At 63.8% G+C, this 458,178-nt stretch carries 417 protein-coding genes, 7 tRNA genes and 11 pseudogenes (2 of these 435 running past the window's edge); 209 read left to right on the top strand and 226 right to left on the bottom strand.

All coding sequences use genetic code 11. The annotated features are described in order from the left end of the window. Positions 1-1,071, bottom strand: partial view of a S1C family serine protease gene (locus MUH00_RS11595; RefSeq protein WP_246998686.1) — the 5' portion only. Its footprint begins 45 nt before the window's first position; only the first 1,071 of its 1,116 coding nucleotides appear in the window; its start codon is at positions 1,069-1,071; its stop codon lies beyond the left edge, outside the window. Between the two features lie 337 nt (positions 1,072-1,408). Between MUH00_RS11595 and MUH00_RS11590 the strand changes: the two genes are divergently transcribed. Then, the gene (locus MUH00_RS11590) at positions 1,409-2,761 is read left to right on the top strand and encodes a tRNA pseudouridine(54/55) synthase Pus10 (RefSeq protein ID WP_246998684.1); all 1,353 of its coding nucleotides are present in this window, start codon (positions 1,409-1,411) and stop codon (positions 2,759-2,761) included. 88 nt (positions 2,762-2,849) lie between these two features. On the opposite strand, the gene MUH00_RS11585 is transcribed toward MUH00_RS11590, so the two are convergent. Further along, positions 2,850-4,991, bottom strand: a complete 2,142-nt coding sequence (locus tag MUH00_RS11585; RefSeq protein ID WP_246998682.1) for an alpha/beta hydrolase family protein — start codon at positions 4,989-4,991, stop codon at positions 2,850-2,852. Between the two features lie 159 nt (positions 4,992-5,150). Between MUH00_RS11585 and rnhB the strand changes: the two genes are divergently transcribed. Then, a complete protein-coding gene (gene rnhB / locus MUH00_RS11580) occupies positions 5,151-5,873 on the top strand; it encodes a ribonuclease HII (RefSeq protein WP_246998679.1) in 723 nt (240 codons plus the stop codon). Between the two features lie 121 nt (positions 5,874-5,994). Further along, positions 5,995-6,290 (top strand): annotated as a pseudogene (locus tag MUH00_RS11575) (sodium:calcium antiporter); the annotation flags it as partial. Here MUH00_RS11575 and MUH00_RS11570 read toward each other — a convergent pair. From MUH00_RS11570 to secF, 3 genes are all read right to left on the bottom strand, one after another. Further along, positions 6,261-6,737: a hypothetical protein gene (locus MUH00_RS11570; RefSeq protein WP_246998677.1), complete on the bottom strand. Its 477-nt coding sequence runs from the start codon at positions 6,735-6,737 to the stop codon at positions 6,261-6,263. The pseudogene MUH00_RS11575 and the gene MUH00_RS11570 sit on opposite strands and share 30 nt — an antisense overlap. Before the next feature lie 346 nt (positions 6,738-7,083). Then, positions 7,084-8,703, bottom strand: coding sequence for a preprotein translocase subunit SecD (locus MUH00_RS11565; RefSeq protein WP_247003949.1), 1,620 nt, complete (start codon positions 8,701-8,703; stop codon positions 7,084-7,086). Beyond that, positions 8,697-9,590, bottom strand: coding sequence for a protein translocase subunit SecF (gene secF / locus MUH00_RS11560; RefSeq protein WP_246998674.1), 894 nt, complete (start codon positions 9,588-9,590; stop codon positions 8,697-8,699). The genes MUH00_RS11565 and secF overlap by 7 nt, the downstream gene beginning before the upstream one ends. A gap of 114 nt (positions 9,591-9,704) precedes the next feature. On the opposite strand from secF, the gene MUH00_RS11555 reads away from it, so the two are divergent. Further along, positions 9,705-10,043 (top strand): DUF7968 family protein, encoded by a 339-nt coding sequence (locus MUH00_RS11555; RefSeq protein ID WP_246998672.1) that lies wholly within the window; start codon positions 9,705-9,707, stop codon positions 10,041-10,043. A 50-nt stretch (positions 10,044-10,093) separates the two neighbouring features. Here the strand turns inward: MUH00_RS11555 and MUH00_RS11550 are convergent, their stop codons facing one another. From MUH00_RS11550 to MUH00_RS11540, 3 genes are all read right to left on the bottom strand, one after another. Then, positions 10,094-10,573: a DUF5812 family protein gene (locus MUH00_RS11550; RefSeq protein ID WP_246998670.1), complete on the bottom strand. Its 480-nt coding sequence runs from the start codon at positions 10,571-10,573 to the stop codon at positions 10,094-10,096. Positions 10,574-10,654: 81 nt separating this feature from the next. After that, the gene (locus MUH00_RS11545) at positions 10,655-10,954 is read right to left on the bottom strand and encodes a hypothetical protein (protein ID WP_246998669.1); all 300 of its coding nucleotides are present in this window, start codon (positions 10,952-10,954) and stop codon (positions 10,655-10,657) included. Between the two features lie 69 nt (positions 10,955-11,023). Next, complete coding sequence (locus MUH00_RS11540) at positions 11,024-11,497, bottom strand: MOSC domain-containing protein (protein WP_246998667.1); 474 nt, start codon at positions 11,495-11,497, stop codon at positions 11,024-11,026. 116 nt (positions 11,498-11,613) lie between these two features. Between MUH00_RS11540 and MUH00_RS11535 the strand changes: the two genes are divergently transcribed. From MUH00_RS11535 to MUH00_RS11525, 3 genes are all read left to right on the top strand, one after another. Next, the gene (locus tag MUH00_RS11535; protein ID WP_246998664.1) at positions 11,614-12,909 is read left to right on the top strand and encodes a glucose-6-phosphate isomerase; all 1,296 of its coding nucleotides are present in this window, start codon (positions 11,614-11,616) and stop codon (positions 12,907-12,909) included. Positions 12,910-13,079: 170 nt separating this feature from the next. Continuing rightward, the gene (locus MUH00_RS11530) at positions 13,080-13,307 is read left to right on the top strand and encodes a DUF7860 family protein (protein WP_246998662.1); all 228 of its coding nucleotides are present in this window, start codon (positions 13,080-13,082) and stop codon (positions 13,305-13,307) included. 156 nt (positions 13,308-13,463) lie between these two features. After that, positions 13,464-14,588 (top strand): CPBP family intramembrane glutamic endopeptidase, encoded by a 1,125-nt coding sequence (locus MUH00_RS11525; RefSeq protein ID WP_246998660.1) that lies wholly within the window; start codon positions 13,464-13,466, stop codon positions 14,586-14,588. 60 nt (positions 14,589-14,648) lie between these two features. On the opposite strand, the gene MUH00_RS11520 is transcribed toward MUH00_RS11525, so the two are convergent. Then, positions 14,649-15,107 carry an NOB1 family endonuclease gene (locus tag MUH00_RS11520; RefSeq protein WP_246998658.1) on the bottom strand — a complete coding sequence of 153 codons (459 nt, stop codon included), beginning with the start codon at positions 15,105-15,107 and terminating at the stop codon, positions 14,649-14,651. A 4-nt stretch (positions 15,108-15,111) separates the two neighbouring features. Continuing rightward, complete coding sequence (locus MUH00_RS11515; RefSeq protein WP_246998656.1) at positions 15,112-15,357, bottom strand: PRC-barrel domain-containing protein; 246 nt, start codon at positions 15,355-15,357, stop codon at positions 15,112-15,114. 50 nt (positions 15,358-15,407) lie between these two features. On the opposite strand from MUH00_RS11515, the gene MUH00_RS11510 reads away from it, so the two are divergent. The 4 genes from MUH00_RS11510 to MUH00_RS11495 all read left to right on the top strand — a co-directional run bounded on the left by MUH00_RS11510 (position 15,408) and on the right by MUH00_RS11495 (position 18,737). After that, positions 15,408-15,833: a nitrogen regulation protein NR(II) gene (locus MUH00_RS11510; protein ID WP_246998654.1), complete on the top strand. Its 426-nt coding sequence runs from the start codon at positions 15,408-15,410 to the stop codon at positions 15,831-15,833. A 15-nt stretch (positions 15,834-15,848) separates the two neighbouring features. Beyond that, positions 15,849-16,295, top strand: coding sequence for a sensor histidine kinase (locus tag MUH00_RS11505; protein ID WP_246998652.1), 447 nt, complete (start codon positions 15,849-15,851; stop codon positions 16,293-16,295). Between the two features lie 111 nt (positions 16,296-16,406). Beyond that, on the top strand, positions 16,407-18,206 hold the full coding sequence (gene infB / locus MUH00_RS11500) for a translation initiation factor IF-2 (protein WP_246998650.1): 1,800 nt from the start codon (positions 16,407-16,409) through the stop codon (positions 18,204-18,206). A gap of 330 nt (positions 18,207-18,536) precedes the next feature. Beyond that, on the top strand, positions 18,537-18,737 hold the full coding sequence (locus tag MUH00_RS11495; RefSeq protein WP_246998648.1) for a hypothetical protein: 201 nt from the start codon (positions 18,537-18,539) through the stop codon (positions 18,735-18,737). A gap of 43 nt (positions 18,738-18,780) precedes the next feature. On the opposite strand, the gene MUH00_RS11490 is transcribed toward MUH00_RS11495, so the two are convergent. Continuing rightward, positions 18,781-19,683, bottom strand: a complete 903-nt coding sequence (locus tag MUH00_RS11490; protein WP_246998646.1) for a PH domain-containing protein — start codon at positions 19,681-19,683, stop codon at positions 18,781-18,783. Between the two features lie 136 nt (positions 19,684-19,819). On the opposite strand from MUH00_RS11490, the gene MUH00_RS11485 reads away from it, so the two are divergent. From MUH00_RS11485 to MUH00_RS11450, 8 genes are all read left to right on the top strand, one after another. Continuing rightward, entirely contained in the window at positions 19,820-20,245 is a 426-nt protein-coding gene (locus MUH00_RS11485) for a hypothetical protein (RefSeq protein ID WP_246998644.1), read from the top strand. Positions 20,246-21,006: 761 nt separating this feature from the next. Then, positions 21,007-22,683, top strand: coding sequence for a glutamine hydrolyzing CTP synthase (gene pyrG, locus MUH00_RS11480; protein WP_246998642.1), 1,677 nt, complete (start codon positions 21,007-21,009; stop codon positions 22,681-22,683). Continuing rightward, positions 22,683-23,600, top strand: a complete 918-nt coding sequence (gene guaA / locus MUH00_RS11475) for a glutamine-hydrolyzing GMP synthase (RefSeq protein WP_246998640.1) — start codon at positions 22,683-22,685, stop codon at positions 23,598-23,600. Before pyrG ends, guaA begins: the two co-directional genes overlap by 1 nt. Beyond that, positions 23,597-23,923: a DUF7126 family protein gene (locus MUH00_RS11470; RefSeq protein ID WP_246998638.1), complete on the top strand. Its 327-nt coding sequence runs from the start codon at positions 23,597-23,599 to the stop codon at positions 23,921-23,923. The genes guaA and MUH00_RS11470 overlap by 4 nt, the downstream gene beginning before the upstream one ends. 482 nt (positions 23,924-24,405) lie before the next feature. After that, positions 24,406-25,779, top strand: coding sequence for a 7,8-didemethyl-8-hydroxy-5-deazariboflavin synthase subunit CofH (gene cofH / locus MUH00_RS11465; protein WP_246998636.1), 1,374 nt, complete (start codon positions 24,406-24,408; stop codon positions 25,777-25,779). 225 nt (positions 25,780-26,004) lie between these two features. After that, positions 26,005-26,277: a hypothetical protein gene (locus MUH00_RS11460; protein ID WP_246998634.1), complete on the top strand. Its 273-nt coding sequence runs from the start codon at positions 26,005-26,007 to the stop codon at positions 26,275-26,277. 195 nt (positions 26,278-26,472) lie between these two features. After that, positions 26,473-27,456 carry a S49 family peptidase gene (locus tag MUH00_RS11455; RefSeq protein ID WP_246998632.1) on the top strand — a complete coding sequence of 328 codons (984 nt, stop codon included), beginning with the start codon at positions 26,473-26,475 and terminating at the stop codon, positions 27,454-27,456. Further along, complete coding sequence (locus MUH00_RS11450; protein ID WP_246998630.1) at positions 27,453-28,484, top strand: hypothetical protein; 1,032 nt, start codon at positions 27,453-27,455, stop codon at positions 28,482-28,484. The genes MUH00_RS11455 and MUH00_RS11450 overlap by 4 nt, the downstream gene beginning before the upstream one ends. Before the next feature lie 102 nt (positions 28,485-28,586). Here MUH00_RS11450 and cofG read toward each other — a convergent pair whose 3' ends face one another. From cofG to MUH00_RS11430, 4 genes are all read right to left on the bottom strand, one after another. Beyond that, a complete protein-coding gene (gene cofG / locus MUH00_RS11445; protein ID WP_246998628.1) occupies positions 28,587-29,768 on the bottom strand; it encodes a 7,8-didemethyl-8-hydroxy-5-deazariboflavin synthase subunit CofG in 1,182 nt (393 codons plus the stop codon). 93 nt (positions 29,769-29,861) lie between these two features. Further along, positions 29,862-30,503, bottom strand: a complete 642-nt coding sequence (gene cofC / locus MUH00_RS11440; RefSeq protein WP_246998626.1) for a 2-phospho-L-lactate guanylyltransferase — start codon at positions 30,501-30,503, stop codon at positions 29,862-29,864. A 220-nt stretch (positions 30,504-30,723) separates the two neighbouring features. Next, positions 30,724-31,902, bottom strand: coding sequence for a tubulin/FtsZ family protein (locus MUH00_RS11435; protein WP_246998624.1), 1,179 nt, complete (start codon positions 31,900-31,902; stop codon positions 30,724-30,726). 215 nt (positions 31,903-32,117) lie between these two features. Then, a complete protein-coding gene (locus MUH00_RS11430; protein WP_246998622.1) occupies positions 32,118-33,035 on the bottom strand; it encodes a complex I NDUFA9 subunit family protein in 918 nt (305 codons plus the stop codon). Between the two features lie 195 nt (positions 33,036-33,230). Between MUH00_RS11430 and tmk the strand changes: the two genes are divergently transcribed. Next, on the top strand, positions 33,231-33,842 hold the full coding sequence (tmk, locus tag MUH00_RS11425) for a dTMP kinase (RefSeq protein WP_246998621.1): 612 nt from the start codon (positions 33,231-33,233) through the stop codon (positions 33,840-33,842). Between the two features lie 114 nt (positions 33,843-33,956). Further along, positions 33,957-35,003 (top strand): thiamine pyrophosphate-dependent dehydrogenase E1 component subunit alpha, encoded by a 1,047-nt coding sequence (locus MUH00_RS11420; RefSeq protein WP_246998620.1) that lies wholly within the window; start codon positions 33,957-33,959, stop codon positions 35,001-35,003. Positions 35,004-35,104: 101 nt separating this feature from the next. Here the strand turns inward: MUH00_RS11420 and MUH00_RS11415 are convergent, their stop codons facing one another. Continuing rightward, positions 35,105-35,335, bottom strand: coding sequence for an Lrp/AsnC family transcriptional regulator (locus MUH00_RS11415; RefSeq protein WP_246998618.1), 231 nt, complete (start codon positions 35,333-35,335; stop codon positions 35,105-35,107). 113 nt (positions 35,336-35,448) lie between these two features. Here MUH00_RS11415 and MUH00_RS11410 point away from each other — a divergent pair, with 113 nt between their 5' ends. After that, positions 35,449-36,156 (top strand): potassium channel family protein, encoded by a 708-nt coding sequence (locus MUH00_RS11410; RefSeq protein WP_246998616.1) that lies wholly within the window; start codon positions 35,449-35,451, stop codon positions 36,154-36,156. Then, complete coding sequence (locus tag MUH00_RS11405; RefSeq protein ID WP_246998614.1) at positions 36,156-36,386, top strand: Lrp/AsnC family transcriptional regulator; 231 nt, start codon at positions 36,156-36,158, stop codon at positions 36,384-36,386. Before MUH00_RS11410 ends, MUH00_RS11405 begins: the two co-directional genes overlap by 1 nt. A 240-nt stretch (positions 36,387-36,626) precedes the next feature. Here MUH00_RS11405 and MUH00_RS11400 read toward each other — a convergent pair whose 3' ends face one another. Next, complete coding sequence (locus tag MUH00_RS11400; RefSeq protein WP_246998613.1) at positions 36,627-37,154, bottom strand: DUF5813 family protein; 528 nt, start codon at positions 37,152-37,154, stop codon at positions 36,627-36,629. 173 nt (positions 37,155-37,327) lie between these two features. On the opposite strand from MUH00_RS11400, the gene MUH00_RS11395 reads away from it, so the two are divergent. Further along, entirely contained in the window at positions 37,328-37,492 is a 165-nt protein-coding gene (locus tag MUH00_RS11395) for a hypothetical protein (protein ID WP_246998611.1), read from the top strand. Between the two features lie 19 nt (positions 37,493-37,511). On the opposite strand, the gene MUH00_RS11390 is transcribed toward MUH00_RS11395, so the two are convergent. From MUH00_RS11390 to gpmI, 5 genes are all read right to left on the bottom strand, one after another. After that, entirely contained in the window at positions 37,512-37,901 is a 390-nt protein-coding gene (locus MUH00_RS11390) for a DUF7522 family protein (RefSeq protein ID WP_246998610.1), read from the bottom strand. A gap of 168 nt (positions 37,902-38,069) precedes the next feature. After that, on the bottom strand, positions 38,070-38,783 hold the full coding sequence (locus tag MUH00_RS11385) for a hypothetical protein (protein WP_246998608.1): 714 nt from the start codon (positions 38,781-38,783) through the stop codon (positions 38,070-38,072). Beyond that, entirely contained in the window at positions 38,780-41,410 is a 2,631-nt protein-coding gene (locus MUH00_RS11380) for an alkaline phosphatase PhoX (protein ID WP_246998606.1), read from the bottom strand. The genes MUH00_RS11385 and MUH00_RS11380 overlap by 4 nt, the downstream gene beginning before the upstream one ends. Before the next feature lie 359 nt (positions 41,411-41,769). Further along, the gene (locus MUH00_RS11375; protein WP_246998604.1) at positions 41,770-42,192 is read right to left on the bottom strand and encodes a hypothetical protein; all 423 of its coding nucleotides are present in this window, start codon (positions 42,190-42,192) and stop codon (positions 41,770-41,772) included. A 193-nt stretch (positions 42,193-42,385) separates the two neighbouring features. Continuing rightward, on the bottom strand, positions 42,386-43,909 hold the full coding sequence (gpmI, locus tag MUH00_RS11370) for a 2,3-bisphosphoglycerate-independent phosphoglycerate mutase (protein ID WP_246998597.1): 1,524 nt from the start codon (positions 43,907-43,909) through the stop codon (positions 42,386-42,388). A 380-nt stretch (positions 43,910-44,289) separates the two neighbouring features. On the opposite strand from gpmI, the gene MUH00_RS11365 reads away from it, so the two are divergent. Further along, positions 44,290-45,567, top strand: coding sequence for a DNA double-strand break repair nuclease NurA (locus MUH00_RS11365; RefSeq protein WP_246998595.1), 1,278 nt, complete (start codon positions 44,290-44,292; stop codon positions 45,565-45,567). An 86-nt stretch (positions 45,568-45,653) separates the two neighbouring features. Here the strand turns inward: MUH00_RS11365 and MUH00_RS11360 are convergent, their stop codons facing one another. After that, the gene (locus MUH00_RS11360; RefSeq protein WP_246998592.1) at positions 45,654-45,998 is read right to left on the bottom strand and encodes a DUF7113 family protein; all 345 of its coding nucleotides are present in this window, start codon (positions 45,996-45,998) and stop codon (positions 45,654-45,656) included. Between the two features lie 316 nt (positions 45,999-46,314). Here MUH00_RS11360 and MUH00_RS11355 point away from each other — a divergent pair, with 316 nt between their 5' ends. Together MUH00_RS11355 and MUH00_RS11350 are read left to right on the top strand one after the other, a co-directional pair. Further along, a complete protein-coding gene (locus MUH00_RS11355; protein WP_246998590.1) occupies positions 46,315-46,941 on the top strand; it encodes a DUF7344 domain-containing protein in 627 nt (208 codons plus the stop codon). Between the two features lie 315 nt (positions 46,942-47,256). Next, positions 47,257-49,119, top strand: a complete 1,863-nt coding sequence (locus tag MUH00_RS11350; protein WP_246998588.1) for an ATP-binding protein — start codon at positions 47,257-47,259, stop codon at positions 49,117-49,119. Between the two features lie 85 nt (positions 49,120-49,204). Here the strand turns inward: MUH00_RS11350 and MUH00_RS11345 are convergent, their stop codons facing one another. Both MUH00_RS11345 and MUH00_RS11340 read right to left on the bottom strand, forming a co-directional pair. Beyond that, positions 49,205-50,098: an FRG domain-containing protein gene (locus MUH00_RS11345; protein WP_246998586.1), complete on the bottom strand. Its 894-nt coding sequence runs from the start codon at positions 50,096-50,098 to the stop codon at positions 49,205-49,207. A gap of 159 nt (positions 50,099-50,257) precedes the next feature. Beyond that, complete coding sequence (locus MUH00_RS11340) at positions 50,258-50,872, bottom strand: alpha/beta hydrolase (protein ID WP_246998584.1); 615 nt, start codon at positions 50,870-50,872, stop codon at positions 50,258-50,260. Between the two features lie 207 nt (positions 50,873-51,079). On the opposite strand from MUH00_RS11340, the gene MUH00_RS11335 reads away from it, so the two are divergent. The 3 genes from MUH00_RS11335 (at position 51,080) to MUH00_RS11325 (ending at position 53,234) form a co-directional block, all read left to right on the top strand. Then, entirely contained in the window at positions 51,080-51,922 is an 843-nt protein-coding gene (locus MUH00_RS11335; RefSeq protein ID WP_246998582.1) for a PspA/IM30 family protein, read from the top strand. A 117-nt stretch (positions 51,923-52,039) separates the two neighbouring features. Next, positions 52,040-52,399 carry a hypothetical protein gene (locus tag MUH00_RS11330; protein WP_246998580.1) on the top strand — a complete coding sequence of 120 codons (360 nt, stop codon included), beginning with the start codon at positions 52,040-52,042 and terminating at the stop codon, positions 52,397-52,399. Between the two features lie 52 nt (positions 52,400-52,451). Beyond that, positions 52,452-53,234, top strand: coding sequence for a class I SAM-dependent methyltransferase (locus tag MUH00_RS11325; protein WP_246998578.1), 783 nt, complete (start codon positions 52,452-52,454; stop codon positions 53,232-53,234). 42 nt (positions 53,235-53,276) lie between these two features. Here MUH00_RS11325 and MUH00_RS11320 read toward each other — a convergent pair whose 3' ends face one another. Further along, on the bottom strand, positions 53,277-53,783 hold the full coding sequence (locus tag MUH00_RS11320; protein WP_246998576.1) for an FxLYD domain-containing protein: 507 nt from the start codon (positions 53,781-53,783) through the stop codon (positions 53,277-53,279). A gap of 196 nt (positions 53,784-53,979) precedes the next feature. On the opposite strand from MUH00_RS11320, the gene MUH00_RS11315 reads away from it, so the two are divergent. Continuing rightward, positions 53,980-55,029 (top strand): DUF7972 family membrane protein, encoded by a 1,050-nt coding sequence (locus MUH00_RS11315; RefSeq protein ID WP_246998574.1) that lies wholly within the window; start codon positions 53,980-53,982, stop codon positions 55,027-55,029. A gap of 19 nt (positions 55,030-55,048) precedes the next feature. Here the strand turns inward: MUH00_RS11315 and MUH00_RS11310 are convergent, their stop codons facing one another. Next, on the bottom strand, positions 55,049-56,089 hold the full coding sequence (locus MUH00_RS11310) for a DUF7972 family membrane protein (protein ID WP_246998572.1): 1,041 nt from the start codon (positions 56,087-56,089) through the stop codon (positions 55,049-55,051). Between the two features lie 150 nt (positions 56,090-56,239). Between MUH00_RS11310 and MUH00_RS11305 the strand changes: the two genes are divergently transcribed. Both MUH00_RS11305 and MUH00_RS11300 read left to right on the top strand, forming a co-directional pair. Beyond that, complete coding sequence (locus MUH00_RS11305) at positions 56,240-57,265, top strand: DUF7972 family membrane protein (protein WP_246998570.1); 1,026 nt, start codon at positions 56,240-56,242, stop codon at positions 57,263-57,265. Positions 57,266-57,334: 69 nt separating this feature from the next. Further along, complete coding sequence (locus MUH00_RS11300) at positions 57,335-58,378, top strand: DUF7972 family membrane protein (protein ID WP_246998568.1); 1,044 nt, start codon at positions 57,335-57,337, stop codon at positions 58,376-58,378. Between the two features lie 138 nt (positions 58,379-58,516). Here MUH00_RS11300 and MUH00_RS11295 read toward each other — a convergent pair whose 3' ends face one another. Both MUH00_RS11295 and MUH00_RS11290 read right to left on the bottom strand, forming a co-directional pair. Continuing rightward, complete coding sequence (locus MUH00_RS11295) at positions 58,517-59,698, bottom strand: inorganic phosphate transporter (protein ID WP_246998566.1); 1,182 nt, start codon at positions 59,696-59,698, stop codon at positions 58,517-58,519. A 132-nt stretch (positions 59,699-59,830) separates the two neighbouring features. Continuing rightward, on the bottom strand, positions 59,831-60,058 hold the full coding sequence (locus MUH00_RS11290; RefSeq protein ID WP_246998564.1) for a DUF8015 family protein: 228 nt from the start codon (positions 60,056-60,058) through the stop codon (positions 59,831-59,833). 131 nt (positions 60,059-60,189) lie between these two features. Here MUH00_RS11290 and MUH00_RS11285 point away from each other — a divergent pair, with 131 nt between their 5' ends. The 3 genes from MUH00_RS11285 to MUH00_RS11275 all read left to right on the top strand — a co-directional run bounded on the left by MUH00_RS11285 (position 60,190) and on the right by MUH00_RS11275 (position 63,074). Beyond that, complete coding sequence (locus MUH00_RS11285) at positions 60,190-61,446, top strand: DUF8167 domain-containing protein (protein WP_246998562.1); 1,257 nt, start codon at positions 60,190-60,192, stop codon at positions 61,444-61,446. Positions 61,447-61,504: 58 nt separating this feature from the next. Beyond that, positions 61,505-62,659, top strand: coding sequence for a cation:proton antiporter regulatory subunit (locus MUH00_RS11280; RefSeq protein ID WP_246998559.1), 1,155 nt, complete (start codon positions 61,505-61,507; stop codon positions 62,657-62,659). A gap of 130 nt (positions 62,660-62,789) precedes the next feature. Then, the gene (locus tag MUH00_RS11275; protein ID WP_246998557.1) at positions 62,790-63,074 is read left to right on the top strand and encodes a ubiquitin-like small modifier protein 1; all 285 of its coding nucleotides are present in this window, start codon (positions 62,790-62,792) and stop codon (positions 63,072-63,074) included. 72 nt (positions 63,075-63,146) lie between these two features. Here the strand turns inward: MUH00_RS11275 and MUH00_RS11270 are convergent, their stop codons facing one another. The 3 genes from MUH00_RS11270 to MUH00_RS11260 form a co-directional block, all read right to left on the bottom strand. Then, on the bottom strand, positions 63,147-64,190 hold the full coding sequence (locus MUH00_RS11270; RefSeq protein ID WP_246998555.1) for a GNAT family N-acetyltransferase: 1,044 nt from the start codon (positions 64,188-64,190) through the stop codon (positions 63,147-63,149). Between the two features lie 7 nt (positions 64,191-64,197). Further along, positions 64,198-65,493: a Glu-tRNA(Gln) amidotransferase subunit GatD gene (gene gatD, locus MUH00_RS11265; RefSeq protein WP_246998553.1), complete on the bottom strand. Its 1,296-nt coding sequence runs from the start codon at positions 65,491-65,493 to the stop codon at positions 64,198-64,200. Between the two features lie 62 nt (positions 65,494-65,555). Further along, entirely contained in the window at positions 65,556-65,753 is a 198-nt protein-coding gene (locus MUH00_RS11260; protein WP_246998552.1) for a hypothetical protein, read from the bottom strand. Positions 65,754-65,941: 188 nt separating this feature from the next. On the opposite strand from MUH00_RS11260, the gene MUH00_RS11255 reads away from it, so the two are divergent. Then, a complete protein-coding gene (locus tag MUH00_RS11255) occupies positions 65,942-66,556 on the top strand; it encodes a DUF456 domain-containing protein (RefSeq protein ID WP_246998550.1) in 615 nt (204 codons plus the stop codon). 17 nt (positions 66,557-66,573) lie between these two features. On the opposite strand, the gene MUH00_RS11250 is transcribed toward MUH00_RS11255, so the two are convergent. After that, on the bottom strand, positions 66,574-67,272 hold the full coding sequence (locus MUH00_RS11250; protein WP_246998548.1) for an ArsR family transcriptional regulator: 699 nt from the start codon (positions 67,270-67,272) through the stop codon (positions 66,574-66,576). Positions 67,273-67,356: 84 nt separating this feature from the next. Next, positions 67,357-68,172: a hypothetical protein gene (locus MUH00_RS11245; RefSeq protein WP_246998546.1), complete on the bottom strand. Its 816-nt coding sequence runs from the start codon at positions 68,170-68,172 to the stop codon at positions 67,357-67,359. A 260-nt stretch (positions 68,173-68,432) separates the two neighbouring features. Between MUH00_RS11245 and MUH00_RS11240 the strand changes: the two genes are divergently transcribed. The 4 genes from MUH00_RS11240 (at position 68,433) to MUH00_RS11225 (ending at position 72,016) form a co-directional block, all read left to right on the top strand. After that, positions 68,433-68,819, top strand: coding sequence for a DUF5802 family protein (locus MUH00_RS11240; protein ID WP_246998544.1), 387 nt, complete (start codon positions 68,433-68,435; stop codon positions 68,817-68,819). A 29-nt stretch (positions 68,820-68,848) separates the two neighbouring features. Then, positions 68,849-69,760 (top strand): Vms1/Ankzf1 family peptidyl-tRNA hydrolase, encoded by a 912-nt coding sequence (locus MUH00_RS11235; protein WP_246998542.1) that lies wholly within the window; start codon positions 68,849-68,851, stop codon positions 69,758-69,760. Between the two features lie 196 nt (positions 69,761-69,956). After that, positions 69,957-70,979 carry an N-acetyltransferase DgcN family protein gene (locus MUH00_RS11230; RefSeq protein WP_246998540.1) on the top strand — a complete coding sequence of 341 codons (1,023 nt, stop codon included), beginning with the start codon at positions 69,957-69,959 and terminating at the stop codon, positions 70,977-70,979. Next, a complete protein-coding gene (locus MUH00_RS11225; RefSeq protein ID WP_246998538.1) occupies positions 70,976-72,016 on the top strand; it encodes a dipeptide epimerase in 1,041 nt (346 codons plus the stop codon). Before MUH00_RS11230 ends, MUH00_RS11225 begins: the two co-directional genes overlap by 4 nt. Positions 72,017-72,069: 53 nt before the next feature. Here MUH00_RS11225 and MUH00_RS11220 read toward each other — a convergent pair whose 3' ends face one another. Then, positions 72,070-73,251 carry an MFS transporter gene (locus MUH00_RS11220; protein WP_246998536.1) on the bottom strand — a complete coding sequence of 394 codons (1,182 nt, stop codon included), beginning with the start codon at positions 73,249-73,251 and terminating at the stop codon, positions 72,070-72,072. A gap of 278 nt (positions 73,252-73,529) precedes the next feature. On the opposite strand from MUH00_RS11220, the gene MUH00_RS11215 reads away from it, so the two are divergent. Continuing rightward, positions 73,530-74,540 (top strand): hypothetical protein, encoded by a 1,011-nt coding sequence (locus tag MUH00_RS11215; RefSeq protein WP_246998534.1) that lies wholly within the window; start codon positions 73,530-73,532, stop codon positions 74,538-74,540. 15 nt (positions 74,541-74,555) lie between these two features. Here the strand turns inward: MUH00_RS11215 and MUH00_RS11210 are convergent, their stop codons facing one another. After that, positions 74,556-75,056, bottom strand: coding sequence for an AAA family ATPase (locus MUH00_RS11210; protein WP_246998531.1), 501 nt, complete (start codon positions 75,054-75,056; stop codon positions 74,556-74,558). A 100-nt stretch (positions 75,057-75,156) separates the two neighbouring features. On the opposite strand from MUH00_RS11210, the gene MUH00_RS11205 reads away from it, so the two are divergent. After that, positions 75,157-75,576, top strand: a complete 420-nt coding sequence (locus MUH00_RS11205; RefSeq protein ID WP_246998529.1) for a universal stress protein — start codon at positions 75,157-75,159, stop codon at positions 75,574-75,576. A gap of 86 nt (positions 75,577-75,662) precedes the next feature. Continuing rightward, complete coding sequence (locus MUH00_RS11200) at positions 75,663-76,850, top strand: NAD-binding protein (RefSeq protein ID WP_246998528.1); 1,188 nt, start codon at positions 75,663-75,665, stop codon at positions 76,848-76,850. A 139-nt stretch (positions 76,851-76,989) separates the two neighbouring features. Here MUH00_RS11200 and MUH00_RS11195 read toward each other — a convergent pair whose 3' ends face one another. Together MUH00_RS11195 and deoC are read right to left on the bottom strand one after the other, a co-directional pair. Continuing rightward, a complete protein-coding gene (locus MUH00_RS11195) occupies positions 76,990-78,474 on the bottom strand; it encodes an HPP family protein (RefSeq protein ID WP_246998526.1) in 1,485 nt (494 codons plus the stop codon). A 510-nt stretch (positions 78,475-78,984) separates the two neighbouring features. After that, positions 78,985-79,620: a deoxyribose-phosphate aldolase gene (gene deoC, locus MUH00_RS11190; protein WP_246998524.1), complete on the bottom strand. Its 636-nt coding sequence runs from the start codon at positions 79,618-79,620 to the stop codon at positions 78,985-78,987. A gap of 153 nt (positions 79,621-79,773) precedes the next feature. On the opposite strand from deoC, the gene MUH00_RS11185 reads away from it, so the two are divergent. The 5 genes from MUH00_RS11185 (at position 79,774) to MUH00_RS11165 (ending at position 83,930) form a co-directional block, all read left to right on the top strand. Continuing rightward, entirely contained in the window at positions 79,774-80,748 is a 975-nt protein-coding gene (locus MUH00_RS11185; RefSeq protein ID WP_246998522.1) for a ribose 1,5-bisphosphate isomerase, read from the top strand. Between the two features lie 89 nt (positions 80,749-80,837). Next, a complete protein-coding gene (locus tag MUH00_RS11180) occupies positions 80,838-81,659 on the top strand; it encodes a DUF63 family protein (protein WP_246998520.1) in 822 nt (273 codons plus the stop codon). A gap of 40 nt (positions 81,660-81,699) precedes the next feature. After that, on the top strand, positions 81,700-82,626 hold the full coding sequence (locus MUH00_RS11175) for an ATP-dependent ribose-1-phosphate kinase (protein ID WP_246998519.1): 927 nt from the start codon (positions 81,700-81,702) through the stop codon (positions 82,624-82,626). Positions 82,627-82,791: 165 nt separating this feature from the next. Beyond that, the gene (locus MUH00_RS11170) at positions 82,792-83,094 is read left to right on the top strand and encodes a HalOD1 output domain-containing protein (RefSeq protein ID WP_246998517.1); all 303 of its coding nucleotides are present in this window, start codon (positions 82,792-82,794) and stop codon (positions 83,092-83,094) included. Positions 83,095-83,201: 107 nt separating this feature from the next. Then, positions 83,202-83,930, top strand: coding sequence for a guanosine phosphorylase (locus tag MUH00_RS11165; protein WP_246998515.1), 729 nt, complete (start codon positions 83,202-83,204; stop codon positions 83,928-83,930). Positions 83,931-84,188: 258 nt separating this feature from the next. On the opposite strand, the gene MUH00_RS11160 is transcribed toward MUH00_RS11165, so the two are convergent. From MUH00_RS11160 to MUH00_RS11150, 3 genes are all read right to left on the bottom strand, one after another. Continuing rightward, the gene (locus tag MUH00_RS11160) at positions 84,189-84,398 is read right to left on the bottom strand and encodes a hypothetical protein (protein ID WP_246998513.1); all 210 of its coding nucleotides are present in this window, start codon (positions 84,396-84,398) and stop codon (positions 84,189-84,191) included. Positions 84,399-84,459: 61 nt separating this feature from the next. After that, positions 84,460-85,623, bottom strand: coding sequence for an MFS transporter (locus MUH00_RS11155; RefSeq protein ID WP_246998511.1), 1,164 nt, complete (start codon positions 85,621-85,623; stop codon positions 84,460-84,462). Between the two features lie 135 nt (positions 85,624-85,758). Beyond that, positions 85,759-86,580: an HNH endonuclease gene (locus tag MUH00_RS11150; RefSeq protein ID WP_246998509.1), complete on the bottom strand. Its 822-nt coding sequence runs from the start codon at positions 86,578-86,580 to the stop codon at positions 85,759-85,761. Between the two features lie 152 nt (positions 86,581-86,732). Here MUH00_RS11150 and MUH00_RS11145 point away from each other — a divergent pair, with 152 nt between their 5' ends. Further along, positions 86,733-87,326, top strand: coding sequence for an amphi-Trp domain-containing protein (locus MUH00_RS11145; RefSeq protein ID WP_246998507.1), 594 nt, complete (start codon positions 86,733-86,735; stop codon positions 87,324-87,326). 45 nt (positions 87,327-87,371) lie between these two features. Here MUH00_RS11145 and MUH00_RS11140 read toward each other — a convergent pair whose 3' ends face one another. Beyond that, complete coding sequence (locus tag MUH00_RS11140; protein WP_246998505.1) at positions 87,372-88,103, bottom strand: DUF547 domain-containing protein; 732 nt, start codon at positions 88,101-88,103, stop codon at positions 87,372-87,374. A 115-nt stretch (positions 88,104-88,218) separates the two neighbouring features. Between MUH00_RS11140 and MUH00_RS11135 the strand changes: the two genes are divergently transcribed. Together MUH00_RS11135 and MUH00_RS11130 are read left to right on the top strand one after the other, a co-directional pair. Beyond that, a complete protein-coding gene (locus MUH00_RS11135) occupies positions 88,219-89,238 on the top strand; it encodes an AI-2E family transporter (protein WP_246998504.1) in 1,020 nt (339 codons plus the stop codon). A 386-nt stretch (positions 89,239-89,624) separates the two neighbouring features. Next, positions 89,625-90,593: an AAA family ATPase gene (locus MUH00_RS11130; protein WP_246998502.1), complete on the top strand. Its 969-nt coding sequence runs from the start codon at positions 89,625-89,627 to the stop codon at positions 90,591-90,593. Here the strand turns inward: MUH00_RS11130 and MUH00_RS11125 are convergent. From MUH00_RS11125 to MUH00_RS11105, 5 genes are read right to left on the bottom strand one after another with little or no spacing between them, the layout of a single operon-like run. Then, on the bottom strand, positions 90,579-91,961 hold the full coding sequence (locus MUH00_RS11125; protein ID WP_246998500.1) for a hypothetical protein: 1,383 nt from the start codon (positions 91,959-91,961) through the stop codon (positions 90,579-90,581). The two genes, MUH00_RS11130 and MUH00_RS11125, sit on opposite strands and share 15 nt — an antisense overlap. Further along, the gene (locus tag MUH00_RS11120; protein ID WP_246998498.1) at positions 91,958-93,319 is read right to left on the bottom strand and encodes a DUF58 domain-containing protein; all 1,362 of its coding nucleotides are present in this window, start codon (positions 93,317-93,319) and stop codon (positions 91,958-91,960) included. Before MUH00_RS11120 ends, MUH00_RS11125 begins: the two co-directional genes overlap by 4 nt. Continuing rightward, positions 93,316-94,101, bottom strand: a complete 786-nt coding sequence (locus MUH00_RS11115) for a DUF7269 family protein (RefSeq protein ID WP_246998496.1) — start codon at positions 94,099-94,101, stop codon at positions 93,316-93,318. The genes MUH00_RS11120 and MUH00_RS11115 overlap by 4 nt, the downstream gene beginning before the upstream one ends. After that, on the bottom strand, positions 94,098-95,777 hold the full coding sequence (locus MUH00_RS11110; RefSeq protein ID WP_246998494.1) for a DUF4129 domain-containing protein: 1,680 nt from the start codon (positions 95,775-95,777) through the stop codon (positions 94,098-94,100). Before MUH00_RS11110 ends, MUH00_RS11115 begins: the two co-directional genes overlap by 4 nt. Continuing rightward, a complete protein-coding gene (locus tag MUH00_RS11105; protein ID WP_246998492.1) occupies positions 95,774-96,850 on the bottom strand; it encodes a M48 family metalloprotease in 1,077 nt (358 codons plus the stop codon). Before MUH00_RS11105 ends, MUH00_RS11110 begins: the two co-directional genes overlap by 4 nt. Positions 96,851-97,026: 176 nt before the next feature. On the opposite strand from MUH00_RS11105, the gene MUH00_RS11100 reads away from it, so the two are divergent. Further along, positions 97,027-98,280, top strand: a complete 1,254-nt coding sequence (locus MUH00_RS11100; RefSeq protein ID WP_246998484.1) for a tRNA (N(6)-L-threonylcarbamoyladenosine(37)-C(2))-methylthiotransferase — start codon at positions 97,027-97,029, stop codon at positions 98,278-98,280. Positions 98,281-98,287: 7 nt separating this feature from the next. On the opposite strand, the gene MUH00_RS11095 is transcribed toward MUH00_RS11100, so the two are convergent. After that, entirely contained in the window at positions 98,288-98,518 is a 231-nt protein-coding gene (locus MUH00_RS11095) for a hypothetical protein (RefSeq protein ID WP_246998482.1), read from the bottom strand. Between the two features lie 179 nt (positions 98,519-98,697). Here MUH00_RS11095 and MUH00_RS11090 point away from each other — a divergent pair, with 179 nt between their 5' ends. Next, positions 98,698-98,880: a hypothetical protein gene (locus tag MUH00_RS11090; RefSeq protein WP_246998480.1), complete on the top strand. Its 183-nt coding sequence runs from the start codon at positions 98,698-98,700 to the stop codon at positions 98,878-98,880. A 73-nt stretch (positions 98,881-98,953) separates the two neighbouring features. Here MUH00_RS11090 and MUH00_RS11085 read toward each other — a convergent pair whose 3' ends face one another. Together MUH00_RS11085 and MUH00_RS11080 are read right to left on the bottom strand one after the other, a co-directional pair. Further along, positions 98,954-99,532, bottom strand: a complete 579-nt coding sequence (locus tag MUH00_RS11085) for a hypothetical protein (protein WP_246998478.1) — start codon at positions 99,530-99,532, stop codon at positions 98,954-98,956. Between the two features lie 89 nt (positions 99,533-99,621). Next, complete coding sequence (locus MUH00_RS11080; protein WP_246998476.1) at positions 99,622-100,122, bottom strand: redoxin domain-containing protein; 501 nt, start codon at positions 100,120-100,122, stop codon at positions 99,622-99,624. A 169-nt stretch (positions 100,123-100,291) separates the two neighbouring features. Here MUH00_RS11080 and MUH00_RS11075 point away from each other — a divergent pair, with 169 nt between their 5' ends. Continuing rightward, positions 100,292-100,528: a glutaredoxin family protein gene (locus MUH00_RS11075; RefSeq protein WP_246998474.1), complete on the top strand. Its 237-nt coding sequence runs from the start codon at positions 100,292-100,294 to the stop codon at positions 100,526-100,528. 51 nt (positions 100,529-100,579) lie between these two features. Here MUH00_RS11075 and MUH00_RS11070 read toward each other — a convergent pair whose 3' ends face one another. The 5 genes from MUH00_RS11070 to MUH00_RS11050 form a co-directional block, all read right to left on the bottom strand. Beyond that, a complete protein-coding gene (locus tag MUH00_RS11070) occupies positions 100,580-101,008 on the bottom strand; it encodes a cupin domain-containing protein (RefSeq protein ID WP_246998472.1) in 429 nt (142 codons plus the stop codon). A gap of 135 nt (positions 101,009-101,143) precedes the next feature. Continuing rightward, positions 101,144-101,482 carry a DUF7130 family rubredoxin-like protein gene (locus MUH00_RS11065; protein WP_246998465.1) on the bottom strand — a complete coding sequence of 113 codons (339 nt, stop codon included), beginning with the start codon at positions 101,480-101,482 and terminating at the stop codon, positions 101,144-101,146. 139 nt (positions 101,483-101,621) lie between these two features. After that, the gene (locus MUH00_RS11060; protein ID WP_246998463.1) at positions 101,622-102,383 is read right to left on the bottom strand and encodes an SIR2 family NAD-dependent protein deacylase; all 762 of its coding nucleotides are present in this window, start codon (positions 102,381-102,383) and stop codon (positions 101,622-101,624) included. Positions 102,384-102,462: 79 nt separating this feature from the next. Continuing rightward, entirely contained in the window at positions 102,463-103,002 is a 540-nt protein-coding gene (locus tag MUH00_RS11055; RefSeq protein WP_246998461.1) for an HIT family protein, read from the bottom strand. Between the two features lie 123 nt (positions 103,003-103,125). Next, positions 103,126-103,734 carry an HTH domain-containing protein gene (locus tag MUH00_RS11050; protein ID WP_246998459.1) on the bottom strand — a complete coding sequence of 203 codons (609 nt, stop codon included), beginning with the start codon at positions 103,732-103,734 and terminating at the stop codon, positions 103,126-103,128. 607 nt (positions 103,735-104,341) lie between these two features. Between MUH00_RS11050 and MUH00_RS11045 the strand changes: the two genes are divergently transcribed. Then, on the top strand, positions 104,342-104,542 hold the full coding sequence (locus MUH00_RS11045; RefSeq protein WP_246998457.1) for a DUF7835 family putative zinc beta-ribbon protein: 201 nt from the start codon (positions 104,342-104,344) through the stop codon (positions 104,540-104,542). Between the two features lie 90 nt (positions 104,543-104,632). On the opposite strand, the gene map is transcribed toward MUH00_RS11045, so the two are convergent. The 3 genes from map to MUH00_RS11030 form a co-directional block, all read right to left on the bottom strand. Beyond that, positions 104,633-105,529: a type II methionyl aminopeptidase gene (map, locus tag MUH00_RS11040; RefSeq protein WP_246998455.1), complete on the bottom strand. Its 897-nt coding sequence runs from the start codon at positions 105,527-105,529 to the stop codon at positions 104,633-104,635. A 41-nt stretch (positions 105,530-105,570) separates the two neighbouring features. Then, positions 105,571-105,726, bottom strand: a complete 156-nt coding sequence (locus MUH00_RS11035) for a hypothetical protein (RefSeq protein WP_246998453.1) — start codon at positions 105,724-105,726, stop codon at positions 105,571-105,573. A 310-nt stretch (positions 105,727-106,036) separates the two neighbouring features. After that, complete coding sequence (locus MUH00_RS11030) at positions 106,037-106,993, bottom strand: isoaspartyl peptidase/L-asparaginase (protein WP_246998451.1); 957 nt, start codon at positions 106,991-106,993, stop codon at positions 106,037-106,039. A gap of 102 nt (positions 106,994-107,095) precedes the next feature. Between MUH00_RS11030 and MUH00_RS11025 the strand changes: the two genes are divergently transcribed. Continuing rightward, positions 107,096-107,458, top strand: coding sequence for a hypothetical protein (locus MUH00_RS11025; protein WP_246998450.1), 363 nt, complete (start codon positions 107,096-107,098; stop codon positions 107,456-107,458). Positions 107,459-107,703: 245 nt separating this feature from the next. Beyond that, entirely contained in the window at positions 107,704-108,966 is a 1,263-nt protein-coding gene (icd, locus tag MUH00_RS11020; protein ID WP_246998448.1) for an isocitrate dehydrogenase (NADP(+)), read from the top strand. A gap of 147 nt (positions 108,967-109,113) precedes the next feature. Here the strand turns inward: icd and MUH00_RS11015 are convergent, their stop codons facing one another. Further along, positions 109,114-110,829: a sensor histidine kinase gene (locus MUH00_RS11015; RefSeq protein WP_246998446.1), complete on the bottom strand. Its 1,716-nt coding sequence runs from the start codon at positions 110,827-110,829 to the stop codon at positions 109,114-109,116. Positions 110,830-110,972: 143 nt separating this feature from the next. On the opposite strand from MUH00_RS11015, the gene MUH00_RS11010 reads away from it, so the two are divergent. Beyond that, entirely contained in the window at positions 110,973-111,404 is a 432-nt protein-coding gene (locus tag MUH00_RS11010; protein ID WP_246998444.1) for a GNAT family N-acetyltransferase, read from the top strand. A gap of 25 nt (positions 111,405-111,429) precedes the next feature. On the opposite strand, the gene MUH00_RS11005 is transcribed toward MUH00_RS11010, so the two are convergent. Next, positions 111,430-112,050: a DUF7509 family protein gene (locus MUH00_RS11005; RefSeq protein WP_246998442.1), complete on the bottom strand. Its 621-nt coding sequence runs from the start codon at positions 112,048-112,050 to the stop codon at positions 111,430-111,432. A 96-nt stretch (positions 112,051-112,146) separates the two neighbouring features. On the opposite strand from MUH00_RS11005, the gene MUH00_RS11000 reads away from it, so the two are divergent. Next, the gene (locus tag MUH00_RS11000) at positions 112,147-112,530 is read left to right on the top strand and encodes an ArsR/SmtB family transcription factor (protein WP_246998440.1); all 384 of its coding nucleotides are present in this window, start codon (positions 112,147-112,149) and stop codon (positions 112,528-112,530) included. A 108-nt stretch (positions 112,531-112,638) separates the two neighbouring features. Here MUH00_RS11000 and MUH00_RS10995 read toward each other — a convergent pair whose 3' ends face one another. The 3 genes and pseudogenes from MUH00_RS10995 to MUH00_RS23085 form a co-directional block, all read right to left on the bottom strand. After that, positions 112,639-114,006, bottom strand: a complete 1,368-nt coding sequence (locus MUH00_RS10995) for an NRAMP family divalent metal transporter (RefSeq protein ID WP_246998438.1) — start codon at positions 114,004-114,006, stop codon at positions 112,639-112,641. A gap of 95 nt (positions 114,007-114,101) precedes the next feature. Continuing rightward, positions 114,102-114,440 carry a cupin domain-containing protein gene (locus MUH00_RS10990; protein WP_246998436.1) on the bottom strand — a complete coding sequence of 113 codons (339 nt, stop codon included), beginning with the start codon at positions 114,438-114,440 and terminating at the stop codon, positions 114,102-114,104. Positions 114,441-114,520: 80 nt separating this feature from the next. After that, a pseudogene (locus MUH00_RS23085) lies at positions 114,521-114,676 on the bottom strand (ATP-binding protein); the annotation flags it as partial. A 106-nt stretch (positions 114,677-114,782) separates the two neighbouring features. Between MUH00_RS23085 and MUH00_RS10980 the strand changes: the two are divergent. Both MUH00_RS10980 and MUH00_RS10975 read left to right on the top strand, forming a co-directional pair. Continuing rightward, positions 114,783-115,307 (top strand): DUF5817 domain-containing protein, encoded by a 525-nt coding sequence (locus MUH00_RS10980; protein ID WP_246998434.1) that lies wholly within the window; start codon positions 114,783-114,785, stop codon positions 115,305-115,307. A 76-nt stretch (positions 115,308-115,383) separates the two neighbouring features. After that, on the top strand, positions 115,384-115,755 hold the full coding sequence (locus tag MUH00_RS10975) for a hypothetical protein (protein WP_246998431.1): 372 nt from the start codon (positions 115,384-115,386) through the stop codon (positions 115,753-115,755). 32 nt (positions 115,756-115,787) lie between these two features. Here the strand turns inward: MUH00_RS10975 and hmgA are convergent, their stop codons facing one another. The 3 genes from hmgA to MUH00_RS10960 all read right to left on the bottom strand — a co-directional run bounded on the left by hmgA (position 115,788) and on the right by MUH00_RS10960 (position 117,838). Then, positions 115,788-117,092: a hydroxymethylglutaryl-CoA reductase (NADPH) gene (gene hmgA, locus MUH00_RS10970; protein ID WP_246998429.1), complete on the bottom strand. Its 1,305-nt coding sequence runs from the start codon at positions 117,090-117,092 to the stop codon at positions 115,788-115,790. A gap of 69 nt (positions 117,093-117,161) precedes the next feature. Next, a complete protein-coding gene (locus tag MUH00_RS10965) occupies positions 117,162-117,536 on the bottom strand; it encodes a hypothetical protein (RefSeq protein WP_246998427.1) in 375 nt (124 codons plus the stop codon). Positions 117,537-117,649: 113 nt separating this feature from the next. Further along, positions 117,650-117,838, bottom strand: coding sequence for a hypothetical protein (locus MUH00_RS10960; RefSeq protein WP_246998424.1), 189 nt, complete (start codon positions 117,836-117,838; stop codon positions 117,650-117,652). 144 nt (positions 117,839-117,982) lie between these two features. Here MUH00_RS10960 and MUH00_RS10955 point away from each other — a divergent pair, with 144 nt between their 5' ends. The 3 genes from MUH00_RS10955 (at position 117,983) to MUH00_RS10945 (ending at position 121,080) form a co-directional block, all read left to right on the top strand. Continuing rightward, a complete protein-coding gene (locus tag MUH00_RS10955; RefSeq protein WP_246998422.1) occupies positions 117,983-119,590 on the top strand; it encodes an amidohydrolase in 1,608 nt (535 codons plus the stop codon). A gap of 145 nt (positions 119,591-119,735) precedes the next feature. Then, a complete protein-coding gene (locus MUH00_RS10950) occupies positions 119,736-120,047 on the top strand; it encodes a DUF7091 family protein (protein ID WP_246998420.1) in 312 nt (103 codons plus the stop codon). Between the two features lies 1 nt (position 120,048). Next, positions 120,049-121,080 (top strand): mannose-1-phosphate guanylyltransferase, encoded by a 1,032-nt coding sequence (locus MUH00_RS10945; protein WP_246998418.1) that lies wholly within the window; start codon positions 120,049-120,051, stop codon positions 121,078-121,080. Between the two features lie 43 nt (positions 121,081-121,123). On the opposite strand, the gene MUH00_RS10940 is transcribed toward MUH00_RS10945, so the two are convergent. Further along, positions 121,124-121,351, bottom strand: coding sequence for a CDGSH iron-sulfur domain-containing protein (locus tag MUH00_RS10940; RefSeq protein WP_246998416.1), 228 nt, complete (start codon positions 121,349-121,351; stop codon positions 121,124-121,126). Positions 121,352-121,634: 283 nt separating this feature from the next. Here MUH00_RS10940 and MUH00_RS10935 point away from each other — a divergent pair, with 283 nt between their 5' ends. Together MUH00_RS10935 and MUH00_RS10930 are read left to right on the top strand one after the other, a co-directional pair. Beyond that, positions 121,635-121,925 carry a DUF7521 family protein gene (locus tag MUH00_RS10935; RefSeq protein ID WP_246998414.1) on the top strand — a complete coding sequence of 97 codons (291 nt, stop codon included), beginning with the start codon at positions 121,635-121,637 and terminating at the stop codon, positions 121,923-121,925. A gap of 123 nt (positions 121,926-122,048) precedes the next feature. Next, complete coding sequence (locus MUH00_RS10930; RefSeq protein WP_246998412.1) at positions 122,049-125,831, top strand: Eco57I restriction-modification methylase domain-containing protein; 3,783 nt, start codon at positions 122,049-122,051, stop codon at positions 125,829-125,831. 54 nt (positions 125,832-125,885) lie between these two features. On the opposite strand, the gene MUH00_RS10925 is transcribed toward MUH00_RS10930, so the two are convergent. From MUH00_RS10925 to MUH00_RS10915, 3 genes are all read right to left on the bottom strand, one after another. Next, positions 125,886-126,602 (bottom strand): class I SAM-dependent methyltransferase, encoded by a 717-nt coding sequence (locus MUH00_RS10925; protein WP_246998410.1) that lies wholly within the window; start codon positions 126,600-126,602, stop codon positions 125,886-125,888. 825 nt (positions 126,603-127,427) lie between these two features. After that, positions 127,428-127,586, bottom strand: coding sequence for a hypothetical protein (locus tag MUH00_RS10920; RefSeq protein ID WP_246998408.1), 159 nt, complete (start codon positions 127,584-127,586; stop codon positions 127,428-127,430). Continuing rightward, positions 127,583-128,317, bottom strand: coding sequence for a helix-turn-helix domain-containing protein (locus MUH00_RS10915; protein WP_246998406.1), 735 nt, complete (start codon positions 128,315-128,317; stop codon positions 127,583-127,585). Before MUH00_RS10915 ends, MUH00_RS10920 begins: the two co-directional genes overlap by 4 nt. A 16-nt stretch (positions 128,318-128,333) precedes the next feature. Between MUH00_RS10915 and MUH00_RS10910 the strand changes: the two genes are divergently transcribed. Both MUH00_RS10910 and MUH00_RS10905 read left to right on the top strand, forming a co-directional pair. After that, a complete protein-coding gene (locus tag MUH00_RS10910) occupies positions 128,334-129,353 on the top strand; it encodes an NAD-dependent epimerase/dehydratase family protein (RefSeq protein ID WP_246998404.1) in 1,020 nt (339 codons plus the stop codon). A 552-nt stretch (positions 129,354-129,905) separates the two neighbouring features. After that, complete coding sequence (locus MUH00_RS10905) at positions 129,906-130,550, top strand: class I SAM-dependent methyltransferase (protein ID WP_246998402.1); 645 nt, start codon at positions 129,906-129,908, stop codon at positions 130,548-130,550. Positions 130,551-130,906: 356 nt separating this feature from the next. Here the strand turns inward: MUH00_RS10905 and MUH00_RS10900 are convergent, their stop codons facing one another. Both MUH00_RS10900 and MUH00_RS10895 read right to left on the bottom strand, forming a co-directional pair. Continuing rightward, positions 130,907-131,200, bottom strand: coding sequence for a GYD domain-containing protein (locus MUH00_RS10900; protein WP_246998400.1), 294 nt, complete (start codon positions 131,198-131,200; stop codon positions 130,907-130,909). Positions 131,201-131,663: 463 nt separating this feature from the next. After that, a complete protein-coding gene (locus MUH00_RS10895) occupies positions 131,664-132,110 on the bottom strand; it encodes a DUF5680 domain-containing protein (RefSeq protein WP_246998398.1) in 447 nt (148 codons plus the stop codon). Positions 132,111-132,375: 265 nt separating this feature from the next. Between MUH00_RS10895 and MUH00_RS10890 the strand changes: the two genes are divergently transcribed. Beyond that, positions 132,376-132,894, top strand: coding sequence for a methyltransferase family protein (locus MUH00_RS10890; RefSeq protein WP_246998396.1), 519 nt, complete (start codon positions 132,376-132,378; stop codon positions 132,892-132,894). 63 nt (positions 132,895-132,957) lie between these two features. On the opposite strand, the pseudogene MUH00_RS23080 reads toward MUH00_RS10890, so the two are convergent. The 4 genes and pseudogenes from MUH00_RS23080 to MUH00_RS10870 form a co-directional block, all read right to left on the bottom strand. After that, a pseudogene (locus tag MUH00_RS23080) lies at positions 132,958-133,661 on the bottom strand (SDR family oxidoreductase). Positions 133,662-133,899: 238 nt separating this feature from the next. After that, on the bottom strand, positions 133,900-134,040 hold the full coding sequence (locus MUH00_RS10880; protein WP_246998393.1) for a hypothetical protein: 141 nt from the start codon (positions 134,038-134,040) through the stop codon (positions 133,900-133,902). 25 nt (positions 134,041-134,065) lie between these two features. Further along, positions 134,066-134,554, bottom strand: a complete 489-nt coding sequence (locus MUH00_RS10875; protein ID WP_246998392.1) for a type II toxin-antitoxin system death-on-curing family toxin — start codon at positions 134,552-134,554, stop codon at positions 134,066-134,068. A gap of 83 nt (positions 134,555-134,637) precedes the next feature. Beyond that, positions 134,638-134,958 carry a helix-turn-helix domain-containing protein gene (locus tag MUH00_RS10870; protein WP_246998390.1) on the bottom strand — a complete coding sequence of 107 codons (321 nt, stop codon included), beginning with the start codon at positions 134,956-134,958 and terminating at the stop codon, positions 134,638-134,640. On the opposite strand from MUH00_RS10870, the gene MUH00_RS10865 reads away from it, so the two are divergent. Continuing rightward, complete coding sequence (locus MUH00_RS10865) at positions 134,929-135,399, top strand: cytochrome P450 (protein ID WP_246998388.1); 471 nt, start codon at positions 134,929-134,931, stop codon at positions 135,397-135,399. The two genes, MUH00_RS10870 and MUH00_RS10865, sit on opposite strands and share 30 nt — an antisense overlap. 242 nt (positions 135,400-135,641) lie before the next feature. Here MUH00_RS10865 and MUH00_RS10860 read toward each other — a convergent pair whose 3' ends face one another. Both MUH00_RS10860 and MUH00_RS10855 read right to left on the bottom strand, forming a co-directional pair. After that, complete coding sequence (locus tag MUH00_RS10860) at positions 135,642-136,037, bottom strand: DoxX family protein (protein WP_345780916.1); 396 nt, start codon at positions 136,035-136,037, stop codon at positions 135,642-135,644. Positions 136,038-136,103: 66 nt separating this feature from the next. Further along, the gene (locus MUH00_RS10855; protein WP_246998384.1) at positions 136,104-137,150 is read right to left on the bottom strand and encodes a WD40/YVTN/BNR-like repeat-containing protein; all 1,047 of its coding nucleotides are present in this window, start codon (positions 137,148-137,150) and stop codon (positions 136,104-136,106) included. A gap of 131 nt (positions 137,151-137,281) precedes the next feature. On the opposite strand from MUH00_RS10855, the gene MUH00_RS10850 reads away from it, so the two are divergent. After that, positions 137,282-138,286, top strand: coding sequence for a TatD family hydrolase (locus MUH00_RS10850; protein ID WP_246998382.1), 1,005 nt, complete (start codon positions 137,282-137,284; stop codon positions 138,284-138,286). A 333-nt stretch (positions 138,287-138,619) separates the two neighbouring features. Beyond that, positions 138,620-140,116 (top strand): sodium:solute symporter family protein, encoded by a 1,497-nt coding sequence (locus MUH00_RS10845; RefSeq protein ID WP_246998380.1) that lies wholly within the window; start codon positions 138,620-138,622, stop codon positions 140,114-140,116. A gap of 326 nt (positions 140,117-140,442) precedes the next feature. Here the strand turns inward: MUH00_RS10845 and MUH00_RS10840 are convergent, their stop codons facing one another. Beyond that, positions 140,443-141,330, bottom strand: coding sequence for a fumarylacetoacetate hydrolase family protein (locus MUH00_RS10840; RefSeq protein ID WP_246998379.1), 888 nt, complete (start codon positions 141,328-141,330; stop codon positions 140,443-140,445). 94 nt (positions 141,331-141,424) lie between these two features. Beyond that, the gene (locus tag MUH00_RS10835; RefSeq protein WP_246998377.1) at positions 141,425-142,780 is read right to left on the bottom strand and encodes an amidohydrolase family protein; all 1,356 of its coding nucleotides are present in this window, start codon (positions 142,778-142,780) and stop codon (positions 141,425-141,427) included. 113 nt (positions 142,781-142,893) lie between these two features. Between MUH00_RS10835 and MUH00_RS10830 the strand changes: the two genes are divergently transcribed. Beyond that, positions 142,894-143,514, top strand: a complete 621-nt coding sequence (locus MUH00_RS10830) for a TetR/AcrR family transcriptional regulator (protein WP_246998375.1) — start codon at positions 142,894-142,896, stop codon at positions 143,512-143,514. Positions 143,515-143,589: 75 nt separating this feature from the next. On the opposite strand, the gene MUH00_RS10825 is transcribed toward MUH00_RS10830, so the two are convergent. Together MUH00_RS10825 and MUH00_RS10820 are read right to left on the bottom strand one after the other, a co-directional pair. Beyond that, positions 143,590-144,810, bottom strand: coding sequence for a CaiB/BaiF CoA transferase family protein (locus tag MUH00_RS10825; protein WP_246998373.1), 1,221 nt, complete (start codon positions 144,808-144,810; stop codon positions 143,590-143,592). A gap of 147 nt (positions 144,811-144,957) precedes the next feature. Further along, complete coding sequence (locus MUH00_RS10820; protein ID WP_246998372.1) at positions 144,958-145,710, bottom strand: sensor domain-containing protein; 753 nt, start codon at positions 145,708-145,710, stop codon at positions 144,958-144,960. A 240-nt stretch (positions 145,711-145,950) separates the two neighbouring features. Here MUH00_RS10820 and MUH00_RS10815 point away from each other — a divergent pair, with 240 nt between their 5' ends. The 4 genes from MUH00_RS10815 to MUH00_RS10800 all read left to right on the top strand — a co-directional run bounded on the left by MUH00_RS10815 (position 145,951) and on the right by MUH00_RS10800 (position 148,481). Beyond that, positions 145,951-146,112, top strand: coding sequence for a hypothetical protein (locus MUH00_RS10815; RefSeq protein ID WP_246998370.1), 162 nt, complete (start codon positions 145,951-145,953; stop codon positions 146,110-146,112). Beyond that, on the top strand, positions 146,109-146,525 hold the full coding sequence (locus MUH00_RS10810) for a DUF6220 domain-containing protein (protein WP_246998368.1): 417 nt from the start codon (positions 146,109-146,111) through the stop codon (positions 146,523-146,525). Before MUH00_RS10815 ends, MUH00_RS10810 begins: the two co-directional genes overlap by 4 nt. 214 nt (positions 146,526-146,739) lie before the next feature. Next, complete coding sequence (locus MUH00_RS10805; RefSeq protein ID WP_246998366.1) at positions 146,740-147,555, top strand: ABC transporter permease; 816 nt, start codon at positions 146,740-146,742, stop codon at positions 147,553-147,555. 2 nt (positions 147,556-147,557) lie between these two features. Then, on the top strand, positions 147,558-148,481 hold the full coding sequence (locus tag MUH00_RS10800) for an ABC transporter ATP-binding protein (protein WP_246998364.1): 924 nt from the start codon (positions 147,558-147,560) through the stop codon (positions 148,479-148,481). Between the two features lie 255 nt (positions 148,482-148,736). Here the strand turns inward: MUH00_RS10800 and MUH00_RS10795 are convergent. From MUH00_RS10795 to MUH00_RS10785, 3 genes and pseudogenes are all read right to left on the bottom strand, one after another. Continuing rightward, positions 148,737-148,985 (bottom strand): annotated as a pseudogene (locus MUH00_RS10795) (transcriptional regulator FilR1 domain-containing protein); the annotation flags it as partial. A 516-nt stretch (positions 148,986-149,501) separates the two neighbouring features. After that, a tRNA-Thr gene (locus MUH00_RS10790) sits at positions 149,502-149,573 on the bottom strand. A gap of 121 nt (positions 149,574-149,694) precedes the next feature. Further along, positions 149,695-150,483: a DUF7114 family protein gene (locus tag MUH00_RS10785; protein ID WP_246998362.1), complete on the bottom strand. Its 789-nt coding sequence runs from the start codon at positions 150,481-150,483 to the stop codon at positions 149,695-149,697. Positions 150,484-150,544: 61 nt separating this feature from the next. Here MUH00_RS10785 and MUH00_RS10780 point away from each other — a divergent pair, with 61 nt between their 5' ends. Together MUH00_RS10780 and MUH00_RS10775 are read left to right on the top strand one after the other, a co-directional pair. Then, a complete protein-coding gene (locus MUH00_RS10780; protein WP_246998360.1) occupies positions 150,545-151,255 on the top strand; it encodes an enoyl-CoA hydratase/isomerase family protein in 711 nt (236 codons plus the stop codon). A 179-nt stretch (positions 151,256-151,434) separates the two neighbouring features. Further along, entirely contained in the window at positions 151,435-151,968 is a 534-nt protein-coding gene (locus MUH00_RS10775; protein WP_246998358.1) for a GNAT family N-acetyltransferase, read from the top strand. Positions 151,969-152,115: 147 nt separating this feature from the next. Here MUH00_RS10775 and MUH00_RS10770 read toward each other — a convergent pair whose 3' ends face one another. Then, entirely contained in the window at positions 152,116-152,910 is a 795-nt protein-coding gene (locus MUH00_RS10770; protein WP_246998356.1) for an NAD+ synthase, read from the bottom strand. A gap of 250 nt (positions 152,911-153,160) precedes the next feature. Between MUH00_RS10770 and MUH00_RS10765 the strand changes: the two genes are divergently transcribed. Then, positions 153,161-153,231: transfer RNA gene (locus MUH00_RS10765), tRNA-Gly, on the top strand. Positions 153,232-153,639: 408 nt separating this feature from the next. Here the strand turns inward: MUH00_RS10765 and MUH00_RS23075 are convergent. The 3 genes and pseudogenes from MUH00_RS23075 to MUH00_RS10755 all read right to left on the bottom strand — a co-directional run. Further along, positions 153,640-153,867 (bottom strand): annotated as a pseudogene (locus MUH00_RS23075) (thioredoxin reductase); the annotation flags it as partial. Further along, a complete protein-coding gene (locus MUH00_RS10760) occupies positions 153,845-155,017 on the bottom strand; it encodes an ABC transporter substrate-binding protein (RefSeq protein WP_246998353.1) in 1,173 nt (390 codons plus the stop codon). The pseudogene MUH00_RS23075 and the gene MUH00_RS10760, both read right to left, overlap by 23 nt. Before the next feature lie 935 nt (positions 155,018-155,952). Beyond that, the gene (locus MUH00_RS10755; protein ID WP_246998351.1) at positions 155,953-156,270 is read right to left on the bottom strand and encodes a hypothetical protein; all 318 of its coding nucleotides are present in this window, start codon (positions 156,268-156,270) and stop codon (positions 155,953-155,955) included. Positions 156,271-156,309: 39 nt separating this feature from the next. Between MUH00_RS10755 and MUH00_RS10750 the strand changes: the two genes are divergently transcribed. Both MUH00_RS10750 and MUH00_RS10745 read left to right on the top strand, forming a co-directional pair. Next, on the top strand, positions 156,310-157,083 hold the full coding sequence (locus MUH00_RS10750; RefSeq protein WP_246998350.1) for an LVIVD repeat-containing protein: 774 nt from the start codon (positions 156,310-156,312) through the stop codon (positions 157,081-157,083). Between the two features lie 174 nt (positions 157,084-157,257). After that, complete coding sequence (locus tag MUH00_RS10745) at positions 157,258-158,571, top strand: APC family permease (protein ID WP_345780915.1); 1,314 nt, start codon at positions 157,258-157,260, stop codon at positions 158,569-158,571. Between the two features lie 40 nt (positions 158,572-158,611). Here the strand turns inward: MUH00_RS10745 and MUH00_RS10740 are convergent, their stop codons facing one another. From MUH00_RS10740 to MUH00_RS10725, 4 genes are all read right to left on the bottom strand, one after another. Continuing rightward, the gene (locus MUH00_RS10740; protein WP_246998345.1) at positions 158,612-159,652 is read right to left on the bottom strand and encodes a lysylphosphatidylglycerol synthase transmembrane domain-containing protein; all 1,041 of its coding nucleotides are present in this window, start codon (positions 159,650-159,652) and stop codon (positions 158,612-158,614) included. Positions 159,653-159,931: 279 nt separating this feature from the next. Next, positions 159,932-160,294: a hypothetical protein gene (locus MUH00_RS10735; RefSeq protein ID WP_246998343.1), complete on the bottom strand. Its 363-nt coding sequence runs from the start codon at positions 160,292-160,294 to the stop codon at positions 159,932-159,934. Positions 160,295-160,300: 6 nt separating this feature from the next. Then, positions 160,301-160,540, bottom strand: a complete 240-nt coding sequence (locus MUH00_RS10730) for an amphi-Trp domain-containing protein (RefSeq protein ID WP_246998341.1) — start codon at positions 160,538-160,540, stop codon at positions 160,301-160,303. Between the two features lie 129 nt (positions 160,541-160,669). Next, positions 160,670-161,710, bottom strand: coding sequence for a KaiC domain-containing protein (locus tag MUH00_RS10725; RefSeq protein ID WP_246998339.1), 1,041 nt, complete (start codon positions 161,708-161,710; stop codon positions 160,670-160,672). A gap of 334 nt (positions 161,711-162,044) precedes the next feature. Between MUH00_RS10725 and MUH00_RS10720 the strand changes: the two genes are divergently transcribed. Beyond that, complete coding sequence (locus tag MUH00_RS10720) at positions 162,045-162,905, top strand: NAD(+)/NADH kinase (RefSeq protein WP_246998338.1); 861 nt, start codon at positions 162,045-162,047, stop codon at positions 162,903-162,905. 19 nt (positions 162,906-162,924) lie between these two features. Here MUH00_RS10720 and MUH00_RS10715 read toward each other — a convergent pair whose 3' ends face one another. The 5 genes from MUH00_RS10715 to MUH00_RS10695 all read right to left on the bottom strand — a co-directional run bounded on the left by MUH00_RS10715 (position 162,925) and on the right by MUH00_RS10695 (position 167,285). Then, positions 162,925-163,575, bottom strand: coding sequence for a DsbA family oxidoreductase (locus MUH00_RS10715; protein ID WP_246998336.1), 651 nt, complete (start codon positions 163,573-163,575; stop codon positions 162,925-162,927). Positions 163,576-163,668: 93 nt separating this feature from the next. After that, on the bottom strand, positions 163,669-164,400 hold the full coding sequence (locus MUH00_RS10710) for a DNA-directed RNA polymerase subunit epsilon (RefSeq protein WP_246998334.1): 732 nt from the start codon (positions 164,398-164,400) through the stop codon (positions 163,669-163,671). 94 nt (positions 164,401-164,494) lie between these two features. Beyond that, the gene (locus tag MUH00_RS10705; protein ID WP_246998332.1) at positions 164,495-166,027 is read right to left on the bottom strand and encodes a glycoside hydrolase family 55 protein; all 1,533 of its coding nucleotides are present in this window, start codon (positions 166,025-166,027) and stop codon (positions 164,495-164,497) included. Between the two features lie 2 nt (positions 166,028-166,029). Next, on the bottom strand, positions 166,030-166,170 hold the full coding sequence (locus MUH00_RS10700) for a hypothetical protein (protein ID WP_246998330.1): 141 nt from the start codon (positions 166,168-166,170) through the stop codon (positions 166,030-166,032). 194 nt (positions 166,171-166,364) lie between these two features. Continuing rightward, positions 166,365-167,285 carry a nucleotidyltransferase domain-containing protein gene (locus MUH00_RS10695; RefSeq protein ID WP_246998328.1) on the bottom strand — a complete coding sequence of 307 codons (921 nt, stop codon included), beginning with the start codon at positions 167,283-167,285 and terminating at the stop codon, positions 166,365-166,367. Between the two features lie 314 nt (positions 167,286-167,599). Here MUH00_RS10695 and MUH00_RS10690 point away from each other — a divergent pair, with 314 nt between their 5' ends. From MUH00_RS10690 to mptA, 3 genes are all read left to right on the top strand, one after another. Further along, positions 167,600-169,639 carry an ABC transporter ATP-binding protein gene (locus MUH00_RS10690; RefSeq protein WP_246998326.1) on the top strand — a complete coding sequence of 680 codons (2,040 nt, stop codon included), beginning with the start codon at positions 167,600-167,602 and terminating at the stop codon, positions 169,637-169,639. Continuing rightward, the gene (locus MUH00_RS10685) at positions 169,636-171,549 is read left to right on the top strand and encodes an ABC transporter ATP-binding protein (protein WP_246998324.1); all 1,914 of its coding nucleotides are present in this window, start codon (positions 169,636-169,638) and stop codon (positions 171,547-171,549) included. Before MUH00_RS10690 ends, MUH00_RS10685 begins: the two co-directional genes overlap by 4 nt. A 656-nt stretch (positions 171,550-172,205) precedes the next feature. Further along, positions 172,206-173,138 carry a GTP cyclohydrolase MptA gene (gene mptA / locus MUH00_RS10680; RefSeq protein ID WP_246998322.1) on the top strand — a complete coding sequence of 311 codons (933 nt, stop codon included), beginning with the start codon at positions 172,206-172,208 and terminating at the stop codon, positions 173,136-173,138. A gap of 77 nt (positions 173,139-173,215) precedes the next feature. Here mptA and MUH00_RS10675 read toward each other — a convergent pair whose 3' ends face one another. The 3 genes from MUH00_RS10675 to MUH00_RS10665 form a co-directional block, all read right to left on the bottom strand. Beyond that, entirely contained in the window at positions 173,216-173,641 is a 426-nt protein-coding gene (locus tag MUH00_RS10675; RefSeq protein WP_246998320.1) for a universal stress protein, read from the bottom strand. Between the two features lie 141 nt (positions 173,642-173,782). After that, complete coding sequence (locus MUH00_RS10670) at positions 173,783-174,586, bottom strand: TrmB family transcriptional regulator (RefSeq protein WP_246998318.1); 804 nt, start codon at positions 174,584-174,586, stop codon at positions 173,783-173,785. An 82-nt stretch (positions 174,587-174,668) separates the two neighbouring features. Then, entirely contained in the window at positions 174,669-176,333 is a 1,665-nt protein-coding gene (locus MUH00_RS10665) for a DUF255 domain-containing protein (RefSeq protein WP_246998316.1), read from the bottom strand. 120 nt (positions 176,334-176,453) lie between these two features. On the opposite strand from MUH00_RS10665, the gene MUH00_RS10660 reads away from it, so the two are divergent. From MUH00_RS10660 to MUH00_RS10650, 3 genes are all read left to right on the top strand, one after another. Further along, positions 176,454-177,071 carry an FxsA family protein gene (locus MUH00_RS10660; RefSeq protein WP_246998314.1) on the top strand — a complete coding sequence of 206 codons (618 nt, stop codon included), beginning with the start codon at positions 176,454-176,456 and terminating at the stop codon, positions 177,069-177,071. A 68-nt stretch (positions 177,072-177,139) separates the two neighbouring features. Next, positions 177,140-177,213: transfer RNA gene (locus MUH00_RS10655), tRNA-Ile, on the top strand. Positions 177,214-177,551: 338 nt separating this feature from the next. After that, positions 177,552-179,303 (top strand): alkaline phosphatase D family protein, encoded by a 1,752-nt coding sequence (locus MUH00_RS10650; protein WP_246998312.1) that lies wholly within the window; start codon positions 177,552-177,554, stop codon positions 179,301-179,303. Positions 179,304-179,467: 164 nt separating this feature from the next. On the opposite strand, the gene MUH00_RS10645 is transcribed toward MUH00_RS10650, so the two are convergent. Next, positions 179,468-180,073: a metal-dependent hydrolase gene (locus tag MUH00_RS10645; RefSeq protein WP_246998310.1), complete on the bottom strand. Its 606-nt coding sequence runs from the start codon at positions 180,071-180,073 to the stop codon at positions 179,468-179,470. A gap of 149 nt (positions 180,074-180,222) precedes the next feature. On the opposite strand from MUH00_RS10645, the gene MUH00_RS10640 reads away from it, so the two are divergent. Further along, positions 180,223-180,789: a DUF2238 domain-containing protein gene (locus MUH00_RS10640; RefSeq protein ID WP_246998309.1), complete on the top strand. Its 567-nt coding sequence runs from the start codon at positions 180,223-180,225 to the stop codon at positions 180,787-180,789. A gap of 92 nt (positions 180,790-180,881) precedes the next feature. Here MUH00_RS10640 and MUH00_RS10635 read toward each other — a convergent pair whose 3' ends face one another. Further along, the gene (locus MUH00_RS10635) at positions 180,882-181,424 is read right to left on the bottom strand and encodes a DUF2243 domain-containing protein (protein WP_246998306.1); all 543 of its coding nucleotides are present in this window, start codon (positions 181,422-181,424) and stop codon (positions 180,882-180,884) included. Between the two features lie 162 nt (positions 181,425-181,586). On the opposite strand from MUH00_RS10635, the gene MUH00_RS10630 reads away from it, so the two are divergent. Then, positions 181,587-182,339 (top strand): TraB domain-containing protein, encoded by a 753-nt coding sequence (locus MUH00_RS10630; protein WP_246998304.1) that lies wholly within the window; start codon positions 181,587-181,589, stop codon positions 182,337-182,339. 45 nt (positions 182,340-182,384) lie between these two features. Here the strand turns inward: MUH00_RS10630 and MUH00_RS10625 are convergent, their stop codons facing one another. Beyond that, positions 182,385-182,747 carry a hypothetical protein gene (locus tag MUH00_RS10625; protein ID WP_246998302.1) on the bottom strand — a complete coding sequence of 121 codons (363 nt, stop codon included), beginning with the start codon at positions 182,745-182,747 and terminating at the stop codon, positions 182,385-182,387. A 629-nt stretch (positions 182,748-183,376) separates the two neighbouring features. Between MUH00_RS10625 and rdfA the strand changes: the two genes are divergently transcribed. Together rdfA and MUH00_RS10615 are read left to right on the top strand one after the other, a co-directional pair. Further along, positions 183,377-184,012, top strand: a complete 636-nt coding sequence (rdfA, locus tag MUH00_RS10620; protein ID WP_246998300.1) for a rod-determining factor RdfA — start codon at positions 183,377-183,379, stop codon at positions 184,010-184,012. An 84-nt stretch (positions 184,013-184,096) separates the two neighbouring features. Further along, entirely contained in the window at positions 184,097-186,061 is a 1,965-nt protein-coding gene (locus tag MUH00_RS10615; protein WP_246998298.1) for an archaea-specific SMC-related protein, read from the top strand. A 525-nt stretch (positions 186,062-186,586) separates the two neighbouring features. Here MUH00_RS10615 and MUH00_RS10610 read toward each other — a convergent pair. From MUH00_RS10610 to MUH00_RS10585, 6 genes are all read right to left on the bottom strand, one after another. After that, the gene (locus MUH00_RS10610) at positions 186,587-186,772 is read right to left on the bottom strand and encodes an IclR family transcriptional regulator domain-containing protein (protein WP_247003947.1); all 186 of its coding nucleotides are present in this window, start codon (positions 186,770-186,772) and stop codon (positions 186,587-186,589) included. A gap of 180 nt (positions 186,773-186,952) precedes the next feature. Next, entirely contained in the window at positions 186,953-187,162 is a 210-nt protein-coding gene (locus MUH00_RS10605) for a helix-turn-helix domain-containing protein (protein ID WP_246998296.1), read from the bottom strand. Between the two features lie 164 nt (positions 187,163-187,326). Beyond that, complete coding sequence (locus tag MUH00_RS10600; RefSeq protein ID WP_246998294.1) at positions 187,327-188,175, bottom strand: fumarylacetoacetate hydrolase family protein; 849 nt, start codon at positions 188,173-188,175, stop codon at positions 187,327-187,329. A gap of 51 nt (positions 188,176-188,226) precedes the next feature. Further along, the gene (locus MUH00_RS10595; protein WP_246998292.1) at positions 188,227-188,985 is read right to left on the bottom strand and encodes an IclR family transcriptional regulator; all 759 of its coding nucleotides are present in this window, start codon (positions 188,983-188,985) and stop codon (positions 188,227-188,229) included. 363 nt (positions 188,986-189,348) lie between these two features. Further along, positions 189,349-190,380, bottom strand: coding sequence for a TIGR03560 family F420-dependent LLM class oxidoreductase (locus tag MUH00_RS10590; protein WP_246998290.1), 1,032 nt, complete (start codon positions 190,378-190,380; stop codon positions 189,349-189,351). 2 nt (positions 190,381-190,382) lie between these two features. Continuing rightward, entirely contained in the window at positions 190,383-191,594 is a 1,212-nt protein-coding gene (locus tag MUH00_RS10585) for an enolase C-terminal domain-like protein (RefSeq protein ID WP_246998288.1), read from the bottom strand. A gap of 318 nt (positions 191,595-191,912) precedes the next feature. On the opposite strand from MUH00_RS10585, the gene MUH00_RS10580 reads away from it, so the two are divergent. Together MUH00_RS10580 and MUH00_RS10575 are read left to right on the top strand one after the other, a co-directional pair. Next, positions 191,913-193,775: a BNR repeat-containing protein gene (locus MUH00_RS10580; protein WP_246998286.1), complete on the top strand. Its 1,863-nt coding sequence runs from the start codon at positions 191,913-191,915 to the stop codon at positions 193,773-193,775. Continuing rightward, positions 193,772-194,170, top strand: a complete 399-nt coding sequence (locus MUH00_RS10575) for a hypothetical protein (RefSeq protein ID WP_246998284.1) — start codon at positions 193,772-193,774, stop codon at positions 194,168-194,170. Before MUH00_RS10580 ends, MUH00_RS10575 begins: the two co-directional genes overlap by 4 nt. Positions 194,171-194,372: 202 nt before the next feature. On the opposite strand, the gene MUH00_RS10570 is transcribed toward MUH00_RS10575, so the two are convergent. The 5 genes from MUH00_RS10570 to MUH00_RS10550 form a co-directional block, all read right to left on the bottom strand. Then, positions 194,373-195,404: a zinc-dependent alcohol dehydrogenase gene (locus tag MUH00_RS10570; protein ID WP_246998282.1), complete on the bottom strand. Its 1,032-nt coding sequence runs from the start codon at positions 195,402-195,404 to the stop codon at positions 194,373-194,375. A gap of 186 nt (positions 195,405-195,590) precedes the next feature. Further along, positions 195,591-196,757, bottom strand: a complete 1,167-nt coding sequence (locus MUH00_RS10565; protein WP_246998281.1) for an ABC transporter ATP-binding protein — start codon at positions 196,755-196,757, stop codon at positions 195,591-195,593. Between the two features lie 60 nt (positions 196,758-196,817). After that, on the bottom strand, positions 196,818-197,783 hold the full coding sequence (locus tag MUH00_RS10560; protein WP_246998280.1) for a carbohydrate ABC transporter permease: 966 nt from the start codon (positions 197,781-197,783) through the stop codon (positions 196,818-196,820). Then, the gene (locus MUH00_RS10555; protein WP_246998279.1) at positions 197,783-198,709 is read right to left on the bottom strand and encodes a carbohydrate ABC transporter permease; all 927 of its coding nucleotides are present in this window, start codon (positions 198,707-198,709) and stop codon (positions 197,783-197,785) included. The genes MUH00_RS10560 and MUH00_RS10555 overlap by 1 nt, the downstream gene beginning before the upstream one ends. Positions 198,710-198,771: 62 nt before the next feature. After that, positions 198,772-200,103 (bottom strand): ABC transporter substrate-binding protein, encoded by a 1,332-nt coding sequence (locus tag MUH00_RS10550; protein WP_345780927.1) that lies wholly within the window; start codon positions 200,101-200,103, stop codon positions 198,772-198,774. 271 nt (positions 200,104-200,374) lie between these two features. Between MUH00_RS10550 and MUH00_RS10545 the strand changes: the two genes are divergently transcribed. Both MUH00_RS10545 and MUH00_RS10540 read left to right on the top strand, forming a co-directional pair. Continuing rightward, positions 200,375-200,896: an LUD domain-containing protein gene (locus MUH00_RS10545; protein WP_246998275.1), complete on the top strand. Its 522-nt coding sequence runs from the start codon at positions 200,375-200,377 to the stop codon at positions 200,894-200,896. 2 nt (positions 200,897-200,898) lie between these two features. Further along, the gene (locus MUH00_RS10540; protein WP_246998266.1) at positions 200,899-203,079 is read left to right on the top strand and encodes an LUD domain-containing protein; all 2,181 of its coding nucleotides are present in this window, start codon (positions 200,899-200,901) and stop codon (positions 203,077-203,079) included. Between the two features lie 85 nt (positions 203,080-203,164). Here MUH00_RS10540 and MUH00_RS10535 read toward each other — a convergent pair whose 3' ends face one another. Next, complete coding sequence (locus MUH00_RS10535) at positions 203,165-204,490, bottom strand: GntP family permease (RefSeq protein WP_246998255.1); 1,326 nt, start codon at positions 204,488-204,490, stop codon at positions 203,165-203,167. Positions 204,491-204,632: 142 nt separating this feature from the next. Beyond that, positions 204,633-205,502, bottom strand: coding sequence for an L-rhamnono-1,4-lactonase (gene rhcC, locus MUH00_RS10530; protein ID WP_246998253.1), 870 nt, complete (start codon positions 205,500-205,502; stop codon positions 204,633-204,635). Positions 205,503-205,581: 79 nt separating this feature from the next. On the opposite strand from rhcC, the gene MUH00_RS10525 reads away from it, so the two are divergent. The 3 genes and pseudogenes from MUH00_RS10525 to MUH00_RS10515 all read left to right on the top strand — a co-directional run. After that, positions 205,582-205,722, top strand: coding sequence for a hypothetical protein (locus MUH00_RS10525; protein ID WP_246998251.1), 141 nt, complete (start codon positions 205,582-205,584; stop codon positions 205,720-205,722). Between the two features lie 925 nt (positions 205,723-206,647). Continuing rightward, entirely contained in the window at positions 206,648-207,406 is a 759-nt protein-coding gene (locus MUH00_RS10520) for an MBL fold metallo-hydrolase (RefSeq protein ID WP_246998249.1), read from the top strand. 443 nt (positions 207,407-207,849) lie between these two features. Continuing rightward, a pseudogene (locus MUH00_RS10515) lies at positions 207,850-208,515 on the top strand (IclR family transcriptional regulator); the annotation flags it as partial. A 375-nt stretch (positions 208,516-208,890) separates the two neighbouring features. Here MUH00_RS10515 and MUH00_RS10510 read toward each other — a convergent pair. Together MUH00_RS10510 and MUH00_RS10505 are read right to left on the bottom strand one after the other, a co-directional pair. Further along, on the bottom strand, positions 208,891-210,231 hold the full coding sequence (locus tag MUH00_RS10510; RefSeq protein WP_246998247.1) for a sulfatase family protein: 1,341 nt from the start codon (positions 210,229-210,231) through the stop codon (positions 208,891-208,893). Between the two features lie 140 nt (positions 210,232-210,371). Continuing rightward, on the bottom strand, positions 210,372-211,160 hold the full coding sequence (locus MUH00_RS10505; RefSeq protein WP_246998244.1) for an IclR family transcriptional regulator: 789 nt from the start codon (positions 211,158-211,160) through the stop codon (positions 210,372-210,374). A 336-nt stretch (positions 211,161-211,496) separates the two neighbouring features. Here MUH00_RS10505 and MUH00_RS10500 point away from each other — a divergent pair, with 336 nt between their 5' ends. The 5 genes from MUH00_RS10500 (at position 211,497) to MUH00_RS10480 (ending at position 217,357) form a co-directional block, all read left to right on the top strand. Next, positions 211,497-212,630: an ABC transporter ATP-binding protein gene (locus tag MUH00_RS10500; protein WP_246998242.1), complete on the top strand. Its 1,134-nt coding sequence runs from the start codon at positions 211,497-211,499 to the stop codon at positions 212,628-212,630. 126 nt (positions 212,631-212,756) lie between these two features. Further along, positions 212,757-214,064, top strand: a complete 1,308-nt coding sequence (melA, locus tag MUH00_RS10495) for an alpha-glucosidase/alpha-galactosidase (protein ID WP_246998240.1) — start codon at positions 212,757-212,759, stop codon at positions 214,062-214,064. Positions 214,065-214,202: 138 nt separating this feature from the next. Then, the gene (locus tag MUH00_RS10490; RefSeq protein WP_246998238.1) at positions 214,203-215,507 is read left to right on the top strand and encodes a sugar ABC transporter substrate-binding protein; all 1,305 of its coding nucleotides are present in this window, start codon (positions 214,203-214,205) and stop codon (positions 215,505-215,507) included. Positions 215,508-215,567: 60 nt separating this feature from the next. Next, positions 215,568-216,479, top strand: a complete 912-nt coding sequence (locus tag MUH00_RS10485) for a carbohydrate ABC transporter permease (protein WP_246998236.1) — start codon at positions 215,568-215,570, stop codon at positions 216,477-216,479. Beyond that, positions 216,479-217,357 (top strand): carbohydrate ABC transporter permease, encoded by an 879-nt coding sequence (locus MUH00_RS10480; RefSeq protein WP_246998234.1) that lies wholly within the window; start codon positions 216,479-216,481, stop codon positions 217,355-217,357. The genes MUH00_RS10485 and MUH00_RS10480 overlap by 1 nt, the downstream gene beginning before the upstream one ends. 1,102 nt (positions 217,358-218,459) lie before the next feature. Here the strand turns inward: MUH00_RS10480 and MUH00_RS10475 are convergent. After that, positions 218,460-219,221 carry an IclR family transcriptional regulator gene (locus tag MUH00_RS10475; protein WP_246998232.1) on the bottom strand — a complete coding sequence of 254 codons (762 nt, stop codon included), beginning with the start codon at positions 219,219-219,221 and terminating at the stop codon, positions 218,460-218,462. Between the two features lie 254 nt (positions 219,222-219,475). Then, on the bottom strand, positions 219,476-220,693 hold the full coding sequence (locus MUH00_RS10470) for an acyl-CoA dehydrogenase family protein (protein WP_246998230.1): 1,218 nt from the start codon (positions 220,691-220,693) through the stop codon (positions 219,476-219,478). A gap of 269 nt (positions 220,694-220,962) precedes the next feature. Here MUH00_RS10470 and MUH00_RS10465 point away from each other — a divergent pair, with 269 nt between their 5' ends. From MUH00_RS10465 to MUH00_RS10450, 4 genes are all read left to right on the top strand, one after another. After that, positions 220,963-222,033 carry a TAXI family TRAP transporter solute-binding subunit gene (locus tag MUH00_RS10465; RefSeq protein WP_246998228.1) on the top strand — a complete coding sequence of 357 codons (1,071 nt, stop codon included), beginning with the start codon at positions 220,963-220,965 and terminating at the stop codon, positions 222,031-222,033. Between the two features lie 6 nt (positions 222,034-222,039). Continuing rightward, positions 222,040-224,346: a TRAP transporter permease gene (locus tag MUH00_RS10460; protein ID WP_246998226.1), complete on the top strand. Its 2,307-nt coding sequence runs from the start codon at positions 222,040-222,042 to the stop codon at positions 224,344-224,346. A 118-nt stretch (positions 224,347-224,464) separates the two neighbouring features. Further along, the gene (locus tag MUH00_RS10455; protein ID WP_246998224.1) at positions 224,465-226,171 is read left to right on the top strand and encodes an AMP-binding protein; all 1,707 of its coding nucleotides are present in this window, start codon (positions 224,465-224,467) and stop codon (positions 226,169-226,171) included. Positions 226,172-226,366: 195 nt separating this feature from the next. Further along, on the top strand, positions 226,367-227,506 hold the full coding sequence (locus MUH00_RS10450; protein ID WP_246998217.1) for an acyl-CoA dehydrogenase family protein: 1,140 nt from the start codon (positions 226,367-226,369) through the stop codon (positions 227,504-227,506). A 251-nt stretch (positions 227,507-227,757) separates the two neighbouring features. On the opposite strand, the gene MUH00_RS10445 is transcribed toward MUH00_RS10450, so the two are convergent. Next, complete coding sequence (locus tag MUH00_RS10445; RefSeq protein WP_246998214.1) at positions 227,758-228,894, bottom strand: thiolase family protein; 1,137 nt, start codon at positions 228,892-228,894, stop codon at positions 227,758-227,760. Between the two features lie 149 nt (positions 228,895-229,043). Between MUH00_RS10445 and MUH00_RS10440 the strand changes: the two genes are divergently transcribed. The 4 genes from MUH00_RS10440 (at position 229,044) to MUH00_RS10425 (ending at position 232,361) form a co-directional block, all read left to right on the top strand. After that, the gene (locus MUH00_RS10440) at positions 229,044-229,934 is read left to right on the top strand and encodes a 3-hydroxyacyl-CoA dehydrogenase family protein (RefSeq protein WP_246998212.1); all 891 of its coding nucleotides are present in this window, start codon (positions 229,044-229,046) and stop codon (positions 229,932-229,934) included. Continuing rightward, positions 229,927-230,733: an enoyl-CoA hydratase/isomerase family protein gene (locus tag MUH00_RS10435; protein WP_246998210.1), complete on the top strand. Its 807-nt coding sequence runs from the start codon at positions 229,927-229,929 to the stop codon at positions 230,731-230,733. Before MUH00_RS10440 ends, MUH00_RS10435 begins: the two co-directional genes overlap by 8 nt. Before the next feature lie 471 nt (positions 230,734-231,204). After that, complete coding sequence (locus MUH00_RS10430) at positions 231,205-231,420, top strand: DUF8027 family protein (protein ID WP_246998208.1); 216 nt, start codon at positions 231,205-231,207, stop codon at positions 231,418-231,420. 71 nt (positions 231,421-231,491) lie between these two features. After that, positions 231,492-232,361 carry an amidohydrolase family protein gene (locus tag MUH00_RS10425; protein WP_246998206.1) on the top strand — a complete coding sequence of 290 codons (870 nt, stop codon included), beginning with the start codon at positions 231,492-231,494 and terminating at the stop codon, positions 232,359-232,361. A 324-nt stretch (positions 232,362-232,685) separates the two neighbouring features. Here the strand turns inward: MUH00_RS10425 and MUH00_RS10420 are convergent, their stop codons facing one another. From MUH00_RS10420 to MUH00_RS10410, 3 genes are all read right to left on the bottom strand, one after another. After that, entirely contained in the window at positions 232,686-233,453 is a 768-nt protein-coding gene (locus MUH00_RS10420) for an IclR family transcriptional regulator (protein ID WP_246998203.1), read from the bottom strand. A 214-nt stretch (positions 233,454-233,667) separates the two neighbouring features. After that, positions 233,668-234,261 carry an HD domain-containing protein gene (locus MUH00_RS10415; protein WP_246998201.1) on the bottom strand — a complete coding sequence of 198 codons (594 nt, stop codon included), beginning with the start codon at positions 234,259-234,261 and terminating at the stop codon, positions 233,668-233,670. Positions 234,262-234,266: 5 nt separating this feature from the next. Then, positions 234,267-234,983 (bottom strand): EthD domain-containing protein, encoded by a 717-nt coding sequence (locus tag MUH00_RS10410; RefSeq protein ID WP_246998199.1) that lies wholly within the window; start codon positions 234,981-234,983, stop codon positions 234,267-234,269. A gap of 333 nt (positions 234,984-235,316) precedes the next feature. Here MUH00_RS10410 and MUH00_RS10405 point away from each other — a divergent pair, with 333 nt between their 5' ends. Then, positions 235,317-237,011, top strand: a complete 1,695-nt coding sequence (locus tag MUH00_RS10405; protein WP_246998197.1) for a thiamine pyrophosphate-binding protein — start codon at positions 235,317-235,319, stop codon at positions 237,009-237,011. Between the two features lie 73 nt (positions 237,012-237,084). Continuing rightward, positions 237,085-238,074, top strand: a complete 990-nt coding sequence (locus tag MUH00_RS10400; protein ID WP_246998195.1) for an NAD-dependent epimerase/dehydratase family protein — start codon at positions 237,085-237,087, stop codon at positions 238,072-238,074. 79 nt (positions 238,075-238,153) lie between these two features. Here MUH00_RS10400 and MUH00_RS10395 read toward each other — a convergent pair whose 3' ends face one another. Next, a complete protein-coding gene (locus tag MUH00_RS10395; RefSeq protein WP_246998193.1) occupies positions 238,154-239,254 on the bottom strand; it encodes a twin-arginine translocation signal domain-containing protein in 1,101 nt (366 codons plus the stop codon). A gap of 224 nt (positions 239,255-239,478) precedes the next feature. Between MUH00_RS10395 and MUH00_RS10390 the strand changes: the two genes are divergently transcribed. From MUH00_RS10390 to MUH00_RS10380, 3 genes are all read left to right on the top strand, one after another. Then, entirely contained in the window at positions 239,479-240,312 is an 834-nt protein-coding gene (locus MUH00_RS10390) for a helix-turn-helix transcriptional regulator (RefSeq protein WP_246998191.1), read from the top strand. Between the two features lie 75 nt (positions 240,313-240,387). Beyond that, positions 240,388-241,656 (top strand): M24 family metallopeptidase, encoded by a 1,269-nt coding sequence (locus tag MUH00_RS10385; protein ID WP_425603005.1) that lies wholly within the window; start codon positions 240,388-240,390, stop codon positions 241,654-241,656. A gap of 218 nt (positions 241,657-241,874) precedes the next feature. After that, positions 241,875-242,882, top strand: a complete 1,008-nt coding sequence (locus MUH00_RS10380; protein ID WP_246998188.1) for an LLM class flavin-dependent oxidoreductase — start codon at positions 241,875-241,877, stop codon at positions 242,880-242,882. A 70-nt stretch (positions 242,883-242,952) separates the two neighbouring features. Here the strand turns inward: MUH00_RS10380 and MUH00_RS10375 are convergent, their stop codons facing one another. From MUH00_RS10375 to paaA, 9 genes are all read right to left on the bottom strand, one after another. Beyond that, positions 242,953-243,969 (bottom strand): alpha-ketoacid dehydrogenase subunit beta, encoded by a 1,017-nt coding sequence (locus tag MUH00_RS10375; RefSeq protein ID WP_246998185.1) that lies wholly within the window; start codon positions 243,967-243,969, stop codon positions 242,953-242,955. Beyond that, positions 243,966-245,114 carry a pyruvate dehydrogenase (acetyl-transferring) E1 component subunit alpha gene (gene pdhA / locus MUH00_RS10370; protein WP_246998183.1) on the bottom strand — a complete coding sequence of 383 codons (1,149 nt, stop codon included), beginning with the start codon at positions 245,112-245,114 and terminating at the stop codon, positions 243,966-243,968. Before pdhA ends, MUH00_RS10375 begins: the two co-directional genes overlap by 4 nt. Positions 245,115-246,176: 1,062 nt before the next feature. Continuing rightward, positions 246,177-246,956: an IclR family transcriptional regulator gene (locus MUH00_RS10365; RefSeq protein ID WP_246998181.1), complete on the bottom strand. Its 780-nt coding sequence runs from the start codon at positions 246,954-246,956 to the stop codon at positions 246,177-246,179. Positions 246,957-247,077: 121 nt separating this feature from the next. Further along, positions 247,078-248,361: a phenylacetate--CoA ligase PaaK gene (gene paaK, locus MUH00_RS10360; RefSeq protein WP_246998179.1), complete on the bottom strand. Its 1,284-nt coding sequence runs from the start codon at positions 248,359-248,361 to the stop codon at positions 247,078-247,080. 156 nt (positions 248,362-248,517) lie between these two features. Then, positions 248,518-248,688: a 1,2-phenylacetyl-CoA epoxidase subunit PaaE gene (gene paaE, locus MUH00_RS10355; RefSeq protein WP_246998177.1), complete on the bottom strand. Its 171-nt coding sequence runs from the start codon at positions 248,686-248,688 to the stop codon at positions 248,518-248,520. Then, positions 248,685-249,155 (bottom strand): 1,2-phenylacetyl-CoA epoxidase subunit PaaD, encoded by a 471-nt coding sequence (paaD, locus tag MUH00_RS10350; RefSeq protein ID WP_246998175.1) that lies wholly within the window; start codon positions 249,153-249,155, stop codon positions 248,685-248,687. Before paaD ends, paaE begins: the two co-directional genes overlap by 4 nt. After that, complete coding sequence (paaC, locus tag MUH00_RS10345) at positions 249,152-250,027, bottom strand: 1,2-phenylacetyl-CoA epoxidase subunit PaaC (RefSeq protein WP_246998173.1); 876 nt, start codon at positions 250,025-250,027, stop codon at positions 249,152-249,154. Before paaC ends, paaD begins: the two co-directional genes overlap by 4 nt. Continuing rightward, positions 250,027-250,344, bottom strand: coding sequence for a 1,2-phenylacetyl-CoA epoxidase subunit PaaB (gene paaB, locus MUH00_RS10340; protein ID WP_246998171.1), 318 nt, complete (start codon positions 250,342-250,344; stop codon positions 250,027-250,029). The genes paaC and paaB overlap by 1 nt, the downstream gene beginning before the upstream one ends. A 2-nt stretch (positions 250,345-250,346) precedes the next feature. Then, a complete protein-coding gene (paaA, locus tag MUH00_RS10335) occupies positions 250,347-251,288 on the bottom strand; it encodes a 1,2-phenylacetyl-CoA epoxidase subunit PaaA (RefSeq protein ID WP_246998169.1) in 942 nt (313 codons plus the stop codon). 99 nt (positions 251,289-251,387) lie between these two features. Here paaA and MUH00_RS10330 point away from each other — a divergent pair, with 99 nt between their 5' ends. Continuing rightward, positions 251,388-252,026, top strand: a complete 639-nt coding sequence (locus MUH00_RS10330) for a helix-turn-helix domain-containing protein (protein WP_246998166.1) — start codon at positions 251,388-251,390, stop codon at positions 252,024-252,026. A gap of 109 nt (positions 252,027-252,135) precedes the next feature. Then, entirely contained in the window at positions 252,136-252,528 is a 393-nt protein-coding gene (locus tag MUH00_RS10325; protein ID WP_246998164.1) for a PaaI family thioesterase, read from the top strand. A 48-nt stretch (positions 252,529-252,576) separates the two neighbouring features. Here MUH00_RS10325 and MUH00_RS10320 read toward each other — a convergent pair whose 3' ends face one another. The 4 genes from MUH00_RS10320 to MUH00_RS10305 are packed head-to-tail and all read right to left on the bottom strand — an operon-like array spanning position 252,577 to position 257,377. Further along, entirely contained in the window at positions 252,577-253,299 is a 723-nt protein-coding gene (locus MUH00_RS10320; RefSeq protein WP_246998162.1) for an ABC transporter ATP-binding protein, read from the bottom strand. After that, positions 253,296-254,105, bottom strand: a complete 810-nt coding sequence (locus tag MUH00_RS10315; protein WP_246998160.1) for an ABC transporter ATP-binding protein — start codon at positions 254,103-254,105, stop codon at positions 253,296-253,298. Before MUH00_RS10315 ends, MUH00_RS10320 begins: the two co-directional genes overlap by 4 nt. After that, the gene (locus tag MUH00_RS10310; RefSeq protein ID WP_246998157.1) at positions 254,105-256,093 is read right to left on the bottom strand and encodes an ABC transporter permease; all 1,989 of its coding nucleotides are present in this window, start codon (positions 256,091-256,093) and stop codon (positions 254,105-254,107) included. Before MUH00_RS10310 ends, MUH00_RS10315 begins: the two co-directional genes overlap by 1 nt. A gap of 15 nt (positions 256,094-256,108) precedes the next feature. Further along, entirely contained in the window at positions 256,109-257,377 is a 1,269-nt protein-coding gene (locus MUH00_RS10305; protein WP_246998155.1) for an ABC transporter substrate-binding protein, read from the bottom strand. A 387-nt stretch (positions 257,378-257,764) separates the two neighbouring features. Between MUH00_RS10305 and paaK (MUH00_RS10300) the strand changes: the two genes are divergently transcribed. From paaK (MUH00_RS10300) to MUH00_RS10290, 3 genes are all read left to right on the top strand, one after another. Beyond that, positions 257,765-259,051 (top strand): phenylacetate--CoA ligase PaaK, encoded by a 1,287-nt coding sequence (paaK, locus tag MUH00_RS10300; RefSeq protein WP_246998153.1) that lies wholly within the window; start codon positions 257,765-257,767, stop codon positions 259,049-259,051. Positions 259,052-259,211: 160 nt separating this feature from the next. After that, positions 259,212-259,676: a MaoC family dehydratase gene (locus MUH00_RS10295; RefSeq protein WP_246998151.1), complete on the top strand. Its 465-nt coding sequence runs from the start codon at positions 259,212-259,214 to the stop codon at positions 259,674-259,676. Between the two features lie 173 nt (positions 259,677-259,849). Next, positions 259,850-260,614, top strand: coding sequence for an enoyl-CoA hydratase/isomerase family protein (locus MUH00_RS10290; RefSeq protein WP_246998149.1), 765 nt, complete (start codon positions 259,850-259,852; stop codon positions 260,612-260,614). Between the two features lie 557 nt (positions 260,615-261,171). Here the strand turns inward: MUH00_RS10290 and thrC are convergent. The 4 genes from thrC to MUH00_RS10270 form a co-directional block, all read right to left on the bottom strand. Then, positions 261,172-262,350, bottom strand: coding sequence for a threonine synthase (gene thrC, locus MUH00_RS10285; protein WP_246998147.1), 1,179 nt, complete (start codon positions 262,348-262,350; stop codon positions 261,172-261,174). 124 nt (positions 262,351-262,474) lie between these two features. Further along, positions 262,475-263,296, bottom strand: a complete 822-nt coding sequence (locus tag MUH00_RS10280; RefSeq protein WP_246998146.1) for a fumarylacetoacetate hydrolase family protein — start codon at positions 263,294-263,296, stop codon at positions 262,475-262,477. After that, the gene (locus MUH00_RS10275) at positions 263,293-263,640 is read right to left on the bottom strand and encodes a cupin domain-containing protein (protein ID WP_246998144.1); all 348 of its coding nucleotides are present in this window, start codon (positions 263,638-263,640) and stop codon (positions 263,293-263,295) included. Before MUH00_RS10275 ends, MUH00_RS10280 begins: the two co-directional genes overlap by 4 nt. Beyond that, the gene (locus MUH00_RS10270; protein WP_246998142.1) at positions 263,637-264,422 is read right to left on the bottom strand and encodes an SDR family oxidoreductase; all 786 of its coding nucleotides are present in this window, start codon (positions 264,420-264,422) and stop codon (positions 263,637-263,639) included. Before MUH00_RS10270 ends, MUH00_RS10275 begins: the two co-directional genes overlap by 4 nt. Before the next feature lie 486 nt (positions 264,423-264,908). On the opposite strand from MUH00_RS10270, the gene MUH00_RS10265 reads away from it, so the two are divergent. Then, a complete protein-coding gene (locus MUH00_RS10265; RefSeq protein ID WP_246998140.1) occupies positions 264,909-265,712 on the top strand; it encodes an IclR family transcriptional regulator in 804 nt (267 codons plus the stop codon). 1 nt (position 265,713) lies between these two features. Here MUH00_RS10265 and MUH00_RS10260 read toward each other — a convergent pair whose 3' ends face one another. Next, the gene (locus MUH00_RS10260; RefSeq protein ID WP_246998138.1) at positions 265,714-267,012 is read right to left on the bottom strand and encodes a nickel pincer cofactor-dependent isomerase, group 22; all 1,299 of its coding nucleotides are present in this window, start codon (positions 267,010-267,012) and stop codon (positions 265,714-265,716) included. 136 nt (positions 267,013-267,148) lie between these two features. Here MUH00_RS10260 and MUH00_RS10255 point away from each other — a divergent pair. From MUH00_RS10255 to MUH00_RS10245, 3 genes and pseudogenes are all read left to right on the top strand, one after another. Continuing rightward, a pseudogene (locus MUH00_RS10255) lies at positions 267,149-267,331 on the top strand (mandelate racemase/muconate lactonizing enzyme family protein); the annotation flags it as partial. Between the two features lie 82 nt (positions 267,332-267,413). After that, entirely contained in the window at positions 267,414-268,631 is a 1,218-nt protein-coding gene (locus MUH00_RS10250) for a mandelate racemase/muconate lactonizing enzyme family protein (RefSeq protein ID WP_246998135.1), read from the top strand. Positions 268,632-268,669: 38 nt separating this feature from the next. Continuing rightward, entirely contained in the window at positions 268,670-269,881 is a 1,212-nt protein-coding gene (locus MUH00_RS10245) for an MFS transporter (protein WP_246998133.1), read from the top strand. A gap of 114 nt (positions 269,882-269,995) precedes the next feature. On the opposite strand, the gene MUH00_RS10240 is transcribed toward MUH00_RS10245, so the two are convergent. The 4 genes from MUH00_RS10240 to MUH00_RS10225 form a co-directional block, all read right to left on the bottom strand. After that, on the bottom strand, positions 269,996-272,143 hold the full coding sequence (locus MUH00_RS10240) for a TRAP transporter permease (RefSeq protein ID WP_246998131.1): 2,148 nt from the start codon (positions 272,141-272,143) through the stop codon (positions 269,996-269,998). Positions 272,144-272,194: 51 nt separating this feature from the next. Beyond that, the gene (locus MUH00_RS10235) at positions 272,195-273,253 is read right to left on the bottom strand and encodes a TAXI family TRAP transporter solute-binding subunit (RefSeq protein ID WP_246998129.1); all 1,059 of its coding nucleotides are present in this window, start codon (positions 273,251-273,253) and stop codon (positions 272,195-272,197) included. A gap of 343 nt (positions 273,254-273,596) precedes the next feature. Beyond that, on the bottom strand, positions 273,597-274,778 hold the full coding sequence (locus MUH00_RS10230; RefSeq protein ID WP_246998127.1) for a CaiB/BaiF CoA transferase family protein: 1,182 nt from the start codon (positions 274,776-274,778) through the stop codon (positions 273,597-273,599). Positions 274,779-274,896: 118 nt separating this feature from the next. Further along, positions 274,897-275,100, bottom strand: a complete 204-nt coding sequence (locus MUH00_RS10225) for a hypothetical protein (protein WP_246998125.1) — start codon at positions 275,098-275,100, stop codon at positions 274,897-274,899. 725 nt (positions 275,101-275,825) lie between these two features. Here MUH00_RS10225 and MUH00_RS10220 point away from each other — a divergent pair. Further along, positions 275,826-278,951, top strand: a complete 3,126-nt coding sequence (locus MUH00_RS10220) for an FAD-binding and (Fe-S)-binding domain-containing protein (protein ID WP_246998124.1) — start codon at positions 275,826-275,828, stop codon at positions 278,949-278,951. Between the two features lie 75 nt (positions 278,952-279,026). Here the strand turns inward: MUH00_RS10220 and MUH00_RS10215 are convergent, their stop codons facing one another. Both MUH00_RS10215 and ahbB read right to left on the bottom strand, forming a co-directional pair. Next, positions 279,027-279,242, bottom strand: coding sequence for a DUF6199 family natural product biosynthesis protein (locus MUH00_RS10215; RefSeq protein ID WP_246998122.1), 216 nt, complete (start codon positions 279,240-279,242; stop codon positions 279,027-279,029). A gap of 80 nt (positions 279,243-279,322) precedes the next feature. Further along, positions 279,323-280,363 (bottom strand): siroheme decarboxylase subunit beta, encoded by a 1,041-nt coding sequence (gene ahbB / locus MUH00_RS10210; RefSeq protein WP_246998120.1) that lies wholly within the window; start codon positions 280,361-280,363, stop codon positions 279,323-279,325. Between the two features lie 850 nt (positions 280,364-281,213). On the opposite strand from ahbB, the gene MUH00_RS10205 reads away from it, so the two are divergent. The 6 genes from MUH00_RS10205 (at position 281,214) to MUH00_RS10180 (ending at position 286,642) form a co-directional block, all read left to right on the top strand. Continuing rightward, positions 281,214-281,975 (top strand): GNAT family N-acetyltransferase, encoded by a 762-nt coding sequence (locus MUH00_RS10205; protein ID WP_246998118.1) that lies wholly within the window; start codon positions 281,214-281,216, stop codon positions 281,973-281,975. A gap of 378 nt (positions 281,976-282,353) precedes the next feature. After that, positions 282,354-283,433: an anthranilate phosphoribosyltransferase gene (locus MUH00_RS10200; protein ID WP_246998116.1), complete on the top strand. Its 1,080-nt coding sequence runs from the start codon at positions 282,354-282,356 to the stop codon at positions 283,431-283,433. Positions 283,434-283,634: 201 nt separating this feature from the next. Further along, the gene (locus MUH00_RS10195; protein ID WP_246998114.1) at positions 283,635-284,480 is read left to right on the top strand and encodes a DUF7344 domain-containing protein; all 846 of its coding nucleotides are present in this window, start codon (positions 283,635-283,637) and stop codon (positions 284,478-284,480) included. Then, on the top strand, positions 284,477-284,782 hold the full coding sequence (locus MUH00_RS10190; protein WP_246998112.1) for a HalOD1 output domain-containing protein: 306 nt from the start codon (positions 284,477-284,479) through the stop codon (positions 284,780-284,782). The genes MUH00_RS10195 and MUH00_RS10190 overlap by 4 nt, the downstream gene beginning before the upstream one ends. A 307-nt stretch (positions 284,783-285,089) precedes the next feature. Continuing rightward, positions 285,090-285,851 (top strand): SDR family NAD(P)-dependent oxidoreductase, encoded by a 762-nt coding sequence (locus tag MUH00_RS10185; RefSeq protein ID WP_246998110.1) that lies wholly within the window; start codon positions 285,090-285,092, stop codon positions 285,849-285,851. Positions 285,852-285,979: 128 nt separating this feature from the next. Next, on the top strand, positions 285,980-286,642 hold the full coding sequence (locus MUH00_RS10180; protein ID WP_246998108.1) for an HAD family hydrolase: 663 nt from the start codon (positions 285,980-285,982) through the stop codon (positions 286,640-286,642). A 197-nt stretch (positions 286,643-286,839) separates the two neighbouring features. Here MUH00_RS10180 and MUH00_RS10175 read toward each other — a convergent pair whose 3' ends face one another. Further along, a complete protein-coding gene (locus tag MUH00_RS10175; protein ID WP_246998106.1) occupies positions 286,840-287,811 on the bottom strand; it encodes a succinylglutamate desuccinylase/aspartoacylase family protein in 972 nt (323 codons plus the stop codon). A gap of 204 nt (positions 287,812-288,015) precedes the next feature. Between MUH00_RS10175 and MUH00_RS10170 the strand changes: the two genes are divergently transcribed. Continuing rightward, a complete protein-coding gene (locus MUH00_RS10170; protein ID WP_246998104.1) occupies positions 288,016-288,534 on the top strand; it encodes a peptidylprolyl isomerase in 519 nt (172 codons plus the stop codon). Positions 288,535-288,607: 73 nt separating this feature from the next. Here MUH00_RS10170 and MUH00_RS10165 read toward each other — a convergent pair whose 3' ends face one another. Next, positions 288,608-289,045 (bottom strand): cupin domain-containing protein, encoded by a 438-nt coding sequence (locus MUH00_RS10165; RefSeq protein ID WP_246998102.1) that lies wholly within the window; start codon positions 289,043-289,045, stop codon positions 288,608-288,610. 236 nt (positions 289,046-289,281) lie between these two features. Between MUH00_RS10165 and MUH00_RS10160 the strand changes: the two genes are divergently transcribed. From MUH00_RS10160 to MUH00_RS10140, 5 genes are all read left to right on the top strand, one after another. Next, the gene (locus MUH00_RS10160) at positions 289,282-293,487 is read left to right on the top strand and encodes a PAS domain-containing protein (protein WP_246998100.1); all 4,206 of its coding nucleotides are present in this window, start codon (positions 289,282-289,284) and stop codon (positions 293,485-293,487) included. Between the two features lie 234 nt (positions 293,488-293,721). Further along, the gene (locus MUH00_RS10155; RefSeq protein WP_246998098.1) at positions 293,722-294,714 is read left to right on the top strand and encodes an oxidoreductase; all 993 of its coding nucleotides are present in this window, start codon (positions 293,722-293,724) and stop codon (positions 294,712-294,714) included. A 62-nt stretch (positions 294,715-294,776) separates the two neighbouring features. Next, positions 294,777-295,118 (top strand): ferredoxin, encoded by a 342-nt coding sequence (locus MUH00_RS10150; protein WP_246998096.1) that lies wholly within the window; start codon positions 294,777-294,779, stop codon positions 295,116-295,118. Positions 295,119-295,192: 74 nt separating this feature from the next. Beyond that, positions 295,193-295,276: transfer RNA gene (locus MUH00_RS10145), tRNA-Leu, on the top strand. 343 nt (positions 295,277-295,619) lie between these two features. Then, the gene (locus MUH00_RS10140) at positions 295,620-295,973 is read left to right on the top strand and encodes a DUF7344 domain-containing protein (protein ID WP_246998094.1); all 354 of its coding nucleotides are present in this window, start codon (positions 295,620-295,622) and stop codon (positions 295,971-295,973) included. A 95-nt stretch (positions 295,974-296,068) separates the two neighbouring features. Here MUH00_RS10140 and MUH00_RS10135 read toward each other — a convergent pair whose 3' ends face one another. The 3 genes from MUH00_RS10135 to MUH00_RS10125 are packed head-to-tail and all read right to left on the bottom strand — an operon-like array spanning position 296,069 to position 298,492. Continuing rightward, positions 296,069-297,616: a TrkH family potassium uptake protein gene (locus MUH00_RS10135; RefSeq protein ID WP_246998092.1), complete on the bottom strand. Its 1,548-nt coding sequence runs from the start codon at positions 297,614-297,616 to the stop codon at positions 296,069-296,071. Then, positions 297,616-298,284 (bottom strand): potassium channel family protein, encoded by a 669-nt coding sequence (locus MUH00_RS10130; protein WP_246998090.1) that lies wholly within the window; start codon positions 298,282-298,284, stop codon positions 297,616-297,618. Before MUH00_RS10130 ends, MUH00_RS10135 begins: the two co-directional genes overlap by 1 nt. A gap of 19 nt (positions 298,285-298,303) precedes the next feature. Then, positions 298,304-298,492 (bottom strand): hypothetical protein, encoded by a 189-nt coding sequence (locus tag MUH00_RS10125; protein ID WP_246998088.1) that lies wholly within the window; start codon positions 298,490-298,492, stop codon positions 298,304-298,306. A gap of 241 nt (positions 298,493-298,733) precedes the next feature. Here MUH00_RS10125 and MUH00_RS10120 point away from each other — a divergent pair, with 241 nt between their 5' ends. After that, a complete protein-coding gene (locus tag MUH00_RS10120; RefSeq protein WP_246998086.1) occupies positions 298,734-299,273 on the top strand; it encodes a GNAT family N-acetyltransferase in 540 nt (179 codons plus the stop codon). Positions 299,274-299,336: 63 nt separating this feature from the next. Here the strand turns inward: MUH00_RS10120 and MUH00_RS10115 are convergent, their stop codons facing one another. The 3 genes from MUH00_RS10115 to nadC all read right to left on the bottom strand — a co-directional run bounded on the left by MUH00_RS10115 (position 299,337) and on the right by nadC (position 301,495). Beyond that, positions 299,337-299,774, bottom strand: a complete 438-nt coding sequence (locus tag MUH00_RS10115) for a hypothetical protein (RefSeq protein WP_246998084.1) — start codon at positions 299,772-299,774, stop codon at positions 299,337-299,339. Between the two features lie 77 nt (positions 299,775-299,851). Continuing rightward, positions 299,852-300,571, bottom strand: a complete 720-nt coding sequence (locus tag MUH00_RS10110; RefSeq protein WP_246998082.1) for an RNA 2'-phosphotransferase — start codon at positions 300,569-300,571, stop codon at positions 299,852-299,854. Positions 300,572-300,673: 102 nt separating this feature from the next. Further along, positions 300,674-301,495 carry a carboxylating nicotinate-nucleotide diphosphorylase gene (gene nadC, locus MUH00_RS10105; RefSeq protein WP_246998080.1) on the bottom strand — a complete coding sequence of 274 codons (822 nt, stop codon included), beginning with the start codon at positions 301,493-301,495 and terminating at the stop codon, positions 300,674-300,676. 136 nt (positions 301,496-301,631) lie between these two features. On the opposite strand from nadC, the gene MUH00_RS10100 reads away from it, so the two are divergent. Next, a complete protein-coding gene (locus tag MUH00_RS10100) occupies positions 301,632-302,783 on the top strand; it encodes a mechanosensitive ion channel family protein (protein WP_246998078.1) in 1,152 nt (383 codons plus the stop codon). A gap of 64 nt (positions 302,784-302,847) precedes the next feature. On the opposite strand, the gene MUH00_RS10095 is transcribed toward MUH00_RS10100, so the two are convergent. Next, the gene (locus MUH00_RS10095) at positions 302,848-304,395 is read right to left on the bottom strand and encodes an L-aspartate oxidase (RefSeq protein ID WP_246998076.1); all 1,548 of its coding nucleotides are present in this window, start codon (positions 304,393-304,395) and stop codon (positions 302,848-302,850) included. 5 nt (positions 304,396-304,400) lie between these two features. Continuing rightward, positions 304,401-305,534 carry a quinolinate synthase NadA gene (nadA, locus tag MUH00_RS10090; RefSeq protein WP_246998074.1) on the bottom strand — a complete coding sequence of 378 codons (1,134 nt, stop codon included), beginning with the start codon at positions 305,532-305,534 and terminating at the stop codon, positions 304,401-304,403. 203 nt (positions 305,535-305,737) lie between these two features. Between nadA and gfo6 (MUH00_RS10085) the strand changes: the two genes are divergently transcribed. Further along, entirely contained in the window at positions 305,738-306,808 is a 1,071-nt protein-coding gene (gfo6, locus tag MUH00_RS10085; RefSeq protein WP_246998072.1) for a D-xylose 1-dehydrogenase Gfo6, read from the top strand. A gap of 6 nt (positions 306,809-306,814) precedes the next feature. Here the strand turns inward: gfo6 (MUH00_RS10085) and MUH00_RS10080 are convergent, their stop codons facing one another. After that, the gene (locus tag MUH00_RS10080; RefSeq protein ID WP_246998070.1) at positions 306,815-307,798 is read right to left on the bottom strand and encodes an LLM class flavin-dependent oxidoreductase; all 984 of its coding nucleotides are present in this window, start codon (positions 307,796-307,798) and stop codon (positions 306,815-306,817) included. A gap of 301 nt (positions 307,799-308,099) precedes the next feature. Between MUH00_RS10080 and MUH00_RS10075 the strand changes: the two genes are divergently transcribed. The 3 genes from MUH00_RS10075 (at position 308,100) to MUH00_RS10065 (ending at position 310,237) form a co-directional block, all read left to right on the top strand. Then, positions 308,100-309,029, top strand: a complete 930-nt coding sequence (locus MUH00_RS10075) for a replication factor A (RefSeq protein ID WP_246998069.1) — start codon at positions 308,100-308,102, stop codon at positions 309,027-309,029. A 1-nt stretch (position 309,030) separates the two neighbouring features. Next, the gene (locus MUH00_RS10070) at positions 309,031-309,663 is read left to right on the top strand and encodes an RPA family protein (protein WP_246998067.1); all 633 of its coding nucleotides are present in this window, start codon (positions 309,031-309,033) and stop codon (positions 309,661-309,663) included. Between the two features lie 163 nt (positions 309,664-309,826). After that, complete coding sequence (locus MUH00_RS10065) at positions 309,827-310,237, top strand: DUF8146 domain-containing protein (protein WP_246998065.1); 411 nt, start codon at positions 309,827-309,829, stop codon at positions 310,235-310,237. Positions 310,238-310,287: 50 nt separating this feature from the next. Here the strand turns inward: MUH00_RS10065 and MUH00_RS10060 are convergent, their stop codons facing one another. Further along, positions 310,288-310,743, bottom strand: coding sequence for a DUF5814 domain-containing protein (locus tag MUH00_RS10060; protein WP_246998063.1), 456 nt, complete (start codon positions 310,741-310,743; stop codon positions 310,288-310,290). A gap of 273 nt (positions 310,744-311,016) precedes the next feature. Here MUH00_RS10060 and MUH00_RS10055 point away from each other — a divergent pair. Further along, a tRNA-His gene (locus MUH00_RS10055) sits at positions 311,017-311,088 on the top strand. Between the two features lie 160 nt (positions 311,089-311,248). On the opposite strand, the gene MUH00_RS10050 is transcribed toward MUH00_RS10055, so the two are convergent. From MUH00_RS10050 to MUH00_RS10030, 5 genes are all read right to left on the bottom strand, one after another. Further along, positions 311,249-312,238 (bottom strand): aldo/keto reductase, encoded by a 990-nt coding sequence (locus MUH00_RS10050; RefSeq protein WP_246998061.1) that lies wholly within the window; start codon positions 312,236-312,238, stop codon positions 311,249-311,251. A 95-nt stretch (positions 312,239-312,333) separates the two neighbouring features. Continuing rightward, entirely contained in the window at positions 312,334-313,140 is an 807-nt protein-coding gene (locus MUH00_RS10045; RefSeq protein ID WP_246998059.1) for a phosphatase PAP2 family protein, read from the bottom strand. 101 nt (positions 313,141-313,241) lie between these two features. Beyond that, a complete protein-coding gene (locus MUH00_RS10040; RefSeq protein ID WP_246998057.1) occupies positions 313,242-314,384 on the bottom strand; it encodes a phospholipase D-like domain-containing protein in 1,143 nt (380 codons plus the stop codon). A 552-nt stretch (positions 314,385-314,936) separates the two neighbouring features. Beyond that, positions 314,937-315,281 (bottom strand): cupin domain-containing protein, encoded by a 345-nt coding sequence (locus MUH00_RS10035; RefSeq protein ID WP_246998055.1) that lies wholly within the window; start codon positions 315,279-315,281, stop codon positions 314,937-314,939. 76 nt (positions 315,282-315,357) lie between these two features. Beyond that, positions 315,358-315,531, bottom strand: coding sequence for a hypothetical protein (locus MUH00_RS10030; RefSeq protein WP_246998053.1), 174 nt, complete (start codon positions 315,529-315,531; stop codon positions 315,358-315,360). Positions 315,532-315,578: 47 nt separating this feature from the next. Here MUH00_RS10030 and MUH00_RS10025 point away from each other — a divergent pair, with 47 nt between their 5' ends. Together MUH00_RS10025 and MUH00_RS10020 are read left to right on the top strand one after the other, a co-directional pair. Beyond that, complete coding sequence (locus tag MUH00_RS10025; RefSeq protein ID WP_246998051.1) at positions 315,579-315,716, top strand: hypothetical protein; 138 nt, start codon at positions 315,579-315,581, stop codon at positions 315,714-315,716. A 93-nt stretch (positions 315,717-315,809) separates the two neighbouring features. Beyond that, a complete protein-coding gene (locus tag MUH00_RS10020; RefSeq protein ID WP_246998049.1) occupies positions 315,810-317,114 on the top strand; it encodes a DUF2238 domain-containing protein in 1,305 nt (434 codons plus the stop codon). A 34-nt stretch (positions 317,115-317,148) separates the two neighbouring features. On the opposite strand, the gene MUH00_RS10015 is transcribed toward MUH00_RS10020, so the two are convergent. Continuing rightward, complete coding sequence (locus MUH00_RS10015; protein WP_246998047.1) at positions 317,149-318,009, bottom strand: aldo/keto reductase; 861 nt, start codon at positions 318,007-318,009, stop codon at positions 317,149-317,151. Further along, positions 318,006-319,079 carry an FkbM family methyltransferase gene (locus MUH00_RS10010; RefSeq protein WP_246998045.1) on the bottom strand — a complete coding sequence of 358 codons (1,074 nt, stop codon included), beginning with the start codon at positions 319,077-319,079 and terminating at the stop codon, positions 318,006-318,008. The genes MUH00_RS10015 and MUH00_RS10010 overlap by 4 nt, the downstream gene beginning before the upstream one ends. A 185-nt stretch (positions 319,080-319,264) precedes the next feature. Here MUH00_RS10010 and MUH00_RS10005 point away from each other — a divergent pair, with 185 nt between their 5' ends. From MUH00_RS10005 to MUH00_RS09990, 4 genes are all read left to right on the top strand, one after another. Next, positions 319,265-319,555 (top strand): DUF7577 domain-containing protein, encoded by a 291-nt coding sequence (locus MUH00_RS10005; RefSeq protein ID WP_246998043.1) that lies wholly within the window; start codon positions 319,265-319,267, stop codon positions 319,553-319,555. A gap of 930 nt (positions 319,556-320,485) precedes the next feature. Continuing rightward, positions 320,486-321,229: a peptidoglycan DD-metalloendopeptidase family protein gene (locus tag MUH00_RS10000; RefSeq protein ID WP_246998041.1), complete on the top strand. Its 744-nt coding sequence runs from the start codon at positions 320,486-320,488 to the stop codon at positions 321,227-321,229. A 137-nt stretch (positions 321,230-321,366) separates the two neighbouring features. Then, positions 321,367-321,636 carry a VOC family protein gene (locus MUH00_RS09995; RefSeq protein WP_246998039.1) on the top strand — a complete coding sequence of 90 codons (270 nt, stop codon included), beginning with the start codon at positions 321,367-321,369 and terminating at the stop codon, positions 321,634-321,636. 127 nt (positions 321,637-321,763) lie between these two features. Beyond that, entirely contained in the window at positions 321,764-323,023 is a 1,260-nt protein-coding gene (locus MUH00_RS09990) for a site-specific integrase (protein ID WP_246998037.1), read from the top strand. 407 nt (positions 323,024-323,430) lie between these two features. Here the strand turns inward: MUH00_RS09990 and MUH00_RS09985 are convergent, their stop codons facing one another. Together MUH00_RS09985 and MUH00_RS09980 are read right to left on the bottom strand one after the other, a co-directional pair. Then, entirely contained in the window at positions 323,431-324,789 is a 1,359-nt protein-coding gene (locus MUH00_RS09985) for a hypothetical protein (protein WP_246998035.1), read from the bottom strand. Then, positions 324,786-324,953, bottom strand: a complete 168-nt coding sequence (locus tag MUH00_RS09980) for a hypothetical protein (protein ID WP_246998033.1) — start codon at positions 324,951-324,953, stop codon at positions 324,786-324,788. The genes MUH00_RS09985 and MUH00_RS09980 overlap by 4 nt, the downstream gene beginning before the upstream one ends. Positions 324,954-325,077: 124 nt before the next feature. Between MUH00_RS09980 and MUH00_RS09975 the strand changes: the two genes are divergently transcribed. Next, positions 325,078-325,623 (top strand): hypothetical protein, encoded by a 546-nt coding sequence (locus tag MUH00_RS09975; RefSeq protein ID WP_246998031.1) that lies wholly within the window; start codon positions 325,078-325,080, stop codon positions 325,621-325,623. Positions 325,624-325,668: 45 nt separating this feature from the next. Here the strand turns inward: MUH00_RS09975 and MUH00_RS09970 are convergent, their stop codons facing one another. Then, the gene (locus tag MUH00_RS09970) at positions 325,669-327,060 is read right to left on the bottom strand and encodes an ATP-binding protein (protein ID WP_246998029.1); all 1,392 of its coding nucleotides are present in this window, start codon (positions 327,058-327,060) and stop codon (positions 325,669-325,671) included. A 167-nt stretch (positions 327,061-327,227) separates the two neighbouring features. Between MUH00_RS09970 and MUH00_RS09965 the strand changes: the two genes are divergently transcribed. Continuing rightward, positions 327,228-327,911, top strand: coding sequence for a hypothetical protein (locus tag MUH00_RS09965; protein ID WP_246998027.1), 684 nt, complete (start codon positions 327,228-327,230; stop codon positions 327,909-327,911). Between the two features lie 7 nt (positions 327,912-327,918). Here the strand turns inward: MUH00_RS09965 and MUH00_RS09960 are convergent, their stop codons facing one another. After that, on the bottom strand, positions 327,919-328,281 hold the full coding sequence (locus MUH00_RS09960) for a hypothetical protein (RefSeq protein WP_246998025.1): 363 nt from the start codon (positions 328,279-328,281) through the stop codon (positions 327,919-327,921). 271 nt (positions 328,282-328,552) lie between these two features. Between MUH00_RS09960 and MUH00_RS09955 the strand changes: the two genes are divergently transcribed. The 3 genes from MUH00_RS09955 to MUH00_RS09945 all read left to right on the top strand — a co-directional run bounded on the left by MUH00_RS09955 (position 328,553) and on the right by MUH00_RS09945 (position 331,289). After that, positions 328,553-329,170, top strand: a complete 618-nt coding sequence (locus tag MUH00_RS09955) for a tyrosine-type recombinase/integrase (protein ID WP_246998023.1) — start codon at positions 328,553-328,555, stop codon at positions 329,168-329,170. A 458-nt stretch (positions 329,171-329,628) separates the two neighbouring features. Next, entirely contained in the window at positions 329,629-330,210 is a 582-nt protein-coding gene (locus MUH00_RS09950) for a hypothetical protein (protein WP_246998021.1), read from the top strand. 674 nt (positions 330,211-330,884) lie between these two features. After that, positions 330,885-331,289, top strand: coding sequence for a MarR family transcriptional regulator (locus MUH00_RS09945; protein ID WP_246998019.1), 405 nt, complete (start codon positions 330,885-330,887; stop codon positions 331,287-331,289). Positions 331,290-331,446: 157 nt separating this feature from the next. Here MUH00_RS09945 and MUH00_RS09940 read toward each other — a convergent pair whose 3' ends face one another. From MUH00_RS09940 to MUH00_RS09915, 6 genes are all read right to left on the bottom strand, one after another. Continuing rightward, on the bottom strand, positions 331,447-332,439 hold the full coding sequence (locus MUH00_RS09940) for an HNH endonuclease (protein ID WP_246998017.1): 993 nt from the start codon (positions 332,437-332,439) through the stop codon (positions 331,447-331,449). A gap of 186 nt (positions 332,440-332,625) precedes the next feature. Continuing rightward, complete coding sequence (locus MUH00_RS09935) at positions 332,626-333,306, bottom strand: 3'-5' exonuclease family protein (RefSeq protein WP_246998015.1); 681 nt, start codon at positions 333,304-333,306, stop codon at positions 332,626-332,628. After that, positions 333,306-334,247 carry a hypothetical protein gene (locus MUH00_RS09930; protein WP_246998014.1) on the bottom strand — a complete coding sequence of 314 codons (942 nt, stop codon included), beginning with the start codon at positions 334,245-334,247 and terminating at the stop codon, positions 333,306-333,308. The genes MUH00_RS09935 and MUH00_RS09930 overlap by 1 nt, the downstream gene beginning before the upstream one ends. Positions 334,248-334,290: 43 nt before the next feature. Next, on the bottom strand, positions 334,291-335,169 hold the full coding sequence (locus tag MUH00_RS09925; RefSeq protein ID WP_345780914.1) for a DUF8168 family protein: 879 nt from the start codon (positions 335,167-335,169) through the stop codon (positions 334,291-334,293). A 213-nt stretch (positions 335,170-335,382) separates the two neighbouring features. Next, on the bottom strand, positions 335,383-336,363 hold the full coding sequence (locus MUH00_RS09920; RefSeq protein ID WP_247003945.1) for a hypothetical protein: 981 nt from the start codon (positions 336,361-336,363) through the stop codon (positions 335,383-335,385). A 2-nt stretch (positions 336,364-336,365) separates the two neighbouring features. Then, a complete protein-coding gene (locus MUH00_RS09915) occupies positions 336,366-336,965 on the bottom strand; it encodes a DUF8112 family protein (protein WP_246998012.1) in 600 nt (199 codons plus the stop codon). 195 nt (positions 336,966-337,160) lie between these two features. Between MUH00_RS09915 and MUH00_RS09910 the strand changes: the two genes are divergently transcribed. After that, entirely contained in the window at positions 337,161-337,394 is a 234-nt protein-coding gene (locus MUH00_RS09910; protein ID WP_246998010.1) for a helix-turn-helix domain-containing protein, read from the top strand. A gap of 182 nt (positions 337,395-337,576) precedes the next feature. Here the strand turns inward: MUH00_RS09910 and MUH00_RS09905 are convergent, their stop codons facing one another. The 4 genes from MUH00_RS09905 to MUH00_RS09890 all read right to left on the bottom strand — a co-directional run bounded on the left by MUH00_RS09905 (position 337,577) and on the right by MUH00_RS09890 (position 342,791). After that, positions 337,577-339,106: an ATP-binding protein gene (locus MUH00_RS09905; protein ID WP_246998008.1), complete on the bottom strand. Its 1,530-nt coding sequence runs from the start codon at positions 339,104-339,106 to the stop codon at positions 337,577-337,579. Beyond that, positions 339,099-340,346, bottom strand: coding sequence for a tRNA-guanine transglycosylase (locus MUH00_RS09900; protein WP_246998006.1), 1,248 nt, complete (start codon positions 340,344-340,346; stop codon positions 339,099-339,101). The genes MUH00_RS09905 and MUH00_RS09900 overlap by 8 nt, the downstream gene beginning before the upstream one ends. A 4-nt stretch (positions 340,347-340,350) precedes the next feature. Next, positions 340,351-340,830, bottom strand: coding sequence for a DUF6884 domain-containing protein (locus tag MUH00_RS09895; RefSeq protein WP_246998003.1), 480 nt, complete (start codon positions 340,828-340,830; stop codon positions 340,351-340,353). Positions 340,831-340,895: 65 nt separating this feature from the next. Next, a complete protein-coding gene (locus tag MUH00_RS09890; protein ID WP_246998001.1) occupies positions 340,896-342,791 on the bottom strand; it encodes a tRNA-guanine transglycosylase in 1,896 nt (631 codons plus the stop codon). Positions 342,792-342,934: 143 nt separating this feature from the next. Between MUH00_RS09890 and MUH00_RS09885 the strand changes: the two genes are divergently transcribed. From MUH00_RS09885 to MUH00_RS09870, 4 genes are all read left to right on the top strand, one after another. Continuing rightward, on the top strand, positions 342,935-343,402 hold the full coding sequence (locus tag MUH00_RS09885) for a 6-pyruvoyl trahydropterin synthase family protein (protein WP_246997999.1): 468 nt from the start codon (positions 342,935-342,937) through the stop codon (positions 343,400-343,402). A 4-nt stretch (positions 343,403-343,406) separates the two neighbouring features. After that, positions 343,407-344,189, top strand: coding sequence for a 7-carboxy-7-deazaguanine synthase QueE (locus MUH00_RS09880; protein ID WP_247003944.1), 783 nt, complete (start codon positions 343,407-343,409; stop codon positions 344,187-344,189). A 17-nt stretch (positions 344,190-344,206) separates the two neighbouring features. After that, on the top strand, positions 344,207-344,917 hold the full coding sequence (gene queC, locus MUH00_RS09875) for a 7-cyano-7-deazaguanine synthase QueC (RefSeq protein ID WP_246997979.1): 711 nt from the start codon (positions 344,207-344,209) through the stop codon (positions 344,915-344,917). A gap of 61 nt (positions 344,918-344,978) precedes the next feature. Beyond that, positions 344,979-345,452, top strand: coding sequence for a PDDEXK family nuclease (locus MUH00_RS09870; RefSeq protein ID WP_246997977.1), 474 nt, complete (start codon positions 344,979-344,981; stop codon positions 345,450-345,452). A gap of 455 nt (positions 345,453-345,907) precedes the next feature. On the opposite strand, the gene MUH00_RS09865 is transcribed toward MUH00_RS09870, so the two are convergent. The 8 genes from MUH00_RS09865 to MUH00_RS09830 all read right to left on the bottom strand — a co-directional run bounded on the left by MUH00_RS09865 (position 345,908) and on the right by MUH00_RS09830 (position 364,875). Then, on the bottom strand, positions 345,908-349,984 hold the full coding sequence (locus MUH00_RS09865) for a DEAD/DEAH box helicase (protein ID WP_246997975.1): 4,077 nt from the start codon (positions 349,982-349,984) through the stop codon (positions 345,908-345,910). A 58-nt stretch (positions 349,985-350,042) separates the two neighbouring features. After that, on the bottom strand, positions 350,043-350,717 hold the full coding sequence (locus MUH00_RS09860; protein WP_246997973.1) for a hypothetical protein: 675 nt from the start codon (positions 350,715-350,717) through the stop codon (positions 350,043-350,045). Next, positions 350,707-353,616: an ATP-binding protein gene (locus MUH00_RS09855; RefSeq protein ID WP_246997971.1), complete on the bottom strand. Its 2,910-nt coding sequence runs from the start codon at positions 353,614-353,616 to the stop codon at positions 350,707-350,709. Before MUH00_RS09855 ends, MUH00_RS09860 begins: the two co-directional genes overlap by 11 nt. Continuing rightward, entirely contained in the window at positions 353,613-354,434 is an 822-nt protein-coding gene (locus tag MUH00_RS09850; RefSeq protein ID WP_246997969.1) for a hypothetical protein, read from the bottom strand. The genes MUH00_RS09855 and MUH00_RS09850 overlap by 4 nt, the downstream gene beginning before the upstream one ends. Continuing rightward, a complete protein-coding gene (locus MUH00_RS09845; RefSeq protein WP_246997967.1) occupies positions 354,431-355,345 on the bottom strand; it encodes a hypothetical protein in 915 nt (304 codons plus the stop codon). Before MUH00_RS09845 ends, MUH00_RS09850 begins: the two co-directional genes overlap by 4 nt. Further along, positions 355,342-360,006 carry a DEAD/DEAH box helicase gene (locus MUH00_RS09840; RefSeq protein WP_246997965.1) on the bottom strand — a complete coding sequence of 1,555 codons (4,665 nt, stop codon included), beginning with the start codon at positions 360,004-360,006 and terminating at the stop codon, positions 355,342-355,344. Before MUH00_RS09840 ends, MUH00_RS09845 begins: the two co-directional genes overlap by 4 nt. Before the next feature lie 184 nt (positions 360,007-360,190). After that, positions 360,191-361,897: a DEAD/DEAH box helicase gene (locus MUH00_RS09835; RefSeq protein ID WP_246997963.1), complete on the bottom strand. Its 1,707-nt coding sequence runs from the start codon at positions 361,895-361,897 to the stop codon at positions 360,191-360,193. 2 nt (positions 361,898-361,899) lie between these two features. Further along, positions 361,900-364,875 (bottom strand): hypothetical protein, encoded by a 2,976-nt coding sequence (locus tag MUH00_RS09830; RefSeq protein ID WP_246997961.1) that lies wholly within the window; start codon positions 364,873-364,875, stop codon positions 361,900-361,902. 1,475 nt (positions 364,876-366,350) lie between these two features. Between MUH00_RS09830 and MUH00_RS09825 the strand changes: the two genes are divergently transcribed. Then, positions 366,351-367,523, top strand: a complete 1,173-nt coding sequence (locus tag MUH00_RS09825; protein ID WP_246997960.1) for a hypothetical protein — start codon at positions 366,351-366,353, stop codon at positions 367,521-367,523. Between the two features lie 92 nt (positions 367,524-367,615). Here the strand turns inward: MUH00_RS09825 and MUH00_RS09820 are convergent, their stop codons facing one another. Next, positions 367,616-368,407: a toll/interleukin-1 receptor domain-containing protein gene (locus tag MUH00_RS09820; RefSeq protein ID WP_247003943.1), complete on the bottom strand. Its 792-nt coding sequence runs from the start codon at positions 368,405-368,407 to the stop codon at positions 367,616-367,618. 157 nt (positions 368,408-368,564) lie between these two features. Between MUH00_RS09820 and MUH00_RS09815 the strand changes: the two genes are divergently transcribed. From MUH00_RS09815 to MUH00_RS23200, 3 genes are all read left to right on the top strand, one after another. After that, positions 368,565-369,005 carry a hypothetical protein gene (locus tag MUH00_RS09815; RefSeq protein WP_246997958.1) on the top strand — a complete coding sequence of 147 codons (441 nt, stop codon included), beginning with the start codon at positions 368,565-368,567 and terminating at the stop codon, positions 369,003-369,005. 7 nt (positions 369,006-369,012) lie between these two features. Continuing rightward, positions 369,013-369,579 carry a hypothetical protein gene (locus MUH00_RS09810; protein ID WP_246997956.1) on the top strand — a complete coding sequence of 189 codons (567 nt, stop codon included), beginning with the start codon at positions 369,013-369,015 and terminating at the stop codon, positions 369,577-369,579. A 128-nt stretch (positions 369,580-369,707) separates the two neighbouring features. Then, positions 369,708-370,079, top strand: coding sequence for a DUF429 domain-containing protein (locus tag MUH00_RS23200; RefSeq protein ID WP_425603004.1), 372 nt, complete (start codon positions 369,708-369,710; stop codon positions 370,077-370,079). 47 nt (positions 370,080-370,126) lie between these two features. Here MUH00_RS23200 and MUH00_RS09805 read toward each other — a convergent pair whose 3' ends face one another. Continuing rightward, complete coding sequence (locus MUH00_RS09805) at positions 370,127-371,224, bottom strand: hypothetical protein (RefSeq protein WP_246997954.1); 1,098 nt, start codon at positions 371,222-371,224, stop codon at positions 370,127-370,129. Between the two features lie 121 nt (positions 371,225-371,345). Here MUH00_RS09805 and MUH00_RS09800 point away from each other — a divergent pair, with 121 nt between their 5' ends. The 6 genes from MUH00_RS09800 to MUH00_RS09775 all read left to right on the top strand — a co-directional run bounded on the left by MUH00_RS09800 (position 371,346) and on the right by MUH00_RS09775 (position 378,049). After that, a complete protein-coding gene (locus MUH00_RS09800; protein ID WP_246997952.1) occupies positions 371,346-371,534 on the top strand; it encodes a hypothetical protein in 189 nt (62 codons plus the stop codon). A gap of 15 nt (positions 371,535-371,549) precedes the next feature. After that, entirely contained in the window at positions 371,550-371,789 is a 240-nt protein-coding gene (locus MUH00_RS09795) for a hypothetical protein (protein ID WP_246997950.1), read from the top strand. Positions 371,790-371,874: 85 nt separating this feature from the next. Further along, positions 371,875-372,186, top strand: coding sequence for a hypothetical protein (locus tag MUH00_RS09790; protein ID WP_246997948.1), 312 nt, complete (start codon positions 371,875-371,877; stop codon positions 372,184-372,186). 60 nt (positions 372,187-372,246) lie between these two features. Then, the gene (locus tag MUH00_RS09785; RefSeq protein WP_246997947.1) at positions 372,247-372,459 is read left to right on the top strand and encodes a hypothetical protein; all 213 of its coding nucleotides are present in this window, start codon (positions 372,247-372,249) and stop codon (positions 372,457-372,459) included. A gap of 752 nt (positions 372,460-373,211) precedes the next feature. Next, the gene (locus MUH00_RS09780) at positions 373,212-374,495 is read left to right on the top strand and encodes a metallophosphoesterase family protein (RefSeq protein ID WP_246997945.1); all 1,284 of its coding nucleotides are present in this window, start codon (positions 373,212-373,214) and stop codon (positions 374,493-374,495) included. Beyond that, entirely contained in the window at positions 374,492-378,049 is a 3,558-nt protein-coding gene (locus tag MUH00_RS09775) for an AAA family ATPase (RefSeq protein WP_246997943.1), read from the top strand. Before MUH00_RS09780 ends, MUH00_RS09775 begins: the two co-directional genes overlap by 4 nt. Before the next feature lie 80 nt (positions 378,050-378,129). Here the strand turns inward: MUH00_RS09775 and MUH00_RS09770 are convergent, their stop codons facing one another. Both MUH00_RS09770 and MUH00_RS09765 read right to left on the bottom strand, forming a co-directional pair. Next, positions 378,130-383,145, bottom strand: coding sequence for a sacsin N-terminal ATP-binding-like domain-containing protein (locus MUH00_RS09770; RefSeq protein ID WP_246997941.1), 5,016 nt, complete (start codon positions 383,143-383,145; stop codon positions 378,130-378,132). Between the two features lie 101 nt (positions 383,146-383,246). After that, the gene (locus MUH00_RS09765; RefSeq protein ID WP_246997939.1) at positions 383,247-384,926 is read right to left on the bottom strand and encodes a DUF4143 domain-containing protein; all 1,680 of its coding nucleotides are present in this window, start codon (positions 384,924-384,926) and stop codon (positions 383,247-383,249) included. A 257-nt stretch (positions 384,927-385,183) separates the two neighbouring features. On the opposite strand from MUH00_RS09765, the gene MUH00_RS09760 reads away from it, so the two are divergent. The 5 genes from MUH00_RS09760 to MUH00_RS09740 all read left to right on the top strand — a co-directional run bounded on the left by MUH00_RS09760 (position 385,184) and on the right by MUH00_RS09740 (position 396,632). Next, on the top strand, positions 385,184-387,853 hold the full coding sequence (locus tag MUH00_RS09760) for a Piwi domain-containing protein (RefSeq protein ID WP_246997937.1): 2,670 nt from the start codon (positions 385,184-385,186) through the stop codon (positions 387,851-387,853). Positions 387,854-387,916: 63 nt separating this feature from the next. Further along, on the top strand, positions 387,917-390,034 hold the full coding sequence (locus MUH00_RS09755) for a phospholipase D-like domain-containing protein (protein ID WP_246997935.1): 2,118 nt from the start codon (positions 387,917-387,919) through the stop codon (positions 390,032-390,034). Between the two features lie 198 nt (positions 390,035-390,232). Continuing rightward, positions 390,233-392,281 carry a PD-(D/E)XK nuclease family protein gene (locus MUH00_RS09750; RefSeq protein WP_246997933.1) on the top strand — a complete coding sequence of 683 codons (2,049 nt, stop codon included), beginning with the start codon at positions 390,233-390,235 and terminating at the stop codon, positions 392,279-392,281. Beyond that, on the top strand, positions 392,278-393,180 hold the full coding sequence (locus MUH00_RS09745; RefSeq protein WP_246997931.1) for a RecB family exonuclease: 903 nt from the start codon (positions 392,278-392,280) through the stop codon (positions 393,178-393,180). The genes MUH00_RS09750 and MUH00_RS09745 overlap by 4 nt, the downstream gene beginning before the upstream one ends. Continuing rightward, positions 393,177-396,632 (top strand): ATP-dependent helicase, encoded by a 3,456-nt coding sequence (locus tag MUH00_RS09740; RefSeq protein WP_246997929.1) that lies wholly within the window; start codon positions 393,177-393,179, stop codon positions 396,630-396,632. The genes MUH00_RS09745 and MUH00_RS09740 overlap by 4 nt, the downstream gene beginning before the upstream one ends. 680 nt (positions 396,633-397,312) lie before the next feature. Here MUH00_RS09740 and MUH00_RS09735 read toward each other — a convergent pair. Beyond that, positions 397,313-398,236: an ADP-ribosylglycohydrolase family protein gene (locus MUH00_RS09735; RefSeq protein ID WP_247003942.1), complete on the bottom strand. Its 924-nt coding sequence runs from the start codon at positions 398,234-398,236 to the stop codon at positions 397,313-397,315. Positions 398,237-398,606: 370 nt separating this feature from the next. Here MUH00_RS09735 and MUH00_RS09730 point away from each other — a divergent pair, with 370 nt between their 5' ends. After that, on the top strand, positions 398,607-398,777 hold the full coding sequence (locus tag MUH00_RS09730; protein ID WP_246997928.1) for a hypothetical protein: 171 nt from the start codon (positions 398,607-398,609) through the stop codon (positions 398,775-398,777). Positions 398,778-398,900: 123 nt separating this feature from the next. On the opposite strand, the gene MUH00_RS09725 is transcribed toward MUH00_RS09730, so the two are convergent. After that, positions 398,901-398,974: transfer RNA gene (locus MUH00_RS09725), tRNA-Phe, on the bottom strand. A 222-nt stretch (positions 398,975-399,196) separates the two neighbouring features. Here MUH00_RS09725 and MUH00_RS09720 point away from each other — a divergent pair. Next, on the top strand, positions 399,197-399,643 hold the full coding sequence (locus MUH00_RS09720; RefSeq protein WP_246997926.1) for a DUF7344 domain-containing protein: 447 nt from the start codon (positions 399,197-399,199) through the stop codon (positions 399,641-399,643). Positions 399,644-400,019: 376 nt separating this feature from the next. Continuing rightward, positions 400,020-400,286, top strand: a complete 267-nt coding sequence (locus tag MUH00_RS09715) for a hypothetical protein (protein ID WP_246997924.1) — start codon at positions 400,020-400,022, stop codon at positions 400,284-400,286. A gap of 367 nt (positions 400,287-400,653) precedes the next feature. Here MUH00_RS09715 and MUH00_RS09710 read toward each other — a convergent pair. Next, positions 400,654-400,727 (bottom strand) — tRNA-Val (locus MUH00_RS09710). Between the two features lie 62 nt (positions 400,728-400,789). On the opposite strand from MUH00_RS09710, the gene MUH00_RS09705 reads away from it, so the two are divergent. Together MUH00_RS09705 and MUH00_RS09700 are read left to right on the top strand one after the other, a co-directional pair. Further along, positions 400,790-401,404 carry a DUF192 domain-containing protein gene (locus MUH00_RS09705; RefSeq protein ID WP_246997922.1) on the top strand — a complete coding sequence of 205 codons (615 nt, stop codon included), beginning with the start codon at positions 400,790-400,792 and terminating at the stop codon, positions 401,402-401,404. 37 nt (positions 401,405-401,441) lie between these two features. Beyond that, entirely contained in the window at positions 401,442-403,454 is a 2,013-nt protein-coding gene (locus MUH00_RS09700) for an ABC transporter ATP-binding protein (protein ID WP_247003914.1), read from the top strand. 49 nt (positions 403,455-403,503) lie between these two features. Here the strand turns inward: MUH00_RS09700 and MUH00_RS09695 are convergent, their stop codons facing one another. Next, the gene (locus tag MUH00_RS09695) at positions 403,504-403,848 is read right to left on the bottom strand and encodes a DUF5789 family protein (protein ID WP_247003941.1); all 345 of its coding nucleotides are present in this window, start codon (positions 403,846-403,848) and stop codon (positions 403,504-403,506) included. 477 nt (positions 403,849-404,325) lie between these two features. Beyond that, positions 404,326-404,703 (bottom strand): annotated as a pseudogene (locus MUH00_RS09690) (phosphatase PAP2 family protein); the annotation flags it as partial. A 252-nt stretch (positions 404,704-404,955) separates the two neighbouring features. On the opposite strand from MUH00_RS09690, the gene MUH00_RS09685 reads away from it, so the two are divergent. Further along, the gene (locus MUH00_RS09685) at positions 404,956-405,693 is read left to right on the top strand and encodes a creatininase family protein (RefSeq protein WP_247003912.1); all 738 of its coding nucleotides are present in this window, start codon (positions 404,956-404,958) and stop codon (positions 405,691-405,693) included. Positions 405,694-405,835: 142 nt separating this feature from the next. Here the strand turns inward: MUH00_RS09685 and MUH00_RS09680 are convergent, their stop codons facing one another. Continuing rightward, the gene (locus tag MUH00_RS09680; protein WP_247003910.1) at positions 405,836-406,312 is read right to left on the bottom strand and encodes a DUF5790 family protein; all 477 of its coding nucleotides are present in this window, start codon (positions 406,310-406,312) and stop codon (positions 405,836-405,838) included. Positions 406,313-406,484: 172 nt separating this feature from the next. On the opposite strand from MUH00_RS09680, the gene MUH00_RS09675 reads away from it, so the two are divergent. Next, on the top strand, positions 406,485-406,637 hold the full coding sequence (locus tag MUH00_RS09675; protein WP_247003908.1) for a twin-arginine translocation signal domain-containing protein: 153 nt from the start codon (positions 406,485-406,487) through the stop codon (positions 406,635-406,637). Positions 406,638-406,709: 72 nt separating this feature from the next. Here the strand turns inward: MUH00_RS09675 and MUH00_RS09670 are convergent, their stop codons facing one another. Next, a complete protein-coding gene (locus MUH00_RS09670) occupies positions 406,710-407,087 on the bottom strand; it encodes a dihydroneopterin aldolase family protein (RefSeq protein ID WP_247003906.1) in 378 nt (125 codons plus the stop codon). 166 nt (positions 407,088-407,253) lie between these two features. Between MUH00_RS09670 and azf the strand changes: the two genes are divergently transcribed. Continuing rightward, on the top strand, positions 407,254-407,997 hold the full coding sequence (azf, locus tag MUH00_RS09665) for an NAD-dependent glucose-6-phosphate dehydrogenase Azf (RefSeq protein WP_247003904.1): 744 nt from the start codon (positions 407,254-407,256) through the stop codon (positions 407,995-407,997). Between the two features lie 43 nt (positions 407,998-408,040). Here azf and MUH00_RS09660 read toward each other — a convergent pair whose 3' ends face one another. The 3 genes from MUH00_RS09660 to MUH00_RS09650 form a co-directional block, all read right to left on the bottom strand. Further along, on the bottom strand, positions 408,041-408,655 hold the full coding sequence (locus tag MUH00_RS09660) for a DUF309 domain-containing protein (RefSeq protein ID WP_247003902.1): 615 nt from the start codon (positions 408,653-408,655) through the stop codon (positions 408,041-408,043). Positions 408,656-409,337: 682 nt separating this feature from the next. Beyond that, positions 409,338-410,429 carry an aminopeptidase gene (locus MUH00_RS09655; protein WP_247003900.1) on the bottom strand — a complete coding sequence of 364 codons (1,092 nt, stop codon included), beginning with the start codon at positions 410,427-410,429 and terminating at the stop codon, positions 409,338-409,340. Between the two features lie 343 nt (positions 410,430-410,772). Continuing rightward, on the bottom strand, positions 410,773-411,489 hold the full coding sequence (locus MUH00_RS09650) for a queuosine precursor transporter (RefSeq protein ID WP_247003899.1): 717 nt from the start codon (positions 411,487-411,489) through the stop codon (positions 410,773-410,775). Between the two features lie 536 nt (positions 411,490-412,025). Between MUH00_RS09650 and MUH00_RS09645 the strand changes: the two genes are divergently transcribed. From MUH00_RS09645 to MUH00_RS09615, 7 genes are all read left to right on the top strand, one after another. Next, positions 412,026-412,220 carry a cold-shock protein gene (locus MUH00_RS09645; RefSeq protein WP_247003898.1) on the top strand — a complete coding sequence of 65 codons (195 nt, stop codon included), beginning with the start codon at positions 412,026-412,028 and terminating at the stop codon, positions 412,218-412,220. 356 nt (positions 412,221-412,576) lie between these two features. Next, positions 412,577-412,855, top strand: a complete 279-nt coding sequence (locus MUH00_RS09640; protein ID WP_247003897.1) for a PadR family transcriptional regulator — start codon at positions 412,577-412,579, stop codon at positions 412,853-412,855. Positions 412,856-413,145: 290 nt separating this feature from the next. Next, a complete protein-coding gene (locus MUH00_RS09635; RefSeq protein WP_247003940.1) occupies positions 413,146-413,502 on the top strand; it encodes a hypothetical protein in 357 nt (118 codons plus the stop codon). A 113-nt stretch (positions 413,503-413,615) separates the two neighbouring features. Beyond that, the gene (locus tag MUH00_RS09630; RefSeq protein WP_247003896.1) at positions 413,616-414,857 is read left to right on the top strand and encodes an AGE family epimerase/isomerase; all 1,242 of its coding nucleotides are present in this window, start codon (positions 413,616-413,618) and stop codon (positions 414,855-414,857) included. Positions 414,858-415,190: 333 nt separating this feature from the next. Then, positions 415,191-415,556, top strand: a complete 366-nt coding sequence (locus MUH00_RS09625; RefSeq protein ID WP_247003895.1) for a helix-turn-helix domain-containing protein — start codon at positions 415,191-415,193, stop codon at positions 415,554-415,556. A 1-nt stretch (position 415,557) separates the two neighbouring features. After that, complete coding sequence (locus tag MUH00_RS09620; protein ID WP_247003894.1) at positions 415,558-415,950, top strand: DUF7521 family protein; 393 nt, start codon at positions 415,558-415,560, stop codon at positions 415,948-415,950. Further along, the gene (locus tag MUH00_RS09615) at positions 415,947-416,255 is read left to right on the top strand and encodes a DUF7521 family protein (protein ID WP_247003892.1); all 309 of its coding nucleotides are present in this window, start codon (positions 415,947-415,949) and stop codon (positions 416,253-416,255) included. Before MUH00_RS09620 ends, MUH00_RS09615 begins: the two co-directional genes overlap by 4 nt. A 784-nt stretch (positions 416,256-417,039) precedes the next feature. On the opposite strand, the gene MUH00_RS09610 is transcribed toward MUH00_RS09615, so the two are convergent. From MUH00_RS09610 to MUH00_RS09580, 7 genes are all read right to left on the bottom strand, one after another. Then, a complete protein-coding gene (locus MUH00_RS09610) occupies positions 417,040-417,801 on the bottom strand; it encodes an IclR family transcriptional regulator (protein WP_247003891.1) in 762 nt (253 codons plus the stop codon). 705 nt (positions 417,802-418,506) lie between these two features. Further along, entirely contained in the window at positions 418,507-419,583 is a 1,077-nt protein-coding gene (gene gfo6 / locus MUH00_RS09605; protein WP_247003889.1) for a D-xylose 1-dehydrogenase Gfo6, read from the bottom strand. A 197-nt stretch (positions 419,584-419,780) separates the two neighbouring features. Further along, complete coding sequence (locus MUH00_RS09600) at positions 419,781-420,146, bottom strand: hypothetical protein (protein ID WP_247003888.1); 366 nt, start codon at positions 420,144-420,146, stop codon at positions 419,781-419,783. A gap of 97 nt (positions 420,147-420,243) precedes the next feature. Further along, positions 420,244-422,466 carry an ABC transporter ATP-binding protein gene (locus MUH00_RS09595; RefSeq protein ID WP_247003886.1) on the bottom strand — a complete coding sequence of 741 codons (2,223 nt, stop codon included), beginning with the start codon at positions 422,464-422,466 and terminating at the stop codon, positions 420,244-420,246. Continuing rightward, positions 422,466-423,482 (bottom strand): ABC transporter permease, encoded by a 1,017-nt coding sequence (locus tag MUH00_RS09590; protein ID WP_247003884.1) that lies wholly within the window; start codon positions 423,480-423,482, stop codon positions 422,466-422,468. The genes MUH00_RS09595 and MUH00_RS09590 overlap by 1 nt, the downstream gene beginning before the upstream one ends. Continuing rightward, the gene (locus MUH00_RS09585) at positions 423,472-424,467 is read right to left on the bottom strand and encodes an ABC transporter permease (RefSeq protein WP_247003882.1); all 996 of its coding nucleotides are present in this window, start codon (positions 424,465-424,467) and stop codon (positions 423,472-423,474) included. Before MUH00_RS09585 ends, MUH00_RS09590 begins: the two co-directional genes overlap by 11 nt. 33 nt (positions 424,468-424,500) lie before the next feature. Next, positions 424,501-426,174: an ABC transporter substrate-binding protein gene (locus MUH00_RS09580; RefSeq protein ID WP_345780925.1), complete on the bottom strand. Its 1,674-nt coding sequence runs from the start codon at positions 426,172-426,174 to the stop codon at positions 424,501-424,503. Between the two features lie 257 nt (positions 426,175-426,431). On the opposite strand from MUH00_RS09580, the gene MUH00_RS09575 reads away from it, so the two are divergent. Next, positions 426,432-428,501 carry an alpha-glucuronidase family glycosyl hydrolase gene (locus tag MUH00_RS09575; protein WP_247003878.1) on the top strand — a complete coding sequence of 690 codons (2,070 nt, stop codon included), beginning with the start codon at positions 426,432-426,434 and terminating at the stop codon, positions 428,499-428,501. A 130-nt stretch (positions 428,502-428,631) separates the two neighbouring features. Next, positions 428,632-428,865: a hypothetical protein gene (locus MUH00_RS09570; protein WP_247003876.1), complete on the top strand. Its 234-nt coding sequence runs from the start codon at positions 428,632-428,634 to the stop codon at positions 428,863-428,865. 55 nt (positions 428,866-428,920) lie between these two features. Here MUH00_RS09570 and MUH00_RS09565 read toward each other — a convergent pair whose 3' ends face one another. The 4 genes from MUH00_RS09565 to MUH00_RS09550 all read right to left on the bottom strand — a co-directional run bounded on the left by MUH00_RS09565 (position 428,921) and on the right by MUH00_RS09550 (position 435,075). Further along, positions 428,921-429,829, bottom strand: coding sequence for a HEAT repeat domain-containing protein (locus MUH00_RS09565; RefSeq protein ID WP_247003874.1), 909 nt, complete (start codon positions 429,827-429,829; stop codon positions 428,921-428,923). Further along, positions 429,826-432,159 (bottom strand): glycoside hydrolase family 3 N-terminal domain-containing protein, encoded by a 2,334-nt coding sequence (locus MUH00_RS09560; RefSeq protein ID WP_247003873.1) that lies wholly within the window; start codon positions 432,157-432,159, stop codon positions 429,826-429,828. The genes MUH00_RS09565 and MUH00_RS09560 overlap by 4 nt, the downstream gene beginning before the upstream one ends. Positions 432,160-432,278: 119 nt before the next feature. Then, a complete protein-coding gene (xacF, locus tag MUH00_RS09555; protein ID WP_247003872.1) occupies positions 432,279-433,718 on the bottom strand; it encodes a 2,5-dioxovalerate dehydrogenase in 1,440 nt (479 codons plus the stop codon). A 181-nt stretch (positions 433,719-433,899) separates the two neighbouring features. After that, entirely contained in the window at positions 433,900-435,075 is a 1,176-nt protein-coding gene (locus MUH00_RS09550) for a mandelate racemase family protein (RefSeq protein ID WP_247003871.1), read from the bottom strand. A 177-nt stretch (positions 435,076-435,252) separates the two neighbouring features. On the opposite strand from MUH00_RS09550, the gene MUH00_RS09545 reads away from it, so the two are divergent. Beyond that, entirely contained in the window at positions 435,253-436,116 is an 864-nt protein-coding gene (locus MUH00_RS09545; protein WP_247003870.1) for a fumarylacetoacetate hydrolase family protein, read from the top strand. 228 nt (positions 436,117-436,344) lie between these two features. Then, entirely contained in the window at positions 436,345-437,733 is a 1,389-nt protein-coding gene (locus MUH00_RS09540; protein WP_247003869.1) for a GntP family permease, read from the top strand. 467 nt (positions 437,734-438,200) lie between these two features. On the opposite strand, the gene MUH00_RS09535 is transcribed toward MUH00_RS09540, so the two are convergent. The 4 genes and pseudogenes from MUH00_RS09535 to MUH00_RS09520 all read right to left on the bottom strand — a co-directional run. Beyond that, the gene (locus tag MUH00_RS09535) at positions 438,201-439,436 is read right to left on the bottom strand and encodes a mandelate racemase/muconate lactonizing enzyme family protein (protein ID WP_247003868.1); all 1,236 of its coding nucleotides are present in this window, start codon (positions 439,434-439,436) and stop codon (positions 438,201-438,203) included. A gap of 1,952 nt (positions 439,437-441,388) precedes the next feature. Beyond that, the gene (locus MUH00_RS09530) at positions 441,389-441,685 is read right to left on the bottom strand and encodes a hypothetical protein (RefSeq protein WP_247003867.1); all 297 of its coding nucleotides are present in this window, start codon (positions 441,683-441,685) and stop codon (positions 441,389-441,391) included. A gap of 158 nt (positions 441,686-441,843) precedes the next feature. After that, positions 441,844-442,545, bottom strand: a complete 702-nt coding sequence (locus tag MUH00_RS09525; RefSeq protein ID WP_247003866.1) for an alpha/beta fold hydrolase — start codon at positions 442,543-442,545, stop codon at positions 441,844-441,846. 208 nt (positions 442,546-442,753) lie between these two features. Continuing rightward, a pseudogene (locus tag MUH00_RS09520) lies at positions 442,754-442,919 on the bottom strand (IS5/IS1182 family transposase); the annotation flags it as partial. 509 nt (positions 442,920-443,428) lie between these two features. Here MUH00_RS09520 and MUH00_RS09515 point away from each other — a divergent pair. Continuing rightward, positions 443,429-444,439: a tyrosine-type recombinase/integrase gene (locus MUH00_RS09515; protein WP_247003864.1), complete on the top strand. Its 1,011-nt coding sequence runs from the start codon at positions 443,429-443,431 to the stop codon at positions 444,437-444,439. A 36-nt stretch (positions 444,440-444,475) separates the two neighbouring features. Here MUH00_RS09515 and MUH00_RS09510 read toward each other — a convergent pair whose 3' ends face one another. After that, on the bottom strand, positions 444,476-444,883 hold the full coding sequence (locus MUH00_RS09510) for a hypothetical protein (protein ID WP_247003862.1): 408 nt from the start codon (positions 444,881-444,883) through the stop codon (positions 444,476-444,478). Between MUH00_RS09510 and MUH00_RS09505 the strand changes: the two genes are divergently transcribed. Together MUH00_RS09505 and MUH00_RS09500 are read left to right on the top strand one after the other, a co-directional pair. Further along, complete coding sequence (locus MUH00_RS09505) at positions 444,873-445,691, top strand: hypothetical protein (protein WP_247003860.1); 819 nt, start codon at positions 444,873-444,875, stop codon at positions 445,689-445,691. The two genes, MUH00_RS09510 and MUH00_RS09505, sit on opposite strands and share 11 nt — an antisense overlap. 221 nt (positions 445,692-445,912) lie before the next feature. Further along, the gene (locus MUH00_RS09500) at positions 445,913-446,569 is read left to right on the top strand and encodes an HhH-GPD family protein (RefSeq protein ID WP_247003858.1); all 657 of its coding nucleotides are present in this window, start codon (positions 445,913-445,915) and stop codon (positions 446,567-446,569) included. Between the two features lie 35 nt (positions 446,570-446,604). On the opposite strand, the gene MUH00_RS09495 is transcribed toward MUH00_RS09500, so the two are convergent. Further along, the gene (locus tag MUH00_RS09495; protein WP_247003856.1) at positions 446,605-447,732 is read right to left on the bottom strand and encodes a tyrosine-type recombinase/integrase; all 1,128 of its coding nucleotides are present in this window, start codon (positions 447,730-447,732) and stop codon (positions 446,605-446,607) included. Next, positions 447,729-447,938, bottom strand: a complete 210-nt coding sequence (locus MUH00_RS09490) for a ribbon-helix-helix domain-containing protein (RefSeq protein WP_247003854.1) — start codon at positions 447,936-447,938, stop codon at positions 447,729-447,731. The genes MUH00_RS09495 and MUH00_RS09490 overlap by 4 nt, the downstream gene beginning before the upstream one ends. Before the next feature lie 987 nt (positions 447,939-448,925). On the opposite strand from MUH00_RS09490, the gene MUH00_RS09485 reads away from it, so the two are divergent. Continuing rightward, entirely contained in the window at positions 448,926-449,573 is a 648-nt protein-coding gene (locus MUH00_RS09485; protein WP_247003852.1) for a hypothetical protein, read from the top strand. A gap of 29 nt (positions 449,574-449,602) precedes the next feature. After that, the gene (locus MUH00_RS09480; protein WP_247003850.1) at positions 449,603-450,034 is read left to right on the top strand and encodes a hypothetical protein; all 432 of its coding nucleotides are present in this window, start codon (positions 449,603-449,605) and stop codon (positions 450,032-450,034) included. A gap of 103 nt (positions 450,035-450,137) precedes the next feature. Here the strand turns inward: MUH00_RS09480 and MUH00_RS09475 are convergent. Next, positions 450,138-451,003 (bottom strand): annotated as a pseudogene (locus MUH00_RS09475) (DNA-binding protein). Between the two features lie 768 nt (positions 451,004-451,771). Here MUH00_RS09475 and MUH00_RS09470 point away from each other — a divergent pair. Beyond that, the gene (locus MUH00_RS09470; RefSeq protein WP_247003848.1) at positions 451,772-451,975 is read left to right on the top strand and encodes a hypothetical protein; all 204 of its coding nucleotides are present in this window, start codon (positions 451,772-451,774) and stop codon (positions 451,973-451,975) included. After that, the gene (locus MUH00_RS09465; RefSeq protein WP_247003846.1) at positions 451,972-452,754 is read left to right on the top strand and encodes a winged helix-turn-helix domain-containing protein; all 783 of its coding nucleotides are present in this window, start codon (positions 451,972-451,974) and stop codon (positions 452,752-452,754) included. Before MUH00_RS09470 ends, MUH00_RS09465 begins: the two co-directional genes overlap by 4 nt. 58 nt (positions 452,755-452,812) lie before the next feature. On the opposite strand, the pseudogene MUH00_RS09460 reads toward MUH00_RS09465, so the two are convergent. After that, positions 452,813-453,040 (bottom strand): annotated as a pseudogene (locus MUH00_RS09460) (PIN domain-containing protein); the annotation flags it as partial. Between the two features lie 552 nt (positions 453,041-453,592). Here MUH00_RS09460 and MUH00_RS09455 point away from each other — a divergent pair. The 4 genes from MUH00_RS09455 (at position 453,593) to MUH00_RS09440 (ending at position 457,816) form a co-directional block, all read left to right on the top strand. Beyond that, positions 453,593-454,354 (top strand): ABC transporter ATP-binding protein, encoded by a 762-nt coding sequence (locus tag MUH00_RS09455; protein WP_247003844.1) that lies wholly within the window; start codon positions 453,593-453,595, stop codon positions 454,352-454,354. Further along, the gene (locus MUH00_RS09450; protein WP_247003842.1) at positions 454,354-455,640 is read left to right on the top strand and encodes an ABC transporter permease; all 1,287 of its coding nucleotides are present in this window, start codon (positions 454,354-454,356) and stop codon (positions 455,638-455,640) included. Before MUH00_RS09455 ends, MUH00_RS09450 begins: the two co-directional genes overlap by 1 nt. Before the next feature lie 70 nt (positions 455,641-455,710). Continuing rightward, a complete protein-coding gene (locus MUH00_RS09445; protein WP_247003840.1) occupies positions 455,711-456,706 on the top strand; it encodes a glycosyltransferase family 4 protein in 996 nt (331 codons plus the stop codon). Next, complete coding sequence (locus tag MUH00_RS09440; protein WP_247003838.1) at positions 456,707-457,816, top strand: glycosyltransferase; 1,110 nt, start codon at positions 456,707-456,709, stop codon at positions 457,814-457,816. Positions 457,817-457,850: 34 nt separating this feature from the next. Here the strand turns inward: MUH00_RS09440 and MUH00_RS09435 are convergent, their stop codons facing one another. Next, a protein-coding gene (locus MUH00_RS09435; RefSeq protein WP_247003836.1) for a universal stress protein crosses the window boundary here: on the bottom strand, positions 457,851-458,178 show its final stretch. The gene runs 515 nt beyond the window's last position; the window shows 328 of its 843 coding nt (coding positions 516-843); its start codon lies beyond the right edge, outside the window — the gene reads right to left on this strand; the stop codon is at positions 457,851-457,853.

Below are 458,178 nucleotides of genomic sequence, written 5' to 3'. Positions count from 1 at the left end.
TTCGGTGCCGTCGCGCCAGAAGTCGACGGCGATCGTGTCGCCGGGGCTGGTCTCGAGGGCGAGAAACGTCGACAGCGCGTGGCGGTCCGGGATCGGTTCGCCGTCCAGTGCGGTGATCACGTCCCCGCCGACGGGAACCGGTTCGGTGTGGCGTTCGACGGTCCGGGGACTCCCCTCGAGACCCGCGTCGGCGGCGGCTTCGCCGGGGACAACGTCGGTGACGATGACACCGGCCGCCTCGGGGAGGTCGTTTGCTTCGGCGACGAGTCGATCGACGGTCCGGAGTCCGATCCCCATGTAGGCGTGGCGGTACTCGCCGTCGTCGATGAGCGCCGGGACGACTCGACGGCTCAGCGCGGCCGAGATGGCGAAGCCGATGTTCTCGGCGCTCGCAGCGTTGACGACGCCGATGACCTCACCGCCCAGATCGACCAGCGGCCCGCCGCTGTTGCCGGGGTTGACGGCGGCGTCGGTCTGGATGACGTTCGGAAACGAGAAGTCCCGTTCTGGCGGGTCGAGCGTGCGGTCGACACCGCTGACGATCCCGGTCGACATCGATCCTTCGAGGCCGTACGGGTTGCCGATCGCGGCGACCTGCTGACCGACGACCGGGCGCTTCTCGGCGAACGAGAGCGGCGTCGCGACGTCGGGGACGTGATCGACCTCCAGCACCGCGAGGTCGCTGTAGTAGTCGGTCCCGACGAGCCGCGTGCTCGTCCAGTTGCCGTTGATGTACTGGAGGTCGGCGTCCTCGCCGCCGGCGACGACGTGATCGTTCGTCACCACGTGCCGATCGCCGACGACGAACCCGGACCCCTGGCCGCGTCCCTCCTCGCCGGTTCGCGGATCGTCGACGCCGAACACCCGAACCTGGGTGACGGAGTCGATGATCGCCTCGTAGACGTCGGTGTAGGCCGACCCGTCCGCGAGATTCTCCCGATTGATGTCGCGGATCGAACTCCCCTCGATCGAGCGATCGCTTTTGGGTTCGGCACAGCCCGCGGTGGCACCCGCGAGGCCGGCGCCGATCGCCCCGAGAAACGCCCGACGACTCGATCGCATCTCCTTCATGTCCGTCGGGTGGAACCCCACCTATATGAACTTCCGGGGGACTGTCCGCGCGATCGATGGACTCACTGCGCGTGGTTCGAGAGACCTGCGGTCTCTCGTCACTGAACCGAGCGAAGCTCGGCGAGGTCCAAAAGAGCGCAACTCGCTCTTTTGAAGATCACGAAAGACGCAAAGCGTCTTCCGAACGACTTCGCTCCCGTTGGTCGCTCCAGTGCTTACGTCGTCCGTCTTCCCGTAGACGGCAGGGGCTTTCGTGGTGTTCTCGGTTGCGTTGAGACTACCAACCACTCACGGTCGAAGGGAAAACGTGTTACCCGCGGCCTCCCGAGTCTTGGCCATGAGTACGGACGACGCCCGCAAACTGCTGGCGACGGGGCCGGTCTGTGACTCCTGTCTGGGCCGCCCCTTCGCCGATCGGAGTTTCGGGCTGACCAACGCGGAGCGCGGCCGGGCGCTGCGAACGACGGTCGCGATGGAAGACGACGCGGACTTCGAATCCGTCGATCCCGAGGAGTGCTGGGTCTGCGAGGGGTACTGCGGCACCTTCGACGCGATCGCCGAGACGATCGGCGACGCGCTCGAGGGCGTCGAGTTCGGCACCTACCAGGTCGGCACGCAGGTGCCGCCGCTGGTCGAGGAAAACGAATTGCTCCTCCGGGAGGACGCCGGCCTCGACCCCGAGGCGGGCGAATCCATGAAGCGCGAGACGAACCGCGAGGTGGGCCGTCGCGTGGGCGCGAAAACGGGCGCCGAAGTCGGCTTCGAGCGGCCAGACGTGCTCGCGATCGTCGACCTCGCGGGGTTCGATCCGCTCGACGTCCTGGACGGGGAGTCCGTGACGAGCCACGCGATCGACCTGCAGGTGAATCCGGCGTTCGTCTACGGGCGCTACCGCAAGCTCAAGCGGGACATCCCCCAAACCGAGTGGCCCTGCCGGGAGTGCGGCGGCAGCGGCGTCCAGCTGGGCGAGTCGGGCGAGGAGCCCTGCGACCACTGCGGCGGATCGGGCTATATGTACGACACCAGCGTCGAGCAGGTCGTTCGCCCGCACGTCGTCGAGGCGATGGACGGCGACGAGGGAACCTTCCACGGCGCGGGTCGCGAGGACGTCGACGCCCGAATGCTCGGCGAGGGCCGGCCGTTCGTGCTCGAGGTGAAGCGCCCGCGAACGCGCGATCCCGATCCGGCCGGCCTCGAGCGCGAGATCAACGAGGCGACCGACGGCGTCGAGGTCGAGGGTCTGCGGCTGGCGACCTACGAGATGGTCGAGCGCGTCAAGGAGCACGACGCGAGCAAACGCTACCGCGCGGACGTCGAGTTCGCCGACTCGGTCGACGAGGATTCGTTCGAAACGGCCATCGAAACGCTCGACGGGGCAACGGTCGAGCAGTACACCCCCCAGCGGGTCGATCACCGACGGGCAAACCTGACCCGGACGCGGACCGTTCACGCGATCGAGGGCGAATTACTCGAACCGACTCGGGCCGAGGTCCGGGTTCACGGCGAGGGCGGCCTCTACATCAAGGAACTCGTCAGCGGCGACGGCGATCGGACGGAGCCGAGCCTGGCCGGCCTGCTTGACGCCGACGGGGAAGTGACGGCGCTCGACGTCACCGGCGTCGAGGGCGAGGACGAGCCGTTCGAACTGGAGGCGTACTTCCGGGACGAGCCGCGCGACGACGCCGAGTAACGCCGTCGATCACCGGAGCCGACGTCGATCTCCGGCACCGCTCGCGGACGGACACCGAAGCGACTCCTACCGATCGCGCCCGCCGTGCTCACGCCTCGAACTCGTCCGATCGGCTCTGGTCGTCCCGTGCCGGATCGTGTTTTTCGTACCACTCGAGTAACTGTTCCAGCCGGTGGATCGCCCGATCGGGGTCGCCGACGTTGTGGTGTTCGTCGGGATAGACGACGAGTTTCGCGTCGACGCCCTGCTTTCGCGCTGCCACGTAGAGCTGTTCGGACTGGGAGGGCGGACAGCGCCAATCCTGGCCGCCGGCCATCACCAGCAGCGGCGTGTCGATCGCGTCGGCGTCGAGGAGCGCCGACGCCGCGTCGAACGTCTCGGAATCCTCCCACGGCAGGCCGAACTCGGCTTCCAACCAGACGTGCGAGTCGTCGGTACCGAACAGCGATCGCAGATCGTAGATGCCGTGTTCTGGCGCCGCGGCGGCGAAGAGGTCCGTCCGCGTGACGAGGTAGCCCTGCGCGATCCCGCCGTAGGAGAGACCGTAGCCGAAGACGCGATCGGGATCGGCCCAGCCGCGATCGACGAGACTCTCGACTCCGGCGACGATGTCGTCCACCTCGGCGGTTCCCCACCGCCCCTCGAGAACCTCGGCGAACTCGCGTCCGCGGGAGGTCCCGCCGCGGTAGTTCGGCCGGAGGATTACGTAGCCGCGACTCGTCAGCGCCGCGTGTGCGAAGGTGAACTCCGGTTCGTCGTAGGACATCGGCCCGCCGTGGATCGCGACGACCAGCGAGTGCGGGCCGTCCGCGTCGAAGTCGATCGACGGATCGTGGTAGACGACGCCGTCGATCGTCCAGTCGTCCGACTCCCACTCGACGCGGCGAACCTCGGGCATCGTGAACTCGTCGGTGAGCGACTCGTTCAACCGCGAGAGGCGCCGGAACGAGTCGGGTTCCGTCGAAGCGTCCAGGTCGTCCGCGGCGACGCTGTAGACGTCGATCCCCTCCCGCGGGTGGGAGAGCACCAGCGCGGCGGTCGAGCCGTCGGCCGAGACGTCGAAGCCGGCGATCGCCCGATCGTCACCCTGGGTCTCGAAGAGACGCTCGACGGCCCCCGACTCGTCCGCCCGAACGAGTCGCGTCCGGGCGTCGTCGCCGACGAGCGCGTAGAGGGCGTCGTCGATCCAGGCGATCTCGCCCCGGTAGGCGATCGTCCGGTCGAGCGATTCAGTCAGCGACCGGTACCCCTCGCCGTCGTGGACGTACGCCTCCGACGGGCGATACGCGTTCTCCGGGTCCTGGCCGACGAACCCGATCGCGCCGTCCGCTCGCCACCGGGGCATCGAACAGGTCAGATCGCCGTCGGTGAGTCGCTCCAGGCCGTCGCCGTCCGGATCGATCGCGTAGACGTCTCGAACGGCCGTGTCGTCGGGTCGATCGCCCCGATACGCGGTGAACGCGATCCGATCGGTCGGCCCCCAGCGGGGTTCCAACCCGTACAGATCTTCGAAGGCACCGCCCCCGTAAGCGTCGTCGAGCCGTTCGCTCTCGCCGGTCTCACGATCGGCGACGAAGAGGTAGGTGGTCACGTCGTCCGTCCAGCCGACGCCGTCGATCTTGTGCTGCAGCCGCGTCGTCTCGATCGGCCCGCCGTCCCGTCGCCGTTCGAGGGAGTCGCGCTCCTCGTCCGTCGGGTCGCGGGCGGCGATCACGAACCGATCGCCGTCGGGCGACCAGTCGAAGTCGCGGACGCCCTCGTCGCGATCGGTCACCTGGCGGGCGTCGCCCCCGCGAGCCAGGTCGAACATCCACAGTTGTTGTTTCGGCTCGTCGTCCCCGGCAGACTCGTCGGGACCTTCGTCGCCGTCCTGCTCGTCCGACTCGGCGGCGTCCGTCTCGTCGTCGGTACCGTCATCGGTCGCTTCGTCGTCGCGATCCTGCCACCCGACGCGGCGTTCGACGTCGGTCTCTCGTGCGGCGAGGAACGCCAGTTCGTTCCCCGACGGGCTCCAGGCGGGGTTCGACGCGCCGGCGACGGTCGTCAGCCGGTGCGGGTCCCGGGAACCGTCCGCGGGCGCGACGAACAGCGAGGTGACGGCCTCGTCGGCCGCCTGGTCGTACTCCGTCGCGGCGAACGCGACCCGATCGCCGCCAGGCGACACTGCGACGTCCGTGATCCGCGTCGCGTCGTAGAACGCGTCCAGCGGAATCTCCGTGCGGTCAGTCACGTCCGACTCGTTTCAGCCGACGGTAATATGCGTTGCGCGTCCGTGCCACTGAATGACAATGGTGCATCCGCGACGCGGTCGGGTCCGGCACGCGATCGACCGCCCCGTTCGACCGCGAACCCGCAACCGTTATTCGATCGCCCGCCGAGGGATCGGCATATGCCGTTCGGCGTCGACGAGGCGGGGAAGGGACCGGCGATCGGATCGATGTTCGCCGCGGCGATCTGGCTGGAAGAGCCGTCGGCCTTACCCGAGGGAATCGCCGACTCGAAGCGGCTCGCACCCGACCGGCGCGAGGAACTGGCGGCGGCCCTGTACGCGGACGACCGGATCCGCGTCGGCGTCGCCGAGATCACGACCGATCGGATCGACGATCCCGCGACCGACATGAACTCGCTGGCGGTCGCGGCTCACGCCGACGCGATCGAAGCGGCCGTCGCCGATGCGATTTCGGCTTCCGTTTCGGACGACAGCCGCGGCGGCGAGACCGACGTCCCGATCGGTCTCTGCGACGCCTGCGACACCGACGCCGATCGGTTCGCCCGCCGCGTCACCGACGCCTGCTCGCTGTCGATCGACGTCGACGCGAGACACGGCGCCGACGACGACTCCGCGATCGTCGGCGCGGCCAGCATCGTCGCCAAAGTCGAACGCGACGCACACGTCGCCCGGCTCGCCGAAGCGGTAGCCGACGAGTACGGCCCGATCGGCAGCGGCTATCCGAGCGATCCGACGACGCGCGAGTTCTTGGAAACCTACGTCGGCGACTCCGGCGAGCTACCGCCGTTCGCCCGCGAGTCGTGGTCGACCTGCGAGACGCTGCTCGCCGCGGCCGAACAGACGGGTCTCGGGCAGTTCTCGAACTCGTCGACTAACTCGTAGGGAAGAACGCCCAGTCGGGCGACCGCGGCGTTACGGTGCTCATCCTTCGTCTCGCCCGCGGTGCGGCGGATTTAAGCGGGCGTTGATCAGAGGTGGTGACATGATCGACGTCCTCGCCCTCCTCGGGCTGGCGCTCATCATCGTCGGCGTGGAGGGCCTCGTCCAGGCGGCGATCGGCCTCGGAGAGGCGTTCGACACGCCCGCGTTTCTCTGGGGGATGATCGTCGTCGCCGCCGGTTCGAGCGTCCCGACGCGTTCGTCAGCGTGGCCGCCCGCGGCGGTCGCGCGACCGTCAGCCTCGCGAACGTCCTCGGGAGCAACATCTTCGACCTGCTTGTGGCGGTCCCGGTCGGCGTCCTCGTCGCCGGTTCGCTACCGATCACGTTCTCAGCCGTCCAGTTCGTTCTTGAGTTCCTCGACCGCGACGGCGCCGACGCCGGTCGCGATGGACAGCGCCCGCTTGCGAGCTCTCGTGTCGGCCAGCTCGAGTAGCAACACCGAATCGTCGCCGCGATCGACGTGTGCGCTCCCCAGCGCTTCGCATCGGCGATCGTCGGGCGTCGTCGCGGCCGCTTTCACCTGGCAGTAGGTGAAATCCGTCTCGTGTGGTGAGACCTGGACGTCCGTCTCGACGTCGATGTCGTAAAAGTGCGACAGGACTTCGAACCCTTTCCGGTTGATCGCCTGCGTGCCGTCGATTTCGTCGACGAATTCGCCGGGAACCCACTTGAGCGGGTCGTCGGAGATCGACCGCTCCGGAAGGTCGTACGCCGCGGGGTCGATCGCGTCGGACTCGACGTCGATGACGTCGGGCTCCGCCGACGCCGCGTCGGATGCGTCCGGCGGAACGAGTTCGACGTCCATACCGAGCTCCTCGAGCTCCTCGACTGCGGTCTCCGCTTCTCCTCTCGAGTCGAATTCGCGCTCGTTTCCACTTCCCGTATCTCGTACGATCCACGCGCTGGTACTCACTGTTTCCACCTTATCGTCCCTTCGTGGCGAGCGGCTAACTACCCGTCGGTATCACCGTTCCGAATGCGCGCAATACGGCAGTTTAACGGCTGGAAACCGTATTTTACTGCTCAATCCCACCACATAATTCCAATAGATAACCGTCGTATGAATTGTCGGATTGACGGACGATCGGGATCGGCGATGACGACCGGTGCATTCCGCGGGCTGAAAGGCGTGGAAACCGCGCGGATTCGAGTTAGCGGTCGGTCAGCAGGTGCTCGAGGATGTCGCCGTAGGCGGGCCGGGTGACGAGCACCCCGATCAGGACGCCGAGGATCGTGATGATGGCGAACCCGCGGAGGTCGCCGAGGCTCAAGACGGCCAGCGGCGACATGGCGATGATCGTCGTCGCCGCGGCGGCGCCGATGACCCAGAACGCCTTGCGGAACCGCGATTCGAAGACCCGCCGCGAACTGACGTCGCCCTGGTCCATCACCTCGTCGGCGATGATGATGAGGTCGTCCACCCCCGTCCCGACGACGGCGATGAACCCGGCGACGTGGGAGAGGTCCAGCGGCATGCGTATCAGCGCGGCGAAGCCGAGCAGGATGACCACCTCCGCCAGCGCGGTGACGATCATCGGCAGCGCGACCCGCTGATCCCTGTACCGCAGGTAGACCATCCCGCTGACGCTCAGCACGGACAGGACGCCGATCAGCAGCGAGTACGTCTTGAAGTTCTCCGCCAGCGTGGGGGACACCATGTACGTCTGCTCGCGATCGAAGTCCAGCGGCGCGCGCAGGGCGCCGGCCTGGAGGTTGACCGCGAGCGACTGGGCGTCCTGCTGGGAGGGGACGATCATCCGCACGATCGGATCGTTCTCCCACGTGCCGCTGGCCATGCTCTGGGCGAGGTCCGACCCCATGCTGTGGGCGTCGACCGGTTCGCCGTCGACCTCGGTGACCAGACACCACTGCTGTTGGTCCTGGTTGTAGTTGAACTCGCCGGCGGCCCGATCGTGGAGGTTGCACCGCTCGACCCCTTCGCCGGTGAAGCCGAACTCGTTCATCTGGCGCTGGTAGCGCTCGGCGGGGCTCTCCCCGTTCTGGTCGGCGTCCGACACCGTTACCGAGACGTAGTGTAGGTCGCGCTGGTCGTCGTACGAGGGGGCGCCGATATTGTCGAGGTCGTCCCGTTCGAGGACGGTCGTGTTGACCTGCGTGCCGTTCTCGCCGCCGGGGTGGTAGGCCACGATCTCGACGATGCCGCGCTCCTGGAGCAGCGTTCGGAGTTCGCCGGGGCCCATGTTCGGGACTTCGGTGACGATGTAGTACTCGCCGCCGACCGTCGCCTCCTGGTAGACGTTCCCGCCGGAGAGGCCGGCCTCGTTGATCTTCAACTCGATCGTCTGAATGATCTCGTCGCGGGTCTGTTGGGTGACGCCGCGTCTGATGTCATCCTCCGAGTACTCGACGCCCGCCCCGTTCAAGGCGGCCGCGAACTCGCTCTCGTTGACCTCGTCGGTGAACACCTCGGCGTGGAACGCGTCGTCGCGTTCGCTGTACGTGACGCGCGCGTCGGCCGAGTCGATTCCGAGTTCCTTGACGAGCGTGTTCTCGACGTTCTGTTGCTCGCCCGGTTCGATGTCAATGTCTTCGGCGGTCATCCCAACTGGCGGGGCGCTGATCCGCGTCCCGCCGTCGAGTCCGAGCCCGTACTGGAGGTTCGTCGGGCCGCTCTCGTTGGCCTCGACGAGGCTGTCGTCGGCCATGATGCCGCCGGGGACGAACAGCGCGACGAGCGCCGCGAGGACGAAGAGGACGAGCAGTCCAACCCGCCAGTGGGCCTTGATCGCCGCGATCGGGCCCGTCACGATCGCACCCCCCCGAACTTGTACCAGCGAAGCAGGCTCAGGTTCAGCAGGTACGTGTTCATCAGGTCGGCTGCCAGCCCGACGAAGAGGATGATCCCGATCGAGGCGAGCAGTTCGACGCCGAACAGCCACGCGACGACGCCCATCACGAGCATCGCCGCCATCGACGTCAGCGTCATCGTCACGCCGGTCCGGATCGCGTGGTGCGTGCTCTCGTAGAAGTCACCGGTCCGCCGTAAGATGTGGTTGTTCAACAGGATGTCGGAGTCGACCGAGTAGCCGATCAGCATCAACAGGGCCGCGACCGTCCCGAGCGACAGCGAAATCCCGACGATGGCCATGAACGCAAGCGAGATCACGATGTCCGAGAACGCCGAGGCGATGATCGCGATCGACGGGACGAACGTCCGAAACAGCAGGAACGTGATCGCGCTCATCCCGAGGAACGCGACGCCGATCCCCAGCAGCGCGGTCTGTTGGGTCTGCTGGCCGAAGCTCGCGGACGTGACCGACTCGGACTGGACGATCGCCGCATCGCCGTCCTGTTCGAGTTCGGCTTCGGCCTGGCTCGTCAGGTCCTGCATGGCCGCCTGATCGACGTCCGCAAACCGTACGATGTACTGGTTCTCCGCACCCGGCGCCTGTACCGCCTGAACCGACTCCGGTTCGACGTCGAACGCCGCGGGAATCTCGCTTTCCGGCGTCGTCGTCTGCACGGTTAGCTCCGCGCCGCCGGCGAAGTCCATCCCGAGCGGCACCGGCGTGCCGGTCAGCAGAAAGGTACCGCCGAGGACGAGCAGTGCGACCGCGAGAACCGCGAGCGGAACCGTCGCGAGCTGACGGTCGGTGTACCGGGTGTAATCGATCTCCGGTACGTCGAAATACCCCATATACTCGGATACTGACGGTCGGCCCGTGTAAGCTTTCCCAATTTCGCCAGCATATCCGCGGTTTCGATCGATTCCAGCGACGCCCTGATACCGATCGAACGCGTGCGTGCAGGTATGACACAGGACATCGATCGCGCACGCGCGGTCGCCGATCGGGTCGTGGTCTCGTACCCGGCCGACCTCTCCGACTGGGGTCGGTTCCAGGTCGAGAAACCGTCGTTCCGGGCGTTCCTCCGGAAGACGCGCGAGCGCGCCCGAGAGGGCGACGTCTGGGAGGAGTTCGTCGGCGTCGGCTGCTGCGGCAACACGTTAGACGTCCCACTGCGCGTGGAGCGGGTCGACGGCGGAAACCGTATCGACGAGACTACCGAAATTACCTACGACGTACGGGAGGCGTGCGATATTCAGGGAAGCTGGCGCGTCCAGAGCAAGGGCGGCCCGAACCGGGCCTGACGATCGCAGATCGGTATCCGTGCCCCGATAGAGACGGTCCGATCGGCCGCTCAGTCCGGCAGGTACCGGACGCTCACCACGCCGTCGTCGGCCGAGCGGCGCACTTCAACGCGGACCGCCTGGAGTCGCGCCGCGCGCGCGATCGTCTCGTCGTCGTCGAGGACGTCCCGGGCCGCCGATTCGACCTCGGTCTCGTCCTCGGGGAGGCGAAGGACGTGTATCTCGCCGGTGCCCGCCCGCTCCCGCGTGACGAGGTCGCCGACGTCGGCGTCGGCCGCGAGCTCTTTCTCCCGGGCCGTCGGCTCGAGGTCGCTGTCGACCAGGTCGATCGATCGCCGATCGTCGACGTCGACCACTTGCCACGTCACCTCCAGCGGTGGGTCGGGTGCGACGGTCCCTTCGAGGACGTCGTGGACGTCGAGGCCGGGGTTGGACGCGAGCGTGTGAACCTGTGCGGTGTCGACGTCGCGGACGACGGCCGACTCGCTCTCAGCGTGGGTGACGACGAACGTGCCCGTCTTTTCGGTCATGAACGGCGATAGGAGGCGGCCCGTTTTCCGGGTTTCGAGTTCGCTCCTCGTTCGGCCGGCGGCCCTCGTTCCGTCGACCGCTCACCCGGCCCGTTCCTCGAAGTGGGACTCGCAGAGGACGTCGAAGACGGTACCGTCGGTTTCGACGTCGCCGCGAGGGGTCTTCTTCACGATCGCGACGCCGTAGTCCGCCTCCTCGTCACAGTCGACGCGCCCGCCCCGCGCGTCGGTGAGGCCCTCGGTCTTGTACCCCTCGTCCCGTATCTCGGCGCAGTCGCGACAGAGCCACCGCTTGGTCTCCGGCTCCGAGAGGTCGCAGATCTGGTGTGCCACCTTTTCCTGGTTGAACTGTACCGGCGCGGAACAGAACGCACACTCCATAGTCGAGTCGGCCAGAAGGGGCACAATAGCGGTTGGACGCGGATTATAATGGTGGCCCGGAATCGACGCTCAGTACTCGATCGCATCGCCCGCCGCGATCGTCCCCGTCTCGACGACGTTCGCGTTCAGACCGCCGCGGTGGACCAGCGCGGCGACGGCGCCCTCTGTCTCCGCGAGCGACTGCATGTAGCTGCAGGGTTCGCAGAGCCGCACCCCGACGAGCGTCGCCCCGCCGACCCGGAACTCGCGGTCGACGAGGTGGTTCAGCGGTACGTCCCGCGTCAGGATGTTGCGTCGCGTTTCGCGGGGTCGAAGCTCCGTCCCGTCGTCGCGCTTCGCCGCGTCGAGCGCCTCCCGTTCGATCAGCGTGACGTCGGTTCCATCCTGAAGGTTGTCGCGCCGATCGTACAGCCCCCGCTCGCGGAAGTACCGATCGCCGCGGAGCCCGCGGCCGTCGACCGCCTCGACGGAGTCGACCGTCCGCATCGGTTCGCCGGAATCCGGCGCGACGTAAATCTCTTCGACGGTTCCTCGCGGATCCATGCAAACCCGTGCGTCCGTCGAGACAAAACCCTTTACCTCCGACGCGGCGGCCGATTCCGCCGCCGTCGCCGGCGCGTGACGGAACGCCTTTACACCCGGCTATCGCCTCCACGGATATGGACGTCGACATCGGAAACGCGCTCGCGTCGGTCGCCTCCCCGGGCGTCTCGCGCGAGGCGCTCGATCGGTTGGACGAGCAGGTCGCGGACGCCCACGAACGCATCGAGACCGGCCGGGCGAACGCCGAGCACGGCTACGAGGCGCTCAACCTTCCCGAGCGGACCGACCCAGACGAGATCCGCGCGGCGGTCGATCCCGTCGCCGACGCCGGGGCGCTGCTCACGATCGGCATCGGCGGCAGTTCGCTGGGGGCGGCGACGATCGTCGACGCCCTCGAAAGCGACACCGAGACCGTCTTCCTCGACAACGTCGACCCCGAGTGGGTCGCGGCCCACCTCGATCGGCTCCCCCTCGACGCGACGGCAATCAACGTGGTCTCCCGATCGGGGACGACGGCGGAGACGCTGGCGAACTTCCTCGTCGTCCGCGAGGCGTTCGAGTCGGCCGGCGTCGACTGGACCGAGCGAACGATCGTGACGACCGGCGAGTCGGGACCGCTTCGCGACCTCGCCGATCGGCACGACCTGCCCTCACTGAAGGTCCCGGACGGCGTCCCGGGCCGGTTCTCGGCGCTCTCCGCGGTCGGGATGGTCGCCGCGGCCACGTGCGACCACGATCTCGACGCGCTGCTGGCGGGAGCGGCCGCCGAGGCCGAGACCCTCACCGGCTCCCTGTTCGAGTGCCCGGCCTACGCCTACGGCGCGACGACCTACGCACTGGACGTCCGCGGCGCCGCGATGAACGCGATGGTCCCCTACGCGGAGTCGCTCGAGACCTACTCGGAGTGGTTCGCGCAACTGTGGGCGGAGAGCCTCGGCAAGGACGACCTCGGGCAGACGCCGCTGCGCGCACTCGGCGTGACGGACCAGCACTCCCAGCTGCAACTCTACCGCGCCGGTCCGCGCGACAAGGTCGTCACGTTCGTCAGGCCCCGAGAGACCGCGGATCGATCGATCCCCGAAACCGAGGTCGAGGACCTCGCGTACCTGGGCGACTCGACGCTCGGCGACCTGCTCACCGCGGAGTTCGAGGCAACGGAAGCGAGCCTCGCGGCCGCCGGCCGACCGAACGTCCGCGTCGAGATCGATCGGGTCGACGAGTACGAACTCGGCGGCCTGCTGTACGGGATGGAGGCCGCCTGCGTCCTCGCGGGCGAACTGTACGGCGTAAACACGTTCGAACAGCCGGCGGTCGAGTGGGCGAAGAAGGCGACCCGGGGACTGCTCGGCGGGGGTCGGTTCGAGGAAGCCGAGGCGGTCGCCGACAAGACGGCGCTTCGAATCGAGCGCTGACCGCCCGCCGATCGACCGCACCGCCATGGCCGATCGATCGCACCGCTATGGCCGTTCGCGCCGTCACGGACGGGCGACCGATCGCGCCGCCGTCGTGTGACCGGCCCGCACGAACGGACGCGACGCCGGCGATCAAAAAGTCCATACTGAACCGCGGTGACGATTCGGCTATGGGACACAACATGGGAATCGACTACGGTCGGTGGACGAAACGCGGGCTACTCGCGGGATTCGTGACGTTCGCTCTCGGCGCCGTGGTCGCGGGACTCGGATCGCGCGTGTTTGGCACCCTTCCCGAGTGGGAACTCACGCTCGCCGTCGACATGATGGCGATCGGGATCGCCGTCGCCTTCGTCGCCGTCTTCGGCTTCGGCGTCGTGCTTCCGCTGACCGAGTGACGAGCAGCGTCGGACCTGGACGCCGCGCGGCGTCGATCGGGGCGCCGCCGGTCGACGGTCGGTCGATCGGTTCGATCGCCGGACAGGAGCGACGGAACGACGGAGACACGGGCCGGTTGCGGTGGCCCTATGAGGGTCCGCGAAAAAACAGGCTACATGACCGAGACTGCGCGGGTCGACGATACCGGCCCGTACGCTTCCAGGGCCGCGCCCGCCGTCGGGATCGGCCTCTCCGCCCTCACCGCCGCCGCGATGCTGGTCCCCGTCCGTCGCGGGGTTGACGATCCAGTCGTCTGGAGCGGGGCCGCATTCGCGATCGTCGCCGTCGTCGCCTTTCTCGGCAGTCGCCACGGACGGATCGATCGACGGATCGCCGGCCCGATCGCCACGGGCTCCAGCCTCGCGGTCGTCCTGCTCTCCGGCTACGCCCTGAACCGGGGCGTCTCGGTGCCGGCGGCGCTCCCGGGGGTTGAGTGGTCGATACCGCTGTTGTTCGCGGCGTTCGTCACCGCAGGGATCGCGACCGGAATCGGTGTCGCGGACTTCTTCGGCATCGGCGGTCCGGGACTCAAAGAACGCGGGGTTCACACGACGACGCTGCTGCTCGTCGGTCTCGCCGGCCTGTTCGCCGCGCAGATCGTCACGATTCTGCTCGCGCTCCCGGTGCTGTCGGTCGTGGGGTCGTCCCTGACGCAGGTTCAGTTGATCGCGATCAGCCAGATCGGCATGGCCCTCGGGACGGGCGCCGTCGCGATCGGCTACTTCGCGGCGTACGACTACGGTCGCTCGTACATCGATCTCGAGGTGCCGACGCTCCGGGACCTCCTCTGGACGATCGGCGGGCTGCTCGTCCTGTTCGGCGCGCTCATATCGATCTCGCTCGTCTTCCAGTCGGCCGGCGTCGAGAGCGCCGAACACGGGACCGCCCAGCAGGCCCAGGAAAACCCCACAATCATGCTGGTGTTGATCCCGGCCGCGATCCTAATCATCGGCCCGTTCGAGGAACTACTCTACCGGAACGTCATCCAGAAATCACTGTACGAGACCTTCTCCCGCTACGGCGCCGTCGTGGTCGGGAGCGTGATCTTCGCCGTCGTTCACGTCCTCGCATACGGAACCGCCGGCCCCGGCCAGATCATCGCCAGCTTGACCGTGATCTTCAGCCTCTCGATCGTCCTCGGAACGCTCTACGAACGGACCGAGAACCTGCTGGTTCCGGCGCTCGTCCACGGGCTGTACGACGCGATCCTCTTCGCGAACATGTATGTCACCTACGCCTGAAAGCGGGACCGCCGCTCTTCGTCACCCGACTCTCGAACGGTACCTCGGATCGGTCGTCTCCTACGAGGGGTTCTTGCGAGCCAACGGGGAGCCACAGATCGGACACCGGTCCTTCTGGTCGTCGAACTCGCGGCCGCAGCCCTGACACTGCCAGTGCCAGTGGCGCTGTTCCTCGATGCCGTCGCGCGCGATCACTTCGACGTCGACGTTGAGTTTCTCGGCGACGTTCTGCATCGCGTAGTCGTCCGTGACGAGCGTCCCGTCGAGTTCGAAACTCGCGGCGACGAGTCGAACGTCCGTCTCGGAGAGGACCTCGAGGTCGCCGGACTCCCGCGCCGCGCGCCGCACCTTCTCGGTCGTGTCCTCGTTGGGAATGTGGATGTGCATTCCCGAGCCCTCCATCGCGTCGTAGCGATAGGCGCTCTCGTCCTCGAGTTCGTCGCGAACGAGCGGGATGGTTGCAGTCTGCGCTGTCGTGTGGAAGTCGTGAATAAAAGCCGAGGAATCGAGAACGTACATACCGTTAGCGCTGGACGACGATGTAGTCTTTCACCGCTTGCACGCGGCTGACGGGGACCAGGAAGCGGCCGGTATCGTCGAGTTCGAAGTCGACGTTCCGGGGGGACACTTCTTCGTCCGGGTTGACGACGAGATTTCGGAGCGTCCCCGATTTGAGGTCCATCGTGATGTTGTAGAGCAGTCCCAACTCGGTGCCGTCGGATCCCATGACGGACTTCCCCGAGAGATTTTCAGCGAGTATATCGCTCATGCTATCCCGTACTTACTAGTTGCTATTAAAGACCACGGGGCGTCCGACGTTTGTCAGCCGATCGACCGATCGAACGCGCTCGCATCGATCCCGTGGCGGCCGAACGGGTCGACGCGATCATCACGGGAGAGCGGCGGCCGGAGCTGCGGATCGACGATCGGATCTACCGCGTGTCGACGTCACCGCTCGCCGACGTCCAGGGCGTCGAGTACGGCCGCCACGTGGTCATCCAGGACGTCACCAAGCAGGTGCAGTACGACCGGCTCATGGAACGGCACAACGAGCAACTCGAGACGCTAAACGAGATGCTGCGCCACGACATCCGCAACGACACGATGGTCGCGCTCGGGTGGGCCGAAGTTCTCGACGAGACGCCGTTCGAAACCGAGACGGCTCCATTTCTCGACCGCATCGATCAGTCCGTCAGGCACATCGCCGATCTCACCCAGATCGCGACCGAACTCGGAGCCGCTTGAAACGCCCACCGAGGAGTGGAACCGATCGATCTCCCTCGCGGACACGCTCGGCGACGAGGTCCGAAAGGCGAGAGAGGCGTTCCCGGAAGCAGAGTTCGCGCTCCGAGACGTTCCGGACGTCGATGTCGTCGTGATAGGGCGCTCTCCTCCGCGTTCAGTAACGTCCTTCGAAACCCCGTCCTGCACAACGACAAGGAGACGCCGCAGGTCGACGTCTCCGTCGACGCCGTCGGTGATCGGGTTTGCGTTCACGTCTCCGATAACGGCCCTGGAATCCCCGCGTCGATGCGGGACGAAATCTTCGAGCGCGGGGTCAAAGGCGAGCACAGCGCCGGGTCCGGATTAGGACTCCATCTGGTTCGGACGTTCGTCCGGTGGTACGGCGGCTCGATCGAGGTCGAAGACAACGATCCCGAGGGAACGGTTGTCACGATCGAGTTGCCGGTCGTGGCGGAATCGTAGGAGGCGAACCGCGCGACGGAGCCCCTCCTACGACGGCGATCGACGGCGTGACGATGGGTTTAACTACCGCTCTACCGACGTGTTAGTTAAGACCTTCTCGGGTGGTTCACCATGTCTGATTCGGATACGCACGATCCCACATCTCTTCGAACGCCGATCGTCGCCGTTCTCGGCCACGTCGATCACGGTAAGACCAGTCTCCTCGACAAGATCCGCGGCTCCGCGGTCATCGAGGGCGAAGCGGGCGCGATCACCCAGCACATCGGCGCCACCGCGGTTCCGCTCGACATCGTCTCGACGATCGCGGGCGACCTCGTCGATCCCGACGACTTCGATCTGCCCGGCCTGCTGTTCATCGATACGCCGGGCCACCACTCCTTTACGACGCTGCGATCGCGCGGCGGCGCGCTCGCGGACATCGCGATCCTCGTCGTCGACGTCAACGACGGGTTCCAGCCCCAGACGCTCGAGGCCCTCGACATCCTCAAGCGATCGCAGACGCCGTTTATCGTCGCCGCGAACAAGATCGACACCGTCCCCGGCTGGAATCCGACGGAGGACGCACCGATCACCGCGACCTACGAGTCTCAGTCCGATCGGGTCCGGGGACGACTGGACGAAAGCCTCTACGAGATCATCGGGAACCTCTCGGACGAGGGCTTCTCCGCGGACCTGTACTGGCGGGTCCAGAACTTCCAGCGAAACGTCGGCGTCGTCCCCGTCTCGGCGATGACCGGCGAGGGCGTCCCGGACCTGCTCACCGTGATGATGGGGCTCTCCCAGCGGTACATGAAAGAGGAGATGGAGATCGACGTCGCCGGCCCCGGCGTCGGGACCGTCCTCGAAGTCAAAGAGGAGAAGGGCTTCGGGAAGACGGTCGACATCGTCCTCTACGACGGCACCATCAGAGCCGACGACACGATCGTCGTCGGCGGACAGAACGATCCGATCGTCACCGAAGTTCGCGCGCTGCTCCAGCCGCGACCGCTCGCCGAGATTCGCACCGAGAGCCGCTTCGAGAAAGTCGACGAGGTCGGCGCCGCGGCCGGGATCAAGGTCGCCGCGCCCGACCTCGGGGACGCGATGGCCGGCGCGCCCGTCCGCGTGGTCCGGAACCGCGATCTCGACGAGGTCATCGAGGAAGTCGAGGCCGAACTCGCGGACATCGCCGTCGACACCGAAGAGCAAGGCGTCGTCGTCAAAGCCGACACCCTGGGGAGCCTCGAGGCGATGGCCGACGCTCTGGAGGAGGCGGAGGTGCCGATCGTCCGCGCGGAAGTCGGCGACGTCGCCCCGCGGGACGTCTCCGTCGCGTCGACGGCCGACGATCCGAAACAGCAGGTGATCCTCGGGTTCAACGTCGACGTCCTCTCCGACGCGAATCAGCGCGCCGAGATCGAGGACGTGACGGTCTTTACCGACCAGGTCATCTACCAGTTGATCGAGGAGTACGAGGAGTTCGTCGAGGAGATCGAGCGCGCCCAACAGGACACCATCCTCGAGAACATCGTCCGACCGGCCCGGTTCCGGATCCTGCCGGACCACACCTTCCGCCAGAACGACCCCGCGGTCGTCGGCGTCGAAGTGAACTCCGGGACGTTGCAGAATAACACGAACGTCGTCAAATTCGAAGGCAACGAGCCCGATCGCGTCGGCCGGATCAAGGGGATTCAGGAGCAGGGCGAGGACGTCGACGAGGCCCGTGCCGGCAACCGCGTCTCGGTCGCGATCGACGGTCCCACCGTCGGCCGCCAGATCGAGGAGGACGACGAACTCTGGGCGGAACTCCCCGAGAAGCACGCGAAGATCTTGGAACAGGAACTCGCGAGCGAGATCCCCGGCGACGAACTCGAAGCGCTGAACATGTACCTCGACAAACTCCGGAGTCGCGATCCGTTCTGGGGCAAGTAAGCGGTGAGTCCGTCGTCTCGAATCGAACAAAACCGTTCGAAGAACCACGTAACCGTCCACTGATTCGGCGTTTTCGTCCGAACTGGGACCTCGACTCCTCCTCGACCGTCAGCTACTGCGCGGGATCGGATCCGGTGACGCTGCGGTAATCCGCGTCGATCTCCTGTCGCCCGAGGTGGGGAGCTCGTAGTAGGTCTGCCGGCCGTCTCCATCGTCGGATGCTCCCGTCGGCGCAAACGAAACGGACTGACGGCGCTCGGTAACGGACCGCGCGCGGAAACCGACACCGCCAGCCACTATCCTTATCGTTCCTCCTCGCGTGTTACTCCCATGATCCGGATCGTCTGGCTTCTTGTCGTACTGTACGTGGCCCTCGGTACCGGACTGTTCTACAGTCTGGCGATCGGATCGACGACGAAGTTCCTCGCGCTCGCTGGCGCATTCGCCTTCCTCGCAATCCTCCAGCGGTCGCTGCTCTCCGACAGCGTCCGACGGAGACGGCGGTTCGGAAACGCCCCGCGGAACTCGTGAGTCGGACGATATCGATCCGATTCGAGAGGACCCTCGCGAGTCGCTAGCGAGAGTGAGCAGCGAGCGGCGAGCGCACCGCTTCGATCGCCTCCGCGACGGCCTCGGGATCGTCGATCGCCTCGCGGTCGCAGCGGAGATCGAACCAGCGGGACCGACGGCCGAAGCGTCGGCGCTCGACGACGAGCGCGTCGTCGGTGAGTCGGACGTCCTCGACGTCGTCCCACGGGACGAGCGTCTTCGCGAACGGACGGCCGACGACGAGTCCGGCCTCGTGAGCGCGCAGTTTCGGCGCGGTCCACCGATCGCCGGACCCGAACTCGTCTGCGTACCGATCGGAGTGGTGCAGATAGAGCATGAGGAGACCGTACGCCGACCAGAACAGCCCCTGCGGGTGTCCGGTCAGTGCGGTTCCGGCGCCGAAGAGCGTCGTGATAGCCATAATCACGGTGAAGACCGGCTGAGAGAACCCGGAGGAGGTCCGCCAATAGGTCCAGGTCGCCGCGGGTTCGTCCGCGGTGACCATGTCGACGTACCGGTTGCGCGACATCCGATCGACGCCAAACGCCGCAATGCCGGTCAGCAGGACGGTCAGCGCCGTGACGAGGGCGAACCGGCCGCCGGCTTCGATCAGGCCGGCGTAAGCGGCGTAAAACGTCGCGACGGCCGCAACCGGCGGGAGGTAGCAGGCGAGGCGGAGGCGACGGCTTCGGCCGATCTCCTCGGGGAGGCCGTGGGCGCGCTTTGCGAGCACGTGGCCGACGATCGTCACGGCGGTCACGAAAGTCGGGAGGAGACCCAGCAGCGCCGCCGTCGTCAGGTCGGCGAGTATCCCGGCGATCGCCGCGAATCCGGCGGCGACGAGTCCGAGGTAGAACCCGAATCCGGCCTGGAATCCGATGTCGGGTTCGCCGATCTCGATACGGGCGTAGTCCGTGCGTGATTCCACAACGTTCGCAGTGTTTGATCCCACGGATAAAATAACCTCGGTCTTGTCGATCGGTAAATGCTCGGCCGTTTCGGGGCGGGGGTTGCCAGCAGTTTCCCCGTCAAGGATTAACACGTCACAGGTAATGGGTTCGAGTATGCTCGTCCACCTTCGACAGTACAAACACGAGGAGGTCCAGTTCGACGACAACCGGACGACCGGCGAGTCCCAGACCGAGGATACCGTCAACAAGGAACCGGAGGAATACTTCGGCAAGAACATCGACGAATTCGACATGGAGACGTGGGAGACGGTCGAGTACGAGGACGATCCGATCCAGAAACGCTCCGTCACGATCGAAGGGGTCACCGCCGTCTCGGTACCGCAACAGCCGACCGACGCGGACGATCCGGATCTCCCGGGACGGACGATCCAACTCCGAATGGGCGGCGGCATCGAGTATCTCGACCAGGCGGAAATCGTCGAGGTTCAGGACCTGGAGGTAGAAGAGGGAGCGGCCGAGGGTAAGGTGTCGAAGGAAGACGATCCGCAGGGAAAGGTGGAGATGGACGAGGAACCGTAAGTATACGCGGCGTCGGGAATACCGTGAGGGAGATGGTACCCCCGGAGTCAGTACAGTAGCGAGCGCGACGGAAGACAATAAATACGACAGCAGATCCGCGGGTATCGTACATTCCAGCTGCTGTTGCGGCTGCAGTCGGGTATGCGATCGCACGCTGGGGACCTCGCTACTGACATCCCGTCCCAGCAGTCATACTGGACCGTTAGACGCATCGTCACGTGCACTAGTTGTGATCGGACGCGCCCTCCTGGGAGGGCGACGACTGCCGCTATGAACCGCAGCCGGGGACAACTGGCGTGGAACTCGCTGTGGAAACGCAAACCCAGTCGCGGGTGTACGAACTAGAAGACATTGCAGCGATCGAGTTCGACGGGAGGGATCCGGTCGCCGCCCTCACGTGGTCCATCCGAGACGATTCGGTACCGGCGCGAATACGTCGACAGATCGGAAGTCGGGTTGAACGACGGCCGTCGGAGATTCGGTTCCCCGACGCAGAAACGATGGCAGCATTCAGCGAGGCCGTACATCGGATCTCGACACGATGTGGATATGACCTTCAGCTCCGAGATCGCCGGTAACGGTCATTTGCAACGGTCAAGAGTGCACTTCATCGTGCGTCACCGGACAGGACGCGCTCCGGTTATCGCGGGACTACGAGATTCGCGTTCCGATCGCAAATGCGGAGCAGCCGTCGTATGGTAGCGACTGGCGCTCCCGCCCCTCTCCGAAATCGTTTTCAACTGTTCACTCGGACACTCGGTATGCCGACGGAATCGGACACTCATTATGACCCCTCGCTGGGGAACAAGTTCATCTTCGTCACCGGCGGCGTGATGTCCGGACTCGGGAAGGGGATCACGGCCGCAAGTACCGGCCGACTCCTGAAGAACGCCGGGTTCGACGTCACCGCCGTCAAGATCGATCCGTACCTGAACGTCGACGCGGGGACGATGAACCCCTACCAGCACGGGGAAGTCTACGTCTTAGAGGACGGGGGCGAGGTCGACCTCGACCTGGGGAACTACGAGCGGTTCCTCGACGTCGACATGACCTCGGACCACAACATCACCACCGGGAAGACCTACCAGCACGTCATCGAGCAAGAGCGCGCCGGCGACTACCTGGGGAAGACGGTCCAGATCATCCCGCACATCACCGACGACATCAAGCGCCGCATTCGGGAAGCCGCCGAGGGAACCGACGTCTGCATCGTCGAGGTCGGCGGCACGGTCGGCGACATCGAGGGCATGCCCTACCTCGAAGCCCTGCGACAGTTCGCCCACGAGGAACCCGAGGAGAACGTCCTGTTCGTCCACGTCACCCTGGTTCCGTATTCGAAAAACGGCGAGCAAAAGACCAAGCCCACGCAACACAGCGTCAAGGAGGTCCGATCGATCGGCCTCCAGCCCGACGTGATCGTCGGCCGCTGTGAGGACCGACTCGCCCCCGAGACGAAGGAAAAGATCGCCCTGTTCTGCGACATTCCGACTGAAGCCGTCTTCTCGAACCCGGACGTCGACGACGTCTACCACGTCCCGCTGATGGTCGAGGACGAGGGGCTCGACCAGTACGTGCTCGAACGGTTCGGGCTCGCCGGCGACGCGCTGCCGGAGGGCGAGCGGACCAACGAATGGCGAGAGATCGTCACGACGGAGAAAGACGGCACTGTCGACGTCGCGCTGGTTGGCAAGTACGATCTGGAGGACGCCTACATGTCGATTCACGAATCGCTCAAACACGCGGGCTTCGAACTCGACGTCGACGTGAACGTCCACTGGGTGTCCGCCGGCGAGATCGCCGACGGCCACGACGGCCAACTCGACGACGTGGACGGCGTCATCGTCCCCGGCGGCTTCGGGATGCGCGGCTCCGAAGGCAAGATCGAGGCCGTCCGGTACGCCCGCGAGAACGACGTCCCCTTCCTCGGGCTCTGTCTCGGCTTCCAGATGGCCGTCGTCGAGTACGCCCGGAACGTCCTAGCGCTGGAGGGCGCTCACTCGGCGGAGATGGACGGGGAGACGCCCCACCCGGTCATCGACATCCTGCCCGAACAGTACGAGGTCGAGGACATGGGCGGCACGATGCGACTCGGCGAGCATACGACGGTGATCGAACCCGAGACGCTCGCCTACGAGCTCTACGGCGACACGTCCTGTTCCGAGCGCCACCGCCACCGTTACGAGGTCAACCCCGAGTACTTCGACGCGTTCGAGGACGAACCTCTCGTCTTCTCCGGCACCGCGGGTAACCGGATGGAGATCCTCGAACTCGACGGACACCCCTACTTCCTCGGAACGCAGTTCCACCCCGAGTACACGTCCCGTCCCGGCCAGCCGAGTCCCCCGTTCCTCGGGCTGGTCGAGGCCGTCGTCGATCGAACAGCGTCCGAGTCGGCCGACGGCACCGAAACCGACGCCGAAACGGAGGTTACCCACTGATGGTCGAAACAGAGACGTTCGTTCCGGAAGCAGTCGCAGAGATCAGAGACGAAATCGGCGATTCGAACGCCGTCATCGCCCTCTCGGGCGGCGTCGACTCCTCGGTCGCCGCCGCCCTGGCCTACGAGGCGATCGGCGATCGGCTCACGCCGGTGTACGTCGACACCGGCCTCATGCGCAAGGGCGAGACCGATCAGATTCGCGAGACGTTCGACTACATGGAGTCGCTGCGGATCGTCGTCGCGAAGGATCGATTCCTCGACGCCCTCGAAGGCGTCACCGATCCCGAGGAGAAGCGGGCGGTCATCGGCGAGCAGTTCATCCGCGAGTTCGAGCGCGAGGCGAAAGATGCCGACGCGGACTACCTCGTCCAGGGGACGATCTACCCCGATCGCATCGAGAGCGAGGGCGGGATCAAGTCCCACCACAACGTCGGCGGCCTCCCCGACGTCGTCGACTTCGACGGCATCGTCGAACCCGTCCGCGACCTCTACAAGGACGAGGTGCGCGAGGTGGCACGCCACCTCGGCTTGGACGAGATCGTCGCCGAGCGAATGCCGTTCCCCGGCCCGGGGCTCGCCGTTCGCGTGATCGGCGAAGTCACCGAGGAGAAACTCGAGGTCGCCCGGGACGCCTGTCACGTCGTCGAGGAGGAACTCGAGGCGTACGAGCCGTGGCAAGCGCTTGCAGCCGTCATCGGGAAGGCGACGGGCGTCAAAGGCGACAACCGCGTTCACGGCTGGGTCGTCTCCGTCCGCTCCGTCGAGTCGCGGGACGGTATGACCGCCCGCGCCCAGGAGATCGACTGGGAGACGCTCCAGCGCATCCAATCCCGCATCACTGGCACTAACGAGAACGTCGCTCGCGTCGTCTACGACGTGACGCACAAACCGCCCGCCACGATCGAGTACGAATGAATATGGACGCGATCGTCACCGGCCCGGACGACGACGGAATCGCCGCGGCGCTCGAAGCCGAGGGCGTCGACGTCACCCGGCTCAACGGGGTCGTCTCCCGCCCGGCGCTGGAACGGGCGGGGATCGTCGACGCGGACCTGTACGTGCTGACGGACATCGATCAGGCGACGACGATCCCGATCGCGGTCGATCTCAACGAGGATCTGCGGACGGTCACGTACGCCAGACGGACCATCCCGGAGTTCGTCAAGGGCCAACTCGATCTCGCGATCGATCCGCGACTGATGGACGCGCGAGTCGTCGCCGAGGAACTAGTCGGCTAACCGAATCGGGTTTCTGTCTTCGAATTCACGACGCCGGCGTGCGTGTTCGCTGGCCTAGTTTTCAACATAAAACAATTATATTTAGCTACTTCTGCCGTATGAACGTTCTCGGACGGCTTTTCGAGCGATTGAATTCGGTTTAAATTCGGTGGAATTCGATATAAGACTCGTATACTGTCGCCGCTGTTCAAGTGCATCCCGCCGATAGAGAGGAGTGGAGGTCGACGGGCAGACCCCACCGAAGGCACCCACAGCCTTTCCCCGTGACTTCCAGCAACCCCACCACAGCACCCTTCCCCCCACCATTGCCACACCGTCTATTCGCTCTGTAACGCGGGCCCCTGCACCGGCTCGCGTTACACCCAGCGGTTCTGGCATCCGGGGTGCCAGTTGGCACCCCGGCGTGGACTTTCGAATCCGACACATCCGAGTCCATCGACCATTCATCACCCTTTTCTCGCTGTACGGACATCGTCACCACGATGGACGGACCGGTGACCGAAACCGACCTCACGTTCGACTACGTTCCCGAGACCGATCAATCGTTCGAGAACGCACTCGAGAAAGCCCGTAACGGCGATCGACTCACCGTCGACGACGCGATCGAGTTGCTCACCGCGGGAACGGACGCCGAGGGGATCCGCCGCGACCGCAAAGAGCGGGTGCTCGAGGCGGCCGATCGGCGCCGGGCCGAGGTGGTCGGCGAGGAGGTCACCTTCGTCGCGAACCTGAACAATAACGTCACGACGGCCTGCAACGTCGGCTGTCTGTTCTGTAACTTCAAGGACGCCGCCCACACCTTCGAGCGCGAGAGCGAGGTCGAGACCGCCGGCTTCACGAAGACGTCGGCGGAGTCCCGCGAGATCGTCGCGGACGCGGTCGATCGCGGCATCTACGAGGTCTGTTCGGTCTCCGGGCTCCACCCCGCGTTCGCGCTGGACGAGGAACACCGCGAGATCCTCGAGAGCCACCCCGATCCGAAGGACGTCAACTACAAACCGCCCGAACGGTACGAGACGAGCCCTGGCACCTACGTCGACCAGATCTCGGCGATGAGCGTCGGCGGCGTCCACGTCCACTCGATGACCCCGGAGGAAGGGTACCACGCCCGCCGCGGCACGGACTGGTCCTACGAGGAGGTCTACGGCCGGCTGAAGGAGGCGGGCCTCGATACGGTTCCCGGAACCGCCGCCGAGATCCTCGTCGACGAGGTCCGAGACGTAATCTGTCCCGGCAAGATCGGCACCGACGAGTGGCTCGAAGCCATGGAGGCCGCCGCGAACGTCGGCCTCGGCCTCACGGCGACGATCATGTACGGCCACGTCGAGAACGAGGCCCACCGCGCGCTCCACCTCAAACGCGTCCGCGACCTGCAAGAGCGAGTCGACGGTGCGATCACGGAGTTCGTTCCGCTCTCGTTCGTCCACCAGAACACGCCGCTTTTCGAGCACGACGTCGTTTCCGGTGGCGCCTCGCGGGACGAGGACGAACTGATGATCGCGGTCTCGCGACTGTTCCTCGACAACATCGACCACGTCCAGTCCTCCTGGGTCAAGTACGGCGACGAGGGCGGACTCAAGATGCTCACCTGCGGCGCCGACGACTTCATGGGGACGATCCTCTCCGAGGAGATCACCAAGCGCGCCGGCGGCGGGTACGGCGAGTTCCGATCGTTCGCGGACTACGTCGAGCTGATCACCTCGATCGGGCGCGTGCCGGTCGAGCGCTCGACCGACTACGAGAAACGGCGCGTCATCGATCCCGACGACCCGCCGTTCGGACCGCAGCTAGGACCGAAGGCGGACGGAACGCCGCTGCTGGCGTCCGAGGATCGATCGATCGCAGCGGACGATTGAGCGGTCGATTTCGGCGAATACACGTACGAGGTACGCGTGTATCCGAAGGAAAACGCCGACGAAGAGCTGTCCGAAACGGACGCGATAGCGATCGTGGACTGAGTCGCGCTGCCGGAACCGTCATACGGCGATCGGATCGTCACTTCTTCGGCCGCGTTCTCGTGCCGTTGGTCGATACCCGGCGATCGAACGAGCGTTTTTCCCGTCCCCGGACGGATACTCGGTGTGAACCACCTCGTTCCGACCGCAGACGACGAGTGGCACCTGCCGAACCACGCCCGGATCGTGGTCTACGATCGCGAGGCGGGCGATCGCGGCCTGCTCACGATCTACGACTGCGCCGCCGCACAGAAACCGCCGACGGCGCAGTTGTTGGGAACGCTCGAATCGATCGACGCCAGCGCCGAGGTCGAACCGAACCCGACGGGCCGGGTAGTGAAACTGCGCGAGGAGGCGACGCTCGAGGAGTCCGAATCGGGTCAGTTCCGAATTCGGTAGCCGTCGCGGGTAGTGCGGGAGCGATCGAGCAGCCGTCATCCCGCCAGCGTGACAACTACGGGCCGCGCTTGCACACCGCACCCTCATTCTCGTGCCGTTCGCCGGAGAGAACGTTCGGAACCGAGTGAATCGCGTCGCCGGCGTAGATGAAATGTTTTTTATGCTACTCGTAGAGACTGTATCCTGCACAAACATATGAGCGATACACTTGCCGCCGTGCGGAACCTGCTCAAGACGATCTCACGGTCGTACGTGACGGTCGTCGTCATCGCCCTCCTCGTTGGAGCATCGGTCGCTCCGATCGTCTGGGGGGCGACGAGTAGCCCCGACGGCACCGTTGCAGTGATCGAAATTGATCAGTCGATTACCGAGCCGACGGCCGACGCGGTCGCGGCCGATTTACAGGAGGCGCGAGAGAACGAATCGATCGACGCCGTGGTGTTGAAAGTCGATAGCCCCGGCGGAGGCGTCACCGCGAGCGAGCGACTCTACCTCGCCGTCGAACGGACCGCCCAGGAGATGCCCGTCGTGACGAGCGTTCAGGCGACGGGCGCCTCCGGCGCGTACTACCTGAGCGCGCCCAGCGACCGGATCTACGTCGCACCGAGTTCGATCGTCGGGAGTATCGGCGTCCGTGCGACGTACATCGACGCGCCGATGTCCGAAGGCCAGATCGCCACCGGCCCGGACAAGGCGGTGACGAGCGAAGAACAGCTCAAGCAGCAGACGGAGATGATGAAACAGACCTTCCTCGGAACGGTGATGGACCACCGCGGAGACGAGTTGACACTCACGGAGACGGAACTCGCCTACGCGAAAACCTACACCGGGACGGAAGCCGTCGAAAACGGCCTCGCCGACGAGATCGGCGACACCGAGGTGGCGATCGGCGCGGCCGCGGACCGGGCCGGGCTCGACGATTACGACGTCGTGACGATGGAACGCGAGCAGTCGCTCAGTCTCTCGATTACGCTCGAAGATGGCGGCGAGCAGCCGACCGCCAGCCCGCAACACCGTCCGCAGACGTTCGGCAACTACGGCGGGGTAAACACCCCCGCATTCCTCGCGATGTGGGGTAGCATCTCCAGCGAGACCGTCGTCGACGCGACCGACGGCGACGCGTCCCTGACCGGCGTGACCAACGCAACCGCGGCCGATCGCGGGGGTGAACAGCCGTGAGTGGCGGCCTCCGAACGCGGCTCGCGCTGTTCGTCGTGGTCGTCACGCTCACCGTGTCCGCGGTGGGCGCGGCCGGCGTCGTCACCGACCACGGCCACACCGAGAAGCCGTCGGTCGAACAGCCGCACTTCCAGCCGGACGCGGTCGAGGTCGACGATCTCGAGCGCGACGGCAAGATCGAGTACGAGCACGTCGGCGAGTCGAAAACCGTCCTGATCGACGTCGCCTACGCCAACGACGTGTCGAGGGCCGACCTCCAGCCGTTCGTCTCGGCGCTGACCGCCGGCGGCCACGACGTCGTCTACCACGAACGCCACGATTCCGACAGGACGGTCGAGGATCGGCGCGATCGCCTCCGCGATCGGTTACAGGACGTCGACGCGTACGTCGTCGTCGAACCGGGCGCGCGGTACAGCGCCGAGGAAGCGGACGTCGTCGCCGGGTTCGCCGACGCGGGCGGTCGCGTCATGTTCGCCGCCGGCCCCGAAACGGGCGGGACAGCCGACATTCTGAGCGGGCTGCTCGGCCTCTCGGCGCCGACGGCCGACGGTGAGATCGAATCGGTCTCCTCCTCGGTCGGGATCGCCTACGACACCGGCTACCTCTACGATATGGAGACGTACGAGCACAACTACAGAACGATCGCCGCCACCCCGACCGGAGACGCGGCACTCACCGCGGGCGTCGATCGCGTCGTCTTCGACGGCCCGACGCGGGTCGTCGGCGACGGTCCGACGCTCCTCTCGACGAACCCGACGGCCGAACACTCGGAGACCCGCGAGGCTGGCGAGTACGGCGTCGCGGTTCGAAGCGACAACGCGGTCGGCGTCGGGGACGCCGGGTTCATGACCGGCGAACGGTACAACCGCGCCGACAACGAGGTGTTCATCGGCAACCTCATCGACTTCCTCGTGAGCGGGGACAAAGCGCCCGGCGAACCGAGCGGTCCGAGTGACGGCGGGGCGGCGCACGACGAACTCCCGGAAGGGATCGGCGAAGACGCCGACGGCGGATCCGACGGCTCGTAACGCGATCGACGGGCGTCGACGGATCGAAACGCAACCACCGCCGTTTTTTCGCGCCGCTCGCGCGATCGAGCGATCCGAGTCGAGGCGCCGGCTCGTCCGGCGCTACCGCGTCGTCTCGCCGCGCAGCACCGCCCGGTAGCGCGCTCCGGCCTCGTCGTCGGCCTCGATCGCGTCCCGGATCGTCGGCGAAATCCACTCGCGGTCCGCGTCCGGACGCCGATCGCCCGCCGCACCCGCGGTTCCGTCGGCGGGAATCCCGTCGAACCCGTCGGTTCGCAGATCGGCGGGGAGGAACCGTTCGTAGACGGGAAGGCGCTCGTGGAGGGGAAGTCCGGCCGCGTCGGCGATCGCTTCGAGTTCCCGCAGCGCGGGCCACTCGTACTCGGGGTTGATGTGGTCGTCGGTCACCGGAGAGACGCCGCCTAAGTCGTCGACGCCGCAGTCGATCAGGTCGCGAGCGGGCGCGAGGTTCGGCGGTACCTGCACCGACACCTCCTCGGGTAGAGCGGCGCGGGCCATCGCCGTCGCCCGCCGCATCGTCTCCGGATCGGGCGAGCCGCCGGACCAGCGCTCGTTTTCGACGACCGGCTGGACGATTACTTCCTGGACGTGGTCGTACCGACCGTGCAGTTCGGCGATCGCGAGCAGGCTCTCGGCCCGATCGCGCCACGTCTCGCCGATCCCGACGAGAATGCCGGTGGTGAAGGCGACGTCGAGTTCGCCAGCGTTCTGTATCGTCCGCAGGCGCTGCCCCGGCTCCTTGCGGCGCGGGCCGGCGTGGGCGTCCACGTCCGCGGTCGTCTCGAGCATAACGCCCATGCTGGCGTTGACGTCCGCGACCGCGTGCAGCTGCTCGCGGGTCTGGTCGCCCGGGTTGGCGTGGGGCAGAAGTCCTTCCTCGAGTGCGATCTCGCAGGCGTCCCGGAGGTAGGTGTGAATCGAGTCGTGGCCCCACTCGGCCAGTTGCTCGTGGATCGCCGTGTAGCGATCGTCGGGGTCGTCGCCGAACGTGAACAGCGCCTCCGTACAGCCAGCGTCGGCGCCTCGCCGGCAGATCTCCCGAACCTCGTCGAGCGAAAGCAGCGAGGCCCGACCCGGCGGGTCGAAGTACGTACAGTAGGTGCAGGTGTACCGACAGGCCGTCGTGAGGGGAACGAAGACATTTCGGGAGAAGGTCAGCTCCGACGGCGCCGCGACGTCGGCCGGCTCGACGGAGAGGAGCCGCTCGACGGCCGCGTCGTCGATCGTGAGGGAGACGCCGTACTCGCTCGCGCCGGGGATCATCACCTCGGAGTGTCGTCGCCTCGCACATAAGGACTTCACTCTCCCGCCGCCGCGCTCTCGATCGACGCGGCGCCGCGTTCGTGGGCCGCCCGTTCACTCGGGCGCCGCGGAGGACCGGATGGCGTCGACCCGGCCCTCGTCGATACCGAGTTCGAAGCCGAACTCGCGGAGTCGATCGGGGGCTCGTCCCGTTCCGTGGACGAGCACCTCGACGAGGTCAGCCGGTTCGTCGACGTCGGTCCCGAGCCGGAACGAGTCCACCGTTGCGACCTGCGCACCGACGCCCGCCGCGATCGCGCGGTGGTCGAGGTACGACGCGCCGTGGTAGTCGACCCGAAACTCGGGGTGTCGAACGACGATCGCGTTCGTCCCGCCGCCGCGGCCGGGCGCGATCACCACGTCGCCTTCGCGGGAAAATAGTCGATCGAGCGCGGCGGGTATCGCCAGCGCGAGATCTGCCATGACGATCGCGACCGGGCCGTCCGTCGCCGCGAGTTGCGCGTTGACGGCCGCCGTCAGCGGTCGATCGTCAACCGCGACTGCGACGTCCTCGTGCTCGCTCGCGAGGTCGAGCGGCGAGGTCGATAGCACCGTCGGCTCGCGGCCCGTCGCCGCGATCGCCGTCAGAACGTCCGTGAGCATCGCGCGGGCGAACGACGATCGCTCTGCGGGCGAGAGCAGGGGCGCGAGCCGGGTCTTTGGCTCGTCGGCCGCGAACGGGACGACGACGTGCATCTGACGGCAGTAGCCAGTACGGACTCAAAAGAACGTCGGAGTCGCCGACGCGCGGGCGATGCTGTCGTCCGACCGACGGCGCAACGCAGCGACGCTCGATCGAACGTCGGTGATCCAGGTCGATCGAATCGGCGGTCCGAACCGTCGATCGGTCCCTGGTGTGCCCCCTGATACGACCGCGATCGATTCCGATCTCGGCCGGCGAAATGCGTGAGCGCGATCAGAACAGCGGTTCGAGTTCGTCCTCGTCGTCTTCGACGAGGCTCTCGAGGTTCTCTTCGCTCTCGCGCTGGATGTCGTCGATGTTGTCCTGGGCCTCGATCGCGACCTGCTGGAGCCGCTTGATCCGCGGGACGTTAGTCACGCCCGAAAGCAGGATGGCCGCCGCGACCTCCGGTTCCTCGCGCGGGTAGTCTCCGCCGCGAACTTCCATGCTACCGGTCTCCTCTTCGAGCCACTTGCGGCCGCGTTCGATTCCTTTCCGGTTTAAGTACTCCGAGGGGCCCGCGAGGACGAGCAGCGCGCGCTCGGTGCCTTCGATCTCGCAGGGGAGCGTGAGGCGGCCGAGCGCGGCCTTGCGGACGAGGCTCGTGATGCGGTTGGTCGTGTTCGCGGCGTCCAGGCCGTCGTCGCCGCCATCGCTGCCGGTAAACCGGGAGAGAAGCCCGCCGCCCGTGTTGAGTTCGACGTCCTCGCTTGCGAAGCCGACGGTGGAGACGCCGCCGCCGGAGAGCGTGTTGATGATCTCCGAGGAGTCGACGACGCTCTCGGCGACTTCCTGCCCCTGGCCGACCTCGCCGGCGCCGAAGAGGATGCCGAATCGGCGGACGATCTCCTCGTTGATCTGGTCGTAGCCGCCCTCGACCGACTCGCCGGTCTGTCGCCACGAGTCGTTGTCGAAGACGAGCAGGTTGTCGACCTCGCGAACGAACGTCTGGAACGATCGGGCCGCGTTGAGCGTGTAGATTCCGCCCTCGTCCGTTCCCGGAAGCACGCCGAGGCCGTAGACGGGGATCGTGTAGATCCGCTTCAAGTGTTTCGCGAGGACGGGGGCGCCGCCCGAGCCCGTCCCGCCGCCCATGCCGGAGACGACCAGGAACGCGTCGACCTCGTGGGTCGGGATCGCGTCGATCGCGTTCTGGACCTCGTCGATGTCCTCCTCGGCGATCTCCGCGCCGAGTTCGTTGTCAGCACCCACGCCGTGGCCCTTCACGCGAGCCTGGCCGATGAGTACGCGGTTCTCCTGCGGAATGTAATCGAGACCGATGAGATCGGCCTTCGCGGAGTTGACCGCGAGCGCCGCGCGGACGATCCCGCTGTTGGTTCGATCGTCGTACTCGAGGAATCGATCGACGATTTTGCCACCGGCCTGTCCGAATCCAATCATCGCCAGCTTCATTGTCTATCAGGGGGCTCCGTTGGATTGGTAACAGATGGATAAAGAATATAAGTCTTGTGATTATGTGAATTTCTCGCATATTGTTGTATTACTCAGAACCGCAAGAAAGAGCCGCTGTTACCGGGCGTCATTGAAGCGATAACGCAGATTTACTGTCAAATACTCTGGGAGTTTATATTAAGCTATCGGGCGACGAACGCGCCTCCCGGCGTTCGTCAGACCGACTGTCGCTGTTCTCCGACCGGCCGGGGTTCGATGCCGAGGTACGAGCGGAGGGTCGTCAGTTCCGCCTCCGCGCGGTCGAATGCGGTCACGTCGTTGTCGACGACCGTGTTGTCCACCGTCAGCGATCGCGCCTGATCCGGGCCGAACGGGACGAACGGGAGCGGTTCGGCTGCGGTGAGGCCGAGTTTCGCGAGCGCCATCGGGATCGGGACGATGGTGACCGACTTTCCCTCCGCCTCGTAGGCGAGCTCCGTGACGTCCGCGAGCGTGACGATGTGGGGACCGCCGATCTCGTAGATCCGCCCGACGTGGTCGTCGCCCGCGAGCGCGTCGGCGAGCATGGGGACTACATCCCCGACCCAGATCGGCTGGAACCGCGTCTCGCCGCCGCCCGGCAGCCCGGTCACGTACGGCGTCGTCAACACCTTCGTGAACTCGACGAACTCGCCGCCGTCGCCGAACACGACCGACGGCCGGAAGATCGTCCACGCGAGATCTGACTCCCTGACCACCTCCTCGGCCTTCCCTTTCGCGCGGAGGAACGCGGTCTCACCCTTCGGGTCGGCGCCGAGCCCGCTCATCTGAACGAACCGATCGACGTCGCCCGCCTCGGCCGCGCGGACGAGGTTTTCCGTCCCGCGGAGGTGGACGTCCTCGTGGCTGAGATCGCCGCGCGGTTCGTACAGCGGCGACAGCGAAACCAGGTTGACGACCGCGTCGTGGCTCGCAACCGTATCCGCGATCGAATCGTAGGCGCCGACGTCTCCCATCGCCGTTTCGACGCCCGCCGGGAGGTCGTTGCCCTCCGGGGTGCGGGACAGCGCCGTGACCTCGTGGCCGCGATCGTGCAGTTCCGCACACAAGTTCGTTCCGATGAAACCGGTACCGCCGGCGACGAGGACCTTCATATCGGAAATACGTATCTCAGACGGTAAATAGTGGCGGGCTACGCTGTGAGGGGGTCTCGATTACTCGGTCGAGTGCAGCAGGGGCTTTCGTCGTGATAATCGCAGTACTGCGCCACCCGTGTCGTAGTCTACTGGAAGACCAGATGCGGGAGCGAGACAGACAATTGTAAGAGCCGTCACCCGAGAGATGCGACCATGCTGGTCACGCTCGAGGGGTTGGACGGCAGTGGGAAGACGACGGTCTGGGAGGCTCTGCAGGAGCGCTACCCCGACGCGGTGTTCACCCGTGAACCCACGGACGACTCGTGGTACGGCGAGGCCGTCTACCGATCGATCGCGGACGACGACGCCGACCCGCTCGCGGAGCTCTTTCTGTACACCGCCGACCACGCCGCCCACCTCTCGCGCGTGATCGAACCGGCCCTCGAACGCGGCGACCTCGTCGTCTCCGATCGGTACTCGGACTCCCGGTTCGCCTACCAGGGCGCGACGCTCGCGGCCGACGATCGGCTCGGCGACCGATTCGACGACCCGCTCGAGTACGTCGTCGACGTCCACGCCCCGTTCTCGATCGCGCCCGACCTGACGATCTACCTCGATCTCGACCCCGAGACGGCCGCCGAGCGCGCCGGGACGACGAACAAGTTCGAGCGCGCCGAGTACCTCGCGGCGGTCCGAGAGCGCTACGAGCACCTGATCGATCGCGATCCCGATCGGTTCGTCCGCGTCGACGCGACTCGAGAGCCGGACGCGGTGCTTGATCGGGTCACGGCCGCGCTCGAGTCGGCGATCGAGGGCGACGACTGACCTGCCGTCCGGTATTCGCGAGTCGATCGGACCGGGCCGCGCAGCCGTACCGGGACCGCGCGCCCGCGAGCCTTCTGTCGCAATTTCTTTCACGTCCGGTGGTGACGTACCGCCATGCATCGCGTCATCGGTGAGACGCCGCTCGCAGAGAGTCAGGTGAGTACGGACGAGGCCGTCGCCTGTTATCGGGACATCGTTCGGGCGCGTCGGTTCGACGAACGAGCGCTCGCCCTCCAGCGGCGGGGCTGGATGAGCGGCTACCCGCCGTTCAAGGGGCAGGAAGCCTCGCAGGTAGGCGCCGCCCGCGCGCTCGCCGAGGAGGACTGGCTCGTCCCCACCTACCGATCGAACGCGATGCAGATCGCGTACGGCGTGCCGATGAGCGACGTCCTCCTCTTTCGGCGGGGCTACCCCGAGTACGCCTCCGAGCACGACCTGAACGTGTTTCCGCAGTCGGTGCCGATCGCGACCCAGATCCCCCACGCGGCGGGCCTGGGAATGGCCGCGAACTACGAGGGCGACGACGCCGCCGTCTGCTGTTACTTCGGCGACGGCGCGACCTCCGAGGGGGACTTCCACGAGGGGCTGAACTTCGCCGGCGTCTTCGACGCGCCGGTCGTCTTCTTCTGCGAGAACAACGGCTGGGCGATCTCGCTCCCGCGCGAACGGCAAACCGCGAGCGCGACGATCGCCCAGAAGGCCGACGCCTACGGGTTCGAGGGCGTCCGGGTCGACGGCAACGATCCGCTCGCGGTTCGGGAGGCCGTCGCGGGCGCCCTCGAGTCGGCCCGCGGCGGCGATCCGGTCCTCGTCGAGAGCCTCACCTACCGGCAGGGCGCGCACACGACCAGCGACGATCCCTCGCGCTACCGTGACGACCGGGCGGACCTGCCCGCGTGGCGCACCGCCGATCCGCTCGATCGGTACGAATCCTACCTCCGAGAAGCGGGGGTGCTCGACGACGATCTGGTCGACGAGATCGCGGCCGCAGCCGACGAGGAACTCGACGAGGCGGTCGAAACTGCGGAGTCGACGCCGCTGCCGGAGCAGGGCGACGTGTTCGAACCCGTCTACGAGGAGCTGCCCCCGAGGCTGGCCAATCAGCAGGCCTGGCTCGCGGAGTTCACCGCGAAAGATGACGTTCGGGAACTCGAATACTGAACGGCCGTCGGACCGCCGATCCTCGCCGGCCTCGGCGTGACGATCGCCGCCGATCGATACGTGTGATCAGCGGAGGACCGCAGGAGGGCAATGAACTACCGTCAGTCCATCGCGATGTACGTCTTCGTATCCGTGACGCCGTCGAGACTCTGAATGTTCGAGGAGACGACCTTGAGAACCTCGTAGACTTCCTCGGCTTCGACCTCCGCGATGATGTCGTAGTTCCCCGCGACGATGTGGGCGTCGACGATCGGCGCGAGTTCCCTGATCGACGAGAGGAGGCCTTCGGACTTTCCGGCGGCCGTCTTCACCATAATGAACGCGTGAACCATCTGTCTCGCTGGTGTGGTACACCATCACACGACTAAAGCCTTTGGCCGATCGTCTCGCCGACGTGTGTGACACCGGCGCAAACTTATTCACGTGGGCGGGCGTACCCCAGTCCATGCGGTTCGTGATCATAGGTGCCGGACGAGTCGGCCTGCGCACGGCGCGCGTCCTCCGCGACGAAGGCCACGACGTAACGGTAATCGAACGCGACGAGGCGATGGTCAGGCGCGCCCAGAACCAGGGCTTTACCGTCGTCACCGGCGACGGCTCCAGGGAGGACATCCTGGAGGAGGCCGGCATCGAAGACGCCGACGCGCTCGGCGCCCTCACGGGCAACCTGAACGTCAACTTCACCGCCTGCATGATCGGGGACCACTACGGGTGCCGGACGATCATGCGCATCGACGAAGCCTACCGCGAGGGGATCTACCGCAAGTACGCCACCGAGGTCGACGAGGTGATCTACCCCGAACGCCTCGGCGCGATCGGCGCCAAGAACGCTCTGCTGGGCGGCACGATCCGGGCGATCGCCGACATCGCCCAGAACCTGCAGGTCGTCGAACTCACGATCACGACCGACGCACCCGTCAACGGATACACGATCAGCGAACTGCAACTCCCGGCCGACGCGACCGTCCTCGCGTTCGGCAAGCGCGACCGGCCGCTCGAGATCCCGAACGAGGACCTCTCGCTCGAGGACGGCGATCGGCTGGTCGTGCTGGCCGACTTCGACGTGCTGAGCGACGTCAGACAGCTCCTGGTCGGCGAGACGCCGACCCAGGCCGTCGCGAACGCCGGACAGGGTTCAGGAGGTGTCAACTGATGGTTACAGCGTTCGTCATGATAAAGGCGAACACGGGCGAGGCGGACCGACTCCGAGACAGCATTCAGTCGATCGACGGCGTCACGGCGGCGCACATCGTCGCCGGCGACGTCGACATCATCGCGAAGGCGCAGGTCGACACGCCGGCCGCGGTCAAGGAGATCGCGGCGACGCGGATCCAGGGCATCGAGGGCATCGAGGACACGCAGACGTACATCGCGATGGACTAGAGACGAACTTTTGCTCTGCGGACCGGCGAAGCCGGCCCTCGGCAAAACTTCGATGAAAAGCGCTCCTCCCTCCGTTCCGAACGCTTCGCGTTCTCCACATCGGTCGTCGGCCCGCTCGCTCAGCCTGTGGCTTCGCTCGCGGTGATTGAATTGATCGTAGCCTGCCCTTCCCCGAGTCGCGCGGCTCTCGATGTCTCGAGCCGCGCTCCCGGCCACCGCGATCGACAGGACAGGTGGAAACTACATCGGCATCCCGCCGCGGCTCCCGTCCTCGCTCTCCGACTGGCCGCGGTTCTGGGCGTTCTCGAGGAGCGTGGCCGCCTCGCCGCGGTACTCGTAGCCCGGAACGATCCCCTGGGCGAAGGTTCCCTCGACGAACTCGGCGAGCGCCTTGGCGTCCTCGACGCCCTCCCGAGCGTCCCAGGCGACGTACTCGAGCGTTACGCGGACCTCGTCGTCCTCGCGATCGACGAGCGGATCGTCGTGCGTGCTCGTGTGCGTGACGGTGAAGACGTCTTTGAGTCGGCGTTCGAGCGTCTCGAACCAGCCGTCTTCGACGACGTCGGCGACGGACTCACCGGCCACCGCGGCGTCGAGCGTCGGCAGAACCACGGTGACGACAAAGCGCCCGTCGCGCTCGCCCTCGGCGTCGTCGGCGGCGACGATCGTCTCGAAGACCGTCGTCGTCAGGTCGTACCCCTCGTCGGACGGCCGGAACGCGTCGTGGGCGTCGAGTTCGCGCTCGACGGCGGGTGGAAGATCGGTCATCGGCGGAGTGGACGGGCGTGGCGGAAAAGGATGTTACGCTGTCGTTCGACCCCGTTACGGATCGCTTTCGACGAATCTCGCCGACGGCGTCGGGACCGATTCGCGTACCTAGGGTCCGATTTCCGGTCGACACGCCCCGCATTACTACGACGGATCTGGGCATGTTGGTCAGCATGACTTTGGACAGACTCGCCGCAGAGCGCCAGCGCTTCGCACGACTGCTCGGGATTCACGACGAACTGGGATCGGGGTTGCCGATCGGAACCGAGTCGAAGACCGAACGATCGGTCGCGCGACGCGACCCGGACCGCGAGTCGAGCGCGACCGATCGCCGCTAGACGCGACGGCGTTGCAGTTCTAGTCGAGCGCACGCCGCTCGAGTTCGTCGTGCAGGACGGACGCGAGCGACTCGAACTCCTCCAGCGTGAGATCGTCGGTCGTGACGAACACGCCTTCGCGGTCGGAGGTGACGCGGAGGAGATAACCGTTGTCGAAAACCCGGATCGTGTACTGGTAGGTGCCGAGCTCCGACCCCTCGTAGGCGGCCTGGGTGACCTTGAACCCGCGCCACTCGTTGCCGATGAACGTCTCCAGATCGGCGTTTCGCTCGAGGTCGTCGCGGAGGTAGACCTGCTCGAAGTCGTCGCGGGTGAAGTACGTGACCGATCGCAGTTCCGATCCGACGGAATCCCGACACGTGGTGACGAATCGGTCGACAGCATCGGTCGTGAGGAGCCCCGTTGCCATACGCGACCGGTCGAGCCGAGAGACCTTAACCGGGAGGGCTATCTCACTCGCCGAAGTGTGTTCACCGTTCGCACAGATCTACCATCGGACGGCGAACTCGGGCCCGCTCGATCGCAACGGCGGCCCGGGTGCGACGGCGGGTCCGAACGATCGGGTACGTGCCGTCTCTTAGCGGCGACTCTCGATCCACAGGGCGGCGACGAGGATTACACCGATCGCCACGACCGCGACGTCGGCCGCGAATCCGGGCACCAAATCGGCCGACGAGCCGCCGTCAGCCGAGGCGTCGGTCGACTCGTCGCCGACGGGAGCGACGGCGGCGGTCGACCCGCTCGCGTCGGTTCCGTCCGCCTCGTCGTCGACGACGGTCAGCTTCCCGGCTCGAAGCGTCGGCGCGATCCGATCGCCCCCGTCGGCGTCCGCCTGCACCGCTTCGATCGTCAGGTCGGTCTCGCCGGCGTCGGTTCCCGTAACGTCGATCGCCGCCAGCGTGACGCCGGTCGCGCCGGCCGTGATCTCGTCGTCGAGATCGACGGCCTCGACGGTGACGGACCGTCCGTCGTCGCTCACGGCCGGCTCGGTCGTCATTCCGAACGCGCCGGGATAGCGGGCACCGTCGACGGTCGCGACGTCGGCGGCGAGCGCGATCGTGAGTTCGAATCCGGCGAGCCCGTCGGGCGCGTCGGTCAGCACCACGCGGAGCGTGGCGTCGTCGCCGGCCTCGACCGTCGCGTCGTCGACGACGATCGCGGTGTCGACCGCTTCGCCGGGGACCGCGCTCGCGGTCGCTCCCGCGACGACCGTCCCGCTCGCGATCGCGCCGAGGGCGGCGGCGAGCGCGAGCACGGCGACGAGCGCCGCGGACGTACGATCGGCGCTCACAGCTCGTCGTAGAGGGCGACGACGTCGTCGTAGTCGATCCGGCCGTTCTCGTTGAAGTCGAACGCGTCCTCGTTCAACTCGACGGCGTCGTCCTCGATGGACTCGAACAGCAGGACGATGTCGTCGTAGTCCAGCCGGCCGTTGCCGTTGACGTCCTCGAAGCGCCCGTCGCCGTCGGGATCCGTCGGCGCACCGCCGCCGCCCGGTCCGCCGCCGATCGGCGGCGGACCGGTGACCACGACGCCGGGTCGCGGGTCCGGCTCGATCGCCGCACCGTCGTCGTCGTCGAGCGCGTGCACGTCGATCGTGAGGTCAGTCGTCCCGGTGTCGACCCCCTCGAGTTCGATCGTCGCCAGCGTCACCTGCCTGCCGGTGCCGATCTCGTCCTCGATGTCGGCCAGGCGGAGTTCGACGCTCGATCCGTCGATCACGGGGTCGCTTGTGAGGTCGAGATCGTCGTGGTAGCTGGCGTCGACGATCTCGGCGACGTCGACGTGTTCGACCGAGACCGTGATGCGACCGCCTGCGAGTCCGTCGGGCAGCGACGAAAGCGTGAGGTCGACCTCGCCGGTCGCGCCGTGACCGACCGCCAGCGAGTCGACGTGGATCGTCGTCGGCGGCTCGTAGACCCACATCGCGTCGTTGGGGTACGAGCGGCCGAAGTTCCCCTTGTCCTCACAGAGGATGACGCGACCGTCTTCCATCACCATCACGTTGTCGAGGTTGATGAGCGAGACGTCCTGGAGCGATTCGGAGTCGCTCGGGTTCGGGCCGACGATGACCGGTTCGAGGGTGGAGACGTCGTAGTCGTCTTCGAGTTCGGCCCGGTAGAGGAGACCAGTGTCGACCTCGTCGAACCGGAGTTCGCCCTCGTCGTCGGTCATGGAGCCGCCGAGCGAGGAAATCGCGAAGTAGATGAAGTCGCCGGGTTCGGCCTCGTCGTGTGCGTCGATCCCTTCGGCCTTGTTGAACTCGATCGTCGCGCCGATCTCCCTTGCGGCCGCCCGAGTTTCGAGAAACGGAACCCGTCGGAGGTCCTCGTCGACGCCCTCGGGGCCGTGCGCTTCGTACTGCTCGGCCCACTCGATGATCTCCTCGTCGGTGATGTGGTCCTGGTTGCCGTTGACGGCGACCTCCTCGTCGGCCTCCGCAAGGGCGGCCTCGAGGTCCTCCTGCCAGTCGGTCTCGGCGTGGGTCTCGAGGTAGTCGACCTGGGTCACGTCGTCGTAGTCAGTGATCCAGGACTCGATCTCGGCGTTGCTGGCGGTGCCGAGCGGGAGCCACTCAACGTCGAGGTCGACCTCGTCGACCGGCCCGTCACCGGTCTCGGTCGCCTCGATGGCGTAGAGCGTACCGCGGACGTCCATCCGATCGTCGTAGGACGTGAACGGCTCGTCGGCGACGAACTTGTAGATGCCCTTGGCGCCGCCGTCGGAGGCACCGTAGACGGTCCGTTCGTCGGGCAGGAACTCCGGACACTCCCAGGCGGCACGACCGAAAACGTAGTGTTTGACCGGGTCCATCGCCTCGGGATCGTCCGCAGTCGGGTTCGCGACCTCGACGTTGTACCCGTACCGGTAGCGGTTGGGGAAGACGTCGCCGATCGGCTCGATCGTGTCCTCGCCGTCCTCGACGTCGACCGGTTCGGCACCGAGGTAGTACGCTTGCTTCTCGAGTCCGGTGAGCGACCAGATACCGGCCGGCGACCAGGCGTCGTCTCCGAATATCTCCTCGAGGGAATCGCCCACCTCCGTGGCGTTCGGGCGGTTCCAGAACTCGCTACCCCCGCGGAGGCCGACGCCGCTTCCTTCGTCGACGATATCGCCGGCGGTCGTCGTCCCGTTGAGCCGCGGGTGTCCGTACTCCTCCTCCGAGGAAACCGGCGTCTCCCACGGCGTCAGGTCGCCGTAACAGTTGATCCTGGTCCCGCCGAGTTCGCGAAACGCCTCGGTGTTCTCGACTTCGAGGGCGTTCTCGAGGTCCGCCTGCCAGTAGCCGTCCTCGTCGCGGTACAGCGGCGTCCGGGTGATCGCGCCGGGGCGCGTTTCGTTGTTGGTGAAGAGGTAGCCTTCGGTGCCGTCGTCGTTCGTCGACACGAAGAAGTTCATGTCGGTGACGCCGCCGACGCCGACGTAGCTCTCGTCGACGACGTCCGCGACGTCCTCGCCGTCGGGCGTTTCCGGGTGGCCGAACCGTTCGGTTCCGCCGTTGATCGGATCGCTTTCCTGGACGAGCAGCCGGTACTCGCCCGCGGCCGTCTTGACCGTCCCCTGTTCGCCCTCGGTTCGAGGCGGCTCCATCTCGTCGAACTCGTCGTTCCGACCGTTGAACGTGAACCGGAAGTCGTCGATGACGCCGACGCCACCCTTGTCGAACGGTTCTGGGTTGTCGGAGCTCGGTGCCTGGAGGCTGTAGAGGAGTTCGCCCGTCTCGAAGACGAACGGCCCCGTGACCTCCGCACCGAAGGCGGTCGTCGACAGTCGTTTCATCTCTCCCTCGACGTACGGCGCCTCCGGAGAGTCGTGTTCGTCCGGTCGGTCCAGCGCGCTCGCGGTACCGACCGCACCGGTCCCGATCGCCGCGGCTATCGACGATGCCATCAGTTTTCGCCTGGTAAATTCCGCCATGCGATCGTGATATTCCCTGTTTCATGGATGAGTTTTTATAATAGATCTATCGTCGAATAATATTCCACGAGAACCGAATTGTGATCACCGGACGGCTATCGGGATCGGGGCGGACGAGTCGAGAGCTATTGATCGATATGTAGTCGGTGAACCGGCCGGCGCCCGACGCCGTCTTCGGACCGATCGATCGATCGTCGCCGAAGCGTTCGGGTGACCGGTCGGAGGATCGCCGAAGTCTACTGACGTCGATCGGCGATCGGGGTCGAAAGACCGGCTGTCGGCCCGGATGGATCGGTCCCGATGGTGAACCAGGTACGGTGCCCGAAGAAGGAGCCCCCTCGGTCGCGCCCGCGAGCCGTTCACTCGAGGTCGCGATCGCGGACCGTCTCCCTGATCCCTTCGGCGCGGCGGTGGACCCACGAGACGTACCGCTCGATCTCCTCGGGCGCGGCCCCGTAGAAGGACGCGACCCAGTTGACGTCGGCCCACGGGCGCGTGATGAGGTAGGCGGCGAGGGTGTCCTTGCCGCCTTGGATGATCTCCGGCGGGACGCCGCGATCGCCGGTTCCCTCCTCTACGAAGCCGTTGACATCGAAGTAGACGTCGGCGTATAGCCGCGCATCCGAGAGGTCCTCGAACGCGACTCCCACGTGATCTGGTGCTTCGAACCGGTAGCGTTCGCCAGCGCCGTCGACGTCGACGATGCGAACCCCGAGGACGTACGCTTCGACGATCGGGTCGTCGGTTCCTGGAGTGCCGTCTGCTGTGGACGTTGTGGGCATCCCTTGGAATAACCGCCAGTGTCGCGGTATTGAACGTTGGTATGTGGGCTATAGTGCGCTCCCGAACGCCCGGTAGGGCTCCGAAGACCGATCGGACGAAACGGAGAGTAGGGTCCGGGCTCGATCGGGACGCGAATGAGGGGGTTTCGGGTCGATCGATAGCGCCACCGCACACCAGTCGTAGCGGTGTGGCTTACTCCAGCAGCGACTCGCCGGTCATCTCCGGGGGCTGATCGACGCCGATCAGTTCGAGCAGCGTCGGCGCGATGTCGGCGAGCGTGCCGTCCTTCCGAACGAGACGATCGCCCGCCGTCCCGTCCGCTGAAACGTAGACGAGGGGGACATCGTTGTACGTGTGCGCCGTGTGCGGATTCGCCTCGGTTCCCATGTCGTCGGCGTTGCCGTGATCGGCCGTGACCAGCACGTGGGAACCGGCGTCCTGGAGCGCGTCCGCGAGTCGGCCGAGTTGCGCGTCGACGGCTTCGACCGCCTCGATCGCGGCCTCGTAGTCGCCCGTGTGGCCGACCATGTCGGGGTTGGCGTAGTTGAGCACGAGCACGTCCGGATCGTCGGATTCGATCACGTCGATCGCCGCGTCCGTGACCTCGGCGGCGCTCATCTCGGGCTGGAGGTCGTAGGTCGGCACGTCCGGGCTCTCGACGATCGTCCGGATCTCGCCGTCGAACTTGATCTCGCGGCCGCCGTTTAAGAAGTAGGTGACGTGGGCGTACTTCTCGGATTCGGCGATCCGCAGTTGCGTCCTGCCCGCGTCGGCGAGCACCTCGCCGAGCACCTGTTTCGGCTGGTTCGGCGGGTAGGCGATCGGCAGGTCGAACGTCTTGTCGTACTGGGTCAGCATCACGACCTCGGCGTTCGGCGGGTGCGTCTCGAACTGATCCGACCAGTCCTCGGGCCGGATGTCGGCCAGCATGCGAGTCAGTTGGCGGGCCCGATCGGAGCGGAAGTTGAACCAGACGACCGAGTCGCCGTCCTCCAGCGCGGGGCCGCCCTCGATCAGTGTCGGCTTGACGAACTCGTCGGTTTCGCCCCGATCGTAGGACTCCTCGACGGCTTCGACGGTGGAGGCGGCCTCGTACTCGGCTTCGCGCTCGACGATCGCGTCGTAGGCTCGCTTCGTCCGCTCCCAGTTCTGGTCGCGGTCCATCGCGTAGTACCGGCCCGAGACCGTCGCGACGTGGCCTGTCCCGTGCTCGGCGATCACGTTCTCGAGCGTCGCGAGGTAGTCCCGCCCGCCGGTCGGCGAGGTGTCCCGACCGTCGGTGATCGCGTGCGTGACGGCCTTGACGTCCCGATCACCCGCCAGTTCGATCAGCGCGTGGAGGTGCTCGTGATCGGAGTGCACCCCGCCGTCGCTGACGAGACCGACGAAGTGGATCGTGCCGTCGTTTGCGCGCGCGTTGTCGAACGCCGTGTTGATCGCGTCGTTCTCCCTGAAGGTGCCGTCGGCGACCGAGTCCGAGATCCGCGTGTACTCCTGGTAGACGACCCGACCGGCCCCGATGTTCAGGTGGCCGACCTCGCTGTTGCCCATCTGTCCGTCCGGGAGGCCGACGCGGCGACCCGCCACTTCCAGCGTACCGTACGCGCCGGCGTCGGCGAGCCGATCGAAGTTCGGCGTGTCGGCCGCTTCGATCGCGTCTCGTCCTGCTCCGCTACTGAGGCCCCATCCGTCGAGGATGATCAGCGCAGCGTCCATGTGCGATCCGTAACCTGCCGCGCCTAACTAGCTATCGCTGTCGAGTGCGGTGGAACGCAACGATCGTTTGCGAGTATCCGTCTCTGGTGTCGGTAATGAAATGGATATAGACATCACGAAAGCCCCTGACGCCCTCGGTGTCGTCGGCGCGTAGCGCCGACTGCTCGAGGGATCTTCGATCCCTCGCTGGCTGCGACTTGCTGCGGTCCTCAGCCCTTTGGGCTTGCGGTCCTTACTGCGTCTCGCTTGGCCCGGAGGATCGACCGCTTCAGGGGCTTTCGTGGTGTTCTCAGCTGTTCCGGTATGGTATTCGCATAGTCCAAATACGACGAGACTTCATGACCACTGAATTTTTGCGAGTGGACTGGGAGGCAGTGTGTATGACACTCGATCCGGTCCACTTCGACGGCATCGCCCGCCTCGCGAGGCGGATCGACCACGGGGCCGACGAACGCGATCGGCGCGCCTTCGCCGAGACGGTCTGGGAGGAGTTTCTCGATCCGCTGACCCACGAGGGCCGGACGATCGTCGACCCGATCGGCGAACGGTCCCGGCGGCTCGTCGACTGTGAGGACGTCGCCCTGCAGGATCGGCCGTTTCCGAGCGAGCACGGCCTCGACGCAGGGACGATCAACCCGACGACGTTCAAGAACGGGCTGGTCATCGACATCGCGCAGGCAGCGATGAGCGCGACGCCGAGCGACCTCGATCTGCACCGATCGCGGACGGTCGTCGCCACGGTTCACTCGAACGACGAGACGGCGACGGTCCACGAGGCCTGGGACAAGTTCGACGAGGGTTACAGCCGAAGCCGCGCGGTGAAGATCCCGCCGCTGCCGCGGTTCGCCGAGGGCGTCGTCCACGCGCTGGCCCTCTATCAGGCCGAGAGCGAGCACGCGACCGACCACGCCGAAGAAGTCGACGACCTGCTCGTGCTCGACGGGCCGCTGTACCCGCGCGGGCTCCTGCGGTGGGCCGACCAGCACCCCGACCTCGCGGACTTCCTGCTCGAGAACCCCCGCCCGAAGACGGTCCTGGAGAACTACGTTCGTCTGGTCGAGCGGTTCGTCTCGCGGGACGTTCCGCTCGTCGGATTCGTGAAGAACCCGGCGACGCGCGTGATCACGCGGACGCTGAAGGCGAAGCGAGACGCCGGCATCACCGCGCCGTGGGCCAACGATTCGGCGCTGTTCACCCGACTCCTGGAGCGTGGCGAGTACGTCGACGACGTCGAGGGGCAACGCTGGGAACGGGACACGTCGGCGCTGACCTACACCAACTGGTTCCGTTCGCGGGGCGGCGTCGATCGGCCGCTCTCGATCGACGGGAACGCGCTGGGCGTCGCCCGCGACCTCGACCCGGAGCAGTACGAGGTGACCTTCTTCGTCGTCTACGATCCGCGGGACGATCTCCTGTACCGGATCGAAGCGCCCTTCGCGTTCACCCGCGACCCGGAGACCCGTGAGCGGCTGACGCTGCAGCTCCTTCAGGACGTGGCCATCGCGCACGGCCCGCCGCTGATCGTCGAGAAAGCCGACGAACTGGCCCGCATCAGCAACTCGGAGAAGCGATCGCTCCGGGAGACCCTCGAGACGCAGTTCGACACGAGTCGGGACCGCAGCTACGACGACCACCGCTGGGGCGAGGAGTTCCCGTAGCCGTCGCGACGACCTCGAACCTCATGTCCTTGGGATCGCCACCGTCCGCGCGGGGTGCGACCGGCGCACGATCGCGTCCGATCGCGCTAGCGATTCTCCGTCGGCTCGTCGCGTTCGACCTCGAGTTCGACGACCCCGGGGTCGACCCCGATCCGCGCGAACTGCGTTCGGACGTGTTCCTTGGCGCGTTCGATCGCCTGTTTGCGCGTGTCGAACCCCCGCGGCATGGGAGATTCGAACGCGAGATGAACCTCGCGGCCGTCGACGAGCTGGGTCGTCCCGCCGCTGTCGACCTCGTAGAACTCGTCGCAGACCCACACGTACGCGGCGTCTTCGTCGGGTGCGCCGCGAAAGGACGGCGCCCGTTCGCCGCGCTCGTACAGGGTGCCGGTGAGTTCGGTCCCACCCGCGCAACCGCGTACCATGATCATGCGATTCTCTACGGCTCGAGGACGCAAAAAGGCCGCGGACCCGCTAAATCGGGACGCTGTACGCGGACGACGCGATCGAAACCATCGGCTACTCCAAACGCCGACGCCTGCTGCTCGGAGTAATGATCCATCACGACCGGACGAACGTCGTGAATACGATCGCCAGTGAACGGTCACGAATCCGGATACAAGCGCTCTACGCGGCGCTTTCTCGACCGTGCGATTGTAACGCACACTTTCTTCGAGTAATGTCATATTTCAGACCCAAATCCTTTTGGAAACGGGCTTATCCCCGTTCCGCCGGTTTCTGTGAGTAATGAGTTCGGACGCTCACCCCGGCGATGACGACGCGAGGGAGCCACTGGCAGACGTCCCGACAGCGTGTTATGACGTCCTTCGAAGCCCGCGACGCCTTCGCCTCCTCGAAATTCTCGGCGAGCGCGGCGAGCGCCTCTCGCTCGGCGAACTGACGACGGCGCTACTCGAGCGCGAACGACCGGACGCGCCGCGGAGCCAGGCTCGCCACGAGATCAGAACCGCCCTCGTTCACAACCACCTGCCGCGACTGGCGGACTACGACATCGTCGACTGGGACGTCGACACCGGCGCGGAGTTCGCCGACGGGGCCCCGTTCCAACTGGCGAACGTCTCGGCGTTGCTCGAGTGCTGCGAGACGAGCCACGGCGCTCGCTTCCTCGAGACGGCCGTCCACCCGGTACGGCTCCCGATCTGTTCGATCCTGACTGACAACGATCGACCGCTCTCGGTCGAGCAACTCGCGAGTTTCCTCGTCACCCGCGGCGCCGTCGCCGACACCGACCGGGCGACGATCGAGCTCCACCACTCGCATCTCCCGGCGCTCGAGTCGATCGGCGTCCTTGAGTACGACCCCGATACGCAGCTCGTGTCCCAGGCCGACCGCTCGCTGTCAGCGATCGTCTGAGACGCGTCGTGCCCGATTGACGGGTGCCGCGGAGCGTTCCCGAACTCCCATCCCGTCCGTGTTACCGCTTTTGCGCCGACGAACCCAATCCTCGAGCGTTCGCCCCCCTCCGCGGCCGGTCAGGGCCGCCCGGACGTCGCGAGGTGTGCCCGCGCATCGCGCTGTACGCGCCGCGGCGTTCGCGGCGCGTGTCGCGGATATCGTCGAAACGCGTCGGTTACGCTGTTGTTCTCCCTCGCGTGAGTTCGGTCGACGAGTGACACTCGCTTCGTTCGGAGGGAAACGTGTTTGAGGAATGGGCGGGATGACTGTGATATGACCGATCTGGGCGACTTCGGCGAGTTTTCCGCGGAAACCGAAGGTTCGGCGGATGACGCTGCCGACGACGGCAGTTCCGGGACGTCGTCGGTTCCGGCCTCGACGTCGTCGACGGACGCGACGAGCACCGGCGACGACTTCGAACCGACACCCGTCGAACCCCGCGGAGAGGACGTCGGCATCGGCACCATCTGCGTCTCGCAGGGGCTTCGGGTCGCCGAGGACGGCGAGGACACGACGCTTCGCGCGTACGTCACCCGCGGGAATCGATCGTCGATCCGCATCGGGAGCTACCTGATCGCTCCGTATCCTGACGAAGGACCGGCGTCCCGCGACGAACGACTGTTCTGTCGGATCACGGGGCTGGAGTACGCCCAGCAGTACCACGCCGACGATGCCACCGAGATCCATGCCCGGCGGGCGATGCGAACTGACGGCGTCGACGAGGCCGACTACAAGTTCATCGCTAGCTTAGAACCGAAAGCCGTCCTCTACAATGACGACGGGGAACTCAAGCGGCGGATGACCGATCGGGTCCCCAAGCCACAGACTGTTATCCAGCAGGCGAGCGACACCGAGGAGATCAAAACGGGGCTGAAGATGCCCGACGACGGCGTCTTCGTCGGCCACCTCTCGGTCGGCGGCGAGAAGGTGCGGACGGCGGCCTCGCCGCCGACGATCGACTACCGGCTGAAAGACGACTACGAGTCGGGCGATCCGCTCGCGTTCCGACACACGCTGATCGCCGGCGGCACGGGATCGGGGAAGACCCACGGCGCCAAGAACGTCCTGCGCCAGTACCTCGCGGACGATCGAACCTATCCGATGGCGGACGGCCGATCGGTCAAACCCGCGGTGGTCCAGTTCGACCCCCAGGACGAGTACGCCCAGATGCACGACGACAATCCCGATCTGGACGACGATTTCGCGCGGCGACTCGATCGCGAGGGGATCGCCTACGGCGGTCACGACGACACGATCGCGTTCGTTCCCAAGGTGGGATCGGCCTCGTACGCGGCGGGTCACCACCGCGCGGAGCAGGTCGAGTTCACCATCCCGTTCTCGATGGTCCACGAGAACCCGTGGCTGGTCGCGGGCAGCGGCCTGAACGACAACCAGTACGGCGCGCTCGTCAGCGTGCTCCTGCCGCGGTTCCGCGATCAGTACGGCCCCGAGGGAACCTACGAGGAGTTCACGACGTTCCTCGACGACCCCGCGCTGCGGGAGGAACTCGACGAGTCCGGCCGGGTCCACGAGGCGACGTTCGACGCCGTCCGCCGGCGGGTGCTCGGCTTCGGCCACGTCTTCGACCAGGACGCCCGGCCGATCACCGACCTCGTCCACGAGTTCGTCCGCCCCGGCGGCCTCTCGGTCGTCCCCACCTACCACATCAACGATACCCGGGCGACCGAGGCCGTCGTCCTCGCGCTCTCGTCGCTGCTGATAGATCAGAAACTCTCAAACGATCCGACCTACGATCGGATCAAGGAGACGCCGTTGATCCTGGGGATGGACGAGGCGCACAACTTCCTGACCGACGCGGATTCGGTGCAAGCAGGTAAGGTCATCCGCAAGTTCACCGAGGCGGCGAAGCAGGGTCGGAAGGAGCGACTGGGCCTGTTCCTCATCACGCAGGACCCCCAGGACATCGACGACGCGGTCTTCAAGCAGATCAACACCACGATCGTCCTCAACCTGGGCGACGAGGACGCGATCAAGAGCGTCAACATCCCCTCGAACCTCGAGTCCAAAGTTCCGTACATGGAGAAGGGCCAGATGGTCGTCTACTCGCCCGACAACTCCGAACCGGTGGAGCTGATCGGGCTGTCGAAGTGCTTGACGCGACACGGGCGGGACTGAGATCGTCGACTGGCGATGGAACTGTCGTAACGCTCGTATTCCATCGGCCGTAAATCGGCTGCCGGCACCAGGTCGTTGCTCCGCCTCACTCCCGAGGCTCGTAGTACTGCTTGAGCCAGGTCGTCAGTCCCTCGAGACCGGGGAACAGCGTCCGGTGGTTGACGCCCATCTGGTCGAGTTTGTCGCGAAATTCCAGTTTGCGATCGCCCGGGATGACGATCTTCCGGTAGCAGTCCGGTCGGTCCTCGAGCCACCGATCGAGCGGCACTCGAGGGTCCGACTGGAAGGAGAAGACGGCGGACTGGTTGGCGATGCGGTCGTCGATCGCCGGCGGCCGGAAGAACATCACGAACTGGTCGTCTGGTTCCTCGTCGTCGTCGACGCCCCACCACTCGCGCCAGAACTCGTTCAGTCGGGTGACGTCGTCCGGATTGCCGGCCGGAGCCTCCCTCGTGGCGGTTCGGCGACGGTCCGCTTCCCGGGTCACGGTCGAGAGGAGGTGGACGTCGAGCATGTGCGTTCCCGTCGTCCCGAGCACCCGCTCGTACCGATCGGGAAGCTGATCGTGAAGCTTTCGGTAATCGACCGCCCAGACCGCCCCGTCGTGGTCAGTGTCGCCGCTTCGAACCGCGAAGTACGTCGCGACCAGCGGCGAGAACGACCAGTCGAGCAACCGGGTGGGGAGCCCGTAGTGTTCGGCGATCGAGAGGAGGTGCCAGACGGAGTCGGGTTCCTCGATCTCGTTCAGCGCGTACTGGAGGAAGTTCCGCAGCAGCAGCGACTCGAGTTTCCAGTCCCCCGACTCGCCGACGAACCGGTTGATCGACGTCTCGAGGCTGTGATCGACGTGGGGAACGCCGCGGAAGACGTAGGGCGATCGGTGTCGGGAGAGATCGGGCATCCACATCTCCGCGGTGACCAGCTGCTGGAGATCCGCCCACGTCTCGGCCCTGACGATCGGCGGGTCGTCGGCGGTCATCGGCGGATCAAAGACGATCGAATCGCGGTCGCTCGAAGCGGTCGACGCGTCCCGTGAGCCATCGGCGGACCTACGCCGGGGCGAGGAATAACGATTCGGACGAGTCGCGGTGAATTATCCGCCGTGATGGTTGTCGGACGAAACGGGTGCATCGGATCGCTACGCCGAAGGGGCCAGCGTCCGCCCGAGGAAATCTCCGATCGTCTCCGCGATCCGACCGTGCTGGCCGACGAAGAAGTGATCGCCCGGCAGCGCCACGACGTCGTCGCCGCGCTCCCGCGCGCGCTCGACGATCGGCTCCCAGTCGACCGTCGTGTCCCGCTCACCGTAACACACCTGCACCGGGCACTCGAGGGCGGCGAGGGCCTCGCGGACGTCGAGGTCGTCGTCGTCGCCGAGGCGCGCCGGCGGCGCGAGGACGGACACCGCCGCGATCGCCCCCTCGAGATCGGCCGCCGCGAATAAGGCTTCGCCGGCGCCGAAACTGAAGCCGAAGAGACCGACGCGATCGTACCCCTCGTCCTGGGCCCAGCGAACGGCGTTGCGAGCGTCCGCGCGCTCGCCGTGGCCCTCGTCCCACGGGCCGTAATCGAACCGGAGGCAGGCGAGCCCGCGATCGGCGAGCGCGTCGCTCACTGCGGTCAGTCGTCGGTCGGAGCGCGTGCCGCGTTGTTGGGGGTGGGGCGGGCAGGCGACGACGATCGTCTCGGCGTCGGCCGGGCCGTCGAGGGTCCCGCGAACGTCGCGACCGCCCGGAACGAGGACGTCGGTCATGGTCGACCGTTCGCGAGTATCGGTATAGTAGCCACCGAAACCCGTTCGCTACCGGCGCGGACCGCCGGGGACGATGCGATCGCGGATCCGCGCCGGTTCGACAGTCACGAAAATCGAACTCCGAAAAACCTCGCCGAACAGCGTTCATTCCGGCTATGACTGTCGTTAATGTGATGTTTTTAAGGGTGACGAGCGAGACGTACGAGTATGGGCATCCTCTCTCGGACCTCGTATGTCATCCGGTCGAAGATCAACTCGGTGCTCAATCGGGCGGAAGATCCGACGGAGACGCTCGATTACTCCTACGAGCAGATGCGCGACCAGCTTCAGGACGTCAAACGCGGGATCGCGGATCTCACCACGCAGAAAAAGCGCCTGGAGATGCAGAAAAAGCGCCTCGAGGAGAACGTCGAGAAACACAACCAGCAGGCTCGGACGGCGGTCCAGCAGGACCGAGAGGATCTGGCGCGGCGCGCCTTGGAGAAGAAGAAGACGAAGATGAACCAGATCGAGGATCTCGAGCGCCAGATTTCGGACCTCCAGAGCCAGCAGGATCAACTGATCGAGCAGAAGAACGAACTCCAGTCGCGAATCGAGGAGTTCCGCACCAAGAAGGAAACGATGAAGGCCCGCTACGAGGCGGCCGAAGCGAGTTCCCAGGTCAACGAGGCGATCACGGCCACGGGCGAGGAGTTCGAGGACGTCGGCCGCGCCATCGAGCGCGCCGAGGAGCAGACCGACGACATGGAAGCGCGGGCGGCCGCCATGGACGAACTCCACCAGTCCGGCGCGTTCGACGACGTCCTCTCGGACAAGGACCAGATCGATCGCGAACTCGAGGACCTCTCGACCGACAGCGGCGTCGAGGCCGAACTCGAGACGCTCAAGTCCGAAATGGGCGCCGACGAGACCCAGACCGAACCCGCCGACGCCGAGGACGTCGACGCCGAGGACGTCGACAAATCGGAGATCGAAGACCTCGAAGCCGAGGTCGACGACGAAGAGATCGAAGACGAACTCGCGGAGCTGCAGGAAGAAGAAGGACAGTAGGTCGAATCGAATCCGCTTTTCGTGCGCGACGTCGAGCCGAGAGATCCGTCCATGCACCCGGGCAGCGTTGCCGTTGCAGCAGCAACCAATACGTCCCTCGAAATCGAACATGATAGTATGGGCGCAGACCAGACGGTCGACGAGCGAATTGAGTCGCTCTCGCCGACCGAACAGACTGTCTTGCTCGGGGTCGCCGCGCTCGATCGGGACGACGACACGCCGGCCCAGACGCACGAACTCCGGCGGCTGTGCACGGAGCAACTGACCGACGTCGAGATGATCGTCGGCTCGCTCAGCGAGGCCGACGTCATTCGATCGCTGTACCGGCTCGAGGCCGAGGGGATGATCGACGAGGTCGATCCCGCCGAGAAGTCACCGACGGGGAAAGGACGACCGGCTTACACGCTCCCGCACAGTCCGGACGCGATCCTCGAAGCGATCGACGACGAACTCACGGACGCGATCGACACTCCGTAGCCCGTCCTGGAACGGACTATATTTACAGCGTTCTGGTCGCGACTGATCCCCCATGAAAGAAAGCGAGCCGTCAGTCGAGAACCACTACGACGCGATCGCCGACGCGTGGGAGACGTTCACCCAAGCGCCGTGGAAAGCCGAACTCCTGTGGCCGACGACCCGGTCGCTGCTGCCGGAAGTGGGTGGCAAACGCGTTCTCGACGCGGGGTGTGGTAACGGCACGTACTCGAACTGGCTCGCAGAGCGGGGCGCCGATGTCGTCGGGATCGACGCGAGTCGGGAGATGATCGAGGTGGCTCGACGAGAGCACGGCGACAGCGCCGAGTTTCAACGGGTCGACCTCGATGACATCATTCCGTTCTCCGACGATCGGTTCGACCTCGTCCTCAGCCAGCACGTCTTCTCGCACCTCCCGGATCTCGAGGGGCCGATCACCGAGTTCGCCCGCACTCTCGAATCCGGCGGTTCGCTGGTGGTCTCAACGCACAACCCGGTGCACGATTTCCTCGTCGTATGGGACAGGGACTACCCCGAGACGAGCGCGATCGACGGGATGGAACTGGACCCAGTCGTCGATCCCGATCCGGAACGGCCGACCTACCACGACACAGAGCAGTTCGAAATCTACTGGAACGGGCCGGAAAGTTCGAATCCCGGCGCCTACTACCGCCGTTCTGTGTCCGAGTTACTGCAACCGCTCCTGGACGCGGGATTCGCTCTCGAGGAACTCGTCGAACCGGACCTTCGAGACGTCTGGGAGGAACGCGACCCGGACGTTCCCTCGGAGTTGTTCCGTCGGCCGCCTCGATCGATCTGCTACCGGGCGATGCGCTGAGTCGCCCGGGCGTCGACGCCACGCGGTTCGCGACCCCGTCCGTCACGTCGGCGTTCCGAGTACCGCGATGTCGTAGTCGGCGATGTCCCCCGGCGGTTTGAGAACGACGACCTGAAACGCCCACGACGATCCGCCGTCGAGATCGCCGGTACTGGCGAGGTACCGACCGAGTTGGGAGCCGGTCTCGTCGTAGACGCGGACGCGGACTTCGACGATCTCGATCCGATCGCTCCCCGTGTTCTCGACGGTTCCCTGGACCGTCGAACCGAGATAGCCGTCCTCGACGACGAAGCGGTGGTCGACCAGCGAGAGGGGGTCGAGCGGCGTCACGGACGTGTTCGGCTCCCGCTGGGCGACCGCCTCCGCAGCGGCCATCTCGGTCTCCGATCGGTTGGTGGCGTTGCTGGCGTTTACCTCGCCGACGGAGCCGTCCTCGTAGGTCGGTTCGCCGCCGAACCCGCCGTCGTCGAGACAGCCGGCGACCGCCGCGATGCCCGCTCCGACCGACGCGAGCACCCGCCGGCGGCTCGTCCGCTCCGGTCGAGTCATCGTCGGGTCGGCCGTCGCGAGTGGGTTCCGTCACGCTGCATGTACCGGACCGACACCGCGGACGCATTTCAGTGTAGGCCCTGAAGACGGCGATTGCGCGCGCCGAAACGGTGCTACGTCGCCGGCGTCCGTACCGCCAACGTGAAGCGAGTGTGCAACGCCGGCGCTTATTGGCGGGTCCGTGGAACGTATCGCCATGGGGCCGTCCGAGACCGACGAGACGCTCGAGTCCTTCGGACCCGATATCGGATCGCGATCGGGGGGGCTGGCGGGGGCTCGCGAGTGGTTCGTCGTCGAAGGAAGCCGCACGAGGGTCGCGGCCCTCCTCTCGGTCGCCGTCTTCGTCCTCCTGGTCTTGCTCCACGAGGTCGGGATCATCTCGTTTGCGAATCCGAACTCCGTGACGCGGGTGGCCAGCGGCATGATCGCGGGGACGTTCTCCCTGGTTACGCTGGTCGTCTCGGTCAATCAACTCATCCTCTCCCAGGAGTTCAGCGCGGCCGGGAAAGCCCGCGACCGACTCGACGGCGTCATGGAGTTTCGTCGCGATATAGCGGACAATGCGGCCGTTTCCGCGACCCCGGCCACGCCCACGCGAGCGCTCGAGTTGATCGTCGAATCGATTCGAGACGACGCCGAGAAGCTCGACGCCGCCGTCGCGGATCACGATCGAGACGTTCGCGAAGAGATCACCCGATACACGAACGACGTACGGCGGCGAACCGAGCGCGTCGCCGAAATGCTCGAGCGGGCGGAATACGGGTCGTTCACGGCCGTCTCGGCGGCGATCAACTACGACGAAGCCTGGCACCTGTACGCCGCTACGCACCTCCGCGGCGAGTACGCCGACTCGCTGTCGCCGGTCGCGATCGACCGACTCGACGAGCTGACCGATTCGCTGAAGCTGTTCAACGTGGCCCGCGAGCAGTTCAAAACCACGTACCTGCAGCGGGAGCTCACCCGGTTCTCACAGTTGACGATCTACTTCGGCGTGCCGTCGATCCTGTCCGCGATCGTCATCGGGCTGCTGTACGCCGAGTTCACCGGGCCGAGCGTCAGCGCCACCGTCCTCCCCTACGTCGTCAGCGCGCTCACCGTCGTCGTACTCCTCCCGCTTACGCTCCTCGCGTCCTACATCCTCCGGACCGCGACCGTCACTCGACGAACGGCTTCGATCGGGCCGATGATCCCCCAGAAGGATCCCGACGAAGGGCCGTTCGACGTGACCTACGGCGAGCAGCGCTAGGGGCTCGCCGCCGCTGGCGCTACTCCCACTCGATGTCCGAGCCCCGATCGGTCTCTCGAAGGATGAACGGGCCGATCGCCAGCGTCCACTTCGCGACGGTGACGATCCGAAGGATGTACGAGAGGAAGATCGCGAACGGCGTGATGCCGACGGCGAAGCCGGCGCCGACGGCAAGCAATCCGGTGTCGATACCGGCGATCGACCCGGCGACATCGCCCGTTTCGAAGATGAGGATCATGTACGCGGCGACCGCCAGCGCGGGCAGAGAGATGTAGATGAGCGCTCGCGAGATGTTGATGATCTCCCACCGGAAGTACAGCGTCTTGAAGTGCTCGCGGGCCGGCCCGAAGAACCCAAGGATCTCGATCAGGTCGTCGAGCGTCTCGCGCGTCTCGTCCGACAAGACGTCGGCGTGGCGGGTCCGGACGCGGCGCCCGGTGTAGATCTTCCAGGAGTAGTTGTACTCGAGGGCCGCCTGGACGACGTCGAAGCGGCCGAACTGTTCGCCCTTCAGGTCCTCGGCGACGCGATCGGCGTCGGAGACGACGCTCTCGGCGTAGTCGGCGACGTCGTCGCGAGCGTCTTCGTCGGTCTCCGCCTCGAGACTCGCGAGCAGTTCCCGCCCCTTCTCGCCGGTCGCCTCGACGAGCCCCCGGAGAAAGATCGACGGCTCGGGCGGGCTCATCTCCCGATCGATCGCGTCCTCGACGTCCTCGCGGAACTGCATCGAGTCGGCCATGTTCTCCCGCTGCTCGCCGAGCGGGCCGAGTTCCCGAGAGAGCACGAGTTGGTTGAACGTCAGCACGAGGCTGACGCCCATCACGATCCCGATGATGAGGGGGGTGAAGAGCGCGAAGATCGGATCGGGGCCGAACAGCTTCCCGATCGATCCGGGGCCGAAGCTGCCGAGCAGAACGAGCACGACGTAGGCAACCGCGAGCAGGATCGCCGCGACGACCGCGCGGTTGCCGCCGACCAGAAACCACACGACCGGTTTGCCGCCGCGAACGCGGTCTTGCATCGTGTTCGCCGTCTCGTCGCCCCGACCGGACTCGCTCATACAGACGGAACACACCAGCGCCGATCGTACAAGTGTTGCCGTCGTTTGCACGTTACCAATCCGGATTCACCGGACGAATTCGGGCGTACTGAGCCGTCGACTCCCGGCCGATGTCTTTTACCCGTCGGTATCGTTCGTCTGCCACGCTACATGGGGAGTTCGGATTCCGAGACGAACGGGAGCGGCGAGGACAGGCTGGGCGGACCGCGGTTGTACGTTCTTCTCCAACTGAACCGCTGGGTGCTCACCGGCGCGATCCTGGCGACCGTGTTCGTCGTCCTCGTCGCCCTCAGTCAGGCGGGGCTCGCTCCCCTACGAGCCGTCATCGCGAACCACAACGGCACCTTCTGGATCTTCTCGGCGTTCATCGGCGCGATCATCACCGGGACGTCGATCGTCGTCACGATCAATCAGTTGGTGCTGAGCCAGGAACTCGGCGCGGTCGGCCAGCAACGCGAGCGCATGAGCGAGGCGATGGAGTTCCGCCAGGACGTTGAGGATACGATCGAGGAGGACGCGAGCCCGCCCGAACCCGCGGCGTTCCTGTACGAACTCGTCGACGGCGTCGAGGAACGGGCGAGGGAACTCGAAGACGTCATGAAAGACGAACGCGACGAGGAGTTGCGGACGAAAATCGACGATTACGTCGACGACGCTGTCGGCAACGCCCGGAGCGTCAAGGACGACCTCGAAGACGCTCAGTTCGGCACGTTCGAGGTGATCTGGAACGCGCTCAACTTCAACTACTCGCGGAAGATCTACGACGCCCGCAAGATTCGCGCCGACCACGGCGACGCGCTGTCGGACGAGGCGGACGAGAAAATCGATCACGTTATCACCACGTTACAGCTCTTCGGGCCGGCCCGCGAGCACTTCAAGACGCTGTACTTCCAGTGGGAGCTGATCAACCTCTCGCGGGCGCTGCTGTACATCGCGGTGCCCGCGCTGACGGTGATCGGGATCATGCTCATGTACGTGAACCAGTCGACGCTTCCCGGGACGACGCTGGGGGTAGACAACCTGGTATGGCTCACCAGCGCGGGCTTCGTCGTCGGCATCTCGCCGTTCGTCATCTTCATCGTCTACATCCTCCGGATCGCGACCGTCGCGAAGCGAACGCTGGCGATGGGACCGTTCATTCTCCGGGAGTCCGAGCGTGACGAGGATCTCGGATGAGGCCGTTTTCCGCGGTGCGATCCGACCGTACATATTTCAAACGGACCGTGGTATCCTCGGATCCTATCAATGAGCGCCAACGGCGACGGCTCCCAGCCCGGCGACACGATGGCCGAGCGCAGCACGGACCCGGCCTGGAAGCTGTGGCTCCTGCTCAACGCGAACCGCTGGGTCGTCACCCTCGTCTTCATGCTGTTCGTCTTCGTCGGCCTACTCGTCGTCAGCGCCATCAGTCCGGTCTCGCTGCGGGGGTTGATGGGGCAGACGGACCCCGTCGAAACCCTGTTCCAGGCGCTCGTCACGGCCTTGATCACCGGCGTCACGCTCGTCGTGACGATCAACTCCCTCGTCCTGAGCCAGGAGTTGGGCGCCGTCGAAGACCAGCGCAAGCGCCTCGACGGCGCCCTCGAGTTTCGCGAGGACGTCGAGCGATCGATCGACGCGCCGATTAGCCCGCCCGAACCCGCGTCGTTCGCGCAGGCGATCGTGGCCGCCTCCGCGGAGCGAGCCGCCGACTTTCGCGCGGCCGTCTCGGACAGTCAGGACGCCGAACTCCGGGACCGCGTCGACGACTTCGTCGACAACCTCACGACCCACGCCGACTCGATCCGCGAGGACTTAGACGACGCGCAGTTCGGCACCTACGACGTCGTCAAATCCGCACTGGACTACAACTACTCTTGGAAGATCTTCCGCGCCCATCGGATCGAGAACGCCCACGCCGATGCCTTCACGGACGAGGCCCGCGAAGCCTACGACGACCTCCTCGAATCGCTGAAGCTGTTCGGCCTCGCCCGCGAACACTTCAAGACGCTGTACTTCCAGTGGGAGCTGATCAACCTCTCGCGGGCGATGATGTACGTCGCGGTGCCCGCGCTCGTGGTCACGATGTCGATGCTCCTCTTTTTCGACGCCACCGCCGTCACGGGGACGGTGCTGGGTATCGACGCGATCGTCTGGATCGTCGTCGCGACGTCGACGATCGCCGTCACGCCGTTCCTCCTGCTCGTCGCGTTCATCCTGCGGATCGCGACCATAGCGAAGCGGACGCTGGCGATCGGGCCGTTCATCCTTCGGGAGTCGAGTCGCGGGGAGGAGATCGAGTGGGAGTAACGAAGAGATCGGTGAGAGTAACAGAGATCGATCGAGGGTAGCGACGGGATCGAGCGGGAGGCGTGACGCTCGGTCGATCGCGAGATCGCGTCCGCGGGATCGGTCGTCGCCGGTCGCCACCGCCCCTACGGCGGCGGATCAGACGGGCACGAGGAAGAAAAACGCGAACGAGAGGCCAGCGGAGGCGGATGGACCGATGATCCAGAACGCGACGAACCGGGCGACCGCGTCCGGGCGGACGAGGTCGTTGGCGTCCAGCACGTCTTCCGGCTCCTCCTCGCCGATCTTCGGCACCTCCTCCGACGGCTCTTCGGTGAGGACGTTCATCGACAGTTCGAGTTCCTCCTCGCCGCGGGCCAGCCCGATGATACTCGCGGTTCGGCTCGCACGGCCCCAGCCGAGGCCGACGATCGTCATCACCGTCGCCATCACGAGGCTGATCGGGATGCCGATGGCGGAGAGGAAGGTGGTGATCGACGCCGCGGTGACGGCGACGATCAGCGCAGCGAGCAGCGGCAGTTCGGTGAGGTCGTTCCCGACGGCCTCCATCGTCCGCCGGGCGATCGTGAAGCCGCCGATGCTGATCGCCACCGCGCCGACGACGATACCGACGTCGGCCCCCTCGTAGCCGCCGATCGCCAGCGCCCCGCTGCCGACCAGCGGCGCGACCGCGTTCGCGACGTTGCTCGCGCCGGCGCCGTAGGCCATGTAACACGCGATGACGACGATCAGGATCGTCGTGAGAAACTCCTGACGCGTCGTGCCGGGTCCCCGCGCCGGCCTCGGGATCGCGCCCGAGCGATCGAACACGAGCAGCGGTCCCTCGGACTGCTCGATTCGGAAATAGCGATCGAGGTGGGGGTAGACGTAGCGGCCGACGACGCCACCGATCCAGAACGCGATGATCGGCGTGACGACCCACCAGGAGACGATCCGCCCCATCGTCACCCAGTCTAGCGAGTCGGTCGCGACGCCGAGACCGGCGATCGCGCCGACGGCGGTCATTGAGGTCGGGACGGGGACGCCGAAGACGTTCGCGACGAGCATCCCCAGACCGATGAAAAACAGGACGACGACCGCGACCGGTAGCGTGAAGATCTCGGGCGGGACGATATCCTCTCCCATTGTCGCGATGACGTTACGACCGACCGTCCAGCCGCCGAGAAAGACGAACACCGTCATCAGGACGGCGGCCGCCGTCTTGCCGATCGCGCCCGCGCCGACCGCCGGCCCCCACGCGATTCCCGTCGACGAGCCGCCGATGTTGACGCCGACGAAGATCGCCACGAGAACGCCGAGAACAAGGATCGCAGAGACCATGCTGACACACTAGTAGACAGATCGAGTGATAATTCTTTGTTCAGAGACGGATGGCTGTCTGCGTTTCGTACCTCTCTCCGAGCGGTCTCGTCCGCTCTGGTCGTCCTCGGCGTTCGAATTGTCGGCGTTCCGTCATTCGAGCAGTTCGATCTCCTGAACCTCTTCGGCGAGGTCTTCGGCCGTATTCACCGGGCCGCCACGGAAGATCGCGTGATAGATGAGCGCGATCCCGAGAACGGAGACGACGGGTACGGTGAGCGCCGTCGAGAACGACGTGACGTAGCCGAGGACGGCACCGAGGACCAGACTGAACAGGATGCCGAGCAACACCAGATCGTAGTACTGGATGGAGATCCGCATGCGCGAGACTACGGGCCGAGCGCGCATAGCTTTCGGCGGCGCTACTGCCGGTACTCGGCCGACCGTCGGGGAGGACGATCGGCCGCTGAGGCGGCGGTACTGGTTTAACAATCCCGTTCCACTCTCCGATAATGGAACTTCCGGCGCTTCCCGTCGAGATATTGCTCGGTCTCTATCTCGGACTGCTGACCGGAATCGTGCCGGCGCTGGTCGCCGGCTCGCTCGGCTTTCTCGTCCGCTACTTCACCGGCGTCACGCTGCCCGGGTTCGGCGTGGTCGTTCTCGCGCTATCGATCGCCAGCGTCCAGGGCGGATTGCTCGGCCTCGTCGAACCGAGCATTGCCCAGTCGCCGCGGTTGCTGGTCGCGGTACTAGTCGTCCTGATGCTCGCGCTCTATGCGCACAATCAGGGCGACAAACTCGGCGCCGAACTTCCGCGACGGCTCTCGCTGACCTCCCTTCGCCAGCGGACGCTCTCCGCCGACGTGGTCGAACTCGTCGGCAGCGTCGGGCAGGTGACGGTCCGCCCGACCGGCGAGATCCGCGACATGGAGGGGTATCCGCCGCTCTCTCCGGACCTTCGGACGGCGCTCAGGACCGGCTCGTGGAGGCTTCCGGCCGACCTTCCGCTCTCCGAACTCGAGGTGCGCCTCGAGGAACGACTTCGCACGGACCACGACCTCGCGGACGTCGAGGTCTCGATCGACGAACGGGCGCGGGCGACGATCGCCGCCGCGCCGCCGTCGGGCGGCCTCTCGAGGCGGATCGCCGCCGGCCGACGCGCGGTCTCGATCGCGACGCTGGTGCCGACGGGGCTGGCCCGCGGCGACGAGGTGACCGTCCGGACCGACTCGGGGTCGATCGAGGGAACGGTCGTCAGCGTTCGAACCGAATTGGACGAAGAGCGCGACGACGCCCTCGCCGAAACGATCGACCCGACGGGGACGGCCGCCACCGACGGCGGCGAGGACGATCCGAAGACGAACCCGGTCGCCGGATCGAGCGGCTCAAGCGCCGGCGGGATCGGCCGCGTCACCCTCGCCGTCGCCCGTCGAGAGGTCAAACCGCTGCTGGAAGCGACGACGCCCCACCTCGTGGTGAAATCGAGGGGGACGAATCGCGAGTTCGAAGCGTTTGCCCTGGTCAAACGAACCGGCTGCGTCGTTCGTCGCGTCACCGTGGGATCGGCCGACGGGATCGAGACGACGATCCCATCCGCCGACGTGACCGTGCTCGCGGTTCGACGGCAGGGGAGCGAAACCGGCGGTCGTCGACACGGCTGGGTGTTCGGCCCCGGAATCGAGCGCCCGCTCGCGCCCGACGACGAGGTCTTCGTCGCTGGGCCGGAGCGGACCGCGGACGAGTTCGCGGAGGCGATCGCCGGATGACGCTGATCGCCGGCCGGCCCGGATTCCGCCTCGACCGCCCGGCCGGGGGTGAGCGCGCGTGATCGAGCCGATCGTCGCGCAGACGGTCGGCGGCGAGACACTCCTCGACGCGCTCGTCCGCATTCTCGGGTTCTGCGCGCTATCGGCCGGCACGGCGGCGATCGCGGCGGTCGTTTTCCGCTGGTACAGCGCCGACGAACTGCCGGACGGCGTCGGGATCCTTCTGGGCATCTCGATGGTCGCGATCTGGCTGAACACCAAGAGCGCGCTCCAGGACGCGCTCATCGGAAACTCGGAGTTGACCGATCCCGAAACGGCGGTCTACACGGTCGCCACGTTCGTCGCGAGCGCCGTCGCCGCTGACGCCGGCCGGCGCCTCGGCGATCACCTCGCGACGGACGTGTTCGCGGTCGCCGCCCCGAGGACGATCGACGACGTGACGCAACTCGTCCGATCGGCGGGCCGGGTCGTCACCGTCGATCTCCCCGAGGAGATCGAGGACATCGAGGGGTACGATCCGGTCGATCCGGAGACGAAAGCCGAACTCGCGGGCGAGACGCTCCTCCTCCCGCGACGGCTCGCCGACGAGGCCGTACGCGATCGGCTGGTCGATCGCCTCAAGCGCGACTACGGAATCGGGCACGTCGACGTCGAATTCGGCGAGAACCGCGCGATCGAGTACCTCGCGGTCGGCAGCCGGTTGGCGGGGATCGGTCCCACGCTGGCGCCCGGCACGGTCGCCGTCGCGCTTCGCGGCGATCCGGCGGCCGACGCGAGTCCGGGCGACGCCGTCCGGATCTGGCGCCGTGACGGGGACGAGGACGAAGTCCCCCTCAAACGCGTCGCCAGCGGCGAACTCCGCGGGAACGCCGACGACGTCGTCACCGTCGCCGTCGACGCCGATGACGCGCCGGCGCTCGAATCCGAGTCCGAGCACCGGCTGGTGACGCTGCCCAAGAATCCGGGCGCCGAGCGCGAACTCGTCTCCCTGCTCCGAGCCGCCGACGAAACGGTGACGACGCTCGCGATCGACCCCGACGGCCCGCTCGTCGGCGTTTCCGTCGGTTCGCTGCCCGTTCTGGTGCTCGCGATCGACCGCGACGGGAGTCCGATCGCCCTGCCGCCGTCCGAGGCGGCGCTCGAGGCCGGGGACGTCGCCTACGCGCTCGGCAGGCCGGAGGCGCTCCGGCGCGTGACCGCTCCCGACCGGTGACCCGACGAGAGGGGCGAGACCGAACCGCCGACGATCGACGGTCGGAACGCCGCGGACCCGACCCCCTCGGGACGATCGCCGGCCGGTGGGAGGCGGTAGCTACTTGGCTCCGGCACCGATACCGCCACGTATGCCCACCGAGTGGAAGCTGTTCGCCGATCTGGCCGAGCGCGCGGGGGACAAGCGCGTCACCGTCGACGCCGACGCCGGCGACACCGTCGGGGACGCCCTGAACGCCCTGCTCGCCGACGCGCCCGAGCTTGAGACGCGCGTGCTCGACGGCGAGGGCGAGCTCCGATCGCAGATCAACGTCCTCCGCAACGGGACGAACGTCCTCGTCGAGGAGGAGGGCCTCGAGACGGAACTCGACGAGGGCGACGAACTGGCGCTGTTCCCGCCGGTCAGCGGCGGATAGCGGGATTCGAAACGCCGATCAGGAGCCGACCGTCGTCGAGCGCCGTTACCATCATCGGCCGCCCGGTCGGCGCTACGGGGCGTTCGCGCTCGCCGCGAGATCGATTCCGAGCACGAAATCGGGCTCCTCGGAGACCGCCGCTCCGGCGTAAGAGGCGTCGCTGACGATCCCGACCGTCTCGGGGATCAGCACGCGGGTCCGATCGGCGCCGAGGACCGCCGCGTCTCGGGCGATCGCGGCGAACAGCGCCCGCGCGGCGCCGACGTCTTCCCACGCGCCGACGCCGTACTCAGCCCACGTCTCTGTGGCCGTAGACTCCCCGTCGCTGTGCTCGCGGCCCTCGCTCTCGCCCTCGCCGCCGTCGTCCGCCGATCGCTCGTACGTTCGGGTCCGACACGCTGCACCGACGAGGCCGCTGTCGCCCTCGACGGCGAACACGGCCGTCTCGTCAGCGAAGCGATCGAAGTCGGCCCGCGTCAGTTCCCGGACGGCCCACGTCTCTTCGGGGGCGAGGCCGAGGCCGTCGAGGTGGGCGCGGGCCTCGCTGTGGGTCCAGTACCGCCACGCGGCGGCGGGAGCGTTCGCGACCGCGTACGCGTCGGAGTCGCCGCCGTCGACCACCGATCCCGGACCGGCATCCGCATCGGCGTCCGCGTTCGGCTCCGGGTGCGCCCACCGGAACTCCGTCACCGGTTCGTACCCGCCGCCGCGGGCGGCGCCGAGGCCGGCGGTGTTCCACGAGAACACCATGATCCGGCCGACGGTTGCGCCCCGATCGCGGGCCCACGCGAAGCAGGCCTCGTTCAGTCGCCGGCTGACGCCCAGCCGGCGATGTTGGGGCGCGACGCGCATCCCCTGAAACCAGACCTCGTCGTCCGAGAGGAGGACGCCCTGGACGATTCCGGCGACGGCGCCGTCCACCTCGGCGACGAACGTCTTCTTCGTCTCGTCGCCCTCGTCCTCGAGCCACTCGTGGTAGACCCGGGGGATGTAGTCGCCGCCCCGATCGGCCCAGAGATCGCTCACCATCGCGGCGACGGCGTCGTAATCGTCGTGGGTCGCGCGGCGAACCGCGATCCGCTCGTCGCCACTGCCGCCGCTGTCTCCGCCGCTCATGGCTCGATCACTCCCAGGGGACCGACCGCGCCTGCAGTTCGCCGGCCAGCGAGGTCCCCATCGCTTCCGCGACGTTCTCGGCGTTGGCGAGTGCCCACATCAGCTTCACCTTCGCCGTTCCCGGGAGGGTGTCGCCGGCCTCGATCACGCCCGCGTCGAGGAGGTCGCGGCCCGTGTCGTAGACCCGATCGCAGACCCGGCCCTCGAGACACTGGCTCGTCATGACGACCGTCGTCCCGTCCTCGATCAACTCCTCGACTCGGGGGATGAGGTCGGTGTGGACGTGTCCGAGCCCGGTTCCCTCGAGGACCAGACCCGCGCTCCCCTCCACGACGTCGAGGAAGGCGGGGTCCATCCCGGGCGTGAACTTGAGGAGTTCGACGTCGTCCTCGAGCTCGGGTTCGACCGCCAGTTCGACGGCACCGCGCTCCCGGTACTCCCGGCGGAACTCGATCGCCTCGGTGTCGCGGCTCGTCGCCGCTCGACTATTCGAGGCCCGCGGGGCCTCGCACGCCTCGTAGTCGATCTCGCCCAGCGGCTTCGCGCCGACCGTCTCGAACGCGTCCCGTCGGGAGGTGTGGTTCTTGCGCACCCGGGTGCCGCGGTGGAGCGCGCAGGCGTCGTCGGACTGGGAGGCGTGCATGCAGACCAGCACCTCCGCGCAGTCGCTCTTGGCGGCCTCGACCGCGCAGACGGCGTTCATCACGTTGTCCGAGGAGGGCCGATCGGCCGACCGCTGCGACCCCGTGAAGACGATCGGGACGGGGGTGTCGAGCATGAACGAGAGCGCGGACGCCGAGTACTGCATCGTGTCGGTGCCGTGCATGACGACGACGCCGTCGGCGCCGGCCTCGATCTCCTCGTACACCGCTTGCGCGAGATCCCGCCAGATCGGCGGTTCCATGTTCTCCGACAGGATGTTGGCGACGACCCGCCCGCGGTAGTTCGCGCGACCCGCCAGGTCCGGCACCGCGCGCAGGACGTCCTCGGCGTCGAACTGCGCCGTCACCGCCCCGGTCCGGTAGTCGACCGTCGAGGCGATCGTCCCGCCGGTCGAGATGAGCGAGATCGTCGGCAGGTCGTCGTCGAACTCGACGGTCGAGGCGCTCTCCTCCGCGCCGGCGCCGTCGATCTCGTAGACGTCTTCCTCGAGCACCGCGACGTCGGCCTCGTCCCGATCGACGCCGACGTTGTAGCCGCCCTCCAGTTTCACCACGAGGTGATCGTCCGTGCTGGAGGGGAGCAACACGCCTTCGTACGTGCGATCCGCGCGGTCGACGCGGACGCGATCGCCAGGGTTCATGGGTGGCCGTTGCGCAGCGGTCGACTTGAAGGCACGCTTTCACCGCGATCGAGGGTGACGATCTACCCGAACAACCCAACGAGAACCAGGCCAAGGCCGGTCAACAGGAGGACGGCGGCGATGAGCGCGGTCAGGTAGCGGATCGACTCCAGGGAGTCCTCCGTCACGTCGAGTCGCGGATAGACGCGCCGCCCGGCGGATAACAGCCCAACCCCGAGGAGGATCGCGACCACGCCGAATACGACCAACTGGGTACTCACTGCCTACGAATACCAGCCAGATCGTAAAAAAGGCGGTCCCATCCTTCGCGCAGCGGACTTCGCACTCGGCCGACGCCGACGACGAGGAGAATCACGGCGCCGATCGCGTGCCCGCCGTGCGATCGGGGCATACGGGCCACGGCGATCGGAGGGAAAGGTCCTTGACACTACCCCCCGTTTCGAGAGACATGAGCGATCGTTCGGAGGAGGTGACCGAACCCCGGTCGACCGACGACCTCCTAGAAGAGACGGAGCGGCTCCTCTCCGGATCGAACGCGGACGACGGCTCGTCAGGGGACCCCGATCCCGCGCCGGACCGCTCCGCAAGCGCGGAGCCCGACGCCGCAACCGTCACGCCTGGAACCGGCGCGGACGCGGTCGCTTCCGGCGCCGACGCCGCTCCTGACGCGAGTTCGTCGCGGTTGTCGCGGCTCGCTCCCGGCCTTTCGCCCGGGCGGTACTTCTCACCGAAGGCGTTTCTGGCGCTGGTGCTCGCGCTCGGCGCCGGGCTCGTCGTCGGCGGGATGACCGTGCCGATCGGGGGCGTGGGTCGCATCGTCGGCATGTTCGCCGTCGCCTTCCTCGCCGGTCTCGTCTCGTCGAGGCGGCGCTACCTCGAGGTGACGGTCGCCGGGGGGTCGATCGGCGTGGCGTCGGCGCTGGCCAACTACGCGATGTTCATGCTCGCCGGCTCGGGTCGGACCGTCATCGCCGTCGGCGCGGCGATCGGCCTGCTCTCCTGTGTCGGCGGCTACTACTTCGGTCGCGACCTGCGCAACGGGCTCGCTCGCGACGTCGAGTGACCGTCCGCGAGAAATTGTTACTGCTGTCCGGTTTCCTGCTCGCGTTCCCGATCGCGGGACTGGCTCATGGTCAGTTCCCACCCGCGCTCGGTCCGGCGAACGACGCCATTGTCCGCCATCACCTCGAGCAACTCGGTGACGACCTCGCGGGGCGCTCCGAGATCCTCGCTGAGTTCGCCGACGGATTTGGGCTCCGATCGGACGCTCGCGAGCAGGTCGGCGTAGATCCGACTCTCCGGGCCGGTGCCGACCGTCTCGGAGATCCGATCGAGGACGTTGCAGAGCCGTCCCTGGACCCATCGCTGGGCGAGCGAGAGTTCGTTTTCTAGCTGCTCTAAGTCGTCGAGGACGCCGAGCAACCCGTCGAGTTCGTCCGTTTCGTCGAGCGAGACGTCGAGCGAGATGTGCCGACAGGCGGTGATGTCGAAACCGCTGTTCGACGGATAGGCGCTCTTGCTCGCGTAGCCGTAGGGGGAGACGTTCACTTCGAGTCGAACGTTACGAGCGATGTGAAAGTACTTGCGCCGCTGGTCGTCGACCCGACTTTCGATCAATCCCGCCTCCTCGAGTTTCTGCAGGTGTTCGATGACCGCCTTGGGACTCACGCCGAGGTAGTCGGAGATTTCCGTAACGTAACAGGGTTTCCGGGCGAGTAATCGGAGGATACGCCTCCGATTCTCGTTCCCGAGCAAATCGAGCAACGCAGCGGAGTCCATCAGGCGATCGTAAGTGGTCGGTGCTGAAAAGCGTGTCTGCTTCCGATATCGGTGCGGTGCGTCCGATCCCGGACGCGAGAGCCGCTATACGGTTTCGGTCGTCGAGTCGCCCTCGTCACCGTCGATCCCTGGATCGGTCGCTCCGCCGGGTGAACCGTCGTTCCCGGTCCCGTTTCCGGTCGCGTTTCCGGTTCCGTTTCCGGCCTCGCCGCCGACGGTTCCGGCGTTTCCGGTTCCGTTCCCGGGAACGGCCGGGGGTCCGTTATCCCCCTTCGCGTTCGAGCCGCGTTCCACGTCGATCGACTGGTCCGCGTCCTCATTTGACGGCGGACCGAGGTCGCGATCGGCGGGCGGCCCCCGCCCCGGCGTTCGGTCGAATCCGGGGATACCGTTGGCCACGGCCGCGATATCCGGTCCGGACAGCTCCGAGACGTTCTTCTCGAGCGTAACGAGGCGAGCGCGACCGACGCCGGTCTCTTCGGCGCGCGGCTTCGTCCGATCGATCGATCGTTCGAGGGCGGCGATGCCGACGGTCAGCTTCGTCATCCGCGACCGATACCGACCGTTGGAGAGGTCGTCTTTCTGCCCTCGGAGGTCCTCGCGCTCCGCTTCGAGCGTCGCGAGTTCCGCCTCCAGGTCCTCGGTTCGCTCCTGTACGAGGGCCTGTCGGCTCTCGTTGTCGGCGTTTTCGTACTTTACCGCGAACAGTTCCGATTCGATCGTGTTCTCGGCGTCGGCTGCGCTCACGTACATGAACGTCGCGACAGTCGCGTTCGATTCCGCCTCCCCCGAATCCTCCTCGGTGCCGAATGCACTCACGGCGGCGCCGCTCGCGAGCGGGGCGATCGTGAGGCCGACGACGGCGATCACGAGGAGGACACCCGCACGCATCGTACTCATTACTTGTGTACTGTACTCGTCCATACTAAAAAGACAGACATTCGTTCGAACTGTTCAATCGGCGCAGTTCCGGCCTGTAAACCGTTTGGAGCGTTCACGGGGGCGCAACCGCCGTCGTTTTGAACCGTTCACGATTCTCGGCACCCGCCCGCATCGGATCGAAATTCGATCGATCCGGCGGCCGCGACGACGCTGATTGCGCGCCGATTTAAATGTGTCTGCAAATAATTATATTCTCCCGGCCCCTGCTAGACAGTGGCATGTTCGAGGTCTTCTCACGGAGCTACTATCTCGGACGACTTTACGTGACCCCGGTCGACGCCGATCGGGCGCTCATGCAGCGCGAGCAACACGAACGGCTCAACGAGGAAGTGTACGCTACGGGCGACGGGCTGGAACGGCTCGACAACCCGCTGGTGATGAAGCTCGAATCGCAGCACTTTCCGGTCCACGGCGACGACGCCGTCCCGGCCAACACGCTGGCGCTGCCCGAACCCGTTCTCGACGGCACGGAGATTCGAAATCCGCCGTCGCTTCGAGAGGTGCTGCTCGCTCGCCGAGAACAGGCCGAGCAGCTGCTCGAGTTCGTCGGTTGGCAGGCGTCGAATCCCGACCTCGGCGACGACTTCCCCGGCGCCGGAACCTAGAAGTAGTCTCGCTTCGCGCTTTCGCCCGAATGCTCGACGAGTTGCTCGGCCGCACAACGCTCAAAGAGCGGATCGACGAACTCGAATCGGAGAACGAACGGTTGCAAAGCCGGTACGAGGCCGAGTCCGAGCGCCGGGCCGAGGCCGCCACGGCGAGACAGAAGGCCGAAGAGCGGGTGAATCGACTGGAGGATCGCATCGCCCAGCTCGAGGGCGAACTCGATCGCGTCGACGACGCGGAGTCAGGGCCGACCGTTCGCCGCCGCGAGGCGCTTCGCGGCGACCGACTCGCGGACGTGCTCGATCGGCTGGCGTCCGTCCGAACGGGACCCGAAGGCGCGTTGACGGCCCCGATCGGGGACGAGATTCCGGATGCCGTCCGTGACGACCTCGGCGAGGTGCTCGGCGATCGGATCGCGCTCGTCGAGGACGCCGGCTCCTGCCTCTGTTACGCCGACGACGCCGGGCTCGTGTCGGCGACGCTCGATCCGCCCATCCTCCCCGATCGCGAGCCGGCGTGGGACGATCGCTTCGCCGTTGATCGCGAGTGGTTCCTGCCGACCGGCCGGTACGCGCTCGCGCTCGTCCGAACCGACCTGTTCGCGCTCGGCAGCTACGAGGACGGCGACCGGATCGACTACCGCGGCTTCGAGAGCGACGTCAAGGGGAACCACTCGAAAGGCGGCTTCTCGCAGGCTCGGTTCGAGCGGATCCGCGACGAGCAGATCGACGCCCACCTCGATCGCTGCGCGGAGGCGCTGGCGGACCGCTCCGCCGATCGGCTCTTCCTCGTCGGCCAGCGCGGGGTCGTCGACGCGCTCGTCGCGGAGGCCGACCTCAACCCGGTCGCGATCGACGCGGTCGACGCGACGGGCGATCCCGAGTCGGCGCTCGAGGACGCCCGCCGATCGTTCTGGACGACGGAGTTGCGCGTGATCTGAGGGCGACGCGGTGCGCCGACCGTGGTTCGCGCCCGTCGGTCGCGGAACCGGCGATCGTCGCGACCGCGGGCCTCCTCGCCAGTTGCAACCGATTCCGCCGGCCGATCGCCGTCCGGACGCGTCGCGTCACGCGGTTGCGAGAACCGCGCCGGGCGCGATATCTAGGGTTAAGTTCCCCCTTCTCCAATCCGCCGGTATGCGTGTTGCAATTCTCGCCCACGAGAAGTTCCCGGATCGGGCCAAGACGGCCCTCGGGGTGCTCCGCTACGCCGACTACGAGGCCGTCGCCGTGCTCGATCGCGACAACCCCGGACGCCGCGTCTCGGAGTTCGTCCCCGACGTCCAGGACGCCCCGATCGTCGAGGGGATGGCCGATCTCGAGGGCGACGACGTCGACGCCCTGCTGATCGGCATCTCGCCGATCGGTGGCGAGTTCGACGACAGCTGGCGCGGTGACGTCCGAACGGCGCTGGAGCGCGGCTGCGACGTTATCTCCGGCCTTCACTACTTCCTCTCGGAGGACGAGGAGTTCGCGAGCCTCGCTGACGAGTACGGCTGCGAGCTGTGGGACGTCCGAAAGCCCCGCGACGACCTGACGGTCGGCGAGGGGATTGCCGGGGAAGTCGACGCCGAGGTGATCCTCACGGTGGGCACCGACTGCTCGGCCGGCAAGATGACGACGACGATGCAGCTCGTCCGCGATGCCCGCGAGGCGGGGTACGACGCAGCCGCGATTCCGACGGGCCAGACGGGCATCATGATCGAAGGCTGGGGCAACCCGATCGATCGGGTCGTCTCCGACTTCACGGCCGGCGCGGTCGAGGAGATGATCGTAGCGAAGGGCGACGAGCACGACTTCCTCGTCGTCGAGGGGCAGGGCAGCATCGTCCACCCCGCGTACTCGGCGGTCACCTGCGGCCTCCTCCACGGATCCATGCCGGACAAACTCGTACTGTGTCACCGGGCCGGCCAGGAGGCCATCCACGGCTATGAGTCGTTCCCGCTCCCGCCGATCGAGACCTACGTCGACCTCCACGAGGACCTCTCGGCGCCGGTCAGCGAGGCGGCGGTCGTCGCCGGCGCGCTGAACACCGCCGACCTCGACGGCGACGAGGCGGCCCGTCGGGCGCTCGACGACTACGCAGAGACGCTCGGCACGCCCGCGACTGATGTCGTCCGCTTCGGCACCGACGCGGTGCTCGAGGCGCTGTTCGAATGAGCCTCGACACCGGCTTCGAGCGCCGATCGCTGCCGCTCGAGTACCCGTTCACGATCGCCCGCGGGACGCAGACCGAAGCCGAGGTGGTGACGGTTCGGATCGCGGACGACGACGGGACGGTCGGCGTCGGCGGTGCCGCGCCCTCCGCTCACTACGGCGAGACCGTCGACACCGTAACGGCCGTCCTGCCCGACCTGCTCGCGGTCGTCGAGGAGGTCGGCGACCCACACCAGCTCGAGCGGATCGAACGACGCATGCGCGAGACCGTTCGCCGAAATCCGGCGGCCCGCTGTGCGGTCAGCATCGCGCTCCACGACCTCGTCGCGACGCGCCTCGACCTCCCGCTGTACCGCTACTGGGGGCTCGATCCGGAGGAAACGCTCGAGACGTCGTACACGATCGGCCTCGACGACACGGCGACGATGCGCGAGAAGACCGAGACGGCGGTCGAGCGCGGCTTCGGTACGCTGAAGGTCAAACTCGGCACCGATCGCGATATCGAGATCGTGGAGACGATCCGGTCGGCCGCGCCGGACGCCCGCCTGTTCGTCGACGCCAACGAGGCCTGGAGCCCCAGGGAGGCCGTCGCGCGGATCGAGGCGCTGGCCGAGTACGACCTCGAGTTCGTCGAACAGCCCGTCCCCGCCGAGGATCCGGAGGGGCTACGCTACGTCTACGAGCGATCGGCGCTGCCGATCGCCGCGGACGAGTCCTGCATCGCGCTCCCGGACATTCCGCGGATCGCCGATCGCTGCGACATCGCGAACCTGAAACTCATGAAGTGCGGCGGCCTGCGGGAGGCGGTACGGATGATCCATGCGGCCCGCGCCCACGGACTCGAGGTCATGCTGGGCTGTATGACCGAGTCGAACGCCTCGATCGCGGCGGCCTGTCACCTCGCGCCGCTGCTCGACTACGCCGACCTCGACGGCTCGCTCCTGCTGGCCGACGATCCCTACGACGGCGTTCCGATGCCGGCCGGCGAGATCGATCTGGCGGGGCTCGATCGGCCGGGAACCGACGCGGTGCTCGAATAGCGTTTTTTCGGTTCCGGACCGTTCGATCCGTCCGCTTCGATCGCGCCGGAGGGTCAGTACCGCGATCCGGTCGCCCGGTTCGCCGCGAGGAGCACCCCGACGAAGACGAGCAAGGCGACGAGGAAGCCGAAGGAGACGGGCCAGCCGAAGCGGTCCGCCAGGAGGCCGACGACGACCGACCCCGCCGACGCGACGATCATGTACACCGTTCGGATGAGGCCGAAGCCGACGCTGCGCTCGTCCTCGGAGAGGTGGTCCATGAACCGCGGCACGACGGCGGCAGCCCAGCCCATGCTCAGCGCGAGCAATCCCGTCGCGAGGGCGATCGAGCCGAACCCGGGGCCGACGACGAACAGCGAGATGCCGACGATCCCGGTCACCGTACACAGCCCGATCGCGGCGTCGCGGCCGATCCGATCGGCGATCGAACCGACGCCGACCTGAAGGAACCCCTGCGCGACGAAGTAGGCGGCGAAGATCGCGGCGGCGGTCGACGCGGAGTAGCCCCGGAAGTCGACGAGGAACGTCGGCAGGAACGTCGCCAGCCCCTGCCAGGTGAAGTCGTTCACGATAGCGATCAGGCCGGTGTAGACGATCGCCGGCCGGGTTAGCAACTCCTTCATCGGCCCCGGATCGACGCGATCGCGCATGCGCTCGTCGGGCCGTCGCGGCTCCGTTGAGCGGACCTTCCACGCGAACAGGACGAACGCCGGCACGGCGACGACGGCGATGATCCTGACGGCGCGCCGCCAGCCGTACCTGGCCGCGACCCAGGCGACGACGATCGGCGTCAGGAGCCCCGCGATCGGCGCGCCGGCGTTGTGGACGCCGACCGCGGTGCCGAGGTCGTCGTAGATCCGCGCCAGCAACGACGTCGCGACGCTGTAGTGCAGGCCGGCCGCCGCGCCGACGAGGATCGCGCCGAGGAAGAAGACGGCGAAGTGGGGCGCGAAGACGAGCAGGAGGCTCGTGGCGCCCGTTCCGCCGATCGACGCGAGGATGACGCGGCGCTCGCCGTACCGATCGGCCAACATCCCGCTGGGGTACTGGCTGATCGCGTACGACAGCCACATTCCCGTCATCGCCATCCCGACGAGCGTTTTCGAGACGCCGAACGCGTCGATGATGTTCGGGACGACCGGACTCACCGCCAGCCGACCGACCATCGTCACGAAGAAGGCCAGAGTGCAGAGTGCGAGCACCGTTTCCCGGTACCGCCACGCCGTCCGTTCCATCCGGTTCTGCGAGGGGCTTCCCCCGTCGCCGGAATATACCTGTCGAACAGGGCGACAGTATCCGGTTGCGTGAGGTTCCCGCCGTCCGCGCGAGTCGACGGGTTGCTGGCGGGGATTTCGGTTCTCGATCGCCGCTCGCGTCCGTGGGCGCACGGGAACGGGTCCGCCCGCTCGATCGGCGAATTCTCCGCCCGCGATCCTGTAAAGAGTAGCGACAGAACCTCTAGCGGCGATCCCAACGGTGGTTTACAACCGTGGCGTCCGTGGCGAGACACGAAATGAAAGACGGGGACGAAGGCGGACGCGATTCGCGGCGGTTGTCCCGGCGCGCGGTTCTCCGAGCGACGAGCGGAGCGGTCGCGGCGTCGGCCATCGGCGTCAGGTCCGTCCGGGCCGATCCGGACGCTGACGGGGGCGGCGGTGGCGCCCGACGGGCGCAGTTCGATCGGCGCTGTCCCGACGCGACCCCGGAACCGAGCCACGGCTACTGCGCGGGGGCGAGCCTGAACGGGTGTGCGGACGACCACGAGGTGACGATCGACCTCCGCGAAGCGGTCCGCGAGACGCTCACCGACCGCTATCCGGACGCCGGCGCGCTGCTCGACGCCGGATTCAAGCCGTACTTCGACACGATCGGCGGGGACAGCGGCTACTCCCACTGGCTGAGCACCGAGTACATTGGCGACGACGCGCTCCTCGATCCCGATCGACCCGAGTCAGTCCTCGTCGACGACGAGTCCTGGCGATCGATCGGCGTCATGTTCATCGCAACGCGAGGCGGCGACCCGGTCTCGCCGCCGCCGGTCGTCTACGACGAGGACGCCGGCGTCACCTACGAGGACGAACTGGCGCCGGCGGATCCGGAGCCGGCGACCGAACCCGGCGGACGCGACGGCGAACAGAGTGCGAACGGCGGCAACGGAGATCACGACCACAGCGGCCCCGACGGACCGGAGAACCTGTGTTCGCCGTGGCACTACCACGCCGGCCTCCCGGGCCGGTTCGCCTGGTGGTACTATCGGCAAGTCTACGAACGGCGTTTCGAGGAGGGCGACATCCGGTTTCCCTGCCGGACCCCCTGCATGCTGCACGTCTGGACCGTCGACCACCCGGAGAGCGTCTACGCGCACGGCGCGCCGCCGCCCGAGTACCGCGAGCAAGAGCCCGCGGCCACAGCCGGTTTTGAAACGGACGCGACCCCCGGCGAGGACGTCCTCGGCTGGGACGCGCTGCCGGAGAACCTCACGCCCGATCGGTTACCCGACGACGTCTCGCTACCGGGTGTCTGAGCCGATCGGTGCGGCTCACGCCTCGGGGTCGGCGGCGTCGAGCCACCCCCACGCGGACAGCGCGGCGAGGATGCGATCGACGGCCTCCGGGACGGTGCGGTCGTCGGTGTCGATCTCGAGCGCGGCCTCGGGGTCGGCGAACTCCCGGTAGATCACGTGGACGCCCCGCTCGTCGATCGGGTCCGCCCGCGATCGGTTTCGCTCGAGGCAGGTTTCGAGACTCGCCGCGACGTGAACGAACCGGACATCATCGAGGGTTCGAAACCGGGTCTGCCACTTCTGCCGGTAAAACGTACCGTCGACGAGGTGGATCGCGGGTTCGTCCTCGCGCCCGGACGCGGCCTCGGTCTCGACCGCGCTCGCGATCCGATCGAAGAGTTGCTCGTACGTCCGACTCGAGAAGTCGTCCGAGTGGTAGAGTTGGACGGGGACGTCTCGACGGACGAGTCGCTCCCGAACCCGGGTCGCGATCGTCGTCTTGCCCGCGCCGGGCGGCCCGCAGATGACGAGGATCACGGCCGTCGTCGGGGACGAACGCCTAACAATCGTCGGATCGAGCGGCGGCCCACGGCGGTGCCGGCCCGGGCTTTATCGACGTGCTCGTGGTAGTACGGGTATGCTCTCTCGCGTTCTCGTGCCGATGGACGGCTCCGAGTTGTCCGAGCGCGCGCTCGAGTACGCCCTCGAGAACCACCCGGACGCGTCGATAACCGTCCTCACCGTGGTCGGCGAACCCTCGATCATGATGGGCGAGGCGATGAGCATCGCCTTCGAGGACAACATCGAAGACGCGGCCAAAGACCGCGCCAGGGGAGTCCTCGATCGGGCGCGCGAACTGGCGGACGACCACGACGCGGAAGTCGACACCGCCATCTCGGTCGGCCGGCCGGGCCGGGCGATCGTCGACCGCGCGGCGGACTACGACGCGGTCGTGATCGGAAGCCACGGAAGTGACGTGGTCGGGCGGCTGTTCGTCGGCGACGTCGCGGACGTCGTGTTCCGGCGATCGCCGGTCCCGGTGACGGTCGTCCGGTAGTCGGCCGCCGAAGACGATCGCCGCGGCGATCGAATCGCGGGGCCCAGACGGTGACGTTTAACTAACGCCGTCGCACAGCGGTGTGTATGGTCGACGGGCAGTCGGTCCGGCGCTCGCTCCCCGAGAACTGGCGAGTGGTGCTCTCGATGCGGGCGTCGATCGTCCTCGCGCTGACGGTCGCCCTGCTCTCGGTCGCGACGGCGATCATCAACATCGGGACTAACGCCGTCGACGCGCAGTTCGCGTCGTACGTTCCTGAGGCCATCCAGAGCGCCGCCAGTTTCACCGGCGCGCTCACCGGCTTCCTGATGGTCGGCAGCGCGCTCGCGCTCCGACGCGGCCTTCGCGCGGGCTGGTGGGCGACCCTGCTGTTGCTCCCGCTGACCGCCGCCCAGGGGTTCCTGCAGGGGAGCCGGTACTCGGCGCCGCTGATCGTCGTCTCGCTCGTGACGATCCCGGTGTTGCTGCTCAGCCGGAAGCGCTTCACCAAGTCGCTCTCGCTCACCACCACCCAGATCGCCGCCGGGGCCGCGCTGATCGGCGTCCAGCTCTACGGCACGATCGGCGGCTACGCGCTTCGCGAGGAGTTCGACGGGATCAACACCATCCTCGACGCCTTCTACTTCACGCTGATCACGTCGAGCACGGTCGGCTACGGCGACATCACGCCGAATCAGTCGTCGACGCGCGCGATGCTGTTTACGATGTCCGTGCTCGTCCTCGGCGTGGCCAGCTTCGGTATCGCCATCGGCGCTCTCGTCGGCCCCGCCATCCAGGCCAGAATCTCGAAGACGCTCGGAAAGATGACCGACTCACAGCTCGAACTGCTCGAGGACCACCTCATCGTCCTCGGCTACGGCGAACTGACCGAACCGATCGTCGACGAACTCGCGCGCAGCGACCAGCAGTTCGTCGTCGTAACGCCCGACCGCGAGGTGACGACGCGACTTACCGAAGAAGGAATCCTCGTCATCGCGGCTAACCCCAGCGACGAGGACCCGCTCCGCCGCGCGAAGATCGATCGGGCTACGGCGATCGTCGTCGCCACGAACGAAGACGCCGAGGACGCGCTGGCGATCCTCACCGCCCGACAGCTCGCGCCCGCAGCCCGGATCGTCGCCGCCGCTACCGACCGCGAGAACATCACGAAGCTCGAACGCGCGGGCGCGGACACGGTCATCAGCCCGGCGCTGCTGGGCGGACACCTGCTGGTTCGATCGGCGCTCGGCAGCGACGAGTCGGACGTGGTCGATCGAATCCTGCGCGATCGGTGAGCCCCGCTACTCCGGCGGTGTGGTTTTTCGTCGGCGCGGCAATCCGTACCCGACGGCGATTCCGGCGCGGACCCGGGAAGGCGCGACCGGTCGCGGCGGCGCGCCGATCTCGACGGCCGATGGCCAACGGCCGGGGCGGCTACCGGTGGCGACCCCGGTGGACGATCGCGACGTCGCTCTCGACGTCGCTGCACTTTTCGAACGTCGGCGGCGAGACGAACCGCGAGGCGGCCGATCGATCGGTGCTCGAGCCGAGAAAGAGCACGTCGTACTGGGACGCGACCCGCGAGAGGTACGCGTCGACGGGCGCGGTGACGACGTGGGTCTCGAAGCGGCCGGTGAACGCGTCGACGAGGTCCGCGAGGGCGTTCTCGGCGGTTCGGCGGCGCGACTCGTCGTCGATGCAGGTGCAGACGCTGATCGGCCAGCCGGGGCCGGCGACCCGCAACGCGAAGTCGAGCATCGCGCGGGCGGTGTCGCCGGCGCCGCGGACGGCGACGAGTCCGTAGCGCCACCGATCGCGGTCGCCGGTCGAGCGGAACGCGATGACGTCGATCTCGCTGTCGAACAGCCCCTTGATGAACGGCGAGAGCCCGCCCCGGTCGGCTTCGGCGTACGGGGCGACGATGAGGTCGCAGTTGTTCTCGCGAGCCGTGCGGAGGACGAGGTCGGGCGATCGGCCACCGTCGACCGCGACGACGACCTCGCAGGGGACGTCGTACGTGGCTTCGAGGTCGTCCGCGAGCGATTCGAGGTCGCGAATTACGTCGCCCGCGGAGCCGGCGGCTTCGGCGCCGACGGTGGATTCGGCCCTGGCGGTGATGCGGGCTTCGAGCGCGTCGAGGGAGCGAACTCGGATCGGACCGCGGGACGATCGGTCCGCGGCGTCTTCGGTGGACTCGGCGGATGGTTCGTCGGCGACGTCGAAGAGGATGACCTTCCCGGCCTCGTGCGCCCCGGCGATCTCGGCGGCGAACCGGGCGACCGTCTCGTCGCCGTCGTGCATCGGAACGAGAACGTGATCGTCGCCGTTGGTCGTCTGGTAGAGGTACCGCGCCCGCTGCTCGTAGAAATGGCGGCGCCAGACCGCGAAGACGATCGCGACGAACGCGCTCGAGACGACGATCCCGAGCACGTACGCGATCCGCGCCTCGCCGGTGACGAGCACGAGCAACGCCGTCGAGAAGGCCGTCGGCTCCTCCAGGTCGAGCGCCCAGGTGGCGGCGCCGGTGAAGAAGACCCCCAGCCCGGCGGCGGTCGCGCTGACGCCGCCGCCGGCCAGCCCGATCGCGGCCGCGAGCGCGAGCGCGAGCCAGCCGCACAGCGCCCCCGCGGTCATCCCGCCGACGAACGTGCCCGGCTTGGCGTACCGACCCTCGGGATCGGCGAAGAGCGTGTACGTGCCGGACGCCAGCGGCGGAAACAGGAGGAAGGAGACGATCGCCGTCGCGTTCGACAGCCAGGTCACCGCGGCGATCACCAACGGGACGAAGACGAGCACCGAGAGGTGGAGGAGGTTCCCGGTGTGCTCGATCCACCGCACGAACGCGTCGAGTTCCCGCCGCTCGAGCCGTCGGAGCCGTCTGGCGAGCGCGTAGACGCGCGCTCGGACCGAGTCGCGCATACCGGTAGTGATTCGCGTACCGACGAAAACCGTTCGACTTGGCGCGAGCCGCGAGTCGGGTCTCCATCTATCCGCGGCCACCGCCGTAGGCTCGATCGCGGGGGTTTCTGCCGACGACGCAGGGCCGGAGGCGGTGTACGACCGCTACCGGGATCCACGAGTAGCGTTGGAACCGTTTGTTCGATAGTATTAGGGCCATACGGGCGTGAATGATCCGGAAAGAGATGGGCGAGCAAACCAACACGAGTTCGCTATCGGATCACCGCTTGTTCGCGATGTGTGTACTGTCAGCGGCGATCGGATTCGCCGTCTGGCAGTTTTTCTTGAGACATTTGGGTGGCGGAGTGATTTTGCCGGCGGCTATCGCTACATTTACCGTCCTGATGTTCGCCGACGGATACCGCTCGCGGTGAGTTCTGCGTGTGGTCCGGGTAACCGCGTCGGAGAGTCGCTCGAGCGAGACGGCTGCGTCCTTCGAGTTCGCGCCGCGTGAGCAGCCCGTTATCGTCGTCACTCGGGGGCGCCGTCGAGGATCTCCACGCCGCTTGAGGCGCCGATCCGCTCGGCGCCGGCGTCGAGCATGGCGATCGCCTCGTCGTAGCTTCCGACGCCGCCGCTGGCCTTGACGGGGAGGTACTCGCTCATGAGGGAAACGTCCTCGATCGTCGCACCACCATCGGCAAAGCCGGTGGAGGTCTTGACCATCGCGGCGTCGGCCGCGACGGCGGCCTCGCAGGCCCGTCGCTTTTCCTCGTCGGAAAGCAGCGCAGTCTCGATGATGACCTTGACCGGGATCGGCGCCGCCGCGACGAGTTCGGACAGTTCGGCCCGCACGACGTCGACTTCGCCCGCTTTGAGGCGGCCGACGTTGATCACGACGTCGAGTTCGTCGGCGCCGGCCTTCCAGGCGAGGACGCCCTCGCGGCGCTTGACGTCGTGGCCGTTCTGGCCGTGGGGGAAGCCGACGACCGTCGCCAGCGTCACGTCCGGCGCGTACTCCGACGCCTCCGCGACGGCGTACGGCGGGATACAGGCGTTCATCCTGTACTCGGACGCCTCGTCGAGCACCCGGCGAACGTCGGCGGGCGTCGTTTCGGGACCGAGGACCGTGTGGTCGATCAGGGGAGCGAGTTCGCTGCGATCCATAGCGGGTTGACTCCGCGCGCCGTCAAAAATCGGTCGTGTTCACACGACCGATCCGGTTACCACTACGGAACTCGAATTACGCAGCGTAGTATCCGATCGCAACCCAGGATAGCCGCCCGATCGCTTATTGCTCGCGACGTGATAGGCGAGCGCATGGAGGAGGAGCCAGCCGTCGATCCGGCCGTCGACGAGACGGCGGAGGACATCGCGACGATGGAGATCCGCGGCGCCGCGACCATCGCCGACGCGGCGGCCGACGCGCTCGCGATTCAGGCCGATCGGACCGACGCCCAGACGCCGGCGGCCTTCCGGAGCCAGCTTCGGGCCGCTGCGAAGGAACTCTACGAGACCCGCCCGACGGCGGTCAGCCTGCCGAACGCCCTCCGGTACGTTCTGCGCGGGATGGAGGGGGAGACCGTCTCCGACCTGCAGGTGTCGACGATCGAGCGCGCCGAGGAGTTCCGGACCGAACTCGAGCAGGCCCAGGATCGGCTGGGCAAGGTCGGCGCGAACCGCCTTCGCGACGGCGACGTGGTGATGACCCACTGCCACTCGACCGACGCGCTCTCGTGTATCGAGGCCGCGCTCGACGCCGGCAAGCGCGTCGAGGCGATCGTCAAGGAGACCCGACCGCGAAAGCAGGGCCACATCACGGCCCGCCAGTTGCGCGAGTGGGGTGTGCCGGTGACGCTGATCGTCGACAACGCGGCTCGGCGCTACCTGGACGACGCGGACCACGTCCTCGTCGGCGCGGACAGCATCGCCGCCGACGGCAGCGTTATCAACAAGATCGGGACGAGCGGCCTAGCCGTCAACGCGCGCGAGCGCGGCGTCCCGGTGATGGTCGCCGCCCAGACGATCAAACTCCACCCCGACACCATGACGGGTCACACCGTCGCGATCGAGATGCGCGACGAGGCCGAAGTCCTCTCGCCCGACGAACGAGCCGACATCGCCGGCGGTCCGGACGACGAAGGACTGGTCGTCGAGAACCCCGGCTTCGACGTCACGCCGCCGCGGTACGTCGACGCGATCGTCACCGAGCGCGGCCAGTATCCGCCCGAGAGCATCGTGACACTGATGCGAGAACTGTTCGGGGAGACGACCGGCGAGCCGTGGGAGACGTGAGCACGCTTTCGGTTTGAACGGTCCCGATCGTATCATCGACCAGTAACCAATCGAAACGTGTTAGTTACTGCTGTGAGCGTGTATGTGATATGGTATTACCCGAGGGATTCGCGCTCCCGCCGTGGTATTTTCTCGTGCCGCTGCTCGTCGTGCTGGCGGGGATCGTCGTGCTCCTGTGGACGCTCGATCCGCCGGTGACCGATCGAACGGTGCTCGCGTTCGCGCCGTGGATGATGTTCGGATCGACGCTGCACGTCCTCTATCAGATCGGGGCCTATCCCGACGGGATCGCCGTCCTGTTCGCCTCGCCGAGCGTCTACCTCGTGACGGCGGTCGTCGCGGGCTCGGTCTGGCTCGTCGCGACGTTCCTCTACGCCGGCGGCCTCCAGTCGTCGATCTCGCGGTTCGTCGGCATCGTCGGGACGGCGTTTTTCGCCGTGTTCGCGGCGTTCGCGATCGTCAGCCGGTGGGAAGTGGGCGCGTTCGACCCCTTCTGGCCGGTCATCGCGGTCGTCGTCGCCGGCATCGTCACCGCGGTCGCGTGGATCGCGCTGAGCCTCTGGTTCACCGAGGTCGCCGCGATCACGGGCGCCACCGGAGCGCTCGTCGTCTTCGGGCACACGCTCGACGGCGTCTCGACCGCGATCGGCTACGACGTGCTCGGTGCCCGCGAGGACGTCCCGCTCTCGGAGTTCCTGCTGGAGGCCGGCTCCAGCCTCCCGATCGCCGCGTACGTCGGCGGCGGCTGGCTATTCGTGCTCGTGAAAGTGGTGCTGGCGCTCGTCATCCTCGGGCTGTTCAGGGAGTACGTCCAGGAGGCGCCGCGACAGGCGCGGACCGTCCTCGCGCTGGTCGCCGCGGTGGGGCTCGGCCCGGGCATTCACAACGTCCTGCTGTTTACCGTAACCTAGACTTTTCCCGACGGCGGTCGTCGGTTCCGGACTAGCTGCAATGGTCTCCGTGCTCACCGCCGGTCACGTCAACTGGGACGTGACGCTCCGCCTCGATCGACTGCCGACCCCCGACGCCGAAGCCGCGATCCGATCGCAGCGCCAATCCGGCGGCGGCAGCGCCGCCAACGTCGCCGCCACCCTCGCGGGACTGGACGTCGAAACCGGGCTGATCGGCAGCGTCGGCGACGACGACAACGGACTGCTCGCGCGGCGCGAACTCGAGGAAGCCGGCGTCTCGCTCGACGGCGTTCGGATCGTCGAGGGGACGCCGACGGCCGTCAAGTACCTGCTGGTCGACGACGACGGGGAGGTCGCGGTGCTCGGCAACGACGGCATCAACGAGGCCGTCGCGCCGGACGACCTCGACGAGCGACGGATCCGGACGGCCGATCACGTCCACCTCACCGGGCAGCGACCCGACACCGCCGCCGCGATCGCGCGGATCGCCAGCGGCGCCGGCGTCACCGTCAGCTTCGATCCCGGGCGGCGGCTTGGCGACCGCGACTACGGCGAGGCGCTCGCGACGTCGGACGTCGTTTTCGCGAACGATCGCGAGGCCGAGGCGATGCTCGAGGACGAGTATCCCGGCTCGGACTTCAGCGATCGGATCGTCGTCGTCAAGTGCGGCGGCGACGGGGCGATGGTCCACACCCCGAACGGATCGTACGCCCACCCGGGGTTCGACGTCGATCCCGTCGATACCGCGGGGTCGGGCGACGCGTTCGCCGCGGGCTTCATCGCGATCATGCTCGCCGACGGACGGCGCAACGGCGCGGACGGCGGACGCGAATCCGCGCCCGGGTTCGACGTCGAGCGCGCGCTCGAGTACGCGAACGCCTGCGGCGCCCTCACGGCGGCCCAGGAAGGGGCTCGCAGCACGCCGACGCGAGCCGCGATCGAGACGTTTCTCGCCGACCACTTTTGACTGTAATTCCGCTCGATCGAGGCCGATGGCGGCGCGGGATCGATCGGGAACCGATGGTACGGGGCCGCTCCGATCGGTTCTCACCGGATGTCGTCTGACGACACATATATTGCGCGTGCCGTTGGCCACTCGACTGGATAGTCACGAACCGTGACTGAGAGAGACATGAAGGAACGAAGACGAACCGAGTCTTACGGGTGCGAGTTCAGTCGCCGTATCAGATACGAGCGACGTGAAAACGAACCGCCGAGCATCGCCGCCGCAGTCGCGCTGGCGCGGTACAGGGACGAAGACGTCACGACCGCGAGCACGCGGCTGTACGACTACGTCGATCCCGAAGCGCTCGATGCGCTCTTCGCCGACACGCATAACGGAACCACTCGATCGCCGGGAACCGTCGAGTTCGCGGTCGACGACGCCACCGTCACGATTGATACCGATCACGTGGAGGTGGGTCCGACCGGCTGAGACGATCGGAGCGAACTGATCCGGAAGACCGGATCGAGGGTCGCTGCCGCTACCGCTCGGAATCGGTCCTCGAATCTTTTTTCTCGCCGCCCGCGGAACGCGACGGTATGGCAACGCAACCGCACCTGTTGGTCGACGACGGAGAGTTGACGGACATCGCGCTCATTCCGGGCGATCCGGGCCGCGTCGATCGGATCGCCGGCCACTGTAACGAGGCGGAGACGGTCGCCCAGAACCGCGAGTACAAGGTCGTCAACGCGAGCTACGAGGGCCGGGAGCTGACGATCTGTTCGACCGGGATCGGCTGTCCGTCCGCCGCGATCGCGATCGAAGAGATGGCCAACGTCGGCGTCGAGACGTTCGTCCGCGTCGGCACCACGGGCGCGCTCCAGTCGGGGATCGAGATCGGCGACATGATCGTCGCGACCGGCGCCGCGAAGAACGAGGGGACCTCGAAGCGCTACGAAGCCGTCGAGTACCCCGCCGTCCCGGACTACGACGTGCTGTCGGCGCTCGTCGATTCGGCGGAGGCCAACGACGAGGAGGTCCACGTCGGCCCGATCGCCTCCGACGACGCCTACTACGCTGAGACCGAGTCCTACGTCGCCGACTGGGAGGCCGCGGGCATGCTGTCCGTCGAGATGGAAGCCGCGGCCGTCTTCTCGCTGGCCCGCCGGAAGGGGCTTCGCGCCGGCGCGATCTGCACCGTCGACGGCAACCTCGTCGAAGGGACGCAGAAAGGCACCGCCACCGAGGAGGACGAACTACCCGACAAGGCCAAGAACAACGTCGGCCGCGCGATCGACATCGCGCTCTCCGCCGCGACGGAACTGTAAGGCAGGGTCCGATCGGCGTTCGAGAGACCCGGCCGAACGGGTCCGATCGGTCCACGAGACCCACAGGATCATGGGATCCGCGAAACCGCGACTCGATTCTCCGACGACGTGCCGGACCCGCCGTCGGCTCGCGACAGGACCGACGACTGAGGGGACGGGCGGACGATCGGCTATCGGACCGCCGGCGCACAGCGTCGCGCCGCGATCGACGGCCGTCCGCGCCGGCGAGGCGGCAGGTTCACCCGCCAACCTCTCCGTTCACATCGCGGCCCGCGACCACTCCTCGTCCGACCCGCTCCGTTCGAACCGCGCGCCCTGCCCGCACTCGGGACAGCGGTACTGCCGGAACTCGACCTCGGTACCGATGATCGGGATCGCTTTCTCGACGCCTTCGGCTCGCAACTCCATCTCGTCCTCGCAGACGGAACACGTGGGCGTCTCCGGGTGTGGCTCGTTTTCGACGGACATCGGTTTCCCCACTGTTGTATGGTAGCATCCGACAATCCTTAGAAGTTTATGCCCGATCGCATCACTCCGGCAACCGGCCCGCCCGCTCCAAAATCACGAGCACGACGATCGTGCCCCCGAGCAGCACCGCGGCGCTGGCGAAGACCTCGTCGTAGGTGTAGTCGCGCTCGATGAAGATCCCCAGGACGGACGACCCGATCGCCTGGGTGAACATCCAGATCGAACTGAACACGGCGTAGGCGCTGCCCCGGGACGAATCCGGGAGGGTATCCAGGAGGTACGTGTCCGTGGCGGGAAACAGGGCGTGGACGACGAAGCCGACGATCGCGGTCAGCGCGATCAGCGCGAGAAAACTCTCGGCGATCGTCAGCGCGAGCAGGCACACGGAGAACGTCCCGACGATCCCGAGCATGTACGGCACCTTGGGGAGCCGATCGGCCAGGTCGCCGCCGAAGAAGAACGCGGGGACGCCCGCGGCGAAGACGATCGTGAGCATCAGCCCGGCCGCGCGATCGGACAGCCCCTTCGACTGCATGTACAGTTCGTAGAAGTTGAACACGCCCTGCCAGACGAACGACGCGACGCCGACGATCGCGAGCGCCGTTACGATGAGTCGCCACTCCGACGCGGCGCCGGCGACGAAGTCGCGATCGCCCGTCCCGGCCGCCGGCAGGTCGGTCCGCTTCGCGGCGAGCCACGTGTATACCGTCACGAGCGCCGCGCCGACGGCGATCGTCCACAGCGAGAGCCGCCAGTCGACGAAGATCGCGAGGACGAGCACGACGAACGGGGCGGCGATCACCGCGGCGACCTGGCTGGCGGCGCCGTGGATCCCCATGACGCGTCCGATGCGCTCCGGGAACAGCTCGCTGATCAGCGGGTTCGCCGACACGAAGTAGACCCCGGAGGCGATCCCCATGAGGAACGCCCCGGTCATGAGCTGCGAAACCGTCACCGAGGTCGCGGCGAGTGCCGACGAGACCGAGAGGATCGCCCCCGAGGCGAGCACGACGCGGTGTCGCGGGACCCTGGTGAGCAGCCACCCGGTGGGCAGCCGCGGCGCGGCGCTGCCGATCCACGCGAGCGTCACGATGAGCCCTGCGGTCGCCTCGCCGATCGCGAAGTCGGCGATGAAGACGTCCAGCAGCGGCGCGTAGATGATTCTCGCGAGATTGACGAGAAAGACGAGTCCACAGAGGGAGGCGAAGAGTCGAGTGCGGCCCACGATCGGTGTTTCAATCAGGCGGCCTCAAACGTTCCGAATTCCGACGGAATCACGACGGCCGAATACCACGCCGTGGTGGTCGGCGTCGATCGCTCTTCGAACCGCGTCTCGGCCGCTTCTAGAGGGGCGTCTCGGTCACCCTTCGAGGAGCGTCTCGGCGAACTCCGTCGTCCGGTCGGTCAGTTCCGCGGTCGTCTCGGAGGTCCCGCGGAGGGCGTCGTTGATCGACGCGAAGAGCCGATCGAACGCGACGGCATCGGCGGATTCGTCGCCGAACGCGGCCCCGTCGTCGGTCGAGCGCCGCCACGCCGCCAGCGGGCGCGGTTCGAGCCCGCAGGTCGAACACGCGCGGTCGGAGGCGATCGGCTCGAAGCAGCCGCGACACCGACCGACTTCCGTCACGACCGTCTCGCCCAGTTCGACCGCGCGCCGAAGGTCGAACTGCAGGTCCGTCGCCGTCTCCGAAACCGTTTCGAGCAGCGAGGCGACCGCTGGATCGTGCTCGGAAGCGTCGACTGCCGCGAGGCGATCGAGGCGCACGTCGACGAGGTCGATCGCCAGGAGGACGTCGCGTCTGGTCTCGACGTAGTCGAGATCCGTCTCCTCGCCGTCCGCCAGCGCGGTCGGGAGCGACGTCGCGAGCGACGCGAACGAGGCCACGTCGGAGATGGTCGCCCCCTGTGCGCGGGTGATATCGCGAACGATCCGAAACAGGCCGTTCCGGTCCGCCGACAGCCCAGACAGCGACTCGGACTCCCGGAGCACGGTGAAACACCGATCGCAGACCGTCGCGAGCGAACTCTCGTGGACGGTTCCCTCGAGCGGCACGTCGCCGACGGGGTAGGTCCGGACGGCCGTCGACTCGCCGTCGCCGCCGACGGCGCCGCAGTGCTGACAGGTGTACTCGTCTCGGTCGAACACGGCTCGTCGATCGGCGCGCCACTCGCGGGAAGTCACGGCCGATCGATCACAGGGGGACGACAAAAGCACTCCGGCACCGACTGGGACCGACGGGGCCCGTCGTCGGCGTCTCTCGACGGCCGGCCCGAGGCTCGTGGATCCTGAGATCGCCCACCAATGCTAACCGATCGCACGACGTAGACGACGGCATGTCCGAGACGGAATTCGAACTGGAGCAAGCGTACGATCGGGCCGACCTCGCGGTGCTCTTCGAGGAGTTCGCGGCGGCCCTGGGGAGGGACCGGACGCTCCGAGTGCACACGGCCGAGCGGCGACTCGCCGTCGACTTCCCGTCGCGGCTGGTCGCCGAGCTGGAGGTCGAACGCGACGACGACGCCGACCCGCCGGTGGCGGAACTCGAACTCGAACTCGAGTGGGAGGACCCCGACGAGTCGAGCGTCCGCGTGGAGGCCGTCGACGACGAGGCGATCGGCCGGGAGGGCGAACCGGCGGCCGCCGAGGATCCGTCGGAAGACCCCGCCGCGGCGACGATGTCGCCGGAGGGGGTCGTCGGTCGGCGTCGATCAGGAGACGAGTCGGCCGGAACCACGGGCGGAGAGCGGGCCAGTCGCTTCGAGGTGTACCGGGATCGGGCCGACGAGTGGCGCTGGCGGCTCGTCCACTGGAACGGGAACATCATCGCCGACAGCGGCGAGGGGTACACCTCGCGATCGAACGCCAAACGCGCCGCCAGGAGTGTGATGCGCGCGGCGCCGACGGCGACGATCGAAGATCGGGACTGACGACGCGAGCCAGACGGCCGCCGCGATGCGAGAAGCCGTCGCGACTCACGACGGATCGGCGACGGAGAGATCGACGGCCGACGATCGGCCGCCGCGATCGTACTCGAGAGTCGGGGTCGCGTCCGCCGGCACGGCGTCGTACTGTCGCAGGAATCGGATCACGCCGCGTTTGCCGCCGAAGTCGCCGCGGTACCGCCGAAAGAGGTCGGGCACCGTCGCGACGTTTGCCTCGGCGTCGTACTGGACGGTTTCTTCGAGCGCCCACTCGATCGCAATGTCGAGTTCCTCGTCGACGTCCGTCGGGGAGTAGACCGCGATCGGCGGCGAGTGATCGCCGCCGGTCGCGAGCGCGAAGTGAACCCGGGGTTCGCACGCCGGGAGCCGAAAGCGCCGCTCGAATGACGAGGGAAACGGTCGGGGAAGGTAACCCAGCCCCCAGGGGAGTTTCGACCGCCGGAGCAGCCCGTGCTCGATGTCGTTGAGGCTGAGCCAGACGCCGCCGACGGGGATCCGATCGCGGGCGAAAAACCGCCAGCGATCGAGGACGCCGCCCTCGATCGGCTCTCGATCGTCGGTCTCCTCGAGCAGCACCTGCGTGTAGGCGTTGTAGCAGTTGAGCCAGAAGGACAGTTTGCGCTCGCGGGTCGACAGCGCCCGCTCGAGCTGCGACCGATCTATCGACGCGAGTCTCGATCGGAGCCAGTCGGGGTCGCCCTCCGTCTTCACCGTATACAGAAAATCGGCCGAGAGCGAGAGCGGATCGAGCTGGGTCGACATTCGAGTTACAGTTCGCCAGGCACGCTCTTGAAGCCGTGTGACGGCTCTCGACGACAGTCTTGACTGGAGATACGTCGGGCCTGGTTTTATTCGCCGGACCGTCGATAGTGTATCCGTGAACCTCAGCAAGGGGTATCTCCTCGTCCTCGTCGTGGTCTTTGCGTACCTCTCGCTTCAGCTGGTGCGGCCGTTCTTTCAGTACGTGCTCGCGGCGATCCTGCTGGCGTTCATCCTGTTTCCGCTCCAGCGGCGGCTCGAGGATCGCGCCTCGCCGACGATCGCCGCGTTCGCGCTCGTCGTCCTCGCCGTCGTCGGCTTCATCGTCCCGTTCGTCGTCGTCGCGGTGGCGATCGCCGAGGACGTCGCCGCGATGCTCCAGCAACTCGACCCCGAGATGCTCCAAATCGCGGCGATAGAGGAGCAGATCGCCGAGGAGACGGGAACGCAGGTCAACATCACCGAGCAACTGTCCGGGTCGGCCGAACAGATCGGCTCGATCGTCCTCGAACAGACGACCGCGTGGTTCAGCACGCTCACGCACGCGCTCGTGGGATTCGGACTCATGCTCTTTCTGCTCTACTACCTGCTGAAAGACGGCGCCAACCTCATGGCCTGGCTCAGGGACGTGACGCCGCTGCCGGCGGACGTACAGGACGACCTCTACGGCGAGCTCGCGGAGGTGATGTGGGCGGTGCTGGCCGGCCACGTCCTGATCGCGATCATCCAGGGCGTCATCGCGGGGCTCGGCCTGTTCGCCGCCGGCGTCCCGAACGCGGCGTTCTGGACGTTCGTCATGGTGATCCTCGCGCTGATCCCACTGATCGGCGCGCCGATCGTGTGGATTCCGGCCGTCATCTACCTCTTCCTGATCAACAGACCGGTCGCCGCGATCGCTCTGGCCGTCTACAGCGCCGTCGTCGTCGGCGTCTCCGACGACTACCTGCGCCCGATCGTCGTCGATCGATACGCCCAGATCAACCCCGCAGTCATCATCCTCGGCGTCCTCGGCGGGATCTACGCCTACGGCGTCATGGGACTGTTCTTCGGCCCGGTCATCATCGGCGCATTCATCGCCATCGTCAGCGTCGTCGACGAACAGTACAACCAACTGGAGGGCGAGTCGGGGACGATTTGAGAGCGAGTTCGATCGAGGTCCGAAGCAGGCGTATTGACGGTGTTCTTAGCACTCTCAATGGCGAGCATACGCGCCCTACCTTCTTCCTCTACTGATCGCCATCGGAATCGGACAGCCCCCTGGCCAATGACGCTTATTTACCGATGGGGGATGTCGGTCATCGATCGATGGTCGACGGCGAGTCACGGAGCCAATCGGTCCGGGAGCGCGTCGGTATCTCGCAGGAACTGACCTTGCTCGCCGCCGGTCAGTCCGAGCCAGTCTAGACGATCATCGAGTTTCAGGAGACGATCGAGAAACTCCCTCCGACGAGCGGGGCAAGTACTGATCGGCCGCGACGTCTCGGTCCACGAGAAATATAAGTTCCCGGAGACGAGCTACGTACCATGTCAGTTACCGACGCCGCGTCGACGGGGGAGACCATCGTCGACGAAGTCCTCTCCGCCGTCGTCGCCGATCGAACCGTCCTCGAGGAGATTCTCGCCGGAATACTCGCCCGCGGGCACGTTCTCATGGAGGACGTGCCAGGGACAGGGAAGACGCTGACGGCCCGATCGCTGGCCACCGCCCTCGGGCTCGAGTTCGCCCGCATCCAGTTCACGCCCGATCTCATGCCCTCCGACGTCACCGGCTCGTACGTCTTCGAGGAGGAGTCCGGCGAGTTTCACTTCACGCCGGGCCCGGTGTTCGCGAACGTCGTCCTCGCCGACGAGATCAACCGCGCGCCCCCCAAGACGCAGTCCGCGCTGCTGGAGGCAATGGAGGAGGGGCAAGTGACGGTCGACGGCGAGACCCACGATCTCCCGGATCCGTTCATCGTCATCGCCACGCAGAACCCCGTCGAGCAGGAGGGCACGTTCGAACTTCCGGAGGCCCAGCGCGACCGCTTCATGATCAAGACCTCGCTCGGCTACCCCGACGCCGACGGGACGCGCGAGTTGATCGACCGGCGGGCCGACCGCGACCGGCCTGATCCGACCGTCGACCCCGTCGTCGATCGCGAAACCGTACTGGAGCTCCAGCGCGCTCCCGAGACCGTCACCGTCGAGGGGCCGATCCGGGACTACATCGGTGCGGTGTGTCGAGCCACCCGGCGGGACGGGCGCGTCGACGTCGGCGTCTCGCCCCGAGGCGTCCAGCGGCTGTTCGAAGTGAGTCGGACGCGAGCCGTCCTCGAGGGCCGCGACTACGTCGTTCCGGACGACGTGACGGCGATCGCCGAGCCCGCGCTCGCCCACCGGCTGGTGCTCACGCCGGAGGCTAGCATCGACGGCGTCGATCGCCGTCGCGTCGTCGAGTCCGTGCTGAGCAACGTTGAGGTGCCGGCGATGGAGCCGCCCTCAGCGGAACAGTAGCCAGCCCCCGGCCACGAGCGCGGCGAGACCGCCGAGCGCGCCCGCCGTCGCGGGAATGGACAGAGCCGGGGCGAGCACCGCCGCCCCGAGCGCGCCGACCGTCGCGACGGGAACGCCGATCGCCGCGACGCCGCCGCTCCAGCCGATCCGGATGAGTTGCGGGCGACGTGACGAGCCGTCGCGACCGATCTCGCGCCCGAGCGTCCGCCCGTACCGACCGACGTCGTACGCGAAGAGCCCGGCCGCGATCGCGACGAACGAAACCAGCGCGGTGCGAATCGTCTCCAGCCCCGGAGCGGCGTCGGCGGTCCCCGCGAGAACGAGCCCGCCGGCGACGAGCGCGGCGGCGATCGCGGACGTCGGCGCGGGCCGCCAGTCCCAGTTCATCGCTCCGAGCGCGATCGCCGCCGCCGTGTAGCCGCCGCCCAGGACGATCGTCGCCGCGGTGAGGAGCCCGGCCGCGACGTCGTACCGGCCGCCGGTGGCGACGACCGCGACGGGAACGACGAGCAACACGCCGCAGACGCCGCCGACGACGACGGGGACGGCGACGCTGTTCCGACGGGTCGCTCGGGACCACGATTTTTGGATGGCCGTCCCGACGACGGCGATCGCGAGACTCGCGCCGGCTGCGGACGCGAGGATTCCGCGAACCGCGCCGCTGTCGGCGAGCGCGGCGAGGACCGGGTCGAGCGAGGCGACGAGCCAGGTGAGAACCGTCGCCGCGGCCACGAATCCGACCGCGCTCGCGGTTCCGATCCCGATCGCCCACGCGATCGCCGTTCGCCGCCTCGCGTACGACTCGAGTTCCGCCGGCGTCGAGAGCGCGGCCGGCGGGACGGCGAACGCGCCGAGCACCGCCGCGACCCCGGCGACGAGACACCAGCCGAGCAGTCCGGAGACGCCGTCGCCGGTGAGCCACAGCACCGTCGCGAGCGCCGATCGGGGGTCGCCGGCCGCGTAGACGCCGAAACAGAGGATCGCGGCGACGGCGGTCGCAACGCCGGTAGCGGTTGCGCCCGCGCCCGCACGCTCGAGCGCGGATGACGACGGCCGACCGGCGACGACGACGACGGCGGCGGCGCCCGCGATCGCGATCGCGATCGTCAGGACGACGCCGACCGGACCGCTCGCACCGACCACCACGGCGATCGAGCCGAGCGCGAGCGCGGGAAGGAACGCCGAGACGAGCGTCACGCGGCGGTAGCTACCGCCGAACCCGCGCGATACCGCGGCGATCGCGACGCCGAGGAGACCGCCGGCGGCGGCCATCGGGTGCGAACTGGCCAGGGCGAGCGCGCCGACGGCGGCCGCGACCGCGATCGCCCGCGCCGTCGTCGCCGGGGCCCGATCGTCGACGGCGGTCATCGCGTCTTCACCTCCCCGATGGCGTCGCGCAACACCAGCCCGAGCGGGCGCTCGAGGTCCCAGTCGACGACCCGGGCGCCGGTCGCGCGAGCCCGCGCGAGTCGGGTTCGGCGATCGAGCGCCTGCAGTCGCGTCGCGGTGTCGTCGCCGGCGGTGATATCGGGCGCGACCACGCGAACCGCGTAGCCGTGCGCCCGGAGTCGCTCGACCAAGTCGAGCGGGTGGTCGTCGACGAACGACGAGAAGAGGTACACCTGCGCCTCCCCGGGGAGCGTCCCGGCGAGCTCCTCGCCGGGATCGCCCCGCAGCGTCCGGACGGCCGTCCCCTCGAGGGTTCCCCGTCGCGTCGCCGATAGCAGCTCCGTCGCGCGTCGCCGCGTCTCGGGGTCGGTTCCGGGCGGAACGATCGCCAGCCGCCGATCGTGGACGGCGACGACGCCGGACGGGTGGCCCGTCGACAGCAGCGTCTCGACCGTCCGTCTGGCGGCGTCGGCCGACAGATCGACGGCCGGCGGATGGGCCGCCGTCGTCCCGACGAACTGGCTGCCGCGAGCGTCGACGACGCAGACGATCCGGGTTGCCCGCTCGGCGCGGTACTCGACGGTCGCCAGCTCGCGGGTGCCGGCGTACCGGCGCCAGTCGATCGCCCCGACCGGGTCGCCGGGCTCGTAGTCCCGGACGGAGTAGAACTCGACGCCGCTGCCGCCCTCGTCGGTCGGCACCTCGCCCGCGTAATAGTTCGTGCCGCCGCCGAGCGGCACCGTATCGACGGTCGGTGAACAGCGGATCGTCTCCTCGCCGGTCGCGCTCGCCGTCCGGGTCTCGACCACCGTTCCCGTCAGATCGCGGATTCGGATCGTCGCGTCGCCGAACCGGTGCTCGCCGCGCCGGAGGCGCAGTTCGTACTCGATCATCGCCGTCTCCAGCGGATCGAGCGCGACGCAGGTCCGCGGCGTTCCGGCCACGACCGGCAGCGACTCGGGAACCCCGTCGACGACGCGAAGATCGACGATCGGCTCCGAGCCGATGTTCCGGACGGCGGTCCGAACCGTCACGGTGTCGCCCGGATCGCCAGAGACGATCGACTCGGAGCGATCGTCGGCGTCTGTCGGGCTCGACTCCGACTCGCCATCGATCGCGACCCGCCGCTCGACTCGAATCATCGCCTCCTGACGGCTTCCCAGGACCGCCGCGGCGACGTACCACAGGGGTAGCGTGGCGGCGACGACGAGCAGCTGGCTGCCGACGGCGATCCCGGCACCGGCAATCGAAAGCGCCGCGACGACGGCCCACCCGCCGCGATCGACGCGATCGATCTCGCGATCGGCGCTCGGACGTCCGTCGTTCGGATCGCTCATCGAATCACCTCCGGCGCGGTCCGTGCCTCCGCCGCGTCCGCCTCGGCCCGCGGAATCGAGTCATCCGGCTCGCCTCGCGGGCTCGCACCGTCCGGTTCGGCTCCCGCCGACCCGTCGTCGAACGCCTCGATCGCGGCGGGAGAGTCGATCGCCTCGATGGCGCCGATCGTGCGACGAACGCGGCGCTGGTAGGCGGCCCCCGGGTCGATCGCCCCGCGCAACCGTTCCCCGAGCGGCTGTCGCCGGTCGGTCGCGAGGAACGCGGCGGCGACCGGGTCGTCCGTCCAGGTTCCCGATCGGAGGGCGGCACCGGCCGCTTCGGTGTCGAGGCCGCGGGTCCGGGTGAGCGCAGTGGCCGCCGCGTCGACGAGAACGTCGCGAACAGCCGCCGCCGAACCGGTCCCTTGACAGCGGTACCAACCGCCGGCGGCGGCGTCGAGTTTCCAGTCTAGGTCGCGACCGACCCGCCGGGTCGTTCGGGTGTCGGCCGTTTCGGGCGGTTCGCCCTCGACCAACGGGCGCTCGCCCGAGCGGTCGGCGAACCAGAGCCACCGGAGCGCGTAGACGGCGATCGCGACCCCGAAGACCGGGAACAGCACCGCGAGCGGGTACAACACGCCGACGAGCACCTGGGCAGTCGGAACGAATCCGCCGAACAGGAGCGCCCCGATCGCCAGGGCGGCCCCGCAGCCGACGACCGCGGTCGCGGCCTGGTTCGGGTCGATCGCCAGAAGTCGATCGAGCGGTCCCGATCCACCGGGCGACCGTCTTCTCCGGCTCATTGGTCGTCCTCCTCATCGTTCGGCGCGGAATCGATCAGGTCGGCCGCCGCCTCCCGCGCCCGCGCCACCCGGTCCGGCGACGGCTCGCGGCCGCCGTACTCGACATCGCGGACGATCGCGACGAGTTTAGTGACGGCGTCGGCCGGGAATCCGGTGGCGATCGCCCGGCGTGCGATCGCGCCGGGCGTCGCCGTTTCGCGACGGTTCACGCCGAGTCGATCGATCGCGGCGTGCCAGGCCTCACGGATCTCGGCGCGCGGCCCGCGGGGACCGAGCGGTTCGGCCGCGAGCGTCGGGCGGGCGTTTCCGGACTCGGTCCGATCGTCGTCGTCGGTATCGGAGCCGAACAGCGCGCTCCGCAGCGAGAAGCCGCCGCGCTTCGACGAGCCGCCGCCTCGCCCCGGCGAACCGAAGAGCGATCCGAACGACGGCAGCGTCCCCAGCGCGCCGCCGGCCGACGAGAGCGAGGCCCCGATCGACGGGAACGTCCACCCGAATCGCAGGCGCGGGAGGGAGAGTTCGGGGATCGACATCGATCGGCGCCGTCCGCGGAGCAACCCGGCGAGCGCCGCGAACGCGTCGGAGAGCCCCGCGAAGACGTCCGCGAGCGCGACGAAGACGGCCGCGAGTCCGGACCCCCGATGCCGGTCGCGAGTCGCGACGAACCGCAGGTACGTCACCGTTCCGCCGATGGCGAACCCCGGGATGAGCACGGCCAGGACCGCAAGCCGACGGTAGAGGTTCCCGACGGTGGCGGTCGCCGTTTCGGCGCCGACGTCGGCGGTCACCGTCACCTCGTCCTCCACCGGCAACCACACCCGCACCGTCCCGTCCGAGCCGGTCGTGTGCGTCTCCCCGTCCCCGAGCGACACCGTCGCGTCGTCGACGCCCGCGCCGTCGGCCGTCACTTGAACGGGCGCCGGCCCGCCGGGAAACAGCAGCGGCGAGGCGAACCGCACCGTCGGCTCGGCCACCTCGACGGTCCGTTCGCCCTCGACGGGACCGCGATCGACCCGCAGGTCGACCGGTCCGGCCGTCTCGGGGAGCACCACGGTCGCCTCCCCGTTCTCGTCGGTGATCGCGGCGTCCTCGCCGTCGACCGATACCGTCGCGTTGGCGACCGGCGTCGATCCGACCGCGACCGAGACGGCGTACTCCCGGGCCGGAACCGCCCCGTCGGTCGACGTGATCGTCGCCGCCGTCTCGACGTCGACCGTGCGCGAGAGGTTGTCCTCGGGAACCGCGACGTGCATCTCCTCCGCGTACGGAACGACGACGTCGGCCCTGCCGAAGTGATCCGCTTCGGTGACTTCCTCGCCGTTCACTTCGATCGACCGCCGGCTGAACGCGTTGATGTCCCTGAGGTCGATCGTCACCTCGTTTCCGGGCTCGATCGCGCCGTCGATCACGATGTCGGGGGAGGCCGGATCGTTGTCGTCGTTCCTGTCGTTCCCGTCGTTGTCGGCGTTCTCATCGTCGTTCGGCTGGTCCGAACCGTTCGCGTCCGTACTGAAATCCGGCGTCGAATCGATCGCGTCCCACTCGCCGGCGATCGGCTCCCCGCCAGCGGCGCCGGGCGGGTCGAGCCGAGGATCGGCCGCGGGGAGCGAGGTAGCGACGGTGAGGAGACACACCACGCACCCGAGGACGAACAGGAGTCGGCGGGCGTCGGTCACGATACCCCCTCCAGTTCGGCTGCCAGTCGCTGAAGTCGTCGAACGCGGGACTGGAGCGGCGGATGCGTCTCGGAGTCGCCGACCGTCGACGGCGTGCCGGCGAGCCACGACGAGACGCGCTCGCGGCGTCGCGGGGCGCCCGCCGACCGATCGAGATCGGGGACCGAGGTCGTCTCGTCGCCGGTGACGGGGACCGCCGGCACGACGCACAGCGCGCGGGTTCTGGCCGCGCGGAGGTCGTCTTCCGGGGGCGCCGTCGTCTCGTCGAGCGTCAGCAGCGCGGTCGCCAGCGCGAGGGGATTCCCGGTCATCCGCGCGGCGGCCGCGTCGGCGGCGAACTCCCGGGCGTGCGAAAGCGTCCGGGTCGCCCAGTCGGCGATCGCGGGAAACGCCCACAGAATCGGGGCGACGAAGACGTACGTCAGCGCGACCAGCGGGAGGAACCACCGGATCGCGACGCTCCCCCGGGTCGATAGCTCGCCGGGGTTCGTCAGCGCCCGGCGGGCGAGGCGCGCCGCGTGGTAGGACCGGTCGGCGATCTCGACGAACAGCGTCGCGATCGTCATCAGCGTCACGTCGCGGTTGGCGACGTGGGCGAGCTCGTGGGCGAGGACTGCCTCGAGTTCGTCGGCGTCGAGGCGGTCGACCAGCCCCGTCGTGACGACGATCGTCGCGTCGGTGAGCCGGCCGACGGTGTAGCAACTCGGCGTCTCGTCGTCGACGACGCGAACGGCCGGTTCGGGCACGTCCGCGGTCATCGCCAGTCGGCGGACGATCCGGGCGACCGCGTGCGTCGCGTCGTCGTCGCCGCCGCGGGTGCCGGACAGCACCCGCCGATAGCCGTAGTACGTTTGCGCCGCGAGGAAGGCCGCGACCACGAGCAGAAAGGCCGGCCACGAGACCGGCATCTGCAGGAAGTCGAACCCGATCGCGCCGCTCCGGGCGTAGACGATGCTCCCGGCGACGAGCCCCGGCATCAGGACGCCGTAGGCCCACAGCAGCGCGAAGACGAACAGCGCGTTCACCGCGACGAGCACCGCGAGGACGGCACAGATCCGCAGCCGAAATGTCATGGAAGACGTTAATTCGTGTTGGTGTTCATATCTATTAGACAAAAGTTTTCCGTGACCGATCGAAACGGCGCCGGCGTTCGGACCGATCGAACGGTGTGTCCGACGGTTGCACGCCGCGCGCGGGCCGGATCCGTCGGGCTTTTGCCTTCCCGGGCCCGACGGTGGAGCAACGACGAATGGCCCGGTACCACATCGAGACGTACGGCTGTACGTCGAACCGCGGGGAGAGCCGCGAGATCGAGCGGCGGCTCCGCGACGCCGGCCACTACCGGGTCGACGGGCCGGACGAGGCCGACGTCGCCATCCTCAACACCTGCACCGTCGTCGAGAAGACCGAGCGGAACATGCTGCGGCGGGCCGAGGAACTGGCCGAGGAGACCGCGGACCTGTTCATCACGGGTTGTATGGCCCTCGCCCAGGGCGAGGAGTTCGCGAAGGCCGACGTCGACGGCCAGGTGCTCCACTGGGACGAGGTCCCGGAGGCGGTCACCAACGGCGAGTGCCCGACCACCACGCCCGACGCCGAACCCGTGCTGGACGGCGTCGTCGGCATCCTGCCGATCGCACGGGGTTGCATGTCCGACTGCTCGTACTGCATCACGAAGCACGCGACCGGCAAAATCGACTCGCCGCCGATCGAGGAGAACGTCCGCAAGGCCGAGGCGCTGATCCACGCCGGCGCGAAGGAGCTTCGCATCACCGGCCAGGACACCGGCGTTTACGGCTGGGACACCGGCGAGCGGAGGCTGCACGAACTGCTCGATCGGATCTGCGACATCGAGGGCGACTTTCGCGTGCGCGTGGGCATGGCCAACCCGAAGGGCGTCCACGGCATCCGCGAGGAACTCGCCGGCGTCTTCGCCGCGAACGAGGAACTCTACGATTTCCTGCACGCGCCCGTCCAGTCCGGCTCGAACGACGTCCTCGGCGACATGCGCCGGCAACACCAGGTCGGGGAGTATCTCGAGGTCGTCGAGACCTTCGACGATCGCCTCGACTACTGGACGCTGTCGACGGACTTCATCGTCGGCTTCCCCACCGAGACCGATCGCGACCACGAGCAGTCGATGGCCCTCCTGCGGGAGACGCGCCCGGAGAAGGTCAACGTCACCCGCTTCTCGAAGCGGCCGGGGACCGACGCCGCGACGTTGAAGGGCCTCGGCGGAACGATCAAGAAGGAGCGATCGAAGGAGATGAGCGAACTCAAGCGCGAAATCGTCGGCGAGGCCTACGCGGAGATGGTCGGCGAGCGTCGCGAGGACGTGCTCGTGGTCGAGGAGGGAACGGCCGACTCCGTGAAGTGTCGCGACTCGGCCTACCGGCAGCTCATCGTCCAAAACGCGAGCGACCACGGACTCGAACCCGGCGACTTCGTCGACCTCGAAGTGACGGCCCACGAGACGATGTACGCGTTCGGGAAGCCGATCTGAGACCGGTTCAGGAGTTCTCCGCGATTCGCTCGAGCGCGACGACCAACCGACGGAAGAGGCGAAGGAATTCGATGACCCACTTGATGGCGTAGTAGTTGAATACGATGATCGACGCGGCGAGGAATCCGAGCAATATGTTCGTTGCGAGCACGGCGTACGCGAGGATCGCCACGACGACGAGCGCGAGGACGATTTGTACCAGCCCGATCGAACCAGACTGTGCGGTTTCGTCAACCATGTTACCGGTACATTCTTGCGCCGAGACATACCTTTTGATTAGCGGTTGGGTCCCGTTGACGAACGGTCGTTCAGGGATGGGACGAACCCGAGCGCCGATCCGGATCGGCCTTTCGATCCGAGAGCTACCGTCGACGCTCCGTCGATCGATTTTTACACCCCTGCTGAGAAGCCGGAGACGTGCTACCCGGCCCGACAGTGCTCCTTCAGGCGGAGACGACGCTGACCCCCGAGATCGCCGTCGTTTTCGCAATAATCGCGATCGTCCTCGTCCTTTTCATCGTCGGACCGGTGTCCGTGGACGTGACCGCGCTGGGGTTGCTCGTGACGCTCGTCGGTTGCAGGTGTTGTTGGCGATCGTAACGACGCTGAGTATCGCTTTCTTCTGGCCGCCCTGAGCGTCCCGATCGGAGCAGCGGTTCCGATTAGATTCGTCTCATCCCGTTGCCGTCGTATTGGCCCAGGTTCGGTTCGACTGAGCATCTTTCGTGAAGCGATGACACTCGGCGTCGAGCGAACCCGAGGTGGTTGCAGAACAGCCGCTATACTCGCCGTTTTCCAGCCAGAGAACGCGGATTCCGTCGTCACCGGACAGAAGTCCCTCCGACGAGCCCCGTTCGTGCGTCAGTTCGAGGCGGTACTGCACGCCCATCGCACACGAGTCGTTTTGCCGCGGGCGACCGGTGGAGTCGATGGAGACGCGGAACGTGTGCAAGTCCGCACCCGGCGGTGACGTCCGTTCCGTTCTGGCGGAGAGATCCGCCGTCTCGGTACCGGTTTCGATGAACGATACCCTCGTGTAGGACCCGTTCCCGTGGCTGCTGGACGCGTACGTCGCGACGTCGTCCGCGCATCCGGTTTCGACGCGTTCGAACGACGATACCGAGAGCTGCGGCGGTTCCGCTTCATCGCCGGTTATAGAAAGCGGACTGGCCGGTAGTGCGAGGAGTAACGTGCTACCACCTGCGAGACAACAGAGCAGGAGGGCTATTCCACGCGGAACGGTGGAGGACATGTATTCTGACCGTCGAAACACGGATTTATAAGATCACTGATGGAGTGAACGGTGCGAGACCGTAGTCGACAGCTTTCCTCCTGCGCTCGTTACTCGTCGGCTGTTTCGGCGCCGAGTGTACCGACGACCGATTCGATTTCCGATCGCGGAAGGGGTGAGATCCAGTCGTCGGCGACGTGGGCGTACCGAACCTCCCGATCGGCGTCGACGACGAACGCGGCTCGCCACGGGGTCGAGACGTCGGCCATGTGATCGCGATCGGTGAGCAGGTCGAGCGATTCGCTCACGGTCCCGTCGACGTCTGCGAAAAATCGAAAGTCGGGCCGACCGAGCCGGCGGAGGAACGCGCTCTGTGCGTAGGGACCGTCGCGGCTGACGCCGAGCACGGCGACGTCCTCGAACTCGCCCCAGCCCGCACGATCGAACCGTTTCCACCAGTTCCGGGCGATCGCGCTGAACGCGAAGCCCGTGGAGACGACGACTCCGCCGCGAGAGCCGAGTGCCTCGGAGAGGGGCGTCGATCGGAACGTCTCGCCGTCGCACAGCAGCGCCTCGAAGTCCGAGAGTGTTTCGCCGCGAGTCGGTGGCATACCGCCTACCTCTCGCTCGGGGTGCAAAACGTTCCGGGCGCCAGCAACCCGCATCCCGTGCCGATCGGCTCGACGAGGATAGGGCCGGAAGCGATCGGGGGCGAGACGATACCGGATCGAAACGGGGGCGATACCCACGTTTTTGCCGATCCGGGACGAACGTCCGGACATGATAACCCTGTACCAACTCGAGGGCTGTCCGTACTGCGAACTCGTCGCGGATCGACTCGACGATCTCGACATCGACTACGAGAGCGTCTGGGTCGAGGGGCTACACTCGAACCGAGACGAGGTCAAGCGCGTCTCCGGCCAGCGGCAGGTTCCCGTCATCGTCGACGACGAGCACGGCGTCACGATGGCCGAATCGGAGCGGATCGTCGACTTCCTGAATACCGCGTACGCCTGAGGAGACCGACGCCTGACGATCCGTTTCCGATCGCCCGATCGGCGACCGCGATTACGCGTCGGTCTCGCCGTCTTCGTCGCCCCCATCGTCCAGCTCGTGCGGGTCGAATCCCGGGTCCTCGACCGCCGGCGCACCGATCGCGAGGACGACACCCTCCTCGTCGCCGACGTTGCGGTGGCCGTGGCCGATTTCCGGCCGGGCCATCCAGCAGGCGCCGGGACCGACCTCGACGTACTCCTCCTTGCCCGATCGACCGAGTTTCAGCGAGAACTCGCCCTCCAGAACGTAGTAGAGCTCTTCCTGCTCGGCGTGGGCGTGGTAGGAGATCTCCTCGCCGGGTTCGAAGTACCAGAGCTTGATATTGACGCGTTCCGTCGGCAGAACTTCGTCGAGCGCCCGAATTCGCAGGTCCGGCGGGACGTCGACCGTCGAGAGGTCGGTCATCGGGACGTCGTCGGTGTGTACGACTTCGTACTCCATGCCGGTCGAGAACACACCGCAATCCGTGAAAAGCGTATTGACCGACGAACGCGCCGACGCGCCGATCGGTAGCCGCGTCGACCGTCGACTCGCGTCGATCGGGTCAGGACGTGCGAATCGATACCGACGTACCGATCAGTCTTCGGTCCACCACATCAACTCCTCCTTCTCGGCCCCGCAGTTCGGGCACGTTTCGGGGAGGTCGTCGTTGAGATTGCCCATCTCGCCGCAGTTCATACACCGCCACATGAGGTGGGCTTCGCCGAAGTCGTGGCCGGAACGGGCGTGTTCGATGCTGTAGCCCTCCATCCCCTCCCGCGTCGTCACGAAGAAGCCGCCCTCTTCGACCCCTCGGATCTTCCCGAGCACCGCGCCGTCCGCGTTGTAGACGGGTTCTCCGAGACCGATTGATGGGGCCTCCTCATCCGCTCGCTCCTCACCGTCCGCCTGGGGTTTCTCGCCGTGTCCGCTCATGGTTCGGTAGTCGACGGGAACTGGCGATCGCGTTCGGTCGTCGAGCCTGTTCGTCCCATACCGATCGCACGCCGCCGCTCACCAAAAGGGATGGGGCTGCAAAACGAGCGGTTCCGCGCGGACCGGCCGTTTCGCCCCGTTACGCATCGCCGACGATCGCGTCCCTAAGCCGCGGGACGACGTCCGTCGCGTCCTCGCGGAACGCGTAGTCGGCCCGATCGGCCAGCGGCGTCTCCTCGAGGTTCACGATCGCCAGCGTCGCGCCGCGATCGGCGGCCGTACGCGGCAGCGAGGCGGCCGGTTCGACGGTCAGCGACGATCCGATCGCGAGGAAGACGTCGGCCGACTGCGCGGCCGCCTGCGATTCGAGCCGAGCGTGATTCGGCAGGCGTTCGCCGAAGAGGACGGTGTCGGGCTTGAGAGCGCCGCCGCAGTCCTCGCAGGACGGCGGGAGGGCTCCGTCGCGGGCTCGCGCGACCGCGGGTTCGATATCGTACCGCCGTCGGCACGACCGGCAGACCGCCTTCGCGGCGGTTCCGTGGAGGCGAACGATCGACTCGGAGCCCGCGCCGGAGTGGAGACCGTCGACGTTCTGGGTGAGCAGCGTCTCGAGGTGGCCCGCAGCCTCGAGGTCGGCGAGCGCCTCGTGGGCCGCGTTCGGATCGATATCGTCGGCGAAGAACTCGTCGTGCAAGTCGAGGTGCTGCGTCCAGTACGCCCCCGGGTCGGTCCGGAAGCGATCGATGTGAAAGTCGCTCGGGTCGTACCGCCGCCAGAGGCCGTCGTCGCTACGGAAGTCCGGCACGCCGGAGGCGGTGGAGACGCCGGCACCGGTCAGCGCGACGACCTCGTCGGCGGTTCGAATCGTCCGCGCGACGGCCGCGAGGTCCTCGGACGTCACGGTCGATCGTTCGGGCGGGACGACCAAAAAGACGGACCCGATCGTCGAGTGACGATCGCGGCGGGGAATAGCGCGATCGTCACTCGACGACGACCGCGCCGTCCTCGTCGGGGATCGCCGTCCCCTCCTGGTCGGCGAACGCTGCGCGAACGCGATCGTAGGTGTCGTCGAGCGCTTCGACGATCACGGACGTGTCGCTTACGACGGGCATGAAGTTCGTATCGCCTCGCCACCGCGGGACGACGTGCGTGTGGAGGTGGTCGCCGATCGAGCCCCCGGCTCCCTCGCCGAGGTTGAGGCCCGCGTTGAAGCCGTCCGGCTCCATGGCCGTCTCGAGCGCGTCGAACGTGCGCTGTTTCAGCCGCGCGTGATCGAGCAGCTGCTCGTCGGTGAGATCGCCGTAGTCGCCGGTGTGAGTCCGGGGAATCACCATCGCGTGACCCGGATTGTACGGGTAGTTGTTCAGCATGACGAACGCGTGCTCGCTGCGCGCGACGATCAGGTGCTCCCGATCGGCGTCCATCGCCGGGAGTTCGCAGAAGACGCAGTCGTCGACGTCGGGATTCTTGTTCTCTCGCTTGATCCACTCGATCCGCCAGGGGGCGAAGACCTGCTCCATACTCGCTCTCGTGTATCGGATACCGCCGCGTCGGTAAGTTCCCTTCGCCGCGCCGCCCGGGTCGCGATCGATCCGAAACCGGTCCCCGTCGATCGGAGCGATACCGGCGTTCTCCCGCCGCGGTCACCGCCGGCGTTCGAGATGCGCGACGCGGTCGCGGCGGGACGGGTGCGCCGACAGCCCGCTCACCCTCGTTTCGACCGCGGAGAGCCACTCGCCGACGGCGTACGTTCGCTCGTCGTCCGTGTTCGGCCGTTCCGTGTACGGGACGACCCCGCGGAGCGCATCCGCGTCCACCAACGAGTTTGGTTCCGTCGTCCCTCCCTCGCCGTGCTCGTAGAGCACGAGCGCCACGACTGGAACCCGCACTCGCTCGCGGGAGCCGTCGTTTTCGAACCCCAGCGGCGACGACGGAATCTCCGCCCGGCGAAACGCCGGCTCGATCGAGTGGTCGTGTCGATCGGCCCACCGTTCGAACGCCGCCCCGAGTTCGTTCCTCGTCGGGCCGTCCCGATCGGCCGTTTCGACGTCCGCGTGGCGCCCCGCGGGCCAGCGGGTGACCCGATAGTCGACGATCGGCCCGCGTTCGCGGAGGCGGTGCAAGCGGTCGACGACGGCTTCAACCCGCTCGACGATCGGCCCCGGAACGGTAGCTCGGACGTAACACTCGACCCGGAGATCGTCGTCCGGGTCAATGGCGACCGGCGGTCCCGCGGGCTCACCGAGCGACATTGCCATCCTCCGTACGTCGGGCGAGGTTCGGTTCGACGAGCGAGTCGAGGGTGGACGGCAGCGCGAGTATCGGTAAGTGGTGTGTACACGGGGACATCGTCGGTAGAGAATGCGGCGACGACCCAAAGTATAAAGCTTGGATGAGCCGTGTCAGTCGCGTAACGGGCCGCAGCCGTCGTCGACCGATCACACGGCGACTGGGTCCGCTCGAGCGCGGATTTCGATCGGTGATCGCGGGTATCGGCGGCCCGTCCGATCAGCTCGATTCCTGCGCGGTCGGCCGCCCTGACACGGGGATCCGATCGCCGAACGCCGACGGGAGGCACGCTGAACGGACGGTGACATCGCGGCCAACGGCGACGGCGATGCGATACTGCGATCGGCGCGAAAAATCACGAAAAGCGAACCAACGGGGCGAGTGATACGCCCCGTCACGCTGTCGCGAGAAGCATCAGGTTACCGATAGCGGTTCGAGCGCGGTCAGTAAACCGTATTGAACATTCTCAACGATTGCTATCGGAACAGTAATCCTGTATTGCGATTCTTCCGACTCGCGTTTCGAAATGAAAGAGGGGTTTAAGAGGGAGCTACGTCTACGGACCTGGCAATGGCAACGACAGACAACTCGTTCAACGGGATGACCGAACGCTGTGACGAATGCGAGCTGAACACGCTCCACGAAATCACCGTTCAGATCCGAACCGAGAGCCTCGAACACGAGAACGCCCAGTTCTCCCGCGAACCCTATCGCGTCGCCGAGTGCCAGCGGTGCGGTCACCGGACCAGCCAGCGGATGAACAACGCCTGATCGCCCCTCGGCGTCAGATCCGGCGCGTAACCGATCGCACGATCGGAATTCGCGAGAACGCACTCGACGGTTCGGTCCCCGTATCTTCGCTCACCCCGTCGTCACTTCGCAGCCGTTCTCGGTGACGATGACGGTGTGCTCTTTCTGGCTGACGAGGTAGCCCTCGTTTTCCTTGAGGACCGGATAGCCGTGGACGATGTCGTTTCGCTTGAGCCGGCGCAGCGCCATCTCCGCCCGATCGGTCTCCAGCCAGCGCGTCGCGAACGGGAGCGTCCGGAACTCCTCGGTGATCTGGTCGAGGGCCTCGCGAGCCTGCCGATTCCGGACGGTGCCCTCGCGCTGGAGCGAGAAGATCTCCTCGGTGGCACCCTCCGTGACCTTCCCGCCGCCGTCGGTCGCGAACGGCTCGATCGCGACGACGTCGCCGACCTCGAGCGTCGTCCCCTGCGAGACCGCGCGGTTGGGGATGTTCGGACTGGTGTGTTGCTCCCAGTGACCCAGCCCGTGACCGGTGAGGTTGACCACGGGGTTGAAACCGTAGCCGTCGATTACGTCCTCGATCTCGGCGCCGATCGCGCCCGTGTCGACGCCGGGTTCGATCACCTCGATCGCCGCCTCGAGGGCCTGCTCGGAGGCTTCGGCGAGTTCGGGATTCCCGGAGAGGTCGACCGTGATCGCGGTGTCGGCCAGCCAGCCGTCGATGTGGACGCCGATGTCGAGGTTGATCATCTCCTCGCCGAACGCGGTCTCGTCGTCGATCGACGGGGTCGCGTGGGCGGCCTCCTCGTCGATCGAGATGTTCACCGGGAACGCCGGCTTCCCGCCCAGTTCCCGGATCCGCTCTTCGGCGTACTCGGCGATCTCGAGGTGGCTGACGCCGACCTCGACGCGTTCGGCCGCCTCTTCGCGCACTTGCGCGAGGATCGCGCCCGCCTCGCGGTGTTTCTCGTACTGCTCGGACTCCAAGTCCACCTCGGATTCGGCCATGGGACGGGGTTGTATCGGTCGACAAAAAGAGGTTCCGCCTCTCACCGAGACCGCGCGCTCCCCTCGTACCGATCGACCGACGCGAACCGATCGTCGATCCAGGTGCACTTCGCACAGGTGTCGAGACCCTGAACGTTCGACAGCGCCGCGCCGCAGTCGGGACACCGGCGCGCGGCGTGGTGCGGGAGTTCGAGCATCACTCGCGGAGAAGGTCACGACAATATTAACTCTAGCTTTCGTCGATCGTCGAACTCGGCTGCGATCGAGGGGCGTCATCGCGGTCGCCGACGCCGTGGTCCGACTCTTTCAGCGGGAAACGTTTCGTATCGTCCGCGAATTTCGCGAAACGGTCGCCGGCGACTATGCCGATCGGGCGCCTCGATCGAGGTGGCGTGAGAGACGCCACCGAATCCGAGCGAGATGCCGCCGGGCCGAACGGCTGAGCGTCCGCCTCGAAACCGACGCCCCGAGACGGTACCCGGCGGGTGGGTGCCCGGTTTCGAGGGCTCAGAGTTCTTTTCGTGCGGTCTGCATCGCGTCGCTGTTGTACGCCGCTCCCGGGCTCCCCCGCGCGTCGATCGCGATCACGCCGGCGGTCGACCCCGTGAGCTCCGCGAACTCCTCGATCGCGAGTTCCGCCGCCGTCTCGGCGTCGCGGCCCCGTTCGACGTGGCGAGCCACGCGCCGCGAGAGCGTCACGCGGGCGATGTCCTCGCCCGCGCCCGTCGCGCTCACCGCGGCGGCGGGCGAACAGTAGAAGCCGGATCCCGCCTGCGGCACGTCGCCGACGCGTCCCGCGAGCGCGAGCCACCGCCCGCCCGTGGAGGTCGCCGCGGCGAGGCGGGTGCCGTCGGACGCGACCGCGCCGACCGTGTCGTGGTCGTGCTCGTCGATCGGGCCGGCGCCGCGATCGGCGGCCGCTCCGTCGTCGGTCGCGTCGGCCCGATCGCCCGCCGTGCTGCCCTCGCGGCCGTCGGGATCCGATCGACCGTATCGATCGCGGATCCACGCCAGTTCCGCCCGGACGCCGCCGGTCGGCGGATCGAGCTCCGACCACTTCTCGCGCGTTCGATCGGTCCAGAGGCCGACGCCCGTCTCGACGTCGAAGACCTCGGCCAGCGCGACGGCGTGATCGCCCGAGACGAACCCGTGGGGCGTCTCCTCCATGACGACCCTGGCGACACCGATCGCGTGTTCGACGTCAGGCATCGAACAGGCGGCTCCGACGGCTCGATCGTCCGTCATGATCCCCGCGTCGGTTCGGATCCGCCCGTCGCTCTGGACGGCGCTTCCGACACCGGCGTTGAACCGGGGCGAGGATTCGAGGCGCTTGACCGCGATCTCGACGGCGTCGACGGGCGATGCGGCCGACGCACCGGCCGCGGCCGCCGCCTCGAGTACTTCGCGTCGCCGTTCTGGTTCGTCGGGAACGCTGCCCGCACCGCCGTGAACGAGCACCTGCATGCCCGGACTTCCGCGGGCGCGGACCTAACACGTTTCCGTCGACGCGCCCGCCGGATCGAATCCCGTACACTTACTTCGCCGGCTTGAGAACCGACGGGGAGAATGACCACGACGCCGATCGGTCCGCTCGTCACGTTCTGCATCGCGATGGCGGCGATCGCAATCGGACGGCTGGCGCGCGGCGACGAGCGGGACCCTGTCGATGCCGGCGCGACACTGATCGTCGTCGGAGTGACGTGGGTTACCGCGGTCCGACTCGCGTTCGAGTACGGGTGGGTGGCGGCGACGGCGCAGACGCTGCTGGGGACCGTCGGCGGCGCGATCGTCTGCGCCGGGCTCGGCGTGATGGTCCGCCACTGGAACGGCGAGGCGGGCGCCTTCGTCGCGTCGCGCCGACGCGGCACCGGCGACGACGCCGACGTCGGATCGGACTCCGAGACCGAGGGCGACCGCGATCGCGCGTGATCGTCGGTCGGGTCCCGATCGACGGGGACGAACGGTTGCAGCGGTGAGACGATCGGTCGGCGTCGTCCCGTCGATCTACGAGTGATTATATAACGATTGAATAGCGGATTTTCGCGTCTGACGATCTCTCGGGGACGGTTTCCGCACGATCGGAGCGAATGCCCCCGTTTCCACTGGGACAACGTTTGCCACTGACGGCGGAAATGGTAGGTCTTTTACCCCCATCGAAGCACCGTACAGACGAGATGAGTTACGACCAGATCGAGGTCCCCGAGGACGGGGAAAAGATTACGCTGAAAGAGGGAACCGAGGACGAACTCGAGGTCCCTGACAACCCGGTCATCCCGATTATCTACGGTGACGGCGTCGGGAAGGACGTCGGTCCCGCCGCCCAGAAGGTGCTGGAGGCCGCCGCGGAGGCGACCGGCCGCGAGATCAACTGGATGCGCGTCTACGCCGGCGAGTCCGCCCGCGAAAAGTACGACGAGAACCTCCCCGACGAGACCGTCGAGGCGATCAAGGAACACCGCGTCGCCATCAAGGGTCCCCTGACGACGCCCGTCGGTGCCGGCTTCCGATCGCTCAACGTCGGCCTGCGCAAGCTACTCGATCTCTACGCGAACGTCCGCCCGACCTACCACTTAGACGGCGTTCCGTCGCCCGTCTCCGAGCCGGAGCAGATGGATATGGTCACCTTCCGCGAGAACACGGAGGACGTCTACGCCGGCATCGAGTGGGAAGCCGGCACCGACGAGGTCGAGGAAGTCAAGGAGTTCGTCGAGCAGGAGATGGGCCAAACGGGGATCATCCACGACGGACCGGTCGGCATCGGCGTCAAGCCGATCACCGAGTTCGGCACCAAGCGCCTGGTCCGACGCGCGATCGATTACGCCCTCGAGCACGATCGCGATTCCGTGACCCTCGTACACAAGGGTAACATCATGAAGTTCACCGAGGGCCAGTTCCGCGACTGGGGCTACGAGGTCGCCGAGGAGGAGTACGGCGACGAGGTCATCACCGAGGACACCCTCTGGGAGGAGCGCGACGGCGAGGCGCCCGACGACGCGGTCGTCGTCAACGACCGGATCGCGGACAACATGCTCCAGCAGCTGCTCACCCGCACCGAGAACTACGACGTCATCGCGACGATGAATCTCAACGGGGACTACCTCTCGGACGCCGCCGGCGCCCAGATCGGCGGCCTCGGCATCGCACCGGGCGCCAACTTCGGCGACGGCCGCCTGCTCGCCGAACCCGTCCACGGCTCCGCGCCCAAGTACGAGGGTCAGGACAAGGTCAACCCGACCGCGATGATCCTCTCGGGCCGCATCATGCTCGAGTACCTCGGCTGGACCGACGCGGCCGACCTCGTGCGCGACGCCGTCGAAGAGACCATCTCCTCCGGCAAGGTCACCTACGACCTCGAACGACAGCTCGACGGCGCCGAGAAGCTCGCCACCAGCGAGTACGCCGACGAAGTCGTCAGCAACATCGAAAAACTGTCGTAGGCAGTTTTTCGAGTAGTCAGAGCGCTGTGCGTTCTGACGTTCTCGTAGCACTGACCTCGCGCGCTCGAGAACCGTTCGTCGACCGTCTCCCGCCCTCTCGTTTTCCGTATCACGCTCCGGGCGCCGGCGTCCGCCGAACCGCGGGGCTCAGTCGTCGTACCGTCGCAGTTCGATGACGAAGACGGCGCCATCGTCGTCGTTCGCCTCGATCCACACGTCGCCGCCGTAGCGAGTGACCAGCGTGTCGACGAGATAGAGGCCGATGCCGGAGCCGGTGCTCCCGAGTCCGCGCTCCCCGCGGCCGAACACGGTATCCCGACGGTCGGGGGGAATGCCCGGGCCGTTGTCCGAGATTCGAACGGCGACCGTCTCGTCCTCGAGTTCGACGGAAACCTCGACGCGCGGCGTCTCCGCGTCGTTGTGCTGGACCGCGTTGTTCAGCACGTTTCGGAAGACGGTCGAGAGGAGGTGATCCGCGAGGACGTCGACGTCCGGAACGGTTCCGTCGACGACGAACGCCGCGTTCGCGTACGTCTCGCGGCGCCGCTCGATCGCCCCGGTGAGCGTCTTCTCGAGCGAGATCGGCTCCAACTCGTGGTCGTCGGTCGCGTCCCAGGCGTCGGTGAGCGCCTGTAACGTGTCGGTGAGGGCGATCCCGTCCCGCGCCGTGTCGAGTATCGTCTCGAGGATCGTGCGCCCGTCCGCGTCGACGCGATCGGACAGCACTTCTCCCCACCCGAGGACGACCGTCAGATCGTTTCGAAGGTCGTGGCGAATGATCCGATTCAGGAGGACCAACTCCTCGTTCTGGCGGGCGAGCATCGCCTCGTTTCGCTCGAGCTGTCGGCTCAACACCGACGCGTCGTGAAAGACGTATGTCTGGCGGGCGACCAGCGAGAGTAACACGACCGCACCCAGTCCGAGCCCGACGCGGCCGAGGGCGCCCACCCGGGCGGTGTAGCCCGTTACACCCATCGCGATCAGGAACGGGACGTACGGCGCGATCGTTTCCCAGAACTCGTAGCGGCGACGGTCGCTCGCGACCGGGGGCTGCGCCGTCGCCGGGTGGAGCGCGGCGAGCGCGATCACCAAGTACCCGGCGAGCCAGACCGCGTCGATTTCGTTGTAGACGTACCCCCCGTTGAACGACATGTAGGCGAACGCGCTGTCCGCGAATACCCAGGCGAAAATGCCCGACGCGACGAGCGTGATCGCGATCCGACGGCGACCACGGGCGCTGGCCGCGACCAGGAACGCGATCGACCCGACGACGATGTCGAGCATCGGGTACGCAAGCGAGACCCACAGCGTCACCGGGTCGACGTCGGTGACCGCGAGGATCGGCTCGAGCACGACGTGCCAGCTGATCGTCAGCAGCGCGACCGCGACGAGGAGACCGTCGAGGACGATCCGGAGCGTCCCCCCGAGCCGGTGCTGTGCGACGGTGATCACCAGCAGCCCGACCACGACGAAGAGGTAGCCCCCGAGATAGAAGATGTCCGGGACGCCGGGATAGGGGACCCCACCCAACCACAGCTCGTAGCTCAGCCACGAGAGTTCGCCGGCCGCGAAGAACCCCATGCCGACGGTGACGGACCCCCAGCCGAACGCGTCGAGCGCCTCGCACCGGCTGGTCAGGATCCCCAGTGCGGCAGTCGCCGCCACCGCGCTTCCAGCCAGAACGACGTTCGAGAAGACGATCGTCGACCGGGGGTCACCGAAGCGCATGTAGACGGTCGAGAGGAGGACGAATATCGCGGCGGCCCAAACCCACCAGTGCGAGAGCGGGTCGAATCGCACTCGCGTCGATTCGGATTCCGAACTCGAGTACTCGGACCAGCTGGATTCCGGCTCCGATGACATCGCTAGGAAGTACATCACGCGAAGCAGCGTTAAGACGCTATGGCACTCAACGGTACGTTCGCCGGACGATCACTGGCGCCGACAGGTCGCCGATCGACGGCGTTGCGAAACGCTCTCGATACGCCGTTTCCTACATCCGCTGGATGACCGAGGTACGCGTCGTCACAACGGAGGAAGAGCGGGCCGACGCCCTGGCGGTTCGCCACGAGGTGTTCGTCGAGGAACAGGGCGTCGACGAGGACCTCGAGTACGACGAGCACGAGGACGACGCCGATCACTTCGTCGCCTACGACGGCGGCGACCCGATCGGCGCCGCGCGGCTCCGAGAGGGCGAACCGGGGCTGGGAAAGGTCGAACGCGTCGCCGTGCTCCGATCGCGGCGCGAGGAAGGGGTCGGACGCGACCTGATGGTCGCCGTCGAGAAACGGGCGCGCGATCGGGGGCTGTCGGCGCTCAAACTGCACTCCCAGACGCACGCCGCCGAGTTCTACCGCGAACTCGACTACGAACGCCGCGGCGAGGAGTTCGACGAGGCGGGGATTCCCCACGTGGAGATGCGGAAATCGCTGTCGTGATCCCGCTCGCGACTGAACCAGCGGGTTAGTCGAGTCGCGGCACGTCGCCCGTTCGCTCCTTTCGGATGAGATCGCGCACGAACAGTCGAAGCTGACGCGTCAGGTCCCGGCGGTTCTCGTAGGAGTAGATTCGGGCCTCCCACCGATCGCGGACCGCGGCGATCATCGCGCTGCGGACGCCCGACTCGTGGACGAACATGACTCGCTCTCGGCGGTGGTCGGCGGTCTCCTCGTCGAACAGCGCCTCGAGGACGGATCCGACCTCGATTCCGACGCCGAGATTGTCGCCGACGGCGGGGACGACGTACGCGACGGCGTTGCTCGCCCGGGCGAACGCGATGCTCTGCGTGGCGGCGTCCATCTCGGACAGCGGCACGTCGACGTCGATCGCGAGAAACGCGTTGACGCCCGCCGTCGTCCGGAGGTGGTCGCGAACGGAAAGCAACAGGTCGAGCGCCGCCTCGTCCCGATCGAGTTCGTGATCCGAACCGATGAGCGTCCCAAAATCGACCGATTCGGGGACCGCGTCGGGGTCGATGTCCGCGAGCGCGCGCTCGGCGTCGAACGCCTCGTACGGCCCCATCAGGTAGACGAGAAACCGCGACCGCGGCAGGTCGCCCAATTCCTCGACGATCCGATCGCGCATACGCACCTGCTGCTCACGGGCAGTATATAAATCCAGGCGGTTTCAGCGGTCGCTGACTCAGGGAACGCTTAACTGGCCCGGGATTCAATCGAGAGTATGGCGGAATCCGGACGCTCGGCGCGACGGGCGGACGACGGCCTGCTCCCCGAACACAGCGTCCTCTCGTTCGAGGAGTACCTCGCGATGCAGCGGTCGATCGGGAACGAGACGCGGTTTCGCGTCCTGAACGCGCTGGTCGAGGAGGGGCCCCAAAGCGCCAGCGAACTCCGCGATCGGCTCGGCGTCCGGTCGAACACGTTGCACTACCACTTGGACGAACTCGTCGACGTCGGACTCGTCGAGAATCGAAAGCGCAAGGATCCCGACGCTGACGGACTCTACTCGTACTATCGGGCGACGTCGCTCGGCGAGGGGATCCTGGAACACGGCATCCGCGAACTCATGCGCCGGGAGTGGGATTCCCTGGAGGAGTACGGCTGAGTCGGCCGGTCGAATCGGGCCAGCGTTCTCCGTCTCGACGAGCATCGACGTACCACTACCGCCGTTTTGAACGTCACGTCCGCCGAACGTTCCGTTTCGCGGCGACGCTCACGTTCTCCCGAACCGATCGCGAACGCCTCTGCCGGCGAGCGCCACGGTCGCGAGCGCCGTCGCCGCCGCGAACGCGACGACGAACGCCGAGGTCGGGTCGGCGATCGTGTCGAGTTCGCCCCGGACGAATTCGGCCGCCAGGACGGTCGCGACCGCGACGAGGACGAGTCCGCCGAGGTTCGCGGCCGTCGAGTTCGTCTCCGGAACGACGTCGGGATCGTTCAACAGGACGAGGATCACGACGAGCGCGAACGGCGTCCCGACGAGGCCGAACGCGAGCACGAGGACGAGAAGCTGGAAGAAGGCGCCCTCGAGGAAGGCGCCGCCGGCCGAGGCGAGCGCGACGGCGACGAGCGCGGTGCGGTAGCGCGGATCCTCGACCGACTGCTCCCAGTCGAGTTTGTCGGCGAGGAGGTACGGCGGAACGATCGTGTTGCCGCCGAGCGTGGAGACGGCCGCCCCCCACAGCCCGAGCAGGAACAGCCAGGTCGCGTGGTCCCCCGCGACGGGGCCGAGCGCCCGTGCGGCCTGCACCTGATCGATCGATTCCGGATCGAGGCCCGCTTCGGGGAGGACGCTCGCCGCGACGAGGAAGATCGCGAGGCTGAACAGGCCGAACGCGACGAGCATCGAACTCACCACGTCGAACGTCGCGATCCCCAGATCGCGTTCGGTCCACCCCCGTGCGCGCATCGTGTAGCTCTGCATTGTCACCAGCGTGATGTGGACCGCGCCGCCGAGAACGCCCGCGGCGACGACCGCGCCGCCGACGCCGGCCGGAATCTCTGGATCGAGCCCGGTTGCCGCTGCGCCGGGTTCGATCGGGACGATGATCGCCGACCCGACGAAAGCGAGGACGACCAGCGAGACGAGGAGTTTCGCGCCGATCTCGGCGAGGCGATAGCCGCCGCCGGCCAGCCCGAGCGCGAGCGCGAGCGCCCACAGGACGCCCCAGAACCGCGGGTCCGCGAGGACGGCGATGCCGACGTCCGCACCGGCGACGATCGTCGCGCTCACGTCCGCGACCGTCTTCATGATCACGAGCTGGGCCAGCCCCGCGGCGAGGACGGCGTCGATCACGAGCACCCAGGCCCAGCCCGAGCCGAGATGCTCGTCGACGACCGCCACGATCCCCGCTTCGGTGAGCAATCCGAGCCGCATCGCCAGGTACTGCGCGACGGTTCCGAGAACCGCCGACAGGACGACCACCCACAGCAGCGCGTAGCCGAAACTCGCCCCGGCCACGAGCAGGCTGACCATCGTCGCCGGCCCCGCCGCGATCGCGCCGGCGAGCCAGGCCGGTCCCAATCGCCTCGCGAACGCGTCGATGCGTCCGAGTCCTACCGATTTCGTCTCGGTTTCCATCGACGGTTCTTACGAGACGAGCTATAAAACCCCGTGGTATTCATCGGTTGTTGTCGCGGGACAGATCGATCGCCCCGCCTGCGATCGATCTCGGACTACCCCTGCCAGTTCGGGTTCTCCCGCGGCGGGCTGAAGATGTCGACGCCGCGGACCGTCTCGTCGCCCCGGTTCTCGGCCGCGTGGGGCTGCTCGCCGGGGATCGCGTAGGAGTCGCCGGGACCGCAGACGATCTCGGCCCCGTCGGTGCGGAAGACCAGTTCGCCCTCGTAGATGAACCCGGTCTGCTCGTGCGGGTGGCTGTGTTCCTCGACCGCCGCGCCGGGTTCGATCTCGAAGTGCTGAACGTTCATCGATTCGGTGCCGGCCATCAGCGCCAGGTGGACGCCGTCGGCGGCTTCTGACGGTTCGAGGTCGGCGAGTGGAACGCGATCCATGCGTCTCGCAACGGAGCGCGATCCCTCATAGTTTCCCATTTCGGTCCTCCGAGTAGCGGAGCGCGGAATGCGGACGCGCGGCCGCGCTCGGCCGGCGGAATGCCGGCGCCGTCGTCCTCGACGTAGAAGCCGTCGTCGAGGTCGCCGATCGTCACCGTCACGTTCGCGCTCCCGTGTTCGATCGCGTTCCGGAAGGGGTTCTCGAGCAGTTGCTGGGGGCGGCTTCGATCGGGACGAGCCGCGCCCTCTCCGTCCGGGCCGATCGGGGAGAAAGCGCCGTCCCGGGATCAGTTTCGCTCCGCTTGGGGAACCTTGAACTGGGCCGACGCCGCACCTCGAACCATGTACGCCGTCGTCGGATGTAGCGAGTGCTCGAACCTGTGGCTCATCGAGGGGCGATCGGAAACGACGCAGTGTCCCCGCTGTGGCTCGCGGAAAGCCTACGAGAAGCGCAAGAAGTTCGTCGAAACCGACGACGTCGACCACGCCCGCGAGGTCCGGGCCTCGATGCTCGCGAACCGACAGGGCCAGGGGGAGGCGTTCGCCGAACTCGACTCCTTCGCGGACCTGGAGGACGACGTGGCAGACGGCGTCGTCGACGACGACGAGTACCTCACGGAGTCGGGCCTCGACGTCGACGAGATCGCGGCCGCCGGCGATCGCGACCCGCGCGGCCCGACCCGCAGCGGCAGCAAGAAGGAGATCGTCGAGCGGGCGCTCGCGGACCTCGATCGACCGACGGAGGACGAGATCGTCGACTACGCGGACGCACACGGCGTCCCGGCCGACTACGCTCGGAACGCCCTCGAGAAACTCGTCCGGCGGGGCGAGGCGAGCGAGAGTCGCGGCCGGTACCGGCGACTGTAGACCGCGGGCGCGGCGCGATCGCCCCCGCGTCCGCCGAACGGTAGGGCTTTGCGTCGGCCGCCGAAAGGGAACGGAGATGGCTCGAACCGTCGACGCGCAGGCGCTGACGATCGGCGTCGGAACGATCGTCGCCGTCGCCGCCCTCGGCTACGGCACGCTCGTCAGCGAGACGCTTCTCGGCGTTCGGACGACGACGCTGGCGACGGGGACGTTCGCCCTGACGTTTCTCGCGATCGCCGTCCTCCACGGTGCCTACGGCCGCGCGGATCTCGCCGGCGCGAACGCCCTCGCCGGGATCGGGTTGCTCCTCGTGACGATCGCGACCACCGGGCTGCAGGCCGCGGCGGGACTTTGCTTTCTGGCGATCGGCGGCGCGTACGTCGCGATCGTGACGGTTCGCGCTCGACGCGAGGGTCCCGATGCGGCGGGAGAAACGCTGCGGCGGTGATCGGCGGTCGCGGGTAGCGACCTCGACGACGGTTAGCGGCCCAGGTCCTCGTGGGCGCTCGCGAGGTGGTTCGACGCGAGCGCGGCGAGCAGGGAGAGTTCGCCGGCGAGCGCGCCGACGGCGATGATCTCGGCGAGCGCGTCGGCGTTCGAGCCCGCCGGATCGCCGCCGCCGCCGACGCCGAGCACGTCGAGCGCCTCGGCCTGCGTCGGGAGTTTCGTTCCGCCGCCGACGGTACCGACCTCGAGCGAGGCCAGCGAGATGCTGGCGTAGAGGGCGGCAGTTCCGGCCTCGCGCTCGTCAGACCGATGCGACTCCGGCGCCTCGCGCGTATCCATCGTCGTGATCGCGTTCGCCCCCTCGACGACCTGGGCCTCGTCCTGGCCGGTCGCGAGGAACGCCGCGCCGACGACGTTCGCCGCGTGGGCGTTAAAGCCCAGGCTGCCGGCCTTGGCGCTGCCGATCAGGTTCTTTCGGGTGTTGGCCTCGACGATCGCCTCCGCCGTCGTGTGCAGGCGATCGGCGACGACGTCGCCGGGGATCACGACGTCCGCCGTCACGGAGCGGCCCCGGCCCTCGACGGCGTTGATCGCGGCGGGTTTCTTGTCCGAACAGAGGTTGCCCGAGACGGCGACCAGCGAGGCCGGGGTTTCGGCCTCGACGACCTCGCAGGCCGCCTCGGTCGCGATCGTAGCCATGTTCATTCCCATCGCGTCCTTGGTGTCGTAGGCGAAGCGCAGGTAGACCGAGTCGCCGACGACGTAGGGGTCGACGCCCAGGAGTTCGCCGTGGCTCGTCGTGGACTCGGCGGCCTCCCGGAGCGGCTCGACGTTCCGGCGGACCCACTCGACGGTCGTCGCTGCTTCGGCCACGCCGTCGACCCGAAACACGGGGGCGCGGGTCATCCCGTTCTTCGTGACCCGGGCCGTCGCGCCGCCGGCCGATCGGATCACCGAGAGACCGCGGTTGACCGACGCGAGCAGCGCGCCCTCCGTCGTCGCGAGCGGGAGGTAGTACTCGCCGCCGGCTGCGCCGCCGTCGTTCGCAGCACTCGCCGAGTGCTGCGAGCTCGATGAGGAACCCTCGCCGTTGACGGCGACCGGGCCGACGACGCCCATCGGCACCTGGGCCGCACCGATCATGTTCTCGATCGCCGACTCGGCCGCCTCGGCGGGGAACGCGTAGTCGCCGATCGCGTCGAGGTCGGTGCCGGTTTCCCCCTCGACGAACAGCCGCCGGGCCTCGACCGCGGCGTCGTGGTCGGCGTGGTCCTCCAGTTCGTGGATGCGAAGGTCGCCCTCGCGCACGCGGTCGGCGAGGTCCTGTGGGTCGGTCATGGGTTGGCCAAGACGGCCATCGTTCCTAACAGTTGCTGATCGTCGCGACGCGGTACCGATCGAGCCCGGTCACGACTCGGTCGCCTGCGACGCTCGGTAACCGGCGACGGCCTCGTAGTAGGCGGCAATCAGGAACACGCTTCCGGCGATCGCGACGATCGCCGTCCACTGCAGTCCCACCGCGTCGGAGGCGATCGCGGACCCGAATCCCGCCGCGGCGACGGCGGCGAACCAGAGTCGATATCTCGGGGAGACGTCGTCGCCCGTCGCCGCGAGGTAGAGCTGCGGTCCCACGACGGCGACGCCGACGAGGAGCAGGTACGCGAGCAGCGGGGAGTCGTCGACCAGAACCCCGAACCGGTGTTCCGCGACGGTGAGCCCGAGAAATCCGATCGCGAAGATGAGAAACGCCCCGGCGATGACGCGGTTCTCGCGAGAGACCATGGAAGCAGTTCGATCGGTGACACCTAAGTTCTTGTGTTCGAGACGACGGGTCGGGCGCGAGCCGATCGATTCGATCGTCCGCTCGCGGTGTCCGAGAGGGCGACGCTCGGCGCTCACTCGGCGCCGGAAGCGGGCGTCGAGTCGGAGTCGTCGTCGAGGACGGTGAACGCGGTCGATCCGCAACTGCACCCCTCCTGTCCGATCACTTTGAGCGCCCCGTCCGGCCACAGCCAGGCGGTGTACACGGACCCGCACTCCTCGCAGGCCGCGAGCACTCGCCGCACGTCGTCTCGTTGCGCCATCGCGAGTGGCTAACGATATGATACATTATGCCATGAATCTACCCATTCACGGGGAGAGATGAAACTCCGACCGGGGTGACGCAATCTGGTCGGGAACGTGAATCGAACCCAACTGTTTTGCTCCTCGCCCGCCCGCACTCTCTCATGACCGAGGCTGCGGATCTCCTGCTGACGAACGCGGCGGTGCACACCCTCGCCGATCCCGATCGGCTCCGCGAGGCGGTCGCGATCCGCGACGGCGAGATCGTCCGCGTCGGACGGACGTACGAGGTCGAGTTCCTCGAGGGCGTCGAGACCGATCGGATCGACTGCGAGGGGCGGACCCTCCTGCCGGGCTTCGTCGACGCGCACACGCACATGGAGCAACTCGGCCAGCACCTCGTGCACGCGGATCTCTCGGCGGCCGCGAGCGCAGAGGAGTGCATCGATCTGCTCGCGGAGCACGCGGCGACCGACCCCGATCGGGAGTGGATCCTCGGGTTCGGCTACGACGAGAGCGAGTGGGACGATCCGCGGAAACTCGTCCGCGACGACCTCGACGCCGTCAGCGAGGAGCGCCCGGTCGTCGCCATGCGGGTCGACCTGCACACCGCCTCGCTGAACTCGGTCGCGCTCGACCGGCTGGGGGACGAGATGCCCGACGCCGACCTCGGGTTCGACGGCGGAAAGCCGACGGGCGTCGCCGTCGAGAACGCGGCCGAGGTCGTTCGACGCGAGATCGCGGCCGATCGAGCGGAGATGCGCGAGGCGATCGCGGCCGCTGCGGCGCGCGCCGTCTCCCTCGGCGTCACCGGCGTCCACGACAAGGTCCGCGACTCGGGAGCGCCGCGGGTGTACCGCGAACTGGCGGCCGCCGGCGACCTGCCCCTCCGGGTGCGGATCGACTACTGGAGCGACCACCTCGACGCGCTCGCCGAGGTCGGGTTGGCGACCGACACGGAGGGCGGAAGCGACGAGTCGTTCGTCCAGACCGGCGCGATCAAATCGTTCTCCGACGGCAGCATCGGCAGCGAGACGGCGAAGCTGCTGGAGCCGTACGTCGGCGGCGACGGAACCGACGGCGGAGCCGCGACCGGCGACACCGGGGGTGCCAGCGGCGACGAGGACGAAAACCGCGGCCAGTGGGTCGTCGACCCCGACGACCTCGCCGCGATCGTCGATCGGGCCGCCGCCGAGGGCTTTCAGCTCTCCGTCCACGCGATCGGCGACGAGGCGATCGAGGAGACGCTGTCGGCCCTGGAGGAGACGCCCGCTCCCGGCGCGGCCCGCCACCGGATCGAGCACGTCGAACTGGCCACCGACGAGCACTTCGATCGGATGGCCGACGCCGGGATCGTCGCGTCGATGCAGCCGAACTTCCACCGCTGGGCGGGCGAGGGCGGCCTCTACGACCAGCGACTCGGCGTCGAGCGCCGCAAGCGGACGAACCGATTCCGAGACGCGCTCGATCGCGGCGTGCCCCTCGCGTTCGGCTCCGACGGGATGCCGCTCGATCCCCTCTACGGCGTCCACCACGCCGTGAACGCGTCCGAACCGTCGCAGCGACTCTCGGTCACGGAGGCGCTGCGCGCCTACACGCTCGGCGCGGCCTACGCCGGCTTCGACGAGGACCGACTGGGCACGATCGAAGTCGGCAAGCGGGCCGATTTCGTCGTCCTTGAGGAGTCTCCGTGGGACCGTTCTGGCGAGATCGATTCGATCGACGTCGCGATGACGATCGTGGACGGCGAGGTCGTTTTCGACGATCGGTAGGCGATCGGCCGCAAAAGCCTACCGCGTTCTACTCGGTACCAGACGAACGCGGTGTTCTCATCGATCGCGTCTACAGCTGAGACGCCTCCGACCGTGACCGATACTGGCGACGGGTCTATGTGATCGGCGACCAAACGAGAATCAAATGACGGATCGTCGGCGGATCGAGCGGTTCCTGCGATCGAAACTCCAGGAGGCGGGCGCGCAGTACGAGGAGTTACGCACGTCGACCGACTCGCAACTCGACGAGGCTCGCGAGGCCTATCGGGTTGCGCGGAACGCGCGGGAGCTGCCGTCCGACGAGGAGGGCCGGGTGAAGATCGTCTGTCGACGCTACGCCGAGCGGCGAGCGGCGATGCTGGACGACGAGTTCCGGCCGGCCTGTTACGAGGTCGGTCACCCGGACTGCGAGGGCTGCGCCGAGGACGTCAGGGAGGGGCGGATCGAAACCTGGTAGCATGAACCGTCCACTCGTCGCTTGCGTCCTCGCCGGCGGAACCGGAACGCGGCTGTACCCCGCGAGTCGTCCCGATCGGCCCAAACAGTTGCTCGCGCTCGGCGGCGATCGATCGCTGCTCGAGCGGACGCTCGATCGGGTGGCGATCGCGGACGAGCGCTACGTCCTGACGCGGGCGTCGCTCGCCGACGACGTTCGAGCCGTCGCGCCCGAAGCTGGGGTGCTGGTCGAACCCGCGGCCAGGGACACCGGCCCGGCGCTGGTGTACGCGGCGTGGCGACTGCGCGATCGGTTCGAGACCGACCCCGTGTTGCTCTCGCTGCCGAGCGATCACCACGTCGCGGACGGGACAGCGTTCGCCGCGGCGCTGAAGCGCGCGGCGCGGATCGCCGCCGAGACGGACGGTCTCGTCACCCTCGGGGTCGAACCGACGCGCCCGGCGACCGGGTTCGGATACGTGCTGCCGGCCGCGGACGCTGCCGACGACGCGTACGCGCCGATCGATCGGTTCACCGAGAAACCCGACCGCGAGACGGCGACCGATCTCGTCGACGCCGGCGCCTACTGGAACGCGGGGATCTTCGCGTGGACGCCGAGTGCGCTCCTGCGGGCGGCGCGCGACTCCCCGCTGGCACCGCTGGTCGCAGCCCTCGAGGACGGCGACCCGGAACGCGGGTTCGACGCCGTCGACGCGGTGAGCGTGGACTACGCGATCATGGAGCGAACCGACGACGCCTACGTGACGCCGCTGTCGGCGGGCTGGGACGATCTCGGGACGTGGGACGCCGTCGGCCGAGTCCGACGCGACGATCGAACCGCGGATCCCGACGGCACCGTCGTCCTGGACGGCGACGTCCGCTCGATCGACGCCGCGGAGAACGTGATCGCGGCCCCCGGTCGCGAGGTGTCGGTCCTCGGCGTCGAGGGGGTCGTGATCGCCGCGTACGACGATCGCATCCTCGTCGCCGATCGCGAGCAGGCCGATCGCGTCCGCGAGATCGTCGCGGCCCGTCGCGAGCGCGAGTCGCGGTGAACCGTCCGGAGCGGCCCGACCGTCGTCGCCCTCGCCCGCCGCGTCACTCGTCCGCCGTGACGACCCGGTCGACGACGTCCCGATCGCCGTCCTCGTAGACGTACGTCTCCTCGGGGACCTCGTCGGCCGTCAGCCGGTGGCTCCCGTCACAGAACGGAAACGAGTCCGAGAGGCCGCACTGACAGACCGCGACGTCTCCCTTCTCGTCGTCGATGTCTTCGGGGGCGAGTCTTCGCGGACCGTTCGCGTCGAGTTCGACCAGTCGCGTCATGCCCGGCGATTGGCGCCTCGGAACCGAAAGCGTTCCTCCGATCGGGCGGTTCGGAGCGGGCGGAGTTCAAAACGAGCGACGCGAGTGAGAACCGCGAGTAACTCAGCGGCCTCGCGACGAGCGCCGAAGGCCGAGAACCGCGAACGCGAGCGGGAAGCGCGACCCGTCGGCCCGCGATTTCGGCCGGAAGAACGACGTGACCCGCGGGCAGCGGGGCGATTTCCGGGACTTCCAGAACGGCAAACTACTTGACGACGGTGAATCATCTCGAACCTGTAGCAGGATGGAACCCTACGTCGAAGGAACGACGTCGATCGCCCTCGCGGTCGTCAAGACGCTCGTGCTGCTCGTCGGCGGCACCATCACCTACTTCGCCTACAAGGCCTACCGCCGGACCGAGCAGCGTGCGCTCGGGATGCTCGCCGCGGGGTTCGGGCTCGTCACGCTCGGGTTCGTCCTCGCCGGCGTGCTGTACGAGCTGCTCGAGATCCCGCTGCTGCAGGGAATCCTCCTGGAGAGCCTACTGATGCTCGCCGGATTTCTGGTGATCGCGCGCTCGCTGTACGTCACGTAGCGCCGGCGCCTCGCCCGTCGGAACCCGAAGTTCTCGCTCGTCGAATGCCGGGACAAGCCATTAGTCCGCGGTCGTCGCACCGCAGGACGATTCGAATGCGAGACGGAACGGTCCGCCGTCGGGATGGCTAACGCGCCATCGCGACTCGACGCGACCCCGAACCCGGAACGGGTGCCGCGAACCGACGGCACGACGACGGACGACGGGCGATCGACCGCCGAGACGCGAGGAGCCGGCCGACCGGGTCCCTCCCGCGACGCGGCGTACGGGTACGCGTTCCTTCGGGCTGCAGGGCACCTGACCGACCCGGTCGAGCGCGAGACGGCCTACGCGGACGACCGCAGCGTCAGCTACGTCGCCAGCGTCGACGGCCCGGTTCGGCTCGGCTACTTCGAGGTTCGGACGGCGACGGCGACGGCCGAACACCTGTACCGGATCGTCCGCGGCGTCGCCCGTCGGACGCGCCTGCAGTACTTCTGGCTCGTCGATCCGGACACGGGGGTCGTTCGGGTCATCCGGATGGCCGGACGGATCGCCCGGTTCACGTACGATCCGCGAGCCGACTCCGCGGCCGATCGGGAACGACTCGAACGAGCGCGGGAGGACGTCTCCGCGCTGTTCGATCACCGCGCCGTCGTCGATCGACTCGCCGAGGACCTCCGCGCGCAGCGATCGGCGCTGGCGAGCGCGCTCGCGGCCGCCGACGGACGGCCGCTCGCGAACCGAGAACGGCTGCGCGCGGCCCAGCGATCGCTCGACCGGCTCCTGTTTCTGTACCTCCTCGTCGAACGCGGCGTCGTCGTCCCGATCGACGACGAGGGCGACCTCGCTCCGGTCGAGACGCGTCGGCTCTTCACGGCGATCGCCCGGGAGTGCGACGACGTGTGGGCGTCCCTCGCGACCGTCGTCGACCGTCTGCACGGCGACATGCCCGACGCGCTCGACCTGGCCGACGGCGTTCGACTGCACGTCCCCTCGATCCTCCCCGCCGACAGCGACCGATCGCGAACCCGCGGGGATCGACGCGATCGGACCGCGGAAGATGGCCCCTCGATCGTGGCCGACGGATTCGACTGGGAGGGGTTGGTCGATCGGCTCGCCGCCTACGACTGGCGTCTCGACGGCCTCTCGGCGACCGGCGCGCCCGGGGACCGGGAGGGGAACGCAGACGCCGATGCGGACGCGGCGGACGGCTCCCGCGGGACGGTCACGCCCGCGGTACTGGCCGACTGCAGCGAGCGGTTCGTCGGCGCGACCGCCCGCGACGGGGGTCACCCGCCCGATCGGCGGGGAGACCGCGGCGATCGATCGAACCCACGCGCGGCCGACAACGGGGCGGTGGGGGCCTACTACACCGGCGAGCGAATCGCGGACTTCGTCGCCCGGCGCGCGCTCTGGGAGGCGCTTCGCGAGGCGATCGAGGCCGACCTCGCGGCGGGAACGGCACCGCCGGAGCTCGAGCGGGGCGAGCTGTACCGCCCGGCGAGCGGCCGTCGCCCGTCGATCGAGGCCGACGGACGCGACGGGTTCGACGCGCTCTACGAGACCCACGGGACCGACGAGGCCGTCCTCGCGTACGTCGATCGGAAGTTGCGCGACCTGACCGCGTGCGATCCGGCGGTCGGCGGCGGCGCGTTCGCACTCGCCGTCGCGAACGTCTGCTTCGAGTGGCGATCGATGTGCCGGCCGACCGCCGACGCGGCGGCGCTCCGCCGCGAGATCGTCGCCCTCACCGTGTACGGCGTCGACGTCCGCGGTCGCGCCGTCGACCGCTGTACGCGCCGGCTCCAGCTCTGGTTGCTCGCCGCGACGACGATCGAGATCGAGGGGCCAGCCGCGGAGCGATCGTCGATCCCGACGCTGCCGGCCGGGAACGTCCGGCGAGGGAACAGCCTGTTCGGGTTCGTCGACGCCGACGCCGTTGACGGGATCGAAACCGGCGACGACGACGGCGAGAGCGCGAGGGAGACGGCCGATTACGCGACCCGCCGTCGAACGCTGGACGACCGCTACGCCGCTACCAGACGCGATCGGGAGACCGGGAAGCCGCTTCGGTTCGAGGACCACGCCGGGACGACGCGCGCGGACACCGAAACGGCGCGTTCGGACGTCGACGCGGCTCGCGAGGCGTGGACGGCGCTCCGGATCGGCGATTCCGACCCGAGGGCGCTCTGCGTCGAGGTGCCGTCGGGAATTCCGGACGGCCTCGAATCGGCGCTGGAGGCGGACGGATTCACGACCTACCGGTACAAGGCGCGGCTCGAACGCCCCCGCGAGGGGTCGTCCGCGATCGATCGCGATCGGCTCGCCGCGCTCGTCGATCGACTGTGCGATCGCTTCGACGATCCCGGCGCGTGGTCGCTGTTCGTCGAGCGGGAGTACGCGGGTACCGATTTCGCGCCCGACGGGCTCGACGCCTGTCACTGGCCCCTGGAGTTTCCGCGGCCGTTCCGCGAGGGCGGCGGCTTCGACGTGGTCGTCTCGAATCCGCCGTACGGCGCGGCCGTCGGGCCGGAGGCGGAACCGCTCCTGAAGCGCGGGGACGACTACGAGTGTCGGAGCGCGAACGACACCTGCGAGTGGTTCGTCGAGCGCCTGCTCGAACTCGCCCGCGAGGACGGCGTCGTCGCCTGCGTCGTCCCCAAGAGCGTCGCCTTCTACACCACCTGGCGCGACGTCCGGGCGCGACTGCTCGCCGAGACGACGCTCGCGCACGTCTTCGACGTCGGCCTCGGCTTCGTCGACGTGAACTTCGAGACGATCGCGATCGTCGGAACGCTGGCGGAGCGGCCGCGAGCGGACCGCGTCGAGGGCGGCGACCCCCCGAGCGACCGATCGATCGGTCCGACGATCCACCGCAGCCGCGATCGGCGCGAGACCGGTGTCGTCGCCAACGAGCCGATCCACCTCGGTCGGGTCCCCCAGCGGTACATGCGGGACGCCGGGACGATCATCTTCAGCCCGATCACGGACGCCCAGCGCGCGGTGCTGGATCGGATCGTCGACGCCGATCGGCGCCTGGGCGACGTCATGTCGACGTCGGAGACGACGCGACAGCTCTACGTGCCGGATCGGACGAAGGCGACGCTCGGCCCGGGAGACGATCCGTTCGTCGAGCGGGTGCCCTGGGTTCGGCCCTACCACCTGACGGACGTCTGGCACGCGGATCTGAGCGACTACGCGGACGCCGTCGACGAGTACGCCGTTCCGCGGGTGATGCTGAAGGTCCTCCGGGGCTCGCGGCTTCGCGCGTGGCTCGATCCGAACGGCGACCTCGTCGGGACGGAGAAGCTGGTGAACGTCCCGCTGACCGACAGCGACGGCGCGGAGCGGGCGTTCGTCTACGCCGCCTGCAACCACCCGTTCGCGTCGTTTTACCTCCAGAAGGCGATCTTCTCGGAGACGACCGAGACCGCGCGGGTGATGGACGGCCAGTACGCCCGCCACATCCCGGTTCCGGACCCCAACCCGGCGATCGAGTCCGCCGTCGCCCGGCTGGCGTGGGCGACGACGCTCGCGAGACAGCGCGCGTTCGATGCGAATGACGGCGAGTCCGCAGCGCCGGACTCGATCGACGCCGAGAATCGTGAACTGCCGCTCGAAACCGCGGCAGCGCGCCTTCGACGGGCGCTAGAGGCGCTCGTCGCGGCGTGTTACCTCGAAGCGGACGTTCGCGAGGAGTGGGCGACCGATCTCGATCGGCGCGGCCCCGGCGAAGACCGCGTTCGGGACCTGTTCGAGGAGTTCCACGCCGAGTGGTTCGGAAACCCTGATGGCGATCCGCCGGCGCGCGAGGACGAGCTCCGGACGGCGATCGCGGAAACCGTCGCCGTCGTCGACGAGTGGGCCGTCGATCGGTTCCACGAGCGGCGGGAACTGGCCGTCGTCAGGGACGTCCTGAAGTGACCGGCGATCGTCCCGGCGTCGACGCCGCTCGGCGGCCCCGAGAGCGGGCGGCGATCACTCGTCGCGGTCGAGGACGTGCGCCCGGACGGCGTCGGCCACCGAGTCGCGCGACGGCCGGGCCTCGATCAGCGTGACGATCCCCAGGAACCGGTTGCTGACCTCGACGATCGGCACGTCGGCCTGCACCACGTTCTCGATCGGCTCCTGGTTCCACCGACAGCCCGCGGTCTCGTAGTGCGAGTCGGCCCGCCAGTCCTGGAATCGCGCGATCGGCCCGACGTCGCTCCGGCCGTGTTCGAGGAGGAGGATTCGCCCGTCGGGTCGACAGACGCGATCCATCTCCCGGAGCGCCGCCACGGGATCGGGGAACGTGCAGGTCGACAGCGACGAGATCACGGTGTCGAAGCTGTCGTCCGCGAACGCGAGGTCCTGGGCGTCCATCTCCCTGAGCGCGCCGTCGATCGGCAGGTCGTCGAGCCGCGTCCGGGCCTTCGACAGCATCTCCGGGCTGATGTCGATCCCGACGAGGTCGACCGACTCGGGCAGGTACTCGAAGTTCGGCCCCGTGCCGCAGGCCACGTCGAGGACGCGTCCCTCGGCGTCGCCGAACAGTTCCCGGCGGTACCGGCCGGTGAGCCGGCGATCGAGCCAGTCGAATCGATCGGCCCAGTCCGCGCAGTCCGCGTAGACCGCGCGGATCTCCTCGATCGACTTGGGACGACGCGCCGCCGGATCGCGTCCGTCGTCGGCCGCGGTGGTGTCCGCCGTCATCTCGATCACCGCCACCTCGATCGGCGACGAGGGGGTTCGTCGGAGCGCCCTCGACGCCCGCGATCGGCTCGCGGTCCGTCCGCCGTTCGACGCCGCCCGGTCGATCGCCGAACTCGGCAAAGCTGTTGCACAACCATCACGTTCCCGGTACGATCCGGCGCGTCTTAGAGGTGTGCCACGGGCCGGCCGCGTTCGCGGAACCCGCCGAGTTCCGCCGCGAACCCGTCCGCATCCCGGACAGTCGGAATAGCGACGATCGATCGACAGTACGTCGATGCGCTGTGGATGTTGTGCGGACGGATGGCGCGGCACCATCCGACGCGATCGCCTCGGCGCCGTCGACGGGTCGTCCCCGCGATCGGCGGCCTACTCGCGACCGGCGCCGTCGAACAGCTCGGGCGAGACGACGCAGCCGCAGGGGCTGGCGATCGTGCGTCTTGGTGGCGATACGTCGATCGTGCGGGACGTTTATATCCCGGTAGAATGAACCGAATCATGGCTTCAAACCCTTGGAGGGTGGAAGCCACGTCTCGGGTGTACCAGCACCCGGGGCATTTCACTCATGCCCGTCGGTGTGGCTTCCGTTCTAATTGTTGATGCACCGTTACTTATAACTACTGCAAATGTGGCGGAACAAGCAGGTACGCGTCGGGCCTAGTCGATGACTGTGGTGGCTGCTCGCAGCTCAGGAGGTCATAGAGTAAAATATCTGAATCTCCACGTGACCACGGTCCCTCTCCGATTTTAATCACCGACTTGCCGACCAGTTATCCCCCGGCGATGTAGTTTGAGATGAACGGGGCGTTCAGCGGACTTTCACGGGCGTTACTGCCGATCGGCTCCCGGACACGGCTCGCGGTGGGCCGGCGGCGAACAGTTGTACTCGCCGCGGTGATCGCTCCCGCAGATCTCGCAGTCCTCGACCCGGTCCGACGGTGGGAACCGCTCTGCGCCGCAACACGCGTGCATGGCGTCGAGGATCACTCGTTTGCAAACGCCACTCGAAGCACCTTCGACTCGGCTTTCCGCAGGTGTTCGGCCGCGGTGCTGGGCGCACAGCCCATCCGCTCGGCGATCGCTTCGTAATCCCCCCGACGAGGGACCTCGTAGTACCCGATCGCGAGTGCGACCTCGACGGCTTCACGCTGGCGTGGAGAGAGTAGCGTTCCGACGAGACCTGGCGTCGCACCCATCCCGCCCACCTCGCTTATCGTTACCTCGAAGGCGTCGGGAACGCCCTGGACAGCCGCTTGGACTTCCCCGGCCGGGCCGACTATTGAGAACGTTACGGAGCCGTCGCCACCGTAGATCAGCGGCGGCATGACGAGCAAGCTTTCGCGCGTGAATGTGCTGAAGAGGCGATGAGACAGCTCATTCAACTCGTTCCGAAGATACGCGTAGAATTCACCTTCGCCGACCGAGACGATCTCGAACTCCAGCACTTTCGGAACTGCTCGCACCTCCTCGCGGAACGCGTCAACGTCGCCCTCGGCGTAGATCATCAGCCCGAGTCGATCGCCCGAGACGTTCCAGTGGAGGCCGACCACTCGGTCGAGATACGGGGCGGCCGAGAGCGCCCGATACATCTCGGGGAGGTCATCCCCGGCGTCGGCCGGCGTGACGGTCAACCTGACGTGCCGCATCGAGTACCGCTTCGGCCTCCACGGCTTAAACCTCCCGCAGGGTTCCGGCAGCGACGATTCGACGCCGAGCACCTTTCCTCTAGTTACCATGCGAATATTCATCGCTGGAGCAACGGGCGTCATCGGACGTCGGTTGGTCGAACGGCTCGCCGATGGCGGACACGAAGTAGTCGGACTCGTGCGGGACGACGACGGTGCAGCGCTCGTCGAAGAGCGGGGCGGCACGCCTCGATATGGCGACGTACTCAACCCCGACACGCTTGCCCCCGCGATGGCTGGGTCGGATATCGTCGTCGCCGCCCAGACCGCGCTGCCGGTGAAGGACAAACCGACGGACGAAGACTGGGCACTGAACGACCGGGTCCGGGTAGAGGGAACGCGGAACCTCCTGGCTGCCGCCGCCGAGAGCGTCGAGCAGTTCCTCGTCCCGAGCGTCGTCTGGGTCGCCCGCCAGTCCGACGGCTCGCCGTTCGACGAGAGCGCCGACCGTCACCCGGACCGAGCCACGCAGTCCGCGGCCGACGTCGAGGATCTCCTCGAGGATGCGTCGTCGGAAGAGAACTTCGACGTCACGATCCTGCGACTGGGCTTCCTCTACGCTCCGGACGCCGGCCACACCCACCAGATGGGTGAACAGCTCCTCGCCGGCGACTTGCCGATCGTCGGCGGTGGCCCGCTGGGCCGTCGAGATGCAGAACTGTCGCTGCTACACGCCGACGACGCGGCATCGGCGTTCGTCGCCGCGATCGACGCGGACGCGACCGGGCTCTACCACGTCGTCGATGACGAGCCAGTGACCGTCGCCGACTTCTTCACCGCGTTCGCGGCGAAACTGGGTGCCTCGACGCCCCGTCGAATACCTGGATGGCTCGCGCGATTTTTCGTCGGCCAGGAGCAGGTGAACGTGCTCACGAAGCCGTTCCCTACCACTGCCGACCGGTTCCGCCAAACCGTGGGATGGGAACCGGCGTATCCCACGTACCGAGAGGGACTCGAGACGATCGTTCCGGCGTGGGTGGAGGACGGGACAGTCGAGGATACCGGTTCCGGATACGAGTGGGCCAGCCCGCAAGCCAAGAGGCAACAGCAGATCGTAACGGGAGGGTGAACTATCCACGCCTGTTCACTCGCGGTTATCGCCGCTCGTTCTTTGAGGGAGCGTCGATCGGTGTGATGAGATCAGACGACCGCCGGTGCAGTTTGCGAAGAGGGTCACTATACTGGAAGACGATTGAGTTGAAACCCTTGCTGAAAAACCTGATAGCAACCCCCTCACGCTCCGACCAAAGCGGATACCCCAACCGAATGAGCGCCAATCCCATCGGCACCGCCAATATCCGATCTTGTGGGTGAAAGATTACGGCGACTCAAACGAACTCGCTCACGATTCGGGCAACGCGGCCTACTACCTATCCGAGGATGCACAAAAGCCAGCGAATAACAAGCGAAATGTAAATGCAGCTCGGATAAATTTATGTACGATGTCCATGACTGTGCGTCCTCGCTCGGTGACGATGCTCCCGATCGCCAACATCGCCATCCCCACCGCCTTCATCCTGCTTATTCTGCTCGCGGGCGGACTGATTATCGGGGGGACACTACTCGGTCTCGTCTATCTCTTCCGTAGGTTCTCTAGCGGATCGAAAGAGCGTTCGGGACGGTGACGCGGGAACAGACACGTTCCAGCAAAGCGTGGTATAACGCGCTCAGTCGGTACTACGACGTCCTCGTCGATCCCTTTCAGGGCCGTCTTCGGCGACGCGGAATCGATCGCCTCGGCGTGTCTCCCGGGGACCGCGTTCTCGACGTCGGCTGTGGGACCGGCCGTGGGGTCGCCACATTGCAGAACGCCGTTGGATCCGACGGCCAAGTCGTCGGGATCGACGTTGCAGAGCAGATGTGCCGGCTCACACGGGATCGCCTTGACGACGAGGATCCGTCCGCAGTTGTCTGTGGCGATGCGTTGACGTTGCCGTTCGATACCGACAGTTTTGACGTCGTTCTCGCGAGTTTCACGCTCGAACTGTTCGAAGGCGATCACCGGACGACTGTGCTCGACGAAATCCGCCGTGTGCTCATCCCACGGGGTCGAATCTGTGTCATCAGCCCCTCGACAGCGAGCAAGACCATTTCTCCACTCTATACGCGGCTCAACGACGTGTTTCCTACGTTGGTCGATAGTCGACCTCTCGATGTCAGCGCCGTCCTTGCCGAAGCCGGTTTCGAGACTACCCAGACGCAAATCGAGTGGGCGCTCGTCGTTCCGGTCGAACTCGTCGTTGCTCGGTGTGGGTCACGCACCTGAGGCAGATTCTCCGACGCCGACTGAGCCGTCTCTTCTGGCCACGTTCACACTCGAGATACGCGCCTTCTACTCAGTAACCCCGATCGAACTACCGGTCGCTGTTAAAAACAGCGCGCTGAACGGAGAGGATGTATTCCAGACGGGGCTCACGTTGGTTCGCCCAACCAGTGTTGAATTACCCCGAAAGAGGACCGCTTACTGACCGCTGAGAGGGCAGAAACGCAATGCACTGCGTGAGTGGCTGCCAAGTAGGCTTCCGCTCCAACGGGTTTTCGAAGTCCCCGAAGCGGGTCGGCACCCGTGACGAACGGATCGGCGTCCATCGAGGGAAACTCATATGGCGTTGAGCACCGCCCTCAAGCCATATCGTCGACCATCTCGGCAAACTCCTCGGCTGTGAATCCGCGAAGCGTCTCGGCGGTCGCGTTCCCTTCCTCCAGTACGCTTAACACCGCCTGCGCCGCAGTTTGATCGTCCGGGAAATCGCAGATCGAGACGGAGTCGTACTGTCCCATCAGCAGGTAGTACTCGCGAAGTTCGCCACCCAACTCGCGGAACCGATCGGCGACAGGGTCGACGTTCGATGGGCTGTCCCGCACCGTCTTAGCGCCCTCGGGGGTGAAGTTCCAGAGGGTGATATAGGTTGGCATTGCACATGAACTGGCGACGGTAGAGAGGATAAACCCGGTGCACCACCCTCTGATATGTCTGACACCTACCATTTCTTGGGATCGGAAAGGGAGATTCCGATCCGCGTGTTCCATCCTCTTCCCGTACTCAGCACGGCGATCGTGACAGCTATTTGTGGTTTTATCGGGCGGTGCTGAATACGGGACGCATATACAGCGGACTCCTCGTACTTCCGTGACCGTTCGGTGAATCGCGGACGCGTTTCAGTGCGGCATATGTAGTTGCGAGTGCGATACCGTCAAGGGACGCTTCTCGCGTAGCGCAAACCCGGCCACGGGCGTTGCGGTACGGTCGGCACGATCACGCCTGCCATCCCACACGGATAGTATTGAGAGTGCGAACGGACGCTCCTGCTGGATCGAGCAGCAACGTTCTACCGGGGCCGGATGGATGGACGCCGAGAGCGGGTGTCGGGCTCTAGCGTCATCCAACACGGCCGCCTACGAACGTTCCGCGATAGATAGTTGATTCCTCATCTCCGACCAGCTCGTTCCCTTCAAATCGGTGCATATCTCCGGTGACCGAGCTGCGATAGGTCAGTTCGGCGGATTCGAATAGTGGTGGCCCTCGGTAGGGCCGATCGGACGTGGCTTGTTTGAGAGCGTCTCGGAGGAACGAGTATACAGTAGTCCGATCTGCGTTTTTGGAGATTAGATCGCCGTAGTAGCTCATTCCCCAAACGGGCCGTCCGTCGAAGATGACGATTTCACTCCCGAGAAAAGCCTCAGACCCGTAGTAGTGATCTCGATACGTCCAGTCGTCACGATCATACGTGATGACTGTTCCTTGCTGTTCCTCATCAGCGTCTGGTTGGGCCGTAGCGTACCCGTTTCTATGCGCTTTTGCAACGAAATCCGACAGATCATGCATACTAATTCGATTATTCGGCTGCCGGTAAGTACCTGACCTGTACTGATCGATCCGGCCGGTCTCCCAGTAGAATGTAGCGCCCACTGTTCCGGCGAGCGGGTACCGGGCTGGTGGTCGGTTGTACTGATCCGTGGCACGGACAGCGTGCTGAACACAGAGGATACAGTCGGCGAACCGATACCGCTTGGTCCCGAATTGGCCGTCAGAGAGATCTGCGGCCTGAGCGAATGCAAGTTATATGCCATTATGGCATAATCTATGCCCCATGGGTTCGATACGGGTTTACCTGAAGACGGCAGTATTCACGGTTCTCGTGCCGGGAATAGTCGCCGTAGCAATTCCGCAACTATTGGCGCGACACCAATCTCGTCCACGACTCCCGATTAGCACCGGAGTTGTAACGACCGTTGGAAATCTTTCTCTCTTTTCGGGCGTTCTTTTATACGTTCACACGGCGTTTCAATTCGGTTCGGAAGGTGAAGGCACCCCCTCGCCAACCGACGAGCCCGACGAGCTCGTTACCGGGGGAATCTACTCCTATACGCGTAACCCGATGTATATCGGAGTGCTGTTAGTTATCCTCGGACAAGCCCTTCGGCGGCGATCGCTGTCGATCCTCTGGTGGGCCGTCGGGTGCTGGATCGGATTTCACAACCGGGTCATCCGCTTCGAAGAACCGCATCTCGTCGAGAAGCACGGCGAAGCGTACGAACGGTATCGTGAGCGAGTCCCGCGTTGGCTCCCGCGTATTTACTCGAAGAACCAGACGGAACGTCACCCCTGATACGATCGGCCCCTTCCCTGCGCCGATCGATCCGCCCGATCGGGACGGACGCGCCCGCCGCGTCTACACGGACGCTCTAAGCCTCCCGCCGACGCGGATGTTCTGCCCGGTGATGTAGCTCGAGGCGGGCGAAAGCAGGTACGCAACGGCGTCTGCGATCTCCTCGGTTCGCGCCGGTCGTCCCATCGGAATTCGCTCCCTCGTTTCCTCGTCCACGTCGTAACTGTCGACGAATCCGGGCTGAATCGTGTTCATCCGGATTCCGTCCCCGCGTACTGGTCGGCGTAGAGCTTGGTGAAACTCCCGAGTCCGGTCCGGAGCACCGACGACACGGGGAACTCGCTCGACGGTTCGAACGCCGAGAACGTGGAGATATTCACGATCGATCCGCGGCTCTAGTCCTCCATAACGGGTGTGATGAGTCGCGCCGTACGGACGGCATTCAACAGAACGAGGACCAACCCCTCGTACCATTCCTCGTCGGAGATTCCGAGGAGGTCGCCGGACGGCGGGTGGCCCGTATTGTTCACCACCGCGTCGATGCGACCGTAGCGCTCGTACGTCGCCTCGACGAGGACTGCCAGGTCGTCGGGATCGGTCACTGATCCTTCGAACCCGTCTCCGCCGAGGTCGTTTGCGACGTCGACGGCGCTCCCCGACCACGACAGCAGAACCGGCGTATATCCGTCCTCGTCCAGTCGCCGGGCGCAGGCTTCCCTGATACCGCTTCCCGCCGCCGTCACTATTGCGACTCCCATGTCAGCCATACGACTACTACTGTGGCCGCGGCCATAAAAACACCCTCAGCACGCACTCGCTGTACGTCCGTTCTGACGACGGTCGCGACGGTTATCGGGGCGGAGATAGTTTCGAAGAAAACGACCGAGCGCTGCGACACGACTGAACGGTCGAACGTGCATACCGGTCGATCGACTTACGTAGTTCAGTTATCGGGGCGGCACTCGGTAAACCGGAAACGAGTCGTGAAGTCGGAGCCGTGCCACGTTATTCGTGTTCGAGCGCGTCGTAGATTTCCCGATTCGCGTTTCGATCGGCCGCCGCCACCCGCTGGACGAGTTCTCGTCGGATGTCTTCCATCACTTCATCGAGCGGAGAACCGGACTCTGCACCTTCTTTCGTCGCCATGTTTGGGTTATCGTCTCGGGCGCGGTTAATCGTTCGGGTCCGACGAGTCGCCGGTCAGTTCGTTCAGTCCGTACTGAATGAGGTCGTCACGCCACTGCTCGATCTCGCCCGCGAGGTCGATTTCTTCGGTGTGGGAACGAAGGTACGTGACGGTTTCCGCTTCGTCGACGGTCGTCTGATCAGTGCCGAACCGCTTGAGGATCGTCCTGATTTCGTTGTCGTACACGAGACGGTATCCGTTGAGGAAGTAGAACACGACGGTCGTGTTGAGTGCAGCGCGCTTGTTCGCGTCGACGAACGGGTGGTTCACTACCAGCAGTCGAAGGAGGTGAAACGCTTTCTCGTGGATCGTCTCGGGTGATGTTCCAAAACTACCGTCAGCAACGTAGTTCAGGGCGAACTCGATATCTCCGCGGTTCCTGACGCCGGCATGCGTGTCGGAATACTCCGACACGATGTCGTCGTGGATAGCGACAATATCCTCGACTGACGGGTACCAGAACGAGTCAGCCATTCATCCCTATATGTGGGATGCACCGGGGTAACCCTTGCTATCGATCCGTTCGATGGCTTGGCTGCACAGATCACGTTCCGTCCCTACGGCGTTTCGACCGGCCCGATCGCCCCGTCGTACCGATCGAGCACCCGAGCGAACAGGTCGCGCTCAGCTCGCCTGAGCAGGACCGAAGCGGTGCTCTCGGCGCAGTCGAGCGCGTCGGCGAGCGAGGCCTCCCGCGGGACGGCGTAGTAGCCGATCGACAGCGCCGTCTCGACCGCGACCAGCTGTCGATCCGTGAGCGCGCCGGCGTCCGTCCCGCCGTGGCGATCGTAGCTGCCGATCTCGTTGATCGTCACGTCGACGTCCGCAAGTACGTCCTGGATGCTGTCTTGGATGGCGATCGACCGGGGATCGAACACGTCCCGCGGCTGGAGTGCACGGAACGCGTCATCAAGGAAGCGATGCGCCTGTACCCGCCGGTGTTCATCATGTTTCGGCGAGCGACCGAGGACGCCGTGGTCGGCGGTTACCAGATTCCCGAAGGGACGATCCTGGCCCTCCCGCAGTTCCGCCTCCACGCGGACGAGCGGTTCTACGACGATCCCGACGCGTTCCGGCCCGACCGCTGGGCCGACGATCGCGAGGCCGATCGGCCGGAATACGCCTACTTCCCGTTCGGCGGCGGACCGCGACATTGCATCGGAATGCGCTTCGCCACGCTCGAGATGAAACTCGTGCTCGCGACGCTCTCTCGGCGGTTCGAACTGCTAAGCGATCCGAATCCCGAGGTGACGGCCGCCGCAACCCTGCAGCCGAAAGAGAACGTTCGCGTGCGGTTACACGAGCGTCGGGACGCGTGACGGTTCCGCGGCGGACAGGACCGCGACGACCGGTCATTGAACTCGTCGCGGCTCCGTCGCACAAGAGCGCCCTCGAACTACTCCGACGGAACGTAGGTGGCCTCGTTCGAGACGCCCCGCTCTTCGGCTACCCGAAGAACGATGGCGATCACCCATGCCCGGAATCGAACCTCCCAGTATCGACATCCGTCGGAGTCGGGACCTGGAAGCGCTACCGGCCGAGACGCTAACCAGAGGGGGCCCTACTCTCCCCGGTCCGCCGCCTCGTCGAGAAGCATAATCGCGCCTCCGAGTAGCGCGATATTTTTCAAGAAGTTGATCTTGTTGCTCTGTCGCTCTTTCCCGTCCATCGTCCAGAAATCGTGGATGGCGGGCGTCGTCCCGACGAAGAACACGACGAGGGCACCGGCAGACGCTCGCGGGTATTTCCAGAACAGAATCCCCAAATTGGCCACCAAAAGCATTCCAGTGACGAAGGGAACGAGGTGTTCGGGGACCGGGACCCCGCTCGATCGAGCAACCTCGACGCGCTTCTCGTTGTTCTTGAATCCGTCGATGGCCATATACGCCAGCGTTCCGCTGTACAGTATTCGACCGAGGGCGGACGGGGGATCGTTCGACGAGGTCGAGTCACTCATGGTGTGTAATCGTGTCGAAACGGCCGGGGCAGTGTTGCGATGTGCGTCGATTCCGGGGTCATGTGATCAGAGCGACTCGATTCGACTGACGTTCGCGTCGATCCGCCCGACCGTCCGATACTGGCCGTCGTCGTCCCGGCGCAGGATCCGACCTTCGACGTCGTCGCGCTGGTCCGGCACGTCGAAGAGTCCGGAGCCGCAGATGACGTCGCCGTCGTAGACGTCCCAGGTTTCGATGATCTCGTGGGGCTCTCCGGGATACGGAACGCGCTCGAAGTCGCGGCCGAAGTTCGTCGACTCGAACAGCGCCGCCTCGTGGTCGTCGTTCACCCACGCCGGCGGGGCCTCCTCCCCGCCGCAGAAAAACACGGTCCCGTCGTGGACGAACACGCGCCTGATGTACGAGAAATCGTTTCCGTCGTCGATCCGATTCCAGGAATCGCCGCCGTCCACCGTTCGGTAGAGGCCCCCCTCGCCGACCGCGTGCCCGAGGCCGAGATTCTCCAGGTTGTGATCGAGGTAGCCGGTCGTCGCGAGCCAGACGTCCTCCGAGATCGGAAGAACCTGGTGTACGTCGTCGACGATCGTCTCCCGACGATCGATCCAGGTCCGGCCGCCGTCCTCGCTCAGGTGGATGCCGCCGGCTTCAACGCCGGCGATCAATCGGTCCGGTCGGCCGGGAACGGCTTCGAGGGCGCGCAAGCGCGCGTAGTGCGGATCGATGGGCGACTCCCAGTGCCCCCGAGACGGAAGGTCTCGGAATCCCTTGAGTTCGGTCCACGTCTCGCCGTCGTCGACCGAGCGGTACACGTACGGATCGTTCGTTCCGGCGTACAGCGCCCCGTCGGCGATCGCCAGGATCGACCAGACCTCGCTCTCGCCGGCGTGCCAGAAGCGGTCTCCCAGCGGAACGCCGAGGTCCGCCCACGTCTCGCCCCCGTCGCGCGATCGGTACGCGCCGGTTGACGACGCGACGAACACGCCGTCAATGTGGTCCCACGATCTAACCGCCGTCACCACCTCGCAATCGAGGACGGGCTCCGCCTCGTCTCGTTCGAACGGGACGTCTTCGACCCGGTAGAGGCCGTCGTCCGTGCCGATCAGCAGCGCCATGTGTTCCATGTTAATTCGCCACATAATAAAGTTTACCAGGCTGTAAAACACTAAGTGTCGCCGGCGACTACGGAGCAGTCGGTACCGCGCACCGTCCAGCACGGTGGCTGCTGTGAAACCCGACGGAACCCATGACACCGACACCGCCAACGAAGCGCCCGACCGACGCCGCGTACCTCGACGACGAACCGTTCGACCCGCCGACGGAGCTTCTCAACCAACCCTGGATCGACGTCCACAATCACGCCCACACGCTCTCCTGGGACGACCGAGAGCGGTACGCCCTCTCCGGCTGTGAGGCGATGGTGATGGTCGCCTCCGGCTACCACTGGACGCCGTACAAGCCGGTCAGGGCGGCGGACGTCCGCTTCCTCTGGGACGACGCGATCAACCGACGCGCGGCGATCGAACGCAACCACTTCTTCGAGGCCAAACTCGGCCTCGGTATCCATACGGGCGTTCGCATCGAGAACCCGGACGAGTTGCTCGACGCGATGGACGACTACTGCGCGCTTGACGAGGTCGTGGCGATCGGCGAGACCGGCGTCACGCCGTCCCAGCACGTCAGCGCCTGGGACGTGGACCAACAGCGAGCGATCGTGCAGGCGCAGATGGAACTCGCGGACGATCACGACCTGCCGGTTATCCTGCATACCCCGAACCGGACCACCGACTCGGGTCGAACGTACCGACCGGGGATGGGGATTCCAGGATACGAGAAGAACGCGGAGTTGAGCCAGGAGCCGGTGATCGACGCGGAGAATCCGGCCCTCGAAGCGGTGAAGCTGGACGTCGAAGCGATGCGCGATGCGGATCTGGACGACGAACGTGTCGTCGCCTCGCACGCAGATCCGAACAACACCGACTACCTCATGGCGGAGACGGAGTGCTACCTGAGTTACACCATCGGCCACTCGTGGCTGATCGGCGTTACCGCCGCGGACGTCGCCGACGCGATCGACGAGTACGGGCCGGAGCGGATCATGATCGACACCGACTGCGCGAACGTCCTCCGGACGGATCCCTTCGCGCTGAAACGGGCCATCTTCGAACTGTATCGGTACGGGATCGACGAGGAGGCGATCCGGACGGTCGTACGGGAAAACCCTCGGGACGTCTTCGACATCGCGAGATGAGCGTTCGGGAAATAAATCGCTCAGGAAACGGCTTCGTTCGCACCCGGGGGCGCTCTCCTGGGACCTTCGTCGCTTCCGTGCCGAGGAGTTCGATGTCATGCTGACCTGTGTTCTGCCGATAATCTGTCGAGAAGTCGGGTAATCTACCGAAAACGGTGCACCGAATACGACAGCTAGATTCATCAAACGGGCGCGGAGTCTTCGCATCTCGTAATATCAATCACTTCGAGATTATCTTTCACAGGAACGAGAAGTATCCTGAGTCATCTTTGAGATGTATCATAGTACGCTGCATATGCTATAATGCACATTGTCGTATGAGTACATACGAGAATGATCGATCCGCTAATCGCGGCGATGATCGCCTATTTCGTGATCACGATCTTGATCGCCTGGTGGTACGGGCGAGGGGCGGACGCGAGCTACGTCGAGTTTACGCTCGCGGGTAAGAATCTCGGTCTGATCCCCTTCACGATGACGTATTTTGCCACGTTCGTCGGTGGGGGCCTCACCATGGGAATCGCACAGAAGGCGTTCCTCGACGGCATCAGCGCCCAGTGGTACGCGATGACCCAGGGGATCGCCTGGATCACGATATCGCTGGTAATCGGCTATCTCTACGCGTTCAATGTCGTCAGCGTCCCGGAACTCTTGGGGCGTGTCTTCGGATCGTCTACGAAATACTTCGCGGCCATCGCCACGGTGATCGGACAGATCGCGTTGACAGCGGGCCAGACGATCGGCATGGCGACCATCATCGCGACGGTCACCGAGATCCCGCTTAACGTGGCGTTCTGGATGAGCACCTTCGTCTTCGTCGGCATCACCGTCTGGGGCGGGATGAATTCGGTCGCATGGGCGGATACGCTCCACGGGATCATCATCATCGTCGGCATGGCTGTCGCGATACCGGTTGCGCTCGCAAACGCTGGCGGCGTCAGCGCAGTCACAAACGGCGTCCCGTCGGGGCACACCGACTGGTTTGGCGTGGGACTCATCCAGATCGGGACGTGGTACCTCCTGTATATCACCGTCGCCGGCGCACAGCAACACCTCCTCCAACGGACGTGGTCGGCGAAAGACGCCGACACCGCCAAGCGGGGCGTCTTTCTCTCCGGTCTCGCCATCAGCGGCTACGGTATCCTGACCGCTACCGCGGGGCTGATCGCGTATGCACAGGGGGGCGGGGTCGATTCCTCGATGGCGTTCGCTTGGACGCTGCAAAACGCCATGCATCCTGTTCTCGGCGGGATTCTGCTGGCCGCTGCTGTCGGAGCGGTGATGAGCGGGGCCGACTCGATGCTGCTCGCCGGGGCGACCACCTTCGTAAACGATATCTACATCCCGTGGCGTGGAGGCGTAGAGAACGTTTCTCAGACGCACCTCGTGCGAGTTACGCGGCTGGTGATTCTGCTCTTCGGGATCGGCGCTGCGGTCATCGCGCTCAGTGGCGTCGAAATCGTCGTCATCGACAACCTCGGGATGGGCGTCATGTCGGTGTTATTCGCGGGCGTGCTCGCGTTATTCTGGCAGCACACCGATCGGCGAGCCGGCTTCCCCGGCTTTCTCGTCGGCGGAACGGTCTTCGTCATCTGGCGGTTTCTCCTCGGGGAACCCGAATTCTTCGGCGAGGGATCGGTTGAAGCGGCGGTCCCGGGAACGCTCGCTGCACTGATTACGATCGCCGTACTCAGCTACACACGGTTCGGCAGTGAGACGTTCACAGTTGAGGAGATCCGGCGTGCGGCGACGCGTGACATGAATCGGTTAACGCAACGGGATCTGCTGGCGAGCGATACCGATGTCGACGCGCCATCCACGGATGATTGACCGAGCAATGGCGTGTGGCGCCGCGAAGAGCGGTTCGTCGAGCGCGACGGCCTACTCCGGATAGTACCAAATACCGCGAGGAACCGTTTCGTCTGAACCGGACTATCGAGCCGATCGGATGAGAATCGCCGTTCTGTCCCTTCGAAGTGCCGGTCTACTCGAATAGTGGCGCGATGAATACGCGTCCTGCATTCAGCACGAGGCTGGCAAATCACCAGTTATAGAACATAACTGACGGCAATAGATCCGCACAGTTCTTCGACAGCGACGTCATCCACTCGGGACCGGGATGGCGGCCCCGAGCGACGTATCGTCAGGGAAGGGGATTACCCGCACCTACAGTCGTTCGTCAATTCGCCGATTCCATCGATCCCGATCGTCACGCTGTCGCCATCGTCGAGGAGCACCGGCGGCTCCCGGTAGACGCCCACTCCGGGGGGCGTTCCGGTAAAGATGAGATCGCCCGGCTTGAGCGTAAACGCCTGACTGCAAAACGACACCAGGTCGTCGACGCCGAAGATCAGGCTCGACGTGGACGACTCCTGCAGGCGCTCCCCGTTCACCTCGGCCCAGATGTCGAGGTCGTGGGGGTCGTCCACCTCGTCTGTCGTCACGAGCTCCGGACCGATCGGCGCGAACGTATCGAGGCTTTTCCCGCGAACCCACTGGCCGTCGCCGTGCTGGAGGTCCCGTGCGGAGACGTCGTTGCCGACCAGATAGCCGGCGACGTGATCGAACGCGTCCTCCCGATCGACCCGCCGCGTCTCGCGACCGATCACGACGACCAGTTCCGCCTCGTAATCGACCTTCTCCGTGAGATCTGGATCCCAGGTGATCGTGCTCCCCGGACCGGTCACCGTCGTAGGAAACTTCGAGAAGAGCACGGGCTCGTCGGGAATGGGGTTGTCGCCTTCCTCGGCGTGATCCCGGTAATTGAGGCCGACGCACACCACCTTCTCCGGATCCGTTATCGGTGCGAGTCGGTCCACGTCGTCGACGTCCCGGACGCCCACCCCGGTCTGCTCGGCGTACTCGACGGCCAGTTCGGTCTTGCGCCGCCACTCCCACTCGGCCAGCAGGTCGGTGCTCTCGCGCGGAATCTCGACGCCGGCGGCGGCGCCGGCTTCGACGAGGTTGACGACCGTCCGGTCGTCCGTCTTCGCTCCGACCCAGTCCTGTGCTCCGTCCGTCGTGCTGTATTGTCCGAGTCTCATATTAACGTGTCTCCGCTCGGTACGTATCGGCTCATATCTGTTGGTCCACCCGCCGCGTTCGGCTCGCGCGCGTTCGCCGGGCGGGTACGCCCGGTTACAGCTCCAAACCGGCCTCGTCGATCAGCCGCCGCCCGGACTGGACGAACCGGTCGAACTCCTCGTCGACGAGGGGGTTCAGCAGTTCGCCATCCCGTTTGACGACCTCGCCGTCGACCAGCACCGTGTCGATGTGCGAGGGGTCGGACTGGAAGACGACGGTCTGGATCGGGTCGTGCGACGGCGCGGTCAGGAAGTCGTCCTCCCGCAGCATGATGACGTCGGCCCGCTTGCCGGGCGTGAGCGTCCCGATCTCGTCCTCCATGCCGAGGGCCTTCGCGCCCTCGATGGTGGCCATCTCGAGGGTGTCACGGCAGGTGATGCTCACCTCGGCGACCTCCTCGTTGCCCTCCAGGATCTCCTGGTTGTCGAACATCCGCTGGACCTGCATGCCGACCCGCATCTGGCTGCCCATATCGCTGCTGATGTTCGAGCAAACGTCGACGCCCCAGGTCGGGCGCCCGCCGGCCTCGAGCACCTTCCCCGTGACGGGGATGCCGTGGCCCATCTGCATCTCGACCTCCGGTGTCGACGAGAAGGACGCGCCGGCGTCGACCGCGTGCTGGATGTCCTCCTGCGAGAAGTGGTTGCCGTGGGCGATGTTGACGTCCGGCCCGAGCATGTCCTGGATGCAGCCGAAGCCCTGGTAGTCCTCACCGTAGACCGACGACGGCCACAGCGCGGCACCCATGTGAATGGTCGCGAGCGCCCCCATCTCTCGCGCCAGTTCCATGTCGTTGCGGGCTGTCTCGTCGGTACAGAAATCCGGCCCCCGAAGCCCGAGCGCCGGGTTGAGCAGGTCGTCGTCGCGGATCTTCTCGGTGTAGAGCTCGCGGATGTTCTGTTGGGGGAGGCCGACATCGCTGTTGAACCACCACTTCGCCGCGTCGTCACCCGGCGGGCCGTAGGTGTACACCGCGCGCAATCCAGCATCCTGAAGCGCGTCGACGGCCCGTTCGCCGTGTTCGAGCGAGTTGGGATACGACCAGTCCAGGGCCGTGGTCGTCCCCGTATAGAGCTTCTCCAGCGCGCCGAAGAGGCCGCCGAGGTACATGTCTTCGGGCTGGTAGAGCCCGGTGATATTGCCGAGCATGTGATCGAAGTATTCACCCATGAGCGACCAGTCCCCGGCGATACCCCTGACTTGGGTCTGTGCGAGGTGAATGTGCGAGTCGACGAATCCCGGCAGGACGATGTGGCTCTCCGCGTCGATGACCTCGGCGTTCGACGCGGTCAGGCCGCGACCGATTTCGACGATTTCGCCGCCTTCGATCATGACGTCCCCGTCGTCTACCTGCCCGATTTCCGGATCGAGGGAGACGATCGTCCCGCCCCGTATGAGTGTCTGTGACATGCGCAGTACAACAGTCTGACCAAGAGGGTAAAAATTTACCGCTCAGTAAACTTTCGGCACGGTACGCGGTACGGGAGCAATCGAATTATATAGCTCTCAGACGGAATGTCGATATGAGCGAACCCGACGGGAAAGTCTCCTCCAAAGACACGCGGGAGGTGATCATGGAGGCCACGTTCCGTGCGCTGAGCAAGCACGGATACAAGGATCTCAGGATGCGTCACATCGGAGAGGAGATGGAACTGACCCGGCAGGTTATTCACTATCACTTCGACGGGAAGTACGACCTGATGTCGTCCTTTTTAGAATATATCATCGACCAGTACGAGGGAAGCGTCGAAGTGGACGCGGACGCGGACCCTCGGACGGAACTCGACGCGCGAATCGACCAGTGTCTGTTCGGTCCGGAATTCAGCGAGTTCACGCATTGGGATCGCATGAAAGTGTACCACGAACTGTACACGCACGCGCAAAACGACGGGCAACACCGGGACATTTTCAACGAACACTACGATCGGATCCGAGGGAGCATCGTCGAGGTCGTCGACGACGGGATCGAACGAGGGCTGTTCGAAGAGGTCGACGCCAAGCGGATGGGGCAACTCATTACGGACGTGATCCACGCCGCGCGCGGCCGGCGGATCTCACTCGGTCACGAGGACGCGCCCGAGGAAGCTCGCCGGGCGATCGACGAGTTTATCCTCGACTCGCTGTGCGTCGACGAAGACACGTAAGGCGGTTCGTCGGTTCGGATCTCCGTTCGATCTGCCGAACGGCGGTTTGCGACCGGGGCGCCCGACCAGCAACCGTCAGTCGTCCTCGTCGGGTGCGCTTTCGAAGACGCCGGCCGCTTCCATCTCGTCGAGTTTCGCCTCCGGGTACCCCAGTTCCCGAAACACCTCGCGGTTGTGTTCGCCGAGGAGCGGCGGCGCACGCTCGAACCCGCTCCGGGCGCGATCGAACTTCAGCGGGTGTTCGATCACGGGGACGTCGCCGAGTTCCGGGTGTTCGATCTCGGTCACCGCACCGCGAGCATCGGTCTGCGGGTTGTGCAGCGCCTCCTCGATGTCGAACACGGGACCCGCCGGAACGCCGCCGTCCTCGGCGATGATCTCGATCCACTCGTCGGTCGTCTTCGTCCGGAGCGTGTTTTCGAGCTCCGTTTCGAGCTCCGCGATGTGGTCGACGCGGTCGGCGTTCGTCTCGAAGCGGTCGTCGGCCGGCAGATCCGGGCGATCGATCACCTCGCAGAGCTCCCACCAGAGCTTCTCGTTGAGGATGCAGACGTTGAGGTAGCCGTCCGCGGTCTCGAACGTCTGGTACGGCGCGAGCACCGGATCCTTCGTCCCCATCCGTTTCGGTTCGTTCCCGGCGAAAACCTGCCCGGCCTGTTTGGTGAGCCACGGAAGCACCGATTCCAGCATTCCGAGATCGATGTACTCGCCGTCTCCGGTCAGCTCCCTCCGGTACAGCGCCGTCGCGACGCCGAACGCGCCCCACATCGCGGTGACGAGATCCGTCACCGGGAGGCCGACCTTTACCGGCTGCCCGCCCTCCTCGCCCGTGACGCTCATGATCCCGCTCAGCCCCTGAATAAGCAAGTCGTACCCGGACCGCTCCCGCCACGGGCCGGTCTGTCCGAACGCGGAGACCGCGAGGTAAATGATGTCCTCGTTGCGGTCCGCGATGGACTCGTAATCGACGCCGAGGCGCTCCGCGGTCCCCGGCCGGAAGTTCTGAACGAAGACGTCCGCGTCTTCGACGAGATCGTACAGCGCCGCCGTGGCTCGCGGATTTTTCAGATCGAGTTCGAGGCTCCGCTTCCCGTAATTTACCGTCCAGTAGTACGGCGATTCACCGTCGACGAACGGCGGTCCCGAGTGGCGAATCGCGTCGCCGTACGCCGGCTGCTCGATCTTGATAACGTCCGCACCCTGATTCGCGAGCATCGCGGAACAAAATCCGCCGGTGACGAACGTGGAGAGATCCAGAACCGTTAGACCGTCCAGTATTTTTCCGTCTCGTGGCATGGTTCTACGTCAGTATCGCGTACTCGATAGTCGGACTGCTTGCTGTGTCGGACGGCTCAACTGTCCCATACCTCACAATTCCTTTACCAAGTGGTAAAACCATCGCCGTCGCGACGATGGAGCGAGCCGTATCCCGCTCGGCCGTTGTTAGCCGTCCGACCGCCGCCAGTACCACGGAACGGTGAGCATGAGCCGGGCGTACCGCCCCCACAACGACGCGATCGCGTTGACGAGCGGCAACGTCACGAAAAACAGGAGGACGAGCCCGAGACAGGCGACGAACAGCGCACCGGAAAGGGTCTCTATCCGCCACGAACCGAGCCGGAACGTCGTTCGGAGTCCGACCAGTAACGTCTCCCAGCCGAACAGGATGTCGAGCGTGAAATCGCCGCGCGGAATCGGCCCGTATGCGACGACCGACGCGTCCTCGTAGTACAGCGGCGCGGTGAGAAAGCTCCACGACGTCGCCATCAGCGACGCGATCGCGCCGAACGCTGCGGTCCCGAACGCGAACACGCTGACGAGGTACGCGACGGCCTTCCACGTTCGGAGATCGATTACGAGCCGTTTCACGCTCCCCCACAGTCCTCGTTCGTCCGGAACGCGATCGACCGGAACCTCGACGTCCAATAAAACGCGGGCGAGCGTCCGTTCGAGAGCGGCCAACCCGGTCGCGACCGCGAGCACGCCGGCGACGATCGGAATTCCGACGAGAACGACGACGAGTCCGAGCCCGGTGGCGAACCCGACGACGAGAACGTTGAAATACAAAACACCCCGCGGGAACAGCAACAGTACGTACAGGAGGTTCCGATACGTCTGCATTCTCGTGGGAGCGCCGATCCAGCGGCCGAGGAGTCCGCCGAGGTGCTCCGTCTCTGGGGAATTTTTCGTAGACATGCGTACGACGTTTTCGTCCGTGAGATAGCTACCCGCGCGTTACGATCCGCTTCCCCATCGAATGCGCCTCCCGGCGAGCGGGCGCCGCGACGGCTGTGAACCGCGATGAGATCGGGACATCGCCCGGATCATACGTCGCTTCGCCGTGGGAGCAGTATAAACCTTTGCGCACGGTCGCTGCTCCGGCAACTGTGCTATCCGGGTTATTTCCGCGCCGTTCCACCGATCCGCTCGAAGACTATGGTTCCGACTCGAGCGCTCGACGAACCGACGCCCGACCCTCGAATTTCACCGGGTGCGGTGAGTACAGTGCGGGAGAACCGCGTTCGGTACGGCCGCGAGCCGCACCGCGGGGCGGGCACGAACGGTGCCGTCGCGATCGCAGCCGAGGTGATCGGATGACGGCGTCCGACCGCGAACGGTCGTGGGGACGCTACGGCTACTGCGCACTGGCGGGACTGTTCGCCGCGTGCGTCCTCGTCCAGACCTACATCGCGGGAATGGCGATCTTCGTCGATTCGACGAACTGGGGGCTTCACAGGACGTTCATTCACGTCTTCGAGATCGGTCCCATTCTCATGGTGCTCGTCGCCTTTCTGGGGCGGCTTCCCTGGCCGTTGCGGCTGCTTCCCATCGGGTTGTTCGCCCTCATCAGCGTGCAGTACGCGACGGCCCACGCGTTCGGATCGCTGGCCGCGGCGATCCACCCGGTCGTCGCCGTCGTCATCTTCTGGCTCGCGGTCGTCGCGACGAAGCGATCGTGGCCGCGAACGGACGGCGCGGTGAGTCGGGCAGTGTGGCGAACCGGCGACTAATACCGGATGGTTCCGCTGTTCGTTCGACGACGACGCGCGCTCTAAGCGCGTCTGCACGATACCGTATTGGCGCGTATTGCTGCCGGCGAGGCTCGGTTTCGGTGCGGCTACTGTCCCTTATAACCGTTTCGCACGAACGCCGTCCCGGCGATCGTGCTGTCCGTCTTATCCTCGTCTCGCTCTTCCGTTCGTTCGAGAGACTACGATGACTACGATGACACGAACCAGCGTACCGTGGGGAGCCCAGACGCGGACGTTCGCGCGCCGCCAGTTACAGCAACTGCGACGCAACAAGATGATCGTCTTCCTCACTGTCGCGTGGCCGGTGTTGTGGTACTTCCTGACGATCGAGTTCTTCGTCGACGTTCCGTCCGGAACCGACCTCGGACCGCTCAAGGCGGTCAACGGAATCAACTACGGGCTGTTCGGCGCCTTCACCGTTACCGTCGCCGTCTTCGCGGGCGCGTTCGCCCGCGACCTCGAGGGGAGGCGGTACCGAAAACTCCGTTCGATGCCGATCGCGCCGACGGCCGACCTCGCCGGCCGGTTCACCGCCGGCGCGGTACTCGGCGTCGCGTCGTACCTCGTGACGATCCTCGTCGCGTACGCGCACGGCGCGACGTTCGGCCCGCTGACGATCGAGACGGTGGCGATCCTCGCGCTGACGCTCGGGTCGTTCTGCCTGATCGCGATGGCGCTCGCGATGGTGCTCGCGCTCGCCGTCACGAAGCCCGAACAGATGACGACGATCGCCATCGTGACGGTGCTGATGGCCTACTTCGTTACCGGCTTCAACGGCTCGTCGCCGGAGATGCTCGCCGACGGCGCGGAGATGGTCAACTACCTGCCGAACTCGCTCGCAACGCGGATGCAGATCGCCCACTGGGTCGGAACCGAAACCCTCGAGTCGATGACGCCGCCGGAAGCGCCCGACTCGATCGAATACGTCGGTCTTCTCCTCGGCTACACCGCCGCCGGCGTGGCGGCCTCGGTAGTGATCGTGCGGCGAATCGCCTACGGACGTGACTAACGATGCTGACAACACCCGCAGACGAAACGACGGAGTCGAAGTCGATCGTCGACGCGTCCAACGTGACGAAACGGTTCGGGAACCACGACGTCCTCACCGGGATCGATCTCGCGATCGGGAAGGGCGAGATACTGCTCTTGATGGGGCCGAACGGCGCGGGCAAATCCGTGCTCCTGTCGTGCCTCTCTGGAAGCGCGCTTCCGAGCGGCGGCGAGATTCGGCTCTTCGATGAGGTGTCCCCCGTCGAGGCGCAGACCTCGATCAGCGTCATGTTTCAGGGAGCGATGGCCGATCCGGAACTCTCCGGCAGGGAAAATCTCCGGTTCTACGAGGACCTCCACCCGAACGGAACGGACCGGTGGCGCGATCTCGTCGAGCGGCTCGAAATCGCGGACGAGATCGATCGCCCCGTCGAGGAGTACTCGGGCGGGATGCGCCGGAAGATAGAGATCGCGATCACGCTGACGATCGACGTCCCGTTCTACGTCCTCGACGAGCCGACGATCGAACTCGATCTCGCGACCATTCGAGAGCTTCACGATCTCCTCCTGGAGATGCGCGCCGACGAAAAGACGATCCTCGTCACCAGCCACGCGCCGTTGGACGCGCAGATCGCCGATCGAATCGCGTTTCTGCGCGACGGGACCATCATCGCGAACGGCCATCCCGACGACCTCTTCGAGCGACTCCCGCCGGTGTTGCGAGTCCGCGGCGCCGTTCCGCCCGAGGAACTCCTGGTCGGAAACGAGCTGTTTCGCCGCGGGGACGAGATCCGCGGCTTCCTCGCGACCGACGTCGACGTCGAACGCGTCGAGTCGGCGCTCCGGGACCGATCGGGAACGCCGTTCATCGACACGGACGAACCGTCGCACACGGATCTGTTCAACTACTACACGTACATCCACTCGATCAGCGGAAACGGGTGACGAACGCGCCGAAGGCGAGCGCGACCACGGCGACGAGTGATCCGGCGGCAGATCCGTGAACCGCACCCGCCTCCCGATCGGCCCCGTTGACGACACTAGCAGCGGCCGGGATCGACAGTAGAACCGTCGACGGAGACCAGTCGCGTTCCGACTACCGCGTTGACGTGGTCGATCCCACGAGGGCGCGAAAACGCGGTCGCGGTTACCGGCGTTCCCGTTCCGGTCGAGGCGGGTTCTAGAGCCCGTTCGCAGCTCTCACTGCTCCGCCCGACCGTCGAGCGGCGTAGAATCCGCCCTGACCGACGCGTAGACCCGTTCGGCCCACTCGCGGGCGAGGGGCGAGTCCGTATCGACGAACGCCTGCATCAGCCCCGTCTCGTCGTCGTATCCTCCGATCCCGACGCGCTCGTCGAAGATTGCGAGCCCGTAGGGCAACTTCTCGCGGGTCCAAAGTGTTAGCCGTCCGCGATCGATCGCCTCGCTCGCTCGGGTCGGGTACGTGTCCAGTTATCCACGGAAGAAGAGACGATTCAGATGGGATAAAATCATCAAGAAATACGCCACTAGTCGCCCCACTGAGGAAAATCACCATCCCTATCGTCCGACTCACGCCCCACTCTTCTTTCCATGATTGGTAGATCAGGAGCATCCAAGAGAGAACAAACAACCCTGTGGCTATCAGAGTCGTCCAGTCCATAGCAGCTGGTAATGAGCGCAGAAGAATGAATATTAGGAAATAAATACGCAGCCTTCACCTACCGTCTGTTCCATCTCCTGTTATATCTGAAGAATGGGATTTCAACAGAGCCGAAATCAGGTGTGTCCCTGAGAGGATGCGCTCCCGGTCAATGTTGGGGATATCTCGCCGCCGTCCGCGGATTAGTTTGTGTGTCCTAACACTTTATCGAATCGCCATGCGGCGAGGGATGCCCTGTTTAGCGAGAGAAGCGGATCTTGAGCGGATTATTTTCAATAAAGATAGTCATCAAAGTGTGCGTACAAGATGTGTACGGCAGAAAGAGCCTAGGCCGGGATTTGAACCCGGGCTCTCGTCCTTACCAAGGACGCGCTTTACCGCTAAGCTACCCAGGCACGTCGGGCGCGTACACCCTCGTACTCTGCACTCGATCCTACTGCGGTGCTCTATAAATATGTGATGAAAGCGACCGGGAGTGACGCGCCGTACCACACCGATCGCCGCCGAGTCCGCCGCTCAGGGATCGGTCGCCGACGTCGCCCGATCGGTCGGCGTCTCCTCGAGCGATCGGTCGGGGCGAGAGTCGACGCGGGCGAGACACTTCTCGGCCGGGGGAAAGGACGGGCCAACGGTCGCCGCGAGGTCGTCGGCGATCGCGAGCAGCCGCGTCGTGGGCGTCTCGCCGACGGCGACGGCGCCGGCGAGGACGGCGAGTTCGAGCACGTCGCGTTCCAGGTTCGCGTCGATCGAGGCGGGATCGGCGCCGACGCACTCCCGATCGGGGGTGCCGTCGGTCGCGGCGGACCGCTCGTGCGGCGCCCGTGCGGCGCGATCGCGTCGGGTCTGATCGCGGCCGAAGGCCTGGACGGTCCGGACGGCCTTGCCGGCGGCGTCGGTGCGGGCGAGAAGGTAGAAACCGCGAGCGACGAGGATGTCGGCCGCGAGGATGGCCAGATCCCCTTCCTCGGCGTCGTCGTCCGTTCCGGTCCAGGGTTCGTCGTGCGAGAGCGACCGGGTCAGTCGAAGCCCTTCGTAGATGAGCTGGACGCCGGCGGCGTGCGTGACGATCGCGTCGGTGGCGCTCGGGTCGTCCGCGCGTCGAGTATCCCCACCGGCGCGTTCGGCGCCGTGCTCGAGTCCGGCGGTCGTCTCGGACACGACCGCGGCGGCGCTTTCGAGGGTGAGAACGCCGGGAAGCATCGACGCGCCGTCGAGAATCGTTTCGATCCGGTCGTGCAACCGCGGCGGTTCGACGTCCGCGACGGCTTCGGCGGCCGCACGCCGACAGCTGTCGGCCTGATCCATTACTGGGGGGGTTACGACGGAGCACGCAAAGACCTTTGGAAACGGCCGAGTAGCGTAGCGCATGATAACTGTCGCCGTCGACGAACGTCGATCGATCCGAACGGTCACCCTCGATCGGCCGGCCGCTCGCAACGCGCTGACCGCCGCGGGGCTCGAAGCGCTCGAGGAGGCGATCGGCGACGCCAACGAAGCGGTGATCTATCTCGAGGGGCGGGGTCCGGCGTTCTGTGCGGGCGCCGATCTCGCGGCCGTCGGCGACCTCGACGGCGATCGCGACGCGGCCGAGGCGTTCGCCCGACTGGGCCAGCGCGTGGCACGGACGATCGAGGAGTCCCCGGCGATCGTCGTCGCGGGGATCGACGGGCCGGCCCGCGGCGGCGGCCTCGAGCTCGCGCTCGCCTGCGACGTGCGCGTCGGCACGCCGGACTCGACGTACGGCGAGCCCGGCGTCACGTTCGGCCTGTTCGGCGCGTGGGGCGGGACCGTCCGCCTGCCGCGGGTGATCGGCGAAGGGGACGCCCTCGAATTCGCGCTCTCGGGTCGAGTCGTCGACGCCGAGGAGGCCCGCCGAATGGGCCTCATCTCGCGGATCGAGGACGACCCGCGATCGGTCGCCGAGGAGATCGCCGGAAACGCCCACGACGCGATCGCGGCGCTGAAGCGGCGGCTCCGGGACGATCGCGATCGGGCCGCACAGGAGCGACGCGAGGCCGAAGCGTTCGGCGAACTCGTGGACGCCCACGCCGACGACGTCGACGCCGTCCTCGAGTGAGTACGGGCCCGGAACGGTCGGAAACTGCGATGTCGGCGTCGGGACGATCGAAAGCGGACGTTCGAGACCGATCGACGACGCCGGAGCCTCATCGACCGGGCGTCCGGCGTGCGAGTTCGATTGCGACTTGGTATCACACCGCCGAATGATTCTTCTCCGTCGCGTTGGAGCGTACAGTCATGCCAGGACCCGTTTTTTTGGGCAGCGACGAGGTGGCGCTCCGAACGATCGAAGAGGAGGATCTCGAGTTCCTCCAGATGCAGGTCAACGATCCGGCCGTCTGGCGCCCGATCGGCGGATCAAGACCGATCAACGCCGATCAGGAGCGGGAGTTCTACGAGGACGTCGTCTGCGGGGACGACGGTGTCCACCTCCTGATCGCCGTCGACGAGACGCCGGTCGGGACGATCGGACTCCGCGACATCGACCAGGAGACCGGAAACGCCGAGCTCGGCTACTGGGTCGCGCCCGAGCACCACGGCCGGGGGTACGGCACCGAGGCCACGAGGCTCACCGTCGAGTACGCGTTTCAGCAGCTCCGACTCCACCGGGTCGACGCGCGCGTGTTCGAGTTCAACGAGCCCTCGCGGCGACTCCTCGAGAGCGTCGGCTTCTGCCGGGAGGGCGTCCTTCGGGACGCCGAGTTCATCGACGGCGAGTATCGGGACGTCTACTGGTACGGCCTCCTCGAAGACGAGTGGCGCGAGGACTGAATCGTCGCTCCTGCCGTCCACGACGGTACGCTCGAGACGGGTGGTCGGATTCGAATCACACCTCCTCGATACTAGGACGGTTGAGAGCACCACGAAAGAGGATCACGTGGGAACACTGCCGAGCCAGGCGCACCGCATCGAGGGCGATCAGGGGAGCGGGTCGGGGGCCGGCGGTACGTTCCGCTTGTGTTCGCTGCGATCGTACATCCCGCGGACCCGTTCGACGGTCTCCTCGTCGACGTCGAGCAGTCGGCTAGTCGCGGCGACTGACAGTGGCCCGTCGACGTGCGCCGCGAGGATCGAGTCGAGCGTCTCGTAGCTGATCCCCAACTCCTCCTCGTCGGTCTGGTCGGCCCACAGCTCCGCCGTGGCGGTCTTGGCCGCGAGTTCCTCGGGGACGCCGACGTGGCGGGCGAGCTGGCGGACCTGCCCCTTGTAGAGGTTGCCGATCGGGTGACAGTCGACGGCGCCGTCGCCGTATTTCGTGAAGTAGCCGACGGCCGCCTCGCTGCGGTTGCCCGTCCCGAGGACGAGCCGACCCTCGTGGTTGGCGACGAGATAGTTCAGGACCGCGCGGACGCGAGCGCGGGCGTTCCCGACGGCCTCGCGATCGCCCTCGGCTTCGGGATAGGCCGCGAGCAGCGAGTCGACGATCGGATTGATCTCGATGACGTCGTAGCCGATCCCGAGTTCTTGGGCGACCCGTTCGGCGTCGCTCATGTTGCTCGCGCCGCTGACCTCGCCGGGAAGGACGAGTCCGCGGACGGTCTCGGCGCCGAGGGCATCGACGGCGAGGTACGCCGTGAGCGTGCTGTCGATCCCGCCCGAGAGACCGAGGACGGCGCCGTCCGCTCCGGCCGACCCGACCCGATCGCGGATGAACGCGGTGATGTGGTCGCGTCGTCGTTCCAGTTCCTCCTCCGAGAATTGAAGATCGATCATGGTCGCGACTAGGAAGCGGACGACCTAATAGGCACGCTTCGCGCGAGAAAAGTGGACGAGCGATCGGTTTCGGGCGACGACGATCGCGATCGCTCGGGGCGGATGGTGGCAGTTCGGTGTGCGCTTCAGCCTGCAGTCCGTTCCATTTAATACGACTCATCTCTTGCGTTCGAGATGGACACCGTGAACGAGCGTTGGTGGTCAGCGATTCGATCGGAATCGCGATCCCCAGCGCGAACGCAGTGAACAAGCGCCGGTGGTCTAGTGGTAGGACATGAGCTTCCCAAGCTCATAGCCCGGGTTCAATTCCCGGCCGGCGCATGTTGTGACGAACGACCGTGAGTCACAACTGCGCCCGGCGGGAATTGAATCACGCAAGATCTCACGACGTTCGATCTTGCCGTCGGGTTCAACTCCCGGCCGACGCATCACCGTTCTCCGTATCGGTAGCGTCGGTTTGAGCGAAGACCATCCCGGTGCAGTGAGCCAGCGACCCATAAATCAGGCGTACGCGAAGCTGGCCGAGACGCAGGTCGTGGTTTCCGGGTTTTTCACGTAGACAGCACGCGATCGATCGATCCATGAGTGAAGAACTCGAGGAAATCACCCTCGTACCCGAACCGTCAGCCAAACGCCTCAATTCCGGGGAGCGAAGCACCTACCGAGAGCATCGGCGGAAGCTCGTCGACTGGATGCTATCCAATGGAATAGATCCGAAACGATCGACCTGCCCAAGAGATCGATCAGCTGTCCGGCGGTGATGCCAGCAGGAAAGCCGGGGAAGGTTTCGAGGTGGGCATTCCGGCGAAGGATCGACCCACCAGCATCGATGACGATCGTATCCGGTCCGTGGCGGGCGGTGAAAATCACGATGGAGGGACCTTCGATACCGCCGCCGACAATCACGACACCCCGTACCGTCGACCGGGATATATTAGAACTCTCCCGTGACGATATCTGCGACTCGCTGGCGGTCGAACAGTTCCGTATCGTCCGTCACGTCGCCGAACTCCTCGGGGTACATCTGCTTCGCGGCTCGTTCAGTGAGAAACAGGTTGTGAATCGGCCCCTGGTTGAGATAGCCGCCACGGTAGACGCGCCCGTTCTGGACGGCGGTCAATTCGCTCCCGACGGGGTGGTCTTGCATATACGCGAGAACCGTGTCGCGGAACTCTGCCGGGGATTTCCGGTCGTGACCGCGTATGAGAATCACGTTGGGATCGACCTCGAGGAGATTCTCGTAGTCCAATTTCCCTCGGTTCGCCGTGCTGAGGTTCTCGACGCCCGTCCCCGCGAGTTCGTCCTCGACGCCGAGGTCGAGCCACTGTTTTTTGCTCGTTCCGTTATCGATGAGTCGATACGGTGAGAACGTCTCTGGCTCCTCATTTCCGTTGTACGTGAGCAGTACTCGCGGACGCTCCTCGGCCGGTGGAAGTCGGGTTTGGATCGACGCGATGAATTCGCTGTGGAGTTCCTCAAACGCCTCGTAGCGCTCCTGTTGCTGAAACACTTCGGCGATCTTCTCGAAGGCCTCGTACAGTGTGTAGTAGCGGTAGTCGTGCCATCCATCCGAGCGTCGGAAGATCAAGTTCCCGATAAATGGCGCGACGTTCGAGGCGATCTCGTCGATGTCCTCGTCGTTCCAGTCGAACCAGTTGATGAGCACCTGAGGATCGTACAGATGAACGTCGTTGTCGAGTTCGTAGAATTCCTCTTTCGTCCGGACTTCGGGATATGCCTCGATCTGTTCGCGATCTACGGTTACACCGGGCAGTTCGTCGTAGACGTAGGTGTAGTACCGGGGGGCGTGGCCGATGCCGGTGATCCCGTCTGCCTGGCCGAGTGCAACGGCCATATCGGCGTATCCGCCGTCGTATGCGACCCACCGTTCGGGAATCCGGTCGAACTCGACCTCTCCTACCGGTTCCATTGACACCGAGTACGACTCGCTCTCTGGTGACGCATTCACGCCCTCGTCTTCGTTCGTGTCCCCTTGCCCCGTACCGCTCACGCATCCGGCGAGTATCGTTCCGCCAACGAGCGTACTTCCGTACTTGAGTGTGTCTCTCCGTGTCCGTCCGTTCCGGGTCCTCGGGTCTTCTGGCATGTATTTTAGGCTCGCCTAAATACACATATTACTTTCGGATTTTAGGCAAGCCTAAAACAAGAGGTGAGAGCGCTGGAGAACTTATTCCGTAGGCCCCTCGCCGGTGGAACGCTGATCAGTATCAGTATCATATGCAGGGTTTACGGCGACGCGCGTCACCTGCCGTCCGGGATCGATTCGGATGCCACGAGGACTCCGTTCGTGACGTATGTCGTCAGCGCGCTCAGGAGAATCAGGGATCGCTTCGGTAGCCTTTTCCGAGACTCGTCCCGACGTATGTGCGCTGACCGAACCCACCCCGCAGCGAGAAGCGAACGAGAAAGGTGAGTCATAACTGCGCCTCGGACGGAGCTGCATCACGCGAGTCACAGCGTGCGAACGAAGTGAGCGCGGCCGTCTCGCCATCGGACCCACCTCCCAGCCGGCGCACTCCACACTCTCTCTACGGGTTTCTGCATGAGACCCAACCATGTCCAAAAAGCTCACAACGTAGATACTCGGATGGTATCGCTCCGCAGCCATGCGATTATAAAACGTTTCAGGCTAGATAGGTGCGCGCGTTCTAGTGCCATAAATGACTGTATTGTATCAATATATAATTCGTTATTGATGAGAGATACACAACTGATCTATTTGGCTTAATAATAAACACATGCTAAAGTCCGGGGAATTTGTAGAATCTGCGTAACAAAGGCAGTAAGTCTGATTTCTCAAGTACTGTGGTTCCCCTAGGCAATCCACCGACCCGTCGGCGAGTACTCGAGTGTTCCGCCACTGTCCTCGCAGGAACGATTCTCGCTGGATGTTCCGGCTTGAAAGATAAGAGTAGCGAGGAAGAAACGCCTACCGAGGGAGAAACGCCTACCGAGAAAGAGCGGGCCGACCCCAACCAGTTATCTCTGCGGAAGCTGGGCCAAACGTATCTTTCGGGACAGTCACCGCCCAGCGGCGGCTATTCGGACACGGATGTTCGAGCCGACGGCCGCTACGCCGTCGTCGGGACCAAATGGGGCGTAAATGGCAGCTATCTCGTTGATCTCGACGATCCGAACGACCCAAACCAGGCACATTACCACGGGAACGAAGACGATGCACCGAACATAGACGTCAAGTTCGACCATCGGAACGGACTGTACCATCGAGCGATAGAGAACGGCTGGTCCGGCAACTTCGAGATCGTCGACTACGGCTTCGATACCGGGACGCCCCGAGAGCCGACGGTCATCGGGACCGTCTCCGAGGGAAAGTCGCATAACGTGACCCCTCATCCGACCGAGTCGGTTCTCTACTCCGTGAACTACGGATTCGAAACGGACGGATTCGACGTCTATGACACCAGCGACCCGGCAGTCCCACGTAACGTCGGCCAGTACGGTCCACAAGGCGCCTGTCATCACATCGAGGTCGACCCAGAACGGGAGCTGCTCTGTGTGTCGTTTCAGGGCGGACAGTTCGTCGGAATCATCATCTATGACGCGAGTAATCCGCGAGAGCCGGTCGAAATCGGGCGCTTCGACTATACGGAGCAAAAATCATACAGCCAAGCGGATGTCGGCGAAGAGGCGTTTGGGAGCGCCCATCGCAGCTACTTCGATCCGCGGCGCGAGTTGCTCGTCGTCGGAGACGAACGTCTGACGGGGACCCCGGGCGGCAAACACATCTTCGATATCGGGTGGCAGGATGGATCGCTCGAAAATCCCATCCCGATCGGGTTTACCGTCTCACCGAACGCTCGTCGGATGGAGGATAATTGGGCCAGCCGGTTTGATTGGACCGGCCACCATTTCACCGTCGTCCCGTGGGGGGATGCGACACTCCTCATCAGCGCCGACTGGCACGAAGGGGTTGTGCTGTACGATATCACTGACCCGACTGATCCACAGTCGATCGATCGGTATCCGACCGGCGATGGCGCGAGCGAGGTCACACCGAACGACACCGTTGCGCGATTTGGGGACCCGCCGATGGCGTGGAAGGCAGCGTATACTGCCGACCGAGACCTCGTCGTCGCAAGCGACGTGTTCACCGGACTCTACACGTTCGAGCTTGCCGCGACTTCGAATTGATATTTCGAATGCGGCCAGTCGGCGGTCCTGAGAATCGAGCAACTATCGGTTTTGAAGGACGTAGTGACGAGTAGCGAGCGACGTCGATGGTAGTTCCTCACGACTGTGAAACGAATGAGATGTTAATGACCACCCTGCCGTTGTTTATCCTTTCGCGTGCTACCCGTTATTGATATGGGGACTTCGAAAATTTCGTTACCCGAATCGATCGCGATGGCAGTCGGGGGGATGGTCGGGGGCGGAATTTTCGCCGTCCTCGGGGTCGTTGCAGCGCGAGCAGGACGAACCACCTGGTTGGCGTTTGTCGTGTCGGGGGTGATCGCGTTCTGCGCCGGGTACTCCGCGCTTCGGCTGAATGCGCAGGCGGAGGGGCAGCTGAATCCGATCGCGTACGTCGAAGCGTTCACCGGGCGGACGACGCTCGCGGGGATGATCGGCTGGACGTTTATCATCGGATACGTCGGGACGATGTCCCTGTACGCCTTCGCATTCGGCAGTTACTTCGTCGAACTCGTCGGAATCCACACCGTGTTCGGGATTCCGCTTCGGCCGCTCATCAGCCTGCTGGCCGTCGGTACGTTCGTCGGACTCAATATCGCCGGCGCTCACGCGTCGGGGCGCACCGAAGACGTTCTCGTCGGACTCAAGGTGCTAATTTTGCTCGGATTCGGCGTCGGCGGGCTTTATTACGGGTTTCGCCACGGGGCGATACACTCCGGGCTGTCGAATTTCCACGGGGAGACGCTACTAGCGGCGGCGATCGGCTTCGTCGCGTTCGAAGGGTGGGAACTCCTGTTGTTCGACCAGGAGAGCATAGAGAATCCGAAAAAGACGATCCGAACGGCGATTTACGCGTCGATCGTCAGCGTCACTGCAATATACGTCCTCGTGGCCGTCGTGACGACGAACCTCGTGGACGCCGGGACCATCCAACAGCAATCGGAGACCACGCTCGCGGTCGCCGCGGAACCCGTCTTCGGCGCGATCGGGTTTCTCTTGATCTCGATCGCCGCGCTCTTCTCGACCGCGAGCGCGCTCAACGCGACGCTGTTCAGTTCGTCGCGCCTCTCGCGAATGCTGGTGGCAGACGATCTCCTTCCGACCCGGTTTCAGGGAGGGACAGACGAACCGGTTCGCCCGCTGCTCATCCTCGGCGCGCTCACCGCGTTGTTCAGCGTGTTCGGGAGTTTAAACGCGATCAGCTCGTTCGCGTCGCTCTCGTTCGTGACGATTTTCGGCGGCTTTAGCCTGCTCGCGTTCCGCGAACGGACCTCCCCGTTGACGGCGGTACTGCCGGCCGTCGGTTGTCTCGGCGCGATCGCAACCATCGTCGGATTGCTGTATTATCTGTACACGAGCGAACCGACCGTTTTCGTGACCGTAATCGCGCTCAGCGTTGTAGTCGTTGGTATCGAGTTGCTCTACTTCGAACGGAAGCCGATCGTCACCGACGTGGAGGGAGTCGAGCGTCAGATAAAATCGTGGTAACTGGTCTTGTCGGGGAGTATTCCGGTAAAACTCGAACGGCTCACCGGGAGATTTCAGTTCGGAACGTGAAATGTGAAATAGCGACCGTCCCGATTCCGAAGAGAAGGGGAAGCCAGTACGTAGCAATTCGGTAGAGCAGCGTCGCCGCCGCCGCGGTCGCCGCCGGAACGCCTGCGGTAGCGACGAGCAGTAGGATGAGCACCGACTCGACGCTTCCGAGTCCCCCCGGCAGCGGGAGGATGTTCGTTATCGCACCGAGCGGGACGATGAACAGGGCGACTTCCGGCGGGACAGTTCGACCGACGGCGTATACCGCGAGCCAAAGTGCAAGCGAGAGCCACACCCATCCGACGGTCGAGAAGATGAGCGCACGTCGGAGGTTACGCCGGTCGACGGCTACCCGCTCGACTTCGTCGACGAACAGCGCGAGACGCCGATGTAACGTTGGTGGTGAGACCGCGTGAATACCGGGAACGATCGCGCTCATCCGGGTCGAAATGCCGCCGAGAATTCCAGCCGTGGCCGCCACGGCCTGTCGTCGATGCCGCCACCCGTACGCGATACCGACGATGACCGTGGCGATCGCTGCGAACCCGGCCAGAAGTACGAGTTCGAGCCGTCGTCCGAGGGCGGCCGTCGCGGTGAAATAGAGGGCGCCGACGCCGGCCAGTGGCACCATCGGGGCATAATTCAGTAGATCGACGCTCGAAACCGTCGCGAAGCTGGTTTCGTAGTCGCTGTCCGAATGACGAGCGAGCAAAAACGCCGCGATCGGTTCGCCCCCGAGGTACGTCGATGGGGCGACGCTATTCGCGAAGAGAACGTTCCCGAACATGAGAACGGCGTCCACCGGTCCGTGTTCGATATCGAGAATTCCCAGCACGATCGAGAACGTATACGCCCACGCGCACGCCCAGAGGGTTACTGCAACGAAGATCGCGGCGATGACGAGTCTGCTTGCGCTCGATATCGCCGCGAGCGTGCTCCGGAATCCGACGGCAGAGAATACGACCAGTACCAACCCGACAGCGATGATGAAACCGATCGCAATGGTCGTCACCCGGACGCCAGCGGCAGTCATATTCGTTGTTCTACCCACGAGGACAAAATACTGGACTGGGACGATACGACCCTGCGCTACCGTCACTTCGGTTACGGAGGCCGACCGTGAAGCCTATTACGCGCTCGCGACGATCCGCGAGACGACTGCGCCAAGATCGTCCGCCAGTTCCCGTCGATCGCACACGGCGACGATAGCGGCGATCGAAGCCGGCGTCCCTCGATCGCGCCGGGGACAGAATCGAATCAGCGAATCGGCGACCCGGAGCACTGACGAATCGGCGTTCGATCGCCTCGGGCCTCAGACCCCGGGAATGCCGATCGCCTCCGGCGCGACGATGCCGACCATCGCGAGCGCATAGGCGATCGCGATGGCGACGATCCACGCGACGAACCCGATCGCGGCCGCGGTCCCCCAGCCGCCGGGGTAGCGCCAGTTGATGACGCCGATCCAGGCGAGCAGCATCAGCAGGATTCCCAACAGCGGAATCCAGCCGACGAAGTAGCTCACCACGGCCCAGACGATCGCGCCGATGAGCGCCGTCAGCGCGGCGTTCGCGACGCCGGCGTCGGTGTCCAGGATGAGTCGGACGCCGGCTAAGATCGCGATCGTACCGATGAGGAGGCTCAGGACGAAGACGACGGCGGAATCTAGGAGTGCCATATCGGATCAGGGCTTCCAGTTCAGTTCGATGGTGATCGTCTCCCGGTTCCCCCGCAGCATCGACGATCGCTCCACGACATCGACCGAGACGTTGATGCTCTCCGGCGGAGCGAGGTCGACGGTCTTGTTTCCGACGGCGACGTTGATGTCCTCGCCGCCCCGCTCGAACTCGTCGCCGAGACTCGCGAGGTACGATGCGAGTTCCGATCGCGTCATCGTCTCGTCGGCTGTCGTCCGTTCGGCCATACGGGTTCATTGACGACGCTGCCCGCAAAAGTATGGGGCTTGAACACGACACCAACGCCGCGTTACCGGACGCGGCGGGGTGAAACTGTCACCTACGGACGACGAACGCGGGAGCCGAGGGATCGTCGATCAGAACAGGTTCGCGTGCTGATAGACCGAGATGCCCTCGCCCGTGATCTCGTAGGGCTTTTTCTCCCGAGAGTGGTTCGCGTCGCGGATCTTCTGGATCTCGACGGCCAGCCGCGTCTCCCGGAAGTCGTCCGGCCGGACGTACTGGAGAACGAAGACGGCGTCGGTGAGGTACTCGACGATGCCGTACCGCGAGACGTACGGCGACTCCTCGGACGCCTCGCTGGTCAGCAGCGCCGTGACGCCGGCCTCCTTGAGGCCCTTCGTGAAGTCATAGAGTTCGTTGCGGCGTTTCGCCCGGTCGTCGTACATCATCTCGAGCAACGACACCGAGTCGAGGACGAGTCGCGAGGCGCCGAACTCCCTGACGAGTGCCGGCAGTTCGGTGCGGATCGACGCGAGGCCGGTCGCCATCTCGACCGGGTCGACGTCGACGACGGCGAGAGTGCCCTCGGCCTCGTACTCGTCGAACGCGTATCCCTTCTCGGTCGCGCTGTTGAGCACGCGCCGGCGGGTCTCCTCTAAAGTGATGAACACCGCGCTCTCGCCGTTTTCGAGCCCGCGGTTGAGAAACTGGAGGCCGAACGTGGTCTTGCCCGTGCCGGCGCTTCCCATCGCGACCATCAGCGATCGCTCCGGAACGCCGCCCTGGATCATTCGATCGAGGCCGTCGATCCCGAGGTCGATCCGCGGCAGCTTCGAGCCGACCTCCTCGTCGAAGTCGGGTTGGTCGCCGCCCGGCAATTCGAAGTCGACGTCGGAGAATCCCTCCGGTCCGTCGACGCCGCCGAGAGACGGCGCGCCCTGCAACGCTGAGCCGAAATCCTCGTCGAACAGCGAGCCGTCGCCGTCGTCGGTTCCCGTCTCGCCGTCGAACGCGGCCGACGCGTCCGCCAGCACCGACTCCGGGTCGGCCTCGAACTCCGCCATCGACGCGTCCGGTCGGTCGTCGGCTCGATCGTCGATCGTCGCGTCGTTCCTGAGCGCGCGCTCGAACCAGTCGTCCCCGTCGCCGGTATCGTCCTCACCCACGACGATCACCTCCCGATGCCGCGCGACCGCGGCCGGTGCTCGAGCGGACGACGGCGCCGGTCCCGCGCGCTCGCACGACTGTAAGCGGCGGATCGCGAGTCGGACTCGGGGAAACGTACTCCATGCAGAGGCCGCGACGGAATCGTCGCGAGAGAGTTCACGTACGCCCTCACATCCCACCCAGATTAATGTTGTTGCCGTCGGCCGGACGGTCGGCTACCGTAGTGAGGGATCCGTTAGCCGCAGGCGCACCGCGATCGATTCTGCCGCGCCGTCGGAGAAATCCACCCACGGCCGACCGCGAAGGGGGCTTTTTTGAGTGCGGGGCGGGTATGCGCCGACGATGGACGCCGAGGTCGGACTGGTCGCACAGCGCGACAACGAGCGGGCACAGACACTCGCCGCGAATCTCGTCGAGGCGCTCGAACGAGCGGACGTCGATATCGTCGTCGACGAGGAGACGGGGCACGCGATCGAGAGCGGCGAGAACGGAGGCGGGGCCGGACGCGGAATCGCGGTCCCCGTCGGCGCGATGGCGGGTCGCGACCTCGTGGTGAGTATCGGCGGCGACGGGACGTTACTGTTCGTCGCCCGCGAGGTCGGGAGCACGCCGATTCTCGGAGTCAACCTCGGCGAGGTCGGCTTTCTCAACGCCGTCTCGCCCGACGACGCGATCGACGTCGTCCCCGACGTCGTCGCCGATCTTCGCGACGAGGAGGCACTCGACCGCCGCGAACTCGATCGCCTCGAAGCGAGCGGCGACGGCTGGACGCTCGAACCCGCGCTCAACGAGATCGTCGTTCACGGGCCCCGACGGGGCCACGGCGGCGGCGCGACGATCGAAATCCTGGTCGACGGCGAACACTACGCCGAGAGCCACGCCGACGGCGTCCTCGTGGCGACCCCGACGGGCTCGACCGCCTACAACCTGAGCGAGGGCGGACCGCTCGTCCACCCGACGGCGAGAGCGCTCGTGATCACGCAGATGGCCGCGGGCGAGCCGATGCCGTCGCTGGTCGTCGATCCCGACACGGACGTCACGCTGGCGGTCACCGGAGCCGACACCGCCTACGCGATCAGCGACGGCCGAAACCGGAAACGGCTGTCGCCGCCCGCGACCGTCTCGGTCGAACTCGCGGCCGATCCCGTCACGCTCGTCGGGCCGCAGGTGAACTTCTTCGACGGGCTGGAAAAACTCGAGTAGTTCGAGACGCCGATCGGACCTACGCTCCGTCGATCAGCCGCTCGAGGTGCGCCGGCGGCACCGCGCCGCGGGCGGCGTGCCCGTCGGAGACGAACGTGGGGACGCCCGTAATTCGTTGCTGTCGCGCCTCGGCGAACTGCTCGTCGAGTTCCGCTTGGAGTCCGTCGTCGTCGACCGCGTCGCGGATCTCGTCGGCCGGCAGCCCCGTTTTCTCGGCGAGGTCCGTCAACACGGCGACGTCGCCGATGTCGCGGCCGTCCTGCCAGAGCGCCTCGTAGATCGCCGCGTCGAAGTCGGCCCACCGCTCCGGATAGGCGCCCTGCACGTACCAAGAGGCCAGCTGGGCGTTCAGCGAATCGACCTCGATCGCCAGTTCCTGCGCCATCTCGACCCCGTACTCCTCCCGCAGGCGGCGGACGTTCTCCCGCGCCTGGGCGAAGTACTCGTCATCCTTGCCGTCCTCGGCGTCGTGATCGATCGAACCGTCCGGATTGCGCTTACCGCTGCGGAGGTCGAACGGGTGCCACTCGACCGCGAGCGGTTCGTCCCGCGTCTCGCGGTACTGTTCGAGGGAGCGCTTCCCGAGGTAACAGAACGGGCAGACGTAGTCGGCGTAGAGGGTGAGCCGATCGGTCCCGGTCGTCGACGTCGCGGCGTCGGTGTCGCTCATGGGCGCAGTAGGGACTCGCGATTGAAAAGCGGATAGCAACCGGCAGTCACGCCGAATCGTCCGGACGATGCGGGCCGGGATCCGACCGCAGTATCAGTCGGCGCTCTCCCGACTGGCGGTGCCCGTATTCTCCGGGAGGTTCGGATCCCGGTGCGGGTTGCGACCGTAGGCCGGGAGCTCGTCGTCGAGCTGGGACTTTAGGACGCGGCGCAGCCGGTTCAGACTCGTCGTGTCGAGGCCGTACCGGGACGCCAGTCGTTCGAACGTCGGATCGTCGGTGATGTCGTGGGCGCGGTACTGGCCGAACAGGTCGTCCATCCGATCGGCCGAGAGGGCCTGCGCGTCGATGTCGTCCAGACCGAAGTACCGCTGGCGATCGACGTCGACGACGTGGCGGATCACCACCAGCGCGACCTTCGGGATGGCGCGTTGGCTGCCGAACTCGGTGAGGTCGATCTCGTCCATCACGCCCAGCGCGAGGTCCCGCTGCCACGGCGTCAGGTCGAGCGCGTTACACAACGCCTGCGTGGTTCGCAGTCGATCGAGGTGGTGCGCGCGCTCGCTGTACCCCGGCGTGGCGCCGTGTTGCTCGTCGTGGAGTCGACGGATGCTCTCCGAGAGATCCGCGTCGGGCGACTCCGGTCGGCCGATGACGGTCGCGCTCGGCGTAACGACGCCCCACCGGCGGACGGTCGAGTCCCGCTGGACGTCCGCCCGCGAGAGCGACCCGGACCCGGGGCGCGTCTCGAGCCGGCGATCGGACTCCTCGTCGACGACCGCCGCTTGCGCACCGCCTCGTCCGGGGTCGATACCGTCGTATTGCATCTCGTATTCCGCTCGGACAGGGAGACGGAAAAAGGCTCGCTCGTTTCGGCGGACTGATACCGATGATTGACAATCCGTGTGACACGTCTTCGGGTCACGACGACGATCGCCACTCCCGAATCTCGCCGTCGACTACGACCTCGGTTCCGACGTCGTCGAACGTCACGCCGCCGTAGGCGACGCTACTGCCCGGCCCCGAGTAGATACCCGCGCTACCGCACTTCGCCGCGCGGGCGGTCGTGAGCGTCGCGTCGACGTTTTCCCGGAAGCGAAACGCCTGGTCGTCCGCTCCCGTCGCCGTCACGCCGGTCAGCTTCAGGTCGTCCATATCGTCGAAGATGATCGCGTTCGTAAACGCGCCGTCGACGGTGACGTTCGAGACGACGGCGCCGTCGAAGCCGCTCGCGTACAGCCCCGATCCGGACGCCACCCCCTCGTCGTCGGTCCTGATCGTGACGTCGTCGATCGTCAACTCCCGGCGTCCGCTCTCGACGTGTCCCAGCGAAATCCCCCTCGCGTTTTCGATGCAGGAGACGCGATCGATCGTCAGATCGGCGACCAGATCGCCGGTATCGGCCCTGATCGCCGAGTGCTGACAGCCCGTGACGTACCCGTTCGCGATGCGGATCGACTCGTGACCGTCGCGGTGGATGTGAACGCCGTGGTCCGGATCGTTCTCCGGGTCGATCTCGAAGTTGTGGAGGGAACAGTTTCTGCACGGGGTATCGTCGTCCGCGACCAGCGTCTCTTCGCGGCCGTCCCATACGCCGTTCCGTGAGAGTCCAGACGCTTGCGTGTCGAACTGCAGCGGCGCGTCCGAGCCCGCCTCCCCGCCGCGAGTCGCCCAGTAGCCGTCCACCGTGACGTTCTTGGACGAGACGACGTCGATGTGGTGAAAGTAGATCGCGTCGCCGTACACGCGCTCCAACCGGACGTTTTCCGCGTGGGCGGGCACGATCCCGTTCGACTTCGGCGAGTCTATTCGGACGTTGCAGATTCCCCAGTTCGACGCGCCGTCGTATCCGGTCGCGTCGTACCCGCTATTGGAGATGAGCGCCCGTCCTTCCTCGTCGTCGGGACGCGGCCCTTCGAAGACGGTCGAGCGACCCGCGCCCAGGAGGATCGTATCGTCACCCACCAGCGGCGTCCGTTCGAGGAGATACCGACCGGGCGGGAAGTACACGATCCCGCCACCGGACTCGGCCACCCTCCCCAGAAGGTCGTGGACGGCCTGCCCGACCTCGGTGGCACCGTCGCCCTCGATCCCGTGCGCTTCGACGTTCCACACGGGCGTCTCTTCGGTGCGTGCGTGGACGCTACGTGCGACCTCGATGCTCGCCGAGTCGAACCGCGCGGACTCGAAGTGACTCGTTCCCGGCACCGGCCGGTCGGCACACCCCCGCCCGCCGAAGTACGTCCAGTCCTCGCTCGAGGCGTCCCAGCGCCAGGTGATCCCCTGATCGGTCGCGTGGTAGAGTTCGTCGTCGTACTCGCCGTCCGCCGGACGGTCGGCGATCGGACCGCGAACGATCGCGTGTTCGTCGACGGCCTCGACCGTGTCGGTGTGGTCCCACTCCTCGCCCGGGTCGTACGTCCCCAGTCCGAGCCGCGGCGTTCGATCGCCCATGATCAGTCCGTTCCGTAGCCGTAGCCGTACGCCGTTCCGTACCCGGATCGGGCGGACGCGACGCCCGAACACCCGGCGAGCGTCACGCAACCGCCCGACACCGCACAGAGGACGTCTCGCCGTCGCAGCTCTGAACTGTCCATAGCCCCAGACTCTCACGCGATCGCATAAAAATGGTCATCCGGTTCGAACAGCGTCTCGCGATTGATATGAATCGGACGGCGTCGCGACTACGGGGAACGAGAATTTCGAGAAGTTTCGAGAATCGGCGGTTTCCCGTCGTATCTTCACCTTGTGACCAGAAGCACTTAAATGGACGATCGGCGCCGACCCCCGCTCACCGAACCGCGTCGATCAGGTCGTCGACGAACTCGTCCAGCCGACCGGGATCGGGGCCGTCCCGCGCGTGAATCGCGGGATCGATCTCTCTCAGCGGGCGGGCGAACGCGGGACCGACGGCGTCGTCGATCGAGGCCGCTCCCTCGCCGCGTCGTTTCCGACCGAGCAGGTCCCGCGCGCGATCGATGCGCTCCGCCTCGAAGACCGCCGGCGCCTGCTTGTCGAGGAAGCGATCGAACGCGATCGCCGGCAGGTCGTGCTCCCCGCGCTCGCCGGTCGCCTTCAGGTAGCGGGCGGACATCGCCGCCCGACAGATCGTGAGGTTGCGCTTGACCGTCGGCTCGGTCCGGGTTTCCGCGAATCGCTCGTCGTCCCGATCGATCGTCGTCGTTCCGTCGTCGAGACCGACGACGTATCCGTCCGCGTCGGCCTCGACGATCGGGAACAGTTCGTCGTCGCTGCGCACCAGGTGGTGCGAGACGTACTTCCGGTAGTTATTCGTCGCGATGCCGCGCCACGCGTGGTAGAGGTCCATCGGGTTGTACGAACGCTCGACGTACGTGGCGAGGGCCGCGGGATCGTACGCGGTGCGGTAGCGGATCGGGCTTCGGAGCAGGTCGATCGCTCCGTCGTTGGACTCCGCGAGCAGGCGCGCGAACGTGCGGACGTCCCACCCCTGTAACTCGACGTCGTTGCGGCTGTCGACGATCGTTTCGGAGGGGCTCTCGAGGTGCGCGTACTGCCGGAGATCATCGGGAACGTAGACGAATCCCACATCGTAATCGCTCTCGGGGCTCGCTGCACCCCAGGCGTGGCTGCCGCGGGCGACCGCCAGAACGACGGAACTGTCGTGGGCTGCTTCGAGGTCCGTGAGGTGGTCGTCGACCCTCTCGTAGACGCGCTCCGGAACGGATGTCATCGTCAGGAATAGATCGGGTGGAACGGCAAAGTGACTAGCGGGTACGAAACGAGCGGCGAGGATCTCCCGTCATAGCACCATCTTGTGACCAGAACCACTTAAAGAACGAATCGGTCCGCGTACCGGACAGCATCCCTGTCATCGAGAGGCACACCACCGTTAGAATAATTGATACCGGATGACCACGTAGTGATATGTTCTATCAGGGCTCCCAGTCGTCGGTCTCGCGGTTGCATTTCCGCTCGGCGACGTCGGACGAACCGTTCCGGTCCTCCCGTTCGGGATCGACCGACGCCGAGCGTGGTGGGTAACGCGTGTCGGAACCTGCCGAATTCGTACCGCCCGAGCGCGTCGACAATCCGCTGTGGCTGCTGCTCCGGCGCTACGCTCGTCCCCACGCGGTTCGGTACGGGATCGCCGCCGTCGGGACGCTACTCGCACAGATCCCACAGCGACTGCCGGCGCTCGTGATCGGCGTGGCGCTGGACGCGATCCTCCTGCAGGACGCCCCTTACGCGATCCCGTTCGTACCCGGGTCCTGGATCCCGGAGACGACGATGGGACAGGTCCGATTCACCATCGGCCTGCTGGCGGTCGCCTACGTCGTCGACGGCGTCCTGAGCTGGCTGGCCGGCCGACTCGAGGGGACGGCGCGGCTCCGGACGCTCCACGAGATCCGGGTCGACACCTTCGAGTCGGTCGTCGACCACGAACTGTCATTCTTCGACGGCCACCAGACGGGCGACGTTATGAGCGTCCTGAACAACGACGTCTCCAACCTAAACGGGTTCGGGAACAACGTCTACCAGGGTATTCGGCTCTCGATGCAGGTGCTGGTCGCCTTCGCGTTCATGCTGACGATCGACGCGCCGCTGGCGGCCCTGCTGGCGATCATGCCCCTCCTGCTGATCGGTCTCTGTCGGGGGTACATGACCCGCGTCGAGCCCCGCTACGAGCGGGTCCGGGAGAGCGTCGGCCGGGTGAATTCGCGACTCGAGGACGGCATCGAGGGCATCGAGACGGTCAAGGCCTTCGCGCGCGAGGACGAGGAACGCGAGGCACTCGAGGACGCGTCCGGGGAGTACCGCGACCGCAACTGGTCGGTGATCCGGCTGCGACTCCTCTTCAGCTACGCGAGCTGGACGACCGTCTCGTTCGCCTTCATCGGGTTGTTCGCGTTCGGTTCGCACCTGGTCCTCCAGGGAACGCCGTCGCGGATCGGCGGCTCGCTGACCGAGGGCGCGCTCCTGACGTTCCTGCTGTACAGCAAGTCGTTCTACCAGCCGATCCGGCAGCTCATGATGGACGTGCTCGACAGCTACGAGGACGCACTGGCTTCGAGCAAGCGGATCGTCTCGGTGCTCGAGGGCGACCGCCCCGACCGAAACGAGGGCCGGGAGCTGTCCGTCCCCGAGGGTCGTGTCGAGTACGACGACGTCTCGTTCACCTACGATGGCGCCGACGAACCGACGCTGACGGACGTCAGTTTCACGGCCAAGCCGGGATCGCTCGTCGGTGTCGTCGGGCCCACGGGCGCGGGCAAGTCGACGCTGACGAAACTCCTGTTCCGGTTCTACGAGCCCGATCGCGGTGCGGTCCGGATCGACGGCACCGACGCCTCGACGGTCTCCCGGCACAGCCTTCGGACCCACCTCGGCTACGTCTCCCAGGATCCGTTCCTCTTCTACGGGACGGTTCGAGAGAACATCGCCTACGGGGTTCGCGAGGCGCGTAGCGCCTCGAACGGCGAGCGGGGAGGCACGACCCGCGAGGCGCGCACCGCCACAAACCGAGCCAACGGGACCGGCGAGGACGAGCGCTCCGTCAGCCCCGACGTTCCCGACATCGACCACGAGGACGTCGTCGCGGCCGCGAAGCTCGCTGGCGCCCACGAGTTCGTCACCGACCTCGAGGACGGCTACGACACCCAGGTTGGCGAGCGCGGCGAGAGCCTCTCCGGCGGCCAGCGCCAGCGGATCGCCATCGCCCGGGCGATCCTCAAAGATCCCGCGGTCCTGGTGCTGGACGAGGCGACCAGTCACGTCGACAACGAGACCGAGCGTCGGATCCAAGAGAGCCTCGACGCGACGGCCGGCGAGCGGACGACGATCGCCGTCGCTCACCGGCTCTCGACGGTGCGAAACGCCGAGCTGATCCTCGTCGTTGACGACGGCGAGATCGTCGAGCGCGGCACCCACGAGGAGCTGCTCGAGCGAGACGGCCTCTACGCCGACCTCTGGCGGATTCAGGTTGGAGACACCGAGGCGGTGTCCGAGGCCTTCCTCGAGCGAGCGCGCGCCCGCGGCGAGGCGAGCGCCGCCGAACCCGTTCCCGGGGAGAGGGTGTCGCGATGAGTCGCGACGGCGAAGATGGCGGGGAGGGTGAGATCGCGGCCGCGGCCGACGAACGGTGGCCCCTACTGTATCTGCTCCGCGAGCGCGGTCGCGGAAACCTCCGATGGCTCGGTTTGGGAAGCGCCGCCTCGGTCGGCGCACAGCTGCTGTCCAACGTCGACATGCTGATCGTCGGACTGGCGTTCGACGCGATGTTCAACGACGAACCGTACGCGCTGTGGCTGATCCCCGACGGCTGGATTCCCGGCGATCCGACGGGTCAGCTCCTGTTCACGGCGGCGCTGCTGGCGAGCCTGAAGGTGATCGACATGTCCCTGGGGATCTTCTCCCTGTGGGCCATGTTCCTGTTCGCCCAGCGAACCCAGCACCGCATTCGGGTGGCCGCCTACGACGCCGTCCAGCGGCTGGACGCCGGGTTTTTCGACGACCAACGGACCGGCGAGGTGATGAGCGTCCTCAATAACGACGTCAACTCCCTCGAGGAGTGTCTCACGCACGGACCGAACCTCGCGCTCCTCGCCGCGACGATATTCGGAAGTTCCGTGCTGTACATGGCGATCCTGAATTGGCGGCTGGCGCTGATCTCGCTGGCGGTCGCACCCGCTCTCGCCGCGGTCAACGTCTGGTTCAGTCGCCAGCACGAACGCCGCAACGACGAGGTCCGCGAGGAGACCGGCGTCCTCAACGCCCTGCTCGAGACCAACGTCGGCGGCGTCGAGACGGTCAAGGCGTTCGGCGGCGAGCGGTACGAGACCGATCGCGTCGAAGTCGCCTCGGACGCCCAGCGCGAGGCGTCGTGGCACGCCCACCTCGTGGGCGTCCTCCACCAACCGTCGATGCGCCTGCTCGCCGGCGTCGCCTTCGTTCTAACGCTGTTCGTCGGCACCGAGTGGGTCGTCGAGGGACGGTTCTGGTTCCTCACGGGGACGATCACCGCCGGCGAACTGATCCCGTTTCTCTACTACACCCAGCAACTCGCCCAGCCGATGCGCTTTGCGGCCTGGGTGACCGGCCTATACAAGAGCGGGAAAGCCGCCGCCAAGCGCGTTCTCGGGCTCCAGCGAATGGATCCGCCGCGCGAGGACGGCGACGTCGCGCTCGAGGACCCCCGCGGCGAAGTGCGCTACGAGGACGTCACCTTTGCGTACGACGAGGCCGACGAACCGGTGCTCGAGAACGTCTCGTTGGACGTCGAACCGGGCGAGACGATCGGGCTCGTCGGCCGGACCGGTACGGGAAAATCAACGTTGCTGAAGCTCCTGATGGCGTACTACGATCCCGACGAGGGGCGGATCACGGTCGACGGTCGCGACCTCCGGGAGTGTTCCCGTACATCGCTGCGCGAGTCGATCGGCTACGTCCGACAGGATCCGTTCCTGTTCGCGGGAACGGTGCGAGAAAATATCGCGTACGGGGTTGGTGAGGCTACAGACCGAGCGACGGACGACGATACAGAGGCCGCCAACCGCCACGTCTCCGACGAGGCGATCGAGGCCGCCGCGCGCGAGGCCGCCGCGCACGAGTTCATCGTCGATCTCGAGGACGGCTACGACACGGAGGTCGGCCAACGCGGCGTGCGACTCTCGGGCGGCCAGCGTCAGCGGATCGCCATCGCTCGTGTCCTGCTGACGGAGCCGTCGATGTTCGTCTTCGACGAGGCGACCAGCCACGTCGACAACCGCACGGAGGTGCTCATCCAGCGCAGCCTCGAGCGGATCACCGCCGATCGGACGACGTTCGTCGTCGCCCACCGGCTGTCGACGGTCCGGAACGCAGACCGCATCCTCGTCCTCGACGACGGCGAAATCGCCGAACGCGGGACGCACGACGAACTTCTCGAGCGCGACGGCGCCTACGCCGACCTCTGGCGGGTACAGGTCGGCGAGGTCGGGGCCGGCTCGAGTCGCTGATCGCCCAGTCCGTTCGTTCGTAGCGCGACAGCGGTTATTGCCGAGTGTTGCGACTCGAGTACGATAGAACGCGGTAGAATCCGGCTTCCCGTCATAGCTCCACCTTGTAATCAGAAGCACGTAAAGGACGAACGAATCCGACGGACGCGCCGCTATGAGAGTAGTCCACCCGAAAACGAACTGTTCTCCCCTCGAATCTCCACCTTGTGAGCAGAATCTCGTAAAGCGTCGAGCGATCGACTGGGGACGATAGTTGAAACAGCACCCGACGCTCATCCGTCCGTACAGAACAACCGCGAGAGAACCTGACTTCCCGTCGTATCTTCACCTTGTGACCAGAGGCACTTAAATGGGATCGGGGAGCGCAGAACGATGGCACTGCGATAGAGTGACGACTGATTACCGGAATAGGACACGGCAGAACCGACGATCTCCCGTCATAGCTTCACCTTGTGACCAGAACCACTTAAAGAATCGCAGGCGTCCGGATCGATCCCTCGAGTCCGCTCGAGCGGTCGGTATCCGGGCGTCCCTCGAGAACAAAGGGCTCGGGGCGAACGACGGGAACGGGACGGCTGCGACGTCTCGAGGCGCGTCCGGAATCGGAAATTGTGCGTTCCGAAAGCCATAATCGCGTGCTACCCCGAATGCGAGCAATGACTCAGCAGCTGCCGGACGTGCAGGCAACGTCACCCGAGGTCACCGTCGGCCTCAGCCAGGTCGGTGTCACCGGCGTCGAGAAGCTCGTCAAGATCGCCCGCGAGGACAAGCGCCCGATCGTCCTCACCGCCGAGTTCGAGGTCTTCGTCGACCTCCCCGCGTGGCGCAAGGGCGCGGACATGAGCCGCAACATGGAAGTGATCGACGAGATTCTGGAGGACGCCACCCGCGACGAGGCCTACCGCGTCGAGGAGGTCTGTGGCGCCGCCGCCGAGCGGCTCCTCGAGAAACACGACTACACCACGCGCGCTGAGGTCTCGATGGAGGCCGAGTTCATGCGCCGCGAGCGGACGCCCGAGAGCGATCGCGAAACCCAGCACACCGTCGACATCGTGGCGGCCGCGGCGGCCACGGAGGAAGGGACCCGCGAGGAGATCGGCGCCACGGTCACCGGAATGACCGTCTGCCCGTGCTCGCAGGGGATGTCCGCCGCGCGGGCGAAACAGACCCTCGAAGACTTAGGCGTCGAAGAGGAGACGATCACCCAGTTCCTCGACGAAGTACCGCAGCCGGGTCACTCCCAGCGCGGCCACGCGACGCTGACCGTCGAATCGAACGGCGACCCGGACGTCGACCTCAACGACGTCATCGACATCGCCCGCGACTCGATGAGCGCCCGGATCTACAACCTCGCGAAGCGTCCGGACGAGGACCACATGACCTACGCCGCCCACGCGGACGCGAAGTTCGTCGAGGACTGCGTCCGATCGATGGCCGAGGGCGTCGTCGACGAGTTCGATCACCTGCCCGACGACGCGGTGATCACGATGAAACAGTCCAACGACGAGTCGATCCACCAGCACAACGCCCACGCCGAGCGCGTCGTCGAACTCGCGACGCTGCGCGAGGAAGTCAACGGCGACCACTGAGCGCGACGCGAGCGGCGATTCGGCACGTATCCGGAGCCGCAGTCGAGCGGCCGACCGTCGCCGCTCCGCGCACCCGGTTATCGGACGGTCGTTACCGGAACCGGCGAGCGTCTCGTCACCGTCTCGGCGACGCTCCCGAGGAGGACGCGACTCGGGCCGGACCGGCCGTGACTTCCGACCACGATGTGATCGAGGTCGTTATCCTCGGCGTACGCGGTGATCGTGCGTGCCGGCCGTCCTCGCGCGAGTTCGACGGTTACTTCGACGCCGCGTTCCGCTGCGGTCTCGCGCGCGGCATCGAGAATCTCTCTGCCCTTCTCGCGCACCCGCTCTACGTACTCGTCGGTGTACGGGAACCCGCTGTCGTTGTACGTCGAGGTTCTATCGAACTGAATTACGTGGAGAACGGTGATCCGATCGTCGGGATACTCGCGCAGGGCGTAATCGAGGGCGTTTCTCGACTGCTCCGAACGGTCGATCGGAACGAGAACGTGTCGGCTCATGCCGAACGATACCACTCGTGTCGATATAGTATCGCCCAGTTATCAGAACGATTCGATTACTTCTCGAACAGTCAGTCTTCGACTGGTGTCTCGCAACCGGCGTTCGAGACCGACGAGTCCGCTTCGACGGGGAGAGGCGAATCAGAACTCGAGCGGGTCGGCCTGCCGCCAGTGTGGTGCGAACTCGTCGTGGACGTCGGCGGCGAACTCGGGATCCTTCAGATCGATCATGCCGAACGCCTCGCTCGACGAGAGCGGGTTCGGGACTTGGATGCAAACCTCGACGTTATCGATGATGTTGAACGTTCCCGTCACCTCGTCGCTGATCCGGACGTCGAAGTCGTCGCGGGCTTGGAGCGTCTGGCGATACCGCCGGCCGACGTTCTCCGAGAGCGCGCCCATCAGGTCCGAGGTCATCAGGATGTCGACCAAAACGTCCCGATCGAGGGCGTCTTCGAGCTGGACGAGAACGTCGTCGCCGAGCGTCCGGGTGTCCATCTGCGGGACCGGGTCCGCGGCGACGATGACGATGTGCCGATCGGCGGCCGCGAGTCGCTCCAGGAGGAGGTCGAGCGTTTCCTCGGGGCCGACGGCGGCGGTCCAGAACTGCTCTTCGACCGGTTCGGCCGCGTCGAGTTCGTCAGCGAGATCGTCGACGATCGACTCGTACTGGTCGGCTTTCGCTTCGAGTTCCTGTTTCTTGTCGTCGAGCAGGCGATCGAGCGCGGTCGCGGGTTCGACCGCGACGTACTTCTTCGGGCGACTCGCCGTCTGACTGCGCACCAGATTGTACTGTTCGATGCTGTTGAGCACGTCGTAGATCCGGCCCATCGGGACGTCGCTCGCGCGCGAGAGTTCCTTCGCGGTGGTCGGCCCGGTGTTCAGCAGTGCTCGATACGCTCGAGCCTCGTACTCCGACAGCCCGAGGTCCCTGAGACTGGCCATATGAAGGGGAAACTGATCGAAAGAACATAAACGCTGTGGTGGTTTGATGTTCGATCGATCTCGGGCGCCTCAGACCCGAGCGTCACTCGAGCACGGCCCGGATTCGATCGCTCAACTGCTCCGGAGTTTCGGCCGATTCCGAGCTCCGGTCCCCTCGGTCGACCCTGGCCGTCCCCGCCTCGAGGTCGTCCGTCGCGTTCGGCACGACGACCTTCTCGTGATCCGCGAGCCGCAACGCGGCGCGGTGGAGCTCGGAGCCTGGTTCGTCGGCGACCCGAACGACGAGCGGTCCGTCGAGGAGTCGGGCGACGGCCGTCCCGTAACGGGCGATCTGGACGCCGAACCGATCGCTGGCGCCGGCGAACGCCTCGAGCGTTTCCCGCGCGTGCGCTCGATACCGATCTTCACCCGTGAGGGCGGCGAGTTCGAGCAACCCGTCGGCGAACGCGACGTTGGAATCGAGCGGGCGCAACGGGCGATCGCAGAGTCCGACGCCGGCGGCCGGACCGTCGACGAACGAGTCCCCGTCGCGGAGGCGATCGATCGTCGCGTCCGCGACCGCGCGGGCGTCGTCGACGGCGGCCGAATCGATCGTGCTGGCCGCCGTCGTCAGCGCGGCGAGGACCCGCGCCTGGTTCGCAAGTAGACAGGTCGGCTCGTCGTCCGCGGCCTCGGTCGCGTCCCGCTCGCCGTACTCGTCGCGCACGTGGACCGCGACGCCGTCGCGGAGCAAGTCCATCCGGAGCGTCGAGAGCGCTCGCTCGGCGTACCGGCGAGCCCGGTCGTCGTCGGTGTAGGCGTAGTACGTGCACAGTCCCTCGATCGCGAGCCCGTTCGGTCCGGCGAAGACACCCGCGTCGACCGGCGGGTCATCGGCGACCGCGCGATCGGTCGCGTCGAGGCTGTGGGCGTCGGTTTCGCCCGGAGCCTGGCTGTTCGCGAACGCGTCGGCCTCGTCGTTCCACAGCGTCGTGGTGAGGTAGTCGACGGTGCGCTCGGCCGGCTTGCGATACTCGTCCGCGCCGGTGTGCAGGTACGCGTTCGCGAACGCGCGGACGAGCGAGCCGTTGGAGTCGAGCAGCTTCTCGTGTTGGAGTCCCGACCAGTCTCGATCGCTCGCGAACCGGTAGAAACCGCCGTCGTACTCGTCCAATAGATTCGCGCTGACGGCGTCGAACGAGCGCAGCGCCATCTCCCGATCGCGCTTGAGCGCGAACTCGAGGGCGTCGGGCAGGGGAAACTTCGGGCCGGTCCCCCATCCGCCGGCGACCTCGTCGTAGGTTTCGGTCAGCTGACCGAGCATCGCCGACTCGACGTCGCGCGTGAGGTCGCCCGCCGGCGGATCGTCTTCGCGGAGCGCCCTCGGGACGCGTGCGGCGCCGCTCCCTTTCGTCTGCCACATGGTTCGGACGCTGTCCAGCACCTGTCGCATGCCGTCCGGCCCGAGGGAGCCCGCGCCGGTCAGGACATTCCCGTCGGGGGAGAGAAAGACCGTCGACGGAAAGCCGCCCATATTGTACCGATCGCGCACGCGCGGTCGCCGATCGGCGTCGACGCGGATCGGAACAAAACCGTCGTTGACGTTCGCCGCGATTCTGGGCTCGGCGTACGTCTCCGCGTCCATCTCGTGGCAGTGGTCGCACCACGTCGCAGTGAGCGAGAGCAGGACGGGCGCGTCGGCGTCCTCGGCCTCGTCGAAGGCCGCCTGGCCCCACTCGCGCCACTCGACGCGTGTCGGATCCTCCATATCAGATCGTCGCGAGTCGCGGGCGTAAGCCCTTCGTTCGATTCTCGTGCTCGCGCGAGGAACGCGCCGCCCACGCATCGAGAGTAAAGGGTTTTCACCCTTCGGCGGCAATATCGGAGCATGCTCCGGTGGATCTTCGCGCTGTTGCTCATCCCCTTTCTCGACGCAGTGATCCTGGCAGTCGTCGTCAGCCAGACGACCTACATCGGCTGGGTCGGGATGGTCCTGCTCGTCGTCCTGACGGGACTCGTCGGGATGTTGCTGGTCCGCGCCGAAGGTCGGCGGACGATCCGGAAGATGCAGCGATCGCTGGCCGCCGGGAAACCGCCGGCGAACGAACTCTTAGACGGCGGGCTGCTCATCGCCGCCGGAGCGTTCCTGCTCACGCCCGGCCTGGTGACGGACCTGCTCGGATTCTTGCTGGTGCTCCCCGTAACCCGGATCCCGATCCGCATGGCGCTCAAACGCTACGTGATCGTCCCGTACGCGAACAAAAAGACCAGCGGCCTCGCAAGCGGCACGGTCTGGACGTTCGGCTTCCCCGACCAAGGCGCCGCCGGCGGTCCCGGTGCCGAGAATTCGGCGGGTGGAGGGCCCGAATCGCCCGACGGCGGCACGTACGACTTGAGCAAAGACGACTACACCGTCGACGACGACGAAGGCTCGTACACGATCGACTTCGGCGACGATCGGGACGACTCGACGGACGAATCCGACGGCGACCCCTACGCTCGGTAGCGATTCTCACGGGGCCTAAAGAAAGAAACGCTTAAACATCCCACCACACAACGGAGTAATGCGGACGCGGGCCAATAGCTCAATCAGGTTGAGCGCCACTCTGATAAGGTGGAGGCTCTCGGTTCAAATCCGAGTTGGCCCACTTTTGACGCGAACAACGCGAACGGAGTGAGCCGTGAGCGTCAAACGTGTATCCAACTCGGATTTGGAGTACGGAAGACGCATGCTCACGAGCGAAGCAAGTGAGACCGTCTTCAGGTGGTTCAAATCCGAGTTGGCCCACTTCCTGCGGCAAGCAGTATCGCGAGCCGCGTGAATGTGTTGCTACGAGGGAACCACGTGGGCGGATCGCAGATAGCCGATCGAATACGGACCCCGACTCTCCACCTGCCACCTGTTAGTTCTCCGTCCTGAAACGATCGGTGAGTGCGACCGCGTACCCATAAACCTACAATCTCGCACTTCACCAACTGAGGCTATATGGCGGGCGACATCGATCTGGGCGGGCGCGACGAGCCGTTACGAGGTGCAGACGATCACGCCGAACTCCTCTCCGAGCTCGACTCGCACGATCTCGCGATCGCGACCGAGCCAGACGCCGATACCGGACGGTTCGAGTACGATCGCGACGCGGACCCGGATGCGGTGTTTCCCCAGTCGATAGCTAGCGGCGGGCCGACTCCGTCCGGCGTAATCCTCTGGACGCGACTCGCACCCGTCGTCTTCGATCCGGACGAGCCCTTAGCCGTGCGAGTGGCCCACGATCCTGACTTCGACGACGTCGTCTACGAGGGCGTGGTTACCGACGCCGAACAAATCCGGGCCCACGACTACACGATTAAAGTCGATCTCGACGGACATCTCGACTCGGACCGCGAGTACCACTACCGGTTCTACTACCGCGACACGGCCTCGCGAATCGGGCGGTGCCAGACGCTTCCCGCGTCCGACGCCTCCCCCGAGGCCATGCGGTTCGCAGTGCTCGCCTGCCAGAACTATTGCAACGGCTACTATCCCGCGTATCATTACGTCGCCCGCGAGGACGTCGACTTCCTCGTCCACGTCGGCGACTTCATCTACGAGTCCAGCGACGGCCACTTCAAGGGCCTCGGCTCGTACGACTACCCCGGTCGCGAGAAGGAGTTGCCCAGCGGAAACGGTCGAGTCTGGGGGCTCGAAGACTACCGGTACCTGTATCGCACGTATCGAAGCGACCGATTCCTCCAGGAAGCGTTAGAGGCGCACACGATGATCGCCGGGTGGGACGATCACGAGATGGTCAACGATCTGTACTGGGACAAACGGCGGGATGCGCCTGCAGGTGACCACCCCCAGGGCGATGACCCCGCGTTCATGACCGATCTCGTCGCCGACGCGATGCACGCCTGGTGGGAGTACATGCCCGCCCGCGTGCACTACGATCCGCGCGGCGACAACCTCCAAGACCGGTTCCAGCTCTGGCGCGAGTTCGAATTCGGGGACCTCGTGACGCTCGTGATGACCGACGAACGCCTGTTCCGCGATCCGCCGCGCGAAGCGATCCCGACGGCGGATAACGTCGGCCCGCACCGCGAACCACCCGGGCGGACGATGCTCGGCGACGACCAACGCGAATGGCTCATCGACACGATCATCGAATCGGAGACGACGTGGACGGTGTGGGCCGACGAGGTCCTGACCGTTCCGCTCCGCGTCGGCTCCGGACCGCTGTCGCTCTATCCGGTCCAGGGGGGCTGGGACGGGTACACCAGAGAACGGATGCAAATCACCGAAACGATCGCGGAGGCCGACGTCGACAATTTCGTGACCCTGACCGGCGACATGCACTGTTATATCGCCGCCTACTCGCAGTCGTCGTATCCCGGGCGAATTACGGGCGGGGAAGGCGTCGCACAAGGCGAGCGAATCGGCGTCGAGTTCATGACGCCCGCCGTGACCTCGCTCAACGTCGCGGAGGCCCTGCACCTGACCCGCGGCTGGCGGCGAACGCTCACCGAACCGCTGCTGTCGCGGCTGGTGCCGGCGATGAATCCGCATATCGAGTTCTTCGACGGCCACCACTGGGGGTATTCGGTGGTCGAATTCTCGCGAGACGCGTGTACGTATATCGGCTACGCCGTCGACAAGACGGTCAACACATCGGACGCCGATCGTTCCGTCGTGGCCGCGTATCGCGTTCCGGAGGGGATAGTCTCGCTCGAGGACGTGACCGACCAGTATCTCTTACCGTGAAGATCCGAGCCCCGCAAGACTGACTGCAGGCGGTTCACGTTCGAGGTGACACCCGCTGTTTCGAGGCCCAGCCGCGGGGCTGATCTACGTTCGGGCGATTCACGGCAAATCTCGGTGATCGCCGGGACGGTTCGGCCGCTACCGGCGGGTGCTCCGAGGGCGCGTCACTCTCGCCGGTAGCGAACGGGAACGTAGGGGACCAGCGACGCTGGAATCGATCCGGCGAGACGCTCGGCGACGCCGGCGAGGGGTTTGCGCAGGGCGGCGTAGACGGTCGACGCGGCGACGAGCGCGATCGCACCGGCGGCGACCGATTCGGGGCCGATCGCGACCAGCGGCGCCGCTGCGAGGCTCGCGAGCAGCAGGTCCTCCGGCGCGCCGTCGTAGCGGACCCAGCGGCGAGGCGGGAGCCACCGGTCGTGAAAGTGACTGTAGACCGCCTGATCGGACGTCCCCCGCCAGGGCCGTAGCTCGAGCCCGCCGCCGAAGGCGTCGGAGACGGCGTGCAGCGCCGCTGCGGCGAGCGCGACCGCGATCGCCACTGGCGCCGCCGACGGGACGACGACCGCGAGTGCGAGCGCCGGGAGCGCCGCGATCGACGCGTAGATCGGGTAGTGAAACGTCTTCCGGTGGCCGGCGTAGAGGTCCAGGTCGGGCGCCAGCCCGCCGACGAACCCGGCCGCGAACGCGGCCGGTGCGAGTTCCGGGGCGATCGCGAGAACGGGGAGTGCGAGCGTCATGCCCCAGAGCGCGTGCGTCGTCGCCATCATCGTGACCCGGCGTAAGCGACGGAAACGCATAGTCGTTTCCCGCGCTCGACGGCCGGTTCGGGAGGATGCGACGTCGCCTCGAGCAGGGCGGCGAGAGGCGCCGGTATCGGGCATCTTTTTGCCCGAGACGGGTGACAGAGATCGTATCGATGTCGATATCACGTGACGCCGAACGCGGAATCAGGCTCGGGCTCCTCGCGGTGTTCGTCGCCGGTTGCCGCCGGCGGAACCCGGGTGCGATTGCGAACGCGCTGCTCGCGTTCGTCGCCACGTACTGTCCCGCCGTCGTCGAACGCCGGTACGGCGTCGAGTTCCGCCCGTGGCAGCGCGTGTACGTCGAAGCGGCGATGATAACGCACGCCGCCGGGATGCTCGGCCCGTACGACGACGTCTGGTGGTGGGACCACGTTACGCACGCGCATTCGGCGACGCTCCTCGGCGGACTCGTCTTCGCGAGCGCTCGCCGCCGCGATCGAAATCCGCGGCCGCGAGTTATCGCCGTCGTGAGCTGCGTCGGAATCCTCTGGGAACTCGTCGAGTACGCGATTCACGCCGCGGCGAACCGCCTCGGATTCGAGCCGTTGCTCGTTTCCTACGGAAAAACCGACACCGCCCTCGACCTCGTCTTCAATCTCGTCGGCGCGCTGCTCGTCCTCGCGTTCGGCGATCGGGTCCTCGAAAACTTCGTCTCGTCCGAACGACGTTCCCGCGAATGAGGGCATCCGATCCGACGGGTGCTCCGTTCGCGATCGGGCGTCCGATCGCGCGAGCGACGATGGCCGCCGATCCGGAGGGTGCTCGCTCGCGCTCAGGTCGGCTGTTCGTCCGTCGGGCGATCGTCTCTCGGCTCGGGCCTGACCGCCTCGCCGGTTCGAACGACGGCGTAGCCGCCGAGGAGGAACAGGACCCCCGACAGCAAAAATGCGACGTCCCAGAGGAGAACGCTTCCGGGGCCGGCCGGCCAGACGTGGTGAATGCCGAGGAGCTGGTGGTTCACGAGCCCCTCGACGAGGTTGAACGCGCCCCAACCCATGATCACCGATCCGAGGAGCGCCCGCCCCGACTTGGGGACCGCCGGTCGGCGCCACGCGCGAACGAGCAACGCGATGCCGGCGATCGTACAGAGGTAGGTTGCGGCGTGGAAGAGACCGTCGGCGAGCACGTTCAATCGCAGGTTCGCGACGGTCGTCGGCTCGGTCTGCGCCGACAGCATGTGATGCCACTGTAGGAGCTGGTGGAGGACGATGCCGTCGAAAAAGCCGCCTAGGCCGATTCCGAGTACGATCCCGGCGATCACGAGCGGTTTCGCGTCCTCGCGGAGCCCGAGCCACGTCTCGTCTTCTGTTGCCATACGAACGCCTCGCGGCCGAACCAAAAGCGGATGCGGCTGTCAGTTGCAAGCGGTCGACGGACGCGCGATCGGCCACAACGCCCGCGTTCGGCCGAACGCGAGTCGCCGCCCGCGATCGACGGCTGGTAGCTTCATGGTCGTGGCCGTCGGAGAACCGATCGAATGACCGACACCGGCTCGATCACGTTCGTCCCGAGCGTCCACTTCTCGCCGACCCACCGCCGCCGCGTCCGCGAGACCATCCGCGACGTCGACCCCGATCTCGTGGCCGTCGAACTCGACGAGCGTCGCTTCGAACGGCTCGATCGGGAGCAGCGGGGGTCTCCGTTCGACCTCGCCCGAGAACTTCCGCCGCCGACCGCGGCCGCGTACGCGACGCTTCAGGCGCTCCAGCGGACGGTCGTGCGTCTGTACGGCCTCGACCCGACGAAAACCGACATGGAGACGGCGATCGAGACCGCCGCCGAACTGGACCTCGACGTCGCGCTCATCGACGATCCGATACCGGACACCCTCGAGGCGCTCTCTCGACGCGTCGGACTGGAGACGCTACCGAAGCTGCTGATCCGGGCCCAGACGAGGGGACCGGCGGACTACGCTAGGCAGTTCGAGGTGATGACGACCCCGTTCTCGGAGGTCACCGACGGCGACGATGTCCAGCCGGTGATCGACCAGCTACGGCAATTGCTCCCCGAAGTCGCGGAGGTGCTGATCGATCGGCGGGATCGATCGATGGCGGCTCGCCTCCGCCGGCTGCGCGCGGACGGGTACGACGTCGTCGCGGTGATCGGTGCGGGACACCACAACGGGATTCGGCGCGCCCTCTCCGACCTCGACGAGGGGGTCCCCGATCGAACGCCGGCCGTACCGATCAGAACCCCCAGCCGAGCGGTGACGCGGATTCCGATCGATTGAGCCGCGGGCTGGCCGGATCGGCGTCGGAAGCGTGTGGTCGAACCGTCAGGGTGGGACGCTCGAGTCGGGGTCTGCGGAGTCGCCCGGCCGCTCCGAAAGGTGTTGGTACGCGAGCAGGTCGTCGTCTTTGATGACGACACAGAGGATATCACCCTCTTCGACGTCGTCCATCTCGGACGCCGGTTCGACGTGTTGATCGACGACCTCGCCATCCTCCTCCAGGAGGAGGACGACGTGTCTGTCGTCGACGATCCGATCGACGACCGCGACGTACTGATCCGCGTCAGTCGGTTCGTCGTCGACGCGGGAGCGAGCGCTCGCGTCGATCGAAGTGATGACCGTCGCGCCGGCGAGCGATCCGACCGTTCGAACGACGCGTCGTCGCGACAGTAGGTTGTTCGCTGCCATACCCCCGCTGGCCGCGCCATCACTGATAAACTCGAGCCCCGTTTCAACGGAGAGACGAGAACGCCCGGTCGGCAGTTCGTCGGGCCGCGGGACACCGATCGTTTTCATATTTTTTAATATACGTACTAGAATCCGTCATGTACTCAGAATCTTCGGTTCGGCGCCCGTATCGAATTTCCCTGAACGTCCCGGCGGTGGAAACCGCCGTCGAACGAGCATCCGAATTACGGCTACTGATTCGGTCGTATTCGATTAACCGTCGAACTTCCGATCGCCGTGTTCAAACGCCAGCTCCGGACAAATAGCCGTGACGGTTCCGTTTCACAGTGCTCACCGGACTGGTTCCCACCCTCCGATGAACGATGGATCTCATTCGACCAGGGACGGCGATCGGACGTCGCTGCCGGATTTGCTCGTTCGAGCACTCGAAATTTGGATTTTCGAAACGTGACTATTATCTGGTGGATTCGAAAATATGTAGTTGTTATTATCATCTGATTCGGTGCAGCTACTGGCGTCGAAACGAGCGGAAAACGATCGCCGATCGGACCGTGTTTCTTACAAACATACCCGTGTAAACGCCCGCACGATCCAGAACGTTTTTTGGAGTCGGCGCCCAACTAGCGGTAGTGACTGAATCCACCTCTCCCAGAGAATTGGACGACTCGTGCGGCTGTAAAGCCGGCAGGGTCGCGACGAAGTACGGCCTTTCGGGGCTCGACGACGACCTCGTCGCGTACTGGACCGGAACCGGCGAAGAGCAGTACAGCACGCGCGAACTCGCGACGCACGTGAACCAGCGAGTCCTCGAGGCCGCCCTCGAAGACGCCGGCGTGGCCGTCAGGGACGGCGAAGTCGAGAACACGTACCGGCTCCTCACTGACGACGACGTCACCAGCGGGACGCGAATCCAGACTCGGAATGAACTCGAGCGCGACGGCGTTCCGATCGACGACGTCGAGTCGGATTTTATCTCCCACCAGACCGTCTACAATCACCTGACGAACTGTCTCGACGCGTCCCTCGAGGAGCCGGACGACGAGGAACGGCTCGATCGGAGCGAGGAGAAACTGGGCGCGCTGCAGAACCGAACCGCGGCGGTCACGGAGGACACGATCGCGCAACTCGACCGCAACGACGTGATCGACATCAACGAGTTCGACGTGCTGGTCTCGGTGACGGTGACCTGTACGGAGTGCCAGCAGCAGTATACGGTCCGAGACCTCCTCGAAGAGCGGGGCTGCGACTGTTCTCGCGAATACTAGCCGATCGAACGAGCGGTCTCGAAGGTAACACCCCTGCCACAGAAAGTAACAATACCTATTTACTGGGAGTTACAAACACAGTGTATGGGACCTAACTTGGAATCGGAAGCACGATCGATGCCGGACCAAGCGACGCTCTCCGTCACCAATATCGGTGGAATCGACGAAACCGAGGTGTCGTTTGAGCAGGGTATCACCGTCCTCTCCGGACGGAACGCGACGAACCGAACCTCGCTGCTACAGGGGATCATGGCCGCGCTCGGCAGCGATCGAGTGAGCCTCAAAGCCGACGCCGAGGAGGGAGCGGCGACGCTCGATTTCGGCGACGAAACGTATCGACGGACGCTCAGTCGGCGCAACGGCACGATCGCCAGCGACGGCGACCCCTACCTCGACGATCCGGAACTCGCGGACCTGTTCGCGTTCCTGCTCGAATCCAACGAGGCGCGTCGGGCGGTGGCGCGGGGCGACGACCTGCAAGAACTGATCATGCGCCCGGTCGACACGGCCGCGATCAAAGCCGAAATCGAACAGTACAAACGGCAGAAGGAAGATCTCGCCGATCGGCTCGCGGAACTGGACGAACTCGAAGGGCGCCTGCCCGATCTGGAGGCGAAACGAACGCGGATCGGCGGCGAAATCGAGGACCTCCGGTCGGAACTCGAAGCCGCCCAGGACGACCTGGAGGAGACGAACGTCGACGTCGAGGATCGCCGGGAGGAGCAGTCCGAACTCGAGGACAAACTCGCCGAACTGCGCGAGACCCGGTCCGAACTCGAACGCGTCCGGGACCGCATCGAGACCGAGCGCGAGAGCATCGACGCCCTCGAGAGCGAACGCGACGACGTCGAGGACCGACTCGACTCCCTCTCCTCGGGCGACGATGTCGACCGCGGGAAACTCGAGGCGGCGATCGAGACCCTGCAAGCCGAGAAGGCGGACCTCAACGAGGAGATCTCGCAGCTGCAAAGCACCATCCAGTTCAACGAACAGCTCCTCGAGGAGTCGACGACGTTCCTCGACGACGCGGGAGCGACTGGCGACGGCCCCGTGACCGATCAGTTGCTCGCCGACGCGGAATCGGAGTCGATCACGTGCTGGACCTGCGGTTCGACGGTCGCGCGCGAGCAGATCGAAACGACGATCGAGCAGTTGCAGACGGCCCGACAGGAGCGCCTCGAGGAGCGGTCCGGGCTGAGCGACGAACTCGACGACAAGCGGACGGCGCTGTCCGAAATCGAGGAGAACCGCACGGCGTACCGGCAGGCGAACCGCCGCCTCGACTCGATCGACGACGAGATCGAACGCCGGCGCGATCGGATCGACGAGCTGATCGAGGATCGCGAGGCGCTGACCGACGAGATCGACGAGCTCGAGGAAACGATCAACGAGCTCGAAACCGAGGACTACGGCGACGTCCTCGAACAGCACAAGGAGGTCAATCAGCTCGAGTTCAAACTGGAGCGCAAGGAGCGCGAACGCGAGGAGATCGAGGCCCAGATCGACTCGATCGAGGACGAACTCGACGAGCGCGAAACCCTCAAGCGGCGACGCGAGGACGTCACCGAGCAGCTGACGGAGCTGCGGACCCGCATCGACCGGATCGAGGCGGACGCGGTCGACGCGTTCAACGAACACATGGAGAACCTCCTCGAGATCCTCGGCTACGAGAACCTAGAGCGGATCTGGATCGACCGGACGACCAGGGATGTCCGCGAGGGTCGCCGAACCGTCTCGAAGTCCTCCTTCGAACTCAAGATCGTTCGCAGCACCGCCGATGGAGCGGCCTACGAGGACTCGATCGATCACCTGAGCGAGAGTGAACGCGAGGTAACGGGCCTCGTGTTCGCCCTCGCGGGCTACCTCGTCCACGACGTCTACGAGACGGTTCCGTTCATGCTTCTGGACTCGCTGGAGGCGATCGACTCCGAACGGATCGCCACACTCGTCGAGTACTTCGAGGAGTACGCGCCCTACCTCGTCGTGGCGCTGCTCGAGGAGGACGCGCAGGCGCTCGCGGGGAGCCACGACGTGGTTTCGGAGATCTGATCGCGACGCGGCCGTTTCGTCGAAAGACCGTTTTACCGCCCGTCGGTAGCGGAGACGAATACCGTACCAGACGAGAGAACGCTAGACACCGACTTCGGTGAACCACGGCGAGAATCGTCGGCTCTCGGGCGATCGGTAGATCATACATCAGTAGTTCGACACGGCGTCAGACGCAGACCGGCAGCAACCGTGCGACATCCCTATCCGATCGGTAGCGCGTCCGGCAGCGCCGGATTTAGCGGCTCGAGCAGACCATGTATCGCGGAACGTGTTACAACCATACGCGTGTAACAGAACCGATCGGTGAACGATACTTATCGTCGAACGGAAGAGAGTAGCCAGAGACGGCCGAAGGCGAGTGTCCGGTTGTGCCGGACTCCTACGAGTATGTCAGATTCATTTCGATGACGTTCGCGGCGCTGAGCGCGGTCTTAGAGGGTTCTCTCCCGAGGACGCCGTCGGTAAACCGGTTCGTGGGACCGGAACCGCTGATAGCACCGAGCGGTTCTCCCGCGTTATTACGGATCAGCGCCGCGACGCACCCATTCTTGAAACGCGTTCTTCGTCGTCGATCGCGTACCCTCGATCACGGATCTCCGAAAGTTCGCCTTTGAGGCCGTCTCGATCCGCGATCGTCTTCTCGGTCACCGACGGGAGGCCGTCCCGATCGATGATCCCGTCGACCGCTGCGTCCGGAAGGCACGAGAGGATCGATTTGCCCGTCGCCGTAGTGTACGGGTGAACCCGCTTTCTGAGGTGTGTCGAGAGTGACCGCGTCCGGCCCCTCGAACGTGTTGAGGAAACCCCCCATTTCCGTGTTCTTCGAAGTTTGCGTGTTCGCCGATTTCCTCGGCGAGTTTCCTGATTTCCGGGGTCGCGGCCCGTACAACTTCATTCGGCTCCGTGCGAATCCACCCAGTTCGAGAAATCGAGCCCCGGCGTGTAGGTCCCGTTCTCGCCAGTTAGATATTCGGCCTCGGTCAGGGTTCGCAAGTGGTCGTGGGCCGTGTGCTCCGGCATCTCGAGTTCCGTCGCGAGCTCGGCGACGCCCGCCCCTCCGAGGTTGCGCTGGGTTTCGATGATTTGGGACGTAGTCGCCACAGCCTGCACCGGCTAGCGGTGATCGCTTACCGTTGCCACGCGGTATTTGCGGCACTTACGTAATCGTTATCCGGTGTTACCGGACTAGTCCACCGACGATCGCCGGCCGCGATCGGGTCAGTGGTGTCATCGAGTTCGAGGTACTACGGTTCGCCGAAGTACCGTTACTCCCGTTTCGCTACGATCTGGTTGGATAGCACGCCGATCCCCTCGATTTCGACCTCGACCGTATCGCCGGGCTCGAGCAGTTCCGGCGGCTCGCGGAAGATACCGACGCCGCCGGGCGTGCCGGTCGAAATGACGTCGCCCGGACGCAGGGTCGTGATCCCGCTGATGTACTCGACGAGTTCCTCGGCGCCGAAGATGAACTCCGCCGTGTTCGAGGACTGTTTCGTTTCGCCGTTGACGCGGCAGGCGACGTCGAGTTGCGAGGGGGCGAGCCGATCGTCGGGAACGAGCGTCGGTCCCATCGGCGCGAAGGTGTCGTAGCTCTTGCCGCGGAAGAACTGTTCGTCCTCGAACTGGGCGTCGCGACCGCTGACGTCGTTGATCGCCGTGTATCCGGCAACGTAATCGCGCGCGTTCGCCGCTGACACGTCTTTGGCCGTTCGGCCGATGACGACGCCGAGTTCGACCTCGTAGTCGACCTCCTCCAGTTCCGGCGGGTGGACGATGGGATCGCCGGGATTCGTGACCGCCGTGCCGGCTTTCCCGAACAGGAGCGGACGCTCGGGCACGTCTTCGTCCTGTTCCTCGGCGTGATCGTGATAGTTGAGGCCGACGCAAACGATCTTCCCCGGCCGAGGGACGGGGGCGAGCAGTTTCGCCTCGGCGACGGGGCGTGCCCGATCCGCCGCGGCGTCGACGGCGTCTTCGACGACCCGCAGGAATCCGGCATCGGTCAGCTGCCGGTACGATAGTTCCTCTCGAAGACCGGCTAACGGAACGATCTCGTCGTCGCGGCGGACTCCCCACTGGGGACTCCCGCCGGTGGTATATCGAACGAATTGCATCGGTACCGACTATCGGTTCCACCTACCTAACTATTCTGTTTGACGGAACGGTCAGGAGTAGGTGAGATTCACCTCGATGACGTTCGCACACCGCAGGATACGCTCCGGAATCCCGTTAGTAAAGCGATCGTCCTGCATTCGACTCTTCGGGCCGGAGACGCTCACGGCCGCGATCGCGCGGCCGTCGTCGTCGGTGATCGGCGCTGCGACGCATCGCATCCCCTTCACCCGTTCTTCGTCGTCGTACGCGTATCCGCGCCCGCGAACCTGATCGAGAGCGTCGAACAGTTCCTTCCGGTCCGAGATCGTCTTCTCCGTTACCGCCGGAAGGCCGTGTCGATCGAGGATTGCCTCGACTTCCGCCCGCGATCGAAAGGCCATGATCGTCTTGCCGAGCGCCGTCGTCTGGAGCGGAACGCGCATCCCGGCGTGGGTGTCGAGTTGGACGGCGTCGGGGCCGCGAGCCTTGTACAGAAATACGCCGAGCCCGTGCTCTTCGATCATGAGGTTTGCGTGTTCGCCGGTCCGTTCGGCTAGGTTGTTAACCTCCGGGCGCGCGATCTCGAAGACCTTCTTCCGAGACCGGGCCTGGTCGCCGAGCTGGAGAAATCGCGTGCTGATGTAGTACTTATCGCCCTCCTTGACGAGATACTCCTCCTGCTCGAGCGTTCGGAGGTGGTCGTGGACGGTACTCGTCGGTCTGCCGACCCTGTCCGAGACTTCGGAAACGCCCGCCCCGTCGAGTTGGCGGAGCACCTCGACGATCTCTAAGGAAATTTTCGTCGCCTTGACCGGAACCGTACTCGACATGTGAGACACGTCCGCACGCCGCGAGAAAAACGTTCCGGTAGTGCCGGATGCGATCCATTGGTAGCGGTGTTCGTCGCCAATCGAGTAATCCGTCCGATCGTTCTTCGATCGCGTTCGATTCGTCTGCCGTCGTATCGCCGTCGGTGTTACGTATGGGTTCGTCGTGCTGTCCGACACGTCGCTCTCCGAACCGGCCGAAAACGAACGCATCGGTATCCGGCGTTGACACCGGAGCAGGCGAACCGTTCACAAACACGGATAAATATCGACTCATGATATGGCCGACACTTTTCGCCCCTAGTTGAATGATTTCACTACTATTTTGCCGAGCGGGAGACCGAGCGAAGCCCGGGCCGCGAACCGCTACGAGAACTCCGGGATAACCTCGTCGGCGAACAGCTCCATGCCGCTCGTATCCGGGAAGTCGACGAACCAGCACTGGAACTTCGTGACGCCGGCGTCGATCCGCCGTTCGATCGCCTCGGCACACTCCTCGGGCGTCCCCATGATGAAGTACTCGCGAGCGTCCGCCTCGGTTTCGATCGGCGCCTGATCCTGGTACTCCTCCTCGAACTGGATGGGCGTCATCAGGTCGACCAGTCGATCGAACTGCTCCTCGTCGCGCGTGCAGATGACGTGGCCATCCCAGGAGTACTCGATCTCGTCGGGATCCCGACCGACGGTTTCGCAGTGCTCCTCGATGACGCCGATCTTGTGGGTCAGCGTCTCGACGTCGCCGTTGAAGACGTCCGTGTTCCACACGTCCGCGTGGTTTGCGACCAGCTTGAGCGTCACCTCCTCTCCCTGACCGCCGACGAGGATGGGCGGGTGGGGATCCTGCACCGGCTGGGGCGCGCAGTACGCGTCTTCGATCTGATAGTGGTCGCCGTCGAAGCTCGCACCGTCGCTGTCGGCGTCCCACATCCGCTTCATCAGTCGGATCGACTCGTCCAGGCGCATCAGCCGCTCGAACCCGTCGCGGTACTCCCAGCCGTAGGCGTCGTACTCGGGTTCGTGCCACCCCGCACCGAGTCCGAGCTCGAGCCGGCCCTCCGAGATCACGTCCAGCGTCGCCGCCATCTTCGCGACGAGTGCGGGGTTGCGATAGTCGTTACAGAGGACGAGCGAACCGACGTTGATATCGTCCGTGAAGCCGGCGATCGCCGACAACAGCGTCCAACACTCGTACTCGGCGTAGTCGCGACCGAGCATGAGGTGATCGGGAGCCCAGACGGCGTCGAAGCCGAGTTCCTCGGCCTTCTCGATCCCCGCTCGGGTCGTCTCCCAGTCCAGCGCCTCGTACGCGGGCGTATCCCGGTGCACCGGCTCGTCGTCGCCCGGATCGGGAGCACCCGCGAAGACGGGGATGTTATACTCGAAGCTAATCTCCGGCATGGTTATTCGACGGCGAAATGATCCAGGGCATCCTGGTTGAGTTCGGCACTCAGGCCCACGCCCTCGGGCAGCTGGAGTGTGCCGTTCTCGGCGTTCGGCGGGTTCTGGTAGATGGCGTCCGCGTACGTCGAGTCCTTGTCCTGCTCGGCCTGGCGCTCCCTGTACCACTCGGGGATCGGGAAGTACTCGGCCATCGGCGAGTTCGTCGACGCCGCGATGAAGTGTAGGTGCGGGTTCGTTCCAGTGTGCGGGATCACCGGAACGTCGTGGGCGCTGGCCATCGCGTCGATCTTCAGGAGTTCGGTCAGGCCGCCACAGCGGTGGACGTCAGGCTGCAGGATGTCGACGGCCTCCCGTTCGAGCAGTTCCTTGTGGCCCCAGCGGGTGAACTCGTGTTCGCCGCCGGAGATCGGCATCGGCGCCGCCTCGCGGACTTCTGCGTAGCCGTCGATGTCGTCGGGGATGACCGGCTCCTCGACCCACGCCATATCGTAGGGCTCCAGACGCTCGACCATCCTCTTGGCGTACTTGACGCTCCAGCCCATGTAGGCGTCGCCGGCGATTTCGAGTTCGTCGCCGACCGCGTCGCGGACCGTCCGGACGATCCTCTCGTTTTCTTCCATCCCCTTGCGGCCGGCCTCCGGCCCGTACCGGAAGCGGAGTTTCATCGCGTCGAAGCCCTTCTCGGCGTAGTCGATGGCTTCCTCGGCTAGCGTGTCGTGATCGACCGGGTGGAGGTTGCTCGCGTAACAGGGGATCTCGTCGTCTACGGGCCCGCCGAGCAGTTCGTAGACCGGTTTGTCGGCCTCCTTGCCCGCGATGTCCCACAGCGCCAGGTCGACGGCGCTGATCGCCTCGATCGCGGCGCCTTTCCGGCCGAACGGGATCGTCGCGCGGTACATCATGTCCCAGAGCTTCTCGCGCTCGCGGGGATCCTCGCCGACGACGAGTTTCGACAGCGTCTCGTCGACGATCGTAGCGATCGCGCCGGTCGCCCAGTTGCCGTGGCCGACGCCGGTGATCCCCGCGTCGGTCTCGACCTCAACGACGACGTCGCCGACCGGTCCCATCCACTTCCGCCGGGCCTGCGGGTTGTCGCCGTCTGCGTTGTTGTACTCGTCGTACTTGCTCATGACGGTGACGAGCGGGAACTCGACGAACTCGCCCCAGGATTCGGTACTCACTTTCGTCGCAGATATGTTTGTGATCTCCATCGTATTTCGTCCGTGTACACGCTGACTCCTCTCGGCAACGATAAAATCTTTTTCACTGATCGAAGCGTCGCCGCGGGCGAATCGCGTCGCGGTCGATACCACCGGCGGAATAAGTGCTGGAGACGGTGTATCAATATCGATCGACTGTCGGCCTAAGAGTTATTACGTTCCTTATTGAAAGTTCGGTCTGGATACAGGTCTAGTAGTCTGCGGGATGCGCTGCGTACGCTCGTCGAACCGTCGAGACGGCGTTTCGACAGCGGCGCGCGGCGCTCCGTAACTCTGCTCTCGAACGGCGCCTGTTCCATCGAATCAACAATGGCAATAGACACCAACCGACACGATAATGAGTCGAACGCGGAGGTATCGGGCTCGATCGGACGGCGGATGGTTCTCGCGACGAGCAGTGTATTCGGCGTGGCGAGCCTGTTCGGAAACGCCACGGCGGGACGGAATGCCGCCGGTGGTCGTGACCGCAGCCGCCCCGACGCCCTCGAGCGCTACGACCTCGCCGAGAACGGTCTGGGCAATGCGCAGACCGATACGCCGCCGTTCCAGCCCCGGCTGACGACGTACAACGACCGCCAGTACTACGCTTACTGGACCCAGGAGGGGAGCCTCGTGGTCGCCGCCCGCGACCTTCCGGACGGCGAGTGGGTGCAAACCGATCTCGACGTCGAGATCGACGTTCGAGACGGCCACTGGACGCCGGGCATCGGGGTCGGTCCCGACGGACACGTGTTCCTCAATTACAACACGCGTGACTCTGAGATACGGTGGCGTCAGAGCACGAATCCCGAGGACGTACGATCGTTCGGTGAGGAGCGCGTCGGAATGACCGGACAGAACGAGTCGAGCGTCACCTATCTCGAGTTCACGCGGCTAATCGACGGGACGCTACTGGCGGGATACCGCGAGGGAATGTCCGGCGCCGGCAACTGGATGCTAAACCGCTGGGACCCAGACACAGAGGCTTGGGAGCCGCTCCAGCATCCGCTCATCGACGGCGAGGGAGAACACAACTCGTACATGTGGAACCTCGTCCAGTCCGAAGACGGGATGCTCCACTACTTCTTCAACTGGCGTGAGACCTGGAACGTCCAGACCAACGTCGATCTCTCGTACGCGCGAAGCGCCGACGGTGGCAAAACCTGGGAGCGCAGCGACGGGACACCGTACACGCTCCCCATCACGTTCGGGGAGGCGGAGATCGTCGACCCGATCGAACCCGGCAGCAACTTCATCAATCAGGGCTGGGCGAGTTACGATCCGCGAACCGGCGCCCCACACGTCACCTACTACCGCGACGACGAGAACGGCCACACTCAGGTGTTCCACGCGTACCTCGACGACGGCGAGTGGGTGATCGAATCGGCGACGAACCGAACGACGGACATCGACCTCGGCGGTCCCGGCGTGGTCGCGTCGCCGATCGGTCGGATGGGAATCGTCGTCGACGAAGACGGCGACGTTCACATCCTCACTCGAGACTTCGAGCACGGAAGCTGGCCGCTGCTCGTCGAAAAGATCGACGGCGAGTGGCGGACGTCGGTCCTCTACAAGCGGAACATGACCTGGAGCGACGTTCACATCGACCCCGCACGGTGGCGAGCGGACCGCGTTCTCAGCTACGTCGATCACCAGCAGAACGTCGGCGACGTTCCGTGGAGCGCCCACTCGCTGGTGGGGATCACCGACGTCGACCTCGAGCGCCTGAACCGATCGCAGCGGACAATCGACCTCTCGGAGGAGCCGGACGAACTGGCGGTGTACGCGTCCACCGAGGCCGTCGGTCCGCCGATTTCGGTCGCGAGCACGTCGTTCGAGGAGACGAACACGGCGCTCGCGCTCACGGAGACGACCGTCCCGGCGACGCCGGCGTACGCACGGGCGACCGTCGCACTGGACGAGTCGAGCGGTGCCACCGTCGAGGCTAGGGTGAAGATACAGGGAGCGCACGGCACCACGTACGGCGACCCGGTGGAGATCGTCGGCGATGGGACCACCCACTGGACGAAAGTCCCGCAGGCGTTCCGCGCGGGATTCGTCACCGTCCAGCTACGCGCCACGCCGGATGGCGACGAGGGAGCCATCGTCTCCGAAACGGTCCTCGAGATCGGGTATCACGATCCGACGGGCGGCGACGATGCGGTCGCACCGCATGGAGGCGAGTCGCGATGACGAACAATCCCGTCGCTCACGCGGTCACGGTGGACACGACCGGCCTTCAGGAAGAGGCTCCGGTCGTGCGCGACGCCGACGAGTTCACCGACACGCCGACGACGCTTCCGATCCGACGGGCGACGGCCGCGACGCCTCTCTACGGACGGGTGACAGCGCGTCTCGGTCCGATCGACGATGCGAACGCCGGCGCCGTTCGCCTCGCGCTGTCGGATCCGTCGGAACGGCGGACCGAGCCCACCGACGCAGCGACGATCGACTCCGGCACCGGGATCCGAACGACGGGCTGGCAACTGATCTCCGCGGACTTCAACGGCGGCACGGCGACGCTGCAGGCGGCCAACGCTCGCGTCACCGCCGTGACGGTCGAACTGGGCGTTCGAAACGACGTCTAATCGGCAGCAACCGCCGGACATAGCCCTACGCCGCTGCCACTCACAGCACCCACCGATGTATCGGAATTGCGCGAACACGCATTGGCTCATAAACAGACATTAGTCTCAAATCGATCGTCACGTACGGCCGGGGCGATCGCTATCGACACCGTCCGAGATCCGCCACACCTCTCGGCGACGATCGGTCCAATCCTCGGCGGATTCACTCCGCGAACTGGAACACCGGTTTACAGGTCTCGGAGTCGAGAAACGCCTCGAACGCGGACGCCGGCTCATTCGCACTGAACGACGTATCGAGGATCCGATCGACGGCGATCTCGCCGCGCTCCATGAGCCGGAGCGCCTGCTCGAAGTTGGTCCACGTCGACCCGTAGGAGGTGTTGAGCTCGATCTCCCCGCGGACGACCGACGTGAGCGTGACCTCGCTGGTGTCGTTCGGAATTCCGACGACGACCACCTGGCCGCCCTTGCGGACGTACTCGACGGCGGTCCCGATGCCGGTGTGGTGCCCGGTCGAGTCGAACACGACGTCGAACCCGGTCCCGCCGGTGACGGATTCGGTGCGCGCCTCGAGGTCTTCGCTCTGAACGTTGATCGTGTCGATGCCGAGTTCCTCGAGCAACGGGAGCCGATAGCGCGCGTCTCGCTCGAGACCGGAGACGACGACGTTCGCCCCCAGCGAGTCCGCGACGGCCGCGACGAGAACGCCGATCGGGCCCGGCCCCTCGACGAGGACGTTGTCGCCCGGTGACGTTACCGATTGGTCGAGGACGGCGCGGGTGGCGATGCTCGTCGGTTCGGTGATCGCGGCGTGTCGAAACGGAACGTTCTCCGGGACGGCGTGGAGGTGGTGCGGTTCGACGGTGACGTACTCCGCGTAGGCGCCGTCGCGATGCATGCCGGTGATCGAGAAGTTCTGGCAGACGTTGGATTGGCCGTTCTTGCACTGGAAACAGTGTCCACAGTCGTGGATCGGCTCCTCGACGATCTTGTCGCCCTCGGAGAACGTCTCGACGTCGTCGCCGATCGCGACGACCTCGCCGGCGTACTCGTGTCCCATGATCCGGGGAATCGGAATCCACTCGTAGCCGCCGTCGTACTTGTACGCGTGGGCATCGCTCCCACACAGACCGGCCGTACGGACCTTGACGAGCACTTCGTTCGACTTCGGTTCGGGTCGCTCTCGTTCCTGTGTCTCGACGGAGCGGGGGCCCGTCTGAACAATTGCTTTCATAATTACGATTGGAACTGAGCCTCCGTGACTCATTCAGAGCATGTCGGTACTCGGCTTAATAATTTTGGGTAAACGGTGCTTGTTTGATCAAAAATCATCATATGTATATTTTAGCTCGCGCTCTCCGGATCAGATGGGGTTCTGCGTTCGGTCGTATCGGCGCCCAATCAGCCGGTGAACCTCGAATCAGACTTCGACGCCGTCGGCCGACGTCTGGTCGTCGGCCCGCTCGGAGATGAGTCGCCCCTTGAGGAGTTCTTCGGTGTTCGCGTCGAACAGGTAGATGTGCTCGGGCGCGATCGTCAGCGAGAGTCCGTCGCCCGACGACAGTTCGTGGAAGCCGCCGATCTTCGCGGTGACGTCGCCGGCGTCCGAATCGCCGTGAACGACCGCTTCGGTGCCGACCGGTTCGATGACGCGGATCTCCGAGTCGAACTCCGGTCCGTCGATTCGCCGATTGCCACTCCGGTAGAGATCTTGCGGGCGGAATCCGACGAGCACCTCGTCCGTCTCAATGACGGCGTTGACGAGTCGCTTGGAGATATCGAACGTCGCGGTGCCCATGTCGATCCGGTAGGCATCCTCGCGCTCGTCGACGGCCGCGGTGAAGACGTTCATAGTCGGACTGCCGACGAACTGCGCGACGAAGAGGTTCGTCGGTTCGTTGAACACCGCGTCCGGCGATCCGAGTTGCTGCAGTTCCCCGTGGTTGAGGATCGCGATCCGATCGGCGATGGTCATCGCCTCCTCCTGGTTGTGCGTCACGTAGGCGGACGTGATACCCACCTCCGACTGGAGCTCGTCGATCTCGGTTCGCATCGTCTTTCGCAGCTGTGCATCGAGGTTGGCCAGCGGCTCGTCGAACAGGAACAGGCGCGGTTCGCGGATTATCGCCCGGCCGAGTGCGACGCGCTGTTGTTGTCCCCCCGAGAGTTGACCGGGTTTGTTGTTCAGCAACTGATCGATCTCCAGCATTTCGGCGACGTCGGTCACCCGCTGTTCGATTTCGTCGTCGCTCATGCCGTTGTCCTCCCGTTTGAGACCGAAACCGAGATTCTGCCGAACCGTCATGTGCGGGTACAACGCGAAGTCCTGAAACACCATCGCGACGTCCCGGTTTCGCGCTTTGACGTCGTTGACGACGATTCCGTCGAACTTGACGTCACCTTCGGTCGGATTCTCGAGACCACCGATCATGCGGAGCGTGGTCGTCTTTCCACAGCCGCTGGGGCCCAGTAAAACGAGAAAGTCTCCATCGGGAACCTCGATGTGTAAGTCGTCGACGGCGACAACGCCGTCTTTCTCGGGATCGCCGAATACTTTCGTGACACCGTCTAGCTCGAGGCGTGTCATTGCAAATCGGTACCGTCTAACGGATATTAAAGGTAGCGTCTGAACGGAAGAACGGGCGGATTACCCTTTGATCGCGCCGCCGGTCAGCCCCTGCACGAAGTACCGCTGGATGTAGGCCAGTCCGAGCAATACCGGGATAGAGACGATGATCGACGCCGCGGCGACCACGTTCCACTGCGTGTTGAACCCCTGCACGAAGGTGAGCAGGCCCGGCGGAACGGTGTAGTTCTGGTTATCTAGCAGCGTCAGCGCGAACACCAGTTCGTTCCACGCCAGCAGGAAGGCGAAGATGAACGACGCGATGAGGGAGTTACGCGCCATAGGGACGATGACGTACCAGAACGTCTCGACGGACGAACACTGGTCGATGCGAGAGGCCTCGATGATCGAATCCGGGAACTCGTCGAAGAATCCCTTCATGAGCCAGACGACGAACGGCGCCGTCATCGCCCCGTAGATGAAGATCAGCGAGGTGTGGGTGTTATAGAGATTGAGGGTATTGATCAGTTCCCACTCGGGGACCATGATCGCGGTCCCGGGGAACATCAGCGACGCCAGGAGGATGCTCATCAACGCGTTCTTCCCGCGGAAGTCGCGTCGAGAGAGGACGTAGGACGCGATCGTTCCCAGAACGACGGCGATCAGCCCCGCGCCGATCGAGACTTTCAGGCTGTTGAAGACGATCCCCAAGACGTCGAGGTTGATCGCGGACGAGACGGTGATCCCGAAAATGCTCTCGACGACGCCGGCGTAGCCGCCCGTCTGCAGCGACGATTCGATGACCTGACGGAACCCCTCGAACGAAGGGGACTCGGGGAACAGCGTCGGCGGCGTCTGCTGGATCTCTCTGGTCGTCTTGAACGCCGTGACGGCCATCCAGTACAGCGGAAAGAGGATGTACAGGAAGGCGATGATCGAGACCAGACCGACAACCGTCTTCCGGAGGTAGGCCCCCGCGGTCGTATCGAAGAGCCACGACTGGTTTTTCCGGAACTCTGCCGTCGGATCGGTGTTGTCCGTTGCCATTAGAATTCACCCTGGAGTTTGTCGTAGACCTTGATGTAGTAGTACGAGAACACCAGCAGGACGACGAACAGAAGTACCGACAGCGCCGATGCGAGACCGACGTTGAAGTCGACGAACGCCGTCCGGTAGATCATCACCGGAAGCGTACTGCTGGAGACGCCCGGGCCGCCTTCCGTCATCACCCACACCATCGAGAAGTTCCGAATGTTGTAGATCAACATCAGCAGGAACCCGATGGCGAGGTTGTACTTCATCAGCGGAAGCGTGATGTGCCGAAACTGCTCCCACGGCGTTGCACCGTCCATCCGTGCGGCCTCGTACAGGTGCTCGTCGATTCCCTGCAACGACGTGAGCGTCAACAGGGCAAAAAGCGGCGCGAGCCGCCAGATCATCCCGACGATCGGCGGCCACAGCGAGAGTTCTCCCGAGCCGAGCATCACGAGATATTCGTCGATGATGCCGAGCTGGACGAGGAGTTCGTTGATGATGCCTTGGTCGCCGCCGAACATGAACTGCCAGATCGACGCCCCGACGACCCGGGGGAGCACCCACGGGATCAACACGATGGCGCTGGCGACGCTCGTGTACGGCAGCTTCTCGTAGAGGAGCCACCCGAGAACGAACCCGAAGATGATCGCGGCGATACTGCCGACAGTCACCCAGATGAACGTGTTCCAGAGGACCTGATGGATATCCGGGTTCGTCCAGATCTCCAGATAGTTGGCCGCTCCGACGAACTCCGCATCGTCCGGTGAGAGGAGACTCTTGCTGAAAAAGCTCGAGTAAATCGCCTGTGTGATCGGGTAGAGGATGAACACCCCGACGAGCACCATCACCGGGACGATCGGAAGGTACACCCTGACCGACTCCGGAACGCGATTGATCATGTTTCCGTACGCCGATCGGGTCTGGTCTGCGTAACTCATGCGAGGGTCACTGTGGTCATTCGGTGTAGCGTCGTACTGGTCACTCGTTCCACCATCCCGGCTCAGGCGAGTTCGTCGTCGATGACCCCCTGGACCTGTTCGTTTGCGTCGCTACAGGCCTCTTCGGCGGTCGCTTCGCCGAGCATCACCGGCTGGAGCACGTTTCGGTTGATGATACTCTGCACCGATGCGAGCCCGGGGAACGACGGGAACCGTGCGGTGTTGGTGAACAGGTTGTCCTCCTCGTACAGCGTTACCAGATCGCCGAACTCCGTCTCCATGAGTTCCGGCGGATCGTCGAACGCGCTCTGGAGCGTCGGCACCCGACCGCGAATGCCGACGTCGGTGTCGGGGGAGCCGGTCCACGGCGCGAGCTGGTCCTCGCTGTTCCACCACTCGAGGTACTCGAGCGCGGATTTATACTCGTCGTCGCCGTCGGTCCCGCGTGCCAGCATGAACGCCTGCGCGTTCTGGATCAGGAGATCGCGCGGCTCGAAGCTCCCGGACGGCTCCTCGGGCAGCGGCGCGCGCGTAACGGTGTGGCCTTCCCCGTCGTACCACTCGTCCGGGGCGTCGATCGTCTCCATGACTGCGTTCGCGTGCGAGTACGTAATGAAGATCCCCGAACTGCCATTGATCAGCCGCCGACCCGCTTTGATGTGGTCGTTCTCGGCGATAGAACCCGGGAACAAGTCGTTGCTCGCGAGTTCCTCGTAGAGTTTGACGGCGTCGACGAACCCCTGCTCGTCGATGGTCGCCTCGAGCGAGTCGGGATCGTAGTATCGACCGCCGTTTGCGTACACGAAGCCGATAAAGTATCCCGCCGTCAGGCCCTGATCGTTTCCGGAGGTCGTCACGGCCGCATCGATCTCGTCGAGTTCCTGCATCTCCTCGGCCAATTGGACGAGTTCCGACCACGTTCGCGGGGGCTCGTCGAAGCTGGTTTGCTCCATGTAGTCCGTTCGAATGTCGACAAACGGCCCCATATCGGCGTACCCGCCGGGAAGCGCGTACTGCCGCTCGCCGTCGTAGTCGCCGAGGTCGGAGTAGCGAAGCGCGTCGATGTTGGCGTCGACGAAGATTTCGTTGATCTCGGTGAGCCGATCTTCGAACCCGTCGCCGTCCAGCGGTTCGATGGCATCGGCCCCGACGTAGTCGGGAATCTCGATGGCCTGACCGGCCATGACGTCCGGGAGGTTGTCGTTCGCCGCAGCCGAGGCGATGATCTGGTACTTCTGCCCCCACTCCTGGTGCTGGTAGTTGATACCCCCGTCGTAGTTGCTGTAGTGGCTGCTGATGTACTCCCGCTCGGCCGGCGTGCCGCCGAATAGCCAGAAGTCGAGACCGTTCGACCCGTTGCCACCCCCTGTACAGCCGGCGAGACCAGCGGCCATCGCCATGCCGAGTCCGGCGAGATAGTTGCGCCTGTTCAGCCCGGAGGCCGTACTGTTGTCTGTCATGGTGCGCTGTTACAAGCATGTAGTGTCCTATATGATAAATGTGCCGGTATCACACACGATGATTTCACACTATGGATGTGCGAACTGAATCGCAGTACGAGTAGCCGAAGGGAATCGAAAATCGAGAATCCGATCCGCATCGTCGCGACCGCGGCCCGTACTAACCAAAGCTAAATGACGGTGGAGAACCAGCGTTTGCGTACCGATGGCAGCCACGATTTCAACCTTCGCGTCGTCGCTCGACGACCTGGGTATTCCGGTGACCCGCACGGACGCGTCGTCGCTGGACGAACGGATCGACGAGCTCGTCGCACAACCCGCGGTCGGCGTCTCGCTCTCCGATACGTTCGACGATCCGTCCCTCTCACTTGCCCAGACGACCGTCGAGATCGATCCGACGCCCGCATCGCTGCGCGAGGCGACGACCGGCGTGACGGGAGCCCGACTGGGCATCGGCGAGTACGGCTCGCTGGTGCTCCGAATGACTGACCGGGGCAGCGAACTGGTGAGCCTGTTCGTCGATCGTCACGTGGCGGTCGTCCGCGAATCCGACATCGTCTCCGAGATGAAAACCGCCGTCGACGCGCTCGACGACGAAATCGGACGGACCCGCGGGAGCGCGATAATCGCGACCGGTCCGAGTGCGACCGCGGATATGGGCGCCCTCGTCAGAGGCGCGCACGGGCCGCGAGACGTCCGCGTGCTCGTGCTGGAGGAGGGCGCGTAACGATGGCGACGGCGGACGAACTCCGGGAACTGATTCGGACCGAAGGCGCAGCCGTCGCGACTAATACGCAGGCGTTCAACGACGGACGATACGCGTCGGTCGCCGACCTCGAGGACTACGAGGAATTGAAACGCGAGGCGCGAGCGATCAAGGAAGACGCCATCGAACGGCTCCCGGAGCTGCTCGAGCAGTTGACGACGGCCGTCGAGGAAAACGGCGGGACGGTGTACCTCGCCGACGACGCCGCCGACGCCAACGACTACGTTCGATCGGTCGTCGCCGATCGGAACGCAAACCGGGTCGTCAAGAGCAAATCGATGACCAGCGAGGAACTCGAGGTCAACGCGGCGCTCGAGGGAGCCGGCGTCGACGTCGTCGAGACCGACCTCGGCGAGTGGGTGTTGCAGGTCGCCGACGAGGCGCCGTCGCACATCGTCGCGCCGGCCATTCACAAGTCCCGCGACGCGATCGCGGCGCTGTTCAACGAGCGTTTCGATCCCGACGAGCCGCTGGAGACCGCCGAAGAGTTGACCCGCTTCGCCCGCGAGACGCTCGGCGAGCGGATCGTCGACGCGGAGGTCGGACTGACCGGCGCGAACTTCATCGCGGCCGAGACGGGAACGATGGCGTTGGTCACCAGCGAGGGCAACGCCCGCAAGTCCGTGGCCGCGACGGACACCCAGATCACCGTCGCGGGCGTCGAGAAAGTCGTCCCGACCGTCGCGGACCTCCAATCGTTCGTCGAACTCATCGGCCGATCGGGGACGGGTCAGGACATCACCTCGTACGTCTCGCTGTTGACGCCGCCGGTGGAAACGCCGGTCGTCGACTTCGAGGACGACACGACTCCCATCTCCGAGTTCGAGAGCGATCGCGAGTTCCACCTGGTACTCGTCGACAACGGCCGCACGGAGATGCGGGAGGACGACCACCTTCGGGAGACGCTGTACTGCATTCGATGTTCGGCCTGTTCGAACTCGTGTGCGAACTTCCAGAGCGTCGGCGGCCACGCCTTCGGCGGCGAGACCTACTCCGGCGGTATCGCGACCGGTTGGGAAGCGGGGATCGAGGGGCTGGACGTCGCCGCAGAATTCAACGACCTCTGTACGGGCTGTACGCGCTGCGTGAACGCCTGTCCAGTGGGGATCGACATTCCCTGGATCAACACGGTCGTCCGGGACCGCATCAACCGCGAGAAGGATGCGCCCGCCGACTGGCTCGTCGACGGACTGAGCCCCGACGAGGAGGACGAGGGCGCGCCGCTTCAGAAGCGCTTCTTCGGCAACTTCGAAACGGTGGCGAAGCTCGGCAGCGCGACGGCACCGGTGTCGAACTGGCTGGCCGACACGACCGTCTCCCGACAGTTCATGGCGCGGTTCCTCGAGATCGATCCCCGCCGCGACCTGCCGGCCTTCGAGCGCGAGACGCTCGTCGACTGGTTCGCCGATCGCGAGTCGACGGTCGCCGATCCCGAGCGGCGGGCCGTCCTCTACCCGGACCTCTACACGAACCACGTGCAGGTCGACCGCGGGAAGGCCGCCGTCAGGGTGCTCGAGGCACTCGGCGTCGACGTCGTCGTCCCGCCGGTGCCGTCCAGCGGCCGGGCGCCGCTCTCCCAGGGAATGGTCGCGACGGCGACGGACCACGCCGGGCGAGTCACCGAGGCGCTCGCTCCCCACATCGAGGACGGCCGCGATATCGTCGTGATCGAGCCGAGCGACTACGCGATGTTCCAACGCGAGTACGAGAAGCTCCTGGACGGGGCGGCGTTCGCCGAACTCGCCGAGAACAGCTACGAGATACTGGAGTACGTGTACGGGCTCCTCGAGAACGGCGCCGACGCGTCGGCGCTCGCCGCGACCGAGGACGGCGCGGTCGCCTACCACAGCCACTGTCAACAGCGAACGCTCGGCCTGGAACCGTACACCGTCGCCGTCCTCGAGGAGTGCGGTTACGACGTGGCTACGTCCGACGTCGAGTGTTGCGGGATGGCGGGGAGCTTCGGCTACAAGTCCGAGTACTACGAACTGAGCATGGACGTGGGCGATCGCCTCCGCGAGCAGTTCCAGACCGACGGCGTTCGCGAACAGCCGGTCGTCGCGAGCGGGACCTCCTGCCTGGAGCAGATCGACGCGCTCCTGGAGCGCCAGCCTCGCCATCCGGTCGAACTGCTGATCACGTGAGGGCACCGCTTACGTTCCGCTCTGTCCCGCAGTCTTGCAGTGATATCGCCTCTTCGTCCGGATTGCGGACAGCCGCTGGAGGAAGCTACATGATGATGGCGATTCCGATCGCTCCGACGAGGCCGAACACGGAGAGAATCGCCTCGCTCAGCGTGTAGGTCTTCAGTCCGCCGGTCACTTCGAGGCCCGATAGTTCGGTCACGACCCAGAACCCGCTGTCGTTGATATGGCCGATACTCATTCCGCCCGATAGCGACGCCATCGCGATCGCAGACCCAGCCACAGTCGTCTCGACGCCGCCCATGATCGTCATCGCTGTTATCCCCGCTACTGTCCCCGAGCCCTGCGAGACGCGCATGATAAGCCCGATCACGAAGGCCAGCAGTACGATGACGACACCGTCACCGCTGACACCGATGAGGTCCACGAGCGCATCCGCCGCTTCGGTCTCCTGAATGACGTACCCGAAGGCACCGCCAGCGCCGGTGATCGTCAGCACGAGCCCGGCGGGTCGAGTCGCGTCGGAGAACGCGTCCGAGAGGTCGTCCCGGCCGACAGTTCGTGCGTATACACCGATGGCGATCACCAGGCCGGCGAGCAGCGCGATGATGCGACTCCCGAGGAAATCGAGGTAGACGTTCGGTTCGCCGGTAACGGCCTCCGTCGTGGTTTGCAAGAGGATGAGGAAGATCGGCGTCGCGATCGGAAGCAACGACGCGGCGAACGAAGGACGATCGGTCCGCTCCTCGTCGGCCTCTTCGAACGGGATTTCTGCGAGATCGTCCGCACTGTCCCAGAGTCGGTCCACGATGCGGATGTAGATGGCTATCGAGAGCGTGACCGCGGGGAACCCGACCAAGAGTCCGGCGACCATCATCTCACCGAGTCCGAATTCGAGCAGTTCCGGGGCGGCGAGCGGATTCGGCGTCGGCGGAACGAACGTATGCGCTCCGGCCGCTCCGATGACGAGCGAACCGATGACGACCGGATAGGAGAGGTCCGTCTCCTGCCAGAGGGCGATCACCATCGGTATCAATACCAAGAACGCAACGTCGAAGAACACCGGAACTGCGACGATCGCACCGGCCAACCCGAGCGCGTATGGGACGTACCGCACTGGCACCGCGTCGGTAAGCGTGGTCGCAATTTGCGTGGCACCACCGCACCGCGCCAGCAACATTCCGATCATGATTCCGAAGATAATCGGAATGCCGATCCCCTGCATGAGATCGCCGAATCCCTCGCCGATACTCGCGACCGTCTCGTTGAGTCCCAGTCCAGATCCGATACCCATGTACAACGCGCCCACTATCAACGAGACGGCGGGGTTAATATCGAGCGCGATGATTAGCAGTAGCACTATTCCGACGGCTATGCCGATATTCGCGGCTAGCACGGTTGCTCCGACCATGACAGAACGAAAGTCAAGCACGTTTATAATAAACGTTTGCATATGTCGGTGGCGGTCTCAGCCGATCGTGGAGTCCGACTACTCGACGATGTGGCTCCGATAGCCGGAGAACACGGCAGATAGCCGGCTCGAACGGGCTTCGTTAGTCCAAGCCGACGTGGCGCCGGAACGACTTTTCCGTCAGCCAGGCGCGATCGTTGTCCGACAGCGATTCGACCTGACGGAGCCAGTTATAGGCCTCGGCGTAGCTCGCGACGTCGCTGACGTTCGGGTAGTCCGAGCCCCAGATGACGCGTTCGCGCCCGAACGTTTCGAGGAACCACCTGACGTGGTCGTGCATGTCCTCGTAGGGGAACGTCGTCTCGGACATGTGGGGGATCTCCGAGACCTTCACTGCGACGGTGTCGTACTCCGCTAGCTCGGCGAACTGTGCGAACGTCCCCTCGTCCGTCGGCGTCCCCGGACCCGCGTGGGCGAAGTGATCGAACAGGTACGTGAGTTCGGGATACCGTTCAACGAGTTCGAGGACCTGATCCAGCTGGCTGTGGTCGCAGAGAATCTGGACGACGGCGTCCATCTCGACGGCCGTTTCCCAGAACTCCGTCTCTTCGACGGCCTCACGGAGCCAGGTGACGCTCGGATCGAACGTTTCCCACATTCGATCGGACGGACAGGCCGCTCCGAGTCGGAAGCCGAGGATTCCGTCAACGTCCATGCAGCGACGAAGCTGATCGGCCGCGTCGTCGGCGAACGGGTCGAGCATCACGATCCCGTACAGTCGGTCGGACTCCTCGGCGGCTCGCAGCGTGTACCAGTTGTCCGTCCAGTCGCAGATCGGGTAGCCGACGACGACCGCCTCGTCGATGCCGTTCCGATCCATGTCCGCCAGCAGTCGATCGGCCGTGTAGACCGCGTGGACGTCGAAGCCGTCGACGAGGTCCAGTATCGGTCCGTTGACCCAGGGGTGCTCTTCGCTTGCCGCGCCCCACGCGTGGGTATGAGTATCGAGCATACGAAGACAGTTGTGTGGTCATCGTAGTAAACCTTCCCGACAAAAGAACTAATCCCGGCCTCGCCGAACCGGGGTCCGTATGAAGCGAATCGCGTTTTACCTTCGGATCGAGGACGGACAGCGAGCGGCGTACCGCGACGAACACGAGAAGGGGACGCTGTCGGTGACCGGAACGATCGCGAAACCGCCGTCGTCCGGCGGTAAAACTGATTTCCGGTGATGCCGGAAGAACTACTCCCCGTCGCCTCGGGGTGAGCTCTGCAGACTCCGCGACTTCGACGCTCGTTCTCCACGATATCGCTCGTGAAAATCGTCGGCAGACCAATATCCGAACGCCATCGCGCTTTTGTATTACTGATCCGTCGCAGGTAGTAACTACATCGGCAGGAATCGGAACGCCGTATCCGGCATTGTCGGATTCGATCGCGACGATCGATTCGCCCGTTCAACGGGCGACAGGAGGCCTCCGGACGGCGAATCGGCCGTGCGCGATCAAGCCGTTCGCGCGGTGGCTCGATCCACTACGCAAACCGAGCGGCGCCAGGATTTCCGCCGCGTATCCGATCGCACGGCTGATCCCGGCGTGCAGCCCGTCTCGACCTGTTTCCGGCGATGACGGATAACGCGGCGCGTACGGATCACCGTCACTAACTGATGCGATCGTCTGTGCCCCGAACACGCCCCATTTCTCGGAGTTCTATCCCCGGCGCGGAACAGAGCAGGATACGCTGCCCGATCGTAATGTGTCCCGTTCGAGACTTTTTACAACCGTATGAGCGTAACTACTCGGCTCGCGTTATCTCAGTCGTTATTACCTGGGTTGCGTATCGTCAGCGACGCTCGTACCAACGGACCCGCGATCCGTCGATCGACACGAACGACCGAAAATCACTCGGCCTTCGATTCTACTCGCTCGGCGGGCGTTCTACCCGCTCGGAGGGCGGTGAACGTGCCGAGGGAGCGGCCGACGTTGCCACGTTCGTCGAGCGCGTGGCCGTGCCGTACCTGGTCGCGGTGTGGCACCGCTCGAAGAGAACGTACAAGCGCCCGCCGGAAGCCGCGACAGGGGTTCGGCGATCGAAGTCGCGACGCGTCCGTTCTCACGAAGGGAAGCTTCTTTTACCCCGCGACGTGAGAGGCAAGATATGGTACGACTCGACGGACTCTCCGTCCGGTGGCTCGGCTACGCAACGGCGCGACTCGCGGGCGACGACGCGATCGTCTACACCGATCCCGGTCGGTACGGCGTCCTCACCGGCGAGTGGGAGCGCGAGTACGGCGATCGGGAGCACCCGTCCGGCGGGCCTTACGACGCGCAGGACGGCGATATCGTCGTCGTAACGCACGATCACCACTACGACGATGACGGGATCGAACGCGTCGCCGGGGAGGACGCGACGATCGTCGTCTACGAGGGCGTCTCGGCCGAGGGCGTCCGCGAGAACAGCGGGCGCGACGTCCGCGACCCGGAATCCCTTCCGTACGACGTCCGCCGCGTCGCGTACGGCGACGAGCTGGCGATCGACGGCGTCGAGATCGAGGTGACGCGGGCGTTCAACCACCCGGACGGGAAGAACGCCACCGACGGAGAGCCGCTCCATCCCGAGGGACTCGGGTGCGGGTTCGTCGTGACGATCGACGGCGTCCCCTGCTTCTGGCCCGGCGACTCCGACGTGATCGACGACCACTACGACTTCGACGTCTCCGTGTTCCTCCCGTCGATCGCGACGAACTTCACGATGGATCGTCACGACGCCGCCGACCTCGCCGAGGCGCTCGACGCGGAGGCCGTCCTCCCGATCCACTACAACACTTTCGGCGACCTCGAATCGGACTCCGCGGCGTTCGCCGCCGACGTCGCCAAGCGGGGGATCCCGGTAGTCCTCGACGAAGGCGGGTTCTAGGACCGCTGCGGTCTCGGTGTTACAGGACGATCGATCCTGCACCGCCGTTTGATCGTCGTAAACGAGTGGACCGGATAACCGATCGTCCTTCGGAGGCGATTACAACCACACGCCCGTAAGCGATCGAGCGCGGTTACCTCGACTTCTCGACCGGTCAGGACGGATACAGCCAGGGCTACTTCCCGACGCAACTGGCGTGGATGTACATGGAGCGTGGAATCCCGATGAAGGACTTCACCACCGGGGTTGCGGTCGTCGACGAGAGCAACGTCGAATTAGCCAAACAGCGCGACGGTATGTGGGATGACCTCATCGACTGGCAGGACTCGAACTACGACAACTGACGTCCGGTCGGCGGCGAGACTCGAATATCCGGGGACCGATCGCCGGGATCGTTTGAAGCTCGCAAACCCGCGCATCGCTTGAGAGATGCAAACAATTTTGTGGCGGGGCGCATCGGAAAGTATGGCCGGAACGGAATCCCCCGAACGATTCAGGCCGTGGCGACCACGCTCGATATCATCGACTTCCTTCACGAGAACAACGGCGCCCGGCTCACCGAGATCGCGACCGAACTCGACTGGTCGAAAGGAACCATCCACTGCCACCTCGCCACGCTCATCGAAACCGAGTACGTCGTCAAAGACGGCGACCAGTACACGCTCGGGCTTCGGTACCTGGAGCTCGGCGAGGGCGTCAAGGACCGCCTCGGAATCCACGACATCGGCACCAGCGAACTGGACGACCTGGCCGCGGAGTGCGACGAGCTCGTGCAGTTTGTGACCGAAGAACACGGCCGCGCGGTCTACCTGTACAAGAAAGGCGTCGACCGCGCGGTGCAGACGGCCTCGTCGATCGGCAAGCGCGAGTACCGCCACTGCATCTCGCTGGGCAAGGCGATCCTCGCTCACTACCCCCGAGAGCGGGTCGAGGAGATCATCGACGAACACGGACTTCCCGCGTACACGGACAAGACGATCACCGCTCGCGAACCCCTCTTCGAGGAGCTGGAGGCGATCCGCGAACGCGGGTACGCGTTCGACGACGAGGAGAAGATCGAGGGGCTTCGGTGCGTCGCCGCGCCCGTGAAAGCCGGCAAACACGAGGTTCTCGGAGCGGTGAGCATCTCCGGGCCGTCGAGTCGTATGACCGGCGATCGGCAAGCGCGAGTACCTCCCCCGAGCGGGCGATGCGATCCGCGAACGTCATCGAGATCAACACGAAGTTCTCCTGATCGGCCAGTGTTTGCGACTCGTAAACGGCCGGGAATCGTTCCAGTGCGATCGCGACGCTCGTGGGAATCGGATCGATCCGCGTTCGGCGGGGCGTCGAAACGAGCACGCGAAGCGATCTCGAGAGACGGCTCGTCCCTCGACGGGACGAACGCGGCCATTTACACCAGTGCTGGTGTAATAGGATTCGTCGTACGGCGACTGGTGCGAGAGCGGAGCGCAAGTCGGATCGGCGGGGAGCGTTTGAGAGCGTCAAAACGCGCTGTATCCGTTCTCGTACGGCTTGACGTCGGGGGACTCGCCCTCGATCCGCTCGACGTGCGCCAGCAACCGATCGCGGAGGTCGTCCGCGACGGTTCGAAAGTCCGGTCGACCGACGAGGTTAACCCGTTCGTGCGGATCGCGCTCGAGGTCGTAGAGGTAGCGTTCGACGTAGACCTCGCTCGACTTCTCGGCGCTGCCCCCGCGCCAGCCGGTCGGCGACGGCGCCGCGACGGCGTACTTCCAGCGATCGGTTCGGAGCGCCCGTCCGACCTGCGACTCGCTGATCTGGACGAACGCCTCGCCGTCCTCGTCGGGAACGTCCCGTCGAACGACCGGCAGGAGGCTCTCGCCGTGCATCTCGTCCGGGGCGTCGATCCCCGCCGCGTCGAGGAGAGTCGGCGGGAGGTCAACGAGGCTCGTCGCGCGCTCGACGTCGGTCCCGCCGTCGAAACCCGGCCCCGAGAGGATCGCGGGAACCCGGACGGCGGATTCGTGGGGGGACCGTTTGTACTCGCCCGGCCGCGTCCGGAAGTGACACCCGTGATCGGACGCGTACGCGACGACCGTCCGATCGCGGACGCCGCGCTCCGACAGCGCGCCGAGCAGATCGTCGACACACTCGTCGATCCGCTCGACCATTCCGTAGTAATCCGGCAGTTCCCCGTACCAATCGCCGGGTCGGTTCTGCAGATCCCCCGGGACGTACGGCGTTTTTTCGTGCCGCTCCGCGTATCCGTCCGGCGCGACGAACGTCCACATGTCGTTTTGATTGTGCGGTTCGACGTACGAGATCACGAGGAAGAACGGTTCCGACAGCGTCTCGACGGCTTCGCGCGCGTACTCGGTGAACGCGTCCGCGCGATACTGGTCGAACTCAACCGGATCGCCGTCCGCGTCGAACAGGGTGCCCTCCTCGGGGTAGGACGTGAACTCCGGGACGTCCGCCGCGATCCAGAAGTCCTCGTAGCCGCCGCGGCGCTCCGGGGGGACGGGCTTGTCGAACGTTCCGGCGGCGTGCCAGTTTCCCACGAACCCGGCGTCGTAGCCGGCGTCCTTAAATCGCCGGGAGAGGCGCAGTTCGTCGGTCGGGACCGGCATCGCGTTGCGCCAGGAGTCGACCTCGGTCGGGTACTTCCCGCTCTGGAACGTCGCACGGAACGGCCCGCACAGCGGTTGCGGCGTTATCGCCTGTTTCAGGGCGACGCCTCGCACCGCGAGTCGATCGATCGTCGGAGTGAGATCGAGCGGACACCCGTACGCGCCGACCGTGTCCCACCGCTGCTGATCGGTCAGCACCGCGACGACGTTGGGGCGTTCGTGATCGTCCATTTATCATTCGACAGTACCTCGATCGACTTATATGTGCGTTCAAGACCGGCCGCCGCCGATCGTTCACGATGCGTGAACGACCTGGCCGCGCTCCGGCGCACAAATACGTTTACAGAGGTACGATCGTAAACGAGATGCGCTCAGTAGCCGTCGTTGAGCGCGTTCTGGATCGAGTTGATCGTGCTCCCGACGATGCTCGCAAAGTCGGTGCTCGCGTCCTTCTCTTTCATCCTGGTGGCCGGGCCGGAGACGGTGACCGCGGCGATCGCCCGTTCATCTCGGTCCGTGATGGGACAGGCGATGCAGTGGCGGTCCTCCCGGTGCTCGCCCCGGTCGTAGGCCATCCGGCGATCGCGCGTGAGCTGGAGTTCGTCTTCGAGCGCGTCGCGGTCGGTGATGGTGTTCTCGGTTAGTTTCGGGAGCCCGCGGTACTCGACGATGGCCTCCCGGTCCGCTGGCGGCGTGTACGAGAGGATGGCCTTCCCGCCCGCGGTCGCGTGCAGCGGGAGGCGATCCCCCTCCTTCGCGTCGACGTCCGACTGCTCGCCGGTGCTCTCCCGGCCGATGTAGATACCGTACCCGTGTTCCGGGACCATGAGACTCGCGACCTCTCCGGTCGCCGCCGCGAGGTCCTCCAGCGGCCGTTCCGCGACCTCGTAGATCGGGAGTCGGGCCCGGGCGCTCGTTCCGAGGCCCAGGAAACTCACGCTCAATCGGTACGAGCGGCCGTCTTTGACGACGTAATCGAGCCGTCGGAGCGTATTGAGGTGCTTGTGGACCGTCCCCTTCGCGAGGTCGAGGTCGTCGGCGAGTTCGGTCACACCCGCCCCGTCGCGGTCCTTCAGTGCCTCGATGAGCCGAAAGCTCGTGACCGTCGTTTTCGCGGTGGGCCCGCCGTCGTCCGCCGCGGAAATGTCCGTGGTCGTCATACGACCGGAAACGTCGGCTGTACACAAATAATTGTTCATACATCGTGAACTCCGGGCGGACGACGGGCGACAGCGGCGAGCGGAAACGGAGCGGGCGCTCGCGCCCGTGTGAGCGCAACTCACCCATCCGTCCCGCAGAGCGTCGGACGCGCGGTGAGACCACGCGGGACGGCCGTGCCGATGCTGTTCACGACACGTGAACGGCGCGGCGGGGCGGCTGCAGGCGTCGCGGATCGACGCGACGGAAGCAAGGGAAACGCGGACCCCGGCGGGTCGATCGCGGGAGCGAACGGAGGTACCAAACGCTTAATACGGACGGACTCGACGCCTGTTCACATGGGTCGCATAGAAGTTCGAGACCTCAGAAAGGTATTCGACGCCGGCGGGGACGCCCTCGTCGCCGTCGATGACCTCGATTTCACGATCGAGGACGGCGAGTTTCTCGTGCTCGTCGGGCCGTCGGGGTGCGGCAAGTCGACGACGCTTCGGTGTATCGCCGGGCTTGAATCGCCGACAGGCGGGGAGATCCGCCTCGACGACGAGGACGTCACTCGCGCGAAACCGAAAGACCGGGACATGGCGATGGTGTTCCAGAGCTACGCGCTGTACCCGCACATGACCGCCCGCGAGAACATGAGCTTCGGGCTGAAGATGACGACCGAGCTCCCCGACGACGAGATCGCCGAGCGCGTCGAGAACGTCGCCGAGATGACGGGGATCGAGCGAAATCTCGACCAGAAGCCGGGCGAGCTCTCCGGCGGCCAGCAACAGCGGGTCGCGCTCGGCCGGGCGATCGTCCGCGATCCGGAGGTCTTCCTCATGGACGAACCGCTCTCGAACCTGGACGCGAAGCTCCGGGACCAGATGCGCACGGAACTGCAGAACCTCCAGAACGACTTCGGCGTGACGACGATCTACGTCACGCACGATCAGACGGAGGCGATGACGATGGGCGATCGGATCGCGATCCTGAACGACGGCGAACTCCAGCAGATCGGGACGCCCCTGGAGTGTTATCACACGCCCGCCAACGAGTTCGTCGCCGGATTCATCGGCTCGCCGAGCATGAACTTTCTGGACGTGACCATCCGGAACGGAACGCTCGTTCACGACGAATTCACCTACGAGCCCTCGGCGGAGACGGCCGAGGCGCTGGGAACGGACGGAACCGAGTACGTACTCGGGATCCGACCCGAAGACATCGAGATCGTGGGGGACGGGACGCCCGGGGCGATCGACGCGACCGTCAACGTCGTGGAACCGCTGGGCGACGTCGCCCACGTCCACGTCGACATCGGTGGCGAATCCTACACCGCGGCCGTCAACGGCACGCCGAACTGGGGCCCCGGTCGGGAGATCCACGTCGCGTTCCCCGAGAAGGACGTCCACCTCTTCGACGGCGACACCGGCGACGCCGTCAAGAACGCGAGCCTCGACGCCGGCGAACACTCGGTGGACGTGCCAGCGTAGCCGGGTCCGGTTCGATCGGCCGACGAATCGCTCCGAACGCGATCGGCCCGCCAGAGAGATCTCCGCTGTTAGTTTCCCTCCCGCACCCCGGTAATTTTATAACCGAGATCGGGCATAGTCAGTTGTATGCCGAAGATTGCGTTCATCGGAGCAGGAAGTATGGTCTTCGCGAAGAATCTCGTCGGGGACATCCTCTCGTTCGAAGCTCTCGCGGACAGTACGATCGCGCTGATGGACATCGACGAGCGCCGACTCGCCCGGACGACGGAGGTAGCCGAGGCGATGGTCGAGAACGGGCGGGTCGACGCGACGATCGAGCCCACGACGGACCGTCGGGAGGCTCTCGACGGCGCCGACTACGTGCTCAACATGATCAACGTCGGCGGGACGGAGCCGTTCGAGAACGAGATCCGCATCCCGGAGCGCTACGGCGTCGAACAGGCGATCGGGGACACGCTGGGGCCGGGCGGCATCTTCCGGGGGCTCCGGACGGTCCCGACGATGCTGGAGCTCGCGCGGGACATGGAGGAGGTGTGTCCCGACGCGCTGTTGTTGAACTACACGAACCCGATGGCGATCGTCTGCTGGGCCGTCGACGAGGCTACGGACGTCGATATCGTCGGCCTCTGTCACAGCGTTCCCCACACCGCGGAGGCGATCGCCGAGTACGTCGACGTCCCCCGATCGGAACTTGACTACTGGGTCGCCGGGATCAACCACATGGCCTGGTTCCTCGAGTGCGAGTGGCGCGAACAGGACGTCTATCCGCTGCTCAGGGACGCGATGCGGGACGACGAGACCTACCGGAAGGACACCGTTCGGTTCGAACTCCTGGAGCACTTCGGCGCCTTCGTCACCGAGTCGAGCCACCACAACTCGGAGTACCACCCGTACTTCCGCACGGATCCGGTGCTGATCGAGGAGCTGAGCGGCGCGAACTTCGCCGAGCGGATGCCGACCGCGACGTACCTCGAGGGGTGGAAGGAGCGATCGGAAGAGCGGGACGACGCGCTCGCCGACGTCGATCCCGACGACGTCTCGATCGAGCGCTCCGAGGAGTACGCCTCCCGGCTGATCCACTCGATCGAGACGGGCACGCCGCGCCGGCTCAACCTGAACGTCCGAAACGACGCCGGCCACATCCGGAACCTGGAGACCGACGCCTGCGTCGAGGTCCCGTGTCTGGTCGACGGCACCGGAATCCGTCCGTGCTCGATCGGGAAGCTTCCGCCCCAGCTGGCCGCGCTCAACCGGACGAACGTGAACGTCCAGCGCCTCGCGGTCGAGGGGGCGCTCGAGGGCGATCGCGAAGCGGTCCACCGGGCGGTGAAACTCGATCCGCTGACGGCGGCCGAACTCGATCTCGATACGATCCACGAGATGACCGAAGAACTCATCGCCGCCAACGAGGCGTACATCCCGGCGCTTCGCTGAGTTCCCGGTCGACGCCCGATCGTCCGGCGGCTCCGCGTCGGCGGTCCGGCCCGCCGAGCCACAGCGTCGGCGTCGATCGCACCGAACAAGGGGATAGAAACCTTTATCATGGTCGTTCCGGATGTAGCGAGTATAGCGATGAGAGAGATTAGCAAGCGGGACCTTCTGAAAGCCAGCGGTGCAGCGGCGGCGGCCTCGATCGCCGGCTGCCTCGGCGGCAGCGACGACCAGTTGACGTTCTGGTGGGTCGAAGGGGACGGCGAGAATTATCGGGACCTGAACGAGTGGCTCGCGGAGACGGTCGAGTCCGAAACCGACCGCGAGCTGGAGATTACCGGCTACGCCTACAGCGACCTGCGACAGAACGTGCTGACCGGCGGCCGTCAGGGAACGCCGGACGTGATCGAGGGCGTGATCGAACACCCCGGCGACTACGTGGCGGCCGAGATCGTCGAACCGCTGACCGATCGGACCGACAAAGTGCCGCACTTCGACGGGTTTCTCGACAGCGCACTCGACGCATTCCGGTTCCAGGACGAACTCTGGGCCCTCCCCTACACCGGGAACGGCCGCGCGCTCGTCTACAACAAGGACATCCTCGCGGAGTACGGCTATGAAGAGGGGCCGCCGTCGGAGATCGGCGAGTTCATGGAACTCGCCGGGACGATCAACGAGGATCACGACGACATGAACGGCTTCCACCTGACGACCGAGCGGGGCGAAGTTCGCGTCACCCAGGAATTCCTCTCGCACGTCTATCAGCACACCGACGGCCCCCTGTACGACTGGGACGGCGACGGCTGGGCCCTCCAGGCCGACGCCGGCGCCTTCGAAGCCGTTCTCGGAGACATCTACTACAGGCTGTTCCACGGCGACTCGCCGGCGGCCGGCGACTCCTACCAGAGCGCCGGCTGGGAGACGAACGACGTCGGCTTCACCGAAGGCGAACACGCGATGATCCACTGCGGGCCGTGGATCGACGGCTTCCGCGACACGGACCAACAGGAGGAGATGCTCGACGAGAACACGGCGATCTCGCTGCTGCCGAAACACGCGGACGCGTCCGACGCGACGTACATGGAGGTCAAACCCCTCATGCTCAACGCCCACTCCAACGATCTCGACAGCGGGATGGCGGTTGCATCGGCCTTCTCGAGTCCGGAGGCGCTCGAGCGACTGTCCGAAATCGACTCGGGCGCGACCGCGACTCCCGTCCACGAGGACGTCGAGTCGTCGATCGACAACGAGGACTTCACGGCCTTCACCGAGGCGTTCGAGAACGGCGTCGCACCGGCGCAGATCGCCTGGGGAGAGGTCCGAGAGGCGATCTACGACGCGATCGAGAACGTCATCTTCGACGAACAGACGCCCGCGGAGGCCGCCGCCGACCTGGAGGCGGTGCTCCGGGAGGCCGACGTCAACCTCGACCCCGAAGCGGAGTGAACAGATGAGACGCGACACCGCCACAGCGCACACGAACGCGGAATCGACCGGGTGATCGTCATGGCTACGAGTACGGATCGACTCTCGGCGTACCGGAAACAGTTCGTCTCCCTCTCGACGGAGACGTGGCTCGGCTGGGGACTGTTGCTTCCCGCCGCGTTGCTGATGGGCGTCATCATCCTGTACCCGATCCTCGACGGGATCCTGACGAGCTTTCAGGCGCGATCGTTCCTGCGGCCGGAGATTCGGGAGTTCGTCTTGCTGGCGAACTATCGGGCACTGGTCCGGGACGGGGTATTCTGGACCGCGCTCTGGAACTCCGCGGTGTTGACCGGCGTCTCGGTCGCCCTGCAGTTCCTGCTCGGGCTCGGGTTAGCGCTGCTGCTCAAGCAGCAGGTACCGGGGATCGCCGTCTTCCGGAGCATCACGATGGTCACCTGGGTTCTGCCGGTCATCGTGATCGTCATCGTCTTCAACTGGCTCGTCCAGCCGGGATACGGCCTCGTGAATCTGATCCTCGCGGAGCTCGGCCTCCCGACGGACTACTGGTTCTCGAACAGGACGTGGGCTATGCCGCTGATCGTCCTGATGCACGTCTGGAAGAACGCCCCGTTCTTCGCGATCGCGCTGTTCGCCGCGATGCAGTCGATCCCGAACGAACTCTATGAGGCGGCGAAGATGGACGGCGCGTCGGCGGTCCAGCAGTTCCGGTACATCACCCTGCCGAACATCTCGTACGTGGCGATGATCATGATCGTGTTACACGTGCTGTACACGTTCAACAACTTCGACTTCGTCTGGCTCTCGACCGGCGGCGGGCCGCTGCGCACGACCGAAGTGCTGCCGACGTACGTGTACAAGCAGGCGTTCCAACAGTACGCGCTCGGCTACGCGGCCAGCATCGGCGTGGTCATGCTGATCATCATGATGACGTTCACCGTCGTCTACGTGAAACTGGAGGACTTCGACTGATGGTACGCACACTCGTCACCGGATTCGAAGCGCGCCTCGACGATGGGATGACCGTCCGCCGCGCGGCGTTCGTCTACGCGACGTTGGTGCTGTACTACGGATTCCTGCTGATCCCGATATTCTGGCTCGTCAGGTCGTCGATCGTCACCGACGAGATGCTGCGCGCCAGGGAACTCGACCTGCTGCCGCTGGCCCACCTGACGGCCGAGAACTACGCGCGCGTGCTAGGAAACGGGACGTTCCGCTCGTACTTCCTCAACTCGACGCTGATCGCGATCGCCACGACGCTGCTGACGCTCGGCGTCGGGATTCCGGCCGCGTACTCGGTGAGTCGATTCGACTATCCGGGGCGGGATTACGTCGTGCTGGGGCTCATCTCGAGCCAGATGCTGCCGCTGGTGCTGGTGTTAATCCCGTTTTTCACCGTCATGTTCCGGATGAACCTGGTCGACACCAGGATGGGGCTCGTCTTCGCTCACGCCGTCGGCGTCTTGCCGTTCGTCGTCTGGCTGCTGAAGGGGTACTTCGACGCGATACCCGAAGCGCTGGACGAGGCCGCGAAGATGGACGGCTGCGGCCACCTGCAGATCATGTACCGGATCCTCGTTCCGCTGTCGCTGCCGGGTATCGCCGTGGCCGGCTTCTACGCCTTCGTCGGCTCGTGGAACGACTACCTGTTCGTGTCGATCCTCTCCCAATCGACGGATACCAGAACCCTGCCACTTGGGCTGCAACTCTTCCAGACGGCGCAACAGGTCGACTGGGGAGCGGTCACCGCGGCCGCCGTCGTGACGGCGGTGCCGGTGGTCGTTCTGTTCGCCCTCGTGCGGCAGTGGCTCGTCGAGGGCATGTCGAACACCGGCGGGAAGGGGTTTTGACCCCCGCGGCGCGCCAATCGCTAGCCGCCGTTTCGGCAGGCCGCGGTTTCGATGGATCGCCGTTCCCGCAGGTTTCCGTCTCGGTTCGATCAGATTCCACTGAGTGTCGCGACTCCGTGATCGGAGTCGATCGACCGGCCACCCAGCACGCCTCGGATCGCTGGGGTGTTGTTCACACATCGTGAACGGAGGAGATCGATCCTTGACCCTCCGGATCGCGAACGTCCGTCGAGTTTCGATGTCCGATCCGCCGTCCGAACGACGATTTGAGTGTATTTATCTCCGTTATCAGTACAGCCCTTACTTTCGTTACATATTGGAGTCACCCTCTTCGGACGAGGTCCGTCAAATCGATTCCGGAGAGCGAGGTTGCGTCCCCGATCGGGCACCCTGTTCGAAGACGCAGTCCTCCGGGCGTCGATCGACTATGAGAAGGCCCTACCCCGGAAACTCGGTTCGGCGTCACATCCCCCGGAAGACGGGACGTATCGACGACGGTGCCGAGCTCGCCGATCCCGATCGGAATCCCGATAATATCAATTATTAGAAATATCCGTGACGATCCGCTATGCTACTATTCCGATCGGGTGCTATCGTCTGTACGGACATTCCGTGAGTGCCCGGAAAGTCACTTTACGCTCGTTCCGGTAGCGTGCGACGAACACAACGAATCATGCCACGTTATCGACCATTTCGCGACGGTGTTGTGGAATATCAGGGGCGTTCGGAGCCGGGTCGCTCGCCGGCGTCGGTGCCGGCAAGCCGGGTGACCGCTCGATCGCCGTCTCTCCGGAGGCGGAGCGCCCTCGGCGACCGGCATACGGATCGCGCGATCGCGGAGACCGGGGGAGTGTTCGGCGACCGAGCGTACCGCGTCAGTGGACCGGTTGCCGGATGCCGATCGGGCCGGAAACCGGACACCGGTGCTCGGTTAGCGAACCGATTTATTACACGTGTACATGTGTAAATGGATGGGACGAGCGGCGGTCGCCGTTCCGTTTCACGGAGCGAAATTCGCCGGACGATCGGCCGCCCGAATGCGCCGATCGCGGTCGTTCGATGCGGAACTGGACGAAGGCGTTTCGCGATGCGGATTCGCCGCTCACCCGTACGCGAGCGTCACTTTGATCTCGCCGGCTTTGTCCCGGAGTCGGTCGACGAGGGCGTCGTGTACGTACTCGTCTCTGAACCGGCTCGTCGGCCCGAACAGGCCGAGCGCACCGAGGAGTTCGTCGTCCGGCGTGTGGACCGGAACGGCCACCCCGAAGAGTCCCTCCATGTACTCCTCGTCGTTGACGGCGTACCCCTGTTCGCGGACCCGTTCGAGTTCCTCGAAGAGCGCGTCCCGGTCGGTGATGGTGTTTTGCGTGTGCCTCTCGAGCCCCTTCACCTCGATGTAGCGATCGACCTCCGCGTCGTCCCACTCCGCGAGGATCACCTTCCCGGAGGCCAAGGAGTGCAGCGGGCGCCGCTTCCCGATCATGGTGTCCGAGAGGTTCCCGTACCGGTGAAGATAGACGCCGTCGTACTCCTCTTCGATGAGGAAGAGCGATCGTTCGTCGGTTTCTTGCCCGAGTTCGAACACCTTCCGCATCGCGGCCGTGTATCCCGCGTTCCGGTTTCGCGTCGTCTCGCCGATCTCGAGCAGCCTGAGGCCGACGTAGTACTCGCCGTCGCGCTCGATGACGTACCCCATGTCGGTCAGCGTCGCCAGGTGCCGGTAGACGGTACTCTTGGTCAGGGACGTCCGGCGCGTGATCTCCGCGATCGAGAGCCCCTCCTCCTCCTTGAGCGTCTCCAGTATCGCGAACGTCTTCCGGGTCGTCGTCACCCCGGTTTCGTCCGAACCGCGCTCCGTGGTCATGGGACTGCATTGCCCGCCTCGTCCAATGAATGTTCCGGATAGTAAAACGACCGCGTTATTATGCGGGATACTACCGGGCGATCCGGGGAATCGGCGGGCGGGCGTTCCGCTATACGGTCGATCGGGTCGACGCAGCAAAACGAACGTCGTTTCTCCCGCGATCGCGACCCTGACGCGAGCGGATCGACCGCCGAGGATCGGCTAGCGAGTCGATCGGCGGGAAGCGGAGTCATCCGGACCGCCGGGACGCCGCCTCACTCGTAAGCGGGGATGCCGGTCAGCTCTTCGCCGAGGACCAGCGTGTGGATGTCGTGAGTGCCCTCGTAGGTGTAGACCGTCTCCATGTTCGCCAGGTGGCGCATCGGCGAGTAATCGGTCGTGATGCCGTTGCCGCCGAGGATCTCCCGCGCGACGCGGGACTGCTCGCGGGCCATCCGGACGTTGTTACGTTTCGCCATCGAGACGTGTTGGGGGCGCATGTCGCCGCGCTCCTTGAGCGCTGCGAGACGGTAGGCGAGCAACTGGGCGAGGGTGATCTGGGTCGCCATCTCGGCGAGTTTGTCCTGCTGGAGCTGGAACCGCGCGATCGGGCCGCCGAACTGTTCCCGATCTTTCGCGTACTGGCGGGCCTCCTCGAAGGCGTCGCGGGCGGCGCCGACGGCGCCCCACGCGATGCCGTAGCGGGCCTGGGTCAGGCAGGACAGCGGTCCCTTCATGCCCGAGACGCCCGGGAGGACGTTCTCCTCGGGGACGCGGACGTCGTTCAGCCCGATCTCGCCCGTGATCGAGGCCCGCAGCGAGAGCTTCTCGGTGATCTTGTTCGTCGAGACGCCGTCGCGGTCGGTCTCGACCAGGAAGCCGCGGACGGGAGCGTTCTCGGCCGAGCGATCGCGCGCCCAGACGACGGCGACGTCGGCGATCGGCGAGTTCGTGATCCAGGTCTTCGAGCCGTTGAGCACGTAGCCGTCGCCGTCCCGAGAAGCGTTCGTCGGTTCTCGGGGATCAGCCGAGGTTTCCTCGGCGGAGTCCCGTTCGGCCCGGGTCTCCATCGCCGACGGGTTCGAGCCGTGCTCGGGTTCGGTGAGTCCGAAACAGCCGACGGCCTCGCCCTCGCCGAGTTTGGGGAGCCACTCCTCCTTTTGGGCCTCGCTGCCGTAGGCGCGGATCGGGTACATGACGAGCGCGCCCTGGACGGAGGCCATCGATCGCAGCCCGGAGTCGCCCGCCTCGAGTTCCTGCATCAGGAGGCCGTAGGCGGTTTCCGAGACGTTCGGCGAGCCGTACCCCTCGAGGTTGGGCGCGTAAAATCCCAGTTCGCCCATCTTCGGGATGAGGTCGGTCGGGAACGTCCCCGCCTCGAAGTGGTCGCCGATATCCGGTTTGACGTGTTCGTCGACGAACTCCCGGGCCGTGTCCCGGATCATCCGCTCTTCCTGGTCGAGATCGGCTTCGAGTCGAACGAAATCCAGCATACCAGAATAGTACGGAAATGGCGCTATAGAGATTGCGGTCTCTCGGCGCGCGGACAGGTCACGATCCGAACGGGACGAGGCGATCCGCGAGGTCGAACGCGTTGGCTCGCAGGACGTGTTGCGTCGCACGATCGCACCCGGGCGTGCGGGAGCCGGCCGGCCGCGGGGCGGAGCGCCTCGGTTCTCCTGAGCCCGTATCGTGTCAACCCATCGCATACTGCCCCGAAAAAGCGTTAACGTTATTGTGGTTCATTCACCTGTGTGAAGCTATGGCAAATCCGAGTGGTGACAGTCACGGGTGCCGAAGTCGACGATCGATCCTCGCGGCGACCGGCGTCGGGACCGCGAGCGCACTGGCCGGCTGTCTCGGCGGGGACAGCAACGGCGAAGGGAGCGACGACGGGAGCGGAGACGGCGGAAGCGGCGAGACGACCGTTCGCATGCGGACGTCGACGGCGAGCACGACGGCGTACGCGGCGAATCAGGGGCTCGCGAGCGCGGTGAACGACGGGACCGACGAGCTCTTCGTCGAGGCGCAGACGAGCCAGGGGACGGAAGCGAATCTCGGCGCGCTCAACGGCGGGGACGCCGAGATGGTCTACATCCAGAACTGGTCCGCGTACGAGGTTCGCGAGGGGGTCGAGCCGTTCGATCAGCTCGACTTCGAGATGACGCAGGTGTTCCACTTCTACGACCTGCCGTGGTTCTTCATCACCGACGACGCCGACCTCGAGACGCTCTCGGACATCGGCGACGGCACCACGGTGTCCCCGACGCCGAGCGGTTCCGGGACGGCGCCCGCCCTCGAACGGGCGCTCGGATACGCGACCGACGGCTACGAGCGCGTGAGTACGGGTTACGGCGAACAGGGGAACGCGATGAACGAGAATCAGCTGGACGTCGGCGTCGGGACCCTCATGAACTTCGCGATCACCCCGAGCTGGCTCCAGGAGATCGCCAGCTCCGTCGACCTGCGCGTCCTCGACGTCGACGACTCGACCGCGCAGGCCTGGGAGGACGACGAGCGGCTGTTGTCGCAGCCGACCGACGTCGGCCAGATAGAAAACGCGACCACGCCCGGAGAGGTTCCCGCGCCGACGTTCTCGTACAACTTCATCTGTCGCGGCGACCTCGAGTACGATACCGTATACACGTTCCTCGAGGCGATGTACGAACAGCGATCGTCGCTGTCCGAGTACCACGGCATCCTGGGAACCTTCGAGGACGACGCGTTCTGGGTGCAGAACGTGTACGAGAACGTGCCGTTCCACCCCGCCGCAGCCGACTTCTACGAGGAGATCGGCGTCTGGAGCGACGACTTCGATCGCGCCGACGAGTAGAAACCGATGTCAGTAGCACGTCGACGTTCGGACCGAAGCCGACCCGTCGCCGCCCTCGAGAGGCTCGTCTCCGCGCTGGGGATCTCCCTGACGCTCTTTACCCTCACCTACGCCGTCTCCCTCGTCTTCGGCTGGCCGTCGTTCCTCGAGCCGATCGTTACGGAGCCGAGGTGGGTGAAGCGAGACGAGTTGTACGTGATCACCTTCTTCGGGATGGGCGTGGCGCTGTACTACCTCGAGTACGCTCGAAGCCGGTACGCGGGTGTGGACGACGAGTTCGCAGCCGCCGGCTCGGCCGCGCGGGAGCGATCGGCGGACGCGTCCGGCGCGCTCGATCGAGCGCGCCGGACGTTCGACCGGCTCGATCCCGTCGTCGCCGTCGCGCTCGCCGTCGCCGCGATCGCGGCGACCGCATACGTCTACGCGAACTTCGGCCGTCTCGAAGACGATGCGTTCATCGTCGGCTACACGACGACGGATCACCTGGTCGGTGCGGTCCTGATCGGGCTGGCGATCGACGCGACCCGCCGGGCGTTCGGAACCGTGATCGCCGTGGTCGCCGCGCTGGCGATCCTGTACGCCCACTCGGCGGTCGGCACCCGATTGTTCGGCGTATTTCGCCACACGGGGATGAGCTGGGAACAGATCGCAGAAAACGGTGCGATCGGGATCAGCGGCGTCTACGACAGCACGCTCATGGGGATCGGGTCGACGTGGGTCGCGATCTTCATCATGTTCGCGGGGATCGCCAAGGCCTACGGTCTGATGGACTTCGTCCGCGAGGTCGGTCAAGAACTCGGGGCGAGTCTGCGGACCGGCGTCGTCCAGATCGCCGTCATCTCGAGCATGATCATGGGATCGATCACCGGCAGCGCGGCGGCCAACACGGCGACGACCGGAAGCTTCACCATCCCGATGATCAAGGATCAGGGCGTCCGCGACGACGTCGCGGCGTCGATCGAGGCGGTCGCCTCCGCGGGCGGCCAAATGCTGCCGCCCGTGATGGGTGTCGCGGCGTTCCTGATGGCCGACATCATCGGCGTGCCGTACGTGACGATCGTCAAGGCGGGCGTGATCCCGGCGGCGCTGTTCTACTTCGGCGTCTGCCTGGCCGTCCACTTCACGGTCCTCAAGTTCGGCTGGACCTCGCGGGACCTCTCGCCGTTCGACTGGCGACTCTTACTCGGCGGCGCCCACTTCGCGGTCCCGATGGGCGTCCTGCTGGTTACGCTCGTCTACCTGCAGTACACGCCCTTCACCGCCGGGCTGTACACGATCGTCGCGATCGTCGCGACGATGTTCGTTCGGAACGTCGTTCTGGTGTTCCTCTGGAATACGGTCGGCGTAAAGATCTGGAACGCTGTCGTCGTAACGGTCTGGAACGCCGCCGGCGTGAAGGTCTGGGACGCAATCGCCGGTGGGACGACCGCGAACGCCGGTTCAGACGCTGGCGACGACCGCAGGGGCCGGGCGAACCTTCTCGACGAGGCCTCGCCGGCGACCGACGTTCACCCGGACGTAGTCGCGACGTGCAAACAAACGATTCGAGGGCTCGAACGGGGCGGCGTCGAGATGGCGCCCCTCGTCGGCGTGCTCGCGGCGATGGGCGTGATCGTCAAACTGCTCGAAGGGACCGGGCTGACCGCCCGGGTCGCGACCGCCGTCATCGGGATGAGCGACGTGACCGTCCTCGGGATCGGCGGCGGACTCCTGCTCGTTCTGTTGCTCGCGATGGCCACCAGCATCCTGTTCGGCCTCGGGATGCCGACGCCCGCGGCGTACATCCTCGTCGCGACCCTCGTCGCGCGCCCGGTCACCGAACTGGGGACGCCGGACATCACGGCCCACATGTTCGTGTTCTACTTCGCGATGCTGTCGGCGATCACGCCGCCGGTCGCGATCTCCGTCGCGATCGGGTCGCGGATCGCGGGTGCGAGCTTCATGCGATCGTGCGTGCAGTCGCTCCGGCTCGGGGCGCCCGGGTTCATCATTCCGTACGCGTTCGTGGCGAACAACAGCCTCATCTACTGGTCGGCGGAGACGCTGGTCGCCTTCCCGCTCGTCCTCGCGGGAACCGTCGGGCTCATCGTCGCCACCGTCGGCTTCGACGGAGCGAGGCCCCTCTCGTACCCCGTTCGCGGGCTCTACGTCCTCGCCGCGCTGTGTGCCATGTTCGGCTCGAGCGTCCACGTCGGAGTGCAGGTATTCGCCGCCGTCGCGATCGTCGCCGTCTTGCTCCACGCCAGGTTCGTCGTCGGCTACGACCGGCCCGTCGACGCCGAGTCCGGCGTCGAGCCGTCGACCGTCGACTGATACCGGGCGGTTTCGACCGCCGCGCCGATCGGTGGCGAAACCGGCTCGTCGGTCGTCGTGCGACGCGATTCGCGAGTAACAATCCTTTTGTGGTCTTCGCACGACGGTCACACGAGACATGACGAACCTCGTGACCGACGTCGCCGAGACCGTCGAGGCGAACCCGGATTCCGCAGCGATCGCCTCGGACGGCGCGGAAGTGAGCTACGCACAGTTCTGGGAGCGAGCGGGCCGGTTCGCCCGGGCGCTCGAGGAGGCGGGGATCGGCGAGGGCGATCGAGTCGGCATCTACCTGCCGAACCTGCCCCAGTTCGTGACGGCCTTCTACGGGACGCTGCGGGCGGGTGCGATCGTCGTGCCGATGAACCCGCAGTACAAGGCCCGCGAGATCGGCCACCTGCTCGGCGACAGCGGCGCGAAGGCGGTCGTCTCCCTCGCGGACAACGTCTCGCAGGTCGCCGCGGTGCTCGACGACACCGACGTCGAGCGGGTGATCAGCGTCGGCGAGCGACGGTCACCGGAGAGGGAGTCCTCATCTCGCGACGAGGACGCCGACGTCGCCGGCGCGATCCCGTTCGAGGCGTTCCTCGCGGACGACGCGCTGCCGATCGTCGATCGAGCGGACGACGACGTCGCGGTCCAGCCCTACACCAGCGGCACGACCGGCACGCCCAAAGGGGTGCTCCTCACGCACCGCAACCTCGCGTGGACGACGCGAGCGAACGCCGCCGTGCCGCCGGGCGGCTTCCGAGCGTCCGATCGGCTGATCGGCACCCTGCCGCTGTTTCACATCTACGGCATGTCGGTCGTGATGAACGGCGCGATGTACAGCGGCGGGACCTACTATCCGGTCCCCGAGTGGGACGCCGCCGCCGTGATGGACCTCCTGGAGGACGAGGGGATCACGATCATGTTCGGCGTCCCGGCGATGTTCAACGACATGATCAACCGGCCCGACGCCGACGGGTACGCGTTCGACTCGCTGCGGTTCGTCAACTCCGGCGGTGCGAGCCTCCCGATCGAGGTCCTCAAGCGGTTCGAGGGGCTGTACGGCGTCCAGCTCAACGAAGGGTACGGCCTGACCGAGACGAGCCCCGTCACCCACGCGAACACGCCGGATGCCCGTCGCAAGGGGAGCATCGGCCGGCCGCTCGACGGCGTCGACGCGAAGGTGGTGGACGAGAATTTCGAGACGGTGCCGCGCGTCGGGGACGGACCGATCGACGAGGAGAGCGTTGCGTCTCTGACGCAACGAGGCGAAGGTAGCGCGGAACGAAGTTCCGCGAACCGTTCGAGCGGGCGAAGCCCGCGAGAAGACGGTGAAACCGCCGAAGCGGCCGACCTCCACGAGATCACGGGCGAACTCGTCGTGTCGGGGCCGAACGTGATGAAGGGCTACTACGGCCTGCCCGACGCGAACGAGGAGGCCTTCACCGAGGAGGGTGGTAGACGCTGGTTCCACACCGGCGACGTCTGCTACTGGGACGAGGACGACTTCTTCTACGTCGTCGATCGCGAGAAGCACATGATCGTCACGGGCGGCTACAACGTCTACCCGCGGGAAGTCGAGGAACTCCTCTTCGAGCACGAGGCCGTCGCCGACGCCGCCGTCGTCGGCGTCCCGGACGAGCGCCGCGGCGAGACGGTCAAGGCGTACGTCGTCCCGACGCTCGACGCGGACGCGACGCCGGACGCGATCAGGGAGTACTGCCTGGCGAACCTGGCGGCGTACAAACACCCCCGCGAGGTCGAGTTCGTCGACGAGCTTCCCCGGACCGCGACCGGCAAGGTCCAGAAGTTCAAGATCCGCGACGAACGGGCGTAGACGACGCGGAGGTGGCGCTGACTCCGACGGCCGACCCGATCGAGTCGGCCGTCGATCGCCTCGAGACGAATAGCGTAGCTTACAAATTTTAACTTTATAGCTATTTTCCACAGCATCGTTGGTCTAATTGGATATATAGTTATCAGTGGTTAGAGAAACCGAAGCTATTTTGTCTCGCGGTTCCCATGGTCCGCTATGGCTTTCAGTCTGTCAGACGAACACCGGGCGATCCGCGACGCCGTCCGCGAGTTCGGCGAGAACGAGATGAAACCGGTCGCCGAGGAGTACGATCGCGAGGGCACGTATCCCGAGGAGATCCGCAAGAAGGCGGCCGAGTACGACTTTGTTGCGCCGACCATTCCGCTGGAGTACGGCGGGGCCGGAATGGACAAACTCTCCTCGACGATCGTCACCGAGGAACTGTGGCGCGCCGATCCCGGGATCGGCTCCGCGGTCGGCAGCGCCGGCTTCGGGACGAACATGATCGTCGAGTTCGGCGACGAGTGGATGAAAGAGGAGTGGCTGCCCAGGATCGCGGGCGGGGAGACGGCATCTTGCTCGATGATCTCCGAGCCCGCACACGGCTCGAACGTCGCCGGCATCGAGACCACGGCGGAGAAAGACGGCGACGAGTACGTGCTCAACGGCGCCAAGATGTGGATCACCAACGGCACCGTCGCCGACATCGGCGTTCTGATGGCCAAGACCAGTCCCGGCGAGGGTCACCGCGGCATCACCGCCTTTCTCGTCCCGATGGACGCCGACGGCGTCAACCGCGAAAAGATCGACAACAAACTTGGCATCCGCGCCTCCGACCTCGCGGAGGTCGTCATCGACGACGTCCACATCCCCGAGGAGAACGTCATCGGCGAACTCGACAGGGGCTTCTACCAGCTGATGGAGTTCTTCGCCTCCGGTCGCACCAGCGTCGCCGCACAGGCCGTCGGCGCCGCCCAGGGTGCACTCGACGCTGCGATCGAGTACGCCACCGAGCGCGAGCAGTTCGGCCAGAAGATTACGGAGTTCCAAGCGATCGAGCACAAACTCGCCGAGATGGCGACCAAAGTCGAGGCCGCCCGATCGCTGACCTACCGCGCCGCGACGCAGGTCGAGCGGGAGAACCAGGACGTCGCCGCGCAGTTCTCGAGCATGGCGAAGCTGTTCGCCAGCGAGGTTTCCGTCGAGGTCGCGGACGAGGGGATCCAGGTCCACGGGGGGTCCGGGTACGTCACGGACTACCCGGCCGAACGGTACTACCGCGACGCCCGCATCACGAAGATCTACGAGGGGACGAGCGAGATTCAGAAGAACATCATCGCCGACCAGCTTCTGTAGGGTCCGGAACCGAGCGCCGCTGGAAACCGTGTCGCGGTCGGTAGCGTTCGGCTTTCGAGCCGAAATGACGGAAATCCTTAAGTAACGGCGGGACAAAGGGGAGCTTGCCCGAGGCGAGTCGGTCGCCCGACCGAAATTCACAGTATCGGGACCGCCGCGACCACCGGTCGCGAAACCACCTACCACCGTTTCTCGGCGTTCGCTCGCGCACCGTCTCGGCCGACGGTAGCGCCGTCGTCGCACCGTCGACGCTACGGGACGCGGAACTCGATCGCGATGCCCTGACCGTAGCCCACGCACATCGTCGCGAGGCCGAGTCCGCCGCCCCGACGTCGCAGTTCGTGGATCAGGGTCACGGGCAGGCGGGCGCCGGAGGCGCCCAGCGGGTGGCCGAGCGCGATCGCGCCGCCGTTGACGTTGAGCCGATCGTCGGCGACGCCGAGTTCGTCCTTGCAGTACAGCGTCTGGCTGGCGAAGGCCTCGTTGAGTTCCACGAGGTCGTAGTCGTCGACGTCGCGGCCGTTGCGCCTCCAGATGCGCCGAACCGCGGGCACCGGACCGATCCCCATCACGGTCGGATCGACGCCGGCGACGTCGTGGTCCTCGATCGCGGCGAGGACCTCGAGGCCGCGCTCCTCGGCGAACGCCCTGCTCGTGAGCAGAACGCCAGCCGCGCCGTCGGAGATCTGGGAGGCGTTCGCGGCGGTGACGGTCCCGTCCTCGCGGAACGCCGGCGGGAGCTCCGCGATCGTCTCCGCCGTCGTGCCGGGGCGGAGCCCCTCGTCCGCCTCGACGAGCCCGTCCGCGGTCTGGATCGGGACGATCTCCGCCTCGAACCTGCCCGCGTCCGTCGCCCGGCAGGCGCGCTGCTGGCTTCGCGCGCCGTACTCGTCCTGGCGTTTCCGCGAGATCTCGAACTGCTCGGCCACGTTCTCGGCCGTCTGACCCATCGCGAGGCCGGCCGCGTCGTATCGCTCCGCGATCCCGTCGTAGGAGCCGATCCCCTTCCGGCGCTCGTTGCGGGACATGTTCTCCACGCCGCCCGCGACGATCGCCTCGCGCTGGCCCGCCCGGATCGCGTCGCTCGCGCTCGCGATCGCCTCCGCCGAGGACGCACAGAGCCGATCGATCGTCGTTCCCGGGACGCCCTCGCCGAGCCCCGAACAGAGCGCGATCACGCGCGCGATGTTGTTGCTCTGTTCGTTCACCTGCTTCGCACACCCCCAGCGAACGTCGTCGACGTCGTCGCCGGAGAGCCCGGTTCGATCGAGCAGCTCGTCGACGAGCGGAACCGAGAGCGCGTCGCTACCGAGTTCGGCGAAGACGCCGCCGCGTTTCCCCTGTGGGGTCCTGACCGCCGAGACGATGACCGGCTGCCGATCGCTCATTGCGAGTGTCGTTCTCGCCCGGAGCGTAAAGTAACTCCGTTCGACGGCTCCGATCCGGAGCGGTCGCGTCGCCCGAACGCGACCGTCGGGACCGCGCGAACGGGCCCCGAAAGGGAACGTTTTTGATCGCGACCGAAGTGTGTACGATCATGCGAATCGCAGTGCTCGGAGCCGGGAGCATGGGACACGGAATCGCCCAGGTGTCCGCGATGGCGGGCCACGACGTCGTCCTGCGGGACATCGAGGACGATCTCGTCGACGACGGGATCGCGGGAATCCGCGAGAACCTGCGGGGTGGCGTCGAACGCGACAAGGTGACCGAAGCCGAGATGGCGGCGACGCTCGACCGGATCGAGGGCACGACCGACCTGGAGGCGGCCGTTGCCGATGCCGACCTCGTGATCGAGGCGGTCCCGGAGGAGATGGATCTGAAGAAGGACGTCTTCTCGGACGTCGAGGACGCGGCTGGCGAGGAGACGGTGATCGCCTCGAACACCTCCTCGCTGTCCGTGACGGAGATGGCCAGCGCGCTCGATCGGCCCGAGCGCGCCGTCGGACTCCACTTCTTCAACCCGCCGCACCTGATGGACCTCGTCGAGATCGTGATCGCCGAGCAGACCGACGATCGAACGGAGGCGTTCGCCGTGGACTACGTCCGCGACGTCGGCAAGGAGGACGTCGTCGTCCGCGACAGCGCCGGGTTCGCCACCTCGCGACTCGGGCTCGCGCTCGGGCTGGAGGCGATCCGGATGGTCGAGGAGGGCGTCGCCAGCCCGGCCGCCATCGACGAGGCGATGACGCTCGGCTACGGCTACCCGATGGGACCGATCGAACTCGGCGATCACGTCGGGCTGGACGTCCGCCTGCACATCGCCGAGCACCTCCGCGAGGAGTTAGGGGAGCGGTTCAAGCCGCCGCAGGCGCTGCGCCGGAAGGTCCGGGCGGGCAAGCTCGGCAAGAAGACCGGCGAGGGGTTCTACGTCTGGGAAGGTGGCGATCGCGTCGCGATGAGCGGCGATTGGGGTGGTGTCGATGAGTGAGCTTCGAGACGAGTACGACCTGCTCTCCGTCGACGTCGGCGAACGTGTCGAGCGGGTCGCGACGATCGCGATCGAGCGGCCCGACGCCCGGAACGCGCTGAACGGACAGGTCCGGACGGAGCTCAAGGACGCCGTCGCGGCCGCGGACGCGGACGACGACGTACGGGTGCTCGTGCTCACCGGCGGCGAGGGGTCGGGCGCGTTCGTCGCCGGAGCGGACGTGACCGAGTTCAGGGACCGCGGACTCGTCGAGCAGCGACGGGCGAGCGAGCGCCCGCGGGTCTACGAGACCGTCGACGACGCGACGATTCCGGTCATCGCCCGCATCAACGGCCACGCGCTCGGGGGCGGCTGCGAACTCGCGCAGGCCTGCGACGTCCGCATCGCCGCGGCGGGCGCGAAACTCGGCCAGCCCGAGATCAACCTCGGACTCATCCCCGGCGGCGGCGGCACGCAGCGGCTCGCCCGCCTCGTCGGCGAGGGGCAGGCGATGCGGCTCATCCTCTCGGGCGAACTCGTCGACGCCGCGGAAGCCAAAGAGATCGGCCTCGTCGACGAGGTCTACGACGAAGACGACCTCGACGACGGCGTCTACGACCTCGCGGCTTCGATGGCCGAGAAGAGCCCGATCGCGCTCGAGTTCGCCAAGAAGGCGGTCAAAGCGGGCTCGCGGATGGGGCTCGAGGAGGGGCTGCAGTACGAGTCCGAACTGTTCGTCCAGCTGTTCGCGACCGCGGACAAGGACGAAGGGATCGACGCGTTCCTCGAGGGTCGCGAGCCGGAGTTTACCGGCGAGTGACCCCGCGCCGAACCGATCGTTCTCCGCCGACTGGGTTCGACCCGCTTGGCCACGACCGTCCGAAATCCGTTCCGGCGATCGCGCTGGCTCGCACCGAAATTACAAAAATAGTTAATGAGTCGAATCCTCTCTCGAAACCGACCGATCTCGATTCGGTCGATCGATCGATCCTGAGTACCGGCCATTCGACCCTCTACACGAACGATTCGAAGGATATTCGGACTGGAATTCGAGGAACGGCTAGCGACTACAGTCCGGTTCGTAGTGGTGAGAAAAACCGGCTTATATCGGATCAAAACCCGGTTTACCTGGAACTCCTCGCGATCAGAACCGAAAAACAGGAAACAGATATATGAAAAACATATTTTATATAAATACATAATCTATGATTGGGATCTGTGGGTCGGGATCGACGATCGAACGCTCGGACCCCGGTCCGAACGAATCGAGGCCCCTGTGACGTATAAGGACGTGAGCGTCGTAGCGGGGATCATGCCGGTGTCCGGATACGATCCCGACGACCTGAACGATACGCTGGAAGCGGCCGTGACGGACGACGAGCTTCGGGAACTGCTGACCGACGACCAGTGGGAACGCTACCAGCGCAAGGACGCCGCCCTGATCGACGTGCTCGACGAGGCGGAGATCGAGCGACTGCTCGACCAGCGGGCGGAATCGACCGAGTGACGCCGCGGGACCGGCGTCCCCGTGCGATCTTCGAGAAAAGATACATATAGCGACGCGGCTTTGCACACGGTATGGGTTTGCCTGACGTCCTCGACGAGCCGCGGGCGATCGATACGCACGCGCACCAGCCGACCAGCGAGTTCCTCCACGACGCCGGCGGGCAGATGATGAAAGACGCAGCCGATCGGTTCGGCGCCGACCTGGAGACCGACACCTACGAGAACATGATCGCCGAGTACCGCGAGGCCGGCGTCGGTCGGGCCGTCCTGCTCGGCTGGGACGCGGAGACGAACACGGGGAATCCGCCGGTACCCAACGACTACGTCGCGGAGGTTCGCGACGAGTACGACGATTTCTTCGTCGGCTTCGGCTCCGTCGACCCGCTCAAGGACGACTGCGTCGAGGAGGCGATCCGCTGCGTCGAGGATCTCGACCTGTCGGGGTTCAAGTTCCAGCAGATCGCCCAGGGGTTCGATCCCTCGGCCCCCGAACACGAGGCGCTGTGGGCGACGATTGAGGACCTCGACGTGCCAGTCGTGTTCCACGGCGGCAACTCCACGCTCGGGGCCTGCTCGCCGGGCGGTCGCGGACTGAAGATCAAGTACGGGAACCCGATGCTGATCGACGACGTGGCCGCCGAACACCCCGACCTCCGGATTCTCATCGCCCACCCGGCCTACCCGTGGGAGAAAGAACAGCTGGCGATCTGCCAGCAGAAGGGCAACGTCTACATGGACCTCTCGGGGTGGATGCCCCGATACATCGACGACCAGGTGCTCCACTACGCGAAGACACTCCTGTCGGACAAGGTTATGTTCGGCACCGACTATCCGATGCTCGAGCCGAAACCGTGGCTCGAACAGTTCGCCGAGCTTGACTTCGACGAGGCGACCCAGCGCAAGGTCCTCTGGGAGACCGCCGAAGAATTCCTCGCCCTGTAGTCGGCGGGGCGATCGGCGATCCCGTCGACGCCGCACCCGATCCACGTTCGAATAGTTCGAACGCGAGCGATCGCCCAAGTAGCAAACCATTACATTCGTACGTGTGTAACGAAATCGGCCCGAGGGCCGTCGTATCCGGCGATTGAGTACGGAGGGTCCGCTCGGTCGCCGATCGATTCGCGACGGGGCCGGAGGCGACCGAGCGGAGATGCACCGACGGCATCCGCGTACCGCCAGGGGATGGCGAGCGTACGCGTCGGTCGCGACGCCTTCGTCAGAGCCGTTCGAACTACTCGAACGATAATCGCCGCGAGGGCCGTCGACTCAGGAGTGGGCCAGGTTGATCTCGACCTCGTTGGTCGCCCCGAGCAGCAGATCGGGGAGTTCCTCGGTCAACAACCCCCCTCGGAGCCGGTTCGCCGGACCGGCGATGCTGATCGCGCCCACGGCGATTCCCGACCGGTCCCTGACCGGCGCGCCGACGGCGTGCACGCCGACGACCGATTCCTCTCGGTTGAACGCGTATCCGCGGTCGCGCACCGTCTCGAGTTGGTCGCGCAGGTCGTCTCGATCGGTGATCGTCTGATCGGTTCGTCCGGGAAGGCCGTACTCGTCCAGAATCTCGTCGATCCGGTCGTCGGGGAGGTGGGCCAGGATGGCCTTTCCCGCCGCGAACTGGTGGAGGGGCGTCCGCTGGCCGATCCTGGCGTGGGTCTTGACGGAGTGGCGGCCCTGCGCCCCGTAGATGTGGACGCCCATCCCGTGCTCCTCGATCACGGCCCAGACCTTCTCGTCCGTCTCTGCGGCCAGCTCGTCCACTTTCGGCTTGATCACCGAGAACGGGGTGTGCTCGTTGCGAACGTGGACGCCGTAGTCGAGGAACCAGGTGCTGATCCGGTAGGAGTCGTCCTCCCGAACGAGCAGCCCCCGCGACTCCAGCGTCTTCACGTGGCGATGGATCGTGCTCTTCGCCAGCCCCAGTTCGTCGGCGATCGCCGTGATGCCGAGCCCGTCGTCCCGCTTGAGCAACTCGATGATGTCGAAGGCCGTGTCGACGGTTTCGACGGGCCTGTGCGCCGAGTCCTGTGTCATACCGCCCGGTTCGTAACCCGTCGGTAAAAATCTTGTTCCCGCTATTCGAACGATCGGCGTATTCGTTCGAATTACTCGAACGACATCGCGGCGCGATCGGAAGAATCGTGGGTTAGCGAATCTGTATCGACGACGAATTCGCGCGAAAAGACGATCGAGAACCAGGGCGAGCGCTCGCGAGAATCCCGGGAGGGACGCGATCGCCGGAACCGGCTCACGTGGTCTGGGAGTACTCCTCGACCCACTCCTGGAGCGTGATGCCCATCGTCGCCTGCGTGATCGCGTTCGACGACGCCGAGTTGGCGCTCTTGACGAGTTCGGCTTCCAGCGTTCGCGTCGGAATCTCGCCGATGAAGTGGGGAATGGCCCGCTGGACGGCGAGCGGGCAGCCGACTTCGTGGGCGAGCGCGTAGCCGGACAGGGAGTGGGGAATCTCCTCGCTGACGTACCGCGGGTCTGTGTCGTCGAGCAACTCGTCGTCGACGTGGTCGGGGTACTCGTAGCACTTGCCGACGTCGTGGAGGAGGCAGGCGGCGACGATCGTGTCGACGTCGGGATCGGCGCCGTGGAACGATCGCTGTTCCTCGGCGGCGTCGAGCGCGATCCGCGCGACGCCGCGGACGTGGTCGACGTTCGTCACCTCGTGGATGTTCCAGGCGTACGGGATGTCCTCGATATCCCGCCAGCCCCCGCGTTCGAGGCCGAGCGTCCACGCCTCCACGACGCGGTCGCGGAGGCCCTCGTCCTCGATGCGCGCCAGTTCCGGAAACGCGTCGCGAACCTGGCGATCGAAATCGCGATCGGACATGGGGATCACTCCTCGGCTTTGACGAGGCGCTCGCGGCCGATAAAGCGGGGCCGCTCCTCGATCGCGAGGAAGTTGTCGACGTCCTCGCGAGCCTCCTTGGCTTTGCCCTTCTCGGGATCGTAGTCGCGCGAGCCCTCGCTGCCGAGCGCGTCGTAGAGCGCGTCGAGCTCTTCGAAGTAAAGTTCGGCGACCCCGTCGAACTCCGCGTTTTCGGGATCGGTCGGGATCACCGTGTTGTACTTCACGACGCCGTCGATCTCGCGGGCGATCGGCGTGTGGTTCGTCTGCCAGTAGTCGACGAACTCCTCGTGGCTCATCCCCGCCCGGCGGACGAGGAAGGCCGAGTGCTTGTACAAGCCGTCGGTGTCGCCGTCGACCTCGTCTTTCTGGACGAGCTCCTCGCCGATGAACCGCGGCCGCTCCTCGATCGCGAGAAAGTTGTCGACGTCCTCGCGGGCCTCCTTGGCTCTGCCCGTCCCGGGATCGTAGTCGCGCGAACCCTCGCTGCCGAGCGCGTCGTAGAGCGCGTCGAGCTCTTCGAAGTAAAGTTCGGCGACCCCGTCGAACTCCGCGTTTTCGGGATCGGTCGGAAGCACCTGCTGGTACCGGACGACGCCGTCGATCTCGCGGGCGATCGGCGTGTGGTTCGTCTGCCAGTAGTCGACGAACTCCTCGTGGCTCATTCCCTCGCGTCTGACCAGTAGGGCGACGTGCTTGTACATCACGGGCCGATTTTCCGCACAGTACAATAAATTATGAGGGTCGCGAGCAAGCGTCCCGATCGAAGCGTCGAGGTCGATCGCCGGCGACCGCAGTAGTTGGTGCTCGGTACCGATGCCCGCGCGTCGCGGGACCGCGCCGCACCGATAGAACGAAGTCACCGGACGGCGACAGTACAGGTGCATGATACGAGTGGTCGAGCGTCCCGTTCGGCGGGGCGAGGACAGCGAAAGCCGCGAGAGGCGCGCGAGCCGCGGGTTCCGACCGGAGGTCGTCGACTCCGGGCCCGATCGCCGGACGACGAGTGACGGAGCCGTCCACGGGACCCCGGAGGCATGACGACGACGGCCGCAGCCCTCGTCGAGACCCTCGAGGAACTCGACGTCGAGTACGTCTTCGGCTATCCGGGCGGACGGGTCATCGAACTGCTCGAACACCTCCCCAACTCCGACGTCGACCTCGTCCGGCCGCGCGACGAGCGCGAGGCAAGCGTCATGGCGGAGACCTACGGCCGGCTCACCGGGACGCCCGGCGTGCTCGCCGGCCAGGGTCCGTGGATCGGAAGTTTGGGGATGATCGGCCAGATGGAGGCCGCACTGTCCTCGTCGCCGATGGTCGTGCTCACGGAGGCCTCGGAGCGCGGCGAGTACTCGACGCTCGCGCCCTACCAGCAAGCCCGGGGCGACTACGGCGGATTCAGCCTCCCCGACATCCTGGGCGGCGTGGCGAAGGAGTGGTGGTTCCCCCGGACGCCGATCGAGACTCTGCGATCGACCCACCTCGCGTTCAAACACGCCGTTGCGGGACGACCCGGTCCGACGGCGGTGATCCTCGACGGGAACGCGATCACCGACGAGGTGCCCGAGGATCCGACGCCACCCGCGTGGGACGCGGCCGAACAGACGCGAACGTGGGACGCGGCCCCGACCGCCGAAGACGTCGCGGCGGCCGCCGAGCACCTCGAAGCGGCCGATCGGCCGGTCATCGTCTCGGGCAACGGCGTTCACGCGGCGCAGGCGTACGACGAGCTCGCGGCGGTCGCCGACGCCTACGACTGCGCCGTCGTCACCTCGTACCTCGGCAAGTCGACCTATCCCGAGACCGACGAGCGCGCCGCGGGCGTGATCGGCTCGTTCGGCCACGAGGGGGCGAACCGCGTCGTCAGCGAGGCCGATACGCTGCTCGTCGTCGGCTGTCGGCTGAATCCGATGGACACGAACTGGCAGGCGCCCGAGTTCATCCGGCCCGACGAGCAGACGATACTCCACGCGGACGTCGACACCCGCAACGCCGGCTGGGTCTACCCCGCCGACGTAGGACTGATCGGCGACGCAACGGAGAGTCTGGCCGCGCTCGTGGCGGCGGGGAGCGGGGAGAACGAGTGGGCGATCGATCGAGCGGCCGAGGCCCGGGACTGGTTTACGGCGCCCGAGTGCGAGGACGACTCCGCGCCGATCGCGCCCCAGCGCGCCGCAAAGGAGATCCAGCGGGTCGTCGACGAGGATACGATCGTCACCGCCGACTCGGGGAACAACCGGTTCTGGCTGCTGTACTACCTCCAGACGCCGGCCGTCCGCACCTACTTCGGGAGCGGCGGCGTCGGCGGGATGGGGTGGGCGAACCCCGCGGCCGTCTCGGCAGCGCTCGCGACCGGGAAGGACGCGATCGCGGTCGCCGGCGACGGTGGCTTCTCGATGACGATGAACAGCGTCGAGACCGCCGTCGAGTACGGCGTCGCACCCACCTTCGTCGTGCTCAACGACACCAGCCTCGGAATGGTCCGCCAGATGCAGGGCGAGCACGAGATCGCGGGCGTCGAGTTCCACGACACCGACTTCGTGAAGGCCGCAGAGGCGTTCGGCGCCGTCGGCCGGCGCGCGACCGCTCCGGACGAGCTGGCGGAAGCGCTCCGGGAGGGGAAGGCGGCCGACGTTCCCCACGTGATCGACGTGCGCATCGATCGCGAGGCGGACATGGCCGAGACGCTCGCCTCTTCGTTCTACGAGTCGGTCGGGGGGCTTCACGAGTGATGCGAGCGATCGCGAGCAGCGCCGTGCGAACGAACACCAACCTATACGTGACCGATCGAACTACCACACAGACATGACCGACGCGGAAACTCACACGGAAGGCGCGAACGCGACCGTACTGGTAACCGGCGGAACCGGTTTCATCGGGTCCTACGTGGTGCAGGACCTGCTCGAACACGGCCACGACGTCGTGGCCTACGACCTCTCGACGGATACCGAGATTCTCGAAAAGCTCGGCGTCGACGGGGACGTCGAGGTGCGCCGGGGCGACGTCTCCGAACCGACCGACGTGATCCGAGCGGTCAAGGAAACGGGCGCGACGCACATCGTCCACCTCGCCGCGCTGTTGACGACGACCGCGCGGGAGAACCCCCGCGCTGGGGCGGAGGTGAACGTGATGGGGACGAACAACGTCTTCGAGGCCGCGCGGATCCTCGACGACCAGGTCGAGCGCGTCGCGTGGGCCTCCTCTGCGGCCGTCTACGCGCCGCCGCATAACTACGACGCGGAGTGGGTCGACGAGGAGGAACTCGTCTACCCCGACACCCTCTACGGCGCGACCAAGGAGTACAACGAACACCAGGCGCGGGTCTATCACGAGGACTACGGTCTCGATCACGTCGCCCTGCGTCCGACCGTGGCCTACGGCCCCTACCGCGAAACCGGCGGCTCGGCGTTTCTCGCAAACATCATCGAGAAGCCCGCAGTCGGCGAGTCCTACAGCGTCGAGTACGGCGACCAGGCGATCGACTGGCAGCACGTCGAGGACATCGCGCAGGCGTTCCGGCGGGCGGCGTTCACCCCCGAAGAAGAACTCACCCAGCGCGTCTACAACGTTCGCGGCGTGCTCGCGACGGTCCGCGAGGCCGCCGAGACGGTCAAATCGATCGTTCCCGACGCCGAAATCGACGTCTCCGACGACGGCGAACTGCCCTGGACGCAGAACCTGGACATGACGAAAGCGCGGGAGGAGCTGGGCTACGAGGTCCAGTACGATCTCGAGTCCGGCTTCCGTAAGTACATCAACGTGCTGCGGGAGGACCGCGGTCTCGAGCCGGTCTGAGGGCGCCGGCGTCGGGTCGCGTTCCCCGACGAAGCGATCAGGTGGTCACGCTCGGCCGACGTCGGCGGTCGCGGTGCGCTCAGCAGTGTCGGAGCAGGAGGCCCCTCCCGTGCCCGAACGTTTCGTGGTGGTCGTGGAACGTCGAATCTTCGTAGAAGGTCCCGATCGTTTTAACGTTGCAGATTTTCTTGTACTCGCAGCTCGGCGGATTAGCGTAACAGATGCTTCCGGGACGAATGCCGATGGTGCTCGTCTCGGTCGCGTCGGTGTTCGTGTCGAAGAACCAATGGTTCCTGTCCTCGTGAAAGCTCGTGTGGTCTTCCACCATCAGCGCCGGCTGACTGTAAATCCAGCTGACGCTCGCCGACAGCGACGGTGCCGACGACAGCGACGCCGAGACGCTCACGTTCTTGCTGACGGAGCCGTCCTGCGTGCCGAACGGTTCCCAGTCGTGCAGTTCCTCGCCGCCGACCTCGTTGTCGGCCCAGTCGGTTTCGGCGAACCCGTCGTTGTTCCTCCAGCTTGAGTCCCACAGCTGCCATCCGGGTTCCATGGCGACCCGCTGGCGGACCGCGTTGACGTCCCGGTCGTCGTCCCGCCTGTGGAACCAGTCGATCCAGGTTCCGATGACGCCGAACGGCTCCTCGGCGCTCTCGTAGTGGTTTTCGTAGATCTTGTCCATGTTCTCGACGTCGATGTCCTGCGTCGAGACCTCCTGGCTCATCCCGCCCTGGGGTAGCAACGCGCCCGCCCGCTCGAGCGCCGCCGCGTGCTGAGCGGCCCGCTTGTGGATGACGTCGACGGAGTCGGCCGATCGGGCCACGCCGTGATACTCGCGGACGACCCCGTCGGCTCGCCGCCCCCGAACGTATGCGACGAGTTCGCCGGTCTCCTCCGCCGCCGGTTCCGATCGGGCGACCGTCGTCCGCCCGTCCCGGCGGGCGGCGGCGCGTTCGATCGTCTTGTGCGTTTCCTCGATGGCGGCGGCCTCGACGGGACTCTCGTAACTCCCTTTGAGAAACGTTACGGAGTCGTTCGAGTCATCGCGCGCGGCGACCGACGCCGCGGCGATCGCAGGCAGCCCGACCGCTGCGGCGGTCGCGCCGGTGGCACGCAAGAACCGCCGCCTGTTGGTTTCCGCCGATTCGTTCCCGATCCGCTCGTCCGTATCATCTCCCATTACAACTAAATTCTATCTCTGTATGATTATAATTTTTCCCTCCTGTCCCCGTATAACCGCCCCGCAGGGGAGATTAACTTCCCTATGCCCCCCTGACCGATTCTCCGGGGAACACCGAATAGCCTAGCGCACTCACAGGATCTTGAGAAATATTTTTATCTATCGTGGTGAATTTTGCTCCGACCAGGCATTTAATTTCGCTTACTCGGGAGGTACTATCAACGATGCCAAACCGAACCCCATGCCGACGCGATCCGCCATCGTTCGACTGCTTGCTCCGGTGTCTCGCGAAGTCGGCGCCGCTGCTCGAGACGCTTCGGGACGGAGCGACGTACAAAGGGGAGCTAGCGTCGGAGCTCGGCGTCTCGAAGTCGACGGTATACAACCAGACCCGCGAGTTGAAGCGCCACCGCCTCGTCGAGCGGGTCTCGGACGGCTATCGCCTCACGAACAAGGGACGGCTCCACGCCGAACTCTACCGCGACACGGCGGCGCTCTCCGAGCGAATTTACGCCGCCGGGCCGTTGCTCGAGGCGGTTCCGCCCGAGGAACGGCCGCCGCCGCCGGTGATCCGCGACGTGGACGTCGTCACGACGGATCGAAACCCCGAGGCGCCGCTCAACGCGTTTCTCGAGTGGGTCGCGCGGGCCGAGCGAGTGACCGGACTCGCCGCGCTCGTCTATCCACGAACGATCGAGGCGTTGCGGGACGACCTGGAAGCGGGGCGGCTGTCGGCCGACGTCGTGATCGAGTCGACGACCCTCGATCGCCTCGCCGACCACCACGAATCCGACTGCCGAACGCTGATTCGATCGCCCGACTTCGCCGTGTCGGTGGTCGGCGACTCGTTTCCCTTCGGTCTGTTGATCGCCGACGACCCGGACGAGACGGCCGGAATCACGACGTACACGGATCGCGGCCACCTATGCGGGTTCGGGTGCATCGAATCGGACGAGTCGATCGAGTGGGCTAGAACCGTGTCCGAGCGGTACCGCTCGCGCGCGCGGCCGATCGAGGCTGCCGAATCCGCACGGGTGTCCGCGATCCTCGAACAGTGAGACGCCGTCGTCGCGCGGACCGAGATCGCATCCGAACCACCCGGATTGAAGACCGTCGTCCGAGTACGCGTGGGTATGGACGAACGGCGTTTCATGGAGGGAACCCGCGGCACGCAGGCCGTCGACTGGGAGGAACGGATCGACACGCGGCGACTCAGGGAGGAGCGCAAGGAGCGGGCGCTCGACCGCCTGCAAGAAACCGACCTCGGCGCGATGCTGCTCGTGTCGGACCCCAACATCCGCTACGTGACGGGACTGGCGATGACCGGCGGCAGCGGCGCCGACCACTACACGCTGCTGACCGAGGCGGGCGATATCGTCCACTGGGATACCGCCGATCACGCGAGCAATCAGCGGTTCAACTGCCCGTGGCTCCACGACATTCGATACGCCTGCCCGGGTCTCGGAAACGTCCCGCGGGCCTCCGGCAGTCCGTCGGCCCGCCGGTTCCTCCTGTCGACGATGGCCGAAACCGTCCACGAGGCGATGAATGAGTACGGCGTCGCCGACGAGACGCTCGGCATCGACGTCGGGAACGCCGGCCTCGTCCGCGCGTTCGAGGACCGCGGGATCGAGGTCGACACCGAGGCCGCCTCCGAGGCGATGCTCGACGCCCGGAAGGTCAAGACCGACGACGAGATCGAGTGTCTCCGAATGGTCGCGTCGATCTGCGAGGCGGGCTTCCAGGCGATCAAAGACGCCGCGAAGCCCGGGATGCGCGAAACCGAGGTCTGGGGCGAAGCCGTCAGCGAACTGTGGCGCCACGGCGCGTTCGTCGGCGGCGGCTACCTCACCTCCGGTCCCAACACGTGGCCGAAACACCAGGCCAATACGACCGATCGCGCCATCCGTCCCGGCGACCTCGTCTACGCCGATTTCTACAACATCGGCTATCTGGGCTACCGATCGTGCTACTACCGCACCTTTAGTATGGGCGAACCGACGAAAGCCCAGCGGGAGGCGTACGAGACCGCCCGCGACAACCTCTACGACGTGCTCGAACGGATCGAACCCGGCGCGACGACCGACGAGATCGCGCAGGGCTTTCCGGACATGAAAGGCGAGCACGCCGACTTCTACGACGCCGACGAACACTGGCAGCTGACCACCAACCACTGGGCCCACGGCCTCGGCCTCCAGCTCTACGAGGTGCCGCTGATCTGGCGCGGCCTCTCGCCGGACCACCCGATCGAGATCGAAGAGGGGATGACGATGGCCGTCGAGACCCAGGAACCGGCCGATCGGCAGGGCGTCCGCGTCGAGGAGATGGTCGTCGTCCGCGAGAACGGCGTTGAGATCCTGAGCCAGTGGCCCGTCGAGGAGCTCACCGTTATCGATCACTGATCGAGTAATTCGGTGAGCGGATGTTTCGATCGGGACCAATCGGCGAACGATTGTCCATACATCCGCCAAATTGTGAATTCTCAACACCAACTCGAATGCGAACACCACGAAAGGGGCTGACGTGGTGTTCTTCATTGCTATCTCAACCGGTGAGTAGCAGATCCTCGTCGATCGCGAGTCCACCAACAGTTAAGATGCTCACCATGAATAACGGGAATATGAAACTCGGGACGGGGCTATTCACGGCCCAGCAGCGGCCGGACGACGATCGCGAGCCGAGCGATTTGTATTCGGAGATGCTGAGGCTGTCGGGCGAGATCGAAGCCGCGGGGCTGGACAGCGCGTGGGTGTCGGAACACCACTTCGCCGAGGACGGCTACCTCTCGGGGACGATGCCGGCACTCGGCGCGATGGCCGCCGAAACCGACGCGATCGAGATCGGGAGTTGCGTCGCGCTCGGACCGCTGTACGATCCGATCCGGCTCGCCGAGGACGCGGCGACGGTCGACCTCCTGGCTGACGGCCGGCTCACGCTCGGCCTCGCGATCGGCTCGAATCCGCGGGAGTTCGACGTCTTCGGCGTGCCGCGCGAGGAGCGCGCCGATCGGCTCGCGGATCTGGTGTCGTTCCTTCGGAGCGCGTGGAGCGATTGCGACCTGGATTACGACTCGGCGTTTCACGACGTGCCGGCTGACGTCTCGATCACGCCGAACCCGGTCGACGAGACCGTGCCGATCATGCTCGGCGGCGCGGCCAAACCCGCCGTTCGTCGGGCCGCCCGAACCGCGGACGCCTGGTGCGCCCCGTCGTCGCTGTCGATCGAGGGGGTTCGAAAGCGCGTCGAGGACATCCGTCGCGTGCGGGACGAGGAGGAAATTTCGGGAGCGTTCACGATCTACGTCCTCCAGCACGGCTGGGTCGGCGACTCGCGCGAGGAGGCCTGGGAGACGATGCGCGACGGCTACTTCTACATCCAGCGCCGGTACGCGGAGCTCTTCTCCGGCGAGTCGGTCGACGAACTCGACGCCGATCGCAAGCGGGAGTTGAAAGGGCAGGCGATCTTCGGCACGCCCGAGCAGGTCGTCGAAGAACTCGACGCCTACCGGGAGGCGCTCGGCGACAATATCCACTTCATCTTCCGCACCTACCACCCGGGCGTCGGAACCGAGGCGACAGTCGACTGCATCCACCGGCTCGGCGACGAGGTCGCCCCGCAGCTTCGGTGACGCGTTTGCACTCGCTTTTCGAGACGTCGATCGCCGCGGGAACCCAGGAACGATCGAACTCGCGTCGGCCTCAGAAGTCGACGGTCTCGAGGATCCCGTCCTGGATGCGGACGGCCTGGGGCAGGTAGTAGTCTTCGAGCGCGTGCAGCGGTACCGGCGCGTCGAAGCCGGTCACGCGCTTGATCGGCGCCTCCTGGTAGAGGAGGGCGTGTTCCTGAACGGTCGCCGCCACTTCGGCGCCGAGGCCGACGCTCTTAGGTGCTTCGTGGACGATCACGGCCCGGCCGGTCTTCTCGAACGAGTCGACGATGGTCTCGACGTCGAGCGGCGACAGCGTCCGCAGGTCGACGACCTCGGCGTCGACGCCGTACTCCTCGGCGACGTTGTCCGCGGCGATGAGGGTCGGCCGGGTCATCGCGCCCCACGTGTAGACGGTGACGTCGCTTCCCTCCCGCCGGATCGCGGCGTCGCTCAGGGGGACCTCGTAGGAGCCCGTCGGCACGTCTTCGCGGACCGCGCGGTAGAGGAGTTTGGGCTCGAGAAAAACGACCGGATCGGGATCGCGGATCGCCGCGGTGAGCAACCCCTTCGCGTCGAACGGCGTGCTCGGGGAGACGACCTTCAACCCGGGTTCGTGAGCGAAGAACGTTTCCGTGGACTCGGAGTGGTGTTCCGGCGCCCGGATGCCACCGCCGTACGGCATCCTGACCACCATCGGGACCGTGTACGCGCCGTGGCTTCGGCTCCGGAACCGGGCGGCGTGACTGACGAGTTGATCGAACGCGGGATACGAGAATCCCATGAACTGTATCTCCGCGACCGGCCGCATGCCGGACAGCGCCAGTCCGATCGCCGTCCCGACGATTCCCGACTCCGCCAGCGGCGTGTCGACGACGCGATCGCCGCCGAACTCCTCGTAGAGCCCGTCAGTAGCGCGGAAGACGCCCCCGTTCTTGCCGACGTCTTCGCCCAGGACGACGACGCGGTCGTCCGCCGACATCTCCGCGTAGAGCCCGTCACGAACCGCTTCGACGAGAGTGAGTCGATCCGCGTCGGTCTCGGCGGCGGGTGCGGTGGCCGAGCTCATTCTAACACCTCGGAGAACGCGTCGTCACCGTACTTTTCGCGGAGCGCGTTCAGTTCGTCCCGCTGTTCGCGAAGCCGGTCGGGCAGTTCGTCGTAGACGTGCTCGAAGATGCTGTCCGGATCGGCGTCCGCGTTTTCGGCGGCCTCGATCGCGTCGTCGATCTGCGCCCCGATACGCTCGTCGATGTCGGCCTCGCGCTCCTCGTCGAGGATGCCCTCCGAATACAGGTAGTTCCGCAGGCGATCGAGCGGGTCCTTCCGGCGCCACGCGTCGGCCTCGTCGTCCTCGCGATAGACGGACGGATCGTCCGCGGTCGTGTGCGCGCCGTAGCGGTACTGAACCGCCTCGATGAGGGTCGGTCGCCGCTCGTCGTCGGTCGGGTTCTTCGCCTTCTTGAGGGCTTCCCGCGTGACCTCGTACACGGCGAGCGGGTCGAGTCCGTCGACGCGAACGCCCTCGATGCCGTAGGCCTGGGCCTTCTGGGCGATCGTTTCGCTCGCCGTCTGTCGGTCTCGGGGAACGGAGATGGCCCACTGGTTGTTGTTACAGACGAACACCGCGGGCACGTCGAAGACGCCGGCGAAGTTCAGCCCCTCGTGGAAGTCGCCTTCGGAGGTCGCGCCGTCGCCGAAGTGACACAGCACGGCCCGATCGGTCCGGCCCTGAAGCTCGTTGCCCCAGGCCATCCCCACGGCCTGGGGCAACTGCGTCGCGATCGGGATGTACTCCGGCAGAACGTTGACGTCGTCGGGGATTGCGTAGCCGTCTCGGTGACCGCGAAGCGGCTTCAGCAGGGATTCGAGACGCATTCCGTGGACGTACTTGGCCGCGTGTTCGCGGTAGGTCGGGAACAGCCAGTCCCGTTTCTCGAGCGCGTAACTCGTCGCGACCTGCGCGCCCTCCTGTCCCGTCATCGGCGCGTAGGTCGCGATCCGCCCCTGTCGCTGCAGGCTGATCGCGCGCTGATCGAATCGGCGCGCGAGCGCGACGTCCTCGTACATCGACAGCAGTTCGTCCGCCGAGAGGTCGGGTACCTCCGCGCCCGGCAGGACGGTTCCGTCCTCGTCCAAGATCCTGATCGGTTCGTCGTCGACTCGCGCTGGTTCGCTGGTAACGCCGTGATCTGCTTCCTCTTGTGCACTCATTATTGTGGCTGGTGGACCGATGGCTGCTCGGAGCGCTGTACCACGGTCGGTCTGGGTAACCCCGGGATCGGTGGGAGCGAATCCCGCGAGTTAGGTCCAGAGTACGCGTCCGACGCGGGTGCGTGTTCCGCCTCGCGTCGACGCGATTCCCGCCAGTGTAAATGTAAAGTGGAGTTTCGCGCGAATAGTGGCGTCGAGACGCTGGGGTAGCTCGGTCGCGGCGCGAATCTCCTGCGTACTGGCGGTTGCCATATCACATACAATTACGGAGAATACACTTAATAGTTCTGTGTGAGTGAGTCACACTACAAGTCACCGATCGCCGGTGAAACTGAACTATCGGTCGGTTTTCGTCGTCGTTCGCGCCAGTTCGTGACCGAATACACACCGCTCTCGAGCAAACGGCGAACGGACCGATCGACGGAGACCGGCGCGCCGGCCCTCGCGCGCTGCATCGCCAGCCCTGGAACACTATCGGCATCGCGCGAAGCCCCATCGGACGGCGACGCGCTCTATGGGTCGACGAGCGCCCGATCTCGATCCGTCGGCACCGAATCGACGATCGCGATCCGAATAGTTTGGATACGAGAGCGGACGCGAGGGTCGAAACCGCCGGAAGGGCGACGACGCCACGATCCACGAGCCGAGTTTCACGGGCACGAACCCGTCAGAACACCTCTCACGGCCCGGTCAACCGCCGAATGCCGCGAATCCGAATAATTCGGATCGTCGCTGTAGCGACCGTTCACCTAGTCTGTGACACGTATGGATCCTCGAAATCTTGCTAAATTACCGTCCGCTCGCGGGATATCACTCGTGATCGAGGGAGAAGCATTTTATTTCGCACAGTATCGAACGCCGAATAGTTCGCGATTCGATCAGCGCCCCGACGCCGTGTATACACACATACGACTGTAATACCGTCCCGGTGTTCGGCGGTCGCGTTCGTCCGAGCTATTCGGACGAAGCGGCGGGAAAATCGGTGGCGATCGCCGCGACGATCGAAGCGCGATTCGAACCTCGAAACGGGGTCGGGCGCCGACGACGGAACCTGTAATCGGGTTAGCCGGTCGAGCCGTACCTGAGGGTGATGTGGATCTCGTCGATCGCCGCGAGCAGCTTATCGGGGAGTTCGTTCCGGAGGTAGTCGCCTTTCACGCGATTCGCCGGCCCGGAGATGCTGATCCCGCCGATGGGCGCCCCGTCTTCGTCTCGAATGGGTGCACCGACCGCGTTCAACCCCTCGATCGACTCGCTGATATTGAACGCGTAACCCCGGTCTCGAACGGCTTTCAGTTCGTCGCGGAGCGCGTCTTCGTCGGTGATCGTCCGGTCGGTCATCTCCACCAGCCCCTGCCGGTCCAGGATCGTCCGCAGCTCCGCCTCGTCAAGATGCGCTAGGATGGCCTTCCCGGCGGCGAGTTGGTGAAGGTACCGCCGCTGGCCGACGCGCGCCGACGTCCGCAACGGGCTGTCGCCCGAGGCCTTGTAGAGGTGGACGCTGAAATCGCCCTCCTTGGCGACGAGCCAGACCTTCTCGCCGGTCTGTGCGGCCAGTCGATCGACCTGTCTTCGACCGACCTCGAAAAAGGGAACTCGGTTCCGCGCGCTGATCCCGAAGTCGAGAAACCGAAGGGCGAGGGAGAACCGACCGTCTTCGCGGACGAGCAGGTCGTTGTCCTCGAGCGTGCGCAGGTGGCGGTGAATCGTGCTGCGCGCGAGATCCAGCTCGTCGGTTAACTCGTCGAGCGTTCGCCCGGGACTGCGCTTGAGGTGCTCGAGAATTCGAAGCGATGACTCCGTCGTGGCGACCGGCCGATACGAGCGCGAACCGTCAGTCATGTCTCGGTATCGAGTGACGAACGATTTAGGTTTTGGTCTGGCAGAAAGCGCCGCCTCTATCGTATCCGTTCGCCGCCGCCGATTCCATCCGCTCGGGATCGGCGAACCGGTTGGCCCGGCGTCAACGACGGTCGTAGACGCGTTTTACCTTCCCGACTTCCGTCCGTTCGATCGTGCCGTACTCGACCAGGTCGAGCTCGTCGGGCGTGAACGACAGCGCGTTCTGTACCCGTTTGAGGACCGCCTCGCGGAGTCGGTCGACGTCGCCGTCGAACCCCTCGACGAGTTCGACGGTCAACTCGAAGTGATCAAGGTTCCCCTCGCGGTGGAGATCGATGCGGTACTGGGGCGCGACGTCGTCGAACTCGAGGACGACGGCCTCGATTTGGCTGGGGTAGAGGTTGACGCCGCGGACGATGAGCAGGTCGTCGGCGCGGCCGGTGACGCTGTCCATCCGAACCGTCGTCCGGCCGCACTCACACTCTTCGGACGTGAGCGTGGTGAGATCTCCGGTGCGGTACCGTAGGACGGGCACGGCTTCTTTCGTCAGCGACGTCAGGACGAGCTCGCCCTCCTCGCCCTCGGGCAGGGGCTCGCCGGTCGCGGGATCGACCACCTCGGGGTAGAAGTGGTCCTCCCAGATGTGCATCCCGTCCTGGGCCTCGCGGCACTCGGCGGCGACGCCCGGCCCGATCAGTTCCGAGAGGCCGTAGTTCTCGATGCCGATCGCCCCGAGTCGTTCCTCGATCTCCTCGCGCATCGGCTCGGTACAGGGTTCGGCGCCGTACAGCACCGCCCTGATCGAGAGGGCGCGCGGATCGACGCCCATCTCCTCGGCGGTTTCGGCGAAGTATAGCGCGTAGGAGGGGGTGCAGGCGATCGCGTCGCTGCCCAAGTCGCGGGCGAGTTCGACCTGTCGCTGCGTGTTGCCGCTGCCCGTCGGGACGACCGTCGCGCCGAGGGCCTCGGCGCCGCCGTGGAAGCCCAGCCCCCCGGTGAACAGGCCGTAGCCGTAGGCGTTCTGGACGGTATCGGTCGCGTCGATCCCGGCCGCCGACATCGATCGGGCCATCACCTCGTCCCACAGGTCGAGGTCGCTCTCGGTGTAGCCGACGATCTTGGGGTTGCCCGTCGTCCCGGACGACGCGTGGATGCGGCGGAGCTCCGAACGATGGACGGCGAACAAGCCGTCTGGGTACTCGTCGCGGAAGTCCTCCTTCGTCGTGAAGGGCAGGATTTGAACGTCGTCGATCGTCTCGATATCGGCCGGCGAAACGCCGGCCTCGCCCAGCCGATCGCGGTAGAACGACACGTTCTCGTACGCCCGTTCGACGGTGTCGCGGAGCCGCGTCGACTGCAGCTCTCGTAGCTCCTCCCGAGAGGCATGCGCGATAGTCTCTGCCATATGATCACACCTGACGATATCGAGTGCCAAAACAGTTCGTGCGGGCGGTAGAACGGGAAGGCGGATCGGTATCGAAAGAGCGAACCTCGACGGACTCGGCGGCGATCGGGCGAACCCGACGCTGATCGATCCTATCCGCTTCTCTGGGGTTCGACGCTACTCGAACTTTTCGAACGGCTGCGAGCAGCCGTTACAGTAGTGCATCGATCGACACAGCGACGGCCCCTTCGGGTGTTCGCGGACGGTGTCCGTCGAACCGCAGTACGGGCACTCGGCGCCGGCGGCGTCCCCGCTGGTCTCGACGCTCGGATCCGGTCGTCGTCTCATACGCTCAATCCGAACTCACGGAGGTCGTCTTTCCCCCGATCGGTGACCATCTCGACGGTCCACTCAGGACTCCAGACGAGCCGCAGTTCGGCCGTCTCGACGCCGTCGACGTTGGCGACCGCCGCCTTGACCTCCTCGGTAAGCATGTCCCGCGCCGGACAGCCCGAGTATGTGAGCGTCATGTCGATCGTCGCGACGCCGTCCTCGACCGCGACGCCGTAGAGCAACCCGAGGTCGACGATGCTGATCGGCATCTCGGGGTCCTCGATGGCGTAGAGGGCCTCCCATACGTCGGCCTCGACGCCGGTCGCGCCCTCGCCCGTCGCCGGGAGGTCCTCGACGCGCTCGCCCTCGCGGTAGTCGGTGTACGCACAGGGCGTGGCGTCGGTCTCCTGATCGAGGGCGAAGTCGTCCGTATCGGCGGTGAAATCCGATTTCGCGCCCGGGTCCGGAATGTCGCCGCTCATTCGGGTTTGTCCATGATTTTCGTCGTGTTGCTGCGCCCGAGGTCGCGGTAGGTGTGGGTAAACTCGTCGTAGAGGTCGAACCACGCGTCGGTGTGGGTGCCGTCGCGACCGCGTTCCTCGGGGAGCATCTCCTCGGTGACCTCGAACGCGAACTCGTCCGAGCCGCCGTCGCCGAACTGGTCGCCGTCCGGCACCTCGAGATCGAGCGACTCGAGGTACGGGACGACGATCGACAGCCACTCCTCGCCCATCTCCTCGAGCGTCGCGTCGCGGAGGCCGAGGTCGACGATATCGTCCTCGACTTCGGGACCGACCGGTTCGAAGAGGGTCAGCGCATACGGGAACAGCCGATCGAGCGCGTCCTGCACCCGCTCGCGGCCCTCCTCGCCCTCGACGAGCCGCTCAAGCCAGTTCTGGGCGTGTTCGAGGTGGTACGACTCCTCGCTCCGGATCTTACCGACCCGATCGGCGATCTTCGGATGCGACGAGCCCTCGAGGGCCTCAAGACGGATGGCTTCTGCGACGTCGTACAGGTACGATCGGACGATCGCGTCGGTCCAGTCGCCCTCCTCGAAGGGCTGCTCGACGAGCGTGCTGTGGTGGAAGTCCTCGGGGTCGCGCTCGTAGACCAGATCGCGTTCCTCGTAGCCGAGGTCGTCGAGCACGTCGTACCAGAGGCGGGCGTGGCCGAGTTCGTCCTGTGCGTTGTTCGACAGCGCGAGGTCCGACTCGAGAGTCGGCGCGCGAACCTGCCACTCCGTGTAGCGCTCGGCGAGGACGAACTCGTCGTCGGCCAGCCGCTTCACGAGGGTTTCGATCGCGGCGCGTTCGCGCTCGTCTACGTCCTTCGGATCGTCGATGGCCGCAGCCATCAGGCTTCACCCCGCTGTTTCTCGGCGTCGGCCTGTTCGTCCTCGGACTCGACGACCTCGCGGGCGTCCTTCCCGGCCGTGTTGTACGCCGTCGCCCAGCGGTAGCTCTTGTCGGTCGTCCCGCCGAAGGCGACGTCCTCGGCGTCGATCTCGCCGATTTCGTCCTTCGGAACGACCCAGAGACTGTTCGTCGGCTTGCGGCGACCGTGCTGGATCGCGGCGAACTGCTTGGCCATCTCCCGGTCCGGTGCGTGGACGTTGCCGCAGTGGGTGTGGTACTGCCCCTCCTTCTCCTGGCGGAACACTTCCCAGATCATGGTCAGTCAGCCGCCTGCGGCGCGTGACCGCCGGCGGTAGTAGCGTCGGTGTCGATCGTTTCGCGGACCCACTCGACGGCCTCCTGGGCGGCTTTCCGGCCGTCGATCTGGTCGAGTCCGGGCTCGTACGAGTTCTTCGCGATCGCGAAGAACTCCTCCCAGTCGAGGTCGTCCTCCTCGACCTCGAAGGTGCCGTCGTCGCGCTTTCGAATGCGCGGCTCGTCGGGGATCTCGAGGCCGTACTTTTCGGCCTTCGGGATGTACTGGTTCAGGAAGGCGTTCCGAAGGTCGTCGTTGGACTGTTGTTTCAGCCCGACCGAGGTCGCGAAGTCGTGGTGGGTGCTCTTGTCGTCGGTCGGCCCGAAGAACTGGATGATCCGCGGCCACCACTCCTCGAAGGCCTCCTGGGTCCGCTGCTGTTCCGCGCGCGAGCCGGTCATCAGCTCCCGGAGGATGTCCTCGCCGTGTTTGACGTGGAAGCCCTCCTCGAAGCACACCTTGTCCATCGCGTGGGCGTACGGCTCCCAGCTCGTTCGCCGGAGCGTCGCCTGCCGGCGCATCGCCGCGCCGTCGACGAAGAAGGCGATCATCGGCGTCTCGACCCAGTCGGTCATCCCGTAGTGGAAGCAGTTGAGGAACTTCCCGTCGCCGTTGGCGAGGTCGGTAAGCATCTCCTCGCGGGTCTTCACGCCGAGCGACTCCGCCGCGCGGTAGAGCAACTGGCCGTGACCGATCTCGTCTTGCACCTTCGCGGAGAACGCCAGTTTCCGATCGATGCTCGGCGCCTGGCGGATGAACGGACGCTCCAGATATGCGCCCATGATCTCGCTGTTGGCGTGGAACTCGATCATCCGCGTGGCCGCTTTGCGATACTCCTCGGGGAGGTCGTCTGCGGGGCTGAACGCCCGCGGCCCCGCCCGTTCTTTCACTGTGTCGAGGTCCATCGTTTCACGTGAACAAACGTGAGAAACGCCCTTAGGGGTTGACCGCCATATGACGCGGTTTTAAATAGCGCCCCGATCTATCGGCCGACACGAATCCGCATGATCGACGAGTGCCTCGCGGTCGAATTTCGGGTCGAAAACGACGATTGCCCGCTCTCGGAGGTGACGCAAGCCGTCGGCGTCGAGGTCAGCGCCCAGCCCCCGCAACGGCGCGGCGACGGCTACGATCTCCTGCAGTTCAGTTCGCCGGCGAGCGATCGGCTGACGCGGGCGCTCGACGACGACGAACGGATCTCGTACCTCCACGTCTCGCGGACCGACGGACGGAATCGGTATCGGTGTCTGTCGAAACACCCCTGCGTCGTCCGCCGGCTGATCGACGGCGGACTCATCGTCGAGACGCTTCGGTACCGCGACGGCGCGGCGACGATCTTCGGGGCCGTCGTCGGCCGGGACGTCCTCAAGGGCGTCATGGAGGCAGCCGGCGAAACCGTCGGGGTTCGGCTCCAGCGGGTCTATCCTCTCCACTCCGAAGCGAAAGAATCCCCGAGCCAGCGGTGGGATCTCACGCCGGCCCAGGAAGAGTGCATCCGGACGGCCCTCGAGATGGGATACTTCACGATCCCGCGGGAGACTTCCTCGGAGGCCGTCGCCGCGGAACTCGGGATCAGCAAATCGGCGTTTCTCGAGCGCCTCCGCCGGGGCGAAGCCGCGCTGTTCGAGCAACTCTTTCAGTAGGAAGACGAACGGGCCGCGTCGAAGACGGAAGAAACGCGTCGGAGACGAGAGAACCGCGCCGAACTGGGGGCCGGAAGATACATTTCCGGGGGCGTAGGTGTGCCACCATATGACAGATATCGAAGCCGTGCGAAGCCGCATCGAGAGCGATCCCTACTGCGAGACGATCGGCATCGATCTCGTCGACCTCGAACCGGGCGTCGCACGGACTCGACTCGAGATCACCGACGAACTGACGAACTTCCACGGGACGCCTCACGGCGGCGCGGTCTATTCCCTCGCCGACGCGGCGTTCGCCGCCGCCTCGAACTCGGACGGGGAGACCGCGGTCGCGCTGGAGACGAACATCTCGTACCTCGACGCCGTCGACGTCGGAACCGTCCTCACCGCGACGGCCGAGGAGACCCACGCCGGCGGTCGCACGGCCGAGTTCGAGGTCGTCGTCGCCGACGAGGAAGGCGATCGAGTGGCGACGTTTCGCGGTCGCGTGTACAAGCCGTGAGGATGGTTCAATCGGCGATGGACGGCCGATCGGGGCGTCTCGGAGGACTTACGCGGTGACGCCGAGGTACCGATCGAGAATTTCCTCGTCCGCTCGGAGTTCGTCCGACGTGCCCTCGTATACGATCTCGCCCTGGTTGATCACGTAGTTGCGATCGGCGAGTTCGAGGCAGACGTGGACGTTCTGCTCGACGAGCAGGACGGTGATGCCGCGATCGTTGAGGTCGGCGACGATGTCCATCACATCCCGGACGATGTATGGTGCGAGTCCCTCCGTGGGTTCGTCGAGCAGTACGAGGTCGGCGCCGCCGACCAGGGCGCGGGCGATCGCGAGCATCTGCTGTTCGCCGCCCGACAGCGACGAACCGGCGTTGCCCGCCCGTTTCTGGAGGTTCTCGAACGTGTCGAGCGCCTTGCCGACCGACAGGGAGTCGACGTCGGGCGCGCCGCCGTAACTGGCCAATTCGAGGTTCTCCCTGACCGTGAGTTCGGGGAAGATCCGGCGCTCCTCGGGGACGAACGCGAGTCCACGCTGTGCCGTCTCCGTCGCGTCGAGAGTCGAGATGTCCTCGCCGCGGTACGTGACCCGACCGCTCGACGGCGTGAGGATTCCCATGATCGCCCGCAGCGTCGTCGTCTTGCCGGCGCCGTTGCGACCGACGAGCGAGACGACCTCACCGTCGCCGACAGACAGCGACAGTTCCCGCAGCACCTGCGTCTGGCCGTACCCCGAGTCGACCCGATCGACCGACAGCAGCGGGTCGACGCTCATTCGATCACCCCGCCGAGGTAGGCGTCCTGAACGTCCTGATTCGCAGCGATCTCGTCGGGCGTTCCCTCAGCGAGGATCTGGCCGCGGTTCAACACGGTGATGCGGTCGGAGAGTTCCATGACGAGTTCGATGTCGTGCTCGATGAGCAACAGCGTCTGGTCGACCAGCACCTCCTCGATCAGGTCGATCGTGTCTCGCGTCTCCTCGACGCTCATGCCCGCGGTCGGTTCGTCGAGCAGGACGAGGTCGGGGTCGGTCGCGAGCACGACGCCGATTTCGAGCCGGCGCTTGTCGCCGTAGGCGAGCGCGTCGGCCCGTTCGTCGGCGGCGTCGGCGAGGCCGATTCGATCGAGGACGCGATCGGTCCGCTCGTTCATCCCGTCGTACCGATCGGTCGGCTTGAACAGCGCCTCGACGGCGTTGTACTCGTCGCGGCCGATCGACTGGGCGGCGAGCCTGACGTTTTCGCGGACGGTGAGGCCGCCGAAGACGTTCGAGATCTGGAACGAGCGGCCGATTCCCCGGCGGACGCGCTCCGAGGGCGACAGGGACGTGATGTCCTCGCCGTCGAAGTAGACCGCCCCGCCGGTCACCGGCAGCGCGCCGGTGACGAGGTTGAACAGCGTGGTCTTGCCGGCACCGTTCGGCCCGATGATGCTCCGGAAATCGCCGCGTTCGATGGCCAGGTCGACCCCGTCGGTCGCCGTGAACTGGCCGAACTTCTTGACGAGGTTCTCGGTTCGGAGGATCGGTTCCTCGGCGGTTCGCTGGGTTGACGTTGTCGTTTCCATGGATTCGACGGCCATCAGTCGTCACCTCTGACGCCCGGTTCCTCGGCGGTCGGTTCCGCGGGGTCCGTCGGCTCCGGGCCGGGTCCGGAGCCGCCCGTCACGGCAGGGGCGATCTGGGCGGGGAGCGACACCAGCCCGCGCGGGAGGAAGATGACGAACAGGACGAAGACCGTCCCGAGAACCAGCCGCCACCGGGCAGTGAAGTCCGTGAGGATTTCTTCGAGGCCGAAGAAGACGGCCGAGCCGACGATCGGGCCGTAGAGCGTGCCCATCCCGCCGAGGATGACCATGACGATCACCTCGCCGGAGTGGAGCCAGTGGGCGAACGACGGCGTCGCATAGCCTGCGTTGAGGGTGAAGAGACCGCCCGCCACGCCGGCCAGCGCGCCGCTGATCACGAACGCGCGCCGCTTGTAGACGGTCGTCTCGTAGCCGACGAACGTCGCCCGCTGTTCGTTCTCCCGGATGGACTTCAGCACCGAGCCGAACGGCGACTGGAGCATCCGCCGGGTGAGCAAAAACGCGGCGACGAGGCTGGCGAGCGCGATGTAGTAAAACAGCGACTGACCGGTTAGCGCCACGGGGCCGAGGAAGATCGCGACCTCGTCGAGCGCGACGCCCACGCCGCCGATCCCGTAGTACGTCGAGAGACCGAACTGCCCCTCGGAGCCGCCGGTCAGCCCGTACGGGTCCCGGGACAGCATGTTGTAGAACAGTTCGGCGAAGCCGAGCGTGATCATCGCGAAGTAGACGCCCGAGACGCGGATCGAGAGGTAGCCGACGACCCAGGCGATCGCCGCGGAGACGAGGATCGCGATCGCGATCGCGACGATCGCGGAGCCGCTGACGTGGAGCAGGGCGATCGCAACCGCGTAGGCGCCGAGCCCGTAGAACAGGGCGTGGCCGAGCGAGACCAGCCCCGTGTAGCCCATCACGAAGTCCAGGCTGAGCGCGAACAGTCCCCAGATCATGATCTCGATCACGAGCGTGACCGCGTACGCCGAGTACAGCGTTCCTACGCCGAGGGGAACCACGGCGAGGACGCCGACCATCGCGATCCCGAGACGGTTCCGGGTCCGCGGGTCGAGGAATCCGCCCTTCGACCCCGTCAGGAGGTCGCCGCCGCTTTCCTCTTCGAACTCGACGCCGAACAGCCCGCGCGGCCGAACGAGGAGAAAACCGATCATCAGCAGGAAGATCACCAGCCCCTCCAGAGCGGGGACGTAGAAGCGCAGGGACGTCTGGATGATCCCCACGAGCAGGCCGCCGACGACGGCCCCCTTGAAGCTGCCGAGGCCGCCGAGGACGACGATGACGAACGCCGGGATGATGATCGACATCCCCATCCCCGGGCTGACCGCCTGGTAGCCGCCGAGGACGATGCCCGCGAGGGCGGCCAGCGCCGCACCCCCGCCGAAGACGAGCGAGTAGTAGCGATCGATGTCGATCCCCAGGTTGCGAACCATCTGCCGGTCCTGGGAACCGGCGCGGACGATCAGCCCGTACTTCGTGTATTCGAGCACTGCCCAGACCGCAAGCGCCACGGCGCTCCCGAAGGCGATGATGAACATGTTGTAGACACTGGCGTTGAGGCCGAACGCTCTGATCGTCCCCGAGAGAACGGACGGAACCGCGAGGTTCGTGCTCCCCGTTCCCCAGACGAGGTAGATGAGGTCGTTGATGACGAGGACGAGGCCGAACGTGAGTAGGATGTGATAGAGCGGGTTCCGACCGTACAGCGGCCGAACGGTGAACCGTTCGATCGCGACGCCGACGGCGCCCACTAACAGGGGCGCGACGAGGAGCGCGACGAAGAAGCCGGTTCCGCCGAACGGCGCGACCAGCGCGAGCGCGAAGTACGCCCCGAGCGCGAACAGCTCGCCGTGGGCGAAGTTGATCACGTGCATGACGCCGAAGATGACCGACAGGCCGGCGGCGAGCAGCACGTAGACGACGCCGATCGTCAGGCCGTCGATCAGTTGTTGTAAGAATCCTCCGACCATGATCAGTGAGCGGTGTTACAGGTCACAGCCGGTGGCCTCGCAGTCCGGCGCCGCCTCCTCGCCGGAGAGTTCGGTCAGCAGGTTGACGTCCGCGAGGTCGCCGCCGTCCTCGGGTTCAACGCACTCGCCCATCCAGACGGGATTCATCGCCTGCTGGTCGCACTCGCGGAATTCGTTCGTGCCAAAGATCGTCTCGTGTTGCATGCCGGGGAGCGCGTCCTTGACCGCCGTCGGATCGCGGGACCCCGCCTCCCGAATGCCGTTCGCGACCATCCGAATCGACTCGTAGCCGACGCGCGAGAAGTTGTCCGGCGGGTCGCCGTACTCGGTCTCGTACGCCTCGACGAACGCCTGGTTGCTGCCGGTTTCGATGCTCGGGACGTACCGGACCCCGCTGTAGGTGTTGTAGACGCCCTCGCCGGCGCCCGCCCGGATGGCCCGGAACGATCCCGTCGTCGTCACGATCGGGACCTCGTCCTGCAACCCGCGTTCGCTCGCCTGCGAGAGGAAGATCGCGAGGTCGGCCCCCGTCATGCCGACCACGAGCGCGTCGGTCTCGTCGCTGGCGTTCGAAATCTGGGTGATGAACGCCTCGAAGTCGGTCGATCCGGGATCCGATCGCGTCACGTCGACCCGCTCGTAGGAGTCGCCGATCGACTCCATTCGGGTCTCGACTTCGTTCAGCACCGACTCGCCGTACGCGTAGTCGGCGATGTGGTAGAAGATCCGATCGCCGAGTTCGTCGACGGTCCACTGGGCCATCACCTCAGCGATCTGGGCCGTGTTCGTCTCGAAGCGGAACACGTACTCGTTGCAGTTCTCCCCCGTGATCGAGACGTCTGCCGCCCCGGGCGTGTACACCACCTCGTTTTCGAGCGCGAAGTCGTTGATCGCGAGCGCCGAGGAACTCGAGATACAGCCCGTGATGAACTGTGCCCCGTCGGACTGCACCGCCTGCCGGGCCCGCTGGGTCGCCGTCGACGGATCGAGTTGCGTGTCGTACTCGCTGTACTCGATCTCGAAGTCGTACTCGTCGCTCTCGTTGACCTGCTGGATCGCGAGTTTGGTTCCCTGATTGCGCTCCTTGGCGAGGTCGGCGAACTCCCCCGTGAACGGTTCGAGCACCCCGAATTGCACCGTATCGAACTCTTCGTCGTCTTCGCCGGACGCTTCTTCAGGATCGCCGACACACCCAGACAATCCCGTCGCTCCAGCGATACTCCCCGTAGCGATCGCTTTGAGAACGTCACGCCTCCTCCTGTGCCATCTGCCACCGTGGGTCATACGTGCAGTTGATCATAACAACCTATAAAAATCGACCCCCGTTTATGGCGGTTTTATAAGTTAGCGTCGACGATCGGCGCTAAATTCGGCTCGTGAGCGCGTGAACCGATCGATCGCGGCGCGAACGACCTCCGGATGCGGCGCGTACGACGAGTCGATCGTCGAGGCGGGACGATTGCCGCCGGCGAATCGACGAACGGTGGTCTCGCGACGATGTGCGTCGGGTTCGGCCGGGAGGCGCCGTGGTCGTCGAGCGACCCTGACGCGAGGCCCGTCTCCGAGTCGCGAGCTATCGGCGTCGATCGCGACCGGACAAATTTTCGGGCGAAGATGATTGTGTACACACCACATGATTTTTGTCGGACTACGGAGGATTTGGGGGTGAGGATGAGTTATACGCAGATCGAAACGGCCCCGCGGGAAGAGATTCGGGAGCTACAGAACGAACGGCTCCGCGAGACGGTGCGTCGCGCCTACGAGAACGTCGAGTACTACCGGAAGGCGTTCGACGGGGCGGGCGTCGCGCCGAAGGACATCCGGACGGTCGACGACGTCCGGAAGCTGCCGTTCACGACGAAAGAGGACTTCCGCGACCAGTACCCCGACGGCCTCTTCGCGGTCGATGACGACGAAATCCGCCGCATTCACGCCTCGTCGGGAACCACGGGCAAGCCCAAGATCGTCTCCTACACCGAGAACGACCTCGACGTGTGGAGCGAAGTGGTCGCCCGGTGTCTCGTCGCGTCCGGCGTCGAACCGGGGGATACCGTCCAGAACGGCTACGGCTACGGCCTGTTCACCGGGGGACTCGGCCTCCACTACGGGATCGAGGAACTGGGGGCGACCGTCATCCCGATCGGCGGCGGGCAGACGCAGCGACAGGTCGAGTTGCTGCAGGACTTAGAGAGCGACGCGATCGCGTGCACGCCGTCGTATTCGCTGTACCTCGCCGAGACGGCCGCCGAGATGGGCGTCGATCCGCGCGATCTGTCGGTGTCGACGGTCATCTTCGGCGCCGAGCCGTGCACCGAGCCGATGCGCGAGGAGATCGAGGCGCGACTCGGCGCGACGGGGATCGACATCTACGGCCTCTCGGAGATCATCGGTCCCGGCGTCTCCAACGAGTGCCACGAGCTCCAGGAGGGCCTGCACGTCTGGGAGGACCACTTCTATCCCGAGGTGATCGACCCCGAGACCGGCGAACCACTGCCCGCAGGCGAGGAGGGCGAGCTCGTGCTGACGACCCTCACGAAGGAGGCCCTCCCGGTCCTGCGGTACCGCACCGGCGATCTCACCACACTCACCACCGAAACGTGCGAGTGCGGTCGCACGATGGTCCGCATGGACAACGTCACCGGCCGCGCCGACGACCTGCTCATCGTCCGCGGCGTCAACCTCTACCCCAGTCAGATCGAGGCCGTCGTCCTCGAGTTCGACGCGGTCGCACCCTACTACCGCATCGACCTCTCCCGCGAGGACGCCCTGGACCGGTTCGAGCTGACGATCGAGCGCGAACCCGACGTCGAAATCGACGACGGGGAGTTGCGCGACCGCGTGCTGACGCGCCTCCAGAACGCCCTCTCGTTCACGCCCGACGAACTGATCATCGCCGACCCGGGGAGCATCGAACGGACCGAGGTGGGGAAGGTCAAGCGCGTTTACGATCATCGATAACCGCCGCAACAGACCGAAGACGGCGACCGCGATCGAGTCAGGAGCGGACGACGATCGCAGTACCCGACGACGGACCGACGGGCCGTTATCAATCGTCCGGTCCGCGTCCGATCGCTACGTTCGAGGTAACTTATTTGTGTGCCGGTTGGGATTGCTACGTATGGCATACAGTTACGAGCCGCATCACTTCGAGGACTTCGAAGAGGGCCAGGAGTTCCAGAGCGTCGGGCGCACCGTCACGGAGACCGACTTCGTGATGCACTCGGCGCTCGCCGGCGACTGGACGGAGCTGCACACCAACAAGGAGTACGCCGAGGACGGGCCGTTCGACGGCCGGATCGCGCACGGCCCGATGACGTTCGTCCAGGCGACCGGGTTCGTCTACCGATCGGGCATCGTCGAGCGCACGGCCTACGCGTTCCTCGGGATGAACTACATGGACCTCCCGAACCCCGTCTACATCGGCGACACGCTCTCGCTGGAGATGGTCGTCAGCGAGAAGAAAGACGTCGACCACGACGACGCGGGGATCGTCGTCATCGACACGGAGATGACCAACCAGGACGGCACCGTCGTCTTCCAGGGCGACATGAAGTTCCTCATCCAGCGCAGGGAGTCGAAATAGCTCGGCGTCGCCGGTTATCGTTCGCCGTCGACCGCGAACGGCCGTCGATCGTCGCCGTCCGCCGACCGTCGGCTATCGGTTGTCGTCGGGACGGCAGTGAGAGCGACGCTGTTCACTTCCGCGGATAACGCGCTTCGACAACGCTGAAGTCGATCGCCGGTGCACGACGTGGCATGGATATCCACGACGAGGATAACGTTCGGTACCTCACCTTCGATCGCCCCGAGGCTCGAAACGCGTTCACCGCGGACGTCGCGCGGGACCTCGCGGACGCGCTCGCGGACCTCGATCCGAGCGAACTCGACGCCGCCGTCCTCGCGGGGGAGGGCGAGGCGTTCAGCGCGGGCGGCGACGTCGAGGCGATGGCCGCGCGCGACGAAACGCCGGCGGAAGCGTACGATCGGGTCCGTGCGACGCTCGGTCGGGTCGCGGAGCGGGTGCTGACCAGTCCGGTGCCGATCGTCGCGAAGGTCGACGGGGACGCCGTCGGGGCCGGGCTCTCGCTGGTCGCCGCCGCGGACTTCGCCTACGCCGGCGAGTCGGCCCGGTTCGGCGCGGCGTTCGTCAACGTCGGCCTCGTCCCCGATATGGGCGGAACGGTGACGCTGCCGCAACTCGTCGGATTGCGCGAGGCGAAAGAACTCGCGTTCACCGGCCGGCTCGTCGACGCCGCGGCGGCCGAACGGCTGGGGCTCGTCAACGAAACGGTTCCCGACGACGACCTCGACGGTCGGGTCGACGACGTCCTCGAGACGCTCGCGTCGCGACCGACGGAGACCATCGGACTCGCGAAGCGGGCGATCCACGACAACCTCGGCCGATCGTGGCGCGACGGACTCGACCGCGAAGCGCACGTCCAGTCGCTCGCGTACGGCACGGACGCGCACCGAGAGGGCGTGGAGGCGTTCCTCGAAGGGCGACCTCCGGCGTTCGAGTGACGATCGACCCCGCTCCGTTCGAGCGCCCGATCGAATTCTCGCTGACGCCGCGCGCTCTCCGACGGCGCGCTTCAGATTCGACCTCGGATATCCTTTTCTGGCTATAGAATGGTATACCACTCTAATAATACTCATATCCGGATAGCCAAACCAGTTGATCGTCAAAATGCCGACTTTCCGCCCGAAATATCCCGGATATCCCGAGGTAGTCGAAGTGTACCGGGATATCCGCACGTGCTCGTCCGTTATCCAAGCACGCGAATTCGGGTTCGGTATCGAACGCCGTATACCGCCCTACTTACCCCTGTCTGGACAGTATAGGGACTAATCCCTCGAAACGGGGAAATCGAACGTCCGTCGCCGTTCCATCTACTTACCGATTTGCGATACAATCTATTTCAAGTATATATCAGCGCTGATCGAGCGCTCCCGGTCGTTCGTCGGGACCGTCCGAGAGTACCGAAGGGACGTCCGGGCCGTTCCCGTCGAGATTCCGGTTTCGATCCGTCGCTGCGCGATCGGCCCGTGGACCGACGCGCGGGTTCTAAAACGGGTGCTCAGCGAGCCGTTACGTGGGAGAGCTCTCGGTCGAGCGACGGCAGATCGATCGTTCGGCTTCGAACCTCGCCGTCGTACCGCTCCGTGTACCCCGACCCGGTCAGGATCAGGACGGCGGTCTCGTCCGCGCCGATGGCGTTCGATCGCGAGAGGCGACGAACGCCGGCGAGTGTGACGGCGCTCGAGGGCTCGACGGAGATCCCCGCCCCGGTCGAGAGTCGGTCCATCGCCTCGTGGATTTCGTCGTCCGATACGGATACGACCGCGCCGCCGGTGCTGCGAGCGGCGGCGAGCGCCCGCGTTCCGCTCGGCGGATCGCCGTTCGCGATCGACACCGCGATCGTCTCGTCCGCCGTCACCGGTCGAACCGTCGGCTCGTCCTCCCGGTAAGCCGTCGCGACGGGATCGCACGACGCCGCCTGAACCAGGTAGAGCCGGGGCGGCTCGTCGATCAGCCCCGCCGCCTCGAGTTCCCGAACCGCTTTCCAGACCGCGCTGGCCTGCCCGCCGCTGCTGACCGGGAGGACGATCGCGTCCGGGCCGTCGGGTTGCAGCTGCTCGACGATTTCGTACGCGACCGTCTTCTGCCCGGCGACCCGCAGCGGCGTATCGGAGTTGACGAACGTCACGTCGGAGTCGATCGAGAGCGTCCGCTCGTACAGCGTCCCGTAGTCGCCCTCGACCCGGAAGATCCGAGGGTCGTGCCTGGCGATCAGCTCGAGTCGTCCTTTCGGCGTGTCCGCCGGGACGAAGACCGCACACTCGAGGCCGGCGCTCGCGGCGTAGGCGCTGGTGCTGAGAGCCATGTTTCCGTGCGAAACGGCGCCGACCCACTTGCGACCGGTCCGGAGCGCGTAGCCGACGCCGACCGCGCTCCCGCGGTCTTTGAAGCTGCCGGTCGGGTTCTGGGCTTCGTTTTTCAGGTAGAGCGCACAGCCGGCGTACTCGTCCAGCCCGTCGGCGCGAACGAGCGGCGTCGCACCGGGAGGGAGGCCGACCGGATCCGACACCGGAAGGACGTCGGCGTACCGCCACATACCGGCGCTCCACGCCGAGTCCGGCCACTCGAATTCGATCGTGTCAGCGTCGAACCAGAGCGGTTCCCCGCACTCGCACCGTTTCCGGTCGTCGACCTCGTAGGCGGTCCCGCAGTCGTAACACCGAAGCCGTCGATTCATTCGTGCTGGGACTCTCACCGGGGGGATAAAACGCTTCGTACGGACGATCGAACCGCCGATCGACCGCCGTTCCACCCGGTCGGGCCGCCCTCCGGACGCGACGGACGGCGCGGACGACCCGTCGTCAGCGGACGACGGGTGCGTCGACGGCGCCGATCGTCTCGACCGTCGCCCGGACGCGATCGCCGGGCTCGATCGGTTCCGCCCCGGGCGTTCCCGTGCTGAACAGGTCGCCGGGGCGGAGCGTCATCACGTCGGAGTGAAACGAGACGATCTCCCGCGGCGGGAACAGCATATTGCGGATCTCGTTTTCCGCCGCGACCCGCTCGTTGACGATCGTCCGGACCGTTAGCTCCTCGAGGTCGAGCGGGGCGTCGGGGACCGCGATCGTCGGGCCGACGACGAGGAACGAGTCGAAGCTCTTCGCTCGCGTCAGGAATCGCGGATTTCGCCGGAGGACGTCCTCCGCGGTCATGTCGATCACCGGCAGGTAGCCGGCGACCACGTCGTCGACCGCTTGCTCGGCGACGGTCCGACACTCGCGGCCGACGATCACCGCGAGTTCGGCCTCCGCCGTGACGCCGTCGGTCCGATCGCGCGGCGGGAGCCTGATCGGTCCGCCGGGGCCGACGACGGCGCTCGCCGGCTTCATGAAACTCGCCGGCTCGGCAGGCCGCTGCTCGTCCAGGTCGCCGGCGTGGTCGGCGTAGTTCAGCCCGATCCCCCAGAGCTTCCCGAACCGCGAGAGCGGCGGTCCAAACCGGACGTGCGCTGGGTCGATCCGCTCTGTGGGCGCGTCGTCGACGTCCGGAAGGGTGCCGGCCGCGGCCCGCGGGAGCGCGTTCCGAACGCCGTCGAGTTCCGGATCGGCGGCGGCGAGCGGGACGAACCCGTCGCCGTCGCCGAGCAGCGGTCGCCCCTCGACGGTGCGTGCGAGGTACTTCATTCGTCTCTGTCGGTCCAGAAGTCGAACGACCGTCCGGGCGCGAACACGTCCAGCCCGACCGCCCGCTCGTCGCCGGTGTTCTCGACGCGATGGGGCTCCCAGGCGTCGAGCCAGACGGAGTCGTACCGCTCGAGCGTGACCGCGTCGTTCTCGGTCGCGACCGTGAGCTCGCCTTCGAGGCAGAGACACACCTGTTCGTTCTCGTGGTCGTGCATCGGCGAGCTGTGGCCCGGCGGCTTCTCGAACCACTCGAACGAGAACGCGTCGCTGCCGGCCATCGACGCGCGCCGCCACCCGTCGTCGGGTTCGTACGTTTCCGCGTCGTCGAACGCGATCGGTTTCATAGGGTCGCCCCCGTCGAGCCGCCGTCGATCAGGATACTCTCGCCGTTGATGTAGCCGGACAGCGGCGACGAGAGGAACGCGACGGTGTTGCCGAGTTCCATCGGATCGCCGACCCGCTCGAGCGGATTGCTCGCCCAGTCGGCGAGGCCCTCCTCGTAGGAGTCGTAGTCGCCGCGCTCGACCGCCTGGGTGACGAGGCTCTCGATGCGCTCGGTCTCGTGCGGTCCGGGGAGCACCGCGTTCGTCCGCACGTCGGGGGCGAACTCCGTCGCGAGCGTCTTCTCGAGGCCGATGACGCCCATGCGGACCGAGTTCGAGAGGACGAGGCTATCGATGGCCTCCTTGACGCTGCGGGAGGCGACGTTGACGATCGTCCCCTCACCCTCCCGGAGGTAGGGTTCGGCTTCGCGCGCGAGGCGCACGACGCTCATCACGAGCAGATCGTAGGCCTCGTACCAGTCCTCGTCGTCGGTCTCGAGGAACGGGCCGGACGGCGGCCCGCCGGCGCTGGTGACGAGGTGGTCGATGCCGCCGAACTCGGCGACGGTCGCCTCGACCAGCGCTTCGACGTCGCCCTCGTCGGTGAGATCGCCACGTTGGACGACGACGTCTCCGGTTCCGATCGCCTCGAGTTCGGCTTTCGCGTCGGCGAGTCGACCCTCGTCGCGACCGTTGATGACGACGTTCGCGCCCTCGCGCGCGAGCGCCTTCGCGGACGCCCTCCCGAGTCCGCTCGAGGACGCCGTCACCAACGCCGCGTTGCCGTCGATCTGTAGGTCCATGTCGTTCGTACTCGCAGACGAGAAGAGGAAAAAGATTGGCGTTCCGGTAAATCTGCGCGTCCCGGCCGACGTCCCGGAGAGCGAACGCGAGACGGCGTTCTCGGCTCCCCTGCCTCGGTTTTCGAGCGTCGAAGGGACGCCGATACCGCTCGCGCACGAGGGTGCGACGTAAAATAGCGGTGATTCCACGGAGCGGAACGAGCGCCGCGGACACCCGTACCGATCGTTCGTGGGACTTCGCTCCGAATCGGCCCCAGATATTTACGCACATACGAGTGTAAAGTAGTGTCGTCGACGGCGGCCCGAGTCGATCAGACGATTCCGCGATACGGAAGCACTCCGTCCGTCGATCCGACGAGCTCGTCGCCGCCGACTCCCTGCGACGGCGATCAACGGCGAAATTGTTCGTCTTCGTCGAGCGCGATCGGTTCCGAGATCGATTCCGCACGGCGGAACTGCTAAGTGGACGGACGGGTGAGTGAAGACATGGCACGCGAGGAGAGCGAGCGCGACGGCGGAATACAGAGCACGAAAACGAGCTTCGAGATCGTTCACGCGCTTCAGGAGACCGGTCCCGCCCGACTCTCGGAGATCGCGGATCGGCTCGACCTGGCCGAGAGCACCACGCACAGACACCTGCGGACGCTGCTGGATCTCAGGTACGTCTCCCGCGACGGCGAGCGGTACCAGCTCGGACTCCGGTTCGCTCGGCTGGGGCGAGCCGCCCGGACGAGAGACCCGGCCTACGAGATGACCCGCCGCCACGTGCAGACACTCGCCGAAGAGACCGGCGAACGCGCGCAATTCGTCGTCGAGGATCACGGCCTCGGCATCTACCTACACGTCGAAACCGGCAGTCGAGCCGTCCGCGCCGGGTTCGGCGTCGGCCGGCAGATCCACCTGCACTGTTCGTCAGCCGGGAAGGCGATCCTCGCGCACTCCCCCCGAGAACGGGTCGACGAGATCCTCGATCGATGGGAGCTTCCGGCGCTCACCGAAAACACGGTGGCCGGCCGCGAGGAGCTCTATCGCGAACTCGAGGCGGTCCGCGACCGCGGCGTCGCGTTCAACCGCGAGGAACACGTCGACGGGCTCAACGGCACCGCCGTGCCGATCAGGCGCGACGGAACCGTCCTGGGCGCGCTCGCCGTCGCGGGTCCGTCCCACCGACTGACGGGCGACTGGTACGAGGAGGAGCTTCCGAGCACGATGCTCGCGGCGGCCAACGAGCTCGAACTGAACGCGACCTACTCGACGCCCGACAGCGCGGACGATCACGTCGTCGAGTGAGTCACCGCGACTCGAACGACGCCGTTCCGTCGTCGAAAACCAGCCGCTCGCGATCGAGGACGGCGACGCGGTCCGAGATCGTCTCGAGCAGCGCTTCCGAAACGCGGAACTCGGCGAGGCCCGTCGTGTTTTCGATCCAGGCGACGCCGACGGTCTCGGGATCGTAGCCGCCGAGCGCGTTGAACGCGACCCGAAGCGCCAGTTCGTCGTCGGGCGCGACGGGCGGGAGCTTCGCCTTCGCGAGGGAGCCGCTGGTCAGCGCGTTGGCGTACGTCTTTCGGAGGTCGAGCTGCTCGATCGCCGCTCGTCGGGTGACGTCGGCCAGTCCGATCCCGTTGCCGTTACCGTTCGTCTCCGCCGTGAGTCCGCGCGCGTAGATCAGCCCGATCGACGGCGTCTCCGGATCGGGCGCGTTGCGCACCCGATACCTGCCGATCACGTTCGTGTCCATCCCGGCGCCGGAGATCTCCTTGCCGAGTTCGTCCACGACGAGCAGGTCCAGCTCGTCGGTCGGCAGCGTCGCCATCTCCGCCCGCGCTCGGTCCAGCAGAGCGGGTTCGCGCTCCTCGAGTGCATCGGCCGGGATCGCCTCGACGGCTCCCGTCTCTTCGTGGAAGTTCTCAACGATCGCGAGCCCGCCGACCACCGGAACCGAGTCCCTGATAGCCTCGACCAGCGACTCGATCGTGTGGACGTACCCCTCCTTCAGCGCCGTCGAGTGGAACGCACGAGCGCCCCGCTGCTTTCCCAGCCCCACGGCGAGCATCTTGCAGAGACCGCTCTCGAGGCGGCCCGTGAAATTCGTGTGCGGTTTGACCCGGTTGACGACCAGCACGGCGTCGGCCTCGAGCGCCGCCGCGGAGAAGAACACCGGCGTCGAGGTGGTGCTGACGGCGATCTCGCCCAGCTTCTCGACGTCCATCCTGGCGTCGATCGGCGCCCCGACGCTCGCCTCCGTGATTCCGAGCGCCGCGAGGATCTCCAGTTGGCCGTCAGGAGTCGCGCCGCCGTGGCTCCCCATGGCCGGGACGACGATCGGATCGAACCCCAGTTCCTCGAGAACCGAAACCGTCTCGGCCGCGATCTCGTCGATCCCGTGAATCCCTCTGCTCCCCACGCCGACGGCGACGGTCGCCCCGTCCGCCAGGTCGTCGAACGGCAACTCGCGCACCGCCGATCGCGTCGCGGCGATCGGATCCGTCACCGTTTCCGTGGGCGGTTCGTACCGGACGCGCGCGAACGGCGGGGCCGGCTGCGGTTCGACGAGCCCGTCGAGATCGTTCCGAGCGGGAAACTCCATGTGCTGACGTACAGATGCCCGACGTATATACTGCCGGCCTCGCGCTCGCGATCGATCGGATCGATCGGTTCGGGACATATTTGCCTCGGTGTGAGAATTTTTTAGTTCCGTTCCGCGTGAGTTCGCTGTGGAAATCACGATCGAGAACGCCCTCTGGGTGGAGTGCTTCTACCGCGACGTGGACGCGAAGGTCTTCGACGACGTCGTCGAGGACCCGCTCGCGCCGGACGACCAAGGGGTGATTCAGCTCCCGGACGAGCCGGGACACGGCGTCGGGTCGGACGAGGACGCGATCGAGCGGTTCAGACGCGACGACTGACGGGCCATTCGGACGAGCTGACCGACGAGCGAGCGATCCGGACGAGACGACAGCGAACGAGACACCACAGCACGAAATAGGCATGAAAGACTTCTCCAACCAGATAGCGAATCGAGAGCCGAGCCGCGACGTCGAAATCACGGACATCAACACCTGCGTCGTCGAGGGCAACTTCGAGTGGAACCTGATCACAGTCGAGACCGACGCCGGCGTCACCGGCATCGGCGAATCCTACCGCGGCGGCGGCGTGCCGGAACTCGTCGAGTACACCAAACGCTTCCTGATCGGCGAGAACCCGCTCGACGTCCAGCGGCTCTTCCGGCGGATCGTCCAGGAGATGTCCGGCCACGGCGGCACGACCGGGAAGGTCGTCACCGCCGCGTCCGGAATCGAGATCGCGCTGTGGGACGCGGCCGGCAAGCTCCTCGACCTGCCGGTCTACCAGCTCCTCGGCGGGAAGTTCCGCGACGAGGTCCGGATCTACTGCGACTGCCACGCCGGGGAAGCCTACGCCGTCGACGACGGCTACACCGAGTACGCCGACGCCGAGGCCTACTCCCCGGAGGCGTACGCGGCGGAGGCCCGCCGCGTCGTCGACATGGGCTTTACCGCGCTCAAGTTCGACCTCGATCTCGAGGCGGACAACGATCCGGACCCGTTCAACGGTCGCCTCACGAACGGCGCGATCGAGCACAAACGCGAGATCGTCGCGGCCGTCCGCGAGGAGATCGGCTCCGAGATCGACCTCGCGTTCGACTGCCACTGGGACTACTCCGTCGAGAGCGCGAAACGGCTCGCCTGCGAACTCGAGGAGTTCGACCTGATGTGGCTCGAAGACCTGATCCCGCCGGAGAATATGAACGCACAGAAGGAGGTGACGAAGGCGACGCGGACGCCGATCGCGACCGGCGAGAACCGCTTTCGGGTCCACGAGCTCTCCGACCTGCTCTACGATCACGGCGTCGACATCGTGACGCCGGATCCGACCACCGTCGGCGGGCTCGGCGAGACGATGCGGATCGCCGACCGCGCCGAGGAGAACTACATCCCGATCTCGCCGCACAACGTCTGCAGCCCGATCGGGACGATGGCGTGCGTCCACCTCGGCGCCGCCATCCCGAACTTCGACGTCCTCGAGTACCACGCCCTCGAGGTCGACTGGTGGGACGACCTGGTCGAGCGGGACGAGCCGCTCATCCGGGACGGCTACGTCGAGGTGCCGGAAGCGCCCGGAATCGGCGTCGAACTGGACGAGCGCGTCGTCGAAGCACACCGTCTCGAGGGGACGGCGGGATTCTGACCGCCCGTGGCCCTCGCCCGCGCGAACGCGAGCACCGAATGACCGGGAACGACTCGACCGCCGGCGATTCGCTCGATCGCGGCGACGGCCGATCGACGAGCCGCCGGAACCGGATCCGCGTTCTCGCGGCGGTATCGGGCGGGTTCGGAACGATCGCCGTCGGATTGCTCGTCATGTCGCCGCTGTTGCCGGCGATCATCGCCGACCTGTCGATTACGCCGTTCCAGGCGGGGCTCGGTCTCTCGGTCATGTGGGGGCTGAACGCGCTCGGGCAGTACCCCGGCGGGCGGGCGTCGGACGTAACCGGTCGGAAGACGGTCCTCGTGTTCGGACTGGCCGGCTTCGTCCTCGGGTTCGGGGTCGTAACGGCGTCGACGACGTTCGCGGGCTACCTCGTCGGCGTCGCCATCCTGGGGCTGTGTTCGGGTCTCTACCCGGCGACCGGCTACACCCTGCTCTCCGAGCTGTACGCCGATCGGCAGGGGAAGGCGTTCGGCATCTACACCGCGTTCTGGGACGTCGGCGGCGGACTCTCGGCCGGACTCGCGGCCGCGGCCCTCGCGGCCGGCGAGTGGCGACTCGCCTTCCCGCCGGTTATCGGACTCGCCGTCGCCGCGGCCGTCCTGATCCACGTCTGGCGCGACGAACCGTACTCCCTGTCGCGGGTGCGCTTCGACGTCGGGAAGACGTTCGCACGCGTCGTTCTCGGACGCGAGAGCACGCGGCTGATCGGCGCGTTCTGCCTGTTCTTTCTCACGTGGCAGGGAGCGGTCGGGTTCCTTCCGACCTTCCTCCGGTACGAGAAGGGCCTGCCGGCGGGCGTCGCGTCGACCGCGTTCGCGTCGCTGTTCCTCGTCGGGATGGTGACGAAACCGATCTCCGGGAACCTCGGCGATCGGTTCGGCCGGCTCCGGGTTTCGATCTGCGCGCTCGCGGTCGGCGCGGCGGGGCTGGTCGCGCTGACGCTCGCGCGATCGACGTGGACCTTGCTCGGGGCCGTCGTGCTGTTCGCGATCGGGCTCATGTCCGTGACGCCGCCGCTTCTCGCGCACGTGATGGCGACGCTCCCGGATTCGAACGCGGGCGGCGACATCGGCGGGTTCCGGACGATCTACATGGGGCTCGGGAGCCTCGGACCGGCGTACGTCGGGTTCATCGCCGACCTGAGTACGTACGGCGTCGCCTTCTACGGGCTGCTCGGTTCGTTGCTGGCGAGCGCGGCGCTGCTCCTCTCGGCGAATCGGTTCTGACTCGCGTCCGGAGCGCTCCGGCTTCGCTCCGCGGGTAGACGGACCGTCGTCCGGCGAGCCGATCGCGTTCACGAGAACCGTCGCGAGGAGGAGCGACGCCGAACCGCCCGGCGATCAGCGGTCGATCGGCGAGGGCGACCGGAGTTCGGTCCCGTTCGCGACGTACTTCGCGCCGGAGAAGACGACCGCGAACAGGCCGATGCCGGCCGCTTGCAGCATCCACTCGGGGTGGATCATGATGTACGAGCCGAGCCAGAACAGTCCGAACCGGAGCGGCAGTCCGACCCACCGTTTCAACCCGAACGGGTAGTTGAGCGCGAAGATGATCGTGATCGCCCCCGCCATGATGAGCGCGCCGCTGAACAGCGAGTGGAGGTCGATCGTCGTCGAGACGATCTCCGGGTGGTAGACGAAGGAGATCGGGAGTACGAACAGCGGCGCGGCGATCGTGATCGCCTTCCCGCACGAGCGCCAGAAGTTCGAGCCGGCGATCCCCGACGCGACCACGACCGCGATGGCCACCGGTGGCGTGACGCCGGCCAGCACCGCGGCGTAGAAGACCATGAAGTGCGCGGCCAGTTCGGGAACGTTGAAGACGGTGATGAACGTCGGCGCGACCAGCGTCGAGACGATGACGTAGGACGCCACCGTCGGCATCCCGACGCCCATGATGATGCAGACGGCCATGCCGAACAGCACCGCGATGAGCAGGACGCCACCCGAGAGCTGCATCAGCATGATCGCGATCCGCGGGGGGACGCCGGTCGCCATCAGGAGGTCGACGACGCCGTTGACCGCCGCCAGGATGATCGCGATCGGCGCGAGGATGACCGCGCCGCGCCGGAAGCCGCGGATGACGTTGCCCACCTCCGCGAGAACGGTGTGCACGGGCCGCCGCCGTCGAATCCAGACCGCGGCGGAGACGAACTCGTTCAGGAGCGGAAGGCGACCGATCGTCGACAGGCGCGGGCGAACGCGTCCCCGAGACCACCACTCAGCCGTCCACCAGCCGTCGATAGCGGCCGTCTTCGTCTTTGCGCCGGTTCTGACGGCGTAGATCGAGTGGAGAACAGGCGTCCCGATCCCGAGGATCACCATCGCGACGATCGTGTACAGCGCCGAGGTCATGACCGTGTACTGGAAGTAGCCGAGCGTGACGAGCAGGATGAGGAAGGGCACGCCGAACCGGATCCCCTGGACGATCTTGTCGGTTCGCGTCAGTTCGTCCTCGAAGTACTCGTCGAAGCGCATCTCCTGACCGCCGATCTCGTTGATCGACGTGTAGTGGACGGCCAGCAGGATGCTCAGCACGAGGATCGCGGCGGGGATCAGTCCCGCGACGATGATTTCCCAGTAGGGGATCGAGAGCTTCGTGGCCATCACGAACGCCGACGCGCCCATCACCGGCGGGAGCACCTGTCCGGAGGTCGAGGCGGTTCCCTCGATCCCTGCGGCGGTCCGCCCCGAGAGACCCGAGTCCATCATCGTCGGGATGGTGAACGAGCCCGTCATCCCGGCGTTCGCGGCGTAGCTCCCGTTGATCGAGCCGATGATCGCGCTCGAAATGACGGCCGTCTGGGCGACGCCCGACTCGATGTACCTGGCGCTGACGATCGCGATCCGCAGGATGAGGTCGAACGCGCCGAACGCGAAGAGCAAGCCGGCGTACAGCAAGAAGGGGGCGATCCATGCGGCCGTAAGCTGCGTGAGTGTGCCGTAGAAGCCGCCGAGGTCGGTGATCAGCATCTGCAGCATGTGGATGTTCTGGAGGCCGCCGTGGCGGAACAGCCCGGGGACGTAGTAGCCGTACATGGCGTACAGCATCGCCCCGCCGATGAGCGCGAGGAAGACGTTGCCGTACGATCGCCACGTCAGGTAGAGGATCACCGCAATCATGAGCCAGGCGAGTCGGTACTCGTAGTCGGTCGCCCACCCCTGGCGACGGGTGTAGAAGGCGTCGAAGTCGGTGTAGATGTAGACGGTCGCGGTGACGATCACCGCGCCGCAGGCGACGAGGATCAGCAGGTCGAGGAGGTCGCCCTCCCGGACCGATTCGGTCGCCTCCGAAAGGATGTACACCGACAGCACGGCGCCGAGAAACAGCACGCCGTACTGCGTCCGTCCGATGTCCTGGGTCCACGCCCACCAGAGGACGATCGCCCAGAGGAAGAGCGCGCCGACGGTGACGGCGTTGTCGAGCGCGTTCGCTGTCAGGGAGTCTGTTCCCGGCGTCCGTTCAGGACCGGCAGTTTCGGTACTCATTTGTAAGCGGTTTTGTGGGGAAATACGGATATCGAGGCTCGAAGACCCCGTTCACTCGAAATACTCGCCGATTCGGTCTCGGGCGCCGACGACCCAGTCGTCGTTCCAGACGCCCTGTTCCTGGTAGAACTCGGCGGCGCCCGGGTGGAACGGGTACCCGTCCAGGGCGCCCTGGACGAGGCCCTCGGCGTCCTCGGGCGTGAACCGCTCCTCCGCGCTGCGGATGGTGTCGCCGTGTTCGGCTCCGACGCGACACAGCTCGTATATCGCTTCGTCCGCCGTTTCGGGATGGGCCGCGATCGTCACGTTGAGGTCCCACGTGGCGATCTCGTCGGCGCCGATGTCCTGGTCCCAGGCGAACGTCTCCCCCGGATCGTCGTCGTAGATCGTCAGGCCGGCGCCGGGGAAGCTTTCGATCGCCTCGACCAGGGCGTCCGTGTGCTCGACGTAGTGGACGCCGATTCGGGCGTCGTACTCGCGAACCCACCCCGTGTTACCGACCCCCGGCGTCCCGTAGGCGATGGCCGCGTCGATCCGTTCTTCTTCCATCGCACCCGGCGCGTCGGCGACGTTCATATCGACGATGTCCATCTCCTCGTAGACGTCCGCCACCGGGTCCTGCCTGAACACGTCGAGAGTCGTCGCGCGCGTCGAGTATCCCGGCTCGGCGGGGTAGACGCTCGCGCCCGCGAGGTCGTCGAAGGTCTCGATGCCGGTCCCGTCGCGGGCCATCATGTAGATGCTGTAGGGGAACGCCAGCATACCCTGCCACGGGAGCTGGTCGACCGGGTCCTCCTCAAACATGTCCAGGCCCCCTCTGGCCTTGTTCATCGTGTTGCCGTCGATGAACGCAGCGTCGAAGGCGTCGTCGTTCATCCGGTAGGTCGAGCCGACGTATCCGGGACTCTCGACCGTCGAGTAACTCAGGACGTCGCTCTCCTCGGCGACTCCCTGCTCTACCGCGAGGCCGACGTCCATCGTCCCGCCGGCCGACGTGCCGACGTCGATGTGATGCTCCCGATCGTCGTTCGATCCGCCGTCGCCACCCTCGTCCAACGGATTGTCTTCCTCGGGGTCGACGTCGTCTCCGAGGCACCCGGCGATACCCATCGTACCGGTTAGGGCAGCCGCTCGTAGGACCGTTCGTCGGTTTGGACTGCGGTCTGGCATGATAACAATACGCAATTGTGTGGGTATGCCATATATATTCTTCGAGAGATTATCTGTCGGTACGACAATAAGCATAAAACATTATATTCACCGAGAGAGGATACGAGCGGTCTACCGGGGTATTTCGCGATCCGATCGGCGCTCCCGTTTTCGGCGCGGTGGTAGTACGAACGCGGCGCGGATCGCGCTCCGCGTTCGAGTTCGAACCCTCTCGCGACGGAGGCGGGTCCGACTCGCGTCCCGGCGTCTCAGCCGCGACGAGTCGGAGCGAACGGAACCCGACTCACTCCCGATCCGCGACGAGTCGTTCGAGTTCGGACTCGGAGAGGACCTCGGACAGAACGTCCTCGGTGTGCTCCCCGAGACGCGGCGGCGCGTGGCCCGATCGAACCGTCCCGTCGGAAAACTGGAGCGGACAGCGCGGGTACGGGAACTCGACCCCGCCGATCGCGAGGTCGTCGAGAACGCCGCTCTCCCGCAGGTGGTCGTCCGCGAACAGTTCGCGCGTATCCCGGACGGGGGCGCCCGGAAGCCCGTGCTCCCGAAACGTCGTAAACCACTCGTCGGTCGACCGCTCGCGGAACAGCGGCGCCAGCGACCCGACGAGTTCGTCGCGGTTTTCGACGCGCTCGTCGTTCGTCGCGAACCGGTCGTCGTCGGCGAGGTCGGCACGTCCGACGGCGTCGCAGAACGATCGCCACGTGTTGTCGCTGGCGATGGCGAGCGCGAACCAGCCGTCGGCCGTCTCGAACGTCCGATAGGGGGCGAGCGCCGGGTGCGCCGTCCCCAGACGCGGATACGGCTCGTCGGTGACGAACGTCCGGCCGGCCCGCTCGGTGAGCCACGAAACCAGCCCCTCGAACATCGGCACCTCGATGCGCTCGCCGCCGCCCGCGTACAGCGACGTGACGACGCCGACGACGGCGTACATCCCGGCACAGATGTCTCCGATCGGAATCCCCGGGCGCACGGGCGGACCGTCCTCGTGGCCGGTGATGCTCATGCTCCCGCCGAGCGCCTGGGCGACCATGTCGAACGCCGGCAAGTCGCGGTACGGACCCTCGAGGAAACCGGAGATCGAGCAGTAGACGAGATCCTCGTTGACCGTTCGCAGGTCGTCGTAGCCGAGCCCCCACTTCTCCATCGTTCCGGGTCGGTAGTTCTCGACGACGACGTCGGTCGCCGCCGCGAGGGACTCGAACGCCGCCGCGCCCTCGGCGGTCGACAGGTCGAGTTCGACGCTTCGTTTTCCCCGGTTCAACGACGAGAAGTAGGCGGTGATCCCGGAATCACCGACGTCGGGCCCGGTGGCGCGCGTGATGTCGCCGCAGTCCGGTCGCTCGATCTTGACGACCGCCGCGCCGAGGTCGGCGAGGAGTTGCGTTGCGAAGGGGCCGGCGAGCATCTGCGTACAGTCGAGGACTCGAACGCCCTCGAGCGGCGTACTGGTTGTATCGATTGCCATCGACTGTCACACATCTGGTCGCGCGAAAGGATAAGGTTCCGGTGTCCCGGCGGTACGTCCGACGGCGCTGACGACCCGCTCGATCGGCGGTTCGGTCGATCGGAAATCCCGCTCGCGGTCACGCCCCGATGTAGACCCAGTGAATCCAGTGCGCCAGCGCCGCGAGCAGCGCGATCGCCAGCGCGACCTCGATCGTGCGGACGAGGTACGGGGTGTAGCGCCGAACCCGGTCCGCGACGCTGTCGTACGTATCGTGAACGCGAGAGAGCGCGCGCATCACCCGATCGCCGGGCGACTGATCGGAAGTGGTCTCCGGGCCCATGGTCAATGCTCACAATCGAGCGTAATAAAATTCCCCCTCGCCGGTCGAGACCGCGCGGAGCCGTTCGGCGAGGTCGAACCGGCCGCCGCCTCGAATTTCCGCACCGTCGACAAGCAGCCCCGCCGGGAAAGTCCCCGCCTCGAACTGAACGAGACCACCACACCGACCCCGTCCGCCACTGCGGCGATCGGTATCACGGTCGCCCTCGCGTCTCCGTCGGTGGGGGTCAAAGACTGACTACGGATTACCAATTTTTCACTCATTATTCCATAAGAGTCAATTTTTATACTGTACAACGGTTCGTTCGATCGTTCATTCTACATGACCACGCGATACGCGCGATTACGGTCGATATCGACGATTTTATCCGAGGTTTCACAGGTGTGATAGCGCGCGTCGAGTTTACCGATCAGTTAGACCCCAAAATGGCCGTATACCGCAGATAGCAGCGCAATTGTATCGGGTAACGCGTTCAGTATGTAGTTCTGCGGAGACTAGCTATATGTATTATGTGTTTGTTTACTATATAATAATTTTATATGGTTAATCTCTGATCTCGTCCGTAGACCGGCGATCGATCAGCCGTCGGTCGGACCATCCGCCGCGGTTAGGAGCGTCGGATAGTTCGGTTCCGCCCGTAGCTCGCAGTCTCCTTCAACGCGCAACGGTCCGATCCGGACCGCTATTCCCCGACAGTTTAAGCCGTTCAGGGGCAAGAAACAGGTATGTCCACGGAGCGGAGCGCCGACCCGGCCGCCGATCGACGCGCGAACTACGACTACCGGAGCGACGAGGTCGACCGTCCGGCGCTGGTCGAGGATCTCGAGGAGGTCGTCGACTGCGAGGTGCGCGCCGATTCCTACTCGCGAGAGCTGTACGCGACGGACGCGAGCCCCTACGAGGTGACCCCGATCGCGGTCGCCTTTCCCGAGTCGACCGCCGACGTCGTCGGCATCGTCGAGTACTGCGCCACCCGGGAGATTCCGGTCCTCCCGCGCGGCGGCGGGACGAGCCTGGCCGGCCAGACGGTCAACCGGGCGGTCGTCCTCGACTTCACGCGCCACATGAACGAGATCCGCGAGGTGGATCCGAACGGACGGACGGCGACCGTCCAGCCGGGGACGATCCTCGGGACGCTCAACGAGACGCTCGCGCCGCACGACCTCAAGTTCGCGCCCGACCCCGCCTGGGGCGACAAGAGCGCGATCGGCGGCGCGATCGGCAACAACTCGACCGGCGCCCACTCGCTGCAGTACGGCAAGACCGACGCGTACATCGAGGAGGTCGAGGCCGTCCTGGCGGATGGCACCGTGACGACGTTCGACGAGGTCACGATCGAAGAGATCGCCGATCGGGCCGATCCCGACGGCGACCTCGAAGGCCGGATCTACGCCGAACTGCGGCGCATTCTCGACGAGGAAGCGGACGTGATCGAGGCGGCCTACCCGGATCTCAAGCGCAACGTCTCGGGGTACAACCTCGATCGGCTCGTTGCGGAGGCCCGGGGCGAGACGCTGCCCGGCGGCGAAGAGACGGGCGAGCCGGGGACGGTCAACCTCGCCCGACTCCTGGCGGGCAGCGAGGGGACGCTGGCGATCGTAACCGAGGCGACGGTCTCGCTCGAACCGGTGCCCGAGACGAAGGCCGTTTCCCTGCTCTGTTACCGGGATCTCCACGAGGCGATGAGAGACGTCGAGCCGATCCTCGAACACGACCCCGCGGCGGTCGAGGTGCTCGACGACGTGCTGCTCGACCTGGCGCGCGACACCGCCGAGTTCGGCCCCGTCACCGAGATACTCCCGACGGGGACCAACGCCGTCCTCCTCGTGGAGTTCTACGCCGACGACGCCGACCACGGTCGCGAGCGGGTCGCCGGCCTGCTCGCCGATCGGTGTCCGACGGTCACACCGGAGGGAGCGCCGGCGACAGATGGAGCGGCGGCGGAAGGCGATTCAGACACGAACGGGACGACGAGCGAGCGTGAGATGAACGACGCCGAGACGATCGCGATCGACGCGCTCGAGGCCTACGAGAAGTCCGAGCGCGCCGAACTCTGGAAACTCCGCAAGTCCGGCCTCCCGATCCTGCTCTCGCGGACGACGGACGAAAAGCACATCTCCTTCATCGAGGACACGGCGATCCCGCCCGAACGGCTCCCGGAGTTCGTCGAGCGCTTCGAAGAGATCCTCGAAGCGCACGACACGTACGCCAGCTTTTACGCCCACGCGGGGCCCGGCGTGCTCCACATCCGGCCGCTGATCAACACGAAGACGGAGGTGGGGCTCGACCAACTGCACGGCATCGCGGACGACGTTACCGACCTGGTGGTCGACCTCGACGGCTCCGTCTCCGGCGAACACGGCGACGGCCGGGCCCGCACCCAGTGGAACCGGAAACTGTACGGCGATCGGGTCTGGCGGACGTTCCAGAACCTCAAGACGGCGTTCGACCCCGACTGGCTCTTGAACCCCGGCCAGGTGGTCTTCCGCGAGGACGATCCGACGGACCTCCGCGAGCACCTGCGGTTCGATCCGGACTACCAGTTCGCGGCGGACTTCGAGCCCCGACTCGAGTGGCGGGGGGACAACGGCTTCCAGGGGATGGTCGAGCTCTGCCACGGCTGCGGCGGCTGTCGGGGCGAACAGTCCACGACGGGCGGGGTGATGTGTCCGACCTACCGCGCCAGCCGCGAGGAGATCACGGCCACCCGCGGTCGGGCGAACGCGCTCCGGCAGGCCATGAGCGGCGACCTCGATCCCGACGAGGCCTTCTCGGACGAGTTCATCGAGGAGGTGATGGGGCTGTGTATCGGCTGCAAGGGCTGTGCGATCGACTGCCCGAGCGAGGTCGACATGGCGAAGCTCAAGGCCGAGGTCACCCACGAGTACCACCGACGAAACGGCGCGACCCTGCGCGATCGACTCTTCGCCAACGTCGCGACCCTCTCGAAGTGGGGGTCGGAACTCGCCCCCATCTCCAACGGCTTGCCGAAGCTGCCGGGCGCCCGCACGCTGCTCGAGAAGACCGTCGGCATCGCCACCGATCGGCCGCTGCCGACGTTCCACCCGATCACGTTCCGGGAGTGGTTCGAGCGCCGGGGCGGTTCGCACGTCGATCCGGAGGCGGCCGATCGACGAGTCGTACTCTATCCGGACACCTACACCAACTACAGCCACCCCGAGGCGGGGAAGGCGGCCGTTCGCGTCCTCGAAGCGGCGAACGTCCACGTGACGGTCCCCGACGACCTCGGCGACACGGGCCGGCCGGCGTTCTCGAAGGGCTTCCTCGAAAAATCGCGGGACGCCGCCAGGAAGAACGTCCGCGCACTCGCCCCGCTCGTCGAGGACGAACGCGACGTCGTCGTGATCGAACCCTCCGACGCGGTAATGTTTCAGGCCGACTACCTCGACCTGCTGTCCGGCGACTCCGTCGAACAGGTGGCGAACGCGACGTACGGCGTCTGCGAGTACGTGGACACCTTCCGACTCGACGAGCAGATCGCGTTCGATCGCGAGCCCGAGACGGGTCCGAGCCTGACCTACCACGGGCACTGCCACCAGAAGGCCACCCGCAAGGACCACCACGCCGTCGGCGTCCTTCGGCGCGCCGGCTACGCCGTCGATCCCCTCGACTCCGGCTGTTGCGGGATGGCCGGCAGCTTCGGCTACGAGGCCGAACACGCCTCGATGAGCGACGCGATCGCCGGCATCCTCTACGACCAGGTCGACGAGAGCGCAGGCGATCGGGTCGTCGCGCCCGGGGCCTCCTGTCGCACCCAACTCGAAAATCGACCGGGCGCCGACGAGGAGCCGCCGACGCCGATCGAACTCGTCGCCGAGGCGATGGGGTGAGAATCGACGGAGAACCGGAAGCGAGATCCGGACGCTCGACGCCTATCCGTCGGAATATGATCGATACCGAGTCGATCAGATATCGAACAGCACCAGCACGCCGAACAGCCCGATCGCGATGCCGACGATCCGGGTGAGCGTCACTTTCCAGTCGGCGGGTTCGACGCCGGACGGCGACCGGGTGCTGCCGATCGCGTCCAGTTGCTCCTCGAACCGCGCGACCTTGTACGGCCAGACGGCGCCGGCGATTCCGATCGCGAGAACGAGCGTCCCCAGTATCGGATTGACCATGACCTATCGTTCCGGCGTCACGTAATAGCTTTTCTGTCGGACCGTCGGCGGACCGGCCGAACGCGGCGCGCCGATCGCGCTCAGCGGCCGACCAGTTCCTCGTACCTGGCGCCGGTCTGTTTCAGCGTCGCCGTCGAGTAGAGCCGATCGTGCTCAACGGGGAGGTAGTCGGCGGCGAGTTCGTCGATCTTCGCGTCGACGGCGTCGGGGTCGCGGCCGTGGATCATCGTGAACAGGTTGTACGGCCAGTCGTGCTCGGGGCGGCGCGGCCGGTGGTAACAGAGCGTGACGTACGGGAGGCACCCGACGCGTTCGCCCCAGGCGTCGAGGCGCTCGTCCGGGACGTCCCAGACGACCATGCAGTTCGAGTCGAACCCCGTGACAACGTGGTTGACGACGCAGCCGATGCGCTTGATACAGCCGTTCTCCCGGAGGCGTTCGACGCCCGCGAGCACGTCGTCGACGGGCGCGTCGAGCCGATCGGCGACGTCCGCGTACGGCGTCTTCGAGAGGGGGAAGCCGTCCTGGATCGCGAGCAGGAGGTCGGCCTCGAACGTCGAGAGGTCGCCCGCGGCTTCCTCGCTGATGCGGGTCGCCGAGGCGTCAGTACCGTCTTCCAGGGATTCGCGCGCGAACCGATCGGCGTTGACCACCGGAAACTCGAGATCGATGTAGTAGTCGGTCAGCATCGGCAGGTTCAACACCGCACAGCCGGTTCGCGCCTCGATCTCCGCGAGGATCTCGTCGCGCCGATCGCGCGACCCGGCGGTGACGACGAACCACATGTTCCACTCGTGATCGCGGGCGTAGTTGTGGTTCACCTGCCGGTACTCGTTGACGACCGCGGCGACCTCGTCGAACCGATCGGCGGGGGCCCGGACCGCGGCGAGCGTCGACGAGCCGATCACCGGTGGATTGAGGACGGCGCCGAACCGGCGGATGATCCCCCGTTCCGAGAGGGTTCGAACCCGATCGAGCGCCGCGGACTCGCCGATCCCGAGTTCGGAGCCGACGCGACGGAACGGCCGCTCCGCGATCGGAAACCCGCTCTGGTAGCCGTCGACGATTGCTGCGTCCAAGTCGTCGATCGTCTCGCGCCACTCCCCAGACAGCCTGCTCATTGCCGATGCTAGGGAAACCGGGACCGTATCGTTTTCGGGACCGCGATCGGAGCGACCGGTCGGAGACAGCAGTGGATGCGCAACGTACCGGACACAATCCAGACAGATTCCATATATAGTGTCATATTTGATTGTTCCTGATACAAGTTGCTAAATCGACACTATCGAAGAGCGAACTCGACAGGACTCGTCGTCAACGGAGAGACGAGTGGAGAGTGAAGTACTCGATCGACGCGTAGACGGCGAGTCCGGAGCGGACGTTTCCGATCACGGAAGTTCAGCGCCCCCAGTCGGGTGAATACGCTGTTCTGACGGCGAATGGGGTGTCTGCCACCGAAGCAGAGCCGGATCTCGACGGTCGCCGCGTTCCGCTTGCGCGTCGTCGATCGACGGTCGTGTTGCGATCGATCGTCGTTGCTGCTCGCGATCGGCAATTCGGCTCGTACTGCTGGCGAGAGGCGGCTGACGAACGGACAAAAGCGCGGTCGACGAACGACGGATCACGTAGATGGCGACGGACGACGGATACGGCCATTGATCCACGCGCGTAATCGGTGGGATCGGACCAATTCGCCGATTTTCGTCCGGAAAACCGGTTTTCGACGCTGGTCAAGAGAGAAGCACTTCGGGTGAAAAAATCCGAGGTCGAAATAACAAATATATTTCTATAGTGTATATCTATCTGTAACTAGTTATTTTGGTCCGATCCAGGTTCGCGGACCGTGAGCGAACTCGAACTGGTTTGCGAATCGTGAGGCCTGCGATTCGCACGTCTCGATGCGTAATTCATCCGGGCGCGAGCCGCGAGTAACTGTAACGATTATTACTGTGCGACCCGTTACCAGCATTCATGGAGCTCACCGAGCCGATCGCGATCGAGGGCGACGAGCGGGTACAGATCTACGAGTACGTCGAGGCCCACGGCGCGGTCGATCGGGAGCGGGCGCGGGAGGAACTGTTCCCGGCGGATCCGCCGGGAGACCCGCAGTATACCCGGGCGTTTCAGCACAACGTCGCGATCCTCAAACGCGACGGCTACCTCGAGGAGGGCGACGACGGAACGCTGCGCATCGCGATCGACGTCAAGGCCGAGCGCGAGGAGTTCACGACCGAGGACGTCGACGTCACGATCAGGGCGGCCAGACAGGAGGACCTCGCGGGGATCGTCGGCGCGATGCGCCAGGTCGTCGAGGAGATGACCTACATCGAAGCCGAGACCGTCGCGGACGAACTCGACCACGAGAACGTCCTCCTCCGACACAACGAGTTCGAGTCCCGGATGTTCTTCGTCGCGACCGTCGATGGCGAGGTCGTCGGCTGGGCGCACCTACACGTCCCGAACCTCGAGAAGCTCACCCACACCGCCGAACTCACCGTCGGAATCTTAGAGGAGTACCGCGGCATGGGCATCGGGAGCCAACTCCTCGATCGGGCGCTCGAGTGGGCGCGGGCGAGCGACCACGAGAAGGTCTACCAGAGCGTTCCTTCGACGAACGAGGCGGCGATCGAGTTCTTCGAGGACCGTGACTGGGAGATCGAAGCCGTCCGCGAGGACCACTACAAACTCGAAGACGAGTACATCGACGAGGTGATGATGGCGATCGAGTTGTGAGTACGGACTCGCGTAGAGAATTTTTCCCTGGTCAGCAGCGATCGTGTTTGAGGTTCTGAAGGGAGTGCCAACACAACGAAAGCCCCTAGCGTTAGCGGCGCTATGCGCCGTCCGCTCGGGAGAGCTTTGCTCTCGAGTCGGTTCGCTCGTTGTGCTCCTCACTTTGTTCCAGTGCTTACTTCGCGCTCCTTCCCCGAAAGCGTCAGCCCCTTTCATCCCCACCCGTGCCGGCTGACCGGGGTGCCACCGCGGGTGGGAATAAAAGGGGCTTTCGTGGTGTTCATGGACACAGATCTCGTTACGTAAGATCGCGTCGCGTAGTCGCTCTCCGATACCGGAAACGGGACGCTTTTGCACGGTCCCTCCGAACCCCCGCACATGGCTCAGGCATCTCAGGAGTTCGGCGAGTGGCCGCTGAAGCGGCTGATGACCGAAGTCGTCGGCTCCGGTCCCAAGTCGGCCGGCGACATGACCCGCGAGCAGGCTCGTGAAGCCTTCCGACGCATCCTCGCTGGCGAACCCGACGAGACGACCCTCGGCGCCTTCTGGCTGGCCAACCGGTGGAAGCGCAACAACCCCGAGGAACTGGCGGCCTTCGCCGACGTCATGCGCGGGGAGTCGGTCGTGACCGCCGAACCCGACTGCGATCCGATCGACTGCGGCGCGAACTACGACGGCAAGCACACCTCCGCGCTGCTCGGCGTCGGGGCCGGCCTCGTCGCCGCCGCCGCCGGTACGTCCGTCGTCGTCCACTCCGGCGATCGCGTCCCGACGCAGAAGGCGACGGCGTACAAGCACGTCCTCGACGAACTCGGCGTCCGGACCGAACTCGATCCCGAGGAGAGTGCCGACATGGTCGACGAGACCGGCTTCGGCTTCTACTACCAGCCCGCGTTCAACCCGGGGATCCACGACCTCTACGATCGGCGCGACCAGATGGGCGTGCGGACGTTCGTCAACACGATCGAGACGGTCGCCAACCCCGCGAACGCCGACGTCCACCTCGGCTCGTTCTACCACCTCGCGTTCGCGAAGAAGATGAGCGATCTCATCGACGAGAGCGCGGAACTCGACTACTCGCGCGCCATCTTCTTCCAGGGGATGGAGGGCTACGACGACATCCGCCCCGGCTACACGAAGGTCGCCGAGTGGGACGCGAGCGAGACGAGCGGCGACAGCCTCGACGACTACGAGATCGAGACCGCCGAGTACGGCATGGAGATGGAGAGCGACGATCTCGCGGTCGACGACGTGACGGTCGACTCCGCGACGATCACCGAGGACGTGCTCGCCGGCGATCGCGAGGATCACTTCGCCGACGCGATCGCGGTAAACGGCGCGTTCCGGATGTACGCCCGACAGGACGTCGACAGCCTCGAAGAGGGGCTCGAACGGGCACGCGAAGCTATCTCCGACGGCAGCGCCGAGGCAGTGCTCGACGACCTGCGCGGGTTCTGAAACGCGACGATCGAGCCCCGTTCCGGTCGTCGGCTTCGACTTCGTGCCCGGAAGCCGAGCCAACGGTCTCGTTGGTCACCGCGCAGTTCGAGATCGGTCGATCGCGAACGGCTCGATTCCATGTCGGACCGATCGCTTCTCTCGGCGCCGATCGTCGCCTTCAGGCCAACTCATTAAGTGCGTGCTTGGTAATCTCATCGCATGGTGTCTGACGACGAGCGTATCATCCGTCTCCTCGCGGAGACCCGGAACCGAGACATCTTATCGATCCTCAACGATGCCGCTCGGTCGCTCACCGTCACCGATCTCGCCGAACGGCTTGTTGCGCGCGGCGACACCGGGATCGACGCCGCCGACGAGAACGCGCTCGAACGGGTAGTCCTCTCGTTACACCATAAAACGCTCCCGACGCTCGACGACGCCGGCCTGGTCAGCTACGACCCGGCCGAGAACGTCGTATCGTACGAAAACTACCCGTCGGTCGTTTCCGAACGGCAGGAACTGGACGCGTTCGATGAACTGCTCTCGTACTTCCGACCGACGGCCGGCGCGGCAGATGACACCATCGGCGTCGTAGAAGGACGCGAAGACGCGATCGAATACGGGCGATTCCTGGCCGACGAGGCCGAGAACGAACTGTTCTGTATGTACGTCAGTACCGACCTCCTCGAAGACGAGTGTATCCGCCGCGCACAGAACGCGATCGACTCCGGCGTGGAGATGTACATCGGCTCGCACAACGCAGAGGTTCGCGATCTCGCGCGAGAACGACTCCCGGAGGCGACCGTCTGGGAACCGCAGTTCGACTGGGTGACCGATCCCTCACGGTATCCGATGGTCGGCCGATTCGTATTCGCCGATCGCGAGAAGATCATGCTTTCCGTACTGGACGAGCCGGACACCGATAGCGAGACGGAGGTAGCGATCGTCGGAGACGGCAAGGATAACCCCTTGGTCGTTCTCGTCCGCGAGCTGTTGGGGTCGCGGCTCGATCACCTCGATTACCAGAACGAAGACCTGCTGGATCAGCTCCCGTTCGAACCATGACGAGGATACCGTACACCGACGGCGGCTCCGACTTCGACGCTTCGGATCCCACTTCCGAGCTATCCGCCGCTCCCGGCGAGGACGAAACGCCGAGCATCGTCGTCGTACGGGCCGTCGCGACGCTGACGAACACGTCGCCGATCGATCTCGACCCCCTGTACCACGCGATCGATCCCGACCACCTGGACAGAGTCGTTCAAAGCGCTGACGAATCAGCCGTCCGGATGGAGATCTCGTTTCGCTACCAGGGTTGCGAGGTGACCGTGACGGAAGACGAAATCCGCGTTCGAACGGCGTTTTAAGCCGCGTGATGCGATCTTCCTTCGGTACGGACCGCCTCCCTACTGGACGAGCGGTTCCGCGAGGTTCCGATCGGGGAGGGGCGCTCCCTCGCCGCGCGAACGCCGTCGATCGGGAGCCGAACCGATCGGTACCGATCTAGACCCCGACGTGCTAGCCGATCGAGCGCTCGGCCGGTAGAGCTTGCCGACCAACCCTGATGCGATAAGACACCAATGTTCGTCCTTCGGGCCGTTTCAACGAACAGAATTTGCATGTGATGTCTAAATGATGAACGAATTTATGTATCGGTCACCCGATCACAGTAGTATGCGACTCGAAGGCGAGACAGCGCTTATCACGGGTGCGGCTTCCGGCATCGGTCGGGCGACGGCCGAACGGTTCGCCGAGGAGGGCGCGAGAGTGATCGTGACGGACATCGACAGCGACGGCGGCGAGGAGGTCGCCGCGAGCCTGCGGGATGCGGGTGCGACGGCGACGTTCTACGACCTCGACGTCACCGACAGCGACCAGTTCCACGCGGTCGTCGACACGGTCGCAGAGGAGTACGGGCTCGACATCGTCGTCAACAACGCCGGGACGGGCCACCCCTCCGCCCGACTGGAGGACACCGACGACTCGATGCGCGATTTCGTCATCGACGTCAACGTCAAGGGCGTCTGGAACGGCTGTCACGCCGCCCTGCCGCACATGAAGGAGCAGGGATCGGGCGCGATCGTCAACGTCGGCTCGCTGGCGAGCCTCCTCGGACTCCCCAAGCAGGCGGCCTACTCGCTGAGCAAGGGCGCCGTGTTGAACCTGACCCGAGCGATCGCCGCCGAGGCGGGACCGTACGGCGTCCGCGCCAACACGGTCTGTCCCGGCTTCACGGACACGTCACTGCTCGAGCAGTACCTCGCGATGCAGGACGATCCCGACGCCGCCCGCGAGGAGATGGCCGCGGAGTACCCACTCAAACGCCTGGGCGAACCCGAGGAGGTCGCCGACGCGATCCTGTTCCTCGCGAGCGACGAGGCGTCGTTCGTCAGCGGACACGGTCTGGTCGTCGACGGCGGATTCTCGACCTGTTGAGCGGGCGGCGCGGCGGAACGCGATCGACGCGATCTCGGGATCCGAGATCCCGGATTCAGCACCTCGTTCGGGGCACGGCGGCCGCCCGATCGATACTATCAACTAGCTGTTCTGTGTAGGTTCGCCGAGTGACAGCGTACGATACGGTGATATTCGACAGCGACGGGGTGCTGGTCGAACCGCCAGCCTACGAGACGCAAGCCGAGGCGACCAGAGCCGCGTTCCGGGCCGTCGGGATCGAGGACGTCGATCGGCAGTCCGTCGACGACGTCGTCGCCGGTGTGACCGTCGACCGACTCCGCGAGATCTGCGTGAGCTACGACCTCGACGAGACGACGCTCTGGGAGGCGCGCGAAGACCACGACGAGCGATCGCAGTTCGAGCGATTCAGGGCCGGCGATCGAACCCGCTATGACGACGTCGTGGCGATCGCAGATCTCGATGAGGCCTGCGGCGTCGTGAGCAACAACCACCACAGCACGATCGAGTTCGTCCTGGACTTCTTCGACCTGGAACCGCTGTTCGGCACCTACTACGGTCGCCCGAAGACGATCGAAAGCCTCGAGCGGAAAAAGCCCGAGCCGTACTACCTCGAGCGGGCGCTCGACGACCTCGACGGCGAGTCGGCGCTGTACGTCGGCGACAGCGAGAGCGACGTGATCGCGGCCCGTCGGGCCGGCCTCGACTCGGCGTTCGTCCGCCGATCGCACTGCCGCGACGCGGTACTCTCGACGACGCCGACGTACGAGGTGACGACGCTGCACGAGATCGCCGACCTGGTGGCCGACTGAGCGATCGCGGGGCGGGGTCGCCGATCGGGGACCGGAGCCATCGCCGATCGAACGGACGAGTCGTCGATCGACGGCAGGGCCGTCGTCGATCGATTCCGGTCGGAGCGAATCCCGTCGAAACGGGTCTCGTCGAAGCGAATGCAGTCAAAACGGTGCTCGTTGGGGCGATTCGCGGCGGAACTCGATTCCCCGGAGCGTCATCCGTCGCGGACCTCCGCCACGCTCGCGAGTTGATCGCCCGCGGTGACCGTCGCTTCCTTCGTGAGCGCATAGAGCAGGCCGTCCCGATCGGCCGTCGCTGTCTGTACCTCCCGGTACGTGGTCGGATCGTAGACCGTTCCGAGCTTCGCGCCGTCGGGGACGAACTGGCCGACATCGAGCGACGGCTTCGGGCGGAACAGCCCCGACTCGCCGGCGGTCACCTGTCCGAGGTGGTTCCGGGCGATCGTCGGCTCCCGATCGGAGGGCTCGCCGGGAAGCATCCCGAGGTGGCGGCAGACGTCGAGCAGCCCCGCCACGCCGTTCTCGACGACCTCCTCGACGATCTGCTTGTTGTAGGCGAGTTCGGGCGTGATCGACGGGATTCCCTCCGTCGCGGCGACGACGCGGAGCTTTCCCGCGAACCCGCGCCGATGCCACGCCTCCGGCGCGTCCTCGTCGGCCGGTTCGGAAAGCAGGAGGTCGGTCCCGAACGCTTCGGCGATCGCGCGGGAGCGGTCGTCGCCCTCGAGGTAGACGACGTGCGGGAGCATGTCCGGGCTGCCCGTGTGCAGGTCGACCACGGCGTCGGCTCGCTCGACGTACGCCCAGAGCCGAGCGGCCATCCGCTGGTGGAGACTCCCCGTCGAATCGCCCGGCCAGACCCGATTCATGTTGGGGTTGATGCTGTCGAATTCCTCCGGGAGCGTGTAGGAGACGCGATCGAAAGTGAGCGGATTCGCCACGGGAACGGCGACGATCGTCCCGGCCAGCGAGTTGAGAGGAAGGCGATCGTGAAAGCGCCGCAGGGTCTCGGTACCGTTGATCTCGCGGCCGTGCTGGGCCGCCTGGAGGTAGAGCGTGGGGCCGTCGTCGGGACCGCGGTAGATGTGGACGGTCGTCGTGAGTTCGACGCCCGAGGGGAGTCGCGCGAGCGTCACCGACTCGGCAGTGTGGGACCCGGAATTCATGGACGGGCCTACCACGTCCCGCGGTATGTACCTGCGGGCGAAACCCAGCAGATGGAGACAGGTACCGTCGTGGATCGACGATCGTTTGTAGGAGTGTTCGTCATCGATTCGGGGTCGAGAGCGCACGCTCCGATCGATACTCACGATCGGCGTGAGACTGATCGAGACCACTACCGTTTTCACCCGTCCGGTCGACGCGGGGGTATGGGCAACGTAACTGCGACCCTCCACACGAACAGGGGCGACATCGAGGTCGAACTCTATGACGAACGCGCGCCGAGCACGGTCGACAACTTCGTCGGGTTGGCTACGGGCGGCAAGACCTGGACCGACCCCGAGACGGGCGAGGAAGTCGAGGGCGAACCGCTGTACGACGACGTGGCTTTCCATCGCGTCATCGACGACTTCATGATCCAGGGCGGCGACCCGACCGAAACCGGTCGCGGCGGCCCCGGCTACCAGTTCGACGACGAGTTCCATCCCGAACTGCGCCACGACGACGAGGGCGTTCTCTCGATGGCCAACTCCGGGCCGAACACCAACGGCTCGCAGTTCTTCATCACGCTCGGACCGCAACCCCACCTCGACGATCGCCACTCCGTCTTCGGGAAAGTGACCGACGGCATGGACGTCGTCCGCGAGATCGGCAACGTCGACACCGATCCGAACGATCGACCCCGTGAGGACGTCGTCCTCGAGTCGGTCTCGGTCGACTACGAGTAATCGCGGCTCGGTTCAGTTCGGTTTCTGCCGCGGAACAAAACGGCGTCGAGGCCGTCCCGTATCGCGGCGATCGCTACGCCTCGGGCCGCGAGACGAACATCCGCTCGCCGTCGGGCATGACGGGTTCGTCGAACCCGTGCGTGACTTCACCACTCGGGAAGAATCCGACGACCGCGGCGGGTTCGTCCCCGACGTTCGTGATTCCGTGGGGGACGTTCGGCGGAACGACCGCCATCTCGCCCGCCGATAGCTCGCCGTCGTCGCCATCGCCGACGGTGACCGCGACGGTGCCGGCGATCGCCAGCAGCACCTCCTCCTCGCTGTCGGTGTGGCGGCCGATGCGCTTGCCCGGATCGACCTCGAAGTAGACGACGACGAGATCGCCGGCGGAGACCTCGCTGGCCCCCGGCGTTCCCGCCGTGAGGGGAAGGGTGTCCCGCCACCGAACGGTCTCGTCGGAGTCGTACCACGCGTCACCCAGCTCGAGCCGTGAGAGATCGACCGTCTTCATGCTGCATCACCGGTGAGAGGGAGGCGAGGAGATAGCATAACGCTTTCACGCACGCGGCGACGCGCCGAACGAGCGGACCCGTTCGCGCCGCGATTGCGACGAAGGGGCGGGGATTCGCTGCGGTCGCGATCGGAAGGGCGGAAACGCGCCGCGATCGGAGCGTCGATCGCCGGATCCGATCGCGGCGCGTTTCCGCCAGAGATATTTTACCGACTGGGGCACTCTACTGAGCTAGAATGGGATCGTCTTCGCCCACGGATCTCCCTCTCTCGACGCGGGTTCGACGACAGGAAGCGATCGCCGAACTCGGCCAGCAGGCACTGGAGACGGACGGTCTCGACGAACTGCTGTCCGAGGCGGCGACGATCGTCGTCGAGACGATCGAGAGCGACTACTGCGGCGTCTTCGAGGTGCTCCCGGACGGGAACGAGAGTGTCCTTCGAGCGGGGACCGGCTGGCGCCCGGGGCTCGTCGGATCGGCGACGGTCTCCGCGACCCGGGGCTCGCCGATCGGCGACGCGCTCCGCGCCGAGGAGCCGGTTGTCGACGATCTGTGCGCCGACGATCGGGATACCGAGACCGCGTTGCTCGCCGATCACGGCGTCGAACGCGGCGTCAGCGTGCCCATCGGCCCGGCCGACGAGCCGTGGGGCGTTCTGGGCGCGTACTCGACGGCGAACCGGGAGATCGAACGAGCCGACACTGCGTTCGTCGAGCGCATCGCCGATGTCCTCGGGTCGGCGATCGAAAACGAGCGGGCGCAAAGCGAGCGCGAGGAGATCTTCGAACGGATCTCCGACGCCGTCTTCGCGCTCGACGAGGAGTGGCGATTCACGTACCTCAACGACCGCGCCTACGAGTTGATCAACCCCGACGATCGGCCGCTGCTCGGGACCCGCATCTGGGAGACGTTCCCCGACGCGACCGATCGACGGTTCGAGTCGGCGTACGAGCGCGCGATGTACGAACAGGAACCGGTCTCGTTCGAGGAGTACTATCCCGAGCCGCTGGACGCCTGGTTCGAGGTGCGCGCCTACCCGTCGGAGACGGGGTTGTCGGTGTACTTCCGCGACATCACCGACCGAAAGGAGCGAGAACGCCGGCTCGAAGAGGCCGAGCAGCGATACCGGACGCTCGTCGAGCACTTCCCGAACGGGGCCGTCGCGCTCGTGGACGAGGATCTCCGGTACGTCACCTTCGGCGGCACGCCGGTAGGAGAGACGGACGTGACGAGAGCGGACCTCGAGGGGGCCTCACTTCGAGATGTGCTGCCGCCACACCTAGAGGACGTCGTCGTCCCCCACTACGAGGCGGCGCTCGACGGGACAACGGCCAGATTCGAGCGCGTGATCGACGATCGAACCTACCAGTTCCACTTCGTTCCGGTTCGCGACGACGACGGGAAGATCTTCGCCGCCATGGGGATGTCACAGGACGTCACCGAGCGGATCGAGGCCAAGCGAAACCTCGAGCAGTCCGAGCAGCGCTATCGGACCCTCGCGGAGTACTTCCCGAACGGGATCGTCACCCTGTTCGATCGCGACCAAACCTACACGCTAGCAGCCGGGCGCGGCTTCGCGGACATCCCCGTCGAGCCAGCCGATCTCGAGGGGCAGCGGTTCGACGACGTCTGGCCCGACGAGACCGCCGCCACGCTCGAGCCCGCCTTCGAGGCCGCACTCGACGGCGAGGAGGAGTCGATCGAACTCGCGTACGCCGGCCGGGAGTGGATCCTCCACGCGGTCCCGATCACCGACGAGGACGGCGACGTCTTCGCCGGAATGACGATGGCACAGGACATTACGGAGCAGAAAGAGCGCGAGCGATACCTGCAGGACGCCAAGTCCCAGCTGGAGGCGGCGACCGAAGCCGGCGCGGTTGGCACGTGGGAGTGGGACGTCCAGGCGGACGAGATGGTCGTCGGCCCGTCCTTCGCCAGAACGTTCGGCGTGGACCCGGCAGCGGCCCGCGAGGGCGTTTCGCTCGATCGGTTCATCGAGGCTATCCACGAGGACGATCGCGATCGCGTCGTCGCACAGATCGAGCACGCCGTCGAATCCGGGGGCGAGTACGAGTCCGAGTACAGGGTCTGGAACGACGACGGCGAACTCCGGTGGGTCGTCGCTCGCGGCCGCGTCGAGTGCGACGAGGAGGGAAACCCAGTCACGTTCCCCGGCGCGCTCACCGACATCACGGAGCGCAAGCGGGCCGAACTGGAGTTGCAGCGGAACAAGGACCAACTTGAGTCGCTCTTCGAGATCCTCCCCGTCGGCGTCGTCGTCGCGGACGGGGACGGACGTCTCGTCGAGGCCAACGACACCGCGAGGGAGATCTGGGGCGGAGCGGTGTTCGACGCCGAATCGATCGAGGAGTACGAAAAGTACCCGGTGACGTGGGCGGACTCGGGCGAGCGCGTCGAATCCGAGGGAATGACCCTGGCCCGCGTCCTCGGGGGAGAGGAGGTCACCGATCCCGACATCTTCGAGATCGAGGCCGCGGACGGCGAGCGCCGAATCATCAGGGCGGAGGGGATGCCGGTCCGAAACGAGGACGGCGAGGTGACCCGAGGCGTCGTCACGATCACGGACATCACCGAACGGCGGGAGAACCAGCGAAAGCTCGCGGAGAGTGAGCGCCGGTACCGGACGCTCGTCGAGCACTTCCCGAACGGGGCCGTCGGATTGTTCGACGAGAACCTGCAGTACCAGGCCGCCGGCGGATCGGCCTTCGACGAGATCGGCGCCGACGCGGAGACGGTCGTCGGACAGACCCTTCAGGAGCGGTATCCGCCGGATATCGCCGCCCAACTGGAACCCCGGTTCAGAGCCGCGCTCGAAGGGGAGACGAACGCGTTCGAACTCTCGATTCACGACCGAGACTGGGTGGCGTACACCGTCCCGATCGGGGACGACACGGACGAGATTTCCAGGGGGATGATCCTCGTCCAGAACGTGACCAAGCAGAAGAGACGGGAACGAGCGCTCCGCGAGCGCGAACGCAGCCTCGAGCGGTACAAGAAGTACACTGACGACATCCTCGACGCCATCGAGGACGTATTCTACGTCATCGACGAGGACGGCTCGCTCCAGCGGTGGAATCGGAGCCTGAGCGAGGTTACCGGCTACACGGACGAGGAAATCGCCTCGATGAGCCCGCGTTCGTTCTTCGACGACGACGATCGAGAATCGATCGGGGCGGCGTTCCGCGAGGGCTTCGAGACGGGATCGGTCAGCATCGAACTCGACGTCTACACGAAAGACGGCGACGCCATCCCCTTCGAGTTCGTCGCGTCCAGGCTCGAAGATCCCCTGGGAGACACGATACTCGCCGGCATCGCGCGCGACGTGACCGATCGCGTCGAGCGCCAGCGCGCGCTCGAGGAGTCGGAACGGCGCTACCGCACGTTGGCCCAACACTTCCCGAACGGGGCCGTCGGCGTGTACGACCGCGATCTCGAGTACACGCTCGCCGCAGGGGCCGAACTCGGCGAGACGCTCCCCACCGCCGACCGGCTCGAGGGCGACCGAATGCCCGAGATCTTCCCCGCGGAGGCGGTCGCGGATCTCGAACCGCTGTTCCGCGCGGCCGTCGAGGACGGCGAGACCGGCAGCGTCAAGACGACGTTGGAGGGTCGCAACTGGCGCGTGTGGGCGACCCCGCTGCGCGATTCCGACGGCGAGATCTTCGCCGGATTGAGTTTCGCTCAGGACGTCACTGAACGCACGGAGTACCAGCGGAAACTCGAGGCGTCGAACGAACGCCTCGAGCAGTTCGCCTACGCCGCCTCCCACGACCTCCAGGAGCCGCTGCGGATGGTCACGAGCTACCTCCAACTCATCGAGCGTCGGTACGGCGACGCCCTCGACGCGGACGGCGAGGAGTTCCTCGCGTTCGCCGTCGACGGCGCCGATCGGATGCGCGAGATGATCGACGGATTGCTCGAGTACTCACGGGTCGAATCGCGCGGCGATCCGTTCGAGCCGATGGATCTGAACGCGATCCTCGAGGACGTCCTCGCGGACCTCCAGCTCCGCATCCAGGAGAGCCGCGCGGAGATCACGGCCGAGGACCTTCCCCGGGCGACGGGCGACGCCAGCCAGGTGCGGCAGGTCTTCCAGAACCTGCTCGAGAACGCGATCACCTACAGCGGCGACGAGCCCCCGCGCGTCCACGTCAGCGCGGAGCGACCAGACGGGGACGCGGAGTGGGTGATTTCGGTCCGCGACGAGGGCATCGGCATCGATTCGGCCGACCAGGACCGTGTGTTCACGATCTTCGATCGCCTCCACAACCACGAGGAGTACGAAGGGGCCGGGATCGGACTGGCCCTCTGCGAGCGGATCGTCCAGCGCCACGGCGGCGAGATCTGGGTCGAGTCCGAACCCGGCGCGGGCTCGACGTTCTCGTTCGCGCTGCCCGCCGCGGACGATCGGGAAGGGTGAGCGAGCGCCACGAGACGGTGGTGCGACGGACCCGTTCGCCGCGCGCTACGGAGCGCTCCCGTCGGCGAGCGTCCACGCGAGATCGATCGGGGCTGTGACGGCCGCAGTCGCCCGCGCGAGGAAGGAGCGCGTCGAGAGGCGCGGCATCTTCGCTTCCCCACGCCGTTCGTCCGGCCCCATCCGCAAATCGCCGGAGACGCATCGGTTTAGGATCCTCGGGGCGTGGACGTTCGTATGAGCTGGACCGCCACCGACGTTCCCGATCAAACCGGACGAACGATCGTCGTCACGGGCGCCAACAGCGGCATCGGGCTGGAAGCGACCCGCGAACTCGCGCGCAACGGTGCGACGGTGATCATGGCCTGCCGGGACGTCGATCGCGGCGAACGCGCCGCCGCGGACGTCCGAAGAGACGTCACCGACGCCTACCTGCGCGTCGAGGCGTGCGATCTGTCGAACCTGGAGTCGATCCGGGCGTTCGCGGACCGCCTCGGCGACGAGCCGATCGACGTCCTGATCAACAACGCCGGCGTCATGGCGATCCCGCGATCGGAGACCGCGGACGGCTTTGAGACGCAGTTCGGCGTCAACCACCTCGGACACTTCGCGCTGACGGGACTGGTGCTCTCGAACCTGCTCGCCGAGGACGGCGGTGGCGGCGAGGACGACGATCGGGGACGAGAACGGGAGCAGGAGGCGCGGATCGTCACCGTCTCCAGCAGCATGCACGAGCGCGGCGCGATCGACTTCGACGACCTGCACGGCGAGCGATCGTACGGTCCGTGGGGTTCCTACGCGCAGTCGAAGCTGGCCAACGTGCTCTTCGCCTACGAACTCGAGCGACGGCTCCGCACCGCGAACGCGAACGCGAAGAGCGTCGCGGTCCACCCGGGCTACGCGGCCACCAACCTCCAGGTCCGCGGCCCGGAACAGTACGGCCAGCGAGTTCGGAAAGCCTTCTCGAGGGTACTGAACGCGGTGGTCGCCCAGTCGGCCGAGCAGGGTGCGCTGCCGACCCTGTACGCCGCGACCGCGCCCGACGTCGAGGGCGGCGCGTATTACGGCCCCGACGGGATCGCGAACATGCGCGGCGCACCCGAACGGCAGGCGTCGTCGGATCGGTCGTACGATCGCGAAACGGCCCGTCGTCTCTGGCGGATTTCGCGCGATCTGACCGGCGTTGAGTACGAGCTACCGAGACCGAAAGTCGAGGATCGGCCCGCGTAATCCGTCGCCTTCTCGATCGGCCGATCGTAACGCGAAAGACGACGCGGGCCAACGGATACGTAATGAGCGACGACGAGGGCGTCCAGCGCGCCAGCGACGTCGGGTCGGCCGACGCGCCGCCGATCGAGGAAAAGCCCTACAAGATCATCTTCGAGGCGAACAAGTGCTTCGGCGCGGGCAAGTGCGCCGAGGTCAGCGACAACTGGGAGATGTCGATCGCCTCGGGAATGGCCAAGCCGAAGCAGTACTTCATCGCCGAGGAGGACCTCAAGCACAACGTCCGCGCGGCGGAGATCTGTCCGGCGAAGAAAGACGAGGGGTGTATCCACGTCGTCGATCGGCGGACGGACGAGGAGATCGCGCCCGATCCGCACGGCGACGGGACGCTGAGCGTCGACTGGTAGTCGGTGCCGCGTGCTCGCGACGCACATCGAAACGCACATTCCGCGGGGCCGACTACCAACGACTGCGTTTTCGCGCGAGGGTAGCCAAGCAGGCCAACGGCGGTGGGCTTAAGACCCGCTCCCGTAGGGGTCCGAGGGTTCAAATCCCTTCCCTCGCATGTCACCGCGAACACTCGTGAGCGGCGACTGCGAGAAGAGGAATTTGAACGACGCGAAACGCAGCGCGAACGGAGTGAGCGACCGTCTCGAGGTGGTTCAAATCCCTTCCCTCGCATACGCGGCTCTCACGAATGTTCGAGTCGGTCTGCGAGGCGGAGGCCGGGGTTCTGCGAGCGACTCGCGAGCGGCGAGAATCGACCGTGAACCGCATGTCCGTGCGAACGGTCCGCTCCGCCATCGATCACGACCCGCCTTAACGGCAGCGGTGGTACTCGCAAGTGCCAACAGACGTAGGCGGAGTCGCTTTGTCCGTCAGCCTCGACTATCGAAATAAGCACCGGTATGGAACAAACGGAGGCGTTCTGGATCCTCGCAAGCGTCGATCGCCAGCTCCTGCTCCACGAGTTACTCGAGCACGAGGGGACGGCGCCGATCGACGGTCTCTCGCGACAGGTGGCCGCTCGGCGCCACAGCGTCGCCTCCGAGAAGATCGACGACGGGACGATCGACCGCGCTCGCATCCGGTTGGTTCATTCGCACCTGCCACGGCTGGAGGAAAAGCGCGTGATCGACGTCGATTGGGACGACGAAGCGGTGTCGCTCACCCGCGACGAATCCGTCGCGCAGCTGCTCGAAGCCGCGACGGAGTTGGAGAGTTGGCCGCCGACCGATCTGTTCGATCGGCCGTCCCGATAGTCGACGCGCGAGCCGCGAACGACGATCGAATTCTGCCTTTCCGGTCCGCGTCGAACCGTCGACGAACGAGCGCGAGCGACGGACTGCGACGCGGATCAGCGGTACAGCCCGGCGCGGAGGAACGCGCCGCGGAGCAAGACCAGTACGGGGATGATCTCTAAGCGTCCGATCCACATGTTGACGAGGAACATCAGTTTTGCCGGGATGGGCATCTCCGGGCCGGTGATCCCGGCGGAGAGACCGACCGTGCTCTGGGCACTCATCACCTCGAAGAGCGCGTACTCGACCCGAACGTCCGTCGGCAGCGTCGCCAGCAGGACGGCGAGACCGATCGCAAGAAAGACGACCCAGAGGACGAGGACGATCGCCGCCTCCTCGAACTCCCTGCTCGCCTGCGTTTCGTCGAGCGAGCGATCGCCGATCCGGAGGTAGCGCACCGCGGAATCCGGGGTGAACACGCCGGCGATCCGCCACCGGGTCCCCTTCACGAGGGTGATCGCGCGGATGAGTTTGATCCCGCCGACCGTCGACCCGGCGGCGGCGCCGGTCAGCATCCCGGCACAGAGGAGCAGCGTGGCGTCCGCGGTCCAGATCTGTTCCGCACCGTCGCCGATCGCCGTCGTGCCGAAGCCGGCGTTCGACGTGGCGGAGACGAACTGGAAGAGGCCGTATCGAAACGACTCCTCTACAGTATCGTAGGTCCCGCGGAGGGTGAGCACCGCCGTCAGGACGATCGAGCCGAGGCCGAACCAGATGAAGACCCATCGGGTCTGGAGATCCGTATAGAGGTTCTTCAGTTCGCCTTTGAAGATCAGGTAGTGGATCGGGAAGGCGATGCTGCCGGCGACCATCACCGGGACGACGGCGTACTCGATCAGCGGGCTGTCGTAGTAGCCGATCGAGTCGCTCCAGATGGAGAACCCGCCCGTCGAGATGCCGGTCATCGCGTGGTTGATCGCGCCCCAGGGTTCCATCCCGGCGGCGAAAAACAGCGCGATTCCCCCGATCGTGAGCACGAGGTAGATCTTCCAGATCTCGTGCACCGTCGAGACGACGCTCGGGTGGATCTTCGTCGATCGGGCCTCGCTCTGGTAGAGCGTGAGCGAGCCGCTGCCCGGCCGCGCGAGGACGGCGACCGTCAGCACGATGACGCCGACACCGCCGATCCATTCGGTGAACGATCGCCACCACTGCATGGTCGCGGTGAGATCTTCCTCGGCGTAGGCCATCGTCAGTCCCGTCGAGGTGAAGCCGCTGAGACTCTCGAAGACCGCGTTCAGCGGATCGCGGAAAGCCGAGATCGTCTCGGTCAGCGGCGGCGTATTCGCCCAGGCCGGGAACGGATCGACGGCGACCGTCCACGCGACGAGGAGCAACGGCAGCCCGCCGAGCACGCCGACGACGGCCCACGCGCTGGCCGCGATGAGCATCCCGTGGAGCTTGTCCGGTTCGGGCGCGTCGAGGAAACGGCGGGTCGCGCCGACGCCGATCGCGAGCATCGCGAGCCCCGACAGTACGAGGGCCGGAACGGCGTAGTACTCGCCGTGAATCAGTGCGACGGGGATCGAGACCAACGGCATGAGGGCGACGATCTGTACGATCCGGCCGACGTCCCGTCCGACCGTCCGAAACCGCACGCGCATCACTGATCCCCGGTGAACGCCGCGACGGCGTCGGACAGGGCCGTGTCGTCGGTGAACACCGTCACCTGGTCGCCCGCGTGGATCGTCGTTTCTCCCCTCGGCGCCCGAATTTCGCCGTCGCGCTCGAGCGCGACGACGAGACACCCTTCGGGAAGGATACCGGTTTCACGGGCCGCCGAGAGGCGCTGCCCGCTCATCGGCGCATTCACGGTAACGGTCAGTTCGACCAGTTCCGTCTCCTCGTCGAGCTCGACGAAGTCGCTGACGTTCGGGTAGCGGACGGAGTGATAGAGGTGGTCCGCGATCAGCCGTTGCGGGTTCTCGATCATGCTGACGCCGATCTTCTCGAAGACGGGCAGGTTCTCGGGATCGTGGACGACGCTGACGAGGTTCGGCACGTCGTGTTCCTGCGCGAGCAGCATCACCATGATGTTGACGGCATCGATGTCCGTCGTGGAGATGACGGCGTCCGCGCGATCGATCTCGGCGTCCCGAAGCGTGCCGTGGTTCGTCGCGTCGGCGTTGAGCACGAGACAGTCGTACTCGGCCGAGATGGCGTTCGCACGTTCTTCGTCGTTCTCGATGACGACGACGTTGTTACCGTCGCCAACGGCGAGATCGATTAGATTTGAGCCGATGCTTCCCGCGCCGACGATGATGAGGTACATACTGGATGCTGGAGTGCGGTCAGTCGTAATCGTTGGAGTCGATTCGGACGAACGCGCCGTCGCGTTCGCGGGCTGTCTGCGGTGGAACCGGATCTGCGTCGGAGACGCCGTCGACGCGCGGCCGCCGATCCGCGGCCGCGTCCGGAGACACCCGCGCGTCGGTCCCGCCACCCTGCGCCGCCGACCCCGGTTCCGCAGGCTTCGTCATATCCACTGATTCAGCAATATAAAGGTATTCTCACTTTCGATTCGCTATCCGATATCGAAAGCGCCCCGCGAACGCGATCGGACGGGATCGCCGAACGGGGATCGGGAGCAGTAGACGCCGATCCGCCCCCGTCAGGGCCGGGGTCCACCCGCTGTCGAGAACCAGCGCGTGCTACCCCGGTTCGGGAAAAGCGGCATCGAATCTGGCACATGTTTTACTCGCTCGGTCCCTTTCGATACCTGTGAACGCTGCTCCCGAGATCCGTCGAGCGACCCGCGGCGACGCGGCGGCGATCGCCCGCTGTTACCGACGGGCGTACGCGACGGCGGTCGACTTCGGCTATCGAACGCGGCTGACCGACGTCGACGCGGAGACGGTCGCATCCTGGCTCTCGGACGGACTCACGTTCGTCGCCGAAGACGGCGGCGAGGTGATCGGCACGGTGCGACTGCTCGGCGAATCGGTGCCGACCGTCGAACGCCTCGCTGTCGTTCCGGACCGACAGCGCGAGGGCACCGCGACGCGGCTCCTCGATCACGTCGAGACGCTCGTCGGCGATCGCGGCGGCGAGCGCCTGCGGCTCACGACGTTCGCCGACCACCCGTTCCTGCTCGAGTGGTACGAGCGCCGCGGCTACGAGCCGATCGACTGCTCCGAGGAGAGCGCCTTCACGTTCGAGTTCGTCCTGCTGGAGAAACCGCTCGATGCCGCGCCCGACCGGACTACAAACGACCGGACCGCTCTCGATCGATCGCGATCGGACGGGTCGGCGTCGACGTAGTCTCGAGTCGACCGTCGGGCACCTCGCGGCCGGCCCCGATCGGCTGACGAGAGCGAGCCGAACTCACCGCCGCGGATTCGCGTTCGGCAACGCGAACCCGGCCGCCAGATAGATCACGGCGCCGGCGAGGGCCGCTCCGCCCAGACCGATCGGGAGCGCGACATCGGCGAGCTGGGTCGCGAGCACGAGCAGCCCCGTGACGGACAGCGCGAATCCGGCGGCGAGTCGGTGGAGCCCGCGAACCGGGTTGCTCCCGTCGGGGGACTCCATCGTCCCGGATCCGTCGTTTTCCTGGGCGTTCAGCATCACCGGAAGGAGCAGGTAGATCCCGCCGCCGACGAAGACGCCGGCGAGCCCGCCGACGATCGGATCCCCGAGCGCGACCTGTCCGACGATCGCGAACATGACGACGTCGAACGCGCCGACCGCCGCGGCGAGCAACTCGGGAGAGATCGGGCCGTCCTCGATCGACGCCTGAGACGCGTCGTGCGTGGTGTCCATGGTAGTGGTGGACGGTACTCAGCGCCGCCAAATATATTTTATCCAAACAATCTGTGCGAAAACGAACGCGCTGGCACTCACTCGAAATCGGTCCCTGACGGCGATTTCGAGAACGTCGAGAGGTACGCCGGCGGCACCTCGTCGGTCGTGTACGTCTCCGCGCCTCGCTTCGCGATTCGGCGGCCGTCCGCGAGCAGTCCGGCAGCGTCGACGACCAGCGCGACGGGGGCGCTCGCGTGGCGCCGTCCGACTCGTCGGGCGACCTCGGGGCTCCCCGAGAGGTGAACGTGCTGGCGCGACATCGGCCGGAGGCCCGACGTCCGGATCGACGCGAGGGCTTCCGGGTCGGTTCCGTGGTACAGTTCGTCCGGCACCGGCGCGTCCGTCGGTTCGAGGTCGACGTCGATCGAGTGGCCGTACGCGGCCCGGACGCGACCGCGATCGTCCCCGTCCCGATCGGCGCCCTCGGCGACGCCGTCGCCACCGTCGACGTCGGCTCGCTCGAATCGCCCCTTCGGATCCGTCGCGATCACCGCCGCGACGTGATCCGCGGTAGCCCAGTCGTACCTACGCTCGACCGCGGCGACGAGGTCGCCGTACGCCGTCCAGGCCCGATCGTCCAGTTCCAGCCCGACGTCGTCGGGGAAGTGCCGGAGCGCGCCGCTCGTGAACTTCGAGAGCCGCCGACGCTGGGTTCCCGACAGCAACTGCGCACCCGGCGCGTTGCAGACCGGGCACCGTTCTCGTTCGCCGCCGAACGAACCGTGGTCCGCGCAGGTTCGGATCGGGTCGGTCACGGGTGACGTTCGTCGCTCGAGCGGAAAAGGACGACGAACGACCCGTCGATCGGGGCGATCGCAGCGAGCAGGTCGACGGCGACGGTCGATCTCCAGGCCGTCCTACTGCCCGGTCCGGAACGACAGATCGAGCGACGGCGCCGAGTGCGTGAGCGCCCCCATCGAGATGACGTCGACGCCCGTCGCGGCGTAGTCGGCGACGGTCTCGATCGTGATCCCGCCGCTGGCCTCCGCGAGCACCGCGTCGTGTCCGTCGTCGCGAAGTCGATCGACGGCCGTCCGCGTCTCGTCGGGGCTCATGTTGTCGAGCAGGACGACGTCCGCGCCCGCGGCGGCGGCCCGCGGCGCATCGTCGACGGTCTCGACCTCGACGTGGATCTTCGTCGCGAACGACGCCCGCGCCTGAAAGCGGTCGATCGCCCCTTCCAGCCCCAGCTCGGCGACGTGGTTGTCCTTCACCATCGCCATGTGCGAGAGGTCGAGCCGGTGAGTGTCGCCGCCGCCCGCGACGACGGCGCGCTTCTCGAGACCCCGGAGTCCGGGCGTCGTCTTGCGGGTCGCCGCGATCCGGACGTCGTCGGATTCGGTGCGGGCTCGATCGACCGCTTCTCGCGTCCGCGTCGCGATCCCCGAGGCGTGCCCCGCGAGATTCACGGCGATCCGTTCGCCCCGAAGGACTTCCCGGGCGGGCCCCTCGACGCGGAGGAGTTCGTCCCCGGGATCGATCTCCGTCCCGTCGTCGAGGGCCTCGAGCACGCCCACGTCGAGATACTCGAACACGGCGCTTGCGGCCTCGAGGCCCGCGGCGGTGCCCGGCTCGTTGGCGACGAGCGATCCGATCGTCTCGCCAGGAACGTCGTTCGTCACGTCGTGGTGACCGACGTCTTCCCGGAGCCAGCGTTCGATCTGTAACGAGGTGATCATGCGGTTCGTTCGCCGCTGGGGTCCCGGATCGAATAAACCCGCCCGTTTCCGGCCGCCGACCGCGTCGCCGAGAATCAGGAAAACGTGACGCTCAGACTGCAGAAACAGTTACGTCGATCATTGCCCTGTCTCTGTCATGATCGATACGCTTCTCGACTCGCTCTCTTCGCTGTTCGAGGGAGTTCCCCCCTGGCAGGCGACCGCGCTCCTGGTGGGGTTCTCGCTCGGGCTGGCGGTGGTACTCGAAGTCGTCGTCCTCCGAACCCTGCTGCGGTACACGGGCCGAACGGAGACGGAGTACGACAACATCCTCGTCCAGGAGCTCCGGGCGCCGATCGTGGTGACGGCCGCGCTGGCGGGCGTCTACGTGCTCACACAGCTCACGGCGGTCAACGAAAACGTCCTGCTCACGCCCGACCAACTCGATACGTTCTTCGGCAAGCCGTCGCTGTCGATCATCGTCGTCGCCTGGGCCTTCGCCTCGAACCGGGTCGTCAACCGATTCGTCGAGGAGGTCAAGGACAAGGGCTCGCGGTTCGACTTCGCGCCCGTCTTCTCCAACGTCTGGACGTTGATCGTGTTCGTCGGCACGATCGGGATCCTGCTGTCACTGTGGGAGTACAGCATCTCGCCGCTGCTCGGCGCGGCCGGCGTCGCCGGCATCGCCGTCGGGTTCGCCGCCCGGGACACCGTCGCCAACTTCTTCGGCGGCATCGCGCTGTACTTCGACGACACGTACAAGCTGGGCGACTACATCGAACTGGACACGGGAGAGGCCGGGACCGTCGTCAAGGTCGGGGTCCGATCGACGACGCTGATGATGCGCGACGAAGTGCTCGTCACCGTCCCCAACGCGTCGCTGAACGCCACGAGGGTGATCAACCAGTCGGCGCCCCAGCGTCGGAAGCGGCTCAAAGTGCCGATCGGGGTCGCCTACGGGACGGACGTCGACGCCTTCGAGGAACTCGTCCTGGAGATCGCGGACGAAGAGTCGCTCGTCCTCGACTCGCCGCGACCGCGGATGCGATTTCGCGCGTTCGGCGACTCGGCGCTCGAATACGAACTCCTCTGCTGGGTGGCCTCGCCGATCCGGGAGAAGAAGGCGCAGCACCGACTCAACCGGGCGATGTACAAGGAACTGACCGCGGCGGACGTCGAGATCCCGTTCCCACAGCGGGAGGTCACGCTGCAGCCGGCGAACGCAGAGGGAGGTCACGACGATGCGGCGTCCGCGACGTCGATCGCGGACGGGGCGAGCGCGATCGGTTCGGAACGACGGTCCGCGTAGCGGGACGATCGGTTCCGGCCGGCGCGACGATGCGATCGTCGCCGTCGATGGCGTCGCCGAATCGTTACTGCGTGGGGGCCGGCTCGTCGACGACGTAGTGGCACCCTCTCGACTCCGCGTTCTCGCTCGCTGCGCGCGCGATCAGCAGCGCCACGACGCTCGCGTTCCGGAGTTCGTACAGGTCGCGGGCCGTCCGGGTGCGGACGTAGGCGTCGACCTCGCCCTTGAGGCGCCGGAGGACGGCGCTCGCGCGGGCGATTCCGTCGGGATCGCGTTCGAGTCCCAGGTAGTCGTCCATCGTCCGCTGCAGGCGGGTGAACTTCTGGGCGGCGAAGCGATCGGGCAGGGCCGGATCGCTGTTTCGGAGGTCGGGCGCCTCGATCGGTTCCGGGTCGAACCGCTCCGCGGTTTCACCGCTCCGCCCCGAGGTGCGATGCACCTCGCTGACCGCGTCCTCGCCCGCGCGGAGCCCCCAGACGAGCCCTTCTAGCAGACTCGTACTCGCCAACCGATTCGCACCGTGGACGCCCGTTCGCGCGCACTCGCCGACGGCGTAGAGCCGATCGAGCGTCGTCCGCCCGCGATCGTCGACGTCGATCCCGCCGCAGCAGAAGTGCTCGCAGGGTGCGACGGGGATCTCGTCGCCGTCGACGCCCCGATCGCGACACGTCGCGGCGAGGTTCGGGAACTCGGCCTCGAAATCGAGGGGACGCACGTCGAGGACGACCTCGCCGGTTTCCTCCCGTTCGGCGGCGACGGCGCGCGCGACGACGTCCCGCGGAGCGAGTTCCGCCTGCGGGTGGTAGTCGGCCATGAATCGATCGCCGTCACCGTTGCGGAGGACGGCGCCCTCGCCGCGGAGGGCTTCGGAGAGCAAGAAGGGCGCGTCCCCGTCGTACGCGGTGGGGTGGAACTGAACGTACTCGAGGTCAGCCACGTCGGCACCCGCGAGTGCGGCCATCGCGATCCCGTCACCAGTCGCGTCGTCGGGGTTGGTCGATCGACCGTAGAGCGCGCCGATGCCGCCGGTGGCGAGGATCGTGGCGCCGGCGTAGATCGGTTTGCCGGTCGGTTCTTCGTCGCTTATCACGCCGTGAACGCGCCCCTCGTGGGTGAGCAGGTCGAGCGCGGCGACGTTCTGTCGAACCTCGATCCGATCGCGCTCGTCGACGAAGTTCAGGAAGGGGCGCAGAATGTGCGTCCCCGTCGCGGCGGCGACGTGGAGGATCCGACGCTGGGAGTGTGCGGCCTCGCGGGTGTAGTCGAATTCGCCGTTCCCATCCGCACGCTCGTCGAACGCGATCCCGAGGGTGTCGAGGAGCACGTCCTCGACGGCCTCGTCGGCGGTCTCCACGAGGACGTCGACGGCGTCGAGATCGGCCGTCCCGTCGCTCGCCTCGAGAATGTCCCGTTTGAGACCCTCGGGATCGCCGCGGGTGGTCGAGATGCCGCCCTGCGCCCGGTCGGTGCTGGCGTCGTCGGGCCGTTCGGCTTTCGTCAGCAGCAGGACGTCCGCGCCCGCCCGCGCCGCGGCGAGGGCGGCCGCACAGCCCGCGATACCGCTACCGACGACGAGTACGTCCGTCGTCTCGTGGGGGTGGTTCTCCGTCATGGCTCTCAGATCTCGAGCATCCGATCGAGCGCCAGTTTCGCGAGTTCCTTCTCCTCCGGGGCGACCTCGATCACGTTGCGTTCGCGACCCTCGACCAGTTCCTCGAGCACCCAGGCGAGGTAGTTGGGGTCGATCTGGCGCATCGCGTTGCAGTCCATGCAGGCGTCGCCACAGAGCGGGAGCACGTTCACGTCGGGGTGCCACCGCTCCAGATGGTTCGCGAGGTGGATCTCGGTGCCGATCGCCCACGTCTCGCCGGGGTCGGCCTCGGCGATCGTCTCGCAGATCGTCGCCGTCGAGCCCACGACGTCCGCGGCCTCGACGACCTCGCGGCGACACTCGGGGTGGACGACCACGTTCGCGTCGGGGTGTTCCTCGCGGATGGCCTCGACGTGGTCCACGCGGAACCGCTCGTGAACCTGACAGTAGCCGTCCCAGAGGATGATGTCCTTCTCGGCGACGTCGTCGTCGTCCTTGCCCTCGGGGTCCCATGGGTCCCACGTGGCGATTTCGCCCCCCATTCCCAGCCGGTGGGCGGTGTTCTCCCCGAGGTGCTTGTCGGGCAAGAAGAGGACTTTGTCGCCTCGATCGAAGGCCCACTCGAACGCGCGGTGGGCGTTCGAGGAGGTGCAAACGAGTCCGCCCTGGCTCGCACAGAACGCCTTCAGATCGGCGTAGGAATTCATGTACGTGATCGGAACGATGTCGGCGTCGGGCGCAGCCGCGGTGATCTCGGCCCACGCGCTGTCGACCTGCAGTGCCTCGGCCATCCCGGCCATGGGACACGACGCCTCCATGCTCGGGAGGATCACCGTCTGGTCGTCGTCGGTGATGATATCCGCGCTCTCAGCCATGAACGTGACCCCGCCGAAGATCACGTACTCCGCGTCAGCCTCGGCGGCCCGCTTCGAGAGCTGATAGGAGTCGCCGACGAAGTCGGCGTGCTCGACGACCTCGCGGCGCTGGTAGTTGTGTCCGAGGATTACGACGTCGTCACCGAGCGCCGCGAGCGCCGCCTCGATGCGCTCGGTTCGCTCGTCCACCTCGAGATCCCGGTATCGCGAGGGCAGCTGTTCGAGGTTGTCGTATTTGAACAAACTTAAATCGGTCTCCAGCTCCGCCGTTTCCATTTTTACCATGTTACGCTACCTGTGGTTGTGCTCACGTCGTCGGCCCATATTGAATAACTTTTTCCTTCGAAATCCTATTCCGGAGGATTACCACCGAGAGATGCGGCAGTAGGGAACGCCCCATCGGTTTTTCAGACTGGAGAATAGATTTTTCCTCCGGTCGACCGCTATGCGGACGTTGAGTTCTTTTACCGGGCGTCCCTAGAGGCGGTATGAGACTCGAAGATCCCTTCGCCGGCTTCACGCGGCGGGACTGGGAGCGGACAGCGCCCGAGGGGACGGTCCGTCTCGCCGTCGTCGGCACCGGCGGCTTCGCCCGGAATCGGGCCCTTCCCGCGATCGCCGAGGGGACGTACTGCGAGGCGACAGCGCTCGTGACGGGATCGCCCGATCGGGCGCGATCGCTCGCAAGCGAGTTCGACGTCGACCACGTCCTCGATTACGACGGGTTCCGCGTGGGGGACCACGCCGGCACCTACGACGCGGTCTACGTCGCGACGCCGAACGCGACCCATGGCGAGTACGCGATCGCCGCAGCCGAGCACGGCAAACACGTCATCTGTGAGAAACCGTTAGAGGCGTCGGTCGATCGCGCTCGGGCGGTCGTCGACGCCTGTCACGAGGCCGACGTGACCCTGATGACCGCCTACCGACTGCAGACCGAGCCGACGGTTCGGCGCACGCGAGAACTCGTCCGCGACGGCGTGATCGGCGACCTCGTTCAGATCCACGGCAGTTTCTCGCACCCGATCCTCGAGTACGCGGGGTCGAACACGTGGCGCCTCAACCCCGACCTGGCGGGCGGCGGCGCACTCGTCGACCTCGGCGTCTACCCGCTGAACACGATCCGATTCGTGCTCGGCCGCGATCCCGACGGCGTGTACGCGACGACCCACTCCAGTGGCGACCCGTTCGATGAGGTCGACGAACACGTCGCTTTCCAACTCGAGTTCCCGTCGGGGGCAACGGCTTCCTGTACGGCGAGTTTCGACGCGCACGCCAGCAGCCGGCTCGAACTGATCGGCACCGACGGAATGATCTCGATCGCCTCGCCGTTCGGCGGCGTCGTCCCCCAAGAAATGGTCATCGAGAGCGGCGACATGTACATGGAGTACACGGGCCCGCCGGTCGACGAAGTTCGCGAGGAGTTCGATTACTTCGGCTACTGCGTGCTCACGGGCACCGATCCCGAACCCGACGGCGAGGACGGCGTCACGGATCTCCGGGCGATCGAGGCCGCCTACGAGTCGGCGGAGACGGGGCGACGGGTCGATCTCGACTGACCGACGTCAGCGTCGATCGGGCGCGAGTTCGTCGATCGTCCGCCGGGCCAGGTCATCCGAGGCGGGCGCGGGGATCACGACGATCGGGTGATCGACCCCCGTCTCCGAGACGAGGGTTCGAAGTTGCTCGCGCGCGTCGTCGGGCGTTCCCGCCACGCCGAGGTCGTCGACCATCTCGTCCGTAACGGCCTCGGCGGCCGCCCCTTTCTCGCCGTCGCGCCACGCCTCGGCGACCCGATCGGCCGCGTCGGGGTAGCGCATGCCGACCGCCCGGCGGTAGCCCTCGCCGCTGCCGACGTAGTAGGCGACGTGCTTGCGCAGCACCGCTCGAGCGTCGTCGGAGTCGTCGCTCACCGCGGCGGGGACGTACGGGGCGATCGCGATCTCGTCGGGGTCGCGATCGCGTTCCCGGGCCGCCTCGGCGACGACTTCGAAGGCGTCGTCCAGTTCGGAGAAGGGGATGTTGTGGGGGATCCACCCGTCGCAGAGCCGTCCGACGACGCGCCGGTTCGCCGGTCCGAGTCCAGCGTGGTAGATCGGGAACTCGGCGTCGATCGCCGGGAAGTCGGCGACCGAGAGCAGTTCGCCGTCGTACTCGACTGGCTCGCCGGTTCCCGCGGTGAGTTCCTGGACGATCTCGATCGTCTCGTGGGCGCGCCGGACCGGTCTGTCGAAGGCCATCCCGTGCAGATCCTCGACGGCCTTCGGAGTGCTCGTTCCCAGGCCGAGCGTGAACCGGCCGTCGGACGCCTGCTGCATCGAGGCGGCGGTCATCGCGAGCACCGCGGGCGATCGGGAGTAGACGTTTAAGATCGCGGTGCCGACGTCGATCGACTCGGTTCGACCCGCGATCTCGGCGGCCTGGACGACGCCGCTCGCGCCCCAGAGTTCGCCGACCCAAACCGCGTCGTACGCCCGCTCCTCCGCGCGAACGGCGACGTCGGCGAGATCCACGTCGCCGAAGGCCGTCACCATGAGTCCAACCTCCATGCCCGGGTGGAGAACGTCCACCACGAAAATCCGTGGGGTCGAAGAGGGACTGTCGACTCGCCCTCTGTTCCCCGATCGGCCCCGCGGCGGGCGAACGAGACGGCCGGATGACGCCGTCTGGAACGCGACGACACCACCGAAACTGGACGGCGGCGGCGGCGCGATAGCCGACGCCGGTGACGAACGCGACGACGATCGGTCCGGGCCGATTTCACTTCCGCTCCGGTGGCGGCAGTTTAAATACGATCGGGATCGAACTGACGCATGCCTCCCAGTGAAACCAAGGAGGAGGCGTGACACCATGAGCGACGTACGACAGCACGCGGACGACATACACGACCAGTTTTCGGACCATCTCGACCTGAGCGTCGAGGACGTCGAAAAGCGCCTGCGAACCCTCGTCGACGAGTACAAAGTGCCGATCGACGAGGCGCGCCGGAGCGTGACGAACCACTACCTGGAGGAAGCCGGCCTCGATCGCGAGGACCTCGCGAGCGGATCGAGCGAGGCCGCCCAGGTCGAGGACGTCGACGAGCCGGAACAGTGGATCGACCTCACCGCGAAGGTCATCGAACTGTGGGAGCCCCGCAGCGATTCCGTCGCGCAGGTCGGCCTGCTGGGCGATCCGACGGGCACGATCAAGTTCACTAAGTGGGCCAAATCCGACCTTCCCTCGCTCGACGAGGGCGGCGTCTACGAACTCCGGAACGTCGTCACCGACGAGTACCAGGGCAGGTACTCGGTCAAGCTGAACTCGACGACCGTCATCGAGGAACTCGACGAGGACATCGAAGTCGGCGACGACACCAGCGAGATCGAGGGCGCCCTCGTGGACATGCAAAGCGGCAGCGGCCTCATCAAGCGCTGCCCGCACGACGACTGCACTCGAGTGCTCCAGAACGGCCGCTGCAGCGAGCACGGCGAGGTCGAAGGTGAATTCGACCTCCGGATCAAGGCCGTCGTCGACGACGGGATCGACGCCCACGAGGTCATCTTCGACAAGGACGCCACGGAGGACCTGACGGACATCAGCTTAGAAGAGGCGAAAGACATGGCGATGGACGCGCTCGACACCACCGTCGTCGCCGACGAGATTCGCGATCAGATCGTCGGCACCTACTACCGCATCGAGGGACCGACCTTCGGCCGCTACGTCCTGGCCGACGACGTCGAGGAACTCGACGGGCCGGCGAATGCCGAGGAACTGCTGATCAAAGCGAGGTCGATGTGACATGAGCCAGGCAGAACTCACCCGCGAAGTCGCCCGCCGCGTCTTCGCCTCCGAATTCAACGATTCGACGTATACCTTCAAAGAGAGCGACGACGAGCGCGCGCCCAACTACGCGCTGCTCCCGACGGGCGATCGCGCGAACCGCGTGTTCATCGTCGGCACCCTCACCGAGACCGAGGACGTCGGCGAGGACAGCGAGTACTGGCGCGGCCGCGTCGTCGACCCGACGGGGACGTTCTTCGTCTACGCCGGCCAGTATCAGCCCGAGGCCGCCTCGGTCCTGCGGGATGCCGAGCCGCCGGCGTACGTCGCGATCGTCGGTAAACCGCGAACCTTCGAAACCGACGACGGCACCGTCAACGTCTCAGTCCGCCCCGAGTCCATCGCGATCGTCGACGACGCCACTCGCGATCGCTGGGTCGTCGAAACCGCCGAGCGCACGCTCGATCGGATCGAAGCCTTCCGCGAGTGGGAAGCCGAGCAGGAGGCGCCCGAGAGCGGCTCGACGGCGCCGACGAACGAGTACGCCCAGATGGCCCGTGAGCGGTACGACTCGCCGGTCGAGAACTACCGCCGCGACGTGATCCAAGCGCTCGAGAGCTTAGAAGAGATCGAAGCGGACGCGACGGCCTGATCGCAGCGACCGACACACCACCGACGACACACCCGCGGTTCTTTTCGCGATCGACGCCAGACGCGAGCGACGGCAGTTGTCGACGCCCCACGGCGGCTCTTCGGTCTCGTTGTGCGATCGTCTGACAAAGTGTTAAGTGCGACGACGGTCGACTATCCCTACAATGGGCAACAAGAACAAGACGATCTCGTTTCGCGTGAACGAGGACGCGTTCGAGGCGTTACAGGACATCGCCGAGGAGCGCGACATCTCGTTGTCCGCCGTTTTCCGGGACTACGTCGATCAACTCGTCGAACACGACGGACAGGTCGCGGTCGTGCCGGAGTCCGACCTCCGAGCCGCGGGGACTGCCGAGGGAGAAGGGGACCTCCAGTTCCCTCCGACCGTGGAGGTGCCGAAGAGCTTCATCCGGGAGCACGAACGGCTCGAACTCGAAGCCGACCACCTCCGCGAGCAACTCGACGAGTACAAATCCTACGTCACCGACCTCCAGGACCGCCTCGAGGACGAGAACAACGAGGTACTCCTGCTCGACGACCTCGACGAGGCCGACGGTCCGTCGCAGCTCCGCTAGGGACGCGAGCGCTGACGGCGTGAAAACCGCGATCGGCGATTCGTTCCGGATTATCTCGTGAGGTCCCGCTTTGCCCGGCGAATCTCGTCTTCTTTCTCCCCGGCGCCGTCGACCCGGGCGAGGGCTTCGGCCGCTTCGAGCGTGCGGACGCCGTCGTCGAGGAACGAAAGGACGTCGCCGGCGTAGGCGTAGACCATGTAGTCGTCGGACATCACGTCGACGATCGCGCCCGGACCGAGCCCCTGCGCGCGGAGTTCGAGCAGGTACCGGATGAACTTCTGCTCCGGGCAGCCGCAGTAGGGGTTGTCGTCGCAGTCGCAGTCGAGAAAGTCCTCGGCGAAGTCCAGCACCCGATCGCGGGTCGTGTCGTCGAGTTTGTCGAGGCCGTCCCCGCGAAAGAGCAGGTCCAGGGTCGCCCCCTTGAACGCGCCTTTGGGAATGTTCGTCTCGAGCTGGGAGCTGAGCTGCCGATGGTTCTTGATGTAGATCTTGTCGGTGATGGCCACGCGTTGGCGGTGCTACGGGTGTCGGGCCGAAAAACGTCCCGGTTGTGCGGCTCGGAGTGAGCGCGATTGGAAACGAACGGAGTGAGAAACGCGGAATGCGAGCGGGGAGCAAAGCGACCCACGAGCGAAGCGGATGAGAATTGCGATGAAGCGAGCGGCGAAGCCGCGAGCGGGAGCGTGCGATCGAAATCCTGCGGTACGGAGTCGCACACTCCCGTCCCCGAGTCGTAACGTATTTCAGTCCAACCACCTGTAGAGAGAAGTGTAAGCGCGTCCGGGTTGGGGTAGTGGTTATCCTTCAGCCTTGTGGAGGCTGAGACGCGGGTTCGATTCTCGCACCCGGACTTTCTGCGGCGAACAACTCCGTGAGCCACAGAAATCCGCGGAGAATCGAACCCTGGAAGTCGCAGCGCCGAGCGGAGCGAGGCGACCGTCTTCCTTCGGTTCGATTCTCGCACCCGGACGTTTTCGCGACGATTCTACGGGAGTCCGATCGAGAATTGACTCACCAGCGGTGGTGTACGTGTTCGGCGACGTACTCCTCGTAGACGTCTCGCGTCGCGCCGTGGGCCCGGTTGGATAGCGGTTCGAGATCGGATGCGGCGGCGTTCGATCGGACGTGCTTCGGCGACGTGGTCCCCGGAATGACCGTCGACACCGCCTCGTGGTCGAGGATCCAGCGGAGCGTGAACGCGGCCAGCGAGAGATCCTCGGGAACGTGGGGGTCGAGCGCCTCGACGGCATCGTGACCCGTCTCGTAGGGGACGCCCGCGAACGTCTCCCCGACGTCGAACGCCTCGCCCTCGCGGTTGAAGTTGCGGTGGTCGTTCTCGGGGAACGACTGCTCGCGATCGAGCGCACCCGTCAGCAGCCCCGAGGCGTACGGGACGCGGACGATCACGCCGATATCCTTCTTTCTGGCTTGCTCGAAGAACAGCTCCTTCGGGCGCTGACGAAACGGGTTGAAGATGATCTGGACCGTCTCCACGACGTCGTACTCGATCGCCTTGGTCGCCTCCTCGACCTTCTCGACGCTGACGCCGGCGTGGGCGATCGTGCCCTCGTCTGTGAGCCGTTCGAGGGCCTCGAACGTCGACGGCTGGTAGTACGCCTCGGTCGGCGGGCAGTGCAACTGGACGAGGTCGAGCGTCTCCTCGCCGAGGTTCTCGCGGCTCCGGTCGACGAACTCGGAGATGTTCTCGTAGGTGTAGCGGCCCGCTTCGTGGGGATCGAGCCGTCGACCGGCTTTCGTCGCAACGAAGACGTCGTCGTGAGCGTCGCGCTCGTCGAGGACGCGGCCGACGTGTCGCTCGCTGCGACCGTCGCCGTAGACGTCCGCGGTGTCGACGAAGTCGATACCCGAATCGAGAGCGGCGCGGACGACGTCGCGGCCGGTCTCGTCGGAGACGTCGCCCCAGCTGCCGCCGATGTTCCACGTGCCGAGGCCGACTTCCGAGACGTCGCGTCCGGTCGAACCGAGTCGTCGATGGTTCATGCCCGATCGATGATCGCCGGATCGGGTATGTCTTGGCCTCGTGGCAATCGACCGCGTGGGCGGTCCGTGAGCGGCAGTCTGCGACGCGGTCTGAGTTACGAGTACGGCTCGGATGTGCGACGATCGACGGCGTACAACGCGATCGCCACGCTGACGACGGCGACGCCGATCCCGGCGATCACGTCGATCAACCAGTGAATGCCGAGGAACATCGTCGAGACGATGATGGCCGCGGCGAGGACGGTCGCGACCCACGACCACAGCGGGTAGTCGTCGCGCGTTCGCCACGCCAGTATCGCCACGGTTACCGCGAACGAGACGTGAAGCGACGGAAAGACGTTCGCGCTCGAGTTGATCTCCGCGGTGAACGTCATCACCTGCGGATACTGCTCGAACATCGGCTCTCGAACGGTGTCGATCACCTTCCGCGGGCCGCGTGCGATAAACAGGAGGTAACAGAGCGCGCCGATGCCGTAGTTAGCGCTGTAGGCGACGAAGAGCTCCTTCAGATGCCGGTGCGTCGGTAAGAACAGATACGCGATCACCGAAAAGCAGAGGATAAATCCGAATCCGAACAGGTAGACGGACGAAAAAAATCCGGTCAATTCGAGCGGGATGAGCGACTGAAGGGCCGCGACGAAATCGCCCTCGAGAGCGTACAGTTCGTCGGTGATGTTGACGCCCAAGGCTGTCGAGAGCCGCTGTCCCGTGGTCGTGTGCGACGCTCGGTTGAACAGGTACACGAGGATCAATACGCCGGCGTACGGCGCGATCGCCCGTGACCGCGCTTGTATCTCATCGACGGTCAGCGCGAACGGATCGATGCCGCTGAGTTTGCTCATCACTGCGACCAGCGCGGTAACCACGAGGACGATGAGGATAGTTATGCTCCCGAACGCCATACGGCCACTGTACAGTAGCAGACGGAGGCGATTAAGCCGTTCGCCGTCTTATTTAGGTGCCGTTCGCGGGCGGCAGATCGGCGAGCCGACCGATGCGTGCGTCAACAGCGGGTCGATCCTTGGTAGCGGGCCGCCCGTCGGTAGCGGGTCACCCCGTCTCTCATCCCGCTTTTTACGAGCCCTTGACTACGAACGCGGTTCCAGTCCCGAAGAAACCGACAGTACACGTCGTCATCTTCGATCCGAAGGAGCGTTTCGTCGTTGTTGGTCAACCCGAATCCGCTCAAATTCTGCGAGCCCGTGTAGACGAGTTTCCGGCGCTCCGCGTCGCCGTCGACGTCGAAATCCGCGTCTATCAACATATTCTTTGAATGAACGTTCGGGGACCGATCGGGCGTCAATCCCTTTCGTGGGGTGTAGCTCGGATATTCGAGCACTTCGGCTCCCGCGTTTCGGAGATGATCGGCGACGTTGCTGGCCCCTTGGTTGAGGATCACGCCGACGGAGCACCCGCCGTCGACGAGCTCCGCGATTCGGTCGATCACTTCGAGGCGGCCCGTATCCCAGATGAAGTACATGAACCGAATCGCCGCGTCCGAGGACGGTGAAACGTTTTCGAGCGCCGTAAGGAGGGGGTCGAAGTCGGATCGGGGAGAGAAGAAGACGGTGGCGGTGTCGGTTTCGACGGTTCGGTTATAGTGATAATTCGTCTCGCCGGTCATCATGTCGTTCCAGTAACTTCGATAGGCGTCGTACAGGTCGGCGTCCCCGCGGAACACGATCGACGTGTTGTGCAGGTGGCGTTGACTGTTCGTGAAATTAGCCGACGACTGCCAGACGACCTCCGTCTCGCCGTTTCGTAACGTGTCCAGGAGGAGAAATTTGTTGTGATTGATATTGTCTCCGATCGCTCCATCGACGGTGATCGATACCGAATCGTCCAGCTCGTCGAGTAACAGTCGCGTTGCGGCCGTGTGAGCGAAGTGCTCGTCGATCAGTATGTTCAGGTCGACGCCCCGCTCGGCGGCTTCGATGCACGTCCTCGCCAGGTTCGTTCGCGTGAACGTAAAGGTGGAGAGGTGAACGGTCGATCCCGGTGCCGCACGGGACAATAGCGTAGCTACCGTCTCTTCGTGGACGTCGTCCGGCTCTCCTCTGAGCGTCGGATAACTGAACGCAGTCTCGACGGGGGAGCCGGTTTCGACGTCAGGTACCACGTCGGTTGCCGGTGACAGGGAGGCCATCGTTCCGGCCGCACTCGTCGCACCGAGCAGTTTGAGAATCGTTCGTCGCTTCACGGTTATCTGAAGGGGCGATCCCCGCGGGCGGTCGGGATGTGAGGGTGCAGCCGTCCGAGGCGTTCCGTCACCGGACAACCGTGGAGTGGTATCTCGGCTTTCATCGGCGAATACTGGGGTAAAGATGGACTAACCGATATTAATTTTCTGTTCTCAGTTTGATTCAATAATCGAGATAGTAGCTCGTAATTGAGTGTCGGTAGTACTGACTTGCGGCGGAACCTCGACGCGCCGATCGGTCTAGAACGCGTACTCGGTGCTTTCATGGGGAGCGAAGGCACCCGTCTCGTCGCATTCGATGTGGCGCCTCGAGCCGAAAGAAGAGCGTGACCGACAGGTCTCCGGTAAACGCAGCCGAAGGACGATCGATACAACGTGGATCAGTCGACGCCCGCCGACGCCCGTGACCGCGGCTCACAGCCCGTGACTACGGCCGGACACATTCGCGCGAACGCAGACACCTACTATCGATTCGTGGCGATCGAGACGCGCCGGCCGCTACAGCGGTGCGCCGACCAGCACGAGTTTCGCCCGCTCGTCGCCCCGGTTGTGGATCTGTCGCGATTCGTCGGGGTCGAGTCGGATCACCTCATCGGCCTCGAGCGCGATCGTCTCCGATCGATCGGTCAGGTCGACCTCGACGGCGCCCTCCACGACGTAGTAGATCTCCTCCTGACCGGTCTTCGTTTCGTCGTGTTCCTTGCCTTTGCGGCCGGGTTCGAGTTCGAGCACCGACAGTCCGAGTCGATCTGCGCCGAGGGCGCCTTTCAGGAACCACAGTCCGCCCCACTCCTCCGGGGCGACCGAGTCGACATCAGTCTTCGTCGCGGTGTCGTAGCCCATGCGCGAGCGTTATCGCTCATCAGTAAAAATGAGATCGAACCGGAAATCGGTCGCGGCGATCGGTCGAGCGTCGGCGCTACTCCCGTTCTTCCATCGGCAGGTCGCCGAGGTCGATCGACTGATAGACGTCCGACTGCAACTCGGACGCCCGATCCTCGGTGAGGAGGCCGCCCTCCTCGAGCGCGTCGATCAGTTCCGCGATCGTATCGCAGAGGACTTCCGGATCGTTGATACCGGTAGTGTCATCCATACTCTATCGTCCGCCTCGACGGTATTCAGCGGGCGGCGTGCAAGCGCGTGGTCGACCGGACCGCGATCGCCTTCGAGGGCACCCGGCGAACGAAGACGATCGGCGGACTCGATCCGACGAAGTGGCAGACGCTCTGCTCTCCGAACTGCGGAGTTCGTCTGAAGACGGTTTTCGTCGGCGAGTGACGGACTCGGGCACCGTGAAGCTCGGACGATTCGCTTCACCGCCCCTAATACACAAGGCCCCGCGTTTAGGCGCTCCGGACCGAAGCGGTGCGTATGGCGGACGCCCGACTCGGCGGACTGGTCGACGATCCGCGGCGAAACGCGGCGCTAGCCTGGCTCGTGACGGCACTCCTCGCCACGCTCGCGATCGCGCACGCCCTGTCGGGGTCGTACCGCTGGTTCGTCTTCACCGGGTTCGCGATCGCGATCGTGCTGGCTCCGGTCGTCGCCTTCAGGGACCCGATCGCGATGCCGCCCTGGGAGCTCCTGCTGTTGGTCCTGGTGCCGATCGTCGACGCCACGGTCCTCGGCAAGTCGGTGCTAACGAGCGTCACCGTCTACGTCGCCGTCGCGACGATCGCGCTCCTCGTCGCCGTCGAGATTGATCGCTTCACCGCGGTCCGAATGAACCACGCGTTCGCGATCGCGTTCGTCGTGCTCGCGACGTTGGCCGTCGCCGGCGCGTGGAACGTCGCGTTGTGGGTCTCGGATGTCGCGTTCGGGACGGCGTACATCCTCGGCGATCGATCCCAGGACGCGGCCAACCGCGCGATGATGTTCGACTTCGCCTACGCCGCGGTCGCCGGGCTGGTCGCCGGCGTCGTCTTCGATCGGTACGTCCGCTCCGGCGTGGCGGTGATCGCCGATCAACCGTCCGGACCGCAGCGATCCGCGCCCGACGCCGGATCCCAGCCGTCCGCGTCCGACTCGGAGCCGGACCCGGTGCCGTCGCTGGTCCGCGATCGACTCGACGTCTCTGAACGGACCGTCAGACGGCTCTCGCGGATCATGCAAGTCGCCCTCGCGGTGATACTCGGGTACGGCCTCGTCAACCGCGATCCCACGACGATCGCGAACGCCGCGATCGCCCTCGCCATCACGTTTTTCCCGGCGATCTTAGAGCGCGACTACCGACTGCCGCTCGAACCCGAACTGGTGTTCTGGCTGACGGCGGCCGTCTTTCTGCACGCCCTCGGATCGGCCGGCCTGTACGGGTTCATCGGTCCGTGGGACAGTCTAACGCACACGATCTCCGCGACGGTCGTCGCCGCGGCGGGGTACACCGTCGTCCGGGCGATCGACCTTCATACCGACGAGGTGTACTTCCCGACCCCGATGCTGGTCGCCGTCATCCTCGTGTTCGTGCTGGCGTTCGGCGTCCTCTGGGAACTGCTGGAGTTCGGCATCGATCAGAGCGCCCGGCGACTCGGAATGGGAGCGATCGTCGCCCAGCACGGGCTCTCGGATACGATCGTCGACCTCGTCTACGACGTCGTCGGCGCCGCGGTCGCTGCGATCTGGGGATCGATCTATCTCACCGATCTCACGCACCGCATCGCCGATCGGTTCGACGGGTGAGGGGGCGGCCGAAGGGGGCCGCCCGCGGCGAGGATCAGTTCGCCAGCTCGGTGAGCCGTCGTACCTCCGCGTCGTCGAGCGAGAGCCGCGACGCGGCGACGTTCGCCTCGAGATGGTCGGGGTCCGACGTCCCCGGGATGGGGAGGACGACGTCCGATCGGTCGAGCAACCACGCCAGCGCGACCTGTCTGCGGGTGGCGTCGTGCTCGTCGGCGATTTCGTCCAGCGGCTCCGCGTGCGCCGCGAGATCGTCGCCGTCGATCGGCGCCCAGGGGATGAAGCCGATCCCGTTCTCTTCGCAGACCGTAAGCACGTCGGCGCTGGAGCGATCGTTCACGTTGTATCGGTTCTGAACGGTGGCGACATCGACGTGCTCGCGGGCTGTCTCGAGTTGCTCGACCGAGACGTTGCTCACGCCGACCTCGCGAACGAACCCCTCGTCTTGGAGTTTGGCGAACGTCGCGATGGAGTCCTCGTACGGCGTGTCGGGATCCGGCCGGTGGAACTGATAGAGGTCGATCGTGTCGGTCCGCAATCGATCGAGGGAGACGAGGACCTGATTGCGAATGTAGTCCGGGTCGCCATGGGAGAGCCAGTCACCGTCGCGATTTCGGAGGAGCCCCGCCTTGGTCGCAACGAGCACGTCGTCGCGATCGCCGAGCGTCTGACCGATGAGCCGTTCGCTCACGCCGGGTCCGTAGGAGTCGGCGGTGTCGATCAGGTCGATTCCGAGATCGACGGCCGTTTCGAGGACCTCGCGAGCCTGTACCTCGTCCTCGGGCGGGCCGATTATCCCCTCGCCGCAGAGCCGCATCGCGCCGAAACCGAGCCGGTGAACCGTCGTTCCACCGAGTTCGAACGTGTCGCTTTCGTTTGCGATCGAGTCGTTGCTCACGGGAATAGCGTCTCGCGAACGGCTGATAACCGTTGAGCGGTCAGTCGCCGGGAGTCGGTCGACTCCTCGTTGGGAGTTCGCCTGAGGATCAGGTGAATCGAGTGGTCCTCGTCGATCTCGCGCAACTCGTCGAACGAGGACCAGGGGAGCTGGGTTTCGTACCACATCGGCCCGACGAGATCCGTCACGGCGACGATCTCGAGGCCGGACTCCGCCAGCGTATCGAGCATCCACTCGAACCGATCGTCGTCCAACCTGGAGCGGTGGAGTTCGAAGAAGAGCACCAGCGGCTGCTCCGAGTCGAGCACGTCGGACATCCCCTGAAACACCTGCGCCTCGTACCCCTCGACGTCCATCCGCACGACGTTGATCTCGTCGGCCGCGACGTCGCGCTCGTCGAGGATGGTCGAGACGGTCTTCTGCGGGACGTCGATCTGCCGCTCGACGTCGTGTGCCCGGGTGAACGACTCCTCGGCGACGTGCGATTTGTTACTCAGCGGTAGGATGTTGAAGGTGATCGTGCCGTCGCTGTCGCCGACCGCGACCCGTTCGACGTCGATCCGATCGCCGTAGCCGTTGCGCTCGATCGATCGTGAGAGGAGGTCGACGTTTCTCGGGTCGGGTTCGAACGCCAGTACGCGGGTGTCGTCCCCGAGAACACGCGCCTCGAGCAGCGCGTAGTAGCCGATGTTGGCGCCGATCTCCAGTACGGTGACGGGCGAGTCGACTTGCTGAGCAAGCTGGGTGAGTTCCCGCTCGAAGATGCTGGCCGACAGCTCCTCGCGGCCGCCGTACATCAACAGCTCCTGGGAGATGCCGGCCATTGTCGGATCGAGAACCATTTCGCTGCCGTTGATTTCGCGCACCACGGCCCGTTCGTCACCCCGCCAGGCGAGATAGCTCGTGTAGGCGTTCCAGTCTGTGAGTCCGCCCGTGAGCCCGCCGAGCAGGGGGCCGACCTCCCGTCGGCGGAGCCAGCGCCCGACTTTGCGCCGATTGGTTTCGAACCAGGGCTGGACGACCGACGGATCGCTAACTGCGTGGTTTACCTTCGCGACGATGTCCGCCATACGTACAGTGTCAATATCGGTGCTTTTGAGTATGTCCCTCACTATACCTACATGTACGTCACTTCGTAGCCTCTCGCGCGTCAACGAACGCGAGTCCGTCAATCGATCGAGGGCTGACGACCCGTACAACACGTTGCGTGTTAACTTGGGACAATACCTAACCGATCGGCGAGCGTAGGTATGGCGTGGTCACTCCGGGCCAGGTCTACGTGGCGATCGTCGTGCTGCTGTTGTTCGTTGCGTTAGGGGTCGGAATCCGCGTTCTGAAGCGGATCGCGCTGGACGGTCTCGAGCGGCGCCGCAAGTGGCGGGCGGAAGAGATCGAGCGGTACACCGAAGACGAGGAGTACGATCGGATTTCGTCCGAGACGCTCGCGAAGAATTCGGACGGACGGACGCGCCTGCTCTGTCGACGATGCGGCGCGGAGAACGATCCGTCGTTCTCGTACTGCCGTCAGTGCGTCGAACCCCTGTGATTCGCGCCGTCCCGAAAGGCCAACCGCGCGCCGTCGGTCGGCCGCCGAATCCGTCGGTCGACGGACCGGTCATCGCCGCTCGAGTAGGCGTAGATCGACGATGAGGGGAAACTCGCGCGAATCCTCGCGTTCGACCGCGACGGGGACGGCGAGGTCTACGCGCTCGACACCGGCGCCGACGGTGGCGGGCTCTTTCGTCTCGACGCCGCGTGACTGGATCGACGCGAAAAGCGACTGCGATCGTCTACAGGTCGTTCCCCGTCGCCTCCTCTACCGCCTCCTCGGCACCCTCGGCGAGCGCCTCTTCGGTTCCGCCGGATACGTACCCCTCGATCATCTCCACGAGTATCTTGACTATCGCCATGCTAACCGCACTGTATTACCGAATAATATATATTTGGAATTCTACCACTCTCGTCCGAGCCGCGGGCCCCGACCGTCGTCCCCACCGGGATAACCGATTCCGGTGTGGTCGAAGCCGTGGTCGATCGAACCGTCGAACGGTTCGGCGGTCTCGACGTGCAGCGCTCGACGCGGGAGCCCTCGGACGGAAGGCCGCCTCGAAGAGATGACCATCGAAGACTGCCGGATGGTACGCCGCCCGGGTGGGTCGGTAACTCCGCGATGTCCATCTCGGATCGCCCACCGTCCGACCCGTTCTTGGACCGAGGTGGTGGACGTCGCGTGACGACCCGCACGCCTATTCAGTTTCGCTCCCCGCTTGGCTCACGTATATTCAGTCGGAACGGGTACGACGGCGATGACGGTAGAGTTTGACCGGCACTGTATAGTTAACCCCTTCTAGGAGTTCATGTCAGTCGAATCCAGGACCTGTTCGATAGTTGACTTCATCCCGGCAAAGAATTTTCATAATCCATATGATGAGAATAGTAACTTTTAATCGTTTATGAATGTATTTTGTATTTGGCTATGCCACGAAAATTCAGCAGACGATCGGTCGTCAAATCACTCGGAATCACCGCGACGGGAATCACCGGAACCGCAGCACTGAGCGGTTCGGCGAGCGCGTTTAGCGACGGCGAGCGCGTCGAAGTTACCGCAAGCGCACTGAACACGCGGGAACAGCCCGGCACTGAATCGCCCATCGTCGCCACGCTGAACAACGGTGAGGTCGGCGAGATCATGAACGGACCGACCGACAAGGACGGCTACAGATGGTGGGGCGTCCATTGGCTCGATCGGAACGTGTGGGGCTGGTCGGTCGAGCGGTACCTCCAGTCCACGTCCGGCGACGGTTCGGACTTCGACTGGCCGATTACGGGTTACATTACGTCTCCGTACGGCGCTCGCCCCGGTCACTACGCGGTGGACATCGGCGCTAACGGCAACATCGGCGAACCGATTTACGCGGCTCACGACGGTGTCGTGGACATCCGAAGCTACGAATCGGGTGGCTGCGGCAACTACCTCAAACTCGGTCACGGAAACGGCTACCAGACGATGTACTGCCACCTGAACAGCTTCGACGTGGTGCAGGGCGAGAGCGTCGCACGCGGCCAGAAAATCGGCGGCATGGGTAACACCGGCAACTCGACCGGCCCTCACCTGCACTTCACTATCGAACGGAACGGCAACCACCTCTCGATTCCCGGCTCCGACGGCGAAACCGTCACGGCAGGCACCAAGATTCCGAAAGACTATTCCGGCATCTGAACTCGCGGTCTGCCGCAGTAGCCGGCACCGTTTAGGCGCAGAAAATTACAATCGATAGTATCGATAAGATTGCTTCGATATTTGTGGAATTTATCTAGTAAATTTGACACAAAGAATCTCCGTTCCGCGCGCTACACGTGGATTTTCTCGGACAAGAACCAGTTGGCCTCTGGCTCATCAAGGCACAGGGAGACGCCGAACGCGAACTGATCGGCCGACAGACGGGTAACCGGCCAAGTTTCGTCTTCTACACCGACGATCTCCTCGAGACGTACGAGACGCTAGTAGACCACGGGGCCACCGTTACGAGCGAACCGGATTCCGACGCCTCGAGCACCTACGTTCACTTCGAAGATCTGTACGGAAATCGCGGCATCCTCGTCGAGTTGGACGAGTCGGCCGCGTAGGCGCACGATCGGAATCGCGTTCGCGATCGTAATTCGAGTGCGCTGCTCGTCGTCGCGATCGGAGCAGAAATGCCGCCTCCCAGCATTGAACCAGAGGTTCAAATGCCTATGATTGTTTCATTTAGTTATGACAAGCTTGCCGCCTAAGGTCGAAGCCCTCCACATTCGGATTGAAGAATCAGAAGACCTCATACAGGATGACAAAGACGCGCTGATGCAGTTCTCATCCGAACTCGGTGCTCATAACTATTCAACGGGCAGGCGGGTGAAGCTCTTACAGCACTGTACGATGATGGCAGGTGATTCGGAGAAATACAGTCCGGATCAGCTTCCCGAACCTGATCTCGTCGATATACTTGGCGACACGGAGACGGAGAAAAAGAAGGCGAAACGGTACGTCAGCTGGATCAACGGGAACTACGATAGCGAGGAGTCAAAACGGGATCATCGAGTCGCACTCCGGATGTTCGGTGGGCATGTTACTCGCGGAGATCCTGAGGACGAGAAACCATACAGTGTTGAATGGATCTCGGCTGATCTCCCGTCAGACTACGATCCGATTCCGGACAAGACGAAAATGTGGTGGTGGGACGAACACATTCTCCCGGTGCTAAATAACGCGAAGTATGCCAGAAACAAGGCGGCGGTCGCAGTTGATTGGGACTCTGGTGCTCGCTCGGGCGAATTCCGGTCGATGAAAGTCGGTGACGTCGGTGACCATAAGTACGGGAAAGAAATCACAGTCAACGGTCGGCAGGGACAACGGTCAGTCACCCTCATCACATCCGTCCCGTATCTCCAACGCTGGTTGGAGGTTCACCCAAAAGCGGACGATCCAGAAGCACCGCTCTGGTGCGATCTGGATAATGGAAGGGACGTGAGTTACAAAATGAAGCAGAAAATGCTCCGAAAGCCTGTTGAGCGAGCAGTTAAGAACGGGGATCTGCAGAAGCCGTCGAAGATGGGCTTCACCCGGATGCGAAAATCCTCCGCGAGTTATCTGGCTCGCAAGAACGTGTCTCAACATCACTTAGAGCGCCATCACGGGTGGGTCGAGAACAGCGACGAAGCACGGCGATACATCATCGTCTTCGCGGAAGACACCGCCCGCGAGGTTGCTCGTGCTCACGGTATGGACGTTTCAGCGGACGAAATCTCTGATATCGGCCCGGTTGAATGTCCCCGATGTCAGCGCGAAACGCCGCGAGACAAGGTCCAGTGTATGTGGTGTGGACAGGCGCTGAGTCCCAAAGGTGTCGAGAAGATCGAAGAGCGGCGGGAACGACTGTTCGACTCCGCACTTGAGGCAGAGGAGGATATGAAAGATCGACTCAAGAGCGTCCAGAGCGAACTTGAAGAGCTCCGAGCGTTAGGGCTGGATGTCTAATCTGGAAGAGGCCTGAGATAACTTGGCAGAAACCAAATATGAGTCGGTGATTGTTTGTTTGTGATTTGTATCCTGTCACAACCGAACCAACTCCCATTAGATTTGATTCGCTGTACGGGGTCGGGTTGCCATATCGTAGTTCTTCGACGGTTTATTCACTCAACCAAGTTCACCAGACTGTAACGCCTGTTATATTTTCTGAAGGCACACAAGCCACCAAAGTTTGACAGTCAGAGAATTGATATTCGGGAGGTATGACTGAAGACTACGTCGCCGAAAAATGGCCTGATTACCGACCAGCGAAGCTCAGAATCTGTGAAGGCTCCTATATTGTCTGAGGATAACGCCGTGTGCCACTAGCACCCTCCCGGATGAGCTTCACTACCTCATCCATCCACTACAGACGCTCAGGTGTCAAAGCCATGATCGGTGATTCTGGTCTGTCGCTCGCCATGCTGATCTTGGTCCAACTCTTCCCGAAGTAATTCAGGTAATTCACCGAGGTCCAGCACGTCATCGAAGTATTCCCGGCCAAGACCTCGAATATGCTGTCGGTTCACTACATCGTCAATGTAGTCTCGCTCATCACTCTCGTAATCCTTCTTGCCGTCTTCTTCAGAGACGAATTTGATCTGCTCTCGGTTTTCTGCGAGTGCCCTCTTATACAGTGTCTTCCAAAACTGGCGAAAATTCTGAATCGTCGGGAACCTGCCGTCATCGAGTCGAACGCCAGCAATCTTGCACAGTCGCTCCAGCCACTCGTTCAGCGTGCTTGGAGTTCGGCATCCAGACTTCGATTGGTCACTCGGTACCAATTTCCCGTTCCCGTCGATCGCGTCGATATACTCACGATACGCTCGAAGGAAGGTGGCACCCATCATTATCGGGACTTTCACCGGTCCTTCATCTCGTCGCATATTCTTTCGTTCAACGAAATGAACGTGCGGGTCGTCACCGAAATGGAGTTGTTTTCTGACATCCAATCGTTCGACCTCATTCGATCGAGGGCCAACAGCAATCAAGAAGACGATGAGTATTTTCATCCACAATCGCCACTGCTCCAGGTCATAGCCGTCCACAGGACACTCGTCAAGGACATCTAACGCGTTCCAGATATCGTTCAGTTGTGCTTCAGTGACTGGCTGTGAGTCACCATCGCTCCGGTACCACTCGAATTCATCGAGTGCTTCTTCGACTGGATTGATATTGATCTGGTGCTTGTTCTTCACGATGTTATAATACTCCTCGAAATATCGAGGGTAGTTTCCCATCGTGCTGTCGGCCAGGTCACGATCCATGTATTCGATGATTGTGATAGCGTGTTGGATATTCTCCACACGGTCCTTTTCCGAGTCATAGTGGCCGATATCAAGCATCTCGATGTCGAGCCCTTCCTCTCGAATCGCTTCGTACACTTTGTTGATCACTGACTCGACGGAATCAATGGTGTTCTCGCTCCACTCTTTCCGCTGTTCGGCACTCTCAATGTAATACTTCAGTGACCGGATGGTTTCTTCATCGTCTGTCGGCCATTTCCCGGTACTGCGGACGCCAAATCCCTGTTCTCGAAGAAATTCAAGAATGGTCTGCCCGTAGAGCTCCTTGGACTTGTTATTCAGTCCTTGGGCGGAGTACCGTGTATTCGCGGTGATATACTCCCACGACGGTTCGTGATCTTGCGGCAAACTATCCAGTTGAAACTGTTCGCGGAGAATTACTGGTAGTTGCTCTTCAAGCGTTTTCCGCCCGATACGTTCCCTAGTCATTGGCCTGCGGTTTCCTCTTTCTGTGCCTGCTCCAGATCTTCTAAGATGCGTTCAGCGTCATACGCGAAGGGAAGGTCACTCGCTGCTAGTGCTTCCAGATCGTCCCGCAGTTCTTCTGCGGTCTCGATGGCCGACTGACGGGTATCGGAGGCTTCAGAGCTCATATCGGCACCTCCTTGCCACCATTCGATCGATGTTGTTCAAATTTATAGCCATTCTAATTTTTAGTAGATAGCGATTTTACCCACTATAGTTTAAAGCCTTGGCGTCCAAGTAGGAGATACGAATATGCCAAACGACTCTTCGGACACATCTGACGACAACAACGAGACGGTCGGGAATTTAGAGCGAAGTAGTAATTCGGCAGAGGAACAGCCGGATGTAACTGACGGGATGCCTGACGAAGATGGGGCAGACACACACGTCGGATCCTACGCAGAACCAGACGGCAATACCGGAGCTGACCTCAATACAGTGAAGGTCAGAGACTTCTTTGAAAAGAAAGGCGCAGTCGAAATCCTCGCCCAACTCGCCGACGGCTCCAAACGATTCAGCGAGATTGACGAAGCACTTGTGGTGAGTCACGGCACGATCGCCACCCGTCTCACCGACGGGGCCAAACTCGGCCTCTGGCGTGAGTTTATGACCTACCCTGACGACGGCGGCAAAATCAAACTGTACGAACTGGTGCCTGACGCACAGCACCTCGCTGTGATCGCAGAAGACGAGAACATTAGTCAAACCACCGAACAGCTACGACAAGCAAACGAACAGCACGCAGACGCCATTGCGAATTTCAGAGACAAGATCCAGACAGCTGACTCAGAGCCATAATTCACTACTCTTTGCCGTCGGCCAATTTCACAGATTCCAACACTCCTACTGCGATGCTCCCGGGTCAACGATCCGTTCGAGGTCGAACAACTGCAGATCGTCACGGTCAGCGGCCGCCTCACGAACAGATTCCGTGAACCCGTTTCGGGCGAACAGCGCATACTTGTGCGCGACTTCGCTACCATCAGGCGACCATCGAATCTCGTCTGTGTGGGCTTCGAGTGAGGCAAGCGCGCTGTAATCGAGCGGTGCAGACGTGAACTTGCACTCGCCCGTCACCATCGTCCCGTCTGCGGCGAGCCCGACGACATCCACCTCGTACTCGTTGTACCACCAGCGGCCGATGTCGGTGAACATCATATCGGGATAGAGTTCAGGCAGGATGTCCTGACAGCGCGTTTCGAATGCCCCGCTCACGAAGTCCGCCAGCTCCGGTTCGATGACCGTCTCGTAGGCGTCGGCACCCAACCGCTCGTAGCGGTCTTCGTTCCCATAGACGAACCGGAACCAAAACCGGAACAACGGATCGAGAATCCGGTACCGACCCCGGCGTGACTTCGTCTTGTCCTCCGTCACCGGCACCTCCCGTTCGACCAACCGTAGCCGCTCCAGCTTCTGCGTGTACGTTGAAATCTGCTTGCCATCGATCCCGACCGTTTGCGCGATCTCATTCGATGTCGTGTTCCCGGCCGCAATCGCCTTCAAGATAGCAAAGTACCGGTTCGGCTCGGTCAATTCAGTGCGAAGCACGTACTCCGGCTCATCATGCAGAAACCCTTGCCGTGACAGGAGCGCCTGCCGGATGACTGTTCCGAGATCGTTGTCCAGATCAACGCCGTCCAAATAGTACGGCGTCCCCCCAAACACACCCCACGCGAGGAACAGTTGTTCGGCGGTATAGCTCTCGGGGAAGAACGTGCGTGCAGCAGCAAAATCAAGCTGGCGCAGATCAATCTTCTCGGTGAACCGGCCGTACAGCGGACTATTCCCGAGAAGCGTCGCCTCCTCCATCATACTGATCGAGGACCCCACGAGTATGAGCGTCACACCGGTGTCACGCAACTCCTGATCCCACAGTCGCTGAATCTCCGACGGGAGACTCTCGTCAGCGTCAATCAGATACGGGAATTCGTCCAGCACGATGACTGCATCCTGGTCAGCGAGATACCCGAGCAACGATTCCCATTCGCCCTCAATCCGATCGATTCCCGGAAATGACTCTGCTGCCACGTCCACGAATGCGTCCAGTTGGATCTGCCGGGTTGTTTCAGTCGCTTGGTACAGAACGGCGTCATCGCGGTCTTCCAGCGACTCTCGGACGAGTTCGGTCTTCCCGAGGCGGCGACGACCGAAAATCACGACCATGTCAGCTTCGTCCGACTCGTAACAACCTTGAAGCCGACTGAGTTCATCCTCCCGATCCACGAATCGCTCCATACCCTCTGACTGACATCCAACCAAATAAAACTCTCGAATAGCCTAATTCAGAATAGGCTAACTAAGAATTGGCTATTCTGGTATAGTATATGGTCACTGGATTTGAGACTGACATTGAACCAGTTTGCTGAGGGGGATTTTTGATGCCCGGTTCTGTCTGTGCTTCTATGGAATTTTCTGAGATAGTCGGTGATGAGGACGGAAAGTCCAGTGACTGGCATACAAGCGATATGCCGGATGATGTCAAGAACGCATTGTCGTTGGCATTCCTGGACGGGTTCCACAATGAAGTTCACCGGCTACATGAAGAACTACAGCAGGAATGGGAAGAGGCAGAGGATGATGATCTTCCCATGGAGTTCAGTTTCGGCGGTGTCGGGTTGAAGACGTACGAACTCCATAGCTTGACAGTGAGTTATTTCGAGGCAGGAGTTCCGATTCTATGCTTCCACCACTTCCGAAATGAGACGGAAGAAGGGTACCAAATTCTGGAGTGGATGGAAGAGAACCGAGACCGTGCTCTCGACGAGGACAGTGAAGAGCCGTACGGAACACAGATCATGCAGTGGTTGAATAGTCGGAGGTCCTCTATCACCGACATGGCCCGGTTGATGGATGAGACCGGGTTGTTAAGTCACGATAAAGTGAAGCGGGTAAGGTCTCACCGCCACGACTTCCTCCATTCTCCTCTGCAGATTCTATACATCTCTGATTGGGAAGACCTGGTAAAAATGTCGGAGAGATGTATCACAGTGGTCGATGACTTGGATGAACGGCTGTACCAGGATATCGATCTCCACGCATTCTATCCGACTCTCACAGACAAAGAGCGCTCCAGCCGTACTTTCTGACCTTTACTTACTCCAGTCGCAGCTGGATCTGTACTTTATCCCCGACTGCTGGTTCGCCGTTAGCGTAGGTGAGTTCATAGAGGTCGCCGTTCTCTTTTTCTCCGACCGGGATGGTATTCGCCCCCTCAAGCAGGTACGCAATCCGCTCAAATCCTTCGTCCAGCAGCGGACTCCATTTCGATTCCTCGATTATCTCGTTCACATCCCGTACCAGAAGGTCTTCTTCGACGCCACCGCGGTCACGATGATAGAACGCAGTAAACTCCGTTGGCTCCTCCTCAAGTTCTGTCCCAGATCCCATTTTAGCGAGTCGTTCGTTGGTTGCGAAGGTGTACTGGTAAAGTTGCTTCAACGAGAGTTGTTCCGCCATAGCCCGATAATCAAACAGACCTTGGATAACGCTGTTGAATACATTGTCTTCCCCGAAGATAGAGAACTCACGGACAAGCAACAACGTTCAGAGAAGATGGGTACCGCCTGTAGTGTCTCGCTGAAATTTCATCGGAGAGCAAACGTCTGCTCTGTGAACAGTGACAGAGGCGTGTTCGAAAATATCGGCTTGTCAACTTTGGAGTCTGTTTGTAGAATCCAAAGTTCAAGTACCTTGACCTCCTGGTAGTATATAAAGAGGATTCGTTGTAATGAGCAATTCTGCAGATTCCAAAGTTCGTGCGAAAGTATGGGTGACACCCAGCCAAGTCGAAGCGCTCCGATCCGCCTGTTACACGATCGGCGCAGAATATCTTCAGCAGCGTAATGAGGCTATCATTGCGTTCACATATGGTACCGGACTTCGAGTGGGAGAACTCGTCCAGGTTGATGTCTCGTTGCTCCGGAGCAACAACTCTGAACTCTACCTGCCAACAGAGATCCAGAAGGACTACCCCAATGAGAACACGCCACCGCCAGTAACGCTCGAACTCGCAGACGACACCGCCCGGTTGTTATCGGCCTATCTCACCAACCGATGGAAGGACTCACCGGCGTTGTTCCCCTCTCGTTCCTCGGACAGAATCTCTGAGCAGGGCGTGCGGAATATGCTTCACAAAATTGCTGAAGCAGCAGAAGTGCACCCATACAAGATTGACGGCAGTCGCGGCGATGCTGGTGACGTGACGCCGCACGCGCTCCGACATGGTGTTGCCTACCGGATGATGAACGAAGAAGAGGAGAACACGCTATATGATGTCCGCAATCGGTTACGCCACCGGAGTATCCAGACGACCGAACGCATCTATGATCATCTGCTGAAGGTTTGATCCGACAACAGTACGTGGCAACATCGTGAGAGTGTGGGCCGTCTGCGCTGTACTCTGGACACCGAACCAGGAGTAGTCCGGTGATTCCAGAGCATTCATTGTTCCTGCGCATCCGGAGATCTGCTGGCGCGCGCAGTGGATCCCAATATGGTGTCGGGAGACGTAATCGCTCTACAATGTAATCCAACAATGAAACATGTGAAAAACGGATACGGTGCGCCGATCTTTAAACACAGATGATGGAGTAGAAGTATTATGAGTGCCGAAAGCAGCACTTTCGAAGTTTAGAAATACAGAGCTATAAGTCAATCACGCTCATAATCGTGTCTGCTGGTCAGACATAACGAACTGGACTCACTGTCACCGCGACACAGCCACATATACACGAATCCCGGAGCCCCGCTCCACAGGACGACCGTCATCTCGTTGTTTGACCCGCACAACAAGAGTGAAACCACATGGTCGCAGACACTACACACCGAGAGCAGACGACCCGAATCTTCGTTGAATTATTCAACCGAGCCCATCCCGATTGGGAAGTCAATGGCGACACCACGACGGACCTCGCACCCGAAGACGTACACTTCCTATTCTCAGCCCATTCAATTGGGTTCGTCGGAACCGATGGCGACGATAACATCCAGATGTTTCTTGACCAAGAAATTTGGAATGACAGGGATACTGAGGAAAACGTCGGATTCTTAACCTGGCTGTTAGGGTATTTTGCTGACGCACCTTCTCACACCTCGGAGAATTGGAGCAGTATCATTCAGATCTTCGAGACACTACAGAGCGAGGCTGACATGACCTGCGAGCTCTTCGACGTAGAGCAAGTTGATTGGCACGAAGTGAGAGCAATGCTCATCGACCTTGTCGAAGAACGACGGAGAAACGAGAAGCCACCCGGTCATTGGGAGACGAACGGCTTCGAACGCCGCTTAGACCTCGCAAAGAAACTGGATTATCCAGTTGAGCAAATTGATCGGTTCAGCGGTATGGGCGCTCGCATGCGCGCGAACGATGACATGTCGATTGTCTAAGACGTCGCCCTCTCAAACGTTGAGTACGAATCTCACTCATTCGAAGAGGTCCGTGAATGGATCAAAACACCGTACCGCCGTTCTGCTGTTTCGGTCACTAACGAGACTCGTATCTGCTACCCGATCGCTGTTGACCGCGGTGATTTCTACGAGGTCATTGACGGCGACTACCGCGTTGACTTCCAGCGATACTGTGAGGAGATGGACGCAGTCTCGATACAAGTTGTAGACGAAGCACTCATTGCGAATCAAAGTGAGTCGATGTACCCACTCCTCCGGTATCTCTCTCCAGAACAATGGGCAGACCAAACCGAAGCAGAACTTCTCGGCAAATTTAGCAGTGCGAAGGGAAAAACAATAGCTGAATGCAGTCCTCCACCACAAGACACCACATAACTATCCTGCAGACAGTCACCAACAACTAGCCACACTCGCACATTCGATTCACTCCTCAATCGAGTATTTCATAGCCGGCTCACACGATCACTCACGGTTATCAGACAAAGAAAGTCACCACCCACCTCCCCACTACCCCCGTGTCGTCCAGCCGACCCGCCCCACTCTCGATCGCTCGTCCTTCACACACACTTATCAATAGGTGGATCCCGGCGACGAGTTGTCAATGCAGGACAAAACTACAATACCCCACGAGCGACTTCAACTAATCACAGACAATGCCCATCCGACTCGACGAACACGATCCTACTCTCGATCTGAAGCCAGGAACCGCGAAATCCGACATCATCGCGTTCCTCTACAGCAACACAGAACTCGGATTCAAACCCAAAGAAATCGAAGACCACCTTGACATCCCACACACAACTGTCACCACAACCCTCACGCGACTCCACGACCAGGGACTCATCGGAAAAACCTCCGACAGTCACTATCACGGGCTCGAACACCGCGAAACCCTTCACCGATACGTCGCCAGCCTTGACCAACTAGAGAAGATGTTCGAAAGCATGGACAAGGACGAAGAACACACCGACATAGAAGGATCCCCTGTAAAACACATCGATGAATCCGAACTTGAGGTCGAACTAGCTCAGTTAGAAGCTGAAATGAATCTGGAGTGAATTCTCTACGGAGATAGGTGCAAGTGCTTCCCCGAGATTAGCGCGTAGTCGTTCATCTGTATGGACCGTCAGTAGTCAAAACACATCGATTTCAGAGGGTTTCAACAGAGCCGCAGCACTCAATGAGAGATACCGCGCTCAACGCAGTCAGGTTCGATTAGAGCGTCTCATCTACCTGCTTCAACGCCGCGATCGCCTGTTGAACACATTCCTGTGTTTCAGTCCACTCGCCCTCCGGGGTGACACTCACAGGGACACCACGCCCGTCACTATCCGCAGCCTCGTCGCCCTCACCGTCGTCACCACCATCGGTTGCTGTCCGCTGTTGCCTGTCCCCACCAGTATCGAATCGCTGTTGTGCCCCACTAGATGACTCTGCCTCGTCACTAGCACGCGACACACCACCCTGTTCATCCGCATCAGCATCTGCTGCCGGCCGCCCACCGCGCCGATGGATCGCATCCAACGGGAAATCATAGGCCCGTCCCCGTTTCTCCTTGTAGAACGTGGAGCGGCGCGACATGTCCAATATGTCAGTAACAGCAGTTCGGTCACAGCCACGGTCCAAAGCCTGCCGGACAAGTTCGTCCTCGATACGTTGCCACAACATCTGCGGATCACTTGGGATCCGACCACGCGATGAGTGCTCAATCTGTCCCGCCAACCCCCACTCACCGGTATCCACATCCTGATCAATGACCTGCCGATCGCGCGACGTAACGAGATTATCAAGTCCCATTAACACCCATAACCGTTCTCGCACAGCCGTTACCGTGAGATCAGTCGAGAGCGCCCCGGCGACATCACCCGTGGTCGCTGGCCCAGATCCAGCCAAGATCTGTAGGATCTCGATATCCTGCGGTAACAGGACAGTCAAATCCTCGTCCGTAATCTCAACCGGCACATCCGCCTCGCTCGCCTGCTGGTGCTGCCAACTGTGACACGACCGGCATAAGACAGTCAGGTTTGCCGGGTCGTGTTCGTCCATTCCTTCGGGATCCCGGGTAAGGTGATGGACATGCAGCGTAGCGAGTCCACCAGCTTCGGGGCTACACCGCCCGCAGCCCTGACACCGGTGTCCGTACGCTTCCAACCGCTCCTCTCGCGTCGCCGGATTCACCGTCTCGTGGCAGCGTTCGTGCCCGGTCATTCGCGGTCCTCCGTGCCCGCCGGTCTAGTTGCTGCATGATCCCCAATCGTCGCCTCAATCGTGTTCAGTCCGATCATCTGTGGTCTCTGAATGTACCGCTTGCCTGCTGATCCGTCCGCGTCGCGCTGTCGTCAGCGTCAGTGGCGTGGTGTATCGCTTCAATCCCGCTCGCAACCACGTCCCCGCTCAGTACTCGCTCTCCACCGTCGGTGTCAGCGACTTCAGGTCGAAATCCGATTTGCTGCAATATCGTTGGGCAAGACTGCTCAACTGGCCGGTACGACGAATATCCGCTACGTTGTGCAGGACCACGGCTTCAAACCGCCCGTCCTCGAATGCTGCGACAGCTTCGACGCTGTCGTCGAACGGATCCACCGTGGCCGTTTCACCGAGACACAACACCTCGTAGGCGGTTTCAAGATCCGCTGATTCCTCCCCATCGACCACCGTGTTGAACAAGTCCCGAACGACCGGCAGTAAATCGGCGTACGGCAGCGTCTGGAACGGCCAGGCCACGTCACACGCTGCGTACCGAGTCCGCAAGAACGGGAGATCGAACCCGCCACGCCACGTCTCAGCATTGTACCCGACGAGCAGGACGTCAGCCGACCGGAGTCGCGTCGCCACGAACGCCGACACTGCCTCCAGCAGCGCCTGCTCTGACCGGTGGGCCGACACCTCGACGTATGTCCCTGTCCGGTTCTGGACTGCCGTCTCGACATCATTGGAGTCGGTATCTCGACCGCCCGTCTGGTAGAACACCCGGCAGCCGAGTTCCAACTCGAACCCGACCACAGTCACTTCATCTGCCGCGTCCAACCCGGTCGTCTCAATATCAATTGCCACGTGCGCCAGGGTGTCGGCCATCACGACTCACCTGCCGTCCGTTCTTCGCTCGCCTGCGCCCGCTCTGGCACCCGGCCCGCGTCGGCCGGTCGCAGTCTGAGTTCGCCGAACCCGTATTTCGCGTGCGTCCCGACGCGTCGTATGCCATTCTTCGCCGTCTCAACCGGTCGGTCACCAGCGTACGCAACAACCTGTCCGTGATCGACCGTCGCCATCGCATGTACATCATCACCAGCAACCAGTCGAGTCGTCCGCCGACGCAACTGCTCGTCGGACTCCCACCACCACGGCACCGACTGGCTATCAGCTTCTGGATAATCGCTGGCGAGGACGTACGGTGACAACAGTTCGATCTGAAGCGACGACGCCTCTCGAACCCGCGAGTAATCGAGGCCAGTCAGATCAATGACCTGCGTCTCAGCGAGCGACAGTTCACCGAGCCCATAGTTTCGAGCGCCGCCGACACGCAGCCCGTCCAATACATCCTCGGAGAGCGGGAGGACGGCCTCGTCACCCCCATCGGCGTACAGGTAGCAGTGGACGTACCAGTGCATCGTCCGCTTGCTGTTCCGATGCTCAGGCGGTCGTCCGAAGTGAGTCACCGGCGAAAACGCTAGTCGGCCGCCATGACTCTGGATGTCGTGCGTGTTGTGCGCATCCCGTGGCCGTGAGTCCAGCAACCACCGATGCGCTGCATCCCGAAACACGAACAAATCCTCGTAGGCCTCGACCGGTGGTAGCGACATCCCAAGCTTCCCTGCGTACCCATCGTGTGAATGTGACTCCGGATATGCCCCGTACTCGCCAGGCACGAACACCCCGTGACTGACGTTCAGCGCTCGGCGCGTCCGCGCATCCACACGGCGGGCAAGCGCGTTGAACAACGCGTGCCCCGTCACGAAATACGGGTGGCCGAGGTAGTCGGACTCCATCTCGAACAACACCTGCTGAATCGTAGTCATCACTCACGCACCCCCTCGTTTCGACTCCAGTTCGTGAGGGAAATCACGCCCCATCACCCCGCCTGGCCCCCGACCCATGCAATTCAATGAATTCATCGATGAACACGAGTGCCGTCGACCACGACCGGATCCGACGCAGTTGCGCATCCAGCAGCCGCCAGCACCGCCCGCCATCCGTATCAATCGGGTGCGCGGGGAGGCGAGACCAGACATCCGCAAAGGAGCGTGCTGGCACATCTCCGAGCCGCGCCGCCGGTCGATCGCCCGGTGTGGCCGTCACTTGAAGTGCGAGGTCAGGCGTCCAAAGGACTGTTCGGTGGGGCTCGACCTCGTCGGCCGTCAGCGCCGCCTCCGAATCACGCGTCGTGACCATGTCCTTATTCACGGTGTCGTCCAGATCCGGACCCGTCGCCACCAACCACAGATCCTCAAACGCGTACCCGGCCCGGTAGGCGTCAAGGAGCGCCGCCGTCAACAGCGTGTGATACTGCAACGACGAATACGGATAATGGACGGCTTCGCTGTACGCCCCCGCAACCTGGCTCGTCAACCACCGCGCATGCAGCCGCTTAGGATCGGCTGGTGCGATGAGTTCACGGTACCCTCCACTAGCTGCCGCCTGAATTCGGTCAGTCTCGACGGCCGTCTCACCAGTCAGCAACGACAGCCGGTACGGCGACCGATGGTTCGCAACCGTTTGTTCAGGCTCACCCTCCGGCCGACTCAACAACGCCGCATCCCGATCCGCATGCAGTGGCACCGTCTCGTTCACCGTGACGCCAGCGTACTCCTCGGCCGCCGCCGCGTGCGGCTTGGCCCGCAACTTATGGACATCATGACGGTACACCGCCACCATCGAGGCTGCCTCCGTGGCGTCCACTCGGCGTGTATCAACCCCGACGGCCGACGGTTGGTCAACCATGCCGACCACCCACGTCCGACTCGACGCCCCCGCCGTCTCGACACTCAAGCGGGTTCTGCCCCTGCACACCGTGTGCTCGTACCGCCAGCCCGATCCGAGGCGTAGCGCCAGGCGTCAGCCCCACAACTCGCTCTCGGTCCCGCACCCGAATCGAATTGAAAGTTGAATCCGGCAGGTCTGAATTCGGGTTTGGACCCCGGTCAGCTTCTCGACTCACGCTCCGTCGCCCCCCTCGCTCGTCGGCATCGGGAGATCCCCATCACTAGCCGCTGTCCGGGCCTGCAACGCGCGAACGAACTCATCACGACACTGGTTACGCCAAATATCGTCCTTCGTCTGCATCCCACTCGTCGCATCCTGCGCCCGATTATACACCCGCCGGAGCTCACCATCCGAGTACAGTGGATTGACCACTTCAGCATCGACGATACCAGCCCCGAAATTCCGCGCCCCGCCAAGCTGCATCTCGTACTCATCACTATGGGCATCCAAGTACGCGATCGCCTCGACGAGCAAGCCCACATATTCAGGCTTCAGCTCACGGAGTGTGAGCCGCCACGTCCCCACCAAATTCCCAACGACATCCCGTGTCACCTGCCGTAACGGCTGTCCCTCATCCTCAGCGTTCCGCGAGCGCACCTGCGTGTTGAGTTGGCGGTAATGGGCTTCGGCTTCGCCCTTCGTGACGTCTACCTGCCTTCGGATGGGCGAAAACCGGATCGGGTGGCGAATCACGCGGCCCGCGCGGTCACCGAACCCACCGAACAAGTCGTGAATGACACAGCCCGCGTTGTCATCATTGTCGCCATCGACACAGCTGCCTTTCTCGTGATACCCCGCATCGAGATCACGATCGTACACATCTTGCAACATGTAGTCCGCGTTCGACTCACCGGGATGGCACGCCGTCGCGCCCGCCGCCTGCACCACTCGTTCACAGCCGTGACGGAGCCAGCCCGACAACGTGAACGGCGAAATCTGACCGGCAATCTGATTCTGCGGGTCATCCGCCTCGTACCGGTCAGCTGATGCGTGGTGTCGGTCCGTGACGATCCCATCGCCTGATGCGAGTAAGTTGATGTCGAGGCCGACGTACAGATCCGGGAACGCCGTCTCGTCGACGGGACGCGGGAGGTCGAAATCAATGTCGAGGTGCGACTCGTCGAAGGCCGGCGTATCTTGATCCCGGCGCATCGTCACCGAGCTCCTCCCTGACGCCCGCCGTCAGCAGTGTGTGGAGCAGTCGCTTCAATCGCGTCATCACTCGTCGAACCAGCTTCCCGATCAGACGCGCCATCGCGGTTCGATCCGTCAGCCCGCACCACCGCACGCTGCCACGGCTTACACGCCGACTCACAATCCGCAGCAACGAATGTCTCACTACGCGCAACCGGGCGGCGGAACCACGCCACACCCGGTAGGGGTTGTACCGAGGTTGCATCTGCCGTACTCACAGCGCGCGGCTTCGGGGCCAGCAGAACAGGCCACGACGACTGGGTCGTCGGATCAGTACACGTACCGACACGACCCTCCAGCACGATCTCGCGCACACCAAGCGTAAAGAACTCCGACGGCTCATCCCGACACTCAGTACATTTCACGTGCCCAATCTCGAAGGCCGGTTGATCGACCGGCCGGAAGGCGAACACGACGACCGGTGCGCCTTCCTGCAGTTCCTCACCGCAGGCTTCACAAACCGCGGCCCCTTCCCCGAGCACAATTTTATTCAGTTGTTTTACATCTTCAATTAATCCTTGGTCGATAGCTTCTTGAGCAGGTAGCTTTGATTCTCTCATGGGTTCGCTCACGTCTGTGGGGAACCCGGCCCGGGTGTCTCAGCACCCAGGCATTCCTGATGATCTTAACGCCCCGAGGGGCCGGTGTCCACATCCATTATGAGTTATCCTATTGGTAAATACCTTTCGGAGGTCTCATAATGGTCTCTGATTAGACCGTTAGGACTAATCAGAATGGAACTGAACGGTTGAGTAATGCCCGACCGCGACGAAGATTCTGGCCGGTATACCGGCGAGTACTCTACTGAAGATTTTCTTAATGCCATCAGTGACAAAGAAGGGATGGCAGGGACGGGCGATATTGCCGATTATGTAGGTTGTGCCCATGACACAGCATATAAGCGACTCCAGCAGATGGAAAAAGATGGATTAGTTTCGTCACGAAAAGTAGGGAACACTCTCCTGTGGACACGTCTCGAAGATGATTGATCCCTTATCTGTTTTCAAAAATAAGTCCTCTATCTATTCGATAATGCCTCTATCATCGCATCGAATGTTCGAAGGAGTCATACGACTCATTCACCCCTCCCAGCCCTCATTTCTGTAAAGTTCACACTTTATTATTTAAAGTACAGGCTTTGCTGTGTTCTATGGCACCCTGCACACGATAGTTACACTTTGTCTGCTAATTCGAGAACAGGGATCGTTTTCTTATTCTCATCCCCATACGTCACCTCGTTATTGCTGAAATCAAAGCGGATGGGTTTACCGAGATAGGAGGTCCGCTCAATTTTGGTCAAAGCGTCCCGATCGCCGAGCTTCCAGCATATGAACCGGTCGATGTGAGTCAGCGGAGTCTCATTTTCGAAGAAATCACTGAGCTTGGCCTGTAGTGCTGCGTTCTTGTATCCCTCATCGGTGTCAACGATAGCATTAACCTCTTCGTCCAATCGGAAGTCCGCTATCTCAAGGGTCTCTGGTGATCCATTAGCGCTGTACCGTTCTAATGCTGCGATGACCTCTGCCGGATTCGACGGGGAGAGTCCACCTTGGTCTTTGGTATGCTGGAGGCGTTCTTCGAGTGAGCTTCCCTGCGACTGGATGCTGCGTTGCTTGTTCTCCAGCTTGCGACGTTCGATATAGTTCCGGTACCAGGAATCTTGGCACACTTTGGTCATGTATCGGTTCAGTTCATCAGTGATGGCCTGGTAGACGTCGCCGGACTTGTTTCGAATCTTCTCCCGGTTGGCAGAGAGTTCGAGGTCTTGGCAGTTTGCGATGAAGAAGAAGTGGAAGAACTCGTTGTCTGCTCCGATCGCATCGTTGTAGCGTTCGACCTTGATGTGATCTTTCGCCAGCCAGATACCGAACTGTGCTGAGTGCTTACCATAGGTCGGCAGCTTATTCCGTGCTTCCTTTCCACCGACCATCCCCACGACTTCGATCGTTAATTCGCGGCCATCGTCAAGGGTGACGGTCAGCTCACGGGGCGGGTAATGCTTGCACATTTCTTCCGCAACGAACTCGCCCTCTGGATGCCGGTTTTCGGGCGGGAACTGTAGGCGGTTGTCGGTCTCAATCTGATCCTGGGTATCGTCGATTGTCGGCGACAACTCAACGTTGATGTCCATCTCGTGGAAGTCGTCGCCGAAGTGCCACGCGGTGGAGCCGCCGATCGTCTTCCATTTGATGTAGTGCTCAATCTTGTTGTAGGTAAGCTGTCGTGGGTCGAAACCCTGACCAGCACGGAACCCATGTACTTCGATTCGGGTTCGGGACGGTTCGTCGCTCTCCGTCTCTTCGATGGAGTACGTGGGTAGTTCACGGTTGTTCAGTTTCGCCCACGGCTGGTCCATCACCGACTCAATCCGCGTCCCATCTGTGACTGTCTCAACCCGAATCTTGTCGCTTTTGTAGTAGATCTTGGTACCGTGGCCCTTGTATCCGATTGCGTCGTCCTTGTTGGAGTTCCCGAGGTCAAAGAACGACGACAGGTCGTCTTCATCCATTCCATGGCCATCATCCTTGATGATGAGAGTGTTCCGTCCCTCGGCATCCTGCTCGATACTGATATCGACCTGCGTCGCGCCTGCGTCGTAGGAATTGGATAGTGCTTCTCTGATAACTTCCAACGGGTCCTCGAAGTCGCTCGCTATCTCGATGAACTCGTTGACTTCGTTGACTTGTGGTGTCTTATGCATAGGTTGTGTCTGTTTCCTCGAAGTACGGGTTAATCCGTTCGTTGATTAGCTGGTAAGCGAACTTGCGGAAACCTTTCTGGTCCTTCACAGCCTCCTCCAAGTACTCCGCGACCCGTTCCTTGTCGCCTTCGGCGATCAATTGACGGAATTTGCGAAGTTCCCGTTGTTGAACCGCAAGATTGTGCGCAGCCACCGAGCCGAGGATATCCTTCTGATATAGGTCGTCCATCTCGTTTCGCATCCGTGCTCGGTGGAAATCGTCGTTACAGACGCGGCATTCACAGGCATCGAAGTTCGCATCATCAATCGGAACTGTCTCAAACAGGTTGACGCAATACTTCCCGTTGATCGCTTGGTGCAGATAGGAGGCAGAATCGAAGGTATCAGCCCCAACAGCGACGAGCAACGGCATTGCGTTCCCTGAGATCCCTAATACGTGTAGAGGGAGATCTTCATAACCTCGCTGTTGCATCTCCCGTTTACAGTCAGATACTGCTTCGACGAGAACTTCGACGTTATCTTTCCGTGGGACGAGGCTACCGAGCGCGATTCCGTCGAAAGCTTCAGGGACTGGTTCTGCGAGTTCGTCTTCAATGAGGTCGAAGGATCGTTCGAGCATCGCTTCATAGTAGCCATGTACTGTGAGGTAGCAGGCACCGTCGACTTCGTCACGACGCTCCGCGAATCGGGCAGCGTTGACGGCGGTCTGCTCCATCTTCTCGATCCGCTCCTCGAACTCGTCATCCGGATGGATTGGGTGGTCCAGGTTGACCACGATGTCTGGTCCAAGATCTAACTGGATGTCTAGCGCCTTATCCTGGTCGATGTCCTTCTCGAAGTCCTCACCTTCTAGGCCACCTTGCTTCAGGATTTTGTAGCCGCCGGAGTCTGCGAAGATCATCCCGTCATAGTCGCTGAAACATTCCCACTCGCGGATCTCGTTGTCGAGATACCATTCCAGCTTCTTTTCCCGAATGCCGTAGTCTGCTAGGGAGGAAATCGAAGTCATCACACCGTTGAAGAGGTCGCTATAGTCTTCACCACCGGTTACTTCGTTGTCGTGGGCAAGGAACTCCTTGATCGTACGGTGGACACCGCCACCAAATAGTGCGCCCTCGTTACCACCGCCGTAGAAGTTGATCACCGGGAACAGGTGCGGGGTTTCCAGAGTACGGTCGTTAATCTGGAGCTGACCACGTCGTGCCTCGCCTGCCTCCGCAACAACATCGAATGAGACCATACTGTCAGTCACCGTGCACTGGAATGGAACGGCCGCTGGAAACCAAGTGCTTCAGCCGCTTTCCCTTCATTCCGATACCGGTACCTTCGATATAGTCAACGGGTACATCAACGGCAGATTCAACCCCATCAATAGCGGGAAGATAGTCCTTTCCAAGATTGATCCATACCTTGTCATACCCGTTAGTAGTGACTTTCCTAGCAATAGCGCTGACGACTTGGTCATTCAATTTGTCAGCACGTTCTGTGTCCATCCGACGGTCATAATATTCGATTTCCTGATCAGGTTCTACAACTCCGTGTTCCGCAGATATAATCATAATGTCAATTCCAGACTGAAATCGACCCGTGCGCAATGCCTTCTTTATAATCCTGAAGAAGTATCCATCGTACAAATCGAGAGCAGGAACCGGTGTATCCACCTGTTCCTTCGTTGCAGAACACGATTGGACTAATAACGACGTCATATACTCTGCTGATCGCATGAGGAGACCTTAGTTCTTGGGGATAACCACTAGATGTCTGAAGGCTGGCTGGTTACGCGTTACCGTCAACTGGTAAACCGACCAACGAGCTCGTCGATATTTTCACTGCGGAAATGCTCGGTCAACTGAAGAGCTCGCGGATCAGATGGGTATATTTCACCGCGGCCATACCGGTTGAACGCCGTATCGATAGCACGTCGGTAGGCTTTGTTCGTGGTGTAGGCTATAATTTGGTCAAATTGCTCACCGTACCGGTTCAGGTAACGAGCAAGTCGGTTCGCAACAAGTTCAACTTGGTCGTCATCGGCAGTCGTCAATACATACTCGTAGCTCATCACCGGGTTAGCCTCTTCGAAGTCCTCAGGTACCGGCCCGTATAGCCCTGAGATGGACACCTTATGATATCGCTCACGGTAGTCCTCAAGACGGGAGAGGACAGCCTGATGTGTCCGTGACTTCGAATACGGCTTCTCCTGACTACAGGGTAGAATCAGTAGTACATCTGCCTCGCTCGGCGGCTGATACTCGTCGCGCTGGAGGATATCGAAGTCGTTTGGCCCGTGCTTCAACGAGATGGTCCGTTTCTTCCGTGTCGTGTCCTCGACTCCTTCGAGGAAGCTAGATAGCTTGGTCTGGAACGTCTCGTCATCCGGTCCGGCAACTAACCCTTCGTAACCGATGTCTGCAAGTTGTTCGCGGAGTTCTGGGTTGTGTAGCTGAGCCCGCTTCAGCGCTTTCTCTACGATATTCTTTCCCTGTGCGAAGTTAGCAACACGTTCGAGTAAATGCCCCTCGTCAATGGCATCACGAACTTGTTGCATCTGGCGGCTGTACAGTTCGAAGTTGTGATGAGCTATCTGTGCGTAGTATTCGCTCTTGAAATGAGTCCCGTGTTCGCCTTCGATGGGCTTGTTACTGACCTCGGATTCTAGCAAGGCGTGCCGCATATCGTCTAAGTGGATGTTCTGACAGGCCTGACAGTCACAGGGCCAATCATCCCAGTCATCAATCTGATCAAGACTAATCCGTTGCCAGGTGTTGGGGTGGATGAACTTCTTGTTCCGGGCTGCGTACTGATAGCTTCTCGAATCGAACGTATCTACCCCGAGGAGAGATAGTAGAGGACAGAGCCTTCCACTTATGCCGAAGACGTGGAATGCGATTTCGTCGTAACGGTCCTCGGGTATCGCGTCTCTTGCCCCTTGAACGATATCGACCAAGGTATCTGGAGAGCTGCTGAGGGGAACAAGTGAACCCAGGGCGAACCCCTCGAAGGCCTCATCAAGTTCATCGGCGCGGTCCAGAAATTGACTGACATACCAGTTGACATCCTCGTAGTTGTGGCCGTGTATGGCCACATACATAGACGGCGTCTCCTCCAGCTCGCGTTCGTCGAGCAACCGGAGAGTTTCAACCGCGTTATCGATACTCTTCTCCATCCGTTCAGTGGTTTCTTCCTTATTCAGGTTCTGTGGAATCGGAAAGTCCAACGTGGCAATGATATCCGCGCCGTAGTCAAGCTGCAAGTCCAAGATGCTCTCTGGATTCGTGTAGATATCCCAGTCGTTCTCACTACCGCCTTCGCCAGGCGTTTGTCCGAACTTCGTCGAGTTCATCAGCTTAAATCCGCCCGAGTCGATGAATAGCGGCTGATCAAACCCGGGTTCAACGTCACTCTCCTCGAAATGCTGTTTGAGCGGCTTCTCACGCCACTCCTCCAAATTCTCGGGGGTGAGATTGTAGTCGAGAAACGACATCGCTTGAAACATAATCCCCTGGACGCTGTCGCTCTCGAAGAGGTGGCGACGGGTATACCGCCAGATACCACCGGATTCTGTTGTCGTCCCTCCGATCAAATTTACTACAGGTAGAAGCTCGGGCGTCTGGATATAGCCGGCGGGCGTGTCTATTTCGCCTCGGCGGCCGTATGAAGCCTTTCCAAGAGTCCTGAATGCCGACATCAAATGACCTGTGTAGTAACTCTATCGTTGCCCTCAATTAACTTCTCGTTCTCAAAATCATCATATCTCCAACCCATTCCCGGAGTCACTATAACTTTCGGCGAGTGGTTCAAAGTTAAGTATGCCACAAATAATACCACAGTATGGCTCAAAACCTATCTGGAGAGTATTCCCCCACATCAGAGGATATCTCCGAGGCTGAGAGAACCTTACACGTCGGACGTGACCGGCCGATTCGTTTGAGTACAGGGCACCGGATTCTACACCATGACGGCAAGTGCAGCCGTCCCCATGGGCATAACTACAAAATCAGCGTCTCGATAACTGGCACCCTGACCAGCGAAGGGTGGGTCATCGATAAGGGAGACGTCACTTCTGTATTATCCGAGTGGGATCACCGATTTCTCGTGGAGAAGGGCGATCCACTGATTGAGGCTTTTGAGGCCAGCGGCGACGGCGATGCCCTAATCGTGCTCAACCAGCCCCCGACAGCCGAAGTGATGGGGATCGTTCTTGAACGACGGCTGAAGGAAACATTGCCGGAAACGGTCAGTAATGTTGAAGTTGAGGTTCGAGAGACCGGTGAGCTCGCTGCCGGAGGAGCTCTATAGAGCAATGCCGGTGAATTCAGATGTTCCAACGGTTGAGAAGGGTTCTCTTGGCGCAGAGACGAAGGACGGACTACCAGTGAATGAACTGTTTTACTCGTTACAAGGGGAAGGGAAGATCGCCGGAATGCCGAGCGTGTTTGTCCGGACGAGTGGTTGCAATCTCCGGTGCTGGTTCTGTGACTCGTTCCACACCAGCTGGGAGCCGACCCACGCCTGGCTCGATGTCGATGCTGTCATCGACCGTGTCACCGATTATAAGAAAGCAAACCACGTCGTCGTGACCGGCGGTGAACCATTGCTCCACGACGAGACGACCAATCTGTTAGACCGCCTTAGCGATGCTGGCTACCATACTACCGTCGAAACCAACGGTACAATCTATCACGATACTTCTATCGATCTAGTGAGTATCAGCCCCAAACTGGCGAGCAGTACTCCGACTGCAGCAAAGGACCCGCAGGGAAATGGGGAATGGGCCGCCCGACACGATGATCGACGGATCGACATAGACACTCTCTGCAAGTTGGTGGAGGCCTATGATTTCCAGCTAAAATTTGTAGTTACAGATAGAGAAGATATACCCGAGATCAACCGGTTAGTTGACCGGCTCCGGGACGCTGCAGATGCGGTGATCCGAGATTCAGATATTTTGTTGATGCCGGAGGGTTCGACACGTGAACGACTGTCGAAAACCCGTGAACTGGCTGCGGAGGTAGCGTTGGAGCACGGATATCAATACACGCCCCGACTTCACGTTGACCTCTGGAACGACGCACCCGAAACATAGCATCAAGTTATACAGCCATGACGACTACTCAAGCAGATAACACGGATAGCGCGGTTGTCCTTGTATCGGGCGGGATGGATAGTGCGACTGCAGCTTTTGAGGCGAAGCACAGGGGATATGACTTGTACTTCCTCCACACGACCTACGGCCAACAAACAGCGGACAAAGAGTCAGAGTGCGCCCGAGCATTGGCCGACTATATGGATGTCGCGGACTTCCTTCACATCGAAACAGACCACTTAGCTCGGATCGGTGCTTCCAGCCTTACTGACGAGAACATCGATGTGGAAGAAGTCGATCTCGATAGCGATGAGATACCGTCAAGCTACGTTCCGTTCCGGAACTCGAACCTGCTATCAATGGCCACGTCGTACGCTGAAGCAAACGACTGTGGGGCCATCTTTATTGGTGCACACAGCGAGGACTACTCTGGTTACCCGGATTGCCGCCCGGAATTCTTTGATGCGTTCCAACAGGTCATAGATATCGGGACGAAGCCAGAGACGTCAATCGATTTGGTGGCACCGTTCGTGGATTGGACGAAAACAGAGATTGCGGAGCGTGGTCTAGATCTCGATGTTCCGTACGAGCTTACGTGGAGCTGTTACCGCAATGAGGAACCAGCCTGTGGTACTTGCGATGCATGTGCCTACCGACTCAAAGCATTCCAAGACGTAGGAATGAAGGATCCGATTAGATATCGAGAGCGCCCTAGCTACAGTGACTGATAAGACGTGGGGCCAATAGAGGGACAAACGATTCTTGTTGGTGTGTCCTAATACTCACATTATGGGCGAGTTTGCGGACGAAGTCGTTCATCGGTTGAAGGACCACTTAGAACAGTTCTGCTCATCTTATGCTTGGGAAACGGAGTACCCTATTGCACAAACACCGATTGACATAGCAGGAATCGATGGTGATCGATACGTTTTAATCGAACTCGAATGGCGTCGAGCTGACCCGGCGGACAATGCCGCGAAGATTTTTCGCCACCTCAGTACGAGAGAGATCGCAGCTGACCAAGTTAGAATTTTGCAGTTATTTACCAACCATTACAATCTCAGCTCTGGCGGTATCTCGTCCAAGCGAAAGAACGCGGAGTTCGTAGGAGAAACTGCAGCGGAGTTACTGGAGCATCTCACCTACCACCCAATTGATTTTGAAATAGATCCGCCTAAATCAGGAGAAGATCGACCTCCGCAATGGGAAGACGTCACAGATTCGACAGCTGAGAAGCTCGCATCCGTAATTGACCACCCTTGATCTACAGGTATTCTCTTCACCGTTGTCGCTGTTCTCCGGGGTTTCAAAGTCCTAGCTCTGTATCTAAGTATGCGCTAACGCTTCCGTACTCATTCTCCATGATTTCACAGAGCTCCCGGTTGACCGTCAGACCACTGTGAGTGATATTTGCAGATCCTACGTACACTAGTTCGGGACCCACGACGGCTTTCGCATGTAGATCATCTACGGTAGTCATTGAGGTATTTCCCATACGGGAGACGAGAGAGCGCATGTAGTCGTTGTGTTGTTCGCCAGTGCGAACGTAGAAATCAACATCCGTCTTCAACTCTCTAATCGCCGCGGACAGGGAAAGTCGGCGGCTCGACAATTCATCGGTGAGTGGAAAGCGCAGTTCCACATCGCTGAGCCATGGCGAACATATCGCCACACGTTGGGCGTGAACGAGAGAGTACCCGATAAAGTACGATAGCCCACTAGAGGGTAAAGAAAACGCTCGTACCATCGATCTCACCTCCTGGAAGCATCTCTCGCTCGATCATTTGCGACGCGGCATCTTCGGAGGGAACTCTTTCGATCAGCATCTCTCGGAGACGTTCAAGCAAGACGTAGCTCAAGCTCTCCGACTGGTCGTGTGCCGATATGCACTCCGCTAAGTGTAGATTCTCGACACAACCGTCAATATCCGGAGAGAAAAACAGGGATTTCACCCGATCAAAGTCTCCAATGTCGTGTGGCATTTTTCTGACCGCATCAGCAGGGAATTCATTGTTGCCCGCTACCTGCTCTTTTGAGACGGTCTGTTTGATTAGGTATGCCGTTTGGGTCGAGATGCCTTCCTCACTCGAAAGCTGCCTAGCTCGATCAATCGAGGAGAGTACTTCATCCACGATCAGATCGACGATATCGGGGAAGATCGGAGTTTCATCCATACCACGGACGACTTCTCGAACAGTGTGTTCATCTGGGTCTTCCGGTATTCGTTCCACGAAATCCTCCGACGCCCAAAGCCTCTCGTTGATGACCTGTGGATTATAGCAGATATGGGTCAGCGCATTTAGTGCCGTACCCGGATCGGTCTGGAGGTCTTCGTAAACCAAATCAACGATACCTTGGCCACCCTGAGACCGCTCAAACACATATACCTCGTCGGCTTCGTGATCAATCCCGTAGAAGAGCATACTTGGATTGACTCCGCCAATATCGGCGACTAACTGAGTGAAACAGTGTGCCGCTGTATGCCGAGCCACCTCGTTGAGTGATAACTCATTCAGCGACTTGTAGCGACGTACTCGTTTCTTAGTCTCTTCGTCAATGTCGGACACGAAGTTGCTTAGGTCGAAAATCAACCCTCGGGTATCGAGCGAGAAACCCAAGGGCCGATTTCCGGTCGTAATCTCCTGAGAAATCCGATCCTCGCCGGTAAATATGAACTCGTTTTCTTCACCAACGGGTCGTGCCGGTGTGATTTCGAGAGATACTCCCGTGAGAGTCACTTTACCGGTAATGTCAGCGAGGCTTGCTCTCCCCCGTGTCGCTTCCTCTTGACGCCCTTCAAGTTTAGTCTCAACTTCCGGATTAGAATGAATTTTTCCGAACGCTCTATCGTTATGTCGTAAGCACCGATCCTCTTTTAGAATCCGGAAACACTCGGGACAGTACCTGACGATATTCAGAGCGCGACCGCCGCTGAGATCTTCTATATCGTCAAGAGTGATAGAGTCCGGAGTAATCATACCGTCGCGGCGGTCACCGGGGACGTCCTCAAAGGAGAATCTGACCCCGTCATCATCAGTAATGGTTTCGGGTAGGTAGGCTTGTAAATGACCTGCCTCTTGTTGATACTCGCTACGGTACGGAGCATATGTCTGAACGAGTTTGTCTATAGACTGTTCGTCGCCACTCTCATCGTCCTCCCCATAGAACACCGTGAAGTACTTCCCAGCGTCTTGGAAGTAGTTCGGGGGAACGTACCAGACGGTGCCTTCAAGCGAACGTCCGTCAACTTTCAGGAACCGGTCATAATAATACGACCCTCGAAGGAGATGCTTGACGTAGTACAGGCTCTTATCGTTCTGTTCAATAGAGTTGTATTCGTCGAGCTGAGTCAGCGTCTGTCTGAGATAGTAGATCTGTTTACGCTTCGTTGCCGTCTTGTCGAGCTCCTCGCTTTTAATCGCGCGGCTGGCTGTATCAACGCGGTCAACCATCTGATCAACGGAGGTCGGCAGTTCTGGAAGGGTGACAGACTCGTGTTCTCGGTCAACGACACGCCGGAGTCTCTCGACGTCACTCGTTATCCCGTAGAGATCAGGGATAAGATCGTCTAATGCCTCGATTTGTTCAGTAGGCGGAGTTTCAGCGAGATCTGTGACAGAGGTTCGGAGCTCTTCTAAGGTTGATTCCAAGGCATCGAGCTGTGATTTGACCTTCTCTTCGGTAGTGACATCGGAATCTTCGATCTCGTCGATTAGCGCTTGTCGCTGGCTACAGAATTCCAAGAAATCGGTCCTAATCTCTGAAACTAGAGACCGGGCCAAGTCTTCTCTTTGCATGGCCTGCCCAACCTGATCCTCGATGAGATCCGAGATCTCGGGCTGTGTCACGTCCTCCCGAAGCTCGGACAGAAGCTGATCTACAGTCTCAACTGGCTCCTCTCCATGTAATGCAGGGAGCTGACTCTCAGCCACGTCAATTCCGAACTCTCGGCGCAATACCGCTGCAGGTTCCGTGATGAACTCGTAGTACTGTTTGTAGCCCAGCTCTGAACAGAGGAATCGTTCGAGGAATTCTTCCTTCCGGTCAATTGACCCAGAGAACCACTCTTTCGAGACAGCTGTTGATGTTTCGTAGAACTTCTCGAACTGGTCGTGGATCCAGGCAATCACGTGATTGTCCGTCTTCAATGGCGTTCGAATTTCAGACCCGAGGAAACGGTCGGCACGATAGAACATATTCGCGTCCTGAGTGAGATCCGAGAGGAACACGACAATGTGTGAGTCGGTGTCTTCCTTCCGTGCTGCTCGTCCCGCACGCTGAATGAATGACGACAGATCCCACGGCGTCCGATACTGCGTGACGATAGTGATTTCACCGACGTCGATCCCAACTTCAAGGAAGCTCGTCGAGAGCAGCAGGTCGCTCTCGGCTGTAGCAGCCGCGTCGAATCCAGCGTCTGAGTAGACAGATTCGAAGTGGAGTGAAGATTCGATGAACTCGCAGTCCATCTCTTTAGCTACCCGATCCCAGTTAGAGTAATCTCTTCCAGTTCTGTGGTACCGCCAGAGTTCGTTTGCTCGATCAGCGTCCTCCAGTTGCGCCCTCTTTTGGTTCACTTGGCTTATACTGTCGATGAATGAGAGGATTTTCCCGCGCTCACCGGTCTCGCTGTTCAAGAGGCTATGTCCAAGCAACATCAACTGCTGGATGGCCATCGATGAGACTCCAGGGCCTTCCTCCGACGTTTTGAGGAAGTAGTAGTGCTCCTTGTCCTCGTGGTCCGTTCGGAAATCTGAGTCAGGTGGTGCAACTGATTCAACTCGTCCACTTGGAACGGGAAAGAGATCAGTAGCGAACCGCTGTGGATCATCGACCGTCGCGCTTGAGCCTAGCCAGAGCAGCGAATGGTCTGTTATCGCCTCGATATTTTGTGCTATATTTGCGGTATGTGCTCCTCTGAGCCCGGTGTACAGGTGTACTTCGTCGAATACAATCGTATCGGCCCGATCAATGATGTTGTAGTTCGGTTTGAGTGAGAACAGCTCCAGGGATTCTAACGTCGTCAGAAGAATGTCAGGTCCAGGCTGATTTTTGATATCAGTCCGATTAAGCAGGATCTCCCGGTCAGAGAAGGAGTGTGCATCATTGTTCTCGCAAACCAGTCGGTAAGTTGAACTTCCTCCTTGGTAGGTGAATGAGTGAGTTCCGTCGTCTCCGCACCAGCAATCTGCGAGCTTGAATCGACGCGTACCATGCTGATTAGCGAAAAACGCGCCTTCTCTTTCAACCTCTGATGACGTATACGGCGTGTTACCGGTCCAGACCCCAACAGAAAGGCTAGTATCGTGCTCCGTTCTAAGTTTGTACAGATGTTCTAGAATCCGTCCGAGTTGGTCCTGTAAGAGTGCCCGACTCGGATAGACGACGATTGCCAAGTCCTGTTGATCCTCTGCTAATAGCTGATAGAGTGGGCCGAGGAACGCTTCTGTCTTTCCAAAGCCAGTGGGTGCCGAGAAGATCGCGCCACGAGAGTTGTTGGATGACCGTCGATCCGCATCGAGGTCGCGGATCAGCTGCCAGCTTTCGACCTGAAAGTCGAGTGGCTTGAAATCGAAGAGTTCGATGATATCAGCAACGAACTGATCGTCACCAGTGTATTTACTCGTGGCTCGTCGATCCTGTGGCCTCTGTGTGTACTTGACAGCATCCGTGATGTGGGGAGGATTGTCTTGATCAGCATCAAATATCTGGGTGTTTGAGAGAAAACCGCGAATCAGTGGTCGGATATCACCAGGGATTCGTGAGGCATTCGAGTTCCGATCAAAGTACTTCATGTAGTCGATTTGTTGGAGATGGACACGATGCCGCAATCAATCTTTCCACAAGAGGCGATTACGAGAGAGTCACTTCGAGATATTCTGCGAGATCCGACTCATAGAGACGAGTGAGCTCCTCTTCCGAGAGCGCTGCCAACGTTAGCCGTTCGTCGTCTAATAACCGGTCAACGAGATCATCAAGCGGTGTATCCCGGTATGGGCCAAACAGAGCGTCCTTTGCCTCCTCTAGTGATTGACGCATGAAGTGACCGTACTCTCTGGCCTCCTCTTTCCGCTGGTTGATTTGACCCCCCTCAATCTGTGCCTCCCAGTTCCAGTTATCGAGGAGGGTATCGAGCGCATCTAACTTGTCTTGGTCTACCCGCTCAACCCGCTGGTTCAACCGAATCATGCCTCGGACAGTGTTGTGGACGTCGATTCTCGCTTGGTGAACGAAGTTGTTGACCTCCCTCCGTTGAGCTTCGACAGCTTCGCGGGTCTCGGGAAGTTGTTCTGCGAGAGCATCGTAATCGTCCTGTTCTAACAGAGATCGAGCCTCTTCGACCGCGTGTTTCGCCTCAGAGTCTATCTTAACTTCAGTCCGGAAGAAGGCTTCAGCAAGAACTCGTTCGAGAATTGTTTCCTCCATCGTTTCTGCGAGCTCGTCTAGTTCTGATTCCAGGCCTTGTCGCCGGTGCTGTTCGTAAATCGTCTTTAGCTGTTCCTGAAACGTACTGGAATTAGCTGACATAGTGATCGCTCACCTCCTTGAACCGCTCACCGAGACCTCCCCTGTGTCCACCGTTACTGCTCGCACCATCGATCGGAACAGAACGGAACCGTTTCACGACTGGTGTAGCTGCCAACTTCAGAGAGATCAGTGCTGCCTGAATCTGATCTTGGGTGTTTTCCATACGGAGAGTATCAGCAGTATCAGCGGCCTCAACAGCCATATCGATGTCTGCCTGAGAGAAATCAACAAACTTCGCCAGCTCCTGTTGGAGATCTGGATTCACGTTATCATAGGTTCTGAGATTAGACACGAGTTCGGAAACTCGGGTCATATTGAGCGTGGAGAATTCCGAGTTGATTTCCTCTATCAGTTCACGGTCGTAGCCGTGGTCCGCTACCTCTTCGAGAGCTTGGCGTACGTCGTACATCGTATCCGCAATCGACCGGACATAAGCCTCCTGTCCGAATCGAACGCGGCTATCTATCTCTGCGATGTATTGCCGACCGAGCATGTCGAGAACCTCGTACGACGGGTTCCGACCCAGCCGTCTCCGGATCTTCGGAACGTCTAGACTCCCCCCGGAGACGCCCAGTAGTTTTCCCACCATAGCTTCGATGTGATCGGCGGAGTCCATCGCTGTCTTGATGTGATCGTACTCTTCCTGCGAGAGGATCTCAGTAATCTGTTCTTCGAGATGCAGATCAACCGAGAAAGCGTCGTCCTCACTGAAGCGTTCATTAATCACGGTCGCATCGATGTTGCGCCACGGAGAGTCAAGCATCACCAGATGAACGTATGTAGCTAAGACGAAGTCCGTGAAGTCATAATCTGCACTCCCTTTGTAGAACACCTTCTCCCCGTTAAGATATTCCTCAATCAGCATTTGACGCCACTGTAGGGCGTAGTACATCAACTGAGTCCCGCACTCTGTGAGAAGCGAATCAACGTCAGCACTCCGCGGTTCCTCTACCCGGCGGATTCCGTATTTGAGTATCTTCCGGAGGTCAGATCTTCTGAAGTCACGTCTGTCAAGCAGAATCTGATCTATTTCTGGTGAGTCATCACTCTCAACGTAGACGAACGGATCCTTCTGACTGCTAAGTCGATATTCGAGTTTGGTCCCTTCGTAAAGTTTGAACCCGTCGGTGAGATGTTCGATAGCATCCCTGAGCCCCTGTCGGATGAAGCGGTTTGTCTTAGCGTATTCTTCTGGATTTTCGAGCCAAGAATCCACTAAGCCGTTGTGTTTCTCGATTAGCTTCTCGACACGACTCTTCTCCGGTGTCGTTGTTTGGTCGGTACTAGACGACTCCTCGTCGTCTTCTTCCGTCTGTGCGCTCTGTATTTCCGGCTCAGAGGGGGAAACCCCCGCACTGGGAATGATGATACCGTCATCGGTTACATCGACAACGGCAGGGGCCCCGTCTTCTAGAAGGTGGAACGCTTCCGCAAAGCGCCGATCAACCGTGATTTGATCATCTTCAACGCTACCGTACCATTTCGCTAAGTCCGCAAACTCTTCGGCCTCTTCGTACACTTCGTCTGCCGCGGATACGGTATTCCGAAGCCGTCGGAGGGAGCTTGCGCTTGAGGGTGCTTTGGCATGACCCTCATACCACTCTTCCAGAACTTCGAAGATCTCCATAATATACTCCCGCGGTGACTGCTGACTTTCGTCTAAGCCCGTGTAGATTCGGCGAAGGAAGGCCTGGTTAAACGGGAACAGGTCACGGAACGCTTCGTCGCAGAAGCCACACTCTGCACAGAGAGATCCGTCCGGTGCGGGCAGCAGTTCGAAGTCGCCATTCTCTCTATCGTATCGAACGCTATCGTCGTGGGCTTTGATGTAGCCGAGATATGGACGGGCGAAGTCAACAGCAGACGACTCGTCGAGGAATAGAACGTTCTTCGAGTGTCCCTTGTTTGTTTGGAAGAATTCGAATCGATCCTCGGCCGTTCGCGTATGGAGCACTTCCGTCGAGTCTCGCGTTCCCGCGACGACGAAGTCCCAGTTGTCATCTGGTTTATCTCGCTCCATGTAGTTACGGAGCCGCTCGGCCTCCATAGAGGCTATAGCGAAGTCCTCGAAAACGATTACTGGCCGGGTATCCTCGAACTGACTGCCGACGTATTCGAGCACGTCATCTAACGACGCGGTGTCGTACCTGTCGCGGATCTCGCGCCACAACTCCTTATTAAAGGATTCGACCGCCTCATCAGCAGCGACGTGATCGGGGAAGACGCGGAGTTCCTCTTGTTGTTTGTACTCGCCCTCAGTAATGAATTTGATCTCACGAGCGTACTCCCCGCGTTCAACGAGGAGCTGTAGCTTTTCCTGGATGAAATCCCGAATGGCCTCCTCGTCTTCCCTTGTATGGGTAGTCTCGTAGCCCTGTCTACCCAGGTTCAGTAGTGCACCTGAAGTAGCGTTGTTAGCGACAGTCTGGGGGTTGTTCGTGATATCGTCCCTGAGCTGTTTGAATTCAGACGCTCCTGGGAGAGGTTCCTCAAAGTGCTCCTGATAGAACTCCGGAATACGTTCCGAGAGAATAGACATGAGATCGTCGTCCTTGTCGATGTGGAGGATGGGACGACCGTCGTCGTTCAACTGGTGGGAGAGATACGCACACAGTTCGGATTTACCCGTCCCTACTTCACCTTCGATGACGACAACGAAGTTTCCGAGTTCGTCCTCGGAAAAGAGCTGATAGACCCTCTCTTCACCCCACTTCTCAGTGTCTTCTGTGCTCGTCCCACGGAAAACTTCGATTCTACGGTGAGTGAAATCGAAGAGCTCTCGGTTTTCGGATCGTACTGCTGCGACCTTACTGAAGAGTTGTCTCAGGGTTCGTTCATCGATCTTCTGGAAATGTGGACACCACAGTGGCCCTCCCGGTATCTCTTCAGAAGAACTCATGCGATCACCTCGATTGAATTCGCGTCTTTCTCCATGCCGGACCGTCGTGGGGAGCGATCTAGCCGAACTACGCCAGCATCACCATATTCGACCAGCTTGATTTTCTCCTCCCGAATCAAGTTGTAGAGTGTACGGGCGAAGGGTGCGGGGACGTCCCGCTCACCAGTAAGATTGATCAGTAGAAGGTTCTCCCGAAGCCAGTCTATGTACTCTTGGATGGCGATCCGTCTCTCGTCACCAGTGGCGATTCGAAGGGATTCTAAAATCATCTCAGGGTCGGGATATACGACGTATTCGCGGCCGGTGGCTTTCTCGATTAATCCGAGGAAATCAGCTAGTCGGGTCCAGTTGACGAACTTGGGCTCGTTGAGTGTGATGGGGCCTTGTTGGGACCGAGGTCGGTATTCGCGCTGTTCGTGTTCCCATTTGTCTATAGCCTCATACAGAACTTGGTCACTCGCATGGAGGTGTTGAATGTCCTCCTGTAAGAGGTACTGGTAGTTGAGCAGAACGACCGATTGCTTCCCCCACTCACCCGGTGTCGCTTCTATCGCCAAGTTGTGGAGTGCAGTCATTCGGAAGTCAAGATCTCGATTACCCGTTTCCCAGGCAAATTCAGCCGTATAATAGTCGGGTTCCCGCCTCCCGATCATACCCAACTCCTGAAGCCCCCGAACTCCCTGGCTGCGCAGGTCTTCTGGAAGATCAGTGTCGTCAGCGATCTCTTCTTCAGTCGTATTACCCCGGTCTATTGAGTCATAGACCGTCCGTAGTGGGCCTGGAGTCTGAACCGTGTTGAGAATGTATCCTTCTGTCATAGTGCCTCCGTCGTGAGAAAGTCCTGGTATCTGGCGTCGATAGGATTGTCTTGGGGGTCAAGTTTGCTCGTGCTATCTCTCGCTTTCTGCATCGCAGGGCTCCGCCGGGCATAGGATGGGTCGAACACACTACCGTCCCGTGAGACGGCCCGGTTCAACTCACGAGCGATTGAGGTACTCGTCTGTCGATCCCACTCAATACGCCGCCGAAGCCATCGTCCCAATCCAGGAACCTCGTCTTCCGTATTCAGTGGTACGCTTCCGTATTCATCCGGCCGTGCAAAGATGTCGCTGAAAACACTATATAGGGGCAGGTAAGGAGCATCGGGAAGGACGTCAAACAACTGTTCTGCGCGGCTAATAGAGTCTCCTGCCACAAGCTCGTAGAGATTTGCATTGTCCTGAATGAACACGTTCTTAGTATCTATCAGAGGCATGCCCCAATCATACCTCCGATACTGTTGTTTGAATGCCTCGTAGAACGATTCGACGCTACCAATTCGTTCCGTGAACTGCTCCTGGTACAGTGGACGCTGTCCGCCGATGGGCGTGAATTGTGGAGAATCTGCGATCACTACGAGTGTGCCCTCTCTTGAGGTGAACCTATTGACTAAATGTTCGATGGAGTACGATGTCTCAGTTTCGTAGTGTTCATTTGTGATGACACAAAGGTCTGCGCCGTCCGGCAATTCCATATTACCAGTGACGTGGTATTCGTAATCGAGGTAGTCGTACTGCGACCCTCCCTGTGCGAGCTGACGCCACGATGTGGGGAATGTGAAGTGATCGATCCCGAGATACTGTAATGCAGGGAGAGTTCGGAGCATCCACCAGCGTGAGTTGCTGACGGGCTCGTGAGCGAACGCGACCTGATTACGAGTCAATTTGTCCAAGAGCGCTTCCGGTTTCATATGCTCTCCACCTCTGCTTCGTCTTTCCCGACGGTCGCTGCGAGCATCCGGCGATCCAAGAGATTTTTTTCGAGGTAGTACGCAGGAGTACGAGCCAGTAGGAGACACTCATCGCAGTAATCCACGCAACGGTCACAATCGGCGACCTCAACGACCCTGGCTTCCAAATCAGACAGGCTCTGCAGAACCTGCCACGTGACCCCGTTTCCTCCTTGGCGGCTGTCCACGATATGGACGTCAACCGTGTTCGCCGTGCGCATCGCCTTGACCCGGAAGTCGGAGCGGTCACACTCTGCGACTATTGCAATCGCTTTTTCCAATGCTTGTTGAAGACTGACGAGCGCCTGTGGCCAAGATTTCGTTTCGTGGGTCGTCCGTTCGTAGCGCTCTTCGAACGCGTCCCGCTCAAATTGGACCGTTACACCCTGAGTGTGATACTGCTGACCGACGGGTCGATAGACTTCCTCTTCTACGTCTTCCAGCATCTCCTCCCAGCTCTGGTCCTCCGTGGAAGAACTCGACTCGCGTTCGATTAGAGCCTCAGAGCGAAGGATAGTTTTGTCAGGACTGTTCGTGTGGCGGCGCTCGAAGGCATATACGAAGTCCGTGACCTCCTGCTGACCATAATTAACTTCTGCTGGCAGTCCGAATAGCTCGACGTCCTCAGTCTTCTGAGAAGCGTCGGTCTCCGAGACGTATGTTGACATAAGAGCACGGGTGCTATAGCCTCGCTGCCCGCCCATCGCCGTTTTGCACTCTACACTACTGATTCCGTGAACCTTCGTTTCCTCAAGTTCAGTTCCGCAGTGGGGGCATTCAGTCTCGCCCGGTGGATAACTCTGGAAGGGGCGGTCACATTCCTCGTTGTTGCATACCGAGATCTCGGTGAGGGGCGTCGAAGATCCACGAACGTCGTTGACGAGATATTTCGTTCCATGGAGTGTGGTCACTGCACCGTGATCGTTCTCCTCACCCGGGAACAGATCGTATAACCTCCCAGATGCCTCGAACTCGATACTCTCACGCCGGCCAGTGAATTTGACGGGGAAGTCTTGACCGAAGTTCCGGTAGTTCGCTAGATAGCCCAATCGATCCAGCCAGCGATCAAGCCGTCCGTTCTGTTCCGTGATGTTCTTGTTCGTGTCTGACGACCCTGACGCAGCGGTAAGCCGCGAGAACGTTTGTTCCGTCCGACGATCCATCGAGAGCGGGCCATCTGAATTAAAGACCTCATCGAGAATTTCGACGCCTCGTTGTCCGAAGATATCTCGAATATAGGAGCTCAGCGTATCCCACATCTCATCACGGATGAATCTCTGGAGAATGTCGAGGTTCTTTTCGACAGCACTAACGAAACTCCCCATATTCTCGTGTTTCGGCTCCGAGAGTGCGTACATCCGCTCGAAGACACCGGACTCGTGCGGATTCCTGGCTAAATAGGCAAAAACCTCAGTCACGACATGCCCGGCAAGTAGTTCGTCGAAGTCCTCCGGATCAGGTACCCGTACGGGTTCGAAATCGTTGAGGAAGCTATCGAGATTTGCGTAGTAGTGACCATCAACGGGATGATTCCCCCGGATAACGGTCATAACGAGTGAAGAGCTACCTCGGGATCGCCCCGTCCGCCCACTTCGCTGCACGTAGTTCGTCAAAGTCGGCGGGATTCCGACCTGCGCAACCGTATCGAGTGTACCAATATCGACCCCCAGCTCCATCGTGGGCGTCGCACTCACGATGTTGACATCCGGATCGTCTTTGCGGAACCCTTCCTCGATAGCGCCGCGGAGGGTGTGGGGGATGTTACTTTTGTGAATTCCGACAGTGATGAACTCTGGTTCGCCTCCGTTCGTAAGCGGGCGTGTCACGTCGTGGGCCCAGTGGTCAATAGCGTAGTCCCAGCCAGACTCAACCTGTGCGTAGCCGGGATCGGCAGTTAGTTCGCCGTCGGAACCCCGGGTGAACCGTCTATAGGTTTCCAGGCTCGCACCGCAGTTGTGACATACTTCGACACTTCTCCCATCACTCGCGGCTGGATACGCACTATAGCAGTCAGCACAGAACGCTGCAGTCTCGACAAGTTCCAGTGAAGAACTGTCTATACGCGGGATGCGGGTGAACACACCGCTTTCGGGAGGTTCAGACATAATACCCGCCGATTCGATTTGCTCACGCGCGGTTTCGATGTACTCCTGTACCTGTTTGCGCGGACCGTCATCGAGGTTCGCGTTTCTGACCGCGGTTTTCACTTCATCAAGTGGCTGCTCGGTTATGATACCGTCTTCCAAGAAGCTACTTAATAGACGATTCAGCCGTTCGTCGATCCAGTCCTCGGTGAATCGGGTCCGAGATTCCAGCCTGTCGATTAGCTTCTCTCGTGTCAGGCCATCGATTGAGACCTTCTTGTAGGTGAAGCTGGCTCCTTGGCCGAGTGTGAATAGCTTGTATATCTCGTGTGCGAGAACTAACTCCTCCGGATCGTCGAGGTCAGCGACGACATCGGCTGTGACTAGAGCACCATCCAACAAGCTCTCACAGTTGTGCAGCATCGCGTGGGACTCGATGTCGTCGAGCAACGAGCGGAGGAAATTATACGCCGTTCCGTCCTCGTCGATCTCGTTCTGAATGAGTGGTTCCCAGTATTCCTCTCGAAGCCGAGTCGAGACGGTATTGAAGAGTTCGTAGTTGTCTTGCTTTCCGCCAGCTTTGATTAACTCCTGCAGATACAGCGTTTCAGCCATCAGTCCGTACTCTGTATCGATGATCCGATCACCGACGCTCTCAGCGGAGCTATGTGAGTCAGAGAACACGAGGGTCTTTTTCGATGGCGTGTGCCGGCAGACCTCCGTTAGCATGTACGAGAGCAGAGACGATGTCGGAACACCCGCATCTGTGAGATTCACCCATTTTTCGCAACCAGGGCAAGATTCAACAGGAGATCCTACACTGATGGGCGCGAACTCCTCGTCACCGTTTCCGGGATCAATCTCAACATATGGTTCATGACAACGCCGGCAAAACTGCACTTCAGGGAGACGACGGTTACATTCGGGGCAACGGCTGTCGCGGAACACTTTCTCGCACTCTCGGCACCAGTACACCTTGTAAGGAGGTTTTAGGAAGACGTGATATTTCTCGGTCACGACGCCCGCGAGACGCCCGAATGCCATAACCGTCTCAATAACCCCTTCAGGGTCTTCGACGCCTTGGTTCCGAGCGCGAGTCAGCAACTGGTTGTAGGATTTGAAGCCAACGACGCCAGTGGTGTCAGTCTCGAACCACGTAGCAAACGCAGCGACTTCAGGGACGTTTGTCAGTACATATTCGTACCAGCCACTGTTGGTTCCGCTCTCGTCGATAACGGCCTCGACGAGTTCGTTCCGTCCCTTGACGGAGTTGAGTACTGACTCGATGTCATCAAATTCCGTTCTAGCCAGTGATAGGAGTCTCGTTTCGATAGCGTCAGTTGCCCACCCACCGATATTGGTCTCGATTTCAATTTTCTCGTCTGCTACAAGGCCGACTTCACGCGCCGTTGAGAGCGCATCTTCGAGGTCGTATTCTCTAAGATGGCTCGTCGGATCATCGATGTCCCCGACTGCGAGTGCCAGTACGTGAACAAGATCGGCGATGTCACAGGGAGAAAACCGTCCGAAATCAGGTTCACCAAGAGTCGGAAAGTCTCTTCCTGTGAACCCAATTGTGTTAATTTCGTCTTCGTCCGTCCCAGTCAACGAACTCGCCAGCTCTCGCGGGTTATCCACTGTGGCGGAGACCATCGAGATCTGGGGATCCCGGTCGTCGTAGAAGTGCTTGAGACGCCGGGAGAGAAGGGAAACTGCCGCACCTTGGATCCCGCTCCAAACGTGGGCCTCGTCGAAGACGATGTGTTCAACGGGATGTTCTCCGGGCGTATTTCCGAGTACATCCCGGGTTTCATCGTTGTCACTGATGAACATATAGTCGAGTGCCTCCGGGACGGTCAGCAGAATATCAACACCGCGCCGGATGCTATCGCGGGTAACCCGTATCCAGGGGTACTGGTTATCGTCCGTCCCCACGTTCGTTTCGCCCAGCACTCGGAGTTTGTCATCCGGGTTCCGTGGATCCTCAAGCCCACGGATGTAGGACCCCGGTTCGACTTCGTGGTCTCGTGTACCGACGCGGGTAGGCGTGTCGCCGTCCCAGATACCGATTGTGATCCGTTCGTCGGAGTTTCGATAGCGATTGATTTGGTCGAGATAGGCGATGAATCGATTTAATTGATCCACGCCCAGGGTTTTCATCGGATAGAGAATGATCGACTTCAGCCCGTCCTCCTGGGTCGAGAGGCAGTGATTTAGAATAGGGAAGAAGAAGGCTTCCGTCTTCCCGGTAGCCGTCGGTACGGCGAGGACGTTGTCGCGGTCCGTTGTCTCGATCTGCTCGATCATTTCGGCCTGATGCTGATACAGTGACCCCTCTTTGCCACCGAAGAGTTCCTCGTTGACAGCATCGATTATTTCGTCACGGTAGCCGAGGCCCTTAAGAAACTCCGACGCCGGCTGATCGTGGAACTCCGGAGCATCGACGAACTCGACGTATGGACCCTTCTGTTCGATCAGGTCGTTCTCGACGAACGACTGGGCATTCGTGATTCCGTTCACCTGGTTTAATTTCGTCATCCGGCGGTTCCACCAGGTGATTTCTGCAGCTCGGTCTTTCGCGTTCGCAAGCGTATCTTGAGGCGTTTGCATTTGTGAGGCGTTGGTTGGTTGTCTGGTTGGTTTATTGGCGGGACATAAAACTGCTATCCGACGACGGACGCAGCCGAATCCTCAGTCACTGAACCGCGATGGCTGGTGACGACTACGGGTTCGGCTTACTGAATCCGGTGCTGTTGTAGATCTCGACATCGACGGCTTCGGGCCGGTTGAGCACGTCTTCGCCGACAAACGTCTCGACAGACCCTTCCCAGTCGGGTGTCCGCGAGGGGATGTCCATCTCGTTGTAGAGGCGAAGCCAGATAGACTGATCTTCGAACGCCTCAAGGTCAGTCGGGACCGTCTGGAACATCGCTTCCGAGGCAACGAGGACAGCCTTCCGTTTCATCCGTGAGAGGGCGACGTTGAACCGCCGGGGATCGAGCAGGAAGTCTGCACCACGGTAGATCGCCCCTGGATCGCTCGCTGTCATCGAAACGAACATCAGGTCTCGCTCACCGCCCTGGAATTTCTCGACAGTATTCACCAGATAGCCGTCGTCAACGCGGTTCTGGAGCGCGGCTCGCTGGCGACGATAGGGCACGACAACTCCGCCAGTGAGGTCATCGTCATCGGCCTCTGACTCCTCCTTGACGGCCACCTCGTCCGTCATTGCGCCCACGAGTGCCTGCTCGACAGGGTTGATATCGGTGGCCTGGTCGTCGTGGTGGACAATCACTGACAGCCGACTTGAGGGGTCTAACGCGTATGGAACCCCGATCTGGCCGTCTGAATCAGTTGTGGTATCCTGGCTGATGACATTACTTTGGGTTACCCGGGGAAGACGCGAGACTTGGCTCTCGGGACGCCCCTCTAGGATAATCCCGTCGCCAGGGTAGTAGATGAGCCGCGACAGTAGGTTTGCGATCGATTCTGGCAGTCGGTAAGTCTTCAGCAGCCGGTGAAGCGGTACCTCGTCGTCAACCTGCGCGATGTTCGGCGGATCACGTGCAAGGTAGCTGACGTCCTCAAGTTCGTCCCTGAGGAACCGAACGATGTCGAGCGCCGACAACGCTGGCGTGTGATTTTCGACCGTCCGGCGGTCCTCCTTGGGCCAGTCATGCTGCTGGATCGGTGGCAGCTGACGATGGTCGCCGGCGAGTTGCACTTGCCCCATCTTGGTAACGAAGGATCCCAGGAGGAACAGCAACGGCAGGTCCATCATTGAGGCTTCATCGACGAGGGCGTACTGGAACAGCGCCGCGTTACCGTTCTCGATGAGTTGGTCCGCTCCCTCGCCGTCAATAGCGCCTTCCTTGGCCATTTTATCCACAAAGCCCCGGATCGTCATGGGTGGACCGAACACGAGCATTGGCCCGTCGTTGCCTTCGAGATGCTCCTCGAACAGGTCAGCGAGAGTCTCTCTATCGTTACTGTAACTGTAGTGACTGATGAACTCTCCCTCGACGTATTCGCTCCCGCTGGGGTCACTACCAGGGTGCAACCGCAGCAGTCGGACCGACTGTGACAGCGAGCCTACATCATCGAGAGTTTCAAGCACGTCGTTTACATCGTCCAGCACCTCATCGACGGCGTCGTGAGCGTGGGCCGAGACGACGCCGGTGAAGGCGTCATCGCCGCTGTAGCTAAGCGCTCGTGCGACGGCTGCCGGGGCGACTGTGTATGTCTTCCCGGTGCCTGGCGGGCCCTGTAGACCGGTCAGTTTCTGGTTAGTGTCGCGCACGAAGCCGTCCTGTCCACGGTAGGGCTCGGTTTCCGTATTGAACCCATTTTTCCAGTGGGTGTCAATGTCATCGATGATGTTTCCGAGGCTTGTGCCGTCGTACGGAGGGGTATAGTGGTGTCGTTGCATGGTTATCGGTTGTAGAGATCCGCGATGTGCTCGTACAGGCTGTTCCCCGACTGACCCGGCTGGGCCTCGGCAGCACGCTCTAGAGCCGTGAAGGCTCGCATCTTATCCAGGGAATCAGCAAAGGTGTCGAGGACATACACCCGGCCGGCCTGGAAGTAGGTCGTCACGTTGTCAGGCGTCGGATTCGGAGCCGGCCCGCTCGCTATCCCATCAAGCACCTCGGGGGACCGATGCCAGGTGACACAGGGATCGTCTTTGCTCAGCCAATCGCCGATTTCTTGGAGTTCGACCGTGCCCGCTTCCTTGTCGAACTCCTCGATTTTCACCACTGTTGAGTGAATTAGACGCGCCCGGTCACCGTCTGAGAACGGTCGGATGCGCGGCGGTGATTGACTGAGGTCCACTTCGCTAAGGACCATCCAGTCACCCTGTTCGACGGACTGCGGTATCGTCCGACCTGACCCGTCCCCGATACCGATGGTCGTCGGATCGATCACCTCGCCAGCGAGGAAAGAGTTGGTGATGAAGTCCGGATAGCCATCGACGCTTTCCTCCCATGCGGAGGTTGCCTCGAACACCAGCGACCGTCCTGATTCGACGCGCTCGTCAAGCGGTCGCCGATATTGGTACACGGCTGCGTCGATACCGGTGTCGTGCTCCAGCAGGGCGTACTCCTGGACGGTCGTGGCCAGAGATCCTTCCTGTCGGCCGATGTCGGTGAGCTGGGAAACGTCTAAAGGTGCCTTCGGAACTTTGGCATCCTTGCCGGTATCGTCGTACCGACTGTCCGCCGCTGGCACCTCGATTCCCCGTTCGATGTGAGCAAGCGCCGCTGCCATACGTTGCAGGAGTGTCTCGATGTCCTTCTGTCGAACCCGCTCCTGCTGGGCCTCCGTCCGGTACTGGTATCGACGGATTGCTCGCTCTTCTTCTGGTGAAGTAGCCCAGTGCGGTGTTAGTTTGTTGTGTTCGGCCCAGATGTACGCCGCTGGGAGCGTCGTCGGATGACGGTTCGCCAGTGGGTACGATCCCCCGAACTGATTCTCGGCCCTACCGCTGACCGTATCGGGACTGCCTCCATGATTGATCGAGACTGAGCTGCCTACTGTCGAGTAGTCTACCGCGACCTCGAAAAAGTCGGCCGCGAAGATCTCAGTTAGCGACGGTTCGGAGCCGTGCTGTCCGTACGGGGAGATGTCCCAGCCGAACCAGCCATTGCCGTCGTAGAATTGTGCGACCGTCTGCACCAACCCCAGTCCAATCGCTCGCATAGCGAATCGCTGGCGAAGGTCGCGCGAGAGAACTGAGACCATTTCCTGGTCCGGAACGTCGGTCGTGTCGCGCCCGGAAATTGCACCACGAAGCCCGAGCAGGGAGCGCACCGCCGTTGCCTCACGAAGGCTCTCATGGCGTCGAACCGCATCCATAAGGGCCTGACGCTGGCGCTCATCGTAGAAGTACAGGTGCGGGAACCCATCATATGGGTCGTAGGCGTTTCCATCCGTATCTGTCTCGCCGCTAATATCCGGCGCTAACTGCTCAATGGTTCTCCCCAACTGCTTGAAGAACCGGTGAAGCAGCGACTGTTCGTGAATCTCCTTTGGCTGCTCGTCCCGAGGGAGCCGATTTGGATATGCGACAACCGAGTCCTCACCCTCACTACTTGTGACGTAGGCTGCCAGCGCCGCGACGCAGTCTCGGACCGGATCGGGAACGACGATGAGGAAGACCTTGATCAGCGAATCCGCCGGGTATTGCTCATCGCCGACGTGGGTGGGATCATCGGCCGGGAGGCCGTAGCCCGAGCCCTGAATGGCAGCTGGCCAGTAGTCATTATTGGTTGGATCGACTTCGTCAACGAACCGCGCCGCACCGACACAGAGCTGCCTAAGATTGTTGATGTTGGTCCGTTCCCGAATTTCCTCCACAATGTCCACAATCGGCCGTCCGTGTAGGGTGCCGTCAGCGAACGAGATGTCTTCCCACTCATCAACCTCGCCGTAGCGCCACACGTCCGAGAGATTGATCAGCGCAGCGAGGTCGGACAGGTTTTCGACTCCGATATCTATGAGTGCCTCCTGAAGACCCTCGTCGAGCTGGAGCAGCCCCAGACCAAGCCCATCGGTCTCAAGTTCGTGGGTAAGGCACACTTGCTCGTGCTGGCACGCGGCACAGCGCGGGCCGAGGCGGCGCTGCATCTTGTCATAGTTACCGTCGATTGCCTCCGTCAGCCGGCCATCCGACGCTAACGCCGCATCGAGCGTTGCACTCATAGTGCCGAACTCGAAGGTTTCGAGGTCTGCTAGGGCCGTGGTCGTCAGCGACTGCTCCGGGTTGAGGATTGCACCAGTGAGGTCCACATCAACCGAGAGGCTATCGACCGCCTGTTGGATGAGTTGCGCGTATACCGTCGCCTGTACACGGTGTTCGGTCCGCTTAGTCACCGACGATTTGGCCTCCAGGATGTAGATTTGGATATCGTAGGGATCGTTGGGCTCACCGGGAACAAGTACGATGAGATCGGCTTTTCCTATTACGGGCCAGTCGCCGATCTCTCCGAGCAGTTTCGCTTGCCAGGCGACGGTCGGCCGGGCAGTGGGATCGTCGGCCGCCACTTCCTGAACCAGTTCTGCGAATTCGACGGTGGCGTCTGCGTAGTCGTCAGCCCAGGAGCCATCGGTAGACGGGCCATCGGTGGGAATCCCATGATCGGTGGTCGGCCCGTATACCCGGTCTGCGGTGCTGCCGATCATCGAGAGCTGTTCTTGCTCGAACTCTCGTCCGACTGCCAGGTACAGCGGGTTAGTCAGCGGCTTGCTGTACGTCTTCCCGGCAATACGCTGTCCCTTGGGATTCTCCTCTAGGTTCGCGTAAGGTGCACACTGCTCCACCCCGAAGTATTTCGCAATGAATCCCGCACTGATGGGATTCCGCGGCGAAGTAATCGACGGCAGTGAAGGGGATTTTCCCCGAGTCATGTGTCGTTTTCGCGCACACATTCGCGGGGGCAATCGTTAGTTCTCAAGCGGAGCGCGGTTGAAACGTGCTGGTCAAATGCCTGTTCGTCTCTCCTGTTAATCGTCGTATTAGTGAATTTTCTATCAATCACGATCGTGATGTGTTGTCAGCGGTGCTCACGGCCTGCAGCCGACTCGAAGTGCTGACAGTCCCCGAGTGATCAGAAAGCGGTACACTGACGAGTTGCCATCCTCGTCGTCCCAGACGGATTACCACGATGAAGGGGGTCCACCGGCTGGGGCCCGGCCAGCAACTTTGTGCGGCCGTCCAAATGGTTAGCACCAATACGAGGCTTGTTCACCCCGCGGACGGGACAGACCACGATTTTGTGGCTGCTGCGGGTCGCCACCAAGCACTAGTAGGTCACCAGAAGTTCCCTACCAGAACTGATGGCGGTTCGTGACGGTGAATCTCGCTGAGGTAATGGACTCGCAGAGGTACCCCTCTTCAATTGCGCAGAGGTGTCCCTCACGATCCCGGGCCTGCCGAGCAGATGTCAGCTGCTCGTAGCGAGCTATCGCCACGGGAAGGGGCGTACCAGAGTCCTGTGGGCTGGGACGAGCGAGCGTGTTCATTCACGCGGCACACGGTTCGAGCGCGAACCGATTCAACACGCGATGCGGTGCGAACGCAGGCCCCCTATAGCACAGGACCAAAATTTTTGGTCATGCCATCGCAGTCACATTTATTCCAAGAAGCAGCGGATGGCGAAGGCTATTTACCTGTAGGACGCCTTGTCTAAACCACAGCAAGGCACTACGGTGGTGCCATCGTGCTGGCTTGTCAGCCCGTCCATCCTTCCTGCCAGGGCCAGTATGGGCGGGCGCGTCATAACTTTCCGAGTAGTGTCACCTCCGTTGTACCTCAACCGTAGAGGCGAGGGCATAAAAAAGTTCGCCCCGAGATTATTGCTTTAGAAGCTATGAGATGCCCGATTTCAGAGGAATTGGTCTGCAGTGGTACGTATATAATCGAGTGGTTTTGTCGGAGTGATTATCCGATAATGACAAAATAAAATTGTATATTAGATTCTGCCAATAGTTGCTGAGCCTACCGCATCCGAACTTTGGAGATGATACTTCTATTACTATTTGAAAATTGTCGGTAGTTAGTACGGACTAAAAAGATGCGAAATTATATCTGGTGCCTGGCTAATAGTGGCGCCAATATCAATTACTATTTCAAATCAGATTTGATCTGAGTGTGAATTTAGGGTTAGTAGAGGGTCCACGAGGCATTTTTGCGGTTGATTCGATTAGGGGGTAACCTTAGAAACTCGCTGGAAAATTTTTCTCTCCATTCGTCCTCGGTAGTATATAGCAAGGCTACTGCCAATTATGGCAGATATTATATGTGTAGCTTGAGCTGTCAACCCCTCCCATCCAATATAACTATAAGAAAACAGGTATTACTCGGTTATCTTGTCCAGTGGTGGATGGTTCTCTATAAAAAGGCAGCTGTATTTGCCCTCTCAATCGATGAACTCGAAACCCGTGATTACCAGCCACTTGTCCACGTGCCTGGCTCGCATCAAGATACGTACGCGGATGTCTTGGATCGGTGCGAAACTCACCAGATCACGATTGGTGGGCGGTACCCGGATGTGCTGGGGTTCACGCATGCTGATCGCGTGTTCGCTGTTGAGGTGAAGGGGTCGAGCGGGTTACTCCGCGGGATCGGGCAGGCGCTCACGTACCAGCAGGGGGCGCACGTCTCGTACCTCGCGGCGGCTGCCGACACTGTTGAGCAACACACTGATTTACTCCGATCGAAGGGTGTTGGTGTGATTGGCGCGACGGACGACGGAGTGACGCGGTGGTCGAGTCCGCCGACCTCGGAGTCACACGAGCACGTCGTGGATATTGAGGGGCAACTGTCGGTTCGACTGCGTCGCAGTGACATCGCCGGTGATATTGCGAGTCTCTCGCTTGCCCAACCACTGAATTATCTCGCGCCTGTCGTCGCAGTCGATCAGCACGGCCCGTTGGCTGGCGATGAGTTAGCGGATATGATCGAAGCCGAGTACGGCTTCGGCGCAGGTACCCAGGCAACGCGGAGTGCGCTGTCACTCGGACTGTTGGAGGGTACTGATCGATTCACGCTAACTGACCAGGGTGAACTCGCAGCGACAGTGCTTCACGGCTGCGGAATTTCGACACTCGAAGAACTCGATGCCGTCAAGAGTGATGTCGGGCGATCGACGGTCGCCGCGGAGCACCAGCCGCTCGCCATTCTACTTCGGAACTGCTACGAGCGACACCCCGAATTCCGGTTGATGCTCGACGCGCTGCGGAAGGAGGGCCCGCGGATTCATTTCCCTGGCTTAGTTCGTCGTTTGGTTCACGAGTACCCGAACGTCTTCCTGAACACGTTCTGCACACAAACTGGCCGAACGCGAGCCCGAGAGTTAATCGAGGCAGGCCAAACACCCCGAATCTACGAGGAGGAGGCTGTCTGGAAGGACATTATTCGAACGAACGTGCTATTCAATTTCGTGCAGCAGCTCAAGCATATCGGCGTGCTCGACGCGAAAACACGCAGTCACAGTGGGAAGATCAGTGAGTACGACCCAGATGCGAAGCCGTGGTTGTTGCGAGAAGACCGGTGAAATGTGAGGGGTGGTCTGGTCGGTGGGTTTCGGGATGTCGAATCTCCGGGAAATCCTGTTTTCATGGGAGAAGAAACTCGGAATCAGAGGTTTCAGTCACGTAGAATCTCAGAAAGGGATTCAGCAATTCGGTCAACGTTGTCTTCGTCGATTACTCCGGCTACCCGTCCGGATAACATTGGACTGTACTCTGTTACTTCTTGCTCGCCAACTCCGTACCAGAGCGGCAAGATGATATCTGTGTTATCGTTTTCGCGCGACATCAACCCTTCCAGTTCCTCCTCAGGCCACTGTTTACCGAAATACGCCTCTGACAAGATGATTATTCCGTGGTTTGAGTTAGCCAATCCGTCATCGATCGACCGCCGTAACCGATTCCCGATCTGGAGTTCAAACTCGTCGAACCAAACATCGAATCCCCGGTCACGCAGTTCATTAGCGAGGGGCCGGGCGACTGGATCCTTGTCCTCGCCAGCGTGAGAGATAAACACATCGTAGGAATTTTCCGCTGATTCATTGCCGACATTATCCCGGCTCTCTTGGCCCTCCACTGTCTCCTCGGGTTCGCCGCTACCTCTTTCGTTCATTCCCGGGCAGCCACCGGACATTTCATCGTATCGCTCAAATCCTGGTATAGTAAGTTGAAATCCAGAATAGGTTCCTGACCTCTCCCTATAATAGACTAGTCCCTCATCTTTGAGCTGTTGCATTCGAGTCGCTACCGTTTGGTCACTGAGATTGAAGTCATACAAGGTCAGGATATCGTGTACCTCTGATATCGGTACAGCGCCATAACCGTTGCAGGCTGAAATCCAGTAGACTGCCAGCCCCACCAGATCCTGCTGAGTGTCATAATCAGATTGATCGGCGAATTCGGGGAACATATTCACAATACGTGACTAATCAGTTGCCGAGATAATGAAACCACGGTTACCTAATCCCCTGTCTAGAGTGACACAACGCAGTCCCTTGGCTGCTCTAGAGGGGCCGGGTTAGCGCGACCGAAAGGGTTAATATCTTTGTGTACTTGTGCACGTACATATGTCCCGCCCACAGATATCGGACGATCTCACTCAGGTCGTCGAGGAGATCCACAGGGAGGAAACCGGAACAAGGTCCAGTAGTTTCGAGGAAGCATTGAAAACTGTTGTCCAGATGGCTGATCAGGGCCTTGGAGAAGACGGGTGGTATCCTGGAAAGTACGCTGGAAAAGCCTTCGAACGGGTCTTAGGAGGCAATAACGCTGACTCCTCCAGGCGGAACCGTGTGCAACAGCAGGCCTCCCTAGTCTCCCAGTTATCGGTGGTTGATCCCGACCGGCAGGCAGTATTCAAGCAAATCCTTGAGGATGACTACACGATCACTATCCCTGAAGCCGAGCGGACAGCTTTAGGCTTGACGCCGGGAGAAGTATTGCAGGTCATCGCTTACCCCGCCGGGTCATCCGACAACGATTCGGAAGAGGAAAACAGCGATGAGTAGTCCCGGTATGCCTGGACCCGGCGATTTTACCAGCAGTTCGAGTAACTACGTCCCAGCCAAGATTTCGTTTATGGAGTGGCTGCAAGAGGAGGCTCGGAAGCGAGGGTACGACCCAGAACTTGACCGATACAACCGTGTTCTCTATGAGCGGCCATTTGTTGCTGTCAGGACTCGGGCGAGTGTCCACCAGCATTCACCGTTCAAGTTCAAGGTCAACGATGAGGTCAACGCGGATGTTTCCGAGTTCCAGAATGCGTATTCTGTCGTACTTGATCTACATTCTCCGTTCGATTTCGACCCATCGCTGGACGACTTCTACCCCTTGACCTTGACGTACTACCGGGTGACGACGAACCGGGATAGGAATGGGGACTACCCGGTCGGCATTTATCTCGAAGACAAACGAGTCAATCGCTACAAAAACTCGGTCGACTACCTGTTCCCACCCGCTGATTCTGAGAGCAAAGACTCTGACTTCAGTCCTGGACTGGATGACTCCGGTGATTGGCAAAATCGGATGTCGGATCAGACGCGCAGGCTCAACGATATTGCCCAGAATCTTACGCAAGAATAAGATTCATCGATCCCGGTTGTGCGTCTGGTCGTGTATTAGGTTCACCGATCACTTCCCTATCCATTTACCGGTGTACAATGTAGATATGCCAAGGAGGAGCAACGATATACATCGGAGTTGACGGCTATGTGGTCGGGTGGGTCACGGTTTGCTATGATAACGAGGGGTATACTGAGACACGCCTGTACGCGGACATCGAAGAATTCTGGGATAATCACGGCGAATCCGCGGAGACGATTTTGATCGACATCCCGATTGGGCTCAAGGAAGATTCGAACGCGAAACGACCCTGCGACGATGTAGCCCGAGAGAAACTCAGCCCGAACCGGCACTCTAGCGTATTCCCTGTTCCAGTGAGGGACGCCGTCTATGCGGATAATTATGAAGCCGCGACGGCGGCGCAAGAACGGAAAACCGATTGGAGTCTTGGTGTCCTAAGGTCGATCTGCCAAGTCGGTGTTGGTGCTCGAAAGGTCGACGAGGTTCACCGGCAGCATTGAATTCTCAGTCTTATCTGTGTAGATAGTCGCTTGCTTAAATCTATCTTTCAGATGTCGTCGTGGACGTCAAAACCGATTTCGAAATGCCTGTTTCTAAATTCCTCTACCTCTCGTGTCCAGTCAGACTCTCCATCAAAGAACTCGATGACATATGGGTTATACTTGAAAAACAAACCTGCAACCCTCTGATAATCCGGGATAGCACCGGACTCAGAATCTAGCTTGAATACCTTATACCGGTCACAGAGATCCTTGAAGATATTATCTTCAGTGAATTGCTGTCTGTGACGCTCTAGAAACGCATCTCTACTCGGGTATTCCCGGATCGCGCCATCCAGATGATAGCACTCAGTGAGGTCTTCATTGGTAATCGCGTGGAGGTACCGAGTGTAGTAGTCGATATTCCGCCCCCGATACGAGGTACTCAGATCCAGCATCGTGCCTTTGATCGGCAGTGTTTCTTCGATATGCAGAATCCATTGATCATCTCTCTGTTCGAAAAGGAACTCGGTCTTGTCGTAGAAACCGTCCCCATAGGTCTGACCGCCGTGCGATGAAACATGGGTTATCCCATCGGATTCTCTTATTCTTTGAAGCGACTCTGGACCATCCCAATGTTCGAAGAGAAGCATTTGCCGAGTCGTTTCTGGTAACCCAAGCTGGTCCAAAGAGAACAGCATTTTCAGCTGTACGTCTTCGTGATTGTTGTTCAAAAGATAAGTTGTAAAGTGAAAATTCGAGACGATCGGTGCAGCGAAGATCAGGTAGTGGTCTTGGTATTCAAAGCCATCCTTATTGAAATTAGCATTAGAAGGTACTTCGATTAGGTTCTGGTCCTCTTCTTCGAGCACCTCTGGATATGTCTCGGGAACTATATCGTCTCTGCGTTCGACCGCTATATCCCAACGGTAAAATTTCTGTACCCGGTCTGGGTCAAGTGAAACCCCTCTCACTATTTCGTTCCCCAAGATATGGTGTACTTCTTCGTCCTTCTCAGCTAACTCCTTCAGAATCTGATGCTCCTCCTCTAACTCATCAGGTACAAATTCGTATCTGCGAAGATTTCTTACGGGGACATTGTGTTCCTCGCATAGACTTTGAACCTTAGAGAGCTGGTTCTCGAATTCAGATGAAATACCGCTCATGAGATAGAGCCCGCTTCATACTGCAGTGGAATAGATATTTCTGTATTGGTATTACAGCTGGGGACTGGATGCGTTTGTTGATGGCTCAGATTGATATTGTTCGCTTCTGATTAGTGATGGTATGACCGGGAGCAAGGCTTTGAGTCACAACTGGACGATCAGCGGGTTCATCGACGAATTGATCGAATACGGCAATGTCCAATCCGAAGAGATCTATCTCACAAACCAGAAGAAGTGCTCTAACGTGGGAAACGATCCTTTCGAGGGTGCCGAGGCTGAGGCACGTCAACGCTGTATGGAATATCTCTGAGGCGAGATCGAATACTTGGAACCAGAGGTCGTGCTGATCTGCGGTTCAAAGCCTATCCAGTATTTCAACGATGAGTTCGGGCTTTCCTTGTCGACTCAAACCGGGAATGATGCTGGAGCATTCGAAGTGAAGGAAGAACTGACATTTGTGACGGCTCCCAACTTTGGTTATTACCGCCAGAACATCGGCAGATACAGTGACTACGCTGACACTGAGGAGTTCTTCAGGTTCGTTGGCAAACACCTCAACGATTGAACCCTCCGAATGTATCCAGATCTTGGTTCACTCTTGGATACCACTTTAGCCTAGATTTATTGCCTCTTGTGTGCTATAATATAGCATGGGAAATCGATTTACTGGGGCTTGTGATGCTGAACTCATGAACGTGCGAGGTGACCTGAGACAGGATGAATTGACGCGGTTAGAGGCGGAAGATGAATTAATGCGGCGTGAAGAACAGCTTCTTGAAGATGCTGCCAACCTCGAATGGCAGCAGCAACAACTGGAGGAGCAGGAAGAGAGGGAACGAATTGCAGAAGCGTTCCAGTTTGCCGAGGAGAATTGGGCTACGTGCGAAAGCTGCGGGAAGCTCGGGTTGGAGTATTGCTGCATCAATCCGGAATGCGATGAGTCACCGTTCCAAGATAGCTAAGCGCGACCGGTCGATCTTATTACGCCTGCATTTAACCGAACCACCACAGTGGGTGACGATATGAGTGAAGACTCGGAGCCAACTTTCCAGCTTACGATTAATGCGGTAGAGAAATTCGAGATGGATCTGCTCAACGAATCTCATGAGGATGGAGACCAAAGCTGCGAAGTAATACTGAAGGTCGGCGACGAAGAGAAGAACCGGTTCACATGTGACGTCGACAAGGCGGTACAATGTCTGCGTACTCTCCAGGAAAAAGGGCTGGCAAAGTAAGTCCCAAAAACAGTGCCCGCTAGTCCTGAAAGCCGGGATTTCGGGTTTAAGCCAGCCGAACCCAGTTGAGGTAGCCGTTGACGTCACCGCCACATACAGTATCGAATGTTCTCAGGAAACATGGTCTCAAGCCCCTACCACTAGCGCAAGAAAGAGAAGCGCATACCCGACAATGATCAGGAGTACACCGCCGATTAGGAAATTATCTATCCCAATTACAGGGACCGGAATTTCATACGCCAAGAAGAGAGTGAACGGGAACATGAATAATGCGCCCAGCATCGTCACTGCTACAGCTAGCAGTCCGTACTGGACATGCAACCGGTTCACGAACTGAACAAGCGCGTCGTCTGAACGGATGCGACGACACTTCATCGCTGGCCTTTCTTTACACGGAGGGGATTCAAATTGGATCGAAACCGTGTAATTTTGTCTGTCGGTGGGCGCTCCTGAGGTCACTTGTACTATTCCGACTTTATATAATATATTTTATAACAAGTGTGGACGGGAGGTGTCCGGAATTATTCACCGGTTGCAGCCGCGTTCAAGTGGTATTCCTTGATGGGGTCACGGGGTGTGTCCGGAATTACTGTCAAAATTTTTGTGATGGCAGAAGAGTCTATGTATCTGGAATACCAGCGGTAGTCCAACCCGTTCATCACGAATTCGCTTATCAGATATCATCACTAAGAACTATCAGCCTCACAATCTAACCACCGGGTTTATGTCAATAGCTTCGAGTTGCTTATCAGATGGCAGCAATGGAGGTTCTGTGTACAGCGGATATTCATATTGGGCGTCGTCCGAGTCGACTTCCCGACAAATTCGCTGCAGCCGACTTCTCTCCCCGGACGATCTGGGCTGATCTCGCGGAAGCAGCTGTTACTCGGGGAGTGGACGCGGTTGTCGTTGCGGGTGATCTCGTCGACAGCGAAAATAGGTACGCTGAGGCGTTCGGTGCGGTTGAATCTGCGGCTACTACGCTGGCGGAGGCCGGTATTCCGCTCGTTGCTGTGGCCGGAAATCACGATGCAGACGTACTGCCAGACCTGGCCGACGCAATCGATCACCTCCAGTTGCTTGGTCGGGACGGGACGTGGGAGCGAACAGTCCTTACTGACACCGACGGTGAGGCGTGCCTCCATGTTGATGGCTGGTCGTTCCCGAGCAGGTACTATCACGAGAGTCCCGTAGCCAAGTACGACCTACGCGACGACGGTGTTCCGCGTCTCGGCGTCGTGCACGGAGACGTGAGTGAAGAGGACCGGTACGCCCCGGTCGCCGTGGATGACTTGGCGACGAGTGGGCACGCGGCATGGGTGCTTGGTCACCTTCACGTCCCGGGGACACGTCACGAGAACCCGCCAGTCTTGTATCCGGGGTCCTTGCAACCGTTGGATCCGAGCGAGACGGCCAGTCACGGTGCGTGGGTTCTCTCGGTCGAGAGTGACGGGACAGTTACGACGGAGCCGCTTGAGACGGCAACACTGCAATACGAAGCGGTTACTGTCTCAACGACGCCCGAGCAAGGGTTTCACGATATCGTTGATGCTACGCATGAGCAGTTGCGTGAGGTAGTTACGGAGTGTGGCACCGAGACGGAGTTGCTTGCGGTCAGTCTCGTAATCGAAGGGCGGACAGACGAACACACTGACTTGCGCAGCCGACGTGCCGAACTTAAACAGATCGAGCGCACGGATGGCGGGATCACAATACGGGTGATCGATGTTGCGATTGATACGAAACCCGCGATCGATCTCGCTGAACGTGCCGGTGAGAATGATCCGATCGGGTACGTGGCCGGGTTGCTGCGGGCACTCGATGGTGACGAACCCTTGGACCCTTACCGGGCCGTTATTGAGGCCGCACACAGGCGTGTCCGCGAGACGCACGATTCCAATGCGTATCGGGAGTTGAAGAGCCAGGATGAGACGTACGCGCGGCCGACGGAAACGGAAACGAAGGATGTAGTTCGCCAGCAGGCGCGGCAGCTCGTCGAAGCGTTCAGTGAGCAACAAGGGGGTGATGGGCGATGAGTGAGCCAGCCCCGACTGACGCCGACCTGTCCGAGACGAGTCGTGAGACGGCGGACGGTCGAGAGACGCCTGTTACCGTTGACGCCGTGACACTTGACCGCGCGCCGGGGTTCGAGACGGCAGGGTTTACGCTCGAAGAGTTTTCGTCGGGAGTTAACGTTGTATACGGTGCGAATGCGGCTGGGAAATCGACGCTCGCGGAGGCGATCCGTTGGTCGTTGTGGCCCGATGAAGCGCCGGCCTCGGCGACGGTTCGGACTGACCTGACGTACGATGGAGAGTCGCGGCGGATCGAGCTGCACGGAGGTGTGAGTGAGGACTTTCGTGACGGCGCACCCGCGGACGCGATCCCGGTGCCGTCGCTCGATGGTGGTCGTCGGTACGCATTGTCGCTGCACGATATGCTACAGGAGGAAACGGACGACGGCGAATTCGCAAGCGTCATTCAACGCGAGTCGACTGGCGGGTTCAACATTGACGCAGTCCGCGACAAGTTCGGTCTGGTTAACGGGGCCAGCCCCGCCACACGAGGGATTAGCGAGACGAAGGATGCAGCGGCGGCTGTCGAAAACGTCGAGAAGTTGCGGCGCGAGGCCCCGGATCTCGCGGCGGAACGAGCAGAGCTCAGCAAACTCAAAGAAGAACTGGCAGATGCTGACGCCGCGAGAGAGCGCGTCGACCTGCTTGAGACGGCGGTCGAGTACAGGAAGGCGCAAGACGCCTACGATCAGAAACAGAAGGAGGTAGCGTCGTTCCCGAACGAATTGGCGGCTTTCAATGGTGCTGAACTGGATGAGGTCGACAAACTTGAGGAGCAGGTCGACACCCAGATGGGTGAGGAGCGAGAGGTGGCCACGAAGTACCGTGAGGCTGCTGAGAAACTCGCAGCTACGGAACTCCCTGAGGACGGGGTCACCGATGAGGTGCTACAGGCCCTTCGGGGGTATCGGGATGAGCTCGATGACGCTGAAGACGAGCGCGATCGCTTGGAGCGAGACGTAGCGGAGGCAAAAGCTGAGCGCGACGAGGTACGGGAGAAGATTTCGCTTGATCTTGACGATGAGGCGCTCCGGGAGATCAGCACAGACGATTTAGTTGAACTCCGGTCGTTCGTCAGCAAGGTGGCTGAAGTTGAAGGTAAGCAGCAGGTCGAAGCCGCCGTTGACGAGTGGCTCGGCGACGAATCGAAGGAGCGGAGGGATCGTGAAACGCTTGAGAGTGGGCGGAATGCCCTTGAGAACTGGCTTGCAGCCCCGGCAGAACAAGACAGTGACAACCAGCGGAATCGACGCCCCGTTGCAGCGGCTGTCGTGGCTGGGGTGCTGACGGCGCTCTCAGGTGTCGTGATTGCGCTGACGGTGAATCCAGCAGGGATTGTTCTGACGGTACTTGGTCTCGCGCTCGCTGGGTACGCAGCGATCACCGCGAGGGGCGAGGAGGGCAGTACGGACACTGCGAGGACGACGCACGCAGAGACGTTCCGGCAGACTGGGTTGGAGGAACCGGATTCGTGGGAAGCTGACGCGGTCAGAGACCGTGTCGCCGCTCTTCGTGTGCGTTTGAGTGCCGTTGAACTCGACAAGCAGGAGGCCAATAAACGGGATGAGATCCGCGCGCAGTTTGATATCGAGGACGTCAAGGATGAACTGGAGACGGCCCGACAGCGGCTTCAGGACCGGTTTGACACTGAGGTTGATGACGACATTGAACTGGCGGTGACGGTCGAGCGTGTCGAGCGTTGGCAGGCTGCTGACGAAACTGTCACCGGGAAACAGGCGGCCCTGCGGGAAGCCAAGACCCAGGTTGAGACATCCCATGAGCAGTTCTGCGAGACGATCGAACCGTTCACGACCGAGACGTACCCATACGTAGTTGAGACGAGTACCGACGCAACAGCCGCCATCGGGAGTCTCGAACAGCGGCAACGCGACTACGAGGCTGCGACGCAACGGCTCGCAGAGGTTGATGGAGGGGTCGCGCAGGCCCGTACCGATCTTGAACAGTACAGATCTGAACGAGAGTCACTGTTCACCGAACGTGGCTTGGAGCCTGGCGACCGAGACCGTCTTGAAGTACTTTCTGAGCAATACGCAGAGTACAAGGCAGCCGTCGAGGCAAAAGACGAAGCTGAAACAACCCTCCGGAATCGGCGGGAGGACCTTCGTGCCTTCGACGACTACGACGAAGCGATCGAAGAGCGAGATCTGGACGACTTAGAAAATGAATTAGGCGAGAAGCGGAAGGTTGCGGGCCGCTACGACGAGCTGTTGGAGGAGAAGACGGCGCTGGAGAAGGAAATCGAGGATGCGAAGGCATCGATGGATATTGAGGCCGCAGTTCAAGAACAAGATGAGGCTTTGCGGGCTCTTGAAGAGGCGCTCGAAGCGGACGTAGCTGACGCGGTGACGGATACACTGCTTGAGTTCCTCGAAGAAGAGACGATTAGCAGCAACCAGGAGCCGGTCTTTCAGCGGGCGGACGATCTCCTGCGGCGGATTACTGATGGGCAGTTCGAGCTCAGACTGGATGACGGTACGTTCAGGGCGTACGATACGGGTGAACAGCGGCGGGTTGACCTGAACGATTTGTCGAGTGGGACGCGCGTGCAGGTGCTACTCGCAGTTCGGGTGGCTTTCGTCGAACATAGAGAGCAGGAGACTGCACCACCGTTGTTGCTTGACGAGACGTTGGCACCGTTCGACGACCGACGAGCTGAAACTGTCCTTGACAGCGTGATTGACCTGGCCCGGGCAGGCCGGCAAGTGTTCTACTTCACGGCGCGGCACGACGAACGCGCACGGTGGGAGACTCGTCTTGATGAGTCAGATGTCGAGTACAGTCTCCAGCAGTTGACGCCGAGCGACGGGCACGACCCCGTCGCGGAACCGCCAGCAATTGAGACTGCCGGTGCAATCGACATACCAGCTCCGGACGGCGCGGATCACCGGTCATACCGTGAGCGACTGGAAGTGCCGACGTTCGACCCGCGACAGGGCGCTGCGTCGGCACCGCTCTGGTACGTGACCGAAGACCCCGAAGTACTGTACCGACTCCGGACAGCCGGTATCGAACGCTGGGGGAACCTCCGAGCGTTACTAGAGGTCGGTGCCGTCGATGGGCTCCTGTCGGAACCGTCCCGAGAGCAGGTCCGACGGCACGGTGCGGCACTAGAAGCGTTCGTCGAGGCGTATACTGTTGGGCGCGGGAAGGCGGTTGACCGCGACGTGTTAGAAGCCACCGACGCAGTCACCACAAAATTCATCGACGAGGTGAGTGAGATCGCGGACCGTGTCGACGGCGATCCAGAAGAGATTCTTGACCGGCTACCTGATGTCTCCCACTTTCGCCAGAATAAAATCGAGGATCTCCGAGATTACCTCCGGCAAGAGGAGTACCTTGACCCGCAGCCGACGCGACCAGACGAACAAATCCGGTCAGCGGTGGTCGACACTTACTGTCAGCACGGGCTGGAACCTACCACAGCAGCAACGGCCGCAGACAGACTTCTCGATCGGATTTCGACAAACCCTGATCCGAGTGAGAATGCGGACTGAGGCCGCTTTCGACTGAGACGGCAGATTTCCGGTGGCGTGACTAGCGGCCGCAGCTCAACGACTCGCACAGGAGTAGTCGGTTATTCCTCCCACTCGATGGGGCGTTCGATGATTGGATCGTCGTCAAAGTCGAAGCTGCGGAGATCTACCTGGACGTTCCGATCGCGTGTTTTGCGTTGCCGGTTCCGTAACCGGTCGAACGGTTGTGGTATTTCGAGGAGTTCTGCATCGCCGCTGTTGCCGAGTCGAATGTTCCGGGCTACGTAGAGGTAGTAGTGCTCGCTGAGCGGCCCGCCTGCGGCTTTCCATTCGTTCCACGAGAGGGACGGCTTCCTCGTGTTCTGGCCGGACGTTTTGAGTTCGATACAGCGGTCAATCACCGGGCCGTCGTCATCGGTTCGAATCGTCAAGACGTCGAATCCGGGCCAGTCGCGGTCAAGCGGATTTTCTGCGGCAGAAAGACCGCGTCGCTCTGCGAACCGATGGATAGCGCGTTCGAGGAGATCCGAGTTTTCACGTTGCTTCCCGTACTCTTCTGGCGTATGGACATCGAAGACCTTCGCTTCCGAATTTGGTTCATTGGCCTCTCCAAGCCGGATCCGCTCGGCGTCTAGCGTAACATCCATGCCGAACGCGTCGATCTCGTCACGATACTCTTGGGACGCCCCACCACCTCCACCGTTTTGCCTATTGGACGCGGAACGATCGTTCCCCGAGGGCTGGCGACCGCCGTTGTTGATTGGCTCTGTGGATACGTCGGCGTTCCGGAGCGATTCGGCGATTTTCCGGTCGCCGATCCGAGTGACTGCGTCGATACTGGGGATGCGCGAAGAGTGTGCGCTGGTTCCAGTCGTGCCAGTAGATGATTGCGATCCGCCATTGCTTGCCGCGGAGTGCGTGTTTCGGTTGGGATCGAACACCCCGTCACGATCTGGTTCAGGCGTTGGTGGGTGATCGGCATCGCTGTCTCCGGTTGGTGAGTCCTCGGTGGTGCTTTCGAAGAGCGTGACCCGAGTCGCCTCAATCTGGCCGTTCGGGACTTCGCTCCCGACGGTTCGGAGTCGCTCGTGTAACGCGGTAGCTGGCGTTGCGTTCCCGAACGCGTAGTCCACGAGGTTGTTGACAGCCTCGTAGTATTGTGGGACATCGAGCCGGTCGGTATACGCCCCTGTGAGTGCGTCGACGAAAGCCTCTCGGTTGAGCGTCACGTCGATGAGGATCGCGTCAATCATGTCGCCGTCGCGTTCAATATGGTACGGTTGCGGTTTCGGGTCGAGATTGCGGTTCCAGCTGCCGTCGGTGAGTGTGATGTTGAGATCGAGGTCGGTGACGAACACGATGTTCTCGAAGAATGCCTGGGTTCGGGTTGTGTCTTGGTCGACGAGCGCGGATGACGGTCGATTCGTTCGGAGTCGGAGGACAAGCGCGGCGAGGACTGTTTGAAGCCACGCGGTGTCGATTTCGAAGCCAGAGATTGATATCGGAAGAGAACGATCATCGCCGTATCCGGGCTGTTTCTCGACAGCGGTTCGCAGGTCGGTCGCACCGCAGTACTCGCCGAGACTGACGGCTTCCGGTTTGAACATTGCAAGGAGTGGAACACCGAGATTTCCGTAGCGGTCACGACTGCTCCGTGACCGGATGAAGTAGGTATCGCCCGCGCGTTTGAGGGCGTACTCATCGTTAACCCGGCAGAGGACGAGTGCGTCCGCAAGCCCGCTTTGTTCGGGATCCCACTCGCCAGTGATCTGGTTGCCGCGCGTTAGTCCCGGGAGGAGTTCAGCGACGCGTGTGTAGAGTAGTTCGACAGCACTGCTGTACTGGGCGAGTTCGTCATCGGTCCACGCGAGTAACTCCCCCATACGACTGACCACGCGTTCGGCGTCCTGTGGCGAGAACGTGCCTTGCTCTAGCCGCACTCCGATACCGAGTGTGTCGGTGAGTTCTTCGAAGCTGACGGTCGTTTCGCTTTCTCTGGTTGGAAAGTCCACGTCTACGAACGGCAGCAAGGGCCGCACTCCGTTCACGTTGAGGCTGAAGCGGTCACGGTCGTTGCGTGGTAGACTCCATGAGGCTGTGGGGCGCGCGGCATCGAACGCTGTCGGAACCCAACGTGCTTGCCGGAGCTGCCACACCCACAGGTTCCAGCCAAGTGTCTCTTGCTCGTCGTCGTTGAACACGTAGCTGACGTTACTGCCGCGCCACCGTTCGTTGGTGAATTGCGCGACAGTCGCGTGTCGCCGCGCGGAGAGACCATTATCCCACCACCGCGTGAGGTGCGTGAGGAGACGGCTTCCCACAGCTTCCGATTGGTTTGCGGCCGAGAGGATTTCCGACGCGTACTCTAGGGAATTCACTTGGAACAGGTACTGTTCCTCTGGGTCAGGGATCTCTGGGGTTACCGCGCCCGCGAGGTGGTCGCGGTATGCTTGCCACTCTGCGTCGGTGAGTCCGGTGTACCGATGATCGACGGTGTTAGTACCGTCCGTTCGGAGATCCTCGGACGCTGTAACCGTTGAGTTCGACGGTCGGCTAAGGCCTTGCGTCTGTCGATACGTCTGCTGTTCACCTGGTGCGAACAGCGGGAGCGGACGGAGGTGTTCGAACACACTGAGCCACGAGAAGAATGCTGTCCACGCTTCGAGCGTCTCTGAGCAATGTTCGTCATCGTCAGTAGTGAACCACGTAGGTGGAGCCAGGAACTTCGGATCGAACCGTTCGGAATCAGTTTTGGCGGCGACAGCGTTGAGGAACGGTTCGATGTGAGCGTCTTCTGGGCGGTCAAGCGTGGTTTGCCAAGCGGAGCTGAAGTACACGCGGTGTGCGGGATGCCATTCGACTGTGTCGCCCTCTGTTGGCTGTGTTGGGACGGGCAGTTGTGCGAGCGCCGAGAATGGCTTCTTGGCGGACTGGTAGAGGAGCGGTGAGTCGGGACTGCGGTCGTTTTCAGGTGACTGGACGTCCGTCATCTCACGGATCGTTCGTAGTACTGAGCTGGACGCGAGGACAGACGGGTCCGCGTTCGGTGAGTTCGGTCCAGGGAGATGTGGGCTGATCGCGGTGTCGAACACTTGTGAGAACAGGTAGTCGTTGATGTCCCAGATCGCCTGAACGTCGGCGTCGAAGTTCGCCGGGAGTACGTCGTCCCGAAGCGGTGCCGAGCGGTCGGCGTTTGTGCCGTGGTACAGTTCACGCGGAAGAAATTCGAGCGTCGGGAGGGTGTCCGCTGTAATGTCGCCCTCGGGTGGCATGAAGATCGTGCCGGTCTCGTTTGAACCGCGTATCGCGTACTTCGTTTCCCCTGGGCCGGTTACGATCTCGACGGGGAACACGTCGTGTCGGCGGCACGCTTCGTCAAGGGCTGAACGGTCCTCGTCGCTCTCCAGCGTCTTCCGCAGACGAACGAGATACTCAAGGACCGGATCGACTGTGAGGCGGCACGGCTCGTCGTCATCCGGTGGAGTTCGGCCGAATTCACGCTCGTCGACGACGCGGAGAGGAGGATTCACAGAAACAGCAGCGAGGGCTCCAGGTATCGACGGCGCGTCGTACTGTGATGCACCATAGGCAACTAGCGTCTGGGCGTGCTGGTGGGTCGATAGTTCTGTTGTCGGGACTAGCGGCTGGTCGTCAACTTGACTGTCGCCCGACTGGAGGAGTGACACGAAGTCTGCGCCTAAGTCCGGGAGTTGTGCGGACGTTGGAGGTACTGTGCTGTCATCGATGGCGACACACCGGTCAGAGAGCGCGCTCGGTAGGAACTTGACGGACGTGAGTCCAGTCTTGATCGCGTCGAAGAGACAGTCCTCGACTGTTCCCTGGGCGAACGACCAGTCGCGGCGTTGCCCTAGCGACGGGTCCAGCGTGCTAAGGAGGTCCCCCGCCGATGTCGCGGACTGGTCAACAAACGAAATGACACGATCTGCGAGGAGCTCGCCGACTGCCGTAAACAGGAGGGCGTTGAACTGGCCGTCGTACCCGCGCGAGTCATCGTAATTGAGTGTGAGGTTTCGGCGGGACGTGTCTGACTGGAAGGTCCCTGTCACGAGCGCAGGGATTGGACTGCGTTCTTTCGTTGGGAGGAAGACGTGGAGGTACGGTGGTTGGTCGTCAGTGTCACCGTACACGGGCGTGAGTTTCCAATCCTTTGGGCGAAGGGAAGGCGGGGAGTCTACGGGTGTCGCAGTGAACGCAATGCCAACGCTCAATTCGCCCATCGCATCAACCTCTGGTTGGGTCAGATCCGCGTGGTTCGATATCTGTTCTCGGTCAAGATCAGTCCGTTCGAACAGGCAGAACCACTCTGTGCGTGTACCCCCTGGGCCGTCCATTGTGTCTGTGGAGAGTTCGATGAGGGTCGCGTCACAGGCAGTCATATCGTGTCGAGCAATTCCCCATTCCCACTCCTGTTCCGAAGAACTGATCTCGATCTTCTGAAGTTGTGGGAGCAGCGCGACCGTGTTCGCGTCAAGTCCGTCAAGCTTCGCACGGATCGATTCATGGTGCCGTGCAGGGTCTCGAAGTGGGAGTTCGAATACGGTTGTAAATCCGTCGTTCAGAAGTTCGTGGACGCGGGACGGGGTCGTTGTCTCGTGCGGAAGGCAAAGTAAGGGAACTTGCTCAGCGACGAGTGCGTCGTCCCGTTCAGCCGAAATATCATCGTTGTCATTCAGTAGAGCAGCTGTCGTCTCTCGGTTGAACTGTGCCTGGACGTTCTCTGAGTATACACTCGGGTTGTCCGTGACGCCGAGAACGGACGTGAACCCGCGGCCCTTGTGGCCGATAGTCGTCTCGCCAGCTTTCGTCGTCCGGGTCGTGAGCGTCAGTGCGTAAAGGTCCTTGAAGGAGAACGCCGTACCGTTGTTCGCAACGAGGAGCCTGTCCTCCGTGAGTTCAAACCGTACCCGTGGTTCGTCGGTGTCGTCCATCTCGTCGACGGCGTTCTGTAGCAACTCAAAGACGAACCGACCCTCATAGTCAGCGCGGTCCTGACGTTCAGTACCCGCGTCAGCCTCAATTCGATCCGGATTACTCTCGTAGGTGTCGACGTGCCGGCGTTGAATATCCGAGATAGAGGCCGGCCCGGAACCGTTCATACACATTGGTGTCGAGTCAGAGATATATAACTCAGGGATGTGGTGTTGTGAGAGTGGCAGAGGACCAGAATTCATCGAATTATGGCAACCTTGGAATCTGCTTAGCAAATCAAGAGAAACAGCCAGAATGGAAGATAACAAATTCTTGCTTCGTCCCCCTGCATAACGAGTGACTCGCTCTCAACGACGCTCTTTGGTAGACTGTCGGTAATGACGAACCGGTACGGTGCCTGGTAGTCTAACTCCTGTAGCTCTTCACTGTCGGATTTGGTGTGCTGGCCGGATTCAGGGGTGAATTCTTCGGTGATTGTTTCGGCGTTGCCAGTGTATGGGTGGTAGGAGAGGATGAAGGGGAGGACGTGTCCGTTGCGTTGGAGGATGTAGTCGACGAGGCCGGATTCGGTTTCGGTGTATTCGACGTCGTATGCTCCGACGGTGAAGGCGAGGCGTTTGGCATGGTCGAAGGCGACGGTGCGGGCGAGTTTGTGTTCGAATTCGTGGTTGAGCGTGTCTTGTCGTTCGTACGCCTCGAAGCCGTGGTGTTCCTGGCGTTGGGAGAGGAGGACGAGGTGGCGTGGGTTGCGGAGGTACAAGCGGGTACGACGGTAGCGTCGGAGGGAGTAGTCGTGGGATTCGGTGACGGCGATGCCTTCGTCGAGCACGTCGAGGTAGTTGTCGACGGTTCGCCTATCGACGCCGATCTGGTCGCTGAGTTCAGTGTACTGGAGTTCTTCACCGGCGTTGGTGGCAGCGATGGCGCTGAGTCGGTGGAGGTTTTCGGGTTGTTGGATGGATCGGTGCTTGGCGAGTTCTTTGTAGAGGAAGAGGAGGAAGTGAGATTTTGAGAGGTCGTTCCGGATCGAGGGGACGTCTGTCTGGTGGAGGGTCCCGCCTGTTCGGAGGTATGCTCGCGCGGCATCGTGGAGGTTGTTTCGGTCGTCTGCATCGAAGATATCGAAGCAGAGTTCCGAGAGTGTTTCAACAGCTGTGTCGAGACTGGTCTCCGAATTCGTTCCGGAAAGCCCGGTTCGAATTGTTTTGATCGGCGATGGGCCGTCTAAGTCGGGTGATTGGAATTGTTCGAGTTGGGTTCGGAATGCCTCATTGAATTCGACACCTAGACCTTCGCCGGTTTGGACGGTGTCGATGAATTTCATCGGGAGGATGGGCCATGGGCCTTCGAATTCATCGACGGTGTCGGCGGTTTCGACGTTTGAGAGGGAGACCTGTGCGCGGACGTTGCCGGTTAGGAATACGTACGTATTGTCGTCGAGAAGGTCGAGTAGCTCTGCTTTGCGGTTCTCGTCGAGATCGAGGGCTTGGACGTCGTCAAGGAGGATGAATTTCTGTCCTTGGCGGGGTGCGACGTGGGTCTGGAAGTAGTCGATGACTTGGTTGAGGCGTTTGATGTCGTTGCCTGGGCGTTCCAGCTGATACAGAGAGTCTTCCAAGGGGATGTAGAGGACTTGTCTGGGGGAGAATGCGGAGGTGAGTTCGAGGTCTTTGTTTTGTTGTGGGAATTCAGTTGTGTCGAGGAGGGCTCCGACGAGTTGGTGAAGAAGCGTGGTTTTGCCGATCCCCGTTTGGCCGTGAATTGCGTAGACGAGACTCTCGACGTTGTCAGTGTAGTGGGTGTTGGTTCTCTTGAGGACGCGGTGGAAATCAGAGCGAGGGGTGAGGTCTGTGGCCTGCGATAGTTCTGGGGAACTGCCGTCACTCCACCACTGGTTGTGGTGTTCGGCGTCGTCGATGAACTCTTCTGCGCTCCCTGTCCCGAGCATAGCGATGATTATTCTGCGCTAGTACAAATATTCGCGCATCCAGATGTCCCTATTTTCAACTCTATCAGAAAATAGCTGTTCGCCGCGGTTTGTGAGGGCGATTCACAACCTTGTTGGGGTCCGGTGCTGTCTCCGAAGCGTCCCCGAACCGCATACAGTAGGATTATGATGTTGTGTTTCCTCTAAAACTCAGTTTTCGTGTTTTAGATTCGCCTAGTGGTAATCTATTTATTCGGGGAGTCCGTTGGTCGGTGTAGATGGCAGTGAAGGCCGACATCGAGGATGGGGAACAGATCGATATCTCACTGCGCGTCACAGGGACTGACGAGTGGGATCACGACGCCATCGCTCGGAAAGTTCAGTTGGCGGACGTTGAAGGGACGCCAGTGGAGTTGACCGTGTTCCACAATAACGAGATTGCAGATTTCGAGTGGAAGGTCGGGCGCTGGTACGTACTGGAGAACGTGGTCGGGAACGAGTACCGCGGAGAGATGCAACTCAACCCGGGGTATGACCTGATCGTCACGCCGCTCGACGAGCCACCTGCTGCAGCCGAGAACAGCGGGGCGGAGAACACATCGGCTGCGCAGTCCTCCGAGAGTGACGTTAGTGAATCTTCAACGGAGGGGGATCCAAGTGACGAGTCGGAGTTCGTTCGGGGGAGTGAGGTGACGAGCGAGCCACGGCCGACGGCAGATGGTGGCGGTGAACTGCTACACCAACACCCGTTGTCGGAAGGGAACTACCTGCTGCAGTTCGAACTCGGAAACCTCGCGGAACTCACCGTCCACGAATATGAACTCCGCGCAACCGGGAGCGGCGGGATCGACCCGGATGACTTCACGAACGGGATTGAGGGGTTCACGGCGAAAGCAGCGAACTACTACCAGTCACGGAGCAACAACCCGGTCACGACAGCAGATGCGTCCCGTCGGCGCATCTACGCTACCGAAAAGCTCCACAGCACGATATCGCTCCACGGGTACACTATCGAACCCGTCCACCAAGACAAGACGACCCTGGAGGCGCGCTCGTACACGGACGACGGCCCGCTCCAAGAGTTCGTCAAGCAGGACGTGAAGCGAGCTGTCGCTGGCCGCTTCGAGGTGTCGGGGATCGATTCGATCATCGAGCCAACCCCGCAGCGAACCGCGAACAGTGGGTTGTTCGAAGCCTATCGGAAGTACAAGTGCCGGATTCGTGTTGATGCTGACGGGACCGTGATTTGTGGCGTGAACGTCGCGTACCATCTGGAATCGACGTTCTCAGCCGCCGATTGGGTGCAGCGCGGCCATGACATTGCCGAGGTGAGCGTTGAGCACGACACTGATCTGTACGACAGTGCTCGCACGGCAACGGTCAAGGAAGTCATCGATATGGACTACGACGATGTGCTGGACGGGCCGGGCGTCCCGATGTCGGAGTACCACGAGAAGCACGTCGAGCAGGACGTCATCAACTCGATGCGGGCCGGTAATCCGATTATCGCCGATCTGCAGTACGGGAGCGGCGAGGATTCGATCTTCCCGCAGCTCTTGGAATACTGTAAGGTCATCCCAACATTCGACCAGTTGGGCCGTGTCGATGACACGTTCCTGGAGGTCATCCACAACGAGAGCCGGATGAAGCCCGAGGAGCGGTTTAACGTCGTCACGTCGTTCATGGATTTACTCGGCCCGACGCCGTACTTTGGCTTCGACCCTGTCCCCCAGCCAACGAACGCCGGGTACCGAGAACACCAGATACGGAACCGACCGAATCTTCGATTCGGGGGTGGACAGACCGGGTTCTACGGTGCCGGTGGGCTGGAACGGAAGGGATACGGCGTGTACAAGGCTCCTGAATCGTTCGACATCATCGCGCTGTACCCGGAAGATGAGGAGGACGACGCACGGCCGTACGTGCTCACGCTGCTCAACAAGCTCGCAGACTACGATGCGGGTCCAACGGCGTTCGATCAGGAGACCTACGAACTCGGCTCGGAGTTCCACTACTCCCAACACGCGCAGAAAGCGAGTGACTACGATGCGGCGCTGATCGTCGTGCCGGATGCTGACGAGGCTGCAGGAGCGGACTACGACGATCCGTATCCGGAGTTCAAGCGGCGTCTCGGACAACTCGGCGTGCCGAGTCAGATGATCTCCATCGACAATCTCGGCAACGACAACTACCGCGGAAACATCTGCTCGTCCCTCATCGGGAAAGCGGGCGGCGTGCCGTGGCGTATCGACGACGTTCCCGGGGACGTCGACGCGTTCGTCGGGCTCGACGTGACGTACGACCACGCGACCAAGCAACACCTCGGTGCGGCCGCGAACGTCATCATGGCCGACGGAACGATCCTCGCGTCAGAAGCCGTGACGAAGCAGGCTGGCGAGACATTCGACGAGGACGACGTGGCGAACGTCATCAAACACGTCCTCGAAATCTTCGCCGAAGAGGAAGGCCGGCCACCGCGGCACGTAGTCATCCATCGTGACGGGAAGTTCTACCTTGACGTCGAGAACCTCATCAAGCGTCTCGACAAAGCCCGCGATCTCATCCAACGGTTCGACCTCGTCGAGATCCGGAAATCCGGGAACCCCCGCATCGCCGCGTACGACGAATCGAACTCGCGGTTCGATATCGCAGAAAAAGGCATCGCCTTCCACGTCCACAACGGCGACCACTCCTACCTGACCACGACCGGCGGAAAGGAGGGCAGCCCTGGCACGCCGCGGCCGCTACAGATCGTGAAACGCCACGGGTCGACAGACCTCGACACGCTCGCGGAGCAAACCTACTGGCTGTCGGAAGCACACGTCGGTTCGCTGAGCCGGTCCACCCGCCTCCCCATCACCACGTACTACGCCGACAAGTGCGCCGACTTCGCCATGAAGGGCTACCTCACCAAAGGCAGCGTCATCCGCGGCGTCCCGTACATCTGACCATGCGCCAGCACAGACCCATGCAACCACCCACGTACCCGTCAACACACCGGTGACCCTCGCATGACCAAGACAGCATTCGAAGCAACAGTCGAGTTCGATGACGGCAGCACCGCCGACCTGGAGATGGCTGCCGACAAATCATGGGACAGCTTTCTGAACTACTTCGGTGACGCCCAGCATGTCTACTGCGTCACGTACAGTCAGTCCCCCGCATTTATCTACAAGATGTTTCAGAACCGGGACCTCTCAGTGGACTCCTTGGAGGTTATCGTTGGGGACAACCAGCACGACGACTATCGGCGGTCGCTGAAGAACACGAACAACGCGAAGAAAATCGCCGCGCAACTGGAATCACTGCGACGAGACGGTGATCTCCTCATCCACACCGTCGATTCCGCCCGTGTCCTCCTCCACACGAAGCTCTACATCGTCGAGAACCAGGACGGATCTCGCACACTCATCTGTGGGTCGGCAAACCTCTCCAAGCAGGCCTGGCAAGGGAGCAAACAAACCAACGTCAACATGGCCTGGCGTACCGACGGGGACACACCCGTCGACGAGTGGTTCGAACGGCTCTACGCGTTCCACAAGGACTACGCGACGCCGTTCATGGAGAACCTCACCGAGGAAATCGAGGACGCCGAAACGGCAGAAGAAGAGGCGAAGATCTACGACATCTGGCTGGGTGGCGACGAGTTCAGTGACGACCCCGTCGCCGAGCTAAACGCACGGCTCGACGAAGCAGTTGACGACGACCAAGTCAACACGTACAACGTCGTCACCGACGCCGAAGAAGCAGAGAAGGCGGTGTTCGCCGCCGAAGATACGGACACGGATCCGACCGAGATCAGTCCGGACAAGCGTGTCCGTCTCTCCCCGCAGGGCCTCGAAGACGCTATCTCGAATTTAGACGACACGCTGTCCGCCAATAACATCCGGATCAACGACGGTGAAATCGTAGCGACGCCAGCCGGTATCGCACGGTACAAAGAGACCTTCACCGGATACCCCGACCTCAACGTCGACAGGGAGGAGAACACGGTGGGGCTGCGGGTTGACGACTCCGTCCTCGAATTATCGGCTCCCCTCCCGGACGATCCGCAGGAAGTCGCTGACGCACTCGCCCTGATCGAGCAGTACGTCGAAACTGTCGGCGAGTTCGGAGAGACGCGAACGACGAAGGAAACGCGGGCGCACTTCTACGAGGGAGTTATTTACTTCTGCTGGGCTCCGTTCGCTAACTACTGCGCACATCACTACGCCGAATACGAATCTGCAGAGCTGGACAAGGACCTGCCGTTCCTGTTCCTTCATGGCGACAACGACAGCGGGAAAGGCATGTTCCTGCGGTTCGGGGCGCGGCTCATCTCGAACGGGTACGTACAGGAGGTCACGACCGGCGACGACTTCGTCAAAAACAACATCGAGCGCGCTCGTGCGTCGGACACTGTTTTCCCGTATATCGTTGACGACGTGGCGAAGTCGAAAATCGACCGGGACATCATCAAGTCGTACTGGGAGGGGAAGTGGGACGGTTCCATCCAGATGCCGACGTTCATCTTTTCCTCGAACGACTCGACGAAGCCAAAATCCGAACTCCGCACTCGCATGAAGACGCTGGATTTCAACGTCAACTTCTCCGAACTGGAGAAAGACGAACGGGAAGCGGCCGCGCAGATCGCGGGCCGGGCGGACAGCTGTAACCTGTTCCCATGGTTCGCTCATTTGTTCTTGCAGCGGGAAATCTCGCTCCCAGACCAGTCGGACCGGCTCGCGGATGCTCGGGACGTGTTTGCGGAGCTGTACGCGTATGCCGAGAAGGAACCGCCGGAGTACGTGCCCCTGGAGACACCCGCCGAGCAGGAGCACGATCCGGGCCGTCGGAAATGGATCAGTGCGCTGTCCGACGGGCTGTGTGAACTCGATTTCAAAGACGACGGACGGATCGTCGCTGATTTCTCAGCGAATCTGGACCAGCAGCAATGCTGGGAATTCCAGAAAGCTACGCCAGCACACATCCGCGCGGGCATTTACGGGCCGGCAGTCCAGTTTGAAAGCGCAAACAGGTTCAAGAACTGGATAGATGAGCCCGACGTTATCAAAAAGGCACGGTCCGATTCAATGTCTGCTAGTTCCAATGGTGTTCTGTCTCGACTCACTAGCGTAATCCGTACTTAAACAACATCCTACTCTTCGCCAGAGGCTACGCTGATTCGTTTCTGACATATATGGGGGCACGTTGGCGCTATATGTTGACTGTCACCTGATTGTACTAGTTTTTTGGTAGCAGGGTATGTCCCAGTTTGTAATGGATCCATACGAGGACATTACAATCTTTTCCCAAGCGATTAGGTCACATTTCTGGCGGAGGTCAGTGTGACTCGGCGTTCGTCCTTCGACGGGACACTACTAACTGTTCCATTTGGAACCGAGAACGTTCAGTCAGCTATAGCCGAGCAGTACCGTGATATCCTTGCTTCCGAAGACCCCGATGATATTCTCGTTCTAACAGGGTCGCCAACAAGTACGGACACGTTCCGTGAGACGTTAGGTGCGGAACTGCCGGGCGCGGCGACGCCGTACGTAACGTCGCTCGTCGTGCACGCGACCGATGTCCTCAATCAGACCGATGACCGCGTCATTCTCTCCGACGCGCTACGGCGAGAACTCCTCCACCGATTCCTCGCAGACTACGAGTGGGAAACGGAGTACCTCCGACGGGCGTCTGAACAGCCGTCGTTCATCGAGGACGTCGACGCCTTGATGGATACAATCTCTTGGCAGACGGTCACGCCCGGGGAAACCCCAGAACTCCGTGATATCACGGCTGCGCTTGACGCGTTCCACGAGTGGCTGGCCGAGCACGGCCACATGGAACGCGGACAACTCATCTCGGAAGCGCTCGATGTCCTCACCGGGGATGCCCATGACGAGGTCGTCGATTTCGATACGGTGCTCGCGGTCGAGTTTGAGGAGTTCTTCCCGCTCGATCGCGCGTATCTCGACGCGCTCGCAGGGGACTGTGAGCTCGTTTGTATCACCGAAGAGAACGCGAGTGTACGACGTACGTGGGTTGAGGCAGGGCCAGTCACGGACTACGTCTCGTTCAGCGAGTCCCGGCGTGGGGTATCGGGGACACCGTCGACGCGACCTGCTGCGACGGCATCCTATTTCGCCGAAGAAACAGTCCCGGAAGATTCGGGAGCCGGGTCGGTCTCCGTTCTCGCTACAGACTCCAGTGACGAACAACTCGCCGAGATTGCCAACGAAATCGAAGAGATCGTCGCGCAGTCGGGCTGGAGGTACGACGACATCGCTGTCGCCACGAAGCAAAGCGGCAGTGCTGTTACGGACATTATCGAAGCGCTCGAAGGCACCGGGATTCCAACGGAATCGACAACCGTCACCGGGTTCGGTGACGATCCCGCGATTCGGGAACTCCTCGCGGCCGTTCGGTATCTCGCCGTTGACGAAGATGATGTACCAGACCACGGCCCAGAACTCGATACAGAGCGCTTAGACCGTGTCAACGAGACGGACAGCCTCGAAGACGCGATCCGCTGGTGGGCGACAGACTCCGGGCTAAAAGAGCGGATTGCGGAGCGGGCGGCCCCGTTGGATGCACGGGCGCAGTTCGGGAACGTCCGGCGGGCGTTCCGCATGGCCGAGTTCCTCGAAGATACGGAATTCGTGGATGCCACGTGGGAGTCTTTCAAGGAGATGCTCGAACGCGCCCACGAGTACGCACCGCAACAAAACCAGACGAGTGCGACGGATCTCAACGGCGGCGTCCGCGTTGATCACTTGCAAGCGATTAAGAACGAGTCCTTCCGCGCGGTGTTTCTCGTGAATCTCGTCGACAGTGAGTATCCAGGTGACCCGTTCTTGACACGGTTGTTCCCAACCGAGCGAGTTGCGTCAATGCCGGACTACCCTGGCGTCACTGAACTCGATAGATCGGATGTGGATGCGACATTCCCGACGATGTCGACAGCGTCAGGACGACCGTTCGCGCAGTACCACACGGAGCACGCGCGGCGACGGTTGGCTGTCGGTGCGAGTGCGGCGGCGGAGCGACTATACTGTTGTCTCTACGAGTACGAAGACACGGCGCTCGAAGAGCGTGCGCAGGCGTCGCGGTTCCTCACAGCGGCGTATGAGGATCTTCCGTGGGTGACCGAGGCCGATGAGCCACACATTACGAGTGAGCAAGCGGCGGAGAAGTACCTGCTGTCGCGGGTTGACGACGCACTCGCGGAAGTGCGCCGCGCGAACAGTCAGGACGTGACGGTGTCGCTCGACGAGGTCGAAGCGGAACTCGGTGAGATTCAGGACCTACTCGAACAGAGCGGCTCCCGAGGGGACGAGCTCCGGGAAGCGTTGCGTGCACGTGTCGAATTTGCTAACGGGGAGGTGCGGCGATGAGTTCGTCGCTCTCCCCGTCGCGGTTAGCGAACTACGCGACGTGTCCGCGCCTGTACGACTACCGCTACGCTCAGGACGTGAACGCGCCGGACCGTACAGAACTGTATCTCAACCAAGGAACGATCTACCACGAGACTATCGAAGAGGTGTGTAATGCGACTGACCGCGATGACGGCCCGGAGACAATACACAACCGGGCGATGCAGGTCTTCGATGCGAAGTGGGACGAACACAGTACTCCGGACGACTACGAATCTGCTGCGCATCAAGAGTACCAGCGAGCTGAGAACCGCGCTGCCATCACGTCGTTCTTCGATCCGGAAGGCGGTGATGGGATCGAGCACGCTCGCTACTCCGTCGATACGGAATGTTGGGTGGAGTGCGAAGTGGATGGTCGAGAACTCCACGGGAAAGCTGACAACGTCGTCCGGACTGACGACGGGCTCCACATTTTCGACTACAAGCGGAACACGAACGGGGTTCTTTCGTCGGGGACGGCCGAGTACCTTGGCGACCATCTCGACGGGGAGGCCCACGAACCGAAGCGGGTCCGGAACGCGTTCCAGACAGCGACATACGTCGAAGGCGTGAAGAACGAACCGTTCTACGAGGACGGGATGGAGGTCCGGTTCAGTTTCTACGGGATCCTCAACAGCACGTCGTTCGAGAGCACCCCAAGCGGATACGACGTGTCCGCGCGTGGCTGGCCTCGGGAAACCACGGAAATATACGAGGACCACTACGACACGATCTGGGCGCTCATCCGGGACGCCCACGATGGCATCACGGGTGAGACGTACGAACCGGACTTGCTCGACCTTATCACTGAGGAGGCGTGCCCGGACTGCGACTATCGAGAAATGTGTGCTGACCGACTGTCCACGGAGGTGCAACGATGAGCGACGAGGCCGAGTACCCGTCCTGGTTTCCGGTGCCAGAAGCAGATGTCTCACCGGAGCCCCAACAGGAGTCAATTATCGACTCAGACGCGTACCCGATGCGTGTCCTCGCAGGCGCAGGCACGGGCAAGACGTTCACGATGGTGCGGAAGATCGAGCACCTCATCGACGAGGAAGACGTCTCGCCGGACCGGATTCTCGCGTTGACGTTCACGAACAACGCGGCGGACTCGATGCGCGAGAAACTCAACGCAAAACTCGGGACAGCGGGGTACGACATCGACGCGTACACGTACCACTCGATCTGCAACGAGATCCTCACCGACTACGCCTATGAAGCCGGGATCGATCCGGACTTCGAGGTTGCCACGGACGCCGAGAAGTACGCTATTGTGCTGGATGTTCTCGACGACATTGAGTACCGGTCAGTCAAACCCAACGTGTACGGCAGCGACGGATACGCGTTCGGAGCCGCGTCGAAGCTGCTCAACTTCATCGGGTCGATGAAGCGTAGCGGCATCTCGCCAGACGACATCGACGCGTTCCTCGGGCCCGCCGACCGCGTCTACGATCTCGCCGACCTCCCGGAGCGCATCGAAACGATTGCCAACGACCATCTCGGCGGCCGTTCCGTGTCAAGCGTGCTGAACTCACTTCCCGATGTGCGCGATGAACTCACCGCGGAACGCGACGCATTGGGAACGATCGGGATCGAAGCTAGCGCCCGGGACTTCCTCGGCCGGCTCGTCGATCTGTGTGATGCGCTTGAAACCGCGTTCGAGGCCCACGAAGATGGCGAGCGTGACCTGCCAGACAACGCGTACAAACTCCCGAAGTACCTGTTCAGAGGGTATGCAAGCGGTGCCCCGAAAGGGATCCCGGACGATCTGGACCTCGAACTCACGGATCATCTCGACTCGTTCGTTTCCGACTGTCTTACTGCCCGAGATCTCACCGCAGGGTACGCTGCGTACGAGCGAGAACTGGACGAGCGCAATCTCATCGACTTCGACGGCCTGGTAGTCGAGACAGCTGCGCTGATGGACTCTCCGGTTGGCGAGGAAATCGCCGAGCGGTGGGACTACGTGTTCTGCGACGAGTTCCAAGACACGGATCGCCTCCAGTTCGACCTCGTCACGTCACTCGTCACCGACGATAATCTGTTCGTCGTCGGGGACGACGATCAGGCGATCTACGAATGGCGCGGCGCGAACGTCGCCAACATTACCGACGAACTCGACCGAGCCTTCGCGGCGCTCACGGACGAACCGCTGGAGGAGAACTTCCGCTCCCGACAGCCGATTCTCAACCTGGCGAACGAGGCAATTCAGAAACTCGACCACCGTGAACGGCACAAGACACTCACTCGCGTCGACGAACCCGCGTACGACGGGGACACCGTCGCTACCATCGAACTCCCGGACGAAGACGACGACTCGGACGATGCACCCCAACTTCGTACCGTCGTACAGAATTTACTGAGCGGTGCAGCAGAAAATCTCGATGAGGCGTACGATCCAGGCGACATCGCGTTACTCGTTCGGAAGAACGCCCACGCGACACCTGTCATCGAGGAATTCGAAGACGCTGGCATTCCGTACCAGGTTGCTGGGGATTTGGCCACGGAATCAGTCGGCGTCGGAACCGTCACTGCCTACCTGAAGGCGCTTGCACGGCCGGAAGATGAGGTGAGCTGGAATCGCGTCCTCCTGATGCGGTACCGTCTGTGCGACGCAGACCTCCGCACGCTTAATACAGGCGACGACCCGCTCGTGGATACGCTCCGGGAGACACCGCTCGACGAGTTTGAGGAGCCTAACCGCGTCGCAGAAGCCCGCGAGCACGCCACGGAACTACTCGAACTCCGCGACTCTGCGTCACTCAGTCATCTGTACCGCGAACTCACAGAACTCACAAACATCGAGTGGTATCTCAGCGAACAGGAGCGCCGAGACCTCGCCCAGCTGGAGGACGTCATCGAACAGTACGGGGACAGCGCCGTCCAACCGCCGCTCACCCCGGAGTTCATCGACTCGCTTGAACACTACGACTCCCTGTTCGACGAGAGTGGCTCTTCCCCAACGAGTCAGCCGGACGTCGCCGACGACGCGGTCAACGTGATGACTATCCACAAGAGCAAGGGCCTAGACTTCCCGGTCGTCCTCATCCCGCAAGTCACGGCCGACGAGTGGGCCCCGAGTTCACGTACGTACGACGCGCTCGAAACCAGCCTCTCGGATGACGCGGAAGCAGCGTTCGCCGAGGATTTCATCGAGCGTGATGCCCGTGAGACCCGCCGTGTGTTCCACGTCGGGATCACGCGTGCCGAAGACATCCTCGTCCTGCAGGGTGGCAGCGAGGAAGACGACGATGCTGAGGACGAGGACTCCGTTTCAGAGATTGTTGATGAAATTCTCCCATCTCGAATCCCATGGCAGCCAGAGCGAGGACATCTCCCGCTCTGGACGGATGTTCAAGAGTGTCTCTCGGATGAGGCAGTTGACTGGACTAACTCGCTGGCCAGCGATAATGTCGGAAATGTCGGTGGTACCGTCAGGCACGATGGGGAAGAGCTCGCGGTTAGGGTTGCGCGCGACCGCGTACTAAACCTTGCAACGGCCACTCTCGACGGGAATCTCTCACCAAGAGCCGAGCGGGAGATACTCCAGGTTGCGTCGCTGACTGGCCCGTCAACACCTTCGCCATCGCTCTCTCACAGCTACACGTCGCTGGCGGCCTACGAAGAATGCCCGCGGAGTCACTACTTGGAGTACGTGATCAATGCGTTCCCCGATTACCAGGAGACCACAAGCGACGCCGGGGATGGCGTGTCGCAACGTACAATCGGGTTATTGTTCCACGACACCGCGGAGCAAGCTGCGAATCAAAATGTGGAACGCAGTGAGGAGTGGTACGAAATCTGCGAGCGACTCGCCAGTCAGCGCCGCGCTGACGACGCGCTCCCGGCGGCAAAACAGTGCATTGACCGGTACTTCGAGTTGAATCTCCACAGTTACGAGATCATCGACGCAGAGCGAGAGTTCGAACTCGAAATCGATGGGCACGAACTCGTCGGCTACATTGACGCCGTCTACCGGACGTCTGACGACGAACTGGTCGTCATCGACTACAAGGCGACCGAACGCCACCGCGACCTACAGGACGACAAGCAACTCCCAATCTACCTCTTAGCGTGCCGTGACCTTTACGATGAGCCTGTTGCACGCGCGGGATACGCCTATGTCGGTGACATCGGGCCAAAGGTCGAATCCCGAACATTCAGCGATGACGACCTCGAAGCGATCAGGGACGGCGTGACGAAGTCGATGAACCGTATTGCGGAGTTCTCGTTCAGTCAGTACACTGCGGGCGAACACTGTCAATGGTGTCAGCACAACCAACTCCCCTGCGCACCAGAATCATTCACCGTCGGGCCTGGATTCGAAGAGTAGTATAGATTGTGTCTGAAGGCCGCAAGTTCGGGTTCGGGCTCGGGATTATCAGTCAACAGCCATCGAAGATTGATCAGGACGTACTATCGCAGTGTGGGACGCAGATTTCGATGCAGATTCAGAACCCGAACGACCAGGACGCGATTAAGAAATCCGTCGAAGCCGACGGCGAGGATGTTCTCCGAGAGCTGTCAGGGTTAGCCTGGGCAAGCAGTCGTCTCAGGGGATGCGATGAACACGCCAGCGTTGATACAGGTTCGACAGCGACGCACGCCTCATGGGGCTGGAAGCCGGCCCGTGATCGAGAAATGGCACGAAGCCTACGATGAACGGCAGCGCGAACCGACCCGATCAGAAGGAGCCGACTTCGGTGAGGATAATTCGACAGGGGTGCAAGATCTGGACTGATGAAGTGGTGTGTGAATAATCACCTCCACCTCCAAAATACGCTGGTATTAGGGCCTAATACGCCAGATAATTGCGGACACCCCCCGTGTCCCAGTACAAGTCGATATGGTAAACGCCCAATAGCTATCGCCACCCGGCGGAAATTGATTATGGATCGATCGGCTAAGAGATACCGTTCCGAGCGAAATCATTGTCCTCCGCACCGTACTCTGTTGGATCCCGGAAGTTAGGCTCTGCCGGATTGACTCTATGCTGTGAATGTTGAGCGGCGGTCACGACGGGTCGATATCTGTCGTTGCCAGTGCTTGCGCAAGGAGTTCGAGATCCTCACGAGAGTCGATGGTGGTGAGCCACCGGTCAGGAAGTGATTCGCTCCCGAAGCGTGCGCCGGCGAGCGCGCCCGTGACGGCCCCGATAGTGTCTGTGTCGCCGCCACGGTTGACTGCGGTCACGATGGCGTCCTCCGCACTGTCGGCTGTCAGCGCGTCGTACAGCGCCGTCTGTAGCGTGTGGACAACGTAGCCGCTGTTTGGTAACTGGCTCTCATCGACGTGATCCGGTATCAGTCGCAGCGTCTCGACGAGTTCGTCCGGCGCGTCTCGTTCGACGCGGTCGAGTGCGTCCGTAAGCGGATCGTCGTCGCCCCGAAGGTACCCGGCGATCGTACAATTCAGCACGGTGCACCCGTAGGTACATCGCGGATCGTAGTGCGTAATCGCCGAGGACAGCCGACTCACCTGCACGAGCGCGTCGGAGTCATCGGCGAAGGCAATCGCGTGCGGTGCACACCGCATCACGCTGCCGTTGCCGGCGTTCGATCCTTCGGCGCGGTGTTGCCAGACCTCGCGTCCGGCGTCTCGCCAGGATGTTCCGTTCGCGTACTCGCGGATGGCATCGGCGGTCATCAGCCCGATGTCGAACGGATCGCCCTCGTGCCACTCGTGGAATCGATCGGCGATATCATTCCCGTTGAAGCCTCCCTGCTCAACGAGGCTCCGTGCGATGCACAGCGCGAGGTCGGTGTCGTCAGTGACGGTTCCCGCGGGTTGCCTGTGCGTGCCATGTCCGAGCATCTCCGTCACGGTTCCATGCTGATCAGCGATCTCCCCTGCGGAGCGGAATTCCACGGGACGACCCAAGGCATCGCCACAGGCGAGACCAAGCAAAACGCCAGTAGCCACCTCTGAAGTAACCATGGCTCCTAAATTGCAACGACGAAATTTAGTCCCTGTTCTATAATCCGCTGAAGGAGTGGAACCGTCGCAACATTCGCCCCTCCGTTTCGCCTTCAAACGATTGTTCTTACTGGTTCTTCGGACCTCCTACCGTTGATCTCGGTTCGTCGGCTTGTGCAGTCCCATCTGCGCTGCTCGGAAGAGGATTTTTATGACCATAGGTGCGTGTCGACACATGTTCCGACGTTCGTTCCTGACGGCCCTCCCAACACTCTCAGCACTCCCGGTTATCTCCGACCGACTTAATCCCGGGCACCCGCCAACAATTCCATCGGAAGGGAGCTTCATGTTCTGGTTCCATTTTCATTCAGCTATCCAACGTGAGCGGGTGATGAGCACCAAAGACGCGCGCGAACGAGTAGTAGCTGACCTTGATCTGGACAACCTCACCGACAACGAAGCAATCCGGTTCCTGAGATTGGCAAATGAGGGCGCGTACGACACCGACGATATGCCCGGGCGATGGCACGGTGTCTTCGAAAATATAGGACAAGAAATCTAAGGATGGATCTGAAGCCTGTGTAGAGGAGTCGGATATTCTATTGATTCAGAAGGAATCTGTGGCCTCCACAGAATCGTGATTGCTACGCACACAGCTCCGCAGGCATTTGAACTGTGAGTATAATGCCGCCTCCCGGATTTGAACCGGGGACAGCTCGATCTTCAGTCGAGTGCTCTCCCAGTCTGAGCTAAGGCGGCTCACCTTCATCTCCGGGCATGATATAAAAAAGGATTTCGAATCGCGATCGCCGGACGACAGCAGGATGACGCGACGGCCGCAAGGTCGGCGTGCGATCGAGTAGTCCGCCGCTGGAACAGTAATGGCGAGGATACGATCGCAGTTGGGTCCCCCTGACCCCGACTGTTGGAATTTCGGATATTCAAGACACGCTTTTCCGCGCCGGAGGGTAACATCATGTTATGGAAGCCCTTACCTCGAGCCAGGGAGAGACTGAACTCTCTGCCGACACCATCCTGGAGCTCCTCGCCAACCGCCGCCGGCGGTACCTCCTCTACGCCCTTCGCGGCCAGGACGGCCCGATCGAGCTCTCGAAGGTCGCCGAGCAGGTCGCCGGCTGGGAACACGACGTCCCGCCGGACGAGGTCGCGAAAAACGAGTACAAAAGCGTGTACGTTTCCTCGGTCCAGTGCCATGTGCCGAAACTGGCCGATGCGGGCGTCGTCGACCACGACGAAGAGAACCACACCGTCGTACTCGCAGACAACTTCAAGCAACTCGAGCCGTATCTGCGCATCGTCGTCAAGGACGAACCGGAGAACTCGACGCTCCACGCCGCGCTCGAGGCCGAGTCCGACGAAGGGCTTCTCGGCCAGATCCGAGAGAACGTCGCGCGGCTCAAACACTGACGTCTCGAGGCTCGCATCGGTCCCCGCCCCTTCTCCGCAATACAATACTCGACTGCGTGCACCGTCGATCGAGGATCGCCTCGCCGAACCCGGCCGGAATTGACCGCGATTCCGACACCCCGGAGCGACCGGTTTCGGCAACGCAACCGGAAGCGAAATTCCCGTTCGAGCGGCACTAATGCGCGCGAATTCGTCCTCGTATCGATCATCGGTAATTTCGGAAACCGGGCGGCCGGAGTTTTCAGACGAGACGACATACGATCGAGTCCCGTCCGCGACGGCGATTGCAGCCGCTCGAGCCATAACCGGCCGTTGCCCGCGGACCCCACACCGCCTTCGAACCGAGCCACCGACCGTTCGACACTTCGAGAAACACATGGATTCGACCGACACCGACACCACCCCGATCGATGGATGGAACGCGATCACGCGCACGCTCTTTGCCCTCCTGACGGTCGCCTTCGCGGCGTTCGTCGTTTGGATGGACGGCCAGCCGACGACCGTGTTCGTGTGCGCTACCGTCCTCCTGCTCGTCGCCTTCGGCGTCGAACTGAGCGAAATCGAGTTCGACCGCGGCGTGACGATCACCTTTCGAACCGATCGCCGATCGAGCGACCGAGGCCGGACGGACGACGATGACTGACTCGCAGTCGATCTGACGCCGCCGGATCGGTCGCGGACGCCGCCGAATTGAACGGTCGATTCGCGCGCACTCCGGCGCTAGCGCGATCGCGTCGATCGGCGTTCGAACTCGTTCTAGCGATCGTATCGACGATGCCGAACCGCAGGGACTCGGGTGGGTTCGAACCACGCGAAGGCGATCGCTCACTCCGTTCGCGCTGCGACTTCTCTCGTTCGAACCGCCCTCACGTACAGTCCTGGCGCTCGCGGAGTTGCTCGCGACAGAAATGGGCTCGGGCGGGTTCGAACCACGGTCGCAGCAACGCTGCTCCCTGATTAGAACCCCCCTCGTATACATTTCTCTGGCTCACCGTTGTTCGCCAGAGAAATGGGCTCGGGCGGGTTCGAACCACCGACCTCGGCCTTGTAAAGGCCGCGTCATGACCAACTAGACCACGAGCCCGCAACCGACAGGAGAGGCTCCGTCCGAATAACCTTTACTTTCTCGGGTGGCAGGTGACGATCATGGTCGCCCCCCGCGTCTGGAAGGGACTCCTCGCGATCGCCGTCGTGTCGATCGTCCTCGTCGGGCTCGTCGAATTCGACGTCCTCGCCGCGCCGTGGACCGCGGACGAGGGCGAGGTCCGCGTCACCGGTGACGAAGACGACGAGCCCAAAGCGGTCGTCGAGGTCGAAGTCGCGGACACCGCGCGGGAACGGTACACCGGGTTGAGCGATCACGACTCCCTCGAGAACGGCACCGGGATGCTGTTCGTCCACGACGAGGAGGCGGAACACACCTACGTCATGCGGAAGATGGACTTCGACATCGACATCGTCTTCATTGACGCCGACGGGGAGATCACCACGATCCATCACGCCCGGGCGCCGGAAGAGGGCGAGGACGGTAACGACCTCCGGTACCCCGGCCGCGGAAAGTGGGTCCTCGAAGTGCCGCGAGGCTACGCCAACGAGACCGGTATCGAGGCGGGCGACGAGGTCGAGATCGACCTCGACTCGAACGAGATGGCGATCGGAACGATCGTCGAAGGGGACGCGCAAGCGGAGGCGACGACCGGCGATTCGGCGGTCGCCGTCGACTCTCGATCGATCGCGGCGCGGCCGTATTTCGGTTCGTAGCAAACCCTTATTGGCGGGGACCTCTGAAGCGAGGATAATGAGCGGCGTCGACTGGGACGAGGACGATCCGTTCGAGGAGCAGCGCGAGCAGGTCGAGAACCCGATGAAGCGGCTGTTTTTCGAGTACGGGCGAAACTACCTGGGTCCGGCGACCGTCGGTATCGTCGCGAGTATCTTCGCACGCTTGTTGGATCTCGTCCCGCCGATCCTGCTCGGCTTCGCCGTCGACGCGATCTTCAAGGCGGAGAACGGGAAGGAGTTCACTGACATCTGGTTCGTCCCGACGGAGTACATTCCCGGGAACGAGGAGGGGCAACTCCTCCTTACCGTCGGCCTGATCGCGGGCGCGTTCTTCGGCGCCGCGCTGTTCCACTGGGTGCGAAACTGGGGGTTCAACGCTTTCGCGCAGAACATCCAGCACGACATCCGCACCGACACGTACGACAAGATGCAGCGGCTGAACATGGACTTCTTTGCCGACAAGCAGACCGGCGAGATGATGTCGATCCTCTCGAACGACGTCAACCGGCTGGAGCGCTTTCTCAACGACGGGATGAACTCTCTGTTCCGGCTGGTCGTCATGGTCGTCGGCATCGCCGGCGTCCTCTTTTACTACAACTGGCAGCTCGCGCTCGTGGCGCTGCTGCCCGTGCCGTTGATCGCGCTCTTTACGTACTACTTCATCAGGATCATCCAGCCGAAGTACGCCGAGGTGCGGTCGACGGTCGGCAGGGTCAACTCCCGGCTGGAGAACAATCTCGGCGGGATCACGGTCATCAAGTCGAGCAACACGGAATCCTACGAATCCGATCGCGTCGAGGACGTCTCCAGGGACTACTTCGACGCCAACTGGGACGCCATCGAGACCCGGATCAAGTTCTTCCCCGGACTGCGGGTCCTCGCGGGGATCGGCTTCGTCGCCACGTTTCTCATCGGCGGGCTGTGGGTGCTTTCGGCCGAAGGACAGGCGCCGTGGATCTTCACCGAGCCGCTGGTGCTCGGCGAGTTCGTCACGTTCATCCTGCTCACCCAGCGGTTCATCTGGCCGATGGCCCAGTTCGGGCAGATCGTCAACATGTACCAGCGCGCCCGCGCGTCGAGCGCCCGGACGTTCGGGCTGATGGACGAACCGGCCCGGATCGCGGAGGGTCCCGACGCGGCCGACCTCGAGATCACGGCGGGTCGCGTCGAGTACGACGACGTCACCTTCAGCTACGACAGCGAGTCGCGTGGCGCCTCGGATCAATCGACCGAGGAGCAACGCGACTCGGGAGACGAGACGGAGGTGATCGTCGAGGGGATCGACGTCACCGTCGAGGGCGGCGAGACGCTCGCGCTCGTCGGCCCCACGGGCGCCGGAAAGTCGACGGTACTGAAGCTTCTGTTGCGGCTGTACGACGTCGACGAGGGCGCGATCCGGATCGACGGACAGGATATCCGGGACGTGACGCTGCCGAGTCTCCGGCAGGCGATCGGCTACGTGGGCCAGGATACGTTTCTCTTCTACGGCACCGTCGAGGAGAACATCAGGTACGGGAGCTTCGACGCCGACCGCGAGGAGGTGATCGAGGCCGCGAAGATGGCCGAAGCCCACGAGTTCATCGAGAACCTTCCGGAGGGGTACGACACCGAGGTCGGCGAACGCGGCGTCAAGCTCTCGGGCGGACAGCGCCAGCGCATCTCGATCGCCCGCGCGATCCTCAAGGATCCCGAGGTTCTCGTACTGGACGAGGCGACCAGCGACGTCGACACCGAGACCGAGATGCTCATCCAGCGCTCGATCGACGACCTCGCGGCCGATCGGACGACGTTCGCGATCGCTCACCGGCTATCGACGATCAAGGACGCAGATACCATCCTCGTTCTCGAGGGCGGCGAAATCGTCGAGCGCGGCACGCACGACGAACTGCTGGCGAACGGCGGGCTCTACTCCCACCTCTGGGGCGTCCAGGCGGGCGAGATCGACGAACTCCCACAGGAGTTCATCGAACGGGCGCAGCGGCGACAGGCGCGTACGGAAATCGACGCGGACGTCGGTGACGACGACTGAGTGTCCACAGCCCGCCAAAACAATCGATCGAAACGAGCGCCGTCCGCGCTCAGAACGATTCCTGTTCCTGCTGGCCCTCCTGTCCGGGAGCGCCCTCGTCCTGTCGCTGCTCGCCGGAGGCCGGCGGCGTCCGGTCGCTGTAGTTTTTCCGTCCGATCGCCTCGTCGCCGACCATGTTCATGATCGCGCTCTCGACTTCGCCGTAGTCGGCGTACTCGTCCTCGCCGAGCGGCCCGATGAGTTCTCCCAGCGTCGTCGTTTCTCCGCTCATCTCGACGGTTTGGTCGCCGTACTCGTCGATGAGGTCGTCGTGGCTGATCGGATAGTCCTCGTTCTTGAGATCGTCCTGCACGTCGCCGAGTTCGACGCCGAGTTCGCGACTGTCGTCGGGCATATGACTAGCATCGTCACCGCGCCGGATACGGATTCGGCCTGCGTTCGCCGTGGCCGTCGGGCGACGATCGATGCGTCGACCGTCGCTCGCCCGTCGTGCGACGAGGATCGACGGGAGGGCCGCCAGCGCACCGAGGAGTGCCGCCGAGACGACCAATTCCGGTTGAGCCGCGACGGCGACGACCGCGACGACGGTGGCGGCCCCGACGATCGTCGCTCCCGAGCGAGCGCGATCGGCGGCCGCCGACCCGATATCGAGCCCCGCTCTCGAAGCGCCGAGCGGCCAGGTCGCGAGGACGCCGCCCGCGAGCGCGGCGATCAGCGCGACCCGCTCGATCGGGCTGTTGCCGGCCACCGCTGGGACGGTCAGCCCCAGCACGATCGCGAATGCGGTGATCGTCCGATCGACCGGCGAACGAGCGAGCAACCACCACGTCGCGGCGAGGTAGCAGCCGCCGATGGCGATCCCCGCGACGACGTCGAGCGGGTAGTGGACGCCGAGGACGAGCCGAGTGAGCGAGACGGCGGCGACGACGAGGCCGGCGACCGCGACCCGGAGCCGTCGCGTCCCGCGATCGATCGACAGGGCGAACAGGCCGTAAGCGACGGTCGCGGCGACCGCGTGCCCGCTCGGGAAACCGTAGCCGCTCGCCGTCGCGACCGATCCGTAAGTGGAAGCGACCCACGTCGGGAGGAACCCGGGTTCGATCGTCGCCACGTCGGGTCGAGGCAACTCGAAGTAGTACTTCAGGGCGGTCGTCAGCAGTATTCCGCCGAGGATGACGCCGAGGTGCCACGGCCCGCGCGGTCGACCGAGCGCGGTCGCGTCGCCGCGAAATCGACGCGCGGTCGCCACCGCCGCGCCGAATCCGAGCAGCAAAACGAACCAGACGTCGCCTAACTGTGTCACGATCGCGGCGACCACCGCGAACCACTCCGGAACGGGTGCCCGGATCCCTTCGAGCAGGCTCCCATCGCGATACACACGCGTCGTTCCACGGGATGTGGAATAACGAGCCTGCACGAACACGCAGGGTGCGCCGCGATCGCGGCTCGAGGACGACTCGCCACCGCGGGTTTCATGATCGCCGGGTTGGAGTACTCGTGCATGAACCTCTCCGACGCGACGTGGACCGAGGTACGCGACGTCGAGACCGATCTCGCGGTGGTCCCCGTCGGCAGCACGGAACAGCACGGCCCCCACGCTCCGCTCGGGACCGACGTGATCGCCGCCGAGGCGGTCGCCGACGCGGCCGTCGATCGAACCGATCGCGAAGTCGTCCGCGCGCCGGCGATCCCGATCGGCGTCGCCGAGGAACACCGCCAGTTCCCCGGGACGATGTGGGTTTCCGCGGAGACGTTCCGGCGCTACGTCCGCGAGGCGGTCGCGAGCCTCGCCCACCACGGTCTCGATCGGGTCGTGCTCGTGAACGGGCACGGCGGGAACGTCGACGCCCTGCGCGAGGTCGGCGGTCGACTCACCCGGTCGGGCGAGGCCTACGCGGTCCCGTTCACGTGGTTCGAGGCCGTCGGCGACCACTCGGCCGAGATGGGCCACGGCGGCCCGCTCGAGACCGCGCTACTGCGCCACGTCGACCCCGACATCGTCCGCGAAGACCGCGTGGCGGATGCGCGAGCGGGGCGAGCCGACGGCTGGGGCGAGTGGACGAGTTACGTCAACCTGGCCTACGATGCGGCGGAGTTCACGGAGAACGGCGTCGTCGGCGATCCGGCCGACGGCGACGAGCGACGGGGCGAGGAGCTGCTCGACCTCGCGGCGGACGCGCTGGTTCGGCTCCTCGACGCGGTCGCCGAGCGAGACGTCTCGCGACCCGATCGGCGGTAGCCGCGCAGTGGTCGACCGGCGATCGGGTCGCGAAAGCGGCGAGTCGACCGACCGGCACAGCTATCGCCGCTAGTGACGCGATCGAGCATCAATCGACGGGGGACGAGCGCCGGTAACCTGCGCGAGTCGGGACGAGCGGGAGTTACTCCGCTTCCGCTTCTTCCGCCTCGTCGGCATCTGCGTCGGCGTCCTCCGCCTCCTCGTCTTCCTCGTCTGCCTCGTCTGCGGGACCGGCGTTTTCGAGCGCGCTCCGGAGCGCCGGGATCGTCGACGTCAGATCGGCAACCTGCTCGCTGGCCTCGGCGACGTCCTCGATCGCATCTTCGAGGTCCGCGAGCTCGGCTTCGAGATCGTCGGCGTCGTCGAAGGCGTCGGCCCGCTGGCCCATCGTGAACCACTTCTTGGCGTCCCGGAGGTGGGCCTCGGCGTCGCCGACCTCGAGCGATGTTTTCAGGCCGTTGAGAGCGCCGAGAACGTTGTCCGCGTCGGTTTCCCAGACATCGTCCGCAGCCGGGAGTTCCGCCCACGCGTCTGCGAGCGAGGATTCGACATCCTCGCGCATCTCGGAGGCTGCTTCGCCGAACAGTTCATCGTCGTCGCCGAGCGTCGCTTGACTCATGATATTACCTTCACGGGGGCCGAGGTTAAAAGGTAGCCCGAAAGTGAAAGTGAAATCGGTCGGAAGCGGATCGGTATCGGTCGAACGACAGCGGCGTTTCGAAAGGAACGTCGTCGAGACCGGAGGAGCCGGTTCGCCGGACGTTTATCGTAGTGCGTTACCAAATGCCACTATGGATCGGAGGCGATTCCTCGTCGCGTCCACGGCGATCGCAACGGCGGCTCTCGCCGGTTGTAGCGGCCCGGAAGACGACGGCGACGATGACGGCGGCGGGTATGACTTCGGAGTCCAGACAGCGGTGGCGAGCGAGCGCGCGAACGAGTAGGGCAGCCGACCGCCTCGATCGACGCCTGGCGGCGGGACGAAACGCGAACGGGGAGTCGGTTTCGGGCGCCCGTCAGGCCCCGTCCCGACGAACGTCTCGAACGGACGCGAGTCGCATCAGCGGGTAGCCGTCCTCCATCTCCATGCGCGCGACGACCTCCCGATCCTCGTAGTCGATCACGATCTCGACCTCGAGGAACCGCCCCGTCAGTTCGGTGTAGTCGGCGCTCGAGGACGCGACCGCCGACGCCAACGCCTCGGTGTCGACGTCGACGGTTACCGCGGTGCAGTGGGGCTGGTTCTCGATCGACTCCTCCATGGCGCGGGCGAGACTCGGGGCGCTATCGGGTGAGATCGGCGCGCCGGCGAACTGGTGGTACAGCGAGCCGAACTTGATGCCGGCCTCGAAACAGGCCGCTTCGGCGTCGGTCGGGGTCGCGTCGGTACCCATAGGCGAGCACACGCGCGACGGCGGGAAGGGGGTTCCGATACGGGCCGCGATCCGAGCGCGAACGCAGGATCGGACCCACTGGCGATGGGCCCGCGCCGTGAGAGCGACGACCGTACCGCCGCGGAATCGCACGTTACTTATCGACGCTTGCCGTCCCCCCGAACGAATGGCACAGTCGGTCTTGCTCACGGGGGCTGCGGGGCGTGTCGGGGAAGCGATCCTCGGTGGTCTCGCCGACGAGCACGAGTGGCGATTGATGGATCGCGACCCGCCGACGGACGATCACCCGGGCGAGTTCGTCGTCGCGGACGTCACCAACGAAAACGCCGTCCGAGAAGCGATGGAGGGCGCCGACGTCGTAATCCACCTCGCGGGCGATCCGCGCCCCGAGGCGCCGTGGGACAGCGTGCTGACGAACAACATCGACGGCACCCAGACCGTCTTCGAGGCCGCCGTCGAGGCCGGCGTCGAGAAGGTCGTCTTCGCCTCGTCGAACCACGCCGTCGGCGCCTACGAGACCGACGAGCGCACGCCCGACATGTACCGGCCGGACCACGACTACCTGCTCGACGGCACCGAGTTGCCGCGCCCCGGCAACCTCTACGGCGTCTCGAAGGCCGCCGGCGAATCGCTCGGCCGATATTACCACGACGAGCACGGACTCTCCGTTGTCTGCGTTCGTATCGGGAACCTCACCAAGGGCCACCCGCCGATCGACTACGAGCGCGGACAGGCGATGTGGCTCTCCTACCGCGACTGTGCCCACCTCTTCGATCGCTGCATCCGCGCCGACTACGGCTACGAGATCGTCTACGGCATCTCCGACAACGATCGCAAGTACTACTCGATCGATCGAGCGCGCGAGGTGCTCGGTTACGACCCGCAGGACAACTCCGCCCACCACGAGTGAGGCCGTCCGGCACGTCGACGATCCGTGTGAACGCCGCGAGCTGTTAGAAGAGCCCCTCGACGTCCGACTCGCGGGTCCGCCGTCGTTCGACGTGTTCGCTCAGCCGCTGGGAGACGATTCCACGGTGCTCCGCTTCGCGAACGAAATCGAACAGCAGTGAGATGAATTGGCTGTCGTCTTCACCCGCCGCGAGATCCGTCTCCGCGTAGGTCCGCGCCCGTTCGATCGGTTCCTCGTCGAAGCCCAGCTCCTCGGCGAGGACGATCGCGGCGATCGTCGTCGGTTCGAATTCGAGATCGGCGAGGCCGGGCGTATCGGTCTCGTGATCGATCGGGACCGGCGGGCGCCGTTCGATGATCTCGGGATCGGACGCGAGAATCGCGAGGTACGATCGGACCGGTTGGAGTCGAACGTCGCGGTAGCCGTCGGGAAGGCCGTCGAGGTAGTCCAGCCCGCTGTTCGCGAGGCCGATCGCTCCCGTCCAGTTGCGATTGCGGGCGTGGTAGACGGCGGCGGTGAACTGGATCAGTCCGTGGAGGAGCCGTTCGTCGTCGGTCCCGGACTCGAGGTCGAGCCAGCGATCCTCCCAGGCGTCGTGGGCGGCGTGGTAGTACCCCTCGTTATAGATGGCGATACCTGCCCGAAGCCGATCGCGCATGGTCGTCGTTTCGGGTCGACGGGGATAAAGGGAAACGGTGATCGCCGGATATGTACCGCCTCCGGCCGGGCGGGCAGACAACTGCCGAGCGGGGAACGAGGCGATGAGCAGCGAATCGCCTCGGACCGGTTATTCGCCGCCACCGGTCACGGCGGTACACGAACGGAGGGCGAGATAGCCTATTATTATACAGTCACTTCGATAGACTGGTCCGATCGAAAATCGGAGCTAACGCGGGTAACGACCCGTTTATTCCGGGACGGCGGTCTCTAACCGCGGACCTTCGAGACGACGGCTCGAGTGCCACGGGCGGCGCGTTCGGACCGTGCCACCGCGTCCAGAATCGCCTGGAAACGGACGATCGATCCCCCGAAGAACGGGCTCGATGCCCGGATCGATCGCGCTCCGATCGTTTCGGTCCCCACAACGGCGAGGACGAGCAGATGGACGCGGCGATCGACGAGACGAAGAGATACCCGATGGGGCCGATACTGTCGATGAGTACCGCGAGCCCCTTGCGAAACAGCAGCTCTTCGGGATCGGGACGAGGAGCTCCAGTGCGAGTGCGACGATCGATTGCCCTCCTCGCGCCGGAACCGGTGTAGCACGTCCACGAGAACTCCGTCCCGCGCGACGCAGCTCACAGTGAGAACCGACGAACGAACAGTCGGTTTCGTTCCGATCAGAACCCGTCTTCCCACCGGAACCGGCCGTTTCGCTGGACGACTTTGTCGTCGATCTCGAGGCGAGCGTCCTCGCTGACGTCGAGGATCATGTCGGTGTGAACCGCCGACTCGTTGCCCGTCTCGCCCTCGGGGAGACACGCGTCGTACGCTCGCCCGACAGCGAGGTGAACCGTGTCGCCCATCTTCTCGTCGAAGAGGATGTTGTCGGTGTATCGATCGATTCCACGATTCATGCCGATCCCGAGTTCGCCCAGGCGGCGAGCGCCCTCGTCGGTGTCGAGGATCGCTCCGATGACGGACTCGCCCTGCTCGGCCACGTAGTCGACGACCTCGCCGTCCTCGAACTCGAGGCGAACGTTCCGGACCGGCGTCCCGCGGAGCGTCATGGGGACGTCGAACGTGACCGCTCCTTCGGTGGCGTACGGCGCGGTGAAGACCTCGCCGCTCGGCAGGTTGTGCGAGCCGTAGGCGACCGACGCCGCGCTGTTGACCCCGGTCCGATCGTCGATCCGCATCCGGAGGTCGGTCCCGTCGGCGACGAGTCGCACCTCCTCGCCGTCGTCGAGCAGGTCCTTGAGCTGCGCCATCTCCTCGGCCAGCGCCTCCCAGTCCCGCAGGATGGCGTCGTAGGCGAACTCCCGGTACTCCTCGTAGGCCATGTTCGCCTGCTGGGCGAGCGATCGCGTCGGATGGACCGTCGAGACCCAGCGGGTGTCGAAGCGGGCCTCGTGGATTTCGGTTCGGGCGCCGTCGTAGGCCTGCCGGGTCTCGCCCGGAACGTCCGCCATCGCGCTGGTGTTTCGCCCGCCGCCGATCGAGAGGACGACGTCGGCCCGCTCGTACAGCGCGCGCTCGAAGTCCGGGTTCTCGTCGAAATCGCCGTCGTGGGTGCGGAGGTACGCGCGCGTGATCTCTCCCGAGCCGTACATCGTCAGCAGGTTCGCACCGCGCTCGCCGAGTTTCTCGGCGACCGCGACGGCGAGATCGTGCGCCTCGGGACCGACGACGAGGATGACGTCGTCGCCCGCTTCGACCCGCGCGCTCCAGTCGACCAGCACTTCCGCGTGCTCGCGTACGCGTTCGTCCATGGGCGCACCTCGCGAGCGACCCACAAAACGCTCCCCGTTTCGATCGGCGCCGCCGGCTTCACTCGAAGTCGCCGAGAAGCTCCCCGCATACGTCAGCCGCGTCACAGAGCAGAGCGTCGGCGAGCAGGTAGTAGACGTCCGTTTCGGCCCGTTCTCTCGGCCGCGCTTCTCCCGACCGCCACCGAAGCCCGACGTGTCCGTTCTGGAGCAGGTGCGCCGCGTCGTCGACGACGAGCCGGAGCAGCAGCGACCCGCGCTCATGGAGGAGGTCGCGAAGGCGGCGGGTGAGGCCGAGGACCCTATCCGACGATCGTATAAACAGGTCGTAACGTCTGCGATCCGGTCAGGCTGCCGCCCGGTCCTCGCCCGCGGCCGCGCGTCGCGATCGGACGAGCGCGACGACGGCGTAGACGACCGGCGTGTCGAGCACGGCGATCGCGAGTTTCAACAGGTACTGGCCAACGATCAGCGAGAGGAGAACGGGGACCGGGAGCACGTCGCCGACCCCGAGGACCGCCGGCGCGACGGCGAACCCGATCGCGACGAAGATGATGGTGTCGATCGCCTGGCTGCTCGCCGTAGAGCCGATGTTCCGGAGCCAGAGTTTCTCGGCGCCGGTGCGGTCGCGAATGCGGTGGAAGACGAAGACGTCCCAGTTCTGGCTGACGACGTACGCCAGCAGACTGCCGACGACGATGTTCGTCGACGCTCCGAGCACCGTGGCGAACTCGGCTGCGACGTCGGGATCGGCCGCCGGCGCGGCGATCGTTGACCAGACGAGCGCCAGGACGACGAAGTTCAGCACGAAGCCGACGTTGACGACGATCTGGGCCGCCCGCTTGCCGTACAACTCGGTGTAACAGTCGCTCGCGAGGAACGTGAGCGCGTAGGCCAGCGCCGCCCCCGGCAGCACGAGTTCCGCGCCCGCGATCGGGAGCGCGACGGGGAGTTCGAACGCGAGCACCTTCGATGCAGTCAATTGCGCCGTCACCAGCGCCGCCACGAAGAACCCGATCAACGTGACCTGCGCGACGGTGGGCGTAGCGCGATGCTGTGTCATGGGACCGATCTATTCGGCGGATCCACCTAAGCGGTGCTATTCGCGGGTGATCACGGTGTGCGGTACCGATTCTCGTCCGATTCTTCGAGGGTGATCGAGAGGGACGGCCGGTCGCGGTCGACTCCGACCGCGGTCGACTGCGGTCGGTCTCGATCGACGCTGACCGGCGGAAAATCGGCGCGAACCGACGGCGCTCGGATCCGACCCGCTCGGAATCGAGCCGGCGTGATCTGGACGAACGGGCAGTCAGTGACTGGCGGGCCACGGTCGTTCACCGGCGCTGTCACCGAGACCGATCGGGCCGCCGCGTCACCCGCACAGCGATCGAACGGTCCGTTTCGTCGGTTTCGAGTCGGTCAGGTTCGAGACATTTCGGCGCCGTGATCGCCGTATTATCGCCGCGATAGAAGTACCGATCCGAGCGACGTTTTGAGAATCAACCGGTAGAAGGTCGGTTTCCTCAGGTATTATTTCCGTTTCGAGATGAAAACTATAACACAACTGTTATACGTGTCGCGGAAGTTCGTTCACTTGCAATGGCGAAAGGCAACGTTGATTTCTTCAACGACACAGGCGGTTACGGTTTCATTTCGACGGACGACGCGGACGATGACGTATTCTTCCACATGGAAGACGTTGGCGGTCCGGACCTCGAAGAAGGCACAGAGATCGAATTCGACATCGAACAGGCCCCCAAGGGCCCCCGCGCCACCAACGTCAACCGCCTGTAAAACGGCTTCTCACGTTCGGTACCGGGTTCAGTTTCGATTATCACTTTTCGGTAATTCATCGGCCGGTGACACGTACGGCGGCGACAGTCGCCGAATTCCTGCGATCGGTATATCGTCACCATTATCTACGGTCACCGGACGCTAACGCGACTACACGATGGTCTCGTACGGGCGAGGATGCGAAAATCGGAGGGAACGTCGCCGTGTTCGGCAGCGGCCGTAATCGAGTACTACGATCCATAGGGGCTGCGATACCCGACGTTTCGCCGATGAACGCCTCGAAACCAGTATCAAACCCGCCGATACGGTATTGATAACAAACAGTCAGTCTACTGGTGTGAACGCATGGGTGAAACATGGACGATCTGACCGGGTTTCAGCGAGATCTCCTGTACGTCATCGCCGGGGCCGATCAGCCATCCGGCCAAGACGTGAAAGAAGAGATCGAATCGTATTACACAAGTGACATCAATCACGGTCGACTGTACCCCAACCTCGACACGCTCGTCAACAAGGAGCTGGTCGAGAAGGGACAACTCGATCGACGGACGAACTACTACGCAATCAGCGACAGCGGGCGTCAGTCGATCGAACAGCGTCGAGAGTGGGAAGAACAGTACCTCGACGACCTGTAACGAACCGTTTGACCCCTCGGAGCGCCGGCGCCGCACGACGTCCGATCGTGCGACCCGATCGCGCCGAAGGCGGTGCCCGAATCCGCCGGCGCGACGAACGCCGACGAGAGCAGCGCGGGACGTCCGGTCGCACGTGTCGGCCGAGTAGCCGATACGGCCCCGATCGGATCTCGCTGCACGGCACCCCGTTGTGATCCGTGCCCGTCGAACCCGCCTGACGGTCTCTCCGCTCCTTCTCGGCGAGTACCACCAAATTTACAACGGCCAGCGACAGAGCCAGCGTGACAGTCATGCCCGATCGACCGCCGTCTCCACTCGCACCGCCCTCGCCGACCGCGCTTCCGGCCGCCGCCGAGACCGATACCGCCGCTGACGCGGAGCCGACTACCGACTTCGATCGACGCGTCGTCGCCACGACGTCCCAACTCGCCGCGGCTATCGAGCGCTCGCTCGGCGTGTCCCTCGACGACGGCGTCTTCGAAGCCCTCCTCGTGGAACTCGATCGGAACGGATACGTCGAGTGGGTCGCCGTCACCCGCACCGGAGAGTACGTCTGGGACCTCTCCGGCTCGCCGTCACGCATCGCCGCGGCGGTCGCCGAAGTCGCGGCCGAGCGGTTCCGCGCCTGGATCGCGGCCGAAACCTGATCCGCCCCGCCGACGCCGGATCGACGATTCGGACTCGACGCGAACCGAGAGCGGGCCGAACGGCTCGGCGCCCACTTCAACGCAGCCAAGTGACGCCGGCCCCAGATTCGCCCATGGACGAGCACTCACCGGACGCCTACCGATCGCGGCTGCTCGCGACCCTCAGACTCCAGTATCCCGATGCGCTGGCCGACCGCGGATTCCGCCTGCTCCACCCGGCGACGAGCGAGCCGTACACGGACGATCGCCGACACCTGGTGGCGACCTGCCGATCGATCGCGAACTTCGCCGTCGGCGCGACGGTCGACGGCCCCGACTGGTGTCTCGACGCCGCCGAACACGGGCTCGCGTTCCTCCGGGACGCCCACCGAGCGGCCGACGGTGAGGGGTACCGCCTCGTCGTCGACCAGCGCGGCGATCCGATCGATCGAACGCGATCGGCGTACGGCCACGCGTTCGTCCTCCTCGCGTACGCGCGGGCGACGGCGGCCGGGATCGACGGCGCCGAATCCGCGCTGCGCGACGCGGCCGATCTGCTCGATCGCCGGTTCCGCGACGAGACGGGCCTGCTCCGGAGCGACTGCGATCCCGACTGGACGGAGCGGGAGCCCTACCGCGGGCAGAACGCGAACATGCACGCCTGCGAGGCGTACCTCGCGGCCTACGAGGCGACCGGCGAGGCGCGGTTTCTCGAGCTGGCGCGGACGATCGCGACCCGCCTCACCGTCGATCTCGCGGCGGAAACCGACGGGCTGCTCTGGGAACACTACGCCGCGGACTGGGAACACGACTTCGAGTACAACGAGGACCGGCCCCGCCACCAGTTCCGTCCGCCGGGGTACCAGCCGGGTCACCACGCCGAGTGGGCCAAATTCCTCGCCCTGCTGGATCGCTACGACGGCGCCGAATCCGGGGAAGCCGACCGGGAGTGGTACGCGCGAGCCGTCGAGCTGTTCGACGCGGCGATCGACCTCGGGTGGACGGGAGACGGGTTCGCGTACACCGTCGACGCGGGCGGGGATCCCATCGTTCCCGACCGATACGGGTGGGCGCTCGCCGAGGCGATCGGCGCGGCGGCGGCGCTGGCCGAACGAGCGACCGTCCGCGGGGACACGGCCGCGAGCGATCGGTTCCGCTCGCGACACCGCCGATTCGTCTCGCGCGCCGAACGGTACCACGGCCCCGCCGGCCTCTGGTACGAAAAGCGAACGTCTCCCCAGGACGGGAACGAACCGATCGCGCCCGATCCGCCGGGGGTCGAGCCGGATTACCACCCGGTGAGCGCGTGGTACGAGAGCTGGCGGTCCGCCGACGCCGTCTCGAACGCGAACCGGATCGACGGCGACGACCGCTGAAACGGAGTCCGGTGCTCGATCCGGCGAACGAGTGCTGGGGACGAGCCGGCAACGGGATCCGAGAGGGAATCTCCAGGTTCGTCGACTTGTATCGGAACGATCAGAACTGGTACGAACGGTTTTGAATCCGGAGCCCAGCGCGTCCGTTCGCGTCGCAATCAACCGATCGCTTACGGGACCCTGTTAACCCGCAGGCCACGGTCGCCGAGCGAGCGACCGTGTCCGCTCCTTTATGTCGCTCCCGCGCCCACGCCTAGCAAACGGATGAGAGGACGAGTCGTATCGATCGGGTTGGGATCTCCCCTCGCGCGGACGTTACAGTAGTCGATACGGATGAGCGATGGGGACGACGAGAGCGAGGGAAGCGACGTTCGGGCGATCGGCGGGCTTCTCGAGGACGAGTACGCGCACGCGATACTCGTTCAGACGAGCGATCAGGAGCTGTCCGCACCCGAGCTCAGCGAGGCCTGCGACGCGTCCGTCTCTACGATCTACCGCCGGATCGAACGGCTGCAGGAGTACGAGCTCCTGGAAGAACGTCTCCAGCTCGACAGGGACGGACACCACTACAGCACGTACACGGCGCGACTCGACCGAATCGAAATCGAACTGGAAGACGGCGAGTTCAAACTGGACATCGCCTACCGGGAGGAAAACGCGGCCGACCGGTTCACCGACCTCTTCGAGGGGCTCCGATAACATGCTCACGCTTACCAACCTTCAGACGACGTCCGGCGGGTCGCCAATCGTCGTCGTACTCACGCTGCTCGGATTACTCGTCACCGCCGTCCTGTCGCTGATCGTCGCCTCTCTCGTGATCCGCGGCTACCGACGGAATCGAGACCCCGCTCGCCTGTACCTCGCGATCGGCCTGGTGCTTCTCACGACCGGCCCGATCGTCCTCCAGTTCGTCCTCACGAACCTCGGTTCTCCGCCCGGGATCCGATCGGCGGTTGCGAACGCAAGCAAACTGGTCGGACTGGCGGCGATGCTGTACGCCATCTACGGCGCCTCGAGACCCGGGCGGCGCCCGCGCTCGAAACGGCGCGGTGACCGGAATCCCGACGCGGAACGCTCGGAGGAGTCCTCATGATACCCGCACCCCACCTGCTCTGGACCGCTACTACCGGCGGTGAACTGATAGCGATCTCGGCGGGAGCGACCGCGGTCGTCGGGCTCCTCGTCGCCGGGCTCGCCTACCGGGGTTACCGGCGCAACCGAAGTCCTCCGATGCTGTATCTCGCCGTCGGAATTCTCCTTCTCACCGCAATCCCCGTCGCGGTGAACGGCGCGTTGCTTCGTCTCACGACGGCGACCGACGCGGAGATCCTCCTCCTCGTAACGCTCGCGCACCTCGGCGGCGTGATCGCGGTCCTCTACGCCCTCACGAGGGCGTGAATTCCGATGATGGGATCGGTCCGTACGCAATCACGCGCGATCGGCCCTCCGGTCGGCGATCGCCGTCGCGGGTTTTCGGCGGGAAATCCGCGAGGGACGATCTCGACGAGTTCCGTTGCGGAGCACGAGCGGATGCCGCGCGAATCGTTACGTCTTAGTTTCTACTGTTTTGACGAAGCATCGGTTTCTAGATATTGTTCTGCACTGGAGGGATCGACCTCGGTCAGGACCGATCTGCCGAATCGGACGCGAGCGGCCGACCGACAGCGTGCCGACGACAGCTCGGCGAGTCCGACCATGTTCGGCAAGATTGCGATCCGGTTCCCCGCCGATCGGCGACCGTCGCGATCGGCGGGCCGGTGAAGGCAGTCGGCCCGAATCCGAATGAGCGTCTCCGCGTCAGCCAGGGTCCGACGCGAGCCCGGCTCATTGGCGGTTGCTCCGACGAACGCCGGAAAACCGCGACGGCGAAGACGCCGCGTTTCTCGTCGACGCCGCAGACCGATCGCCGCGCACCGTCGCGACGGCGACGGCTATCGCGGCGAACGGCACGGGAGAAGAAGCGGTATCGAACGCCTATTCTAGAATTCAGAACGACGAACGTACCATTTTGGATCTATGCTAAAATTCTGAGAAGAATCTCCATCACTCGTTCGATATCGGCGGCACCAACCGACAGCAGCGCGCCCGAAACGGGTATCGGAACGCGTGCGTCGGCGATCGGATGGAAATCGCCCCCGTCGGAGACCCGAATATTTCCGTCGGCGCGACGGCGCCCGGCCGCTCAGGAGTAGTTGTACTCGAGTTCGATCACGTTCGCCGCGCCCAGCACCGCCTCCGGAAGCTCCTCGTAGAACCGTTCGTCGCCGACCCGATGGACCGGACAGGCGACGCTGATAGCGGCGACGCTCCGGTCCGAATCGTCGGTGATCGGCGCCGCGATGCACCGGAGCCCGTTGAGCCGTTCCTCCCGATCGATCGCGTACCGTTGCTCGCGAATCTCCTCGAGTTCGGCGTCGAACGCGTCGCGGTCGGTGATCGTCTGGCTGGTAAGCGCCGGCAGACCGTGCTCGGAGACGATCTCGTCGACCTCCGCCTCCGAGCGGAACGCGAGAATCGCTTTGCCGAGCGCCGTACAGTGCAGCCGAACGCGTTTCCCCTCGTGCGTGTCGAGTTCGACCGCGTTTTCCCCTTTCGCCTGATAGAGGTATATCCCTTCGCCGTTCTTCTCGACGAGCAAGTTCGCCAGCTCGCCCGTTTCGTCGGCGAGATCGTCGACCTGTGACTGGGCGGTGTCGTAGATCGGCGTCCGGTTTCGCGCGTACGCGCCGAGTCCGAGAAACGACAGGCCGATGTGGTACTCGTCGCCGTCCTTGTCGACGTACTCGTAGGTCTCTAGCGTCGTCAGATGGTTGTGGACGGCGCTCTTTCCGATATCGACGCGGGCCGCGATCTCCGAGACGCCGGCCCCGTCGAGTTCCCGGATGACCTCGAGGATCTCGAACGTCCGGCCGATGGTTCGCACGGGGTATTTCGGGTCTGCCATACGCCGCGTTTGGCGCGGGGTCACATATAACTTGTTCTGATCGAGGGAATTGCGTTCGCTGGGACAGAATAACGCCGATCGATGCAGAACGATCGTCCGGCTTTTCTCGCAAAAACCGTCGAAAACGGGCCGCAAAAGCGAGAACCGATCGACGGTTCGGGGTTGGGATCTAACACCGAAGCTACCGCGAAGGACACTACTGACGCATCTTTGTTCTGTTATACAGAATGTTGTTCTGTGTTACAGGATTAACGGTACCTGTGTGGATCGCCGCCCACAGGACAACGCCATCGAGCGTTCGACGCCGCAGCGCAACCGAACGGGGCGCTTTCCGTCGGCGTACCGAGGCGTACGTGTTCCGCGCGCGACGACGGCGGAACCGGAACTTGACAGCCGATCGTCTTTACAGCTGTATGGGTGTAAGGCCGAGATCCGACGAATCCGCGGGCAGAATCGCCGGAGAGAAGGGGGTCGTCGGAACCTCGCGCCGCGCGCGCGTTCGAAAACGAAAACAGTCCGTTCTGCCGACGCCGGTCACGTATTCGGAAATGGCATCGATCAGTGCTGAACGGCGTTCTCTAATACAGAATACCATGTGTAGTACGTGCACGATGATCGCACCGGCCCGTTGGTACATCGTCGCTCCGAGCGGCGGCGCAGCGACGGTGCTCCGGCGGAATGCACCCGCTGTCGGCGCCGTCGCGATCACTCCTCGATCGAGACCGGCTCTCCCCGCTCGGCGGACTCGTGAACGGCTTCGATGATCCGCATGTCCCGAATGCCGTGGCGTCCGTCGGGGTAGATCTCGCCGCCGCCGAGGAGCCGATCCGCGAAGTAGTCGAACTCCTCCCTCATCTCCGCTTCGGCGTCGAACGACTCGTGCTCGACCGTCACCGAGACGTCGCCCCGCGACAGGTGTAGCGAACACTCCCCGTGGAACGCCGGCCGGAGATCAATCTGCCCCTCCGTGCCCGTGATCTTGAGGTGCGTGTCGTTGTGGGCGTTCTGGCTGGATGTCGAGACCATCTGGACGCCGTCCTCGAAGCGGAACACCGAAGACGCACACTCGTCGGGGACGTCGGCGAACGCCTCGTGGTTCGAGACCATGTTCGAGTGGACGGTCACGGGTTCGCGCCGGAGGAGGAACCGCGCCGTGTTAATCGAGTAGATCCCTAGATCCATCACCGACGTGCCGTAGCCGGTTCGATCGGGATCGAGACGCCACTGGTTCGGATCGGGAATCATCTCGAGGAGCGGCTGGCTGTTGTGCCCGTAGACCGAGACCGGCTCGCCGAGGAAGCCGTCGGCGATCAGCTCGCGCGCTCGCTGGATCGCCGGATCGGTGTGCATCCGGTAAGCGATCATCAACGGGACGTCGGCCGCTTCGCACGTCTCGACGAGCGTTTCGGCGCGTTCGACGGTCCTCTCCATCGGCTTCTCGCAGAGAACGGCCTTGTCCAGTTCGGCCGCGGTCTCGGTGTACTCGAGGTGGAAGGCGTTCGGCGTCCCGATGTAGACGGCGTCGTACTGGTCACTCGCGGCGCCCTCGTGAAACTCGTCGTAGCCGATTCCGCGGGCGACGCCGTGTTCCTCGGCTATGCGCTCGGCCTTCTCGGCCGAACTGCTGACCAGAACCGTCACCTCCCCGAGGTCCGAGGCGTTGATCGCCGGGAGCGCGACGTCGATCGTCCACCAGCCCAGGCCGATCAGGGCGTAGCTGACGGTCCCCTCCTCGGTGGTTTGCCAGGTCCTGTCGTCGTACGTATCGATCCAGTCGAACATGCGGCGAACTATTTCTTCGCCTGATAAAAAGTGATCGATAGCCGTGCGTGACGATACCAGCTGGCAGGCGTCCGGGCGAGTCGGCGGGCGTTCTCGGATCGATCGCGGCCGGCCCACGTCATCGTCGAGCGTGGTCCGGTGCGATCCCCGATCGGATCGGCGAACCGGCCGAGTCGGTCGAACCGCGACGGCGATCGCTACCGCTCGGCGTCGGCCGGCGCGGATGTCCCCTGCCGTTCGAGGATGTCGACGAACCGATCGGCGAACTCGACGGTCCGCCTGGGGAGCCCGTACCGATCCGTGTCCATGTCGTACTCGCGAAGCTCCGAAACCAGCTTTTCGGTGTGAGGAAGCGTCGTCACCGCCTCGCGGACGTCGATCTCGAGCACCCCGTCGTCGGCGTCCAGCCACGGCTGCCGCCGCTGGTCCCGGTCGTACTCGATCGAGTGCGTCTCGTCCCCGATCGCAGCCACGACGTCGTCGACGGCGCCGATCTCGATCCGATCGTCCTCGCCGACGAGAACGAGCGTCCCGTTCGCGCACTCCGGCGTGTATCGTGTCATCGATCCGGAGTACAGTCGCTCGGATAATAACGCTGTCGTCGATTCCGGGGTCGAAAACCGTGGGGCGACGATCGACCGCGAAAACGGACGGTGCGGGTCAGTTCCGTTCGAGCTCTTCGGGCCGTTCGACGGCGCCCTCTAGCGGTTCGCTGTCCCAGTACTCGTGCGCCGGATCCTCGCGGAAGCACGCGGCTTTCCCGTCACCGCCGTCGATCTCCCGGAGCGCCGGGTGCTGTTCGCGACACGCCTCGCGGGCGACGGGACAGCGCGTGTGGAACCGGCACCCGGACGGTGGATCGACCGGGTCAGGAACGTCGACCTCTCTGAGCGGCGGGTCGCCTGCCTCCATCGAATCGAGGTCCAGATCGGGCGTCGCCCACCGGAGCACCTCGGTGTACGGGTGGCGGGGATCGTGGATGAGGCGCTCGGCGGAGCCGATCTCCACGATCTCGCCTAAGTACATGACGGCGATGCGCCCGTCGCCGTGCTCGGCGAAGTAGCGCGCGTTCGAGAGGTCGTGGGAGACGAAGAGGAACGAGGTTTCGAACTCCGACTGGAGTTCCAACATCAGGTCCATGATCTCGATGCGCAACGAGACGTCGACCGCGCTGATGGCCTCGTCGGCGAGGATCGCGTCCGGATTCATCAGCAGGGCGCGGGCGAGCGCGACGCGCTGTTGCTCGCCGCCCGAGAGCTGGTGGGGGTACCGATCGAGGAACTCCTCCGCCGGAGCCATGCCGATCCGTTCGAGCAAGGAGTGCATCCGCCGCCGGCGCTCGTTCTGGCCGATGTTCGGGTGGGTGTGCCTGAGCGACTCCGAGAGGATGTCGGCGATGCGTCGGTTGGGGTTGAGCGCGCTCCCTGGATCCTGATGGATGATCTGCAGCGCCGACCGGATCTCGTCGTACGGTATTTCGCCGCCGCTGTCTTTCGCCTCCCAGATGTCCTGGCCACGATACTCGATCGAGCCGCCGGTCGGCCGCTGGAGTCCGATCAGCGTCTTCCCGAGCGTCGTCTTGCCGCAGCCGCTCTCGCCGAGGAGGCAGACCAGATCCTGCTCGTGGATGTCGAGCGAGATGCCGTCGACCGCGCGGACGACCGTCGGGTCCGCGGTGAACCGTTCGATCAATCCCTGCTCCTCGGTGAAGTGGACCTCGACGTCGTCGAGCGACAGAAGCGGCGGCTCGCTCGTCCGCTCGACCCGCGTGCCCGCCGTCGAATTCGACGGATCGGCGGGGGAGACGCGCTCGACGTCGTCGCTCGTCTCGCCGAAGTTGAGCCGGATCTCCTCGCGGGCGGTCTCCCAATGGTGGCACGCGGCCCGGTGCGTGGTGCGGTCCCGGCCGACCGCGGCTAGCGGCGGATCGGTCGTCCGGCACGCTTCGGTCGCGAGCGGACACCGCGGTTCGAACCGGCAGCCGGTCGGAACGCTCACCGGCGCGGGACCCTCGCCTTCGATCGGCTGCATCTCCGAAAGCGGCGCGTCGACGTTCGGCGTCGCGTTCAACAGCTTCCGGGTGTAGGGATGGGCCGAGTTCCCGATGATCTCGTCGCGCGGCCCGATCTCGGCGAATTGGAACGCGTAGATGATGGCCATCCGATCGGCGAGCGACGCGACCAGCGGCAGGTCGTGGGTGATGAAGACGATCGTCAGGTCGTACTCGCGTTGCAGTTCGTCGAGCAGCATCAGGATCGACCGCTGCATCAGCAGGTCGAGCGCGGCCGTCGGTTCGTCCATCACCAGGACCTCCGGGTCCAGGACCAGGCTCAACGCGATCAGCGCCCGCTGTTGCATCCCGCCCGACAGTTCGTGGGGGTACGCGTCGAGCACCCGCTCCGGTTCGAGGTAGAGGTTCTCTAAGAGTTCGCGGGCGAACTCGAGCCCCTCCGAGACGCGCTTGTCGTGGGCCTTGAGCGTCTCCTCGAAGTGGGCACCGATCTTCATCGTCGGGTTGAACGAGCTCATCGCGCCCTGGAACACCATCGACACCTCCTCCCAGCGGAACCGGCGGAGCTCCTCGTCGCTCAGTTCCAGCAGGTCGATCGGCGCCCCGTCCGGCGGGTGGTACCGGATGTCTCCGGTGAGGACGCCGGGGTCGGGAACGGCGTCGAGCAGCGCGGAGGCGAACATCGACTTCCCGCTCCCGCTCTCGCCGACGATGCCGAGGACCTCGTGGCGCTCGATGTTGACGTTGACGTCCTCGAGAACGCGCGTCTCGCCGTCGTTGTAGGTGACGCTCGTGTTGCGAATCTCGAAGACGGGGTCCTCGACGGTCTCCTGCGATTCGATTCGATCGCTGGGTGCGCTATCGGTAGCCATTATATCATCTCCGTGGTCGTCGCGTCCTCTTCCTCGGCGATCGATTCGGACTCGCCGGTGAGGCGGGTTCGAACCCGCGGGTTGAAGATCCGGTCCATTCCCTGACTCAACAGGATGAGTCCGAAGGCCAGCCCGACGATGGCGACGATCGGGACGAGGAGCCAGTGGAGCGCCTGCGTGGAGAACAGACCGCCCTGATTGTACGCGTTGTTCAGCGTGACGCCCCAGTTCTGTCCCGAGTGCGGCAGGACGCCGATGAAGTACAGCCCGACGGACGCGAAGATCGTGTACCGTGCGGCGAGCACGAAGTTGACCATCACGTACGGCATGAGATTCGGCAGCACGTCCTTGACGATTATTCGGGGCGTGCTCGTTCCCATCGTTCGGGACGCCTCGACGTAGCTCGCCTCCCGTATCGAGAGGACCTGCGACCGTATCGAGCGGCCGAGCCCGGCCCAGTAGTTGATCGTCAGGACGACGCCGAGCATGATCGGGTTCTCCGGGCTGAGCGCGATCGCCAGGACGATGACGAGCGGCAGGCCCGGAATCGCCATGAAGAAGTCCGAGATCGCCGTGATGACGGCGTCGACCGTGCCGCCCTTGTATCCCGAGACGGTGCCGACCGCGACTGCGAGGGCGGTCGCCCACACCCCGCCCGCGAGCACCATCAGCAGGATGAACGGGGTCGAATCGATGATCAGGGCCAGCAGATCGACGCCCGACCTGGTCGTCCCGAGCGGATACTGCATGTTCTCGAACGGCTGGAGGAGAGCCACCTCCGCCTGGTTCGTGCTGGCGTCGCGCCAGAGGCCGAGTACGTCTACCAGCGCCATGAAGAGGTAGACGCTCAGTATGAGGATACCCACACGGGTCCGTCCGTCCGACCACGCGACGAGGGCGGGAACGCGGATCTTCTGCTCGTACAGTTCGTTCAGCCGATCGCGGCGACTCATCTCGACGTTCGACGTCTCCGAGCGCCAGTCGATCCCCTCGGCGGAGTCCGGTTCAGTACTCATCCGACCCCCCCGCGCTGATGCGCGGATCGATCAGTCCGTACGTCAGGTCGGCGATGTAGACCCCGACGACGAGCGTCATCGTGATGACGAGGAAACACCCCATCATCAGCGGGTAGTCGTTCGCGTGCACCGCCTTGATCATGTAGTATCCGAGCCCGGGGTACGAGAAGATCTCCTCGAGCACGACGGTGCCGCCCAGCCGGAACCCGATCAACAGGAGCAACCCCGTGTACATCGGAAGGATGGCGTTCTTGGCGACGTACCGGGTGGCGATGCGCCCGTTCGAGAGCCCGCGTAGTCTGGCGACCTCGACGTACTCCGCGCCGAGCACCTGGATCCCGTTCCCGCGCATGTTGAGCGCCGTCGAACCGATCCCGCCGAGCGTGAACGCCAGGATCGGCAACGCCGCGTGGTGGAGCACGCTCGAGACGTACGCGAGGCTGAGCGAGGCGTCGACGCCCCGAGCGACGGCGTTGCCGGTCGGGAACAGCCAGTTGTACCCCAGCACGAACAGGAAGATCACCGCGAAGATGTAGTACGGCACCGCCATCAGGAAGATCGAGCCGCCCGAGGTGATCCGATCGAATCGCGATCCCTCCCAGTACGCCTGAAGCGCGCCGATCGCCACGCCGATGACGAACATCAACACCGTGGACGTCACGACGAGAAAGACGGTCCAGGGGAGCGCTCGAGCCAGCACGTCGATGACGGGTTCGTTGAGCGAGATCGACTGACCGAAATCCAACTGGACGACGCCGATCATGTAGTCGATGTACTGCTGCCAGAGCGGCGCGTCCGGCCTGATGTTCTGCAGCGCTTCGATGCGTGCATCGACCTGCTCGGCCGGGATGCCCTGTCGGAGCAGCTCGAGTCGCAACTGCGTGAACGGGCCGCCCGGAAGCAGTCGGATCAGGCCGAAGGTGAGCGTCGCCACCGCGAAGATAGTCGCCGGGATTTGTAGCGTCCGTTTGAGGTAATAATTCATGTATGGTGATGGAGGAACACTCGTGTCGCGAGCCTATCCGTCGTACTGTAATTCGCCCTCGTGGGCCCACCAGAACTGCGGCCACTTCACCTGTCGGTTGGGGCTGTCCTCGGCGGCGACCGTCCACTCGTCGTTCGTCAACCAGGACTGCTCGTACTTGGAGACGAGCCCGAGGAACGGCAGTTCGATGTGGTTGTGCCAGGCCGCCTGCTGGACGTACGGCCGCGCCGCATCGTCGTCGGGTTGGCGCGCGATTTCGTCGACCACGTCGAGCGGGGTGAGCGTCATCTCCCCACCGTCCCTGTCGGGGATCGTCTGTTCAGACTGGGCCTTCTCTCGGTAATTGTGGCCGCCGCCGATCTCTTCCTCCCACAGCTGGTAGCGAAGCGGGAAGTACGGGAACGACGACCGCGAGCCGCCGGGCAACCAGTAGAGACTCCCCATCGCGAAGTTGCTGTCGGAGTAGTGACTGAACCAGTCGTTCGTCGGCTTCGTGCTGACCGAGAAGTCGAACCCGAACTCGTTCAGCTGGTCGCGAACGGTATTGGTCATCGTCGTCCAGTCCGTCCAGCCCGCGGGCGAGTAGTACTCCCCGCCGATCGTGTTCCCGTCGCCGTCCTGCCAGGTGCCGTTCTCCCTGGAGTAGCCGACCGACTCGAGCAGTTCGGCCGCCTCCTCCGTCTGACTGGCGTCGGCGCCGTAGGTCTCGAAGTCGTCCATCCAGTCGTCGAGCCAGTACTCCTGATCGTGCGGCGCGATGCCGCAGGGCGTCGGGGTCACGAACTTCGACCGTTTGCCGGCGTTGTCGACGAGGTTCTGACGGTTGATGACGTGTGCGACCGCCTGTCGCACCTCACGCTGCCCGAAGTGGGGATCGTCGTGGTTGAACACGATGCCGTACCCCCACTTGGCTGGGATCCCGACCTCGACGACGTGGTCCGGGAACTGTTCGACGATGTCCGGCGGTGCGAACAGGCTCGTCGACGCGTCGATTTCCGTCCCCGTCATCAGCGCCTGGTGCTGCGCGGTGTTCCCCCCGTAGCTCTCGATCAGGAGCGTCTCTATGTTGACGTTGTCGGCGTTGTAGAACTCCGGGTTCGGCTCGAACTCGAACGCCTGTTGGTCCTTGCTCACGAACGAGAACATCCCGCTGGCGACGGGATCCTCCCACGCCCACCGGAGGAACTCCGATACGTCCTTGTCGAGCCACTGCTCGTGGGTATCCATCTTCGTGTCCACGAAGAAGTTCGTGAGTTCGAACTTGATGATCTGTGAGTTCGTCGGCCCGGAGAGGTGCAGGCGGGCGGTCTTCTTGTCGACGATCTCGTAGTCGTCGAGATACCCCCACAGCGAACTGCCGGTCATCTCGGCCAGTTGAAGTTGGACGTCCAAGTCATCTGTCGTCCACTCGTCCCCGTCGTCCCACGTCAGATCGTCGCGGAAGGTGAGCGTGACTTCCTCGCCGTCGACCTGAAGATCGTCGAGCGCCCCGTACAGGAACTCCTTCGTCGTGAACGAGTACTTCATGAACGGCGCGAACACCGCTCGGCCCGCGGGCCACGCGTAGTTCTGGATCGCCGACGTGTTGAAGTGAAGGTCGGCCGGATTCCCGGTGTACGCGTTGACGTAGGTCGCCCCACCCGATTCGCTGCCGCCGGCACAGCCGGCCAGGGCCGCGACACCGGACACACCCGCCACCGTCAGCATCTCCCGGCGACTGAGCACATCGCTGTAGTCGCACGGACTGCTATCAGATACCATGACATGGGATAGATAATCATAGTTGGTAATAAATATTATGATGTGTGATCTCAGTGACGGATGTCCCGCCGACGCGCGGTACAGGCGACGACGTGGCACAATACCGACTATCGGCACCCTGGTCGGTCCCCGGTCCGACCGATCCGAGCGCGATCGACCATTATCGTTTTACCGATCGCCGCCGACGACTCGATCGAATCTCGATGAATCAGTACGACGACTGCTGGCTTCGGTACGAGCGCGTTGCGAACGACGATCGGCGCGCCTCGTACCGGCGGCGGTGTAGACACGCGTACGTGGCCGAGAAGGCCCCCGAGTGCGCCGCGGTCCGGGACGAACTCCGGCGGGCGCTGCCCGGCCTGCTGGGGGTGGACCCGCACCTCTGGCAGCACCCGCCGACGACGGTCGACGGGTTCCTGGCCGTCGGCACGCCGGACGACATGGCGATGATCGCCGAGTCGGTGCCGGTCGACGACGTCGCTGACCTCGCGGACGGCGGCTACCTCCTCCGGTCGGTCACCTGGAACGACGCGGACTGTCTCGTCGTGACCGCCGCCACCGATCGGGGCCTGGTGTACGGGACGTTCCACCTCCTCCGACTACTGGCCCTCGGCGAACCGATCGACGACCTCGACGTCCGCGAGGAGCCGACGTACGAGAACCGGCTGCTCAACCAGTGGGATACGCCCTTCCGCCGATCGGTCGAGCGCGGCTACGGCGGCGAGTCGATCTTCGACTGGGAGCGACTGCCCGATCTCCGGCCGCGGTACGAGGCTTACGCCCGGCTGCTGGCCTCGGTCGGAATCGACGGGATCGTCCTCAACAACGTCAACACGACGAAGCCGCCCCGCGAGAGCGCGAACGGCGCGTTCGACGCCTTCGAGGGGTGGCAACTGCTCGAGTCACGGCGGCTCGAGGACTTCACCGGGCTCGCGTCGCTGTTCCGGCGGTACGGGATCCGGACGTACCTCTCGGTCAACTTCGCGTCGCCGATGCTGGTCGGCGACCTCGACACCGCCGACCCGCTCGACGAGGGCGTCAAAGCGTGGTGGCGGCGGAAGGCCGACGAGATCTACGACCTCGTGCCGGACTTCGGCGGCTTCCTCGTCAAGGCCGACTCGGAGGGCCAGCCCGGGCCCTACGACTACGACCGGGATCACGTAGACGGCGCGAACGCGATCGCGGCGGCGCTCGAGCCCCACGGCGGCCGCGTCTGGTGGCGGGCGTTCGTCTACGGCACCCACGAGGACCGGGCGGTACAGGCCTACGACACGTTCGAACCGCTGGACGGCGACTTCGCCGACAACGTCACCGTCCAGATCAAGAACGGCCCGATCGACTTCCAGCCCCGCGAGCCCGCGTCGACGCTGTTCGGCGCGATGCCGGAGACGAACCTCGGACTCGAGCTCCAGCTCGCCCAGGAGTACACGGGCCAGGGCGTCCACGCGACCTACCACCTCCCGATGTGGAAGGAGACCCTCGAGTTCGACACCCGCGCCGACGGCGAGGGGACGCCGGTGAAGTCCCTCCTGCGCGGCCCGGGACAGGGCGTCGTCGGCGTCGGCAACGTCGGCGAGGACTACAACTGGACCGGCCACTACCTCGCCCAGGCAAACCTCTACGCCTTCGGGCGGACGGCCTGGGACCCCGACCTGTCGGCCGAGACGATCACCGACGAGTGGGTCCGGCAGACGTTCGGCGCGGACGAGACCGTCGTCGAGACGGTCGTGGAGATCCTCCGCGACTCGTGGACGGCCTGTATCGACTACCAGACCGGCGGCCTCGGCCTGATGCACATGATGCACAACGGCGAGGAGTACCTCGAGAACCACTACTACCCGTCGCCCGAGGAGTGGCCCGGCTACCACGGCGCGAGCGAGGACGGGATCGGCGTCGATCGGACCGAGAGCGGGAGCGGCTACGTCGCCCAGTACCCCGACCCGATCGCCGAGCGCTACGGCGCCGTCGAGACGTGTCCCGAGGAACTCCTCCTCTTCTTCCACCACCTCCCCTGGGATCACGAACTCGCTGACGGGACGACCGTGATCCAGCGGCTCTACGACAACTGCTTCGCGGGCGTCGAGGAGGTCGAACGGCTCCGCGACCGCTGGCGCAGCCTCGAAGGGTGCGTGGACGAGCGGCGGTACCGCCACGTCGCCGATCGGTTCGACGAGCAGGTCGCGCAGGCCGAGCGGTGGCGCGACGTGCTCACCGCGTACTTCCGAGACCGCTCCGGCATTCCTGACGAGCGCGGGCGCGTGCAAGAGAAGTAGCGTCGGCCGTCCCGACGAACCGATCCGATACCTCTCGTCCACCGCCGAGAAAGCAGCCGACGGGACCGTCGTCGGTCACGGCAGTCGATCCACCGGTAGATTTTTCAGGTGCGTTCACCACCCACACACCATGTCGAAAACGTCCGCGCTGCTCGACCTCGTCGCCGCACAGCGCGAGCAGATGAAGGTCGTTCTCGCCCTGCTGATCGCGTCGGGGCTCATGCTCGCGCTCGCGATCCCGTTCGTCGAACCCGGCGACAAGGCGTTTCCGATCCTCGTCATCGACGTCGTGCTAGTGGCCGTCGGGTTCGTCACGTTCAGCGCGCTGTACTGGTACACCACGAAACGCGAGATGGACGACTGACCCCGCTCTCTGCGTCGAATCGCGCGACGAAGCGATCGAGGGGCCGCGCGTCGAACTACGACGCGTCCGCCAGAAAGTCCGCGGTGTCGCTCGCGAGTTCCCGGACGTCCCCGTTCGGGTCAGCCGCGGCTACCGCCCGCAGTTTCGACACGGCCGCGTCGTCCCCGAGGTGGCCGAGCGCACGAATCGCACGCGCACGAACGACGACCTGATCGTGGTCGAGACAGTCGATCAGGGGATCCCGCGCCGGGGCGACGGCGTCCGGGTTCGTCGCCGCCAGTTCGCCGAGGGCGTCGACGGCACCGCCGGTAACGATCGGGTCCGCGTCGTCCAGCAGCGCCACGAGGTCCGGGACGGCGTCGGCCGTCGACCGCGGCGCCGCTTCGGCGACGGCGACGACAACGTTGACCAGCGTCCGACGGCCGGCGATCCACCGGGTGCGCTCTTCTTCCTCGTGGTCTTGGAGGGTGCGCCGGGTCACCTCGTCGTCCACCACGTCGCCGAAGTCGGACACGTCCGGATCGAGTTCGGTGGCTCGAACCGCCGCGATCAACCGCCGCGCGTGCGGCGCGACGAGCGCGGGGCGGGCCACGACGATCGTTCCGAGCGCGCGCGCACCGGTCAGTTGCACGTCCGCGATGTCGGTTTCGACCGCGTCGACGAGCCCCTCCAGCCGCCCCTCGAGCGCTCCCGGGTCGCGCTCGGCGACGGTCTGGAGGACGGCGATCGCGCGCAACACGACCGCGATGCTGTCGTCGGCGGCGAGCGAGGCGATGTCGTCGAAGAACGGACGCACGGCGTCGACGGCCTCCGCGGCGAGCGTTTCACAGACCGCCGCGCCTCGCTGCCGGACCAGCGGGTTCGACGAGGAAAGGGCGGCGCGGATCTCCGCGTCGTCGACGTCGCCGGGCGACACCGACTCGGGGGCGACTCCGTCGAGCGGCTCCGGTGAATCCGTCGTCATGGGTCGGTATACTCGACGTCCGTCTCCGCGAAGTACGTTCGACCGGTGCTCGGCACCGTTTTCGTTCCGGTCACCTCGACGGACGCGGTCGAGACCACGTCGGCGGCCGAGCGGCCGATCCGAAACTCGTAGGGGCCCTCCTCCACGACCAGGTCGACGTTCCGGTCGTGGTAGGCCAGTTGCGAGGCGTCTACCTCGAACGTGACGCGCTTCGCCTCGCCCGGCTCGAGGGAGACGCGTTCGAACCCGACGAGTTCCTGAACCGGCCGCGCCAGGTCGGGATTCTCGGCGCTCGCGTACAGCTGGACGACGTCGGTACCCGCGACGTCGCCGACGTTTTCGACGGTGACCGTCGCAGCGATCGCGCCGGCGGGGGGAAGTTCCTCGGTCGACAGCGAGAGGTCGCCGTACTCGAACTCGGTGTAGCTCAGTCCGTGGCCGAAGGGGTAGAGCGGGTCGCTTTCGGTGTAGACGTACTCCTCGTTCGCGGTGTTGGGTTTCCGATTGTAGTGGATCGGAAGCTGGCCGACGGTGCGCGGGACGGAGACGGGGAGGTGGCCGGCGGGGTTGTGTTCGCCGAACAGAACGGCGGCGACGCCCTCGCCGCCGCGTTCGCCGGGGAGCCACGCCTGCACGACGGCCGGGACTTCCTCCGCGATCCACTCGATCGAGTGGGGTTTTCCGCTCACGACGACGACCGCGACCGGAGTCCCGGTCTCGTGGAGTCGCTCGACGAGGTCGCGCTGGACGCCGGGGAGACCGAGGTCGACCACGTCACAGCCCTCGCCGCTGGTGGCGACGCTCGGCTTGTTGATCCGCTCCTTGTCGGAATCCGAGAAGTCGACCGCAGAGCGAGCGCCGACGAACGCGATCGCGACGTCGGCGTCCGCGGCGGCGCCCGCGGCCGCGTCGAATCCGTCCGTCTCGGGTCCGGTCGTCGTACACCCCCGTTCGTAGCGCACGTCGAATCCGTACTCGTCGGCCCGCTCGCGGACGGCGTCGAGCGGCGTCGTCGCGTCGAGTTCGACCTCCTCCTCGGGGTAGTGGGCGGGGTAGGCGTAGTCGCCCATGAGTTCCTGGGCGTCGTCGGCTTTCGGACCGATCACCGCGACCACGTCCGTCTCCTCGCCGACGAGTGGGAGTAGCTCATCGTCGTTTTTCAGCAGCGTCATCGATTCGCGGGCGGCGCGTTCAGCGAGTTCCCTCGCCTCGTCGGTTCCGAACGGGGCCGTCGCCGCGTCGGGATCGACCGTCGAGTCGTCGAGGAGGCCCTTCCGGGCCTTCGCGCGGAGGACGCGGCGAACCGCCTCGTCGATCGTCTCCTCGGCGAGTTCTCCGTCCGCGACGGCCTCGGCGAGATGGTCGCCGTAGCAGTCGGTGGAGGGAAGTTCGACGTCGATCCCGGCTTCGACGGCCGCGACGCCCGCCTCCCGCTCGTCCGCGGCGACGCCGTGTTCGCTTCGGAGGAACTCGACGCTGTAGTAGTCCGAGACGACGGTCCCGTCGAACCCCCATTCGCCGCGGAGTACGTCGGTCAGGAGCCACTCGTCGCTGGCGCACGGGACCCCGTCGACGTCGTGATAGGCGTTCATGACCGACTCGGCGTTCGCCGTTCGGACGGCCGCCTCGAAGGGGAACATGTGAGTCTCGCGGAGCTCTCGTCGGCCGAGGTTGACGGAACTGCGGTTCTTCCCGCCCTCGCCGGCGCCGTGGCCGACGAAGTGCTTGAGCGTCGCCGAGACGCCGTCGCCGTCCCCCTGGAGCCCCTCGACGTAGCTGCACGCCATCGCCGCGACCAGGTAGGGGTCCTCGCCGAACGTCTCCTCGACGCGTCCCCACCGGAGGTCGCGAGCGACGTCGAGGACCGGGGAAAGCGCGTGCGCGGTTCCGATGGCCTCGAGCTGGTCGCGAACGGTGCCAGTGACCGCCGCGAGGAGGTCGGGCGACCACGTGCTCGCCATCCCGATCATCTGCGGGAACGTCGTCCCCTCCGGACCCATGTAGCCGCTGAGACACTCCTCGTGCGGGATCGCGGGGATCCCGAGACGCGTCTCCGTCGCGAGGAACGACTGGAGTTCGTTGATCCGTTCGGCCGCCTCCCGCGGAGAGAGGCCCCCTTCGCCGCCGATCCGGGTCAGATGGCCGATCCCCGTGGAGAGGTGGGCCCTCACGGCCTCTTCGTCGAGTTCGCCGTCGTCGTCCAGGAGTTTGTCGGCGTTCACCGAACCGAGCTGTGCGACCTTCTCCTCGATCGTCATCTCGTCGAGGAGCCCCTCGACGCGGCGCTCGGCGGACGTCCCGACGACGCCGCGGTCCGGACTGGTTTGCATCACCGTGACCCTCTCAATCCAACATCTTAATGATTCGGACTGGCGGCTCGTCGGGCACGGTCGGTTCGGCGTCCGAAAATCGGCGTCGATCGGTTCCCGTCTCCGGGGCCGTCGGGCCGTCAGTAGTTGTCGTAGACCGTCTTGCTGATCGTGTAGAAGTCGAGGGCCGCGTCGCCCTGCTCGCGGTAGGTCTCGCTCGAGGAGGCCTTCATCCCGCCGAAGGGGACGTGGAGTTCGAGCCCGGTCGTCTTCTCGTTGACCTTCACGACGCCGGCTTCGATCTCCTCGACGAAGCGGTTGGCCTCGGTGTGGTCGTCCGTGACGACGCTGGCCGAGAGCCCGTAATCGACGTCGTTGGCGACGCGGACGCCCTCGTCGAAGTCGCTAACGGGGATGACGGCGAGCACCGGCCCGAAGACTTCCTCCTGCGCGAGGGTCATCTCGGGGTCGACGTCCGAGAAGACCGTGGGCTCGACGAAGTACCCCTCTCGATCGAGCGCGGATCCGCCGTGTTCGAGGGTAGCGCCCTCGTCCTCGGCGATTCCGACGTACTCCAGCGTGCTCTCGAGCTCGGACTCGCTGACGTGGGGGCCCATGTCCGGATCGTCGAGGCCGTGGCCGTGCTCGATGGCCGCGGCCCGATCGACGACGGCGTCGACGAACTCCTCGTAAAGTTCCTCGTGGACGATGGCTCGGGAGCAGGCGGTACAGGCCTGGCCGGTCACGCCGAAGGCGCCGTTGGCGACGATGTCGGCCGCCTCCTCGACGTCCGCACTGGCGCCGACGACCGTCGGGTTCTTCCCGCCCATCTCGAGCTGGACGCGCTTGCCGTCCTCGGTCGCGGTGTCGTAGACGGTGTTGCCGACCGCGGTGCTGCCGGTGAAGGAGACGGCGTCGACGTCCTCGTGGCCCGCGATGGTGCTGCCGACCTCGCTGCCGGGACCTGTGACGACGTTGCAGACGCCGTCGGGGAGGCCGGCCTCCGCGAGCGCGTCGGCGATCTCGTGGACGACGCCGGGCGCGAGCGAGGCGGGCTTGATGACGACCGCGTTGCCGGCGGCCAGGGCCGGTGCGATCTTCCAGGCCGGGATGGCGATCGGGTAGTTCCACGGCGTGATCAGGCCGGCGACGCCGAGGGGTTCGGTTTTCGTGTAGAGGTTCGTGTCGCGGGCGCTGGAGCTTTTGACCGTGCCGCCGAGGTCGCTGGCCTTCGAGCCGTAGTAGTGGAAGATGTCGATGGCCCGTTGTACCTCGCCGCCGGCCTCGCTTCGGGTCTTGCCCTCCTCGCGGACGAGCAGTTCGGTCAGCTCGTCCGCGCGCTGATCAAGCAGGGAGCCGGTCTTCGTGAGGACGCGACCGCGCTCGGGGCCGGGCGTCGCGGCCCACTCGTCGCTGGCCTCGGCGGCCGCCTCGATGGCCCGTTCGGTGTCCTCAGCGTTGGACCGCGGGTAGGTCGCGATGACCTCCCCGGGATTCGCGGGGTCGATCGTCTCGAACGTCTCTCCGGTCTGCGATTCGGTCCACTCGCCGCCAATGAAGTTCAACCGCTGGTCGGACATACAGTGTAGCCGTCGTCCCGTCCGCCCATAATTCTTGCCGTTCCGAAGTTTCCGTCGCGGAACCGATCCGCGGATCGAACGGTCGCCGTCGCCGAACTCGCCCGGACCGTACTGGGGACGCTCACTTCGATGGTCCGCAAAATCAGCGCGATCGTCGATCGCCGGTCGGCGGTCGCGCCGGTTACTCGTAGACGTGGACGCTTCCGGTCGTGTTCTCCTCGATGTAGTCCCAGTCGTACTCGACACCCAGGCCGGGGCCGTCGGGGACCGAGACAGTTCCGTCCTCGTCGACGGCACTCATCATGTCGGAGTAGTCGCCCCGGTAGACGGGCGGTTGGGTGTTCTGACACTTCGGATGGACGAGCGCCAGCTCGTAGTAGTTGGAGTTTCGACACGCCGCGATGCAGTGGCGCTGTGCGGGACCGGGCGCGTGGAACTCCACGTCGAGGCCGAAGGCCTCGGCCATCCGCGCCACCTTGATCGCTCCCGTGATGCCGGCGTCGTACTCGGGGTCGGCGCGCAGGAAGTCCGTGGCGTCGTTGGCGGCGAAGTCCGATTTACTCTCGAGTCCGCGCACGTGTTCCGTCTGGAGGATCGGCGTGTCGAGTTTCCGGGCGAGCTTCCGGTGGGCGTGCTGGGAAATCCCGCCGTCGCGGAACGGGTCCTCGTACCAGAAGAACCCTTCCGCATCCAGCGCGCGACCGAGTTCGAGGGCGTCGGCGAACGTCTCGAGTTCACAGGCCGGATCGTGCATCAGGTCCATCTCGTCGCCGACCCGCTCGCCGACGGCGTGGACGGCCTCGATCTCTCGCGTCAGGTCGCGGGCCTCGTCGCCGCCGCCCCAGCCGTGGATCTTGAACCCGCCGAACCCGCGATCGCGACAGTCCTCGGCGAAGTCGGCGAACGCCTCCGGCGAGTCGAGGCCGCCGGCGTCGTCCCCGTGGTAGGTGGAGGCGTAGGCGGGAATGCGCTCGCGGTAGGTACCCAGCAGCTCGTGGATCGGCGCGTCGTAGTACTTGCCCGCAAAGTCCCACAGCGCGATGTCGATCGGGCCGATCCCCATCCGATCGTACTTGCGGAGGGCGCGCTTGATCTCCGACCAGTGTTTCTCGCGTTTCAGCGGATTCTTCCCGATCAGGTACTTCGCGATGATGTTGTATTGAGCCGCGGCCGGGGAGTTCCCGCCGACGTACTCGCCGGTGATTCCCTCGTCCGTGTGGATTCGGATCCCGAACAGTTTCCGGTAGGTCGTCTCGCCGGGCTCGTAGACGAGATTGAACCCGTGTTCGTCCGTGCCGATGTCCGCCAGCGGATACTCGAATTCGCGACTCTCGATCCGCGTAATCGTCGGTGCCATGCCACCGTTTTTCCCGGACCGGCTAATAAATCTGTGTCCCGTGACCGTTCAGTCTCCTGTCTCGATCGCGTCTCCCGCGCGGGGACCCGGCTCGCCGTGTCGGGCATCCGGTCGTGCCCTCACCCGCGATTGTCCGCAATGGTGACCTTTATCACGGCCGGTGCATTCACTCCTCTCATGCGCTACTATCGCCTTTCCAGAGGCGGTGAGTATCGACTGCTCGCCGTCGAGAATGAGACAGCGTACGATATCACGGCCGTCAAGCCGCGACTCGACAGTTTCGTCGATCTCGCGGCCGCCGCGGACATCGCCGACGAGAGCGTCGACCGGCTCGCGTCCGAACTAACCGCCACCGCGCCGGCCGTTGACGTCGACCCGGCGGCGGTGCGCCGTCCCCTGAGGCCGGACGAAGTGTGGGCCGCGGGCGTCACCTACGAGATCAGCGAGGAGGCCCGCGAGGCCGAAAGCGGCATGCCCGAGATGTACCTTCAGGCCTACGAGGCCGAGCGCCCGGAGATCTTCTTCAAAGCGACGCCCAGCCGAACCGTCGGCCCGGGCGAGGCGATCGGAATCCGCGCCGACTCGACGTGGGACGTCCCCGAGCCGGAACTGGGGATCGTCCTCTACGACGGCGAGGTCGTCGGCTACACCATCGGAAACGACGTGAGCAGCCGCGAGATCGAGGGCGAAAACCCGTTGTACCTCCCCCAGGCGAAGATGTACGAACGGTGCTGTTCGATCGGCCCCGCGATCGCGTCGGTCGACTCCGTCGGCGACCCGCACGAACTGACGATGTCGATGGAGATCAGCCGCGACGGCGACGTCCTCTACCACGGCGAGACCTCGACCGGCAACATGGCCCGCACCTGCGACGAACTGGTCGAGTACTGGCTGGACCACAACGCCGTTCCCGAACTTGGCGTCTTGCTCACCGGAACCTCGCTCGTTCCGGACGACGGGTTCACGCTCCAGCCGGACGACGAGGTCCGCATCGTGATCGACGAGATCGGCGAACTCTCGAACCCGGTCATGGAAGTCTGATCAACGCCGACATCGCAGGGGATGTGTCGTCCCCGCGGAGCGACCCGACCGGATTTTTCCGTCCGAACGACCGCGCGATCGCCGCTCGACGCCGTTAGACGGCGCCTGTTCGATGGACGTCGTAGGCGGTCGCATTCGAACCTTTCCTCGTTTATATTGTTCTTTCGCTGAACTCGTCTGCAACGATTAAAAACCGTAAAATATGATGATCATATAGGTATGAGTGTGATGGTTACTAATACCGTACTACAGGTAGGGGGGCAAGCACCCCTCATCTCGCTCGTCGCGGGTATCCTAGCGATCGTGTTGTTACTGGTCGTCCTCGATTTGCCAGCGTTCATCTCGCTCGTCATCGCGGGGTTTACCGTCGGAATCGTCGCGCCGCAAGTCGCCTTAGCCGACGTCCCCGGGGAGTTCGCGTCGGCCTTCGGTGAGGATATGGCCGGGATCGGGATTCCCATTCTCATGGCCGCGATCATCGGCAAGGCGATGGTCGAAAGCGGCGCTGCGAACCGAATCGTACGCGCGTTCACGAGCGTCTTCGGCGCCGAGAACACGGAGCTGTCGCTGTTCAGCAGCAGTTTCCTGATGTCGATCCCCGTGTTCTTCGACAACGTCTTCTACCTGCTCGCGCCGCTCGCGCGGTCCGCGCGGTCGCGAATCGGGAAGAACTACACCCTCTACATCGTCGCCGTCGGTGCCGCCGGCGTCGTCACGCACGGGTTCGTGCCGCCGACGCCCGGCCCGCTGCTCGCCGTCGAAGAGTTCGACGCCAACCTCGGGAGTACGATCCTGATCGGCCTGCTCGTCGGCGTTCCGACCGCGCTCGTGTCGGGGCTGGGGTACGGGTACTGGATCAACCGCCGGCTCGAGATTCCGCTCCGCGATTCGATGGGCACGACGGTCGAGGAACTCGAGGCGCAAAACCAGATCCCCACGAGCCAGCTTCCCGGTCTCGTCGAGTCGTTGCTCCCGATTCTGCTCGCGATCCTCCTCGTGACCGCAGATACAACCGCGCAGACGCTCCTCGGGGAGGACGCGGCGATCAGAAACATCACCGGCTTCCTCGGCGACCCGAACCTCGCGCTCACGGTAGCCGCGCTGTCGGCGGCGCTTACGTACTACCGCATGAGCGATCTCGACAGCGACGTGTTCTCCGACGAACTCACGGACGCGCTCAAAAGCGGCGGGAACATCGCGGCGATCACCGCCGCCGGCGGCGCGTTCGGCGCGATGCTCCAGGCGGCCGGGGCCGGCGAGTACATCGCGAGCGGGCTCGAAGGGATCGGCCTCGGACTGCTCGTGACGGCGTGGGTGATCGCCGCCGGCGTCCGCGTCGTCCAGGGATCGGCGACGGTCGCGATCGTCACCACCGCGGGGATCATGGCTCCGCTTGCGAGCGGGCTCGACGTCAACGTGGCGTACCTCGTGATGGCGATCGGCGCGGGCGCGTCGTTCTGCTCGTGGTACAACGACAGCGGCTTCTGGATCGTTAAGGAGATCGGCGGCCTCACGCAGGTCGAGACGCTCAAGACGTGGACCGTCGCGACGACCCTCATCGGGATCACGGGTCTGATCAGTACGCTCATCTTTTCGACGATCCTGCCGTTCGCCTGAGGACAACTCGTTTTTCCGCCGTTCGACGTTCACCGCGGTACTCCTCGACTCAACGACCGTCGTCTCGACCGTGACGCGGTGGTCGTCTGCAGTCCGCTCGCCGATCGCAACGTCCGCCGGCCGGTCGCCGAAGACCGGGCCGCTGTCGCCACTGAGACCAGAACAAGGGTTCGGCTGAAATCCGAGCCGAGCGAGTATCCGAAATGATAGTCGCGATCGATTCCTCGAGTCGGCCGTCGAAACGGGGTATCGACGCCTCGCTGCCGCCGGGACGAACGTCATCGCATTCGTCCGATCACATGACTGGAACGGTCGTCGCTGGCCGGTGATCCCGCTGCGATCCGTTCACCGATGGAGCGCCTACCAGGTCGCGCCTCCCGAACCACGAGGTGCGTCGCTCCGCGAGTTTGACGTCGGCTCACGCCCCGTCAAACACCGCAGATCACCGACTTGCGAGCGCGGTGACGTTACACTTCATCGAACAACGTCTCGCCTTCGACCAAGTGCTCCTCGACGGCGTCGAGATCGAGCGTGAGTCCGAGTCCCGGCTTCTCCGGCACCTCGGCGTAGCCGTCCTCGATGATATCCTCCTCGACGAGATCCGACCACCAACCCAGTTCGTAGGAGTGGTACTCGACGGCCAGCGAGTTCGGAATCGCCGCGCCGACGTGGATGCTGGCCATCGTCCCGATCGGCGAGGAGACGTTGTGCATCGCCACGGGCACGTAGTAGAGGTCCGCGAGGTCGGCGATCTTCCGGGTCTGGCGCATCCCGCCGACGCGGGGTACGTCCGGCGCGACGATGTCGACCGCCTGCTCCTCGAGCAGCCGCCGGTTGCCGTGGTCGCGGTAGACGTTCTCGCCGACGGTGATCGGCGTCGTCGTCCGCCTCGTGACCTCCGCCTGGACGTCGTGGTTCTCCGGCGGGATCGGGTCCTCGAGCCACCAGACGTCGTACTCCTCGAGGCGCTTCGCGAGGCGGTGTGCGCTCCCGGCGCTGAACGACCAGTGACAGTCGAAGGCGACGTCGGCGCGATCGCCGATGCGCTCGGTGACCTTCTCGACGATTTCGGCTTTGTGTTCGATCTCCGGGTTCCGCAGGTGGCGGTTCGCGCGGTCCTTCTCGTGGCCCGAGGGAACGTCGAGGTCGAACTTGAGGGCGTCGTATCCCAGCTCTTCTACGACGCGCTCGGCTTCGTCCGCGCAGGCGTCGGGGTCGGCCTCGTCTTCGGTGTGGCAGTCGCAGTAGATCCGCATCTCGTCGCGGTACTTGCCGCCCAGAAGCTGGTACGCCGGGACTTCGAGGATCTTGCCGGCGACGTCGTGCAGGGCGAGTTCGATTCCGGAGATCGCGGAGATCGCCTTCCCGGAGATCGACCCCTCGCCCGAGAGCTTCTGGACGAGGTGTTCGTAGATCCGGTCGATATCCAGCGGGTTCTCCCCCTCGATGAACGGCGCCATCCGCTCGATGATCTCCTGCTCGCCGGCGCCCCAGTAGGATTCGCCGTTCCCGACGATACCGGCGTCAGTGTAGACGCGGACCAGCGTCCACGGATAGTTTCCGTCGACGATCGTCGTCTGGACGTCGGTGATCTCGACGTCGCGCGGCCCGCGGGAGTTGGAAAGTCCCATCGTCTCCGCGGAGAGGTTGCGCATCGTGTACTCTGCGTTCGGGTCCGACAGCTGTCTGTAGTCCATTGACATTCGAGAATTACGATACCCGATACTAAAACTTCCGTCTGGCGGCGTACACGATCACCGCGTCGACTCGATCCCGAAGCGGGACGTGTCGAAAACGGAGACGCAGGTTCACCGGTGAGAGCTCTCTCGAACGCTCGATCGCAATCGACGGCCTGCTCGGCATGCTCGAGGCCGCCGAGCGTCGTTCTGGGTGCCGTCGTCGAGAACGAGTTGCCGACGGCGGATTCGTTGACTATAACTGGATAGCGTTCTATAATACAGAACATTCCAACAGCAGAACGCGCGATATCGGGCACAGAGCAGCCGAATTACAGCAGTCATCGGCTTCGAACGACCCAAATTTTACAACAGTATGGTCGTCAAAATCTCCGGGGAACGCGGATCGATTACGCGAGGAGATTCGCCCACAGCGATCGCAGAAGCCGTTACGGAGCCGTCTCGGGTCCGAAGAGCGACGTCGAATCGTCCTTGGAACGACTCGCCGTTCGTACCGCCCGAGGGCCCAGGTGTACAGAATGTTGTTCTTGATAATAGAACAACATTCACTCACAGTCAAACCGAACGATCGTTTGAGGTCGGCCAGCAGTATCTCGTAGCGCCCGTTTCATGATCCTCGTGTCGTCGATGCACCGCAGCGCTCGTCGGGCGAGAAGCGGATCGTCGGAGAGTGATGGACGTAGTATTCGAACTCAGCCACATAATTATCGTTTTCAAATACTACTCGAAATACCAATATAACGACGCCAAACTGGCTTGATCGACACTGTTCGAATCGGAGCGCAACGGTGCGAGGCAGCGGCGTTCGCGGAATTCTGCCGGACTCCGATCGTCCGACGGATCCAGCATCGGAAGTCGTCGGTCGTCGCGGCATTCGAAGCGACATCCAAGCTTCTGTAGACCGGCATCCGGCGCTCCGCGTTCGTTTTCTCGCTCCCCGCTATCGGTTCTATCTCGAAGGCAGCCGGGTTCGACCGCGCACGCTCGATCGTCCGTACGCGGGTCCAAACAGCGGGATTCCGATCGAGCGGCACGAGTTCACATTGTTCGCGCCGACACCCGACGATTCAACGCATTCAACTGTTCGCTGAGATCGATCCGGAAACCGCCAACCCCCCTTCTTCGGCCCCTATTCGTCGCCAGGCGAGCACAAACGGAGTTCGTTCCGGGAGCGCTCCAGCGAGAAACGCAACGTCGAGGACGACAGGTATCCCGTCACGTCGGCGCTGTGGGTACAGCCGACACTCGATCGGCGCGGCCGCCGATTTCGATACAAGAACTACAAAGATCGATTCCACATCGAACGTTCTATCTACGAGGCAAGAAGGCAAATATACCAATTTTAAAATATTTTCTAGAACGCCGCTTCCAAATTCGACGACCGACGACTGCGGAGCTAAGCGCACTGCCGGACGCAGCTACTCCGAACACGTCTACCGTCGCGCTCGTCGAATTCGACGGGTCGAGCCAGCGAGAACTGACACCCCTACGGTCAGTGTCGAACCGAGTTGATCGGCGATTTATTTCGATCGCAGCGTTACGATATCCAAAATTACTACAGTAATTAGCCGGAATTCGGGCGCTATGATCTTCGAACGAAATTTCGAAACGCCGGAAGTAGTAGCCGGAATACTCGTCGCGTTCACCGCGATCGGGCTTTACGAGCGTAAAAACCCGGTAGAGATTTGTCCCGTACAGAGCAAGCGCTGATCAGTGCAAGTGCGGTCTTCTGACGGCGAAGTTCTCCCCCTCCAACTATCCACACAGCCGCTAAGCGTTTGGATCGGTCCGATAGAGACGGTCAGCCACGTTCGACGGTTCATACAAACCTCTTTGTGGAAAACACACATGATCGTGTAGAACGATCGAACAGCTTCGTTACCGATGTCCGTTCGACAGACATCCACACCTAGCCAACGGGTTTTCCGACTCGTTCTGCAGGGAAATCGTACTGACGGTCAGTCATCCTGTTTCGGGTCGACTCGCTCGATCGCCTCGTTGACTTCGTCTTGAGAGGCTTCCGAGAGCGAAGCGTCCGTTTCGGACCGCTCAGAGTCGGCGTTTTCGTCGTTCATCAGTAGGCGGCGGCCATACTGACAATGGTCTATGATATATACTTTCCCGTTTTTCAATTTGTTTTCAAGTAAAACAACAGTCACGGCGAAATCGGGGCCGATTTCTGGCTGCCCGCGTTGATCGGCGAAGATCTGCGCACAGATTCGATGTCGGAATCGACGATGCGGCTCATCGTTCACCCCCTCGCTTCTCGTGGAGTTCTCAGGATCTGAAGCCGACTCTTCGCTGGTCGGCTGTAGATGTCGCCGGAAGAGCGGAGACGGTGTTCGGCCGACGACTTACGTCGATGTTACAATACGATGAGGCAGATTCCAACGAGATCACCCCTCAGTTGGAGTTATTTACTGAATTCGATCAACTCCTGGTTGAGTTTCTCTTTTTCCTCGTAAAAGAGCGCATGGCTACTCTCATCAAAGCGAACGAGCTCCGTGTTTGCAATTCCCTCGTGGAGTTTCTCCGCCGTCAGCTCGAATGGACAGGCCTGATCGTGGACGCCATGACAGATGAGCGTGGGAACAGAGATGTCCTCGAGGTCAGGACGAAGATCCATCTCGCCGACCGATTCGATCGAATCGGCCATCGCCTGCGGCGATGATTCCATGCTCATACCCTGGAACCAATCTTTCAGCTCAGGGCTCGGTTCAGAATGAAACATCGAATCGGTGAACTCACTGCTTACCGTTGCTCGGTCGCGGTAGCATCCCGTAGCAAGGTCCGTGAATGCAGCTTTATCGATGCCTTCCGGAAAGTCAGGTTTTTCGGCCAGAACGGGACTCGCAGCACCAAGCAGGGCCAGTTGCCCCACGTGTTCTTCGTTATGTCGACTCATATATCGAGTGGCGACCCCACCGCCCATTGAAAAGCCCACGAGCGTAACATCATCGACAGCAAGTTCATCGAGAACCGACTTAATATCGTCTGCGAAAACGTCGATATCATATGTGCCCCACGGTTTACTCGATTGTCCATAGCCACGAAGATCGATACCGATACACCGGATGCCCTCTCTCGGGAGTTGGATGAATTGATATTCGTACATCCTGTGGCTCAGTGGCCACCCGTGAATAAACACAAACGGAGTACCCGACCCCCAGTCCCGAACGAACAGTTCCACATCCTCTTCAACGACTATTCGAGCCATAATGACCAAAGTTAGGTCCAACTCGTGGGTATATAGACATTTCACCGGCTTTGTTGACCTTCTACCTGTCCAGATCGAAGGCTAGACGATGCCACACGTTCGGATTGAGAAGTACCCGCCGGACCACCATATCGAGTCGATCGAACGCTTTGCATAGCGTTGACGGGGTGGGGAGTGTGGACAGGCCAACTGCGCTCCGAATGCGGCATCTCGATACGTTCGTCGAGGCGTGTTCGGTAGGTCGCGTGCTTTCGGACTTTGGGACACAGGATATAGCGGGGACGCAGTCGCGATTGTCATCGTAGGCCCATCGGGATCGGTGACGTGCGCACCGCAGTGACGGCAGGTCGGAGAGTCGTCGACTGCCGGCTAGGGCGCGATCGTCACGTCGACCACCCCGTTTCGGCTATGAATATCGCAAGAGTGCGGCAACCCGGAACCAGTGGCTGGTTCGAATCCACTTCAGAACCAGGGCCTTCCGGATTGGAAAACTGGCCGCTTTGGTGGTTGAAGTGCCTGAAATGGGCCAAATCGGATTCGGCCACATTTCGAGTAGTTACTGGATAGGCCCTGACGGATTCGAACCTCGTCCAGACGTGCTCGCTTCGCTGCGCGCGACTGGCCTGGTTCGAACCGTCAGCGATCGATTCCGCGAGCCTCGCGAATTGCTCGGCTCGCTTCATGGGCCCTGACGGGTCCAGCCGAGACGGCGAGATAATTGGTGATTCACCGATCGGGGTGCTGGGGTCGCGTTTTCGTGTGGTTCGCAACCGAGCGAACTATGAACCTCGAACCAATCGATCCGGAAACAGCAGTCGAACTGTACCTGGCCGAAAGAGAAGCAGACGCCGCGGCCTCGACTATCCGCTCGCACCGCGCCCGGTTGAGCCACTTCGTCCGCTGGTGTGACGAGCGCGACATCGAGAATTTGAACGAGCTGACCGGGCGGACGCTGCACGAGTACCGCCTCTGGCGACGGAACGACGGCAACCTCGCGAAGACGAGCCTGAAGTGCCAAATGGACACTCTCCGAGTGTTCATCCGATTCCTCGGCACCGTCGACGGCGTACATCCCAACCTTCACGAAAAGGTCCGATCGCCCGATCTCAATCCGGGTGACGACGTCCGAGAGGTGATGCTCGACAGCGAGCAGGCTGGGGCAGTTCTGGACTACCTAGAGCGGTACGAGTACGCGTCGCTCCCGCACGTGACGCTCGCGCTCCTCTGGCACACGATGATGCGGCTTGGTGCTGCGCGGTCGCTCGACCTGGGGGACTACTCTCCAGAGGACCAGTGCCTGACCGTCGAGCATCGTCCCGAGACTGGGACGCCGATCAAGAAGGGGTCCCAGGGCGAGCGACTGGTTGCGCTGTCGGGGGAGCTGTGCATGCTGCTCGACGACTGGGTCCGCGACCAGCGGCCGGACGTGACGGACGAGTACGGCCGTGAGCCGCTGCTAGCGACGTCACACGGGCGCGTCTGCAAAACGACCGTTCGACGATACTGCTACCAGTACACGCGACCGTGTGCCATCGGTCAGGAGTGTCCGCACGACCGCGATCCAGAGACGTGTGAAGCGACCAACTCCGGCCAGTTTTCCAAGTGTCCGTCGAACGTCAGCCCGCACGCGATCCGCCGGGGAGGCATTACCCACCATCTCAATAGCGACGTGCCGGAGACCGCCGTTGGTGACCGGGCGAACGTGAGCCGGAAGGTACTCGAAATGCACTACGACCAGCGCACCGAGAAGGAAAAGATGGAGCGGCGGCGGGAGTACTTAGGTAACATCTGAACAGGCGAGCGGGTCGATCCACTCGTCTCGAAGAGTTCATCCGATGTAGGCTAGTCCCGAGAAGATCAGAACGAACCCGAGGACGGCCATCACTACGAACAGGGGGTCTCCCTCGTTGAACGGCTTCCAACTTTTTACCTGCCGATTCGTTAGATGGATGAGCGCCCACAGGCCCAAGCCCGCACCGATCTCGAGATACCCGGGTCTAAGTAAAAAAGCGACCAACCACTCCTGTAGGAGACCAGCGACGTACGGCCCTGCGAACATCGAGACGATCAAAATCGCGGCTGTTTCCCTCTTCGAAGCGAATTCTCCCAGCACTCGCGCATACGTGTCGCCCGTATCGAATACCATCCCCTTCACGCAGTTCAGCAACAGTGCTGCCAGAACGACCGCTACACCCTGTGCAAAGACCAACCGTGCGTTTTCTCCGATGAGCGTCATGGACGATAGAGGGCTGATCGGGAGAGACAGAAAAACCAGCAGACGGTGGGGGGTGAGCGACTCGCGATATCGCGTGTCCGACCTCGGACATCGCTTGGGAGACGCAGGTCACCACCAATTGGTTATACCTGTCAGCACTCGTTTTCTTCACTACGAACCCGTCATGCGAGCAGAAACACAACGAAATGAAGACGAACTTCGGAAAGGGGTAGATATCTCGACGTTAGACGACATCGACACCGGAAAAGTCCTCGCCGATCTCGACGTTCGACTTGAACACGACCTCAGCAAGGACCTTCGACAACGGGAGGTCCTCGAGGTGATGCTCAAGGAGGAGCAACCCGTGTTTTCGGCCTATCAGATCCAGCAACTTCTCGACTCCACCGTATCCGATAAAACGGTCAGGAGGCGACTCAAGGAACTCGTCGAATTGAACGTCGTCAAGCGGTATCAGTTCAACCGGAAGAACCTGTACTACGTTAACGATCAAAGGTCAGCCCACGCCGTCCCCGGAGACCTACACGACGTAGAACTCCCGAAGCAGTCGTCGTTTTGGGATACGTTCCTGCTCCGGGAACCCGGATCTCTGGATTGGATGGTAAACTCGTCGATGGTATTGTTCTTCCACCTCATTCTCCTCGGCGCCGCTAATGAAGCGCTCGGCAACCCGATAATAGTGAGCGGTGAAAACGAGTTCGTGACGGCGGCTATCCTCGTGATGATGGCATCGCTATTCGTGGTTCTAGGAAAGAGTGTTTCGTCGAGAGCCCAGAAATTGAGCGCCAAGCTTCGGAGAGAGGCGTTCTAAAAGAAGAAACGACTCGGCCTTCTCGTAAACGCAGAAAGGCCCGGTGATCTCGAGATGGAGGCGCGGTTGAAATTACGTTATTGGACAAAATAGTTGAGTGTCGGACGCGCTCCGTTGCCGTGATCGCGATGCATCACAATCGTCCGAAGTCGCGGTACGGAGGATTGCTTCGCTGAGATCGGTACAAGATCATAAGTACGAAAAGGGGAGCAGGGTGCGGTATGCCCGATGACGGCGACGAGTTTGTGGATAACCTGCTCGAGTGGTACGCCGAAAACGGACGACACGACTTACCTTGGCGCGATCCGAGCACCTCGCCGTTCGAAATTTTTGTCGCCGAGCTGATGCTCCAGCAGACGTCGGCGGAGCAAGTCCGCGGCGTCTACGATGAGTTCGTGGAACAATATCCGACGGCCGGTACCGTCCTCGCGGCTCCGGAGGTGGACATCGCCAAGTCAATCGAACCGCTGGGGTTGCGAAAGCGGACGGAGTACTTCAGGCGTGCTTCCGCCCAGCTCCTCGCGCGTCACGATGGTCGGGTACCCGCCTCCCGATCGGAACTCCTCGATTTGCACGGAGTCGGCGAGTACACCGCCGCTTCGGTGCTCGCTCACGCGCACGGACGCGACGTCTCGGCGGTAGACACGAACGTGGCGCGTGTACTGGCCCGCGTTTTCGGGAACGAATCGACGGAACCCGAATCGCCCGAGATGTGGGATCTCTCGGATCGATTGGCTCCTTCGGGTCGGTGCGACGACTTCCTCCACGCGCTCATCGACTTTGGCGCGGCGGTCTGCACGGCGAGGAATCCGAACTGCGAGTCGTGTCCGTTCGAAGCGGCGTGCGAGTACGAGACCGAGCGGTCGACCGACGAGTGAGAACCGATCGGATGCGGATCAGCTCGACGAATCGATCAACGGTCGCCCGAACCGTCGGGTAAAATCTCATCGAGCACCTCCCGACGCTGTCGCATCTTGTCCTCCTCCGTCCGCACGTCGTAGTGCCGATCGATGACCTTCGGCGAGACGTTACACCGATCGCTCACGACGTCGACCGGCACGCCGGCCTGCAGCAGGTGGGTGATGTACCCGCGGCGGATCGGGTGAGGAGTCACGCTCGAGGGACAGCCCGACGCCCGATCGAGATCGACGGCAGCTTCGCACTCGTCCGGATCTCGGTCGTGTGGACACTCCTGTCCGATGGCGCACGGCCGGGACCACTTGTAGACGTACCGCCGGATCGTCGTGGTCGCTACGCGTCCCTGACTCGTCGCGAGCAGCGGCTCCCGATCGTGCTCGTCCGTCACGTCCGGCCGCTGGTGCTCGAGGTAGTCGTCGACGACCGCGCAGACCTCGGCGGAGATACCGATCCGACGCTCGCCTCTCGGTCCGTTCTTGATCGGCGTATCGGTCTCCGGCCGGTGGACAACGTCTATGTGGGGCTGCTCGGCATCCGGCCGGTAGTCTTCGACGTCGAGAGCGCGGGTCGTCCCCACCCGGACGCCGGTCTCGGTCAGGAGAAGCCAGCCGACGTGCTCGACCGACGCGTATTCGAACCGCTCGAGGTGCGCGACGATCTCCTTCCCTCGGCTCACGTGGAGCGTCGTCTCGCGAGCGGCCTCCTCGTCTGGAATGGACGGCGACTTGACTTTCTTGAATAGGCCGGGTTGCACCGCGTCGATCGTCTCGCACCACTCGACGAAGACCCGGAGGGTGTCCATCTGCGTCTTCTCACTGTTGACGGTGAGGTCACCGTCGTCGCGTCGCCAGACCCGATACTCGTGGAGGTCGCGCGCGGAGAGGTTGTTGAGGTCGTCGATCCCCCGCTCGGCGCACCACTCGACGAAGAACCCGAGTCGGGACCTGTGGGAGTCGATTGTCGACTTTCGACACTCGCGAGCCTTGTCCTCGAGGTAGAGCTCGAGCGCCTCTTGGGGCTTGGTCGGCTCGAGGGTTGCTTCCGTCGCCTGTTGGAGTTGGCGGAGAAGCTTCTCGGCGTCCGTCTCGTCGGCGATTTCGGGGACGTGGTTGGTCCGGCTCATCGGCATAGCTCCTCGACGAATGCGGCGAACGAATCGTCCGGGTAGAACTCGCGGATCCGGTCCGGATTTTCGTCGACGTAGTACTCGACTGCACGGGCGACGAGTTTCGATCTCGTGAGGTCGGTCTCGTCGGCGGCCCGATCGAGTCGCTCGGCGATGTCGACCGGAACCCGGCCCGAGACCGGCTTGCTGTGGGTCTCACCCATGCTCTTACCGTTCACCTCGTGACATATAAGCGGACTAATTAATTGGTAGATGGGATGAAACCGCTAGATAGCAGTCGATAATTGGTGGAAGAAATGGTGACCGCGAAATTGAATGAACCGGTGAACCCATATTATTTCGAGCCAAATTTCAACGTATAATCTGCCCCGCGGTGATTCGCCGGCTCGCGCGCGATCAAGAGGCCAAAATTTCCAGGGATACACCAAGCATTGGCGGAATTCTGCCAATCAATTGGTGAAAATTGCCGGTTTGGGGGTTTCTGTGATCCCTCCAGTGGAGCGGCTAGCTAGTTGTTGTCCCGAAGTTACGATCGATCAGTGCGATTCCGCGCCCATGTGATCACGAGTAAGACGTCGGCCCGCTCTGCAGACCAGCCGGTCCATCATTGATGCCGATACTCGATCGACGCGATGGGGAAGTTACACCCCGATTTGGGTACCCATGTCAGGTGCGACCACCGGCACCAACAGTCGGCCTATTCACCGGTCCTTGGATCGGATATAGGGTCCGGTCCGAATAACGGTCCCAACGATCGGACTCAGTCGCCGGGTTTGTCGACCGGACATGTCTACACCGAATCTGCGTATTTCGGGCATACTCATCGGTCGAACCGCCGTAATTTGATTATGTCCCTGCCGGGAAGGCCGGAACGTCAAAGGGTCGGTCGCCTCCCCCGGTTCTATTGGTCGGTTGAGGGTCGTCTTTTGACGATATAGATCTCCTCCCACAATGTCCGTGAATTCACTATACTACGCGCCGGTATTGGCACGAGGCCGGCTGGCATTTCATCGGTAAAATCGGCGTTCGCGTCGGTCGAAAGGGAGAAATCTGGATACTGAGAGCGATTGAGGTATCCAGATACTAGACCGATGTCGTCTCGGGCCCAGAGTCGAGCTCACCTACCGGGCTCATAGTCGACTCCGGATCAGGGCAAATTACTTGCCAATGGCATGTCACAGGGGTGTAACATGGCGAATCCGCTCTTCTCGATGTACACGCAAGGCGAGAACCGAGTTACATCCACGTTGATGGCCGTCTTCGAGAACATCAACAACCAGCTGACGGAGGATCTTCTCGAGGCGATGCTCGACGAGTCCGATCTTTCGTTAGTCACGTTCGAGAACCAGCTCGTCGGTGACGGCTCGGTACCCGACGCCGGGATCCGGAGTTCGACGTCGTTGTTGTTCGAGACGAAAACGAGGCAGAACGAGGTGGAATTGGACCAATTACGGGAGCACCTCGCCTATCTCGACGAAGAAGGTGCGGACACCGAGCGTCTCGTCGTTCTGACTCCCGATCACGAGGAACCTTCAGAATTGTATGCGTTTGACGACGACCGTGTTGTGTGGGCGAGTTTCGACGACGTCGTCGACGCCGTGGAGTCGCTCCTGGCTCGGGACCCGAGTAGCACGGAACAGTCGCTCGCCGTTCCGACGGAACGGGAGGCGTTTCTCCTTCGGGAGTTGGTCCGGTTCCTCTACGAAGAGGAGGAACTCGTGAGCGGGAAGGACGACCGGGTATTGGTGGTCGGCGCGCTCCAGGACTTGAGTCCGAACTGGATCTACTACGACGGATCAATGCTGAGCTGTGGGCCTACCAACCGGACGAGATCGTAACGTATGCGGGCGATTTCTTCGATCTTCCGATGCTGAAAAAGCGACCCGTATATGCTGCTGACGGCCCTGCCGGTGATGGGCTCGCTGGCGATCTGAAGACCATCATCGAAAGTGCCAAATCTGTGGATTTGGGCGACTTCGCAGCTGAGGCATACGGGTATGGGACTGGACTGGACGATCTCATCCAGCATCAGGAGGTCGGTCTTCGGCGGACGTTCTTCGACGACTACGCCCATGAATTAGATCTCCAGAGGATTCGCCCGGCTGATGCAGACACTGACTACGTTGATAGCGGCGACATCCCTGGAATCATGGAAACGTGGCTCCACGCTCGTTCGGACAGCCACGACGATATTGGTCCGTGTAATCTCGAGCATACGGAGCGGATGCTTTCGGACTACATCTTGGGCGATATCGAACACCTCATCACACTCTCGCATAGGATACCCTTCAGCGAGTAAGGTCGTGGCTGCGCGCGCAGCGAAGCGAGCACGGAGCGGTGGGTGGGGTGGTGGGGCCTGGGTCGGTCCGGCCCACAGCAAAAAAGAACGGCGCCGCGCTCGCCTATTCTTCCCACCACCGACCGCGCTCTGGGAATTCGATCCTGCTCCAGCCCGTGATGGCGATGCTGCACCGCCTCTGGTACCAGTTCTTCTTGACGGCCCGGAACCGGACCGTCTCACCCTCGCTCACCACCGTCTTCCGGGATGCTTCCCAGATGGTGAACTTGATTTTCCCACTGTCGTCCTCGATCAGCCCGACCTGAGAGATCGACGTGTCGCTTGGATCCCAGAGTTGCGTGATTTCACCTGGACCGTCACCTCACCGACCGGGACGTCCGGCACATCCGCGATGGGCACGATTGCCCCCGGCACCGCCTTCACCTCCTCGAGCGTCTCCAGCACCGCCTTCGTGACGTCCCGGCCGCACGCCACCTTCTCGGCCAGCTGCTTCGCGACGACCGCTCTCGACCAGCCGCCCTGCACTTCGTCACTGATCCGCATCGCTTGCGTGTTCACCTCCGCGAGTTCGTCTTGCGTCAGTTCCTCCCGGGGATCCGTGCGCTCCATCGACGCCGGCTCGTCACGGCCACACAGCTCGCTGACGACCTCACGCGTGCGCTGCTCACGACCGTCCTGCGTCCCGAGTTCGGCCTGGGCACTGATGCGCTCCAGTTCGGCTTCCCGCGCCTGAATGCGCTCCTCCTGTTCGAGGGTGACGCCGTGAATCCGGTCCTCGCTCGTGTCCGCGATCCCGTCCGGGTGGTTCGCATCCACCTTCGCCTGCGTCTCCTGCTCGACTGTCGCCTCGAACTCCGGCGTCTCGTCGACGACCGGGAAGCCGTCCTCATCGACCGCCTGCTCGCCCGCTTTCTCGAATGCCTGTTCATCGACCGAAACGACCTTTCCGCTAGCGTTGTTACTAGACATTGGAATCTCACCAGATTCCGAAGGCGCTCACGCGCCGACACCGCGATACTCCTACATCGCGGTTTTCCGACGACAACGACCGACAGAACCATCTGCGCGCTCTCGCTCGCGCCTTCGCGAGCGCCCTACCGGGCGCGAGCGAGAGCGCGCCTGCATGAGGTGGCCCCAACCAGCACCGCGCGCCGACCCGCCCGGAGCGAGCGGCCAGCGGAGTAAGCGTGGGGGGTGAGCAGCCACGCCGCGCAACCCCTCGCGCTTACCCGCTGGCGCCGAGGGCACATCCATGTTAGCCCGGAACGGGCGCGGGCGGTGCGGAGAGCGCCCGCACGCCCGGAATGGTCGGTCGCGAGCGACGCGGAGGGCGGCACGGCGAGCGGTGCGGGCCGGTACGTACACACCTGTCCAGCCGACCACGTCGCTCGGTAGACCATTGACACTCCTGGCGGACTCAGAAAGGGCGAGGCCGTCTCGGCCGTCCCCCGACCCCGCAAGCACCGCAGGGACGAGGAGCGCAGCGGCGGTCGCGGGACGTCGAGCGGCCGAGGGCTTTCATCGATGATTGTTGAATGTGCAATCCTAACGCTATCGTGCGATTTGCTCCGGACCAACACGGTGTTTGCAGGGGCGAAGAGCCACTTCGTCTATCCCCAGTCCTAATGAGAGCGTGAAACCACGAAAACGGTCGATATGACCTTTGTACCCCCGGAATGTAACGTGTTACTGAACGATGCGACTAACGTACTCGAATCAGAACGCGGTGATGTACAGATGAGTGATCTGCTTGAAGCCGCCGAGGGCGCTATCGCGCTTGTGTGCGGGGGATTCATTTTCCTCCTGTTTGGAAGCGCGCTGGGGACGGCGGGGCTGATCGATCTCAGTTTCTGGGGGATCGTCTACGTCCTCGTCGGTGTCGTTGTTCTCGTAACGGCCGCCGCAGCTGCAGCCGGTGCTGTCATCTCGGAGGTTGTATGACACTACGCTCGCTTCTCGTTGACCTCGTGTCGACGAATGACCGGAAGGATGTTCCAGATGAGCAGATTCTGAACGTTCTTCGTGAGAACGACCGTATTTCGATGGGGACGCAGGATATCGCCGATGCAGTAGATATGTCTCGACAGGGCGTCGAGAACCGATTAGACGAGCTCGAACTCGAGAATCGAGTCCAATCACAGAAAATCGGGAACGTTCTGGTTTGGGATCTGCATCCAGATGAACGGCGAGACGTAGTTCCGCCTGAAATTGACCGCCTTGTTCACGCCTTTGACCTAATACGAGACCAGTTTGCAATGACCCGCCGACTAGGAATGTATATCCTCCTTACCGGGTTTGCCCTCATCTTCACCAGCTTGAGCACAGCACTCGCGGCAACGCCAGTCGACCCCTTTGCGGACGTACTGCTCGTGTGGGGATACGCCATCGCGGGTGGTGGTGGAGCAGCGTGGTTCGTCGGAGGTGGAACACAGCTTGCTACGATTGTTACTGAATACGTCGTCTATTGGCGGTTGACTGGAGAATCACTACGTACATGGAAAGAAAACGACGCTGCAGCATCCAGCCAACGTGGTCAGATCGATGTTCGCCTCGTGGTTGGCCTCTTTGTGCTCGTGCTCATCGGCGGCGCACTCGTTGGTGCTGCAAGTGACCTTCAGGCGGGGTTAGCTGCATCGTCTGCGTTTTCGGGGTTCGAAGCGACGGTCGTCGCTAGTCTATTTCTGGTCGCTCTTGTAGCGATGGTACTGGGAATCGAATAAGAGGGATGCTGAGCGACCACAAACCCTCGTAAGATGCGTCTCCTTCTGTCCCCTTCCCTCAGCTACGACTCGCAACTAGGTCCTCGATGAACCGGAAGCCGTTCACGAACGTCACCGAGTCACCGTACCCCTCGCTGGCAAGCACGGTTTCAGCCCCTTCGCCGGCCGCGATATCGGTCGTGTAGATGTACACCTCCGTCGCTGTCCCCGCGCTGAGCTCCTGGGCAGCAAGGGCCGTAAGCGCAGCGTCCGCCCGTTCGACCTCGTCTGCAGGCGACATTTCGGCGGTACGCGACTACACGTGAACTCATTGAATTCGATAGAAGTCTGTGACCTGCGTTCTTATTTATTATTTCTAGAACTCCAAAACGCCGAATCTGCGTGAAATTAGTTAGTTTACCGAAGTGAGTGGTTATCTTTGGTGTCTTAGCAGGCCCTCTTTTCGATTGAGATCCGTATCTGGAAACGGGTGTACGTCCATATCGCCTGTAAAGCATGCAACTCTCTCGAACTCAGCGGTTTGATTGGTGGAAACTAATTCCGCCGAATTTGGCGGTGTATGGCGGTATCAAGCCGGTATTGGATACAAAGGTCTCCATGGTTTATTTGCTCCCAGAAGAGAAGGACACTCGAATGAGCGTAATCGAAAGGCACGGTTTGGAGCAATTTAGAGATGCCACAGCATTACAGGCGATTAACCCGTCTGGCGAGCAAGGAGGGATCGATAGGTTCCTCGGACGCAAGCGCGCTGGTAAATCAATTACCACCGATCTAATACTCAGATTCTCTCAGTCCAGTGCACAAACAGAACAGAGCCCGGTACAAAGAGGTGTCAGAAATGTCGTCTTCTGATAAACTTGGTGTAGGGAAAAACGAACGCACGAATCAGGCAGCAGTCGCGGTTCAGGATGTCCGGAAAACATACCAGGTGGGAGAACCCGTCCATGCTCTCGACGGAGTGTCTCTCAAGTTGAAGCGTGGTTCATATACTGCCGTCATGGGTCCGAGCGGTTCAGGGAAGAGCACGCTGATGAATCTCATCGGGTGTTTAGACACTCCGACGGAGGGGCGAGTTATCGTCAACGGGAAGGACGTGACTCAACTCTCCAGTAGAGAACGAACACGGCTACGGGGCAGCGAGATTGGGTTCGTCTTTCAGACCTTCAACCTAATGCCTCGACTGACCGCCCAAGAGAACATCGTGCAGCCAATGGTCGCCCAGAAAGTTTCACGAAGTGAGCGAAATGAACGTGCGAAGCAACTCTTAGAACGTGTTGGACTCGGAGACCGGGCAGATCATCGTCCAAACGAACTATCAGGGGGTCAGCGCCAGCGGGTCTCCATCGCTCGCGCCCTCGCCAACGACCCAGCACTGATTCTCGCCGATGAACCGACGGGGAATCTGGACTCGGAAACTGGTGCCAATATCATGGAGCTACTCAGTGAACTCCACGAGGGTGGCAACACGATTCTCATGGTGACACATGAGCGCGATATCGCCGAGCACGCCGATAAGATCATCCACCTACTGGACGGTGTCATCGAACGCGAAGAGATCGTTGACTCGCCTGTACGGCCAACAGTTGGAGGTGGTAAGTAATGGACCTCTTTGAGAATCTACGGATGGCATGGCGGACGATTCGCGGGCACCGTCTTCGTTCGACGCTGACCACACTCGGCGTCGTCATCGGCATTGGATCGGTTATCACGTTTGTCACATTAGGTGCGAGCCTTCAAGGCGCGATAATTGGCGACCTGGCTGGAGTTGCAGGTTCTCCGACGATAACAGTTACGAATCAACCGCAAGGCGCCGATGGCGGACCGGAGGGCGTCGGCGATGATGGACCGGTAGAGGGCGGCGGTCAGGCCGTCTTCACCGAGTACGACATCCAACAACTCCAGGAGACAAAAGGCGTGGAAACGGTCGTTCCAGAGGGGAGCGTATCACTCTCAGGCGTCACATATAGCGGACAGTCGATTGCAAAATCAGCAATGACGGCGACGACGCCGGCCTACTTCAGCCATACGGAGGCGGGAAATTTCTCAGCTGGTGGCCCCTTCTCACCTGGTGAACGGGAAGTCGTCCTGAACGAAGCTGCGGCGACTATCTTCGAGCAGAACGTCACTGTTGGTGACTCGATCACAGTCACTCGGAGCGGTGGTAAGACGATTAACGCAACAGTCGTCGGCATTCTCGAAGGTGATTCCGGCAGTAGCAGTGGATTCGATTCTGATGATGGTAGTCAACCCGAAATCTACGGTCCGACGGACCCGTTCCACCAGACCCGACTTGATAGTCCAGCAACGGGGAAAAATCAGCACGTCTACTCGCAGTTGACTGTCGTAGCAGTTAATTACGACCAAGTTGACCAGGTCGCTACACGTGTCACAGATTACTTCACTGCTGACTCGGATGCGCAGGGTCTTCTCCCATCGTCGTACGAAGTGAGTGTCCAGACAGACAAGGAGGTCGTCAATGAAATGCAGAGCTTGGTGAGTACCTTCACCAGCTTCGTCACGGGCATTGCGGTCATCTCGCTCATTGTCGGCGCGATCGGTATCGCTAACATCATGCTCGTGAGCGTCACCGAACGGACACGCGAGATAGGAATCATGAAAGCCGTTGGGTTCCAGAACCGTGATATCCTTGAGTTGTTCCTCGTTGAGGCAGTTATCCTGGGGCTGTTCGGATCCGTGTTCGGGATCATCCTCGGAGCACTTGCTGGGTACGGTACGACGACGTTACTCGCTCTTCCGTTCACCTTCCCGATAGAATGGGCAGGGATTGCCGTCGCCGTCGGGGTGCTCGTCGGTGTCGTTGCTGGTCTGTACCCCGCTTGGAACGGCGCTCGAATCGACCCCATCGAGGCCCTTCGTTACGAATGATATTCAAAAGCACCGTGATGAATCGGCACAAAACTGCAACACCCGGGCCGAATACCCAAAACTTAGCCGAATGAAAATCAACCACTACTTCGAATTCGAGAAGCACGTTACCGGCGGGATCCGCGAGTCCGTCGTCCACCAGCGGAAGATACTCGACCGACTGAATCTACAGTATACGACCGATCCGACCCTCGATGCCGATGCGTTCCACTGCAACCTTATGGGCCCTCGCTCGGTCTGGTGTGCGAAACGGGCACGGTCGCGCAACATCCCGATCGTCGCCCACACGCACGTGACGGCCGAGGACTTCGGGGACAGCTTTCGGTTTACGAACGTTCTCGCCAAACCGCTGAAACCGTACCTCGAGTGGGCCTACGGACTGGCCGACGCCCTGGTCTGTCCCTCGGAGTACAACCGGCGGCTGATCGAGACCTACACGGACACCCCGACGACCGTCATCTCGAACGGCGTCGACGGCGAGAAGCTCGAGGGCTTTGAACCGCTCGAGTCGGAGTACCGCGAACGCTACGACCTCGAATCGCCCGTCGTCTTTCTCGTCGGCCACGTCATCAAACGCAAGGGCCTCGAGACGTTCGTCGAACTGGCTCGCCGGATGCCCGACATGGATTTCGCGTGGTTCGGCCCGTTGGATCTCTCGTTGAAGGGGCGCGAGACAACACGGTTGATCGAGGAATCACCGGAGAACTGTACGTTCCCCGGATACATCGACGACATTCGCGGTGTGTATGCAGCCGGTGATATCTTCTGTTTCCCGACGTACGAGGAAAACGAGGGGATCGCACTGCTGGAAGCGATGACCGCGGGCAAACCGGTTCTCGTTCGCGACATCGAGACGTTCTCGTGGCTCGAGGACGGCGAGGACTGTCTGAAAGCGTCGGAATCGGGGTCCGAATCGGGAATCGACGCGTTCGTGGACGCCCTCGAGCGACTCGAGGACCCCGACCTTCGGCGTCGACTCGGATCGAACGCGGCCGACCGGAGCGAGCAGTTCTCGCTCGAGACGGTCGCGAACCAGTATCAATCGCTGTACGAAGAGGTCACCTGAATGAAAATCGGATTCTTCACGGACAGCTACTTCCCCGAGATCGACGGCGTAACGTACACGATCAAACTCTGGCGAGAAGAACTCGAACGGAAGGGCCACGAGGTCTACGTCGTCTATCCGGACGGCGACTACGAACCCGGTGATCGCGAATTTCCGGTCAGATCGCTCCCGAATCCCTTCTACGCCGGCTACCGGATTCCGCTCTTCAGGCGGCCGTCGACGCTTCCGGAACTCGACGTCGTTCACTGTCACGGTCCCGCGTCGGTCGGCATCCTCGGGCGGTACTACGCGCGAAAACACGAACTGCCGACGATTTACACCCACCACACGCCGCTCGAGGAGTACTTCCACCAGAACGTCAAACTCGAGTCGGTCGCCAGCGCCATGTCGAAACTGTACGTTCCGCTGGAGAACGCGTTCCTCGAAAGCTTCGATATCGTGACCGCCTCCACGGAGCGGATCGAACGGGACGTCACCCACGTCCCGCTCCCGGTGGGAATCGACATGGAGTTCTTCCAGCCGACCGCCGAGGACTGGTACGCCGACGCCGACAAACCGGTAATCGGGTACAGCGGCCGGCTCAGTATGGAAAAAAACGTCAACGATATTCTCGAGGTCGCAAAGGAGGTGCCGGAGTACGAGTTCGTCGTCGTCGGCGAGGGTCCCTATCGCGCCAGCCTCGAGCGGAACGCGCCGGAGAACGTCGAACTCCGAGATTTTCTCCCTCGAGAGGAGCTGCCGACGTTTTACTCCTCGATCGACGCGTTCGTGACCGCCTCGACTGCGGACACGCTCGGGCTCTCGACGCTCGAGGCCAACGCCTGTGGCACGCCCGTTATCGCGGCGGACGTCGCGCCGTTCGATCAGACGATCGGTCCCGACAACGGCGACCGATTCGAGTACGGCGATCTCGAGGCGATGGCCGACACCATCGAGCGCTGTCTCCGAACGGATCGCGACACCAGGGCGGCCGTCGAGAAGTACGATGTCCGTCGCACCCTAGATCACCTCGAGCACCTGTACCGGAACCAGACGTCGACTGGCGAGACGCCGACCGTGGCTGACGATAACTGGGGGTTTTCCGACGACTCACCGGGCTCTCTCGATTGATCGCACGGTGGCTCGCGGCGCGGAGAGCCGTCGATCACGAGGGGTTTTTTCGATTCGTCGTCAGGACGGGGACCGACGCGGTTCGGAGTACCCGTTCGGTGATGCTCCCGAGGAGGTGCTGATCGATTCCCGTTCGACCGTGCGTTCCCATCACGATGAGATCGATTCCCTCCGAGTCCGCGTAGGAGGCGATTTCCCGCGGCACCGATCCCGACTTGACGGCGGTAACGACGTCGTCGACACCCGCGTTCTGTACCGTCGACGTGGCTTCCTCGAGTAGTTCTCGGACCCGTTCGTCGCGATCGGATCGGTCGTTCCCTAATCCGAGTATCGGCTCCTCGAGGACGGAGAGGAGGTGAACC

The organism is Halosolutus gelatinilyticus, assembly GCF_023028105.1.
In the GTDB taxonomy this organism is placed as follows: Archaea; Halobacteriota; Halobacteria; order Halobacteriales; family Natrialbaceae; genus Halosolutus; species Halosolutus gelatinilyticus.
The sequence above is the reverse complement of the archived record's forward strand: the minus strand, read 5'-3'. Positions and strand labels throughout refer to the sequence as shown.

Coding starts and splice junctions, on each gene's coding strand:
- MUH00_RS11590 (WP_246998684.1), top strand. CDS start 1,409: ATGAGTACGGACGACGCCCGCAAACTGCTGGCGACGGGGCCGGTCTGT.
- rnhB (WP_246998679.1), top strand. CDS start 5,151: ATGCCGTTCGGCGTCGACGAGGCGGGGAAGGGACCGGCGATCGGATCG.
- MUH00_RS11570 (WP_246998677.1), bottom strand. CDS start 6,737: ATGGACGTCGAACTCGTTCCGCCGGACGCATCCGACGCGGCGTCGGCG.
- secF (WP_246998674.1), bottom strand. CDS start 9,590: ATGGGGTATTTCGACGTACCGGAGATCGATTACACCCGGTACACCGAC.
- MUH00_RS11555 (WP_246998672.1), top strand. CDS start 9,705: ATGACACAGGACATCGATCGCGCACGCGCGGTCGCCGATCGGGTCGTG.
- MUH00_RS11550 (WP_246998670.1), bottom strand. CDS start 10,573: ATGACCGAAAAGACGGGCACGTTCGTCGTCACCCACGCTGAGAGCGAG.
- MUH00_RS11545 (WP_246998669.1), bottom strand. CDS start 10,954: ATGGAGTGTGCGTTCTGTTCCGCGCCGGTACAGTTCAACCAGGAAAAG.
- MUH00_RS11540 (WP_246998667.1), bottom strand. CDS start 11,497: ATGGATCCGCGAGGAACCGTCGAAGAGATTTACGTCGCGCCGGATTCC.
- MUH00_RS11535 (WP_246998664.1), top strand. CDS start 11,614: ATGGACGTCGACATCGGAAACGCGCTCGCGTCGGTCGCCTCCCCGGGC.
- MUH00_RS11530 (WP_246998662.1), top strand. CDS start 13,080: ATGGGACACAACATGGGAATCGACTACGGTCGGTGGACGAAACGCGGG.
- MUH00_RS11525 (WP_246998660.1), top strand. CDS start 13,464: ATGACCGAGACTGCGCGGGTCGACGATACCGGCCCGTACGCTTCCAGG.
- MUH00_RS11520 (WP_246998658.1), bottom strand. CDS start 15,107: ATGTACGTTCTCGATTCCTCGGCTTTTATTCACGACTTCCACACGACA.
- MUH00_RS11515 (WP_246998656.1), bottom strand. CDS start 15,357: ATGAGCGATATACTCGCTGAAAATCTCTCGGGGAAGTCCGTCATGGGA.
- infB (WP_246998650.1), top strand. CDS start 16,407: ATGTCTGATTCGGATACGCACGATCCCACATCTCTTCGAACGCCGATC.
- MUH00_RS11495 (WP_246998648.1), top strand. CDS start 18,537: ATGATCCGGATCGTCTGGCTTCTTGTCGTACTGTACGTGGCCCTCGGT.
- MUH00_RS11485 (WP_246998644.1), top strand. CDS start 19,820: ATGCTCGTCCACCTTCGACAGTACAAACACGAGGAGGTCCAGTTCGAC.
- pyrG (WP_246998642.1), top strand. CDS start 21,007: ATGCCGACGGAATCGGACACTCATTATGACCCCTCGCTGGGGAACAAG.
- guaA (WP_246998640.1), top strand. CDS start 22,683: ATGGTCGAAACAGAGACGTTCGTTCCGGAAGCAGTCGCAGAGATCAGA.
- MUH00_RS11470 (WP_246998638.1), top strand. CDS start 23,597: ATGAATATGGACGCGATCGTCACCGGCCCGGACGACGACGGAATCGCC.
- cofH (WP_246998636.1), top strand. CDS start 24,406: ATGGACGGACCGGTGACCGAAACCGACCTCACGTTCGACTACGTTCCC.
- MUH00_RS11455 (WP_246998632.1), top strand. CDS start 26,473: ATGAGCGATACACTTGCCGCCGTGCGGAACCTGCTCAAGACGATCTCA.
- cofG (WP_246998628.1), bottom strand. CDS start 29,768: ATGATCCCCGGCGCGAGCGAGTACGGCGTCTCCCTCACGATCGACGAC.
- cofC (WP_246998626.1), bottom strand. CDS start 30,503: ATGCACGTCGTCGTCCCGTTCGCGGCCGACGAGCCAAAGACCCGGCTC.
- MUH00_RS11435 (WP_246998624.1), bottom strand. CDS start 31,902: ATGAAGCTGGCGATGATTGGATTCGGACAGGCCGGTGGCAAAATCGTC.
- MUH00_RS11430 (WP_246998622.1), bottom strand. CDS start 33,035: ATGAAGGTCCTCGTCGCCGGCGGTACCGGTTTCATCGGAACGAACTTG.
- tmk (WP_246998621.1), top strand. CDS start 33,231: ATGCTGGTCACGCTCGAGGGGTTGGACGGCAGTGGGAAGACGACGGTC.
- MUH00_RS11420 (WP_246998620.1), top strand. CDS start 33,957: ATGCATCGCGTCATCGGTGAGACGCCGCTCGCAGAGAGTCAGGTGAGT.
- MUH00_RS11415 (WP_246998618.1), bottom strand. CDS start 35,335: ATGGTTCACGCGTTCATTATGGTGAAGACGGCCGCCGGAAAGTCCGAA.
- MUH00_RS11410 (WP_246998616.1), top strand. CDS start 35,449: ATGCGGTTCGTGATCATAGGTGCCGGACGAGTCGGCCTGCGCACGGCG.
- MUH00_RS11405 (WP_246998614.1), top strand. CDS start 36,156: ATGGTTACAGCGTTCGTCATGATAAAGGCGAACACGGGCGAGGCGGAC.
- MUH00_RS11400 (WP_246998613.1), bottom strand. CDS start 37,154: ATGACCGATCTTCCACCCGCCGTCGAGCGCGAACTCGACGCCCACGAC.
- MUH00_RS11395 (WP_246998611.1), top strand. CDS start 37,328: ATGACTTTGGACAGACTCGCCGCAGAGCGCCAGCGCTTCGCACGACTG.
- MUH00_RS11390 (WP_246998610.1), bottom strand. CDS start 37,901: ATGGCAACGGGGCTCCTCACGACCGATGCTGTCGACCGATTCGTCACC.
- MUH00_RS11380 (WP_246998606.1), bottom strand. CDS start 41,410: ATGGCGGAATTTACCAGGCGAAAACTGATGGCATCGTCGATAGCCGCG.
- MUH00_RS11375 (WP_246998604.1), bottom strand. CDS start 42,192: ATGCCCACAACGTCCACAGCAGACGGCACTCCAGGAACCGACGACCCG.
- gpmI (WP_246998597.1), bottom strand. CDS start 43,909: ATGGACGCTGCGCTGATCATCCTCGACGGATGGGGCCTCAGTAGCGGA.
- MUH00_RS11365 (WP_246998595.1), top strand. CDS start 44,290: ATGACACTCGATCCGGTCCACTTCGACGGCATCGCCCGCCTCGCGAGG.
- MUH00_RS11360 (WP_246998592.1), bottom strand. CDS start 45,998: ATGATCATGGTACGCGGTTGCGCGGGTGGGACCGAACTCACCGGCACC.
- MUH00_RS11355 (WP_246998590.1), top strand. CDS start 46,315: ATGAGTTCGGACGCTCACCCCGGCGATGACGACGCGAGGGAGCCACTG.
- MUH00_RS11350 (WP_246998588.1), top strand. CDS start 47,257: ATGACCGATCTGGGCGACTTCGGCGAGTTTTCCGCGGAAACCGAAGGT.
- MUH00_RS11345 (WP_246998586.1), bottom strand. CDS start 50,098: ATGACCGCCGACGACCCGCCGATCGTCAGGGCCGAGACGTGGGCGGAT.
- MUH00_RS11340 (WP_246998584.1), bottom strand. CDS start 50,872: ATGACCGACGTCCTCGTTCCGGGCGGTCGCGACGTTCGCGGGACCCTC.
- MUH00_RS11335 (WP_246998582.1), top strand. CDS start 51,080: ATGGGCATCCTCTCTCGGACCTCGTATGTCATCCGGTCGAAGATCAAC.
- MUH00_RS11330 (WP_246998580.1), top strand. CDS start 52,040: ATGGGCGCAGACCAGACGGTCGACGAGCGAATTGAGTCGCTCTCGCCG.
- MUH00_RS11325 (WP_246998578.1), top strand. CDS start 52,452: ATGAAAGAAAGCGAGCCGTCAGTCGAGAACCACTACGACGCGATCGCC.
- MUH00_RS11320 (WP_246998576.1), bottom strand. CDS start 53,783: ATGACTCGACCGGAGCGGACGAGCCGCCGGCGGGTGCTCGCGTCGGTC.
- MUH00_RS11315 (WP_246998574.1), top strand. CDS start 53,980: ATGGGGCCGTCCGAGACCGACGAGACGCTCGAGTCCTTCGGACCCGAT.
- MUH00_RS11310 (WP_246998572.1), bottom strand. CDS start 56,089: ATGAGCGAGTCCGGTCGGGGCGACGAGACGGCGAACACGATGCAAGAC.
- MUH00_RS11305 (WP_246998570.1), top strand. CDS start 56,240: ATGGGGAGTTCGGATTCCGAGACGAACGGGAGCGGCGAGGACAGGCTG.
- MUH00_RS11300 (WP_246998568.1), top strand. CDS start 57,335: ATGAGCGCCAACGGCGACGGCTCCCAGCCCGGCGACACGATGGCCGAG.
- MUH00_RS11295 (WP_246998566.1), bottom strand. CDS start 59,698: ATGGTCTCTGCGATCCTTGTTCTCGGCGTTCTCGTGGCGATCTTCGTC.
- MUH00_RS11290 (WP_246998564.1), bottom strand. CDS start 60,058: ATGCGGATCTCCATCCAGTACTACGATCTGGTGTTGCTCGGCATCCTG.
- MUH00_RS11285 (WP_246998562.1), top strand. CDS start 60,190: ATGGAACTTCCGGCGCTTCCCGTCGAGATATTGCTCGGTCTCTATCTC.
- MUH00_RS11275 (WP_246998557.1), top strand. CDS start 62,790: ATGCCCACCGAGTGGAAGCTGTTCGCCGATCTGGCCGAGCGCGCGGGG.
- MUH00_RS11270 (WP_246998555.1), bottom strand. CDS start 64,190: ATGAGCGGCGGAGACAGCGGCGGCAGTGGCGACGAGCGGATCGCGGTT.
- gatD (WP_246998553.1), bottom strand. CDS start 65,493: ATGAACCCTGGCGATCGCGTCCGCGTCGACCGCGCGGATCGCACGTAC.
- MUH00_RS11255 (WP_246998550.1), top strand. CDS start 65,942: ATGAGCGATCGTTCGGAGGAGGTGACCGAACCCCGGTCGACCGACGAC.
- MUH00_RS11250 (WP_246998548.1), bottom strand. CDS start 67,272: ATGGACTCCGCTGCGTTGCTCGATTTGCTCGGGAACGAGAATCGGAGG.
- MUH00_RS11245 (WP_246998546.1), bottom strand. CDS start 68,172: ATGAGTACGATGCGTGCGGGTGTCCTCCTCGTGATCGCCGTCGTCGGC.
- MUH00_RS11240 (WP_246998544.1), top strand. CDS start 68,433: ATGTTCGAGGTCTTCTCACGGAGCTACTATCTCGGACGACTTTACGTG.
- MUH00_RS11235 (WP_246998542.1), top strand. CDS start 68,849: ATGCTCGACGAGTTGCTCGGCCGCACAACGCTCAAAGAGCGGATCGAC.
- MUH00_RS11230 (WP_246998540.1), top strand. CDS start 69,957: ATGCGTGTTGCAATTCTCGCCCACGAGAAGTTCCCGGATCGGGCCAAG.
- MUH00_RS11225 (WP_246998538.1), top strand. CDS start 70,976: ATGAGCCTCGACACCGGCTTCGAGCGCCGATCGCTGCCGCTCGAGTAC.
- MUH00_RS11220 (WP_246998536.1), bottom strand. CDS start 73,251: ATGGAACGGACGGCGTGGCGGTACCGGGAAACGGTGCTCGCACTCTGC.
- MUH00_RS11215 (WP_246998534.1), top strand. CDS start 73,530: ATGAAAGACGGGGACGAAGGCGGACGCGATTCGCGGCGGTTGTCCCGG.
- MUH00_RS11205 (WP_246998529.1), top strand. CDS start 75,157: ATGCTCTCTCGCGTTCTCGTGCCGATGGACGGCTCCGAGTTGTCCGAG.
- MUH00_RS11200 (WP_246998528.1), top strand. CDS start 75,663: ATGGTCGACGGGCAGTCGGTCCGGCGCTCGCTCCCCGAGAACTGGCGA.
- MUH00_RS11195 (WP_246998526.1), bottom strand. CDS start 78,474: ATGCGCGACTCGGTCCGAGCGCGCGTCTACGCGCTCGCCAGACGGCTC.
- deoC (WP_246998524.1), bottom strand. CDS start 79,620: ATGGATCGCAGCGAACTCGCTCCCCTGATCGACCACACGGTCCTCGGT.
- MUH00_RS11185 (WP_246998522.1), top strand. CDS start 79,774: ATGGAGGAGGAGCCAGCCGTCGATCCGGCCGTCGACGAGACGGCGGAG.
- MUH00_RS11180 (WP_246998520.1), top strand. CDS start 80,838: ATGGTATTACCCGAGGGATTCGCGCTCCCGCCGTGGTATTTTCTCGTG.
- MUH00_RS11175 (WP_246998519.1), top strand. CDS start 81,700: ATGGTCTCCGTGCTCACCGCCGGTCACGTCAACTGGGACGTGACGCTC.
- MUH00_RS11170 (WP_246998517.1), top strand. CDS start 82,792: ATGAAGGAACGAAGACGAACCGAGTCTTACGGGTGCGAGTTCAGTCGC.
- MUH00_RS11165 (WP_246998515.1), top strand. CDS start 83,202: ATGGCAACGCAACCGCACCTGTTGGTCGACGACGGAGAGTTGACGGAC.
- MUH00_RS11160 (WP_246998513.1), bottom strand. CDS start 84,398: ATGTCCGTCGAAAACGAGCCACACCCGGAGACGCCCACGTGTTCCGTC.
- MUH00_RS11145 (WP_246998507.1), top strand. CDS start 86,733: ATGTCCGAGACGGAATTCGAACTGGAGCAAGCGTACGATCGGGCCGAC.
- MUH00_RS11140 (WP_246998505.1), bottom strand. CDS start 88,103: ATGTCGACCCAGCTCGATCCGCTCTCGCTCTCGGCCGATTTTCTGTAT.
- MUH00_RS11130 (WP_246998502.1), top strand. CDS start 89,625: ATGTCAGTTACCGACGCCGCGTCGACGGGGGAGACCATCGTCGACGAA.
- MUH00_RS11125 (WP_246998500.1), bottom strand. CDS start 91,961: ATGACCGCCGTCGACGATCGGGCCCCGGCGACGACGGCGCGGGCGATC.
- MUH00_RS11120 (WP_246998498.1), bottom strand. CDS start 93,319: ATGAGCGATCCGAACGACGGACGTCCGAGCGCCGATCGCGAGATCGAT.
- MUH00_RS11115 (WP_246998496.1), bottom strand. CDS start 94,101: ATGAGCCGGAGAAGACGGTCGCCCGGTGGATCGGGACCGCTCGATCGA.
- MUH00_RS11105 (WP_246998492.1), bottom strand. CDS start 96,850: ATGACATTTCGGCTGCGGATCTGTGCCGTCCTCGCGGTGCTCGTCGCG.
- MUH00_RS11100 (WP_246998484.1), top strand. CDS start 97,027: ATGGCCCGGTACCACATCGAGACGTACGGCTGTACGTCGAACCGCGGG.
- MUH00_RS11095 (WP_246998482.1), bottom strand. CDS start 98,518: ATGGTTGACGAAACCGCACAGTCTGGTTCGATCGGGCTGGTACAAATC.
- MUH00_RS11085 (WP_246998478.1), bottom strand. CDS start 99,532: ATGTCCTCCACCGTTCCGCGTGGAATAGCCCTCCTGCTCTGTTGTCTC.
- MUH00_RS11080 (WP_246998476.1), bottom strand. CDS start 100,122: ATGCCACCGACTCGCGGCGAAACACTCTCGGACTTCGAGGCGCTGCTG.
- MUH00_RS11075 (WP_246998474.1), top strand. CDS start 100,292: ATGATAACCCTGTACCAACTCGAGGGCTGTCCGTACTGCGAACTCGTC.
- MUH00_RS11070 (WP_246998472.1), bottom strand. CDS start 101,008: ATGGAGTACGAAGTCGTACACACCGACGACGTCCCGATGACCGACCTC.
- MUH00_RS11065 (WP_246998465.1), bottom strand. CDS start 101,482: ATGAGCGGACACGGCGAGAAACCCCAGGCGGACGGTGAGGAGCGAGCG.
- MUH00_RS11055 (WP_246998461.1), bottom strand. CDS start 103,002: ATGGAGCAGGTCTTCGCCCCCTGGCGGATCGAGTGGATCAAGCGAGAG.
- MUH00_RS11050 (WP_246998459.1), bottom strand. CDS start 103,734: ATGTCGCTCGGTGAGCCCGCGGGACCGCCGGTCGCCATTGACCCGGAC.
- MUH00_RS11045 (WP_246998457.1), top strand. CDS start 104,342: ATGGCAACGACAGACAACTCGTTCAACGGGATGACCGAACGCTGTGAC.
- map (WP_246998455.1), bottom strand. CDS start 105,529: ATGGCCGAATCCGAGGTGGACTTGGAGTCCGAGCAGTACGAGAAACAC.
- MUH00_RS11035 (WP_246998453.1), bottom strand. CDS start 105,726: ATGCTCGAACTCCCGCACCACGCCGCGCGCCGGTGTCCCGACTGCGGC.
- MUH00_RS11030 (WP_246998451.1), bottom strand. CDS start 106,993: ATGCAGGTGCTCGTTCACGGCGGTGCGGGCAGCGTTCCCGACGAACCA.
- MUH00_RS11025 (WP_246998450.1), top strand. CDS start 107,096: ATGACCACGACGCCGATCGGTCCGCTCGTCACGTTCTGCATCGCGATG.
- icd (WP_246998448.1), top strand. CDS start 107,704: ATGAGTTACGACCAGATCGAGGTCCCCGAGGACGGGGAAAAGATTACG.
- MUH00_RS11015 (WP_246998446.1), bottom strand. CDS start 110,829: ATGTCATCGGAGCCGGAATCCAGCTGGTCCGAGTACTCGAGTTCGGAA.
- MUH00_RS11010 (WP_246998444.1), top strand. CDS start 110,973: ATGACCGAGGTACGCGTCGTCACAACGGAGGAAGAGCGGGCCGACGCC.
- MUH00_RS11005 (WP_246998442.1), bottom strand. CDS start 112,050: ATGCGCGATCGGATCGTCGAGGAATTGGGCGACCTGCCGCGGTCGCGG.
- MUH00_RS11000 (WP_246998440.1), top strand. CDS start 112,147: ATGGCGGAATCCGGACGCTCGGCGCGACGGGCGGACGACGGCCTGCTC.
- MUH00_RS10995 (WP_246998438.1), bottom strand. CDS start 114,006: ATGGAAACCGAGACGAAATCGGTAGGACTCGGACGCATCGACGCGTTC.
- MUH00_RS10990 (WP_246998436.1), bottom strand. CDS start 114,440: ATGGATCGCGTTCCACTCGCCGACCTCGAACCGTCAGAAGCCGCCGAC.
- MUH00_RS10980 (WP_246998434.1), top strand. CDS start 114,783: ATGTACGCCGTCGTCGGATGTAGCGAGTGCTCGAACCTGTGGCTCATC.
- MUH00_RS10975 (WP_246998431.1), top strand. CDS start 115,384: ATGGCTCGAACCGTCGACGCGCAGGCGCTGACGATCGGCGTCGGAACG.
- hmgA (WP_246998429.1), bottom strand. CDS start 117,092: ATGACCGACCCACAGGACCTCGCCGACCGCGTGCGCGAGGGCGACCTT.
- MUH00_RS10965 (WP_246998427.1), bottom strand. CDS start 117,536: ATGGTCTCTCGCGAGAACCGCGTCATCGCCGGGGCGTTTCTCATCTTC.
- MUH00_RS10960 (WP_246998424.1), bottom strand. CDS start 117,838: ATGGCGCAACGAGACGACGTGCGGCGAGTGCTCGCGGCCTGCGAGGAG.
- MUH00_RS10955 (WP_246998422.1), top strand. CDS start 117,983: ATGACCGAGGCTGCGGATCTCCTGCTGACGAACGCGGCGGTGCACACC.
- MUH00_RS10950 (WP_246998420.1), top strand. CDS start 119,736: ATGACGGATCGTCGGCGGATCGAGCGGTTCCTGCGATCGAAACTCCAG.
- MUH00_RS10945 (WP_246998418.1), top strand. CDS start 120,049: ATGAACCGTCCACTCGTCGCTTGCGTCCTCGCCGGCGGAACCGGAACG.
- MUH00_RS10940 (WP_246998416.1), bottom strand. CDS start 121,351: ATGACGCGACTGGTCGAACTCGACGCGAACGGTCCGCGAAGACTCGCC.
- MUH00_RS10935 (WP_246998414.1), top strand. CDS start 121,635: ATGGAACCCTACGTCGAAGGAACGACGTCGATCGCCCTCGCGGTCGTC.
- MUH00_RS10930 (WP_246998412.1), top strand. CDS start 122,049: ATGGCTAACGCGCCATCGCGACTCGACGCGACCCCGAACCCGGAACGG.
- MUH00_RS10925 (WP_246998410.1), bottom strand. CDS start 126,602: ATGACGGCGGACACCACCGCGGCCGACGACGGACGCGATCCGGCGGCG.
- MUH00_RS10910 (WP_246998404.1), top strand. CDS start 128,334: ATGCGAATATTCATCGCTGGAGCAACGGGCGTCATCGGACGTCGGTTG.
- MUH00_RS10900 (WP_246998400.1), bottom strand. CDS start 131,200: ATGCCAACCTATATCACCCTCTGGAACTTCACCCCCGAGGGCGCTAAG.
- MUH00_RS10895 (WP_246998398.1), bottom strand. CDS start 132,110: ATGCATGATCTGTCGGATTTCGTTGCAAAAGCGCATAGAAACGGGTAC.
- MUH00_RS10890 (WP_246998396.1), top strand. CDS start 132,376: ATGGGTTCGATACGGGTTTACCTGAAGACGGCAGTATTCACGGTTCTC.
- MUH00_RS10880 (WP_246998393.1), bottom strand. CDS start 134,040: ATGGCGACGAAAGAAGGTGCAGAGTCCGGTTCTCCGCTCGATGAAGTG.
- MUH00_RS10875 (WP_246998392.1), bottom strand. CDS start 134,554: ATGGCTGACTCGTTCTGGTACCCGTCAGTCGAGGATATTGTCGCTATC.
- MUH00_RS10860 (WP_345780916.1), bottom strand. CDS start 136,037: ATGAGTGACTCGACCTCGTCGAACGATCCCCCGTCCGCCCTCGGTCGA.
- MUH00_RS10855 (WP_246998384.1), bottom strand. CDS start 137,150: ATGGCGCTGCTGATCGGCACGGACGACGGCCTCTACCGGGTCGAAGAC.
- MUH00_RS10850 (WP_246998382.1), top strand. CDS start 137,282: ATGACACCGACACCGCCAACGAAGCGCCCGACCGACGCCGCGTACCTC.
- MUH00_RS10845 (WP_246998380.1), top strand. CDS start 138,620: ATGATCGATCCGCTAATCGCGGCGATGATCGCCTATTTCGTGATCACG.
- MUH00_RS10840 (WP_246998379.1), bottom strand. CDS start 141,330: ATGAGACTCGGACAATACAGCACGACGGACGGAGCACAGGACTGGGTC.
- MUH00_RS10835 (WP_246998377.1), bottom strand. CDS start 142,780: ATGTCACAGACACTCATACGGGGCGGGACGATCGTCTCCCTCGATCCG.
- MUH00_RS10830 (WP_246998375.1), top strand. CDS start 142,894: ATGAGCGAACCCGACGGGAAAGTCTCCTCCAAAGACACGCGGGAGGTG.
- MUH00_RS10825 (WP_246998373.1), bottom strand. CDS start 144,810: ATGCCACGAGACGGAAAAATACTGGACGGTCTAACGGTTCTGGATCTC.
- MUH00_RS10820 (WP_246998372.1), bottom strand. CDS start 145,710: ATGTCTACGAAAAATTCCCCAGAGACGGAGCACCTCGGCGGACTCCTC.
- MUH00_RS10815 (WP_246998370.1), top strand. CDS start 145,951: ATGGTTCCGACTCGAGCGCTCGACGAACCGACGCCCGACCCTCGAATT.
- MUH00_RS10810 (WP_246998368.1), top strand. CDS start 146,109: ATGACGGCGTCCGACCGCGAACGGTCGTGGGGACGCTACGGCTACTGC.
- MUH00_RS10805 (WP_246998366.1), top strand. CDS start 146,740: ATGACACGAACCAGCGTACCGTGGGGAGCCCAGACGCGGACGTTCGCG.
- MUH00_RS10800 (WP_246998364.1), top strand. CDS start 147,558: ATGCTGACAACACCCGCAGACGAAACGACGGAGTCGAAGTCGATCGTC.
- MUH00_RS10785 (WP_246998362.1), bottom strand. CDS start 150,483: ATGGATCAGGCCGACAGCTGTCGGCGTGCGGCCGCCGAAGCCGTCGCG.
- MUH00_RS10780 (WP_246998360.1), top strand. CDS start 150,545: ATGATAACTGTCGCCGTCGACGAACGTCGATCGATCCGAACGGTCACC.
- MUH00_RS10775 (WP_246998358.1), top strand. CDS start 151,435: ATGCCAGGACCCGTTTTTTTGGGCAGCGACGAGGTGGCGCTCCGAACG.
- MUH00_RS10770 (WP_246998356.1), bottom strand. CDS start 152,910: ATGATCGATCTTCAATTCTCGGAGGAGGAACTGGAACGACGACGCGAC.
- MUH00_RS10760 (WP_246998353.1), bottom strand. CDS start 155,017: ATGCCAGAAGACCCGAGGACCCGGAACGGACGGACACGGAGAGACACA.
- MUH00_RS10755 (WP_246998351.1), bottom strand. CDS start 156,270: ATGCGACTTTCCCTCGGAGACGGTCCCGATGACCGTCGGCTCTCGGGG.
- MUH00_RS10745 (WP_345780915.1), top strand. CDS start 157,258: ATGGGGACTTCGAAAATTTCGTTACCCGAATCGATCGCGATGGCAGTC.
- MUH00_RS10740 (WP_246998345.1), bottom strand. CDS start 159,652: ATGACTGCCGCTGGCGTCCGGGTGACGACCATTGCGATCGGTTTCATC.
- MUH00_RS10735 (WP_246998343.1), bottom strand. CDS start 160,294: ATGGCACTCCTAGATTCCGCCGTCGTCTTCGTCCTGAGCCTCCTCATC.
- MUH00_RS10730 (WP_246998341.1), bottom strand. CDS start 160,540: ATGGCCGAACGGACGACAGCCGACGAGACGATGACGCGATCGGAACTC.
- MUH00_RS10720 (WP_246998338.1), top strand. CDS start 162,045: ATGGACGCCGAGGTCGGACTGGTCGCACAGCGCGACAACGAGCGGGCA.
- MUH00_RS10715 (WP_246998336.1), bottom strand. CDS start 163,575: ATGAGCGACACCGACGCCGCGACGTCGACGACCGGGACCGATCGGCTC.
- MUH00_RS10710 (WP_246998334.1), bottom strand. CDS start 164,400: ATGCAATACGACGGTATCGACCCCGGACGAGGCGGTGCGCAAGCGGCG.
- MUH00_RS10705 (WP_246998332.1), bottom strand. CDS start 166,027: ATGGGCGATCGAACGCCGCGGCTCGGACTGGGGACGTACGACCCGGGC.
- MUH00_RS10700 (WP_246998330.1), bottom strand. CDS start 166,170: ATGGACAGTTCAGAGCTGCGACGGCGAGACGTCCTCTGTGCGGTGTCG.
- MUH00_RS10695 (WP_246998328.1), bottom strand. CDS start 167,285: ATGACATCCGTTCCGGAGCGCGTCTACGAGAGGGTCGACGACCACCTC.
- MUH00_RS10685 (WP_246998324.1), top strand. CDS start 169,636: ATGAGTCGCGACGGCGAAGATGGCGGGGAGGGTGAGATCGCGGCCGCG.
- mptA (WP_246998322.1), top strand. CDS start 172,206: ATGACTCAGCAGCTGCCGGACGTGCAGGCAACGTCACCCGAGGTCACC.
- MUH00_RS10675 (WP_246998320.1), bottom strand. CDS start 173,641: ATGAGCCGACACGTTCTCGTTCCGATCGACCGTTCGGAGCAGTCGAGA.
- MUH00_RS10670 (WP_246998318.1), bottom strand. CDS start 174,586: ATGGCCAGTCTCAGGGACCTCGGGCTGTCGGAGTACGAGGCTCGAGCG.
- MUH00_RS10665 (WP_246998316.1), bottom strand. CDS start 176,333: ATGGAGGATCCGACACGCGTCGAGTGGCGCGAGTGGGGCCAGGCGGCC.
- MUH00_RS10660 (WP_246998314.1), top strand. CDS start 176,454: ATGCTCCGGTGGATCTTCGCGCTGTTGCTCATCCCCTTTCTCGACGCA.
- MUH00_RS10650 (WP_246998312.1), top strand. CDS start 177,552: ATGGCGGGCGACATCGATCTGGGCGGGCGCGACGAGCCGTTACGAGGT.
- MUH00_RS10645 (WP_246998310.1), bottom strand. CDS start 180,073: ATGATGGCGACGACGCACGCGCTCTGGGGCATGACGCTCGCACTCCCC.
- MUH00_RS10640 (WP_246998309.1), top strand. CDS start 180,223: ATGTCGATATCACGTGACGCCGAACGCGGAATCAGGCTCGGGCTCCTC.
- MUH00_RS10635 (WP_246998306.1), bottom strand. CDS start 181,424: ATGGCAACAGAAGACGAGACGTGGCTCGGGCTCCGCGAGGACGCGAAA.
- MUH00_RS10630 (WP_246998304.1), top strand. CDS start 181,587: ATGACCGACACCGGCTCGATCACGTTCGTCCCGAGCGTCCACTTCTCG.
- MUH00_RS10625 (WP_246998302.1), bottom strand. CDS start 182,747: ATGGCAGCGAACAACCTACTGTCGCGACGACGCGTCGTTCGAACGGTC.
- MUH00_RS10615 (WP_246998298.1), top strand. CDS start 184,097: ATGGGACCTAACTTGGAATCGGAAGCACGATCGATGCCGGACCAAGCG.
- MUH00_RS10600 (WP_246998294.1), bottom strand. CDS start 188,175: ATGCAATTCGTTCGATATACCACCGGCGGGAGTCCCCAGTGGGGAGTC.
- MUH00_RS10595 (WP_246998292.1), bottom strand. CDS start 188,985: ATGTCGAGTACGGTTCCGGTCAAGGCGACGAAAATTTCCTTAGAGATC.
- MUH00_RS10590 (WP_246998290.1), bottom strand. CDS start 190,380: ATGCCGGAGATTAGCTTCGAGTATAACATCCCCGTCTTCGCGGGTGCT.
- MUH00_RS10585 (WP_246998288.1), bottom strand. CDS start 191,594: ATGGAGATCACAAACATATCTGCGACGAAAGTGAGTACCGAATCCTGG.
- MUH00_RS10580 (WP_246998286.1), top strand. CDS start 191,913: ATGGCAATAGACACCAACCGACACGATAATGAGTCGAACGCGGAGGTA.
- MUH00_RS10575 (WP_246998284.1), top strand. CDS start 193,772: ATGACGAACAATCCCGTCGCTCACGCGGTCACGGTGGACACGACCGGC.
- MUH00_RS10570 (WP_246998282.1), bottom strand. CDS start 195,404: ATGAAAGCAATTGTTCAGACGGGCCCCCGCTCCGTCGAGACACAGGAA.
- MUH00_RS10565 (WP_246998281.1), bottom strand. CDS start 196,757: ATGACACGCCTCGAGCTAGACGGTGTCACGAAAGTATTCGGCGATCCC.
- MUH00_RS10560 (WP_246998280.1), bottom strand. CDS start 197,783: ATGGCAACGGACAACACCGATCCGACGGCAGAGTTCCGGAAAAACCAG.
- MUH00_RS10555 (WP_246998279.1), bottom strand. CDS start 198,709: ATGAGTTACGCAGACCAGACCCGATCGGCGTACGGAAACATGATCAAT.
- MUH00_RS10550 (WP_345780927.1), bottom strand. CDS start 200,103: ATGGCCGCTGGTCTCGCCGGCTGTACAGGGGGTGGCAACGGGTCGAAC.
- MUH00_RS10545 (WP_246998275.1), top strand. CDS start 200,375: ATGGCAGCCACGATTTCAACCTTCGCGTCGTCGCTCGACGACCTGGGT.
- MUH00_RS10540 (WP_246998266.1), top strand. CDS start 200,899: ATGGCGACGGCGGACGAACTCCGGGAACTGATTCGGACCGAAGGCGCA.
- MUH00_RS10535 (WP_246998255.1), bottom strand. CDS start 204,490: ATGGTCGGAGCAACCGTGCTAGCCGCGAATATCGGCATAGCCGTCGGA.
- rhcC (WP_246998253.1), bottom strand. CDS start 205,502: ATGCTCGATACTCATACCCACGCGTGGGGCGCGGCAAGCGAAGAGCAC.
- MUH00_RS10525 (WP_246998251.1), top strand. CDS start 205,582: ATGAAGCGAATCGCGTTTTACCTTCGGATCGAGGACGGACAGCGAGCG.
- MUH00_RS10520 (WP_246998249.1), top strand. CDS start 206,648: ATGGTACGACTCGACGGACTCTCCGTCCGGTGGCTCGGCTACGCAACG.
- MUH00_RS10510 (WP_246998247.1), bottom strand. CDS start 210,231: ATGGACGATCACGAACGCCCCAACGTCGTCGCGGTGCTGACCGATCAG.
- MUH00_RS10505 (WP_246998244.1), bottom strand. CDS start 211,160: ATGACGACCACGGACATTTCCGCGGCGGACGACGGCGGGCCCACCGCG.
- MUH00_RS10500 (WP_246998242.1), top strand. CDS start 211,497: ATGGGTCGCATAGAAGTTCGAGACCTCAGAAAGGTATTCGACGCCGGC.
- melA (WP_246998240.1), top strand. CDS start 212,757: ATGCCGAAGATTGCGTTCATCGGAGCAGGAAGTATGGTCTTCGCGAAG.
- MUH00_RS10490 (WP_246998238.1), top strand. CDS start 214,203: ATGAGAGAGATTAGCAAGCGGGACCTTCTGAAAGCCAGCGGTGCAGCG.
- MUH00_RS10485 (WP_246998236.1), top strand. CDS start 215,568: ATGGCTACGAGTACGGATCGACTCTCGGCGTACCGGAAACAGTTCGTC.
- MUH00_RS10480 (WP_246998234.1), top strand. CDS start 216,479: ATGGTACGCACACTCGTCACCGGATTCGAAGCGCGCCTCGACGATGGG.
- MUH00_RS10475 (WP_246998232.1), bottom strand. CDS start 219,221: ATGACCACGGAGCGCGGTTCGGACGAAACCGGGGTGACGACGACCCGG.
- MUH00_RS10470 (WP_246998230.1), bottom strand. CDS start 220,693: ATGCTGGATTTCGTTCGACTCGAAGCCGATCTCGACCAGGAAGAGCGG.
- MUH00_RS10465 (WP_246998228.1), top strand. CDS start 220,963: ATGGCAAATCCGAGTGGTGACAGTCACGGGTGCCGAAGTCGACGATCG.
- MUH00_RS10460 (WP_246998226.1), top strand. CDS start 222,040: ATGTCAGTAGCACGTCGACGTTCGGACCGAAGCCGACCCGTCGCCGCC.
- MUH00_RS10455 (WP_246998224.1), top strand. CDS start 224,465: ATGACGAACCTCGTGACCGACGTCGCCGAGACCGTCGAGGCGAACCCG.
- MUH00_RS10450 (WP_246998217.1), top strand. CDS start 226,367: ATGGCTTTCAGTCTGTCAGACGAACACCGGGCGATCCGCGACGCCGTC.
- MUH00_RS10445 (WP_246998214.1), bottom strand. CDS start 228,894: ATGAGCGATCGGCAGCCGGTCATCGTCTCGGCGGTCAGGACCCCACAG.
- MUH00_RS10440 (WP_246998212.1), top strand. CDS start 229,044: ATGCGAATCGCAGTGCTCGGAGCCGGGAGCATGGGACACGGAATCGCC.
- MUH00_RS10435 (WP_246998210.1), top strand. CDS start 229,927: ATGAGTGAGCTTCGAGACGAGTACGACCTGCTCTCCGTCGACGTCGGC.
- MUH00_RS10425 (WP_246998206.1), top strand. CDS start 231,492: ATGGGTTTGCCTGACGTCCTCGACGAGCCGCGGGCGATCGATACGCAC.
- MUH00_RS10420 (WP_246998203.1), bottom strand. CDS start 233,453: ATGACACAGGACTCGGCGCACAGGCCCGTCGAAACCGTCGACACGGCC.
- MUH00_RS10415 (WP_246998201.1), bottom strand. CDS start 234,261: ATGTCCGATCGCGATTTCGATCGCCAGGTTCGCGACGCGTTTCCGGAA.
- MUH00_RS10410 (WP_246998199.1), bottom strand. CDS start 234,983: ATGTACAAGCACGTCGCCCTACTGGTCAGACGCGAGGGAATGAGCCAC.
- MUH00_RS10405 (WP_246998197.1), top strand. CDS start 235,317: ATGACGACGACGGCCGCAGCCCTCGTCGAGACCCTCGAGGAACTCGAC.
- MUH00_RS10400 (WP_246998195.1), top strand. CDS start 237,085: ATGACCGACGCGGAAACTCACACGGAAGGCGCGAACGCGACCGTACTG.
- MUH00_RS10395 (WP_246998193.1), bottom strand. CDS start 239,254: ATGGGAGATGATACGGACGAGCGGATCGGGAACGAATCGGCGGAAACC.
- MUH00_RS10390 (WP_246998191.1), top strand. CDS start 239,479: ATGCCAAACCGAACCCCATGCCGACGCGATCCGCCATCGTTCGACTGC.
- MUH00_RS10385 (WP_425603005.1), top strand. CDS start 240,388: ATGGACGAACGGCGTTTCATGGAGGGAACCCGCGGCACGCAGGCCGTC.
- MUH00_RS10380 (WP_246998188.1), top strand. CDS start 241,875: ATGAAACTCGGGACGGGGCTATTCACGGCCCAGCAGCGGCCGGACGAC.
- MUH00_RS10375 (WP_246998185.1), bottom strand. CDS start 243,969: ATGAGCTCGGCCACCGCACCCGCCGCCGAGACCGACGCGGATCGACTC.
- pdhA (WP_246998183.1), bottom strand. CDS start 245,114: ATGAGTGCACAAGAGGAAGCAGATCACGGCGTTACCAGCGAACCAGCG.
- MUH00_RS10365 (WP_246998181.1), bottom strand. CDS start 246,956: ATGACTGACGGTTCGCGCTCGTATCGGCCGGTCGCCACGACGGAGTCA.
- paaK (WP_246998179.1), bottom strand. CDS start 248,361: ATGGCAGAGACTATCGCGCATGCCTCTCGGGAGGAGCTACGAGAGCTG.
- paaE (WP_246998177.1), bottom strand. CDS start 248,688: ATGAGACGACGACCGGATCCGAGCGTCGAGACCAGCGGGGACGCCGCC.
- paaD (WP_246998175.1), bottom strand. CDS start 249,155: ATGAGCGGCGACATTCCGGACCCGGGCGCGAAATCGGATTTCACCGCC.
- paaC (WP_246998173.1), bottom strand. CDS start 250,027: ATGGCTGCGGCCATCGACGATCCGAAGGACGTAGACGAGCGCGAACGC.
- paaB (WP_246998171.1), bottom strand. CDS start 250,344: ATGATCTGGGAAGTGTTCCGCCAGGAGAAGGAGGGGCAGTACCACACC.
- paaA (WP_246998169.1), bottom strand. CDS start 251,288: ATGGACCTCGACACAGTGAAAGAACGGGCGGGGCCGCGGGCGTTCAGC.
- MUH00_RS10330 (WP_246998166.1), top strand. CDS start 251,388: ATGATCGACGAGTGCCTCGCGGTCGAATTTCGGGTCGAAAACGACGAT.
- MUH00_RS10325 (WP_246998164.1), top strand. CDS start 252,136: ATGACAGATATCGAAGCCGTGCGAAGCCGCATCGAGAGCGATCCCTAC.
- MUH00_RS10320 (WP_246998162.1), bottom strand. CDS start 253,299: ATGAGCGTCGACCCGCTGCTGTCGGTCGATCGGGTCGACTCGGGGTAC.
- MUH00_RS10315 (WP_246998160.1), bottom strand. CDS start 254,105: ATGGCCGTCGAATCCATGGAAACGACAACGTCAACCCAGCGAACCGCC.
- MUH00_RS10310 (WP_246998157.1), bottom strand. CDS start 256,093: ATGGTCGGAGGATTCTTACAACAACTGATCGACGGCCTGACGATCGGC.
- MUH00_RS10305 (WP_246998155.1), bottom strand. CDS start 257,377: ATGACCCACGGTGGCAGATGGCACAGGAGGAGGCGTGACGTTCTCAAA.
- paaK (WP_246998153.1), top strand. CDS start 257,765: ATGAGTTATACGCAGATCGAAACGGCCCCGCGGGAAGAGATTCGGGAG.
- MUH00_RS10295 (WP_246998151.1), top strand. CDS start 259,212: ATGGCATACAGTTACGAGCCGCATCACTTCGAGGACTTCGAAGAGGGC.
- MUH00_RS10290 (WP_246998149.1), top strand. CDS start 259,850: ATGGATATCCACGACGAGGATAACGTTCGGTACCTCACCTTCGATCGC.
- thrC (WP_246998147.1), bottom strand. CDS start 262,350: ATGAATCGACGGCTTCGGTGTTACGACTGCGGGACCGCCTACGAGGTC.
- MUH00_RS10280 (WP_246998146.1), bottom strand. CDS start 263,296: ATGAAGTACCTCGCACGCACCGTCGAGGGGCGACCGCTGCTCGGCGAC.
- MUH00_RS10275 (WP_246998144.1), bottom strand. CDS start 263,640: ATGAAACCGATCGCGTTCGACGACGCGGAAACGTACGAACCCGACGAC.
- MUH00_RS10270 (WP_246998142.1), bottom strand. CDS start 264,422: ATGGACCTACAGATCGACGGCAACGCGGCGTTGGTGACGGCGTCCTCG.
- MUH00_RS10265 (WP_246998140.1), top strand. CDS start 264,909: ATGGCACGCGAGGAGAGCGAGCGCGACGGCGGAATACAGAGCACGAAA.
- MUH00_RS10260 (WP_246998138.1), bottom strand. CDS start 267,012: ATGGAGTTTCCCGCTCGGAACGATCTCGACGGGCTCGTCGAACCGCAG.
- MUH00_RS10250 (WP_246998135.1), top strand. CDS start 267,414: ATGAAAGACTTCTCCAACCAGATAGCGAATCGAGAGCCGAGCCGCGAC.
- MUH00_RS10245 (WP_246998133.1), top strand. CDS start 268,670: ATGACCGGGAACGACTCGACCGCCGGCGATTCGCTCGATCGCGGCGAC.
- MUH00_RS10240 (WP_246998131.1), bottom strand. CDS start 272,143: ATGAGTACCGAAACTGCCGGTCCTGAACGGACGCCGGGAACAGACTCC.
- MUH00_RS10235 (WP_246998129.1), bottom strand. CDS start 273,253: ATGGGTATCGCCGGGTGCCTCGGAGACGACGTCGACCCCGAGGAAGAC.
- MUH00_RS10230 (WP_246998127.1), bottom strand. CDS start 274,778: ATGGCAATCGATACAACCAGTACGCCGCTCGAGGGCGTTCGAGTCCTC.
- MUH00_RS10225 (WP_246998125.1), bottom strand. CDS start 275,100: ATGGGCCCGGAGACCACTTCCGATCAGTCGCCCGGCGATCGGGTGATG.
- MUH00_RS10220 (WP_246998124.1), top strand. CDS start 275,826: ATGTCCACGGAGCGGAGCGCCGACCCGGCCGCCGATCGACGCGCGAAC.
- MUH00_RS10215 (WP_246998122.1), bottom strand. CDS start 279,242: ATGGTCAATCCGATACTGGGGACGCTCGTTCTCGCGATCGGAATCGCC.
- ahbB (WP_246998120.1), bottom strand. CDS start 280,363: ATGAGCAGGCTGTCTGGGGAGTGGCGCGAGACGATCGACGACTTGGAC.
- MUH00_RS10205 (WP_246998118.1), top strand. CDS start 281,214: ATGGAGCTCACCGAGCCGATCGCGATCGAGGGCGACGAGCGGGTACAG.
- MUH00_RS10200 (WP_246998116.1), top strand. CDS start 282,354: ATGGCTCAGGCATCTCAGGAGTTCGGCGAGTGGCCGCTGAAGCGGCTG.
- MUH00_RS10195 (WP_246998114.1), top strand. CDS start 283,635: ATGGTGTCTGACGACGAGCGTATCATCCGTCTCCTCGCGGAGACCCGG.
- MUH00_RS10190 (WP_246998112.1), top strand. CDS start 284,477: ATGACGAGGATACCGTACACCGACGGCGGCTCCGACTTCGACGCTTCG.
- MUH00_RS10185 (WP_246998110.1), top strand. CDS start 285,090: ATGCGACTCGAAGGCGAGACAGCGCTTATCACGGGTGCGGCTTCCGGC.
- MUH00_RS10175 (WP_246998106.1), bottom strand. CDS start 287,811: ATGAATTCCGGGTCCCACACTGCCGAGTCGGTGACGCTCGCGCGACTC.
- MUH00_RS10170 (WP_246998104.1), top strand. CDS start 288,016: ATGGGCAACGTAACTGCGACCCTCCACACGAACAGGGGCGACATCGAG.
- MUH00_RS10165 (WP_246998102.1), bottom strand. CDS start 289,045: ATGAAGACGGTCGATCTCTCACGGCTCGAGCTGGGTGACGCGTGGTAC.
- MUH00_RS10160 (WP_246998100.1), top strand. CDS start 289,282: ATGGGATCGTCTTCGCCCACGGATCTCCCTCTCTCGACGCGGGTTCGA.
- MUH00_RS10155 (WP_246998098.1), top strand. CDS start 293,722: ATGAGCTGGACCGCCACCGACGTTCCCGATCAAACCGGACGAACGATC.
- MUH00_RS10150 (WP_246998096.1), top strand. CDS start 294,777: ATGAGCGACGACGAGGGCGTCCAGCGCGCCAGCGACGTCGGGTCGGCC.
- MUH00_RS10140 (WP_246998094.1), top strand. CDS start 295,620: ATGGAACAAACGGAGGCGTTCTGGATCCTCGCAAGCGTCGATCGCCAG.
- MUH00_RS10135 (WP_246998092.1), bottom strand. CDS start 297,616: ATGCGCGTGCGGTTTCGGACGGTCGGACGGGACGTCGGCCGGATCGTA.
- MUH00_RS10130 (WP_246998090.1), bottom strand. CDS start 298,284: ATGTACCTCATCATCGTCGGCGCGGGAAGCATCGGCTCAAATCTAATC.
- MUH00_RS10125 (WP_246998088.1), bottom strand. CDS start 298,492: ATGACGAAGCCTGCGGAACCGGGGTCGGCGGCGCAGGGTGGCGGGACC.
- MUH00_RS10115 (WP_246998084.1), bottom strand. CDS start 299,774: ATGGACACCACGCACGACGCGTCTCAGGCGTCGATCGAGGACGGCCCG.
- nadC (WP_246998080.1), bottom strand. CDS start 301,495: ATGATCACCTCGTTACAGATCGAACGCTGGCTCCGGGAAGACGTCGGT.
- MUH00_RS10100 (WP_246998078.1), top strand. CDS start 301,632: ATGATCGATACGCTTCTCGACTCGCTCTCTTCGCTGTTCGAGGGAGTT.
- MUH00_RS10095 (WP_246998076.1), bottom strand. CDS start 304,395: ATGACGGAGAACCACCCCCACGAGACGACGGACGTACTCGTCGTCGGT.
- nadA (WP_246998074.1), bottom strand. CDS start 305,534: ATGGTAAAAATGGAAACGGCGGAGCTGGAGACCGATTTAAGTTTGTTC.
- gfo6 (WP_246998072.1), top strand. CDS start 305,738: ATGAGACTCGAAGATCCCTTCGCCGGCTTCACGCGGCGGGACTGGGAG.
- MUH00_RS10080 (WP_246998070.1), bottom strand. CDS start 307,798: ATGGAGGTTGGACTCATGGTGACGGCCTTCGGCGACGTGGATCTCGCC.
- MUH00_RS10075 (WP_246998069.1), top strand. CDS start 308,100: ATGAGCGACGTACGACAGCACGCGGACGACATACACGACCAGTTTTCG.
- MUH00_RS10070 (WP_246998067.1), top strand. CDS start 309,031: ATGAGCCAGGCAGAACTCACCCGCGAAGTCGCCCGCCGCGTCTTCGCC.
- MUH00_RS10065 (WP_246998065.1), top strand. CDS start 309,827: ATGGGCAACAAGAACAAGACGATCTCGTTTCGCGTGAACGAGGACGCG.
- MUH00_RS10050 (WP_246998061.1), bottom strand. CDS start 312,238: ATGAACCATCGACGACTCGGTTCGACCGGACGCGACGTCTCGGAAGTC.
- MUH00_RS10045 (WP_246998059.1), bottom strand. CDS start 313,140: ATGGCGTTCGGGAGCATAACTATCCTCATCGTCCTCGTGGTTACCGCG.
- MUH00_RS10040 (WP_246998057.1), bottom strand. CDS start 314,384: ATGGCCTCCCTGTCACCGGCAACCGACGTGGTACCTGACGTCGAAACC.
- MUH00_RS10035 (WP_246998055.1), bottom strand. CDS start 315,281: ATGGGCTACGACACCGCGACGAAGACTGATGTCGACTCGGTCGCCCCG.
- MUH00_RS10030 (WP_246998053.1), bottom strand. CDS start 315,531: ATGGATGACACTACCGGTATCAACGATCCGGAAGTCCTCTGCGATACG.
- MUH00_RS10020 (WP_246998049.1), top strand. CDS start 315,810: ATGGCGGACGCCCGACTCGGCGGACTGGTCGACGATCCGCGGCGAAAC.
- MUH00_RS10010 (WP_246998045.1), bottom strand. CDS start 319,079: ATGGCGGACATCGTCGCGAAGGTAAACCACGCAGTTAGCGATCCGTCG.
- MUH00_RS10000 (WP_246998041.1), top strand. CDS start 320,486: ATGCCACGAAAATTCAGCAGACGATCGGTCGTCAAATCACTCGGAATC.
- MUH00_RS09990 (WP_246998037.1), top strand. CDS start 321,764: ATGACAAGCTTGCCGCCTAAGGTCGAAGCCCTCCACATTCGGATTGAA.
- MUH00_RS09985 (WP_246998035.1), bottom strand. CDS start 324,789: ATGACTAGGGAACGTATCGGGCGGAAAACGCTTGAAGAGCAACTACCA.
- MUH00_RS09980 (WP_246998033.1), bottom strand. CDS start 324,953: ATGAGCTCTGAAGCCTCCGATACCCGTCAGTCGGCCATCGAGACCGCA.
- MUH00_RS09975 (WP_246998031.1), top strand. CDS start 325,078: ATGCCAAACGACTCTTCGGACACATCTGACGACAACAACGAGACGGTC.
- MUH00_RS09970 (WP_246998029.1), bottom strand. CDS start 327,060: ATGGAGCGATTCGTGGATCGGGAGGATGAACTCAGTCGGCTTCAAGGT.
- MUH00_RS09965 (WP_246998027.1), top strand. CDS start 327,228: ATGGAATTTTCTGAGATAGTCGGTGATGAGGACGGAAAGTCCAGTGAC.
- MUH00_RS09960 (WP_246998025.1), bottom strand. CDS start 328,281: ATGGCGGAACAACTCTCGTTGAAGCAACTTTACCAGTACACCTTCGCA.
- MUH00_RS09955 (WP_246998023.1), top strand. CDS start 328,553: ATGAGCAATTCTGCAGATTCCAAAGTTCGTGCGAAAGTATGGGTGACA.
- MUH00_RS09950 (WP_246998021.1), top strand. CDS start 329,629: ATGGTCGCAGACACTACACACCGAGAGCAGACGACCCGAATCTTCGTT.
- MUH00_RS09945 (WP_246998019.1), top strand. CDS start 330,885: ATGCCCATCCGACTCGACGAACACGATCCTACTCTCGATCTGAAGCCA.
- MUH00_RS09940 (WP_246998017.1), bottom strand. CDS start 332,439: ATGACCGGGCACGAACGCTGCCACGAGACGGTGAATCCGGCGACGCGA.
- MUH00_RS09935 (WP_246998015.1), bottom strand. CDS start 333,306: ATGGCCGACACCCTGGCGCACGTGGCAATTGATATTGAGACGACCGGG.
- MUH00_RS09930 (WP_246998014.1), bottom strand. CDS start 334,247: ATGACTACGATTCAGCAGGTGTTGTTCGAGATGGAGTCCGACTACCTC.
- MUH00_RS09925 (WP_345780914.1), bottom strand. CDS start 335,169: ATGGTTGACCAACCGTCGGCCGTCGGGGTTGATACACGCCGAGTGGAC.
- MUH00_RS09920 (WP_247003945.1), bottom strand. CDS start 336,363: ATGCGCCGGGATCAAGATACGCCGGCCTTCGACGAGTCGCACCTCGAC.
- MUH00_RS09915 (WP_246998012.1), bottom strand. CDS start 336,965: ATGAGAGAATCAAAGCTACCTGCTCAAGAAGCTATCGACCAAGGATTA.
- MUH00_RS09910 (WP_246998010.1), top strand. CDS start 337,161: ATGCCCGACCGCGACGAAGATTCTGGCCGGTATACCGGCGAGTACTCT.
- MUH00_RS09905 (WP_246998008.1), bottom strand. CDS start 339,106: ATGCATAAGACACCACAAGTCAACGAAGTCAACGAGTTCATCGAGATA.
- MUH00_RS09900 (WP_246998006.1), bottom strand. CDS start 340,346: ATGGTCTCATTCGATGTTGTTGCGGAGGCAGGCGAGGCACGACGTGGT.
- MUH00_RS09895 (WP_246998003.1), bottom strand. CDS start 340,830: ATGCGATCAGCAGAGTATATGACGTCGTTATTAGTCCAATCGTGTTCT.
- MUH00_RS09890 (WP_246998001.1), bottom strand. CDS start 342,791: ATGTCGGCATTCAGGACTCTTGGAAAGGCTTCATACGGCCGCCGAGGC.
- MUH00_RS09885 (WP_246997999.1), top strand. CDS start 342,935: ATGGCTCAAAACCTATCTGGAGAGTATTCCCCCACATCAGAGGATATC.
- MUH00_RS09880 (WP_247003944.1), top strand. CDS start 343,407: ATGCCGGTGAATTCAGATGTTCCAACGGTTGAGAAGGGTTCTCTTGGC.
- queC (WP_246997979.1), top strand. CDS start 344,207: ATGACGACTACTCAAGCAGATAACACGGATAGCGCGGTTGTCCTTGTA.
- MUH00_RS09870 (WP_246997977.1), top strand. CDS start 344,979: ATGGGCGAGTTTGCGGACGAAGTCGTTCATCGGTTGAAGGACCACTTA.
- MUH00_RS09865 (WP_246997975.1), bottom strand. CDS start 349,984: ATGAAGTACTTTGATCGGAACTCGAATGCCTCACGAATCCCTGGTGAT.
- MUH00_RS09860 (WP_246997973.1), bottom strand. CDS start 350,717: ATGTCAGCTAATTCCAGTACGTTTCAGGAACAGCTAAAGACGATTTAC.
- MUH00_RS09855 (WP_246997971.1), bottom strand. CDS start 353,616: ATGAGTTCTTCTGAAGAGATACCGGGAGGGCCACTGTGGTGTCCACAT.
- MUH00_RS09850 (WP_246997969.1), bottom strand. CDS start 354,434: ATGACAGAAGGATACATTCTCAACACGGTTCAGACTCCAGGCCCACTA.
- MUH00_RS09845 (WP_246997967.1), bottom strand. CDS start 355,345: ATGAAACCGGAAGCGCTCTTGGACAAATTGACTCGTAATCAGGTCGCG.
- MUH00_RS09840 (WP_246997965.1), bottom strand. CDS start 360,006: ATGACGAAATTAAACCAGGTGAACGGAATCACGAATGCCCAGTCGTTC.
- MUH00_RS09835 (WP_246997963.1), bottom strand. CDS start 361,897: ATGCAACGACACCACTATACCCCTCCGTACGACGGCACAAGCCTCGGA.
- MUH00_RS09830 (WP_246997961.1), bottom strand. CDS start 364,875: ATGACTCGGGGAAAATCCCCTTCACTGCCGTCGATTACTTCGCCGCGG.
- MUH00_RS09825 (WP_246997960.1), top strand. CDS start 366,351: ATGGTTCTCTATAAAAAGGCAGCTGTATTTGCCCTCTCAATCGATGAA.
- MUH00_RS09820 (WP_247003943.1), bottom strand. CDS start 368,407: ATGTTCCCCGAATTCGCCGATCAATCTGATTATGACACTCAGCAGGAT.
- MUH00_RS09815 (WP_246997958.1), top strand. CDS start 368,565: ATGTCCCGCCCACAGATATCGGACGATCTCACTCAGGTCGTCGAGGAG.
- MUH00_RS09810 (WP_246997956.1), top strand. CDS start 369,013: ATGCCTGGACCCGGCGATTTTACCAGCAGTTCGAGTAACTACGTCCCA.
- MUH00_RS09805 (WP_246997954.1), bottom strand. CDS start 371,224: ATGAGCGGTATTTCATCTGAATTCGAGAACCAGCTCTCTAAGGTTCAA.
- MUH00_RS09800 (WP_246997952.1), top strand. CDS start 371,346: ATGACCGGGAGCAAGGCTTTGAGTCACAACTGGACGATCAGCGGGTTC.
- MUH00_RS09790 (WP_246997948.1), top strand. CDS start 371,875: ATGGGAAATCGATTTACTGGGGCTTGTGATGCTGAACTCATGAACGTG.
- MUH00_RS09785 (WP_246997947.1), top strand. CDS start 372,247: ATGAGTGAAGACTCGGAGCCAACTTTCCAGCTTACGATTAATGCGGTA.
- MUH00_RS09780 (WP_246997945.1), top strand. CDS start 373,212: ATGGCAGCAATGGAGGTTCTGTGTACAGCGGATATTCATATTGGGCGT.
- MUH00_RS09775 (WP_246997943.1), top strand. CDS start 374,492: ATGAGTGAGCCAGCCCCGACTGACGCCGACCTGTCCGAGACGAGTCGT.
- MUH00_RS09770 (WP_246997941.1), bottom strand. CDS start 383,145: ATGAACGGTTCCGGGCCGGCCTCTATCTCGGATATTCAACGCCGGCAC.
- MUH00_RS09765 (WP_246997939.1), bottom strand. CDS start 384,926: ATGCTCGGGACAGGGAGCGCAGAAGAGTTCATCGACGACGCCGAACAC.
- MUH00_RS09760 (WP_246997937.1), top strand. CDS start 385,184: ATGGCAGTGAAGGCCGACATCGAGGATGGGGAACAGATCGATATCTCA.
- MUH00_RS09755 (WP_246997935.1), top strand. CDS start 387,917: ATGACCAAGACAGCATTCGAAGCAACAGTCGAGTTCGATGACGGCAGC.
- MUH00_RS09745 (WP_246997931.1), top strand. CDS start 392,278: ATGAGTTCGTCGCTCTCCCCGTCGCGGTTAGCGAACTACGCGACGTGT.
- MUH00_RS09740 (WP_246997929.1), top strand. CDS start 393,177: ATGAGCGACGAGGCCGAGTACCCGTCCTGGTTTCCGGTGCCAGAAGCA.
- MUH00_RS09735 (WP_247003942.1), bottom strand. CDS start 398,236: ATGGTTACTTCAGAGGTGGCTACTGGCGTTTTGCTTGGTCTCGCCTGT.
- MUH00_RS09730 (WP_246997928.1), top strand. CDS start 398,607: ATGAGCACCAAAGACGCGCGCGAACGAGTAGTAGCTGACCTTGATCTG.
- MUH00_RS09720 (WP_246997926.1), top strand. CDS start 399,197: ATGGAAGCCCTTACCTCGAGCCAGGGAGAGACTGAACTCTCTGCCGAC.
- MUH00_RS09715 (WP_246997924.1), top strand. CDS start 400,020: ATGGATTCGACCGACACCGACACCACCCCGATCGATGGATGGAACGCG.
- MUH00_RS09705 (WP_246997922.1), top strand. CDS start 400,790: ATGGTCGCCCCCCGCGTCTGGAAGGGACTCCTCGCGATCGCCGTCGTG.
- MUH00_RS09700 (WP_247003914.1), top strand. CDS start 401,442: ATGAGCGGCGTCGACTGGGACGAGGACGATCCGTTCGAGGAGCAGCGC.
- MUH00_RS09695 (WP_247003941.1), bottom strand. CDS start 403,848: ATGCCCGACGACAGTCGCGAACTCGGCGTCGAACTCGGCGACGTGCAG.
- MUH00_RS09685 (WP_247003912.1), top strand. CDS start 404,956: ATGAACCTCTCCGACGCGACGTGGACCGAGGTACGCGACGTCGAGACC.
- MUH00_RS09680 (WP_247003910.1), bottom strand. CDS start 406,312: ATGAGTCAAGCGACGCTCGGCGACGACGATGAACTGTTCGGCGAAGCA.
- MUH00_RS09675 (WP_247003908.1), top strand. CDS start 406,485: ATGGATCGGAGGCGATTCCTCGTCGCGTCCACGGCGATCGCAACGGCG.
- MUH00_RS09670 (WP_247003906.1), bottom strand. CDS start 407,087: ATGGGTACCGACGCGACCCCGACCGACGCCGAAGCGGCCTGTTTCGAG.
- azf (WP_247003904.1), top strand. CDS start 407,254: ATGGCACAGTCGGTCTTGCTCACGGGGGCTGCGGGGCGTGTCGGGGAA.
- MUH00_RS09660 (WP_247003902.1), bottom strand. CDS start 408,655: ATGCGCGATCGGCTTCGGGCAGGTATCGCCATCTATAACGAGGGGTAC.
- MUH00_RS09655 (WP_247003900.1), bottom strand. CDS start 410,429: ATGGACGAACGCGTACGCGAGCACGCGGAAGTGCTGGTCGACTGGAGC.
- MUH00_RS09650 (WP_247003899.1), bottom strand. CDS start 411,489: ATGACACAGCATCGCGCTACGCCCACCGTCGCGCAGGTCACGTTGATC.
- MUH00_RS09645 (WP_247003898.1), top strand. CDS start 412,026: ATGGCGAAAGGCAACGTTGATTTCTTCAACGACACAGGCGGTTACGGT.
- MUH00_RS09640 (WP_247003897.1), top strand. CDS start 412,577: ATGGACGATCTGACCGGGTTTCAGCGAGATCTCCTGTACGTCATCGCC.
- MUH00_RS09635 (WP_247003940.1), top strand. CDS start 413,146: ATGCCCGATCGACCGCCGTCTCCACTCGCACCGCCCTCGCCGACCGCG.
- MUH00_RS09630 (WP_247003896.1), top strand. CDS start 413,616: ATGGACGAGCACTCACCGGACGCCTACCGATCGCGGCTGCTCGCGACC.
- MUH00_RS09625 (WP_247003895.1), top strand. CDS start 415,191: ATGAGCGATGGGGACGACGAGAGCGAGGGAAGCGACGTTCGGGCGATC.
- MUH00_RS09620 (WP_247003894.1), top strand. CDS start 415,558: ATGCTCACGCTTACCAACCTTCAGACGACGTCCGGCGGGTCGCCAATC.
- MUH00_RS09615 (WP_247003892.1), top strand. CDS start 415,947: ATGATACCCGCACCCCACCTGCTCTGGACCGCTACTACCGGCGGTGAA.
- MUH00_RS09610 (WP_247003891.1), bottom strand. CDS start 417,801: ATGGCAGACCCGAAATACCCCGTGCGAACCATCGGCCGGACGTTCGAG.
- gfo6 (WP_247003889.1), bottom strand. CDS start 419,583: ATGTTCGACTGGATCGATACGTACGACGACAGGACCTGGCAAACCACC.
- MUH00_RS09600 (WP_247003888.1), bottom strand. CDS start 420,146: ATGACACGATACACGCCGGAGTGCGCGAACGGGACGCTCGTTCTCGTC.
- MUH00_RS09595 (WP_247003886.1), bottom strand. CDS start 422,466: ATGGCTACCGATAGCGCACCCAGCGATCGAATCGAATCGCAGGAGACC.
- MUH00_RS09590 (WP_247003884.1), bottom strand. CDS start 423,482: ATGAGTACTGAACCGGACTCCGCCGAGGGGATCGACTGGCGCTCGGAG.
- MUH00_RS09585 (WP_247003882.1), bottom strand. CDS start 424,467: ATGAATTATTACCTCAAACGGACGCTACAAATCCCGGCGACTATCTTC.
- MUH00_RS09580 (WP_345780925.1), bottom strand. CDS start 426,174: ATGCTGACGGTGGCGGGTGTGTCCGGTGTCGCGGCCCTGGCCGGCTGT.
- MUH00_RS09575 (WP_247003878.1), top strand. CDS start 426,432: ATGAATCAGTACGACGACTGCTGGCTTCGGTACGAGCGCGTTGCGAAC.
- MUH00_RS09570 (WP_247003876.1), top strand. CDS start 428,632: ATGTCGAAAACGTCCGCGCTGCTCGACCTCGTCGCCGCACAGCGCGAG.
- MUH00_RS09565 (WP_247003874.1), bottom strand. CDS start 429,829: ATGACGACGGATTCACCGGAGCCGCTCGACGGAGTCGCCCCCGAGTCG.
- MUH00_RS09560 (WP_247003873.1), bottom strand. CDS start 432,159: ATGCAAACCAGTCCGGACCGCGGCGTCGTCGGGACGTCCGCCGAGCGC.
- xacF (WP_247003872.1), bottom strand. CDS start 433,718: ATGTCCGACCAGCGGTTGAACTTCATTGGCGGCGAGTGGACCGAATCG.
- MUH00_RS09550 (WP_247003871.1), bottom strand. CDS start 435,075: ATGGCACCGACGATTACGCGGATCGAGAGTCGCGAATTCGAGTATCCG.
- MUH00_RS09545 (WP_247003870.1), top strand. CDS start 435,253: ATGCGCTACTATCGCCTTTCCAGAGGCGGTGAGTATCGACTGCTCGCC.
- MUH00_RS09540 (WP_247003869.1), top strand. CDS start 436,345: ATGGTTACTAATACCGTACTACAGGTAGGGGGGCAAGCACCCCTCATC.
- MUH00_RS09535 (WP_247003868.1), bottom strand. CDS start 439,436: ATGTCAATGGACTACAGACAGCTGTCGGACCCGAACGCAGAGTACACG.
- MUH00_RS09525 (WP_247003866.1), bottom strand. CDS start 442,545: ATGTACGAATATCAATTCATCCAACTCCCGAGAGAGGGCATCCGGTGT.
- MUH00_RS09515 (WP_247003864.1), top strand. CDS start 443,429: ATGAACCTCGAACCAATCGATCCGGAAACAGCAGTCGAACTGTACCTG.
- MUH00_RS09505 (WP_247003860.1), top strand. CDS start 444,873: ATGAGCGTCATGGACGATAGAGGGCTGATCGGGAGAGACAGAAAAACC.
- MUH00_RS09510 (WP_247003862.1), bottom strand. CDS start 444,883: ATGACGCTCATCGGAGAAAACGCACGGTTGGTCTTTGCACAGGGTGTA.
- MUH00_RS09500 (WP_247003858.1), top strand. CDS start 445,913: ATGCCCGATGACGGCGACGAGTTTGTGGATAACCTGCTCGAGTGGTAC.
- MUH00_RS09495 (WP_247003856.1), bottom strand. CDS start 447,732: ATGAGCCGGACCAACCACGTCCCCGAAATCGCCGACGAGACGGACGCC.
- MUH00_RS09490 (WP_247003854.1), bottom strand. CDS start 447,938: ATGGGTGAGACCCACAGCAAGCCGGTCTCGGGCCGGGTTCCGGTCGAC.
- MUH00_RS09485 (WP_247003852.1), top strand. CDS start 448,926: ATGGCGAATCCGCTCTTCTCGATGTACACGCAAGGCGAGAACCGAGTT.
- MUH00_RS09480 (WP_247003850.1), top strand. CDS start 449,603: ATGCTGAAAAAGCGACCCGTATATGCTGCTGACGGCCCTGCCGGTGAT.
- MUH00_RS09470 (WP_247003848.1), top strand. CDS start 451,772: ATGAGTGATCTGCTTGAAGCCGCCGAGGGCGCTATCGCGCTTGTGTGC.
- MUH00_RS09465 (WP_247003846.1), top strand. CDS start 451,972: ATGACACTACGCTCGCTTCTCGTTGACCTCGTGTCGACGAATGACCGG.
- MUH00_RS09455 (WP_247003844.1), top strand. CDS start 453,593: ATGTCGTCTTCTGATAAACTTGGTGTAGGGAAAAACGAACGCACGAAT.
- MUH00_RS09450 (WP_247003842.1), top strand. CDS start 454,354: ATGGACCTCTTTGAGAATCTACGGATGGCATGGCGGACGATTCGCGGG.
- MUH00_RS09445 (WP_247003840.1), top strand. CDS start 455,711: ATGAAAATCAACCACTACTTCGAATTCGAGAAGCACGTTACCGGCGGG.
- MUH00_RS09440 (WP_247003838.1), top strand. CDS start 456,707: ATGAAAATCGGATTCTTCACGGACAGCTACTTCCCCGAGATCGACGGC.